The sequence below is a fragment of the Sphingomonas sp. genome (genome assembly GCF_041661825.1).
Classification (GTDB): Bacteria; Pseudomonadota; Alphaproteobacteria; order Sphingomonadales; family Sphingomonadaceae; genus Sphingomonas.
This window is the reverse complement of record NZ_JBAZTU010000001.1, coordinates 800,448-1,244,293: the sequence shown is the minus strand read 5'-3', so window position 1 is coordinate 1,244,293 and position 443,846 is coordinate 800,448. Positions and strand designations below refer to the sequence as shown.

Genomic DNA, 443,846 nt, shown 5'->3' with positions numbered 1-443,846 from the left:
AACCGCTCCGGCGTGGTCGTGGTGTTGTGGTAGAAGAAGCCGCGCGACACCTCCTGCGCCATCGCCTCGAGATAGGCGCGGCCTTCGGAAAGGCGCACGCCGCCGGGGTTGTCGGAGATTTCGAGCAACCGCGTGTCGACGGTCGACAGACCCTCGACGAAGCCGGTCGTGTCGTCGACCTGCTGCGTGGTCGACTTGGACTGCGGGATGCCCTGGTAGAGCCGCCCCCAGGTCACATCGGGCAGGCCGGTGCGGATGGTGTGGCGGTGGACGGTGCCCATGTTGCAGGGCGCGGTCACTGCGTCCTCCATGATCGGGTTGAGCTGCCGCAGCACCTCCACCACTTCGCCGAGCTGGCCGTCGGCGCCGCCGGCGCCCTTGTAGAGATCGATCAGGTTGAGGAATGAATTGCCGATGGTCGCCATGTCTTATCGTCCTTTCGGTGTGTCTTCGGGGTAGAGCGTCTCCGCCCTGTCTCGCTTCGAATGATGGATGCCCGACGAGCGTTCGAAGCCGTCCTCGCCGATGGCCTTGCCGACCCGCTGGAAGGCGCGGATCATTTCGGGGTGGTTGCCGAGGCCGCTCTCGTCGAGCAGCGTGCGGAACGCGCTGCCCTTGCCGAAGCCGAGCGCGTCGAGCGCCTTGGCCGCGGTGCCGATGGTCGTCGCCCATTGCTGGCCGCCGATCTCCGGGTCGTTCCGCGCGCTGTCGAGCCACGCTTTCCGCTCGGCCTGGACCTGGCCGAGGAACTGGCGCTGGTGCCGGTCGAGCAGCCCCTGGGCGAACTGCCCCGCGACCGGCATCAGCTTGTTGGCCTGTTCGTTGGACAGGCCGAGCTCGCGGAATACCGGCGTCGCCAGTTCGATCGCCACGGGGTCGAGGGTCAGGCCCTCGGGCGCGGTGAGTTGGTAGTGATCGGGGATCCCGGCATCGGTTCCGGGCGCCTCGCCCGCATCGTCTTCCGGAAGATCCTCCGCGCCGTCGGCGACATCGTCGCCCAGGGCCGAGGGTTCGAAATCGTCGAAGCCTTCGTCCGCCTCAGGCGTCATCGTCTTCGAGTTCTGCATAGATGTTTCGTCGTTCAAGGACATTCTCCTTGCGCCCGGAATGCGCCAGTTCGTGAAGAGTTTGAATCAAGGTCGCCGCGGGGATTCCGTCCGGCAGGGCCACTGGCTGCGCGAGGTCCAGATCGCGCAAAAGCTCGAGCGCGAGGCTGCGCCGGCCCTCGAGATAAAGGTGGCGCCCATCGGCGACATTGGCGGTCGTCTCGAACACGCCTGCGCTCTGCACCAGCGACAGCAGGAAGCGCCGAAACGGCGCGCTTTCGAGCAGAACAAGCTTGTCGGTTTTCTCGATCATGGGGCTGCCTTCTTTTCCCTCTCCCAGCGGGAGAGGGAGGGGCCCAAGCGAAGCTTGGGAGGGTGAGGGTGAACGGCGAGCGATGTGCTATCATCACCCTCATCCGGCGCTATCGCGCCACCTTCTCCCGATGGGAGAAGGGAAGAACGGCGCTACTGCCCGGGGCCAGGCCCAGGCCCAGCCGGCCCGCCCTGCGCGCCCGCCATCTGCCCGAGCATCTGCATCGCCGCCGCGCCGTCCTTGGCCGGCCCGGCCATCGCCGCCACCTTGGCCATCTGCGCTTCCTGCGCGCGTCCCTCACGCCGCTTGCCGGCATCGTCGATCGACCGGATGATCTTCGGCGGCGCCCCGGCGCGGTCGGCATAATCGTCGACGATCGCATCGATATCGAGGCGATCGGCGGCTTCCGGAAATTGCCCCGCAAGATTGCCGACGAACCCCACCGTCCGTTCGATCTGCCCGAGCCCGACCATCCGCTGCATCTGCGCCAGGATCGACACGAAATCGACCTTTACCGGCTGCCCCTGCAGCTGCTCGGGCGCCGGCGGCAGCAACCCCTTGCGGGACATGATCCCGAACGCCCGGTCGATCGCCACCTCGAGCTTCTCGTTGTTGACGCGCTCGATCACCGGGCCGAGCTGAGTCAGCTTCTCTTCGTTGCGGCTGGCGATCTCCTCGACATTGCGCGGCTGGATGCCGTCCATGTTGGTGATCGCCATGAACAGGTCGGCATAGGTCAGCCGGTCGACCGCCTCGGCGCAGCGCCCGACATCCTCCATGATCGCGCCGATCGCCGCCGGGGTGATCGTGTACGGCACGATCACCCCCGCCGCATCGACCGCGCTGGCGGACACCACATTACCGGCCTTGCCCGTCAGCTTCACTGTCGCCGGCACGATCTTCTCGGGGCTGATCAGGAACTCGGTCGCCATGGTCTTGCGCCTGGTCTGCAGCTGCAGCTCGCGCATGTCGGGCAGGGCATCGAAACCGGGCGAGGTGCCATAGGTGTCGCCGCCGGTCGTGTCCCAGCGCGGCGCCCAGAAGGGCTGCTCCTCATAGCCGGAAACGCGCAGCAGCCGGTCGGCGCGCCCGTCATTTTCGTCCCAATAGACTGACCGCCAGGGTTTGCCGCGTGCGGTCATCACGCCCGGCACCCGGTCGTCGTTCGGCTCGATCGCGTGGATCACCGGGATCTGCTCGTCATACCGGCCATTGGCGTGCGAATTGCGCACGAAGTCGCTGGCATTCTCAAGCCCGAAGGACTGGACGAGCTGATGCACCGACATGGAGCAGCGGCGGTATAGCGTATCCGGTACCAGCGCGTCGCTCAGCGCGGTCCAGTACTCGCCCGCGGTCAGCGAATGGCACACCGCGCCCTCGCGGTCATGCTCGACCATCACGCAGGCATCGGTGCCGAACAGTCCCATCTCTGCATAACCGGCCTTCACCGCACCGTAGAAGTTGGTGCCGGCGAGGAAGGCGTACATCCGCTGCTCGACCTCGCTCAGCCAGGTTTTCACCGCGCCGTCACCGGCAAGGTCGGTGTCGAACGGCGCCAACCGGAACCAGGGGCGAGACGGTGAGGAAAGCCCGCTCGTCATGCCGCCGGTCAGGGTGCGAAAACTCAGGATCGGATGCCCGTTGGCGATGAAGGAATTGGCCCGCCGGAAATTGCGGTTGTTCTCGGAAGCGAGAAAGCGCGAGCGGGAGGGTTGCGCGTATCTCGCGATCTCTGCCCATTCGGCTTCATAGGGCTGGCGCGCCGCCTTCAGCGCGGCGAGGCGCCGGCTGCAGCGCTCCTTGAGGGAGGTGCGGGGGTGCGAGGGGGCCGCCATCATCCGCCCAACACCGTCGTGGTCGCCGGCCCGTATCCCTGGCCGAGGACACCTTGAAAGATCGACGCCATCATCGCGCGTCGTCGGCGGACGTCATCCTCGACGCGCGGCGCGGTGGCGCCGCCATCGGGCAGCTTGAGCGCCTGGCGCTCGGGAAGGACTTGCGGCTTGGGGGGCTTTGGCGTGCACATGCACTGTGGAATAGGGCAGGCGGGGCAAGGTTTGAATCGACGCCCCGATGCGGGCTCGATCAATCCGCCGAGGGAAAAACGGCCCCTTGCAGTTCGCCGTGGCGCGTCTCGCTATCATAGTCGCGATTCGCCTGCCTGATGCGATCCAGCGCGGCGTGCCCGGCGCTGTCGGCGGTGGCGCAGGTCGCGTTGCGAATGGCCGCCTCCACGTCGCCCAGATGCTGGTAGGCGATTCGGACATGCCCCGCCTCGTGCCTGGCCAAGGCCGCATCATAGCGGCGCCAGTCAGCCACCACCGCTGCCGGCACCTGATCCGGCTCGAGACGCGGCATCCTTACCGAGGCCGAGAAATCCGTCCGGGTCGTCGCGAGCCGGCACCCGCCCTGGCCGTCGCCGTCCCAATGCCAGGAGATATGCCAGTTGGTGACGGCGGCGAAGCGCTTGCCCCGGTCGTCCGTCGGGCGCCGCTCAGCGATCGAGGCGCGGATCGACCGCACGTCGCGGCCGGTTACCGGATAATAATCGAAAACGACATTGGGGGCGCCCGCGAACGGATCCACCGCGGCGGCATTGCCGGCGAGTGGATCGTCGGCAGGGGTCTGGTTGCAGGCGCTCAGGGCGAGAAGCAAAGGAATTGAGCGCAGCATGGGGTGGCTTCCCCTGTGACCCGCAAAGGCCAAGGATCGGTAAATGTCGGGCGGCTTACCGCTTTATCCGGCCGTGAAACCGGGCTTGCCGGGCTCGATCGCGAAGTGGGCGATGTCGGCGATCGTCGAATCCTCTTTCAGGGCATTGGCAAGGCCGCGGAAGGTGACCTCGCCCCCGGCCGGGGTCAGCTCGACCCGGCCATAGCCGCGGACTTCGCTCTCGGTGAAGGCCAGGCCATTGGCGCCGGCAAGTTCCTTCAGGCTCGGGTCGTGCAGCAGCGAGGTGATCGATCCGCCGACGAATTCGGCCGCGATCGGCGGGCCGTCGGGCTTGGCCGGATCGCTGATCGCGCCGGCGGCAAAGGCATGGATGTCGCCGCCCAGCGCCAGCGGATTGCTGGTGCCGGCGTCGACCCAGCGCCTGAAGATCCGGTCGCGCGCCGCGGGAAAGCCCGACCAGGTATCGGCTGAATATTGCTTCCCGCGCTCGGGATGGTCCTCGTCGATCCGCCATTGCTGATGCATCAGCGTCTGCTGGGCGAGGACATTCCATTGCGCCCGGGTCGACCCCAGCCGCTCGTCCAGCCAGCGTTCCTGCCGCGCACCCAGCATGGATCGGCGGGGATCGCCCAGGTCGGGGCACGCGTCGATCATGCTCTGATATTTCTGATGCGCCTCGGCCAGGCCGGGCGGCTGGCAGGCGGGCAGGCCGCGATATTGCCGGTCGTCGAGGATCTGGAACTGGGCGAGCCTGCCCCAGTCGAGCGTCCGGTAGAGCTGCATGTCCGCCCCGTGCGGGCGGGTGGCGGCGCGCAGCGGCTGGTGCTCGTAATAGGCCTGATAGGCGGCGGCGCGGCGAAGCAGCATTTTGGCCGGATCGCTGTTGTTCGCGTCGCGGGCATTGCCGTAATCGTTGGAGACTTCATGATCGTCCCAGGTCAGCACCCAGGGCGCGGCCTGGTGCGCCGCCTGAAGCAACGGATCGAGCTTGTAGGTGGCATAGCGCACCCGGTAGCCGGCCAGGTCGACCGGCTCGGGATTGCGGTGAAGCCGCACGGCGTTCTTCGAACCGGGATCGCCCTCATAGATATAGTCGCCCAGGAACAGGATCAGGTCGGGGTCCTCGGCGACCATATGGCGATAGGCGGCGTAGAAACCGGCTTCGTATTTCTGGCAGGAGCTGAAGCAGACGCGCAGCCGCTCCACCGCCGCGCCGGGTGCGGGCGCGGTACGCGTGCGACCGACCGGGCTCTTCTCGCCCCCCGCGATGAAGCGGTAGAAATAGCGCGATGCGGGCCGCAGGCCGGTCACGTCGACATGCACCGCATGGCCCCAGAGCGGCTCGGCGCGGGCCGTGCCCGACCGTACGACGCGTGCGAAGGCTTCGTCCTCGGCGACTTCCCAGCGGACCGGCACCGCGACCGGCGGCATCCCGCCATCGCCCGCCATCGGCGTCGGTGCCAGCCGGGTCCAGAGCACCACCCCATCGGCAGCGGGGTCGCCTGAGGCGATGCCGAGCGTGAACAGCCCCTGCGGCAGGCGCTGCGCCCCGCGCGCACCGACCGATAGGAGCGCGGCCGATCCGCCCGCGGCGGCAAGAACCGTGCGGCGGGTGAGGGTGATGTCGTTCCTGATCATGCCCGGCCTATCGGACCCCCATGTTGCGACGCTGTGACAGTTCATGGCCAGATGACCGGAGCGTCGCCGGGCGCCCAGGGTTTCAGTCGTATCATCGCTCGCTCGAACAGCGGCGAGGCGATGTGCTGCGCCAGCCAGCGCTGTACCTGCGGTATCGCCTGCGCGTCGAACCATGGCCGGTCGACAGAGGCGAATTGCCGCACGAACGGGAAGATCGCGATATCGGCAAGCGACCGTGCCTCGCGGCGGAGGTTTCCGTCGGGAGCCAGCCGTGCCTCCAGCTCGCTCAGCATCGCGAGTCCGGCGAGGCGATGCTCGATCGGGTCCGCGCCGTGCCGGTCGGCATATTTGTAGCGGTCGAGATGATGCTTGAACTGGTCGTCGAAGGTAGCAATCAGCGCAGCATCGTCCCCGGCCAGCCAGTCCTCCGGGTCGTTCCGCCCAAGTGCCCAGCGCATGATATCGATGCTCTCGTCGATCACCTGCCCGTCGGCCAGGACAAGCACCGGCACCGTCGCCTTGGGCGACGCAGCGATCATCTCCGCCGGCTTGTCGCGCAGCACGATCTCGCGGATCTCGAACGACACACCGCTCACCAGCAACGCCATGCGCGCCCGCATCGCATAAGGGCATCGGCGAAAGCTGTAGAGGATCATGCGTGCAGCCGGGCGAGTGCGATCCCGGCCAGATTCTGCGACCGCTTGATATGCCGGATGCGCGGCGCTGCCGGGGCGAGGGCACGAAACGCCTCGAGATGCAGCGCATGCGCGCCATGGCATCTCGCATCGCCATTGGCCTGATTTACCACCGAGAGGGAATCGCCGAGGAACTGCGGATCGATCAAGCCCAGCTCCTGCGCGAGGTCCGCCGCGTGGATCAGCGCAAGCCACTCCGCCTCCATGCCCGTCCCCGGCCCGAGATCGCGCTCGATATGCGCCACGCCGCCGATCACCACCGCGGTCTCCATGCCCGCTGGCCGGCATCCGCCGTCGAAGAAGATTTTCACGCGCGATGGCATGCAGGGGACCTAGAGCATTTGAACTGCGTTGATCCACCACCTCCGTTCGGCCCCGGACTTGATCCGGGGTTGTCGAAGCCCTGCTCTTTCTTCCGCGAAAAAGAAGAGCAGCCCTTCGACAAGCTCAGGGCGAACGGGGGAGGCGAAGGTATCGTAGCTGTCGCTTCGGATCCAACTGCTCGGGACGCCTGCTGCCGACCGGTTGCGGAGATTGCGACGGGATGAACTCAGGTTTAGCCCTTACCACCATGAATCCGATCGAGTCGTTGAATGTGGATGGTGCCAACGTGGAGTTGGGCGTCTTCGCGGTACCGGAGATGAGCCTAAGCTCAGCGCGGGGTGGCATGAAATCTCATGATTTCATTATGACGGTTAGGACGGCCGCAATGGTTGATTTCCTGACGCTCGAATACAACGCATGCGTGAGGGGGCTCAAGGAGGACGATGAAAAGGTAGGAGGACCGCAAGATCGTTTGGCTATGGCCGGATACCCAAATCTTGATCAGCTATCCGGCGACCCTGAAATACTGCTCGACGTCTTGGGAGGCTATCTCTTGCACGAGTTTATTGGAAAGTCGTCTTGGGACGGTTCGTTCCCAATCGAATACTGGCTCGACGAAGTTACCCGATGCCAGGTTCGGGGCGAGGAAATTCGCCTATCCGGTGTTTGTTACAGTCGAGGCTAGACCGTCTCTGGGAATGTTTCGGCGCGACCACGGCCGCTGTCAGCAGTCTACGCCCTAATAAGGCGCCCGCAACGCCGCCGGCGGCTCGGGCGCATCGGTCGGCACCACGGCGAACTTCCGCACCACCACCCGGTCGCGGCCCTGCTGCTTGGCGGCATAAAGCCCCTGGTCGGCCAGCCGGAAAAGCTGCTGGAAATCGCTCGGTGCCTGCGTTTCCGCGACACCAATGCTGGCGGTCACGATGCCCTCGCCGATCGCCTCGCCATGGTCGCATGCCGCGATCTCCAGCCGCACGCTGTCGGCAAAGCGGGCGAGCGCGAACCCCTCGAGCCCCGCGATCATCAGCCCGAATTCCTCGCCGCCCAGCCGGGCGACCGCGCACATCGGGCCTTCCCAGCGCTCCAGGCGGCGGGCGATGCAGCGCAGCACCATGTCGCCCGCTTCATGCCCATGGGCATCGTTGATCGACTTGAACCGGTCGATATCGATCAGCAGCAGGCCGGCCGGCATCTTCTCGGACCGGACATGCTCGAGCAGCGGCTCGATCGTCTCGACGAAGCCGCGCCGGTTGCGCAGCCCGGTCAGCGGGTCGCGCCGCGCCAGTTCGTTCGCCTGGGCTTCGGCGGCACGGGCATGGTCGCGCTCGATGCGGAAATGGGCGAAGCGCCGGCTCGCGGCGATCGACAGCCACAAGGTCTGCCAGGCGGCCGCGAGCAGCACGATGATCTTCGATCCGCCGCCCCAGAAGGCGCCCTCGACATCGACGAACTGGATAAAGGCGAGCGTCGCCATCGGCAGCGCCCAGGCCCCGGCGAAGTCGCGCGCCGCGGCGCTGCCCCGGCGCCATGCCCAGGTGAGGCAGACGGCGACCAGCACCAGATCGGCCAGGATCAGGATGCCCGCGATGCCGCCGAGCGTATCGATCGCCGCGCTGCGGATCAGGGCGAGCGGCACGCCGAGCACCCCGACCGCTCCGCCCAGGACAAGCATCGCCCGGCCCGCCCAACGCGGCAGGGCCGCGCGGTCGAGCGAGGTGACGACGCTCGCCGTCGCCAGCGTCACCGCCAGGCAGGCAAGGAAGGTGCAGGTCTGCGCCGAGACCGTTCCGGCCATGCCGGGCACGGCGATCAGATGCATCTCCGACCAGATCAGCCCCCAGAACAGCATGCACCCGGCCCATGCGCCGTGCCAGGCAAGGAACTGGCGGCGCACCGCGACGGCGAGCGACAGATTATAGACCAGGCCGATCAGCAACAGCGTCAGCGCCGCGCCGATCACTGCACCCAGCGCCGCCGATTGCAGGCCGCTCTCGCCGCGCGGCAGCAGGCGGGCGCGGAGCAGATTGTGGCTGGCGAACTTGTCGAACCGCAGCGTCACCGCGACGAGCGGGGCATTCCGGACCGGCGCTTCGAAGGCGATCTGCCCGCCCGCGCGCCAATGCGATCCGTAATGGCCGCTGCGCACCTGCTGCCATTGCCGCGTGCCGTCGGCATAGGAGAACAGCACGGCCAACCGGTCGAAGCGCGAGTGATGGACCATCAGCACCAGATCGTTGCGATCGACCGGCAGGCGCGTGACGTCGGCGCGCAGCCACAGGCTGGCCTGCTGATAACCGTTGGGGGTGCCGCTGCAGGAAAAGCGCGACGGGAGTGCATTGTCGGCCTGTGGCAGGCCCGTGACCGCGTGGCATAGCGACACGTTGATTTGGAGTCCCTTGGCACTGGCCGGAATCGACCAGCACGCGATACCGACAGCTGTCAGGGCAAGCAGCAATCGGGCCACCGCGGCCCGGTATGATTCCCCAATCCCCGTCATGGTTTAGGCTATGCACCGATCCGGTGTGAAAAGTCTTACCTGCGTGGCCCGGACGGGTGCCGGACGATAAAAAAGGCCGCCCCTTTCGGGACGGCCTTTCCATTGTCAGCCATCACGGCTGGGAATCAGGCGCGCAAAGCCCCCGCGCTGGAGGCCATGCTCACAGGATCCGCCGTGACCGGCTTGTGACAATGAGACATCAGACCACCTCCTTTCCGTTGTTGAACAGTGACTTGCATATGGGGTGAGCGTTCGGACGATCAAGACCATGAGTGAGACGCCGACCCTCCCCGTTCGGGCGAACGGAGAGAGTGGAGGTCAATCCCCCACCAGCGCCTTGCGGCAATCCGCCGCGCATTCCCGGCACATCTCGGCGCACAGCCGGCAATGCTCGTGATCATGCCTGGCGCATTCCTCGGCGCACAGGTCGCAGGCCGTGATGCACGCTTCGAGCTGCGCCCTGAGCATGCCGACATCCCGCCCGGTACGGCGCACTGCGACCCGCGCCGTCGCGCCGCAGATATCGGCGCAGTCGGAACAGGTGCGGATGCATTGCCGCATGTCCATCTCCTCGGCCGAACAAGCATCGGCGCAGGAGGTGCACATCAGCGCGCAGAACATCGCGTGCCGCGCTGCGGTCGCCAGGTCCTCGTTGAAATCGTCGCCGACTTGCGGGTGGAGCTGGATCATCCGGTGAATCGACATATCTATCTCCTGGAGGGGTGCACGCCTTAACGCCGGACGGCGGTTGCCGTTGCGCGTGACAGGGCGGGGCGGCTGTGAAAGGATGGCCTGTGAAGCGCCAGGAGAGTCGTCATGACGATCGGCCAATGTCTCAGCGTAGTGCGTCAGTGATCGCGGCCATCGCGGCAGGCGCGGCGGTGGTCGCGGGCGGGCTCGCGCTGTTCTCGCGCGCCGCCGCGCGCCGCATCGAGCGCGACGTGCCGCCCGACGGCCAGTTCGTCACCATCGACGGCGTCCGCCTGCACTATGTCGATCGCGGCCACGGCCCCGCCATCGTGATGATCCATGGCCTTGCCGGGCAGATGCGCAATTTCGGCTATGCGCTGGCCGACCGGCTCGTCGCGGATCACCGCGTGATCCTCATCGATCGCCCCGGCTCGGGCTATTCCGCCGCCGCGCCCTCGGCTGCCATCGCGGCACAGGCGACGCTGATCGCCGGGCTGATCGAAACGCTGGAGCTCGATGCCCCGCTGGTGGTCGGCCACTCGCTCGGCGGTGCGGTCGCGCTCGCCCTCGCGCTCGACCATCCCGACAAGGTCGGCGGCCTCGCGCTGATCGCCCCGCTGACGCAGCCGCAGGATAGCGTGCCGGCGGCGTTCCGCGGCATTGCGATCGGCTCGCCCGCGGTGCGCCGCGCGGTCGCCTGGACCCTGGCGACGCCGGTCGGCCTGTTGTCCGGTCGCAAGGGTGCGGTGGCAGTGTTCGCGCCGGAAGCGGTGCCGACGGATTTCGCCACCTTGGGCGGCGGCCAGCTCGTGCTCCGCCCGGGCGCCTTCCACGCTGCCTCGACCGATCTCGCCGCCGCGCGCGCCGACATGGCGGCGCTCGCCGCACGCTATGGCGATCTGTCGGTGCCGGTCGCGATCCTGTTCGGACGGGACGATGCGATCCTCGATCCCGATATCCATGGCAGCCGGATCGCCGCCGACGTGCCCCGGGTCGAACTGACCCTGATCGACGGCGGCCACATGATCCTCGTCACGGCGTCAGAAGCCGTCGCGCTGTGGATCCGCGGGCGCGTCGGCGTGGTCTGAAGGGGAGGATTCGTTAATCTATCGGGCATAATTTGAGGCCCCATGAAGTTCGTACTGGCCGCCATCCTCATGCTGATTCTGGGTGACCTTGCGTTCGCGCATGGCAACAACACCGCCATGGCCACTGGCGCCATCCTCCGTTTCTTCCACAGCGCCGGGTCCGAGGGCCGCTCGTCGATCTTCTCGCACTGAGCGACCCCCTTGCCGGTTATTGCGGCGTCGCGGCGACCGCCTGGCCGAGCTGCTGACCCACCAGCGTGATCTCGACACGACGATTCTGCTGACGGCCCGAGGCGGTCTTGTTGTCGGCCACCGGCTGGCTCTCGCCATGCCCGACCGCCTCGATCCGTGCGCCGTCCACGCCCATGCCGCTCAGCGCGGTGCGCACGGCGGCCGCGCGCGCCTGGGATAGCTGCTGGTTCGACGCGTCCGATCCTTGCGCGTCGGTATGCCCGTCGATGCGGATTTTCACGTCCTTGTTGGTCTGCAGATATTGCGCGAGCGGGCGCAGCCGTGCCTCGGCGCCGGCCTTCAGATCCGCCTTGCCCGTTTCGAACACCACATCCTGCAACACCAGGGTCGCGCCGAGCGCGGTCTGCTTGAGCTGCAGATCGGCCAGCTGCTTGCGGGCCGCCTCGGCATCGGCCTGCGCCTTGGCGGCATCGGCCTGGGCGACCGCCGCATCCTGTTGCGACCGCGCCGCGTCGGCGCGCGCCTGCTCGGCCTGTGCCTGGCTGTCGGCGAGCCGCTCCTGGTTGGCGACGGCGGCATTGGCCGCGCGGTCCTTGGCGATCGCGGTCTGCGCATTGGCGCGCGCGGCGGCGATCAGCGAATCGATCCGCACGATCGAAGCCCTGGCCCGCTCCGCCTTGTCCTTGTCGAGGTCCTCGGCCAGCGTCGGCAGCACTGAGGTCGCTTCGTCGAGCTGGGCCGCGCCGTACCGCGCGATCAGCGGATCGGCGCGCGCCGCCTCGATCTTGGCGCGGTATTGGTCGACCACGATCTGGTCGGTCTTGTCGGCAAAAGCCGGGGTGGCCACGGCCATCGCGGCACCGGCCATCAGCGTCATCATAAGGGTACGCATCATTCTCTCCTGAATCCTGGGGTGGGGCGCGGGGCCCTTATTGCGGCACGGGCGCGGGCGGCAGCGGGGCCAGCGCAGTCTCCTGCGCATGCGCCTCGTCCTGCGCGGCCTGTTTCTGCTGAGTAGCGGCGGCCAGATCGGCCAGCGCGCTTGCCTCGGTCGCCGCGGCGATCGTCTTGTCTTCCTTGCTCAGGCTCCATTGCAGCCGCGCCTCGGCCAGCGCAGCGCTGGCCCGTGCCTGGATGTCGGCCGCGCGGCCGTCCATCGGCACCTTGTCGTTCATGCCGATTTTCGCTGCGGCGGCGGCCATCGTGGTGCGGGCGGTATCGCGCTTGCTGGCCAGCGCCGGCGATGCCGACAGCAGGGCCGTCACGGCAAACGCCGCGCCGATGATCTTCGCGTTCATGGCAACACTCCGTTGTCGCCCCCGCGCTTCCGACCCCCATAATAGCCGAAGGGGGTGGATTGTTCCGCCTGCGGGGCGAGCCGAGTCTGGCGGCTAGTCGGAATCGGGTGTTGGATCGGCCCCGGGCTGATGCGTGATCTGGCGGTGGAGGCGGCGGCCCATCACCCAGCCCCAGGCGTGCTGATAGGATTTTTTCTGCAGCCGGCGGGTGGCACGGATGCGGCGCTCGCGGCGGAGCAGCAACAGGCGGATCGCAATGACGAGCAGGACCAGGCCGATCTGGGCCAGGAGCAACAGGGCATAGACCATGGACTGCATCCCCCCGAAAGACTCGAGGGGCCATTGTGCAGTGCAATATGAGAAGGTCAAGAGGAGGGCCGGGGGTGCGGTCCTACCCCCGGCCCAAGCCCCACCACCGGAAAAGAAGTGCACTCCAAATCGGTCGGCCCGGTGCTGTTACCGCCATAATGGTTGTACCGCGCATACGTAGATTCCCTGATCGCGGACGAGCCGTTCCCAAGTCGGGACAGGGCGCATTCCACCGCTAAGCACTTGCCCTTCCGCACCCCGATCCGCCAAGGGCAGCACATGACGTTTCAGGTAGATATGGGGACGGACGGCACGGGCAAATCGGTCTTTGTCGATCTGGAGGAGCTGCTCGCCACGCGCCTGCTCGTCCAGGGCAATTCCGGATCGGGCAAATCCTATCTGCTCCGCCGCCTGATGGAGCGCAGCGCCGGCCAGGTGCAGCAGATCGTGATCGATCCCGAAGGCGATTTCGTCACGCTCGCGCCGTACGGCCATGTCGCGATCGAGGCAGTGGATTATGCGGTGGGCGAGATCACCCGCTTCGCCGCGCGCTGCCGCGAGCATCGCACCTCGGTCGTGCTCAGCCTGGAGGGGCTCGAGATGGAGGGCCAGATGCGCTGCGCCGCGGCTTTCCTGAACGGCCTGTTCGATGCCCCGCGCGAACATTGGTACCCAGCGCTCGTCGTGGTCGACGAAGCGCAGATCTTCGCCCCCGCCGCCGGCGCCGAGGTGAGCGAGGAAGTCCGCCGCGCCTCGCTCTCCGCGATGGCGAACCTGATGTCGCGCGGGCGCAAGCGCGGCCTGGCCGGCATCATCGCGACGCAGCGGCTCGCCAAGCTCAGCAAGAATGTCGCGGCCGAGGCGAGCAATTTCCTGATGGGTCGCACGTTCCTCGACATCGACATGGCGCGCGCCGCCGACCTGCTTGGCATGGAGCGCCGCCAAGCCGAATCGATCCGCGACCTCTCGCGCGGCACCTTCCTCGGCCTCGGCCCCGCCATTTCGCGCCGCCCGGTGATGGTGAAGATCGGCCCCGTGGAAACCAGCGCGCGCAGCTCCAGCCCGGTGCTCACCCCGCTGCCCCAGGCCCCGTCCGAGGACATGATGACCTTCCTGCGCGAAGGCATCGAGGAGCCGCCCAGCACCCTGTTCCCGATGCTCCCGCCGGGCGTCTCGCCCGCGCCCCGCACACCGCCGGCCGCGCAGCTGCTGCAGGATCTCGCCGCCACCCCGCCGCGCGAGCATGACAGCGCACCGGAGCAAACGCCCGAGGAGCTGGAGGAGGTCACCGTCCAGGTGCTCCGCGCGATCATGGACGATCCCGAGGCGACCTTGCGCAGCGCCGCGGTGCTGTTCCAGGATTTCCAGGTCCGCTGCCGCATGGCGGGGGTGAAGCGCTCCCCGCTCGATCCGTCCGCCTTCGCCCGCCGCCTCGCCGCGGCCCGCGCGGGCATTTTCGACCGGCTCGACGGGGAATGGCAGCAGGCGCTGGAGCAGGCGACCGACCTGCCCGACGACATGCTCGGCGCCTTCCTGCTCGTCGCCCGCGCCGCGCGCGAGGGCGAACCCTGCCCGAGCGACGAGGATGTCGCGCGCACCTATGGCACCAGCTCGCTCGGCCGTGCGCGGCGGGTGATGAGCTATATCGAGGGCCGCAACATCTTCGTGACCCGCGTCGACCTGTCGGGCAAACGATCGATCACCATCCCGGGGTTGGGCTGGACCACCGCTGCGGCGGAGGTGGGGTAGCGCCTGTCGTGCGACAGCGAGCGGCCACGAGTCATCGCCATTTCGGCCGACCGTGCCGATCTTTTCCTCGCCGCCATCCCGCGCTGCATGCTAATGCCAGAAGGATGTCGACGACCTCGCGAAAGCTCCCGATCCCAGCCGATGCGCGCGTGCTTGGGGAAAGGGCGTTTGCTGCCATCAGCGCAGTGGAGGGCATCGTGCTGACTGCGGACAGCCGGCACCGGCTCGCAACGATGCGACGCCGGAATCTTTCGCCCGAAGAGCAACGTGCGGAAATCGTTCGTGCTTATGCCGGGGTCAAATCCCGCCGATGACTCTCGGAGGCTATGACGCCTTCGACGATCCTTATGCCTATAAGGGCACTTATGTTCTGCGGAACAAGCTCTGCCGGCTCAGTCGCTTTGCACGATCCTGTCGACCGGCCACTCCCGATTGAGCCGCATGGCGGCGATAACGGCGTAGAAGGTCGCGGCGGCCAGCGCGAAAGCGGCGAGCGGCGCTTCCGCCGTCTCCTTTTCCCAAAGAGCCGCGGCCGAGATCAGCGACAGAAGCGCGACGACCCATGATGCCGGATCGACGCCCTGCAGCGACATGGCGTAACGCACGGCCTCGCGGTTGCCGCCGAGACCCAGCGCCCGGACAGAGCGCGTGCCCGGCCCGAACATCCACTGAGCGATGAACACCGTGGCGAGCAGAATCATCGCCCCCGCCAGGGCAAAGAGCACCGGATGCCGCCCCATGCCCGCAAGGAAGCCAGCCCAGGCGACCGCAATACTCGCGAGCCCCCAGATCGCAGGTCGCGCGCGAAGCCGGCCGAGCGGGGAGAGGTGAGACAAGCGCTCCATCATGTCTGCGTATCCCAGGACGGTCGACCTTGTCATGAAGGCTTTGTCATGCGGCCGTCACCGCCCCGGCGCCGCCCCGCGCCTAGCCTCCTCCGCAGCCGACCAGATCGGCAGGAGGAATGTCATGATCCGCACGTCACTGTTCGCCATCGCTTCGCTCGCCCTGCTCTCCAGCGCCCCCGCGCTCGCCGCGCCGTGCAAGGACGCCAAGGGCAAGTTCGTGAAATGCCCGACCACGCCGGCCCGTCTCATCACCACCGGCGGCGTGACGAAGGACGCCAAGGGCAAATGCCATATCGCGTCGGGGCCGAAAAAGGGTCAGTTCACCAAGTGCTAGGGGCCTGATCGGGCCTGATTGATCCACCACCGTTCGCCCTGAGCTTGTCAGGCCGAAGGCGAGCGAAGCTCAACGGCCATCCGAGTCTCCGGCCTTACCGCTATTGGGCGGACTTCACTTTCTTGGGCGCAGCCTCGTCGATGATCAGCGTCGGTGCCTGCCGCGCGACGGCGAGGCCCGCTGCTTCCGCGGCTAAGACATCGCCAGTCGCCTTCTGCACGCGTTCATAGGCCTCATCGATCGCCTTGGCGTCGGCGGCACTGCACACGCGCATGCGGGGAGACCTGGCGATGTCGACTGAATACCATTGCTCGATGCATGCCCCCTTGTCGTCGATGCACTGGAAAGTTGGTGACGTCGGCCAGAGCGCATTCATCGAGCCCGCCTGATCGGTCAGCTTGCTGATCTTGGCATCGAATGCACGCCAGCATTCCGCACGTGCCGCTCCATGGGTGCGCACTTCGCACATGCATGCCGCATCCGACTCGCGCTGAAGCGCCGCGATTTTCTCTTCGGTTGTCGGCCCGCCTGCATGACAGGATCCGAGGAGCGTGGCTGCGACAAGCATCGCGTAGCGCCGGGTTGTCATTTCTTCACCGCACACCGCGCCACGACATACTCCAGCCCCAGCCGGCTTGGCCCGCTCGCGCAATCGGGCGGGCTGTCGATGCGCAGGGTCATCACGCCCTTCTCCGCGGGCAACGGTGCGGCACCGGGCGCGAGCAGCCGGCGCAGCACCGCGCGGCCCTCCGGCGTCTCGATATGCGTGCTGTGGCCCAGCGGCTTGCCCGGAATGTCCGACCCGTCGATCACGGTCAGCGCGCCGGGCCCCCCGCGCGGATCGGGGTAGCAGCGCGGCTCGGCGATGAGCGGCCCCTTGCGGCGGCGCAGGCGAAAAGTGCAGCCGACATCGCCCACGCGCGGATTGCCGTGCACCGCCCAGCTGCTGCGCAGCGGCAGATCCCGCCCCGAGGCGAACAGCACGATGCGCCGCCCCGGCCGCACCATATCGGGCGCGAGATCGCGGTCGAACAGCTCCCGGTCGATATCGGGCGCGGCGAGCACCACGATCTTCACCCGCGCCGCCAGATCGGGCGCACCGGGTTTCTGCGACAGCGACTGGAGATGCCGCAAGCCATCGATCGCGATGCGGTTGCCCATGCTGTGCGCCACCAGCACCAGCTCGGGCGACTGCGCCGCCAGATCGGCCAGCACTGAATCGAAATAGGCCTGGGTCCAGGCTGCATTCTCCTCATCCCAGGTATATTTCGCCAGCGCATGCTGGGACGGCCAGATGAACGCCACCACCGGCCCGTCGAAGCGCGCGGCCATGGCGATCTGGTCGGCCTGCGACAGTGCCTCCGCCACGCTGTTGTTATAGCCATGGACGTAGAGCAGGATCCGGCCCGCCTTGTCCCTGGGCGGCGCCTGCAGATCGCGCCGCAACCGATCATGCCATGCCGCATCGCCCGACAGCTTGAGCGTCGGCAGCTTCGGTGTGCCGGGCGTGGCAAAGCCATAGCGGATCGGCACGGGCGCGGGCGCGCCATAGGGGCGGAAGGTGCCCCGCCCGACCGACATGGAGAGCGGCTGATCCGCCAGGCAATCGGGCATGCCGGTGACGACGAAATAGATCGGGCCCTGCGCGGTGGCGGGATCGGCCGTCTGCTTCGCGCAATCGCCCGCGACCGGGCCATAAGCGGGCGGCACGGTGATGCAGCCGGCCAGTGGCAGGGCGGCGAGGGCGGTAACCAGGGCCAGAAGTCGCTTCATCATCTTGTCGTTCCCGCCGCGCACGTCATCCGCGCCTCCTGTGGCATTGCTTGCGGCGGCGGTGAAGCGTTTACGGGGAAAAGACGGCGCCGATCCGGCGCGATGGCGCCGGTGCGGCGTCAGCGGAAAGGCGGCCCGATCCAATGGCTCGACCTGACTTATGTTAACGCGCGGTTTAATCTTTCGTTCTCAAGCATGTGCTAAAGCAAGCCAACCCATCGGAGGCTCGAATGCACCGCCTGCTTTATATCAGCACTGCCCGAACGACCCCGGATCGGGCCAGCCTCGACGCTATCCTGCGCGTCTCGCGCCGGAACAATGCCGCGGCCGGGATCACAGGACTGCTCATCGTCGGCGGAAAGCGTTTCCTGCAGACGCTGGAGGGGCCGGCCGAGGCCGTGTTCGAAACCTTCGACCGCATCAGGCGCGACCCCGCACATTTCGCCGTGGTCGAACTGGCCCGCGGCCCGATCGAGAAGCGCGCCTTTCCCGAATGGTCGATGGGCTATCAGATCGGCGGCGCCGCCGGCGACACCGTATCGGTGCCGGCCGCCATCGGCGCAGTGATCGCGCCCATCGAGGACGCGACCTTGCGGGCATATTTCAGCGGCTTTGCAGAGATGCACGCCGCGGCCTGACCGGCAGGCTGCGCGTGCGCGAACTGGCAGCCGCCTGAGGCGCCCGACACTCAGATCTGGGCGAGGGCGCGACGCGGCGGACAAAAGGGCTCGACAGGATCGGCCGGCCTTCTACTCTCCCGGCCCATGTCCGTGCTGGGGGAAGCCATCGGTGTCGTCGTGGAGGGCGCGCTGGAGCTCGGCGTCCACCTGGTCGACGCGGCCGTGGACCCGGTGCGCAAGCGCTATGGCCGGCTTGCCGCGACGCTCATGGTGCTGGCCATCATCGCGCTGCCGATCGGGCTGATCGTGCTCGTCGTCTATCTGTCGGGTTGAGATGCCGCGCCGGCCGGTCGCTGATGCTCCGCCGTCATTGCGACCGTCCGGGAAGTCGATAAGGTCAGCGCCATGATCCTGGGGCGTGTTCGATTGATGGGCGGCGTGCTGGCGTGCGCTATCCTGCCGGGCGTATCGGCGCTCGCCGCGTCCGGCGCCAGTGCGCAGCAGGCTGCCGCGCCGCCGACACCACTCAAATGCGAGATCGGGCCGATGGCCATGAGGCTCGGCGGCAATGACTGGTTCGTCTACGCCTGCGACGATCGGGCCTCCATGGCGGTCGTGTCCCGCCGGGACGCTGCCGGATCGCCCGTTTCCTTCTACCTCAGGCCGCGCCCCGGCGCGTGGATGGTCCAGGTCGTGGGGGACGGCAAGGACCAGGCACACGCCGCCGCGCGCGCGGATCTGTCGAGCTACTCCGCCACCAATTTCGAATGGATTCTTGCCGATATCCTGGAGGCGGATTTCGAGGATAATTTCGGCTGGCCCCCGACATCCGAATTCCGGCCTTCGTCGTCGCAAGCACGCTGAAGCGGCTCCTGCTCAGTCTAAGAGCCTAACGCTCAAATCCTGAAACAATGGTTGGGGTGGCATTGCAGGAAATCGTCCAGGCCGATCAACCCGCGATCGAGCGACCATGGAGGTTCAACCTAGCATTTACGCTTTCGGACTACATTCGTCAGCATGGGCTTTCGCAAACCCTTTCGCGCGACGCCGGTTAAGCTTGGCCCCTACCAGCGGCGCAAAGACGCGCTGCGCGCCCGCAAACGCGCTTTGAACTATCTCTCGGCCGCCGCCATGACCGGGATCGCTATTGGCATCGGAAGCGTGGCGCTGACCGAAAATGGCAAAGCTCGAATTTCTTCAACGATCAAACCCGCGGCCGTGGCGGCGGGGATCGTTCGCGCAAGGGCGCCCCAGACCGGTGACCACTGGCGCGCGTGCGACGATGCGCGCGCGGCGGGCACAGCGCCCATCTACGCCGGAGAGGCTGGATATCGCGAGGGTCTGGATGGGGACTCGGACGGTGTGGCGTGCGAGCCTTATCAAGGGCAGTGATTGAGGTTCAGGCATGTGGAGTGGCGGGACTCCGTCACCGCTGCCCCCGGGAAGTCTGAAAACCGCGGCCAGACGACCTGTCCGACGCTCAAATTTTGAAGCAATGGTCGCGATGCCACTTCAGGAAATGCGGATGCGGCCGATCGGCCGGGCGCAGCGGCGGCAGGGCATGGCCGCTCTTGTTGATCATCGCGCTCACGCCGTCAGGGTCGTTGATCTGACGCGAGACGAGAATCTTCAAATCATCGTCCAGGCTGATCAGCCCGCGATCGAACATCCAGTGCACCGTGCCGGAAAGCGCGAGCCCGTTGGTGACGATGTCCGGCCCGCTCGCCTCGACCGGCCGGATATGCGCCGCCTGCACCTCGGCCCGGCCGCCGCCGTTGATCAGCTTCAGCCCGGTGATGGCGCAGCGCTCGTCATAAGCGCGCAGCACGACGCGGCGAAAGATGCGATCCCGCACGATGCGCGACCCGTAATAGCCAATGCGATCGCGTTCCTGCTCGAACTGGAAGGGCGCCCGCTCATCCTGCACGAGATTGGGGGCAAGCGCGGGATCGTCGTCGCGCGGCAACAGCGTGTCGTCCCCGCCAAGGCCAAGCTCGATGATGCGATTGAAGTCAGCCGCGGAGATCGGCCGAACCGCCGATTGCGCCCGGCCGGAGATGGCGCCAGCCTCGTTCAGCAAGCCGCGCTCGACCGGATCGCCAGGGCTGCCAAAGGGCACGGGGTTGGGGAAATCGAGATAGCTGCCCGGCTCGATCACCGCGATGTACATGCCCGGCGTGCCGGGGTCGGGAATGATCTGCTGGACCTTGGCGACCGCGAAATAACCGCGCGTTCCGCGCACCTTGCGGGGTTCGTAATAGAGAATCCAGTCGCCGACTGTGGGTTCTGCGCGGGTCAGGTACGGGCGGGGGAATTGATAGCGCTCGGCCGGGCTGTCTTCGTAGATCGAGTCTGCGCGGTGGATGAAGACGCCGAAGGTCATGCGAGGGTCATAGCGTGAAACTAGGCGGAGCCAAAGGCGTCGCGGGGATGGAGGCGTTTGCGGTCACGACGGACTGAAATAAATATTAAGTATATAGTAAAGTCACGGACGATAGTAACATTGAATAATAAAAAGATATGACCAAGTAGTCGTCATTATATCGATGACTACGTAGACACATTCTCGATAAGATCTACAGTATTGTTGGGTAGATGAATTCACTGTCTCTTTGGAGATATTGCCGATATTCTTGAGCGTTGCTGCATGGTAAACCGACGAAAATCAGTCTCCTACCCAATCTACCTCGCTGAGATCGGAGGCCATGACGAACCGCGCGTCGACGGACTTGTGGCTCGGCAGAAACATCATCGGCTGATGGCTGCCCACCACCACGAGCCCACGCACTTCGGGAGTTTGCGGGAGCTTATAGCGGCGCGCGAGATCCTCCGTGTGCGCGCGAACATATTCAACTCGATCTAGGTGCTTGCGCAAGTTATCTCGCCTCCCCCTCACGTCGGTATGTCCGCGATATTCGGATAACCTGGCCGCTGTCTCGGTTATACTCCGGCAAAATCGAATCTCTTTTGCCTCAATCACCCAAGCGCGCCGACCGTCCCGGTCGAAGGCGAGCACATCGATGTCACCGAAACGCTTTAAATGATCGGTGCCTTTCTGGTTGAGTGCGTCGGTCATATTAACGGAGGGCAGGCTCGTGAGCCCGAGGTTCCGCACCGCGTCGGCGATACTCTCGTTAAATTCGAGTCCGACGCGCGCGGCTGCCTTGCCGGTATAGGAGCGCATCGCGGCACTATCCCAGAAATCACCATGGAGGCCACCAGCCAGCGCACCGCTCATATTGTGCGTGACGGCGCGCTCCACGGCCGCTGGTGCGACTAGGATCTGCGGATCGGGTCCGGCTGTTATCGCGACCAGCGGCCGCTTTATAATCGAATACCGCCGGTCAAATCGAGTGAAGTCGAAGTCGCTTGACCTAGTACCCACTGGCAGGTCCGACCAGCCATCACGAGACAGAAGCGTCAGATTGTCGATCAGCAATTCGAAGTCAACATGGGTGAGGTAGGGCACGGCCCGTAGCGTCTTGAGCAACACGGAACGCTTCATGCGGAAGACCCCAGCTTTGACCTGCACAGCGATTTCAGTGAGAGCCGAGAAGACGTCTCGAAAGACTTCCCACGGAGCCCCGTATTCCGCTGCAATCGCCGCGAGAAACTCTGGATCGACGTCGCTCGGATTGGCCTGCTCAAAGTGCCGACGATAGGCCTCGTCTGCTCGCTTTCGTTCTTCGGCATGCCGCCCGCGCGCTGACTCCACGAGCGCGGTGTTTCCAAAGCTATGGTCATACATGATATCGCCGATCGGACTGATCTTGAGCTCAGGCTTCACAAACCCGCCCCGAATTGGGGGTAGCTGCTCGGCGTTTTCGAAGACGTGAAGCGCAAGGGCGACAATTTCGTCTAAGTCCATGTCGCCGACAGCGAGGCCGCCTTCCGACCGTGCGTGGGATGCTGCGACTTCTGCCGTTATTGCACAGCCTCGGATGACTGCATTAATTTCGTTTCGCTGCGCAAAGCTGCGGGCGGCGTCGTCTTGGATACCGTGAAGCGCGCGCAACGCTCGGGCGGTGCGTTGCCAGTTGCTGTCTTCGGCGAGCGCGGACTGTAAGCGGACGAGTGCTAAGACGACGAGGGCCGCGCGGTCATACTTTGCGATGATATCCAGCAGCCGCCCGAGTTGAACTGCATGATCCTGCATGAGAAATGAGTAGCATTCGTCCGCGCCAGATATGATTGACCCTCTTTCGCGCGGGCGTGTGAGGAAGGAAGAGCCACAGCGTAGCAACGCGGAAGCGGTCACCGGCACGGCCTCGAAAGGGGGGATAAGACCATGGGTCGAAAGCAGCAAAGTTGGGCGGTCGGCAGCAAATGAGTGGCGCCAGCGGATGTCTTCCGAGCCGACCCAGGCTAAGAGTTCGCCGTGTAGGGTCTCGATGGATTGCGATGCGGCTTCCGCGTCTAGCACTACGGACAAAAGAGCGGCTGCGAGCCGAAGCTCGGCATAATTGGTAAGGCGGTGCAGACCATGCTGCCAGTCGGGCGAAAGGCGAACCGTTCCGGACCGCGTACCCGGCGCGGTCGCAACCACGACGGCGCGATTTACGGCGTCGTCGTCGACCTCTACCAGACGATTGTCCTCTGAAAACTCCATTTCGAAGTCGATGAGGACGGGCAAGGGGTCGAGTTGTACATTGTTGGCCTGGAGCATCTGCAGGCCGATATTCAGCCAGTGAAGGGCCGCTTGCCAAGTCTCATATGCCGTGCCGCGATCCGTCTTCCCGCTTCCGTTTCGAATGCGCAGCCACACCGGTTTGCCGAGCAGGACCACGCCGAGCAGTTCACCCCGGTCCAGTGCGGCTGGAGAACAATAGCGATACCGAAAGCCGTGGAGCGCTACGTCGCGGTCGAGGCGCATCACGATCTCCATGCTGCCGTCTGGCATCGGCAGCGGTCGGCGATCCAGGCGGTGGGCCGCGTCGCGTCGCACAGACAGTATCTCGTCCGTAGGATAATTGATTAGCATAGGTGGCTCTATGCCCTCTTGCTCCGGCACGAGTTTGAAGCCGGTCTCTCGCCACCAACCGAAAAGGTTGGCCCAACCATTTGCACCGAACAGCTTGAAGCGCTGCTCTTCAACAAGTCGAAGCTGCTTCGTGATGCGCCAGATGTCGGCGATGTCAGTGTTCTCAAGTCCACCGAGGTCTGCGGCGTCACCGGGTTCGATCAAGACTAGCGGCCAGTCGATCGCTTCCATTTCATCGGTCAGTTTGATAGTTCGGCCTCTTCCCCAACCGCCCGCAAGCACGAGCGTGAGGCCCTCTCGGAAGCCAGCCTTCTCTCGGGCACTTGCCTGCGCGGCCTGAGATACCTGCCGTATTATTTCCGTTGCATTGGAATCAGGCTCGGTGCCACCAAAACTCAACGCGGGGGGGTCGGCGAATCCATCGGCTATTTGGATCGTCAGCACGAAGCGACCCGGCGAGACCTCGGTGAGTTGGTGCCCCAACGGCTGGTCGCCGAAGACGTCCAGATTCAGCGCCGGCAGAAAGAAGCCACTGGAATGGACCCGCTCAGCCTGGACTTCTAGCAAACGCGTCTGGAGCGTGTGTTGGAGTGCGTAGCTCGCTGCCCTTCGCGCGAGCCGAAGACGGATCGCCGTCGTCAGATTATGCGGAGCTACCACGATTAGGCCGTTTGGGTCGAACAGAAGCGGGCGGGCCTCGATGTCAGAGCCGCCGACAGCCTGACTTTCCACGTCGTCATCCGCCCTCATGGCAAAGGGCATAAGCAAATCGGAATCGATGCCCAGGTTCTCGACGTTCGCCCACGAATAAACGACATGGGCCATTCCCGCTTTGAGATCGTTCATCGACGGAAGGTCGATTTTGCCGGCGCGGCTGCCTTCGCCGAAGGTGGCATAGTCAGGCGTGCGCCAGTGCGCGATGCAATCGGAAAGGGACAGCAGGGCATGAACCTCGTCCAGCGTCTGATCGCGCAGCGGATGCTTGGGCAGGCGTTGGAACGCTTCAATTAAGTCTTCTGTGAAGTAGGCGGCCTTCTCCCAGACGCCAAGATGAACACGGTAAGCACCACGCCGCGTGGCGACGGTGGCGACGAAGAAATTTTCGGGCGGATCTTCGTTCTCGTCTATGCCGATGCTCGGCAAATCCACGTTGAAGAGTTCGTCCAGATCGGCTCGCCTTGGCACCCGCTGACCGCAGGACGCAGACAAGATCAGCCGGGTTGTCGTCTCAAGCCTGATCGTGTTGGCGGCGAAGCGTGGATCGAGCTGTAGGCCCGCGACCATCGCAAGTGACTCCATTGGAGCCCATTTGGCAAGACGATCGCGCAAATCCGGCAATTCCGCGAAAATGGCGGCGGGAATTTCGGATGCAGTAGAAAATTGCTCTTCTTCTTCGGCCATGGGATGGAATTGGCAGGATTTAACCGGCTACGCTACGCGCGATACATCTAAGGTGACGATTCTTCTACGCCGCTAGCGCTTAGAAGCTTCCAGTGGCTGAGAAAGGAGGCCTTGGCGCGGCAGTGGTGCTCAAGATGAATCTCCAGGTAAGCCGTCCGGTCAATATCGATTGTTCCGCGTTTGTCGCCGAAAGCAGGTAGCCTGCTTTCGGCCAGTGCCTGCCATCACTAAGTAGAGCGATGCTAAAAACAAAACGGCGCAGGGTCTCCCCCGCGCCGCTCTCTCAACCAGCCTCTCAGCCGATCAATGCTTCTTTTTCTTCTTCTTCCCCGCATCCGCCGTCTCGTCGGGCGCCGGGGTCGTCGAGCTGGCTGACGGGTCGCTCGGCGGCGGGGTTGTGGTCGCGGTGTCCGGGGCGGGTGTCGGGGCCGTCGTGTCGGCCGGCGCAGGCGGGGCCTGCGGCACCGGGTCCGACGGGGGGATCGGGGTGGTCGATGAAGGCGTGTTCGGCGGCGTCTGCTGCTGCGCGGTCGCGGGCAGGGCGATGGCGAGGGTGGCACCGACGATGGCTGTGCTCAAGATCTTGATATTCATGCTATTCCTCTCGGGTAAATCAGGCCCCTGTGCTCAAGCAGATGGCGCAGGCTTGCGGCCGTTTCGACCCTGACTCGATGGACTGAGCCTCTCGCGGGACGTGCGGAATTCACCGGATCGGTTCGTCCCGCGAGGCGGTTCGGCTCGTCGCACGGCGCCGATCTCATGGCCGAATCAATAGTCTCTCAGGTCGCGGTACAGATCGTCCACCGAGTCTTCGCGCAGCTCCCGGTAGATATCCTCTTCCTCCTCGGGCCGGCGGCGCTCGCGGCGGATATCCTCCCACATGTCGATCTTCATCGAGCGGAAATTGGCCAGGCACACCGCATCGCCGGCATCGGGCGAGCGGCCGAGCAGGGTCTTCATCTCGTCCTTCGATCGCACCAGGATGCCGCGCGCCGACGCGCTCCACTGATAGGCCGCCAGGTCGGCGCGCAGCGCCGGGTCGTTGGGCAGCGCCACCGGCTCCGGCCCCTGCGGGTCGAGCGCCTCGCGCAGGCGCCACACCATTTCCGCACGGACGTTGACGAATTTCAGCCGGCCGTCCGCGGTGCCGCTGCCGCTCGCCGAGGCAGCGTTGACCGCGATCGTCTGCACGCCGTTCTCGGTCAGGAAATTGGCGGTGGTCAGGCCCCATCCGATCACGTCGACATGCACCACCGCCCGGTCGCGCCGGTGGCGGATGACATGGCCGGCGGTGATCGGCCCGCCCGCATCCTGCGGGATCTCGCGGCCCGGCACGCGGATCAGCGGCGCGAACCAGCTGCCGTGCCGGCACGAGATGACGAAGGCGTCGCGGCCGCCCACCGCCACGTCGACCCCCATCGAATCCATCTCCGGCACCCATTCGCGATGGCTCCACCGCGCCATCGCCGCGTCGATCCAGGCCGTGGGGATGACCTGCCAGTCGTCATCCTCCACGCCCGCCGCGAAATCGCCGTCGAGCATCTGCGACCGCAGCGGCTCCGGCATGGCCTGCAGCGTGTCGACATAGCCGGTGCGCATATAGAAGAAATTGTCGGTCACCCGGCTGGGCACGAAGGTGCGCGAGCGCGGCGTGATGATCTTCTCCGCGCCGAATTCCGCCGGGTCGAAATCATGCAGCGGTTTGTGGTTGAAGAGGACGAAGCGGTCGGCGCGCGGCACCTCCACGTCGCGGCCGCGGATGGTGGTGAACCAGCGCAGCTCGCCCGGCTCGGCCGGATGGGGATGTTTCGGGTCGAGCCAGGGCGCGAAGAAATCGAGCACCCAGCGCCCCTCCGCAGTGGTCGGCGGGTTGAACGTCATCAGCACGCGGGCGCGCTGCGCCGGATCGCTGGTGCGCGCCCAGCCCATGGTGAAGCGCACCTGCGCCTCGCGCATCTCGGTCACTTCGTCATAGGCGATGAGATCATGCGCGCGGCCCTGCCATTTATGGTGATCGTGCGGGCCGTCGAGCCCGCCGAACTCGATCAGGCGGTCGCCTTGCGATGCCTCGAGCCGCCACACCGATTTCTGGCTGGAATAGCCGCGGGTCGAGCCGAGGATCTCGCCGAGGCGCTGGACGATGCCCTCGGTCTGCGCCTTTTCGCGGCGCAGGACGAGCGAGCGGCGGTGGCGGGTGAGGGCGAGGCCGGCGACCAGATCCGATTTGCCGCCGCCCGCCGCCCCGCCATAGCCAGTGATGTCGGCGTCGCTCTCCAGCGCGCGCAGCTGCGCGCCCGGTTGCGGCCGCCACGGGACGGCGCGGGCATCGGCGGCGAGCAGGGCGGCGATCTCGGCGCGTTCGGCGGGCGTGGCGAGGGCGAGCAGGCGATCGAGCGCCGCCGGATCGGGCTGGGTCGGATCGGGCTGGAGGGGATCAGTCTGGGTCATCGTCATGCTCCGTGTCGCCCCCGTGATCGGTCGGGTCATGCTCGATCAGGGTGCCGTCTTCCGGCGCGCGCGTGCCGATCGTGGCGAGCAGGGCAGCGAGCCGCGCGGCGATGGCGACCGGCTCGGCGGGCGCGCGGGCATCGGCCGCGCCGGCGACGACGCCGATCATGCCGGCCATGCCCGCCATGCCGGCGAAGCTCGGCTGGGCCGCGCCATAGCGTTTCGGGTTCCAGCTCATCAGCAGGCGCAGGCGCGTGTCGATGCGCAGCTTGGCACGGGCGATATTGTCCGGGTTGCGCACGGGGGCGTCGCCCGCCGCCGCATCGGCGCGCGCCACCCAGTCGTTGCGGCTGTCATCGGCGATCTCGAGCATCTGATCGGCGATCGCATCGAAACCGAGTGCGCGGGCGCGGGCCATGCGTGCGGCGAAATCCTCGTCCTTGGTCCAGTTGAGCACGGTGTTGCGATTGACGCCGATCTCCCGGCACATCTCGGCCAGGGTGCGGCCGTCGGCGATGCCGGCGAGCAGGATTTCCTCGATCAGGGCGGTACGGCGCTTGTTCATCCCGCGCAGGATTACGCGCGTGTGGGGAAAGGTTGAATCGACGGGCTTCGAAAACAGCGCCGCTATTGCCGGTCAGGCCACCGCGGTTACTGGAATGCGCGTCGCACGAAGGTCTTTCGGGTGTCGAAACCAGGGCCACTCACTGAGACGCGATATTCCTTTCCTGCCTCCATTTTCGCCTCGGTCCAGCCCCGGTAATGCGGAGGAACCTCCGGATAGACGATCTTGCTTCTGCAATTCTCCGCATCCTCCACGCTGCCTATCTGGGAGACGCTCCATATATCGGTGCGTTCAGAACCGGATTCCCCGGGGACGACAAGAGAGATATCGATACTGTGAATGCACGGCGGGTACTTACCCCCGTCGTCCGTTTCGATGCTTATGCGGCCATCGTCGAGCTGCACGACGATGATGTCCACCGCGAGTTCGCAGGAAGAAAGGCACAACGGGCTAGTGCGGAAAGCAGCGAAAGCCAAAATGCTCTAGAAGCCATAGATGCCGGACCCCTTCAGGCGCGCTTCGAGCTGGCGCCGTTCAGCTGCATAAAGGGCAATCCGGGCGTTGGCGTTGCGATGACAGTTTACCATATCGCAAAAGGCCGCATCTGCAATGAAGACGCGATCCGATATGTACCACAGTCAGTTGACTGTTGCCGCAATCCCAAATCATTCCAGATGATCATTGATCTTCCGTATCATCGCGTCGATCGCCGCTTCGTGGTTCTCGCCGAAGCGCTCGACCAGTATCTCGGGTGGAATGTGGAACGCGGTGAGCGCGCCGAGGGCTTGCTGGACGATCAGAAAATCGCGTGGCTGCAGTGCGTTGTCGGTGCGCAGCTTGTCGAGCGTTTCTTCGAAGTCCTCCCGCTCATAGCCGGTGATCGTCTGAATCTCGCCCTTCGACACGAAGATGGGCTGAGTCAGCATGATGTCCAATGCGTTTATTGCGTCGATCTCGTCTATCATTATCCACCTATTTCAACGGGTCTCGCGGGTTCCGGTGACAGTCCACTAATGCAAACCAGCGGGTTTCGGTCTGGACCCTGAATGCACTGTCGCCGGAACCACGGAACGGAATTCGGTCATGCCTTTACAAAGATCTTCACCCAGAGGCGGGCTCTGCCGCTGCTCTCGACAGTCATGACGGCCTGGACCGATCTGCCATTGATGTCCGAATTACCGACAAAGGCCCCTGGCGGCGCCGATTTGATCCACCAATCCAGGTCCTGGCAGCAATATTGCGCGAGCGGTGTCTTGTCCACGCGCAGTTCCTTCTTGAGCAGGCCTTCCGCGAACTGTCGCGTCTCGTCCAGCGGGCCATCAAATCTGACGTTCTGCATCGCACCCTTACGATGGACTTCGCGAAACCATATATTGGACGCCGATGCCGGCAATCTCTCGCCACCCGCCGCGATCCGGATCGCGGCTGCTTTCTCAGGCGTGAGTGGCTTCTCGCTGCAGGACGTCATCAGAGATCCGGCCATCAGGATGGCATAGGCTATATTTCCCAGCGTCGTCGACATGCCGTCCCCTCGTTCTCGGCGATATAGAATGGAATTGCGGTTATCTGATCCCTCCCTCCCCCGATATTGGAAGGGTCGCGCTTGCCACGGCTTTTGATCCTCTTTTGTTCCTGATTCGTCAAGCGATTGGATTGCCATCCCGGCCGAGGCCATCCGTACGGCAGTCTTTGCCACGTCTATTTACGCGACCTATTCTTGGGTGGATGCGGAACGGACGGTAATCGCGGGTCCGCAACCGGCACCTGATATTTGGACGGGTCGAAGCTGAAGCGATGGATCGGCAATTCCATTTCGCCATGGATATAATATTCGCGAGCCATGCCGACCTCATAGGTCGCGGCGCGCTCGCCCTTCGTCACCTCGTCGAGATCGTCGATTGTCCGCGAGAGGAGTGCCATCGCCATATAGCCGCCTTTGGGGTGCCGCAGGCTCAGATGATCGGGCACCTTCCAGGTCGAGGGCGGCCCGTCCCAAGGCGAGGGCGGTGGTGCCGGCGGACGCTCGGGGCGCGGGCGGGCGAGGTGCTGGTTCTCCTCCAGGAAGCGCAGGATCCATTGCTCGTCCGTCTCCTTCTCCGGTGTCGGCTGAGCATCGGGCGGGATGTCCGCGGCCGCGTCGTCCGGCATATCGGTGGCAACATCGTCTTGCGGCTCGGTCGGGATCATCGGGCACCTCCTGGAACGGGAGGGCATCTGCGCAGGGTCGCGGCCTTTTTGAATCAAGCGGGCTACCCCGCGAGCCGCCCGATCATCGCGAGCAGCTCGGTCCGCGCGGTGAAGCCGCCGGGCTGGTCCGGCCGGGCGGTCATCTGGAAGTGCGCGAAGGTCACGCGCCGCTTGCCCCGGGGTCCGGCCTTGTCCGCCCAGCCGACGAACCAGCCGAGCTGGCGCGTCCGGTCCTCCCCGCCAGCGCGATTCTTCAGCCAGCCGCTCCCGGTCTTGCCGTGCACGCGCCAGCCGCCGCTGCCCTCGAACACCGGCAGGATCGCTTCGGTCCGCGCGCAGGCCTGCGCCGACAGCAGCTTGTGCGCGAGCATGCGCCGCAGGAACGCGACCTGTTCGTCCGGCGAGATCATGAGGGACGAGCCGAGCCAGGCATTGCTCAGCCCGTTCGCCTTGCCCGGGTCGCCGGTCACGTCGCGATTGCCGTAATTCAGCCGGTCGACATAGGCTTTGAACTTCGCCGCGCCGAGCCGTTTGGTGATCTCGCGCGAATACCAGATGACCGAATCCTTCTCCCAGCGCGTCGGATCGGTGCTAGCCTTGTCGATGTCGCGGACTGCCTCATGGATACGCGGATCGTAATCCCAGGCGGGGGTGTGCGCGTCCTTCAGGATGCCGGCGTCATAGCCCATCAAGGCCAAGGGAATCTTGAAGGTCGAACAGGGCGAAAAGCGCGCGGCGCACTGGCCGGAGCGGTGCAGGACCTTGCCCGTCGCCTGGTCGATCAGCAGCGTCGCGCGCGGTGAGGGGGCGATGATCGCCTCCGCGGCCCGCGGCAATCCGGCGATTCCGGCCCCCGCGCCGAGCAGCAGGCTGGTGGTGAAGGTCCGCCGGTCGATCGTCATGGTCCCGCTCTCCTGATGCTGATGCGGCACGCTACGCCGCGGGGCCGCGCGCGCGCAAAGGATCAAAGCTGGCACGAGCCCCTAGATTATCTTATGGCGCGGCCATGGTCCGCCCGCATCTGCCGCTCAATGCGCTCCGTGCGTTCGAGGCCTCCGCGCGGCATCTCTCCTTCACCCGCGCCGCGATCGAGCTCTGCGTGACGCAGGCTGCGGTCAGCCACCAGGTGAAGGGGCTCGAGGGGCGACTGGGGGTGCAGCTGTTCCGCCGGTTGCCGCGCGGCCTCGCGCTCACCGACGAGGGGCTGGCGCTGCTCCCCGCGCTCGCCGACAGCTTCGATCGCATCGCAGCGCTGGTCGAGGGCATTGGCGGCGGCATGGCGGTGCAGGTGCTGTCGGTCGCGACGGTCGGCACTTTCGCGACGGGTTGGCTGCTGCCGCGGCTGCCCGCGTTCCGCGCCGCGCATCCGCGCATCGATCTGCGCCTGTTCACCAACAACAACCGCGTCGACATCGCGGGCGAGGGAATCGATGTCGCGATCCGCTTCGGCGACGGCGCGTGGCACGGCACGGAGAGCCTGGCCCTGTTGGAAACCCCGCTCACCCCGCTCTGCACCCCGGCGCTGGCCCGCACCCTGTTGGAACCCCGCGACCTGCTCGCCGCCACCCTGCTCCGCTCCTACCGCGCCGACGAATGGCCGCGCTGGTTCGCCGCCGCCGCCGTCGCCGCCCCGCCGCTCCACGGGCCCGTCTTCGACAGCTCGGTGACGATGGCCGAGGCAGCGATGCAGGGCGCCGGCGTCGCGCTCGCCCCGCCCGCCATGCTCGTCCGCCAGATCGAGCAGGGCGCGCTGGTCCGCCCCTTCCCGCAGGAAGTGACGACGGGCCGCTACTGGCTCACCTGGCTCAAGTCGCGCACGCCCAACCCGGCGATGCTGGCGTTTCGCGACTGGCTGATAACGGAGGCGGCGTGATGAGCGACCCCGAGAAGAAATGGGACGGCGAGATGGTCCGCACATGGCTGGAAAACCGCTTCAGCGCGTCACGGAACGAGCAGGCCAGGGCGGACAAGCGCGGCCGGGAGAGTGAAGACGATTATGACAAGGCCGCGGCCGAGGAATGGGTCTGCCGCGCCACCAAAGGCAGCGAGGCGACGAACGATCAGAAGCGGTTCGCCGATCTGCTCAAAACCCTTCTCGACCGGGACGAGTTCGATCGCGTGAGCGTCCATGACGACAGGCGGTTCGAGAGGGAGGTTCGATCCTGTCTCAGGAAGCTGATCAGGATGACGAAGGCGAATACGGGGTTCGAGAACATGTCGCGCTATCAGTGATATCGGGGCGGCTGCTCACCCTCAGCCGCGCACATGCTCCACGATCAGCGCGGCGATCCGGTCGAGCTGGGACGGCGGCAGGTCGTGCCCCATCTGCTCGATCACTTCGAGCCGGGCGCCGGGCACGCGGCGGGCGATGTCCGCGCCATTGGCGAGCGGCACCAGCGGATCGGCCGCGCCGTGGATGACGAGAGTGGGCGCGGCGATGGTGGCGAGGCGGCCTGCGCGGCTGCCATCGGCGATCACCGCCAGCAGATGCCGCCGCCCGCCCTGCGGATTATAGGCGCGGTCGAACGCCCGGCCCGCCATGGTATGGAACGCATCCGGCGCCCGGGCGGGGTCGGGGAAGGAGATCAGCGCGAGCGTCGCGGCGCCCAGCGCGATCGCCTGCTCGCGGCTCGGGTTCGGGTCGCGCCGGGCGATCATCCGGCGGCGCAGCTCGGAGGTGGGTCCCGGCAGGCCCGGCGCGCCGCTCGACGACATGATCGCGGTCAGGCTCAGCACGCGTGACGGATGGGAGGCGGCGAGGATCTGCGCGATCATCCCGCCCATCGAGGCGCCGACGACATGCGCCGCCGGAATGCCCAGCGCATCGAGCAACGCGACGGCGTCCGCCGCCATGTCGTTCAGCGCATAGCCGTGGCGGAAGGGCAGGCCGATCCGCCGCGCGGCAAAGGCAAGCAGGGGGTTGGTGACCGGCGCGTCATGGAGATGCGTCGACAGGCCGATATCGCGATTGTCGTACAGGATCACCCGATGCCCCGCCGCCGCCAGCGCCGCGACGAACGCATCCGGCCAGGCGATCATCTGCGTGCCGAGCCCCATGATCAGCAGGATCGGCGAGCCCTCGGGATTCCCCCGTTCCTCATAATGGAGCTGGACGCCATTGGCGGAAATCGTCGGCATGCGGGCCCTTTCGGCGGAAGCGGCCGATGCGTAGCAGGAATTCGCGGGCGACCGAAACCTCGTGCCGATCCTTTCCGCTATCGCGGTGCGCTGCCGTTCACGCCAGGCTGGGCCCACAAGGCGGGAAAGACTGCCTCGAGCGGCTTGGTATCGGGCAGGATATAGACATAACCGCCCTTCTTCTGGAACAGCGGGCGCACGCTCTTGCCGTAAAAGGCCATCGGCACGTTGACGCACCCGAAGGTGATGCGGTTGTCGTCCGCCGTCGGCGACAGCATCCGCTGGCGCCGCCGTTCCTTCGGGCTGGCCCCCTTGGGGATCGGGTGGAGCGCCACGGACGTGGCGTAATCGACCCAGAGCACTTTTTGCTTTCCGGCGGCCAATCCATATTTCGCCAGGAAGCGCCCCGCCGGCGTCGTTTTCTCCGCCGGCCCGATCTCGGCGAGATTCTTGCTGCCGATGCCGGGCGTGGCGTCGTCCCCGACGGCAACGCCGATCAGCACCGGAACCTTGCCGATCGCTTTGCCCGTCGCATCGAACAGGAAGAGGGAGGCCTCCGCCTTGTCGATGATGATATAGGGCAGGGACCCATTGTCCCCCGACGCGGCGATCCAATCGGCAACGCGCGTCGTCGCGGCCGATTGGCTCATCGCATCTTCAGCTTCCGCGCTCACTGGCGCCGCCGGCGTCGACCCAGCGGACTGGGCGCTGTCCGCCGCCCGTGCGGGCACGGGGGCGGTCAGCGCTAGTCCGGCAAGCGCCAGTAGGACATGGATCATCGCTTGAGGCGCTCGACATGAATAGTCGTCGCCCCGAAGGAAGCGCCGACGAGGGAAATCACCGTCCGATCAGCACGCGCTGCCGCGCGGCATCAATTGCGCGGCTTCTTCTGCTCGTTCGCCTGAATCCGCTGCTCGATACCATCGACCCGCGCATTGAGCTGATCCAGACGCTGGCCATTATTCTGCGCCTGGCCGGATGCGGCCTGTGCCTGTGCCAGTGCCGATTTCGCGGTGCCGTCGGTTTCCTGCAACCTGGTCTCGAGCGCATCGACGCGCTGGCTGACCGGGGCGATCTGGTCTCTCACATAGCCTTTGGTGGCACAGCCACCCAGGCCCAGCGCACCAACCATAACCGCAACCGCAGGGGCCATTTTCATCACAGACGGCGACATTTTATTCTCCCAAAGGGCCTAAGGAGGCGTGCAACCCGGCCTCAGCGACCGGGTTCCATCACTTCCGTCGGGCCGTGCTTCCGCTCAGATGAATGGAAGAATCCGGCTGTATCGCCCTGCCGGGCCAGTGAATTTCCGGCTGACGCGCGACGGTCTAACCGCACCGGCGAATTTTTCGCCGGCCCGCTGCATCCAAAACAGCCGTCTGTGCGTAGCTGGCGCGAAGCGCCACATTGGGAATTGAATGACCGAGCTGGATAAAATCATCGACAGCGTCGCAACGCTGCGGGAGTCGCTTGATCTCGATACGAAGACGCTGACCGTCGCCGAAAGGCGGCTGTTGCGGGCGCAGGTCGAACATTGCACACTCGACCTGCAGCGCCTGCTGGCGCAGTTGATCGCGCCGTCGGATGCCGTGCTGGACGGCACTTCCCCTAAGGCAGCGCCCGCAACTACAGAATAACCATATTGGTTAGTCTTCGTCGGATTGGCTAACCGGACCCAGTGTCTTCTGGCATCTGGCGTCGAACGCGGTCGCCAGCTCGGCCAGGCTCACCGCGCCCAGCCGGTCGAGCAGCAGTGCCTCGGCTTCGCGTAGCGCATCGTCGATCGCTATGTTCACCACCTGCGCGACCGCACAGGCCGGATTGTCGCTTTCATTGCCGATCGCGAACAGAGTCGGGCCGCCCACCGCACGGTGGATATCGAGCAGCGACACCTGGCTCAGGTCGCACGCGATCGACCAGCCCCCGCCATGCCCCTTTTCCGAGCGGACATAGCCGGCGTCGCGCAGGCCCGCCATCGTGCGGCGCACCACCACCGGGTTGGTCCCGAGCATCCGGGCGATCGTCTCGGACGTGGCGGGCCTTTCGTGCCGCGCCATGTGGAGCAGCACGTGCAGCATGCGCGAAAGCCGGCTGTCCGTCCTCATCCAGCCTGTGTCGTGATTGTCCGCCGCGATGGCAAGCCGCGATCATGACTCGACACATCAAAAGTTACTTGAGATAAGGTCTCATCGCCGGCGGCGCCCGGCCAGCGCAACGGAGCCATGATGAGCCTGAACCTGAACGATGCGCGTTTCTGGGACGACCTGTCCGATTACCAGAAGCTCGCCCATGCCTTCACCTCGACCTATGCCGAGGCCGCATGGCGGGCGGCGGCCCTGCCCAGGGGCGCGACGGTGCTCGACATCGCGTGCGGAGCGGGCGCGCTGGCTTTGGTCGCCGCGCGGGACGGGGCGCAGGTGCTCGCGACCGATTTCTCGCCGGGCATGGTCGCCGCGGTGCTGTCGCACGACTTGCCCAATGTGGATGCGCTGGTAATGGACGGCCAGGCGCTCGACCTGCCGGACGCGTGCTTCGATGCCGCTTTCTCGATCTTCGGCATCATGCTGTTCCCCGACTGGCGCAGGGGCCTGGCCGAGATGGCGCGCGTGGTGCGCCCCGGCGGGCTCGGCTGCGTGGCGAGCTGGAAACATCCCTCGGGCGCTGCGTCGAACCTGTTGCTGGCGGATCGCGTCGCGGCGCTCTTCCCCGATGTCGCGCAGCCCGCGCCGGTCGAGGGCATGAACCATTTCCGCGACCCCGCCCGCTTCGAGACGGCGCTGTCCGCGGCGGGCTTTACGGCGACACGGATCGTCGAGACGAGCAACGACTATCTGGTCGAAGCGGCGGCGCTCGACGATCCGGCGCGGCTGTTTCAGTTCAGCCCGGTCTGGACGGCGCTCGACGAGGCGCGGCGCGCGGCAGTGTTGGGCTCGATCCGGACCAGCGTGGAGGAGGCAGAAGGCGTGCTGCCAGTGCCGTCACCTGCCCTCATCGCGATCGCCCGCCGGATCTGATCTCAGCGCGGCGGCGTGGCCGGCCCGCCATCTCGAGGCACGGTTGGCGATCGAGGCCCTCGACATGGCGATCGATGCCCGCAACCCTGCACCTGAGGCGCTCATCCATCACAGCGACCGCGGCGTGCAATATGCCAGCATCGACTATCGCCGACGCCTTGAAACGCGCGGCATCGCCATCAGCATAAGCCGCGTCGCCAAACCCCTATGACAACGCCGAGGCCGAGAGCTTCATGAAAACCCTCAAGGCCGAAGAGATGAACGGCAAAGCCTACGCCACCCTCGCCGAGGCCCGCCGCGATATCGGTCGGTTCATCGACACCGTCTACAACACCCAGCGTCTTCACTCGGCGCTCGGGTACAAGCCGCCGGCGGAGTTCGAAACCGAACTCCGCCACTCCGCCAACCACACAAACTATGGCAATATCGCTCTGTCACTCAATTAGATGTGTCTCAACACAGGGGGGCACTCCAATACCGTGTCCCCGAAATACCAAGTGCTGGTGCCGTGATGCGGTCAAGGGCCGCGTGATTTCAAGGAAGTTCGTAGCACTTGGCGTCCGGATAATGATTGCCAGGGTCGACAATGCGCGACAGGGTTTCCGGGGGGATATCGGTCACTTTTAGAAATTCCGTCGGAAAGCAGACGTGTCTTTGCACAATGGCGGTGCCGTGTGACTCGTATTTTCCGTCGACGCGATTGAAGACGACTGCATATTCCTTCTCATCAAAAATATATTGTCGCATGTGAGCAGTGATTTGCACATTGAATGTCTTTTTCGGGAATGTGCCCCGTGCGACCAAGATCGTCTTCATCTTGACCAGAAATACGCCATCGGCTTCGTCGGTTCCCAAAAGTTTCAGGGCCTTAACGGGCTTGGCGAGGACAATGATCGTTCTGACGTCCGGTTCGGCGGCTCCGCAAAGCAGAGCGGCGAATATCATTGCAAGGCACAGCCGCGCGACCTTCATTCCGTCAAATCCTCATGGTTGGAGAGCATTTTGTCTAACAAAGTCGCGACGATGCCGATTCCGGCACGGGTTAGAAAGGCAGAGAGGCCGGCTATATCAAGGCAATGAAGACGACATCGGGGTTCCCTTGCCCCATGTTGCACCCCCCTTCCGCGGTGCCGCAACTGTCAGCTATTTGATCCTCTTTTGTTCCTTGTGCGTCAAGGCTTTTGATCCTCAGGTCGGCGGATCGGATTACGGGTGCAAGATGTCATTTTATCTCTTCGACGATTGGCGGCTTGTCGTTGCAAGCGAGGTCGTCCAGCTTCCGCCATTCCTCCACTTCCGTCTCGTCCCGCGTGATCATCACATCCGCATAGGTATCCATCTGGGTGGTAACGCCAGGGCGGACGATGACCCATACGTCCTTGAGGTGTGCCATCCGGGGGCATCCACTGACACGGGTATTTTCCAGCGCCTGCGCCAGCCATTGGCGGGACTGGGGCCAATGCGGGAACAGATAGTTCATGGCCTGAAAGAAGGCAGGAGGAACCTCTGCCCTGATACTCGTCTCCCCATCCTCGGCGATGTTGAACAGGATGGGGTTCATTTCCAATCGATCGATGGGCGACGGGGAGTCATCCGGCTCGATCATGAAAATCAGGCAATCCGGTCTCTGGTTCGTTCCGTTGAAGCACGGGTCCATGCTTTCCAAAGCGGCACGCAGTACGGTAGCAGGCTTGTCGACCCCGGATGTCACTGCATCGCTTTTTTCCGTCGGGATGAGTATCAAGGCGACGGACAACAGGGCAGCGCAAAGAGCCACAAAAACTGCAGGCCGGGCCGTGGAACGCATAATTCGTCTCGCTCATCCAGAATACACCGGGCGTGAGGCTGCCCTGACCCCTCCAGTCACCAGACAGCCAAACTGCACAATATGAGATTGTGATCTCTGTTTGTTCTCACTTGGTCAAGTGATATCTCTTCAATGCAAGCGTCTAGAAACCCTTCAGACCGAAGGAGCGCCATCTCAACGGCGATATGAATGCCTGTGGGATTACTTTCTGCGTCTTCCACGCCTGTTCAGCGTCGCGGAACTCCTTTTTGCGAGCGTTGAAGTGCTGGACGAATAATGCGGGAAGATCATTGAAGCGCACCGGAGTAGGTTGACGAGGAGGATCCGTGATCGGCCCCGCATGGGGCTTCCCCTCACCTCCCGAATAATAGCTATAGTCTCTTTCAGAACTCATCGGGATCGAGGCAAAAATCCTGGCAGCTATATTGAAGGCTCCGCTTAGATTTCCGTTGAGCAGTTCGTCGATTGCCTTCGTTTGGACGAGCTGCGTTATCGCGATGAGATCCTGGGTTGTCGGAGAAAAATCCGTGCGAGACCAAAGATTTCCGCCAAGATTTTTCCAATTCTTCCTTGTAATTTGATATCTGCCAATCGGCACAGACCCATGGAATGTCGTGAGATCTGGCAGCTTGTCCTTGTTTGGATAGTGGGTCCGTTCATAACCATCGCCCTCCGTCTCTTCCGTACGGGCAAATACGTCGAGCAGCGCCTTAACTTCCGGAAGCGTATACAAATAGCCGACTAATTCCCTTATTTCGCGGCGTCTCTTTGAGGAAGTTTGCTCGTCGCCTGGTGATCCGTCGGGATAAACGACATCCGGACCGGCGAGAGGTTCTGACTCCGGTAGCCAGGCCCGCTCTTTCTCCGTTGTGCGATAGTCCCCGTTGATCCCCCGGCCCAGCCCGCCAAAGCCCGCATCGTAGGTTGACAGATTAGTACCTGGCGGTGCGGGCGGTCTTTTTTTCGGTTTTCCCGTTTTGTTCGGCTTCTCCGCCTTGGCGGCCGCTGATTGCTGCCTGGAACTGGCAAGCCCCGGAAGCGAGGGCAGGGGTGTGGAAGCTACAAAGCCCAGATGGCCTCGATCGGAGAGAACTGGGGATTGCGATGGCGACATATCGGTGCGCAGGATTGGATTCCCGGGATCGCGGGTGTCCGTCGAGTCATCAATACCGGCGAGATTAAGATCGTAGCTCGCGCCATCGACGCGGTCGGAACGCATATCATCCTCCTCAGGCAGTGGGAGGGATGAGGTTTGCCCCTGCTCCGAGGAGTAAATCCGACTCTCGTGAGATTCCTCGGGATTCGTGCCAGAGTCAGGGACGTCCGACAGAGGCATTCCTGCAATTGGATTACGTTGCGGGCCGCTCCCGTTTTGCGTCGTAAGTGCGCCGCCCAGCACTCTGTACCCGCCCGACTTCCACCACCGGATTGCCTCGTCGGCGGTGTAGGTGAACGGCACCAGACCCTCGGCGATCAAGGCATGGCCGAGATATTTGTCGACTTCTTCATAAGTCGCGGCGCGCTCGCCCTTTGTCACCTCGTCCAGGTCGTCCATCGTCCGCGACAGCAGCGCCATCGCCATATAGCCGCCCCTGGGGTGCCGCAGGCTCAGATGGTCGGGCACCTTCCAGGTCGAGGGCGGGCCGTCCCAGGGTGAGGGTGGCGGGGGCGGCGGCCGCTCCGGGCGCGGGCGGGCGAGGTGCTGGTTCTCCTCCAGGAAGCGCAGGATCCACTGCTCGTCCGTCTCCTTCTCCGGCGCCGGCTCGGCGTCGGGCGGGCTGTTCGGGTTCGCCTCCACCGGCACCGCATCGGTGTCGGGCAGCGGCATATCGGCCGTCGGCGGCCTGTTGGAGCTCGGGGTCGCAAAGGGATCGATTGCGTCAACCATTGGGTTTCTCCCTGATGTCGTGCCGGCCATGAGGCGCGCGCGGGCAATGTTGAATCGACCGGGCTCAGCCCAGCGCCGCCACCCGCGCGGCAAAGGCTTCCTCGCGCGATTGCCAGCCGGCCCAGACCAGCTCGGTGATGAAGTCATCCAGCCCCATGCCTTCGCGCCGCGCTGCCTTGATGATCTGCATCGCCATGTCGGGGTCGCGCGCCTTCACCATGTGCAGCGAGGCGGAGGGCATCCGGCCGGGCCGTTTCCTGGTGCGCCAGTGCGGCGTCCTGTTGGTCACCGGCGCGGTCGCCTTGCCCGTCGCCAGCACGGTGATGCGCCGCGTGCGCTGATAGCGCTCGACCTGGATCAGCCCCTTGCGTTCGAGCCGCTGGACGAGATGGACCGTGGTGCTGATGGAATCGCAGCCGCAACGTTCCTGCAGCTCGTCGCCGGTCGGCGCGGCCCGCCCGGCCTCGGCTGCCTCGGTCACGCAGGCGAGCACTTCGCGCTCCCAGGGCGAAAGGGACATGTCGTTCATAAGGGGCTCCTTCAGGCGGAAAACGGGGCGGTGAGTTGCGCCAGGCGCACGCGCTGTGCCGCGGTCATCGGTTCCCCTTCCGGCCGCCAGTCGCGATCGTGCGTCGCGATCAGGGTGCGGATGCGCGACAGCTCCCAGCGCCGCACCGCCACCCCGACGCAGCGCTCGCGGATCTCGGCGACCGAGGGGAAGAAGCGGCATTCCCTGAGCACTCGCGCACAGGCAGCGCCCAGGATGTCGGTGGGCATGTCGCCCAGCCCCTCGGCATAGAGTTCGAGCCGTGCTTCGGCCTCCAGATCGCTTGCCTTGCCCGCGGGAAAGCCGAGCGCGAGCTTGCCGATCATCCGGCGGATTTCGCGCGGTGCGGCCGGGGCGAGCGCTGCCTCGGTCGCTGCCGCCAGCGCGACCAGCGCGCTGCGTTCGGCGGGCGAGCAGACATGGCTAAAAGCCGGCGCTTCCCTCACCAGCATCGCGAGCCTCGGATCGCAGCACGGCGCGGACGAGAGGGTTTTGCGGCTCGCCGGCAGTGCCGGCAGCGCGGGAGGTTGCGGATCGTGAGCGGCGGTTGCCATGGCGGGTTCCTGTGTCGTCGCGGGGATCGAAGATCTGCGCCCAGCCCTTCTCGGCGGCATGGGCGAGCAGCCGGCCTGGCGGCCATGCGTCATCGGCCTGCGCGGCGAGATCGCGGATCAGCTTGCGGTACGCCGCCTCGGTCATTGGCAACCGCTTGGTCCGCCGGTTGGCGAGCAGGTCGCGCCAGTCCGCCGGATCGCAGCCGGCCGGGCACGGGAAGCGGCGGGTGCTGGCCTCGCGGGGGGAATCCCTCCCGGGGGCATGGGGGATGGGATTAATTTTTGGGGTCTGGGGGCTTTTATCAAGGGAAGGGGGGATGGCGCCGGTCACGGCCGGTGCGGCGTCATGTGACGCGTTACGGGCGTTACTTACGTCCCCATCCGTCATCCAGTGACGGGAGGAGGTTGCAAGGGCGTCACCCTCTCCCCCCGTCACCCCGGACTCGTTCCGGGGTCCACCGTGCCGCGAACTCAATGGCTGAAGGGTGTGCGGAACGGTGGATGCCGGAACAAGTCCGGCATGACGGAGGGAGCCGGGGCCCGCTTCGCTCTCCTCACCAAGGCCGTCACCCTCGCAAGCCGGACCGCCAGCCTCCACCCCGTCGAACAAATCCCCCGTCTCATCCCCGAACAGCCGGTCGCGATAGCGCCGCTGCCGCCGGGCATTGCCGGCCCGCTGTGCCTCGCGCCGCGCATCCTCGCGCGCGGCATCGGCCTTGACCGCCGCTACGATCACCTCGGCCGAGGCGCCCGCCGCGAGCATCGCATCCAGGATCGCGGAATCGATCACGCGCGCTCATCGTCCCGCGTGGCGGGGAGGGCGGCGGTTGGTGCCGCGAGCGGGCATCCCGCCATCTGGCAGGTCCGCGCCTCCGGATGCCACCCCGATATCCCGCACGGCGCACAGCGCCCGCCTTCGGTATCAGCGCCCACGACAAGGGATTCCCGCAAAGCTTCCTGCTGGCTCACGACTCGCTCCGGTTCATTTGTTCCGTTTATGTTCTCATAGGAAATTTCCTACATTGCAAGCGTGATTTGATTCAAACGAGGCGTGATCATGGTTAGCGACGGTGCGGACAGGAGGGCGCCATGACCGTCGATATCCCGCGAACCGAGAATGAAGACCTTACCGTACGGCCACCCGAAACAGGCGGATTGGCGCCAGAGGCTGCCGATCCATCATCGGAAATCAATCCGAACCGACCGCCCGACGCACAGCCGGTGCCAGAGAAAGAGACGGACGAACAATGGATCCTGCGTTTCCTGGAGGAGAACCAGCACCTCGCCCGCCCGCGCCCGGAGCGGCCACCACCACCGCCCCCCTCGCCCTGGGATGGGCCACCTTCGACCTGGAAGGTGCCCGACCATCTGAGCATGCGGCATCCCAAGGGCGGCTATATGGCGATGGCACTCCTCTCGCGGACAATGGACGATCTCGACGAGGTGACGAAGGGCGAGCGCGCCGCGACCTATGAGGAGGTCGACACATATCTCGGCCATGCGCTCATCGCCGAGGGGTTGGTGCCGTTCACCTACACCGCCGACGAGGCGATCCGGTGGTGGAAGTCGGGTGGGTACAAGATGCTTGGGAGTCCGGCGGGAGGTGAACAGGCGCCTCAGGCCACCATGACGACCAACGATGAGACGCAGGCAGACTTGCCAAACGACGGCAGCGATTTCGGCAGGCAGCAGGAGGGCGCCAACGGCGTGGTGCGCGCCGCCAGCACGCTCGACCCATTACAGGTTGTATTACCCGGCAGCGTATCGAGAGCGCTACCCGAACGGACCGAACCCGACATTATCGCCGCCGCCGATCCGCAACGCGTCGCCGATATGCGGTCCCTGACGGACACGGAGTTCGCGCGGCATTCCGATATGGAAACATGGCTGGAATCGCTGTCGGATCACCCGGCCAGGCAGAGAGGCGGAAGCGAACTGGGCGCACTTTCAACCCAGTATGAAACAGGCGGCCGTGGACCCGGCACCATCTCGCCCGGCACGAACGACAAGGGCGGCAAGTCCTATGGCAGCTACCAGCTCGCAAGCTTGACCGGTACGTTGCGTATCTTTCTCAAAAGCGACGAATTCTCCCCTTGGGCTGCCGAGTTCGCGAACCTGACCCCCGGCAAGGCCGAATTCGACAAACAGTGGCGCGCAGTCGCGGCCCGCGATCGCGAGGCCTTCCACAAAGCGCAGCATGCCTTCATCGAACGGACCCATTACAAACCCGCCGTCGCGGCCCTCCGCAAGGAGACGAAACTGGACCTCGACTCTAGAAGTGACGCTGTTCGAAACTCGGTATGGTCGGTCGCCGTCCAACACAAACGTGCAGCGCTTATCCTGTCGCAAGCAGTCGGCGATACGGATCGTGCGATGGCGAGAACCGAGCCGGGTTACGATCAGGCGTTGATCGACAATATCTATGATCGGCGCACCGCCTATGTCATCAAGCAGCGTGACGTAGCGAACGCGGAGGCAGCCAAGCTTCCCAACATACCCGTCCCGAAGATCGTAGAGAAGCGCAGGGAGCTGCTCGGACAAGCTAAACAACTTACTGACGTGATAAAGAAACGATATCCATCAGAAAGAGCTGATGCCCAACAAATGCTGATCGATGAAAGAAAGGCCGCCACCCGATGATCTTGAACTTCACATCGAGATTTCCGATTGCGCGCGAGGCTGCGATTCTCGTGTCCCTTTGCCTCGCATTGCCGGTCCCCGGTGTGGCCTCAGGCCTGAGTCAGGCCGGTACGCGCGACGCGGCGGGGGAGAGCGAATATGAGCGATGTTCCAATGCCGCGCAGGCTGTCATGCCTGAGATCTTCGATTGTCAGCGGGCCGAGCTCGACCGGGTCGATGGCGCCCTCAATCGAACCTATCAGCAACTTCGTCGCACCCTTCCTCCAGCGCGATTCCGAAAACTGCAGATCGACGAGCGGGCGTGGCTCAAGCGGCTCGATCGCACCTGCACAAGTGAAGGCGGTGGCTCCGATGCCCTTGGCCAGGATTCCCAATTCTTCTGGCTGGGCTGCCTGATCCGGGAAACCCATATGCGCCTCATCGAGCTGGAGGCGTTGCTGTCCGGTCATCGGCAGTCGCGATGAAGATTTCACAACGGCGACACGTTCAACAAGCCCCTTGCCGCAGCGCTCGCGGATATGACTCTCGCGTCAGTAAAGCACAGCTCGATCTGAAGGATGAGGATAGAGTAGTCGAGGATTGAGGGGTTGTTGCACGTGCCATCGTTATGCCCGACCGGCACCCAGAAGATGAACGACGCCACGCGGATCGCCGTCGCGCGAAAATTGACCGGTCCCGTCGCCTCGCCTTCGCTCACCTCAGGTCGTCGGGATTGGAAGGCTGCATCGCCCAAACGATAGAGCAGCCGCCGGACGGTGCCAACAGCGCGCCGATCCGCCTTGATCCACCGGCCGCGACACGTCTAAGGCCCCGCGGATGTCCGATAATTATGCGCTTCGCATGCTCGCTCTTTCCATGGCCCAGATCCGTCAGCGGATGCGCGACGATCTCGGCATCGCGGGCATGGTCGAAGGCGGCGATCTCATCATCAAGACCAAGAAGGGGTCGCTGTTCGGCCGCGACGCCAGCGGGGATTTCGCGAAGGACCTGCGCCGCCGCGTCCTCGAAGCGCAGGAGTTCCTCGAACGCGCTGCCTTCGCCGTCACGGACGAAGCGCTGGTCGAGGCGTATGAATTCACCGGCGGCGTCGGCCCGGATGCCGACCTGTTGTGGCGCGAAATCCGCCACCGCGGCCTGATCGACTGATCGTCAGGCCCCCGCCAGCGCCTGCAGCCGGTCGAGCAGGGGCCGCTGGCTCGCCAGCATCTTGCTTCGCGCCCGGTCGATGGTGAACCAGTCCGCCCGGTCGACCTCGGGGATGGTGATCGTCTTCCCGCTGCGCGGCGGCCATTCCATCTCGCATTCGGTGCTGACGATGCCCGCCGGGTCGAGGTCGCCCGCCAGCGCATAGGCCTCGACCCATTTGCCGCCCGATTGCCGGATCCGGCCGAGCGGCTCCAGGGGCCCTTCCGCCTCGCTGCCGAGCTCCTCGCGGAATTCGCGCCGCGCCGCCTCGGGCGGTTCCTCGCCCAGCTCGACCGCGCCCTTGGGGATCTGCCACGCGCCCATGTCGCGCGCGGCCCAGAAGGGCCCACCGGGATGGACCAGGAACACCTGCAATGAACCACGCCGCCTGCGATAGAGCAGGATGCCGGCGCTCAGACGAAAGGGCGGCATGACGAGGTCCCCGCTTTTCGATCCAGTCGCGGCTCGAAGCCGCCATAATGGGGATATCGGGTGCGGATGCCGCCCGGACAAGATGTCCCCGCCCGGTCCGGCCTGACGGCTGCGTCGGCCCGTCGCTCGGGCCATGTAGCGGGACGTTCGGCCCGTCCGGCGGAACGCTCGACCCCGCATCGTGCCGCGTCGGCCGTCCAATGGACCGCTGCAGCGGCCGAACGGCCGAAAACGGCCCGCGGGACACTCGCCCACAGCTTTCCGGCGTTGAACCGCCCCGCCATTGGATCGGTCCCGCCGCGCGCCCCTTACTCGCGGGATAACGAAAAAGGGGCATTTTTTCATGACACTCACTCTTCGCGCTCGCCTGCTCGCCACCGCCATCGCGCTGGCCGGCGGAGCGAGCCCAGCCTTGGCGCAGGAACAGGCGGCGCAGACGCCCGGGGTCGCGCCGGAAACCGCTCAGGCCGTCGAGGAGCCGGCGCAGACCGACATCGTCGTCACTGGCTCGCTGTTTCGCCGCACCGATACCGAGACGCCGTCACCCGTCACGGTCCTGAGCAGCGCCGATCTCGACAAGCGCGGCATTTCGACCGTGCAGGATGCGATCCAGCAGCTCTCGTCCAACAACGGCCCGGCGCTGACCAACAGCTTCACCGCGAACGGCGCGTTCGCCGGCGGCGCGTCGGCGGTGTCGCTGCGCGGCCTCTCGACCAGCTCGACGCTCGTCCTGTTCGACGGCCTGCGCGCCGCCTATTTCCCGCTCGCGGATGACGGCACGCGCAACTTCGTCGATCTCAACACCATCCCCGACGATATCGTCGATCGGATCGAGGTGCTGCGCGACGGCGCGTCGTCGAGCTATGGCGCGGATGCGATCGCCGGCGTGGTCAACATCATCACCAAGCGCAAATTCACCGGCATCAGTGCCCGGGCCGAGGCCGGCATCAGCCAGGACGGCGTCGGCGCCAACCAGCGCCTGACCCTGACCGCGGGCACCGGCGATCTCGATGAGAAAGGCTATAACGCCTATATCAGCGGTTTCTATGTGCACAGCGCGATGGTCTACAACCACGACCTGCCCGCGCCGTTCAACTCGGACGACGCGCGCGGCATCTGCTTCGACGGGACATGCGGCCCCAACCTCGTCCTCAACGGGCTGAACGCGGCCGGGCTGCCGGGCAATTTCGCGCCGACCAGCGATTTCTACATCCGCGCGCTCGACGCGAACAACGCACCGGTCGGCCGGTTCCAGCTGCTCAATCCCGCGCAGGGCTGCTCCTATGGCACGACGTACCGGCTGACCGCGGCTGACCTGGCCGCCAATGCGACCAATCCGACGGTCCTGTGCCAGGAAGACCAGACCAACCGCTACGGCGTGGTTTCCCCGAATGTCGAACGCTTCGGCGGGTCGGCGCGCATCACCGCGAAGGTCGGGGATTCGGCCGAGGCCTATGCGCTGTTCAACTTCCAGCAGAGCTCGACCTTCTTCACTGGCCTGCCGCCCGCCATCCGCGCCAATGCGAATGCCGGCATCCTCTACCGGCGCTTCTCGACCGTCAGCAACAGCCCCGCGAACGCGCCGGGATCGGGCCCGCTGACCCTGCCGGTCTATGTCTGCGCTGCCCGGGTCAACTGCGCCACCGCGGCCGACCGCCGCCTCAACCCGAACAATCCGCTCGCGGCGCAGGGCCAGGCCGTGCTGCTCAGCGGCCGGATCGGCGACACGCTCACCCAGAGCGCCACGCGCAGCCGGGTCTATCGCGCCGCCTTCGGCATCAGCGGCACGATGTTCGACAACTGGACCTATAATGTCGACGCGACGGCGATGCACAACGACCTGCGCCGCACCACCAACGGCTTCGTCTATATCCAGCATCTGCTCGATGTGATCGCCGACGGCAGCTATAATTTCGTCAACCCGCAGCTCAACAGCCAGGCGGTGCGCGACTATCTCTCGCCGGAGGGCATCGCCGATTCCTCGTCCGATCTGTATCAGGTCCAGGCGGTGGTCGGCACGGCGCTGATGGACCTTCCCGGCGGGCCGCTCCAGCTCGGTGTCGGTGCGTCGATCCGCTACGAGGCGATCGACGCCCCCAGCGGCAACGACGATTATAACGGGCCGACCCAGCGCTTCTTCACCCTGAACGCCTTCGGCACGACCGGCACGCGCAAAGTCTATTCGGCCTTTGCCGAGTTGAATGCGCCGATCGTCGACATGTTCGAGGCCAATCTGTCCGGCCGCTACGACAAATATTCGAGCGGCCAGAGCGCCTTCTCGCCCAAGATCGGCGTGAAGTTCACGCCCTTCAAACAGCTCGCGCTCCGCGGCACCTATTCGAAGGGTTTCCGCATTCCGAGCTTTGCCGAGGCGAATGCGTTGCCGACCACCGGTTTCGTGCCCTTCAGCATCGCGGGCGCGCCGGATTCCTTCCTGCAGCAATATGGTTGCACCCGGGCCACCTCGACCACCTGCCCGAACTATCTCAGCGGGGCGGCGGTCGGCCAGACGACGCTGGCCACGCCCGATCTGAAGCCGGAGAAATCGCGCAGCTTCACCTTCGGCGCGGTGTTCCAGCCGATCCCCGACCTGACTTTCACGGTCGATTATTTCAACATCAAGAAGACCGGGGCGATCACCACACCGCCCTATCAGCCTGCCATCACTGCCTATCTTCTGGGGCAGCCGATCCCGGCCGGCTACACCGTCATCGCCGACGCGCCGGACCCGTTCCACCCCAATGCCATCCCGCGCATCGCCTTCGTGACGACCAGCCTGATCAATTCCGACACGATCCGGTCGGAGGGTATCGATTTCTCGGCGATGTATTCGCACCGGTTCAGCGACAAGGTGAAGTTCAGCTCGTCGGTCGAGGCGAGCTATATCATCAACCTCAGCACGACCTTCGCCGACGGCACGACCGAAAGCTATGAAGGCACGCTCGGCAATTTCGTGCTGACCGCCGGGTCGGGCACGCCCGAATGGCGCGGCAGCTGGCAGAACACGCTGCAGGTCGATCCCTTCACCATCAGCGCCACCGCCAATTATGTCAGCGGCTATAATCTGTCGGCGGAGGATCAGGGCAACGTGTCCGGCGATTGCGGCCTGTCGAACGGCTTCACGCCGTGCAATGTCGGCCGCTACATCACCGTCGATGCAGTCGGCAGCGTGCGGGTGAACGACAATTTCACCTTCTATATCAACGTCATCAATCTGCTCGACACGATGCCGTCGATCGATCCGGTGACGTACGGCGCGTTCAACTACAACCCGGTGCAGGCGGGCAACGGCATCCTCGGCCGCCAGTTCCGCGCCGGGGTGAAGGTGAACTTCTGACCGACTGACCTTCCCGCTGCGGGGCAGTGGCGGGAGAAGGGGCGGGCGCTGTCGCGGCGTCCGCCCCTTTTTCGCGTACCCGCTTGTCGGTCTGCACACGCCCTGCACCATTATTCCACTGAACCGCCGCTGTCGTCCGGGGTGCCGAACGGCTTAGCCTGAGGGAACAATCCCCGGAGGCTGGAAAGATGGCTGCAGGCATCGAACATGGTCGCAGGTCGCGGCCCAACATCAGGATCATCGCCTGGGCAGGCGCCGCGGCGCTCCTGCTGGTGCCGCTGGTCGCGATGCAGGTCACGCAGGAGGTGGCCTGGGACGTGACGGACTTCGCCTTTTTCGGCGGGCTCCTGCTCAGCGTCGGCGGCGCTTATGAGCTCCTGGTGCGGGCAAGCGGCAACGCCACGTACCGGGCCGCCGCCGCGATCGCGCTTGCTGGTGTCTTCCTGCTCGTCTGGGTGAACGCTGCGGTCGGCATCATCGGCAGCGAGGCCGACAATGCGAACCTGTTGTTCGCCGGGGTCATCGCCACCGGGGTCGCGGGCGCCTGCCTCGCCCGTCTCCAGCCCCGCGGCATGGCCCGCGCGCTGGTCGCGACGGCGCTTGCCCAGGCGCTGGTCGGTATGGTCGCGCTGATGGGACGGCTCGGGGTCATGTCGTCGGCCTGGCCGGGCGACATATTCGCCGCGACGGGCTTCTTCGCCGGACTCTGGCTCCTGTCTGCCTGGCTGTTCGGGAGAGCGGCACGCGCATGACAGGCCGTTGAGGTCATTGTGGACCGATCGGCGCATTGACTCGGCCGGGCCCCCTGCGCTCCAATCCCTGTCTGCGCCGACAAGGATTGCGACATGCCTGCCTTCGCCTGGCTCTTCCTGCTCCTGGCCCCCGCTCAGGACGCCCCGCAACAGGAGGTGGCGCCCTATGGCTGGGGCTGCGACGTCGTGGAGGATATGGGCAGCGGCGTCCGCATGGCCATCTCGCAGACCGCCGACGGGGCAGGCGACACCAAATACCCGCGTATCATCCGTGTCGACTATTCGCCCTCGCCGCCCGGTGGCGATACCCAATCGATTCACTGGACGGCGTGGAAGGGGGAAGCGGACCTGCCGAGAGCGACATCGCTCGCGCTGTCCCTCAAGCTGAAGAAGCGCGACCGCAAGGGGGAGATCCGGTTCGAGCATGATGGCGGCACGATCAGCCTGCCCGTGCTCAGGCTGAGACTCTATCCCGGGCACGAGGCGTCGATCGATATCGACGACCTCCGGGTGATGGAGGCGCTGTCGACGACCACGCACTGGCGCGTGTCCGTGCTCGACCGCCACGGGGTCGTCCAGGGTTCCGCGGACGGCCTTTTGCCGCCCCGGGACGAGAGCCAGAAGGCCTTTCATCGCCTCGCCCCCATCCTGGCGGGCAAGATCGCGGTGCCGGAGGGACAATGCGGCGAGAACGACGTGACCGCATGGATATGATCGGCGGCTCGGCAGTTTACCCTTTGTGATCGCCGCGGGGTTATCATCGCACAGCCAGAATGGGCCGGGGGAAGATGATGCGCGCCGCTCGAACAGGGATATGCCTCGCCCTCGCGCTCGCTGGCTGCACGCGCCAGGATTCGGGCAATGTCGCCCCGCCCCGGGATGAATCCAAAGCCGAATTGCCCACTCAGCTATCGACCATCGTCGTGCCGATCGGCGTGCCGCTGTCGGAGATCGAGGCGGGGCTGAACGCCCGTGTGCCGCGCGCGCTCTGGCACATCGACCGCCCAGGCGCGACCTGCGTCCCGCCCAAGCATGTGAAGCTGCTCGGCATCCGCGCCAAGGTCCTGCCCCGCATCGCCTGCCGCATCGTCGGCGAGGCCGTGCGCGGCCGCATCCGCCTGTCGGGCAGCGGCAACCGGCTGATCGCGACCGTGCCCGTCTCGGCGACGATCAGCGCGGAAAGGATCGGCGGCATCATCAAGCGCGAGACGGCGACCGGCGCCGCGGAAGTCCGTGCGATCGTCACTTTGGGCCTCGACCGCAACTGGCAGCCGACCGCGAAGGTCAGGATCGCCTATGACTGGACCGAGCCGCCCGGCATCGACTTTCTCGGCCAGCGCATCAAGCTCGTCGAAAAGGCCGACCGCAAGCTGCAGGGGGTCGTCGCTGGGCTCGAACGCGATCTGCCGAAGGAACTGGCCAGGATCCGCACCCGCGAACGGCTCGAAATGATCTGGCGCAAGGCCTTCACCGCGATCGAGCTCAACCGCGACAAGCCGCCCGCCTGGATGCGCATCACGCCGCAGCGCCTGGGGTTCGGCGGGTACCGCGTGCAGAACGGCCGGCTCGAGCTGTCGCTGGCGGCCGAGGCGCTGACCGAGACCTTCATCGGCGCCCGCCCGTCCGATTCGGCGCCCACCCCGCTACCGCCGCCGGCCGGCAAACTGGGCAAGGACGGCCTGCGCTTCTTCGTGCCGGTGCTGGCCGATTACGCTCAGCTCGAACCCGTCGTCCTGCGTGCGCTGAAGAAACGCGCGGCCAGAGGCATCACGCTGAAGGCGGTCGGCCCGGTCGAGGCGCGCTTCGACAAGGTCACCGTCTACGCCACCGGCGGCGGCCGCATCGCCGTGGGCATCGCGGCCGAAGTCGCGGTGAAGGGCAGCGCCTTGACGAAAACCCACGGCGTGGTGTGGCTGACCGGCGTGCCCTACAACGCCCCGGGCTCGCAGCTCGTGCATGTCCGCGACCTCGCCATTGCCGGCCAGACCGACCGCGAGGCCGTCAACCTGCTCATCAACCTGTTCCTCGATCCGCAGGTCGTGGCGGAGATCCGCGATGCGCTCGCCCATGATTTCGTGAAGGACTACACGCATGTGATCCAGGCCGCCCGCAAGGCGATCGCGTACCGCCGCGAGGGTGATTTCACCCTCGCCGCCAATGTGACCGACGTGACGCACGGCGAGATCAAGGTCACTGGCCAGGGCCTGTTCCTGCCCGTTCGCGCGGACGGGACGGCGTCGATCACTTATGATCCGGGGAGGGGAGGAAGGGCTCGGTGAGGCGGCGCCTAGGCAATCGCTCCGATGATCCCCACCCAGTAGATCGCGGCGAAGATAGCCAGGCACGACGCCGCTGCGCACATCGGGGTATAGAGGCGCGATCCAGGCGGAAAGCGCCCGACGATGATCGTCAGCACGATCATGCCGAGTGGAATGCCGATGAGATAATAGAGGTCTTCGCTGATGCCGGACCTGGAGAGCAGGAGCATCGCCAGCTCGAGCGGCAACGACCAGAAGAGACAACCCAATATTGCGAGAACAGGTATCTTGGCCATGCCATTACCTAGCATGGATCGCGCGGGAGCGGCGCATGTGCTTAACTTCCGCGATGGACCTGTTGAGACATTGTTTTGCCGCGCTCGCCCTTTCAGCGATGCTCGCCCTTGGCGGCTGTAGCTGGCCGACCTCTGATCCGGTGAAACAAAGGGCGATCAGGGCCGAAGCCGAGGGGTTGAGGAAACGTCATCCCGTCGAACCGCCCCGATATTGGGTCGACATTCCGAAGAGCCAGTGGCCGCCGGTTATCGCGAGTCTCAGGCCCGAGTCCGTGACCGTCTTTCGGTGGGGCGTCGATATTTCGGTAAAAGCCTATTTCGACGGTGGTTGGGGTTATCACGTATCGCGAAGCAGGCGCGAGCTGCCGATGCTGGACGGATGCTATTCGGAGATCAGCGACGGCGTTTTCTGGCATGGCCCCTGCTGAGACTGTCGTCCGTCGTCGCATCAGCTTCGCCCCGCCCCTGACGGCTGCCGGTGGTGGATTTCAGTCGGCTTATTCGGGGACGCTATACTAATTTAATCCATCTGCCGCAGCCCGCTATCGGCTGGCCGCGAGCCGGCCTTTTTGACGCCCGCTTCGGGTGCGCCGGTGACTGGTGGTCCGCAGCGTTGAGGGGCCGACGCACCAATCCTCCGGATGCTTTCGCATCCGGAGGAAGGGCCTTCGCCATCATCGGGCTCAGTCGATTACGCCGCGCGCCGCGCTGTCGATGAAGTCCGCGACGGCATCGGGCTGCGAGACATAGACCGCATGGCTGCCAGCCTGATCAAGCGTCTTGGCACCGGCGCGGTTCGCCATCATGCGCTGGGCGGGAACGGGGATCATGTGATCGTCGGTCGCGACCAGATACCAGGAGGGCTTGCTCTTCCAGGCGGGCGTGGTCACCTCGCCGTTCAGCGCATCCAGCCCCCACGGCACTTGCGCCTTCGCCATGAAGTCCGCCAGGTCCGGCTCCACGTCGGCGGCGAACGAGGCCGCAAACTGGGTCTGGTCGAGCATCAGGAAGCCATCGACCGGCGGCAGGATCGGCGGCACGGGCGCGCCCGGCGCAGGGTTGGCGATCAGCTTGCCGACGGATTCGCCGGCGTCGGGCGCAAAGGCGGTGACATAGACCAGCCCGGCGACCTTCGGATGATTGCCGGCTTCGGTGACGACCACGCCGCCATAGGAATGGCCGACCAGGATCACATCGCCTTCGGCGGCGTCGATCACCCGCTTCGTCACGGCGACATCGTCTTCGAGGGAAATGGTGGGGTTCTGGACGATGCTGACCTTGTAGCCCTTCTTCGTCAGGGCCTTGTACGTCCCTTCCCAGCCCGAGCCATCGACGAAGCCGCCATGGACCAGAACGATGGATTTGATCGATTTGTTCGACATCTGAAATCTCCTTCGCAGGTGCGTTCTCAACTCTCGCCAGCGCCCTGATCGACTGCCGGTGTGTTGATGCCTCGCAAGGTACGGATGCCTCCTGGCTCGCGGAAATTTCGATTTCCCATACCGTCATTCACGGTATGAATGATGGCCATGAAGGCCAATACCGACCTGCGGAATATCGACCTGAACCTCCTACTCGTTTTCGACGTGCTCCATCGCACCCGGAATACGACGCGCGCGGCCGAGCAATTGCATCTCACCCAGCCCGCCGTGAGCAACGCGCTCAAACGGCTGCGGGATCAGTTTGATGATGTGCTGTTCGTAAAGACTGCGACCGGTATGCAGCCGACGCCGAGGGCGGACGACATCGCGAAATTTCTCGATGAGGGCCTTGCCTCGATCCGCCTGGCGGTAAGGGCCGGCCAGGCCTTCGACCCCGCAACCGCGACGCGTACCTTCCGCTTGTACGTCAGCGACATAGGGCAATCCGTTTTCATACCCCCGCTCGCTGCCAGGCTCAGGAAGGTCGCGCCCAACATTCATCTGTCCACGCATTACGTGCCGCTTGAGACGGCACAGCAGATGATGAAACTCGGCCAGATGGACCTGGCTATCGGGAATTTCACCGGGCTCCATACGGATTTCGTCCAACAAAAGCTGTTCGATGAAAGCTATGCGGTGCTGGTTCGCGCAGGCCATCCCGCGATCGGCGCCACGCTATCCATCGATCAATTTTTCGCAGCGGAACATATCGACTATATGCCGACCGCCGGCCGCCACGCGCGTTTTGAATCAGAACTCGAAGCGATTTCGGCCAAAGCTGGAACGGCCCGCAATGTAGCGCTGCGGCTGGCGCACACCTTCGGCATCAGCCGTATCGTGGCGTCGAGCGATCTGATCGCTTGTGTGCCGAGCCGCGTCGCGAGCGCCCTTGCCAATTCGGACGATGTTCGCGCCGTGGCCTTTCCGGTTGAGATGCCAACCGTCGATATTTCGCAATTCTGGCATGAACGATGCCATCGCGACGACGGGCACCAATGGCTGCGCTCGCTCATCTACGAAATGTTCAACGACAAGCGTCCAAGTTCTATTCGGTAGTCGAACGCATTTGGGGTGCGGGCCAGGGCAACGGTGGGCAAGGGTGACGGCGCGGCCCGCTCAAAATCGGTCGTCGATCGATTCAACCGCGATCCGAATCATTGCACCATGGAGGCTGGCCGGCGTGTGACGAAACGCCGGCTAGCTCTTTCCCATGACGGTCGCGGCATCTTTGCCTCATCCGTCCCTGTTACTGAGAAAGCCGCCCTGTTAACGGCGCTGGTCCGCCCTGTTCCGCGTTAGTTTTGCCCTGTTATTCAGGAACAGGGCAAATGCTCCACAAAATATTGAGGTGTATGGAAAATATCTCCAACAAAGTTGGAAATAACAGGGCGAGAAAAAAATCTCTGCCCTGTTCCGCCCTGTTAATGGCCAGAAACAGGGCAGCCGTGACAGTGATGCATTCAATTCGACAGAGGCGGGAGGTTCGACAGCGTTTATGCTCGAGGAGTTGAATGCACTGTCATCACAATTCCTCCCGTTCCGGTCGGCCGGCGATCAGGCGATCGGGTCGCGTTGCCCGTGCCCGACGGGCAGAACTGCCATTGCGGTCGGCAGCCAGCGCGTGCTGAATGCCGCAATGGCCGATTACATCAAACGAGTTTGCCGGTTCTTCGCGTTGATGGCGCTGGTGCCGCTCTGTGTCGGCTTCATTGGTCCATGGTCCGAAGCCATGGGGATCTTGGCTATTCCTGCCGCTCTGATAGCGCTGACAGCCGGTACAATTTTCTGGCTTAGGCGCGGTGCGAGCCTATCCAGGCGGGAGGGGATAAGGCGAGAGGGAGGGTTGGCGCTTGGTCTGGCTCCGGTGCTTCTCTTGATGTTCTTTATCGCGTTTTTGCCGCTTCTCGCGGCAGGGAACTTCCTTGGTGGCTTCACCCGTTTGACGGTCAATCGTGATCGGTATGAAGCCATTGTCGCCCAGGCTCGCAAGACACCCGAGACGGCCATATTCAGGAAATATCGGGGCGTAAACTACGCAACGGATTCAGGTCCGCCGGTCCGCGTTCTGTTCAACCCGGAAGGCGCGCGCGGTTTCGCCGGCGCGATCGTGTACGATCCAACGGGCGACGTGATGTTGGCAAAAGGTTGGGACGATACGTCCAAAAACTTTATCGGGCCGGAGGGCGTGACGGGGCTGTTCACGGGCGGTTTGATTGGCTGCCGGCACTTGTCTGGCAATTACTACACTTGCTGGTTCGACTTTTAGGAATTGCGCGGAGGCGCCGGCGCATCGATGTCGTTGAGGGCGTCACCCCATCGCTGTCACCGCGATTCCTGCCACAGCTATCGCCTGCGGTCAGGCGGGTGAGGAGCCTCACAGCCGTTCCGGTGGCAGTTGCCGGGCAAGCCGTTGCAGTCTGCGCGCAATCGCCGGCGATCGATTCAAACGAAGCGAAGTTCGTCGCACCATGACGATGCGCGGAGCATTTGGCCGCGCCGCTCTTTCTCACCGTCGGTCGATGTGATTTCCCTGTTCCGGGAGATTTTTTCCCTGTTATGCGACGGCAAATTCCCTGTTATCGGATAACAGGGAAATCGCATATAAAGCCTTGATCAAAGGCGCTTATTTGCGCTGTTTTGCGCGGATATCCGCCGAAAAATAAACGAATTCCCTGTTAATTCCCTGTTATCGGCAAAGATCAGGGAATTGCGATCGGCAGATCACGGTCCCGCAAGTCCGGAATGGGTGGAAAGCAAAGGTTCGTGCCGTTATCCTCCGGGCCATGTTCGAACACCATCCGCACCTCGGTACCACCGCATTCGAGCGGACGGCAGACGGGTTCGTCTATTATGCGAATGCCTGGTCAAAGGGCATTCCGGTCTCGGCCGCCGCTCGCCACGCCTATATCTATGGCCCCCGCAGCACCTGGTTCGAGGCTATTCTCGGACAATCCCCCTCGGTTCCACGTCGGCCATATTGGCGGTCGGTGAAACGCATCCTGACGGCGTTCTTTTGGGGATATGATCCGGCGGAGCCGGTTGGCGAATCGCCACGGGGTGGGAAGCCGCCGCCCAATTATCGAAAGACTGGCCTGTGAATGACCGCAAGCGGGTTGCTTTTGGCGTCGGCTTTGCGAGTGTCGAACGGCAGGAAGCAGCCGCTGGGTGTGCATAATGGCAACAAACCTCGGCGACCAGGAGAGAGAGATGTGTCGACAACCAGGATCGTAACGCTGGATGACGGGGCACCAGTGCTGGAAACCTTCGATTTCCGGTCCGAGTTCGCTTTCGACGATTTCGCATCATGGATAGCAGAACGATTGAATATTCATCCAACTTCAGGCGAGATCGGTGAAGACATGGAGCCCTTCAGCTTCCAGTGGGGCGGATCAACTTCTGAAGCTGGGTGGAGCGATGAGCATGGGTGTTTCATCACGGCAACGGCCGACCTAAAAGATCAACTGCAAATGATACAGAGCGCCTTGTCATCCTGATCAGGCTGCATCGACGCCAGAATATTGGCCGGGTCGAAAACGGTCATTCCCTACCCTACTCCACACCCCCAGACCCATCCCGCTCCAGCAACAACTCCCGCAACCGTTTCGCATGCACCCGCCCCGCCGCGATGCGTGTCCCGCCCTGCAAAATCACCTCGCGCCGCCCGGTCGGGGTCCGCCGCACTTCCGTAATCCGCGACAGCCGGACCAGCGCCGCCCGGTGCACCCGGATGAACTGCGCCGGATCGACCCGCCCCTCGAACGCGCGGATCGACAGGCGCAGCAAATGCGAGGTCGCGCCGGTGTGCAGCCGCACATAGTCGTCCTCGCTGCTCACCCAGTCGACCAGGTCGAGCGGCACGCGTGTCAGGCTGCCGGTCGCGCCGCGGATCCACAGCTCCGTCTCATAGGGCGACCGCGCCTTGTTGTGGAACTCGGCGCGCAGATCGTCGATGATCGCGCGCATCTCCTGCACCTGGCCGACCGAGCTGTCCGCCGCCAGCCGCGCCCGCGCCCGGTCGATCGCCTCGCGCAGCCGCGGCGGATCGATCGGCTTCAGTACATAATCGACCGCGGAAACCTCGAAGGCGCGGATCGCGAAATGGTCGAACGCCGTGATGAAGATCACCGCCGGCGTCACGTCCCTCGGCAGCCGGTCGAGAATGTCGAACCCGGTCCCGTCGCGCAGGCGGATGTCGAGCAGGGCGATGTCAGGCCGCTTCTCCGTGATCAGCGACACTGCCTCGTCGCAACTCATCGCCGATCCCAGCAGCTTTGCGCCCGGCATGGCGCCCAGCACGATCTCGAGCCGACGCAGCGCCAGCGGCTCGTCGTCGACCGTCACGATGGTGAAGCCGGTCATCGCACGAACTCCAGCGGAATGGTGACGCTCACCTCATAGCTCCCCGGCCCGCGGACCACGGAGACATCCTGCGCAGGCCCATAATGCTCGGCCAGCCGCTCGCGCACATTGGCGAGACCGATGCCGTTGGTGCAGGATGCCGGCGTGGCCGCCCCGACCGTGCCGCTGTTCGCCACCCGCACCACCAGCCGCTCGCCGTCCTGCTCCGCCGCGATGCGGATGGCGGTCGGCGGCATCGATTTGGCGACGCCGTGCTTGATCGCATTCTCGACCAGCGGCTGCAGGATCAGCGCGGGCACTGCGGCCCGGCGCAGGTCCTCGGGCAGGTCGAAATCGACGCTGAGGTCGGGATAGCGCATCTGCTCGATCGCCAGATAGCGGCGGTGCACGTCGAATTCATGCTCGATCGGCACGTCGATCAGCGGGTCGATCGACAGCGTGGAGCGGAAGAAGGTCGACAGCCCGGTCAGCATCTTCTCCGCCTCTGCGCTCTTCCCGTCGAGGATCAGCGAGGAGATCGAATTGAGGCTGTTGAACAGGAAATGCGGGTTGATCTGGTTGGAGAGCGCGCGGAGCTTCGCATTATGCGCCAGGTTGCGCAGCTCGGCCGATCGCCGCGCTTCCTCCCGCGCGTCGAAACTATATTCGATCGCCAGGTACAGCCCGGTCCAGGCGATGAAGAACCAGGACCAGAGCGACAGCACATGTGCGACGTCGTTCCAGCCGATCACGATCTTCCAGAGCGTCCGCCCGTCGAACGCGGCAAAGGCGAAATAATTGAGCCAGGCGAAGGTCTCGGCGGCGAAGGGCGCGGTCAGCGCCAGCGCCAGCGCGCGCGTGCGGAAGCTGCGGTGCGACAGCCGGCGCAGCAGGCGGTGCATGCCGTAGCAGACGGTGATGCCGACTACATAGACCAGCGCCCGCACGACCGACGAGGCAAGCGGGTGCGGGTTGCCCGCGAGGAGGCCGAAAAAGCCGAAGATCGTGTAGCTCGCGCCCCACATGGAGAGCGTCAGGACCAGCTTGGCCCGGGTCTCCGGCCAGGTCTCCGCCCGGCCTCCTGTCCGGCCACCCACGCCTGTCTCCTCGACATAAAAGGGCTCGCGCCCGGCATAGGGGTTCAGACCGTCCACGCGCCGGGTGTCGCAAATCATCACCGGCGTGTCGACTGACGCTCACCCCCTCGGAATCGACGTTCGCCCGCGCTGGCGCCCGTTCAAGCCCCAATCACGCTGTCGCCGCGATGGCGTCCGGACCCCGGCCAAGGCCCCGGAGCGTGATATACGCCATCGGGATGCCGACGCAGACGATGTGCGCGAACAGCGCGCTCGCGATGCCGCGCGGCTTCAGGCTGGGGAAATTGTCGGGCCAGCGCAGCGGCAGCACGATCCAGTACATGAAGAGATAGAGCGCCACGCCATAAGCGATGCCCGCGATCAGCGGATGCGCCGTGATGAAGGGCAGCCGCCGCGCGAGCGTGACGAACACCGCGACCATCACCGACATGATCGCAAAATGCACTGCGAGCCCGGCCAGGCCGGTCGCCATGCCGCCGCTGTTCACGCCCTCGCCGAACGGCCCGCTCGCGACGCTGTGCAGCACGTCGATCGGGCCGGTCCCGCGCATCCCGGCAAAGATGATCGCATACAGGATATCGAGCGTTCCACAGATCAAGGTTGCCGTCAGGACGGTCCTGCCGATGGCGTTCATAATGTTCCTCCCCCATTTGATGCGGCCACATCGCTGCGTCGGCCCGCCCCGGCCGGGCCACCGGCTTGAGGGCGAACGCCGTCAATTCGCGGCCAGATGTCATGGAATAGCCGGCCAGTGCTCGCCGCAGATCCACAGCGAGGTCGATCCCCGCGCGTCCGGCTCGACCCGCAGGCGCAGGCCCCAGCCGCGCACCGTCTCGATCGGGTCGGGCGCCCCCGCCGCCGTAAACTTGCGCCGGATGCGATAGACATGGACGTCGAGGGAGTCGGTGCCATAGCCCAGCGCCTGCAACGTCGCGGCCATCTCGGCATAGGCGGCGCGTCCCTTGCGCACCAGCAGGCCAAGCATCACGGCCTCGGTCGGCGAGACGTGAATCGGCACCCCGTGGCGCAGGATCCCCAGCGGCTCGGCGGTGGTCGCCAGCGCGCCGCGCCGGGCCGCGATCCCGCCCTGCTCGACGACCGGGCGCCAGATCGGCGGCCCGGGCTCCGCGCGGCGGCGGCGGGGCAGGTCGGGTATCGCGTGCGCGTGCATCGGGGCTCTCCACCACGGGTTCGCACCAACAACGCCCTGTGCCGCGCGGAAACCCAAGCGGCCAGCGGCCCAGCGCCGCGACGAGGCGGGCGAAGACGCTAGGGCTGCGTGCGAACGGTGGTTTCGAGCGGGCGAGGCGCAGGGCGCGGCGGCCTGCCGGGGCGCAATTAGGGCCGCGCGGGGGCGAATAAGGCCGCTTCGCCTCCGCCGGTCACAGGACCGACCCAATCCCCGTCCCGACCCTCTCGATCGGCCTAAAAGCCGCCCGAAACAGCGCCGAAACCTCAACTCGGCCGCGGCTTATTGCGGTCGTGTAACAGCTTCTGTGAGGAGCGATGCGTACCCCTGGCCGATGCCCGCTGTCCCCCTGGCGGGCGGCCTTCCCCCACCACCTTAGGAGTAAAACCATGCGACTTTTTGCCGCAGCCATCCTGTTGTCCGCGTTCGGCGCAACCTCCGCCATGGCGCAGGAATCGTCCGACAAGCCCTTCCAGGGCGCCACCGTCACCGCGATCGCCGGCATCGACGCCAGCAGCGCGGCGGGCCAGAACGAGACCGGCTTCCTCTATGGCGGCCAGCTCGGATACGACTGGCAGCGCGGGAAGACCGTCTTCGGCGTGGAGGCCGAGATCGACGGCGCGACCTCGAAGAAATGCTATGACGACACGTTCGTCGCGGGCGACCGGTCCTGCGGCAAGGCCGGCCGCGATCTCTATGTCGGCGGACGGATCGGCCGGGTCGTCGGCGACACCACCTTGTTGTACGTGAAGGCGGGCTACGCCAACGCGCGCAGCACGGTGACCTATGAGGATGGCGGCACGGGCGCCGGCAATCTTAGCGAAAGCGTGAATCGCGACGGCGTTCGCGGCGGTGTCGGCGTCGAAAAGGCCATCGGCAGGAACCTGCTCGTCAAGGCCGAGTATCGCTATTCCAACTATGCCGACGGCTATAGCCGCAACCAGGGCGTGGCCGGCATCGGCTTCCGCTTCTGAACGGGAAGGCCGCGCGGGGTGCTCCCGCGCGGCCCGACCCGATCCCATCCCGACAAGCCCGAAAGGCGGTCAGGCCTTGCGGCAGGCAAGCCGGTCGCCGAGCGCGAGCGCTTCGCCCGGTCGCGCGATCAGCCAGTCGACCTGCAGATCGCCCTGCGCACCGATCGCATAGGCGAAACGTTCCTCGGGCTCGCCCTGACCCGATCGGCTCCAGACGATGCTGCCATCGACCCAGCCGTCTGAAACGTACCAGCGCATGCCGCCATTGTTGGCGATCGCGGCGCGAAACGGTGCGGCGCCCCTGGTCGAGGTCCAGACTTCCAGCGCGTGATAGACATTGGGTGCCGAATCGTCGCGCCGCACGATCAGCGCGCCGGTCGCCGGGTCGCGCGTGACATCGAGGGAGGAGGCGATCTTCGCGCCGCTCTTCACGAAATAGCCATCGCAACTCCAGCGCCCGACCAGCCGGTCGAAGCCGTCCGCCGCGCCGGCCGGCCCGGCGGTGCCGGCCATCGCCCAGAGCGCCGCCAAGGCCGCAAGGGACCCCATCACGATGCCGCCTCGCCCGGGAATTTGCCCGGGTTCGTCGCCATCCACGCTTCCAGCTCGGCCCAGGGCGCCGCGCCGATATGCATCATGAAGAACCGGTCGGGCGACAGATGCTCGCGGTGCGCCGCGTCGATCACTTCGCTGGCGGCCTGGACGCTGGTCGGCTTGCCGTTGCCGCCCTGCTGGAACGGGTCGCTGCCATAAAGCAGCTTCGCGCCCGGGAACCAGACCATCAGCTGGCGCTCGCTCGTCTCGCCGCGGATCGGCATCAGCTCTAGGCGATTGGCGCCGGTTCCCAGCACTGTCCTGCCCGACAGCGGCTTGAACGCCGCCGGGCGCGGCCTGGCGGTCAGCGCATCGGCGCGTCCGTCGAAACGCGCGTCGATCAGGCGCTGCAGCGCCGGCTGGTTGAGGTCGAGGCAGTAGATCGGAATCCCGCGAGCCGCATAGGGACGGATGCCGGCAAGGTGCGGCCATGAATCCGAGGTGCTGACCACGGCCTTGATCGGCACGCCGGGATAGCGGCGCCCGGCCTCGGCGATGACGAGGTCGGAATAGGCCGAGGAGATCGGGGCTTCGAGGATGACCAGCCCGTCCTCCTGCCGCACCAGCGTGACGTTCCACGGCCCGGGAATGAGGGTGATCCCCGGCGCGAGTTCCACCGGAGGCTGCCCCGGGAAGCCGAGCGGTTGACTGGCCGGCGGTGCTGCCACGGCCGTCGCGAATTTCGCGCGGATCTCCTCGGGGATCGTCATGTCAGCGTCGGCGAGCGGCGCATCGATCTGCAGCGACCGGACCATATAGGTCGCCTCGCGCAGAGGGCCGCGTTCGACATCCCATTGCATCGGCAGGCGGATGCCGCGGTCGCCCAGCAGCCAGGAAGAGAAAAGGGTCCGCATCGGCGCGTCGCCGACAAAGCGCCAATAGCCGTCGCGCGCCAGCGGACCGGCATAATCGACCGCGGTCGGCAGATGCGTGAAGCGGTTGAGGAACAGCGTCACCGGCGCGCCGTCGAGCGTGAACCGGACGACATCCTGCGGCACTGACTGGATCGTCGCGGGCGCGCCCAGCGCGACATCCCCTGCCTCGAGCGCGGTGAGCAGCAGGCGCGCCGGCGACAGCGCCATCGTTTCCTTCATGCTCGCCAGCAGATCAGCATTGCCGGGCGCCTTGTTCGTGCCCCGAACCCGCATCGCGGCGCTGTCGTCGGCCACGATCTCCGCCGCATAGTTGGCGAAGGGCGGGATCGAGCTTTCGGTCCGGGCGCGCCAACGATGCTTCGTCACATCATGCTCGACCGTGACGTGCTGGAACTCGACGATATAGGGGCCCTCGGGCCGTTCCGACTGTTCGAGCATGTTGCGATAGCCGTCGGTCTTCACGCGCAGCGTCTTGATCGAACGGAGCGCCGCTTCGCCACCCTGCGCCGCAATCGCGCTTTGCAGCAGGGTGATCGCCGGGCGCTCGGCCGCGATGGCGACATTTCCGGCAATGGAGATGGACAGGGCGCCGATACAGCCGGCAATCCGCATTCTATCGGGCATTCGTCCTCCGCTGATCGCCGGGCATTCCGGCAAGCACCGACGCCAGGTCGGCCGACCACAGGTCAAGCCGTGTATCGCCCGGCCCGCATGCCGCCGACCAGTAAAATCTGCCCGCGCGCGAAACCGATGGCCCGATATTCAGGCCGGCCGAACAATTGATCCCGGCCGGCAACGCGCCCGCGTCGTGCCAGGTGCCGGCGCGCAGCGTCGCGAGATGAAGCTTGGTGCCCGCCTCGCCGTCGGCGTCGCCGCGCGTGAAGATGATGTGCCGGGCATCGCCGGCAAAGGTCGCATCGAACTCGTCCTCGCCGGTTTCGATAGCCGGGCCGAGACGCATCGGTGTGCCGATCCGGTCGCCGTGCAGCGGGGCGAGATAGAGATCCTGCTTGCCCGATCCGCCCGGCCGGTTCGACGAGAACAAGAGGTTCCTCCCGTCCGGTGAGAGCGAAGGCGCCCATTCATTGCCTGGCGTGTTGACTATTGGCCCCAGATTGCGCGGCGTGCCCCAGAGGCGCGTGCGTGGGTCGAACGCGACCTGGTAAAGATCGTCGCCGCCCGATCCACCGGCGCGGTTCGAGAAGAACCAGACGCTGCGCCCGTCCGGCGCGAAGGCGGGGTCGAAATCATTGGCGTCGCCGTTGAACGGCACCGGTACCGGCGGCGTCCATTGGCCCGCCACCAGCCAGGATTCGACGATCTCCAGCCCGCTACCCGGGGTCCGATCGACCACGCCCCATAACCGGTGGCGCCCATCGGGCGAGACGGCAAGGCGCACATCCGACATCGGGGTGGAGATCGCCAACCGCTCGATGCTCGGGGTGGCTGCCGGTGCGGCGAGGGCGATGGTGGTGAGCGTCGCGGCCAGCGCGAGTCGATAGCGGGAGGTCATGCGGGGATCATTCCTGCGACACCGGCACTGGGCAAGGGCTCGCGGCGCCGACGGTCGTATCGTGTCGGTCAACGTCACAGATACGGCCCTCCTCCCTTACCTTCCCCGGCGAAGGCCGGGGCCCAGTTGGGAAGGCTGTGGTTGGCGGGCGCCGCGCTCAATCTCGAACGGCCCCCAACTGGGCCCCGGCCTCCGCCGGGGAAGGGCTAGTGGGTGGCGCGTCCGCGTTTCCAACGACATGATCGCCCCATGACCGACCCCATAACCCTCCGCCGCGCCAATGCCGCCGACGCCGCCGCCATCCGCGCGCTGGTGCGCGACGCTTATGCGAAATGGGTCCCCGTGGTCGGCCGCGAACCCCGGCCGATGAGCGCCGATTACGACAAGGCGGTACGCGATCACCGCATCGACCTGCTCTATCTCGACGGCGCCCTCGCGGCCCTGATCGAGACCATCGACGAGCCCGAGTGCCTGCTGATCGAGAATGTCGCCGTATCCCCGGCCTTCCAGGGCAGGGGCCTCGGCCGTCACCTGCTCGCGCATGCCGAGGCACTGGCCGTCGCGGCCGGCCAGGCGCGGATCAGGCTCTTCACCAACAAGCTGATGGTGGCGAACCAGCAGCTCTACGCTCGGCTCGGCTACGGCTTTGACGGCGAGGAGGCATTCCCCGGCGCCATCGCCGTGCACATGAGCAAATCTATCGGTCCGGTTTCCGGTCGGCCTTGATCGCCACGGTGACGGCCACCCCGGCCTTCAGATCGGTGGTCGCCTTCCATTCGCCCTGGCCGACCCCGAAGATCGTGCGGTCGATCGTGGTCGATCCGCGCATCGTCGCGACGTCGCCGTCGATCTTCAGGGTGAAAGGCAGGGTCAGCGGCCGCGATACGCCGCGCAGCGAGAGCGTGCCGATCGCCTCGTAGCGGTCGCCGGAACGGTGGCGGAATGTGGTGGCGGCGAAGGTCGCTACGGGGTGCGTGGCGGCGGCAAACCAGTCCGGGTCGGGCAGCGCACCTTCGGTATCGGCAACACCCGTCTTGGCCGAGGTCATGTCGATCGTCACCTTGACCGACGACGCGTCGAGCGCCGCCGGATCGAACAGGATCGCTGCGTCCCAGCTGCCGAAGCGCCCGTCGACTGGCCCTTCCGACCAGCTGGTGTTGAACGAGAGGGAGGAGGCAGCGCGGCGCACCGTCCAGCGCGAGGGCGCGACCGGCGTTGCCGTCGCCTCGGGGGTCGGGCTGGCCTCGGGCGTCGGCGTGGCGCTGGGCGCTGCCGCAGGCAAGGGCAGGGCGGCCGGCGTCGCCTCAGCGACCGGAACACCCGTCGCGACAGGGGTAGGGGCGGCGAGCGGGGTCAGGCGGATCAGGGTCGCAATGGCGGTCAGCCCGACGATCCCCGCGATCGCCGCCAGCGCCGCGGCGCCGAGCGCGCGGGGCGGCACCGGGATCATCCGCGCCATGTCGCCGCCGCGCTCGAGAAACTGGTGCTTCAGCGCGCCCGCGACATGCAGCAACAGCACCGCATAGGAAATATAGATCAGCGCATGATGGCCGATCTCGGCCGCTTCCTCGACACCCGCCTTGGCGCCGGGCGCGAGGCCGGGCACGCCGGGCACATGCGGCCAGGGGATCGCGCCGAACAACAATGTCGGGATCGCCGTCTTGCTCGCCGAGACGAGCAGCCAGCCGGTCAGCGGCAGGCCGAGCAGCAGCACGTAGAAGCCGACATGCACGGCATGGGCCAGCCGCTTCTCCCAGGCCTTCATCGTCGGCGGGAAAGGCGGCGGCGGATTGGCGATCCGCCAGCCGAGCCGGATCAGCGTCAGTAGCAGGATGGTGATGCCGACCGACTTGTGGAGCTGGAACACCGCGAAGGTCTCCGGCCCGCGCGGCCCGTCCATCCGCCAGCCCAGCCCGATCTGGAAGGCGAAGCAGGCAGCGATCGCCCAGTGCAGCGCGATCGCGCCGCGCGAATAGCGCGCGGCCCGTTGCGGGGTCGGGGCGGCGCCTTCCGGCTCGATCTGCGTATCGGTCATGCCAGGGCTCCGCGAGAGAAGGTGCGGGTTCACGATAGCGATGGCGTCGCGCCGGGCAAGCGCGCGGACCCGCTATTCATCGCCGGTGCATTGGGGCATGACTATCGTCATGAGCATGCGCCACGCTGCCCTTCGCGCCGCCGTCTTCGCCGTTCTGGCCACCCTTTCCGTTTTTCCCGCCGCCGCTCAGGTCCCGGCATCGACCCCGACGGCCGCGCCGCCGGCGCAGGTCGTGCCGGCCGCGCTGCCGGTGCAGTCCCCGACCGACGCGCTGGCGCAGGATGCAGCCGAATATGCCAGGCAGAACGCCGTGCCGCTCGACGAGGCGATCTTCCGCCTGCGCGCGCAACAGGAAACCGTGGCGACGACTGACCGGCTTGCATTGCTGTACCAGGATCGGCTCGCCGGCATCGCGATCGAGCATCATCCCGAATATCGCATCGTCGTGCTGCTCACGGGCGATCAGCCCGTCGCCGATGAGGCAGTGGTCGCTGCCGGGCGCACCATCGGCATCACGTTCCACACCGGCGCGCCGGCGACGCGCGACCGGATCCTCGCCGCGATCGGGAAGCACCAGGCGGAGATCCGCGCGGCGCTGCCGCATCCGCCCGGCATGGGCGTCGATCCGCGCACCGGCGAGCTGGTGGTCATGCTCAACGATGCCGATTTCAGGGCGATCGATCCGGTGGCGATGACGGAGAAGCTCAGCCGCCTTGCCGGCGTGCCGGTGCGGCTGCGCCTGCTTGGCCGCGATGCCAATGCGGCGATGGATGTCGGCGGCGGATCGCGGGTCGTGGGGGTCAATCCGGCGGACGGGCGGCGTTATGCCTGCACCACCGGCTATGTCGTGACCGACGGTGCGCGCACCGGCGTGGTCACCTCGGCGCATTGCCCGGACACCCTGTCCTATGTCGACCCGGCGCGGCACGAGACGCCGCTCGAGTTCATCGGCCAATGGGGCTGGGGGTTCCAGGACGTGCAGGTCAATGTCAGCAACGAGGCGCTGCGGCCGCTCTTCTATGCCGATACCGCGAAGACCGAGGCGCGGCCGGTCACGACCTGGCGCAACCGCACCAGCACGCGCGCGGGCGATGTCGTCTGCCACCGCGGCGAGACGACGGGCTATAGCTGCTCGCAGGTCGAGCTGGTCGATTACGCGCCCGCCGGGGATCTGTGCGGCGGCGCCTGCCTGCCGACCTGGGTGGTGGTGAACGGCCCGACGTGCCGCGGCGGGGACAGCGGCGCGCCGGTGTTCAGCGGCACGGTCGCCTTCGGCATCGTCAAGGGTGCGAGCTACCGCCCGGACGGGAGCTGCATCCTCTATTATTACATGTCGACGGATTATCTGCCGCCCGGCTGGTCGCTGCTGCATGGCGACGGGGCGGGCCGGTCCCTGAAATGAACGGCCCCGCCAGCAAGGGGGGAAAGCTGGCGGGGCGCTCTAGATCTGAAGCGACGCGAGGGGGGACAGGTAGCCGCTTCGAGGTTCAAAACACATTAGCGGGAAAGAGGTTCCATGGCCTGGGCGAAAATCGCCGTCGCCTCGGGGCCGAAGCAGACGAAGAGAATGCGGTCGAACGCCCGTGGCTCGGCATCGAGAAAGGCCGCGACCGTCTTCGTCGCGACCCCGGCTGCCGCGGCCAGCGGATAGCCATAGATGCCGGTCGAAATGGCCGGGAAGGCGATGCTCCTCACCCCATTGGCATGCGCGACGCCGAGCGACTCGCGGTAGCAGCTCGCGAGCAGCTCGGGCTCGCCGTTCGTGCCGCCGCGCCAGACCGGGCCGACGGTGTGGATGATATGGCGGGCCTTCAGCCTATGGCCTTTGGTGATCTTTGCCTGGCCCGTGCGGCATCCGCCGAGCAGCCGGCATTCATGGACGAGCTCTGGCCCCGCCGCGCGGTGGATCGCGCCATCGACCCCGCCGCCGCCGAGCAGCGACGAATTCGCCGCGTTGACGATCGCATCCACATCCAGGATCGTGATGTCGCCGGTGATGATGTCCCAGTCGGTCGTGCCATAGTGCATGGCCTGTCCTAGCGCGGAATCGACGGGCGGGCTCGTCTTCCTGGATCGATCGATCCTGTCGGCTCCACCGAGAGTTCGAGCATCAGCGAGACCATCCGGTCGTCCAGGCTATCGTCATCCTCGTCCTGGCGGTAGCTGGAGCGCAGCGCTTCGCCGGCGCGGACGAGCCTGTCGCGGTCCGGCGGACCTGCAATGGCTCCCGGGGCCGACGCGGCGTCGCGGCCGCGCCAAGAGGCGATGCGGCGCCACATCGGTTTATCGAGATGTCGGGATCGGGAAGGGCCGGGGGCCCGCAGCGATCGCCATCTTCGGTCCCTTGCCTCGTAGCGCCACAGCCGATTCTCCCGGTTCGAGCCTGAAAACGAGTGGTCGCGGGCGCCGTTCCTGCTGCTCGGGTGTGACGGTGGACAGGCGGGACGGGCCGAGCCTGGCGACCTGACAGCTTTTGTCATCGGATCGGTGCGGATGTCAGGGTTTGTCATTTGATCGAACGGCCCATCCGGCGCTTCCTCCGTCTCGAGCCGAGGAGGACCGGGATGCTGAAAACCATGATTGCGTCGTTCGCCGTCACCGCCACGATCCTGGCGTTCGCGCTGCCGATGGTGGCGGCATGAAAGCCCTGTTTTCGCTGATCCTCGCCCTGATCCCGCTGGTCGCGGTGGTCGGCGCCTATGTGGCGGTGCCGTAAGAACCGCGTGTTTTTTCGGAGTTGAATAATAGCTGACATTGGATGTCAGGTAGGGCGGTGCAGAAGGCCTTTGTTCCAACCATGGAGGCTTTGATGACCGACGATATTCTCTTCACGCGCCGCAGCGCGATTTCCACGGCGCTGGCGGCAACGGCGCTTGCCGCGATCAGCCCGGGCGCGCTCGCGGCGCCGGCGAACGACTGGGCGTTCCTGGTGGGGAGCTGGAAGGTCAGGCACCGCAAGCTCCGCGCGCGGCTCGCGGGGAGCACGGACTGGGATCTGTTCGACGGGACCTGCGTCAACTGGCCGCTGCTCGGCGGCGCGGGGAATGTGGACGACAATGTGTTCGACACGCCGACCGGCAGCTATCGCGGCGTGGGCGTGCGCGCGTTCGATCCCGCGAGCGGGCTATGGTCGATCTGGTGGCTGGATTCGCGCTTCCCCACAAAGATCGACGTGCCGGTGCGCGGCACCTTCCGGGACGGCGTGGGCACCTTCGTCGCTGACGACGAATTCCAGGGAAAGCCGATCAAGGTGCGCTTCATGTGGTCGCGGATCACCGCGACCACGGCGCATTGGGAACAGGCCTTCTCGCCCGATGGCGGCGCCAGCTGGGAGACCAACTGGACGATGGAGTTCAGGCGGGCCTGACGCCCTCAAGCCGCTTCGGCCGCCGGTCCTTGTTCGGGATCGTTGGCGCGCTCGAGATAGGATTCGGCGATCAGATAATGCGCGTGCACCACCGCGGGATGCTCGGCGCGTTGGGCCAGTTCCAGTTCCTGTTCCGCGCGCTGGATATACCAGGGTTCGTCACGTTCTTCAGCCGGCACGTCCGGCGTCTTCTCACGCATTGCCTTGTCTCTCTCAGGGGGTCCGCTCGCCCGGAAGACGCCCGGCCGGCGGGATCGGTTCCGGCGAAAATCGATGAAACGCAGCGGATGCGACGGGCGGTTTCCGGCGCGCCGCGAAGCGGGAAGTGCCGGCCGTTGCTTGACTATTCCCCGTCCGAAGGGTTCTTGGGAAGGCCCTTTGGGCGGGAAGGGGAAGCAGGCGATGAACGGCATGGCCCTTCTGATCGGCGCGAGCGCTGCCCTCGCAGCGCTGTCGCCGAGCCAGCTCAACGAGGATCCGGCCGCTCATGACGGCCAGGTCGTCGAGGTCAGGGGTTATCTCCACCTGACCTCGGGCGGCCATGTGCTGTACGAGGCGCGATCCGACCTGGCCCTGTTTTCGGACCTGACCCGGGTGAAGAATCTCGACCGGGCGCTGCGGCGATGCCTGACGGTCCATTACGCCCCGGCACTGAAAGTGCGGCTGATGCGGCGGAACGAGGGTGACGTCGTGCTGAAGGGCAGGTTCCACGCGACCTATCTGAAGGAAGGCGCGGTGGACCCCGGCGCGTGCAGCGGCCCGACCGCCATCATGGTCGACGATGTGCGGCCGGCAAAGACCGGCTGACGCCCGGCAAATCATGAACGGCAGGCCGCTTCGTCCCGCCCCGGGACGGCGAAAATCAGCGGCTGGAAAATGCCGCGCGGGTGCGCGAGAGCGGCCCCATGACGATGCGCATGAAGACCATCAGCGGCAGGACGATGTTGTGGATCGGGGCGATGTTCATTGCCCCCTGCGCGATCGCGGGCGGCTATGTGGTGGGCGCGCGCGAGACGCCGAAGCCAGTGGTCGCGCGGACCCTGCCGAAGCTCGCGCCGGCGCCGGCCCGCGCAGTCGCGGCACTGAAGACTGCCGCTGCGCCCGCACCCGCGCTCGACCCGGCCAGCTATGTCGTGAAGAGCGTGCTGCCGATCGACCACGCCATGAAGCAGGGCGAATATTACTGGGACGAGTCCGCCGCGCCCAGGACCGGGCAGATCGTGATCACGGTCGATCTGGCGGCGCAGGTGCTGTCGGTGTTCCGCGACGGGCATGAGATCGGCACCGCGGTGGTGATCTTCGGCGGCGAGGACAAGCCGACCCCGCTCGGCGTGTTCGACATCTCGCAGAAGGATGCCGATCACGTCTCCAATATCTATGACGCGCCGATGCCGTACATGCTGCGGCTGACCAATGACGGCATCTCGATCCATGGCAGCGAGGTCGGCAACGGCTATATCACCCATGGCTGTGTCGGCACGCCGCAGAAATTCGCCAGGCTGCTGTTCAATGCGGTGAAGCTGGGCGACCGGGTGATCGTGTCGCGGGGCGAGACGCTGGGCGTGGGGCAGCCGATCCCGGCCGCCTGACACGCGCCCTCGGGTCCATGGGGTCGGCATCGCGGCACAGCCCGCCGCCGCCCGCCTCCTGCGCGATCCGGACCGATCGGCCCATCTTGCGGCCATTGCCCCCGGCCGGCTCGCGCGCAATGACAACGTTGTGGGGTCAGGCACGCAAAACTGCGACCATACACGGGTAGACGAACAATCCGTGAGGTGCGAATAGGTAAGAATCAAAACCGGGGGCAAGCGTTTTGAACTTTACAGTCGCTAGGTTCAGTATCTGGGGTGTGCTCTCCATAGCTATGGGGTGCTTGCCATGGGGCGGCGCGGTCGCGCAGACTATGCGAGAAGTTACCGAGCTACCGAGAGATTGCAGGTCGTTAGCGCCGCCTCAAGCGATTGGGACGCTACAGCGTTGGCAAGTCTTTGTTCGACTTGAGCATTGCGACAGAATGAAGCGGCTGCGGCGGCTATCCGAGATACTCCCCCCCGATCAGCGGCCCCGATTCTTCGAAGGGATTATTCCCGCCTCACGGCTTCCGAGCGAGTTCGGAACCGACCTGCCGGTATTGAGGGTGGTCTTTCCGGATCGGACATTTTTCGACACGGCCCAATCGATCTTGCGTCCGGAAGCACAGATGGTCGCCTCGATCATCTCGGAATCGCTTCGGCGCGAACCTCCAGACGTAGCAATGTTCGTGGCGGGCCACGCTGATAGCCGCGGCAGCGATGCTCAAAACGAAGTCTTGTCGATAAATCGCGCGGATGCGCTAGCGCGGGCCATCTTCGCGCGTGGCGTGAGCAACAGTTCGATCTGGAGAATCGGGTTCGGCGAGGATATGCCATTGCAGAGTGGGGAAACTGACGCCGATTTCGCCCGAAATAGGCGCGTCGAGTTTCTATTTTCGGCAAAACCCGAAGCAGTGGCAACTTGGATGGCCGATCAGCAGCTCGGTGAGCTTTGCCAGTCGTCGAGCGAAGCCGATTCGGCATCTTGCAGGGCCAAGTTGGCGTTTCGTGCTGGCTACGATGCGGAAGTTGTCAATCCGAGGGGCGAGCCCAGTATCGTTCAACCGCCTCCATCGCTTGACCGCAAGAAAGTTCGGCCTGTGCGTCTACCCCGGTCTGTTGTCAGTCCGACATCGGGAGGGCAACGCATTGTGAAACTGCCAACCGTTCCGGCAAGGGCTCAGGTGATACCGGCCAACGTTAGGAAGATACGCATCGATCCGGTTAATCCGGACAGTAAACCGGTTACAGTTATTCTATAGAATCTTTTTGGGGGGGAAGCTAATGCCGATTGAAGCTTATAAGGCGTTAGACGTGGGGATGAATAGCTCAGCAGCCAATGCGCTTTTCTCAAGAGCGGATGACGAAGCCTCGGCGACCAACCTGCACCTGACCGGGGATGGCGACGCGGGGGCGATGAGCGCGCACCTGACCCAGGCGATGAACGCCTGGCTGAATGCAGAGGTCGCGCCGGCCCGCGGGGCAGCTATCACGTCGATCAAGACAGCGGCGAGCCAAATTCTCCTTCCAGGCGGGGTTCACGGTATCGTCCCGGAATTCGAGAAGGACAGGCTAAAGCGTGATCGGAATACGCGGCGGGTGGAAGTGCACAATACCTTCCATGACCGACACGGCGCAGATGTTGAAAAGCAGGAAGAGACCGAGCGGGAGTATGAAGCCATGCGGGCTTATGAAGGAGGGCGCAAGGCTCGCAATCCCGGCCGTCTGATCGACTTTCTCGTTATAGTGCTTATCATGGTACCCGAGAGTTTTATCAATTATAGATATTTTCTAGAGTATCTGAAGGTCGGCATTGTTGCTTTGGGTTCGACTATTATTGTGGGGTTATTATTCGGTGCTTCGGCATATCTGGCGGGTCGGTTTTGGAAGGCTTATTACTATTACATGGCGCCTGATAACGACCGGCAAAGGGCAGAAGGCGTCCGCATGATAATCCTCGCAATGGGGGTCTTGTTCATTGCGCTTATGGCTGTTGGCGCTGTTCGCTACATGGGGATTGTTAGGGACAACGTTGGACGAATTCTTATTGGACAGCCTCCGCTTGAGCCATTCTCACAGACTGGAATGCTGCTGTTCGGTAATCTGGGTGTTTTTGCGCTCGGCATGGCCCTCACTTACTGGCTGCATGATAAGAATCCATTATTTGCCGAAAAAGCAGAAGAGAGTGCAAAATTAAGCGAAAAGGTCGCGCGCTTGCGCAAGCGGGAACTCCTCGACCGGCTTAAGCAGATCGACGACTCTTACAGCCAGAAACTGGAGCGCATGCAGGCGCAGGCCGCCCTAATGAACGGAAAGCCCGGATACGACCAGATTTGCAATAACGTCAGCGTCGTGGCCAACAAGGACGCTTCAGTATTGGGACTTTTGCAGGAATATCGTGCGCGACTGATTCGGAAGTTTGGTGCTGATACAATCATCCATCTCGAGAATCGTCAAACGATGGATGCCGCCGGTTTCGCTGCGCTGCCTATCGGTCTCTACAGGTGTTGAAAATGACCACTAAAGCCTTTTTGACCGCATCGGCGGCGGCCGTTCTTGCATTTTCTTTGTCAGGATGCGGCACTGGAGAAACGAGCGGAGGCGGCGGGGCGGGTGTAATTCGCGACGAAGCCTATTGCAGCAAGTCTGGGCTTTCTGCTCCCCTTCGCCAGACATTCATTCTGATCGACGCCAACGTCGTGAAGAAGTCCGAGATGGCAAGCGATTTTGCGGAACGCAATCTGTTCCTGCGGGATCTCGGCCTGGCCTTCGCCAATCCGGCACTGTCGCTGGCGAGTGGATTGAGCGATCCGCGCGAACGCATTTCTATCATGCTGGTTCCAACTGACGGATCTCCGGCACAATTGGTATTTACCGGCTGCATTCCCGGCCTCTCTCCGGACGAGGAAGTCGCCGCACGGGCAGGCGCATCTTGGGTCCGCGAGTTTGCCACCGGCGATGCGCTGAAAGGGATGGCCGAGGATGCCGAAAAGTTCCAGATAAACGCGATCGGCGGGCTCACCAGCGCGGCTAAGCGCGGTGTTGACACGCCGGAACCGCAGACCGGCTCGATTACCGGTTCGGCGCTATTCAGCGCCATTCGCGCATCAAGAGGCGTGCTGGAGCCGCCCAAGGGAACCATCGCGCGCTATGTCCTCGTAACCAACCTGAGCGCTGTTGCGTTTGAAAGCTCCGAGTCTTCGGACAGCGCGCGCAAGCAAGGGCAGGATGCAGGCTTCAAGGCGGGAGGGGACTTCGGCCTTTCCGATGTGATGATCGTCCAACCCGAAGGTGCGGCTCCCGAGGGCAAGGACTATCTGGAGGGCTTCCTGCTGGCCCAAGGCGGCAGGTTGGTGTCCTATTCTTCCGGAAAGCCCATGGCAGGGGAACGCGCGCCGAAGACCGTGCGATACTTTGAAGGCGAGGCAGCCTACCCGGGTCGAAGCGAGCGCCTGAAAATGCGAATTGCCGACGACGGCAAGGGCAACCTTTCATCATCCTGGTTGACGATGCTTGGCGGGATCAACAAGCCGATCCCGCTTACCGGTCAGATATCGTGCTCCAGCCCCACGATCTGCAAGATCACGTCTGATGACAAGGGCTTTGCCCAGATTTGGTCGCCGCAGCCGGGCGGCAAACCCGAATTCATCAATGAAATGCCATTTGCCGGCATGCGGAACTTCAACTTCGAAATCCGGGGCAAGGAACTAAAGGGTGAGGCCTCGGATCCAATGGTCCAGATTGGTAACGATGGCTCGAAAAGCTCCATTGCAATAACAGCTGATATCCGGTGACGGGCTTGGCGCGCAAATATCGGGTGACTGAACTCACCGAAAATCCCTAGCTCGCAGTGAGTCGGTATTTGTTCGTTAGGGGGATATGTCTTGGGAGGTAAGGCAATGCGTAGGTTCTTAACTCTGGCCGGCGCCATTGTGCCTGTCGCGCTGACTATATCTGTCCCTCTTCGGGCGGAGACCTTGCCGATAGAGGGCATCTATCCAGCGGGTAACGATACTCTATCGGCGCTTAATTCTCTTGCAATTCGATCCTTCACGGGAAGCGAAGGACAGTCGTTGGCGATACAACTTGAGCAAAGGCTGCGCGATGTCTCTGTGAAGGGGGTGCCCTATTTCAGTATCGTGCCTTTCCGAGGCGGCGGGAGCGCGGATGGGGCGCTGAGCGGAAGTGCCTATGGGAGATCGGAAACGCGCAACGAAGTAGTCAAAAGGCAGATTTGCGCGGCGAGAAATGACAAGGGGAAATGTGTAGAGACGCGCAATGTGGATGAAAATTGTACCAGGCGCAACATCACCCTAAATTACACGTTGTCGGTCGAGGGGCGCCGGCAAGAACGCTTGTTTGCGATTAGTAATACTGTGGTCAACACAAATTTAATATGCTCCGATACGACCGGCGTGCCTCCTATCGATGTTGTTTTACAATACTTGACAGCTAACCTTGCGGGCGAACTCCGGCTTCAATTCGCGCCGATGGAGCGCCGTGAAGATATTCGTGTGAAGGAAGGAGTCGAGGGTTTAGAAGGCAATGCAAAGAAGAAATTCAAGGATGGCATAAAGCTAACCAAGAAAAATACTACTTCTGCGTGTGAGGTCTGGGGGGAGGTGGATCAGCTTGTCCCCAATCACGCTCCGACACTATTCAACCTGGGGCTTTGTGCTGAATCGCGAGGTGAATACGATTCCGCTGAAGCGCTCTATACGCGCGTCCAAAATCTCGACAGGAGCCAACAATATGCCGCCGCAGCTATTCAACGCCTGGGGCTTCGGCGTCATGCGGATCGGCAACTGGCAGTTCATGTCACTAGACGGCGTTCATAATCTCGCAGCCCTTAGTGCACGTGAATCAGCAGAGTAGAGATCGCATACTCGACGTGAGCGGAAGGTGAATAAGTCAGTGGCACTACACATCAAGAAACAGGCAGCCGCTTGTCTGGTAGCACTCTGGAGCATCGCTGCTTATGGGGTTCAAAACAATAATTCTAGTGAAATTCCTGCAGAGTTCGTGGGTGCGTGGCAGGCCCAGATTGAAGGAAAAGGCTTTAAGCTCAAGACAAACTATAATATCGAAATGAAGATCAGCGATGGTCTAAGTGGCGCCCCTGAAGCGTTGGTCAGTTATTTCGCGGGTGACGTGAAGAGACCTTCGACCATCTGTCGAACTCAGTTAACATTGGTATCCAGGGAACAGCATAGCCTGATCTTCGAGGAGTCGCGAAACTATAGGAGTCGCAAAATCGAAGAAGCCTGCCCGATCGGGAATCAGCTGGCCATTGCAACTAGAGGGGGAGAAATATGGGTGCAGTGGCGTGACGTTGGGAGGCGGAAGGTCACAGTCAAGATGGAAGCAGGCGCGCATAGATCGACGGGCGGCATGGAGTGTCGGACCGTCGGCGGTAGCGATCGATCCGGACACGAAGTGTGGTGCCGGACACCGGAGGGGGACTGGAGACCTAAGGCTCTCTGACTGCTCGCCAGAGCGGTTGCCTCGGACTCGGTATCTCACGCGTCCTTGATTTCTATATAGGCTTTTCGGGATTTGCGTCCGGGCGGCTGAATGACCGAGATTGGGCGCCTTGCCATTCCACGCTAGTCATCAAACCGACAATTTGGCATCCCCCTCAAGCACCCGCTGCTCCAGCCGCGGCGGCGTGCCCGGCCGCCACAGGCGGGCCTGGTGCGATACGCGGTACCGAAGCGGGCCGCCGTCGGGCGTGGTCGCGCGCGCGATCGGGCGGACGATGCAGACGAATTCGGTCTCGATCGTGTCGGGCCCGGCGCTGACCACCGCATAGCCGTGCCCGGCCATGTCGACGAATTCCAGATGCGGTGCGACGTCGGGATTGGTCAGCGCCCGGGCCTTCACGATGTCGCCGCTTGACGCATATTCGAGCGCCGCGCGCACCCCGCGCTTGATCGTCAGATTGATCGTGTGCTCGGGCGCGCCGCCCGCCGGCTTGCGCACGTACAGGGGCAGCACGGTGGACGGTTTGAAGAATTCGGCGGCTTCGCCGAGGCCCGGCGCGGAGATCGATCCGGTGATGAAGCTGAGCCCGACCGGCTTGAACCCGGCGGGCGGCAGATGCGGCGCGGCATAGCCGGCCCAGAAGCTGTGGCGGTCGCCCGAGACGGTGACGAAGCCGGACACCTTGCGGTCGCGGACCAGGTCGTAAATCTCCGCACGCTCGTTGAACGCACCGCTGACATCGCCGCCGCCGAAGGTTCCATAGTCCTTGCCCATCCACGCCGCCTTCACCAGGCCGGCGGGCAGGTTCTGCGGGTCGGTGCGCATGTCGAGCGTGCCGTTGGTCGCGCCCCAGATCTTCCAGGTCGCGGTCGATCGGGTCAGCCGCTGCTTGAGCCACGCCTTCTGCTCGCGGCCGAGCGCGGTGTAGGCTGGCTCGTCCTTGCGATAATTGGGGATGGTCTTGTCGCCGATCGCGATGGTCGCGGGGGGATTGCCGCCGGCATAGTCCTTCCCGCCATCGACGATCTCCATCCATTCTTGCGGGAGGACCGGATATTCTCCCGAATCGAGCGCAGCCGCCTCGGGCCGGTCCGTCGGGTCAGCCATCTTGTAGCTGTGCAGGTCAGTCAGGATCAGCTCGACGTGCCGCCCGTAGCGCAGCGCGCGATAGGCAGTCATGCTGCCGACCGCGGTGCGATTATTGGCCTCGGTGCCGAAACCGTGATCGTCGAATGCCTCGATCGGCGCGGTCGTCACTACGGGCGGCCGGAACTGATCGAGCCCGGCACCCGATGCCTTGCGGACGCGCGACGGGATATATTCCCACCACGCCTGGTTGGCCGCGACGCGCAGCGGCTGCGCGGGCTCCACCTTGCCGCCATATTTGATGAAGCTCTGCCAGCCCTGCCACGAGAATTCGTGATTGTCGCCGATGCACACGAACGGGAAATGCGCCCGCGCGTCCTGGATGTCGGGATCGTCGATATGCGCGCGATAGACGTGGCGATAGCCGGCCAGATTGGTCGGTACGTGGAAATTGCCGACCTTGCGGGCGTCGGGTACCCGGCCGAGGTCGTAGACGGTGCGCCCATAACGGCGCGGTAGCTCGTCGGGATATTCGACCACTTCGTAAATGAAGTCGCCCAGATGCAGCACGAAGCCGAGCTTGCGGTCGTCGGGCGCGCGCTCGTCCTCCCAGATCATCCGGCGAAACGCGTTCTGGGCGCCTTCGTTGACGCTCTGGCACGACACGAACGCGAAGCGGACCGGGCGCCGGTCGGTGACGCGCGGGGCAGTGATCGTGCGGCCGATCCGGCTGCCGGCGCCGCTGTCGTCAGTGAAACGGTACCAGTAGGTCGTCGCCGGCGAGAGCCCGCCGACGAGCGCGCGGCAGGTCCAGTCGGCCGCCGCCAGCACCGGCACGCGCGCCGTGGCGACGACGCGGCGGAAGGTCGCGTCCCGCGCCACTTCGACCGTCAGCATGTGCCGCTCACCCTGGTCGAACGGCCGCCTCGTCCACAGCATGATGCTATGCTCGTCCGGATCGCCCGAAGCGACGCCCTGGGGATAGAGCGTGCGATCCTCGCGCCACGCGACTCGCGACAATGCGGCGGCCGATTTCGTCGCCCATATGCCAAGGACGCCGATGACTGCAGCGCCTGCCAGAAACTCTCGACGGTCCATCTTGCGCTCCCAGCTCGTACAAGCCGACAGTTTCGTGGCGGCGACCTCCGGTCAAGCCGCGCTGTCGCGGTCTGCACCGCTCGTCCAGCGAACGGCCGATCTCAGCGGTGAGGAACCGTCTCTGTCCGGATGCCGTCGCTTTCCCGATCGCTGATCCATCCGGCGGCCTTGAGGTGGATCACCGCAGAGCGTGCCACGGGGGCGATCGTGCCGTTCGAGAGGTGAAGGCGCATCGACCGTGCGTTTCCCTCCACCTGTTGCACGGCATGGCTGGCGACCCACCAGGACCGGTGGATCCGCAACCCCTCCGTCTCCATGCCTTTAATCGCGCGGGCGAGCGGCATCAGGATCAACTCGGACCCGTTCGGCCGATGCACCCGGACGTAATGATCCTCCATTTGCAGCGCCAGCACATCCCGGCCGAGCGGGGCCGAGGTTGCGGCAAGCAACGGCATGGAAACCGGATTGGCCGACGCACCGGGCGCGGGACGGCGGAGGATGAAGAAGGCCGCGCCGGCCATCGCGACCAACCCGATCGTCGTCGTCTGTGCGAGCCAAAGCGGCCAGGGCAGGTCGAGCTGCCCGAGTTCGGGCCACAGCCAGAAGGCGGCCGCCCGCGTCGCCAAGGCTTCGGGTACGCTGAGGAGCAGCGTGGCGCCGACCAGCGAAAGCCACCATTTGGGGGAGCCCGCGCGGGCGAACGACGTGACGATCCGGAATCCGGTGCCGTACAGCATCAGGGCGAGCAGCACGGCGGCGACCCAATAGCCCGTGCGCTGGACGGGGCCGCCATTCATATAGCTGCCGAACGGTCCCAGCGCTGCCAGGATGCTGCCGGCGACGATCGCGATCCCGATCCCGCGCAGCATGGACATGGCTGTCCTGCCGGAAAGACGCTCGGAGATCACGGGGCGCATCATGCAGCCGTTCTATCGGGACGGTGACGGCGAACAAGCCCGTTCGCCGATCCGCGAACCCGTTCGCCCATTCGCGAAATCCGGCTTTCGCCGGCTGCGTCGGCATGCCCAACAGCGCCGCATCACCACGGAGATTGCCATGTCGCTGCGCCTCACCCCTGCCGCTCTCTGCCTTGCGGCTCTGTTCCTGACCCCGTCCGTCGCCCCTGCGGCGCCGGCCGCCGATGCCCCCATGGCGCAAGCCGGCTTCGAACGGCGGACCACCGCCGACGGCATGGAAGTCGGCATCTGGTATCCGGCGTCGGGCAAGCCCGCCTGGCAGCGGCTCGGGCTCTTCGCGCAGGAGGTCGTCGCCGACAGCACAGTGCCGAGCGCGCGGCACCCGCTGATCGTCATGTCGCATGGGACGGGCGGCGATTTCTCCGGCCATGTCGATACGGCCGTGGCCCTCGCCCGCGCCGGCTTCATCGTCGCGGCGCTGACGCATCCCGGCGACAATTGGCGCGACAACAGCCGCGCCACCCGGATCGAGGACCGCCCGGTCGCGCTCAGCACCCTCATATCCTACATGCTGACGGCGTGGCCGGGTCACGCCTCGATCGATCCCGATCGGGTCGGCGCGTTCGGCTTTTCGTCCGGCGGGTTCACCGTCCTGGCCGCGGCCGGCGGGCGGCCGGACCTGACGCGCCTGGCGGATCATTGTGCGCAGCATCCGACCTTCTTCGTGTGCACGCTGCTGAAGACGCAGCCACGCAGCATGGCGGGCGCATGGCCGGCGATGCGCGATCCGCGCATCAAAGCGGTGGTCGCCGCGGCGCCAGCGCTGGGCTTTGCCTTCGACCGCGCCGGGCTGGCCGAGGTTCGCGTGCCGGTGCAGCTCTGGCGGGCCGATGACGACCAGATCCTGCCCGCGCCCTTCTATGCGGATGTGGTGCGGGCGGCCTTGCCGACCGGGCCGGAATTTCACACCGTGCCCGGTGCCGGCCACTTCGATTTCCTGGCTCCCTGCGCCGACCTGACCGCCATGCCGCAGCTGTGCCGGAGCGCGCCCGGTTTCGACCGCGTCGCGTTCCATGCGCAGTTCGACGCGGAAGTGGTGCGGTTCTTCGCGACGCGACTGAAGGAGCCGCGGCCGTAACCATTCGATGGGCGGGAGACTGAGCCGGTCGATCCGGGGCTTTGGCCAGCGCCCCGGATCGTTATATGCTTCGGCGACATCCATGGGGAGCAGCATGATGAGGGTTCTTCTGGCGGCCGCGATCGCGCTGGCCGCGCCGATGGCGGCTCCGGCCCCGGCACAGGATGTACCTCGCACCTATCTCGATTCGACCGGCAAGGCCGATGCCTGGTCCGGCGGCGTGCGCATGGTGCCGATCAGGACGCCCAAGGGCGATTTCAGTGTCTGGACCAAGCGGGTCGGCAACAATCCGAAGCGGGCAATATTGCTGCTGCATGGCGGGCCGGGCGCGACGCATGATTATTTCGAGGCGTTCGACAGCTTCCTGCCGCGCGAGGGCCTGGAATATATCTATTACGACCAGCTCGGTTCGGGCCGGTCCGACAAGCCGACCGATACCGATCTGTGGACGATCGACCGCTTCGTCGACGAGGTGGAGCAGGTCCGTGTCGCGCTGGGCCTGACGAAGGACAATTTCTGCGTGCTCGGCCATAGCTGGGGCGGCATCCTGGCGATCGAATATGCGCTGAAATATCCGGCGAACCTGAAATGCATGGTCGTGTCGAACATGATGGCCTCGATCCCGGCCTATAACGCCTATGCGCAAAAGACGCTGATGCCGGCGATGGACCAGACGCTGCTCGCCGAGGTCAAGGCGATCGAGGCGCGCGGCGACACGGCAAACCCGCGCTACATGCAGATCCTGGGGCCGATGCATTACGAACGGCATTTCCTGCGCCGCCCGGCGGCCGAGTGGCCCGAGCCGGTCAACCGCGCCTTCGGGCAGCTCAACACCCAACTCTACACGCTGATGCAGGGCCCGAGCGAGCTGGGTGCGAGCGGCCGCCTGGTCAACTGGGACCGTTTCGAGGATCTCGCCAGGATCAAAACGCCCACCCTGGTCATCGGCGCGCGCTACGACACGATGGACCCGGCGCATATGGCGGCGATGGCGAAGAAGCTGCCGAACGGCCAGTTCGCCCTGATGCCGGAGGGCAGCCACATGGCGATGTATGACGACCAGCAACGCTATTTCGCGGCGCTGACGGCGTTCCTGAAGGCGCGGGAATAGGGGGAGGTCGAAGGGGATTGGTGAAAAGCCGACCTCTCGACAGGCTCACTCGCTGAAGAGCCGCTCGATGCCCATGAGTAGTCCGTGGGCCTCTTCGCGCAGGCTGGGCTGCTGCATCAACCAATTCTCTGTCGCTGTCCGAAAATGGTTCAGAGCTTCAGCAACGGACAGGCTCACTTCGTCCTGAGCAACGTAGAAAAGCAACTGACCCTTTGCCGGTGGACATTCGTCCTCTCCTTTCCACCAGCTCCAGCCGACGCCATTGCTCACACTTTCAATGCCAGCTGACGTACGACGCAGCATGGGCAGATATTCGCTGTCAGGCCAAATGTTGAGAAACGCCTGAAGCGGAAACAGCCGGTCCGGCAGACCTATGCGAAATCCGTTCATGCGAGGGAGGTGATGATGAGGTTGGTCCACTCCCGAGCGTCCGTCGATCGCGCACGCATATCCACGCCCTCCAAGACGCGGGCAAGCATGGTCCAGGTGTCGCGACGCTGATCATGCGGTGTCGTTCGGTGCAGCCATGTGTCGTCCGTCGGAAACCGACCGACCACGGCCTTTTCTCGTTCGGCGATCCATCGGCAAAGGGCGACAATCGCGTCATCGGCAACCCCGCCGGCGCGAAGCGCACAGTGAAGCAGGGCCACGCCGAGAAAGGCATCCTCTTCGGCGTAACCAGCGGATGCCGTGCGATCCACGAACCAGGTGAGCAGCGATCCGGCCTCGTTCCAGAGGTCTGCACCAACAGCCTCGAGGCTCGCGACCAGTCCGGCGACGGTTTCGTTGAAGCTGTTATAAGCACCCATGTCGGCAGTGCCGGCCGATCGTAACAGGGCGGCGCAGCAAAAGGCTCTCATCCAATGCCCTCGCACCCCCGCGCCGCCCGGCTTGTGGTCCGGTCGATCGGGTTCGGACCAGCGGATCAGTTCCAGGACCTCGTGCGGATGCCAGGCAAATGCCGGCAAAAGGCCCTTGTCGCGCATGCCCAGAAGCGCGTCATAGTGAAGCTGGGCGCCTGCCGTATAATCCGCGTCGGCTATTTCCTGCAGCATCGCATCATCGACATGCGCCGCCACGGCCCTGAACAGGCGGTCGGACTCAGGCTCGAAGAGGTGCGGGAAAGCGCGTGCCATGTCTGGCTTATAACAAGGCGGCGCAGGCCGTCATCCTGAACGGCGTGGCTGACATCGCACTCCAGTGGCTATTTCATTGCACCGCCGACCAGGCTAGGTTCTCGCACGAATCATATACTATATTTGATTGCCTGATCCCGGAACCGGGGCTGGCGCATCAGGGGAGAGGCAATGCTGAAATCGGTGGTGATCCGTATCGGTCGTTCGATCAGCAGCGCGGCGGGGGTCGTCGCGCTGGTTCTGCTGGCGGCCGGCGGCAACGCGGCGCCCGCTGCCCCGGCCCAGGCCGAAGTGCCCGCACCGAAAAAGATCCTGTTCCTCGCGGGGCCCAAGGAGCACGGCCCGCCCGGCCGGCACGAATATGAGAAGGATCTGCGCGAGCTCGCCTGGTCGATCGATCATGCCGGCAACCTGAAGGGCCTGAAGACCGAGGTGATCGTCGGCCGGCCGCCGCGCGACCTGAGCGTCTATGAGGACGCCGCCGTCATCGTGATCGACGGCAATGGCGACTGGCTCAAGCGTGAAACGGGTATGCTCTTCCCGCAGGCACAGGACACCAATGGCCGCGTCTATGATGCGGAGACCACCGCCTGGCTGAAGAGCTTCGACGAACTGATCAAGCGCAAGCATATCGGCGTGGTCATGTTCCACTACACGATGTGGATCGATAACTGGGCGGGGCGGGCCTATGTGCTCGACTGGCTGGGCGGGACGTGGATCCCTTATGCCTCGCACAATCCGGTCGATAGCTGGGCGGTCACGCCGCTGGCGCCGAAGCACCCGATCCTGAGCGGCGTGAAGCCCTGGACGTTCCGCGAGGAGATGTATTCGCGCTATTTCCTGTTCACCAATCCGAAGCGGACCGAGTTGCTGTCGGGCACGCCGAAGGATCCGAAGAATGGCGGGCCGGACCCGATCTCCTGGGCTTATGAGCGGCCGGACGGCGGACGGGCGTTCGTGTGGGGCGGATCGGACTTCCACGACAATATGCACAGTGTGGCGGATTACCGGCGGTTCCTGCTGAACGGCATCGTGTGGACCGCCGGCGTCGCGGTGCCGCGCGGTGGCGTTGCCGCGCCGCCGCCGCCGGAGATGTGAGGCCGTATCGTCCGCTGTGCGCCCGGATGAGGGCGCCTGGCGGACGCAGAGCCGCCCAAAACGTCCATCGGGCGCAGGAAGCGGTGTATTTCGTACGACAGAGGGATATGCTGGCCCCATGAGCCACCATCCTGTCCGCCCCGCTCCCTTTTCCCCCTCTCTGGTTTCGCGTCGCAACACGCTGGCGATGCTGTCGTCGACCGTCCTGCTCGCCGCATGCGGCAGCAGCGGCGGCGGGTCGCCAACCCCGACGCCGAGCCCCGCACCGACGCCGACGCCAACGCCCACGCCGACCCCCACGCCGGTGACCGGTCCCGCCTGGTTCGGCTATGGCCATGATGCGCAGCACACGGCCGTGAGCGCGATCGCGTCGCAGGATCTCGGGCGTATCGCATGGTCGTCGGCCGTCGACCTCGCGCCGCAATATACGGCGGGCGGCGCGCTGCTCACCCATTATGGCTCGCCGGTCGTGACGACGCACAACACCGTGGTGATCCCGGTGAAGACGACCGCCACCGGCAGCTACCGCGTCGAAGGCCGCAACGGCGCGAACGGCGTGATCATCTGGTCGGCCACCACCGACTATGTCATGCCGCCGCGCAACTGGCTGCCGCCGTACAATGTGCTCCTTACGCAGCAGGGCCGCCTCTATGCGCCGGGTGCCGGCGGCAAGCTGATGATGCGGGCCGATGCCGACGCGGCCACCGGCACTTTCGCCGCGCAGATCTTCTTCGGCGCCGCCACCTACAACGCCAATGCCGCGGCGTTCGACGGCACCGTCTTCGTCAACACGCCGCTCACCGCGGATGCGAACGGCAATATCTTCTTCGGCTTCCACGTGACCGGCGCGAACCCGGCGGGGCTGGTGAGCGGCATCGCGCGAGTCGCGCCCGACGGCACCGGCATCTGGGTCGGCGCGGCCGCGGCGGCGACCGATCCTTCGATCCAGAAACCCGTGATGAACTGCGCCCCGGCGATCTCGGTCGACGGCAGCACGGTCTATATCGCGGTGAACAGGGGCTCGACGAGCGCAACACAGACCGGCTTCCTGCTCGCGCTCGACAGCACGACGCTCGCGACCCGCGCCAGGGTCGCCTTGACCGACCCGAACCTGCTCACCCCGGCGCGCCTCAGCGACGACGGCACGGCATCGCCCGTGGTCGGCCCCGACGGCCGGGTGTTCTACGGCGTGCTGGAATCGCAGTTCCCGACGCACAATGCGCGGGGCTGGCTGCTGCAGTTCGATGCGCTGCTCAATCCGGTGGGCGTGCCGGGCAGCTTCGGCTGGGACGTGTCGCCCAGCATTATCCCCGCCTCGATGGTGCCGTCCTACGCCGGCACCTCGACCTATCTGCTCGCGCAGAAATACAACAACTATGCCGGGGTGGGCACGGGCGACGGGCTGAACCGGCTGGCCGTGCTCGACCCGAAGGCGAGCCAGACCGATGCGATCGTGCCGGGCGTGCAGGTGATGCGCGAAGTGCTGACGATCCTCGGGCCTACGCTGGACGGCACCACAGCCACGTCGCGGCGCGAATGGTGCATCAACACGATGGCCGCGGATCCGGCGCGCAAGTCGATCCTCGCGAACAATGAGGACGGTGTGCTGTACCGTTGGGATCTCACGACCAACACGCTGTCGCAGAACGTGCGGCTCAACGCCGGACTCGGCCAGGCCTATACGCCGACATTGGTCGGCGCGGACGGCGCGGTCTACGCGATCAGCAACGCGACGCTCTATTCGATCCGCGCCACATAGGCTGAGTGGACAATGATGCTGCCGCTTCGCCAGCGTCGCTCTGCAGATTGTCGGCGGGGGCTCAGTCGGCTTTTTGGGGAGTAAACAGTTTCCACCGGCCTTCGGTGACGACCTCGACGATGCCGTTGTCGACCTTGACCGCGGTCTCCTCATCGATCGCGTACACCGGCACGGGCAACCTGGCAGCCCATACTTCTGCATTGGCCGAGGACGCGTCCAAATGGTTCGGGTTTTCAAAGTGCGGTATGATCGCAAAGTCGGTCAGCCCCATGCCATGAGCGATCACCAGGGTTCTTTTGACGTCCCCGTCGGGCAGAATGATCTCTTCCGTGCTGAGGGGCCGCCCGGCGGCGCCCGGCAACTCCGAATAGGCTTCGCCGAAGAGGGAAGCCGTAGCGATGGCGCCGGCGCTTACGCCGACATAGACCGGGGGCTTCGCCAACGTCGTCAACAGCTCGGTCAAACCTGCTTCTGCCATCCAATAGGCCAGGAACAGCGGATCGCCGCCCCAGACGAGGATCGCGTCCGCCTCCTCGACGTCCGCGCGCCAGTTCTCCGGAGCAATGCTGGGTAGCGCCGTCAGCTCCAGCAGACCCACTGCTTCCCAGCCCAACTGCGCCATTGTCGCGGCGCGCGGTCCAGCGATCGGATTCATGGCATGATACGCGCCGTTCCTGAACGGATAGACGCCCGCCGGCACGATCAGTGCCTTGGACTGGGCAATCGGCTTACCCAGCAGATCGACAAGCGCACCCTTGATGGTGGGATTGGTGATGCCGGACGAGGTGAGCAGCAGCTTCATTGGACATCTCCCTGCATCAGGCTCCGACCGCGCCTGGCCGCTTCTATTGCCTGTCGGCGGAACCCTGGTCTTCCTGTCAAGAAGCCTATGGTGCGTCGATGGCTTGTGTGAAGACCGTAATTTGGTCGTAAGTGGGCCGTCAGCCGGTGGAGAGCACCCCTGTGTTGAGACGCATCCAATTGGGTGACAGTTGGACATTGCCATAGGTTGAAGGGCTGGTGGAGTGGCGGAGTTCGGTTTCGAACTCGGCCGGCGACTTCCGCCCGGCAGCTCGGCGGCCGCGAAGGTGGAAAGCGGACTCCTTGCCGGCTAACACCGGCGACATGATTACCTGCCTTGCTGTGTCCGGATATCGCTCCCTGCGGGAAGTGACGCTCTCGTTAGGGCGGCTCAATGTCATCACCGGCGCGAATGGAAGCGGGAAATCGAGCCTTTATCGAGCCCTCAAATTGCTTTCCGATGTAGCGCAAGGTCGGGCAATCGCTTCGTTGGCAGTGGAAGGGGGCCTTGCTTCAACGCTCTGGGCAGGCCCTGAGACTTTCAGCCGTGAGATGCGTAGTGGTACGCAGCGGGTTCAAGGCACTCGACGAAGCGGGCCAGTCAGCCTCAAGCTGGGCTTCTCTTCGGAAGACTTCGGCTACGCCATTGATCTCGGGTTACCGATCCCGTCTCGAACGCGGTTCGGCCACGATCCGGAGATCAAGGTTGAGACGGTGTGGACAGGGCCTGTCCTTGGGCGTGCGAACGTCGTTGCGGATCGGCGTGGTCAACTTGTCCGCGTTCGAAGCAGCGATACGGGCACGTGGCGGGACAGCTTCGGCAATCTGCCTGCCTTTGACAGCATGATGACCCACTGCGCCGATGCTTCCGATGGTCTCGAACTGCTGCTCTTGCGCGAACGAATGCGTGCCTGGCGCTTCTACGACGACCTGCGCACGGACCGGGATGCGCCCGCCAGACGACCCCAGGTGGGGACCTTTACGCCTGTTCTGGCGGGTGACGGCTCGGATATTGGTGCTGCAATTCAAACCATTATCGAAATCGGCGATGTCGATACGTTGGAAACCGCTATCGCTGACGCCTTTGATGGCGCCGCTATCTCTGTTGGCGACCGGTTCGAGGTGGAGATGCAGCAGCACGGGCTTCTACGCCCACTAATTGCTTCCGAATTGTCGGATGGCACGCTTCGCTACCTGCTGCTGGCCGCCGCCCTGCTCTCGCCTCGACCGCCGGAGTTGATGATTCTCAACGAACCGGAAGCAAGTCTCCATACAGACCTTCTCGATCCGCTCGCGCGGCTGCTGATCAAGGCTTCGGAACGCTGTCAGATCATCGTTGTGTCCCATGCGTCCAAGCTGGTCACTGCGCTTGAACGGCACGCCGAAAGCACCTTGATCGAGCTTCGGAAAGTGATGGGCGAGACCATCGTGTCGCAAGCCGACGGTCCAACCTGGAACTGGCCCTCGCGATGATCGCAATCTCGATACGGGGAAACAGCAGCGAACGCAGGTAGGGCGATTGCTTTTGGAAATTAGCCCTTCCCGCTTTGCTGGCACTTTGTCGCCGACGCGCGTCTTCAGTTGCGGCTGTTTCCAATGCGCAGCAGTTCTCTTTCGTCTATTCGGTATGGCGGACGTCCCAATGCAGCGCCCGGCTGCTGTTCGCCGGCACATTGACGGTCATGACGTGCTGGCCGTCCTTGATCATATGCTGGCCTGGCACCTTGCTCACCGCCCACACCGAACTATCGGCGAGCGCAATCTCGAGCGTGATCGCATGGTTGTTCGCGTTGGCTACCAGCGCATGAAATCCATGCCATTGGCCGTCCGTCAGGTCTGCATCTTCGGCTTTGCGTCCGCACGTCAGATAGACATTGCTGGAGTTTGCCAGCGCGAGTTCCACGTCCTGGCCCGAGGCATAGTCGCGGATCCACTGCTCGCCGAGTAACAACTCGCCAGCCGAAGTCGGCTCGAATACCGCTACTTTACCGGACGGCAATGCCACGCCCAGCCCATGCGCCGCGTCATTGCGCGTTCTCAGCCACAGGGCGGCCGGCCAGAACTGCCTATCGCCGCCGTCGTCGCTTTCCGGCCGGCATGCGCCCCGGTGAAAGAGCCTCCCGTCCACTCCCGGCCGATCGAGAAAGGCGACCTGCTTCAGTGATTGCGCCGCCACCGTGACAGGTTCGGGCACGCGGTAGAGCTTCACGTCGCCCAATGCCTCTTCGCCGGCCTTCATCGCGATCGCAGGAGCTCCCGCGCTGAGCATCCGGCTACCCGTGACGACAATGTCTTCTTCGTCATTCGACTCCGCGCGGAGAGCGAGAAATTGGGGTGCAACCACCGGCTTCGCCATTGTTCCACGCGCCGTGCTGCCCAGGGGATAGCAGGTCAGCCGGAGCGGCTTTGCCTCGAGCGGATCGGACAGGGAGCGAAACTTGCGTTCGACATTGATCGCCCCGGCGACCGCCAATAACGTGGCGCCGGGGAAAGTCTGGCCATTGTCATTGGCAATGGTGAGCCAGGCAATCAGGCGGAGCTTCTGCCTGGCGGGGCCCATGCCTTTCTCCAGCGTCGCGAGATAATTGGCCTGCCAGTCAAATCCTGTCGCGAGATAGGTCAGGGTGATGCGATAGCTGCCACCCGTTGCGCTATTGGTGTTGACCGAGAAGACCGGCTCGGCAGAAAGCCCGCCGGGCACGCGGTCGAACGTCAGTTTTTCCGGCAGGCCGGCACAGCGCACCGCTTCGAAACCTTCACGGGTCTGAAGCACGAGCCCGCCATCGGCGCGGGTGCGGACGACGGCGTCCTCGGACGTCGCCAGACCAGTCGCCGGATTGGTCCGGCTGATCGTGACGCGATTGCCCAAACTGCCATCGACCAGCGCGGCCGGGGAGAGCAGCGCACCGTTGCGGTTCTTCTCGATCGTGCCGCCGGGCAAGCCGGTGACGATCGCGGTAACCGCGACCATGCCTTCCGCCACACCTTCGAAGCGGATCGTCGATGGCCCGGCGGGCAGGACGACGGTGCGCGTCTCGCTGATCATGGCGAAGCCATTCAGCGAAGCGCGAGACAGCGCGGAGGGCAGGGGATCCTGCGCGCGGTCGGGATCGCGGTAGACAGTGACCGACAGGTCCTGGGGCGGCGACGCGGAGACGGTTTCGCGCGCGAGCGCCGGAGCCGGCAGGATCAGGAGGATGAGCAGGAGGAGCCGGGTCATCGGATCAGTACCGGCCGTCGAGGACGACGGTCAGTTCGGTGGCACCGTTCGCCGGCACCGGGACCTGCCATTTGCGCTGGTTGGAATTGACCTGTTCGCCGGGCACGGTTTCACTGACGACGCGATAGTCGAGGCTCCACCAACCCCGGTCCAACCCCCCCTGGACCAGGCTGACCGTCACCGGCTGCGATTTGGCATTGGTCAGCTTGTACCGCAATGTCGTGCGATAGAAGGTCTTTGGTCGATCCACGTCGACCTGGGTGACGATGACGCCGTCGCGAAGCACGCGGTAGCGCGCCGTGGTTTCCCACTCTGCGCTGGTGATCTCCTCGCGCTTCACCACAGTGGCCTGGACAAAGATGTCGAAGGCGGCGCCCGTCGTCAGCAGCATCTCGCTTCCGGTCGGGGTATGCCCGATCGGGCTCTCGCCGATGAACTGCGGCGTACCCTTGCTGTCGCGCTGATAGAAACGGACGGTACCGGCGGGCAGCGCATCGCCCAGACCGCCCGCGTGGGACGTCGAAAAGGCTATCTGACTGGCTACATTGACCGGTGCGGTGTCGTTCTGCATCCAGTCGATGGTGCGGCCATAGACTTTGCGCGCCGCCACGCCCGCGACATCGAGGAAACCCACCTGCTTGGTCTGGGCATTGGCGATCGTCGTGCGCCCGGCAATCGGGTAGAGATAATAATCCCCCAATTGACTGCGATTGGTCTTTTCCGTCCCGGCCCTCACCATCCCGGGTTGTACGGGCTGCCGGTTATACTGGTTGTAGGAACCGGCGTAGTTGTTGTTGCCGGTGGTGACCATCGGACTGCCCGCCACCAGCACGGTGAGGGCGTTGACGAAGCTGGTGCCGGTCTGATTGGTGAGCGTGACCCAGCCCTGCATGTCGATAACGCCCCTGGTCTCGTCAAAAAGCGCGACGTAATCGGCCGCCCATCCCAGCCCCGGGGTGAGATAACGGATCGATGCCGGTCGCGGCCCGGCCCGGTCGCTCTGCACCGTCACCGACAAGGTCGGCCGCGCCCGCAGATTGGGGGGCACGCGGTCGAAGATGGCGCGAACCGGCAGGCCGTCGTCGCGCAGCACTTCGATATGATCGCCGACCCGGACGACGACGCCGCCGGCGGTCGACAGCACGGTCGCCCGTTCGCGGGTTTCCGCGCCGGTGGCAGGGTTGGTGCGGACGAGCGTGATCGTCTGACCGATGGCCTTTTCCATCAGGCTGCCGGGGCTGAGCAGGTCGAAATCGAAATTCTGCTCGGCAATCGCGGCGCCGCCAGCGACGAAGCTCAGCGTCTCCGGGCGGATGCGGCTGGACACGTCCGGAAACTCGATCCGGCTGCGGCCCGCCGCTATGTCCAGAGTGCGTACATCCTGGATCAGGGCGAGATCGTTATTGTAGATGGTAACGGCGACGTCGCCCTGCGCGCTGGCCTCCTTGGCCGGGACGGTCGTGGGGCCGGGTTCCTGCGCCAGCAGCGAAGCGGGGCAAAGCAGTGCTAGGCCGGTAAATCCGATGAGGTGCCGACGGCAAAGACGGGGCATGAAATTCTCCCTGGTGACAGCGGCTGAATCATCCGCATGTCACTGGGACGCGCCGGCCCCGGATATCCTTGGGAGCGATTAAAAGAATTTTTCGAGGGCTCTGGGCCAGTGTCGATCGAGGAAAGCGATTTCGTACCATCCTACCCAAACGAGGAGCGCGGCGTAGTTCGGTGTTGCGCCATAGTTCGATCGACACTCGAATGCCCACGGTCTGCCGATGGCCCATCCGATGGCCACGCAGGTCAATCGAATATTCTGTAGTTTCGACGTGGGACGGATAGGATGTCGGCGACCGACTGAACGGCTCGCCGTCGTTCAAGGAGATTAATTGTGGCGATTCTGACTGAGGCGGCACGGGTCAAGCCCAGGGGCGATCGTCGATTCTTCGGAGCGATGGCGATCGTCATGTTGGTGGCGACCTTCGTGGGTTTCGCGCCGAGTTATTTTCTGGCGCCGGTGTTTGGCGCCAAGCCATTGTCGGTGCTGCTCCATGTCCACGGCGTCGTCTTCACCGCCTGGATAATGCTCTACGTCGCGCAAACGATGCTGATCTCCGCTGGGCGCGCCGATATTCACCGGATCGCCGGATACGCCGCCGTCGTGCTCGCGGGCGTCATGGTGCCGCTGGGCATTGCGACGGCAATCATCACCAAGCGCGTTGCCTTCGCCCACCATTTGCCGCCGCAGGGGCCGCCCCTGGTCTTTCCCCTGGGCGCGATCTTGACCTTCGCAGTGCTGATTGGCGCAGGAGTGACGATCCGCAAGCGCGCCGCCTGGCACAAACGGCTCATGCTGCTTGGCACGGCGGCGATCCTGACCACGCCGCTCGCCCGGATCACGCGCTTTACCCATATCGGGCTGACGCCGGCGCTCGGCGGGATGATCCTGACGGACATCCTTCTGGCGGCCCTGATACTTCACGATGTACGGACGCGCGGCAGGCTGCATCCGGCGACGATCTGGGGCGGCGGGTTCTTTTTGGCGACTCAAGTTCTGCGTCTCGCCCTCAATGCGGCTCCGGCCTGGCAGGCATTTGCCAAGGGATTGACGGGCTGAGTCAAACGGCGGTTTCCAGACTTGCCGCCTCGAATTCCAAATGATCGGGATTGCGGTGACGTCACCGAACGATCGCCGCTTCGGGACTGCGGTAGGGGGCGCTGTATGTCCGCAACCCGGTCTTGGCCGCCACAAAGCTGCCCGTCGACTCCCGCCCCACTTGCGGACATTCGCGGCTTGATCGCATATAGCGCCGGTGGCTCAACCTCCGCCCAAGTCAGAGCGAATGGAACTCCGTCGCGCTACGGGGACCAGAGCGTTGCCCATATCGACAACGGTCCCCTACTATCGCGGCCCACTCTGCCTTTGGCCGTACGCCTGCTTTGAATGCCACAAGTCATGGAAGCTGCCGGACGAGGCTACCGGCAAGTGCCCGGAATGTGGCGGCCCGCTTCACTCGATGGGGCGTGCATTCAAGGTGCCGAAAAAGTCAGACGATGAGCAGTGGGCCAAGGTTCGCGCGCTCTGGGTTGCAGGATTTCGCTTTGTAAATCACACGCGCTGGCAAGATGCTGAGGCGTTTCCAGAGCGCTTGCGAGAGGTTGACGAGTTCGTTCGCCGGAATCCACGGCACCCATTTCGGGTCGCAGCTAACCGCTCACTTATGGACATCTGACATCCTGCGGCATCTTCCCTAAACCGGTCATTCTGCCCGTCGTAGAATGCGTCTACGCAACTGCGATTCCGCATTTAAAGCCCGATCAGCTGGACGCCCTCACCGACGAAATGGGTCGCTAAACCGCGCATCCGTGGTGAGCGCGCGGTCGCTCAGCGTCATCAGGAAGGCGACGAGCGCCGTCCGATCCGCCGCGCTGAGGTTCAGGCGCTGCGGCCTGCCACCGCGGCGCAGGCGCGGATCGAGCGCCGGCCCTTCCTGAATGCCATGGTCGTAGAAGTCGATAACCTCCGCCAGGGTCGCGAACCGGCCGTCATGCATATAGGGGCCCGTCAGTCCGACGCTACGCAGCGACGGCGCCTTGAACAGGCGCGTCTCCCCCGCGTCCAGTCCGTTGCTTCGCGCCGTGGCCGTCAGGGCGAAGGTCGGGGGCAGGTGGCAGGCGGAGCAGCCGACGCCGCCCTGACCGACACCCGTCATGAACAGCTGCCGGCCCCGATTTTCCGCCGGCGTGAAATTCGGCAGGTCGATGTTCAGCGCGCGGTTCGGCCGAATGGGCGAGAAGACCTGCGCATAGCCCGTGTCCCACCGGCTCGAGCTCGAGACCATCGCGCGCACGAACTGGGCGAGCGCCTGCTGGATCCGCGGTTCGGTGATCTCGGAACTGCCGAACGCCCAGGTGAACAAGTCCGGGTAATAGGTCGTCTTGTCCATCTTGCGGATCAGGGCGTCGAAGCCGCCCGCGGCCCCGCCCCATCCCAGTTCGACCAGGCTGTGGAACGGGTGGCTCGCCTGCGCTTCCACGCTGGCCGCGCGCCTGTCCCAGAAAGTGGAGCCGGGCTTCCAGTAGCGCAGATTGCCCAGCCGCATCGCGTGGAAATCGGTCGTGGCGGCGCTGCTGATCCCGTTGCTGAACCGCATCGAATCGGTGAACCCAAGCGCCTGCCGATGGCAGGAGGCGCACGAAGCCCGGTCGTTGGTGCTCAGCCTCAAATCGTAGAACAGCACCCGTCCGAGCGTCGCCACCCGATCATTGACGGGGTTGGACGCCGGGCTGTGGTCCAGCGCCGTCACCGTCCGGTCGAAATAGGCGGGAAGCGTCGGCGCGGCATAATGGGCGACATGTGCGAAATCGATGGTGGTGTGCGCCGCGACGCCCGCGGGCGTCGCGGCCTGCCTGGCGCTTTCCCCGTCGCCGCACGCCGCCAGCGCCAGCGTCAAGGCGCCCGCGACCAGCCATCCTGTGCTCCCCACGCGCATCCTTACCCCTTTGCCTGCCGTTGATCGTACTGCCGTTCCGGCGCCGGGGCGACGATTTTCCCCGGGGCGCGCTGCCGTGGGCGGGTGGCGCCACGCTCGACCCCAGGGGGCCGGATTTCGAGGCCCTTGCATATCGGCGATCGGCGCGCTAGATACTGAACCATATGGTTCAGTATGCAAGCACCCGCCTCGATGCGTCGTTCGCCGCGCTCTCGGATGCCACAAGGCGTGGCGTTCTGGAGCAGCTCGGGCGTGCAGAGGCGTCGATCACGGATCTTGCCGAGAAGTTTCACATGACCCTCACGGGCATGAAGAAGCATGTCGGCGTCCTGGAGCGGGCGGGGCTCGTCACGACCGAAAAGGTCGGGCGCGTGCGGACCTGCAAGCTCGGCCTGCGCGGCCTGGAGGCGGAGGCGGCATGGATCGAGAACCACCAGCAGCTCTGGGACGCACGCTTCGACGAGCTCGACAAGGTGGTCGAGGAATTGAAACTGAAGGAGAGAGTCGATGGGTCTGAGCAGTAATGAGCCCACCATGCAGGGCCGCACCAAGGTGGAACGGAAGTCCGACCGGGAACTGGTCGTCACGCGAACCTTCGACGCCCCGGCGCGCATCGTGTTCGAGGCCTGGACCAGGCCAGAGCTGTTCATGCGGTGGTGGGCCCCGAAGTCGATGGGCGTGCCGCTGCTGTCCTGCGAGATGGATGTTCGTGTCGGGGGCGCCTATCGGATCGCGTTCGGGCGCGATGCCACGGACTCCTTTGCCTTTTTCGGCAATTATATCGACGTGATCCCGGACGCGCGGATCGTCTGGACCAATGACGAAGGGGAGGACGGCGCCGTGACCACGGTGACCTTCGAGGAAAAGGGCGGCAAGACGCTGCTGACCTTCCACGAACTCTATCCCTCGAAGGAAGCGCTCGACGAGGCCTTTATCGGCATGGAGGGCGGGATGCCCGAACAGCTGGAGCAGCTGGACGAGCTTCTCGTCAGCCTGGGTGCGAACGCGGGAGGGTCGTGAGCGCCGACGTCAACCTGACCGTCAGTTTTGGGCCCACAAAAAATGCCCGGACCGCGAGGTCCGGGCACCGAGTTTTACGCAATCCTGCGCTGACATCCATCGAGGGAATCGGCTGAACATCAACGCAGGGTGAGGTTGCCCTCGTGCGCATCGCGGTCGCCTCGGCGTGGCCAGTCTAGAGGAGCAGCCGAAGCGATCGTGATCCTGACCGGGAGCGGGCGGCGCCGGCGCGGCGCCGCCCGCTCCCGGAATTCGCTTAGAAGTCGACCTTCGCGCCGACGCGGAACGAGCGGCCGATGATGCCGGCCTCGGCCACGACGGGGTTGTACAGATACGCACCATAGGTCGCCGCATCGATCGGCGCCTTGCGGTCCGCGACGTTCATCACGTCGGCGTACAGGGTGAAGCGATCGTCGATCTTGACCTGACCGTGCAGGTCGACCGAGATGAACGACTTCACATTGCACGGCTGGTAGGCCTGGCCGTCGAGGTTGGTCGGGACATAGCCGCAGTCGCCCGCGACGTTGCCCTGGTCCTCGGCGGAGTAGTTATAGCCGCTGGTGTAGTAAGCAGTCCCGGTCAGCGACCACGGCCCGACGTCCAGCGTGTTCTGCCAGTTGCCGCGCCAGCGCTGCGTGCCCGAGCCGGCGGTCAGGTTGAAATTGCCGAGCGTGCCTGCGTAATGCTCGGTGTGACCATCCGGGAAGCTGGTGTTGAGGTCGATGATGTAGGTCGCCTCGAGATCCGTGGTGAACTTCACGTTCGAGCCGAGGTTGAACACGCCGCGTGCGCCGAAATCGAGGCCCGAGGTGTGGATCTTGTTGGCATTGATGAAGCTGCCCTGCGCAAAGGCAACGCGCTTCTGGGCAGTCGGATGATCGACGTCGGCCTCATCCTGGATGATGGTCACACCATTATAGTTCAGCTCGCCGGTCGCGTAGTAATTGTCGACCGCCGACTGGAAGTTCACTGAGGTGATCGCATTGGTCTTCTCGATGTTGTAGTAATCGACCGTAAAGCTGACGTTGTGGATCGGCTCGAACACTGCACCGAGGGTGAAGTTGCGCGACTTTTCCGGCTTCAGGTTCGGGTTGCCGACCGTGGTTTGGCCGATGCTGTAGGTCGTCAGATAGTTGTTGAACTGGCCGGTCGAGGTCAGATGCTGATCGGTGAAGCTCTTCGGCAGGTTGGCCGTATTGACGGTGACATAGCCCGAGGTCGGCAGCGCGCCGGATTCGGCGAAGCTCGGGATACGGAAGCCCTTCGAGAAGGTGCCGCGGATCGCGATCTGCTTGATCGGCGTGAACTTGGCGCCGATCTTCGGCGAGAAGTTGCTCTGTCCGGTCGAGTAATGATCGTAGCGGCCCGAACCGTTGATCTCGAGCACGTCGAGCACCGGTGCGTTGATTTCGAAATAGGCCGATTCAACCTCGCGCTTGCCGGTCGCGCCGAAGGCGTTCAGGCGGAAATAGCGCTCGGTCGGACCATTATAGTCCGGGTTGCCGCTGGGATCGTACAGCGATTCGTGACGGAAGGCGCCGCCGACAGCGACCTGCAGCGGACCGCCGGGAAGCTGGAAGAAGTCCTTCGAGATGCTGCCCTGCACCTGGTAGAGATGCGAGTTCTGCTTGTTGATCTGGGTCGGCGTCAGATAGTCGAGCGCGGCCTGGCTGGTCAGCTCCGGGTGAACGAAGTTGTACGACCCGTCGGCCACCTCGTCGAGCAGGTGCTGGATGTAGACATAGCCCTTGGCGGTCGTCTTCAGCTTGCTGATCATGGCAGTGCCGTCGATCGCATAATTCCAGTCGTCGCCGAAGCTGCCGTGCAGGCCCAGGGCCGCGCGGAAGGTGTCGCTCTGCGAGGAATTGAACTCGATGCTGGTCGGCAGGCGGCCGGCGATGCGGGCAACCTGGCCCTGTGCCGCGAACGGGTTGTTCGGGTTCAGGGTACCATTGGCGGCGGTGCAGGCGGCAGTGGTGCCGCGGGCGCAGACATAGACGGGCAGGGTGATGACGGTCGCGCCGGCCGACGTGCTGTAGGCCGGGAAGTCGATGCCGGCCGGCGCGTTCGAGCGGAAGATGCTGGCGAGGCCGGTATAGGCCGAATAGCTGTGCTCATAGTTGAACTCGGCCGTCAGCTCGCTGCCGCCCAGGACGTTCGCGGTCAGATGCGCCGACCCACCATAGCGGTGCATCTGCGGTTCGATCTGGCCATAGTCGTGCGTGATGTCCTGCTGGCAGACGTTACGGGGCGTGACCGGTACGGCAAGGGGGTTGCCGTTGCTATCCGTATTCGCGGCGGCAAGCTGCGCGTCGGTGAGCGTATAAGGGGTCAGGTTGCCGCAGCCGTTGAGCAGCTGATACGCACCGAGCGCGGTCGTGTTGGTAGCATCGTACGGGCGCACGATGAACACGTCGGGCGCAGTCGATAGGCCGTTGAAATTGCCGTTGGTGACGCCGTTCGCGATGTTGTTCGGGCCGCAGACGCCGAGCTGGCCCTGCGTGCCGGTGCGGGCGCAGATGCCGGTCTGGTCGTCGGTGTTGAAGGGATATTCGCGGTCGCGGTTGTAGAGTGCAGCCTGGTCGAGATAATGGCCGCTGACATAGACGTTGAAGCCCTGCTCGCTCAGGTCGCCATAACCGAAGGTCGCGCTCAGGCGGTGGTTGGCGGCATCGCCGCGCTGGCTCACGCCGGCCTCGGCGGTGGCGTGGAGGCCCTTGATTTCCTTCTTGGTGATGATGTTGACCACGCCGGCGACGGCGTCCGCGCCATAGGTCGACGATGCGCCGTCCTTCAGCACTTCGACCCGGTCGACGATCGCATCGGGAATGGTGTTGAGGTCGACGAAGTTGCGCGTGCCGTCATCGGCCAGCGGGTAGTAAGCGGCGCGCAGGCCGTCGAACAGGACCAGCGTGGACGAGGTGGTGAGGCCACGCAGCGAGACCGACGAAGCGCCGCCTGCAAACGCGCCATTGGCGGTGAAGCTGTTGGTCAACGCCGGGCCGTTATTGGCGGAGAGCGTCTGGATCGCGCCCTGCACGGTGGTGATGCCGCGCTGCGCGATATCGTCCGAGGTCAGCACGGTGACGGGCGAGGGTGTCTCCGTGTCGGTGCGGCGGAACAGCGAACCGGTGACGACGATATCGGTTCCGGTGTCGGCAGCCTGGTCGGTCTGGCCGGCGGCAGGCGTATCCTGGGCAGCCGGCGCTGCGTCCTGCGCGAAGGCGGATGTCGCGCCGAGCGACAGGAAGGCAATGGCAGTCGCCGCACCGGCGAGCAACCTGGCCTTACGCAAGGATGGAGTGGCATTGATCACAGAGAAAGCTCCTCACTGACCCGCAGCCGACGCGCGATCGCGCCGCCTTGAGCGGACTTATGTTTTCAAGTCTCTGGGACCATGCATCCCGGCCCCCCGAGACATGATGGTCGGGCCATGCGGCGGGGCCCCGGGCGGTGTAAAGAATGTGTAGGATGTGCCCGGTTTTTCAGATGACGATGTGCCGAAAATACCACGAAATCTGTTAGATAGCCCGAATCGGGTCAATGCGCGGGGTTCGATGAAGCTTCGCGCCAGCTGGCTGAACAAAGGGCATGCGGGCGGCGTAACGGTGAAGTAAAAAACCGCATCTTTTTCCCGGATCAAACGACGGGATTGGCTCAGCAACATTTCGTTACAAAAGGTGGAGTCAACATTGTCGCGGGTAATGGAGACGGGGCCGACAGCATCTTGATCGCGGTCGGGCGGCCGGCTCCTCGTCTGGGTTGTATGGGAGCCGTCCATAGTAACGGCGCGCCGTTGGAGGGCGCTGCTACGGACGATCGCATGGCCGAAATCAGCCTTGCACGCCTGGTTGTCAGATCATGGCTCGTGCCGAGCGCGCGATAAAAGGTCCAGTACGGACCTTATGCAGCGAGCGTTTCGACATGGGCGTAAGCGAAGCTTGACCTCAGATGAACGGATACCGCGCCGCACATCACGATAGGGCCATAGCGGATCCAATATGGCGGATTCCGAATGCCGCATGGCAACTGCGCCCGATGGCCGAAACCCCGCCAGATGACGCAATTATGAACTTTCTGTCATAATCGACTGAGAACGAGCGCTAAAATTGGCCGAAATGGGCCCTTCGCCTCGTCGTACCTCAAGCCTGTTTCACCGCAGTGCCGACTCCGATTGACAAGGGGCTACGCTATATGGCACACACTGTGTGACACATAGTGTATGACAGGCAGCATGCAGATGACCATCGACCCTGATCTGTTCGAATCCCCCGATCTGTTCGAATCAATGCGGATGGAGCTTCGCCGCGGATCGCTGGTACTGGCGGTGCTCGCCCGGCTTACCGAGGAGCGGTACGGCTATACGCTGCGCCAGGCGCTCGCCGTCGACGGGCTCGAGATGGAGGAAAGCACCCTTTATCCGCTGCTCCGCCGGCTGGAGACGCAGGGGCTGCTCCACAGCGAATGGCGCGAGGAGGAGAAGCGCAAGAAGCGCTTCTACCGGCTCTCGCCCCAGGGCGTGGCGATGCTCGCCGCGCTCACCAGCGAATGGCGCGGCATCAACGCCTCGCTCGACAAGATCCTTCCCCTCTCCGGCGAAAGGCCCTGACATGGACATGCTCGAAACCTATCTGGACGCCGTCGCGGCGCAGCTGCCGCGCGACGTCGCCGACGACATCGTGGCGGAACTGCGCGACACCTTGCTGTCGCAGGTCGAGGAGCGCGAGGAAGCGCTCGGCCGCTCGCTGACCGATGCGGAGCGCGAGGAGGTGCTGCGCGCGATGGGCCATCCGCTCGTCGTGGCGGCGCGCTACCGCAAGGGGCCGCAGATGCTGATCGGGCCCGAACTCTTCCCCTATTGGCTGTTCGCGGTGAAGGCCGGGCTGCTGATCATGGCGGCGGTGTTCGCGCTGACCCTGATGCTGCGGCTGGCCGCCAGCCCGCTCGATGCGGGGCAGGCGGTCGCGCAATCCTTTCACGGCCTGTTCGGCGCGGGCCTGACCGTGATCGGCGTGGTGACCCTGGCGGGTGCGATCTGCGAGCATTTCGGGCTGCGGCCGCCCTATCTCGACACCTGGCGGGTCAGGGACCTGGAGCTGTTGAAGTTCGGCGATCCGGCGCGCTGGGCAAAGCATCTCGGCATCGATGCGTCGGCGCGGCGCTCGGCGGAGACGGATGCACCGGAAGGAGCGCCCCGGCCCCAACCCGGCCCGTCGATGCCGGGCCTGGCGATGAAGCCGCCGCGCGCCTGGCCGGGCTCGGAAGCGTTGATCTCGCTGATCGGCGGGCTGGTGTTCGCGGCGTGGTGGACGGGGCTGCTCCATATCGCCGGGCTGGGGCGCTTCGAGCTCGACGGCGGCGCCGTGACGGTCGCGGCCGCGCCGATCTGGGCCGCGCTCTATCTGCCGATCCTGGCCTATGTCCTGGTGCAGGTGGCGATCGACGCGCTCGGCGTGTTGCAGCCGGCCGCGATCCGGCTGCGTGCCGCGTTGCAAATCCCGGTCGCGGTCGTCGGCATCGCGCTGGCCTGGACGATCCTGAATGCCGGTGCCTGGTTTATCCTGAGCCGGGAGGGCGTCGACGTCGCGATCGGCGGCGATGCCTCGCTGATCAGCGTGCAGGCCTTGCGCGGCATGCACGATCTCGGCCGCACCCTGCAGGGCACGGCGACCGGCGTCGGCGTGATCATGACCTGGGTGCTGGTGATCACGATGATCTCGCTGGGGGTGAAGATCGGCAAGAGCCTGTGGCAGCTCTTCGCCCCACGCCGGCCGGCCCGGTAAAAAAGGGGGTCAGAGTGAATTAATCGGAAAAAATCACCCTGACCCCTTGTTAATCCAACAGTGCTGGGGCGGGCAGGATCAGGTCAGCGCAGCCGCGCACAGCCGCTCGATGAACCGGCTGCCATCCTTCGCACCCGCTTCGCCGGCCGGAGCGAACTCCGTGATGGTCAGCCCGACCAGCGTGCCGGAGCTTGCGGCGGCACGCACCACTGCAAGGCCGGCCTCGAGCGAGAGCTTGCCTTCCGGATAAGCGAGGTGCGGAAACTCGGCAGGATCGAGCGAATCCAGATCGAAATGGATGTGGATCGGCCCGGACACGGTCTCGCCCGCGTCGAGCCAGGACAGGCCCTTGTCGCGCTGGAAGTCCCAGTCGCCGTCATCGCCCAGATGCGCGGCGACATAATGGAAGCGCGCAGGCGACAGCGGCGTCGAGAGCAACGCCTGCAGATCGGCCGGCGCCGCCCCCATCAGCGCGGCGACCGGCATGCCGTGGAAATTGCCGCTGGGCGAGGTTTCCGCCGTGTTGGCGTCGAGATGCGCGTCGACCCAGATCACCGTCAGATCAGGATAGCGGCGGTGCAGATAGTCGATGACGGCGACGTCGCAGGCGCAGTCTCCGCCCGCGGTCAGGAGGCGGCCGGGCTGATGCTCGTCGAGGATCGCCCGGGCCGACCGGAATTGCTCCAGGATCGCGGTCCAGCGGTTGATGCCGCCGCGCGCTTCGCCCTCGCCGGCGTCGGGCACCTGGACCATCGGCCCGTAGCGGCCGCAGACCTCGGCCGTGGCCGCAGCACCCCGGCGCAGATTCTCCGGCCGCCCCGACCCCTGCCATTGGGGATAGGACAGGACCAGGTCGAACGCGCCATCACCGCTTTGCAATCGTCACTCCTCCAACGGGCATCACGCCGCAATCTGCGCGGCTTCGGGCAGGAAGGGCCCGACCACCGCCATCGCGCGCCTGACATACTCGTCCTTCTGCCCGACCGGCGCGACATAATGCATCGCCGCTTCGGCGTCCGCCACACCGGCGCCGCGCGCGATCATCCAGGTCGCGAGATATTGCGATGCCAGACATCCGCCCGCGGTCGCGACATTGCCATGCGCCACGAACGGCGCGTCGAGCACCTCGATACCGGCCTCGATCACCCAGGGCTTGGTGGTGAGGTCGGTGCAGGCGGGCAGGGTGCCGACCAGGCCGAGCTTCGCCAGCAGGAGCGTGCCGGAACATTGTGCGCCGATCAGCTGGCGTGCCGGGTCGAGCGCGATGCGCGACAGCATTGCCGGGTCGTTCGCGATCTCGCGCGTCCTGATCCCGCTGCCGATGATCACGGCGTCGGCCTCCGCCGCGAAGTCGAGCGGCTTCTGGCGGCGGACGGTCACGCCGTTCATCGAGGTCACTTCTTCGGTGGGCGCGGTGATGTGCGCGGCCCAGCCCTTCGCGCGCAGCCGGTTGAGGATGGCCGCCGCGACGAACGAGTCGAGCTCGTTGAAACCATCGAACGTCAGGACCGCGATCTGCACGACAAGCTCCTCAGGGGCAGTGAAGGATGCCGCTTCTAGCAAGTCGGGCGCCCCGGTGGAACGGGTGTGTGGACAGGCGCTTGACTCACCGCCGCGCTGTATATAACTGATTGGTTATTGAACTGACAGGTTATAGAGAAAATGACGCCGCACCATCTCGACGCCACCTTCGCCGCCCTGGCCGATCCGACCCGCCGGGCGATCCTCGCGCGGCTGGCGACGGGCGAAGCGACGGTGGGCGAGCTCGCTCATCCGTTCGCGATGAGTCAGCCGGCGATTTCGAAGCATCTGAAAGTGCTCGAACATGCCGGGCTGATCCATCGCGGGCGCGACGCGCAGCGCCGGCCCTGCCGGATCGAGGCCGGGCCGCTGAAGGAAGCCAATGCCTGGATCGAGCGCTACCGGTCGATCTGGGAAGGCAATTACGAGCGGCTCGACGCCCTGCTCGAAGAGCTGAAAACCGCCGCGGGTGACGCGGCCAACCCCAAGGAGTGAGACGATGCCGACCCCCGTTGACGTGACCACCCCGTCCGACCGCGAGATCGTGGTCAGGCGCAGCTTTGCCGCACCGCGGACGCTGATCTGGGACTGTCACACCAGGCCCGAGCTGATGAAGCGCTGGCTGCTCGGCCCGCCGGGCTGGAGCATGCCGGTGTGCGAGGTCGATCTGCGGGTCGGCGGTGCCTATCGCTTCCGCTGGCGCAACGACGAGGGCCATGAGTTCGGGTCGCAGGGCGAGCATGTCGAGATCGTCGCGCCCGAGCGGCTCGTCACCACCGAGAAGATGGAAGGCTTCGACGGCGCTTCGACCAACACATTGGTGCTGACCGAAGAGGACGGCAGGACCGTGCTGACCATGACCATGGTCTTCCCGACCAAGGAAATCCGGGACGGCGCGCTCCAGTCCGGCATGGCCGACGGCATGGCGATCAGCTACGATCGGATCCAGGAGATCGCGGACGAAAAGGTCGGCTGAACCATGGCGGGGGCTATCTCGGATCGGGCGACCGCGGTGCTGCAGGCGCTGGAAGGCGCAGCATCGGTGCGGGTCCGCGACGAGATGGGCCCCCGCTTCGGCATTGTCACCGACAAGGCGATGGGGGTGCAGATGGCGGCGATGCAGGCGATCGCCAAGCCGCTCTACCCCGATCATGCGCTGGCCGCCGCCCTGTGGGAGACGGGGTGGTACGAAGCGCGGATGGTCGCCTGCATGGTCGACGATCCCGCTTTGGTGACGCCCGAGCAAATGGACGCCTGGCGCAGGGATTTCGACAATTGGGGCATCGTCGACACGGTCTGCGCCAAGCTGTTCGACCGGGTGCCTTATGCCTTTGCGAAGATCGACGGCTGGGCCGGGCTGAACGACGAGTTCGGGCGGCGGGCGGCGTTCGCGCTGCTGGCATGCTGCGCGATTCACCGGCGCGGCGGGGACGCCGATTATCGGCGTGGGCTCGCGCTGATCGAGGCCCATGCGACCGACGAGCGCAATTTCGTGAAGAAGGGCGTCAACTGGGCGTTGCGGGCGATCGGCTTAAAGGGAAGTTCTGCGTTGCAAGCGGCGGCGCGGGAGACGGCAGCGCGGCTGGCGGCTTCGGCCGACCGGACCGCGCGGTGGAACGGGAAGGATGCGCTGAGGGCGTTCGCCAAGGCGGATGGGAAGAGCCCCACCCCACCCTCCCCGGCGAAGGCCGGGGTCCAGTTGGGGGACGCCTGAGATTAGCGTTTGCGCGTCGTTACTACAGCCTTCCCAGCTGGACCCCGGCCTTCGCCGGGGAAGGTGAAAGAGGGGCGGGCAAGCACCAGGGAGAAGAACGGATGATCACCATCTATAATTTCGCGGGCGGCGCGCGGGGTTTGCGGGTCGCGTGGCAGTGCGAGGAGATGGGGCTGGCCTATACGCCGGTCTCGCTGACCTATCCGACGCCGCCCGACTATCGCGCGAAATACCCGCCGGGATCGGTGCCGTTCCTCGAGGATGAGGGCGGCGTCGGGCTCGGCGAATCCGTGGCGATCATGCTGTACCTGGCGGAACGCTACGGCCCGACGCCGCTGCTGCCGCGCGCGCCCGCGGCGCTGGCACAAGTGCTGCAGTTCACCGTGTTCGCCGAAAGCGCGATCGGCGGCACGATGAATGCGCTGATGGCGGCGAAATTCGGCGCGCCCGAGGCGGACAAGACCAACTGGTCGGTGCGCATGGGCGAAGGGAGCGTGGCCGGCGGCCTGGCCTATGTCGCGGCGGTGCTGGGCGACCGGCCGTTCCTGGTCGGCGACGACATCACGCTCGCCGATATCGCAGTGGCGCCCGCGCTCGGCATGTGGAAGGCAGCGCTCGGCGGCGAGATCCCTGGTCCGCTCGAGGCCTGGCGGACGCGGCTGGGGGAGCGGCCCGCCTATCAGCGCGCCCGCGCCGCCTTCCCGCGCGGCTGAAAATAATTCTGGACAGATCGATCCGGAATACCTAGCTGAGCGGCATGGCACGCCCCAGGGAATTCGATCGCGACGTCGCACTGGAAGAGGCGATCAAGGTCTTTGCCGATCATGGCTATGAAGGCACGTCGACCGATGTGCTGCTCAAGCGCATGGGGATCAGCCGGCAGAGCCTGTACGACACGTTCGGCGACAAGCGCCGGCTCTATCTGGAGGCGCTGCGGCGCTACAACGGGACCAGCGCGGCCGAGATCATCGCTGCGCTCCACGCCCATGCCTCGCCCGCCCGCGGGCTGGAGGCAGCATTGCTCGATTTTGCCGCCCGGCCGGCCGGGGACGGATGCCTCGGCGTCTGCTCGATCGTCGAGTTCGGCAGCGCCGCGCCCGATATCGCTGCCATCAACGCGGCATCGGGCGGGGTCCTGGCCGCCGCGTTCGAGGCAGTGATCGTCAAGGGCAAGGCGCAAGGGGATTTCGCCGCCGATCTCGATCCGAAAGCCGCGACTCAGTTCCTGGCGACGACGCTGTCGGGGATGAAGGTCGCGGCACGCGGCGGCACCTCGCCCGAAAGCTTGCGCAGCGTCGCGCGGATGGCGCTGCGCAGCCTCACCTGACCGACCGGGAATAGCAGGGACGCCGCAACGGCGTGGACGCTGTCGCGCCCTATTATGGATCAATCAGTCCAAAACGAAGGAGGAAAGACCATCATGACCAAACCCCTTTCAGGCAAGATCGCCCTCGTCACCGGCGGATCGCGCGGCATCGGTGCGGCGATCGTGCGACGCCTCGCGGAGGAGGGCGCGAGCGTTGCGTTCACTTATGCGGCGTCGGCCGACAAGGCCGGGGCGCTCGCCACCGAGATCGCCGGCAAGGGCGTCACCGCCATGGCGATCGCCGCCGACAGCGGCGATGTCGCGGCAGTACGCGCGGCGGTGGCGCAGGCGGTCGAGCGGTTCGGGCGGATCGATATCCTGGTCAACAATGCCGGCATCCTGATCCCCGGGCTGGTCGACGATTACGACCTGACGGCGTTCGACCGGATGGTCGCGGTCAATGTGCGCGCGGTGTTCGTCGCGACACAGGCAGCGCTGCCGCATATGGGCGAGGGCGGGCGGATCGTCACGATCGGCAGCGTCACCGCCGACCGGTCCGGGATTGCCGGCGCTTCGGTCTATTCGATGACCAAGGGCGCGGTGGCCGCGCTGACGCGCGGGCTGGCGCGCGACCTGGGGTCGCGCGGCATCACCGTCAACAATGTCCAACCTGGACCTACCGAGACCGACATCAACGACGTGCCGGGCCAGCGCGAGTGGATTCGCCCGCTGATGGCGATCGGCCGGATGGGCCGTGACGACGAGGTCGCGAACCTCGTCGCATGGCTCGCGGGGCCGGAATCCGGCTTCGTTACGGGGGCGGCACTGACCATCGACGGCGGCTGGCTCGCCTGAGTCACGGGCATCCGCCGGGAGCCTGAACGCCGGCAAAATTATTTCCTATTCGGGTGTTTCCCGGTTTGCCTTCGGTACCGCTTCGGACCTATGCTCGCGGCAAGGAGTAGGGGCTCCAGGGGGTTGCCAGTGATGCAGGTTTTCAAGCGGAGGGCGGCTGCAATGGTCGCCTTCCGGCCGGGTGTTGCGCCCGATTTGCGGGCGGGAGCGGAAAAGGCGATCGCGGCGGGTCGCTATCTGATTTTCGGCGGCGAGGAGGAAGGCACGGCGACGTTGCTGCTGAGCAGCGAGCCACGACTGGTCGCGGTCGTGCGCAAGGCAGCCGACGAGCCGGGCCGTACGCCCGCGTTCGACGTGCTGTCGGTGCGCGAGGCGCAGGCCGATCTCGACCGGGAACGCGAAGAGCTTAGCCAGCTTTGACCCGGAAAGGGCGCGGGCGGTGGCGAATCGCGCGCGGCCCGGGCTAGGGTGCACCCGAACCACCGGGAGCCTTTCATCATGACCAATCCGAGCCCTTGGGCGCATCACCGCAGCAGCGGGATCGCCGACGATATCGATTTCGAGATCAAGGGCCAGGAACTCCAGTTCCTCGAGATCGAGCTCGATCCGGGCGAGAGCGCGGTGGCCGAGGCGGGCGCGCTGGTGTGGAAGGACGCCTCGGTCGGCATGACCACGGTATTCGGCGACGGCAGCGGCGATGCGGGCGGCGGCTTCATGGGCAAGCTGCTCGGCGCGGGCAAAAGGCTCGTCACGGGCGAGAGCCTGTTCACCACCGTCTTCACCCATAATGGCTCGGGCAAGGCGCGCGTCGCCTTCGCCTCGCCGACGCCGGGTGCGATCCTGCCGCTGAAGCTGTCCAGCTATGGCGGGCGGCTGATCTGCCAGAAGGACAGCTTCCTCGCGGCGGCCAAGGGCGTGTCGATCGGCATCGAGTTCCAGCGGCGGATGATGACCGGCCTGTTCGGCGGCGAGGGCTTCATCATGCAGAAGCTGGAGGGCGATGGCTGGGTGTTCGTCCAGATGGGCGGCACCGTGGTCGAGCGCGAGCTGGCAGCGGGCGAGCAGCTCCATGTCGATACCGGCTGCCTCGCGGCCTATACCCAGGGCGTGGATTTCGATCTGGTCGCGGCGGGCGGGGTGCGCAGCGCGCTGTTCGGCGGCGAGGGCCTGTTCTTCGCGCGGCTGACCGGGCCCGGCCATGTCTGGATCCAGTCCTTGCCCTTCTCGCGCCTGGCCGGGCGCATGCTCGCGGCGGCGGGCAGCCGCGGCGGACAGAACCGCGGTGAGGGATCGGTGCTGGGCGGGCTGGGCGACCTGATCGGCGGTAACCACTAGGGCCGATTCAACCTTCTCGCTGCCCGGCCTAGCCACCTCCTGAACCTGGAGGTGTGCAATGGCCGATGTTACCCAGCAGACCGGCGACGAGAATACCGGCGACCCCGCCGATATGTCCGCTGCGATTCCGGATGCCGCCAATGCGGTGCCCGGGCCGCAGGATAGTGTCCAGGATGCGCCTCCCGACGCCGAGCCGGCGCCGGAGAAGGAGACGGACGAGCAGTGGATCCTGCGCTTCCTGGAGGAGAACCAGCACCTGGCCCGCCCGCGCCCCGAGCGCCCGCCGCCCCCGCCACCCTCACCCTGGGACGGGCCGCCCTCGACCTGGAAGGTGCCTGACCATCTGAGCATGCGGCACCCCAGGGGCGGCTATATGGCAATGGCACTCCTCTCGCGGGAGCTGCTGAAAGGAAATCTAAGTGGTGCCTTGACAAAAGCATCGCGCGATTTTGCCTCTATTCCGGCGAGCTTGGAGAACGATCGCAGCCGCTATACGAAGGCGTACAATGTTAAGAAAACAGATCCGAAAACGGGCAAGGAAATCTCGAGGAATGAGGTGCGAGACCAGCCTACACCTATAAGATTCCAGGATTTGCCCGCGCAGTTCGCACAGTACTTGAAAAATCGTCGCGCCGAATTTCGCGATGCCGAGGAGAAGTGGAAGACGGAAAAGATCCTGCCCAAGGCCTTTATCTCTCCCATGAAATGGCGGTCTTTCGGGCTCGGTGGATTCTAGGCGCGTTTCTATTGGCCGAAAATCATGGCGGAGCTGATGCATGAATATCGCGTTTTTTCCGCATCGAGACATGGGCGCCCGCCTCGTGGGGCGTTTATCCTGCTGGCGCAGCTGGTTACGCCGGCCTTCGGGAAAGGCGCGCCCCTACCCGGCATCGACAAGCCAACCAGGGTTGTCGCAGCCGACTTTGCGAGGCGATTCCCATGCATCGATGCCGGTCTGCCTGATTGGGGGACCCGGCCGTACAAGGGCTGCGTCGGTAATGCCCAGATCGAACCTAATCGATCAAATGATCCCGCCAGAGAGATTACCCTGATGATTGCCATATTCGACCTCGCTGACGACAGGAAGACGAGGATCAGGCGGGAAGTCTCCCCGATTTATGGGCAGACGATGCGGTATCTTTTTCCGCATTGGCCGCAGGCAAGCGCCTGGCTGTACCGGAGCCTCGAAAATACGCGGCAACGAGGATGCCCAAGCATCGCTCATATCCGGGACATATGGATGATTGTCCGGCCTTCTTATGGTGCCCGTGGTGGGCACGACTATGCCGATGTGATCATCACGCGATCGTCAGGCACGTTGAACGATTACAGAAAGCTGGACGAGCCGATGTGCGATCGCCTCCCCATCGTCGAGGAGATCAAGCTGGCCGGAGCAAAAGCCCGACGAAAACCACGGTAGCGTTACGTAAGATAGTCCGGGATCGCTCGTCGCTCACACCAGCCGCGCGCTTTCGCCATTGCCGTCGTCGCCGGGGCGGTGGAAGCCGGCGGGCGGCGCCAGATCGTCGAGCAGGTCGGCATCCATGTCGGGCATCGAGCCTTCGCCGGTCAGCTCGATCAGCGCCTGATCGAGCCTGAGCCCGACGGCGATCAGGCCCATCTCGTCGGCCATGGTGAGCGCGGCGCGGATCAGCTCGGCGAGGTCGGCTTCGGCGGCGGCCTGGCCTGAGGCGGCCTTGCGGTCGGTGCCGCTCATGCCGCGCGGACCCGACGCTGGCGGGAACTGGCCGATCGACTCGGCATATAATGGATACGCATGAACATGCCCCTTCTTTCGCCGATGATGCGGCGAGATGGAAGAGGCCGCAATGGGCGCGATACCCGTTATGGGACTCCCTGCCGCTTTTCCGCGTGCATACAGCGCGACTTTACTTTGGTTAAATTTGGTTGGCATGGCGGGTTGGGTCATCAAGGTGGGGAAAGACTTCCAATATTTCCCAAGCTCTTGGGTCTCGATGCGATTTCGGAGATCAGAGGGCGCACGCAGCGCGCGTTTTTCCCGCCATAACGGATGCGATCATGTCGCTTGCGGGCGCAGGCCGAGCCAGTGCCGCGCGCCCGGCAGGCGGCGCAGGACCAGGCGTTCGGTCAGCAGCACCGCGACCAACGTCACGCCGAGCAGGGGCAGGAACAGGCCGAGCCCGACCAGCACCGCGACAAAGCCGATCGCGACGGGCCGCGATGCCAGGGGCGGCGGGGCGCCGAGCACGTCGCCCGGACGCCGGCGCCACCACATCACCACACTGCTGACCGAGAGCAGGATCAGGCCGAGCGCGGTGGCGAGGTTCATCAGCTGGTTGAGCCAGCCGAACAATTGCCCCTCATGCACCGCGACGCCGTAGCCCACCATGCGGTCGATCAGCCGGCGCTCGGCGAAATCGGTGCGGGAGAGGACCGCGCCGCTCGTGCCGTCGAGCGTCAGGTCAGTGCGCATCGGGCGGTTGGCCGCGTCCGACTTGGCGGTCCAGGGCGCGCCCATGCCGGTCGGCGGCGCGATCAGCACCGGGGCGGCGAGGTTCAGCGGGGTGACGGTCGCGATCAGCCGGTCGAGCGGGGCATAGGAGCCCATCGGGTGCGCCATCGCCATGCCGCCATGTTCGGCATGCTCGCCCATCATCGCGCGGGTGCCGGCATCGGCGGCGGTGCGCGCCTTCAATTCGCCGGCGCTGCCCGTCGTCCAGTCCTGCTTCACCGCCTGGCCTTCGGCGACGGTGCGGATGGTTTTCAAATAACCGCCCCAGCTCTTCGCCCAGGGCAGGCCCGACAGCAGCATGAACAGCGCCAGCGCGGAGACCCAGAAGCCGGTGACCCCGTGCAGGTCGCGCCAGAAGCGCCGCCCGCCGGACCGCAGCCGGGGATAGAGCACGCCGCCCAGGCCACCGCCCCGTGGCCACCACAGGAACAGGCCGGACAGGATCATCACGATCGCCCAGGAAGCAGCGAGCTCGACCAGATAGGAGCCGGCCGTGCCCGCGAGCAGCTCGCCGTGCAGGCGGAAGACGATGCGCATCAGCCGCTGGTCCTCGTCCACCGTCTTCAGCACCGCGAGCGACTGCGGGTGGACATAGACGCGCGTCTCCCGCGCGCCGGCGCCGACGATCACCTGCACGGCCTGGTCGGGCGTGTCGGGAAGCTGGTAGCGGTGAAGCACCGATCCCGGCACCGCGCGCACCGCGGCCGCTGCCTGCTGCGCGGCGGTGGCGCGCGGGCCGCTTATCTCGAGATGCGCATAGGGCCGGTCGATCAGCGTCTCGATCTGCGGGCGGAACAGATAGAGGGATCCGGTCACCGCCAGCCACAGCACGAACGGGATGCAGAACAGCCCGGCATAGAAATGCCAGCGCCAGATGGCGTTGTAGCCGGGCCAGCGGCGTGTGGATTCCGTCATGGGCGACATCCTTGGAGTCGAAGTCGATAACCCTTCTCCCGCCGGGAGAAGGTGGCCGAGCGCAGCGAGGTCGGATGAGGGTGAGGTTCGCGACACAAGCGAGTGTCACCCTCACCCTCCCGCCGCTTCGCGGCTCCTTCCCTCTCCCGCCGGGAGAGGGAGCTGAACAAGCCTGGTTTCATCTTCAAAACCGCGTCCTGACGCCGGCATAGATCGTCCGCGGTTGCCCCGCATAGATCGAGCCGGTCGTGTTGGAGAGCGCGGAAGCCGGGTTCTCGAGCCCGGTCGTCGCGTTCAGGCTGTTGGCGATGACCGAGGCCGATCCGACATAGGTCCGGTCGAACAGGTTCTGCACCGAGGCGTAGAGGCTGATCCGCGACCACCAGTCCGCGCTTTTCGGCGGGTCGTAATGGAGGTTGAGGTTGACCAGGGTATAGGCCGGCATCGCCAGCAAATTGCTGTTGTCGATGACGTAGCGACCTCGATAGGTCACCTCGGCGAAGCCGCCCAGCCCGGCCAGCGGGCCATGAGGCTGGTCGTACCCGGCGCGGCCGTTGACGAAGGTCGGGATCACGCCGGGGATTGCCTTGCCGTCCCGGTCGAGCAGCGTCGAGAAACCGCCCGCGCTCAGCCGCTCGGTGAAGTCGGTATAATGGTGATCATTGTAGCTGTAGCTGCCCTCAAGCTTCACGCCGGACAGGGGCCGCCAGTTCAGCCCGACTTCGACCCCGCGATGGACCGAGCGCGGCACGTTCGAGGTATAGGCAAGCAGGCCGATGCCCGCCGACTGGCTGACCAGCTCATTGGTGAACCACTCATAATAACCGGTCACTTCGGCCTTGAGCGTGTCGCCCAGCGCGACCTCGGCGCCGAGATCGACGCCGGTGTTCCGCTGCGACTTGAGATCGGCATTGTCGCCGGGCACGCCCGCCGCAGTGACGAACAGATTGCCCGCCTGGGGAATGCCATAGCCGGCGCCGACCCGCGCATGCAGCCGCACCGCATCGATCGCCTGCCAGAATAAGGCGGCCTCCGGCGCGACATTGGAGAAATGCCGCTCGGCCGGGATCAGGCTGAGCACCGGGTTGCCGCCGACCGGATAACTGTACGCGGTCTGGCGCACGTCGATGATCGAGCGTTCCACGCCGATGCCCGCGATGAGCTGAAGCCGCGGCGTGATCTGCAGCTCTTCGCGCGCCCGGGCGCCGATATTGCGGATGTCGCCGAACACTGTCTGGGTCGGTGCGCCGAAGCCGTTCCGGCCGGCCGGCGTCTTGTTGAAGCTGAAGCTCTGGTTATCGAGATAATTGTAGAACACGCCGACAAAGCTGGTCGCGTCCACGCCGAACAGCGTGCCGCGATCGGTGATGTCCGAGGTGATGTTGTAGCTGTCGAGCGTGCCCTTGAACGGCGTCGCGCTGGTCGGCTGGTTGACCACGCGGCTGTCGAAGGTTGCCTGGGTGCGCCAGGTCGTGTCCGGCCCGAAATCATGCTCGTAGCGGGTGCCGATAATCGTCCGCCGGTCGTTGCGGGCCAGATCGCCCTCGGCCGCGGTCTGAGGCACCCGCGGATCGGGATCGGTCGGCAGTATCTTCGGCGGAGCATTGATGCCGTTGCGCAGCACGGAAATCGTCCCGCAGCCAGGTGCCGCGCTCGCCGCCGCCTCGCACCCCTGCTGGTACGGATTGGCGAGATACTGATTGTACGAGAGGCGGGTCGAGAGGCGGAACTCGCCCTCATTGTAGATCAGCTTGGCGGCGACCCGGTCGCGGTCGCTCAGCGCATAGGTGCCATAGGCGTTGACCGTGCCGGTCTCGTAGCCGGTATGCCCGGTCGCCCCGTCGGCGCGAACGAAGCTGCCGAACAGCGCATAGTCGTATCTCGGGCCGGCATGGCCGATCGTGGCATAGACATTGGCATAGCCGTCGCCGCCGCCATCGGCGCCGGCCTCGATCCCGTCGATGTCGCGCCCACGCCGGGTGCGGAAGTTCACAGCACCCCCCAGCGCATAATTGCCGTAGCGCGCCGAGGAGGGCCCGCGCACCACGTCGACCGCGCCATACGCATGCGGGTCGGTCAGGTCGAACCGGGCGAGGCCGTCGGGCTGGGTGACGGGAAAATCATCCTCGAACACCTGGATATTGCGCGCGCCGAAGCCGTTGCGCGCATTGGAGCCGCGCACCGAGACGCTCACGTCGCGCGGGCCATTGCCCTGCGTCACCGCGACGCCGGGCGAGAGCTTGACGATATCGGCGATGGTGGTCGCGGGCGTATTGCGGAACACCGCGGCATCGACCGTGGTGACCGTCTGGCCGGTGACCTGGGTGGTGAGCGACAGGGCACGCCCGGTGACGATGATGTCGCCTTCGGTGGGAAGCTCGGCGCGATCCTGAGCGGCAACCGGTGCCGGGGCGGGTGCGCTCTGATCGAGCGCGGCGAGCTGCGCGTCGATCTTGGCGCGCTGGCGCAGCAGCTCGGCACGTTTCTGGTCGATACCCGTCTGATGCGGGGGCGTCTGAGCCGAGGCCCCTGACGAGAGGACGATGGCGGACGCTGCCGCGATCAAAATGGTCTTCATGGAAATAGGTCTTCCTGATCCACGCGCGCGTCGCGTCGGCGGCGCGCGCTGCAAAAATGGCGAGATCAGGCGGTGACGGGCGGTCCTCGAAGCGGGGGACGCAGATGGGCCGGCGACGCTGCCGGCAGGGGAACGACGAAGCGTGCGCCCGCGACCATGACGAACAGGATCGCAAGCGCGAGCAGGACCGGGTCGGCCGCGGCGAGCGTCGGCGCGGACAGGCCGGAGAAAGCGCAGGGCATCTCGGCCTTGCTCTGCTGGTGATCCTGACCCTGCTCCTTGCCGGGGATCGGCATTGTCATGGTCTTGGGGGCCATGGTCATCGGCCCATAGCCGGAGCAGATCTGGATGATCACGCTGTTGCCGGACACCGCCGGCATATAGCCGGCCGGGACCAGCAGCTTCATCAGCAGCGCAGCCGCGACGATCCACCCGGCAAGGGCGCGATGACGCAGGAAATGGCGGCGGAGCGCAGTCACGCCATCGCGCCTAACGGGGTCGGGCGGATTTGTCGATTTCAATGCGGTGCTAGTTTTTGGGCGGTGAATTCGCTTGTCCGATATGCCGCCTCGGCTAGGGTCGTGCCGGGGATGTTATCGGGGGAAATCATGCGTCTGAAGCTTTTTGCGGCGAGCCTGCTCGCCACCGCGCTGCCGTTGAACGCCGCCTTCGCGCAGGCACTGATGCAGGTGCCGGTCGGCGGCGCGACGCCCGCGCCGGTACCGGTCTCGCCGCCTGCCGATCCCGACGACTCGCCGGAGGACATCGCCAAGGATGCCGCGCGCGACCTCAAGGACAATCGTTTCTACAACAAGCCCGGCGCGACCCGGGCGCAATATGAGGCCGATTGGCAGGAATGCCGGCTGATCGCCCGCGGATCGCGCACGCCGTCGGGCAGCATTCCCTATTATTACAATCCCGCGCTGATGTCGCCGCTGGCGGCGGGCGTCGGCGGGGCGATCGGCGGGGCGATCGCCAGTGCCATCGCCGAAGGACAGCAGCGCCGCGCGAACCGCCGGTCCTGCCTGCTGATCCGCGGTTGGCGGATGGTCGAAGTGCCGTCCGCCGAGGCAGCCCGCGTCGCCGCGATGAGCGACGGCGCCCGCGACGCCTATCTCGATTCGATCGTGGGCGCCGAGCATGTCGACGGCAAGATCACCGAGGTCACCAGTTTCTCGCTCCAGCCCGATCCCGCCCTGAAGCTCGACGGACCCTTGTCCGGGCCGGGGGTCGTGTATCTCGGCAAGAAGATCGATCCCGCCACCCCGATCAAGCTCGCCCCCGGCGAAGCGGCGATCGTTGTCGCCTTTCGTCGTCCCGATGAGGGCAGCGCGGGCCGATCGGGTGGGGTCACGCTCTCGCGCTACGACCTGGCGGCGCGCGATCTGGTCTATCAGCCACGCGACTGGAAGAAGAAAGGCGACACCACCACCTATTCGCTGAACGTCGCGAGCGGCGACCGCAAGGCGCCGCACGAGGTGCAGGTGGTGCGCCTGACGCCCGGGGATTATGTCATGTCGGGCGGCTCGATAGGAGCCGGGGTCACGTTCGGCACCTATTGTTTCGGCGCGCCGACCTTTCATGTCGGTGCGGGCGACATCCTCTATATCGGCGATTTCATCCCCTATTGGGCTGCCCGCATCGCGAACGGGACACGGCTCTATGCGCTTGGCTACACCCCGCATATCGAGGATGCGCGCCAGGTGTTGTCGGCGGCCCACCCCGATATCGCCGCGGCGATGAAGCCGGCGACGCTGCATAATCGCGCGACCTACGCCTGTGGCGGTATCTCGATGGGCCGCTGGGATCTGCCCGGCATCGACGACCTTCCCGATCCGCCCGCGCAGGCGACGACCTCATCCGCTCAGACCGGGCCGACGCCTTCGGGCTGATGAGCCGGACAATATGGGCCGGTTCAAGCATGTGAATAGTGTCGCGACAATAGGCCGGATAGCCTGGCTCAATGCACCGCTCGAATAGCCTCGCCTGCGGAACAGATGGTCGATTTCAATGCGGTTGTAGTTGTTGCCCCCGGGGCAGTGATCGGCCCCCAAGCGGGAGCGGAAATTGCCGGCAAGGAAACCGCGGGCTACGCTCGAAACCATTGATGGTCGGGGGAGCACCTCAAATGTCGGTTTTTGCTACTCTTCTGGCTCTGGCGGGAGCCTCGGCCCCGCTCCCGCAATCAGCGACGAGTGGCTGGGTCGTCCATCTGCCGGAAGGCACGCGCGGCGAAGTGTTGACCCTCGGGGTCGGTGAAAAACAATCCTATCGTTTCGAGTGCACGGCCCGGGAGGTGATCGTGACCGAGACAGGTGTCACCAAATTGATGGATTTGAAGACCGGCAAACAGATTGACGACGGTCCGGACGCCGTCATGCCTCCTGGCGCGGCGCTGATGGCGGTGTTCGGTGGAAAGGGGCAGCCCGAGTTCCAGCCTGCGGATGCCGTGAAGAACCGGGCTGGCGGATGGGATCTGACGATTCGCTTGCCCAAGGCCGACAAGATGTTGAGCGCGGTCGGAAAGAGCGAAATGATGTCGCTCTTTACCACCGGCTTTACGACAGCCGTCGTGATGAACGCCGATGATCGCGCCATCTGGAGCGGTTTTTTGAAGCGTTGCCGGGCCGTCAGCTGAAGCTGGCGAAAAGTCCGCAACTTGGCTCCGTTAATAGCGCGCTCGAACAGTCTCGCCTGCGCAACAGATGAACGCGCGCTGCAAGCCGCGTTACGTGCACATTCACTTGGGCCACCCTATATGAGCATCAAGCCGGCACGGGGCGACGTTCGCTTTCCGAAACGTCTTCGCGCCCGCCCCCGAGGAGTGAACTGATGACATCCCTGTTTGCCAAGGCGGGCCTTGCGCTCGCGCTGAGCGCCACCGCGCTGACCGCCGCCGCCCCTGCCGATGCGCAGCGTTATGGCGGGCGCCATCGTGGCCATGACAATACCGGCACCGCGATCGTCGCTGGCGTCGCCGGCCTGGCGATCGGTGCCGCGATCGCGTCGAGCGCCAATCGCGACCGCTATTATGACGATGGCTATTACGACCAGGGCTATTACGGCCCGGATTATTATTATGACGACGGTTATTACCGCGCGCCGCCGGTGGTCTATTACAACCAGCGTTATGTCGACCGGCGCTATTACAACCGCCGCGACTATCGCGGGTACGACCGCGGCTATCGCGGCGGCTATGGCCGTGGCGGCTATGGCGGTCACGGTGGTTATGGCGGCCACGGCGGCCATGGCGGCCATGGCGGCCATCGCCGCTAAGGTCTGACGCTACCCTGTTCGACGCTGCACGCGTTGACTCCCTGCCGCCCGGCCAGCACTGGCCGGGCGGCTTCTTGTAAGCGGCCCGTTCAGCAGATGCCGGCGACGAGCATCGCCGCGGCGATCGTCGCTCCGCCGCCATGGACCGTCCCGGCCAGGGCGGCCGCCCGTTCGCGGGTCTCCGGGGCGAGCGCCGTGCGCAGCCCGGCCGAGAGCGACTCGACGCCCGGCACGGGGCCGTCATGCGCGGCGCCGATGCCCAGCTCGGCCACGCGGCGCGCCCAATAGGGCTGGTCCCCGATCTGCGGCACGACCAGTTGCGGCGTCCCCGCCCGGGCCGCTGCCGTCGTCGTGCCCGCGCCGCCATGGTGGACGATCGCCGCGACCCGCGGGAACAGCGCCTGCTGGTTGACCTCGCCGATCACGAAGCAATCGTCGCGGTCGTCGATCGACGCCAGCTCGGCCCAGCCGCGCAACAGCAGCGCGCGGCGGCCCTGTGCGCGGATCGCGTCGATCGCCACCCGGGCGGCATCCTGCGCGGCGCTCATCGGCATGCTGCCGAAACCGACATAGACCGGCGGCGCGCCGGCATCGAGGAACGCCAGCAGATCGGCCGGGAGCGGGCGGTTGTCCGGCAGGATCCACGCCCCGGTCTGCACCACGTCGCACAGGTCGGTCGCTTCCCAGGGGCTCAGCACCGGATCCGACGCCAGCCAGGGATGGTCGGTGAAGACATGCTCGCGGACATTCGCCACCGGCGCCAGGCCGATCGAGACGCGGTGGTCGTTGATCCCCCCACCGAAGATCGTCTGCATGGTCTGCGCATTCTCGGCCCATAGCGTCTGGATGTCGGGCGCGTCCTCCGACAGCGCATGGCCCCGATAGGTGTGGGGCAGGTGATGCGTCGAGGGCAGCCAGATCGGGCAGAAGGTCGCATAGACATAACGCAAGCCGCGCTGCTCGGCGACCGCGCACGCGGCGGCGGTGGACGGGAACAGCCCAGCCGCCAGGATCATGTCGCACCCGTCGGCCGCCGCGCCGATCGCGTCATATTGCGCGGCGACGATCTCGGCCGCGCGTCTGGGCAGGTCGAAGGTCGACGGACTGGCCATCGCCTTGGTCGCCCATTCCCGCGTCGAGGAAAAGGCCGGCACCAGCGTCACGCCGGCGCGGTCGAGCAGGCTCGCGAATTCCGCGTCCGGCGGCGCGCACACCACTGCCTCCGCGCCGATCGCCTGCAACGCGACGGCAAGCGCCGCCATCGGCTGTACGTCGCCGCGCGATCCGTAGGTCGATAACAATATACGCATGATGCTGCTCCCTCAGGTTGCGAATCGAGGGCAGCGTTCATGGCGCATGGAGGGGTACTTGCCGCAAGTCCCCATGTGCCGTATAACATTTACATGGGAAGGGGCGATCGCTTCCCGTCTTCCCGCACCGCGTGAAATTCCTACAGCAGGAAATCCGACCCGGTCAGCGCCATCATCCCGGTGAGCTGGACCTGGAAGTCGGCCACGCCGTCGCCGTTCACATCGCCCGACACCAGCGTGTTGCCGCTCGCCGTCTCGTAACGCAGCTGCCCGGCGATCCCGGAAAAGGCCGAGGTGCCGATAAAGGCGAAGGCCTGGTTGCCGCCGGCCAGGGCGTTCGCGTCGATCGCGGAGAGCGAGATGGTGTCGTCCGGCGCATAGAAATCGATGATCACGTCGCGCGCCGATACGGTGGATTCGGAGACTGCGGTATAGACGAACAGGTCGTGGCCCGCGCCGCCGCTCATCTGGTCCGCTCCCGCGCCGCCGGTCAGCATGTCGTTGCCCGCGCCCGTCTGGATGATATCGTTGCCCTCCCGGCCATTGACCGTGTCTTCCTCACCGGTGGAGCGGAAAGCGGGATTGGAGCTGCCGGGCGTGATGATATCGGCGCCGGTCGTGCCGGTGATGCTGCGGCCGTTGACGTCGGTGACGGTCACGTTCAGCGCCTGGGTGTCGAACAGCGCGCCGTCGCCGGCCTGCACGATGACGGAATAGATATTGTCGCCATTGGCGTCGCCCGGCTGCTCATAATCGGTCGCGCTGACGAAGCGGAGCACGCCGGTCTGCGCGTTGATGCTGAAGCGCGCCGCATCCGCGCCGCCGATGATCGCAAAGCCGGGCGCGGTGCCGTCCGGATCGGCGGCGAGCACCGTGGTGACGGCGGTGCCGTTCTCGCTCACCGAGATCGACGCCGTGGCGCCGCCGCCATTGGAGGTGATCGCCGCCCGCTCGTTGACGTTCTGCACCTCGATGGAAAAGGCCTGGGTGTCACTGAATGTGCCGGCCGCCGCGGCCACCACGACCTCATAATGGCCGTCGCCATCGGCATCGGCCGGCGCCTCGAAATCGGGCCCGCCGACAAAGCTGAGCAGTCCCGTCGTCGAGACGATCGCGAAGAGGCTCGCATCGGCGCCGCCGGCGATCGAATAGCTCACAAAGTCGCCGTCCGCGTCGACCGCGGCAACCGTCGCGACGCTGGTCTGGTTCTCGGCCACCGCCAGCGACAAGCTGTCCGCGCCGCCGCCCGAGACGATCGTCACGCCCTCGTCGACATTGCCGATCGTGACCGACACCGATTGCACGGCATTGCGCGTGCCGTCGGTCGCCGAGACCAGTATGTCATAGACATTGTCGCCGTCCGCATCGCCGGGCGCCTCGAAATCGGGCGCGGCCAGCAGGTTCAGCGCGCCCGACTGCGCATCGATCGTGAACAGCGCGGCATCGGCGCCGCCAGCGATCTCATAGCCGATCGTCGCGCCACTTTGCGAATTTGCGACGACCGTGCCGACCGCCATCGCATTCTCGCCCGACGACAGCGCCAGCACCGGCGCTGCAAAGGTCAGCTCCGCCACGTCGTCGGCGATGGTGGCGGAGATCGTCTGGTAATCGAAATAGTCGCCGTCCGTGGCGCCGACGATCACTTCATAGACATTGTCGCCGTCCGCATCGCCCGGCGTCTCGAAGTCGCGCGCGCCGATGAAACGAAGCGTGCCGGTCCCGGCCTCGAACTCGAACAGCGCGGCATCGGCGCCGCCGGCGATGAAATAGCTGGGCGTGTCGCCGTCCACATCCTCGGCCAGCACGGCCGCGACCAGGGTCGTATTCTCGTCGACCGAGACCGCGACGGGATCGCCGCTGCCCGAGACGATCGCCAAACCCTCATTCGCGTTGACCAGGGTGACGGCGAGCGCCTGGCTATCCGATGTCAGGCCGTCGGTGGCGCCGACCACGACGTCATAGTCATTGTCGCCGTCCGCATCGCCGGGCGCTTCGAAATCGGGTGCGCCGATAAAGGTCAGCGCGCCGGTGACGGCATCGATCGCGAACAGCGCGGCATCCGCACCGCCCATCAGGACATAGCTGATCGCCGCGCCGCCATGGTTCGCCGCCGCGACGATCGTCACCGCGGTGCCGTTCTCCGCGACCGAGACCGCCGCATCGTCCTCCCCGTCGCCCGAGGTGATGGCGACTGACCAGTGCGGCGCGAACAATTGCGCCATCACCTGATCGTCATCGGCGCCCGCGCCGTTGAGGTCAGTCCAGGTCACCACGAAGGAGCCGTCGTCCAGCCCGACGATGCCCGGGTCGATCTGGTCGCCATTGGTCTGGGAATTGACCTGCACCGGGCCGCCGATCGCCAGCCCGTCAGCGCCGATCACCTGGACGAACACGGCCCGGCCCGATCCGTCGCTGAGCGGCGCCTGGTTGGAGGTGAAGGCGATCGCCAGCCCGCCATCGGCGAGCGCTGCCAGCTCGGGGCCGACCGCGGTTCCGGCGAGCGCGGTGCCGACATCGATCTGGCTGCCGATGCGGACACCCGCCGCCGAGAAGATCTGGATATGATGCTCGGACGAGTCGTACCAGGCGACCGCGAAATTGCCGTTGGCGAGCGTGACCACCGAGGATTCGACGGACGTCGCGGGCGTGTTGTTGACGACGAAATCCGCCCCGACACGCGCCCCGGCCGCGTCGAAGATTTGCGCCTTGATCACCCATCCCGCGCCGCGATCCGTCCAGGTCACGACATAACCGCCATCGGCCAGCGCGGTGATCGACGAATCCGCCTGATTGCCCGCCGTCGCGACATTGACCAGCGTATCGGCGCCGGTCGCGGTGCCGTTCTGGTCGAAGGTCCGCACATGGACGCCCGATCCGGTGGTGTCGCCGCCCGTTATGCGATTATCCTCCCAGCTGACCGCAAAGCCGCCATCGGCCAGGCCGGCGATATCGGGCATGGTGATGCTCGATACCGTGGAGGAGAGGGAGACGATGGCCAACACCGGCCCGGTCGCCGCGCCGCTCGCGTCGAATATCTGCGCGCTGATCGACCCCGATCCAATCCAGGCGACGACATAGCCGCCATCGGCGAGCCCGGTGACGGTCGGCTGGATGACGCCGTTGGCCGTCACGACGACCGATTCCCCCCCGATCGGCGTGCCGTCGGATGTGTAGATCTGCGATCTGATCGACCGGCCGGCGGTGGTGTTGAAATCGGCGTCGACCCAGGTGACGATGAAATTGCCGTTGGCAAGCCGGTTCACATCCGTCTGCGCCTGAGTGCGCGCATAGGTGGCGTTGACGATGATCTCGCCGCCCGATGCCGAATATTCCAGGATGCTGTCGCTGCTCATGTCTCACCGCCCCGTTGCGCTTGAATCCGGAAAAGATTGCGCAGCGAAAACTTATAATGGGTAAATGTGGAGGATATTTTACAGTATAGAAATTGCGAGAGATGCTGTAGATAACATGATCTTTACTAGCCGTCGGCAACATAGTGCTTCCGCTGCCGATGTTGATCGCGCAGCTGCCTGGCTGGGGAAACGGCGTGCTTGCCGGGGGCGGTTCATCCTCGCCCGCCCTTTTTTTGCCTGCCGCGCGTAAGATTTCCCGCGCCCGCTCGACTATATGTCCGAACGGAGGGAATGGATGAACCAGGGCCGCGCCAATCAGGATCGGGACGCTCGCTATGCCGATGCCGCGCGCAGCTACGGCGCGGCGATCGAGCGTCTCGCCCGCGGCTATGAGGCGGACGCCGAGCTGCGGCGGGATCTCGTCCAGGAAATCCACGCCGCGCTCTGGCGCAGCTATGGCTATTTCGAAGGGCAATGCTCGGAGCGGAGCTGGGTCTATCGCATCGCGCATAATGTCGCGGTCACGCATCTGATCGCCCGCCGGCGCCTGAAGCGCGAAAGCCTTGCCGGGCTCGACGAAGTCGAGCTGCTCCCCGACAGCGGCGATCTCGAACAGGAGGCGGCCGGGCGCTGGCTCGTCGAGCAATTGCTGGCGACGATCCACCGGCTCGCGCCCGCCGACCGGCAGGTCATGCTGCTCTATCTCGAGGATCTGAGCGCCGCCGAGATCGCTGACGTGACCGGCATGTCCCCGGGCGCCGTCGCGGTGCGCATCCACCGCATCAAGGCGCTGCTGGCCAAACCCTATGCTGAACAAGGAGCCCGCGCATGAGCGATCCTGATCTCGTCAAGCAGGCCTGGCAGGCGAGCGCCGCCGATCCGGCCCTGCCCGATCTCGCCTCGGTGCGGGCCGGCGCCGACCGGTTCTATCGCCGGGTCCGGCGCCGCAACGCGGTCGAATATGCGGCCGCCGTCTTCGTCGTCATCGCCTTCTCGGCTTATGTCGTGATCCTTCCCTTGCTCACGATGCGGGTGGGTGCGGCGATGGTCGTGCTCGGCACCCTGTTCGTCGTCCGGCAGCTCCACCGCCTCGCCTCGGCAACGCCGCCGCCCGAGCGCGCCGCCGCGGAACCGATCCTGGTCCATCAGCGCGCCCAGCTCGCCCGCCAGCGCGACGCGCTTGCCGGCGTCTTCACCTGGTATCTGCTGCCGCTGATCCCCGGCTTTGTCGTCATGACGCTCGGCCCCATGCTGGAGCGGGGCGGTGCCGCGGGATTGCTTCACATCCCGCGCGCGACCTGGATCGTGCTGATCAGCGCGGCCGTGGCCTTCACCGGCGTCTGGCTGCTCAACCAGCGCGGCGCGGCGCGGCTGGGCACGCAGATCGACGACATCGACGCGCTGGTGGGCGGGAAGGAATGAGATGACGAACGGGGAACGAAAGCTGCTCACACGCGGTATGGCTGCTGGCGCGATCATAGGCGTGGCCCTTGGACTCATCATCGCATTGTTCATCGCGATGAGACCGGAGCTCTTCGCAGCCTTGGTCCGGTGAAAAGGTCACCGTAATCCCGGCTTCGTAACAATAGCCGCCTAGAAATGCTCCTCGACACGCTGGATGCGACACATCACCCGGGCGCCGCCTTCAGGCCTTATGCCCACCAGAATGGCGGTCGGCCGTTGCTCGACATTGGTCGGGTTCGCCAGGAAATACAGCCGTCCGTCGATGCGTTGGGGCACGAAATGGACATAGCGTGGGCTGGCCCCGGGATAGATGCCGCGTTGTCCGCCGACGAGGCGCGTCCAGCCCCGCGCTTCGCCGAGCGGCAGCACGTTCGGATCGTCCCCGGGCTTCTCGTTGTGAAAATCGATCCGAGGCACGAGCCTTGTCGTATCGGTGCCTTGCGGCAGCACGAAGACGACATCGCCGTCGAAGAAGTGGTACTCGCCGTGCAACACGAGAATCCGCCGCTGGACGCCGGGCGCGATCTCGATATCGGCTTGTCCGACCTCTGAACGCGGCAGTTTCCGAAGCGGAAAATTCCAGGCGAACGGCGCCTTGTCGTGCCCGAAAAGCGCGAAGGTGAACGCGACATCGTCGAACATCTTCGACCGCATCGTCTCGACATAATGGCGGCAAAAACCCGCCGATGCCTCGACACGGGTCGCCAGCAGCGTCCCCAGCTTCCACTTGCGGCCATTTGCCGGATATTCGACGGTGTCTGTCCGATATCTCTTGCCGAACCGGAACCGTTCGTCGGTGCAAGTCTGGGCCCCGTCATCGCGCGCCCGGCACCAGGTCAACCGATTCGGCCGGACAACCAACGCCGTCATTGACTGATAATCATAGGCACCATGGCCGGGCTTCCACTCCGTCGCCGAGAAGACCTTCCGCCGGTCGATCCACAGGCTGAAAAAGGCGGGCGGATCGGCACCCCCCATTCCATAAGCGAAGGCCTGTTTCTGGCCGTCGCGCAACCGCAGGCGCCAGCCGTTCGGCAGAACGCAATCAGTGCGCTTGCTCGCCTTGGCGCGCGACAGCCCGCCATCGATCCGGTGAGGAAGCGTGCGGAAGCTGGTCGGGTCCTCGTCGAACGCGCCGCCAAAGCGGATCAGCGCGACATTGCCGCGCCGGCTGCAGGTGATATCGGCATGGGGCGTCCAGTAATTGGCCCAGGCTGGTGATGCTGCGGCAAATGCCGGGGCAATGAGCAAATAGCGCCAGGACATGAAATATTCCCTTCTTGAAGGGATTCTATCATCGCCACGGGAATGGAACGCGCGGAAAAGGCAGCAAAAAACCGCAGGTGCCGGCAAATCGTCGTCACGATGACGTACAAAAGGCCCTTGATCGGCCCGCTCCTTCGCCCCGCTCCTTCAGGGTCGGCGTTTCGCCGGCCCGCACCAGCCGATCGTCACCGCAAGGCCGAGACCGCATGGGGCTCGGTCGCCGCATGCATCGACCTGCCAGCCCGAAAGAAACCTAAAGATTTCGACAGCGGTTTAATGGAAGGTTGGGCCAATAGGCGTGCCTTCATAACGCGTGCAATCGGGCATGAACCGAAGGGACTTCACCAAATCGGGTTTGCGCTGATCAGCGGGAGCAGGCGACACCTTGTAGATGGAACGACACCCAGGAGTTGGAAACATGGCAGTCAAACGGATGGACAATGTCGGAATCGTCGTCGAGGATCTCGAAGGGGCGATCGATTTCTTTCGCGAACTCGGCCTCGAGCTCGAAGGGCGGGGCGCGATCGAAGGAGAATGGGCCGGACGGGTGACGGGACTGGGCGATCAGCATGTCGAGATCGCCATGATGCGCACACCGGACGGCCATAGCCGGCTCGAGCTCTCCCGCTTCCTCACGCCGCCTGTCGTCGCGGATCACCGCACTGCCCCGGTCAACGCGCTGGGCTATCTCCGCGTCATGTTCGCCGTGGACGATATCGACGACACGCTTGAACGGCTCCGCCCGCGCGGCGCGCAGCTCGTCGGCGAGCTGGTCCAGTATCAGGACACGTATCGGCTCTGCTACATCCGCGGGCCCGAAGGGCTGCTCATCGGACTCGCCCAGGAACTCGGCTGAGCGCGTACCGCAATTCCGGCCCTCTTCCTTGACGCCCGGAAGCGCTCACCGCGTGAGCAGCCTCCGCCGCCCCACCGCGATGAAGCTCGCCACGAACAACAGCACGGTGAACAGCGTCAGCCAGTCGAGCGGCGCCGGCCCGGCTACGAAGCCGAGATGCGCCAGCATCGCCCAGCCGCCGCCAACCACCAGGATCAGGTAGAAGGCCATGTTGCCGGCCTCGTACGACAGGGTGCGCCCCAACTCGTCCGACAGCCGCCAGACAGCGACCCCCAGCACGGTGAGGATGGCGATCAGGACCAGCGCGCCCGCCAGCGCGGCCGCCGGGGACACCACGCCGCCGTGCCCGGCAAGACCCAGCGCGATCAGCAACAGGCCGCACGCGGCAGTCCAGACATAGCTGTAGAGAAACAACCGGCCGCGTTCGCGCATCTCTTCCGCCGCCACCTCGTCGGCAATGAAATCGGCGCCCGTGTGAGCGCTCGCCAGGGTAAGGGTCCCGAGGCACCCCATGACGACAAGGGTCGATCCGGCCACGGCGGCGACCCATTCCGAGCCGCCGATCGCGCCCGCTCGGGCGAACGCGCCGAAGCCCCGGATGACGAGCACGCAGAGGATAACGGCCACCGCGCTCGCGATGGCGAAATTGCGGACGGTCCGGCGGTTGAAGGGCCGCTTCCAGCTGCTGAAGCCGACGCACGCCATCGCGAATATCAGGGCCAGACCCAGCTTCGCCGCGACCTGCGGCGATCCGAGCATCGCACCCATTACGTCCTGGTGCAGGAGCGCGGAGACGCCCCACACGGCGATCACATAGCTGACGGCGCCCGCGGCGCTCCAGGCCGCGAAGTTGCGCCATTGGGCGCTGGGCTTGTCGTTCGCCATGGCCGTCATTCCTCCTCGGGTTCCCAATGGTCGACAAACAGCTCGGGCACGGCGACGCCGAACAGCTTCGCCATGCGCAGCGCCAGCGGCAGGCTGGGGTCGTATTTGTCGGTTTCGACCGCATTGATCGTCTGCCGCGAGACGCCGAGCCGCCGGGCCAGCTCGCCCTGGCTCCACGCCTTCGCTTCGCGCATTTCCTTCAGGCGGTTTTCCAGAACGAGCCTCCAGCTGTAAAGAGCTCTTTACAGGGGTGCGATGCGGGGTGTCAAGAGCTCTTTACAGGCCATCGGGCGACGAATGCATCGAGGCCATCACACGCCTAAAGCGAATTGCGGTGACATGGCGTACCCCCCAGTGTCGCCCACAACGCATCTTGAGGATCATGACACAAAATTCATTTCTATAGTTCCACGAACAGGGAATCATGCTAGCCGTCGGCCGAGTCCGGGGAGGGTTCCATGCTGGTGCGACTGCGATCATTCACGTCCGGGCAGCGTCGCTTCGAAACCTTGGTTGATGGCTATGCCCTGGTCCTGGCCGAGACCGCCGGAGCCCTGATAGGCGCATTCTCGTCATCGGCGGGCGACCCCCGCCATGTCGTGATAAAGCAAAACAAGACCAGGGCGGATGCGCTGAGCCGCGCGTTGCGGACTCGGAGTGCGCGACGATGGAGTGCCCCCGACGAGCGGATCGCCGTGTTTGCACTGCTCGACGCGCTCGACAGCGCCATGGCCGATATCGACCGGGCGGCACGGACAGCCCTCGGCGTCGAGACCGACCCTGCACTCGGGGAACTGGAGCGTGCCCTGATCGATGCGATCGATGTCGTTGCCGCAGCGTTACCGTTCCTGCGTTCGACCAGTACCTATCGCCCCCAGTTGCGTCTGGCCGCGACCGACATCGCGAAGCTGGGGGAACGTGCCGCTGCGCTGCATGTCGGAGGGTTGCGGGCGCTGAGCCGGGCATCGCCTGACGCCGCCGAACTCGCGGTTCGGCACGACATCTATGCCCGTCTCGAATGTATCCGCCATCGGTTGACCGAGGCCGGGATCGCGATCGAGCGCCTGCCGGGTTAGGCGCTGCCGCTCCGCCCGATCGCGATTGCCGAAAGATCGGTTGTCGGATCGATCCGCCGGCCAACTTCCTTACGCTCGGAATAGCGATCGACGAGTTGCACGGCATGCGGGCGCAGCAGCACCGTGAACCGCACCAGTTCCTCCATCACATCGACGATCCGGTCATAATAAGCCGATGGTTTCATCCGGCCGTGCTCGTCGAATTCCTGGAAAGCCTTGGCGACGCTCGACTGATTGGGGATGGTGACCATGCGCATCCAGCGGCCGAGCAGGCGGAGCGTGTTGACCGCGTTGAACGACTGCGAGCCGCCCGACACCTGCATCACCGCAAGCGTCCGGCCCTGGGTCGGGCGCATGCCGCCCATCGACAGCGGCAGATGGTCGATCTGCGCCTTCATGATGCCCGAGACCTGGCCGTGCCGCTCGGGGCTGCACCAGACATGACCCTCGGACCACATCGACAACTCGCGCAGCTCATGGACCGCGGGATGGTCGTCACCCTTGATCTGGTCGGGCAGCGGCAAGGTGCTCGGATCGAAGATGCGCGTCTCCGCCCCGAAAAATTGCAGCAGCCGGGCTGCTTCCTCGGTCGCAAAGCGCGAGAAGGACCGCTCGCGCAGCGAGCCGTAGAGCAGCAGGATGCGCGGTGGCGGCTGGTCGGCACCGAGGCCCGTGGCTGGACGGCGATGGGCAAAGTGCGGGTCGAGCGCGGGCAGGTCTTCGGGGTCGGTAAGGTCGCGAAGCGGCATCAGGCAAATCGATCCAGTGTCTTGTCGATATGCGGCTCGAGTCCCGCATTGCGGATCATCGCCAGGGTGTTGCGTGACGTGCCGCAGTCGGGATGGTGGCAGATGATGATGTCGGTCATTCGGCGGCACCCGAGTTCGCGGCTTCCCGTTCGGCCGCATCGTCATGGATCGATTGGAGGCGCTGGCGGATCGCCAAGGCGGGCACGTCTCGCGCGCGGATCGGCAGCTCGACCAGCCTGGCGATTCGGCGCGCCAACGCGTCGTGCGTCGCTTCGAAGGCGGCGTCGACCAGTGCTTCGTCTCCTTCGACCGCCGCCGGATCGGGTAGTCCCCAATGCGCCCTGATCGGATGTCCCGGCCAGATCGGACAGGTTTCTCCTGCCGCGTTGTCGCAGACGGTGATCACCAGATCGATTGACGGCGCCTCCGGGCCTGTGAACTCGTCCCAGCTTTTCGAGCGCAGGCCTTCGATGGGATAGCCGTGGCGCTTGAGCAGACGGATCGCGCCGGGATGCACCGTGCCCTTTGGAAACGAACCGGCCGAGAAACCGGTGAATCGGCCTTCGCCAAGCCGGTTGATGATCGCCTCGCCGAGAATCGAACGCGCGCTGTTGCCCGTGCAGAGCACGAGAATGTTGGTGGTCTCGAGGGTCACGCCGCCTCCGTCGGTTCGCAATGGCTGCGAAGCACCACCTCGGCCAGCGAGGCGCAGATTTCGGGCGAGCCGCCACAGCAGTCCTGCAGCAGATATTCCAGCAACGCCGTCATGTTCTCATATTTCGCCATATAGATGATCGACCGACCCTCACGCCGACTGTCGATCAAGTCGGCATGGGCAAGGATCGTGAGGTTCGCCGAAAGTGTGTTCGGTGGCACGTCCAGCCGGCGGGCGATTTCACCCGCCGGGATGCCGTCATGGCCGGCCTGGACCAGCATGCGGAAGACAGAGAGCCGCGCTTGATGCGCGAGCGCAGATAGCGCGGTGACAGCGTGCTTCATTTCCATTGTTCCTCATTAGCGGAAATGAGGACACCGGCAACGTCCATGGGCGATGAAGATGAACGTCGCCCGACTGGTGTCACCGCCGAACGATCAGGCATCGTCCCTACCGTGCCGTTCCGGCCTTGAGTTCGAACGAACCCGCACGACCCTTTGCGAATGTCTGTTCGCAGGCGCTCGCACCTGCCGACTTGAAGGGGCACGCCATTGCGGGGGCCGATATCGAAACGACGAGGGGCGCCTTGTTGGCATTCTTGATGTCGCAGGACGCGCGCCTCAACTCCGGATCGGAATAGCTGTTCCGTTCGGGATCGAGAATACGCACGATCTGCTCGCCACCCGATCGAGTGACATGGCAGATCATCTCCCAGCGTCCCTCGCCCCGTGCGGACACTGTCGACATCGCGTCCTTACCGTCCCCCGCGAGAGCTGCGCTCGTGCTTGTCACCAACAGCATCCCCACCATCAAGCTCTTCATTCCATCCTCCTAAAGGTTCCATATTTCCACAATAGACGAAATAACGAATATTGAAAGGGGCTTGTGATGACCGTGACGGGGTATTCGCGGTCGTTCGCAAGCGCAGGAAGGCGGCGACAGCGCCTAATGTTCCATGCGTCGCCCGGTGTGGAAATACCCTCACCAAAGCGCTGCCGTCGCCGCCAAGCGCTCAGCCTCTCTTCCGAATCTCGATCCGGCCCGACGACCCGGCCGTGAAAACCTGTCGGCATATCTTCGGTTGCGGCGTCGGTAGAGTGCAGCTGTAGTGCGGGCTCTTCAGCCAGATGGTCAGCGGCCTGTCCGTGGCCGCCTGGTAAGTGCAGCTACCGCTGATGGGCTCGCCAAGATGCAGCCTGTCGGTCTTGCCGCGCGCTTCCCGGCTTACCGTCTGGCCCTTCTTGTCCTGATACTCGCAGCGAACCACCCAGTCGCCCTTCCCGGAGATTCGGACCTGAAGCACCTCATTGGGTGGTTCCCATTGGCCATGCGCAGGTACGGCAGCGAGCATTATCAGCAACGGCGAAACATTGAGCCATTTCATTGGACGTCCTCCCGGTTTGGGATCAAGCCGGCGCGACTCGATTCCATATTTCCACGATATCAGAAATATTGGTTGAACCAAGTCGGTATGAGCCGCCAGTGGCAACGCGCAATCTGCCCGTTCTGTCGGGCTGGACTGTTGATGTCTGCGACGGAAAATTAATTAACTATTTGATTTATATCAATAAAAAATTCAGCATCTGGCGCGGAAAATGTCAGCAAACTCCCTGACATTTTGCGCGCCCCGCCCTTGATTCAAATCATATCCCACCGCCGCTATCCCGGCACCATGATCTACGAGCCAGAATTCGCCGATCAGGCCCGCACCATGTGCCGCCTCGGCGCCACCGACGAGGAACTCGCCGAGCATTTCGGCGCCTGCGTCCGAACCATCTATCGCTGGCGCAACACGCATGAGGCATTCGCCGAGGCGGTCGTCGCCGGCAAGAAGCACGCCGATGCCCGGGTCGAGCGCGCGCTCTACTCCCGCGCTATCGGCTGCACGGTCGAGCGCACCAAAGTGTTCAAGAGCGCCGGCGAAGACCCGGTCTACGCCACCTACCAGCATCATTTGCCGCCCGATACCACCGCCGCGCTGAACTGGCTTCGCGTCCGTCAGCCGAAGAAATGGCGCATGGCGGAGAAGGAGGAGGAGATGAGCGAAAGCCGAAAGGCGCTTACGGAGTTCGTCCGCCGCTGCGAAGCCAGAGACGAGGAGAAAAGGCTGGCGCGACAGCGGGAGCAGCAGCCGTCGACACCACCGCCTCCTCCGCCGCTGGAACCCGTCGCGCTGGCGCCCGATCCGGCGCCGCAGCCCTGCCCATGCCCGGATGAAGACCCGCACCCGGCGCCCGCAACAAAACCGGCCCCACCGCCGCCTCCTGCGCCAAAAACCGTGATGCGCCCGTGCGACTTCCCCATCAGCAACCGGGGCCCGGGAGGCTATGGCTGGCAGCCGCCCGACCCCGGCGGCTGACCGATTGCGGCATGGACATCGCCGATCCCGTTCCGGCTATCGCAATGGCGTAGATTGTCCCATAACCGTCCGGCATCGATCTTTCCGCCCCGATGGAAGGGGCTATCCTGGTCGCCACACCGCTCGCACAGGAGATCATGAAATGTCCCCCATCGCCGTCATCGTCATCGATGCCCAGCAATCCTTCCGCCACGCGCCCTATTTCCGCGAGGACGATCTCGCCGCCTATATCGAGCGCCAGCAGGCGCTGATCGACGGCGCCGTCGCGGCCGGCCTGCCCGTCGTGCAGGTCTTCCATGTCGAGGAGGAGGGGCATTTCTCGGAAGGCTCGGGCCTGGTCAGGACGCTCGAGCCGCTGCGCTTCGTGCCCACCGTCACGTTCCGCAAGCGCCGTCACAGCGCGCTGATCGGCAGCGGGCTCGACGTGTGGCTCACCATGAACGGCATAAGGCGCGTGATCGTTTCCGGCATCCGCACCGAGCAATGCTGCGAGACGACGACGCGCGGCGCCTCCGACCTGGGCTATGAGGTCGACTTCGTCGGCGAGGCGACCCTGACCTTCCCGATGACCGACGCCTCGGGCCGGGTATGGAGCGCGGCCGAGATCCGGGCACGGACCGAACTCGTGCTGGACCGCCGCTTCGCCCGCATCGCCACCGTCGAGGCGGCGCTCGGCGGATCCGCGGAGCAGCTTGCCGCATGACCGCGGGCGTGCCCGGGCAACGGCGCGAGATACCGGTGGTGGTGGTCGTGCCGCCGCGCGTGCTGCTGCTCGACCTCGCCGGTCCGCTCGAGGTGCTGCGCAAGGCCAATCTCGAACAGGCGGCGGTGCGCTTCGCCGTCACCTATGTCGGCCCGCATGCCCTGGGCGACAGCTCGATCGGGCTCGGCCTTGCCGGCATCGCGCCGCTGCCGGACTCGCTCCCGGCCGGCGCACTGGTCGTGGTGCCGGGCTCGACGGACGAACTGCTCGGGCAGGGCAGGGTGAACCGCGCGGCGGATGATGCCGCCGAGGCGGAGATCGTCCGCTGGCTGGCGGCTGTCGTGCGGCCGGGGATGCGCCTCATGTCGATCTGCTCCGGCGCCTTGCTCGCCGGCCGGGCCGGCCTGCTCGACGGTTATGAATGCACCACCCACCACGCGACGATCGCCGAGCTGGTCCACGCCGCTCCCCGGGCGAAGGTGCTGGAGAACCGCCTGTTCGTCGACAGCGGCGATCGGCTGACCAGCGCAGGCATCACCGCGGGCATCGATCTCATGCTGCACATCGTCGCGCAGGAGGCGGGGCATGCGACCGCGCTCGCCATCGCCCGCTATCTCGTCATCTATCTGCGCCGCAGCGGCGCCGACCCGCAGCTTTCGCCCTGGCTGGAGGGGCGCAACCACATCCACCCCGCGATCCACCGCGCCCAGGATGCCGTCGCCGCCGACCCCTTGCGCGACTGGTCGGTCGCGGCGCTGGCCGAGGTCGCGGGGTCGAGCCCGCGCAACCTGTCGCGCCTGTTCAACGATCAGGCGGGCATGAGCGTGACCGACTATGTCAACCGCCTGCGCATCGCGCTCGCGCATGAGCTGGTGACGGCGTCGCAGCTCAGCATCGAGCTGGTCGCGGAACGGGCGGGCTTTGCGTCCGCCCGCCAGTTCCGCCGCGCCTGGAACCGCCTCCACGCGGTATCGCCGAGCCGGTTGCGGCAGGCGCATTCAGTGCATTGATGGGCGCGGGGGATGGCGGGTCAGCGGGTGAGCACCGAATAGACCATCCCCATCTTGCCCTTCATCTGGCCATCCTTCATGCCCGCGGGGCAGTCGCCGGTGCGCTTCGCGACGATCTTCTGATCGTCGCCGTTGACGCTGAGATCGAGCACCTCATCGAGCGTGTAGCCGGTCGCCACGTCGCCGGTCAGCGTGCCGCGCGTGGTGACCGGCTTCATGCCGGGCACGCCGCACACGGTCACATAGGTGAAGCCGGTCGCCGTCTTGGTGAAGGTGCGCGCGGTGCAGTCGCCGCCGTTGCCGATCTGCTGAAAGGCCGAATATTTCGCCTCCGACTTCTCGCCGACACAGAGCGTGTCGGTGGACAGCTCGTCGCCATTGGCCGCGACGTCAGTGAAGGTCCACAGGCCCGGCTGGCGCCTGGGCGCGGGGATATTGGGCCTGGCGTCCGAAGCGGTCAGCAGGTCCGTCTCGGGCGAGTCGACGACCTTGCTGTCGGTCGCGACCTCGTTTGCCGCCGGCGCTTGCGCGGACGGCGAACAGGCGGTGGCGGCGAGCAGCGCCGCGGCGGCGAGGGTGATGCGCATGATCCTGTCTCCCTGAATGGCTCAGCAACCGCCGGCGGACCGGCCGACTTTGCGGGCGCTGTAATAAGCGGCGTAGCTGTCGCGGGACGCGCGATCGACGCCGCGGACCAGGCCGACGATGCCGCGCCCGTCGGGCGTCAGCTGGAAGATGCCGGTAAGGCGCGTCTTGCTCTCGTCGGAGCTGGTATCGACGATGTCGAGCGTGAGCACGCGGCCGTCGACCGTGCCGGTGAACTCGCCGCGCTGATATTCATAGCATCCCGCGACGCGGTCGCCCTCCTGCTTCAGGTGGATCCAGCCCCAGCCGCTGGCACCGTCATAGTTTCCGGTGAGATCGGGCGTGCTGGCCGTGGCCGTCGTCTGGCGGCCATAGCCGTGGAAGCCCGTCATCCCGGTATAGTCGTCGCCGTGATTGCTCTCGATGGTCAGGCGGACCCAGCGGCCGACCGGGCGATCCTCCGGCTTGAACGCAAAGGACTGCCCGTTGGCGTTCATCCGCAGCTCCCCCGACAGCACGTCCTCGAAGCCCGAGCTTGCCGATGTGTTGGACAGCGCGACGGTGAAGCCGCGCGGGGCCTTGCGGTCGCGGTTGAGCCCGGCGGTGTCGAACGCGATCCTGCTGAGCTCGGTCTCTTCGGACAGCTCGAGGACGAACACGGCCTGGCCGGCCTCGCCGGTCCAGTCGGTGCTGGCGGATTCGTCGATCAGGTTGAACGGGCTCGACGACATCTCCGAGATGTCGGCGTCGGCCGGCATGGCGACGATGCGCGCACCGGCGCGATAGGTGAAATAATCGGTCCCCGCCGTCTGCGGCGCCGCGGCGGTGCTGATCAGCGCACCCGCGCCGAGGATCGGGAACAGCGCCATCGTCCGGACCCGGCGAAGCGATATCTTGGGGCGAAGCGACATCATGGGAGTTTCTTCCTTTGCTGCATCATGTGTCAGGCAAGACGGGGAAAGCCGGCAGAAGCGGCCATGGCGGGCGAAAGATTTTTGAAACGGCGAATTCGTTGGAGCTCGGCCCGGGTCGCGCCTAGCCTGCGCGAAACCGGGGAAAGGGCGCCGATGCAGGGGGTGACGGGCGATGCATGGAGTGCGATCCAGGCGCTCTTCGAGGAACTGATCGACCTGCCCCTGCACGAGCAGGCGCGCAGGCTCGGCCGATCCACCCAGCCCGCCGACATCGTGGAGCAGACCAGGGCATTGCTGACCGCCGCGACCGCCGGGGGCATTCTGGACATGGCGCCGCCCTCGATCGAGGTGCCGGGCAAAACGCCCGCCTATCGTTCGCTGGCCGAGGGGCAGGTGGTCGGCGGCTTCACGGTCGACCGGTTGATCGGGCGCGGGGGCATGGGCGAAATCTATCTGGCGCGCCGCACCGCGAAGGATTTCGAGCAGCGCGTCGCGCTGAAGATGCTGCGCGCCGAAGCGGTCGATCACGGCGAGACCTTCCTGCGCGAACGCAAGCTGCTCGCCCGGCTCGAACATCCCGGCATCGCGCGTCTGATCGATGCAGGGGTCGCCGAGGACGGCCGACCCTATATGGCGATGGAGTATGTCGACGGCGAGCCGATCGACAGCTGGTGCCGGACGCACAAGGCCGACCTCGACACGCGCCTCAGGCTGTTTCGCGATGTGTGCGATGCCGTCGCCTACGCGCATGCGCACCTGGTCGTTCACCGCGACATCAAGCCGTCGAACATCGTCATCGATGGTGCCGGCAAGCCGCGCCTGCTCGACTTCGGCATCGCCAAGCTGCTCGACGACACCGTGGCGATGCCGGTCGCCACCCTGGCGATGCTGACGCCCGACTATGCCGCGCCCGAACAGCTCGACGGCGACCAGGTGTCGGTCGCGACGGACGTCTATGCGCTCGGCATTCTGCTCTACGAACTCGTGACGGGAGCCGGCCCATGGCGTCGCCAGGGCGCATCGGTCCCGGCGATCATCCGCCGCGTGCTCTACGAAGATCCCGCGATGCCCAGTCGTGCGGCCGAGCGCGCCGACGCGCCGGTTCGCGCGGCGCGCCTTCGCGGCGACCTCGACGCGATCATCCTGAAGGCAATGCGGCGCCGCGCGAGCGAACGCTACCGCACCGCGAGCGAGCTTTCGGACGACGTCGCCCGGCATCAGGCGTTGAAGCCGGTCCAGGCGCGCGGCGGGTCGACACGCTACATGCTCGGCCGCTTCCTGCGGCGCTATCGCTGGGCCACCGCGGCGAGCGCTGCGGCGCTGATGGCGCTGCTGATCGGTGCGGGCGGAATCGCCTGGCAGGCGCGCCAGACGGCGATCGAGCGCGACATCGCGGTGGCGCAGGCCCGCCGCAGCGAAGCGATCAATCGCATGCTGACCGTCATGTTTCGCGACACCGTTCCCAGCGACGCGGGAGAGGATGCTACCGTCAAGCAGATGCTGGACCAGACCGCTGAACGGCTGGTCAATTCGGTCGATACGAGTACCGAATCGGCGACGCTCGTCACCACCTTGTTCGACCTCTATGCCAATCTCGAAGATGCCGCAGGGGCCTATGGTCTGATCACGCGCGCACTCGCGCGGGGTATTGGCAAGGATGATCCGGTCGCGACCGCGCAGATCAAGACGCGCGCTGCGGCCTCTGCCGCGACGCTGGGCCGAAACGAGGAGATCGCGCCGCTGCTCGACGCCGCCGAGCCGGTCTTTCGCCGCGATCCCGAGCGCTTTGCCGCCGATCTGGTCGATATCAACCTCGCGCGCGCACAGCTGTTTCGGCGGACAGGCAAGGTCGAGGATGCGATCGCGTTATTGATGCGAACCCTGCCCAAGGCCGACGCGGCCTTGGCGGAGAATCATCGTGACCTGCTGATCGTCTACAACAATCTGCTCGTCTATATGCAGGAGGCCAGCCAGTTCGACGCGATGCCGGCGGTGTTCGCCCGCGCGGATCGGGTGTTGAAGCGGACCGGCCAGGAGGCGAGCATGCAGGGCCTCGGTATCACCCAGCTAAAGGGCGTGCGCCTGCTCAAGACGAACCAGGCCCATGCCGCCGCGGCAATCTTCCAGGATGTCGTTGCAAAGCGGCGGGCAAGATTCGGGCGTTCGGCCGGCCTTGGCGTCGATCTGCTCCAACTGGGGCGCGCCCAGCTGGTGCTCCGCAAATATGCCGACGCCGCACGCACGCTCGCCGAAGCCGAGCCGATGCTGATCGAGAAGATCAGCCCGAGCGCACTCCCGAGCATCGCCGCCGGAGCGACGCTTGCCGAGGCGCAGGTCGAGGCGGGCGATACGGCCTCCGCTAGCCGCACGCTCGACCGGATCCAGCCGCTGGTGAAGGCGACGCCGCCCAATCCCTCCTATCCGATCGTGCTGCGCGCGCGGGCGATCGCGCTGCTCAAGCAAGGCAAAAGCGCCGAGGCAGGCGTGGCGCTCGACCAGGCCGAGCAGGTATTCAAGGCGTTGGGGCCGGCGGGCGCAAGCTATCTCAAGGGATTCCCGGCTCTGCGTGCGCGGCTGGCGAAGACGGACTGATACGCGCCCAGGCGACGGCCATCTCGTTATGGAACCAGGCACGGGCCTGAACCCACCGCGGCGTACGGTGTGATCGCTGACGCCGAGCACATTGGCGGTGCGGCGCCAGCAACCACGCGGCAAATCGCCCGCCGTTGCGAGAAATGCGCAGGCGATGTCCGGTTCCGCGCGATTTTCCCGTCTCTCGGCAGGTCAGGGGGCAACCTGCCCCGCACGGGAGACGGTCGATGCGCAACTCACCCCATGGTCCGGTACATTTGCTCAAATTCGGGCCGCTGCCCCTGGCGCTGGTCGCGGTGGCCGTGGCGCCGTCCGGACAGGCGCAGATTCGCACGCGCACGCCGGTCGCGCTGCCGACCCCGACGCCTTCCCGTATCCCCGACACGGGCCGCATCCGGCGCGCGCCCGGTATCGAGGCGCCGACGCCCAGCCCGACCGGGCCGAGCGCGGTGTATCTCCGGCAAGATCGGGAGCAAGCCGCGCAGGCGGAGGAGCCGTCCGACGATCGGCCGGTCCGTGGCCGGCGCCCGCGCGGCGACGACACGCGCGCGCGCACCGGGCGCGATCCGTTCGAGGCCGAGCCCGACACGTCCTCGGAGTCCGTTCCCGTGCGGTCGCGCCGCATCCCGGTCGAAGCAACGCCATCGGAGCGCGATCCGGCCCCGGTCCGGACGCGCCGCACGCCGGTCGAGGAACGCTATACCGATCAGTCCGAAACCACACCCGTGCGCTCGCGCCGCATTCCGGTCGAGGCCACGCCGCTGGAGCGCGATCCGGCCCCGGTCCGGACGCGCCGCACGCCGGTCGAGGAACGCTATACCGATCAGTCCGAAACCACACCCGTGCGTTCGCGCCGCATTCCGGTCGAGGCCACGCCGCTGGAGCGCGACCCGACCCCGGTCCGGACGCGCCGCACGCCCGTCGAAGAAACCTACACCGATGAGGCGACCCCGGTACGACCCCGGCGCATTCCCGTGGAGGCGACACCACCGCCGCGTGACTCGACGCCAGTGCGCCAGCGACGAATCCCCGTCGAGGAATTCCAGGACTCGCCTCCGCTCTCCGTGCCGCCCGCGCGGCGCGAGATCACGCCCGTCCGGCGGGCCCCGCCGCAGCCGCCGTTCGACGGGACATTCTCGAATATCCCGCGGGTCAATCCCCCCAGGATCACCAGCAGTTGCGGTGGACAGGCGCAGCAGCCGCTGACGGCGCGCATCCGGCGCGACGATTTCGATTCCGCCGTCGCCAACATCACGCCGCCATCCGATGCCGCGACGGTGTCGATGCAGGACAGCCTGACCCTGCGGGCCGGCAGCCATGCCGATCTGATGAACAAGCTGCCGACCCTGCGCCAGATCCCTGCCTCCGTGCTCAACGGCGCGTCGACCGTGACGATCGGCAAGACCAGGGTCGATTTCCGGCCGATGGTCCAGAACCCCAAAGCGCTGGTCAACATTGCGAAGAAACTGCGTGCGCTGCCGACTCAGGTCGAAGTTTGCGCCGATGTGCTTGAGGCGATGGAGATCAAGCAGGGCCTCGTCGTGCGCAGCCTGCTCACCTACCGCATCCTGCCCGGCGCATGCCGTGACGAGGAGCGCCGCGCGAAACTGGCGGGGAGTGGGGTGAGCTGCTTCACCCGCTCCACCGTCGGGGAACGCGAATCTGGGTTCAGCAACGTCAGGAACATCCGCTATGTCCGTGATCCGGGCGACCGTGCCAAGGCGCTCGCCGCATCCCGGCTCCAGGCATCGAAGGTCAATGCCGATATCGACCAGAGCGTCGCCGATTTCCACCGCCAGCTGAACGATCCGGCTCAGCGCGCCGAAATCGCCGAGGAGATCGGCGACGCCGAACTGGTCCGGCTCGGCGCGCTCGACGACAGCGCGCTGGCGGGAGAGCTGGCGAACGCAGCGGAGACCAAGGTCGAGCAGATCGCCTTCATCCCGAAAGCGGATGACACCTTGAAAACCTTCAAACCGCTGGGTGTGCCGATCAGCGCGATCAAGCCGCCGCCGCCGCCGGTCGATATCGACTATGACATCGGCAACTATGTCTTCCTCGCCGGCTTCACGCTCGGCAAGCAATATGAGTGGAAGCAGCGTGTCGATACCACGATCAAATGGTGCTTCGTCGGCTGCAAGAAGCATTATTATGCGGAGCTGTTCGCGGGCTTCGAATATGGCTTCGGCCTGCGCATCCCGATCGCGTTCGGCGGCACCTACAACCCGTCATCGGCCATCAAGGACAGGGCCACCCTGACCGTCAAGCTCGCGCCGATCGACGGCAGCGTCGCGGATTACAAGGCGGCGGGCCTTGCCGACAACAAGCTGTACGAGGGCAAGGAGCTGGTCGCCGAGGTATGGGCGCATGCGGGCGCGTCGGCGAAACTGCCGATCGTCGGCGTGCTCGGCCCGGTCGTCCCCATCCAGATCGGCCAGGACTTCACGGACGCGCTGCCTGCGCCGCTCGCCCACGGCCAGTGGACGCCGCCGACACCGGGGGTGAAAAGCAGCGAACCAGAAATCGTCCATGTGTTCGAGGATGTCGACCTGATCGGAGGCCGCGCCAATTTCGGCATTCTCGGCGGAAAACTGCTGCCGGCGGTCAAGGTCACGCTCCATTCCGAGAAGATGAGGCTGACGCTGAAGGACTCGGACGGGCAGTCCTATTACCTGACCAGCAACGGGCAGGTGGTGAATGTCGCGGTCGATCCCTACACGTCGAGCAGCTTCACGGTCGGCGATCCATTCTACACTCTTGGTTTCAACGTCACGCCGGGCATTACCGCGCGGCTGTTCATCGATCTGGCGGTGTGGAGCAACAATTGGGACTGGCCGATCTGGTTTCCACAACTCGCGGTCGATCTGCCGCCCGGCGGGATCGATTTCGCCTGCCATGAGGGCACGGTGTGCACGCGCAAGTTCGGTTTCAATCAGAACGGCGCGCAGACGGAGTTCGCGCGTTTGCTCGAGAAATGGGCAAGGGAATTCGACCCGCTATGGATCCCGAAATGCGTCGACGAACCCTGCAAGCTCGGCATCCGCTTCATCCGCCAGGGGGTATTGTTCTCGGGCCGGCACAAGCTGGCCGACAACCCGGACATCACCATCGCCGCGATGAAGGCCGAATTCATCAACGCGAATATCAATGCGCAGAAGGTCGTGACGGAAAGCCTGGCTCGGAAAGCGGAGGCTGCGTCCAATTCCTGGGGCGTGATCGCCCAGGCGATCTGGACGAAACAGTGCAAGGACGCCTTGTGCTACGACACGGTGACGGCGCTGGCCGCCCAAATGGGCACGCGCGCCCGCGCGATCGCCAAGGCGAACCCCAGCCAGTCGTCGCTCTGGGTCACGCAGCAGGTCAACAAGGAGTTCGTCCCCCAGTTCCGGCAGGCGGTGGACGATTCTGTGGTTCGCGATGCCACGGAGCAATCGTTCGAGATGCAGCGCCAGCTCAAGAAACAGAAACTGAAGACGCCCAAGCTGCAATAGTGCTTCGGTTGACATCGCGGAAGTCATGCATCATGTGAAGTTACATGAAGCATGACGATCGCCTGGCGCAGCCCTTCACTGATCCGGCGGCGGTCGCGCGCTATGCGGAAGGGCCGCCGCGCAAGGTGCCCGGTTTCGCTGACCTTCAGCGCATGGCGATGCTGCTCCTGTCGGAAGCGGCGCCCGGTGCGGCGGACATCCTCGTGCTCGGCGCCGGCGGTGGCCTGGAGTTGACGGTGTTTGCGCAAGGTCGGCCGGACTGGCGGTTGCTGGGCGTGGACCCGTCCGCGGCGATGCTCGATCTCGCGCGCGTCGCCCTGGGGCCGCTCGCGTCCCGCGTCGCGCTGCTGCAAGGCTATATCGACGACGCGCCGGCGGGGCCGTTCGACGGGGCGGCGTGCCTGTTGACGCTTCACTTCCTTGCGGCGGACGAGCGAAGCCGCACCTTGCGGGCAGTGCGACAGCGGCTGAAACCGGACGCGCGGTTCGTGATGGCGCATTACAGCTTTCCGCAGGACGAAGGCATGCGCTGGCTCGCGCGATCGGCGGCCTTTGCCGCTTCCTCCGGCCTCGACCCGACACAGGCTTCGGCATCGGCCGCGGCCATCATGGAGCGCTTGCCCGTGCTGTCGCCGGAGCAGGACGAGGCGCTCCTCCGCGAGGCCGGCTTCAGCGATGTCGAGCTGTTCTATGCCGGCCTCGCCTTTCGCGGCTGGGTCGGCACTGCCTCGTAAAGCGCGGGCGGTCCGCCTATACCCGCGGGGCGCCGGAAGAGCGAGGGAGAGAGAGATGCGACGGTGGTGGATCGTCCCCTGTGCGATGCTCGGCGCGCTGTCGCTGTCGGCCGCGTCGCCCCCGCCGGTGCCGACCTTCCATGCCGATACCCAATGGCTGAAGCTGCCGCCCGCGATGAGGCTGGGCGAGATCACTGCGGTCGCGGTCGATTCCCATGACCAGCTATGGGTGCTGCACCGGCCGCGCAGCCTGGCCAGGGAGGATCAGCCATATGCCGCGCCGCCGGTGCTGCTGTTCGACCGGGCGGGCAAGTATCTGCGCGGCTTCGGCGGGCCTTCGAGCGCCTGGGAATGGCCGGCGATCGAGCACAGCATCGCGGTCGACAAAAGCGGGCGGGTGTGGATCGCGGGCAATTCCCGGACCGACCCGGCGGCGGGCGACGACATGCTGCTCGAGTTCGCCAATGACGGGACGCTGATCCGCCAGATCGGCAAGCGCGGGGCAAGCAAGGGCGATCTCGACACCGCGAACCTGCACGCGCCGGCCGACATTGTCGTGGATGACGCCGCGCAGGAGACCTATATCGCCGACGGCTATGTCAACCGCCGGGTAATCGTCTTCGACAGCGAGACCGGCGGGTTCAAGCGGATGTGGAGTGCCTTCGGCAAGCCGCCGCCGGCCGAGGCTGCGCCAGCGCTGCGCGCGGTGGGGGCGCCCTTCACGCCCGAGAGCGGGGCGGGGCCGCAAGGCTTTAGCGGGGTGCACGGCGTCGAGCTGTCGCGCGACGGGCTGGTCTATGTCTCCGACCGCAACAACCAGCGGATCCAGGTGTTCACGCGCGCCGGGCGGTTCGTGAAGCAGGGCTTTGTCGACCGCAACATGGCCTCGCCGCAGACCGCGTCCGGCATCGCCTTCTCCGCCGATGCGAAGCAGCGCTATCTGTACGTCGCCGACTGGGGCAATTCGGCGGTGCTGGTGCTCGACCGGGCGACGCTCGCGACGATCGGCACGATCGGCGGCAAGGGCACCGCGCCCGGCCAATTCATCGGCCCGCACCTGATCGCGACCGACAGCAAGGGGGTGCTGTATGTCGCGGAAGTGCAGGGGCGGCGGATGCAGCGGCTGGTGCCGGCGGGGCGGCGAAACGGGAAAACGACTCGCTATGGTTAACGCCGTCCCGGCATCGGCCATCGTCACCGCAACTACAGGGAATCCCCGGAGTTTGGCAGGGCTCGACTCGGGCAATTACCGTAAAAGCACCTAGTTTACGGACGCGGCGAAAGGGATTCTATGAGGGCTCAACCAGCCGAGTTCGGGGTCGCCCGTTTTACGGTGGTATGGTTGGACCGAGGGCTGCGACAGCGGTTTTGCGGACCAATTTCCTGATCAAGCCGGTCACGATGCGTGTCTGCGAATTCCGGAATTCCGGTGGCCACCGAACCCCGGGATTCGCAGCCGTACACCCGCCAACACGATCTGCCCTCAGGCCTCGAAGAACCGCTCTCCAGTGCCACGCTTGAGCGTCATTCTCGCATCCTTGTTCCGCGCGCGCGGGGCGCTTTCGGCATAATAGCGCACGCGGTGCTTGGGTGGGTCGCTCCAGAACTTCCATACAAACTGAGCGACATAGTCGAGAGCTATCAGTGTATTTTTCACTAGTAGCGCGACTATCCACAACGGCAATGAAACGGGAATGAATAGTATAAACATTCTTCGCGTAGATCGGCGCCAGGATCGCGGCGACCCAAGTCTAGGCCAAAGAGTTCGAGCCATTTCAGCAATCCCTCGAAAGAGATGGAGGCCGGTGCAACGCTACACATGGCCGTTGATGCTTTCCCTCCTCTTCTCTCTTTGAGACAGTGTGACCAATCGCGGTAACGAACCGATTAACCCTCGCTAAAATAGCCTTATATTCTAACCGTTTCGGCCATATGCTGAATCCGGCCGAAAATGGAACGGCGTCCGGCAATGCCGGACGCCGTCCAGGTGCCGCGGGGCGCTGTCAGAATTTGAAGCGCACGCCAGCGGTGAAATAGCGGCCGATCGCGTCGGCATAGGCCACGTTCGGATACCGAAGGCCGATGCTGCCGGTGAAGCCGGAGGTCTGGTAGATGCCGCCCTTGGCATTGAAGACATTGGCGACGTTGACGAAGGTCGTCACCTGCGAATCCGACCCGAGATCGTAGGACAGGTTCAGGTCGCTCTGGAAATAGGCCGGCACATTGGGGATGGCGAACACCTGGGTCGGGTTGCCGCTCCATTTGATCGATGAGGCGAAGCGTTCGAGGAAGTCGAAGCCGAACCGGCCGATGCGGTAATTGACCGTGAAGTTCACCTTGTCGCGCGGCTGAGTCTCGGTGCCGGCGGCGTTGGTGATGACTGCGCCGGGGATCGTCTCCGTGGTCAGCGTGGGCTGGTGAGTCCAGAGCGCGCGCAGGTTGAGCCGCCCGCTCAGCAAGGCAGTGGTGTAGTTTGCCTCGACGTCGAAGCCCTTTGCCTCGATCCGCGCGATATTCTGGCTGAGCGAGATGTTGAGCGTCGGGAAATTGGCCGGCGAGGTGTCGTTGTACGAGATCGGCCGGACCAGCAGCGCGCAATAGGGCGACGACCCGTCGGACGCGAGGCAGAGCGACTGGACGATCGGGTTGGTGCCCGCGACCGCGCCGATCGCATTGTCGATCTTCACATGGAAATAATCGAACGACAGGCTGAACCCGGGCATGAAGCGCGGGGTGAGCACCGCGCCCGCGGTGAAGTTCTGCGCGACCTCGGGCTCGAGGTTCGGGTTGCCGCCCGCCAGCGTGTTGAGCTGCGCCGCGACGCCGGTCAGCGGATCGGTGACGCCCGAGGCCGAGATGACCTGCGCCTGGTAGAGATCCCACAAGGTCGGCGCGCGGAAGTCGCGCGAGCGGGTAGCGCGCACCTTGAAGTCCTCGCTGACCTTCCATTCGAGGCCGAGCTTCCAGGTGTTGGACGCGAAATGCGCCTTCACATTGCCGTTGCCGACCGCGTCGTAGCGGGCGTAGCGATAGGCGCCGTTGAACGCGAGCAGCTCGACCAGCGGCACGTCCTTCAGCAGCGGGAAGTTGACCTCCAGATTGCCTTCGTAAATGTCCTCACTGCCGATCGCGCCCGACTGGACTTCCTTGAAATGCGCAAGGTTGGATCCGGGATAGGAAGCCGGCAGGGAATTGCCCGCCGGTCCGAGGCGCAGATTCTGCGGGTTGAAGCTGTTGTCCGGCACGCTGGTCGTCACGCGCAGCCCGGCACGGCGATAGGCGCCGCTGACCGCGACCTTGACCGGTCCGGCCCAGCCCTCGAACGCCGTGCCGGTGATGTTGAGGCCGAAATCGTCGAGCGTGTTGCGCGCGCTCCACGACGTATCCTCGAAGATGAAGTCCTTCGCCGCCTGCGACGCGCGGCCGTCGCCGAACAGGTTGATCGGCACGCAGCCCGGGAACGCGCCCGGCGCCGTGATGCTGACGCGGCAGACGATGTTGTTGGTCGCCGGATCGCGCACCGCATCGACCGCGGCATAGAAGTTCATGCTGTTGACGTTGTTGAGCGAGGTCAGCCGCGTGCGGTTGAAGCCGTGCGTGTAATGCGCGTCCCAGGCGAAATCGGCGAACAGCCCGCCTTCGAGCCCAGCGGTCGCCGAAAAGGAGTTGATCCGCGTCTCGAGCGCCAGGTCCTTCATCAGATCGCTGTCGAAGCGGTTGATCGCGAAGCTGGTGGTGTTGCTGTTGGTCAGCGCGGTCTGCTGCGCCGCCGTCAGGAAGGCGTTGCCGCTATAGATCCATAGTGGATAGGAGCCGGCCGAATTGTTCGGGGAGCCGGCCGTCGCATTGGTGATGTTGGTGTAGATCTGGCTGGCGCCGAACGAGCGGTTCTGAGCATAGCGCGCCGAGACGTAACCCTTGATCGTGTCAGTGAATTCATAGTCGAACCGGCCGAACGCCTGAGCCGATTTGAAGTTGTAGAGCAGCCATTCATTATGGACATAGCCGCCATCGCCGCCAACCGCGGCATTGGCGGTCGCCGTCGCGGTGCCCGGATTGAATGCGCCGAGCGAGCCGTCGGGGAGGAACTGCATGCCCGCGAACGGGCCGGTGCGGACGAGGCCGCCCGCCGCCGCGTTGCTCTGTCGCGCATTGTAGACGATCGTATAGGGGCTCGCCGTCGTGCCCGCGCCGACGATCGCCGGATAGAGATTGCCATAGGGGCGGCTGGCGGTGTCATCGATGCCGTTGCGCTTGTAATATTCGGCGCTGAGCTCGAGATGCCCGCGATCGCCGATCTTCGTACCCCAGGCAGCACCGCCGCGCACCGAAAAGGCATCGCCATAATCCGAGATGCCGGTCTGCAGCAGGCCCTTGATGCCGACATATTTATTGTCGGTGATGAAGTTGACGACACCGGTTACCGCGTCGGACCCGTAAACGGCCGAGGCGCCGCCGGTGACCACCTCCACGCGCGAGATGAGCAACTGCGGCAGCATGTTGGTGTCGACGGTGGTGTCGAAGAAGGTGCCGGGAACGCGGTTACCGTCCTGCAGGATCAGGGTGCGGATCGGGCCGAGCGCGCGCAAGTTGAGGAAGTTGCCCGGGGTGCCGAAGCCGCGGCCATTGGCGTTGACCGCATTGTTGGGCGTCGAGGTCGAATTGAACGCGGGGAGCTTGTTGAGGCCGTCCGGAATGCTGGTCGGCGTGGTCGCCTGGAGCAGCTGGGTGCTGACCACCGTAACCGGGGTCGGCTGGTTGTTGCCGTTCTGGATACGCGATCCGGTGACGACGATGTCGGTGCCGCCGGCTTCAGGCGCCTGGTCGGCGGGGGCGGGCGTGTCCTGCGCGGCGGGATCGGCGGCGCTTTGCGCGAAGGCGGGCGCGGCAGTGCCGGCGAGCATCGTCGCAGCGAGCAGCGCCAGGCGACGGGTCACGACTCGATTCTTGGCAGAAATCATATTTTCTCTCTCCCCGATGGGCGTCCTCCAGCGGGCAAGCGGGAGTCGCGTCGTTTATTATTGAGCCGATGACGTCACTTGGTCGCCATCAACGTATCTTGCATACATTATAAAATGTGTGCGTACAATATAGCAACATGTATCCCGGCGCGCTATTATCAGATTTTAACGCAACCGGATCGGTGCAAAACCGCCCGGCCTATCCGATTGGTGTCGATCGCCGGCCGGGTTAAGAAGAGGGCAAAAGGGGAGGTCGTCTTGATTCCAGCGAAGCATCTGTTCGTCGTCCTGCTCGCCCCGTTCCTGCTGTGCGCCGCGCCGGCGCCGATGGGTCCCGAGCGCAGCGATTTCGGCGCGACTGCGGACGGCCAGAAGGTCGATCGCTATGTCCTGCGCAACGCGCGCGGCACGCGGCTGGGCGTGCTGACCCTGGGCGCGACGATCGACGAGATCAGCGTGCGCGACCGGGCGGGGCATATCGCCAATGTCGTGATCGCGCTGCCCGACGTCGCGGCGTACGAGGCCTCGCCGACCGTCGGTTCGGTGATCGGGCGCTATGCCAACCGCATCTCGCATGGCGGCTTCTCGATCGACGGTGTGCGGTATCCGCTGTCGCCCGATCCGACCGCGATCGTCTCGCATGGCGGGCGCAAGGGTTTCTCGTCGAAGGTGTGGAAGGCGGAGCCGTGCAGCACCGCCGGCTGCCGCAGCATCACGCTGCGCTATCACAGCGCCGACGGGGAGAATGGCTTTCCCGGCGCGATGGACGTCGCGGTGACCTATAGTCTGGGCGCGGACGATGCCGTGCGGATCGACTATGTCGCGACGACGACCAAACCGACCGTGGTGAACCTGACCAATCACAGCTATTTCAACCTGGGCGGCGACCGGGCCGGCAGTGTCGACGACCAGCAGATCCAGATCGTCGCGGACAGCTTCGCGGTGGTCGACGACAAGCGCAATGCGATCGGCGAGATCCGCGCCGTCGCCGGCACGCCGTTCGACCTGCGCACGCTCACCCGGATCGGCGACCGCGTCGCCTCGAACGACCCGCAAATGCTGCTCGGCAATGGCTTCGACCATAATTTCGTGCTGACCAAGCCGGCGGGCGATCCGCTGCCCGTCGGCGCCCGCGCCTGGGATCCGGCGAGCGGCCGCACCCTGGAGATGCGCACGACCCAGCCCGGCGTGCAGCTCTACACCGCCAATCACTTCAACGGGAAACAGGCAGCGCGCGGTGGCCGCATGCTGCGCCAGGGTGCCGGGTTCGCGCTCGAGACGCAGCATTATCCCGACAGTCCGAACCAGCCCGCCTTCCCTTCGACCGTGCTGCGGCCCGGCGAGGCCTTCCGGTCGACGACGATCTACCGGTTCGGCGTGCGGCGGTAGCGACGGCCCGCCGTCGCTTGCCCCGGACGGTGACAGCGGCGACAAGGGTGGCGAATGATCGCTGAGCTGCAGTTCACCGGCGCCTGGCGCGACTATCAGGCACGCATCCTCGCCGATGTGGACGCTCGGCTGGCGGACGGGCGGCTTCATGTCGTGGCCGCGCCCGGATCGGGCAAGACGGTGCTGGGGCTGGAGGTGATGGGCCGGATCGGCCGGCCGACGCTGGTGCTCGCGCCGACGAACATCATCCGCGGCCAATGGGTCGACCGGATGTGCGGTTCCTTCCTGCCCGATCGGCCGGCGGCGCCCGACTGGGTATCGCTTTCGCTGGCCGCGCCCGGCCTGCTGACCGTCTGCACCTATCAGGCTCTGCATGCGATCTGGGCCGGCCGGGACGAGGCAGAGGTCGAGGGCGAAGCGTCGCTCGAAACGGCCGATACCGCTACGCCCGACTCGCGTGAAGGGCCGCCGCGCGAGGCCTCCGCCTTTGCCGCGCTGGTGCGGACCCTGTCGGCGATGGGCCCCGTCACGATCATCCTCGACGAGGCGCATCATCTCCGGCGCGAATGGTGGCGGGCGCTGCAGGATCTGGTCGGCGCGCTCGACAAGCCGGTCCTCGTCGCGCTGACCGCGACGCCGCCTTATGATGTGGAATGGGCCGAGTGGCGCCGCTACGAGGAGCTATGCGGCCCGATCGATGCCGAGATATCGGTGCCGGAACTGGTACGGCACGGCGATCTCTGCCCGCACCAGGATTATCTCCACATCTCGGTCGCCACCGCACCCGAGGAAGAGCGTGTCGCGGCCCGCCGCGCGGGGCTGACATTATTGTTCGAGCGCCTGCTTGCCGATCCCGGTTTCGCCGATAGCCTGGCGGAGCATGGCTGGATCGGGGATCCGGAGGGCTATGAGGAGGATATCCTCGACGCGCCGGAATTCCTCTCGGCAATGCTGATCTTCCTGCACGCCGCGGGGCGGCGCGTACCGCCGGCGCCGCTTGCGCTGCTCGGCGTCCGGCGCGGCGACATGCCCCGGCTGTCGCCGCGCTGGATGGAAGCGCTACTCGACGGAATGGTCTTCGCGCACCGCGATGCCTTCGATTCCTGTCCGTGGTTCGGGGCGTTGAAGGCGGACCTGCAACGGCTCGGCGCGATCGAGGGCGGGCGGGTACGGATTGCCGAGGGCGGGGCACTGTTCTCGCTGATGGCCAACAGCATCGCCAAGCTGGACAGCATCGTCGCGATCGCGCGAAGCGAAGCGGCCGCGCTGGGCGACCGGCTGCGCATGGTCGTGCTGATCGACCTGGTGCGCGAAAGCGATCTGCCGCGCGGCAACGGGCTTCGGCCGACGCCTGCCAAGCTGGGCGTCGCCTCGATCTTCGACACGATGCGGCTTGCCGGGGTTCCCGCGCGGCTCGGCGTGGTCAGCGGCTCGCTGGTGATCGTGCCGGAGGATGCGCTGGAGGCGCTGGCCGAGGCGGCCAGATGGTGCGGCGTCGATGCAGCGGCGGTGCGCACCATGCCGCTGGCGGGATGCCCCGGCTATGTGCGCGTGCGGATCGCCGGCGCCGACGGGCACCGCATCGTCGCGATCGTGACGCGGATGTTTGCGGCGGGCGCGGTCACGCTGCTGACCGGGACTCAGGCGCTGCTCGGCGAGGGATGGGACGCGCCGTCGATCAACACGCTGGTGCTGGCGAGCAATGTCGGTTCCTACATGATGTCGAACCAGATGCGTGGCCGGGCGATCCGCACGGATCCGGCGGACCCTGCGAAGGTCGCGAATATCTGGCATCTCGCAACGGTCGTGCCCGATGCGCCGGGGATCGTCGCCGAGGGACGCCGACGCTTCGACTGGACGGCCGATGTGCCGCCCGGCGACCCGATCGGGCGCAGCCTGGGGCCCGACATGGACCTGATGAAGCGCCGTTTCCGCGCCTTTGCCGGGATCGGCCATCGCGGCAATGACGCGATCGAAAGCGGGATCGAGCGGCTCGACCTGGCCGGACGGGTATGGGATGCCGATGCGATCGTCGCGCTCGACGCTGACACGCTGGCGGCGGCGTCCGATCGCGGCGCCGTCGCAGCGCGCTGGCGCAGTGCGATCGGCGGGGTCGAATCCGGGCGGACGATGCGGCAGGTCGTCCGCCCGCGTTATGCGCCGCGCCTGCTCGCGGTCGTCGATACGCTGGAATATCTGGTGCTGACCGGCCTTGGCGGCGCGGCATTCTCCGCCGGCAGCGCACTGCGGTCGTTCAGCGGCGACTTCGGCACCCTGGTGATGGGGTTTGCCGGGCTCACCCTGCTATATGCGCTGCCCAAGCTGGGCAAGGCGGCCTGGCTGCTCGTCCGCAACGGGTCGCTCGAGCGGAGCCTGAACGAGGTCGGGCTGGCCCTGCTCGAAAGCCTGGAAAATGCGCAACTGCTCGATGAGTGGTCGGGCAATTGCGAGATCGTCGTCGAGCGCACCGTGAAGGGGGAGCGGCTGGTGACCCTGCACGGTGCGGACCGGGTGAGCGAACGCCTGTTCCTGGACGCGCTGGCCGAGATCATCGGGCCGGTCCAGAACCCGCGCTATCTGCTCGTACGGGGGAGTTGGCTCGGCCGGCGGCTGCGCGTCGATTTCCATGCGGTGCCGACGGTGCTCGCCCAGCGCAAGGAACTGGCGGAGGATTTCGCAGCGCGCTGGAAGGCGCATGTCGGCCGGGCGACGCTCGTCTTCACGCGCAGCGCGGCAGGCCGCCGCGCGCTGTTGCGCGCCCGGGCGGGGTCGCTGGCGGCGGGATTCCGGCGCACCGTCGATGCGCTCTCCTCCTGGCGATGAGGCCAGATGACAAGATTTTGGCGGGTGGGCCTAGCGCTTGAAGCGGCGCCAGTTGCCGTCGACCTTCGCCATCGCGCGTTCGCAGTCCACGCAATTCGAGCGCCAAACCCCGGAAACCTTGCGTGCACCGTACCGATCCGGCCGATGCTTCCCGAACATGCACCTCAAGCGCCCCAATACGCTTGGCTTCAACAACTCCACTTACGGCGACTCCCTATAACCCGCAGATCGACGCGGGTAGTGGATATCTCCATTGCCACCGGTGTCGTTCGTGCCTGTCGCCCTAGGCGGCAAGACGCGCCGCTGCAACAATCGGGTGCAGGATGCGTCGTGAACTGGCGCCAAGGGGCCCGCGTCCTCTTCCCTGCAGGTGACCCGGATCGGGTACCCAATCGATGTTGCCGCGGCGTTAGGGATCATTCCCTCGGGACCTTCGCGCGGGAAGTCGTCATGGAGGCCGGAATCGGCGAGGGGCATATGGCGCAATCCAGCAAGGACAAGGACGGAGCTCACGCGCGTCTCGCGCCGCGCTTCAAGACGTTCCAGCCTGCCTCGATCGATTGCGAGGGTGCGAAGCGGCGCGCGCATATCCTCGACGTCTCCGCGCGCGGCGCGCGGCTCTATTGCGCCGATGCGCTGCCCGTCGGATCCTATCTCGCGCTGCAATGCTGCGACGTGACGCTCTCGGCGCGGATCGTCTGGGCGAAGGAACAGCGGTTCGGCGTGGAGTTCCAGTTCCCGCTGCCCGATGCGCATATGCGCCGTATCCTGGATCCGGCCGCCGACGGGCAATAGCTGCGGTCCCCTGCTTCCACCCGACAGGAACGGCGCGGTCGATGGCGCGTTGAGGTCGGTAGTTTCGAAGACGAAACCTCATGGGAGTAGAGTCATGGCCGAGATCAACAGCGACGAGAAAGTCGTCGTCGCAAAGAGCAGCATCAATGTCGCCAACATCATCATCGCCATCGCCGTGCTGATCGCGGTGCTTGGTCTGCTCAAATATATCGGCGCTTCGCCCTTCTGACCGGTGGCGGCCCGGGTCGGCCGCCATTTTTTCGAAACCGCAACACGCTGGAATCCGGACGGCTTGTCGACTTGTCCACAGGATTCCGTTTCGGGGCCGGAACACGGTGGCGGTGCCGCCGTTGACGCAGACGCGAAAGCGAAAAGGGGAAGCGATGAACTACGCTGTAGCGGCCGTTCCTGCGGCCTTCAGATTGCGTCCAGGTTCCACCTGCCTGCGGGCCGCCGGATCCGGTCCGGGCGAAAGCCTGTGCACCCGGCCGCGCGGCCATCTCGGGCCGTGTCGGCATATGCCGGCGCGAATGATCGAGTTCTCCTCCTAGGCTAGGCGCGGTCGAAGGCGTCGAGGATCGGGCAGGGGCCGCTGGCACTGGCGTCGCAGGCATGCGCGAGCCGCTTGAGCGCAGTGCGGGCGAGTTCCAGCTCGGCGATCTTCTCGTCCAGTGCGGCGAGTCTTTCCGTCGCCAGCCGGCGGGCGCGGTCGCGGTCCTCGGTGGCGTCGAGCGCGAGCAGCTCGCCGATCTCCTCCAGCGTGAACCCGGCGCCCTGCGCCGATCGGATGAAGCGCAGGCGCCGCACATGATCCGCGCCATAGCGGCGGATGCCGCCGGCCAGGCCTGATCCGCCGCTCCGTGCGGGCTCGTCGATCAGGCCGCGGCGCTGATAATAGCGCACCGTCTCCACGCCCACACTGCCTTCGCGCGCCAGCCCCGCGATCGTCATTTCCGCCACCGCTTGACTCCGTACTATGGTCCGGACCCCATATGGGCCGGGTCCGCCCGCGAGCAAGGGCGCAGGAGATGCATGATGACGACCCGCCCGGCCAGGATGGCCATCCTCTACCGCATGGTCATGCCGGAGCATGTCTGCCCCTGGGGGTTGAAGGCGAAGGACCTGCTCCGCCGGCAGGGCTATGACGTGGACGACCGCTGGCTGCGGACGCGTGAGGAGACCGACGCGTTCAAGGCGGAGCACGAGGTGAAGACCACGCCGCAGACCTTCATCGATGGCAAGCGGATCGGCGGCTATGACGATCTGCGCCGTTTCTTCGGCAAGCCAGTGCGCGATCCGAATGCGGTCAGCTATCGCCCGGTGATCGTGCTGTTCGCGATGACCGCGCTGATGGCGCTGGCGGCGAGCCAGGCCGTGCTCGGCACGCCCTTCACGATCCGCGCCGGCGAGTGGTTCATCGCCTTCAGCATGTGCGTGCTGGCGCTGCTCAAACTGCAGGATGTCGAGCGCTTCTCGGCGATGTTCCTCAATTACGATCTGCTGGCGAAGCGCTGGGTGCCGTACGGGACGATCTACCCCTATGCCGAGGGACTGGCTGGCGTGCTGATGGTGTCGGGCGCGCTGACGTGGCTGTCGGCGCCGATCGCGCTGTTCATCGGTGGCATCGGTGCGGTGTCGGTGTTCAAGGCGGTCTATATCGACAAGCGCGACATCAAATGCGCCTGCGTCGGCGGGGACAGCAAGGTGCCGCTCGGCTTCGTCTCGCTGACCGAGAATGCGATGATGGTCGCGATGGCCTTGTGGATGGTGTTCGGTCCGGGCGCGATGGCGATGGCGTGATGCCTATTTCTCCGCCTCGGCCAGCGCCTTCATCGTCTCGATCGCGCCCTGGAAGCGTGGGTTGATGCGGTCGAACTGGGCCTTGCGCACCTCGTCCGAGGGCATCAGCGCGGCGTCGTAGATCAGCGTGTAGACGATGCGCGACTTGCCGGTGCCGGCCGGCTCCACCGCGAGCGTGCCGTTATAGGCAAAGCCCGCCATGCCGCCCGCCGTCTGGCTGTAGGTGTAGGAGTGCGCAGTGCTGGCGACCATCGGCTCCAGCGTGGCGTCGTTGAGGCGGCGGATCGTGCCGACATCGCCGGTGCCGGAGACGATCTCGCATTTCAGCTTGAGCCATTCGGCGATCGCGCAATAGCTGCCGACCCGTTTCCACACCGCATCGGCCGAGCGATCGACCAGAATCTCCTTGCGGATCACGACATAGTCGGACGCGGCGGCCGGCGTGGCTGCGACGATCAGGGCAGAAGCAAGGGCGGCGCGTACGATCATCGGTCATCCTGTCCGGTGGTTTCTGCGCCTTCCTATGGCGCTTGCCGGGCGATGCCAAAGTGATTGTTCGCACGCGGCGTCAGGCCGTGTCGGGCTTCACCGGCTGGGGGTGGTTCGGTTCGAGGATCAGCGTCTTGCCCTCGACCCGCCAGGATTTGAGCCGCGACAGGAAGTTCATGCCGATCACGTCGGTGTCGCCGAACGCGGGCGAGACGACCACGGCAAGCTCGCGCGCGACGATCGTGCCGAAGCGCAGTTCGCGGATCGTGCCGGTCTGCGCGTTGACGGTGCCGTTGGCGGTGCGCAGCACGATCGGGAAGGGGGATTCGTCCACCTCGATCCCTGCCTCGGCCGCGGTCTCGGCCGAGAGAGCGGTCACCGTCGCGCCGCTGTCGACCAGCATGCGCCGCTCGACCCCGCCGATGCGCGCATGGACCCAGAAATGCCCGTCATTCGCCATGCGGATGCGCACTTCCTTGCCGACCACTTCCTGCTTGTCGGCCTGGAGAAACGCGGCCGCCTTGGTGAGATAGGGATCGAAGCGCCCGCGATCGCGCACCAGCATCACCACCAGCCCGCCCAGCACGCCCCAGATGACGAGCGTGGTCAAGGTCCGTACCAGCGGCATGCGCCGCCCGATCACCGCCGCGATCAGCAGCCCGGCGAGCAACAGATAGAGCGGCGCGTTGGCGCCAGGATCGGGAAACATCCTGCCTCTTCGTCCATGCGGCCGAGGTGCCGGCCGACTGCGGAATATTTAGCTGACCACCATGTATGAAGCCTGACCGTCCCGCGAAAGCCCTGGGCCGGGCGCTTCCCGGCGAAGGCCGGGACTCAGTCGGGGGACAGCAGTGAACTGGCGGTGCGCGCCCTCACTCATATCGCAGCGCCGTGATCGGGCTGGTCTGCGCGACGCGCCAGGCGTGGCTGGCGATCGTCGCCATGGCGACGGCCAGCGCCAGCACCCCGGCCAGCAGGAACGGCACCGGGGTCAGCGCGATCCGCGTGTCGAAGCCGTTGAGCCAGTCGCGCATCAGCCACCAGGCGACCGGCCAGGCGATCAGGTTGGCGATCAGCACCGGCCGGGTGAACTGCCACACCAGCAGGCGCAGGATGTCGCGGGTGCGGGCGCCCAGCACCTTGCGGATGCCGATCTCCTTGGTGCGCCGCTCGGCAGTGAAGGCGGCGAGGCCGAACAGGCCGAGCGCCCCGATGATCACCGCAAGCAGGGCGAAGGCGGCGAAGAGCTGCCCGCGGGCGCTTTCCTGCTGATATTGGCGGCGCACCAGATCATCGGCGAAGTCGGCCGAGAAGGGCACGGCCGGCACCACGCGGTGCCAGACCCGGTCGAGCCGGTCGCGGATCTCGCTCGGCGTGACGCCGGCGAAGCGCACCGCGATCTGCGCGAAGCCGGTCCGCTGCATGATATAGACGGTCGGCTGGATCGGTTCGCGCAACGAGCGGAAGCGTGCGTCGGTGACCACGCCGACGATGGTAACCGGCACCAGCCCATATTCGTCGAGCGTGATCGCGCCGCTCAGCTGCTTGCCGATCGCATCCTGCGGGGTGCGGAAGCCGAGGCGCTGCGCGGCCGCCTCCGACACCACAACGTTCAGCCCGCGCGCGACCAGCGCCCGCTCGGCATCCGGAACGACCGGGAAAGGCGTGGTCGCATCGTCGCGGCCCTGGCTGTCGGAGAAATCGCGGCCGGCGAGTATCTTCATGCCCATGGTCTGGAAGAAGCCGGTCTCGATCCCGTACAGGCCGAGCGAGACGGAACGCGCCGTGCCGGGCAGGTAGAAGGTGGACATGGAATTGCCGTTCGGCGCGACCGCGATCTGGGTGCGCGCGGCCGCCTCGACGCCGGGAACCCGGCGGATCTGCTCGATCAGGGTTTGCGACATCGGCAGCGTCACGCCCTTGTAGCTGAGATTGCCGACCTGGATCAGGCCGTCGCGCCGGTAGCCCGCATCCATCGTCCGGGCGAAAATCGTCTGGGTATAGATCACGGTGGTGCAGACGATCAGCGCGATCGAGACGGCGAACTGGCCGATCACCAGCACGCTGCGCAGCCGGCCCGATCCTGCCGCATCGGCGGAGGACTTGTTGGCCTTCAGGATCTTCGCCGGCTCGAAACGCGAAAGGTAGAACGCCGGGTAAAGGCCGCCGATCGTGCCGACCAGCAGCACCAGCGCGATGCTGGGCAGCAGCACGCCGTCCAGGCCGAGATAGCGCAGCTTCATGTCCGCATCGAGGAAGCCGTTGAACCAGGGCAGCAGCAGCTCGACCGCGGCCAGCGCGATGACCATGGCAATGGTCGTCACCAGGATGGACTCGCCCATGAACTGCGTGATGAGCTGGCTGCGGCGCGCGCCGAGCACCTTGCGCAGCGCGACTTCGCGGGCACGTTGCGAGGCACGGGCGGTGGCGAGGTTGGTGAAGTTGATGCACGCCATGCCGAGCACCAGCAGCGCGATCACCGCGAAGGTGGTGACGGTGCCGGCATCGTTGCCGGGCGTCATGTTGACGCGCTGCGCCTTGCCGAGATGCACGTCGCGGATGTTGGTCAGATGGTAATCCTGCGCATCGCCCTCGTTGGTGCGCTCGCCATTGGTCACGCTGTCGGGGATATTGCGCTTTTCCCAGGCGGGGAGCTGCGCGTTGATCGCCGCCGCGCTCGCGCCGGGGCGGAGCTTCACGTAATTCCAGCCCTGCTGGGATCCCCAGTCAGTCACTTGCTGCATCCGGTCGGCGAACTGGACGCCGAGATCGAAGCGCGCGACCATCTTCGCGGAGAAGCTGCTGTTCTTCGGGATGTCCTTGAACACGCCGGTCACGCGGTAATCCACGTCGCCGGCATTGTCGACGATGGTCAGCGTCCTGCCGAGCGGGTTCTCGTCGCCATAGCGGCGGGTCGCCTCGCTCTCGCTCAGCACCACCGAATGGGCGTCGTTCAGCGCACTCCGCGGATCGCCGCGCACGAACGGCACCTGCAGGATGTCGAAGATATTGCCGTCGACCATGCGCAGGTCGCCGACGTCCGAGGCCTGGCCACCCTGGATGACCACGGGGGAGAAGGAGCGGACCCACACGACCTTCTCGACCTGCGGGAAATCCTTGGCCAGCGCACGGCCCGAGACGATCGAGCCGAGCTGGAGGTACATCTCCTCCCCGCCCTTGTCGGTCGCGGCATAATAGGTCTGGAACTGGAAGGCGCGGTCGGCGTCCTTCATCCAGCTGTCATAGCTCCGCTCGTACCGGACATAGAGCAGGATCAGGACGCAGGCGGCGAGGCCGATGGCGAGGCCGGCGATGTTGATCGCGGCATAGGCCCGGTTCCGGCCCAGCGCGCGCAGGCCGACGATCAGATAGTTACGCCACATCGTCCTTCCCCCCCTTGTGCCCGCCCGTCATCGATCGTTCCCCATGTCGATGGTCAGGCTGATGTCGTGCGACTGTCCGCTTTCGGACGCGCCTGTCCGCAAATGGACGGGCGGCCCGCCCATCGAAAGCGCCATGCGAAGCGAGTAAAGCTCGAGCCCCGCGCTGATGCGCGGCGTCGGGGCGGCGCGGATCGCGAGCGCGACGGCGCAGAGCAGGGCCAGTTTCAGGACGGATCGTTTCCACATCGGGCATTGCTCAGCATGAACCGTGCCAACCCCTGTGAGGGGAGAAACATCCTCCATGGCGACGATTTTGCGACCAAATCGATGGAAGGGGCTGGAACTGTTTGAGTTTCGAAACGTATAGGCCCGCAACCGCAATGGGCTCACAACCATGTCGGGGGTAAAAACCAGGCCGGATCGGACAGCATCCTCCGGCCTGGTTTTTCCATTTCCTTCGTTGCGCAAGCGCACCGTCGTGCCCGTGCCGCGCTTTGCCGAGCGCGCGCGCCGCAACCGCTTGATAACCTCACCCTGCTATGATTGACGCCTCACGACCCGGGCGGGGGCCCGCGGTTCAATCAGAGCGGGAAAATCATGTTCGGTGCGATCGCCTTTGCCTATGGCCTGCTGACCAGCTTCGTGCTGTCGGGCGCAAGCCGCAACCACAAGCTGCAGCGGCCCAATCCGCCGATCCTGGTTCATGTCGGCCATGTCTGTTTCGGCTGTTCGGCCGCGCTTTCCGCGCTGCTGTTCTTCCATGCCGGGCGTATCTGGCTGCTGGGCAGTTGAACGCAAACGGGGCGGCCGAAGCCGCCCCGCGCATTGGACGTGAGGACCGGGGACGTGAGGACCGGTTAGCGAACCGATCCGCGACGTACCAGGTTGACGATCGCGAGCAGCACGACCGCACCGAGCAGCGACACGAGGATCGTTGCGATGCTGTAGCCGCCGCTGGTGATCGGCGGCACGCCGAACAGCGGCGACAGGATGAAGCCCGCCAGAACCGCGCCGATGATGCCGACCACGACGTTCAGGAACACGCCCTGCTGCGCGTCGGTGCGCATGATCATGCTGGCGAGCCAGCCAATCACGCCGCCGACGATCAAGAGTATAATCAGACCCATCTTGCTCTCCATTGACCAAGGGAAGTGCGCGGAGGCTTTCGCGGGCGCGCCGGGCTCTTTCATGAGACCTTGAACCATAACGGACGGAACCGCCTGGCGTTCCTCCGCTTGTCGCGGCGGTGACTACAGGCCGAGCGAAAGCTGGTTCGCGTCGCGCGCCGGCGCGTCGGCGTCCAGCTCGTCGAGGATCGACCTGGCGAGCGTTTCCGCCGCCCGTGCGCGGAGCCGCGGATCGCGGACGGTGATGCCGATGCGCGCCCAGGCGGGTGCCGCCAGGATGACGGGGGCGAGATCGGCTGGGGCGAGGTCTGGGGCGAATCGGCTCATGTCCCGAAACTAGATCAAAACGGGAACATCGGAAAGCGCCAAATCGGCGATATATATCGCGGCTGTGCGGGGTTCAGGCGAATTCCGGCGAAGGATCGGGATCGGTGCTGGTGATCGTCACGTTGCGCTCGCCCATCGCGACCGCAACCACGGACGACGCGTCTTCGACGCTGGCACCGGCAAGATCGATGCGGACCGGGGCGTCGCCCAGCTCGGCGCGGTTGCGCTTCAGCGCGGCGAAGCATTCATGCAGGGTGCCGTAGAGCGCGCCAAGCGCCATCGGCGCGCCGGCATGGTCGATGCGCTGCCAGGTCCAGGCGACGTGAGGCGCCCCTCCGGGAACCGTGTAGGCACGGAATACCTGATACAAATGCCTGCCCGCCATGCGACGGCAACTTGGGTCGATCCGGATGGTTCCGCGATTGCGCCGAAATGGTTATTTCTCGGCATGGCGCGTTGCGCAGCCGTCGCGATCTGGCCAGATCGGTCATCCGGGCCCGACAGACTGAGGAAAGATCGATGACGCCGTCCAGACGAGAGATCATCGCCGGCGCTGCGGCACTGGCGGTCGCCCCGGCGCTCCATGCGGCGCCCGCCCCGGTCGGGCTGGACGCAAGGGCGCGGCGCAAGGGCCTGCGTTTCGGGTCGACCATCGGCATGCGCGTGCGCTCGTTCGAGGACCCGCAATATCGCGCGATCGTCGAGGCGCAATGCGGTGTCATCGTGCCGCAGAACGAACTGAAATGGCGCTATATGCGTCCCGGCCCCGACAGCTTCGATTTCAGCAAGTGCGACCAGATCTTCGACTGGGCGGAGCAGCACAGGCTGCAGATCCGCGGGCACACGCTGCTGTGGCACCGCACCGACCAGTTCCCGGCATGGCTGGCCGACTATGATTTCGGCCCAAAGCCCGACGCGCGGGTGGCGGAGATGCTCCAGACGCATATCCGGACGATCTGCGCCGCTATCGCCGCCGCATCACCTCCTATGACGTGGTCAATGAGACGATCGACCAGGATAGCGGGCTGATGCGCGAGACACGCTTCTCGAAGGCGATGGGCAGCGGGGAGGCCGTGGTCGATCTCGCCTTCCGTACCGCGCGCGCCGAGGCGCCCGAAGCGGAGCTGGTCTATAACGACTTCATGAGCTGGGAGCCCGACGGCGAGAAGCACCGCGCCGGCGTGCTTCGCCTGCTCGAGGGGTTCCGCAAGCGCGGGGTGCCGGTCGATACGCTGGGGCTGCAGGGGCATGTCAGCGTGCCGGAGGACGCGTCGCCCGCGGCGATCGCCGGGCGCGAGCGGATCTGGCGCGGCTTCCTCGAAGCGGCGACGGGCATGGGCTACAAGCTGATCATCAGCGAGTTCGACGTGAACGACCGCTATCTGCCTGCCGCGATCCCGGCGCGCGATGCGGCCGTCGCGGCGTTCGCGCGGCGATTCCTGGATATCAGTCTGTCCTTCACTCAGCTCCACACCCTGATGCTATGGGGCATGGTCGATCGCTATTCCTGGCTGCAGGAAAATACGCCGCGGACGGACAAATTGCCGAAGCGGCCATGCCCCTATGATGCCGATTACCGCGCCAAGCCATTGCGCGCCGCGATCGCGGCGTCGCTGGCGGCCGCACCGGTTAGACGGAGTTAGGGGCTTTCCGATCCCTGCTTCCTTCCCCGGCAAAGGCCGGGGTCCAGTTGGAAAGGCCATGGTAAGGGGCGCAGCGCCAGCCACGCTCGTCCCCCAACTGGACCCCGGCCTACGCCGGGGAAGGGGCTATCGAATGGACGGGTGCTTCTTCTTCCCGTGCCGACGCGTTACACGGCGTGATGATCCCCGGCCCCGCCCCAAAGGACAGCTTCCTCACCCTGCACCGCAAGAGCCGGACGCCGATCTGGCTGTCGCTCGTCTGGCGTGTGCTGCTCGCGCTCGGGCTGATCGGGATCGCGCTGTCGGTCCACTGGTTCGACCGGGACGGCCTGCGCGACAATATCGACGGCCATGTCACCTTTGCCGATGTGCTCTATTTCACCATGATCACCATCACCACGGTCGGCTATGGCGATATCGTGCCGGTCACGCCGCAGGCACGGATGTTCGACACCTTCGTGGTCACGCCGGTGCGGCTGTTCGTGTGGCTGATCTTCCTTGGCACGGCCTATGATTTCCTCCTCAAGCGCGTCTGGGAGAAGTGGCGTATGAGCGTTATCCAGCGGCATCTGGGCGGCCACACCGTCGTGGCCGGATACGGTACCAGCGGCGCGGAGGCAGTGTGCGAGCTAATTCGGCGCGGCAAGCCGGCCGAGACCATCGTGGTGATCGACGAGCGCGCCGCCGCGCTCCGCCTCGCCGAGGAATGCGGTGCGACGGTGCTCGAGGGCGACGCGACCCGCAACGCGACGCTGGAAGCGGTCAAGATCGACAAGGCCCGGGCGATCATCATTTCGGCCGGGCGCGACGACACCTCGATCCTGATCGTGCTGACCGCACGCCGCCTCGCGCCCGACGTGCCGATCAGCGTCATCATCCGGTCCGAGGACAATGAGGCGCTGGCGAAGCAGGCCGGCGCCACCACGGTGATCAACCCGGCGAGCTTTGCCGGGCTGCTGCTCGCCGGATCGACGCACGGGCCGCATATCGCCGACTATATGGCGGATCTCGCCGCCGCCGACGGCCGCGTCGCGCTGCACGAACGCCCCGTGACGGCAGACGAAGTGGGCCGGCCGCTCGCGCAGATCGGGACCGGGCTCGGCGTGCGCATCTATCGCGGCGACAGCGCCTTCGGCTTCTGGGAGATCGAGGCGGGGCATCTCCAGGCGGGGGATTCGATCCTCGAAGTCGTGCCGCGCATGCACCGGGAAGGGCCGGAATGAGTCCTGGTGGAACTCGCGTGACTCTCATGCATTGATTGACTGGAGAGCAGGTTTTCAGAAGGTCGCCAAGATGGGCAAAGTAATGCGGACGCCGCCGCACGATCTGTTCCGCGAACAGAACAGATTCCCGGGCGGTATAGCCTTTCTGATCCTGATTGCCGTCTCGATCGCGCTTTGGGCCGGGCTGATCGCCTTTATCGCCTGATGGCTCGAGCCTGAATCGTCGCGGCGACTTCACCCTCCCGGCATTGACGTAGATCATTGCGCCTCCGTTCCCGCGCGCCGATGCTTCATCGACAAGGAGAGGCGCACATATGGACATTTCATGGAATGAGGATGCGGTCGCGGCGATGCGCCCGCGCGACTGCGACAGGGCAAGCGGCGATCTCGAGGTCGTCGCGCAGGGATCGTTGACCCGGGTGCTCGATACCATCGCGGCGGGTTTTGCCGGCGACATCCCACGGATGCGGATATCCTTTCCCGAGCGGTGCAAGCCGCCCTTCCGCTATGAAGGCGCCGAGATCGCGGCCTTGCTGGCGGAACGCAACCGCGCCGCGGCGCTTGCTTCTTCCTCGACGACGGCCGGGCGGCCCAGGCGTTCGCGGCTGTCGCTACGATAGGTGCCGCCGTTCCGTCCGTCGGACGGGCCGGTCGATAACGGGGCAATCGCGGCCCCAAGGAAAATTGCGGGTCGGGCGGGTTGCCACCGTCTTCGATGGCGACCATCTCCCCATTTCCATTCCGCCCGCGGCACTACGCCCGGGCTCAGGCAGAATCGTGACCGACAGCGCACCGTCCCGTCCCGCATTGACCCCCGCAGGCACCGGCGCGATCCTGGGCGTGGCGGCTTATGTCCTGTGGGGTGTGCTGCCGCTCTATCTGAAGCTGTTGCAGCATGTGCCGGCGGGACAGGTCGTGGCACACCGCATCCTGTGGTCGGTGCTGATGCTCGTCGTCGTCGTGGTGCTGTTCGGGCGGGTCCGGACGATCCTGGCAGCGGTGACGAAGCGTACCCTGCTGATGCTGACGGCCAGCGCCTTCCTGATCGCGGTCAACTGGCTGGTCTATATCTGGGCGGTGCAGAACGCCCATGTGCTCGACGCGAGCCTCGGCTATTTCATCAATCCGCTGGTCAATGTCGCGCTCGGCGTGGCGGTGCTGGGTGAGCGGGTGCGGCGCATCCAGTGGGTGGCGATCGCGCTGGCGGCGGCGGGCGTGCTGGTCATGGCGCTGTCCAACGGCAGCAGCATCTGGATCTCGCTGGTGCTCGCGCTGAGCTTCGGTACCTATGGCCTGATCCGTAAGGTCGTGGCGATCGATGCGCTGGGCGGGTTGCTGATCGAAACGATTCTGCTCGCGCCGTTCGCGCTTGGCCTGTTGCTGGTCGCGCATGGCGGCGGCGAGGGCGCGTTCGGCCGCGAGATGGCGACCGATCTGCTGCTGGTCGTGGCCGGCGCCGTCACCGCAGCACCATTGCTGCTCTTTGCCGGGGCCGCGCGGCGCATGCCTTATGCGGCGCTCGGCCTGCTCCAATATATCGCGCCGACCCTGCAATTCCTGATCGCCATTTTCGTGTTCGGCGAGCATCTGCGCCCGCACGATCTTGCCGCCTTCGCGCTGATCTGGGTCGGGCTGGCAGTCTATGCCTCGGACAGCATCCGGGCGAGCCGTGCTGCAGCGCGGGAGAACCTCGCCCTGGAGCCGGCGACGCGGCCGATTTGATGCGGCAGGATTCGGGAAACAGTTAACGGTACCCGATCCGTGAGGTTGTAGCGCAATACCGGTTGATTTTTACGGCCATGCGGGAGATATTTTCTTCGAGTTTGACATGCACTTGACAATACCGACCCCAGTTCTTTGATTTTTCCGTCAGGTTAAAAAGCTGAATCCCTGATGCTTTTCTGTGCTGCATCGTCCGCGTTCCCGCGAAAGAACGGGTGGGCGAGCAGATTACACCCTGTGTACAACCTGCAAAAGCGTCCGACTCGTCAAAAAAAGGGGAATCTGGATGGCGAAGAAAACGGCGGTCCTGATCATCCACGGGATCGGCGAACAGGTCCCGATGGAAACGCTCAATGGCTTCGTCGACGCAGTCTGGACCCGTGATCTGTCGCTTACGCGCAAAGACAAGCCCGATCCCAACACCGGCGAAAAGCGCTTCAAAAATGCCTCGTGGAGCAAGCCCGATGCGCGCAACCGCAGCTTCGAGCTGCAGCTGATCACGACCGAATCCGACGAAAATGGTCGCCGCGTCGATTTCTTCGAATATTACTGGGCGCATAGGGTCACCGGGACGACCTGGGAGCAGGTTCGAGCCTGGCTGTTCGGGTTGATGCTACGCAATCCCTTCACCAAAGTCCCGAAAGGCGTGCTGCCGGCATGGTGCGCCCTGTGGCTGGTCTTTTTCCTGTTCCTGTATGCTTCCCTGATTGCCGGAATGGCGGTGAGCAAGGACGTGATCCACCCCGAAGCCGTTTCGTTCGAGCCGGCCCACGGCACGCTCCTGCTGGCGACCTGGGTCCAGGCCTGGCCGAAATGGCTCATCGCGGTCGTGTGGGGCGCAGTCGGACTGGCCCTGGGCTGGGCTCTCACGATCATGGTCGATGTCGCCGGGGATGTCGTGCGCTATGTCCAAGCGACCCCCAAGAACATTGCTATCCGGCAATCCATTCGAGAGAACGGCGTTCAGCTCCTCGAGACCCTGATGGGGATCGACGAGAATGGCCAGCCGGGGCGCACGGAGTATGATAGGATCATTGTCGTCGGGCACTCGCTCGGCACGATCGTCGCCTATGACATCCTGACCCACGCCTTTGGCCGCCACAACACACGGCTCGACCCCACCAAAGTCAAAGGTATCAAGCAGGACAATCGCGTGGCGCTCGAAGAATTGTTGCGTGACGCCTATGCCGACCCTGACAAGGATTTCTCTATCGAGGCCTACGGCGCGCTGCAGGATGCTTGCCGCAACGAGCTCGGCGCGATCGGCAATCCCTGGATCGTCAGCGATTTCATATCGCTGGGCTCGCCGCTGACGCACGCCGAGTTTCTCCTGGCGGCGGATCGGGCCGCGCTGGAGGTCAACAAGGAGAAGCGCATCCTTCCGACTTGTCCGCCGACGCTCGAATTCGACCAGAAGACCGACCTCCTGCATTTCACGTACAGGACCCGCGGGGTGGATGACGAAGGCGATTCCCACGATCCCGCGGCCCCACGCATGCCGCACCATGCGGCGCTCTTCGCTTATACGCGCTGGACCAACATTTACTCGCCGCTGCGCGGGGTCCTGGTCGGCGACATCGTTTCGGGGCCGGTGGGCCACCAGTTCGGCCTCACGCGCAAAACGGGAACGCCACTGAGCGGCATCCGCGACATTGCCGTGCTGCCATGCGCTCTGGATGAAGCCAAATCCACGACCCAGGATCGCAAGCGGCGCATGCTCACGCATCTGCGTTATTGGGACTGCGACTATTCGCGCGACCAGGCTGGTAACGAGGAGCCGTTTCATATCCGCGCCTTGCGCGAGGCTCTTGACCTCGGGCGCAAGCATCGGCCCAAGCCCGCGGCGCTCAATGCGCCGCCGACGCAATGACTGCGGCCCGCATGGCACGCGTAAATCCGGCCGCGTAACCGCGGGGCTATGATCTGTTCGCGCATTCCGATCGACGTCGCGACGAGAGCTGCAAAATTTCGCAACATGCCGCATAGAAGACGTTGGGGCGCGACGCGGCATCGCTGCGGGTGAATGCGAGTAAAGGGACGAGAATGTGACGGGCGATTCCTCCGCGATCATTGTCAGTTTAGCTTCGATCCTGGCGGTCCTCGCAGCTGTCATAACCGCTGCCTTGTCCTTGTGGCAGCTGCGTCGAACCCGGCGTGAGCTTCACGAATTGACCGCGAGCAGGATTGTCGGCGACAGTCTTGAGAATGAGGCGACGGGTGACGCCGTTCTTCGCTCGATTGAGAACAGGACGGGCACTTTCGATCCGGTTCCCGCCGCCGCCAATCCGCCGCTGGCCCCGCTGGTCACGGTACCCGATCTGCCCGAAGAACTTGTCCATGCGCTCGGTGACCAGCACGCGGTCCTGGTGCTCGGTTCCGGCGCTTCCGCCCAGGCCGGCCTGCTCACCGGCACCGATTTTCTCTACGCCGTGATGGAACGGGTCCAGCGGCAATTGCCGCCGGGGCTCGCGAAGGTCATGGACGCGAACGAGCCGAAGCGTGCCTTGGCCGAACTCATGGCCGGGCTGGGCGGCTTCACCAAACTCATGGACGCGTTGAGCGCCGGGGTTTCCCGCGAACGCCTCGTCGCCGCCGTGAAAGACACCGTCGCGACGAGCGAAGGCCAGACCAGTCCACTGCACAAGACCTTGGCGCAGTTGCCATGGCGCGCCGTCATCAATCTCAATTGGGACGATCTTGCCTACAAGACCTTCGTCGAGCAGGCGGACGTGCCCCTGCATTCAGTGACCCCGCGCGACGATTCGAACATTCCCGCTTTCTCGCGTGCGGGAACGCGCCTGCTGTTTGAGCCTTTCGGCGACTTCGATCGCATTTCGAGCATCGCGCTCACCATCGAGGAGATGCGGCGACAGATGCGGCGATCGCCGGAATTCTCGCGTGTCCTGGCAGGCTTGTCGCAGACCAATAGCTTCCTCTTCGTCGGTGTCGGCCTCGATACGATCGAGCCATTTCTGCAGGCGATCGCATCGGACTTCGACACCGTCGGCCGGCACCACTTCGCCTTGGTCCCCGAAGACCCGACGAATGCCGTGCGCCAGTCAACCCTGGGCCGCTTCGGCGTGACCCTGCTCAGCTACGGGGCCGATGCCGGGCACTCGGCGATCGCGAGCTTTTGCAAGCGACTGCGTTCCACGGCGCGCGTCGAGGCCGGCAACGAATCGGCGACGAAGACGCCCTTTGTCCTGTCGCCCGACCGGATCTCGCATATCCGCCTGGTGAATATCGGCCCCTTCGAAGAGCTGGATTTGCCGCTGGTGACATCCGGTGCGGATGGACCTCCGGGTTGGTCGGTGATCTTCGGAAGCAACGGCGTCGGCAAGTCGACGATCTTGCGGGCAATCGCTTTGGCGATGGCGGGCAGCAACGCGGTAGCCGGCAAGACAGGCGCCCGGTTGCTTCGCGAGGGGGCGGAAGAGGGCTTGATCGAAGTTCACATCGGGTCCCAGCAATTACGAACGACGCTCCTCCGTGATCGCTCCAGCGTGATCGTGTCGAGCCTTCAAGAGACGCCGCTCGGTCTCGGCACCGCGCTGGTGCTTGGGTTCCCCGCCATGCGCGGAGCGCGGACCGCCTCGCCGGTGGGTCCGAGCCGCCGCGCCGAGCCGGGCGATCCCGATCCTGCCGATCTGCTCGCGCTGATCTCGGGCGAGGTCGATGGCCGCCTTGCCGACTTCAAGCAATGGCTGGTCAACACTCTGGTCGACGTCGACGGGAACGATCATCAGACGCGGCGGAAGCGAAAGCTCCTCGACAGTCTGATTACCGAACTCGTTCCCGGCCAGATTACCGGCCTCGCGCCGCTGGACCCGACCTTCACGATCCGCGTGACGACACCGGAAGGTCCCGTTCCCTTCGACGAATTGAGCCAGGGCATGGCCTCCGTCTTCAATTGGGTCGGTGTGCTGGTGCAGAGGCTGTTCAGCGTCTGCGCGCTGTCGGATAGTCCGGCGGATGAGCCGGCGATCGTTCTCATCGACGAGATCGACGCGCATCTTCACCCTGACTGGCAGCGCCGGCTGGTCGAATTGACGAAGCGGCACTTTCCCAACCTGCAGCTTATCGTGACGTCGCATTCGGCCTTGCTGGCGGGCGCGCTGCATGGCGAGGAGGTTCGCGTGTTGGAGCGCCGCCCGGACAGGAAGGGCGTGCATCTGTTTCCCTACCCGATCGATCTGTATGGCCGGCGCGCGCAAGACATTCTCACGAGCCCGATATTTGGCCTGGAGTCTGACCGGAACCCGGAGCTCGAACGCAAGGTTCGCGACTATTTTGCGATCTTCGAGGATCCGAAGAGCCGTTTGGCGAGAAAGGACGAGCTTGTCACAATGGCGGCCGAGCTTCGGACCTTTGGCTATATGCTCGATCCCGCCGCCGGCGATCCCGAGACCACGAGCATTCCGACCATCGCGGACGAAGCGGCGGCGGATCGGGTCGCCGAGCATCTGGCGAAGATGTCGGACATCGCGGATCCACCCCTGCCTGAGGCGAGGAGCGAGGCGCCATGATCTTTGTCGACAAGCCCGAAATCGACGAGGACGAATGGCGCACAATCGTCCTTCAGGGGCGAACGCTGAGCGGGAATCATCTCGCGATGTTCGACGCCGATGAAGAGTTCGCGATCAACGACACTCTCTATAAGCGCTTCATGCGGTATCTGCTGGAAATCTTCGGCGGCAAATGCGCCTATTGCGAGACGCGCATCACGTCCAACCAGCCTGGCGACGTCGAGCACTTCCGCCCCAAGGGGCGCGTGGTCGGGGACGATTTCAAGCCCGTCCAGACGCTGCATCCGTCGAAGGGGACGATCAACCACCCGGGCTATTTCTGGCTCGCCTATGATTGGTCCAACCTGCTGCCCTCGTGCATCGACTGCAATCGCTACCGGAAGCACGGCATCGATGATCCGCAAGGTGCCGGCAAGGCGGATCGCTTCCCGGTGAAGGGTACGCACATATGCGTTCCTCAGGATCTCGGTAGCGAGGAGCCATTTCTGATCGACCCGACCAAGATACAACCCGCACTCCACCTCGAATTTCACCCGGACGGAACTGTCTCAGGGAAGACCGAAGAGGGTCGCCGTACGATCGAGTTGTTCGGTCTCAACTTGCGTGAGGGCCTGGTCGAGGCGAGGCGCGAGGCCTTTCAGAATGCCGACACTTTCACGGTCGCGCATTGGAACCATGTTCTTACCGGCTTCGCCGCCAAGCTCGCCGAAGATGAGCAACGCCTTGATCGAATCAGGTCCGGTCGCCGACCCCATGCGGCGATGGAGAGGCTGGCCCTGCGCATGGTCAATGCGCGGATCGAAGCTGAGCGTAAACGCGCTCTGCAGGATTTCTGATGGGGCGGTGGCACTTCCTTGCTGCAACGGCGGCATGCCGGCATCCGCTCCGACAGCGCCGCGCTCCACCCGGTGACGCGATAAAAGGTGCACGACGGCGGCGTGAGCCCAAGCTGTCGAAGAATTGGGACCGCCGCCGTGCAGGTGCATGCTAGCATCGAACCGGCGGCAGTTACCTTACATCCGTGGTGGAATTTCGGGGGTCATCGTAATTCTCGCCCGCCTCGTCGTGTTGCGGTGCAGCAAATTATAACGGAATCGGATCTATCCCGATTTGCCGGCGTGATCGCCATATTCCCAATCATAGGGAACGCCCGTTCCGCCTAGGATGAATCGGACCAGATCGGGGTAGCTTGCCTCGGCGCGCACGTCGTTGGACAGGATCAGCACGCAACGCTTGCTCTTTTCGAGGCAGACCATGGTGTTGCCGGTCTGGTCGTCATGCCCGCCCTTGAAGAAGCCGTGCCCCTGCGGCCCGTCGAACACGATCACGCCGAGCCCCGCGGCCAGATCCTTCCGACGCTGCTCCGCCGGCAGCGTGGGCGCGAGGTTGGGGAATTGATGCGCGGTCGCGATCGGCAGGCCCGGCCTGGCCAGTTCCGCCCGCGCGGCCGGGGACAGGCCGTCGCCGCGTACCAGCGCCGCGACGAATTTGGACAGGTCGGCGATGGTGGTGTCCATCGATCCGGCGACGCGGACCTTGGACCGCTCGTCATGCTCGACCGGTTCGCCCTTGTCGTTCCAGCCATCGGCTACATTCGGGCGGAAGTCGGGGCGCCATTTCAGGCTGGTGCGCATCATGCCCAGCCGGGCGAAGATCGCATCGGTCAGGCCGCCGACATCCTGGCCAAGCCCCTGGCTTTTCCGGCCATTTTCGATCGCGAACTGCAACAGGCTGAACCCTTCGCCCGAATAGCTGAAGCGCGTTCCGGGGTCGAAATGGATGCGCAGCTTCTGGTCCGGCTCGAGGAACCAGAAATTGCGGAACCCGGTGGAATGAGTCAGCGCCATGCGCGGGGTGATGCGCCGCCAGCGATCGTCGCCCGCCAGGTCCTTGTACGGGCCATATTTGCCCGGCGCGATCGCTTCGCTGTCATAGGAAGGGAGGGGCTGATCGAGATCGTCCGCGATGGGCGTGTCGAGCGCGATGGCGCCGCGGTCGACCAGCGTCAGGGTCGTGTACGCCATCACCGTCTTGGTCAGCGAGGCGCCGTACATCACCGTATCGGCCAGCAGCGGATCGCCCTTGGCATTGCGGACGCCGTACGCCTGGACATAAGTGACCTTGCCGTTGTCGATCACCGCAATGGCCAGGCCTTTCGCGCCGGTCTTCGTCATGGCGGCGCGAGCTTGTGCGTCGATCGCTTTGGGGGACGGAAGGGGGGCCGATGGAAGGGACCGGGCTGTCGCTGAGGTTGCGATCAATGCGGTGAGGCAAAAGGCTAGGGCGCGCATGGTGCGATCGTATCGCGGCGGCGCGATATTGACGATGGGACATGCCACCATGAGCATGTTTATTGTGCAATGCAGCAACAATTGGCGCTATTGGGGGTTAAGGATATGCGGGCGAGTCGTTCGCCTGCGGGGGACCGATCGATGCGTACGCTTTCCGACACCATCACGCGGCTGGCCGCCGCCCAATCCGGTATGGGCCAGTCGGGCATGGGACAGCCGCGCAGGAGCGGCGCGGATCGGCTCCTCGAGATGGCGGTCACCGTCGCCAATCCCGGCGATCTGGCGGCGCGCATCTATCTTCCCGAGGGGCTGGAGCCCGGCGCGCCGCTGGTCGTGGTGCTGCACGGTTGCACCCAGAATGCCGCCGGTTACGATCATGGATCGGGCTGGTCGACGCTCGCCGACCGGCATGGCTTTGCGCTGCTCTATCCGGAGCAGAAGCGGGGCAACAATGCGAACCTCTGCTTCAACTGGTTCGAGCCGGGCGACATCCGCCGCGACGGGGGCGAGGCGCTGTCGATCCGCAACATGATCGGCCAGATGCTCGCCGCGCACGACCTCGATTCGTCGCGGGTGTTCGTGACCGGCCTGTCCGCCGGCGGCGCGATGACGGCGGCGATGCTCGCGACCTGGCCCGAGCTGTTCGCGGGCGGTGCCATCGTCGCCGGGCTGCCTTATGGCACGGCCGCGGGCGTGCCCCAGGCGTTCGACCGGATGCGCGGCCATGGCGGACCGAAGGGGGAGGCGCTCGCGGCGCTCGCCCGCACGGCATCGGGTCGCGACGGGCCCTGGCCCAGCCTTTCGGTCTGGCACGGCACCGCCGACATGACCGTCGCCGCCTCCAATATGGAGGATATCGTCGAGCAATGGCGCCTGTTCCAGGGCATCGATGCCGAGCCCGCGCAGATCGAAACGGTCGGTGGGCACACCAGACGGCGCTGGACTGACGGCAAGGGCCGCGTTCGGATCGAGGCGCATGCCATTGCCGGCATGGGCCATGGCACGCCGATTTCCCCGGGCGACGGATGCGGCGCCGCCATGCCCTTCATGCTGGACGTCGGGATCTGCTCGACGCAGCTCATCGCCGCCGCCTGGGGCATTGCCGATGCGGTGCCGGCAACGGCCCGCACGGCACCGGCCGCGCCGCGCAAGGAGCGCCCGGTACCCGCCACGCCACGGCTCGTGCCCGCCGCCAGCCTGCAACCGGAAATGTCCGGCGTGAAGAAGGTGATCGAGGATGCGCTGCGCGCCGCCGGGCTGATGCGCTAGCGTCGACGCCCATCATTCCTCTCCCAAAGGAGAGGAAGCGCGAGCGCATATGGATATCGATCCCGTCTGGCGAGGGCCTTGCCGCCGTTCGCGCGCGCCCATAAAATCCCAACCATGCCAAACCCCGTCTCCATCACCGGTGGCTGCCAGTGCGGCGCGGTGCGCTATGAGGCGGTCGCGGCGCCCGATTATGCCGGCTATTGCTGCTGCCGCGATTGTCGCAGGGCGTCGGGATCGGCCTATATCCCGTTCATGGGCTTTCCCGCCCACGCCCTGCGCTTCACCGGCGAGACGACGGTGCAGGTCCGCTCGCCGGCCTTCCGCGGCGGGGAGGCAGTGCGCAATCGCTGCCCGGACTGCGGCAGCCTCATCTTCGGCGGTGTCGTCGGGGAGAGCGAGTCGCACACCATCTATGCCGGCTCGCTCGACGATCCGTCCTTCTTCCACCCGACCATGGCGCTGTTCGATCGCGACCGGCCCGACTGGGCGGTGCTGCCGCCGGGCCTGACCGTCTTCGATACCATGCCGGGCTGACTCTAGCCGGTATCGGCCGAGGATCCGGGCGGGGTCTCCGACTGAGGTGGCGGGGAGGTGAGATCGATCCGCTGGCGGGGCACGTGCTGGCGATTCTTGCGGCTCTTCGACCGGCGACGCCTGCGCGATCGTGTGATCCCGGACTTGATCATCGGCATCAGCACGGTTGCGCTGCCGATGGCGAGCGCGATCGCGCCGAAGGTGATGACCGGAAAGGTAAGTACCATACCGCTCCCTTGCTCGAGCGATCCGGTCGCGTGGCGCAGCGGGCCCTGGTCGGTGTCCGTCGCGCCGGGCGATCCATGCCGCTCGTCACGCTTGCTTCATCCCATAAATTGCGCAGCGGCGCGAGAGGGAAGGGCCGTTTCGGGAATTTGGGGAAAAGAGCCCCGGCCGAAGAGGGGGATGGCCGGGGCTCCTTGTGGGCGCGAGAAGGGGGGTGCCCACGCGATATGCTTAATGCGCATTAATTAATTTTTGGTTAATTTTTGCTCGATCACTTCAAAATGGAGGGATGCACGCGGACCTCTTCAGCGACGCGCGGCGCCAGCAGCGCCATCAGGTCGGCGCGCCGTCCGAGGATATCCGCCAGCGAATAGCGGTCGAACACGCCGAGGAACGCCGCGAGCGCTTCCCTGACCACGGAGGTCATGCCGCAGGCCGGAGCGATGATGCAGCTGGCGCAGTCGGTCAGGTCGAACCCGTCCTCGCTGTGCCGGATCACTGCGCCGAGGTTGATCTCCGCCGCCGGCCGGGCGAGCCGGACGCCGCCGCTGCGCCCGCGCACGCTGGTGACATAACCCGCCTTGCCCAGGTCATGGACCACTTTCATCAGGTGGTTGTGCGAGATGCTGTAGCTCCGCGCGATCTCGGAGATCGAGCAGGTCCGGTCCTGGTGCGTGCCCAAATGGAGCAGCACGCGGATCGCATAATCGGTGTAGCGGGTCAGGCGCATCGGGGTTCGGCTCGTCGCGATTAAATCAAGTATTATTGTTGCATGTTTTTCGCGACGAGAATAGATGCATCGTCAGTACATGATTTGAGGCAGGCGATGCACGGCGACTCGACCCCCGACGAAAGCGACCTCGAACGGCTCGTACCCCTGTTCTACGCCCGCGTCCGGCAGGACGACTTGATCGGGCCCGTGTTCGACGCCGCGATCGCCGACTGGGACGATCATCTCGAACGGCTGGTCGCCTTCTGGTCGTCGGTGATGCTCACCACCGGACGCTACAAGGGCAACCCGATGGCCGCGCATCTGAAGCATCTGGCGACGATCACGCCCGAGATGTTCGACCGCTGGCTGGCCTTGTGGGCTGAGGTGACGGTCGATGTGCTGCCCGCATCCAAGGCGGACGCGTTGCAGGCCAAGGCGGCGCGGATCGCCGAGAGCCTGAAATACGCGCTCTATTTCCGGCTGCCGCCGCGCGCGCCGACCATCCGACCTCAGGCAATCTGACAAAGGAGCAATGCGATGGCGAACCATATTCTCAGCCCCGACGACCGGGGTCTTGCGGAAGAGCGCGCCGCGGAGCCGGTGATCCACCACCAGCCCATGGGCTTTTCCGACCGGTTCGCGTTCGGCTTCACCAAGCTGCTGCGTTTCTGCGCCGATACCTTCTTCGCCAAGCGCTATGGCCACCGCGCGATCGTGCTGGAGACCGTCGCCGCGGTGCCGGGCATGGTCGGCGCGACGATCACGCATCTCAACTGCCTGCGCCGGATGGTCGGCGACAATGGCTGGATCCGCACCCTGATGGAGGAAGCGGAGAATGAGCGCATGCACCTGATGACCTTCATCGAGGTCGCCCAGCCCACCATGTTCGAGCGGCTGGTGATCATGCTGGTGCAATGGGCCTTCTATATCGGTTTCTTCCTGCTCTACCTCGTCTCCGCAAAGACCGCGCACCGGGTGGTCGGCTATTTCGAGGAGGAAGCGGTGATGAGCTACACGTTCTACCTCGCCGAGATCGATGCCGGCCGCGCGCAGAACGTGCCCGCGCCGAAGATCGCGCTCGACTATTGGGGCTTGCCCGCGGACGCGACCTTGCGCGACGTGGTCGTCGTGGTCCGCCAGGACGAAGCGCACCACCGCGACGTCAATCATGGCTTCGCGACCGAACTGGCCGGGCGCCCGGCCGATCCGCGCCAGGCCGCGCCCTATCCGCCGCATGCCGACACGATCCGGCTCGAGGCCTGAGATGGACGCCCCCTATCGCTCCACCCCGGTGTTCGATGAAACGAGCTTGCCCGCGGCACTGCGCCGCGAGCATCGGACCAAGCCGGGCGTATGGGGGGTGATCCGCGTCGTCGAGGGTGCACTTGAGCTGCGCTTCGCCGATGAAGGACTGTCGCAGATTCTATCCCCGGGCGCCCCCGGGCTGGTGCTGCCCGATCAGCCGCATTGGGTGACGCCGATCGGCCGGATGCGGATGCAGGTCGATTTCTACGACCATGCGCCCGAAGGCATCAGGGATTCCGCCGGCAGCTGATTGCCTTCTGTTCGGCTGAATCGGAGGGTGCGGCCTTGGGCCCCTCGATCAGGATGCCCTCATTGCCCCTGGTCTGCCACATCAGGCTCTGGCCGGGCTTGCGGCCGGTTTCGGAGCGGTATTTGTTGTTGCTGGTGTCGGACAGCATGTTGGTCAGCTCGAACGTCTTCGCATCGATCGTCAGCCGCATCACGTCCCAGGCCAGATCGTGATCGACCGTCAGGGTCAGGCCGCCCGCGCAGCTGTAATGCACCAGCCCCTCGACCTTGCTCGCATCGCGCTTCAGCGCAGCGGAGCCGCCATTGGCGGTGGGCGGCAGGGCGATGAGATTGTCGACTGGAATGTCGGGCGTAGCCTTGATCGATGGGGTCAGCACCGGGCCCTGCGCGTCGCTCTCGTCGGGAGCGGACGGGCCGCAACCGGACAGCAGAATAGGCGCCGCTAAAACCGTAACCAACCACGCACGCATCGAAAAACTCTCCCGGGCGGCGCCTTCCCGATGACAGCGCCGTGCGGCGCCCCGCTAGCATGATCGCGCTGCGACATACTAGGGCGCGCGGTCAGCCGGTGATCAGGTTGAGCGCCCGGCCCGCGGGCCCGATCGTCACGCGCCGGCCCCAGTCGAAGGACAGGAAATCCTGTTCGATCCCGTCGGCGAAGATGACCCCGCCATCGTTCATCCGCGAGGTGACCGCCAGCGGGGCGTCCGACAGCCGTCCCGCGCGCAGCGCCGTGCCGGTCGAGATGCTGGGAAAGGGTTCGCGCACGAAATAGGCGACCGCGCGTTCCTCCACCCCGATCGCGAGCGGCTGATGCGTCGCCTCCATGATCGACCGCGCCCAGCCCGTGGCGCCCGTGCCGGAAGCGACGATCAGGCCGCTCGACGACTGGTCCTCCTGCGCCGGACCGGCGGCAAGGCTGTAGCGCGCCGATTGGTGGCTGCGATGGCCGACGAAGATCTCGTTCAGCGCGAGCAGATGCTCGCCCGTATCGAGCGTCGCCTCCACCATGGTGCGGTGCTGCGCGGCGGCGTCGCCCGCCATGCCGGCGGGCAGTAGCAGGCCGAGCCGGTCGAGCGGTACGCGCACGAGCACGCCATCATACAGGTCAGGCGCCGGGTTGATGCCGAACACCGGCTGGCCCGAAAGATATTTCGCGACGTTCGCGACCAGCCCGTCCTGCCCGACCGCGACCACCGCATCCTCCGGCCCGAACAGGAACCGGTCGAGATCGGCGCGGTGGACCAGCGCCTGGCGCCAGCTATCCGGCACCGCCGCCCGCGCCGCACGCAGCGCGGCGTGGAGCTGGTCGTGGCGGCGCTCCAGATCCTCGATCCGCTGCCCGCGCGTGGTCAGGAAGAAGCGCGCCTGCTCGCGCGTCGCATGGCGCGCGAGCAGCAGCTCATAATCGGTCTCCCGCGTCACGAAGACCGCGCGAGGGGTGATCGTGGACATGGCTCACGCCGCCGGCAGGGGGGCGGGCAGAGCGACTGCCTCACGCCGGAACTCGCCCATCAAGGTAGCGAGCAGATCGGGCGTGACGTTCAGATGCTCGATCGTGTCGAGCTTGCCCGCCAGTTCGCGCGCAGCGAGGCCCAGCATCACCCCCGGCGGCAGATCGCGGTAGATCGCGATATGCGCGCGCTCGGTCTCCGCTCGCGCGCTTTCCACCGTGCGGATCCGCTCGGCCTCGGCCGCGGCCTCGATCTGCTGCGCCTCGGCCAGGCCGGTGGCGCGGTCGCGGGCGTTGCCGGTTTCCTCGGCGATCAGCTGCTTCTCGCGCCGGGCCAGCTCGGTCCGGTTGGCCAGTTCGTTCTCGGCAATGGCGCGCTCCTTGTCGACCGCGAGCGCGCGGCGCTCGAAGGTCGCCTCGTCGGCCTTTTGCTGAAGCGCCTCGAAGGTCGGTGTCTGCAAGGCGCGTTCGAGCTCGCTGGAAGGCGCCAGATTGGTCAGCCGGATCGCGGCGATGCCGATGCCGATCTCGGCCAGTGCCGGGTCGCCGCCCAGCGCCGCCTCGAGCGCCTTGCGCAGCGGCTCCGGCCCTGCGTCGAGCAGCGCCCGCACCGGCGCCTGCGCCAGATATTGCAGCGCTGCCTGGTTGACCAGGCCGGCGAGCCGCGTCTCGATCTGCTGGATCGGCTCGCTCTTGAGCACGCCGTTGAACACGCCGATGGTGAAATCGACCCGGCTCGCCAGCAGCTCGGGGTCAGTGACGTGCCAGGTCAGCGTGCCCTGCACCGCGACCGCCTGGAAATCCTTGCTTCTGCCCTTCACGAACAGCGCCATCTCGCGGTCGTCCATCGGCAGCTCGGCAAGGCTGGCGGTTTCGGGCCTGAACCAGAAGACCAGCCCGCGTCCGCTCTGGCGCATGCGGCCGTTGCGATAGCGGATGACATGGTTGCTCGCATCGCTGCGCAATTGGGCGAGGAAACCGAAATTCCGAATATAAGCCATGATCATTCTCCCCGTGGAAAGTTGCGGTCAGACATTGGTGCGGTGCCGGAAAAGCTCGGCCGGGCGAAACGACGCGCCCGTTTCGCGTTTGCCGGTCGGTTCGAGCCAGCCGCGATCGAGCATGCGGCGGCGAAAGGCGGGTTTGTTGAGCGGGGTGCCGAGGATCGCCTCATGCACATCCTGCAGCGCGCGGAGCGTGAACAGGTCGGGCAGCAGCGCGAAGGCGACCGCCGAATAGTCGAGCTTGCCGCGCAGCCGCAGCATCGCGAGGCCAAGGATATCGGCATGGTCGAAGGCAAGCGGCAGCGCCGCGCCGTCGGGTCCGCGTGCCTCGACCGGGCCGCCGGTTTCGCCGGCCCAGGGCACCGCGATGGTGGCGAGCATCAGCTCGGGCGCTGCCGTCAGCGCGGCGGCGAAGCGTTCAGCGGGCAGCAGCGCAAAATAGGCGATGCTGACGATGCGCATGCGCGGATCGCGATCGACCGCGCCGAAGCTGTAGAGCTGTTCGACCCAGGCGCCCTGCATATGCGCGCGGGTCGCGAGCACGCGGTGCGCGGCATCGTCCAGGCTCTCGTCGGGCTTCACGAAGCCGCCGGGCAGCGCCCAGCGGCCGAGATGCGGATGGTCGGCGCGGCGCACCAGCAACGCCGCCGGCGCGCCATCGACCACGGTCATCAGAACGAGATCTACCGCGACCGACAGCGGCTCATAGGCAGTGGGATCATATTCCTGGAGGAATTCCGACTCGTCCATCGCCCGACGCCTTATATCCAACTCGCATATTACTTATGCGCGAGTCGGATATAAGTGTCAAGTGGTACCCACTTTCACCCTCTCCGGCGGTACTGGGCCCAGTCGGAAAGGTTGACCTACGGCGTGTAACGCCAGCCAAGGATCGTCCCCCAACTGGATCCCGGCCTCCGCCGGGAAAGGAGGAAGGGTGCCGCGAGCGCCTGGAGACCAACGCTCGCGGAACCCCGGCCTTACGCCGCCAGCTTGCGGATCTCCGCCTCGGCGCTGTCAATCGCTTGCTGGCGCTGCGGCTCACCCATCGCGACACCCTCGGCGCGGATGAAGCTGATATCGGTGATGCCGAAGAAACCGAACACGCCGCGCAGATAGGTTTCCTGATGGTCAAGGAATGCCGCTTGGGTGTCCGCGCCGTAGAAGCCGCCGCGCGACGAGGCGATGATCACGGTCTTGCCGCCGGCCAGGCCCTCGGGACCATTGGCGCCATAGCTGAAAGTACGGCCTGCGACCGCAAGGCGATCGATCCATGCCTTGAGCTGGCTCGGGATGCCGAAATTATACATCGGCGCACCGACCACGACGACATCGGCGGCGAGGAATTCCTCGAGCGCTGCCTGGCCTGAGGCGAGGTCGCGCTGGAGCGGCTCGGCTTCGGGCACGGCGCCCTGGGCTGCGGCGAGGTGGAGGCCGGAGAGGTGATCGACGGGATCGGTCGCGAGGTCGCGGCGGACGATCTCGATGCCGGGGTGCAGCGCCTGCTGCTGTGCGACGATCGAGGCCGAGAGGTGACGGCTCACCGAGCCCGGGCCGAGAATGCTTGAATCGACATGGAGGAGCTTCATGATGGTGTCCTTCGCAAACGAGGAAATTGATTGCGAAGCGTCAGATATGGACTCGTTATATAGCGTAACAGCCTATATATTCATCTGGATACCATCTGGAATTCCGATACATGCTCGATACCGTTTCCCTCGATCAGCTCCGCACCTTCCTCGCCGCGGCCGAGGAGGGCAGCTTCTCCGCCGCCGGGCGCCGGCTCGGCCGGGCGCAGTCGGTGGTCAGCCAGACGCTCGGCACGCTCGAACGGCAGATCGGCGTGCAATTGTTCGATCGCAGCGCGCGCTATCCGGCGCTGACCGAGGCGGGCAGCGCGCTGGTGCCCGAGGCGCGGGCAGTGGCGGGGCGGATGGATTCGTTCAAGGCGCGCGCCCGAGATCTGGCCGGCGGGCTCGAGGCGGAGCTGTCGGTCGCGATCGACGTGATGTTCCCGATCACTGTCTTTGCGCATGCCGTGCGGGATTTCCAGGCGACCTTCCCGCACACGCCGCTGCGCGTGAATGTCGAGGCGCTGGGCGCGGTGATCGAGCCAGTGTCGGAGGGGCGCGCGGCCTTTGCCGTGGTCGGCACCCTGCCGCTCGTGCCGGAAGATTTCGTGCAGGAGCGGCTGCTGTCGATCCCGCTGATCATGGTGGCTGCACCCGAGCATCCGCTGGCGCGACTCAGCGGGCCGATCCCCCGGGTGACGCTCGCGGAGCATGTCCAGCTGGTCCTGACCGACCGGTCCGATCTGTCGCGCGGCAAGGAATTCGGCGTGCTCTCCCCCAGGACGTGGCGCATCGCCGATCTCGGCGCCAAGCATGAATTCCTGCGCGCCGGCCTTGGCTGGGGCAGCATGCCCGAACCGCTGGTGCGGGCCGATCTCGCCGAGGGGCGGCTGGTCGAGCTGGTGCTGGAGGATGGCTGGCCGGAGGGCAATCTGCTGCCGATGCTCGCGGTGCACCGCAAGGATACGCCGCCGGGCCCCGCCGGGCGCTGGCTGATCGAGCGGCTGAAGGATACGGTCGCCCAATGCCCGGGAGGGAAGGACTGAAGGGATGGTCGACCATCCCATCATCGTGTTCGACGCGCAGTGCGTGCTGTGCTCCGCCAATGCGCAGTTCGTGCTGAAGCATGACCGGCGCGAGCATTTCCGCCTCGCCTCGATGCAGGGGGAGGTCGGCGCCAGCCTCTACCGGCGGTTCGGCATCGATCCCGCCGATCCGGAATCGATCATCCTGGTCGAGGGCGACGCGGTGAAGCGGGACAGCGATGCGGTGCTCGCCATCTATGCCGGGCTCGGCTGGCCGTGGCGCGCGGCGGCGGCGTTGCGGCTGGTGCCGAGCTTCCTGCGCGATCCGGTCTATCGCTGGATCGCCCGGAATCGCTACCGGCTGTTCGGCCGCCGCGAGACCTGCTGGCTGCCGACCGCGGAGCAGGCACGACGGGTGCTGTGAGCCGGGTCCTGGTTCTTGGTGGTTATGGCGGGTTCGGCGCGCGGCTGACGCGGCGACTGGCCGGTCGCGGGCATCATGTGCTGGTCGCCGGCCGTAGTGCAGAAAAGGCGCGGACCTTTTGCGCGGGGGTAGCGGGGGCCGAGCCCGTGGTCGCCGACCGTAACGGGGATGTCGATGCACTGCTGGAGGCGCACCGCCCCGACCTGCTGATCGATGCGGCGGGGCCGTTCCAGAACAGCGATTACCAGGTACCGCTAGCCTGTATCCGGGCGGGCATATCCTATCTCGATCTCGCCGACGCGCGCGGGTTCGTGACCGGGATCGGGGCGCTCGACGACGCGGCGCGGGAGGCAGGCGTTGCGGTCGTCTCCGGCGCTTCGAGCGTGCCGGCTTTGTCGGGTGCCGTGGCGCGACAGCTCTCGGAGGGTATGGAGCGAGTGACTGAGGTCGAGGTCGCGATCAGCGCCTCCAACCGCGCCACCGCCGGGCCGTCGGTCGCCGCGGCGATCCTGTCCTATGTCGGCAAGCCGGTTCGGTTGTGGCGCAACCAGCGCTGGACGCGCGGCTGGGGCTGGCAGGAATTGCGGCGCGAGAGCTTTGCCGTCGCGGGCGCGCCGGACGTGCGCGGGCGCTGGATCGCGCTGGCCGAAGTGCCCGATCTCGACCTGATGCCCGACATGCTACCCGGTCGCCCGGCAGTGACCTTCCGTGCGGGCACCGAGATTTCGGTGCAGACCATCGGGCTGTGGCTGCTGAGCTGGCCGATCCGCTGGTTCGGCCTGTCCGCCACGCCGCTCGCGCCGGTGCTGCTGCCCCTCCAACGCCTGACCCGCGCGCTGACGAGCGACCGGTCGGCCATGTCGGTGCACCTGACCGGGGAGGCGAACGGCGCTTTCGTCGAGCGGCGCTGGACCCTGATCGCCGAGCAGGGCGACGGACCGGAAACCCCGACGTTGGCCGCGGTGCTGTTGGCGGAAGCGCTATTTGCAGGGCGCTTGGTGGCCGGGGCCCGCGATGCCGGGCAATTACTCGACCTGGCACAGTTCGAGCCGCTCCTCGCCACGCTGCATATGCGGTACGAAACGGTCGAGGCACGCCTGCCGGACTCGCTCTACCGGCGGGTGATGGGCCCGGCGTTCGACGCCCTGCCGGAGGCGGTTCGGGCGATGCACAAGGTCTGTCGCGACGGTGGCGCGTCGGGCGAAGCTCGGGTGGAGGGCGGCACCAACTTGCTCGCGCGCATGGTCGCCCGCATCATGCGCTTCCCGCCGCCGGGCACGCACGCCTTGCATGTCGCCTTCACCGAACGCGACGGGGTGGAGACATGGACGCGCTCCTTCGGCCGCCACGCTTTCACCAGCCGGCTGAGCGGCGAGGGCGATTGGCTGGTCGAACGCTTCGGGCCGCTACGCTTCCATTTCGCGCTGCCCTCGGACGGACAGGGCCTGAGGATGGAGATGCGGCGCTGGACCTGCCTCGGCGCTCCCCTCCCGCTGGCCCTCGCCCCGCGCACCGAGGCACGCGAATGGCAGGAAGGCGCGCGCTTCCGCTTCGACGTGCCTATCGCGCTCCCGCTGATCGGGCTGGTGGTTCACTATGACGGGTGGCTGGTTGCTCCCCTCCCTGAAAGGGAGGGGTAGGGGGTGGGTCGGCGGAGCCGCTCGGCTCCGCCTTGAGAGGTTCGAGTGCTCGCTTCGCTCGCTACCCACCCCTGACCCCTCCCTTTCAGGGAGGGGAAAATCAGCCGCCCAGCGGCCCGCGCGCGAAACTGCCCTTCGCGATCGCATAGGTCACATGCCGGATCATCGCCTCGCCGATCCGGTATTCCTGCACCCGGTCGGTCAGCACGCCGCCGATCTTCTCCACTGCGCGGCGCGATCTGAGATTGTCCTCGCCGATCCGGAAGATGACGCTGTCATAGGACTCGAAGGCGTGGCCCAGCATCAGCTTCTTCATCTCGCGGTTCCACCCGCCGCCCCAGCGGTTGCACGCCAGAAACGTCCAGCCGATCTCGACTTCGCCCGGATCGGCGAACTGCTCCGAATAGCGCGAGAAGCCGAACACGGTCCCGTCGGCGCGGTCGCGCGCGACGAGGCCGCCGCGATCGGCCAGCGCATCGTTAAAAAAGGCGCGGAATACCGGCTCGCGATAGCGTTCGCGCATCGGGTGCATCGCCCAGATCGCCGGATCGGACGCCACGGCGAACAGCGCCTCCCAATCCTCCGGGACCTGCGGCTGCAGGGTGAGCAGATCGCCCGACAAGGTTGGCTGGAAATCGAACATGCTTCTACCTCGTCAAAGCGCGCGCCTGGGAGGGCGATTAGTTAGCGGCGCGGGTTCGGGCAAGCAGACGCCGGAGCATCCTTCGCCTGGCGCCTCATCCAGCCCTTTTCTCCCGCGAACGGGAAGCGCGTGGAAACCGCCCATTTCTTGCCCCCGATCTCGACTGCGCCCTTTTCCTTTCGGCCGCGAAGGAAGCTGTTGAGTACGGGATAGTCGGCGGATGGCAGGAAGATACTGTAGGAATCGCCGCGCTTCACCGTGCCGGGGTCATCAAGCGCGGGCCACCCCTTCGGCCAGACGATTGATGCTTCGGGCGCATAGTCATAGGGCCAGACCATTACCTCGACCTTTTCGGGCAGCCAGTCCCGTGCATCGGGGCGCTGAAAGGCAAGCAGGATGTCGTAGCTCGAAGCAAACGCCTTCGGCGCTTTCGAGCGCACCGACGCGGACTTCATCGAACCATAGACCGAAACGGACGAGCGCTTGTCGCCGTTGAAGATCGTCAGGATTTCCGTCGGCTGATCGGTGGCGGACGCGGCGTCGTAATATTCGTCCAGACAGGCGAGGGTTCCCAGGTCGAGGCGCCCGATCAGCCTGGCCAGGTCCGCCCTGTCGAGTTTGACCGATTTATATCCCGTCTTGGCCCAATAAATCGCCTGACCATCGTCATAGAGGGCGAAACTCGGCGAATCCGATCCAATGACCATGAGCCACGGATCCCTTTCCACAAGGACGATCAACGGTTTCGGTTTGCCGGCCTCCGGTGCGGCAAAAATTAGAGACGCGTGTTGAACCTCTTTCGTCACGGCTGCGGCCTGAGGAGGCGGCGACGACGCGGTGAGAAAAAGTGGGAGCAGGATCGCGCCGATCGCCAGCGTTTCACGTCCGGCCATGAAGTGCATCGACATCTCCAGCATATGAGTTCCGGGCGTGGTGACCATTCTGGCGTCGGAAAAAGGCAGTGTCGTGGCGCACCCGATCGGCGGTTCGCTGAGGGCCAGAAAGGGGTCGGAGTGATTTATTGCGCCTAGCTTCACATCGCGGTTGAAAGCAGCGCCGCAGCCTTGTCACAGCCACGAAATAGTCATTCTGACTTAAGCTTTTGATATTGCGTACAATAATTCAACACGCTCCGCCCGAAAATGTCAGTGACCCTCATGACATTTTCAGCTCCCGTCGCCTCGATTCAACCCTCGCCAAATTGCCCTTATCCCGGCGGCATGATCTATGAATGCCTGAGATTGAAGTGGCAGGAGGGAGCCGATGATCGACGACACGAGCATCTGGCGTACCCGGCTCATATCGCTGGCGATCGTCGCCGCGATCTTCCTGCTTCCGGTAGCGGCATTGCTCTGGCTGACGGCGGTGCCGGGCACCCCCTATGCCGGCCCCCTCGCGCCGCTGACGCCCGGCGAGACGCAGCTTGCCGCCAGGCTGCGCGGCCATGTCACCGCCATCGCCAGCGTGCCGCACAATGTCGAGCACCCGATCGAACTCGAGCGCGCGGCGCGGCATATCGAGGGCGCGCTGGCCGGTATGGGCTATGCCGTGCGCCGCCAGAGCTTCGGCGCCGGCGGGGAGCGGGTGCGCAATATCGAGGTGGTGATCGAGCCGGCAGCGCGCGACGCGAAGACACTGGTAATCGGCGCGCATTACGACAGCGCATTCGACGCGCCCGGCGCCAACGACAATGGCAGCGGTACCGCGGCGGTGATCGAGCTGGCGCGCAGCCTCGCCGATCTGCGCGGCAAGGCGGCGCTGCGCCTCCGGCTGGTGCTGTTCGTCAATGAGGAGCCGCCCTGGTTCCAGACCCCGCTGATGGGCAGTGTCGTCTATGCCGCGCATCTGAAGCGTAGCGGCGAGCCGGTGCTCGGCATGATCAGCCTGGAGACGATCGGCTATTACAGCGATGCGCCGCACAGCCAGCATTATCCCTGGCCGCTCGGCATGCTCTATCCCGAGACCGGGAATTTCGTGGCGTTCGTCGGCACCACCGACGCGCGGGGCTTCGTGCGGCGGACGGTCGGGTCATTCCGCGAGGTGGCGCAATTCCCCAGCGTGGGCGGCGCGGCGCCGGGCTTCATCCAGGGGGTGGATTGGTCGGATCACTGGGCCTTTTCGGGCGAGGGTTTCCCCGCGCTGATGGTCACCGACACCGCGCCCTTCCGTTACCCGCATTATCACAGCCTCGCGGACACGCCCGACAAGATCGATTATGACCGGCTGGCGCGGCTGGTCTCGGGGCTGGACCGGACGATCAGGGTGATGCGCTAGACGGGATTCAGCGCCGGGTCGTCGCCAGCTCCTCCAGCCATGCATCGAGATGGCTGTAGCCACCGCCCGCCGGCCGTGCGGCGTCGGCCGGATCGGCGGGATCGAGCTTGTGGGCGCGTTCCCAATCGTCGGGCAGCCCGTCGCCATCGCCGTCGCGCCATGCTGTGCCGGGCGCCAGCTCGGGCCAGCCGCCCACCTGCTTCTGGCTGTTGACGATCCCCCCGGTCCCCGCCGTTACGTCCCGCACGATCCGCAGATCGACCGCGTCGCGCACCAGGGAGGCACCCGCATGCGCCAGCACTGCCTTCTCGCTCTCGGCCCAGCCCTGCGCACACACGGGCCGGATGGCGAGCGTAGCGATGCGGTTGGCGGGGTCCTTGATGCCGGTCACCAGCGTCATTGGATCGGCCGGCACCACCCCGTTCATCGCATTGCCCGCGAACAGCGATCTCGCCAGCGGATCGCCTTCGTCGAACGCGATCGCGGCCTTGCTCGACGGGCCGGTGCGATAGCTGTTGTCGATAAAGGCATAGGCGCTGTGCGACGCCTTCTCGCCGCTATCGGCATTATAGCCCGATCGCGCGCCGCCCCAATTGTAGAAGACGTTGGAGCGGAACTCGATGCGCGGCCCTTCCGGGTCCTGCGCAGGCGGCATGTAATTGCCCGGGCGCGGCATGCGCTGGATATGGTGCGCCCACAGATTATGGTGGAAGCTGATCTCCGCGCCATGCGCCGCGCGGATCAGCGATCCGTAGCCATGCTCGCCCTTGGCGTGGATCGACCCGTCGAGCGATTCGGCGATGATCGACCATTGGATCGTCACGTCGCGGATATCGTCCTCCGGCTTGCGCTGCGGGATGCCGACCGACAGCGTCTCATCGACCGACCAGCTCGCCGAGATATGGTCGAGGATGATCCGCCGCCCACGCTCGACCGTGACGGCATCGGTCTCCACGCCCTCTTCGTCGCCGAGCCGCGAGCGGAGGAAGCGGATCACCACATCGTCGGCATCGACCAGCAGGGGTTGCCCGCGCAGCGTGATGCCGCCGCCTGGGGCGGTCTGGCCGGCGATGGTGACGCGCGGCTCGCGGATCTTGAGCGGCTTGAGCAGCGTGATCGTCCCGCCGATATCGAAGATGATCACGCGTGGCCCGGTGGTCTCGACTGCAGCGCGGAGCGAGCCCGGCCCGGCATCGGCCAGGGTCGTCACCCGCAATATTTTCCCACCACGCCCGCCCGCAGAGCACGCGCCCGCTCCCTCGGCAGTGGGGAAAGCGGGCTGGCATTTCTCATAGGCCGCCGATGCCGGTGCCGCGCCCGCCAGCGCAGCACCGATCGCCACTATCATGCGCATGCCCCCCATCAGAAGATGAACCGCACGCCGCCGGTGATGATCCGCCCGGTGCTGGCATAGGTCTGGGTAACCGGGTTGGCGGCGTACATCGTGCGGTACTGCGGATCGTTGGTCAGGTTGCGCCCTTCAAGGGTCAGCTTGGCGAAGTCGGTCACGTTCACGCTGATCGCGAAATCGACGTTCAGCGTGTCCTCGTTATAGCCGAAATCGGCGAACACCGGCGAATTGCACGCCGCGCCCGCATTGGTGTTGGTGCCGACGCTGCAGGTGCCCGTCGCGAGCGGGAAGCGGTTGACGTAGCGCTTGCGATAGGCGCCCGAGACGCGCGCCGACCAGACCTTGTTCTCATAATAGAGCGTCGCATTGAACGCGTCGGGTGAGGTGTTGAGGAACGGCCCTTCGGCATAGCTGTTCTGCGCGGTCGCGGCAGTGCCGGTCTGCGTGGTCGAGAGCACGGTGCCGGTCAGATAGTTCAGCTTGGAATCAATATGCGTGTAGTTGGCCGCGATGCCCATCTTGTCGAACGGGGCGGGCAGGAAGAAGAAATCGGTCTGCAGATTGACCTCGACGCCCTTGATCGTGCCGCCCGGCGCATCCTGGAACTGGCGGATCGCCCAGGTACCACCGGCCAGCGTATAGGCCTGCAGCGTCGGGCTGGTCATCGCCGCGACCAGCTGGGCGTAAATTGCCGGCTCGAACACCGAGGAGAGCGGTGCCTCGCCCGCGATCTGCTGCGGGAAGGAATCGATCTTCTTGCTGAACAGCGCCACCGCGATCAGGCCGTTATTGCGGAAATAACGCTCGAAGCTGAGGTCGAAATTGGTCGCGCGGAACGGGTTGAGATAGGGGTTGCCGACGGTGACCGCGGGCGCCGCGCCTGCCGCGTTGAGGCCGCTGGCGAAAGCGGTCGTCCCCGGTGTCAGGCTGGCGAGCTGCGGCCGCGAAATCACCTGCGCCGCGGCGAAGCGGATCAGGAAATTGTCCACCGGCTCATAGGTGATGTTGGTCGAGGGCAGCCAATCCCAATATTCGTTGCGCGCCGTCACCGGGATACCGAGCACCCCGTCGGTGCCACCGACATTGCCGAAGCCATTTACCCGCGTATTGGCAATGCGCATGCCGGCATTGCCACGCAGCGGCCGGCCGAACGCATCGAAGTTGAAATCGACCTGGAAGAAGCCGGAAATGTCCTTCTCGGTCACCGCGTTGCGCTGGCGCCCGTCGGCGACCGCGCGATAGTCGCCCCATTTGTTGATGCAGTTGCAATCGATGCCGAAGCGCTGGCGGAACTTGTCCAGGTCAGGCGCATAGAAGCCGGTCGGCGTGCCCTGCGATACCTGAAGCCCCTGACCGAAACCGACCGACTTGCCGAGATCGGTGATCGCCAGGCCGGATTCGAGCAGGGTCGGGTTGATCGCCTCGATATCCTGGCTGCGGCGGCCCTGGTCGCTGTCGAAATCGAACTGCTTGAAGGTGCCGCCGAAGCGCAAGGTCATCTCGGGCAGCGCCTCATAGGTGAAGTTGGCGCGCGCGACCCGGAACTCGTTGTTCACATAAGTCTGGAAATAGCGGATCGTCGACAGGCCCTTGACCAGGCTCCAGCTTGCGGGATTGGCGACGTCGAAGCCGGGGTTGAAGATCGGCATCTTGCCACCGCCGCGATCGTCGAAGGTGTAATTGTCCTGGTCGATCGCGTTGAACTCGGCGAGCAGCCCGGTCGCGCGGAATTCGGAGCGCGACCAGCCGATCGTCCCGTCCAGCTTCACATCGTCGGTGATGTCCTGGCGGAAGTTGAGCGTCGCCTGCTTGAACTCGGTCGAGCCATATTGCGCGTCGGAGGAGCTGCGCCAGTCGACATCGTCGAGCAGCAGATAATCGGCCTGGCCCGCGCCGTTGACATGCGCCGCGCGGATCTTGGTGTTCGGGCGACCGATCAGTTCGTTATAATAGCCGGTCAGGTTCGCGGTCGGCACGCGCCCGATGGAGGTCGCCGCGTTGTAATAGTCGTACGGGTTGAGGTTGTTGGGATTGCGGCTGTTGAGCATGCCCGGCAGCACGCCGCCATAGAGCGCGTCGCCGCAGTCGATCGTCGCGCTCTGCACGCAATTGGAATAGAGCGCGACGCGGTCGGCATTGCCGTTCGTCGTGCCCGGCGCGCGCAAGGTGTTCTGGGTGACGCGGGCATTGGTGCCGTTGCGGTTCAGGCCGATCGTGGTGATCGCATCAGTCACGCTGTCCTGATCATATTTCGAGTAGACGAAATCGGCGATGATCTCCGTCCGGCTGGTCGGCTGCCACTGCATCGTCGCGGTCGCGCCGAGCCGTTCGTAGCGCAGATCCTGCCGCCCGATCGAGGGCAGGGCCGGGATGATCGTGGTCGGGGTGATCAGCGCATAGGCGGCCGGATCCGATCCGAAGGTCGCACCGGTGCCCCCCGGCCGCGCGAAGCCGAAGGTATTGGGCGTGACGCCGTTCAGCTGCGAGTTGCGATAGGTATATTCGAACGCGCCGATGTTGCGGCGATAGGAATCGATCTGCTGTTCCTGCTTCTGATAGGCGCCCGAAACCAGGATGCCGAAATTGTCGGCCAGCTTGATCGAGGCGAGGCCGGTGAGGCGCGGGTTCCAGGACTTGCCGTTCTCGCGATACTCGCCCTCGGCGCCGAGGGCGAAACGGTTGCCCTTGTTGGCGAGCGGCCGGCCGGTGGTGAGATCGACGATCGCGCCAAGCGAGCCTTCGTCGTTCATCGCCGCCGTCGTCTTGGTGATGGTGACGCCGCCGAACAGTTCGGACGCGAAGGTGTTGAAATCGAACCCGCGACTGCGGTTGGCGCCCGCGTCCGAAGTATTGCCGCCCGCCACATTCTGCGCATCGGCGCCGTTCAGCCGGACCATCTGGAAATCGCCGCCCAGGCCGCGCACCGTGATGGTGCGGCCCTCGCCATTGTCGCGGTCGATCGAGACGCCGGGCAGGCGCTGGATCGATTCAGCGAGGTTCGCATCGGGAAATTCGGCGATGTCCTCGGCGGTGATCGCATCGATGATCTGGTCGGACCGGCGCTTCAGCGACAACGCGTTCTGCAGCGAGGCGCGAAAGCCGGTGACCACGATGTCGCCCTGGTCCGTCCCGTCGGCGTCGGCGGTTTGTACAGGGGCGGGGTCCGCCCCCTGGGCATAAGCCGGCGCGGCGATGGCGAGCATGCCCAGCGCCGAGCCGAGCAGCAGTCGATTGCGAAAAGATGCGGCGTCGCCGCGCGTGTTCAACATCATCCCGTCTCTCCCGAACGGCGGGCTTCGCCGCGCCTGTGTTTCGGGAATGACAGCGGTGTCGGCTCCTGTTGCGTCGAGGGCGTTTCGGCGCCCTCACGGCCCCGTTCCGGCCGCGTGCCCGATTTTCGGGCCTATTGCAGAATTCGACATTGTTTTCAGCAGGATGCACGCAGCGATTCAGTCGCCGTCGCGCCCTGGCCGACCCCACTGGCACCCCACTCCCATTCGGCCCGCAATTCCCGTCGCAGTGCCTTTTGACACCGGTATCATCCCGAACCGGCCCTTTGCTGTCAATAGGCAACAAGCTCCGGATCCGTGGTTCGGAGATGTCGCCGCTATCTCCTTGTCCCGGCGCGCATCTCGGCTAGAGTAAGATGTGGTTAAGGCCGGGGGGCCGAGCCCGGGGAGGACGAGCATGAGGATCGATCGTATCGCGCAGTGCTGCCGGTTGCTGTTGCCGGCCATGCTGCTCGCGGCATTGCCGGGTATCGCGCCCGCCCAGTCGCGCATCCAGCCGCCGCGGCCCGAGGCGCGCGTCGCGCCGGTGCTGCGCGACGGCGCGCATGACTTCGATTTCGAGTTCGGCCGGTGGAAGGCGCATATCGCGCGCCGGCTGCGGCCGCTGACGGGATCGACCACATGGGTCGATTATGACGGCCTGTCGGTGGTGCGGCCGGTTTGGGGCGGCAAGGCCAATCTCGGTGAGCTCGACGTCGCGGGGTCGGCCGGGCGGATCCAGGGCATGAGCCTGCGTCTCTACGACGCCAAATCGCGCCAGTGGAAGATCCGCTGGGCCAACAGCGCCGACAGCGAACTGGGCGAGCCGATGGTCGGCGGCTTCGCCAATGGGCGCGGGCTGTTCTACAATCAGGAGGATCTGAACGGCCGGGCGATCCTGGTGCGCTTCATCTTTTCGAACATGGCCGCTACCAGCTTCCGGATCGAGCAGGCCTTTTCGGACGATGGCGGCCGGAGCTGGGAGACCAACTGGATCTCCGAATTCACCAAGCTGCCGAACAAATAAGGAGATGAGGATGCGATTCCCGATCCTGGCGCTGCTGCTGGTCGCGGCACCGCTTTCCGCCGCCGCGCCGGCGGCGGAAGACAGCGCCGCGCTCGTCGCATTTGCCGATTCGTTCGACCGGGCGCAACTCGCCAAGGATGGCCCGGCGCTCGAACGCATGGTGGCGGACGATCTCGTCTTCATCGACGGATCGGGCAAGCGCCAGGGCAAGAAGGAATTCATCGAGGGCTGGACCGCGCCCGGCGACCGGTTCGATCCGATCGTCCTGCACGACCGAACCGTGGTGATGCTCGGCCCTGATGCCGGGGTGGTCGGCGCCGAGACGACGCTGCGCGGCGTCTCGGGCGGTGACGCCTTTGCCAGCCATTTCCGCTTTTCCGACACCTTCCGCCGCAGCGGCGGGCAGTGGCAGGCGGCGTATATCCAGGTCACCCGCCTGCCATGATAGCGCTACCAGTTGCAGTTTGCGTATGCTGCAATGCAATATTTGCACTTGCGACAAAACCTGCTGCAGTGCACAACGACTGTGCCTTTCAGGCATCCTCTCCTAAAACTTTCACGGCCGGTCTCGTACCGGCCTTTTTTTTGTCCGCGATTCGGTTATGAAGACGCCGCCATCGTATCGCCTGACATAAAAAAGAAACGCAACAGGAGCGGAAAAGCCGCCGGGAAGACCGGCACTGGCGAAACGATAGCACGGGGGATCGAGCAGCCACAGGCGCTCTCCCCCGCATTTTCAGTCCATCATGACGTCCGCGGGCAGATCGATCCGCCAGAAGCGCGTCGGCACGGCGTCCACCCCGAAATCATTGTCGTTGACCAGCAACAGCGTGCGCGGGGACAACAAGGTCACGCCTTCCAGATCGGCGTCGATCTCCGGGTGATCGTCCGTCGAGAAAACCAGCGTCTTGGCGAGGTGCGGCAGCGTGTGGCCCGCCGCGCTTTGCTCCTCGATCGTCGGCCGCGTGGCGATGTCGAGTTGGCACGGGTCCAACACCCGGCCGTCATCGAGCGCGACGGCGTAGAGCTTGGTCGTGGCCGATCCGCGTTCCAGTACCAGCAATGATTGCGCGCCGGTCACGGCGATGTCGCAGAGCTTCAGGTCGCCGCGCTTTACCGGGCCGATCGCCGCATCGCGGCGGAAGCTGCCGGGCTTGTCGAGTCGATAGAGGAATTGCCGGATCACTGCGCCGGTCGCCACATCGAGCTCCCACAGGCGGACGTGCCGGGCATGGCGGTGCGCCTGCTCGTCGGGATGAGCGAGCGGGCTCTGGAAGGCCAAGTAGAGGCGGTGCCCGTCCGGTGACAGCGCCAGTGCCTCGAATCCGCGATTGAGTTCCCGGCGCGCGGCGATCGCGGGTAGCGCTTCGACCACGGGATAATCGGCGGTGCGAAACGCGTCGCCGCATCCTTCCGGCACCCAGCGGACCAGCACCGTTCCATCGGCCGCGATATGGAAGACCGACGGGCCATATTCGTCGGCGATCCAGAAGCTGCCATCGGCCGCGGCCGCGATGCCTTCGGTATCGGCGCCTGACGAATCGGGCGCGATCGGCGCGCCCTGGATATCGAAGGCAGGCTCGTTGAAGCGGCCCGGCACTGGCAGGCCGGACAGTGGCCGTCCGCTGCGATCGCGCAGCGGGATCGTACGAAGGCAGGTCACCTGATCGCCCTCGACGCGTAGTTCGGATATCGCCGGGCCGATGCCGGGGAAGGGCATGATCTTGGCCCCGGCCAGATCGGCAAGGCGGCCGAGATCGTCCAGCCCGTAGCGATCGATCGCAAAGGGGATCTTCAGATTGGGTCCGCGATCCCCGATCGCCCAGACCACGCCCGGTACATCGCCCGCGCGCCGCGACAGCCCGGAGCCAAGCCCGCGCGTGACGCGGAGCGTTCCGCCGGGCAGGTCGAGCGTACCGAGCAGCTCGTCATCATAGTCGAGCCGGGTGGCGCGGAGGGGATCGATCGGGTCGGTCATCCTCCCGCCATAGCCGCTTTGCCCGACTGACGCGCGCTCACCGTCCGCGCGGCCGATCGACCAGGCCGAAGATCGCGGGCCCCTCGACCAGCATGCCGATGCCGGGCAGGCCGGCGAGGATGATGAAGCCCGCGAGCAGCAACTCGGTCGTGGTCGCCGGATGATTGACGGGCGGCATCGTCACCAGCCAGCGCAACGCGATGATCGCCGCCACGCTCGTCATCACCATCGCTGCTCCCGCACACCGGGTTCGCATCACCGTCGTCCCAGCGCCGTGATTGGCGCGCAGCCGACATGGGCGCGACGGGCGTTAAGTTTCGAGAGCGAACGGGCACGCTCGCATTAAGTCGGTATTGACGTTCAGCCGCGCTCGCCAACGGGCGCGTGGATGCAGCACGAGCTGAAATTGTCGGCGGCCAGATGATCGCGGTGATCGTCGCTCGCCTCGCACACCCATTCGACGATCAGGTCCGAGCTGCCGCCCGCCGCGCGGCGCAGAACGGAGGCGATCAGCCGCGGATCGGTATTCAGCAACAGGACCGCACGGCCATCGGCGTCGGGGGTGAACAGCAGATAACGTCCGCCCGCGATCGCCTCCCGCGTCGGGTCGCGATGGTGCTGCGCTACGTCAGCGAGGAAAGATATCGTCTCTGCCGGACGCTTCTTTCCGAAAATGCGACCTAACAAATGAGTGTTCCTCAAGGGCGACCATTGTAAACGTCCGATACGGGCCAAACGCTCCGGCGCGCTTGATCGAGAGCAAGTCGCGGGCGTTTTTTCGGCGTCGATTCACTGCAGCGTCGGATCGCGCGATACGGGCCGCTCACCCCCGGGGAATAAAGCATGGCCGACGCTGATCCGATTGCCCGCGCCCTTCATCCCGCGGCCGCACGCCAGGCCGGCTATGTCGCCTGGACCGACGATCCGGCGATCGCGGCACTGTTCACGGTCCTGCGCGACCTCGATGCGGCCGGCACGCGGATCGACGCGCTCCATCACGACCGGCCGGATCTCGGCGCAGGTGCGGTGCGCGGCGATATCGGAGAAGTCGCCTGCCTGTTCGAGCGCTGCCCCGATCGCTGCTTCGGTTTTGGCTGGCGCACCCGCGCCAATGGCGGCGCCTGTGCCGGCCTGTGGGAAGTGCTCGCACGGCGCCGCGACGCCTGGATCGATGTGCGGCTGGAAGCGGAAGGTTTCCCGCCTCACGCGTCGAGCGCGGCGAAGACGGCCCGGATCGTGGCGCTCGGCGCGGAGGCGATCCCGGTCGAGCTGGCATGGGAGCGGTTCCGCGCCGGGTGACCCGGAACCGGAGCCCACGCGTTTTCGTCTTCACGCCGGGCGCCGATTCCTGCGACTATGGCGGCGCCCTGATGGAGTCGTCTGCGATGAAGAACCTGATGTCCGCCTGCCTCGTTCTGGCGCTCGCCGGGTGCGGCCAGCCCGCGCCACAGCAGAATGCGGCTGCGCCGGCCAAGCCCGAGGTCGATTATCTGGGGCGGATCAACGCCTTGGCGCCCAAGCAGCGCGACGTCGTCTTCTACCGCGCGCTCGACGACGCGGGCAGCGATTGCCAGTCGGTCTCCAGCTCCGAACCGCGCGCGCCGGTGCAGGGTCGCCCGGCCTGGACCGCGCATTGCGAGGATGGCCGCGACTGGGTCATCATCCTGCAGGAAAGCGGCATGCTGCAGATCGCGACCACTGACGTGGACGGCGGGGCGGCAGGCGGCAACGCGCAGTGAGGGCGGACCGCCGCAGCCGTCCGCCCGTTCCCGCTCACGCATCCCGGACGCCGCGGTGCGCCGGGCATAGTCGGCGAAATCGCGCGCCGGATGGCGCCTTCTCTCCGGGCTCCTGCTCGACGCGATGCGGCGCTGCTAGGCGCGACGGCGCACCTGACCATGACCCTGATCGCCGCCGCGGTCCGTCACGCGATCACCTTGCCCCCGGCCGAGGGGGCGCAGGTCATTGATCTGTTCAAGCGCATGATGCCGGACGATCTGTCCGGCCTCGCCTGAAGGGATTATCCCCCGGCGGTGGCGAACAGCTCGATCGTGAACAGCAAGGTCGCGCCGCCGGGGATCGGGCCGGTGGCTTCGGTGCCGTAAGCGAGGTTCTGCGGGATCGCGAATTCGAAGGTGTCGCCGACCGCCATCAACGGCACGCCTTCCTGCCAGCCGCGGATCAGCCGGGGCAGCGGAAAGGTCGCGGGCGCGCCGCGGCCGACCGAGCTGTCGAACTCGGTCCCGTCGATCAGCTTGCCGGTATAATGGATCGTGACCATGTCGGTCGGCGCCGGATGTGGCGCACCGGCCGGGCCGGCCTTGATCCGGCGATAGCGCAGGCCGCTCACGGTATAGTGCCAGCCATCGGCAGCCTTCAGGCTCAACAGATAGAGCATCTGGCGATTGTGCCAGCGCGCGTCCTGGCTGTTGACGGCATCGGGCGCATCCTGGGCCAGTGCCGGCGCCGAAAGAGCCGCCATTGCCATCGCCGCTGCCGCTATCGCCCAGATCTTGCCCATCGTCATGCCCTTCGCGCCCATTATCGTGCGGGCTCTATAGCGGGATGTCGGTGCAGGGGAATGAGGTCAGATCGAATTGCGGAGCGCGGGCCGAATGTCGGTCCTGGCGAAGTCGTCGCCGACATAGAGCAGGCCGCATTGATGTGCCTCCGCCACTTCATAGGCAAAGCAATCCCCGAAATTCAGCCCCGCCGGGTTGAGCCCCTTGCCCCACCGCGCATAGGCAGCCGCGACGCGTCGCGCCGATGCGGGCGTCACCGGCACGATCTCGAAACCCAGGCCATCGATCAAGGTGGTCAGTTCCTCGCCGACGTTGCGGCGCTCCGCCACGATCAGCGCTTCGGCCACGGTGCCGGCTGAAATGACCAATGCGTCCTCGCCTTCAAGCGCTGCGATACAGGCATTGGCTTGTGGCTCGTCGAGCAGGATCGCCATCAGCGCCGACGCGTCGACAGCGATCATCCGGGCAGGCCGTCGTCTTCATAGAGAAAATCCTGGCTGCGCGCGGCCGGGGGGCCCTCCGTCTTCCTGGCCGCGCCCGATGCGCGCATGGCCTCGAGCAGGACTCGGCGCGCCTTGCGGTCAGGCATCGGATTGACCGGCACCAGGCGGACGGCCGGGTGACCGTGGCGAGTCAACACGATTTCATCGCCCGCTTCCGCACGGCGCACCAGTTCGGTGAGCTGCCCTTTCGCGTCGCTTACCGATATGCGCATCACCACTCCTTGGGCCATTCGATGGACCATCATCAAATAATATGGACCACTACATGGTCCATTTTAAGGGTGGAATTCATCGCCAGGAGCGGGGTCCCGGCCGGCGCCCTGACGAGGGACGCGGGCGCCGGCCGGGCTGCGGGCGGCGGATCGTGGCGCGGGTTGGGAACAGGAGCGGTCCTGTCACGCCGCCGGTGCGGTTTCCGGTCGATCCGCCGTCGCATTCTTGTGCAGCCAGAGGAGCTACAGGGACAAGGACGCACGACCGCGCGATTTCCCCATCGGTGCGGGCGAAAAAGCGGTGGCGTTCTGGCCGGAAGCAAGCGCCGGGTGAACGACGTCGGGGGCAGGTTTCCCCGCCCCGGGGCGAGTCAGCGCGTCTCGAGCGCCTTGGCCATGTCGAGATGGCCCTTCACGATCGGCGCGATCTCGCCGGCCGCCGTCTTCAGCGAGGCGACGTCGCCGTCCTTCGCGAAATTCTCCATCAGCTCCAGCGCATCGTCATGCGCATCGATCTGGCCGTCGATATAGGCCCGGTCGAAATCTGATCCCTTCAGCTTGCCTAGATCGGACAGGTCGTCATTCTGCGCGCCGGTCAGGGTCGCGTCGGGGGTGATCGCCGGGCTGGCCTTGGCCGCTGCCGCCTGGATCTTCGCGGTGGAGGCAGTGTGCGCCTTGATCATGTCGCTCGCGAACGCCTTGACCTTGGCCGAGGCGGCATTGGTGAGGGCCAGCTTGGCCGCCGCGATCTCGAAGGCGTCGCTATTGGCCGCTCCATTGGCGAAGGTCTGGCCGCTCGGCGTCGGGTTGAGCGCGTCGCCTACCGCATCGGCTGCGTTCGAGGCAGTGTTGCCCAGATCGTCGATCGCCGCTCCGGTGGCGTCCACGGCATTGTCGGCCGCCGCCTCGGTCTTCGGCCCGCAGGCGGCGAGGCTCAGGGCGAGGGCAGCCGTCGCGACGGTGAGGTATTTCATGCAGGATTCTCCCTCTGGGTGCAGGCGGCTCGAACGTTCGGGCAAGCCCGCCGTTCCGCATCGCGCGCGTTTCAGCCCCGGTAGAATCCGTCGCGCCAGCGCGGGAAGATCTCGTCCGCGGTGGCGGGGTGGCCGAACAGGAAACCCTGGCCGACCGCGCAGCCGCGGTCGCGCAGATGGTCCGCCTGCGCCTTGGTCTCGACGCCTTCGGCGACGATCACGATGCCCAGGTTGCGGCCGAGATCGATCACCGCATCGGCGATCGCCGCGTCGTCCGGGCTGTTCTCCAGATTGCTGATGAAGCTGCGATCGATCTTCAGCACATCGACCGGATATTGCTTCAAATGGCTGAGCGAGGCGTAGCCCGTGCCGAAATCGTCGAGCGCGATTCGGATGCCCGCGGCGCTCAGCATGCGCAACGCCCGGTCGACGAACTGCGCGCCGCGGCCGAGGAAGACCGTCTCGGTCACCTCGATCTCCAGCAGGGCCGCGGGCAGGCCGCATTGCTCCAGGCTGGCCAGCACGCGCTCGGCGAAATTGTCGTAGCGGAAGTCGTTGGCCGAGGTGTTGACCGCGATCGAGACCGGATCATGCCCCTGGTCGATCCAGCGCCTGAGGTCGCCCGTCACCTGGCCGAGCATCCGGTCAGTGATCTCGATCGACAGGTCGGGATCGTCGAAGGCGGCGCGGATGTCGGCCGGCATATGGATGCCGCCCTGCGGGTCCTGCCAGCGCAGCAGCGCCTCGAATCCGACCAGCCGGTGCGAATTGAGGTCGATCTTGGGCTGGTAAAAGGCCTCGATCCGCGCATTGGCCAGCGCGTCCTTGGCCAGGTTGATCATCGAGAATTGCCGCTGGAGATCGGTCCGCATCTCCGGGTGGAAGATGCGGGTGCGGCCACGGCCGGCGGTCTTTGCGGCATATAGCGCGAGGTCCGCCGATTTGAGCAATTCGGTCGGATTGTAGCCATGTTCGGGGAAGATCGAGGCACCGATGCTGGCCGCGCAATCCAGGGTACGGCCGTTGAACGCAAAGGGCGCGCGCAGGCTTTCGAGCAGCATGGCGGCGCAGCGATCGATATCCCCGGCCCCACGGATCGCGGGCATGACGATGGCGAATTCGTCCCCGCCCAGCCGGCCGATCGTCGCGCCCGCCGGCGCGACCGCCGCCAGCCGCCGGGCGAAGACGCGCAACAGGGCGTCGCCGGCATCATGCCCGAGCGTGTCGTTGATGCGCTTCAGATTGTCGACGTCGAACAGCATCAGCCCGATCTGCTCGTCGGTGCCCTTGGCGCGCTCGGTCGCGCTTTCCAGCTCCTCCTGCAGCGCCAGCCGGTTGGGCAGGTTGGTCAGCGGATCGTGCGTCGCGGCCCAGCGGATCCGCTCTTCGGCATCGCGTTCCTCGGTCACGTCCTGGAAGGTGACGATCAGGCGGCTGAGATGGCCGGATCCGCTCACTGTCTTCCAGCCGGTGGATTTGAGCCAGCGCTGGGCGCCGTCATGCCCGCGTCGGATGCGCAGCGCGATCTCGAACCCGGCGGGCAACAGGCCGCCGCTCGCCGACGCGACGACCGACTGGAATTTCTGCCGGTCGTCGGGATGCACGATCGCCATTGCCGCCGCCATGGTCGGCTCGGCATCGGACGGCAGGCCGAGCATCTCGAGCAGCTCCTCCGACCAGCGCCGCTCGCCGGTGATCGTGTCGTAATCCCACACGCCGAGCCGCGCCGCCTGGACGGCGAGGCGCAACCGCTCCTCGCTTTCGGTCAGCGTCTGCTGGGCGGCCTTGCGATCATGGATGTCCTCCAGGGTCCCGTACCAGCGGATGATCTCGCCCTGCTCGTCGCAGCGCGGCGCGGCGCGGGCGCGCATCCAGCGATAGCTGTCGCCGCAGCGCAGCCGGTATTCGATATCGACTGGCCGGCGCAGCCGGATCGCCTCCTGCCACGCACGGACGGTGGGCACGACGTCCTCGACATGGAGCGCCTCGACCCAGCCGTCGCCGCGCGCCTGTTCGACACTGCCGCCGGTCAGCGAAGTCCAGAGCGGACCGACTTCCTCGATCGACCCGTCGGGCCGCGCGGTCCACTGGATCTGCGGGTTGAGCTCGACCGAATGGCGGTGGTGCTCGCGGCTCTCGCGCAGCGCCAGCTCGGCATGGCGCCGGCGGGTGATGTCCTGCACGATGCTGACGACCGATCGGATCGCGCCGCTATCGTCGCGGACGAAGGACAAATTGACCTCGCACCAGATCACGGACGCATCCGGCCGGATATAGCGCAGCTCGATACGAAAGGGCGTGCCGCTTTCGACATGCTGGCGATACTTGCCTTCGTTGCGGGCAAGGTCGTCGGGATGCACGTGAATCTGGGCGGGCAGGATTTCCAGCTCGGTCTGGGTGCGGCCGACCAGCATGCGATAATGGTCGTTCGCCATCAGCAGGTGCCCGTCGAGCGCGCGGTGGACGATACCGACCTTCGCCTCGCGGAACACAGTGTCGAGCTGCCCGGCATGAAGGGCGGGGCGGGTGACGGGCGTCGCGCTCGGCGCCGGCCAGCGCTCGGCCCCGGCCAGCGCGGCGAAGCCGGCGAGCATGCGCATCTTGCGGGCATCGGGTTCGGCGCGGGGCGCGGTGTCGAGCACGCAAAGCGTCCCCGCATCGGCTTCGCCCGGCGCGCCGATCGGCAGGATGACGGCGAACCGCGCGTCGAGCAGGTCGGCGGCGGGGATCAGGCCGCGCCAGTCGGGCGCCTGGGTATCGGTGATGACGATCGGGTCGGGCTGGCCGATCAGCTCGGCCGGGAGCAGCGCGTCCGCCGTGCGCAGCGGGCCGGAAATGCCGATCTGGACTCGCACGAGCTGGCGGCCGGCGGCGGCGAAGCTGATAAAGCCGATCGGCGCATCCAGCGCGTCGATCGCCAGCGCGACGATGCGCCGCAGGATCGAATCCTCCACCGCGCCGGCACCTTGCGGCATCGGCGTTACGGACGGTCCTTCCGGCAAGCCCCCGGCGCTATCCCTGGCGTCTGTGAATGGGCGTGCGCCCCACCGCTTCACGCGTTCCTCCTGCGCCCCCTCGCCCCTCGAGTTGGCTGAAGTTCTAACTATGTTGGAAAGGCTAATAAATCATTGGGTCGTCGCAGCGATTTTACGGTCCTTATTGGGTCCGAAATGGAGATTTTCCGTGGTTCGGCAATGATCGTCCTAACACAGGTTATGGTCAGGCAGGCAGAAGAGCCGCCGCGGCCTGGTTAACCTAGGTTATCGAGCGCTGATCTCGCAGGATTTATCATCGCCGTTTCGGAGTCGGGGCATGACGGAGCCGAAATGGACGACAGGGACGATGAGAGCTACTTCCGGCGACGCGCTGTACGCGAGCGCGAGATCGCGGGTTGTTGCGAGGACAATGCAGTGGCGCTGGCACATCTGCGGATGGCGGAAGAATATGAACGGCGCGTTCGGTCGGTCGCAACGGCGGCGCGGTCCGGGTTTATTCCGCCGGCGCCCTCGACTGGTCGAGATGCAAATATAACGCGCTGAAATCGGCTGCGACTTTCAGACGGTCCAGGTCGTCGAAGCGGACGTGGCGCTTGTCGCGCCTGATCAGGCCGAGCTCGCTCAGCGCCTTGAGGGTGCGGTTCACATGCACGCTGGTCAGGCCGACCGCGTCGCCCAATTGTTCCTGGGTGAGGGGCAGATGATAGCCCTGCCCATCGTTCAGCCCGGCCGCTTCCATGCGCACCGACACTTCGCACAGCAGATGCGCGACCCGCGCCTTGGCGTCGCGGCGTCCGACATTCAGCACCCATTCGCGGAAGATCGACGCGTCGATCAGCGCATCGATCCACATCGCCCGGCCTATCGTCGGGCGCTCCAGCACCAGGTCCTGCAGCGCCGCGCGGTCGATCTCGGCGGTCTCGAGCCGGCTGAGCGCCTGCACGCTGTGGTCGGCGCGGTTGAGGAACAGGTGCTGCAGATCGAGGACGTCGCCCGCCATGTGGATCGACACGATCTGCCGCGCCCCGGTCGCCGCCAGCTTCTGCCGGAAGGCCAGGCCCGAGATGACGAAGCTGCAATGCTTCTTCGCCGGCTCGCCCTCGCGCAGCACATAGGCCGGCGCTTCATAGGTCCGCTCGGCAAAGGGCAATGCCAGGATCGCCGCACGATCGCCATCGCTCAGCGGCGCCCGGCTTTCGAGTTTGCGCACCAGTTTCGACAGGGGGTGGTCGTCGCGTGACATGCAGGCTCTCCGTTGGGCGGGAGCTCACGCATCTCTCAGTCGCCGGACCCGGACTTAACCCAACGGCGATGGAACGGCTTTAACACATGCAGTGCAATCTCGGGAACAATTGTTCAGAAATCATCCAAACTTATGTTATATTGTTTGTGACACCGTCGGCGCGGTGTTATGAAAACGTCATCGCCGGAACAGGGTCCTTGGGCTTCGGCGACTGAGAGACATTTGCGCTCCCGCCTGTGGAGCTTTGCGTATGTCCAGACTCTATTTCCATCTTGTCGACGGCGTCGACACGCTGATTGATCAGGACGGCGTCGAGATCGCGGCCGACGAGGTCGCCGGCCGGGCCCTGACCGAAGCGCGCGCACTGATCGCCGACGAGGCGCTGCTCGGGCGGATCGATCTGCGCCAGCGGATCGAGGTGAAGGATGGGGAGGGAGCGGTGCTGCACTGCCTTCCCTTTGCCGCGGCGGTCGAGATCATCCCGCCGGGTTGATCTTTCCCGATCGTATCGGGAGCGAAACCGCTTCTCTCACGTTTTGGACCCCTATGCCCCGATATTATTTCCACCTTCATAGTCGCGAAGGCGTCACGCCGGACGAGGAGGGCCAGGAGCATGACGGACTGCGCGAAGCTCATAGCGCGGCTCTCGCCGACATCCGCTCGCTTCTCGCCGGCGAGGTCGAGGAAGGGGCGATGGACCTCGACGGGCGCCTCGAGATCACCGACGACAAGGCGCAACCCGTGCTGATCGTGTCGTTCCGGGAAGCCGTCTCGGTCCATGCGCCCGGCCCCGAAAATCGGTAATCCGCTCGGCGCCGGCCAACCATTTTCGCGCGCTGGCAAGCTACCTGTCGCTAAAGCCGCAGGCCGAAGCGGGGACCGATCCACATCATGGCGAGATACAGCGCGATGGTCAGCGCGCATCCGGCGAGCAGGGACAGCCAGAAGGGCACGCCGTGGCGCAGCAGCGCCGGGATCAGCAGGAACATCGGCAGCGACGGCAGGACGTACCAGAAGGTGGCGCTCGCATGATCGGCCATGTTCGCCGCGTCGGGCTTGTCGTGCCACAGCCACATCATGCCCAGCACCGATACCAGCGGCAACGAGGCGACCAGCGCGCCGAAGCCGGGGCTGCGCTTCGCGATCTCGGAGACGGCGGCGATGATGATGCCCGAGATGAGGGCCTTGATCGCGAGATAGAGCATGGCGTGCATCATGGCATGGATCGGCAGGCCGCGTCAGCTACCGCACCAATGGACGCCCGGACCATGGCCGAAATCCGCACCTGTCCCATATCTCCCTGCGCCTGGCCCCCGGCCTCGATCCCTTGATTCAACAGCGTCGCAGATGGTGGCAACGTACCATTGGACGGCGCCAGTCGGGGCCCGACACGCTCTTTCCCAGATTGAAACCAGTGCAATGCGGCCTGCCGATAGCGCTGCGTCAGCCCTCGATCTCGATCCACACCGGCGCATGGTCGCTGCTCTTCTCCCAGCCGCGCACGTCGCGATCGACCTCCGCTGCGACGAGCCGCGGCGAGACTGACGGGCTGAGCAGCAAATGATCGATGCGCAGGCCCGCATTGCGGGCATAGGCGTTCCGGAAATAATCCCAGAAGGTATAGATCGTCTCGTCCGGATGCAGGGTGCGCAGCGCATCGGTCCAGCCCTGGTCGAGCAGGCGGAAAAAGGCGGCGCGCACTTCGGGCGCGAACAGCGCGTCGTCCAGCCAGCGCTCCGGCTTGTAGACGTCGCGCTCGGTCGGCATCACGTTGAAGTCCCCGGCGATGATCACCGGCATGCCGGTCGCCAGCAGCTCCGCCGCATGCGCGATCAGCCGCTCGAACCAGGCCAGCTTATAGTCGAATTTGGGGCCGGGGCGGGGATTGCCATTCGGCAGATAGAGGCCGGCGATCAGCACGCCGTTCACCGCTGCCTCGATATAGCGGCTTTGCTGCGCGTCCGGGTCGCCGGGCAGGGCGCGCCGCGTCTCGACCGGCGTGCCGACCCGGCTGAGCAGCGCGACGCCGTTCCAGCTCTTCTGCCCGTGCCAGATCGCCTGATAGCCGGCCGCCTCGATCGCGGCGGCGGGGAATTTCTCGTCCGGCGCCTTCAGTTCCTGCAGGCAGACCACATCCGGCGCGCGCTCTTCCAGCCAACGCAGCAGCACGGGCAGGCGGCCATTGATCCCGTTCACATTATAGGTCGCGATCTTCATCGGTGGCATGATCCCAGTGGAAACCTCGCAAGCGCTGCGGGTTCACCCCATCTAACGCATGAAGGAGGCAGCCGATGCTCGAACATGTACCGCACTGGCTGGGGAGCCTGTTCAAGGGCGTGCGCGCCGGCCATGCCCGGCTGGTCGTCGCCGATCCGGACCTTGGGCTGACCGGGGAGTCGATCGACCTGTCGAGCCCGGCCTTTGCCAATGGCGCGCGCCTGCCCGAGCGTTTCACCGCCGACGGCGCGGGCGTGTCGCCGCCGCTGGTGTGGGGGCCCGTGCCGGAGGGCACGCTGAGCCTGGCGCTGATCGTCGAGGATCCCGACGCGCCGTCGCTCACCCCGCTGGTCCATGCGCTGGTGTGGGGGCTGCCCGCCGACGAGCACCGGCTGGCCGAGGGCGCGATCGTTGCGGACGGCGCGGGCGATGCCGATGGCCGCGATGTCGGGCGCAACAGCTTCTTCGCGCAAGGCTGGCTGCCGCCCGATCCGCCGACCGGGCATGGCTCGCACGATTATGTGTTCCAGCTTTTCGCTTTGTCGGAGGTGCCCGCGCTCGATTCCAATCCGGGGCGGGCGGCGATCGTCGAGGCGATCCGCGGCCGTGTGCTGGCGGCGGGCGTGACCACCGGCACCTATTCGCGTGGCGAGCAGGCGCCGATCCGGACCGCCCGCGTCGGCGGCGCGGCGCGGGCTTGATGGCGGCGCAGATCGACCTGTTCGGCGCGCCACCCGGCCTTCCCGATGGCGTGGACTATGCGGCGGACATCGTCACGCCCGCCGAGGAGCGGGCGCTGGTCGCGCAGCTGGACGAGATCGAGGTCACGCCGTTCCGCTTCCAGGGCTGGCTGGGCAAGCGGCTGACCGCGTCGTTCGGCTGGCGCTATGATTTCGACGATGCGAGCTTCGGCCCGACGGAGCCCATCCCCGATTTCCTGGTGCCGTTGCGCGATCGGGCGGCGGGCTTTGCGGGGCTGTCGGCGAAGGATCTCGTCCAGGCGCTGATCGTCCGTTACGATCCCGGCGCCGGCATCGGCTGGCACCGCGATCGCCCGGTGTTCGAGCATGTCGTCGGCATTTCGCTGGAGACGCAGGCGACCCTCAGGTTGCGGCGGCGCACGGAAAAGGGGTTCGACCGGGCGGCGCTGCCGCTTGCCCCGCGCTCCATCTACCATCTGAGCGGGGAGGCGCGGCATGGCTGGGAACACAGCATCGCGGCCATGGACGTGCGTCGATGGTCAGTGACGTTCCGGAGCTTGTCGGAGAAGGGAAGGAAGGCGGAAAACCAGGCCGGGGCACTCGCCTAAAGACCCGGCCTGGTTCCGCCGCCGTACAGCTACTCGATAGCGGCTGGCCCGCCCAATTAGCTGGATTAAGACCGCATCAACCATTCCGTAGTCTTCCGCATAGGTAGTTTTCCGGATGTGCCGCTCACCGTGCGAGCGCGCCCGAACAATGGCATTGCAAGGAGGGGGTGGGGCCGCCTTAAAGGGAAGAAACCACGCGAATCCACGGACAGCCGGTCATCACCGGTTCAACTGGAACAAGCGAGGACGGGTTCGTGACGTTGCGTATGGGAGCATCCGAATGAAGTATCTTGCTGGTCTGACGGCGATCGCAATACTGGCCGGTTCCGCTGCGGCCTATGCCGCGCCGCCCGCCGATGCGGCCGCCGGGGCTGTGGTGTTCAAGAAATGCGCCTCGTGTCACAGCGTCGATCCGTCAGGCAAGAACGGCCTCGGTCCCAATCTGCGCGGCGTCGTCAATCGCAAGGCGGGTAGCTTTGCCGGCTTCAATTATTCGCCGGCGATGAAGGCATCGGGCCAGGTGTGGAACGACAAGAACCTCGCCCGCTTCCTCGCCGCGCCGCGCCAGGCGCTGCCGGGCACGAAGATGATCTTCATCGGCCTGCCCAACCCGCAGGACCAGGCGAACGTGATCGCCTATCTCAAGCAGAATGGCGCGGCGAAGAAGTAGCGGCGGTCAGCCGTCCGCCTGATCCTGTAGCGCCTTCTTGTGCTGCTGGAGCAGTTCCTCGGCCTTGGCCGAGAGCTGCTTCGTCTCCTCGATACTATCGCGGAGCGCTTCCTGCGTGGCTTCGATCCGGGCTATTTCGTCTTCGAGTTTCTTGTTCATGCGTCCCACCATCCGGGCTTAATGCAGATCAAGGGGCGATCGTTCCCTGGGTGCCTGACACCGCCGGACAAAATGCGATGAAGCGAGCGCCATACCCGTCATGCCGGAACAGGTCCGGGGTGGACGGGTAGGGGGTTGGGCGGTCGGTTCCCGAAACCCCAACCGGATCGGATGCATCGGCGCCGGCTTAACCCGGCCTCAACCGTGACCATGGTACCGCCGCCGCCATGCGTATCAGTACCATTACCAACTGGGCATACGGCGTCACGCTGTTGCTCACCGGGCTTTCCGGCGCGGCCTTCATCACTTCGGTGCGGGCGGCCGATCAGGAGCGCCTTGCGGTCCAGGAACATCTGACCCTCGACGATTTCGGCGAGGAGCTCTCGATCGCGGCCGAGAAGCGCTCGGACGAAGCGCGGCTCTACGCCATGCGCGGCGCCGCGCGACACCTCGCCGCCTTCCGCGCCGAGGAGCGCGACGTGCGGGCGCGCGAGAAGATCATCGACCGGATCCACGCGCTCGACCTGGCACCGGCCGAACGCGCCGCGCTCAAGGAAGTCGAGCGCAATCTCGACGAGCTCGACACGCTCGAACGCACCGCCATCGCCAGCGCGCAGGCCGGCGATGCGACCGCGGCGCAAGCGGTGCTGTTCGGGCCGGATCACGAGCGCGCCCAGACCGGCGTGCTGGAACCGGTCAACCGCTTCCGCGCGCTCGCCGCGACCCGCACCGAGACCGCGCTCCGCGAGGCACGCGAGCGCAGCGACTGGTACGGTCGCATCGCGCGGGGCATGCTCGCGATCACTGCCTTGCTGTTCCTCGCCGTGCTCTATTTCGTGCTGCGCCGCCGGGTCGCAATGCCGCTGATGCGGATGACCGGCATCCTCGCGCGGCTCGCCCGGCAGGATTACAGCGTCGAAGTGCCGCAGGATCGCCGCCGCGACGAGATCGGCGACATGACCAATGCGATCCACGTCTTCCGCGACAACGGCCTGGAGCGCGACCGGCTGGAGGCCGAGCGCGCCGCCGACCAGCGCGCCAAGGACACCATCCTGCAGATGATGCACCGCCTGCAGGCGACCGAGACGCAGGACGAGCTGGCCGAAGTGGTCGCGTGCTTCGCGCCGCAGACCTTCCCGCATCTCGCCGGGCACCTCTATGTCCAGAACCACACGCGCACCGCCCTGACCCTGGCGAGCAGCTGGCTCGATCCGGCGGTGTCGGTGCACAGCTTCCCGCCGACCGAATGCTGGGGCCTGCGCCGCGGCCGGCCGCATGTCAGCAACCACGAGCATGTCGACATTCCCTGTCCGCATGTCGACGAGAGCGCGGTGGCGGCATTGTGCGTGCCGCTGACGGCGCAGGGCGACACGATCGGCCTGCTCTATTTCGAGGAGCGCGATGGGATCGCAGGCATTGGCGGCGCCTCGCGCCTCTATCTCGAGCTGATGGCCGAGAATATCGGCCTCGCGCTCGCCAATCTCCGCCTGCGCGAGCAGCTGACCAACCTCGCGATCCGCGACGCGCTGACCGGGCTGCTCAACCGCCGCAGCCTGGACGGCACGCTCAACCGCCGCCGGCAGGAGGGCGATAGTTCGCCGCTCGCCGGGCTGATGATCGACATCGACCATTTCAAGCGCTTCAACGACGAGTTCGGCCATGAGGCAGGTGACGTGGTGATGCAGCAGGTCGCGGCGATCATGCTCGACGCGGTCGGCGATACGGGCCAGGTCCACCGCTTCGGCGGCGAGGAGTTCACCGTGCTGATGCCCGGGGCCGACGAGACCGCGGCGCGCGAGATGGGCGAGCGTATCCGCGCCCGCACCGCGGCGACGCCGCTCGCCTATCGCGGGCGCGTGCTCGGGCATATCTCGGTGTCGATCGGTGTCGCTGCCTCGCCGCAGGACGGGCCGGTCGCCAATCTGGTGGCACGCGCCGATGCAGCCTTGCTCGAAGCGAAGACGCGCGGACGCAATCTGGTGATCGCTGCGTCCGGCGTCGACTCGCTGAAGAGCGCGGCGGCCTGATCAGCCCAAAGGCGGCCCCGGCGGCTGCGGGAAGCGCGAGCGCGGCCCCTTGCCCCAGCTCGGCGTCGCCGTCTTCGGCGCATTGGCCTTCGGGTCCTCCAGATAATGCGCGATGTCGCGCGCCGTCTGGCGGTAGAAGGCAGTGGTCAGCGCATCGGCCCCGGGCTTGGCCTTGAGCGTCGTCGCCAGCGTCGAGAGCTTGTCGAGCACATAGGCGCGGGCCTCGGGCGCCGCCTCGTCGTTGCCGCCGAGGATCATCATCGATTCGAGCGCGACCTGCTGAGTCACCCGCCGCAGCGCGCGGTCGGACGCGGTGCCGTCGGCCGGGGCGCTCCAGCTATGCGCAAAGACGGTGTCGACCATTTCCGGGAAGGTCAGCGTATCGGGCTGGCGCGCGGCGAGCGCGATCATCCGGCTCGACTTGGCGGCATCGAACAGCGGTTCGAGCACCATGCCGGCCAGGATGCGCGCGGCGCGGAGCTGGTCGAACACATCGTCGGTCGACAGGTCCTCGAGGTTGTTGCCGGGATCGGGGGTGAGCTGCACCAGCAGCGATTCCGGCAGCGCGAGGTTCTTCGGCTCGATCGCCTCCATCAACAGGCCGAGCGTGTCGCGCTGCAGCTTCGCCGGGATGAACTCGGTCGGCGGCAGGGTGTCGCCCTTGACCACGATGTTCTCGTACAGGCCGCCGACATATTTCAGGCCGGATTCGATCGCGTAGCGATGGTGGAGATAGGCCATCCACAGCCGCGTGTTGCGCAGCGATCCGATCGGCTCGTCCGCCTTCAACATTCCTTGCCCGTAATTGGCGATCATGATCGCACGGGCGGCCATATCCTCGCGCAGATTCTCGGTCGGCGTGGCGCGGTCGTCATACCAGGTCCAGCGCGGATCGGTGTCGGGGACGTAAATGATGCCCTTGGCGCGCATGTCGGCGACGATCGCATCGAGCCCGGCCTTCTCCGACGCGGCGGGGAAGGGGGTGTAGGCGTAGCGCACCATGTACGTGTCGTACGCGCCGATCTGCTTCTGGAAGCTCTCGCTCAGGTCGAGCTTACCGTTGACGACCTTCACTCGCGGCGTCGGATATTCCATAACCGAGGCGCGGTTGTTGAGGCTCGAGGCGAAGTTGTGGCCGAAGCCCTGGGCATGGCCGAGCTCATGCGCGGTGAGCAACGCCTGGCGCAGCAGCACCATGTCGCGCTGCCCCTTGGGCATCGCGGCCATGGTGTCCTCGCTCAGCAGGTTCGGGTCGGCGATGGTGATGCCGCTGCCGTCCGCCGGAAGCCCGGCGCTGTAGACGTCCCAGTAATTGCCGACGGTGCGGATGCGGTGTGTGTCCATGCGCACCTTGGATCCGATCACTTCGCCGGTGCGCGGATCGCGGTAGGTGCCGCCGCTCGAGAAGCCGCGCTCGTCGCGGTTGATCCACAGGACATAGGCGTAGCGGATATCCATCGGGTCCATGTCGGCCGGCGCGTCGAGCGCGACGATCGCATTGCTGAAGCCCGCGGCCTCATAGGACTTGTTCCACCACAGCAGTCCTTCCTTCATCGCGTGGCGGATCGGGGCGGGAATGGCGGGATCGAAATAGATGGTGATCGGCTTGATCGGATCGCTGAGCGCGGCGCTCGGGTCCTTCTTCTCAAGCCGCCAGCGGGTGATCCAGCTTTCCTCGGGGCTTTCGCTGAACGGCTTGGAATAATCCTGGAAGCGTATGGCGCTCACGCCGATGCGCGGATCTGCTTCGCGCGGCGTGTAACCGGTCGGTGCGCGCAGGAAGCTGTGGTGGATGCGCATCGTCATCATGCGCGGATCTGGCGTCACGCCTGCCATCAGCGGACCGGGATTGTCGGCGACGAAAGTCGCGCTGGTCTCGATCTCGGTATTGTCCGGGAACCCCTTCATCCGCGCGGGGTAGAAGCTGCTCTTGCCCGCATCGAACTTGTAGCTGCCCTGGTTGGCGCGGCGAAGCTGCGCTTCTACATTGGCGGCATCGCGCATGAAGAAGGAGGTCGCATCGACCACCACCTTGCCGCCGCTCTCGGACTCGATCGGCAGCGCGGCGAGCGTCGAGGTGGGGAAGCTGTCCGCCACGCCCTGGGCGTGCGCCGCATCGCCCTTGAGCGAGCGGAAGCGAAGGTTCTGCTCGTTGACCAGCACCTTGCCGCCGACCCGGGTGAAGCGGATCACCGCGCTGTCCATCACGCCGCGATCGAACGGGAGTTCCACCGATCCGCCGCCGGTCGCGGCGGAGACGTAATAGAGCACGTCCTCGTCGAACACGGGTACTTCGAGCAGCACGCGCCCCTTCGCTGCGTCGAAATAGAAGGGGATGAAGCCGTCGACGCGCGCGGGCAGTGAGGCGCCCTTCGCCGGCGGGTCGGCCGGTCGTGCGATGGTGGGCGTGGAGAGAGCGACCAGGCAGATCGCGCCGAGCGAGGAGGTGAGCAGCTTCGCCTTGTTCATGGACCTGTCCCAGTGGTTTGGATTTTGAGCCGAGCAGACCTCCCAACCGTCACCCCGGACTTGTTCCGGGGTCCATGGTTCCGCATACGCAACAACTGTGGCGCCTGCGGGACGATGGATGCAGGAACAAGTCCGGCATGACGACAAGGGGTGTAGCGATTACTTGGTTGCAGGCGGGGGCGGCGAGGCGGGCGCCGGGTAAGGCACGCCCATCTGCTCGAGATAGCTGCTGTACTTGGTCGGATCATAATAGAATTTCGTCATCTGCGGCCGCATCTGCGCCATCAGCTGGGTGTTGAGATCGATCGCCGGCTTGTCCGCCGCAGTCAGCACCGGATCGTACTTCTGGTCCTTCTGCTGCACCGTGTTGAAATAGATCTTGGCGTCCGCAATCAGCTTCGGCGTGGTCATCAGGTCGAGCACCGTCATCGCCACGGCTTTGGCGCCTGCCACCGCGCCCTTGTGCGCGATCGGGGTCGCCATCGCGATCGCCGCCGTCACGTTATGGCCGATCGTGCTGGGCACGTTGGAGGGGAAGCGAATGGTGATGGTCGGCACGGTCCACATGATGTCGCCGATATCGTCCGATCCGCCGCCATTGGATTTGCCGCGCGATTCCGGCGTGGAGAGCGGATCGACGGTGGTGCCCAGCGGCTGGAGCTTCAGGCCGTTGGTTTCCTGGATCGCCTTGGCGAAGGCCTGGTCCTCCGGGCTCCATTTCGGCATGCCGACGGCCTTGATGTTGAGATAGGCGGCCTCGGCCATCGGCTTGTTGGCGAAATTGGGCGCGGCATAGCCGAGCACACGCCGCGTGACGGTGGTGCCCGTCGCCATCGCCGCCGCCTGCGAGATGGTGTTGCCCGTCTCGTAGAGCTGGCGGATCGAATCGAAGGTCTGCTCGCGGAAATAATACCAGACGGCTGCTTCGCCCGGCACGACGTTGGGCTGCCCGCCACCATTGGTGATGACGTAATGCGAGCGCTGGGTGAGCGGCAGATGCTCGCGGCGCATGTTCCACGCCATGTCCATCACTTCGACCGCGTCGAGCGCGCTGCGGCCGGCCCAGGGCGCGCCGGCGGCGTGCGAGGTCTTGCCGTGGAAGCTGTATTCCACCGAGACCATGCCGTTGTTGCCCATCTCGCCATAGCCGGTGCCGAAGCCGTTGCCGACATGGGTGAAGATCGAGGCATCGACATCCTTGAACAGGCCTTCGCGGACATAATAGGCCTTGGTCGCGAGCAGCTCCTCGGCGACGCCCGGCCAGAGCATCAGCCGACCCTTGATGTTGTTCTTGATCATCACGTCCTTGGCGGCGATCGCCGCCGCGACGATCAGCGGCATGCCGCTGTTATGCCCTTCGCCATGCCCCGGCGCGCCCGGCACCATCGGCGTGATCTTGGGCGTGCCCGGCATCTGCGACAGGCCAAGCAGGCCGTCGATGTCGCTGCCCAAAGCGATCAGCGGACCGCCCTCGCCCCAGGTCGCGGTGAAGGCCGTCGGGATGCCCGCCACGCCGCGGGTGACCTTGAAGCCTTCCTTCTCGAGGATGCCGGTGATGTATTCGGAGGTCTTGAACTCCTGGAAGCCCGGCTCGGCGAAGCTGTAGATCGAGTCGACCATCTCCTGCACCAGCTTGGCATGGGCATCGACATTGGCGGCGGCCGCCGCCTTCAGGGCGGGCTTGGCCTGGGCATGGGCAGCGGTAGGAACGTAAAGCGCGGTGGACAGCAAGGCGACCGTCAATCCAACCATCTTCTTCATGTTGAAATTCTCCTGATCTTTTCTGGTCTTGAGGTTTAGAAATCGAACCGGACGCCGACCCGGAACACGCGGCCGAGGACGTCGTAGAGATTGCGGTTGGTCTGCGGATAAGCAGGCGTGTTGTTGCCGGTCGGGCCGTTGCCGACGAGCACCGGATCGGTGTCGAGCAGGTTCTTGATCGACAGGAACGCCGTGGTCTTGGCGCCGGCGATCTCGAACTCGTGATTGACCTGCAGGTCGACATAGATCGCACCCGCGATGTCGTTGCGGTTGACGGTGCGATTGGCGACGGTCGAGACCGGGCAATCCGTGCTGCAGACGATATAGCTGTTGTCGTACACGCCGCCGCTCACGCCGCGGCCGACCAGCTGGAAGCCCCAGGGCCCGACGTCATACCCGGCCGAAACGCGATAGTTCCAGTCGGGCAAGCTGCCCGAATTCTGGCCTGCGGCTTCGGTCGGCACGTCTACCCCGTTGTCGGTGTAAAGGCTGATATTCTTGGTCGCCAGCGCGCGCAGGGTGAGGACGCCTGGCCCGATCGGCTTGCGGTAGCTCGCCTCGAAATCGATGCCTTTGGCCTCGATGCCGACGAAATTGGTCGGCTTCAGCTCGATGCTGGTGATGAGTAGGCCGGCGGTGGTGACGCCGCGGCCGCCGGTGGTCGAGATGGCGGCGCAGGCGGCGGCGTTGCTCTGCTCATAGCATTGCGTGACCAGCGTCTGGGCGCCGATATTGGCGATCGCCCCGCTGAGCTTGATCTGGAAATAATCGACCGAGAAGGCCAGGCCGGGGATGAAGCTGGGCGTGAAGATCGCGCCGACGCCGTAGGTCTTGGCGACTTCTGGTCTGAGCGCCGGATTGCCGACGGTGGATTCGTTGAACTGGTCGACGCGCTGATTGATGAGAGTGCCGTTCGGGACTGGCACGTTGACGGTATTGGTGCGGCCCGTGCCGGGCGCGAACAGCTCACCCAGGTTCGGCGCGCGGATGTCGCGCGAGATGGTGCCGCGGAACTTGACGTCCGGGATCGGCTGCCAGGTCACGCCGGCCTTCCATGTGCTGACCGTGCCCGAGGTGGAATAGTCGGTCAGACGGAAGGCGCCGTTGAAGTCCGCGCCCTTGAACAGCGGGATGATGGTCTCGAGATAGGCTTCCTTGACGTTGTATTTGCCGAAGGTCGGCAGGTAGTTGCCGTAGATCCAGGTGCCGTTGGTGACGCCATTGGCGACGCGCGGTTGGAACAGCGGATCGACTGAACCTGAAACCGATTCCTGACGCCATTCGGCGCCGACGCCGAGCGAGATCGGGCCCGCCCAGATATCGACCAGATTGTTGGTGAAGAGGTTGAACGCCGCGACATCCTGCTTGAGCGTCTGCTTCCGTAGTGGCTGCAGGCCGTCATACATGATGTAGTTCAACGCCTCGGGCGTGATGCCGCCCACGCCGATGCGGTTGATCGGCACGCAGCCATTATTGACGTTGGCGAGCGTCAGGCGCGAACGGCAGACGATGGTGCCCGCCGCGATGCCCGATGCGTTGCCCGCCGGCGCTACGACAGCGTCGGTGGCCAGCGTCATGCGATCGAGGTTCCAGGCGTTGGTCAGCAGCTCGTTGGTCTTGGTGATACCCTTCTGGTAATAGGCGTCCCAGTGCCAATCGCGGTCCAACAGGCCGAAATCGCCGCTGGCGCCCACCACATAGCGGAACACCTCGCGGGTATTGTCACTGCCCTGGGGCGGGATGCCGGCGTTGCTGGTGCCGATCGAAACCGTGGAGATCGCGACATTCCCAGGCGTCGCGTTATAGGCATTGACCTGATTGACGAAGCTGGTCGGCAGATAGGCGTTGATCAAACCGCCATTGCTAGCCGATGGCGCGACCTGGATGGTGACGCCGGTGGTCGGCGTCTGCTGGTAATAGCTCTGACCCTGATAGCGGCTGTAGGCGAATTGGCCGTAAATCTCGATGGCGGGCGAGAATTCGTAGCTGACCCGACCGAATGCGCTCTTGCGGTCCTCCGATGGCAGCAGCGTTGCGCTGCTGGCATGACCTTCGCGGCCGATGAGGTAATCGCCGCCGACCATCCACTGTCCGTTGGCCGGGCCGTAGACGAAGTTGTTGACGCTTGCCTTGCCGGTCGCCGGGTTGATCTGGCCGAAATAGATGCCTTTGAAGAAGTTCGTTGCCGCGACGCCGCCGGGCGTGTTGGGGACACCTGCGGAGTTGATCAGACCGCCTTGAGTGAACTGGCCGGTGCCGATGCCACCCTGGATCAGGCGCGCCGGATAGCAGATCGTCGAGGCGAGGGCGTCCTTGCAGGCGCCTTCGCTGTAGGCGGGATTGTCGATCTGGAAGAAGCCGCTGTCGTTCCAGTCGCGGTCGATCGACTGGATGCCCTTCTGGGTGAAATATTCGCCGCTGACCAGGATATGGCCCTTGCCGCCGGCAAAGGGCGTGCCCGCCGTCAGCGTGAACTTGTGGTTCGGGCCGTCGCTATAGGTGGTGACGCCATATTCGTAGCTGCCCTTCACTCCGGTATATTTCTTGTCGAGGATGAAGTTGATGACGCCCGAGACGGCGTCCGAGCCATAGGCCGAGGAAGCGCCGCCGGTCACTACTTCGACGCGCTCGACCAGCGCCTGGGGGAAGGTGTTGACGTCGACCACGCCGCTGGTAGCGGCGGCGACCGAACGCTGGCCGTCGAACAGGACTAGGGTACGTTGCGCGCCGAGGCTGCGCAGGTTGACCGACGCGACGCCGGCGAGCCCGTTGCTGAGCGACCCGTTCGAATTGGCCGCGGTCGAGCTGCCGCGTACCGAGGGAAGCGTGTTGACGAAATCCGCGATGTTGGCGGGCGCCTCGGCCTGCAATTCCTTGCTGCTGATCACGCTGACCGGGGTCGGGGCGTCATAGCCGTCACGCACGATGCGCGATCCGGTGACGGTGATTTCCTCTCCAGGCGCCTCGCCGGACGCCGACTGGTCCTGGGCTGTGTCGATCGTTGCTGAATCGACCGTCGCGGTGTCGCCGGTGGCGGGTGCCTTGTCCTCGACGCTTGCCATCATCGCCGGCGCTGCCTGCGCATGGGCAATGCCGGGCATCGCGGCAATCGCCAGCGTCAGAATCCCGGCAGTCGATAGGCTATGCCGCCTGAAGATCCGGCGGTCGGAAGTCGTGTTCGCGCTGAATGGAATCGTCATGGTCGCCCCCGATTATTGTTTACTCTCTGGGCAACCTCTCCCTTCACTCGGTTCTTTTCGAACCTTGTTCTTGAACTCTACAGTTACTGACTGGTGTATTTAGCGTACACTTCTCCTGCGGCGCCGACATGGTCGTCGGCACCCCGAATGAAGTCTCGCCTGATCAATTCTCCCTGGTAGGCACAACTCTCTGCGGAATTGCCCTGACGCAAGATTAGCAGAGTTTACTTGGGGGATGTCGCTATTTTCGCGCGCAGATTCACGTTGCTTGAGTGGATTCTTTCACGAATGCCGGATCGGGCGGTGATTCCCGGCGCCACCAAACGCCAGCTAGCCCGATTTCCGCGTTACCGCCGAATTCGATCCGAATCGGTGGAACGACTCAGGCAGGGCCCTTGAGCAGCACGGGCGGGACCGAGCGTTGCGCCACTTCGCGCATCACGAAGCTGCTGCGGATCTTGGCGACGTGCGGCAGCATGGAGAGCTCGCTGCGATAGACCCGGTCGTAATCCTCGAACGACTTCACATGGATGATCATCAGGAAGTCGACATTGCCCGACACGAAGCTGCAATAGGACATGGAGGGGCATTTCACGACCGCGGTCTCGAACTCCATCAGCACGTTCTCGGCCTGGGACCTGAGCTCGATCATCACGATCACGACGATGCCGAAGCCGAGCCGCGCCATGTCCAGATCGGCGGAATAGCCGCGCACCGCGCCGCGTTCCTCCAGGATCTTGCGGCGGCGCGCGACGGCGGTGCTCGACAGGTGCACACGCTCGCTCAGTGCCACGTCGGACGCGCGCCCGTCGCTCGCGAGCTCGCGGAGGATGCGATAGTCGATCGCATCGATATCGGTCATGCCCGAATCGTTCACGCACTGTCCCCTTTGCGCATCATTTGATCGATTGTGCGATGCAACATGAATTGATGCAACGCGAATGGCAATGCGGTTAGGGGATTCCAGCGAGAGAAATCGGCTCGGCCGTTACGGTGCCGGGGCCATCCAGGCGATCGCCGATGCTGCGGCGCGGCGCGCTACGTCGAGCGGTACCATGCCGGGCGGCAGCCCCTGGGACGGCTCGACCAGCGTGTCGTTGAACAGGGGGTCGGCATAATCGTCCGTGACGATCACGCGCGCACCGAGTGCGGTGATGCTGTACAGCTTGCGCGCAAAGGCGATCGGGACGCGCACGCAGCCATGGGACGCGGGATAGCCGGGATTGCGGCCGGCATGGATCGCGATCCCGTCCCAGGTGAGGCGCAGCATGAAGGGCATGGGCGCATTGGAATAGATGTTGGAGCGGTGGTTCGCGTCCTTCTCCAGGATGGTGAATTCGCCGACCGGCGTGTCGAAGCCGGCGGCGCCGCTCGAGATCGGCGACAGCGCGATCAGCGTGTCGCCGCGATAGACGTAGACGCGTTGCAGCGTGAGGTTGACCAGGATGCGGATACCGCCGGGGCCGCCGGTGTCGTTCCAGATGAACTGATCGGGCTCGAGCATCGCCACCGCATCCGGGGTGAAGGCGGCACCCTCGCCGGCGTGCGCCGGCGTCGCAAAGCAGACGAGCAGGAGCGCGGCGGCGAGAGACCGGATCATGGTTAACATGTGCCGCAACTTTGTTCGGGAAGCGAGTTGAATCGGCGCTCCCCGGTGCCGATACCGCCGCACGGAGATGTGCGGCGATATCGGCATGTACCCGAACGAGATCAGCAGATCGTCGGGAAACTGGCGGGCTTGGATGCGCTCAGCGTCGCGCAGATCCTGTTGTCGTTGAAGTGGAACGCCGCGCCCCAATTGTCATTGTTGAAGAGCGACCGCAGCGCCGCGTTGTTGATCGCCCCGTCGCCGTACATCATTTCCCACTGGACCAGCGTCGGGCTCCACCAGACGCCCTTGTGGTTCTCGATCGCATCGTCGCCGCTGTTCGCGAAGCGGAGGACGTGCGTGCTGCCTCCGTCCTTGTGATAGACGATCTTCACGTTGCGCCGGGTCGAGTCCATGTAGCGGACGGCGGTATTGTTGCCGGCGAGAAGCTGATAGCCATGGTGCTGGCTCACCGCGACATCGGTGATCACCTTGTTGTCGATGTCCCAGTTGTCGTCGTTCTGGCTGATCGTCCAGACCACGACATTCTCGACGTCATGGCGATGCCCGCCGGCGTCGCACCCGTCACAGGCGCTGAGCGGCAGGACCTGATCCTTCTGGAAATAGAGCGAGTAGACCGTGCCGCAATAGACGCGGTTGCCCCACGAACCGCCGCCGAGCTTGCACACCGTGCGCGCATAGGTGTTGGAATTGTCCAGGTCGGACTCGTCACGGCAGCGGGCCTGCGGCGTGCCGTTGCGATCTTCCCCGGGGTTCAGCGCGCCGTTGCGGCCGATCGCGACGGAGGCATAGCATCCGTCCTTGTCGAAATCGAAATAGGGAACGAAGCGCGATGACATCGCGTCTGCGGCCCCGGCGAGCTTGGGCGGGGGATCCCCGGCCCAGGCCGGGCCGGACGCCATCAGCATGATGCCAATCGCACATGTCACGAACGAACGAAGAAATTGTATCATGGTGGATGTTCCCTGTCCGGTGTTTCGGGAGAAGAAGAAATCGGAACGATGCGATATCGTTGTCCTCCCGCGGTTCCGGAGGCTTTCGCCGTGCGATCCGGATATTCCATCCGGATTGACGGATGCCTCCAGAATGAAAGACGGAAGACGGATTGCCTTTCGGACAAAAGAATTTTGTTGCGATACAGTGTCATAAGCGTGGCTAATATGTTTCGGCGGCGGTCTGGCCGAGCATCCGTCGCAGCGAGAGCCATCCGTCTCGAAGCAGAATCCTGTGGACTTCCGGCCATCCGTCGAGCGATCTAGTCGCGATGAACACGGACGAACCGTCCAAGGGATGTGGATTCCGGTGAATTCGGCGAACCAATCTCGGAGCCCGGTCGAACGGGATGGAGAGGCGCCCTCGCGGCGTGCGGTCTTGCGGACAGGGCTAGCCGCCACGGGCGCTCTGACGGCGTCGTTGCTGGTGCCCGATCTGCTCGGTTCTTCCGCTGCGGCCGCCGGCGAATTCCCGCCGATCGCCGCGCCGCGCAAGGTACGGCCCGGTCTGCTCGGCCAGGCGCTGGTCGCGCTCGACCAGCATCGCGACCGGATCGAATTCCGCGACCGAATCGCCATCGCCGATTTCAGCGCGCCGTCTTCCGAGCCGCGCTTCTATCTGGTCGATATGCTGAACGGGGCCGCCACCAGCTTTCTCGTCGCCCATGGCAAGGGTTCCGATCCGGACCATAGCGGGTGGGTGCAGCGCTTCTCGAACGAGGAAGGGTCGCTGTGCTCGTCGGAGGGGGTATTCCTCACCTCGGACTATTATATCGGCGATCATGGCGCCTCGCAGCGGTTGATCGGCCTCGATCCGACCAACAGCAATGCCGAACCCCGCGCGATCGTCATCCACAGCGCCTGGTATGCCGCGCCCGAAATGCTCCTGTCTCAGCCGATGCTGGGGCGCAGCGACGGCTGCTTCGTGTTCGGCGAGGCCCAGATCGATTATGTGTTCGATCGGCTCGGGCCGGGCCGGATGCTCTTTTCCGCCAGGATCTGACGCGCGCCCGGCGAACTGCCGCGCGAAACCGGCGTCAGGCGATCGCGGAACGCCGCTGCGGCCGCGCGATGCGGAAGCTGTCGCCGATACCGCGCTGTTCTGCGCGCAGACGCAGCTTTTCTGCCAGGACCCTTCCGACCAGTTCGTGATCGGCTCTGAAATAGATCGTGCCGTTCATTGTCAGTCTCCGTTACCCAGTCTCGGACTCGGGTGAGTCGGGCGCTTCATCGTGATTCTTGCACGCCTCGACCGACAACGCGGCCGATTCGCGATTGTTCCACGATTCGTCGCAACCGAGTCGCGCCGCCCCATCGGGCGATGGGACGGCGACGATGTTCCGGGGACGGAGCCGGGTTTCAGAACTTCTGGTTGACGCTCAGGTAGAAATTGGCGCGCCGCGGGTCGCCGAAGAAGCTGTAGAAGGTGCCCGTGGTCGCGTTGATCAATGGCGAGCGATCGAAGACGTTGTTCACGCCGGCGCGCAGTTCGGTCTTGGGCGTTATCTTCCAGGTGCCCATGATGTCGAAATAAGCTTGGGATCCCATCTTCGCCGATCCCTGCAACAACTGCACACTATGGTCGGGATTGAACCAGTAAGGCCCGAAATAGCGGCCCTTGACCCCGAGGCTCCAGTGATCGGTCGAATAGATGATCGAGCCGGTGCCTTTCCATTCGACGCCGCCCGCCGCCCCGAGCATGCCCAGAAACAGGTTGGAGACCACGCCGGCCGACTGGAGCGGCGTTGCTGACGGCGTGGTCTGGACGGAGAGGTCGCGCAGCCACGTCGCCGCGGCCTGAAGGGAAAGGCGGCCCTTGCCCAGCGTCATGTCGTAGCTGCCGGCGAAATCGATCGCCTCGGACCGGACGGACGAGACATTGGCGGTCGTGACGTCGGCGAAGATGATCCTGCCCACGCCGTACTGGCCGAAATTGGCCGGATTGGTGTCGCGCGTGAAGCGCTCGGGATGCACGGCCAGGAAATCGTTGAACGCCTGTTGCCCGCCCGGGAGGTTGCCGTTGCTGATCAGCGACTGGGGCTGGAAATAGACATTGTTCTGCGTGATCCGCGACCAATCGACCGACAGGCGCAGACCCGGAAGGAAGCGCGGCGTCAGAATGCCACCAAGGGACCAGCTCTTCGAGGTTTGCGGGTCGACATCGGGGTTGCCGCCCAGCCGCGCCGGCAAGACCCGAAGAAATCCGAACAGATCCTCGCCGATGATCTCGTTGCCGCGCAGCGGATCGGTTACGTTGACGATCGCCTTCCCGGCGAGAAACGTCCCGGGAATGCCGGCGTCCACCGATATGACGGAATTGAGATAAGGCGGCAGATAGCCGGTTGAATAGGAGCCGCGAAACGCGATGTCCTCCGATGCAGCCCAGCGCAGCGCAACCGTGGGGTTGATCGAGCTGTTGCGCGTCGTCGCGAAGGCCGGATCGGCCCCGGCTTGCGGGCAGGGCGCGCTATAGGCGCTGGCCGGCAACGGCCCTGCAAAAATCGTCGGCGTGCCCGGGAAGCAATTGAGGAACGCGTTGGAGCCGACGCCGACATAGCGATCATAGCGCCCGGCGACCTGAAGCTCGAGCTCGTGGATCAGCGGAACATGATTGTCCTTGCCGACGATCGGGAAACGCACCTCGGCATAAGCGCTGTCGGTCCGTTGCGAGCGCTTGGGCGTGAAGCTGATCGACGAATTGGTGACGGTGTTGGCAAAGGAGGTATATTCGCCCTGGACCTGCTTGTCCTGCTCCACGAGGAAGGTCGCGATCGGCTTGCCGCCCCATAGCCGCAGCAAGGGCAAGGGCCCGGCCAGCTTGAGTGTATAGGAGCGCGAATAGGAGCGCGACGGCTCCAGCAAGCCCGACCTCGGGCTGTCGAGATAGCCGAACTGAACCGGAAACTGGTTCACGTCCTTCAACAGGCTGATGGTGCCGTTCGTCGTCCCGGCGTCCGTCGCCTGGTCGAAGGCGGGCAACCCGTCCGCCGCGGCATAGCGGCTCCAGTTCCAGGTCAGGTCGATCGCTGCCTGCCAGTCATAGGGCAGCTTGACGATCGCACCGGCCAGTGCCCGCATGGTCGTGCTGACATTGGTGATGGTCTTGTTGCCGGTGCTAATCGGCACCGAAACCAGGATCGACTGCATGAAGGGGTTGTCGATCGAGTTGGCCGGAAGCTGGTAAGCGCCGCCTGTGGCCGGGTTGGTCAGGTTGTTCGTCTCGTAGCGCGAATAGCCGAACTCGCCATAAAGGCTGAGCCATTTGTTGAACTCGCGCCGCACCGTCAGCGAGCCGTTGTAATTCTGGGTCGGCGTGATCAGCGGGGACAGCGTACCGTTGCCGGCCTGGCCGCTCGCCACCGTCGGGGAGAGATCGAAATTCTGCTTGCCGGCATTGGCGATGAGCGCCGCCACGCCATCCTGGGCGATCCCGCGAAAGCCGTAGGGGATGTAGGTGCTGCGCGCGCCCAGCGCCGTGCCGCCATATAGCGACTTGAGCACCAGATTGCTGCCGTCCGCGCTGACGATATTGGGCGTGGCGCCCGCTACCGGGTTGGTGATCGTTCTGAAATAATTCGGGGCGTTCGACAGCAACAGCGCGCGTCCACGCGCGATATAGTCGCGTTCGCCTTCATAGAGCCCGTCATTCTGCTGCCAGCCGCCGGCAACCGAGATACGGGTCTTGCCCCCCTCGACCGAGAAGCTGCCGTTCAGGCTCAGCCGCTTTTCGGCGGCGTCGAAACGGCTGGTGTTGCCATAATAAGCGGTCGCCTCGATCCCGTTATAGTTGCGGCGCATGATGATGTTGACGACGCCGCCGACCGCGTTGGAGCCATAAATGCCCGAGGCGGAGGAAGCGAGCACCTCGATCCGTTCGATCGCATCGAGCGAAATGCCGTTGACGGAGGACTGGCTGAACGCGCCGTCGCCGGTATTGGCCTGGGCGAAGCGCCGCCCGTCGACCAGGATCAGCGTGCTGGCCGAGCCGAGGCCGCGCAGGTTGATGAAGCTCTGGCTCTTGGTCGTGCCGACCTGAGTCGAATTGGCGCCGCTGTTGTTGGCGCCGAGATTGCTGCGAAAGAAATCCTCGAGGCTTGTCGCGCCCGACCTCAGGATCTCCTGCCGGCTGAACACGACATAGGGCTGGGCGTCGTCGGCGCTGCGGGGGATGTCGAGGTTGAGGTTCCAGTTGCGGCCGCCGACCACTAGGATGTCCGGGATGACCGACCTGCCCTCGGCATCGCGGCCCTGGGCGGTGTTGGCATCCTCGATCACGCGCCTGATCTTGGCCTGATCCTCGGATGAAGGTCCGCCGACCACATAGGAACCGTTCGGCGTCCGCTGGTGGCGCAGCGGCGTGCCCTTCAGCAGCCGGTCGAGTGCTTCCTCGACGGTGAAGGTGCCGCGCACGGCGACCGCGCGATGCCCGCGGACCCGATCGGGCAGGAAGGCGATTTGCACATTGGCCTGGCGGCCGAGCAGCATGAGCGATTTGGAGAGCGTGCCGGCGGGGATGTTGACTGGAACCCTGGCTTGAGCGGGCGCTGCCTGCGCGAAAGCGGTTCCGGCCATGCCGGCGGTCAGCGCGATCGCCGCAGCCCCCGCCGCGAGATAGTGACCGATATATGCGTGCTTGCCCCGAAATTGGGTCATCGACTTCGCCCCCTTTGAGAATCCTCTTAGTCGGGGACTTTTCCCTGCCCCCCGACTCGAGAACGCAAGCCGATTTCGAATCCACATCCTTATATGAAAAAAATGTGACGAAGGGGAGGTGGCGCCAAGTCACGCCAAGTCGGCCGGCGCCGCGTACGCCGGATTTATCCTGCCTGTTCTTTGGCTTACCTTACTTCGGTGCGCGACTCGACAGTGACAGTTCGATGCCACCCTGCGGTGTCGTCTTCGATTCGATCGGCAGGATCGCACCGACGGCGTCGACGAACCGGTCCGGCGCCCCGGTGCTGAACACGCCGCTGAGGTGAAGTGAGGCGACACCGTCATCGCCGAGCGTGATCGGCCGGCTCGAATAGCGGTTGATCTCCGCCACCGCCGCGCCGAGCGGCTCGTCGTCGAACTCGACGAACCCGTCGCGCCACAGCAGCTGGCGATCGACATCGACCGACCCGACGCGCTGCGGCGCACCCAGCGCCACGCTGAATTCCTCACCCGGCTTGAGCAGGGTCGGGGCAAGCGGGGCGGATTCGAAGGCGCGCGCCGCCTCGGGCGTACGATCGACCACCACGCGGCCCTCGATCAACACGACATTGACCCGGCCGGGATCGACCCGCACTTCGAAGATGGTGCCGAGCGCCGTCACTTGCCGGTCGGCCGCCTCGACCACGAAGGGCCGGGTGCGATCGTGAAAGACCTCGAACAGGGCCTGGCCGCGCAACAACCGGACGAGACGCCGGCCGTCGGTGAAGGCGATCGTGAGCCGGGTACGAGTGTTGAGCGTGACGGTGCTGCCATCGGCCAGCTTGACGGTACGGCGTTCGCCGACGCCGGTCGCATAGTCGGTCGGGGTGCCGCGCACCGGCTGCACCACCGGTGTCACGGGCGCCTGCGCGACCGTTGCCGGCCTGGTCGCCGGGACCACGGGGCCGGTGCCCGAGCGCTCGATCGTCACCAGCGTGATCGCGCCGACCAGGCTCGCTGCCATCAGCGCGGCGACTGCCTGGAAGCGGCGGCGCGGCGCCGGCGCGGCGTCGAGCGCTGCCTGGCGCAATGCCTTGAGATGCGGATCAGCGCCGAGATCGCTGTCGAACAGGCCCATCGCCCCGCTCGCCCGGCGATAGGCGTCGGCATTGACCGGGTCGGCGCGCCAGGCGTCGAACTCGGCCTCCTCGCTTGGCGAAAGCTCGTGCGCGTCGCGGCGCACCAGCCAATGCGCGGCGGCTTCGACCGGGGACATGCCGCGGGTGCGGGGGATGGCGCGCAATTGCATCATTCCGGTTCCACACTCTCCGCGAGGCGCGCGACGGCGCGCTCCATGTGCTTCTCCACCGCGCTGACGGAAATGCCAAGCCGCGCCGCGATGTCGAGATACTTCATGCCCTCAAGCCGTCTCAAGACGAAGATCACCCGTGTACGTTCGGGAAGCTCGAGCAGTACCGCGGTCGCGCGGGCCAGCCGTTCCCTTTCGAGAAGGACGTGCTCGGGCGAGAAATCCACATCTCCATGATTTCTCTCGTCGAATTCGTCATGCGCATCGGCATGGCGCGTGCGGCGGCGACGCAGGTGATCGGTGAAGACGCTGGAGGCAGTCTGGAAGACATAGCCGCCAAGATGCTCCACATTGGATACATCTCCGCGCTTGAGCAGGCGTTCGAACACCTGCTGGACCATGTCGTCGATCTCGGACGCGTCGCGCACCCGCCGTGCGAAATACCGATGCAGCGACGCACGAAAGCCGGCGTTCAGCGCCTCGAACGAGGCCTGATCGCCGGCTGTGTCGGGGCGAGGGGCGCGGGGTGTTACGACCGGCCCTCTCCCTTCATGGTGCGCGCGCTATTTGACATCGGCTTTGGCCGGGGCTTCGGGCGTGACCTCGGCCTTCCAGGCGGTGTCGGGCCGCAGATATTTCTGCGCGAGCGCCTGGATGTCGGCCGGGGTGATCGCCTCGAACTGGGGAACCACGGTCAGCGTCTGCGGGATATAATGCGGCCGGTCGACGATATAGGTGAGCTGGTTGAGCCACCAGCCATTGGTGTTCTGGCCGCGCTTGGCCGATTCCACCAGCGGTTCGCGCGCGCGCTTCAACTCGTCCGCGCTGATCGGTGTTTCACGCAGGCTTTTCGTGATGTCGTCCATCGCCGCGAAAAAGGCGGTGAGCTTTTCGGGCGCCGTCTCGGCCTGGACCGAGATGGTGCCATAGCCCTTGTAGATGTCCGAATAGCTCGCCGAAACCTGCGGCGAATAGGCGAGCGCCAGCTTTTCGCGGATCACGTCGAGCACGCGCAGTTTGAGCACTGCGGCAAGAACTTCGATCCGCCGCGCCTCGCCCAGATCCTGCACGACATCGGTGGCCGGCCAGGCAACGAAGCCGAGGCCCTGCTCCGCCAGCCCCTTGTGGGTGAAGTGGAGCGCTGTCGGTGTCGGAGCGGGGAAACGGCGCTGGTCGGCGCCCGGCGCAGGTGCCGGAGCGGCCGGCCGCGGCGGCAAGGCGCCGAAGGTGGCGGCGGTGACCTTGATCGCTTCATCGACCGTCGTGTCGCCGACCATGGTGATGTGGATCGGCCCGACCGACAGCAACGCCTTCAGCCCCGGCCGCACCGCATCCATCGACCATGTCGAGAGCGTCTCGGGCGGCACCACTGCGGTGCGTTTGTCGCCGCCCGCGAGCAGTTCCTTCGCCTGGACGCTGAACGCACCGGCGGGCAGCGCCAGCGTCGCCTGATACATCGCCGGATAGTTGGCCTTGGTCTGCTCGAACTGCTGGCCGCGATAGGCCGGATCCGTCAGATAGGCGGCCATCACCTGCATCTGGAGCTGCAGGTCCTCGCGCCGCGTGCCGCCGCTCAGCAGGAACTTGTCGCCCAGCGTGGCGAGTCCGGTCCCGACCATATGGCCGTTGAGCGACCGGCTCATCTGGTCGATCGTCATCTTGCCCAGGCCGCCCGATTGCAGGCCGCCGATCGTGGTGGCGCGCGGATCGAGCGTATCGGGCGAGAAATTCTGCTCGCCGGTGCCGGTCAGCAGGTTGATCGCGACCGAATTCTTGCTGAAGCTGGTCGGCTTCACCGTCAGGGTCACGCCATTGGTGAAGGTGACGACCGTCGTGCCGAGGCCGGCGACCTCATGGCGTTCCTTGACCATGCCTGGCTTGCCGAAATCGGTATAGGGCCAGGGCATCTTGGTCCCGGCGGCGGGCGCCGCGACCGCGACCGCGCGCGAACCCTGCAGGGCCGCCGCGACCGCCTTTTCGCCGCCTTCGATCTCGACCGGGGAGACCAGCATGGTCAGCGGCCCGCCGCCGGTGAAGACCGGCTTGATCGCCTCGTTCACCTGCGCCGCGGTCAGCCCCTTCACCGTCGCCTCGAACAGGGCAAGATCGGTCTGAGGCGAGGTGAACACCTGACGCTCGTTGACCGCGTTCAGGATATTGCCGGCAAGGCCGCGGGTATTGCGCGTCGGGGCGCCCTTCACCGCATTCTCCAGCGCGGTGCGATAGGCAGTTACTTCGCGCTGCAGTTCGGCATCGGACACGCCGTACTGGACCAGGCGGCGCTGCTCCTGATCGATCGCTTCGAGCGCGGGCTTCCATTTGCCCTGCACATATTGCGCCGTGATGGTTGCGACCTCCAGGCTGCGCATCAGGCCGGAATCGCTCGCGCTGGCATTCAGGAAGGGCGCAGTATCGGTACGCGACAATTCGGACAGCCGGCGGTTGAGCACGGCGAGGCCGAGATACTGGATCGTGTCCAGGCGCCGCTTGGCAACGGTATCGGCCTGAAGATCGGGTGCGCGGGTCCAGGCGAGCGAGATGCCCGAAGAGATGCCGGGTTCGACCGTGACATGAGTCTCCGGGCCATGCGCGGCGACCGTGCCGAGATCGGGATCGGGGCCGTCCGGCGCCTTGGGCTGCCAGTCGGAGAAGCTCTTCCTGATCTTCGCTTCCATCACCGCGACGTCGAAATCGCCGACCGCGATCATCGTCGCGCGGGTGGGGCGGTAATAGCTGTTGTAGAAATCGACGAAGCGCTCGCGCGGGGCGCTATTGATGATCTTCAGGTCGCCGATCGGGAAGCGCGAGGCGATTTTCTGCCCCTTGGCGAGCACGTCGAGCGTCTTGCGCGAGACGCGCAGGCCCGGCGAGTTGCGCAGCCTTTCCTCGCCCGCGATCACGCCGCGTTCGTCGACGATATCCTCGGGGTCCATCGTCGCTTCGGACACCTGCTCGCGCATCACGTGAAGCGCGGTGTCGACCGTCTCGTCATTGGTGCGCGGCAGCTCGAGTTGGTAGAAGGTCTGGTCGAAGCTGGTCGCCGCATTGAGATCGGCACCGAACGCCAGGCCCAGCCGCTCCAGGATGTTGATCAGATCGTTCTTCGGGATATGCGTCGTGCCGTTGAACGCCATATGCTCCATGAAATGGGCGAGGCCGAGCTGGTCGTCCTTTTCCATCAGCGAGCCCGCATCGATGCGCAGACGCAGCGACGCCTGGCCCGGCGGCGTGGCATTCTTCATGATCGCATAGCGCATGCCGTTGGGCAGGGTGCCGGTGCGGACATCGGGATCGGTGGGCACGTCGCTCGCGATCTGCGGCCAGGGCTGGGACGGCTGGGATTGGGTCTGGGCGGGTGCGGCGACGCTGGATTTGGCATCGGTTTGTCCGAGCACCGGCGGTGCGGCGAGCAGGGCCGCTGAAGACGCGGTGAGCAGGAGAAGCAGGCGGCGCGAACTCGACATCAATCATTCCTCCACAAGGTGTGCGATGCCCGTCTCGGTGCGAGCGTACGCCGTGGAGCGCAGAGATGGTTGCGGCTCCCCCACCCGAGGACGCGATGATAGTGGATTTCCCCATCTGTCCGATGCAATTTTTTTGTAACGAAGCGTCCCGCCTGTAGCGGCAGCGACCCTTGCAATGATCGTCAGCCCTAGCGCGCGATCGGCAGAACGGCCGTCGCTTCGATCTCGATCCTGGCGGCCGACTCCATCAGCGACGAGACGGCGACCACTGCCATCGCCGGATAGTTCCGCCCCATATGGTCGCGCCAGGCCGTCCCGATCTCGGCGAGCGAGGCCAGATAGGCGTCGCGATCGGTGATGTACCAGGTGAGGCGGACGATATGTTCCGGCCCGGCACCGCCTTTGGCGAGGATGGCGAGGATGTTCTTCAGCACCTGGCGGAACTGGCCGACCAGGTCGTCGGCCACGAGGCGTTCCTGCTCGTCCCAGCCGATCACGCCGCCGGTGAAGATCATCCGCCCCTCGGCGAGGATGCCGTTGGCATAGCCCTTCGGGCGCGGCCATCCGTCAGGGAGCAGGGTCTGGTGGACTGTCATGCTATGGTTCCCGAGCCGAGCCGTGCGCGCCATTGCTCCGGCCACGCCATGGCTTTTCCGTCGCCGTCCGTCAGGACCTGCACATAGGTCGCGGCAAAACGTGGCTCCCCGGCGCAGCTGATCGTGGCGGTCAGCCCGATCGACGAGCGGCCGGGATCGGCACCAGCAATCACGATGTCGAGCGTCTCGCCGAGCCGGCACGGCCTGGCGAAGGTGACGTGAAGGTCGACCGTCGGCAGGGCGAAGCCAAGGACGACATGCATATGCGACCGGGTGACGCCGATACAGGCTGCAGTCCAGTCCTCGATCGCTGCGTCGACGATCTCCAGCAGCCGCGGATAATAGCCGATGCCGGCCGGATCGCAGTGCGCGAAGCGGACCGGATAGGTGCCGCGGAATTCGGTGGTCATCGCGCCACTCCAGCATCGGCGAGGTGCGCTCGCGCGATCACGATCTTCTGGACCTCGGAGGAGCCTTCATAGATGCGCAGCGCCCGGATCTCGCGATAGAGCGCCTCGACCGGTACGCCCTTGACCACGCCCATGCCGCCGAAGATCTGCACCGCCTTGTCGATCACCTGCTGCGCACGGTCGGTCGCGAAGAGCTTGGCCATCGCGGCTTCGCGCGTGTTGCGCCGTCCCATCACATCGCGCGTCCATGCTGCCCGATAGACGAGAAGCGCGGACGCATCGACGTCGAGCGCCATCTCGGCCAGCTTGGTCTGGGTGATCGCATTGTCCGAGAGCCGGGCGCCGAACAGCTGGCGCGAGGCGGCCCGATCGGTCGCGTCGTCCAGCGCGCGCCGCGCGAAGCCGAGCGCGGCGGCACCCACCGTAGTGCGGAAGATATCGAGCGTCGCCATCGCCTCCGCGAATCCCCGGCCGCGCTCGCCGAGCAGGGCAGAGGCGGGAAGCGCCATCCGGTCGAAGCCGATGGTGGCGAGCGGATGCGGGGCGATCACCTCGATCCGTTCGACGATGGACAGCCCCGGCGTCTCGGACGGCACGATAAAGGCGGAGATCCCCTTCGCGCCCGGTGCTTCGCCGGTGCGCGCGAACAGCACATAATAATCGGCGATGCCGCCGTTCGAGATGAAGGTCTTGGCGCCGTCGACGACATAGCCGTCGTCGGTCGGCGTCGCCGTACTGTCCATGCCCGCGACATCCGATCCGCTGGCGAGCTCGGTCAGCGCGAAGGCCGCGATCCGGTCGCCGCGCGCGACGGCGGGCAGGTAATCGGCCTTCTGCTCTGGCGTGCCGAACAGGCTGATCGTGCCCGATCCAAGGCCCTGCATCGCGAAGACGAAATCGGCGAGCCCCGAATGGCGCGCCAGGGTCTCGCGGATCAGCGCGAGCGAGCGCACGTCGAGCGCCTCGTGCACCCCGCCATAGGCCGCGGGCACGGCATAGCGCAGCCAGCCGCCGTCACCGAGCTGGCGGACCAGCGTGCGGCAGGCCGCATCGACATCGTCGCCATGATTGTGGCCAAGGGTCGCGCTGCACCAGGCGTCGAGATCGCGCGCGAGCGCCCGGTGGGAATCGTCGAAGAACGGCCAGTCGAGAAAGGTCCGGTCGCTCACGCTCAATTGCCCTCGAATACGGGGCCGCGTTTTGCGGCGAAGGCTTCGAAGGCGCGGCGGAAGTCGGCGGTCTGCATGCAGATCGCCTGCGCCTGGGCCTCCATTTCGATTGCGACGTCGAGGCTGACCGCCCATTCCATGGTGAGTTGGGTCTTGGTCATGCCGTGGGCGAAGGTCGGGCCATCGGCGAGTGCGTGGGCCATCTTATTGGTTTCGCTCGACAAAATATCTGGCTCGACCAGGCGGTTATAGAAACCCCAGCGCTCGCCTTCCTCTGCCGACATCGACCGGCCGGTGAAGAGCAGCTCCGACGCGCGGCCCTGGCCGATGATGCGGGGCAGGAGCGCGCAGGCGCCCATGTCGCAGCCGGCCAGGCCGACCCGGGTGAACAGGAAGGCCGTCTTCGCCCGAACCGTCGCGATACGCAGGTCGGAGGCCATCGCCATGATCGCGCCGGCGCCGGCGCAAATGCCGTCGACCGCGGCGATCACCGGTTGCGGGCAAGCGCGCATCGCCTTGACCAGATCGCCGGTCATGCGCGTGAAGGCGAGCAGCGCGGGCATGTCCATCTCGGTCAGCGGGCCGATGATCTCATGCACGTCGCCGCCCGAGCAGAAATTGCCGCCGGCGCCGGTGACGATGACCACCTTCACGTCGGGCGCCACCGCGAGGTCGCGGAACAGGTCGCGCAGCTCGGCATAGGACGCGAAGGTGAGGGGGTTCTTGCGCTCGGGTCGGGACAGCGTGATCGTCGCGACACCGGCATCATAGGCCCAGGCGAAATGCTGCGGTGCGTAGGTTTCGGGATTCATGCGGCTTCCCCTCCCGCGACGATGATGGATTGGCCGGTGATCGACCCGCTGTCGGGATGGCAGAGCCAGGCGACGGCGTTGGCGACTTCGCGCGGCTCGATCAGCCGCCCCTGCGGATTGAACGCGGCGAGATCGGCGCGCGCCGCATCCGCGGTCCGGCCGGTCTTGGCGACGATGCCGGCGACGGCGTCCGCGACCAGATCGGTGTCGGTGAAGCCGGGGCATACCGCGTTCACGGTGACCGCGCTCCTGGCGAGCTCGGCGGCGAGCGCCTTGGTAAAGCCGATCGCGCCATGCTTCGCCGCGCAATAGGCAGTGGTATAGGCATAGCCCTTCACGCCCGCCGTACTGGCGATCGTGACGATCCGGCCCATTGGCGCCGCCTTCAGATCGGCCAGCGCCGCCTGGGTGCAGATATGCAGCGCATCGAGGTTGATCGCCATCATCGCCCGCCAGTCGGCCAGCGTGGTGCGCGCAAAAGGTGCGCTGCTGGCGGCGCCCGCATTGTTGATCAGGATCGCAATCGGGCCGTTGACCGCGCGGGCCTGATCGAACGCCGCCGCGACGGCCTCCGGGTCCGTGACGTCGGCTGACGCGACATGAGCGCCGATCGGGCCGGCCACGGCCCGCAGCGGCTCGATCCGCCGCCCGACCAGGGTCAGCTTCGCGCCCTCCCCGGCGAGGCGCCGGGCGATCGCGGCGCCGATACCGGTGCCGCCGCCGGTGACGACGGCGTGAATCCCGTCGAGCATGGTCATGCCTTTCCTTCCGCCATGTCGGCCGAGCGCTTCAGGGTGCGCGTGAGCTGGGTCTGGCCGTTCTGATAGGGTGGGGGAACATGGATTCCGCGATAGTCGAAAGCGGCGGCGGCGTGCAGCGTCCAATAAGGATCGACGAGATGCGGCCGCCCCAGTGCGACCAGATCGGCGCGGCCGGCAGCGAGGATCGCGTTGACGTGATCGGGCTCGAAGATGTTGCCGACGGCCATGGTCGACAGCTTCGCCTCGTTGCGGATCTTGTCGGCGAAGGGCGTCTGGAACATGCGGCCATAGACCGGCCTGGCCTCTGCCCAGGTCTGGCCGGCGGACACGTCGATCAGGTCGGCGCCCGCATCGGCAAAGGCGCGGGCGATCGCCACCGCGTCGTCGGGCGTGACGCCGGCATCCGCCATCCAGTCGGTCGCGGAGATGCGCACCGACATCGGACGCTCGGCCGGCCATACCGCGCGCATCGCGGCGAATATTTCGAGCGGATAGCGCAGCCGGTTATCGAGGCTGCCGCCATAGTCGTCGGTGCGGCGGTTCTGCAGCGGCGTAATGAAGCTCGACAGAAGATAGCCGTGCGCCGCGTGCAGCTCGACCATGTCGAACCCGGCAGCGACCGCCATCCGGGTGGCGGCGACGAATTGATCGCGCACCTGGTCCATATCGTCGCGGGTCATGGCGCGCGGCTGCGCATTGCCGGCGCTCCAGGCCGTGTCGGCCGCGGCGATCAGCGGCCAGTTGCCGGCTTCGAGCGGCTGATCCATGCCCTCCCAGCCAAGCCGGGTCGAGCCTTTCGCCCCGGAATGGCCAAGCTGCAGGCAAATCCGCGCCTCGCTGCGGGTATGGACGAAATCGGTGATGCGCCGCCAGGCCGCGACATGCGCGGGCGTGTACATGCCCGGACATCCCGGCGTGATCCGGCCATTGGCCGAGACGCAGGTCATCTCGGTGAAGACGAGTCCCGCGCCGCCCTGCGCCCGCGCGCCGTAATGGACGAGGTGGAAATCATTGGGCGTCGCATCGTCGCCCGCCGAATAGGTCGCCATCGGCGACACCACGACGCGGTTGGCGAGGGTCATCTCGCGTAGCTGGAACGGCGCGAACATCGGCGGCACGGCGCGGTCCGTCTCGGTACCGGTGCCGGCGCCGGCATGGAACCAGCGCTCGACGCTTTCGAGCCAGGCCTTGTCGCGCACCCGCAGATTCTCGTGGCTGACGCGCTGCGATCGGGTGAGCAGCGAATAAGCGAACTGGATCGGTTCGAAGCCGAGATAGCGGTCGAGCGTCTCGAACCATTCGGTCGAGTTGCGCGCACTGTTCTGGAGCTTCAGCACTTCGACCGAACGCTCGGCCTGATATTCCGCCAGCGCGGCCTCGCGGGAGAGGCCGGGGCGATTGAGCACCTCGGCCAGCTTGATCGCATCCTCGAGCGCGAGCTTGGTCCCCGACCCGATCGAGAAATGCGCGGTATGCGCGGCGTCGCCGAGCAGGATCAGGTTGCGATAGGCCCAGCGCTCGCACAGCACGCGGCGGAAATTGAGCCATATCGCCGCCCCGCGCAGATGCGCCGCGTTCGACATGAGGGCGTTGCCGCCGAGATAGTCGGCGAAGATCGTCTCCAGCCGCGCGATCGTCTCCGCCTGATCCATCCGGTCGAAGCCCAGGCCGGCCCAGGTTTCCGGCGCGCATTCGACGATGAAGGTCGAGGCATTGTCGTCGAACCGGTATGCGTGTGCCCATATCCAGCCGGCCTCGGTCTCCTCGAACGCGAAGGTGAACGCGTCGAAGTCCTGGCGCGTGCCGAGCCACATGAACTTGTTGCCGCGCACCTCGATATCGACGCCGAAATGGGGCGCGTACCGATCGCGCATCCGGCTGTTCACGCCGTCGGCGGCGATCACCAGGTCATAGCCGTTCCAGGCGTCGAGGTCGGGCGCCGCCTCCTGCTCGAAGTGCAGCCGGACGCCGAGATCGCGGGCGCGATCCTGCAGGATCGAGAGCAGGGTCTTGCGCCCGATACCGATAAAGCCGTGGCCGCTCGACCGGATCGTCTCGCCATGGATGTGCACAGCGATATCGTCCCAATGGGCGAAAGCGTCGCGTACGACCGCGCCGCTCACCGGATCATTGGCGATGAGGTTGGCGACGGTCTGGTCGGAAAAAACGACGCCCCATCCGAAGGTGTCGCCGTCGCGGTTGCGTTCGAACAGGTCGATCTCGCACGCGGGATCGCGCAGCTTCATCGAGATCGCGAAATAGAGGCCGGCGGGTCCACCGCCCAGGCAGGCGATTTTCACGACGTTTCTCCAGCCAGGGCGCGCAGCTTGAACCGTTCGATCTTGCCGGTCGCGGTCTTTGGCAGCGTCTCCAGAAAATGGACCTGCCGGGGGTATTTGTACGGCGCCAGCGACGCTTTCGCATGCGCTTTCAACGCGGCTTCCAGCGCCGGATCACAGCAGGTGCCAGGCGTCGCCACGACGAAGGCGACCGGCTTCACCAGACCATCGCGATCGGCCGCGCCGACGACGGCCACTTCAGCGACTGCGGGATGCTGCGCGATCGCAGCCTCGACCTCGAAGGGAGAGACATAGATGCCGTTGACCTTGAGAAGATCGTCAGCCCGGCCGCAATAGAGAAAGCGGCCCTCGCCGTCCTGGCGGAACTTGTCGCCCGTCCTGACCCATCCGTCGACGAACACGGCGGCATTCTTGTCCGGCTTGTTCCAATAGCCGAGCGCGCGTGTCGGTCCTTTCACGAACAATTCCCCGATCTCGCCGACGGGGACTGGCCCGCCGGCTTCGCTGCGCAATTCGAGGCGATAGTCGCCGACGGGCCGGCCGGTGGCGCCGGGGGTGATGTCGCCGGGGCGATTGGACAGGAAGATGTGGAGCATTTCGGTCGACCCCATCCCGTCGACGATCGGGACCCCGAACCGCGTCAGCCAGCGCCGGCACAGTTCGGCGGGCAAGGCCTCGCCGGCCGACACGCAGAGCCGCAATCGCGACATCGCCTCGGAGGGGATGCTCTCCTCCCCCAGCAGCGCGGCGTAGAAGGTCGGTACGCTGTAGAGGATGGTAGGCCGATGGAGCGCCATGCGGGACAGCGCCGCCGCCGCGGAAGGCCGCTCGGCCATCAGGATAGCAGTGGTACGGTGCCACAGCGAAAAGAGCACGCTGTTGCCGAAGCCGTAGCCGAAGAACATCTTCGATACCGAGAAGCTGATATCGTCCCCGGACAAATGCAGTACGTCCTCGGCGAACTGGGCGGGTGCGGCGATCATCGCGCCATGCGAATGCATCGTCCCCTTGGGCCGCCCGGTCGTTCCCGAAGAATATTGCCAGATGCACACGGCGTCCGCGTCGACCATCACCGGGTCGGGCACGGCCTGGCCGCCGTGGATGCCGGCGGTGGCATCGCCGATCACGATCCTGTCGGGAAGCGACAAGCCATCGAAGCGCGGCAGCGCGGCCTGCGACACCACCAGCAGGCCCGCGCCGCTATCCTCGATCAGATAGCAATAGTCGTCGGCGGCCAGTTGCGGATTGACCATGACCGGTACCACGCCGATCCAGATCGCGCCGAGGCAGGCGACCACGAAATCGACGCTATCCTCGGCACAGAGCAGCATGCGCGTGCCGGGCGCGATGCCCCGGGCGGCGAGATGGCCGGCGAAGTTTTCAACGCGCTTGGCCAGTGTGGCGCGCGAACAGGCGCCGGCATCGTCGATAAAGGCAATCGCGTCGCCATCGTCGGCGCCGCGCGCGAGCATCGCAATCGCTGCATTGACCAGCACCTCAGCTCACCCCGGTCACAGCCGGGTCCGGACGCTGAGCAATTCCGGGAAGAATACCGTCTCGAGCACTTTGGCGAGATACTGGACGCCGGCAGTGCCGCCGGTGCCGGTCTTGAACCCGATGACGCGCTCGACGGTCTTCAGATGGCCGAAGCGCCACAGCTGGACGTGATATTCGACATCGACCAGCTTCTCGGCAAGCTCGTACAGATCCCAATATTGCTTCGGGTTGGCATAGACCGCGGCCCAGGCGCGCTCGACGTCGGGCGAGGGCTGATAGGGCAGGGTGAAATCGCGCTCCAGGCGATCGGCCGGGATGTCGAACCCGCGGCGGGCGAGCAGGCGCAGGGCCTCGTCATACAGGCTCGGGGTGTTCAGCTCGGCCGCCAGGCGATCGTGCACCTCGGGCTCGGCGGTGTGGAGATCGACCATGCTCGCATTCTTGTTGCCGAGCATGAACTCGATCTCGCGATACTGGTCGGACTGGAAGCCGGAGCTGGTGCCGAGCCGACCGCGCATCACGGTGTAGTCGGCCGGCGTCATGGTCGCGAGCACTTCCCAGCTCTGGATCATCTGCGCCTGGATGCGCGCGACGCGCGCCATCATCTTGAAGGCCGGCGACAGATCGTCGGCGATCACATGCCTCCGCGCGGCGCGCAGCTCATGCAGGGTAAGCTTCAGCCAAATCTCGGATGCCTGATGGATCGAGATGAACAACAGCTCGTCATGGGCATCGGTGAGCGGCCGCTGGCAGGCGAGCAGGTCGGACAGGCCAAGATAACTGCGGTAGGTGACGGTCGCGTTCATCTGCCCTCCTGTGCCGTTTTCGTCTCTTGTCTCCGGCAAGGTAGTCGTACCGCCACTGGCCGCGACCATTGTTCGCGGATTCGCCTTTTGGGGCGCAGTTGGTAGAATAGATCACGCGATAGTGACGCGTGGGCAGAACGATGTTCTGCTGAACGAAAAAGACGAGGACACATCATGGATCGCATCGATCGGGACATCCTGAGCGCGCTCGAGGCGGATGCGCGTCAATCCTATGCGTCGCTCGCGGAAAGCGTCGGCTTGTCGAAGACGCCGTGCTGGAACCGGGTCCAGGCGATGGAGGAGGCCGGGATCATCACCGGCTACCGCGCCGATATCGATCCGGCGCGGATCAACCTGGGCGTCATGGCCTATATCCAGGTCATCATCGATTCAGCGCGGCGGGAGGCATTCGAGGCCGCGGTCCTCGACACGCCCGCGATCCTGGAATGCCATACGATCGCCGGCGACGGCGACTATGTGTTGCGGGTCGCGTGCCGGGACGTGGACGATCTCGACCATCTGCTGCGCTTCGACATCGTCGTCCTGCCCGGCGTGCAGCGGTCGTCCACGATGGTGTGCCTCAAGACGATCAAGCGGGGCGGGCGGGTGACCCAGGCGGCCCATGCCCGCGAGGGGTTTTCGCAGGCCTGACCTGGCTTGCCGGCGGGAACGTCCGATGCCGGAAACCTGTTTCGCGGTTGCCCACCGCCATTTCAGGATGTTTCGAGACTTTGCGGCATGCGGGCGGCCCGGGCACCGGTACGGCGACGCGCATCGAACGGCCGCCGACCCAACTCGGGATCGCGTCAACAGCTTGTTTGAGCCAATCCCGCAGTCAGGGTCACAATCATTCTATCTCGACGCCTGGAGTTGCGGCATCGTCGTTCGATGCAGGCGTGCAAATCAAGCGACGATGATGGGCGGTGCCTATGATGAGCGCCGCTGAGATCGCCCTCTTTGCGATCGCGTTCCTGGCGTTCGCCGCAAGCCCAGGTCCGGACAATGTCGCGATCATCGCTCGGTCCGCCGCCCGCGGTCCTCTGGCGGGCGTCAGTTACGGCGTCGGCGTTGTGGTGGGAATTCTCGTCGGCCTCGCCGCCGCCAGTCTCGGACTCGCTTTCGTGCTCTCGAAGTTTGGGTGGCTCGGACTTGCTTTGCGATATGTCGGCGCGGCCTATCTGATCTGGTCGGGCGTGAAGCTGTGGCGGAATGCCGATCACCTGATCTCATCGATGGATGAGCCGAAGGGCAGCCAGGACAGGAGCGGGCGGGAGATGAGCGGGCTTGCGGTTGGCTTCGCAATGAACCTGACCAACCCGAAGATGCCGATCTTCTACCTCGCAGTGTTGCCGCAGTCGTTCCTGGGCCAGCCTAGCTTCGCTGCCGCCGTCACGATCGCGATGGTCATCGTCTTCATCGAAGTGCTTGTGATCGGGGCGGCGATCGCGCTCGGCTCACTTGCTCGCTCGACCGATCACGTGCGCTCAGGACGGATCGCTCGCGCATCGGGGGCGATGCTGGTCGTTGCAGGCGTCGCGATCATTGCGCGAAGGTGACTGCGTATCCTGGAGTCGCCATATCGACCGGGCGATCCGATGACGGTGAGGAGAAGAGATGCGATTTGCGTTGGTCTCAGACATCCATGGCAACCTTCCAGCGCTCGAAGCCGTAGCGGCCGACATCCGGTCACAAAGCGTCGATGCGGTCATCAACCTCGGCGACAGCCTGTCCGGTCCGCTTCTTCCCCGGCAAACAGCGCAGTTTCTGATGGCCGCAGACTGGCTACATGTGGCGGGTAATCATGACCGACAGATCCTCGAGCTAGGCACGGACTCGGCCGAGTCCGACAGATTTGCTTATGGAGAGCTTGGCGCCGACGAGTTGGGGTGGCTCGCAACCTTGCCGTCCACATGCGAGGTCGAGCCGGACGTGCTAGCCTGTCATGGCACCCCCCACAGCGACGTGACCTGCCTCCTGGAGGAGGCGGAGCGCCCCGCGTCGGCGGCAAAAGTCTCAGCGCGCCTCGCTGATATCAGAGCCGCGGTCATCCTGTGCGGGCACAGTCACGTACCGCGATCCGTGCGGTCTTTCGGCAGGCTTGTTGTCAATCCGGGGAGCGTTGGCCAGCCCGCCTACGCGGACGACCACCCTCATCCGCATGTCATCGAAAGCGGTTCGCCGGATGCCCGCTACGCGCTGCTCGAGCAGCGCGCTGGCGTTTGGCGAGCAAGCCTGATCAGCGTGCCCTACGCTTCCGAGGAGATGGCGTCCCTGGCAGCCTCCCGAGGCCGCCCGGACTGGGCGGCCGCTCTTCGCACAGGATATGTCTCGTGAGCTACATCGACAGCGAAGCCCTGATTCTGATCGACCTGCAGCGGACAATGGCCGATCCGACACGACCCCCGCGCAACAATCCGCACGCCGAGGCAAACACTGCCAGGCTGTTGTCGGCATGGCGCGCGGATGGTCGTCCGGTCATCCACGTCCGTCACCTGTCGCTCGAGCCCATATCCGGTTTCTATCCCGGCCGGCCGGGCGCCGAGTTCCAGGACGCGTTCAACCCGAACGCCCACGAACATGTTGTCGACAAGCATGTCACCGATGCGTTCGCCGGTTCGGGGCTGGAAAGATACCTGCACCTTCGATCGATCAACAAGCTCGTTTTCGCCGGCGTGGCCACGAACTATTCGGTAGAGGCGACCGCGCGGTCAGCCGCGTGTTTGGGTTTCAGCGTATCAGTCGTGTCCGACGCCTGCTTCACCTTCGCCAGAGCCGACCTGGATGGCGTGATGCGCGCGGCTGACGAAATCCATTTGGCCTCGTTGAGCAACCTGAACGAAGAATATGCCGCAATCCGGACCACAGACCAGGTCCTTGAGAGCTTCGGCCGGTAATCAATTGTGAGCGCGCCGCATAGGCGAGCCGCGAGACATTGCCCACGCGATCAGATTCCTGATGCAGAACGGATTCACCACCGGCACTGTGCTGAAATGCGCGCGCTCGTCGTTCAAACGCAACTCTGGCCCTCGACTCTCGATGACTACCCTCACCTGCTCGCGAGCAGTTGCACCTTCTCTTCCGGGGCTTCATCGACCTTGTGCATCGTGTTGATCGAGACATGCGGCCACACGATGCGGCCCGGCAGGCCGCTCGACCGAGGATCGAAATCGAGCATCACGATCTGGAGATATTGAAGGCGAAGCTTCGGCTTGCCCCGGGTGTCGAGCTCGGCGAGCTCCTGGATCCAGAAGGTCGATCGCATCGAAGAGGCGTTGGCCTGTTTGAGGATGAAGGGAATGTTCTTGATCCCTCCAGTCTCGGCTTCGGTGTCGACGGCGAGCGTCGTCGTGCGAAGGATATCGACGCCCTGATTGGCGGCCTTGAGCAGATCAGCCGGGTGGACCGGGTCGAACAGGCCCAGGAAAGGGTTCTGGTGAAAATGCTGGTAGGGGGCGAGGTACGGATTGGTGAGATCCTGTCTGACCTTTAGCGGCAGGCCGCTGACATCGGGGATGTCCGCTGGGCCGTCCGTGGTCGGAACGCTCCGCCCGAGCGCAAGGACCGCGTCGCCATGGGGAACGCTCCCCAGCCTCGCAATGTCGAAACCGTCGGTGACCTGGTCGAGCATGTTGAGCCACAATCCGGGCTCGTGATGGATCGTGTTACCGGGAGGGCTGGTCGGTCCGAGGACATTGCTGTGCGGGAAGTCGATGGTCGCGATCTGGTCGGTGACCTGCTCATAGTCCAGCGCCACCAGCGACTGATCGGCCTGCGTTCGCAACTCGGTCAGACCACGATTGGGTACACCCTTGTCGACAAGGTCGAAGACGAGCGTCTCATTGTACTGGTTCAACAGCAGGCGATAGTCGAGTATCGAGCCGGGGCGCGTCTCGAACGGCAGGGCGATCATGTTCCAGCCCCTGCCTTCAAGCCCGCCTTCGTTCTTCCAGACGCCGGGCAGCAAGGCGAGCGGACCAAGAAGCTCGTCTCCCTGCTGGGCTGCTTCGATGACACGGCCCCCGTCCTTCAGGGACATGAGTCTTTCTCTGCTGATTGCCATCACTGCTTCTCCTGATGTCCCGGAAAATGTGGCCTGTTCGCAGCTAGATGCCTTCGACCAGGAGCCTGGTGTCGGGCAGTTTCTCGAGATGCGGTATTTCGAGGTCGGGCCGCGCCATGCGGGTCAAGGCGTTGAGCGCCGCGGCGATCGCGCCTTCCTGCCAGCCCGGCAGCGAGGAAAGCTGGTCGCCGACGACGAAGAACACCGGGTCGGATAGCTTGCCCTTCGCGTCGTGCACGCCAGTACCCTGGCTCAGATTGTTGAAGTGCCGCGCGGCCTCTTCTTCGGTGCCGACCGACTGCCAATAGGCCCAGCCACCCTTGATATAGGGCATGTTCTGCCACGCGATCGCGAGCCCTTCTTGCAGTCCGTTGCCGAATTTCTTGCCGAACTGCCGCGCGCCCTCGCGCGCCAGCTTGAGCCGCTCGTCGACGGTCTTCCTGCCCCAATCAGCGGCGATCTGGCCGAAATTATACGCTCCGGTCAGTATGCCCTTGCGGTCGTGGTACGCCGTCGAGGGATACCAGATCTGGACGATGTCATGCGAGGTCCAGCTGATCCCGCCGAAGATCGGCACGACGCCCTCCTCGCTGTCGGGCACGACCAGCGTGGTGAGCTTCAGGTCATCCTCATGCTCATGGGTAATGAGCCTGCCCTGCCACAGCGTGCGGTCGCCCTGCCAGCCGACCTTGGTGGTCGCGGCAAGGAACTTGTCCTGATATTTGCCCTCAGGGTCGACGCGGGGCCGGGCCTGCGCGGCGAAGACCGCATCGAGCCCCTGTTTGAACGGTTCCGCGAAGCCGCTCTTGCCCTTGCCTCCGCGCAAGTCGTCGGACAGCAGTTTCTCGAGGAACGGCATGGCGAGGTTCGAGAAGCAATAGTCGGCGCGATACTCGATCGTCTCGTCGGAACCGATCTTGGCGACCTGGACGACGAACTCCTTGCGCTTCGCATCCCAGCCGATCGACGTTACCGGGCTATTCAGGTGGATCGTCCCGCCCAGTTCCGCAACCTTGCGGGCGAAAGCGCGCTGGACCTGGTCCATGCCGCCGACCGGCTGGAAGATCGTCTGCTGCCAGAGGAAATCGACTGGCTGGTAGAACCGCGTCTGCTTCCAATATTCCGATGCCAGCAGGTCCTCGAGCTTGATAGCCTTGGCGATCTCGCCGGCCGCGACGCCGGGCAGGATGTCGAAGCCGGCTCGCGAGATCGCGTTCTCGAAGCCGGCGGTCCCAGCGGTGGGCGCATAACGGCCCTTTTCGTCGAGCTCGCCGAAACTGACCATCAGCGACTTGAACTTCGCGACGAGTGCCCGTCGCTCGCCCTCGGGGATACCAAGGCTGGGCGCACCGAGAAGCTCGGCCGCATGCTCATGCACCAGCTGCGCGAGCCAGCCGCGCAGATTATGGTCGATCTGCCGATAAACCTGCGGCTTACCCTTCAGGGGCCCTGCACCCATATGGACGAGGTTCGACATCGAATTCATCACATAGACCTCGATGTCGACGCCGAAGTCCCGCAGGTAGCTGAGCAGCCGCTTATGTGCCGACGGGATGCGTCCGGGGCCTGCGTTCAGATAGGGCTCGGCATCGCCGACCGGCCATTCGAAGCGAACGACCTGCGTCTCGGCCGGCTTCGACCCGAACAGCGCGTCGTCCACATCCTCCGTCAGCGTGTCGCCGGTGCGCAGCGAGAGGCACCGCCCGCCGGTGCGGTTCTGCGCTTCGAGGATCGTGACGTGCATGCCGGTGCGGTGAAACAGCAACTCATAGGCTGTCGTCAGTCCGCCAACGCCAGCGCCGAGAATGAGCGCCCGCTTGCCGGCGAAGCTGCCCTCCTCCAGCTTGACAGGACCCGGCGTGATCCGCAGCTGCTCATTGGTCGCGTCCGCGAGTTCTGCCCATGCGGACGCGCGGGGATGAGACTTCAGATATTCCGCACGGCCCATCTTGGTGGACATGTCGCTTCCCCCGTCTGTCAGGCTGGACCTGCCAGTGATTTCCAACTCTGGGCGACTGGCGACCAATTGATCGCCGCCAGGTCTTGTCATGCCAGGCACCACGCGACGGTGGTCCCCCCAGATCACTTACTGCGATTCGTTGACCAAGCATGCATTAATATGACGGAATCCAAAATAACTTTTGGAACCGAAATAGGATCTAAAGTAAAAGTACGCGTAGCTGAGGGTTCGCGCAAAATTTCTTCGACGTGTTTTTCCTCCGAAACAGCAGTATCGTGCGCCTTGCAGCAGCCGAACTGGCTTTCCGTGCGCGGAAATCGAGACCTGCCTGCCGATAGTCGGTCTATTTTGACCTTGCTTGCCTTGCTTTTGCCGCCAAGGACTCATTTGCACGGCGACAAATCGGACGAATCGATCCGCGCTACGGCGAGTGCGCTGAGCTCGGGATTCAGAATGCTGTCCGTCAGATGCTCGATATGGTCGGGCGTCCAAATTGGTCCGACCGCCTTTCCGAGCGGCGGCGCAGTCGACCAGACCTAGGGAGGCGGCGTCGTCTGTGATCTGGATCGCCATCGGACGCTTCGACGGTGTGATCACTATCAGGCTGAGAGCGGCTTTTGCGACCTGAAGCATCAGGGCCTGGCCGCCAGACCAGCCTTCGATGCATATTCGCGAATCGGCGGCCTATTGGTTCAAACCGAGCGATTCGCTGCGATCGTCGGTGCGCAGGCGGCCTGGATGAAACAACGCCACATCCCTCGAAAGCCAGTGAGAATGTGGTGAGAATGGAAAATTGGCGGTTTTGTCGTGACCGCTAAGTCATTGAAAAAGCTGGCGCACCCGACAGGATTCGAACCTGTGGCCTCTGCCTTCGGAGGGCAGCGCTCTATCCAGCTGAGCTACGGGTGCCTGGAGGCAGGCGACTAGCAAAGCGCGCGCGCGCGCGCCAGCCGTTTTGCGCAGGGCCTATTTCCTGGCGAGCTTGACCGGCTGGAATTCGCCCAGGCCGCAGGTCGGGCCACGCGTGCCGGCGCCCGTCCGGAGCACCGTGATGGTGTCGATCGAGCAGAGTTCGCCGGTGTGGGTCTCGTAGCCGAAGGCCTGGTCGAAACCGAGGCTGGGGCAGGCATAGGGCAGGGTGTTGCGATAGATCTGGCCGCCGTTCATCTCGAAATCGATCACCGAGTCATTGCGCACATGCGTCGTGCGGATGCGGCTGGTGGTGACGCAATTCTCCGGCTTGCCGGTCGGGGTCGCCTCGGGAACCTGCCCGCGATCCCTGGCGGCTCCCGGGGCGGCGATGGCGGCAATGGCAAGGGCGATCAGGATCATGCGCATGGTCAGGCCTCGGTCGCGCCGCGCTTCGGGGCCGGCGTCTTCGGCTTATAGGCGCATAAGTCCCGTACGACGCAACGCCAGCATTCGGGCGTACGCGCCTTGCAGACATAGCGGCCGTGCAGGATCAGCCAGTGATGCGCATGGAGGCGGAAGGGCTGGGGCACCACCTTCTCCAGCCCGAGCTCGACCGCCAGCGGGGTCTTGCCGCGCGCAAGGCCAGTGCGGTTGCCGACGCGGAAGATGTGCGTGTCGACCGCGAAGGTCTCGGCGCCGAACGCGGTGTTCATCACGACGTTGGCGGTCTTGCGGCCGACGCCGGGCAGCGTCTCCAGCGCGTCGCGGTCGGCCGGCACCTCGCCGCCATAATCGGCGATCAGTTTTTCGGAGAGGGCGATGACGTTCTTCGCCTTGGTGTTGAACAGGCCGATCGTCTTGATGTGCTGCTTCAGTTCCTCTTCGCCCAGCGCCACCATCTTCTCGGGCGTATCGACCTCGGCGAACAGGCGGCGGGTGGCCTTGTTCACGCCGACATCGGTCGCCTGGGCCGACAGCGCGACCGCGACGAGCAGGGTATAGGGATTGGTGTAGTCGAGCTCGGTCTCGGGGTGCGGATTGTCAGCCGCGAGCCGCGCGAAGAACTCGACGACGTCCGCCTTCTTCAAAGACCCAGCACCTCCGCCATCTGATAGCGCCCGGCCGGCTTGTCGGCGAGCCAGAGCGCTGCAGTGATCGCACCCTTGGCGAAGATCGTGCGGTCCTCGGCGCGGTGGCCGATCTCGACTCGCTCGCCGGTGCCGGCGAAGATCACCTGATGGTCGCCGGCGACTGATCCGCCGCGCAGGGAGGCGAACCCGATCGTCCCTTCGGCCCGCGCGCCGACCAGGCCGGCGCGGTCGGTCACCTTGGCCTCGGCCAGTGTCGTGCCGCGGCCGGCGGCCGCTGCCTCGCCGAGCAGCAGCGCAGTGCCGGACGGCGCATCGACCTTGTGGCGGTGGTGCGTCTCGACGATCTCGATGTCCCAGTCGGGGCCCAGCCGCGCCGCCGCCTCGCGCACCAGCCGCGCGATGAGGGTGACGCCGAGCGAGACGGTCCCGGTCTGCAGCACCGCGACCTGCTTTGCCGCTTCGTCGATCATCGCATGATGCTGGGGCTGGAGCCCGGTAGTGCCGATCAGGATCGGCGTGCCGGTCGCGACCGCCGCCGCCAAATTCGCCTCGAGCGCCGACGGTGCCGAGAAATCGACCAGTACCTCGCATCCGTGCGCGAGCGTCGCCGGGTCGCCGCCGGCATCGATCCCGCCAGCGATCGTCGCGCCGAGATCGGGCCCGACACGGGCCAGCGCCTGGCCCATGCGTCCCGCGCTGCCGATGATTCCGATGGTGGTCATGACCCTCTTCCCGCGTGCCCGATGATGTCCCGCGTCCTTGCCACAGATGGGCGGCACTGGGACAGGGTGGGCGGGAAATTTCCTAGGCGGCGGCGACCCCCGCCGTGACCAGCTCCTTGCGCGCCGCCTCGAACGCGGTCCGGAATGACGGTTCCGCCATCAGCCGCTCCGCGATCAGCAGGCCGAGCATCTGGCCGGCGCTCACATCGCTGCGGAAATGCTGGCCGCAGACGATCCGGCTCTGGCCATAGCGTGCCGCGCGGGCAAGGATCGGTCCGGCCTTTTCCGGCACCAGCCGCGCCAGCACTTCGCCCATCGAAAAGGCCATGGAGGTGTGCCCGCTCGGATAGCTGGAGAGCGGATCGTCGTTGCGCTTGCAGCTCTTCAGTGCGGGGTCGACGATATAGGGCCGGGGCCGCTTGAACTCGTCCTTGCCGCGATCGACCGCCGCCTTTTCGGTCGCGCGGACCATGCCGAGCAGGGCGCTGGTCGCGGGCAGTTTCGCCAGGTCGAAGCCGGATCCCAGCGCAACGGCGAAGATCGACCCGTTCCTGGTGTCGCCATCGGAGCGGGCGTCGGTTTCGTCGGCCGGCGACCGCGCCGTCTCGATCGCGTGAAGCTCCGCCAGTTCGGCCAGCGCCTGCGGGCTGCCCGCGACGGGTGGCGGCGGCAGCACGCGGACCGGATCGAGATCGCCGAGCAGGGCAGGCGCCTTGTCGGCAGCGGGGGCCGCGGCGGCCAGCGCCACCGCGGCGAGGAGCAGGACCTTCATCAGAAGGTCAGCGTGATGTCGCCGGTGAAGGACCGGCCGGTCTGGTAATAATATTGGTCGAAATTGGTCGCGGTCGCATGGCCGATATCGGCCAGCGCGGTCTTGCTGTTCGGGCCGATATTGGTGACCGGCCGGGCGTCGAACAGGTTGTTCACTTCCACCCCGACCCGCACCGGGCCGATATCGTAGCGGGCGGAGAGGATCGCGGTGTTGTAGCCGTTGCTCTTGTAGCTGTTGTACACCGCCAGGCTGTTGGTGGTGGGGTCGGCGAACCATTGCCGCCCGATATATTTGTCGATCAGCGAGAAGCGCATCGGCCCGCTCTTGAACAACACGCCCCCGGCGGCGGTCCATTCGGGCGCGTTCGCGACCTGAAGATTGGCGGTGCCGGGATTGTCGGTCTTGGCATAGTTGCGCGACCCGTTGGCGAAGACCGCGATGCCGTGCGGCAACGCGTAGGTCACCTGGCCTTCGACGCCCTTGTACTGGACGGCGCCCTGGTTGATGAACACCGTGCCTTCGCTCGCCGGCGCGGACGGGTCAGTCGCGAACTTGTTCTTGAAATCGATCTTGTAGACATCGGCGTCGATGCTGAGGTTGCTGCCGTGATACACGACGCCGGCCTGGTAGTTGGTCGAACGCTCCGGCTCCACGGTCGAGAAGTTGGGGCTGGCGACGTAGAGCACCGACAGCGACGGGGCGAGGAAGCCGCGCGCATATTGCGCATAGACCGCCAGGCGATCGTCGACCGCATAGTTCACCGTGGCGAAGGGCAGGTTGGCGCTATAGGTATCGCTCAGCTTTTGCGGGAAGCGCGTCGTCTGGTTGTATTGCGCGTCGATCCGCCGGTTGAAATCGACATGCTTGAAGCCGGGCGTGATCTTCAGCCCCGGGATCGGCCGCAGCTCCAGCTCGACGAATTCCTCGGTGTGGTTGGTGTTGCTGTTCTGGTCGAACTTGATGTTGGCCGGCGTCGCGATGTTGGTCACCGGATCCTTGACCGCTTTCTCCGCATAATTGGGCGCGCCGGTGACGAGGTTGACGTCGCGCTGCTGGCGATAGGTGTTCGACCATTCGATCCACGCGCCGGCGGTGATCGCGCCGAAGCCGAAATCGATCCGCGTCTTCGCGATGTCGCCGTACATCCGGTATTTGTTGGTCTTGGTATAGCCGGGCACCCCGGTGGTCTTGGCGCCGCCCGGGGTGAGCGTCACCAGATTGGCGGTCGCGATCGCAGCGGGCGTCGCCGTCGCGTACAGCGTCACGTCGCTGCCGCTCAGCGTCTCGTTGTCGTAGCTATAGGTATAGGCGCGGTTCTCGAACACCGAATTGGGCGCGATATTCGCCTCGAACTTCACCACCTCGAAATCGGTGGTCTTGTGGGTGTGGTTGTACCCGTAATAGCTCTGCGAGGTCGGGTCGTTGTTCAGGCTGAAATATTTGCCGAACTGCGCGACCTGCGACAGCGTCGCGCCGTCCTTGTCGGGCTGGTTGAAGGTGTTTTCGTTATAGGTGCCCAGGATAGTCAGCTTCGCGTCCGGGCCGATCGGGATCATCACCTTGCCGAACACATTGTTCGAGCGGAACGGGCTGAAGGTGCGCGCGCCGTCCGATCCGATATGCTGGCCGCTCAGGACGATCTCGGTGCCGCCGAGCTTCTCGATCGCGCCGCTCTGCGCGACGCCGCGCAGCATCCAGGTGTTGTAGCTGCCATAGGTGCCCTTCAGCTCGATCCCGGCATCCTCGCGCGTGGCGCGGGAGAACAGGTTGATGTTGCCGCCAAAGGTCGCCTGGCCGAGCTGGCTCGCATTGCCCGGGCCGCGATCGACGATCAGCGTCTCGATCGTGTTCGACGGGAAGAAGGTGTTCGAATGGTGGGTCGGGTCATTGGTGTCGCCGAACGGAACGCCATCATAGGTGACGTTATATTCGCCGTCCTGGAAGCCGCGGATCTGCGCCTTGGATTCGGACAGGCCCGGGCCGTTTGAGTTGCCATAGCCGGAGACGCTGGGGGAGATCAGCGCGATCTGATTGAAGTCGGAGGTCGCGGGCAGCGAATCCTCGATGAACGAGCGAGAGATCACCGATTGCGGTTGCGTGGTCTGCAGCGAGGCGGTGACCGGCGCGATCTCGTTCGCGCGGGTCGCGGTCACGACGATGTCGGAGCCTTCGGCCAGGTCGGTCTTCGGCTTCTGGTCGGCCGGCGTCTCGTCCGCGGGCGTCGCCGCTGGCGGGGTTTCCGCATAAGCGGCGGGGGACAGGATCGAGAGCGCAAGCATGCTCACGCCGAGCAGCAACCGCTGCGGCTTGGTGGAGGTCGACATTGATCTGGTTTTCCCTGACGCCGCCGATCGGCGCGAGGGCTGGCCTATGGAGGCTGTGTGACTCTTTTGCTGCCATGACGTTACGGATACGTGTCAAACGCCAACATGACACATTTTCAATGTTCGTGAAGCGAACCGGCGAAGCAACGGGGTCAACCTTGCCTCGCACGCACCCGCAAAAAAAGGGGCCGGCCGGTATCCGGCCAGCCCCCAGGAACCGCAACATTCGTGCGGGGAGATCAGAAGCGTCCGCGCAGGCCCACCATGACCTGACGGCCCGGATTGAAATCCGAATAGGTCGCATTGGCGAACTGGAAATAGCTGCGCTGCCGTGCCTTGAAGATGTTCTGCACGTCGAAAGTCAGCTCCGGGAGGCGTTTGTTGCCGAAGATATCCCCGAGATCGAGCGAACTGCCGAAATCCCATTGCTGATATTTGTCGCTGTACAGCGCAGCGGCGGGAATGCCGTTCTGGTTCGTACCGGAGGCGACAAAGCCATCGGTGAAGGTCGTCGACAGGCGCGCCGAGATGCCGCCGCGCTCATAATAGGCCGTGATGTTGTAGGTCGTGGGGGCAATGCCGGTTGCGATCGCCGGTGCGGCGCCCGATCCCTTCTGGTCGATCAAGGTCACATTGGCGCTGAAGCCGAAGCCGTTGAGCCCGAGATAGCGGCCAAGCAGGAAGTCGAGCGGCTGCACCCAGTTCCCCTCCAGGCCCTTGACCGTCAGCACGCCGCTGGCGTTGACCTGCTGAGTCAGCACCACCGTGGCTGACGTGGGGCCCCCACGCGCGTTGATCGCCAGCTGCTGAGTCGGCGACAGCGTTTCGAAGGTGACGCCGTAAGCGCCGAGCGCGCTGAACGGCACCGTGACGTTGCCGTTCACGGTGAAGCCGGTCACATCCTTCTGGAAGGCAGCGATGCCGATATAGCCTTCCTGCCCGGTATAATATTCAGCGCCGAAATCGATATTGGTCGAGATGAACGGCGCCAGCGACGGGTTGCCGACGCTGCCGACATCGGCCGACGGGCTCGAGAAGTTGAGGCCAGGCAGCATCGACGACGGGTTGGGCCGGGTCAGGGTGCGCGACACCGCCATGCGCAGCACGGCCTTGTTGTCGATATGGAACGCGGTCGTGAAGGACGGCAGCCAATTGTCGTATTTGGCGTTCGTGTACACGAAGTTCAGGATATTGGGGTAGCAGCTGCCGTCGCGGACACCGCCCGTACCCGGGCAGCCGGCGGGCAGCGGTCCGAGGCCGTCCGGGTCCTGTGCGTTGCGCGGATCGGAGATCGAGACATAGCCGCCGATCTGCTGGTCGGTCTTCACCCAGCGCAGGCCGGCATTGAAGGTCAGCCGGTTGTCGGCGATCGGCAGGTCGCCATTCACTTCGCCATAAAGGCCAAGCGTCTTTTCACGGACATAGCCGCCCGAGGCGCCGGTGTTCGAGCCCGTCGCCGGCGGCGACGCATCGTGGAACGCGTCATAGTTGGACGCCTTTTTGAACTTCTCCCAGTCGACCGTGATGAAGCCGAACGAGCCGGGCTGCAGATAGCCGGGAAGCGCGCTGTTCGGGATCAGCGAGCCGCCATAGGTCAACGGGCCGAGGCCGGTCGAGAAGCCGGTACCCAGTGCCGGATAGGTCGGATATCCCGCGCCGGGCGTGCCGGTGTTCAGGCCTTCGCAGGGCGGCTGGGTGTTCGGCCCGGGCACGAACACGCTCGGGCGGTCGCCGCACACCGCATTCTGGAATGCCTGGGTGTTGTCGGTCGCCCTGATCGACCGCGAGACGTCGTCATAGGCGCCGCCGATCTTCAGGTTCAGATGCGTATCGCCCCAGGTCAGGTCGCCGCGGACGCCCTTGGTGTCGGTGTCGCGATATTCGTCCTGGATGTTCACGCGACCGCCGGGCCAGCCGAACTTGGTCGGATCGTTGAGGTTGATGTTCGACTTGATGCTGGGGATGCCGCCCGCGGTGTTGTCGAATTCGACCGTGACGCCCGAATTGGCCAGCGTGCTCACCAGCACGGTCGGCACTTCGCGGTGGAACTTGCTCTTGGTGTAATTGCCGTTGAGGGTGAGTTTCAGCGTGTCGGTCGCTTCCCATTCGATGCCGGGATTGATCCCCCAATAGCTCGTGTCCTCGATGAACGGGCGATATTCGAGGAAGAATTGCGCGTTGTAATAGGTGCCCTTGGTCACCACGCAGCCGGCCGAGCAATCGCTGCGGTCATATTGCGTGTTGACCGGGATGACCGCGCCGTTGCGCCCCACCCAGTTCATGTCGATGCGGCGCAGATCGTTGTTCTTCTTCGAATACATGCCGTCGACATAGGCATGCAGGCGATCGCCCTTATACTCCAGGCTGCCGATGAAGCTGATCCGGTCCTTGGTGCCGAACTCGGTCACGGGCCGGCCGAGGCGCGGCAGCAGGCCATTGTCGATCTGGCCGATATTGGCGCCAGGGTTCTGCGCCAGCAGGAAATCCTGGTTGATCACGGTGCCGGCGGTCACGCCCGGAATGCCGGCGTTCGAGGGCACCGTGCCGGGAATGCTGAAGTTGCCGCCGCCCGTGCCGTTGCAGGGCGCGGTGCGGCACTGCGCCGCCGCGATCTGCGCCAGGGTGGGCGTGTTGCCGGCACCGGCGATGCTCTGCGGCGTGGACAGGCCGGGGTTGGTCAGGCCGACCGTCTCATAGCCGTTGACGTTGACCTGGTTCCGCACCCCGGCAAAGCCGACCAGGATACCGAAATCGCCCATCGTCGTGCTGGCCAGCACGGATCCGCGATAGCCCCATTTGCCGGTATTGCTGATGTTCGTCGTCTGCGCCGAATAGGTGACGCGGGTGCCCTCGCGATCGAACGGCCGGGCGCTGCGCAGATTGACGGTACCCGCGGCGCCGCCTTCCAACATGTCGGGCACGGAACTCTTGTTGACGGTCAGGCTGGTGAACAACTCGGTCGGGAACACGTCCAGATCGACTTCGCGGTTGGTGCTTTGCGCCCCGTCGCGGCCGGTCGAGGCGACGGCGATCGGCGCGTTGTTCAGCAGCACGCGGGTGAAGTTGGTGCCAAGGCCGCGGATCGTGACCTGCAGGCCCTCGCCGGTGATGTCGCGGCTGATCGTCACGCCGGGCACGCGGTTCAGCGACTCGGCGATATTGGTGTCGGGGAATTTGCCGATATCCTCGGCGAAGATCGAATCGGAAAAGCCGGTCGCGTTCTTCTTCGCCTGGGTCGCGCTCTCGAGGCTGGCGCGGTAGCCCTGGACGACGATGTCGGCGCTGGTGTCGTCTTCCTGGCTTGGAGACGGGGCCTGCGGTGCCGGCGGCGTGGACTGTGCGATAGCTGGTACCGCAATCACCAGTGCCGACAGCGATCCTGCGGCCAGCAATGCGGCGCGGACGGTTTTCGAATGTGCTTTGGAAATCATGTGCCCCTCCTGGTTCGCGCCTCCGATTCACTCGGATGGCTTCTCAACAGCGCCATTATGGTAGCGCTATCATCTTCGACTAATACTATGAGTTATTAAAGTCAAGATATGCCCGGATCGGGCAGATGCCCCCAGAATGAATGTATCATGTCGGACATGAGGCGCGCTGGCGGGGCTCGCCGACGCGAATGGCGTCATGCCGCCGACCATAGCGACTTCCGGATGTTGTTGCGCTTTGCGGGGGAATCTATTGGCATTATATATGTCAGAAGTTGCCAGCGATACCCGATCGACCTTCCCCGACCCCGTCGGCGGAAAACCGATGGTCGTGGGGGCATGGTGCCGTCGCGCGCTGGCCTGACGGGAGAGATGCAATGGCCAATGGTTCTACCATCCTGGGTCCCAACCAGCTCGTCACCGGCGTGCGCGGCTGGGCCGGTTCCGATGTGGTGCTGACCGGTTCGAGCGTCAGCGACGGCGTGACCAGCGCCTTGCTCTATCTCGGTCCGCTCTATCCGACCGACAGTTCGGGCATCTGTCTCCTCACACCCGAAATCCCGGGACAGGACGTGATCAGCGCAACCTTCTACGGACCCGACACCTATGTGTTCAATCCGGGCCTGGGCGAGGGCAATGTCCGCGTGGTCGGCAGCTATCAATATGACGGCAGCGGCGTGCTCAATTGCGGCATGGTCTATCAGGGGCCACCCCAGGGCGGCGGGGGATGGTCACCGCTCGACGTGCCGAGCAGCGACGTCGGCGGGCAGACGGTGTGGAACACCATCGCGCACAGCACGATGGGCGATCTCGTTGTCGGCAATTACGACCTGCTCGGCGTCCCCCTCTCGGGCAACGCCTTCATCTACGATATCGCGAAGCAAAGCTGGCGGCTATTCGACTTTCCGGGCTGCTCGCTGACCACGGCGTACGGCATCTGGCAGAACGGCATCGGCAGCTCGCACTACACCATCGTCGGCGGCACGCGGGACGGGCACGGCATCAACAAGGGTTTTGTGGTCGCTTATGATTCCGGGACGCGCGCCTTCAGCCATCTGAAGCTCTACAGCTATCTGAACCAGCCGCAGCTCGTCACCCATTTCGAAGGGATCGTGGCGACGCCCAAGGGCTTCAACCTGGCGGGCGGCTCGACCGGCTCGCTGGCGCTGTTCGCCTCGATCGAGGTCAATCCCGACGGATCGTTCAGCGACGCAACCTGGGTGCCCTATTCCTTTACCGGGTCGACCATCACCACGGGCAACAGCATCTACGACAATGTCCTGATGGGCATTTACGCCGAAGCCGGGGTGGCCGGGGTCCAGAGCTATGTCGTGCCGATCGAGTCATAGGGTGGATATGGCCTCTGCCCGATGGCCGGTTTAATGGAGGGCATGACCGATATCCGAAACCTGGTGATTCTGACCGGCGCCGGCATCTCCGCCGAGAGCGGGTTGGCGACCTTTCGTGGGCCGGGCGGCCTGTGGGAGGGGCACCGCGTCGAGGATGTCTGCACGCCTCAGGCGCTCGCGCAGGATCCCGATCTCGTCCACCGTTTCTACGATGCCCGCCGCGCGGCGCTCGCGACGGTCGAGCCCAATGCCGCGCACCGGGCGCTGGCGCGGCTGGATGCCGTATGGCCGGGCCAGTTGCTGATCGTCACGCAGAATGTCGACGATCTGCACGAACGGGCAGGGGCGAAGCGGCTGCTCCATATGCACGGTGAGTTGAACTCGGCGCTCTGTGCTGCCTGCGAGGCCCGGGTGCCGTGGGGTGAGGACATGCCGCCCGGCACAAGATGCGATGCCTGCGGGGCGCTGGAGATGCGGCCCGACATCGTGTTCTTCGGCGAGATGCCGTACGAGATGGACCGGATCGAGCGGGCCCTCTCGAACGCCGATCTGTTCGTCTCGATCGGCACCTCGGGCGCGGTCTATCCTGCGGCCGGCTTCGTCCAGACGGCGCGTCACTATCGTGCGAAGACGCTGGAGTTAAATCTTGAGGCGTCGGCGGGAAGTTATTTGTTCGACGAAAATCGCCTTGGGCGTGCGAGCGACCTGGTTCCTTTTTGGGTTTCGGAGTTGCTGGATCGCTAAATCCATTCGCGTTTTGTTTTGGCTGCGGATTTGGCCCTTGCCTCGGAAATCAGGTCAGGAAGGTGAATGCCCTTGCCGCCTCGTGCAGTGTCGGCGGATGCAGTGCGTTGGCGGCCGACTTCTTGCTGCATTGATGAGACAAATAGCCTGATTCGTTGTTCAAGAATCACTCTCATACAGTCTTGATCAGCTGAATTGGCAGTCTTCCAAGTACATGCGATCTGATGCGCCGCCACGAGATGATCCAGTATCTGGGGCCTGTATCCCTGATATGCCCGTGGCTTTTCTGCTCCGAAATTATCAATAATCTGATTTCTGAAAAACAATCTGCCCTGTTCTATGAGAACGGATGTCTCAAACATGGATTTGATAATAATTTCCGAGATAATCGCGTCCGGGATAATTTCATCTTTGATTGTAGTCGCCACATACAATTTTTGCAAGCTTTCTATGGCATTGCTGGCCCATCTTAAGACATCGTCTTTTCTGAGCTCGGTCTTCCGGTGTTGAATCCAGAGTATAAGTAATGCGAGCGCCGCTATTACCGAAGAAATAAGAGTAGATGCGCTATCAACCACAAAGAGCCCCCCCCTCACCGTTTCAGGGTAATTCTAACAGTGTTGAATGCAAGGCACCATTGCCAAACTGCACCGTCGAAGTGCACGGCCAATTTGATCTGATCATGCTGTAATATTGTGAATAATAAATTGGGTTAGGCTTGGTTGGAAGCGATCCGTAACAGATCGCGTCCACCTGCTCACTCCACCCAGTCGAGCCCCATCTCGCGGTAGATATCCCGCTGATCGTCCCAGCCCGGTTTCACCTTCACGTGCAGATACAGATGCACGGGCTTGCCCATGATGCTGCTCAGTTCGGCCCGTGCCCGCGCGCCGATCTCCTTGATGCGCGCGCCGCCCTTGCCCAGTACGATCGCGCGCTGGGTCGGGCGCTCGACCAGGATCTGCTGGTGGATTTCGACAGAGCCGTCCTCGCGTTCCTTGTACTGCTCGGTCTCGATCGCGCTGGCATAAGGGAGCTCCGCATGGAGCTGCAGATAGAGCTGCTCGCGCGTCACCTCGGAGGCGAGGCTGCGCTCGGTCGCGTCGGACACCTGATCCTCGGGGAAATGCCACGGCCCTTCTGGCATCGCTTTCGCAAAGGTCGATTTCAGCTCGGCCAATCCGTCCCCGGTCGTGGCACTGATGAAGAAGGTCTCGGCGAAATCGACGATGCCGTTGAGCTTCTCGGCATGGAGCAGCAGCTTGGCCTTGTCGGCCAGATCGACCTTGTTGAGGATAAGATATTTGGGTTCCGAGCGTGACGCGATCGATTCAGCGATCGGGATGACCTTGGGGCCAAGCCCGCCCTTGGCATCGACCACCAAAGCGATCACATCGGCGCCTTCGGTCCCGCCCCAGGCGGCCGAGACCATCGCCCGGTCGAGCCGCCGCTTGGGCTCGAAGATGCCGGGCGTATCGACCAGCAGCAGCTGGGTCTCGCCCTCGATCGCGACGCCCATCAGCCGCGCACGCGTGGTCTGCGCCTTGGGGCTGACGATCGCGACCTTCTGGCCGACCAGCGCGTTGACGAGGGTGGATTTGCCGGCGTTGGGCGCGCCGAGCACGGCGACAAGGCCGCAATGGGGTTCAGTCATGACATACCTCAGGTGATCAACGTCCCGGCACCGGCCGGGGCGAATGGGGAGCCCCTACACTTTTGCCCCCGGTTTGTCGAAACCCGGCGTAACCGCATCTTAAGCGCGCGCCGCTTAAGCTTGGCCTGCGCAGCGGGAGGCCAGGCATGGCAGTCATCACCTTCAGCAGACCCGTTTCCTTCCCCACCGCGCCGTTGCGCGACCTGCTGCAGAAGCATTTCCCCACGTTCAAATGGCAATGCGGCGAGCACGACATGGGCGGCGCGAAGGAGATGGGCCGCTTCCTCGATCATATGCTGATCGTCGGCCGCTCGCCCGAGACCGCGATCTTCACCGAGTTGCGCAGCGTTGAGGCGAAGCTCCCCGGCCCGGCGCCGCAACATGTCTGGCACCTGCAGGTCGGCAACCCGACCACTGATATCTCGACCATCGCCGACCGGGTCACGCTGATCATCTGCATGACGGTGATGATCCTCGACGAGCATGAGGCGATGTGCCAGCTCCGCCCGGGCGGCAACTGGCTCGGCCCGCATGATCTGCTGCGCGTGTTCAAGGTGATCCTCGCCGGCGAATCCATTTCGGTCGCGGACGGGTTGGGCGTTCCGGAGGGACATTTCTCCGGCGCGGCAGCTCCGGCCGCCGCCCTTCAGGCGCCGACGATCGGCCGGGATCCGCCACGCGACGTCAACCAGCGCATGCTCGCGCCGATGGTGCTGATGCTCGAGCGCAACCTCCAGCCGGACTGGCCGACGATTGAGCGCTTCGCCCGCGAGCTGGATCCCGATGGCGACTGGCGCCACCGCACCATGCCGGGCGCGGACGTTCTGGTCGGGCGCGGCGTGCGGGTGATGGTCGATACGAAAGACGAGCCGGTCCCGCCCTTCGTCTATGAGGACAGCTATAATCGCAGCTTCTGGTTCAAGGGCGACAAGGCCGCTATCGCCGCGCATCGCCGCCACGCGACGGTCGGTTGCGCGCTCGATACCAGCGCGGCGGACTGGGTGACGATCCGCCAGACGGCCAAGGTCATCACGCTGGTGACGGGCATGCTCGCGCGCCTGCCCGGCACGGTCGCCGTCTATAATATGGATATCGGCACGATCTACGAGCCGGCGATGGTGGGCGATTTCCTCAAGATGCTCGGCCGCGACCAGCTCCCGGTGGCGCTGTGGAGCTGGTCCCAATGGCATTCGATGGCTGACGGCGATGTCAGCATGTCGACCAGCGGCCTCACCCCGTTCCTGGGCCATGAGATCGAGACCTGGAACGCGCCGCTCACCTGCGAGGAAGTGCGGAGCCAGGCGAGCGACATCATCATCTATCTGCTCGATGCCGGCCCGACGATCGGGCATGGCGACACGGCGGGCCGGACCAGGGGCGACCAGTCGATCCGCTGCTTCTTCGGCCCCAGCCGTGCCCGGCGCGACAAGCCGGTACGGGCAATGTTCCTGGAATTCGGCGATCGGGGAGCGGTGCAGCCACAGGCCGATCCGCCCCGGTCGACAGCACCGGTCGATGCCGGCCGCATGGCCGCGCAGATGATCGACGGTGCCTTGCAGTCCGTGATCGCAAGCACCGGTTCGGAGGCGATGCGCCGGCTGCTGTCCGACGTTGCGGCCGAGCGCGCCGGCCAGCCGGCGCCGCCCGCGCCACTCCCGGCCGCCGCGCCGCCCGTCGCGTCGCCGCTGCGCCGGGTGGGCGGATTCGGTCGCAAGGGGCTCTGACGCCCGGGGAATTCTGCACGCGATCCAACCGGTGCCTCCATATTTTCTCGATGCGCGCTGTGTAGGCAGGCGCCCATGACGATCCGACCGCCCTATGCCGCCGCCGGCGTCGCATTGCTCATGGTCGAGATCGCCATCGCCCTGTTCGTGCATGACGCGGTCGTGCGGCCGTTCATCGGCGACGGTCTGGCAGTGATGCTGGTCTATTGCGCGCTGCGGGCCGTGACGCCGCTGGGGGTGGGGGCGGCGGTCGCCGCTGCCCTGGCAACGGCCTTCGCCATCGAGTTCGGCCAGCTTGTCGGCGTGCTCGATCTGCTCGGGCTGCGCGCCAACCGGCTCGCGGCGGTGCTGCTCGGTACCGGCTTCGACCCGATGGATTTCGTTGCCTATGCCGGGGGTGCGCTGTGTGTCCTGGCGGCCGAGGCGATGCCTTCATTCCGGATGCAATGGCGGCGCACCTAAGGCGTATCCCTTAAGCGATTCTTGCCCGTTGTTAACGAATTGGGCGCAGTATCGGCCTCGATCACAATGAAACGGGGCAGAGCGTGGCGACGACGCGGGATGGGATATGGATCCTTCCGTCGGGCAAGGCGATGATGGCCATCGAGAGCGGATTCGATCTTCTGACGCGCCCGGATGCGCCGGTGGACCGCGATCTGCGGCCGGAGCTGGTCGGCACCATCCTTGGCACGATCGGCATGATGACCTTCGGCGCGATCTGCGTCGTGCTGACGATCCTTCTCTATGCCTGGCTGGCCGATGCGACGATTGGCCTTGCCCTGTTGCTGGTCGCGGGCGTCGGGCTGGCGGCGCGGCTTTCCGTGCTGGCACAGGCGGGCCGGGCGACCGGCGCGATCGAGCGTTCCCATGCCGAGCGCGGCGTGATCGCCACCGGCCTCGCCTGGGCCGTGATCGTCGGCATCACCGGATCCGCCTGCGCGCTGACCGGCAACACCATATTGCTGACGCTATCGGCGCTGGTCGTCACCGGGCTTGCTTTCGGCATGGCCTTCGCCAATGCCGGCGCGCCGATGTTCGCCCGGGTGCAGGTGGCGATCGTCCTGACGCCGTTCATGCTCGCCATCGCCTTTTCGGGCGTGCCCGGCATCCGGCTGGTCGCATTGCAGGGCCCGCTATGGCTGGTCGGCATCTTCGGCATGATCGGGCGCAGCCACCGGCTGCTCGCCGAGCTGGCCCGATCGCACCGGACCAATCGCGAGCTTGCGTTCAGCGATTCCCTGACCGGCCTCGCGAACCGCGCCCGGATCATGGAGACCCTCGCCGCGCGCTGCGCGATGCCCGTCCCGCAGGACTTCCGATCGAGTTATCTGCTCTATATCGATCTGGACGGGTTCAAGGCAGTCAATGACAATTACGGTCACGGCGCGGGCGACCATCTGTTGTGCGAAATGGCGGTGCGCTTCCGCACGGTGGTGCGCTCCAACGATATCATCGGGCGGATCGGCGGGGACGAGTTCATCATCATCCTCGTCGATGTGACCGAGGCGCAGATCAGGTCGGTCGCCGAACGGCTGGTCATTGCCGCCGGGCTGCCGATCGACCTGGTGGGCGCGCCGGCCAGGGTGCAGATCGGTGCCAGCGTCGGCGGCGCCCGCATCGTGCCGCGCGATCCGCAGCGGTCGATCCAGGCGGCCGACGCGATGCTCTACCGCGCGAAGCAGGAGGGCAAGGGCCGGCCATGCCTCGCGGGGCTGGGGTAGTGCGGCTTCAGGAAAGGGTGAACTGCCGCATCGTTTCGCGCGGCAGGACTTCGTCGAAACGGCAGCCGATCCGCCCTTCCGAGCACCAGATCACGGTCGCGGCCAGCGGCATGCCGCCGTTCAGCCTCAGCCACAGCCGTTCGCCGGGCGGGTGCTCTACCGGCGACAGGATCCGGCAGCCATAGGTCGATACGTCGCACAGCGTGGCATCCGACGGTGTTTTGCGGTGCGCCCGCGCGGTCGCGCGGGTGATCTGCACCGGATGGCGGGGCTCGGCGCGCCGATCGAGCGACGCCGCTTGCACGGTGCGATATTGGGTTGCCCTGGAAGCCATGATTTCCCCGCCTTACCCGTGGGATACGCTGCGCCGGTGAGCAAAACGTTAAGGCCGAGCGGCCCGCTCGATTCAATTGGAGGGCATGCCTCGGCTATCCTGCGCCATGCTCTTCCCGCCGTGCTGATACGGTCGATCGGGAAGGGGCAAGTCACGGGCGTGGGTCGACATACAGATGATGAAGAGCGTCAATATCGGTAAGGCGATTCTCATAAATCGGGAAATATTCGTCGATTTTCCTAGGCTACCCGTTCGCCCTTCGGATCACGAACCGCGGTTGGAAAAGTGCGCGGCCGGCACGAATAGACAGAACTTTCTTCGTTCCTCGAGAGGCGGGGAGAAAAAATCGGGGTCGACGTGGCCTCTCAAGATCCATGCTTTACTTCGTGCCGCCAAGTATCGCTCCGGCCGCTTTACTTGCGGGCATACTGGCCCGGCACCGCTAGCCCCCGAGCTTCTCCAGCAGGGCCGCGGCCGCTGCGGTCTCCGCTTCCTGCTTGGAGCTGCCCGTCGCGGTCGCCTCGGCCAGCGCGCCGATCGAGGCCTTTACCGTGAAGCGCGGCGCGTGGTGCGGCCCGGACCGCTCGACCACGTCATAGGCCGGCGTGCGGCGGTTGTTCGCGGCCGCCCATTCCTGCAGCGCCGACTTGGGGTGCTGCGGCGCCGCGGCGCCCTGTGTCTTCACTCGGTCGCCCCAGGCCTTGCGGATCGCCTTGCGTGCCGCCTCGAGCCCGGCATCGAGATACAGCGCGCCGATCAGCGCTTCCATCACGTCGCCGAGCACATTGTCGCTGTCCGCCGCACCGTCGTCGCGGGCCTGCTTGCCGAGCTTGAGCTGCGTGCTCACGCCGATGCCGCGCGCCACATCGGCGCAGACCGCGCCCGTCACCAGTGCGTTCAGCCGCTTCGACAGTGCGCCTTCGGGCTCGCCCGGAAAGGTCTCGAACAGCCATTCGGCCATGACGAGGCCGAGCACCCGGTCGCCGAGGAATTCCAGCCGCTCGTAATTCGCCGCCGCCTGGCTGCCATGAGTCAGCGCGCGTTCGAACCCGGCCAGGTCGCGGGGCTTGTGGCCGAAACTTTCCTTGATCCAGTCCGAGAGCGCGCCGCTCAAAAGCCTTCCCCGATCCTCGACCAGCGCGCCGCGGTGAACCAGGTCCAGGGCAGGAACCAGTTGGCGGAGCCGTCAGTGGAGAAGAAGGAGACCACGGCCTTGCCCTCGATCCGGTCCATCGGGACATAGCCCATGCCCGCTGGCGGATCGAAGCGGCTGTCGCCGCTGTCGTCGCGATTGTCGCCCATCACGAACACGGTGCCCGTCGGCACCGAATAGACCTGGGTCTCATCGGCCGAGACGTTCTCGCCGCGATCGAGCACCATATAGGACTTGCCGTTGGGCAGGGTCTCGCGGAACTGCTGGTAGCGGCAGATCGGCTTGTCCTTGGCGTCGTTGTCGAGGAATTCGGACGGGCATTCGCTGCCCGCCGGATAATTGGGGGTGATCGGCACGGTGAAGTCGGCCACGCGTTCCTTGGGAATGGCGGTGCCGTTCAGGATCAGCTGGCCATGGCGCATCTGGATCGTGTCGCCGGGCAGGCCGATCACGCGCTTGATCACGTCATGGTCGCCGGTCGGCGCGCGAAAGACGACGACGTCGCCCCGCGCCGGATCGCGCCCGAAGATGCGGCCGGGGATCAGCGGCAGGCTGAGCGGCAGCGAGTGGCGCGAATAGCCGTAATTCCATTTCGACACGAACAGATAGTCGCCGATGTAGAGCCGCGGCAGCATCGACTGCGACGGGATGTTGAACGGCGAGAAGATGAAGCTGCGGAAGATCAGCACCGCGATGACCAGCTTCACCAGGAAGAAGATCGTGTCGCGCGTCTCCGAACGCGGCTTGGTCGCCTCGATCGTCGCGCCGGGGTCGGGCGCGGCGGCGGGGTCGGATGCGGGCATGTCTTGGGTATCGGCCATGCGCGGCGGTTTGCGGTGGCCGGGGCGGGGCGTCAAGCCAAGCCGTGGTGCGCTGTGCTTTGGAGCGGGACAAATGAGGAGAGAAGGCCGGCGGGACGGATGGTTTGCCGGTTCGAGGTGGCATATTGGCCGGCGCGCGCTTACCTCACGCGGACGATTAGCGGAGATGTTTCCATGCCTGCCGACTGGACCTCGATCGAAGCCTTGCCCTCCCCCAGGCTGGAGGCCCTGTTCGCCGACGATCCGGACCGGCTGAAGAAGCTCAGCCTCGATGTCGCCGGCCTGCATTTCGACTGGTCCAAGACGCATCTGACCCCCGAGGTGATCGGGGCGTTCGAGGCACTGGCCAAGGCGCAGGGCCTTGCCGCCAAGCGCGAGGCGCTGTTCGCCGGCGAGATCGTCAATGTCACCGAGGGACGCGCCGCCACGCACACCGCCGAGCGCGGCGAGGGCAAGGAGGAGGATGTCGGCCTCGCCCAGGCGCTCCACGCCCGCATGCGCGCGCTGATCGACGCGATCGAGGCTGAGGCGCTCGGGCCGATTCGTCATGTCCTGCATGTCGGCATCGGCGGCTCGGCGCTCGGGCCCGACCTGCTGGTCGATGCGCTTGGCCGCGAATCCGGGCGCTATGACACCGCGATCGTCTCCAACGTCGACGGGGTCGCGCTCGAGGAAGCGTTCGGCCGCTTTGATCCCGCCGCGACCCTGCTCGTCGTTGCCTCGAAGACCTTCACCACGACCGAGACCATGCTCAACGCGGAGAGCGTGCTCGAATGGATGGAGGAAGGCGGGGTCGAGGATCCTTATGGCCGCGTCGTCGCGCTGACCGCCTCCCCCGACAAGGCCGTCGAATGGGGCGTGGACGAGACGCGCGTGCTGCCTTTCATGGAATCGGTCGGCGGGCGCTATTCGCTCTGGTCCTCGATCGGCTTCCCCGCTGCGCTTGCGCTGGGCTGGGACTGTTTCGAGGAGCTGCTCGACGGCGCCGCCGAGATGGACCGCCATTTCCGTCTGGCGTCGCTCAGCGAGAATGCCCCGGCGCTCGCGGCCTTTGCCGATCTCTACTACACGCAGGTCCGCCACGCCGAGACCCGCGCGACCTTCGCGTATGACGAACGGCTGCGGCTGCTGCCCTCCTATCTGCAGCAGCTCGAGATGGAATCGAACGGCAAGGGCGTGACGGTCGAGGGCAAGCCGCTCGGCCGGCCGAGCGCTGCGATCACCTGGGGCGGGGTCGGCACCGACGCGCAGCACGCCGTGTTCCAGCTGCTCCACCAGGGCACGCATCTCGTTCCCGTCGAGTTCGTCGCGGTGATCGAGCCGGGCGACAGTCTCGCCGACGACCATCACCGCCAGCTGTTGCTCAATGCCTTTGCCCAGGGCGCGGCGTTGATGGCGGGCCGCGCCAACGACAAGGATCCGGCGCGCAGCTATTCGGGCGACCGGCCGAGTTCGACGATCCTGCTGGACGTGCTCGACGCCCGTACGCTCGGCGCGCTGATCGCCTTTTACGAGCAGCGCACGTTCGTGAATGCCACGCTGCTCGGCATCAACCCGTTCGACCAGTTCGGGGTGGAGCTCGGCAAGGAAATGGCCAAGGCGGCTGGCGAGGGCGGGCAGAAGTTCGACGTCTCGACCGAGGATTTGATCAAGCGGGCCTTTGGCGAGAGCTGACCAGTAGAGGCCGTCATGCTGAACTTGTTTCAGCATCCAGGCGCGGCCATCTGAACGATAACCACGGCGCGTTTGGGGAACCGGACGCGCATGGACCCTGAAACGAGTTCAGGGTGACGCAGGGGAAGAAGAATGCCCGATAGCTACGACTACGACCTTTTCGTTATCGGCGCCGGCTCCGGTGGCGTCCGCGCGTCGCGCGTCGCAGCGGCGCACGGCGCCAAGGTCGCGGTTGCCGAGGAATATCGCGTCGGCGGCACCTGCGTGATCCGCGGCTGCGTGCCCAAGAAGCTGCTCGTCTATGGCGCGCATTTCGCCGAGGACCTGGCCGATGCGCGGCGCTTCGGCTGGAGCGTGCCCGACGATTGCGCCTTCGACTGGAAGGTGCTGATCAAGAATGTGCTCGACGAGGTCGACCGGATCAACGGTGCCTATACCGACACGCTGAGCAATAATGGCGTCGAGATCATCCATGAGCGCGCCACGGTCACCGGCCCGCACGGCATCCGGCTCGCAAGCGGGCGCGAGGTCACCGCGAAGACCATCCTGGTCGCGACCGGCGCCACGCCGTCGGTACCGAAATGCCCCGGCCATGAATATGGCATCACCTCGAACGAGGCCTTCCATCTCGAATCGGTGCCGAAGCGTATCCTGATCGCGGGCGCGGGCTATATCGCCAATGAGTTCGCCGGCATCTTCCACCAGTTCGGCGCGCACGTGACCCTGATCAACCGCACCGACGTGATCCTGCGCGGCTATGACGAGCAGATCCGCGACCGGCTGCTCCAGATCTCGATGATGAAGGGGCTCGAATTCCGCTTCCATGCCGATTTCCAGGGCATCGAGAAGATGGACGATGGCTGCCTGAAGGTCAGCATGTCGGGCCATGAGCCGATCATCGTCGATTGCGTGATGTTCGCGACCGGGCGCGACCCCAACACCGCCGACCTGGGGCTGGAGACGGCCGGCGTCGAGCTCGATCCCAAGGGCGCGATCGTGGTCGACGACGACAATCGCTCGACCTGCGACAGCATCTTCGCGGTGGGCGACGTGACCAACCGCATCCAGCTCACCCCGATCGCGATCCGCGAGGGCCAGGCCTTTGCCGATACGATGTTCGGCAACAAGCCGACCCGGGTCGATTACGAGAACGTCCCCTCGGCGGTGTTCAGCCATCCGCCGATGGCGGGCGTTGGCCTCACCGAGAGCCAGGCGAAGATGAAGTTCGGATCGGTCAAGGTCTATACGTCCGACTTCCGTCCGATGAAGAACGTGCTGGCCGGCCGCAACGAACGGTCGCTCTACAAGATGGTCTGTGACAGCGAGACGGACAAGATTCTGGGGCTTCACATGATCGGCCCCGACGCGCCCGAGATCCTCCAGGCAGCCGCAGTCGCGGTGAAGGCGGGCCTGACCAAGGCGGCGTTCGACCAGACCGTGGCGCTGCATCCGACCATGGCGGAGGAGCTGGTGCTGTTGCGCTGAGTCGACAAATCCGCGCGAATCTGTAGGATGATCCGATGGCACAGGTGAACATCTCGCTCCCCGATGGGCTCAAGAGCTGGGTCGACCAACTCGTGGCATCAGGCAGCTATTCGAGCGCCAGCGATTATGTGCGCGATCTCATCCGTCGCGATGAGCGGAACGCGGCGGATTTGGCCGAGCTGCAGGCAATGATCGATTCCGGCATCGCGTCGGGAATCGACCCGCGCGATCCGTCAGAGATCATTGAGGCGATCATCGCCAAACACCGCGCCGATGCTTGATCTTCGCATCACCGGCGATGCCGGCGATGATCTCGATACGATCTGGCGATATACGCGGGAGCGCTACGGCGGTGATGCTGCCGACACCTATCTGCGCGGCTTCAACGAGTTGTTCGTTCTGCTGCGCGAGCGCCCGGAGGCGGGCGCCGTAGTCCCCGGTGTGCGCCCGGAGACGCGGAGCTTCGGCTATCGGCGCCACCGCGCTTATTATCGCATCACGGAGCATCGCGTGGAGATCGTCCGTATCGCCCACAAGGCGCAGAACGCGGGCCTGTTCTTCGACTAGGCCGCACTTCCCTGTCGCCTGACCGCGAACTTCGCCAGTGCCGGGCCGAGGATCACGCAGGCGAAGAAACGCAGTGCCTGGAGCGCCATCACATAAGGCACGTCGACTTTGGTCGAAGCAGCGATGATCGCGACTGAATCCATGCCGCCCGGGCTGGTCGCGAGATAGGCAGTGACCGGGTCGACGCCGCCGAAATGCGCGAGCAGGAAGCCGATACCGGCCGAGATGCCGATCAGCAACAGGATCGACAGCAGGATGCGGGGCAGGACGCGCGCCGCTGCCCTGACGATCTCGCGAGTGAAGTGCATGCCGATGCGCCAGCCGACGATCGCGTAGCTCGCCGCGAGCAGCCAGCCCGGCAAGTCGAACCGGACCAGCCCGGCGATGTTGAGTACCGAGCCGAGCAGCATCGCGCCGATCATCGGCCCCGCCGGCAGCTTGAACCGTACGCCGAGCCAGGCGCCGACCGCGGCGATGGCCAGCGTCTCGGCAAAGGCGACAAGGTCGATCGGCGGGAACCAGTCGGCAGTCGGGCTTTCCATGCCGCCATGTGCGCCGACCAAGGCTGCGACGACCGAAGCGGTCCCGGCGACGCACACCACGCGGCTATAGGTCATCACCGCGACCAGCCGCCATTCGGCGCCATAGGATTGCGCCATCAGCACCATCGCCGCCGCGCCGCCGGGCATGCAGCCCCAGACCGCGACGCTGCCCGGCAGCCAGCCCAGCCGCCCGACCAGCAGGCCGATGCCCACGCCGACGGAGAGAGTGGCGGCGGTGACAGCGAAGAATACCGGCCAGTGATCGATCACCGTGCTGACCGTGCCGGCATTGAACGATCCGGCGATCAGCAGCCCGACGAACGCCTGTGCCGCCTGGAAGGACAGGGGCGGGATGGTGACGCCCTGGCCGCGCGTCGCAATAAGGATCGCGGCGATCATCGGGCCGAGCAGCAGCCCCGCGGGAAGTCGCAACGCCTCGAGCGCCCCCGCGAACGCCGCCGACAGCGCGAGCAGCAAGGCCCAGCGGACGAGGGGCGGACGCGCGCCGGCCTCAGCCATGCCGGCCGATCGGAGCGGTTGCGCGGGTGGGCGAGAGCATGCGAGCCTCGTACGGGGCAGGAGAGACGGCGTCCCTCTCGTCCCGTACGAGGCACTTGTCCAGCCGGTTCAGGCGGCGACGGATGCCTGCGCCGCCACGCGCTCGTTCAGCCGGTCCCACGTGGTCGCGATCATGCTCGGCCGAGCATTCATGCGGTCGATCCATGCCGTGACGCCAGGATAGCGGCCGAGGATATCCTGCCCTTCGGCGCAGTCGGGAAAGAGCGCCAATTGCGGCGCCAGCATCAGATCGGCGAGGGAAAGCCGTTCGCCCGCCATGAAGGGCTGATCGCCGATCAGTTGCGAAAGCTCGGCGATGCACGTTTCGGCCTTCGGCAACGCCTCGGCGACCTTCGCTTCATCAACGGGTAGCCCCAGGCGCGGCGCCACGACCCGCTGAAACGTGATCGCGGCACTGATATAGGATCGGACATAGCAATCGGTGATGCCGATGATCTGATTCATCCGGGCCTCGGCCTGAGGCGATTCCGGGGTCAGCGCCGGGTCGGGCAGGATGTGGTCGATATAGCGCAGGATCGCCTGAGTTTCGTACAGCCGGAACCCGTCGTCTTCGAAGACGGGGATATTCTGGAAGGGGTGGAGGAGGCGATGGGCCTCTGCCCGGTGGGCGCCGAACGCCATCGCCGCGAGATCATAGGGCAGGCCCTTTTCCTCGAGCGTGATCAGCACACAGCGCACATAGGGGCTGCCGGGGATGCCATGGACGGTGAAACGGCTCATTTCGCGGTCTCCAATTGAGCGAATTCGGCGAACAGCTGCATCAGGCCCGGCCAGCCGCCGGCGAGCGAGTCCGCGACCTTCTGGGCGGTCGGCCCGAAGCGTTCGAGGTTGCGGTGCTCGAGCGTGACGCGGGTCGATCCGTCGGGCCGGCCGTCGAAAGTGATCTCGAGTTCGGTGACCAGATCGGGATCGTGCTTGAAGGTCGCGTCGAGCTGCCAGGCCAGCAACAGGCGCTGCGGCGGATCCCAGGCGATCACCTTACCCCAATCAGTCTCCGCGCCGTCCATGTCGCGCTCGAACCAGCGGCCGCCGGGGTTTGGCTCGATCACGATCTCGACATGCGGTTTCGCGCCGACCGTCATGCCTGGCTTCCACCAGCGACCCATCTGCGTGGCAAAGACGTCGAACGCCTTTTGCGGCGGCAACGCGACCGTCACTGACTGGACGATGGGGGCAATGCTCATTCCTTCTCCTCCTTCGCTTGCGCGTCCGCAAAAGCGGCGAAATTGTCGAGGCTGGTTTTCCAGAACTGGTCGAGCCAGTCGCGCATGGCGCCGAGCCCGCGCGGATCGATGCGATAGATGCGGCGCGTGCCGGATGCGGTCTCGGTCACCAGCCCGGCCTCCTTCAGCAGCTTGAGATGCTGCGACACCGCTGGGCGCGAGACGGGCAGGCCGGCAGCGATCTCCCCCACCGCCGCTGGCGCCTTGCCGACGCGCTCAAGGATCGCCCGGCGCGTGGGATCGGCGAGCATATCGAAGGCATGGGCGACTCGGTTAGCCATAGCTTACGGTAAGCCATAGATTACGGATGAGTCAATTGGGACGTTCAGCTCCCATCGCCTTCGCCATCGCGCGATTCCCGTTTAATGGAAGCAGCTGGGATTGTGCCGAGACGAATCAGATCAGATCGGAGCGGAGGTCTACTTCACCCGGTTCGCCACCAGATCATCCACCACCGCGGGATCGGCCAGCGTGCTGGTATCGCCGAGGCTGGTCACGTCACCCTCGGCGATCTTGCGCAGGATGCGGCGCATGATCTTGCCCGAGCGGGTCTTGGGCAGGCCGGGGGCGAATTGCAGGGCGTCGGGCGCAGCGATCGGGCCGATTTCGGTGCGGACCCATTTGACCAGCTCCTTGCGCAGATCGTCCGACGCGGCCTCGCCCGAATTGAGCGTGACATAGGCGTAGATGCCCTGGCCCTTGATGTCGTGCGGCATGCCGACCACCGCAGCTTCTGCGACCTTGGGGTGGAGCACCAGCGCGGACTCCACCTCGGCGGTGCCCATGCGGTGGCCCGAGACGTTGATCACATCGTCCACCCGGCCGGTGATCCACCAATAGCCGTCCTCGTCGCGGCGCGCGCCGTCGCCGGTGAAATATTTGCCCGGATAGGTGGTGAAGTAGGTCTGGAAGAAGCGGTTATGATCGCCCCAGACGGTGCGCATCTGCCCCGGCCAGCTCTTCGCAATGACGAGGTTGCCCTCAGTCGCGCCGTTCAGCACGGTGCCTTCGGTATCGACCAGTTGCGGGTCGACGCCCGGCATCGGCCGGGTCGCGCTGCCCGGCTTCAGATCGGTCGCGCCGGGCATCGGGGCGATCATCGCGCCGCCGGTCTCGGTCTGCCACCAGGTGTCGATGATCGGGCAGCGGCTCTCGCCGACCACGTCGTGATACCAGCGCCATGCCTCGGGGTTGATCGGCTCGCCGACGGTGCCGAGCAGCTTGAGCGACGCGCGGCTGGTCTTCGTCACATAATCGTCGCCCTCCTTCATCAGCGCGCGGAGCGCCGTGGGGGCAGTGAAGATGGTGTGGACCTTGTGGCGATCGACGATCTGCCAGATGCGGCTGGCGTCGGGCCAGGTCGGCAGCCCCTCGAACATGAGAGTGGTCGCGCCGTTCGCGAGCGGGCCGTACAGGATATAGCTGTGGCCGGTGACCCAGCCGATATCGGCGGCGCACCACCAGACATCGCCGGGTCGGTAGTCGAAGGCGAGCTCGTGCGTCAGGCTCGCCCAGAGCAGATAGCCGCCACTGGTGTGGAGCACGCCCTTGGGCTGGCCGGTCGAGCCCGAGGTGTAGAGGATGAACAGCGGATCCTCGGCGCCCATCGGCTCGGGCGGGCAGGTCGCGGCTTCGGCCCGCGCGGCTTCGTGATACCAGATGTCGCGGCCCTCGCGCATCGTCACGTCGCCGCCGGTGGCCTTCACCACGATGACGGTCTTCAGCGCCGGCGCACGATCGGCGGCGGCATCGACATTGGCCTTCAGGGGAATGCGCTTGCCGCCGCGTCGGCCTTCATCGGCGGTCACGACGACGCCGCTGTCGCAGTCGGTGATGCGCCCCGCCAGCGCCTCGGGCGAGAAGCCGCCGAACACCACCGAATGGATCGCCCCGATCCGCGCGCAGGCGAGGATGGCGAACGCCGCCTCGGGGATCATCGGCATATAGATGGTGACGCGGTCGCCCTTCGTGACGCCCTGGGCCTTCAGGACGTTGGCGAAGCGGCAAACCTCGGCATGGAACTCGCGATAGGTGAAGCGGCGCGGCTCTTCCCGGGGCTCGTCGGGTTCCCAGATCAGCGCGGTCTGGTCGCCGCGCTTGGCGAGGTGCCGGTCGAGGCAATTGGCCGCGACGTTCAGCTTGCCATCGGCGAACCACTGGATGTGGAAATCCTTCTCGCCGAACGACCAGTCGCCGGCGATCTCGGGCCGCTTGATCCAGTCGAGCCGGCGCGCTTGTTCGAGCCAGAAGCTGCCGGGATCGGCGAGGGAGCGGCCATAGAGCGTCTCATATCCGTCCGCGTCGAAGCGTGCGCGCTTCGCCCATTCGGGTGGTACGGGATAGAGCGTCTGATCGGACATGGCGTTCTCCTGCGCGCCCTCTTTGCCGGGGGGCGGAGGGATTGCAAGCCCGCTGTCCTTGTTGGCCGGATAGGGCCGACCTTCGATCCAAAGTCAGTATAGTGATCGCACTTCGATGCAATCGCGCCCTGCGTGGCGCGACATGGGTTTCAATGGTAAACCCGTCCCCTACAGGCGGGGAGAGCGGTCATGACGGGCACGATCCTGGTGACGGGCGGCAGCGGTTATATTGCCGGCTATCTGATCCGGCAGCTCGCCGCCCAGGGGTGGAAGATCAACACCACGATCCGGTCCTTGAAGCGCGAGCCCGAGGTGCGCGCGGCGCTCGGCGTGCCGGGATCGTCGATCCGTTTCTTCGCTGCCGATCTGATGAACGATGCCGGCTGGGCCGAAGCGGTCGCGGGGTGCAGCCATGTCGCGCATGTCGCTTCGCCCTTTCCACCCAATGCAGTGAAGGACGAGAATGAGCTGATCGTGCCGGCGCGCGAAGGGGCACTCAGGGCGCTGCGCTTCGCGTCGGCGGCGGGGGTGTCGCGTTTCGTGATGACGTCGTCGGTGGCGGCGATCGCTTATGGGCACCCGGGCGACCGGACCTATACCGAGGCGGACTGGACCGATGTCGAGGCGCCAGGGGTGAACGCCTATGCCAAGTCCAAGACCATTGCCGAGCGGGCCGCGCGCGAATGGGTGGCGGCAAACGGCGGGGCGATGGAATTCTGCACGATCAATCCATCCGCGGTGCTCGGGCCACTGATGAGCGACGATTATTCGGCCTCGATCGAGTTCGTGAAGCGGCTGCTCGATGGATCGGTGCCGGGCTTTCCGCGGCTGGGCTTTGCCGTGGTCGACGTGCGCGACCTGGCCGACCTGCATGTCCGCGCGCTCACCGCGCCGGGCATGGCGAACGAACGCTTCATCGGCGGCGGGCCGTTCATGATGATGCGCGAGGTAGGAGAGATTCTCCGCGAGCGGCTCGGGCCCGAAGCGCGCAAGGTGCCGACGCGGGGGATTCCGGATTTCGTTCTCCGGCTGATGGCCGTGTTCGACAACAGCATCCGACAGGTGACGGGTGAACTGGGCAGGACGCGGGCGGCGAGCTCGGAGCATGCGTTGGTCGTGCTTGGCTGGGAGTCGCGGCCGGCGGCTGAGTCGATCGTCGATACCGCGCGCAGCCTGATCGATCGGGGGATTGTTAAGGTCTGAGGGGGAGGAGCTTCCCCTTGTTCTTTCCCCGGCGGACGCCGGGGCCCAGTTGGGAAGGCTGAAGTAACGACACGCAACGGCAATCAGAATCGTCCCCCAACTGGACCCCGGCCTTCGCCGGGGAAGCAGAAAGGAGGAGGGTTCAGCGCTCCTTTCCGGCGACCGCCGACAGCGCAATTCCGGCGACGATGAAGGCCATGCCCCAGAAGTGGAAGGCGTGGAGTGCTTCCCCGAGCAGCAGTGCCGCGAGCATCGCGCCGAACAGCGGCATCAGGGTGATCATCTGTCCGGCTCGCCCGGAGCCGATCATGCCGACCGCGCGATTGTAGAGGAAATAGGCGAGGATCGACGGCAGCACTGCGACATAGGCGAAGGCGCCGAAGGTGGCGGGCCGCCAGCGCACCGCGACGCCGGCAAGCCATTCGTGGACCGCGAGCGGCAGCATGGCGAGCGCACCGATCGTGAAGGTCACGACAAGGAAACTCAGCGGATCGACCTCGGGCCTGAGCCGGAGCAGCACGGTGTAGAGCGACCAGACCAGGCTCGCGGCGAGGATCATTGCATCGCCCGCACCGAGCCGGAGGTGGAGCAGGGTATCGATGTCACCTGCCGATACGACCCAGGCGACTCCGATGGTCGAGGCGATCACGCCGAGAATCTGCAGGGCCCGGACGCGCTCGCCGAAGAAGAGGCGGCCGAACAGCACGACCAATGCGGGGATCGCTGCCTGGATCAGCATCGCATTGGTGGCGGTGGTATGGTGCAGGCCGGAATAGAGAAAGGCATTGAATGCGGCGACGCCGAGCAGGCCGAGGATCAGCACCTCGCGCCAATGCGCGCGTAGTGCCGGGGTGTCGGCGCGGAGGCGGCGCCAGGTGAAGGGCGTCAGGATCATCGCCGCGCCGGCCCAGCGTACCAATGCGAGAGTGAAGGGCGGGATATCGTCGCGCACCGCCCGGCCGACGATCGAATTGCCGGCCCAGAGCAGCATGACGATGGCGAGGAAGAGATAGGCGCGCAGCAGGGCGGAAGGTGCGGCGGGGGTGGGGTGCATGGTGTTTTCCGCCGGGTCGTGGATGCGGGGTCGTTATCCTATGGCGAGGCGTTGGGCCAGATCGTTGCCCGTGCCGGTCTCCACCGTCATGCCGGACTTGTTCCGGCATCCACCGTTCCACCTGCCTGAGGCCGATAAATTTGCGGCACGCTGGCCCCCGGAACAAGTCCGGGGTGACGGGGGGTGGTTTTGGTAACGGCAAGGCCACTTGATTGACTGATCAACCAAGTCATGCGACACCCCTTGAGTGACCGATCAAGAGACTCGCCAACCGACCTCGGAGCGCCTGATCCACGCGGCGATGATGCTGTTCATGGAGAAGGGCTATTTCTCCACCAGCATTGCCGACATCCTGCGCTCGGCCGAGGCGAATTCGGGGAGCCTGTACCACGCCTTCCCGACCAAGCAGGACCTGCTGCTCGCGGTGCTCGAGCGCTACCGGCAGGGCATCGGGCCGATGCTGCTCGATCCGGCCTGGGAGGGCGTCGAGGACCCGATCGAGCGAATCTTCGCGCTGCTTGCCCGCTATCGCTTCGGGCTGGAGGTGACCGACTGCACCTATGGCTGCCCGATCGGGAGCCTCGCGCTTGAAATCCATGAGCCCGATCCGCCGGTCCGCGAATTGCTCGCAGTGAATTTCAACGGCTGGGTCGCGGCGATCAAGGGGTGCCTCGATGCCGCGGCAGACCGGCTGCCGGCCGGGACCGACACCAATGCCCTCGCGCAGTTCGTGCTGACGGTGATGGAGGGCGGGGTGATGCAGTCGCGCACGCACCGCACGCTTCAGGCGTTTGATGCCTCGGTCGCCACGTTGCGCGACTATCTCGACCGACTTCAGGCCGCCCGAAAAGGAGAATGACCATGCGCTGTCTGCTTGCCCTTGTCCTTGCCTTGTGGGCCGCGCCCACCATGGCCCTGCCCGATCCGCCGGCCGCGGCGACGTTCGACCAGGTCAAGGGCACGGCCGCGGATGGCGCGCGCTATTACGAGAATTCGCTAGTGATCGAGGCGCCAGTCGAGAAGCTCTGGGCGGCGTTCACTGACATCGAGGTCTATCGCCAATGGGCCGTGCCGGTCTCCGCGATCGATTTCCGCCTCGGTGGGGCGATCGAGGCGAGCTACGATCCCAAGGGGCATATCGGCGATCCGCAGAACATCCGGAACGAGTTCATCGCCTATATTCCGGGGCGGCTGCTGGTGTTCCGCAACGTCCAGGCCCCGGACGGGCTGCCGGGCAAGGAAGACTATAGCAAGACCGCCAAGACGCTCGAATTCCAGTCGCTCGGGCCGAGCCGGACGAAGGTGACGGTATCGGGCATGGGTTTTGCGCCGGGCAAGGGGTTCGACCAGCTCTATGCGTTCTTCTCGCAGGGCGACGGGCAGATGCTGCTCTCGCTGAAGAAGGCGATGGAGAAATGATTTTCATGAGGTTCCAACCGGGGGAAAAGACATGAATCGCAATGCGTTGATCTACGCGACCCTTATCGGGCTCGTGCTTCAGCTGATCATGGTGATCGGTGGCCATTTCAATGCGGCCCTCGCCGCGCAGTTCGCGCTGGTGGGCATGCTGATCTCGCTCGTCGCTGGCCTGCTTTATGGGCGCAAGGCGCGAGGCGGCTGGTCGGACTCGCTGATCGGCGGCGCGCTGGCCGGCGGCATCTGCGCGCTGATCGGGATCGCGGTGTCGTTCGTGCTCGGCGATGTGCTGGCGATGATCCTGGTGGTCGGGACGATCGGGTCGGCTGTCGCCGGGCTGATCGGCGGCGCGATCGCGAAAATCATACCCTAGACGACGCGGTACGGCACCGTGCCGCGCAGGTCCGGGTCGACCGCGATGTCGCGGTCGGCGGGCGGGAAGGCGCGCTGGTCGCAATCGTCGCGCGGGCAGAGTCGGCAGGAGATGCCGATCGGGATCGGCGGCGCCGTACGGTCGAGCGCATCGGCATAGACGAAGTCGGCGGCGTGCTCCGCCTCGCAGCCCAGGGTCACGGCGTAGCGGCGCGGGCTGCGGGTGAAGCTGCCCGAGGGTTTCACCAGGCCCTTGGCCATCGAGACATAACGCACGCCGTCGGGCGTCTCGGCGTGCTGCACGACGATGCGGTCGGGGATCGCGACGGCTTCGTGCACGATCCACAACGGGCAGGCGCCGCCGAAGCGCGCGAATTGCAGCCGCGTCGCCGAGTGGCGCTTGGTGATGTTGCCCGCCATGTCGACCCGGCAGAAATAGAAGGGGATGCCCTCGGCCCCCGGCCGCTGCAAGGTGGAGAGGCGGTGGCAGGCCTGTTCGAAGCTGACGCCGAAGCGGCGGCATAGCCGGTCGATGTCGTGGCGCATCTGCCGCGCGGTGGCGCGGAAGCGGGCATAGGGCATGGTCAGCGCGCCGGCGGCGTAATTGGCGAGGCCGATGCGGAGCAGGTTGCGCGCCTCGATGCTGGAGACCGAGGCGCCCTCGACGATCTCCAGGATGGTATCGGCGAACTCGATCGCGACGAGCTGGTGCGCGATCAGGAAGCGGCGGCTTTCGGGCGGCATCGCGCCGTTGAGCGTCAACCTACCGCGCTGGCGGTCGAGCGAGCGGAGCGGTGCCGCTTCGTCGGCCGTCGCGACGATGGTGATGCCATGGTCGGCAAGACGGGCGATCAGCGCCGATTCCTCGGGGCCGAGTTGCTCCGCCAGTGCCTCTGCGGCGCGGTCAAGCGGGTCGACATAATTGCCGGCGATGTGGAACCAGTCGCGCACCGCTTCCCACGGCATGCGCGCGCCGGCGCCGGAAATGCCCGAGGTCATGCTCTCCTCGACGATCTGCAGCCGTTCCTCCGCCGCGCGGACGGCGGCGTGGAGCGCGATGATCCGGTCGGCGATTTCGGGGCGTTCCTCGGCGAGGCGTTCGATTGCCTCGGGGGGTGGGGCGGGGGGGAGGATCGGGTCGGCGAGGGCGGCGGTCAGGCCGCTCAGGCGCATGGCAGGCGCTTCGCTTTCGATCAGCGCGCCGGGATGACGGCGGCGCAGGGCCGCGGTCACCGAGGGCGTGAGGGGGCGGTCGCCGCTTTCGAGCTGGGAGAGATAGCTGACGGAAATGCCAAGGCGCGCCGCCATCGCCGCCTGGTTGAGGCCGGCGGTGCGGCGGAGAGTGCGGAGTTGCTCTCCGGCATAGAGGCGTGGGGCGCGGGACATCTTCTTTCCTGGCCGTACTTCGCAAAAGCTTCCTTCGCAACTTCGCAAATTCACATTTGCAAAACGCCGTGCAGATTGGAAGAGGGACCCTCCCTGGACCCGGAGTACCCCATGTCGTCGACCATCGAGGAGCTTGAGCGCCGGCGCGAGGCCGCCCGGATGGGTGGCGGCGAGAAGCGCATCGCGGCGCAACACGCCCGCGGCAAGCTCACCGCGCGCGAGCGGATCCAGGTCTTGCTCGACGAGGGATCGTTCGAGGAGCTCGACATGTATGTCGAGCATAATTGCGTCGATTTCGGCATGCCGGAGCAGACCGTTCCCGGCGATGGCGTCGTCACCGGATCGGGCACGATCAACGGCCGGCTGGTGTTCCTCTACAGCCAGGATTTCACCGTGTTCGGCGGCTCGCTCAGCGAGCGGCATGCGCAGAAGATCTGCAAGATCATGGACATGGCGATGAAAGTCGGCGCGCCGGTGATCGGCCTCAACGATTCGGGCGGCGCGCGCATCCAGGAGGGCGTCGCTTCGCTCGGCGGCTATGCTGAGGTGTTCCAGCGCAACGTGCTGGCGTCGGGCGTCGTCCCGCAGATTTCGCTGATCATGGGGCCGTGCGCGGGGGGCGCCGTCTATTCCCCCGCCATGACCGACTTCATCTTCATGGTGAAGGATAGCTCCTACATGTTCGTCACCGGCCCGGATGTAGTGAAGACCGTTACCAACGAGATCGTCACGCAGGAGGAACTGGGTGGAGCGGTGACGCATACCACGAAGTCGGGGGTCGCCGACGTGGCCTTTGATGACGATATCGAGGCGCTGCGCGCGGCCCGCGACTTCGTGGACTTCCTTCCGGCTTCGAACCGCGAGGCAGTGCCGGAGCGCCCGAGTTCCGACCCCTGGGACCGGATCGAGAACAGCCTCGACACGCTGGTGCCGGCGTCGGCGAACCAGCCGTACGACATGCATGAACTCGTGCGGAAGACGGTCGACGAAGGCGATTTCTTCGAAGTACAGCCCACCCATGCGGCGAACATCATCATCGGCTTCGGCCGGATCGAGGGGCGGACCGTCGGCATCGTCGCCAATCAGCCGATGGTGCTGGCCGGCTGCCTCGACATCAACTCGTCGAAAAAGGCCGCGCGCTTCGTGCGGTTCTGCGACGCGTTCGAGATTCCGATCGTCACGTTCGTCGACGTGCCGGGCTTCCTGCCGGGCACCGCGCAGGAACTGAACGGCATCATCAAACATGGTGCCAAGCTGCTCTTCGCTTATGCCGAGGCGACCGTGCCGAAAATCACCGTGATCACGCGAAAGGCCTATGGCGGGGCTTATGACGTCATGGCGTCCAAGCATCTGCGCGGCGATTTGAACTATGCCTGGCCGACCGCCGAGATTGCGGTGATGGGCGCGAAGGGCGCGGTCGAGATCATCTTCCGCGGCAAGAGCCCGGAGGAGATCGCCGCACGTACTGCCGAATATGAGGCGCGCTTCGCCAATCCGTTCGTGGCGGCGTCGAAGGGCTTTATCGACGAGGTGATCCAGCCGCATTCGACTCGGCGGCGGATCGCGCTCGGCCTGCGCAAGCTGCGCGGCAAGAGCCTCGAGAATCCATGGAAGAAGCACGACAATATTCCGCTCTGACGCGGATGGTTGCGCTCCGGGCCGGCTTGCGCGCAGGGTAGAGCCCTCAACAGACAACAGGTGACGCATGATCCTCTTCCTGACCATGGCTCTCCAGGCGGCGGTGCCGCCCACGGCATCCACCGCAGCTCCAGCGGCGCCCTGGACACCCCGCATGAAGACCGATGCGGCGACCGGGCTTCAATCGGGGTCGGTCTCGGCTTCGTCGGTCGAAGGCAGGGGGCGGCTGGTCGTGCGCTGCGACCGGCGCAGCGACAATGTCGTCTCGATCCAGTTCATCCCGGCCATGCCGTTTGCCGCCGCGACGCCGCGTCCGGTGTCGATCCAGGTCGACGGTGCGCCGCCGCTCGGTGCGAACTGGGATTTTCCGGGCAGCGGCACCTATGTCGCCGACGACCAGATCGTGACGACGCTCACCACCGCGATCGCGCACGCCAAGCAGATCAAGGTCCGCGTGATCGACCCGATGAACAATGTCGTCGACGCGACCTTTGCCGGCCCGCCGAGCGAAGCGCCGATCAAGCAGGTGGTCGAGGCGTGTGGCTACACCTTCGGTCAGGCCCCGGTGCGCGCACCCGCGCCCAAGGCCGCACCGGCGCAATGATCATCGGCCGGCTCAACCATGTCGGCGTGGCGACGCCGTCGATCGCGGAGGCGATCCTCTTTTACCGCGACGTGATGGGGGCGACGACAATCCACGAGCCGTTCGACCTGCCGGCGCAGGGCGTGAAAGTGTGTTTCGTCGACACGCCCAACACGCAGATCGAGCTGATCGAGCCGTACGACGCCGCCTCCCCGATCAACGGCTTCCTCGCCAAGAACCCGGCGGGCGGGCAGCATCATCTTTGCTACGAAGTGCCCGACATCCTCGAAGCCAAGGCCTGGTTCGAGGCCAAGGGCGCGCGCGTGCTCGGCGAACCGCGCATCGGGGCGCATGGCACCCCGATCTTCTTCGTCCACCCGAAGGACATGGGCGGCGTGCTGACCGAGATCATGGAAACGCCGAAGGGGGACCATTGATGGCCTATGAGCATATCCTGAGCGAGCGCCGGGGCGATGTGCTCGTCCTCACGCTCAACCGGCCCGACCGGCTCAACGCCGCACCGCCTGCCATGTTCGACGAGCTCCGTGAGGCGCTTGGCGCGCTGGATGGGGCGCGGGCGGTGCTGTTCGCCGGGGCGGGCAGGGCCTTCTGCTCGGGGGCGGATGTCGGGGGCGCGGCGCTCGGATCGGACAATCCGGGCGAGACGACCTATGAGGCGCTGACCAACCATTATAACCGGGCGATGGCCGCGATTGCCGATCTGGGCGTGCCGATGGTCAGCGCGGTGCGTGGGCCGGCGGCGGGGATCGGGTGCAGCCTCGCGCTCGCCGCCGATTTCTGTGTGGCGAGCGAGACTGCGTATTTCCTCCAGGCTTTCGTCAATATCGGCCTGGTGCCCGATGGCGGCGCGAGCTGGATGCTGCCGCGGCTGATCGGCAAGGCCCGCGCGACCGAGATGATGATGCTCGGCGAGCGCGTGCTCGCGGCCAAGGCCTATGACTGGGGCATGATCCACAAGGTTGTCGCCGACGATACGCTTGACGGAGAAGCGTTCGCGCTGGCCGAGCGGCTGGCGGCGGGGCCGACGGTCGCGCTCGGCCTGATGCGCCGCGGCCTCGCTCATGCGCTCGAGGTCGATTATGCGACCGCGATGCTGCGCGAGGCCGAGAACCAGCGTGCCGCGCGCGGCTCCGCGGATTCGATGGAAGGCGGCATCGCCTTCCTGCAGAAGCGCAAGCCGGCGTTCCGGGGGGCGTAACCGTGACCGATAAACCCACCCTGGACGCCTGGAGCGCCGCCGCTGCGAAGGAGGTGAAGGGCAAGGACCTGACCTGGCAGACGCCCGAGGGCATCGCGGTCAAGCCGCTCTACACTGCCGAGGATGTGGCGGATATCGACCCCGGCCTGCCCGGGTTCGCCCCCTTCACCCGCGGCGTGCGCGCGTCGATGTACGCCGGGCGCCCCTGGACGATCCGGCAATATGCCGGCTTCTCGACGGCCGAGGCGTCCAACGCCTTTTACCGGCGCAACCTCGCGGCTGGGCAGAAGGGCCTGTCGGTCGCCTTCGATCTCGCCACGCATCGCGGATACGACAGCGATCATCCGCGCGTGACGGGCGATGTCGGCAAGGCCGGTGTGGCGATCGACACGATCGACGACATGAAGATCCTGTTCGACGGCATCCCGCTCGACAAGATGAGCGTGTCGATGACGATGAACGGTGCGGTCATCCCGATCCTCGCCTTCTTCATCGTCGCGGGCGAGGAGCAGGGCGTTCCTCAGGAGCAGCTGGACGGCACGATCCAGAACGACATCCTGAAGGAGTTCATGGTCCGCAACACGTACATCTACCCGCCCGAGCCGAGCATGCGGATCATCTCGGATATCATCGGCTACACATCGCGGCACATGCCGAAGTTCAACTCGATCTCGATCTCCGGCTATCACATGCAGGAAGCCGGGGCGACGCAGCTCCAGGAGCTTGCCTTCACCATCGCCGACGGACGCGAATATGCGAAGGCGGCGATGGCCTCGGGGCTCGACCTCGACGCGTTCGCCGGACGGCTGAGCTTCTTCTTCGCGATCGGCATGAACTTCTTCATGGAGGTCGCGAAGCTGCGCGCGGCGCGGAAACTGTGGCACCGGGTGATGACTGATCTCGGCGCCAAGGACGAGCGCTCCAAGATGCTGCGCACGCATTGCCAGACATCGGGCGTCTCGCTGACCGAGCAGGACCCGTACAATAACGTCATCCGCACCACGATCGAGGCGATGGCCGCGATGCTTGGCGGCACGCAGAGCCTGCACACCAACGCGCTTGACGAAGCGATCGCGTTGCCCACCGATTTCTCCGCCCGGATCGCGCGCAACACGCAGATCGTGATCCAGGAAGAGACTGGGATGACGCATGTCGTCGATCCGCTCGGCGGCTCTTATTATATCGAGAGCCTGACTCAGGAGCTGTTCGACAAGGCCTGGGAGATCATCGAGCGGGTCGAAGCGGAAGGCGGCATGGCCAAGGCGGTCGCCGCCGGGTGGCCCAAGGCGATGATCGAGGAAGCCTCGGCCGGCCGTGCCGCGCGCGTCGACATGGGCGAGGACGTGATCGTCGGCGTCAACAAATACAAGCTGGCTGAAGAGGATGCGATCGACATCCTCGACGTGGACAATGTTGCCGTCCGGGAATCGCAGATAGCGCGGATCAAGAAGTCCAAGGCAGGGCGCGACGAGGCGAAGTGCCGGGCGGCGCTCGATGCGTTGCGCGAAGGCGCGGCGGGCAGCGAGAATGTCCTTGGCCTCGCGGTCGAATGCGCACGGCAGCGGGCGACGCTGGGTGAAATCAGCCAGGCGATGGAGGATGTGTTCGGGCGCTACGGCACCAAGCCCACGCCCGTGTCGGGCATCTATGGTGGGGCGCACGAGTTCGACCGGCGCTGGCTCGGGTTGCTCGACGGGGTCAGCTCGCTGACGCACCGGATGGGCCGCAAACCGCGGCTGCTCGTCGCCAAGATGGGGCAGGACGGGCATGATCGCGGCGCGAACCTGGTGTCCTCGGCGTTCGGCGATCTCGGGTTCGAAGTAGTGCCGGGTCCGTTGTTCCAGACGCCCAAGGAAGCCGCCGATTTGGCCATCGCCTCGGACGTCGATGTGGTCGGTGCGTCGTCGCTCGCGGCGGGGCACAAGACGTTGATTCCGGAACTGATCGGCCATCTGCGCGAGGCGGGCAGGGGCGATATCAAGGTGATCGCGGGCGGGGTTATCCCGGCGCAGGATTATCAGTATCTGCGCGATGCCGGCGTGCAGGGGATTTTCGGCCCCGGCACCAATCTGGTGAATGCCGCCGGCGAGGTGTTGAAATTGCTTGGGCATAATCTGCCCCCGATCGAGGAAGCTGCTGAATGAGTGATGTTCTTGCAATAAACCCCTCCCCTGAAGGGGAGGGGCTTTTGAGGAACGACTGGACCCGCGTCGAAATCGCCGCGCTGTTCGATCTTCCCTTCACCGAGCTCGTCTTCCACGCTGCCGAGATTCACCGCGCGCATCACGTGGCCGGCGAGGTGCAACTCTGCACGCTCCTGTCGATCAAGACCGGCGGCTGCCCCGAGGATTGCGGCTATTGCTCCCAGTCCGCTTCCGCCGATTCCGGTCTCAAGGCCGAAAAGCTGATGGAGGTCCAGGCAGTCCTCGCCGCCGCCGCCGAGGCCAAGGCGGCAGGCTCGCAGCGTTTCTGCATGGGCGCCGCCTGGCGCAACCCCAAGGACCGCGACATGGGCGCGGTGGTCGCGATGGTCGAGGGCGTGAAGGCGATGGGCCTCGAGACCTGCATGACGCTGGGCATGCTCGAGCCGCATCAGGCGCATCAGCTCGCCAAGGCGGGGCTCGATTACTACAACCACAATATCGATACCTCGCCCGAACATTATGGCGACGTGATCACGACGCGGACCTTCCAGGACCGCCTCGACACGCTGGAGCATGTGCGCGGCGCCGGCATCAATGTCTGCTCGGGCGGCATCGTCGGCATGGGCGAGACGCGCGCCGATCGCGTCGGTTTCGTCCACACGCTTGCGACCCTGCCGCGCCATCCCGAGAGCGTGCCGGTCAATGCGCTGGTACCGGTCAGGGGCACGGTGCTGGGCGACATGCTCGCGGATACGCCGCTGGCGAAGATCGATGACATCGAGTTCGTGCGGACGGTGGCGGTCGCGCGCATCACCATGCCGTTGTCGATGGTCCGCCTTTCGGCCGGGCGCGAGAGCATGTCTGAGGCAACCCAGGCGCTATGCTTCATGGCGGGCGCCAATTCGATCTTCACCGGCGAGAAGCTGCTGACCACCGGCAATGCCGGGGGCGGTGCAGACGAAGCGCTGTTCGCCAAGCTCGGGCTCAAGTCGATGGAGGGCGAGGAGCCGATGCGGGTGGCGGCGGAGTGATTTCATTCCCCTCCCGCCTGCGGGAGGGGGCAGGGGGTGGGCTCGCGCTCACCTCGCACGATACCATTTGCGAGAGGCCGGGTGCCCACCCTCAACCCCCTCCCGCAGGCGGGAGGGGAGTAAGAAGTGTTCAAGAAAATCCTGATCGCCAATCGGGGCGAAATCGCCTGCCGCGTCATGCGCACCGCCAAGAAGATGGGGATCGCCACCGTCGCGGTCTATTCGGATGCCGACGCCCGCAGCCCGCATGTGCTGATGGCAGACGAGGCGGTGCGGCTTGGGCCGCCGCCGGCGGGCGAGAGCTATCTGCTCGCCGACCTGATCCTGCTCGCCGCCAAGGAAACCGGGGCGGACTGTATCCATCCCGGCTACGGCTTCCTGTCCGAGCGCGAGAGCTTCGCGCGTGCTTGCGCCGAGGCCGGCATCGCGTTCGTCGGTCCGCCGCCGAATGCCATCGCGGCGATGGGCGACAAGATCGAGTCCAAGAAGCTCGCCAAGGCCGCGGGCGTCAACGTCGTGCCCGGCTTCCTCGGCGAGATCGACGATACCGAGCATGCCGTGCGCATCGCATCGGACATCGGTTACCCGGTGATGATGAAGGCCTCGGCCGGCGGCGGGGGCAAGGGCATGCGCCTCGCTTACTCGGAGCAGGATGTCCGCGAAGGCTTCGAGGCGACCAAGCGCGAGGGGCTCGCCAGCTTCGGCGACGACCGCGTCTTCATCGAGAAGTTCATCGAGAGCCCGCGCCATATCGAAATCCAGGTGATGGGCGATCAGCATGGCAACATCGTCTATCTCGGCGAGCGCGAATGCTCGATCCAGCGCCGCCATCAGAAGGTCGTCGAGGAGGCGCCCTCGCCCTTCGTCACGCCCGAGATGCGCAAGAGCATGGGCGAACAGGCCGTCGCGCTGGCGCGGGCGGTCGGCTATTTCAGCGCAGGCACGGTCGAGCTGATCGTCTCCGGCGCCGACACTTCGGGCGAGGGCTTCTACTTCCTCGAAATGAACACCCGGCTCCAGGTCGAGCATCCCGTCACCGAATGCATCACCGGGCTCGACCTGGTCGAGCTGATGATCCGGGTCGCGGCGGGCGAGCCGCTCGGTTTCACCCAGGACGACGTCACGCTCACCGGCTGGGCGATCGAGAACCGCGTCTATGCCGAGGATCCCTATCGCGGCTTTCTGCCCTCGATCGGGCGGCTGGTGCGGTATGATCCGCCCGAGGATGCGCGGCCCGACTATGGCCCAGTCGCGGCGGATGGCGAGGCCTATGTCCGCGTCGATGACGGCGTGCGCGAGGGCGGCGAAGTCTCGATGTTCTACGACCCGATGATCGCCAAGCTGATCACCTGGGCGCCGACCCGCGACGAGGCGATCGACACGCAGATCGCGGCGCTCGACGCGTTCGAGATCGAGGGGCCGGGCAACAATATCGATTTCGTCTCGGCGCTGATGCAGCACCCGCGCTTCCGCAAAGGCGCGCTGACCACCGGTTTCATTGCCGAGGAATATCCCGACGGCTTCCACGGCGCGCCGGCATCGCCCGAACTGATCCGCAGCCTTGCGGCCATTGCCGCCTTCGCCGCGACCGCCGAGGCGGACCGCGCCCGGCGGATCGACGGACAGCTCGGCAAGCGGCTCCAGCCGCCGTCCGATTGGGTAGTGAAGATCGACGGTGCGGAGCATGCGGTGGCGATCTCGACGGACGGTATCACTGTCGATGGCGAGGAACTGGACATCGCGCTCGAATTCACCCCTGGCGACCGGGTTATCGAGGCGGAGATCGGCGAAGAGCTGCTGATCGTGAAGATCGCCCGCGCCAGCGCCGGCTTCCGTCTGACAACGCGTGGTGCTTCGCATCGGGCGCGGGTGCTGCCCGCGCATGTCGCGCCGTTCGCGAAGCATCTGATCGACAAGATCCCGCCGGACCTCTCGAAATTCCTGCTCGCGCCGATGCCGGGACTGCTGATGCGGCTTGACGTCGCGGCCGGCGACAAGGTCGAGGCGGGCCAGCCGCTCGCCGTGGTCGAGGCGATGAAGATGGAGAATATCCTGCGCGCCGAAAAGGCCGGCAGGGTCAAATCGCTCAATGCGGCGCCCGGCGACAGCCTCGCGGTGGACGCGGTGATCCTGGAGATGGAATAGACAATCGAGACAGTCGATCGAAGTCCTGCCGTCATGCCGGACTTGTTCCGGCATCCACGGCTCCCCAAATTTCTGAATTCGTGATGGGCGGCACGGTGGACCCCGGAACAAGTCCGGGGTGACGCCGTCTTGGGGGTTGGTTCTATTGTGAATTGCCGTGCTCCGGGGCGCTTTAGAACGGTGAGATCGTAGCCAGACGACAAATTGCGACAATATTTCGATGGACCCAAACAGGGGCCACATCCATTTGTGCTGGTATGTTTCGCAAGCGCATCCTTCTGTTGCTCACCGTCGCCCTGCCGCTTCAGGCGTGCGTGGTCGGCCCGGACTATGCCCCGCCCGCGCCCGGCGCACTGGGCGTGCCGGGAGGTTATTCCACTCCTGCACCCGCTGGCCAGCCGGCCGATATCGCGGCTTGGTGGACCAGCTTCAACGATCCGCTGCTGACCTCGATCGTCGACCGTGCACGCAGCGGCAATCTGGATATCGCGCAGGCCGTGGCGCGGCTGCGCCAGGCGCGTGAAGGCCTGGTACAGGCGCGCGCGGCGCGCCTGCCGAGCGTCAGTGGTTCGGCGGGTTACGGCCGCGACCTGCTCGACGCGGTAGGCCCGCGCGACAATTTCTCGATCGGGGCGGACGCGTCCTATCAGGCCGATCTGTTCGGGGGCGTCAGCCGCAGTATCGAGGCATCGCGCGCCAGTTATGCGGGCAGCGGGTACGATCTCGCCACGGTGCAGACCTCGATCGCGGCGGAGGCCGGACGCAACTACATCCTCGCGCGCCAGGCCCAGGCGAGCCTGGCCATTGCGCGCAACTCGCTCGCCATCCAGGACGACAATCTCGAGATCAGCGGCTTCCGGGTCCAGGCGGGCCTGGTCTCGTCGCTCGATGTCGAACAGTCCCGTGCCCAGCGCGCCCAGACCGCGGCGACCATTCCCTCGCTCGAGCAGAATTATCAGTCGGCGGTGAATCGGCTCGGCGTGCTGACCGGCCAGGCGCCAGGCGCGCTCAAGGCCGAGCTGGAAGCAACTGCGCCGATCCCGGCCGGACCCGCGATGATCGCGGTCGGCATTCCCGCCGACGCGCTGCGCCAGCGCCCCGACGTCCGGGCGGCCGAACGCCGCCTCGCCGCCGCGACCGCGCAAATTGGCGTGGCCGAGGCGCAGCTGTATCCGGCGCTCAACATCACCGGCAATATCGGCACCGCTGCCGCGTCGCTCGGCAGTCTCGCCAGCATCGTCACCGGCGGGCTGTTCGCCGGCCTCAGCCAGTTGATCTTCGACGGCGGGCGCACCCGCTCGCAGGTTCGATCGCAACAGGCCGCGGCCGAGGGTGCCTTCGCGCTTTACAAGCAGACCGTGCTGACCGCGCTCGAGGACGTCGAGAATGCGCTGACCGCGCTTCAGGCAGCGAAGGACCGGCAGGCGCAGTTCGCCATCGCGCTCGATGCCGCCAACAACAGCGCGATCCTGTCGCGTAGCCAGTACCGCGCCGGTCTGACGGATATCACCACGCTCAACACCAACGAGAGTAGCCTGCTCTCGGCGCAGAACGGGCTGTCCAACGCCAAAGCCGATCAGGCCCAGGCGCTCGTCCAGCTCTATCTTGCCCTTGGCGGCGGCTGGGACAGCACGAGCGTGCCCCAGGCCCCGACCACCCAGACTCCCTAGGAAGCATCGATGGCCGATCCCAACAGCAACGATCTCGACGAATTCCTCGGCGTGAAGGCAGCGCCGGCATGGCAGCGCTATGCCAAATGGGGGGCGATCGCCGTCGGCGTGATCCTGCTCCTGCTGGCGGCGAAGAGCTATTTCGCGGGCCCCGCAACAGGTGGCTATGCGACTGACGATGTGCGCCGCGGCTCGCTGTCGGTAACTGTCTCGGCCACTGGCAAGCTTGCCCCGACCAATCAGGTCCAGGTCGGCTCGGAGCTTTCGGGCCTCGTCACCAAGGTGGTCGCGGACGTGAACGACCGGGTCGTGGCCGGCCAGCCGCTTGCGCTGGTCGATCCGTCGCGTTTTCAGGATACGGTGAACCAGAGCAAGGCGGCGCTCGACGCCGCGGTGGCGACGGTCGGCCAGAACCAGGCGACGCTTGCCCAGTCCAATGCGCAGCTGTCGCGCCTGCAGGAAGTCAGCCGGCTGTCGGGCGGGCGCGTTCCCGCCAAGACCGAGATGGAGCAGGCGATCGCCGATCGCGACCGCGCCGTCGCCAATCTGCGCGCCGCCCAGGCCAATGTGGTGTCCGCGCGCGCGGCGCTGTCGTCGAACACCACGCAGCTGACCAAGACGGTGATCCGCTCGCCGGTCAACGGCGTGGTGCTCGCGCGTCAGATCGAGCCGGGCCAGACCGTTGCCGCCTCGTTCAACACGCCGACCCTGTTCGTCATCGCGCAGGACCTGTCGACGATGAAACTGGAAGTCGCGATCGACGAGGCCGATGTGGGCTCCGTCAAGCAGGGCCAGCAGGCGACCTTCACCGTCGATGCCTTTCCGGGCAAGACCTTCCCGGCCTCGATCACCCGGGTCGATCTCGGATCGAACCTGAGCGCGCAGACGACCACGACGACGACCACCACGACGGCGCAGGTCGTGTCCTATGGCGCGACGCTCAGCGTCGCCAATGCCGACCAGCAGCTCCGGCCCGGCATGACCGCGACTGCTGATATCGTGACCAATGCGCGCAACAATGTGCTGCTCGTGCCGAATGCGGCGCTGCGCTTCAAGCCGACCGACGACACTCCGGCCGCATCCGCGAGCGGCGGCATCACCGGTGCGCTCGTCCCGACCCGGCGGCGCGGCGGCGGCGGTGGTGCGCCGCGCACGGCGACGATCGGCGCGGGTGCCAAGCAGACGGTCTATATCAAGGGCGAGGACGGCAAACCCAAGCCGGTCGAGATCACCACCGGGGTGACCAACGGCACCGTGACCGAAGTGGTCGGCGGCAATTTGAAGCCCGGCGACCAGGTCATCACCGGCCAGCTCAACGGCGACAGCGCGAAGAGCGGCGGTGGCCAGCGGCGGCGCTCCGGCGCGGCCGGCGGGCAGCGCGGAGCTGGAGGCGCGGGCGGTGGCGGGTAACGCAATGGCCGGCAGGGCGCCCCAGGCAGGCGCGGCGCCGCTGATCAGCCTGCGCGACGTCACCAAGGTTTACGGCGAAGGCGCGACGGCGTTCAAGGCGTTGAAGGGTGTCGATCTCGACATCCAGCAGGGTGATTTCGTGGCGGTGATGGGCGCATCGGGGTCGGGCAAATCGACGACGATGAACATCCTTGGCTGCCTCGACGTGCCGACCTCCGGTACCTTCCTGTTCCGTGGTCATCATGTCGAGACGCTCGGGCGCGACCAGCGTGCGCTGCTGCGGCGGCGTTACCTCGGCTTCGTGTTTCAGGGATTCAACCTTCTTGCGCGCACCACCGCGCTGGAAAATGTCGAACTGCCTTTGCTGTATCGCGGCGATCCGAAGAAAGAACGCTATGACGCAGCGATGGCGGCGCTCGACAAGGTCGGGCTGGCGAAATGGTGGGATCATACCCCGGCCGAATTGTCGGGCGGTCAGCAGCAACGCGTGGCGATTGCGCGCGCGATCGTGACCTCGCCCGATGTGTTGCTCGCCGACGAGCCTACGGGGAACCTGGATTCGGAGCGCTCGGTCGAGATCATGGAATTGCTCAGCGGCCTCAACCGTGACGCCGGCATCACCGTGCTGATGGTGACGCACGAGCCCGACATGGCGGCGTTTGCGCGGACGATCGTGCACTTCAAGGATGGGTTGGTCGAGCGGATCGACACCAAGCACCATGAAGGGGAGAAGGTGTCGTGAGGGCGCTTCTCAAATCCCCCTCCCGCTTGCGGGAGGGGCTAGGGGAAGGCCTGTCAAACAGCGGCGCGCGCTCCTTCGGACATGCCCTCCCCCGACCCAGTGGCGTCGCATATCCGGGTCGATCATGCCCCCGGCATGATCGAGGGATTGCTGGGAGCAATCCCGGCCCGGATATGCGACGTCACTCGCAAGCGGGAGGGGAGAAGTAACATGCTCGCCACCACCTTCCTCCTCGCGATCCGCTCGATCCTGCGGCACAAGCTGCGGTCGTTCCTGACGACGCTCGGCATCATCATCGGTGTCGCGGCGGTCGTCACCATGGTCACGCTCGGCCAGGCGACCACTGCGGCGGTGCAGAAGCAGATCTCGGCGCTCGGCACCAACGTGCTTCAGGTGCGTCCCGGCCAGGGCTTCGGTCGCGGCGGCGGCGGGCCGCGTCCGCCTGATTTCAAGCCCGACGACGTCACCGCGATCAAGGATCAGATCGCCGGCGTGACCGCGGTCGCGCCCCAGGCGCAATCGACCGCGACGGCGATCTACGAAGGCGCCAACTGGTCGACCACGATCAACGGCACCACGCTCGGCTATTTCGAGGTGCAGCCCTGGCCGCTGACCTCGGGCCGGTTGTTCACTCCGACTGAGGAACAGGCGGGCAAGGGTGTCTGTATCATTGGCAGCACCGTCAGCCAGAACCTTTATCGCGGTGGCCGGGCGGTTGGCACGCGCATGCGCATCGGCGGCATTTCCTGCGATGTGATCGGGGTGCTCTCGACACGCGGCCAGGCTGGCTTCGGCGGCGACCAGGACGATGTTGTGATCATGCCGCTAAAGGCCGTGCAGCGCCGCTTCACGGGCAGCCAGGACGTGCGGTTGATCCTGGTCGGTGTGGACGAGGCCTATTCGACCGCGACCGTCCAGGCCGGGATCGAAGGCCTGATGCGCGAGCGCCGCAACATCACCGGCAGCAAGACCGACGATTTCAACATCTTCGACACCAAGCAGATCTCCGACACGCTGACCGGCACCACGACCCTGCTGACCAGCATCGTCACCGCGGTGGCCGCGATCTCGCTGCTGGTCGGCGGGATCGGGATCATGAACATCATGCTCGTCTCGGTGACCGAACGGACGCGCGAGATCGGCATCCGTCTCGCCATCGGCGCAGTGGCGCGCGAGGTGCTGCTGCAGTTTCTGGTCGAGGCGGTGGCGCTGTCCTGCCTTGGCGGGCTGATCGGGCTGGTCGTGGCGCAGATCGCGATCGTCTCGCTGGCGCCGGTGATGAAGGTGACCTGGATCTTCGTACCGGAGATCAATGTGCTGGCATTCGGGATATCGGCAGTGATCGGGGTGGTGTTCGGGTATTTCCCGGCACGCAGGGCGGCGTCTTTGAACCCGATCGATGCACTAAGGCACGAGTAGGATCCTCCCCGTGCCGGGGAGGATTGAGAGGATCAAACCAACCCTCGCAGCCTTTCCAGATCCTCCGGCGTATCGATATCGATCAGCTCCGCTGGCGACGTCACCACATGCCGGCCTTTGCGCACCAGGTCGCGGGCGCCGGCATCGCCCTCCAGCGTCAGCAGGAAATCGAACTGCGCTGCGCCGAAAGCGGCCGGAGGGCAGGGGCGGATGCCGTCGCTCGACGCGACCACCGAATGGCGCGAATCCACTGCCTCCAGCAGGTGATAGATATGCGAAGCCGTCACGCGCGGCATGTCGGCGAGGGCAATCAGCACTGCCTCCGCACCCTCGTCGCGGGCCGATTGTACCCCAAGCTTCACCGACCGCGACATGCCGACTGTCGGATCGTCGTTATGGATCACGCGGTAGCCCCGGCTGGCGAAATCCAGGTCAGTGCCGTTCTTCACCACGATGCGCGACTGGAAGGGGATGTCCTCGAACGCCGTGACGACATGCATGGCGAGCGGATGGCCGAGAAACGGCTGTTCCAGCTTGTCGATGTCGCCGAAGCGCTCGGAGCGCCCGGCCGCGAGCAGGATCAACACGGTCTTGTCGACATGAATCATGCGTGCTTGCTGTCCCGGGAATTGAAGGCCCCCACCATTGCCGCCGCGATCGAGAGCGCGATTTCCGCTGGCCCGATCGCGCCGATGTCGAGGCCGACGGGTGCATCTATGCGATCGATATCGTCGATACCAACCCCTTGGGCGGCGAGCCGTTCCCGCCGCGCGGCGTGGCTGCGGCGCGAGCCCAATGCACCGACATAAGCGGTCGGCGCGGCGAGTGCGGCGACAAGCGCGGGGTCGTCGATCTTGGTATCGTGGCTGAGCGTCACCACGGCGGTCGAAGGGCCGGGCGCATAGGCCGCGACGGCGTCGTCCGGCCAGCGATCGTCGAGGGTCACGCCGGGGAAACGCTCTGCGGTCAGGAAGCGGGCGCGGGGGTCGATGACGACGGTGTCGATGCCCAGCTCGCGCGCGAGGCCGGCCAGCGCCTGGGCGATCTGCACCGCGCCGACGATCAGCAGCCGGCGCGGCGGATCGTAGCGGTTGAGGAACGCGGAGCCGGTCTCCAGCGGCCGCGCGCCGCTATGCCCGGTTTCCAGATCGGTGGCGATGGTCAGCGCCTTGCCGGCATCGCGCGCCTCGGCGATGCGGTCGAACAGCTCGGGATCGAAGCCCTCGGCCGAGACTGGCTGGACCATCACCGCGATCTCGCCGCCGCAGGGCAGGCCGACTTCCCACGCCGCGGCATCTGCCACGCCGTAGGTTTTCATCTGGAAGGGAGCGCCGGCGATCACGTCCGCGGCGGTGGCGAGGATGTCGCTCTCGACGCAGCCGCCCGAGACCGAGCCTTCGAACCGCCCGTCCGCATGCACCAGCATATGGCTGCCCCGCGGACGCGGCGCCGATCCCCAGGTCGAGACGACCGTGGCGATCGCCATCGGCGCGCCTTTCCAGGCGACGGCTGCGGTCAGGACGGTGTCGTTATCGGCCATTGTTAATCCTGCCCTCCGTTCGCCCTGAGCTTGTCGAAGGGCTGTACTTATGTTCGAGCGGCGGAAAGGAAAGGCAGTGCTTCGACAAGCTCAGCATGAACGGAATTGATGTCAGGCCGTTTCTCCTCATACCGGCGGCAGTCCAGCCAGCACCTTGTCGAGCGTCATCGGGAACTCCCGCACCCGAACCCCGCAGGCATTGTAGATCGCATTGGTCACCGCCGCGCCCGCGCCCGAGATGGTCAGCTCGCCCAGCCCCTTCACGCCGATCGGGTTGGCGTGACGGTCGTGGTCCTCGATGAAATGCACGTCGAGATGCGGCACATCGGCATGCACCGGCACATGATATTCGCCGAGATCGTGATTCACGAACAGGCCGTAGCGCTGGTCGATCTCGGCGCCTTCCATCAGGGCATAGCCGATGCCCCAGATCATCCCGCCGATCGCCTGGCTGCGGGCGGTCTTGGCGTTGAGGATGCGGCCCGCCTCGAATACGCCGAGCATCCGTCGCACGCGCACCGCGCCGGTCACCGCATTGACCGCGACCTCGGCGAACTGCGCGCCATGCGCTGCCTGGCTGTAGGTGCGGGCGTTCCTGCCCTGGCTGATCTTGCCCATCGCGACGATTGGGGCATCTCCGACCAGCTCGTCCAGCGCGACGCGGCGGTTGCCGGCGATGGCGTGACCATCCTTCAAGGTCATGTTCTCAGGGCTGGTGTCCATGCGTTTCGCCAGCTCGGCGACCAGATCCTCGCAGGCCAATGCCACCGACGATCCGGCGCTGGCCGCGCCGAACGACCCGCCTGATCCGGCGCCGGGCGGTAGATCGGTATCGCCCAGCTTCACGTCGATGCAGCGGATCGGCAGGCCGAGCGACTCCCCCGCGATCTGGGCCAGGATGGTGTAGGTGCCGGTGCCGATATCGGTCATGTCGGTCTCGATCGTGGCGCGGCCGTCAGTGCCGAGCGTCACCCGGGCCTGCGAATCCACCAGCAGGTTGATCCGCACCGCCGCCGCCATGCCCATGCCGATCAGCCATTCGCCGTCACGCACCGATCCGGGCGTCGGCTCGCGCCGCGCCCAGCCGAACATCTCCGCGCCCTGGTCGAGGCATTCGACGAGGCGCCGGGTTGAGAAGGGCTGGCCGGTGGTCGGATCGGTCTCGGGCTCGTTGAGCTTGCGGAAATCGACCGGATCCCGGCCGAGCTGTTCGGCCAGCTCGTCGATCGCCGTCTCCAGCGCGAGCATGCCGACGGCCTCACCCGGCGCGCGCACCGCGCCCGCCTGGACCATATCGAGTGTCACCACCTTGTGGCTGAAATGCCGGACGGGCGCCGCGTAGAGCGGGATGGTCCCGAGCGCGACCGGCTCCATGAAACCGCCGTCCGGCCCCTGGCTCACCACGCTGTCATGCCCGATCGCGGTCAGCTTGCCGTCGGCATCGGCGGCCAAGCGGATGCGCTGATGGGTGTCGGTGCGGCGATAGACGTTATGGAACAGCTGGGCGCGCGCCATCGCGATCTTGACCGGACGGCCGATCCGCTGCGCGGCGATGGCCGCCATCACCGCTTCGGGGCCGAGCAGCTTTCCGCCGAAGCCGCCGCCGATATAGGGCGATATGATGCGGACATTATCGGCCTTGATGCCCACAGCCGCGGCGAGGATCTGCTTCGCCGCATTGAGGATCTGCAGGCTTGAATACAGGGTGAGCTTCTCACCTTCCCACGCCGCGATCGAGGCATGCGGCTCCATTGCGGCATGGACCTGATTGGGCGTGCCATAGACCTGGTCGATGCTGGCGGCCGCCCCGGCCATCGCAGCGTCGATATCGCCGATCGCGATGTCCTGCAGGCGCGAATCCTTGGGCGGGCCGCTCGCTTCGCCGACATTCGCCATGGTGTCGAACCGACCTTCTTCCGCCTCGATCGTCACCCGCACCGCGCGCGCCGCTTCGCGCGCTGCCTCGAAGCTGGTGGCGATGGCGGCGCCAAGGACCTGGTCCCAATGATCCACCTCGCCATTGCCGGCATGGGCGGGAGAGAAACCCGCCGCCTGACGCGCGACGCGGGGATCGTCGATAATGATGTCGATGACACCCGGTACTGCGCGCGCGGCCTCGACGTCGAAGCCAGTCACCTTGCCCTTCGCCGCGGGCGCCGTGATCAGATAGCCGTACGCGACATTCTCGATCTGATGCTCGTAGCCATAGGTCGCGGTGCCGGTGACCTTGAGCACACCCTCGACCCGGTCGAGGCCCTTGCCCAGCACGTCCTGCACCCCGCGATCGAGCGCGAGGCCGGGATGATCGGCGTCCATCTTGTAGTCGGTCATGGTTTGCCTCTGAGCGCTACGGGCCCGTGTTGATCAGCGCCTTGAACTCTTGCCCTTCCCCGGCGAAGGCCGGGGTCCAGGTACGGAGCGACTGCGACGGCGCGGTGCGCGCTTTTCCTTCTGTCCCCCAACTGGGCCCCGGCCTTCGCCGGGGAAGCAAGCCTTGGCGAGGCGAGGGCGCTGATACTTGCGGGAGTCATAAGTCCGGCAACCCCGCCAGCAGCTTGTCGAGCGTGATCGGAAAGTCGCGCACGCGCACGCCGCAGGCATTGTAGATCGCGTTCGCCACCGCGGCGCCCGCGCCGCAGATACCGAGCTCGCCGATACCCTTGGCGTGGAGCGGGTTGGTATGCACGTCGCGCTCGGTGAGGAAGGTCACCTCGATGTGCGGCACGTCCGCATGGGCCGGTACATGATATTCGGCGAGGTCGCGGTTGACGATCTTGCCGTTGCGCGGATCGTGGATCAAATCCTCGGTCAGCGCGCTGCCGATGCCGAAGATCATGCCGCCGATCGCCTGGCTGCGCGCGGTCTTGGCGTTGAGGATGCGTCCCGCCGCGAACACGCCGAGCATCCGCCGCACGCGTACCTCGCCAGTCACGGCATTGACCGCGGCCTCGCAGAAATGCGCACCATACGCCGCTTGTCGCGTGTCCTTCGCCTGCGCACCCGGGGAAATCTCGCCTGTCGCCCCGATCCCGTCGCCGACCAGCGACCCGAGCGGTACGCGGCGGTTCTCCGCGATGGCGAAGCCGTCCTTCAGGGTCAGCGCTTCGGTCGCGCAGTCCATCGCCTCGGCCAGCCGCGCGCGCAGCGCCTCGCAGGCGAGATAGACCGAGGATCCACTCGACGTCGCGCCATACGATCCGCCCGATCCCGCGGCGGGCGGGAAATCGCTGTCGCCCAGCCGCACATCGACCCGGTCGACCGGCAGCCCGAGCATCTCGCCCGCGATCTGCCCGAGGATGGTGTAGCTGCCGGTGCCGATATCAGTCATGTCGGTCTCGACCACGGCCTTGCCCTCGGGCGTGATCGCCACGCGCGCCGCAGAGGGACGCAGCAGATTGCTCCGCGCCGCCGCGGCCACGCCCATCCCGATCAGCCATTCCCCCTCGCGCCGCGTGCCGGGAGTCGCGTTGCGCTGGTCCCAGCCGAACTGCGCCGCGCCCTCGTCGAGGCAGCGGCTCAACTGGCGGGTCGAGAAGGGTACGCCGGATTCCGGGTCGACCGCCGGATCGTTGCGCTTGCGCAGCTCGACCGGATCGAGGCCCGCCGCTTCGGCCAGCTCGTCCATCGCGCCTTCCAGCGCGAGCATGCCGCTGCCTTCGCCCGGCGCGCGCATCGATCCGGACAGGAGCTGGTCGAGGCTGACCATGTCGTGCGTGATCAGCCGGCTCGCGCCGCCATAGAGGAAATGCGTCGCCACACCGGCGGGCTCGAAATAGGGCTCGCCGGGCAGGTTGCTGCAGATCGTCTCATGCCCGATCGCGGTCAGCACGCCGTGCTCATCGGCGCCGAGCCGCAGCCGCTGCTCGGTGTTGGAGCGCCGGATCGTCGTCTCGAACACCTGGGGCCGGCTCATCACGGCCTTGACCGGCCGTCCGACCGCCTTCGACGCGATCGCTGTCGCAACTGCCTCGGGCGCAAGGCCGAGCTTCGACCCGAACCCGCCGCCGACATAGCGCGAGACGAGCCGCACCTGCTCCGGCTTCAACCCCAGCGCATCGGCCAGTTGCAACCGGTTATGCGCCACCACCTGATAGGAGCCATGCACGGTCAGCCTGTCGCCGTCCCAGGAGGCGGTCGAGACATGCGGCTCCATCGCCGCGCTGCTCTGGCTCGGCGTGGTCCAGATGCGGTCGACCGACCAGGCGGCCTTGCGCATCGCCTCTTCGACATCGCCCTGGACGAAATGCGCGGGCACCAGCCGGTCGCCCGGCTTCTCCGCCTCGCCGCGCAGCTTGTGGAAATCGAACCGGCCTTCGACCGGCTCGAACGCGATCCGTACCGCGCGGGCGGCATCGCGTGCCTGTTCGAAACTTTCCGCGACGATGATCGCGACGATCTCGCCAGCATAGCGCACGTCGCGCACGCCCTGGGTCGGCGCCTTTGGGTTGCCGGCCTGTTGCGGGTTGCGCAGGAAGCGGTCGAGATCGGCGACCACATCGATCACGCCCGGCATCGAGCGTGCCGGGCCATCGTCGATACCGGTGACCTTGCCCCGCGCAAAGGGCGCGCCAACCAGATAGCCATAAGCGAGCCGGTCGAAGCGATATTCCGCCGAATAGGTCGCTGCGCCCGAGACCTTCAGCGGTCCCTCTGTGCGATCGATTCCTTCGCCAATCAGCCCCTGCGCGCCATGGTCGAGCAGGCTGACCGGGACCGGCCGGTCCATCTTCAGGGCGTTGGCCCGGCTCATTCCGCGGTCAAATCTCGCAGGCAGGCGATGAGCGTGCGGCGGGTGAGGGGGATCTTGAAGTCGTTCGACCCATATCCTTTTGCGTCCGCCAGTAATGCATCCGCCGCCGCCTCGAACACAGCGGTCGATGGCGCCTGGCCGATCAGCGACGCTTCCACCGCGGGATCTCGCCACGGCATCGGCCCGAGCCCGCCGAACGCCAGCGCGGCCGAGGCGATCTTGCCGTCCTCGACCGAGACGGTCCCCGCGACCGACACCAGCGCAAAGGCGTAGGAAGCGCGGTCGCGGACCTTGCGGTACAGCTGCGTGCCCTCGGGCGGCGGGGGCAGCTCGATATGCGTGATCAGCTCGCCCGGGTGGATCACCGTCTCGATATGCGGCGTGTCGCCGGGCAGGCAGTAGAAATCGCCGATCGGAATTCGCCGCCGGTCCCCGCCAGGCTGGAGCGTCACGATCACGGCATCGAGTGCGCGCATCGCCACGGCCATGTCGCTCGGATGAGTCGCGATGCAATGCTCGCTGGTGCCGAGGATGGCGAGGATCCGGTTGAACCCGCCGATCGCCGCGCAGCCCGATCCGGGCGCGCGTTTGTTGCACGGCATGGCGGTGTCGTAGAAATAATAGCAGCGCGTGCGCTGAAGCAGATTGCCCCCGGTCGAGGCCTTGTTGCGCAACTGCCCCGACGCACCGGCGAGCAGCGCGCGGCTCAGTACAGGATAGCCCTTGATGATGCGTGGATCGGCGGCAAGATCGCTGTTCGGCACCAGCGCGCCGATCGTCAGCCCGCCATCGCCGCGTTCCTCGATCGTCGCGAGATCTAGCCGGCTGATATCGACCAGCTTTTCCGGCGTCTCGATCTGCAGCTTCATCAGATCGAGCAGGTTGGTCCCGCCGGCGATGAAACGGCCGCCGGCCGCCACCGCTGCCTCTGGACTGTCCGCTTTGGCGTATTCGAACGTCTTCATGATGTGGCCACTTCGCGACCAGAGGGCGCAAGCCCGGCAACTTCGGAAATCGCGTCTACGATGTTGGGGTACGCCGAACATCGGCAGAGATTGCCGCTCATTCGTTCCGAAATCTCGGTGTCGGTCAGTTCCACATCCTCAAGCGACCCGCTGACATGGCTCGGCCAGCCCTTCGCCACCTCGTCGAGCATGCCCACCGCGGAGCAGATCTGCCCCGGCGTGCAGTAACCGCACTGGAACCCGTCATGCTTCACGAACGCCGCCTGGAGCGGATGGAGAGCGTCCGCGCTGCCCAGCCCTTCGATCGTCAAGATGTCATCTTCCTGATGCATCACCGCAAGCGTCAGGCACGCATTGATCCGCCGCCCGTTCACCAGGACGGTGCACGCGCCGCATTGGCCATGGTCGCACCCCTTTTTGGTGCCGGTCAGGCCGAGATGCTCGCGCAGCAGATCGAGCAGGGATGCGCGGATATCGGGATCGGCGTCGTGCTGGGCGCCGTTGATCGTGAAGTGCATGGGGTCGCCCCTCCTGGCTGATTGGGGTAACGCGTTTGGGAAGGATCGTTTCCGGCAATGGATAGCATAGTGAAACTTTTTCGTACGTCATTGCGCAAGCGAAATCTCGTGAGTTTCGTCCTCGCGCTGGCGCCTGCCACCGCGATCGGGCAGACCGCACCGGTGACGCAGCTTCCGACTTCAGCACCGCTTTCGCCGCCCATCGTCATCGCGCATCGCGGCGTCAGCGGGATGCGCCCCGAACATACGCTCGCTTCGTACGAACTGGCGATCGAGCAGGGCGCCGACTTCATCGAGCCCGATCTGGTGCCGACCAAGGACGGCGTACTGGTCGCCCGGCACGAGAACGACATCACCGAGACGACCGACGTCGCGAAACACCCCGAATTCGCCGATCGCAAGACGACCAAGGTGATCGATGGCGAGAAGCACACCGGCTGGTTCACCGAGGATTTCACGATCGTCGAGCTGAAGACCTTGCGGGCGAAGGAGCGGCTGCCGATGCTCCGCCCCGACAACAGCAAATATGACGGCCAGTTCGAGATTCCGACCTTTGCCGAAATCATCGAGCTGGCGAAGAAGCGCTCGGTCGGCGGGCGTACCATCGGCATCTATCCCGAGACCAAACACCCGACCTATTTCGCCTCGATCGGCCTGCCGACCAACGAAAAGCTCGTCGCGCAACTCAACGCCGCGGGCTGGAAGGATGCGACGGCGCCCGTGTTCATCCAGTCGTTCGAGGTGAACAATTTGAAGGCGCTGCACAAGCTGACCCGCGTCCGGCTGATCCAGCTGATGGACGCAAGCGGCGCGCCAGCGGACGGCGCCGCGCCCAGTTATGCCGCGATGGCGACGCCCGAAGGGCTGAAGGCGATCGCTGCCTATGCCTGGGGCATCGGCCCCAACAAGGACCTGGTGATGAAGGGCAATGATCTGCCCTCGAGCATCGTCGCGGATGCCCATGCCGCGGGCCTGCGGGTGCATCCCTGGACCTTCCGCGCGGAGAATTTCTTCCTGCCGTCCTCGATGCGGGTCGGCATCAATCCGCGCGGCCATGGCCGTCTTTCGGACGAAATCCAGCGTTATCTGGAGCTTGGCATCGATGGCTTCTTCACGGACTTCGCCGGTATCGGTGTCGAGGCCCGCGATGCCCGGACGAGGCTCACGCGCCCACAGTGAAAGAGAACCCGATGCGCAAGTTCCTGCTCCCCATGGTCGCCCTGCTTCCGCTGCTCGCCGGCGGGTGCGTCAGGACGGTGGCAAGCGTCGTCACCGCGCCGGTCAAGGTGGTCAGCCAGACCGCCGACTGGGCGACGACCAGCCAGGACGAGGCCGATCGCAATGCCGGCCGCAAGGCGCGCAAGGAAGACGAGAAGCGCGCGAAGGAAGAACGCAAGGCCCAGCGCGAGCGGGACAGGGAGCGCGATCGGGACTAGCGGCATGATCCGCTTATAGTAGCTTCCCCGGCGGAGGCCGGGGTCCAGTTGGGAAACAGAAGGAAAATGGCGCAGCGGCCGTTCCAGCTGTCCCCCGACTGGGCCCCGGCCTCCGCCGGGGAAGAAGAACTGGAGTGCTGACCGGGATTACCCCCGTATCGCAACCGCCTCCGAAACCAGCCCCGCATTGGCTAATTCCCGCTCGGCCTGCATGAAACCATAGTCAGGCACGATCTCGCCGGTCCGGTCAGAAACCTCGCGCCAATGCGCCACCACCTGCTCGCCCGCATCGTCGCCGGCACCGACATAATAGCCGTCCGACAAGGTCACGCTCGCCCGAGCGAAATGGCCCGCGCCCGCGCACAGAATTGCGCGCGTCGGCGCATCTTCGCCGACCAGCGCCAGCAGCCCGGGGCTGACCAGCGCCGGATCGAGCAACTCCAGACTCTCGTCGGCGAGCACGCCATGCGTCATCTGAGTCGCCGCGGTGGGGGCGAGGCAGTTCACCCGGACGCCGTATTTCTCGCCCTCGATCGCCAAGGTCTGCATCAGACCGACCAGCGCCATCTTCGCCGCGCCATAATTCGCCTGGCCGAAATTGCCGTAGAGGCCGGAAGAGGAGGTGGTCATCACGATGCGGCCATAGCGTTGCTCGCGCATGATCTCCCACACTGCCTTGCTGCAGATCGCGGCACCCATCAGGTGCACGTCGACCACCAGCCGGAAATCGTCGATGCTCATCTTGGCGAAGCTCTTGTCGCGCAGGATGCCGGCATTGTTGACGAGAATGTCGATCCGGCCCCAGCGCGCCATCACGCCCGCCACCATCGCGGCGATAGCGGCCTCGTCGGTCACCGATCCGGCGACGGCCATCGCCTCGCCCCCGGCTGTGACGATCTCGGTGGCGACCCGCTCGGCCGCTTCGAGGCCCAGGTCGTTGATGACCAGCTTCGCGCCCTGCCGTGCGAGGAACAGCGCATGCTCGCGCCCCAATCCGCCGCCTGAACCGGTGACGATCGCGATGCGTCCCTTCAGTGACATCCCACAGCTCCCCTTCTCGTTGATCTTGGGGCGCGGGATATCGCGAATCTCATTCACTCACAAGATAGCTAGTGTAATTCGCGGCAGCTTACCGAAGCTGATCTCCAACCAGCCACTCTGAAAATCCGACCCCTCGAGCGTTGCGCAACCGCCTTGGCGGCCGAGCAGGATAGCTCGGCCGACATGACGGCGATCGCCCTTTATGCGGCGGCGGGTGCGAACACGCGCAGCCGATGACCATCGGGATCGAGCGCAACGAAGGTCATGCCGAAGCTCATCGGAGTTGGAGCCTGCAGGATTTCCAGGCCGCGCCGTTTCCAGTCGGCGTGCATCGTCTCGACCGTGTCCGCGTCGGCAACCGCAAAGGCTATCTCGCTCGCACCGGATTGACCCGAGCTCTTCGGTTCGACGGTCTCCCGGCCCCACAGGCCCAGCATGACGCCGTCCCTGAGCGGCAGCATGGCGAAGCCAGGTTTCTGATCGAGGACGGGCAAGCCCAGCAGTTCATGGTAGAACGCCGCGCTGGCTGCATGATCTTCGACGTGCAGCAGCAGGAAGTTGAAATCGGGCATTGAAGGTCTCCTTGGATCGGCGCGGCGTGAGTTCGCCGGCCGGTGGGAGACATCTACAAAAGCATGCTGTCAGTTTATGTCAGTAGTCGTCGGCCAAGCATTCATTGCCCAGGAGTCATTGCTCCGGGATGTTCCGGACCATCCGCCACTCCTTCAGCAGCGCGGCACGCCGGCGCGGGTACCGGCCGGGCGTCACATCGAGCGTGGTGACGCGGTCGGTCCTGAAATGGCGATAGCCTTCGCGCAATTCGCACCATGCGACGACGACACGCACGCGATCGTAAAAGGCCAGCGCAAAGGGCCAGATGGCCCGGCTGGTGGCTACCCCTTGTTCGTCGGCATAGGCGATCTGCACCTTGCGTTCGGACCGGATTGCCTCGCGGATCGTGGCAAGTTCGGCATCTCCGGCGGCGATGGGCTCGCCCGGTCCGATCAGCAGCCCCGAGGCATCGATACTGTCCTTGAGATCGTCGGGAAGCACCGCGCCGATCTTGGCGAGCACATTGCGCGCCGCCTTGCCCAAAAGCCCGTCCGCCCGTTCCGAAACCCAGCGCGAGCCGAGCACCAGCGCCTCGATTTCCTCTTCGGAGAACATCAGCGGCGGCAGCATGAAGCCGGGACGGAGCACATAGCCGACGCCCGCTTCGCCATCGATGTGCGCACCTTGTGCCTTCAACGTCTCGATGTCGCGATACAGGGTGCGCAATGAGATGCCGAGTTCGTCAGCCAGTACGGCGCCGGCAACCGCTCGCCGATGCCTGCGCAGCACCTGAATCAGGTCGAGAAGGCGTTGCGCGCGAGACAAGGGCTGCTCACCCGATCATGGTCAAGGGAAGAGCCTGCTGCCATAATATGACAGCATCCGATGTCAAATCGGATTCAGGACCTAGCCCGCCTTCCCACCCGAATGCTGCCGGCACAGTTCCGCAAAACCGGCCGCCATGAACGACGCCATCCGGTCCTTCACCGCGACGAAATCGTCCGACTTGCACAGGCCGCCTGACAGCTTGTCGATGCGCCCGGTGCGCGCCAGCGTGAGCATCAGCGCGCCGGTGACGAAGTGATAACCCCAGAAGATGTCGGCCTCGGCGCAATCGGGCAGGGCCTTTTTCAGCAAACCGATCAGGCGCAGCACGACGGGGTCGAAATGCGCGTCCATCAGCTCGGCACCCCATTCGGGCACGTTCGCCACCTGCGCGCCGAGTGCGGCATAATTCTTCCAGCCCTCGCCGCCCTCGATATACAGGTCGAGATCGGTATCGAGGAACGCCCGCAGCGCCCCCTCGACGCTCGGCTTGCCGCCGGTCGCCGCCTCATATTCGTCGAGCGCCTTCATCCGCCGCTCGCTCGTCACCACCGCGCGCCGCGCGAACACCGTGTCGAACAGCGTCTTCTTGTCGTCGAAATAATAGTTGAGCAGCGTGTGGTGAACGCCCACGTTTTTCGCGACGTCCTTCAGGGTCACGCCGTACAGGCCATGTTTCGAGAAGAGATATTCGGCCGCGTCGAGGATCTGTTCCATCATGTCGGCGCGCTGTTCCGCCTTGGTGGAACGCCGGCGGGGTTTGACGTCTTCGGGCAAAGGGGGCCTTTCTGTCTTGCCGTGGGCCGCGTCGGCCAGCCGGCGGCTGGGCCCTGGCTCAAACGCTGCCATATTCCGATCTCAACCGTATCTTGTCGATCTTGCCCGTGGACGCCAGAGGCATGTGCCGCAAGCGCACGATCGCATCGGGAATCCACCACGGCGCGACCCGACCCTTCAGCGGCGCGAGCAAGGCCTCGTCGCTCATCGCCTGATGGTCGCGCATCTCCACCAGCAGGATCGGGCGCTCGCCCCATTTGTCGTCCTGCCGGCCGATCACCGCCGCCAGCGAGACTTCGGGCAGCGCGCCGACCACGGCCTCGATCTCGGCCGGGTTGATCCATTCGCCGCCCGATTTGATCAGGTCCTTGGCGCGCCCGGTGATGATCAGATTGCCGTCACCGTCGATCCGCGCGAGGTCGCCCGTCCCGAACCATCCGTCCGCGTCGGTCGCACTGTCCTCCTGCCCGAAATAGCGCTCGACCACCGCAGCGCCGCGCACGCGCAAATGCCCCTCGGGCCCGCGCTGCTGGGGCAGGGCGACGCCGTCGGCATCGACCAGCAACAGGTCGACCCCGATCGCGGGACGGCCCGACAGCGCGGCCGACCGCGCCGGATCGTTCGGCAGGGATACCGTGCCGGAGGGCGACAGCTCGGTCATGCCCCAGCTCGTCTGGATGGTGACGCCGAGCCGGCGCTCGATCCGCTCCATCAGTGCCGGGGGCAGGGGCGCGCCGCCCATGATGATTCGCTTCAGCGACGGTACCTGGCCACCGGTCGCCTCAAGATGCTCGACCAGGCCGAGCCACACGGTCGGCACGCCGACGGCAATCGTCACTTCCTCGGATGCGATCAGCCGCGCCAGGCTGGCACCGTCCGCCTGGCGCCCGGGCAGCACCAGCTTGCCGCCTGCCGCCGGCACCGCGAAGGGCAGGCCCCAGGCATTGGCATGGAACATCGGCACCACCACCAGCACGCTGTCGGCGCCGGAGATCGCCATCACATCGGCCTGCAACAGGCGCAGCGTGTGGAGGAAGCTCGACCGGTGCGTATAGGTCACGCCCTTGGGCGCACCCGTCGTGCCCGAGGTGAAGCACAGGCCGGACGGCGCGGTTTCGTCGAAGCCGCCCCAGGTCACATCGGCACAGGCCTCGGCGATCAGCGGCTCGAGCGCGAGAACTGATGCAGCGCCGGCCTTGGCATGCGCGGGGCCGTCGATGACGAGCACGCACTCGATCCCCGGCACACGCTCGACGATCTGGGCGGCGAGCGGCATCAGGTCGGCACTGGCGATCAGGATGCGCGCGCCCGATTGCTCGACCATCGCGCCGAGCTGCGCGCCGGTAAGCCGCGGGTTGAGTGTGTGGCATACCGCGCCCATGCCCATGATCGCATACCAGGCCTCGACATGCGCCTGGCTGTTCCAGGCAAGCGTGGCGACGCGGTCGCCGGTGCGCACGCCGAGTTCGGCCAGCACCGCCGAGACGCGCTGGCTGCGCGTCAACAACCCGGCATAGCCGATCCGGTAGACCCCGCCATCCTCACGCGCGGTGACGACTTCACGGCGGGGGTGCCATTTGGCGGCGTGTTCCAGGAACTTGTCGAGCGTCAGGTCGAACGGCTGCATTTCTCCGTCGATCATTTGCAGGTCGCCGCCTTTGCCAGAACCGGGGAGAAGACGCCGGTATTCCAGTTCCATGGCTGGTCCCCCGCCGCACGCCGGCGGCACACCGCCGCTTCGTGCAGCGCGAACATGCCCGGGAAGAGCTTCTTGCCCGGCGTCGACGCCTGGGCGAAGGCCATGTAGTTCGCGTCCTTGCCATAAGGCTGCCAGGCGGGCTGGCCCTTCGCGACGGGGTCGCCGGTGGTCGCGAACGACACCCAATAGCTCATCATCGCATCGGACAGGCGGCGCTCGGCCAGCGCGTCGGGCACCTTGGGCCAATAAGGCGGGGTCTGGCCCGCCGTGCCGAAGACATAAGGCAGTTCGGAGGCGTGGAAGGCGTGCAGCCCATTGTCGTCCGCCGCCGGATAGCCATGATCGAACAGATAGAGATAACCGCGCTGGCCGATCGCGGTCTGGCCGATCGCAAGCCGCGTCGAGGTCCAGCCGTAAAGCGCGTCGCGGGTGTTCGCGAGCATGCTCTCGTCGATCGTGGCCGAGGGATAGAGCCCGAGATAATAGTCGGCGAGATCGCCATAGCGGCTGCGGATCACTGCCTCATAGGCCGCGGCATTGGCAGGCGCGGGCGGCAGCAGCACGCGGAGCGACCGGATCTCGCCGCTGTTGAAGCCGGCGAGCACCGGCACGGGCGCCTGCTCGCCGCGATCCCAGGTGTCGACCAGCTGGCGCGTCAGGACCTTGCCGTCGATTGCGCCCCACGGGCCATAGCCCTTGGCCGCGGCGGTATCGGTGAGCTTCTCCGCGTCCATCGCGCGCAGCGCCGGCAGGTCTGCAGCACCCAGCACCGTCATGGCCTGCGTTCCCGCGGCTTCGGCGGAGGGCGTGCCGTGTGCCGTCTGCTTCAGCTCGGGGGTGGAGACCATATAGGCGCTTTCCGCGATCGCCTTGTGGAACAGCCCGCGCGCCCTGGGCGAGGCCATCAGGTACATGACGCTGAGCGCGCCCGCGGATTCACCCGCGATCGTGACGTTGCCGGCATCGCCGCCGAACGCGCCGATGTTGCGCTTCACCCAGTCGAGCGCGGCGATCTGATCGAGCAGGCCGTAATTGCCCGAAATGCCTTCCGCCGATTCAGCGCTCAGCGCGGGATGCGCGAGATAGCCGAGAATACCGAGCCGGTAGTTGATCGAGACGACGATCACGCCTTTCCCCGCCATGCGCGCGCCGTCATAGACCGGCTCATGGCTGTAGCCGCTGACCAGCGCGCCGCCATGGATCCAGACGAACACCGGCAGCTTCTTCGCGGCCTTCGGCGCCCAGATGTTGAGCGTCAGGCAGTCCTCGCTCATCTTCGCGGGCAGGTTGGTGTAGATGCTGGTGATCTTCGAATGCGGCTGGACGCAGGCTGGCCCGAAGTCCGTCGCCTTGCGCACGCCTTGCCAGGCGGAAAGGGGGGCCGGGGCCTTCCAGCGCATCGCCCCCACCGGCGGCTGAGCATAAGGGATGCCCTTGAAGACGCTGACATTGCCCTGGACGTTGCCCTGCACGGTCCCCGCCGGGGCAGTGACCGTCGTCGATTGGGCAAGCGCCGGGCCGGCGACCAGGACAGCCGCGAGCGCGGCGAGGCAGTATCGTTTCATGCGGATATCTCGACGGAGTTGCGGCTTTCGCGGCGCAGAATGCGCGCGAGCCAGAGGAAGAGCGCGATCGCGATCAGATAGAAGGGCGTCAGCGTGTACAGCGCCGATTGCAGATATTGGGCATGACCATGCGCCTTGAACCAGTCGCTGGCCTGGCCGACCCAGGTCGGCCCGAGCCCGAGGCCGATGAAGTTCATCACCAGCAGCAGCAGCGCACCCGCGAGCACGCGTTGGTTGGGCCTGACCTCGTCCTGCACCAGCGCCACCGACGCGGAGAGATAGAAATAGTTGAACATCATCACGACCGCGAGCAGCGCGAGCGCCAGCGGCCAGGTCGGCGCCCAGATGAAGGCGAGGTAGAAGGGCATCGCCACTGCAAGCGATACAGCGGGCGCGACGGCATAGCCTGCGCGTGAGGTCCGCGTCAGGCGGTCGATAACCCGGCCGGAAATCACCATCCCACCGCCCATGCCGACAACCAGCACCAGCGCATACCAGACCGCGACTTCGCTCAGCACCATGCCCTTGTCGCGCATCAGGAACAGCACGGCGAAATTGCCCAGGCCGTAAGTGACGAACTGAGTCGCACCGCTGCCCAGCGCCGCGAGCATCAGCACGGGATGCGAGAAGAACATGCGCACCGTCGGCCAGAATTCGGCCTTTTCCGGCCCGCCGTGCAGACGCACCTGGTCGGTCGCGCCGCGCTCCGGCTCGCGGAGGAACAGCCGCACCAGCAGCGCGGTGACGATCCCGATCGCGCCGATGATGATGAAGGGCATGCGCCAGCCGAACCGCTCGGCGATCGCGGCGCCGAACGCGACGCCGATCGCGGCGCCGATCGCCGGGCCGAGATTGAAGATGCCGAGTGCCGCGGCGCGTTTGCCGGGCGGGTAGGTGTCGGTGATGATCGCATAGGATGGCGGCACCCCGCCGGCTTCACCGAAACCGACGAGCATGCGCGCGACGACGAGCTGCGGGTAAGTCGCGGCCATGCCGCAGGCGATGGTCGCGCCGCTCCAGATCGCACAGGCGAGCGACAGCACGTTGATCCGGTTGGTCCGGTCGGCGAGCCAGCCGACCGGGATCGCGATGAAGCAATAGAACATCGCGAAATAGAGCCCGCCGATCAGGCCGAGCTGGCCGTCGCTGACCTGCAGCGAATCCTGGATCGGCTTGGCGAGGATGCCGATCAGCTGCCGGTCGAGGAAATTCAGGACATAGACGAAGGTGAGCGTGATCAGCATGATCCAGGAGCGCGTGCCGATCGCCCGGGTGGAACGCGCAGCGGCCGGCTCCGTCATGCCGATCGGAGGGACGGAACCGGCCGCCACCGATCAGAGCCCGTAGCCGAGGCGGATGCCGATGGTGCGCGGCCGAAGCGTGCCGAACCGGCTGACGAGAAATGCTTCGGGATGGATGTAGGTGACCGAGTGATCGTCGAAGAGATTCTCGACATAGAGCTGCGCCGAAATGTCGCCGCGCTTCAGGCCGAAGGTCAGGTTGGTGTTCACGAACTCGTCGGTCTCGCCAAAGGTCACCAGCCGCACGGTCGGCGCGCCCGGGGTGTTCGGGAACGAGCTGTTATACGACCCGACATATTGCGCATTCACCGCGAGATTGGCCCTGGTGTCGTTGCCCAGGTCAAAGCCATAGGATGCGTAGAGCGCCCCCTGCAGCCGCGGTGCGGAGAGCCTGTGGCCGAGCACGGCGCCGGAAATCGCCGCTTCGGTCGCACTGAGCTTGGTGATCTTCGAATCATTGTACGCAGCGTTCAGCCCGAGGAACACGCCTTTGGCGGGAATGATGCCCATCTCGACTTCGAAACCCTTGCTGCGTGCCCCGCCGATATTGGTGGCGAACTGCACTGAGTCCGATACGCGATTGGCCTGCGCCTGGATATTGCTCCAGTCGATCAGATAGGCGGCGAGGTTGATCGTCACCAAGCCGTTGAGGAAACGGCTCTTGGCACCGATCTCATAGCTTTTCAGATCGTCCGAAGAGGCGCCGTTGGGGATGATGATGTCGTTGGGATTGACCAGGCTCGCCCGGCCGGCGAACGCGTTGACGATCGGGGCGCGGAAGCCGGTGGAGAAGGTGGCGTAGGTCGTGACCGAGTCGGTCGGCTTGAAGCTGGCGCTCGCTTTCCAGCTGGGCTTCGACCCCGATGCCTTTACCCCCGTGACCGCGGCATAGGGCGTGAAGGTGTCGAACTTCACCGGAATATTGAGCAGCGAATAGGTGAAGTAGTTCTGGCCGAACGCAGTCGCGAGGTACCCGCCGGCTTCAGTGAAGCCCTGGGCCGAGGTCCTGCCGTAGCGCATGCCGCCGGTCAGCCAGAACTTGCTCGAGAAGCGATAGGTCAGCTCGCCGAAACCGGCGAGCTCTTCGCTGATCGAATGGGTATATTGCTTCTGGTAATATTGGTCGGGCAGCCCGGTCAGGCCGCGTGCCTGCAGGAAGGGAAGGCTTGAGCGGTAGAAATAATCGACGTCGCGGCGGCGGTGCAGGTAGAAGCCGCCCAGGGTGAACTGCAGCGGGCCGTCCAGCGAGGAGACGAGACGGGTCTCCTGCACGAACACCTTGTCATAGCCGTTCGCATCGAGGCCGAAGGCGATCGGCGCACCGGGGAAGGATCCAGGCGCGAAGGTACCCGCGAGATCGACCCAGAAGCGCTGGTCGAACTTGGAATAGGTCGACGAGCTCGTCAGCCGGGCGAAATCGAACTCATAGTCGAGCGTGCCGTTGATCACGGTCTGCTTGCCGGTGAAACGGTCCGGCTGGTCCGAGACGCGCTTCTCGCGCCCGAGCGACGGGCTGGTCAGCGAGGAATCCTTGGGATCGCTGTTCTCGTAGGAGCCGAGCAGCTTGATCGACAACCGGTCGGTCGGTCGCCACAGCGCGACGAGGCGCCCGCCCCAATCGACCAGCTTGTTCGAATTGTGGACGCCGGTCCCGACATTGTCGAGATAGCCGTCCTCATGGCGATAGAAGCCGACGCCGCGGATCGCGAGCTTGTCGGTCACGACCGGGACATTGACCATCACATTATAGCGCTGGCGTAGCGAATCCGATCCGGTGAGACCGATATCGGCAAGCGCGGAATAGTCGAAGTCGTGCAGGTTCGGGCTCTTGGTCAGGATGCGCATGGCGCCCGACAAAGAGCCCGATCCGAACAGCGTGCCCTGCGGCCCGCGCAGGAACTCGACGCGCTCGACATCGAACAGGTTGGGATCGACCACGGTGGTGTTGCCGATCGTCGAGACCGGCAGCTCGTCGATATAGACGGCGACCGAGCTTTGCAGATTGGCGTTATAGCCATTGGTAGCGATGCCGCGCGCCGTAAAATTGTTGAAATTCTGGGTGGGGCGGTTGAGCACGATGCCGGGCGTCTCGCGGGCGATGCCTTCGAAACCGACGATGCCCTTTTCGGTCAGCTGCTCCTGCGAGAAGGCCGTGATGCTGAGCGGCACGTCCTGGATGCGCTCGTTGCGGCGCGTGGCGGTGACGATGATGTCGTTGCCGGACGCATCGGTGGCGTCCTCCTGACCGGTCGCCGGCGCGGTCGATTCCGGTGCGGTGCTTTGTGCCTGCGCTGGCGTTGCCGAAACGACGATCGCAGTGACGCAAGCCGACGCAAGAAGAATGGCCCTCATGCTCTCTCTCCCAAAACGCCGATCGTTGATGCCGGCGATGTGAGGGGGAGGATGCCGATCTCGCCTCCTGTTGTCAACACTCACTCTCACGAGTGTGAATAACATTGAGAGGTGTCTGGAGCGACCGGAAAGTCCCCCTCCCGCTTGCGGGAGGGGTTAGGGGAGGGCATGTCTTCAACGGGGAAGCTAGACAGGCCCATCCCCATCCCCATCCCCGACCCCTCCCGCAAGCGGGAGGGAAGGAAGAAGCCTATTCCCCGCCCAATATCTTCGCGATCGCCAGCAACACCTCGGGCCGCACCTGCACGCCCATATGGCTGCTCCGCACCTCGACGTTGCGGCATCCCGGTTCCTGGCAGATCGCGCCGTTGACCAGCCCGTCGCTCGCGCTCCAGATCGCCGTCGCGGGGACGGGCAGGGGCTCGGCCACTTCATGTCCCAGCGCCACCACCTTGGGGTCGTCGATCCGGTCGCCGGTCAGCCATTCGAAGGCGCGCCACACATTGGTCGCGCGTGGGCTGCCGGCGAAGGGCGAGCTGACCGTGATCACTTCGCGCACCAGATCGGGCATGCGGTGCGCGGCCATGCGCGCCATGATCCCGCCCAGGCTGACGCCGATCAGGGTGACCTTCTCGCCGGTCTCGTCATGGATTTCGCGGATCCGCTCGAACAGCTTCTCGCCCTCCGGCCCGATCGCGCGCGCGCCGAGATTGCGGCCCAGCCCCCAGCCATAAGCGCGGTAGCCGAGCCGGTTGAGGTAGTTGCGCATCGCGAAGTTCGACCGGTCGGCATTGACCAGACCGGGCAGGATCAGGACCGGCCGCCCATCGCCCTCCGGCCCCGCGGCGAGCATATTCCGGTCCCAGAAAAGCTGTCCGAGCCCGAGCGCCCCGCGCGGCAGCTCCATCGCCCACAGCAGCAGGGAGGGCGCTTTGGTGTCAGTCATCATCATTTGAACCATCCAGCCCCGTTCGCATCATGCGAACCATCCTAGCACCGTCACGGGAAAAGGCGTCCAGACGCCGACCCGCACGCCGGCATGGCGCAGCGCGTCACCGGTCCAGGCATTGCAGGTCTGGACCGCACTGTACCGGCCCCGCGCGTCGTAAAAGGCGTCATAGGGGCCATAGCCGAACTGGTGCACCGGCCGCTGGCCATTCTCGCTTCGGAAGCTCGCGCGGATGAAGGCGGCAAGGCGGCGATACTCCTCGGGGCGCAGCAATATGCTGCGCACATCCGCATCAACGCGCGGCTCGGGCACATGGTCCACATGCATCACCGTGCGCTCGCTGCCCGACGCTGCGGCGAGGATGGTCAGCGGTTTCACATCGGCCCAGGTCGGCGTCTCGAGATAGAAGGTCCGGTCGCCCCAGCCGATCGAGACATGGCTGTACCGGGCATAGCGCGGGTCGCGCAGGTCCTCGGGGCGAAGCAGGTCGCGCCAGTCCTCGCCGCCGCCGACCTGCGGCAGGACGATGCCGGTGTGGACGCCGTTGCTCTCGACATAGATGCGAATGCCCGACTCGGGCTCGGTCCAGGCGCCATTGGAAGGCAGGGCCCCGCCGACCATCCCGGCCGTGGCATAGGCCAGCAGGATCCCGATCAGCCCGGCAAACGCTGCTCCAACCAGCCTTGCACCGTTTCGGAGCGGGTGGATTTTCGGCGGCATCGCGAGTGTGATAGGGTAATATCATGGCCGAAGAAACGCATGTTCTCGATCGTCCGCCGGAAGGCGCGGGCCCCGACTGGACCGTTCCGCAGGACTGGGCCCATTACACCGCGGAGGAGCATGCGGTGTGGGACACGCTGTTCGACCGCCAGGCGAAATTGTTGCCCGGCCGCGCGTCGGAGACCTATCTGCGCGGGCTTGACGTGCTCAAGCTGTCCAAACCCGGCATTCCCGATTTCGAGGAACTGTCCGAACGGCTGATGGGCCTGACCGGCTGGCAGGTCGTGGCAGTGCCGGGGCTTGTGCCCGACGATGTGTTCTTCGATCACATGGCCAATCGCCGCTTCGTCGCGGGCAATTTCATCCGCCGGCCCGACCAGCTCGACTATCTGCAGGAGCCGGACGTGTTCCACGACGTGTTCGGCCATGTGCCGATGCTCGCCGACCCGGTGTTCGCCGATTATCTCGCAGCCTATGGTCGCGGCGGCCAGCGCGCGCTCGAACTCGGCGCGCTCAAGCATCTCGCCCGTCTCTACTGGTACACGGTCGAGTTCGGCCTGATCGCCGAGCCCGAGGGACTGCGCATCTACGGATCGGGCATCGTCTCGAGCTTCGCCGAAACCCGCTTCGCGCTCGACGATCCAAGTCCCAACCGCATCGCCTTCGACCTGAAGCGGGTGATGCGCACGGAATACCGGATCGACGATTTCCAGCAGAACTACTTCGTGATCCCGAGCTTCGACGAACTGCTCCGCCTGACCGTCGAGACCGACTTCGCCCCGCTTTATGCCGGGATCATGGCGCAGCCGGACGTGCCGGTAGCGGAGATACTTCCGGACGATCTGGTGCTGACGCACGGCACCCAGGCCTATGCGCTGGAGAAGGCGGCGGCGCTTTAAATCCCCCCCGTTCCGGGGAGGAATAACTACCAGCTCCCGAACCCCGGCGTCTCCGCCGTCTTCCCATTGTCCCGCACTGGCCGTCGCCACCCGAGCCGCTGCCGCTTGCGCAACCGCAAGGTCGGCCAGTCGCCGATCTGCGTACGCCCGGCGAGGAACAGCCCCTCGCGCCGATAGGCCCGCGCCACTGCCACCGCCTGCGTCTCCAGCAGCCCGGCCAGCACCAGCGTCCCACCCGGCTCGAGCGCCGCCGCGATCGCCGGCGCCAGGGCGATCAGCGGCCCGGCCAGGATATTGGCGACGATCAGGTCATAGGGCGCCCGACGCAGGATCAGCGGATGATCGAGCCCCGAGGCCACCGCGAGCGCGAGCTGCCCCTTGCTGTGCCCCAGCGCCACGCCATTGAGATCGGCATTGTCCGCCGTCACCTCGATCGACGCCGGGTCGATATCCGATGCCGTCGCATAGGCGCGGGGCCAGAGATGCATCGCGGCAAAGGCGAGCAGCCCCGTGCCCGTCCCCACATCGACGATATTGCGGAACATCGCGCCGCGCTGCTTCAGCGCATCGAGCGTCACCAGGCAGCCCGTGGTCGTCTGGTGCTGCCCGGTCCCGAACGCCCGGCTCGCCTCGATCCGGAAGGCACGCGTCCCTGGCGGCACCGTGCCGCGATTGGCTTCGGTATGGATGTAGAAGCGCCCGGCATGGACCGGCTCGATCCCGGCCTGGCTCAACGTCACCCAATCCTGCTCGGCGACACGCTCGGGTTTCGCCCCGCTCGCCGCCCCGCTCGGCACCAGCGCGCGCACCGCCGCGACGGTCGCGGCATCGGGCTTGCCGTCGAAGAACGCATCGAGCCGCCAGCTCAGCGGATCGTCCTCCACTTCCTCGCTGGTGAGCAGCACGGGTGCCGGGTCGAGCGCGGCCAGCGCCTCGGCTTCGAAATCGATCGCCTCCGCCTCGTCGCGGGTGCAGGGCAAGGTGAGCTTCCAGCTATCGGGCATGATGTGCCTGTTTCTCCATTCTTCGACACCGCCAAGCAGAAGAATAGGGCCAGGACAAGATCAGGCGGTAGCCGCCCTCTGCCCGCGCGCCGGCATCGCGTTCGGCTCCTGGAATGGATCGTTGGACGGGAACCGCATGGGCATGCGGTCCCGCGCGGGTCACAGCATGCGGTCTCTAAATAATGGGGTGGATCGATGTTGAAGCTGTTGGCGAGCGCCGTTTCCGCAATGGGCCTGTTCTCGATCGGCCCGGCGTCGCCCCCGCGGCAGATCGCCAATCCGGAGGGCTTCCGGTCCTGGACTCATGTGAAAACCGCGATCAACGATCCCCAGCACGCGCAGTACGGCCGATATCGCGGGATTTATCATATCTACGCCAATCCGCTCGCGATGCAGGGCTATCGCACCGGGAAGTTTCCCGATGGCGCGGTGATCGTGTTCGATCTCCGCGACGTGGTGACGACCGGCTACCATAGCGTGACGGGCGACCGGCGATTCATCGACGTGATGGAAAAGGATGCGGCCGCGTTCCCCACCACCGGCGGATGGGGTTATGAGGAATTCGCGGCCGGCACCGGCAAGAAGCTCAGCGAGAGCGATCCCGCCATGGCCGCGCGCTGCCATGGCTGCCATGTCACCCAGGCGGCGCGCGATTTCGTCTATAGCGGTTTCTCGGAATAGGCGCCCATGCCGAGACAGGGATCAGTCGCCGACTTCGTTGCTGGCTGGGAAACGGCCAGGCCCGGGTAAAAAGGAGAATGTCCGATGGCGTCGATCCACTGGGAAGAACTTGTGAACGTGCCGGCCGAATTCGCATGGCAGGCATTGGGCAATGTCGGCGAGCCGCACCGGCTGTTCGCGGGCGTACTGGTCGATTGCAGCATCGAGGGGAAAGAACGCACCGTCACCTTCGCGAACGGCATGGTCGCGCGGGAACGGATCGTCGATATCGATGCCGACACGCGTCGTGTCGCATATGCGGTCGTCGACGGTGCTTTCGAGCAGCATGCGGCATCGATGCAGATCGTCCCGGCGGGTGACGGGCGCTGCCGCTTCGTCTGGGTGAGCGATTTCCTTCCCGACGACAGGGTGGAAATGGTCCTGCCGCTGGTTAGGGAAGGCTCGCGCGCGCTCGTGCGCAATCTGGAATCGGCGATGCACACCCCCTGAATGATGCCGCTTGCCAATAACGGGCGCGGCCTCAGTCAGCGGACATAGCTTGCGCCGTTCACATCGATCACGCCGCCGGTCATCGAGGCCGGCGCGGCAAGCGCCAGAAAGCGCGCGGTCTCGGCAACTTCCTCCGGCATCGCGACCCGGCCGAGCGGGATGTCGGCGAGCAGCTTCTCGCCGCCCCGGCTCGACAGATAGTCCGCAGCCATGCCGGTCATGGTGAAGCCCGGGCACACCGCAAAGGCGAGAATGCCCTCGGCGGCATAGCCGCGCGCGATCGACTTGGTCATCGCGACCATGCCGGCCTTGGACGCGGCATAATGCCAGTGTGCCGGGCTGTCGCCGCGATAGGCGGCGCGGCTGGCGATATTCACGATGCGCCCGCCTGACTGACGCTCCTGCCAGTGACGCACCGCCAGCCGGCACAGCTCGGCCGAGGCGGTCAGGTTGATGCGCATGGTGCGTTCCCAATCGGCGACCCATTCGTCATGCGGCCGGTCGAGCGGATTGGCCTCGAACACCCCGGCATTGTTGATCAGCACGTCGATCCGCCCGTCGAGCTGCTCGAGCGCTGCGTTCCATAACGTCAGAGGACCAGCCGGATCGGCGAAATCGGCCGGGATGCCGCTCGCCGTGCCGTGCCCGACCAGGGTGACGTCGGGGAGGGTGAGGGCGGTCGCGATCGCCGCGCCGATACCGCGGCTGCTGCCGGTGAGGAGGATGTTGGTCATGGCCCGCGCCATAGCCGCAGCGGCCCGGCCCCGTCACCCCCGCTGCCGGGGGATGACCGCATTTTCAGCTATGCAGGTTCGCCGCATAACGATTGGAGACAGGCAGGCAGGCGCCATTGTGCAGCGCGACCTCGATCGGCCCCTTGCGCCCGCGCGTCACCGTGTCGATCGATCGCCACGGCACCAGATAGGAGCGATGCACGCGGACAAAGCCCGGGCCCAGGATGCGCTCGGCATTGTGCATCGTCTGCCGCCAGACAAGCGTCCGCCCACCGGCATGGAGCTCGATATAATTGCCCGCGGCGCGCGCGAAGACGATCTCGGCCGGTGCGACCGGCGGCACGGTGTCGCCCACGGCGCAGTCGCTGCGAGATTCGGCCGGGGCGGGGATCGGATAGAGAATGGCGCAGAGCAATGCGGTCGCCAGCAAGGGCAGGCGGCTGAACATGGCCTGCTCGCCGGTCGCGCCGAGCAGGAAAGCAGCACCGCAACTTCCGGCATAAGCGCTCACGCCCAGCAGCAGCGCCCGCCGCACCACCACAGGACGCTGCTCCCCGGCGGCAATGCGCGATTCGAAGATCAGCGCGGCGATCACCCAGGGGCTCAAGGTGGCGCTTGCCCAGCCCAGACTCTCGACGACGGCCGAGCGGATCTCCCCGAAGAACAGCTCGTGGATCTGGCAATAGAGCGTGCCGAGCGGGATCAGGGCAAAGGGCGCCAGCGAGCGTGGCGACAGCCCCATCCTGCCGGGCTTCCTGCCCCCGGCGGTTGAGCCCCGGTATCCCCATTGCGCCAAGCTGATGACCGCCATGCCGTGATCGCCTTGTTGTCCGCCATCATTCTAGCCACCCACGGCGATCCGCGAAGCCGGAAAAATCATCCCTTCATCACAAAATCCGTCCTGTCGAACCGTCCCGCTTGCCGCTCGTCGGCGTGTGTCCCCAGCCTTGCCGCTCCCGCAATCGTCACAGGGTGGATCGCCATGTCGCTGTACGGCAAGACTTGTTTGTTCGGTATCGCGCCGGGGCTGATCCTGGCGTCTCCGGCGTCCGCGCAGACGAGCGATCCCGCCCCGCCGCCCGCGACCAGCGCGGCCACCGCCGCGGTCGACGCGTTCGGCGAACGGGTCGGGATCAACCAGGTCGGGCTCTACAGCGAATATCAGACGCGCGGCTTCGATCTGATGGCGAGCAGCGGCGCGTTCCGGCTCGACGGCTTCTATTATCATCCGGCGCATTTCCCGTCCGAATCGCTGGTCGCCGGATCGTCGGTCAATGTCGGCATCGCCGCGACCGGGCTCGACCTGCCCTCGCCGACCGGCGTGATCGCCTTTCGCTTGCGCGATCCCGGCGCGCACAACTCCCTCACGATCACCGCCGGTTTCCGCGATCAGGCCACTGCCCATATCGATGCGCTCGGCACCCTGGTCAGCGATGACGGAATATGGGGCGTGGTCGGTCACGCCCTGGTCGAACCCGACGCCAATCGCGGCACCGGAGAGGATGGCCCCTATCTCTCGGCGGGGGCCGTCATCCGGTGGAAGCCCGGGCCGGGCACCAGCGTCCGGCTGTTCGGCGATTATGGCCGGTCGCGGTCGGACGGCGACATCGGCGTGCTCGCTGCCGGGGAAGGCGTGCCGCCAGCGCTCAGGGCGCGCCACCGCTACAGCCCCGACTGGGCCCGATCGAGCAGTCAGGGGTTCAATATCGGCACGCTGGCCGAGCATCGCTGGGGCCGCTGGTCGCTCGGGGCTTCGGCGATCCGGTCGGAGCGGCATGCCGGCCTGTCGGACTACACCGTGCTGGAGATCGACCGCAACGGTGGCATCGCCAGCACGCTCTACCGTACCCCAGCCGTCGACAGCCGTTCGGACTCGGCCGAAGTGAAGATCGCCCGCATCTTCTCCTTGTTCGGCGCCGAGCATCGTCTCGGCCTCGCGGTCCGCCAGCGCTCGACCGTCACTGGCCGCGCCGAGGCGACGGCCTTCCCCGCCGGGCAGTTCACCATCGGGGACGGGCCGGTCGAAATGCCCCAGCCGGCCCTGCCGACCCAGGTCGCGCGCGGCCGGGATGTGGTCGACCAGCGCATCGTCAGCGCCACCTATGGCCTGCAGGTCGGCGACGCGATCGATCTGCGCCTCGGCGCACACAGCAACCGCTACGAGAAGACCGTCCGGGATTTCGCCGGGCAAGGCCTGCGCAATCTCGACAGCACCTGGCTCTACAGCGCCTCGGCGGTCTGGCGCCCGGCATCGCGGCTGCGGCTCTTCGCCAGCTATGTGGCCGGGCTCGAGGAATCGGGCATCGCACCCTCTGCCGCGATCAACCGGGGGGAGGTGCTGCCGCCGGTCACCGCGCGCCAATATGAGATCGGCGCGCGCTTCGATCTCACCCCGCGCCTCGGCCTGATCGCCGCCGGTTTCGATATCGAAAAACCGATCTACGGCCTTCGTTCGGGCGGCCTCTACGCCCCGGTCGGCACGGTCCGCCACCGCGGTGTCGAAGCCTCGCTGACCGGACAGGTCCTCCCCGGCACCACCGTCGTGCTCGGCGCCAATATCGTGCAGCCGCGCCTCTCCGGCGAACAGGTCGATGCCGGCCAGATCGGCCGGGTCGCGCCCGGCGCCTCCCGCTTCAACGCAACGGTCAGCGTCGAGCAGCGGATCACGCCCGTATGGAGCGCCGACTTCTATCTCCTCCATGAGGGCGGGCGGCGGCGCGACAGCGTCTCTCCGACCGAGGTCGCGGCCGTACCGTTCGCGATCGCCGGCACGCGCTATGACTGGACGATCGACCGGACCAGGCTGTCGCTGCGCGCCCAATGGGTCAACGCGTTCGACGTGCGCGGCTATTATGCGACGCCCTATGGGCAGCTCGTGCCGGTGACGCCGCAGACCTGGCGGTTGCTGCTGAGCGCCAGCTTCTGAGCGATCCGCGACGGGACAACCGCCGTTCCGGGTGGAATGCGGCCGTCGAGGCTTCAAGCCCTGGCCGGCTGGGTATAAGGTCTTGCCCATGCGGGGTTTCAGGGCGACGCGGACGGGGATTGCGGCGGCGGCCATGCTGATGCTGGCGGGCTGCGCCGGCGGCGATTTTCGCCCGGTCAGCGACCTGCCGGTCAAGATCGGCCAGCCCTATCAGGTTCGCGGCACGACCTATGTGCCCGCCGCCGATCCCGGCTACGACATGCTCGGTTATGCCAGCTGGTACGGCAATGAATCGGGCAATCGCACCTCCAATGGCGAACGCTTCCGGCCCGACTGGATCACCGCCGCGCATACGACCTTGCCGCTGCCCACCTATGTCGAGGTCACGGCGCTCGATACCGGGCGGCGCATCCTCGTCCGGGTCAATGATCGCGGGCCGTTCGCGCGGAGCACCCGCATCATCGACCTGTCGCGCGCCGCGGCGGAGCTGCTCGGCATGAAGGCGCAAGGCCAGGCCCCGGTGCGCGTTCGCCGGGTCGAACCGCCGGAGCGCGACCGCGAACGCCTGCGCAAGGGCAAGCCGGCGGAAGCGCTGTCGCCGGTGCCGGAAGGAATCCTGCGCAATCTCCGGGGGCAATTGGCGGCGCCGACGTCATCGGGAGGGGATGCCGGTTTCGATCGCTGAAAGGGGGCCGCATGAGCGAGCAACGGAATGACGGACTCCTGGGTGTCGGGCTGCGGGCGCTCAAAGGCGGCGCCGTCGTCGTGGCTCTCGCGGTCGACCAGGACGAACCTCGTATCCTGCTCTCGACCTTCCTCGCAACCCATGACGCGGGCGACCGTCTTTCGCTCGAACCCTATGGCGTTGCGGCGGGGATGCCGCGCGGACCCGACGGCAAGGCTTCGGCCGAAGCCGCGGCTGCCGTGGCGCAAGGGCGCGCGCGCCAGGATCGACTCGCGACCAGGGGCTTGCAGGATATCGTCCAGCAACTCGGTCGCCCGGAGCGCGACAAGCTTATTGCGGCGCTTGTCGTCAATCGTGCCGGCTGGGTCACCGATCTCCTCGATTACAGCCTTGCCTGGGCGGATCATGTGCCCGTCGCGGAAGGGCTCGCCGTCCGTGAAGCGCTCCGGTTCGGAGTGCAGCGGTGCCGCATCGACATGATCGAGCTGGACGAGAAATCCCTTCCCGATCTCGTCGAGAAGACACTCGGCTTGTCATCGACGGAAGTCGCCTCTCGCCTGAAGGATCTCGGCGCGGCAGCGGGCAGGCCTTGGCGAAAAGAGCAGAAGGCGGCGTGTCTTGCCGCCTGGATCGGATCGGTCAGCGCCTTCCAGATTTGACGGTGGCTGCTGGGGCGAGCGCCAGCGACAGGCCCGGGCAACCTCCGTTGTGGAACGGCGCGCTGCCGATTGTCCATTCACTGGGGTCGCCCTGAACCATCAACTGCAGCTTCATGTTACCGGTCCAGACCAGCCGGGCGCTGGCTTCTTGATAGTGGGACGCCGCCGCGCAGCCCGCGATATACCAGTTGGGTGCCCACCACGGCCTGACGATGACGACGATACTGGGCACGCCATCGGGCGCCCCACCAACCGTAAACCTCTCGATCTGGGCGATCAGCCGGCCGTCGGGCGAGGCGTGCGCGGACAGGATCGTGCGGTCGGAATCCAGCAGGATTGCCGGCCCCATTCCCCATAGTGGCAGCGTGAAAATCGCCATGATGCCGATAACCGCCAGGACCAGGATGAATTTGCCGACGCGCCTCATTGGCCGATCCTGCCAACAGCCCGGACGATCCGCCAGCAATCTCGCGCGACCCTAATCTCCGGCTTTCCTCGGCAGTCGCATTTCACACTGCTGCATATTCAATGCCTCTCCGCGCCATTCGAGGGCGCCACCGTCAGCCAGGTCCGCGAGGCGTGCGCTCAGGACGAGATCCCCGGTCTGATAAAGATCGGCATCGAAGAACTCGACGAGCAGCCCGGCCACGATCCTCGCCATCTTCTGCCATTCCGGCGTTGCGAGCCCGAGAAGCGCTGCGTCGAAGAAGTCGATATCCTTCGAAACGAGCCTGCCCTTCTCGATCACGCGCAAGGCGGCATTTTCGGTGCGCAATTGCTCCCACATGTCCCGATGATGCTCCCTTTCCGGTGCCGGGAGCGGGATGTGGTGGTCGAAGAGTTCTGCGAGGTCCGTCCACGGAAGCAAGGACAGGCCGTTGCGTTCGATGATGGAACAGGGGGCGTCTCGCATATGGAATAGCCACCACAGGAATCCGGCGTAACTGCGCGCCTGGTTCAACGAAACCCAGACGATGGGCGGCCTGGTGCTCGACAGGGACTCGGTCAGGACCGGGGCGTTGAACGCCACAGCCTCATGCCAATTGGTACAGCCCAACGCGTCATCCACCCAGCGCGCCCGCGCTTCGGGGTCGTCCGCCGCGATCGGCCCGAAGCCGAAATCGTCGAAGGGGCATATCACCCGCCCGCTTCGGCCGGTCTCCTTGAGCGCCTGCTTCAACGACCCGGCAGCCGAAGGACTGAAGATCACATGGAGATCGGGTTCGGCGAGATCGGGTTCGGCACTCATCGCGTGCATCCATAGCACGGGCGCGACGTCCGCAAGATGTCATCAGCGGTCGTCGAAACGCCTTGAGACGTTCTGCCTTACGCCGCCACGCTCGCCGAGAACGTGTCTGCCGCCCCCTTGAGCCCGCTCAGCCGGTCGTCGACTTCGCCGAACTCGCGGCCCAGCGCATCGATCTCGGTTGCCACGCTCTCGGTGTCCTCGCGGATCGTCGCGATGGTGTTGGACATGGAATCGGCAGCGAGCGCGGTCTCGTCGACTGCGGCGGTGATCGCCGTCACCGTCTGGGCCTGCGCCTCCATCGCGAAACGGATGCGGTTCGCGCTTTCCTGCACATCGGCAACGGTCGACTTGATCGACGCGTTGGTGTCGACGGTCGATCGCGTGGCCGACTGGATCGCGGCGATCTTGCTGGCAATGTCGTCGGTCGCCCGCGCGGTCTGGCTGGCGAGCGACTTCACTTCCTGTGCGACGACCGCAAAGCCCCGCCCGGCATCGCCTGCGCGCGCGGCCTCGATCGTGGCGTTGAGCGCGAGCAGATTGGTCTGCCCGGCAATGTCGCGGATCAGGCCCAGGATCGATTCGATTGACTGGGCATGACCGCTCAGGGTTTCGGACATGCTCACCGCTTCGCCTGCCTGGCCCGAAGCACGCGTCGCGATCTCGGCCGCGGCTTCCACTTCGCCGCGTGCATCCTCGATCGCGCGGATCAGCCCTGCGGCGGTGCGTGCCGCCTCGCGCATCGCGATCGCCGATTGCTCGGCGGCGGCGGCGACCTCGGAGGTCTTGCCCAGCATGCCGCGCGCGGATGCCGAGGCCCGGTGCGCCTGCACCCGGATGCGGTTGCCGAGCGCGGCGGTGCCCTCGATCGACTGCGCGATGCTCTCGCTGAACTGGGCGGATCGCGCGCGGCGTTCCTCGCGCGTGCGCTCCACGTCGCGGCCGCCGAGGTGCGACGCCATCACATCGGCCTCGACCAGGCCGAGGCGCTGGACCACATCGGAAATCTCGCGGAACCGGCTGGTGTCGGTGCCCATCTTCCGTTCGATCACTTCGAGCGTGCGGCTGTGCGAGAAGCTCAGCGACGACAGCAGGGCCTGGAGCGGGATATTGAGCTTGTGCGATCCCTCGGCGTGTTTGAACGCCATCAGCATCCACGCATCGTCGAACGGCCGCTGATATTTGGCACGCGTATAGTCGGCGCTCCGGCCGATACGCTTGGCGAGCTGGTCCGGCCCCAGCAGCGGGCGCAGATGCGACACCACCGGCAGCGACAGATAATGGTCCCAGAAGGCGGTCGCGATATCCCGCTCGCTGCCCTCGATCAGGCGCGCGATCTCCGCCGAGGCCGAAGCGATCGCCCCGTCCCAATCGTAATTCGCGACATGTTCGGCAATGGAGCGCGAATCGCCGCTCCAACCCCCTATGATGCCCGCGCCCTCTTGCGCCATTCAATCATCCCCTCGTTGCTCATGCGGCGACTTTGGCGACGAACTCGCCCGCGCTGTTCTTGAGCGTACCAAGCCTACCATCCAGTGAATCGAATCCCTGGCCGACGCGTTCGATGTCCGAGGCGACGGTTTCGGTATCCTCACGGATGGCGGCAATCGTGTTGGACATCGAGTCGGCGGCGAGCGCGGTCTCGTCGACCGCGGCGGTGATCGCCGTCACGGTCTGCGCCTGCGCTTCCATGGCGAAGCGGATGCGGTTGGCCGATTCCTGCACCTCGGACACCGTCGCCTTGATCGAGGCATTGGTGTCGACGGTGGAGCGCGTGGCCGACTGGATCGCCGCGATCTTTGCAGCGATGTCGTCGGTGGCGCGGGCGGTCTGGTTGGCCAGTGATTTCACTTCCTGCGCGACCACCGCAAAGCCGCGGCCGGCATCGCCGGCGCGGGCGGCCTCGATCGTGGCGTTGAGCGCGAGCAGATTGGTCTGGCCCGCAATGTCGCGGATCAGGCCGAGGATCGATTCGATCGACTGCGCATGCTCGGACAGGGTCTCGGACATGCCGACCGCGAGGCCAGCCTGGCTCGAGGCGCGGGTGGCGATCTCGGCGGCGGCCTCGACTTCGGTGCGGGCATCCTCGATCGCACGGATCAGGCCGGCGGCGGTCTGCGCCGCTTCGCGCATCGCGACGGCGGATTGTTCGGCAGCGGCGGCGACTTCGGAGGTCTTGCCGAGCATGCCGCGCGCCGAGGTGGAGGTGCGCATGGACTGGCCGCGCAGCACGCTCGATTCCTGAGTCGCGCTTTCGACCATCTGGGCGATGCCGTCGCGGAATTCGGCGGCAAGCTTGTCGCGTCCGCCCTGCGCCAGATATTCGCGGTAGGAATTATAGATGGCGACGGTGATCTCGCCCTCGAGCGCAGACAGGCGCATCAAGGTGTCAACCAGCTCCGGCAGGCGGGCATCGTCGCGGTTGCGCGTGATCACGCCGAGCGCGACCCGGTCGCTCGCGTTGATCATCGACAGCAGGGCAAGCGGCGACACGTCGCCGACAAACGCGGCGGCGACCGACCGCTCGACCGATTCGATCCAGGCCCGGCCCGTCGTGTCGAGGAAGCGGTTCTTCAGGAACACGCAGCCGACCTCGATCATCTTCTCGGTCTCGTGGGGCGCCCAGACGCGCTCGTCGGCGAAGCAGCGCAGCCATTGCTGCCAATAGCCTTCGGAGATCGACCGGATTTCCGGCTCGATCACGCTCCACGCCTCGCGACTCGCGCGCGCCAGCGATCCGTCGACGTCGAAGACGCGAAGCCTGGCCGCGATATCCACCTTGGCGGCAATCGTGCCGGGGGCGGGCAAGTCACTGGGGGTCAAGGGCGAAACTCCGTATCTGTCGACCATCCGCTTCAAGGCGGTTCGGCAGAGGAGCTATCGAGATAAGGTTAAAGGCGAGTTAGGAAGTAGTGCCGATTTGCGCATAAAACTGTTCCGGTCCGCACGGCGCTTGCGAATCAGATAAGTGCGTGCTTATGTGTCGGCATGATCCAGAACCACATCTTCAAGGCGCTGGCCGACCCGACGCGCTGCGCGATTTTCGAGAAGCTGGCGAGCGGAAGCATGAACGCCAGCGCCTTGCGTGAGGGGATGACGATCAGCCAACCGGCCATGTCCCAGCATCTTTCGGTTCTGCGCAACGCGAGGCTGGTACGGGAAGAGCGGCAGGGCCGTTTCGTGAACTATGAGGTCGATCCCGATGGCCTTGCGCTCATCGCCGGATGGCTGACGAAGTATCGCGCCTATTGGCCGGCCCGTGTCGATGCGTTGAAGGACTTGCTGAGGGACATGGACCAATGAAAGACTTGAGGGGCGAGAGCCCGGCAAAGGACCTGGTGCTCGACTATGACCTCGACGCCCCCCCCGAAAAGGTCTGGCGAGCGATCAGCATCCCCGCCTTTCGCGATACATGGCTGCCAAAGGGCGATCTGGCCGACATGGCGCCGGTCTCCTCGGCGCCGGGCGAGGAAATCCGCTACAGAATGCGGGACGGCGAGCCGCCTTTCCTCGAAAGCGTGGTGACGTTCCAGGTCGCGCCTAATCCGGCAGGCGGCACCAGGCTGAGAATTATCCACCGCCTGGCGGACGCGCGAGTGGGCCGCCATCCGCCAAAAGCGGCGAACAACAACGGGTCGTGCCTCCTGCGCGCTGCCTGACGCCGCCCGGCGGACCGAGGAAAATTCTGGAAGGAAAGGAATTCGCCTGTGCGCGAAGCGATGCAACTCGTCCCTATGGTCATCGAACAATCAAGCCGTGGAGAGCGGTCTTTCGATATCTATTCCCGCCTTCTTCGTGAGAGGATCATCTTCCTCAACGGCGAGGTCAATGACACGGTATCGGCGCTGGTCTGTGCGCAATTGCTTTTCCTGGAAGGCGAGAACCCGAAAAAGCCGATTCAACTCTACATCAATTCTCCCGGTGGCGTCATCACCAGTGGCCTCGCGATGTACGATACCATGCGATACATCAGGGCGCCGGTGCATACCCTTTGCATGGGGACGGCGCGCTCCATGGGGTCGTTTCTGCTGATGGCAGGCCAGCCCGGCGAGCGCGCCGCGCTGCCCAATGCGAGCCTGCACGTTCATCAGCCCCTGGGCGGATATCAGGGGCAGGCATCCGATATCCTCATTCATGCCGCGGAAGTGGAAAAGACCAAGCACCGTATGACCAGGCTCTATGCCGAGCATTGCGGGCGCACCTATGAGGAGGTCGAACGGGCGCTGGATCGCGACACCTTCATGACGGCGGAGGAGGCGCTCGAATGGGGGCTTGTCGACCATATCCTCACCGAACGGGGGGCATCGCCGGAAACAACAGGTGAGTCGTCGCGGGCGATAACGGACTCGTAGAACCGGGATGGGGCGAACCGTGCCGACCGGTGAACGGAATTGGCAGAGACCACTCCCCCAACATGCCTCTCCCATTTCGGGAGAGGCCAAGCTGCGCAGCAGCGAGACGGAGAGGGTTCGGTCGGAACGGCGCATGAGGCACTCGACAAGTGCCCCAACCCCAATCGAGCGCCGCCGCTTAGCAGATCAACTTGTTCGGGCAGAGGGTAGTGGGTCAGTTTGAAATTTGATCGTGGAGCCAAGGTAGCATCTTACGGGCGTCGGTCTCTGCGGCCTCTTGGGTTTCGTAAAGGCCTGAAAGGTGCGTCACAGCCGTGAATGGGCCGGTGTATTCGTCGCCAGCCTGCTTGGTCCATTCTGTAAATTGATACATTCCGGTCGCGAGCAAGGCGATTTCCAGTTCGCGCTGACCATCCGGACTTCGGATTTCTAAGACCGTCGTTTCGAACATATCAATCACGATCTCCCATTATCGTTGTCCATGATCGCACCTCATCCACACGGGTGAATCCATGTCGCCCCGCTCGTGATTCACTTTAGAGCCACGATCTGCTGAAGTCGCCCAGCTCATGCCGGTCAAATCAGTGCGGCAAATAGAGGCAAGTAAAGCGCCATGAACTCCCGATACCCCTCGCGTAATTCGGCAAGTCGAGCGGAAATCATGCTATCGTTGATCAACCCGGCTCAATCCGCGCCCCGCAAGTGCAGCCCAGGAATCTGTCCGCAGCATTCAAGTAACACGCACACAGGCGCCAAGAACCGCTCGATTTTGCCCCACTCGCAAGTGGGTCGCAAAATTCAGCGAATAGTTGCCGACCTGCCGCAGTCCTGCGCATTTTCCAACGCCGTTTCTACCGCCATACTTGACCTGAAGACCCCCATCCGCGCCGCCGCACCCGTCCAATCCGCCTTGCATCGCAGCACGCGCGGACTAATACGGCGCCACTGATCGTCCGAGAGGATTTCCTGCCTTGGCTAGCCCACGCAACCCCGCCCGACCCATCTCGCCGCATCTGACGGCGTGGAAATGGGGCGTGCATATGACCGTCTCGATCCTGCACCGCGTCACCGGCGACGGGCTGGCGACGGTCGGCACGATCCTGCTCGTGTGGTGGCTCGCGGCGCTGGCCGGCGGCAAGGAAGCTTATGCCGCCTTTGCCGACATCTTCACCCTGGCGGACGGCAAGCTCAACATCATCGGCTATGTCTTCGGCATCGGCCTGACTCTCTCGCTGTTCCAGCACATGTCGAGCGGCATCCGCCATTTCGTGATGGACGCGGGCGCCGGCTTCGAGCTGAAGACCAACCGGGCCGGCTCCTGGCTGACCTTCTTCGCCTCGATCACTTTCACTGCCCTGTTCTGGGCCTATCTGCTCGTGGGGAAATAAGATGGGCAACGGTACCGAACTCGGCCGGGTCCGCGGCCTCGGCTCTGCGAAAGAAGGCTCGCATCACTGGTGGAACCAGCGGATCACCGCCGGCGCCAACCTGTTCCTGATGCTCTGGCTGCTGCTCTCGATCGCGCGCCTGCCCAATTATCACTATGAGACGCTGCACGACTGGATCGCCTCGGCCTGGGCCGCGATCCCGATGATCCTGCTGATCGTCTCGGTCTTCTACCATTTCCGCCTGGGCCTGCAGGTCGCGATCGAGGATTATCTCCACGACGAGGCGCGCGTCGCCGCGATGCTTGCCCTGACTTTCTTCACCGTCGCGTCCGCCGCGATCGCCATCTTCTCGATCCTCAGGATCGCCTTTGCCGCCGGAGCGCCAGTCTGATGCCGGAAGCCTATAAGATCATCGACCACACCTATGATGCCGTGGTCGTGGGCGCGGGCGGTTCGGGCCTGCGCGCAACCATGGGCATCGCCGAGTCGGGCCTGAAGACGGCCTGCATCACCAAGGTGTTCCCGACGCGCAGCCACACCGTCGCGGCGCAGGGCGGCATCGCCGCCAGCCTCGGCAACAACACGCCGGATCACTGGACCTGGCACATGTTCGATACCGTCAAGGGCTCGGACTGGCTCGGCGACCAGGACGCGATCGAGTATATGGTGCGCGAGGCGCCCGCGGCCGTTTACGAGCTCGAGCATGCCGGCGTGCCGTTCAGCCGCAACGAGAGCGGCACGATCTATCAGCGCCCGTTCGGCGGCCATATGCAGAATATGGGCGAGGGGCCTCCCGTGCAGCGCACCTGCGCCGCGGCCGACCGCACCGGCCACGCCATGCTTCACGCGCTTTACCAGCAGAGCCTGAAGTACGACGCGGACTTCTACGTCGAATATTTCGCGCTCGACCTGATCATGGAGAATGGTCAGTGCCGCGGCGTGATCGCGCTCTGCATGGCGGACGGCTCGATCCACCGCTTCCGCAGCCATGCTGTGGTGCTGGCGACGGGCGGCGGCGGCCGTGTCTATCAGTCGGCGACCTCGGCTCATACCTGCACTGGCGACGGCAACGGCATGGCGCTGCGCGCGGGCATCGCGCTGCAGGACATGGAGTTCGTCCAGTTCCATCCGACCGGCATCTATGGTGCCGGCGTGCTGATCACCGAGGGTGCGCGCGGCGAGGGCGGTTATCTGACCAACTCCGAGGGCGAGCGCTTCATGGAGCGCTATGCGCCTTCCGCGAAGGACCTTGCCAGCCGCGACGTGGTCGCGCGCTCGATGGCGATGGAAATGCGCGAGGGCCGCGGCGTCGGCGAGCACAAGGATTATATCTACCTGCACCTGGATCATATCGATCCCAAGGTGCTGCACGAGCGCCTGCCGGGCATCACCGAGACGGGCAAGATCTTTGCCGGCGTCGATCTCACGCGCCAGCCGCTGCCGGTCACGCCGACCGTGCATTACAATATGGGCGGCATCCCGACCAATTATCACGGCGAGGTCGTGCACAATAAGGACGGTAATCCCGACACGATCATCCCCGGCCTGTTCGCGGTGGGCGAGGCGGCCTGCGTCTCGGTGCACGGCGCCAACCGGCTCGGCTCCAACTCGCTGATCGATCTCGTCGTGTTCGGCCGCGCGACCGGCCTGCGCCTCAAGGATCAGCTCAAGCCCAACACCCCGCACAATGCGCTGCCCGCTGGCTCGGAAGAATTCGCGCTCACCCGGCTCGACCATTTCCGCAACGCCAAGGGCGCCACCCCGACCGCGAAGATCCGCGCCGAGATGCAGCGTACCATGCAGAAGCATTGCGCCGTGTTCCGCGACACCGCCCTGCTGGCCGAGGGCGTGACGAAGATGGACGCGGTCTATTCCAGCTTCGCCGATGTCGGCATCAGCGATCGCTCGCTGATCTGGAACACCGATCTGGTCGAGACGATGGAGCTCGACAATCTGATCGGCCAGGCCGTGGTCACGATCAAGGGCGCCGCCAACCGCAAGGAAAGCCGCGGCGCGCACATGCACGAGGACTTCCCGGACCGCGACGACGCGAACTGGATGAAGCACACCGTCGCGACCTTTGACGGCTGGGGCGGCAAGGGCGGCACCACCGAGATCGATTACCGCCCGGTGCACGATTACACGCTCACTGACGACATCGAGTATATCAAGCCGAAGAAGCGGGTTTACTGATCGGAACCCGCCATCGCCGCGGGCGACCTGCGTAAAAGCGTCTTGATTCAATAACGGACTCGACGCTGATAGAGGCTTGTCCGCTGTTGCAAACGCGAGGAGCCGGCAACGAAGACGATGACGAGTAGCGCGCGGTTCCTTCTGCTGCTCGGCTGCATTCTCCCGATGCAGATCGTTGCTGCGTGCGCGTCTCCCGCACCGGATGTCGCCTCGCCGCCGGCGTCGCTATCGGTCGATCCCTTCTACGCCAAATATGTCGACGCAGACGGCATCCCCGTGCTCTCCTCGGCCAAGGTGCCCGATCGGGCGCTGCTGGCGGCGAAGCAGATCATTCAGGGCATGCTCGACCATCGGCCCGATCTCGCCCAGGGGTTGGCCGCCTCCGGCTACCGTGTGGCGATCATGGCGGAGGACGAGAGCACGCTCGACCTGCCCGAGCAGCGCCACTGGAAAAAGCCCGACCGCGACGACCCCCGGCTCACCCGCTGCGAACTCAAGCATTATGACGAGCGCATCGGCCGCATGACCGACCGCGCCTATTGGAATTTCCGCGCCCGCGGCATGGCCGGAAAACTGACCAGCGGCGCGGTGGAGGACCTGCTCGGCCAGCGCAACTCGCGCTATTACGGTCAGACGATCTTCCTCCACGAATTCTCGCACGACATCCTCCAGGCGATCCGCGCCATGGATCCGCGCCTCTACAAGCAGGTCGACAATGCCTATCGCGCCGCGCTCAGGGCCGGGCGGTGGAAGGGCGAATATGCCTCGACCACGATCGACGAATATTGGGCGGTGGGCAGCCAGTTCTGGTTCAATTCCGGCCGGATCGTGATCTTCGACGGCCGCCGCATCCTGTCCCATGCCGATCTGCAGGCGTACGATCCCGCGCTCTACGCGGCGCTGGGCAAGGCGTACGGCACGAGCCACCGGATCGAGGGCGATCCCTTCTACATGAGCGAGGCCCGCATCCCGCCGGGACCCTTGCCGGCCAACACCGCCGAAGTCTGCTAGCTCCAGGTAAAGCGTTGCATCGATTCAATCGGGCGCCGTTCATGGCATGATGCTGTGGCGGGGCTGCCTCCGCTGCTCTTTCGCATGGCTGATGAAATTTCGGACTGCCTGTTTGGCTGATAGCTGGCTGTGCCTGCACCCGTTCTGCACCGTCATTCCTCCCGATCCGCTTTGGCTTCCACCGCCGCGCGCCGCTAGCTGAAGGTCTCCTAAAAGGGAGGCCCTTATGTCCGCACGCTATGCGACCGAACGCTCGCCCGGGTTCAAATTGCTGCTGCCGTTCCTGATCGGCACGCTGCTCGCGATCCCGCTCTTCGCTATCTATCTCCTCGTCTATGATCGCCAGAACCAGTCGGAGACTGCCCAGGCGTCGATCGCGCAGGGATGGGGCGGGCCGCAGGTGATTGCCGGGCCGGTGCTCGTCATTCCCTATTCGAAACAGACGACCGAGACCGTCACCGAGAACGGCAAGCCGGTGACCAAGACCAGCACGAGCTGGCACGAGATGACCCTGTCGCCCGACGCGACCAAGCTGAAGACGGATCTCAAGCCGGATACGCGTGGACGCTCGATCTATGACGTGGTCGTGTTCGAGGCGCGCAACCGGGGCGGCGCGCGCTTCTCGCTGCCGGCGGACCTTCAGCGTTTCGGCGTCGCGCCGGATGCGCTGGCGCTCGACCGGGCGCAGATCCGCTTCGGCATCAGCGACGCGCGCGGTCTGTTCGGCTCGCCGCCCGCGGTGTCGGTCAACGGCAAGCCGGTCTCGCTCCAGCCCGGCAACGGCATGCGCGAGACGGGCGGGTCGGGCTTCTACGCCTGGTTCGACGCCAGCGAGCTGCGTGGCCGGCAGATCGGCGTGGCGTTCGACTATGCGGTGCGCGGCAACGGATCGCTGTCGCTGGTGCCGAACGGCGGCGACACGGAATGGCGCGTGCTCTCGTCCTGGCCCAGCCCGAGCTATCAGGGCGGCTTCCTGCCGGTGGACAAGAAAGTCTATGGCACGGGGTTCGATTCCACCTGGCGCGTCGGCAACCTTGCTCTCGGTACTGCGCTCGTCGCGTTCGATCAGGCTTCGGGCGACTCGGCCACGGTCGAGGGTGGGCGCGGCCGGAGCCCCGAAGCAGGCGAGCACGAAGCGCGGGTCGACCTGCTCACCCCGGTCGACCTCTACAGCCAGGTCAATCGCTCGGTGAAATACGGCTTCCTGTTCGTCGGTTTCACCTTCCTCGCCTTCCTGATGTTCGACGTGATCGGCGGGGTGCGGGTGTCGGCGATCGAATATGGCCTGGTCGGCTCAGGGCTGGTGCTGTTCTTCGTGATGCTGCTCGCCTTTGCCGAAGTGATCGGGTTCACGCTGGCCTATGCGGTGGCGGGTGGTGCGATCGTCTCGCTGCTCACTGCGTACTCGGCTGCGGTGCTGGGCAGCTGGCGACGGAGCCTGTTCATCGGCGCGCTGATCTCGGCGCTCTACGGCGTGCTCTATGTGCTGCTCAGCCTCGAGGATCTGTCGCTGCTGGTGGGGTCGGTGATGCTCTTCGTGGCGCTCGCCACGGTGATGTACCTGACGCGGAACATCGATTGGGGTGCGAAGCCCGAGCTGCGGGAAGATGTGCAAGAATAGGTTCTCTTCTTCCCCTCTCCCAGCGGGAGAGGGGCAAGCTGCGCAGCAGCGCGGGGTGAGGGTGACTGGCACAGGTCACCCTCACCCTTCCGCGCTTCGCGCTCCCTCCCTTTCCCGCAGGGAGAGGGAATTAGGTACGCCACCGCAAATTCCCGCGGGTCAGCTCCGCGACCGACTTCACCCCCATCAGCTTCATGTCGCGCTCGATCTCCGCCTGTAGCCGCCCGAGCACCCGCTCGACCCCCGGCTGGCCCGCCGCCGCCAGCGCATAAAGATACATCCGCCCCCCCGAGCAGGCCTTGGCCCCCACACTCAGCGCCTTCAGCACATGGCTGCCGCGACGGATGCCGCCGTCGCAGATCACGTCGATCTTGTCGCCGACTGCATCGACGATCTCGGCAAGCTGGTCGAACGGCGAGCGGCTGCCGTCGAGCTGCCGCCCGCCATGGTTCGACACCATGATCGCCGTCGCGCCGATATCGACCGCGCGCTTCGCGTCCTCGACCGACATGATGCCCTTCAGGCAGAATTCGCCGCCCCATTGCGCGCGCACGCCCTCGGCCGTCTTCCAGTCCATCGACGGATCGAGCATCTTGTTGAAATAATCCGCCACCGAGAGCGCGACATTGGTCCCCTCGGACACATGATCCTTGAGGTTCGACAGCTCGAACTTCTCTCGGAACAGATAGTCGAGCGTCCAGCCCGGGTGAGTCGCGAAGCTGATCGCCGAGGAGGGGGTCAGCTTGGGCGGCGAGGTGAAGCCGGTGCGCAGGCAGCGCTCGCGATTGCCCGAGACGATCGTGTCGACGGTCAGCGCGATGCAGTCGAACTTCGCTTCCTTGCACCGCTCGACCAGCGCATGGTTCAGCCCCTTGTCCTTGTGGATGTAGAGCTGAAACATCTTGGGCGTGCTGATCGTCCGGCCGATCTCCTCGATGCCAACCGTCGCGAGGCTGGAGATGCCGAAATAGGTCCCGAACTTTTCCGCCGCGCGGGCGACGCCGCGCTCGCCATGCCAGTGGAACAGTCGCTGCAACGCGGTGGGCGACAGGAATAGCGGCATGTCGATCTTGCGGCCCATCACAATGGTGCTCATGTCGATATTCTCGACCCCCGCGAGCACGCTCGGCACCAGGTCGCACGACTCGAATGCCTCGGTGTTGCGCCGCTTGGTCGCCTCGTCGTCGGCCGCGCCGTCGATATAGTGATAGACGGGACCAGGCAGGCGCTTGCGGGCGAGGGTGCGGAAATCCTCGACATTGTGGCAATCGCTCAGTCTCATATCTTGCCCCGTTCGTTCATATGTTGGACTTCGCCCCTACGATTCTTGTCCGGCGCCCGCAACGCCGACGATGATGCGTGAGCCGTGCCGGAATTTACAATCATGCGGTGATCCGACGCCGCAGACCGCGCCAAAGGGTTGCACGCGCGCGCCGAAAGGCATAGCCGCTTTCCGCGACGCACCATTTCGTTTCCGCCGGAGACTTTCAGGCATGGCCGAATTCAGACTGCCCCCGAACAGCCGACCCAAAAAGGGCGGCAAGGTCCACAAGGCAGCCGCTGACGCGAAGCGGGTCAAGAATTTCAAGATCTACCGCTACGATCCCGATGCGAACGAGAACCCGCACTACGACTCGTTCGAGATCGATCTCGACGCTTGCGGCCCGATGGTGCTCGACGCGCTGATCAAGATGAAGTCGGAGCAGGACAGCTCGCTGACCTTCCGCCGCTCCTGCCGCGAGGGCATTTGCGGCTCCTGCTCGATGAACATCGACGGCAAGAACGGCCTGGCCTGCACCACCGCGATCGAGGACGTGAAGGGCGATATCCGCATCACGCCGCTGCCGCATATGGAAGTGATCAAGGACCTCGTCCCCGACTTCACCCATTTCTACGCGCAATATTCGTCGATCAAGCCATGGCTGCAGACCGTCACCCCGCCGCCCTCGGGCAAGGAACGGCTCCAGTCGCCGGCCGATCGCGAGAAGCTGGACGGGCTGTACGAGTGCATCCTGTGCGCCTGCTGCTCGACCGCCTGCCCGAGCTATTGGTGGAACAGCGACAAGTTCCTCGGCCCGGCGATCCTGTTGCAAGCCTATCGCTGGCTCGCTGACAGCCGCGACGAGATGACCGGCGAGCGACTCGACGAGCTGGAGGATCCGTTCCGCCTCTATCGCTGCCACACGATCATGAACTGCGCGAATGTCTGCCCCAAGGGCCTCAACCCGGCCAAGGCGATCGCCGAGATCAAGAAGATGGAAGCAGAGCGAGTCGTCTGAGGCTCGCCGCGTGACCGAACCCAGCTCACCCGCCACCTTCCTGTACGAGGAGCATCCGGATCATCCCGGCTGGATGCGGTGGGGCTTCACGGATCCATCGCGCTACAACAGCTTTCTCGGCCCGATGATGGTGCGGATCGAGGGCGGCATCGCCCGGGTCCGCATGACGCCGGAGCGGCGCCACTCCAATCTGCGCGACAGCGTGCATGGCGGCGCAATGCTCGGCTTCATCGATGTCGCGTTGTTCGCTGCGTCGCGCAGCTTCGGCCTGATCACCGCTGGCTCGGCGGTCACGCTCGACCTGTCGACTCAGTTCATCGGCGGCGGCCGCATCGGCGAGCCGCTGGAGGCGCAGGTCGAGCTGCTACGCGAGACCGGGCGGCTCCTGTTCCTGCGCGGGCTGGTCGTGCAGGACGAGGAGAAGGTCGCGAGCTTCTCCGCCACGATCCGCAAGTCGGCAAAGACCGCAGCGCAATGACGTTCCTCCACTTTTGCTTCCCCGGCGGAGGCCGGGGCCCAGTTGGGAAGGCAGATGTAACCGCGCGCAACGCCAACCAATTGTCCGCTCCCAACTGGGCCCCGGCCTCCGCCGGGGAAGAATAGAGAGATGCCTAACGTCCTTGCCCGCTACGAAGCGCTGATCGCCGCGGGCGAATTGAAGCCCGATCCCGAACAGGCCGAGGCCGCCCGCCGGCTCGACGCGCTGGCGACCGAGCTCGAAGCAGCGCCCAAGCGCGGCTCGGTCCTCTGGCGTGCTCTGGGCAAGCGCCCCGATGCGCCGGCCGGCATCTATCTCTGGGGCGGGGTCGGCCGCGGCAAGTCGATGCTGATGGATCTGTTCTTCGGCTGCGTGAACATGCGGCGGAAGCGCCGCATCCACTTCCTTGAATTCATGCTCGACGTCCATGCGCGGCTGCGGGTCGAGCGCGAGAAGGAAGTCGGCGACCCCATCCTCCCCGTCGCGGCGGCCATCGCCGAGGAAGTGAAGGTCCTCTGCTTCGACGAGATCATGGTCACCAACAGCCCCGACGCGATGATCCTGTCGCGGCTGTTCACCGAGTTGCTGCGCCACGGCGTGACGGTGGTGATGACCTCCAACCGACCGCCGACCGATCTCTACAAGGACGGGCTCAACCGCGAGCATTTTCTGCCCTTCATCGATCTGATTCAGACGAAGATGCAGGTGCTCGCGCTCAACGGCCCGGTCGATTACCGTCGCGACCGGCTCGGCCAGGTCGAGACCTGGCTGGTGCCGAACGGCGCCGAGGCGACCGCCCAGCTCTCCGCTGCCTTTTTCCGCCTGACCGATTATCCGCCCGAGGACCGCGACCATGTGCCGTCCGAGGAGCTCCCGGTCGGCGGCGGGCGCACGTTGCACGTGCCCAAGAGCCTGAAGGGCGTCGCAGTCTTTTCGTTCAAGCGGTTGTGCGGCGAGGCGCGGGGTTCGGCCGATTATCTCGCGGTCGCGCGGCGTTTCCACACCGTGATCCTGGTCGGCATCCCGCGGCTCGGGCCGGAGAACCGCAACGAGGCGGCGCGCTTCGTCCAGCTGATCGACGCGCTGTACGAGCACAAGGTGAAGCTGCTCGCCGCCGCCGATGCGCCGCCGGGCGAGCTGTACGAAAAGGGCGATGGCCGCTTCGAATTCGAGCGCACGATCAGCCGGCTCGAGGAAATGCGCTCCGACGAGTATCTCGAACTGGGCCACGGCGCGAACTGACCCTCGCCATCGCCCGGCCGCCTGTTATCATGCCGTGTCAGGTCATGGAGGGAATGCGATGCTCGTCACCACCACGGAGAACGTCCCCGGTCACGCTGTCGTCAAGACACTCGGCCAGGCGTTCGGCGTCGTCGTCCGCAGCCGCGGTATCGGGGGCAATATCACCGCCAGCCTGCGCTCGATCGTCGGCGGCGAGATCCCCGAATATACCCGCCTGGTCGAGGACACGCGGCGCCACGCGATCGACCGCCTCGTTGCCAACGCCGCGCTGATGGGGGCGAATGCGGTGGTCATGATGCGCTTCGACTCGGGCGAGATCGCGCAGGCGATGAACGAGGTGGTCGCGTACGGCACCGCCGTCATCCTTGATCCCGCGCCCGAATGATGCTGCGCACCTTCGTCCTGGTGATCGCGATGCTGCTGTTCACCGCGGCGGCGATCGGCGCGGTGATCGATCCTGCGGTGTGGCCGACCCTGATCGCGGCGACATTCGTGCTCGCCTGCATCGTGTTCGAGCGGCGGCGCTATGGTGCGTCGCAAGCGAAACCGATCGAGGGCGGCTGGCGCGAGACGGCCGAGCGTTTCGTCGACGATGCGAGCGGCCGGCCCGTAACGGTCTGGTATAATGACGCAACCGGCGAGCGTCGGTACGTCGATCCCGAAGGCAACCCACCCGCCTAAATGCACTTGCGAATTAGTTGCAATAAGCTGGCGAAAATATAGGGTTTTAGCGGTTGCCCCTACGGCAAAACGCGCCTAAGCCGCCGCGCAGTTTCGCCGCGCGCGCGGCTTTATATTGCCGAAAGGACGAGGAATGGCCCGCAAGAAGATCGCGTTGATCGGTGCCGGTAATATCGGCGGCACGCTTGCTCATCTCGCAGCACTGAAGGGCCTGGGCGATATCGTCCTGTTCGACGTGGTTGAAGGCGTGCCCCAGGGCAAGGCGCTGGATCTCAGCCAGTGCTCGCCCGTGGAAGGCTTCGACGCCAAGATCACCGGCACCAATGATTATGCCGACATCAAGGGCGCGGACGTCATCATCGTCACCGCCGGTGTCGCCCGCAAGCCGGGCATGAGCCGCGACGACCTGCTCGGCATCAACCTGAAGGTCATGAAGGCCGTGGGCGAGGGCATTGCCGCCAACGCGCCCGACGCTTTCGTCATCTGCATCACCAACCCGCTCGACGCGATGGTCTGGGCGCTACGCGAATTCTCGGGCCTCCCGCACCAGAAGGTTGTCGGCATGGCCGGCGTGCTCGACAGCTCGCGCTTCAGCCACTTCCTTGCCGAAGAGTTCAAGGTCTCGGTCAAGGACGTCACCTCCTTCGTGCTCGGCGGGCACGGCGACACCATGGTCCCGGTGATCAGCTACTCGACCGTGTCGGGCATCCCGGTTCCCGACCTGATCGAGATGGGCTTTTCGACGCAGGAGCGCATCGACGCGATCGTCGCACGCACCCGTTCGGGCGGCGGCGAGATCGTCGCCTTGCTCAAGACCGGCTCGGCCTATTACGCGCCCGCCACCTCGGCGATCTCGATGGCGGAAGCTTATCTCTACGACCAGAAGCGCCTGCTGCCGGCGGCGGTCCACCTGACCGGCCAGTACGGCGTCGACAATCTCTATGTCGGCGTGCCGGTGATCATCGGTGCAGACGGCGTCGAGAAGGTCGTCGAGATCAAGCTCGACGCCGAGGCGCAGAACAACCTCGACGTCTCGGTCGAGGCGGTCAAGGAATTGCTGGTCGCGTGCAAGGCGATCGACAGCTCGCTGGCGTAACCAAGTCGCGGCGACAAGCCGCGGACAAGGAATGGAAGCCGGCTCCGGCTTCCGAGAAATCCCCGCCCGCGTGGCAATGAGGAAGAAAACCGGATGAGCATCCTCGTCGACAAGAACACCAAGGTCATCACCCAGGGGATGACCGGTGAGACCGGCACGTTCCACACCCAGCAGGCGCTGGCCTATGGCACGCAGATGGTCGGCGGCGTGACGCCGGGCAAGGGCGGCACCGAGCATATCGGCCTGCCGGTCTATGACACCGTTGCCGAGGCCGTCGCGAAGACCGGCGCGACCGCGTCCGTCATCTATGTGCCGCCGCCCTTCGCGGCCGACTCGATCCTGGAGGCGATCGATGCCGAAGTGCCGCTGATCGTGACCATCACGGAGGGCATTCCGGTGCTCGACATGGTCAAGGTGAAGCGCGCGCTCAGCGGCTCGAAGTCGCGCCTGATCGGCCCGAACTGCCCGGGTGTTCTGACCCCGGGCGAGTGCAAGATCGGCATCATGCCCGGCAGCATCTTCAAGAAGGGTTCGGTCGGCGTTGTAAGCCGCTCCGGCACGCTTACTTATGAAGCCGTCTTCCAGACGTCGAATGCGGGCCTCGGCCAGACGACCGCGGTCGGCATCGGTGGTGATCCGGTCAACGGCACGAACTTCATCGACGTGCTCGAGCTCTTCCTCGCTGATCCCGAGACTCAGTCGATCATCATGATCGGCGAGATCGGCGGCTCGGCCGAAGAGGAGGCTGCGCAGTTCCTGCGCGACGAGGCGAAGCGTGGCCGCAAGAAGCCGATGGCCGGCTTCATCGCCGGCCGCACGGCGCCTCCGGGCCGCCGCATGGGCCATGCCGGTGCGATCGTGTCGGGCGGCCAGGGCGGCGCCGAGGACAAGATCGCGGCGATGGAAGCGGCAGGGATCAAGGTAGCGGACAGCCCGTCCGAACTGGGCACGACGCTGCTGTCGGTGTTGAAGGGTTAACCAGGCCCCGCGCGGGGCCAACGTGGCATCACCTCCCCAGGGATGCGCCGAGGAACAGCCAATGGGCTACGAAGGCCAGGATTTCGCTGACATCGCCGGGGGCGTGAGCCCGGCGTTCATTGATGCGCTGTACGCGCGCTACAAAGTGTCTCCCGACAGTGTCGAGCCGGGCTGGCGCGGTTTCTTCGAAGGCCTGGAAGGTAACGCGACCGGCCCGAGCTGGAACCAGTCCAACTGGCCGCTCTCCTCGACCGACGATCTGACCGCGGCGCTCGATCCGACTCAGATGGAACCGGCGCCCAAGCCCGCCAAGGGTGGCGCCAAACCCGTAGCAGCGCCCGCCGCGGCTGCGCCGTCGCAGGACGATATCGTCCGTGCCGCCGCGGATTCGATCCGCGCGATGTTGCTGATCCGCACCTATCGTGTGCGCGGCCATCTTGCCGCCAATCTCGATCCGCTCGGCCTTTCCAAACGCGAGATGCCGGCCGACCTCACGACCGAATATCATGGCTTCTCCAATGACGATATCGACCGGCCGGTCTATCTCGGCGGCACGCTCGGCCTGCAATGGGCGACGGTGCGCGAGATCGTCGACATCCTGCGCGCGAATTACTGCGGCAATGTCGGCCTCGAATATATGCACATCGCCGATGTCGAGGAGCGCCGCTTCCTGCAGGACCGCATGGAAGGCAAGGACAAGGCAATCGAGTTCAGCCCGCTCGGCAAGAAGGCGATCCTCAACAAGGTGATCGAGGCCGAGCAGTGGGAGAAATTCTGCGGCCGCAAATATGTCGGGACGAAGCGCTTCGGCCTCGACGGCGGCGAGAGCATGATCCCCGCGCTGGAAAGCGTGATCAAATATGGCGGCCAGTTCGGCGTGCGCGAGATCGTGTTCGGCATGGCACATCGGGGCCGGCTGAACGTGTTGTCCAACGTGATGGCCAAGCCGTTCCGCATCATCTTCCACGAATTCGGCGGCGGCTCGGACAATCCCGAGGATGTTGCCGGTTCGGGTGACGTGAAATACCATCTCGGCACCTCGACCGACCGCGAGTTCGACGGGATCAGCGTCCATATGTCGCTGGTTGCCAACCCCTCGCATCTCGAAGCCGAGGATCCGGTCGTGCTCGGCAAGATCCGCGCGATCCAGACGATCGCCGGCGATCTGAAGGAGCACAAGGCCTCGCTGCCGGTGCTGATCCATGGTGACGCGGCGTTCGCGGGCCAGGGTATCGTGTGGGAATGCCTCGGCTTCTCCGGCATCCGCGGCTACAATACCGGCGGCTGCATCCACTTCGTCATCAACAACCAGATCGGCTTCACGACGAGCCCGCAATTCGCGCGCTCCTCGCCCTATCCGTCGGATGTGGCGAAGGGCGTCCAGGCGCCCATCTTCCACGTCAATGGCGACGATCCCGAAGCCGTGACCTTCGCCACCAAGATGGCGATCGAGTTCCGCCAGCGCTTCCACCGCGACATCGTCATCGACATGTGGTGCTATCGCCGCTTCGGCCACAACGAGGGCGACGAGCCCAGCTTCACCCAGCCGCTGATGTACGACCGCATCCGCGCACATCCGCCGGTCAGCGAAGTGTACGGCGCGAAGCTGATCGAGCAGGGCGTGATCGACCGCGCCTGGATCGATGACAATATCGCTGCCTTCACGACTCTGCTCGAAGGCGAATTCGAGGCTGGCGCGAGCTACAAACCCAACAAGGCTGACTGGTTCGCCGGTCGCTGGTCGGGTTTGCATGCGCCGGCGGATGCCGAGAGCGCGCGCCGCAACGTCGAGACCGGGATCGAGACCAAGCTGTTCGACTCGCTCGGCCGCACCTTGACCACGGTTCCCGAGAATCTGACCATCCACAAGACGCTGGCCCGCGTGATCGATGCCAAGCGCGAGATGTTCAAGACGGGCGCCAATTTCGACTGGGCGACGGGCGAAGCGCTCGCTTACGGCTCGCTGCTGTCGGAAGGATATGGCGTCCGCCTGTCGGGCCAGGATTCGGGCCGCGGGACGTTCTCGCAACGCCACGCCGTCTGGATCGACCAGAAGGACGAGCACAAATATCTGCCGCTCGCGCAGATCGAGCATGGCCGTATCGAGGTGCTGGACTCACCGCTCAGCGAATATGGCGTGCTCGGGTTCGAGTACGGTTATGCGCTGGCCGATCCGAAGACTTTGGTGCTGTGGGAGGCGCAGTTCGGCGACTTCATGAACGGTGCGCAGATCATGATCGATCAGTTCATCGCGTCGGGCGAGGCCAAATGGCTGCGCGCCAACGGCCTGGTCATGCTGCTGCCGCACGGGTACGAAGGGCAGGGCCCGGAGCATAGCTCCGCGCGCGTCGAGCGTTTCCTGCAGCTGTGCGCGCAGGACAATATGCAGGTCGCGAACTGCACCACGCCGGCCAATTATTTCCACCTGCTGCGCCGGCAGATGCATCGCAGCTTCCGCAAGCCGCTGATCATCTTCACGCCCAAGTCGCTGCTGCGTCACAAACTGGCGGTGTCCAAGGCGTCGGACTTCCAGGGCGACAGCCATTTCATGCGGCTGCTCAGCGATCCGGCGGCCCCGGCGGATACCGAGGTCAAGCGCCTCGTGCTGTGCACCGGCAAGGTCGCTTATGACCTGATGGAGGCACGCGACGCAGCGGGTGACAGGAACACCGCGATCGTGCGTGTCGAACAGCTTTACCCCTTTCCGGGCGAGCCTCTGGTCGCGCGCCTGAAGAAGATGGCCAATCTCGAAGAGGTGGTCTGGGCGCAGGAAGAGCCGAAGAACAATGGCGCGTGGAGCTTCGTCGAACCTTATCTCGAGGAATGCCTCATCGAGGCCGGGACGAAGGTGACGCGCGCGCATTATTCCGGCCGTGCCGCCTCGGCATCGCCGGCGACCGGCCTGATGAAGCGGCACCAGATGGAACAGGCCGCGCTCGTCGCCGACGCGCTCGGCCACAATGTCCGCGAAGAAATCCGCCGCACGCGCAAATCATAAGACCGCTCCGGCGGCACCGAGGAAGATACGATGGCAACCGAAGTCAAAGTGCCCGTGCTGGGCGAATCGATCACCGAGGCAACGCTCGGCGAGTGGCTGAAGCAGCCCGGCGATGCCGTGGCGGTCGATGAGCCGATCGCCAGCCTGGAGACCGACAAGGTCTCGGTCGAGGTGCCGTCTCCCGTCGCTGGGATCATGGGCCAGCAGGCCGTGAAGGTCGGCGATACCGTCCAGGTCGGCGCGATGATCGCGACGATCGACGCAGGCTCCGCCGCGCCTGCCGCAGCACCCCAGGCCGCGCAGCCGGTCGCGGCTGCTCCCGCGCCCGCCACGGCGGCGCCGGCCGACGACGGCCCGGCTGCACTGTCTCCCTCGGTGCGTCGGGCGGTGCTCGAACACGGTGTCGATCCGGCGACGGTCAAGGGCACTGGCAAGGATGGGCGTATCACCAAGGACGACGTCGTCGCCGCCGCTTCGGCCGCGCCCGCGCCTGCTCCCGTCGCTGCAGTCCCCGCAGAGCCGCAGGTCGCCCCGTCGGTCGCTGCCTCGACCGGCCGCAAGGAAGAGCGCGTCCGCATGACGCGCTTGCGCCAGACGATCGCGAAGCGCCTCAAGGAAGCGCAGAACACCGCAGCGATGCTCACCACCTTCAACGACGTCGACATGACGGCGGTGATCGAGGCGCGTACCAAGTACAAGGATCTGTTCGAGAAGAAGCACGGCGTCCGGCTCGGCTTCATGGGCTTCTTCGCCAAGGCAGCGTGCCTAGCGCTGAAGGACGTGCCCAGCGTCAACGCCTCGATCGAGGGCGATGAGATCGTCTATCACGATTATGTCGATATCTCGGTCGCGGTGTCGGGCGCCGGTGGCCTGGTCGTTCCTGTCGTGCGCGATGCCGACCAGCTGTCGGTCGCGCAGATCGAGCGCACCATCGGCGATTTCGGCAAGCGCGCCAAGGACGGCACCTTGAAGATGGAAGAGATGAAGGGCGGCACCTTCACCATCTCGAACGGCGGCGTGTTCGGCTCGCTGATGTCGACCCCGATCATCAACCCGCCCCAGGCCGCCGTGCTCGGCCTTCACCGCATCGAGGATCGTCCGGTCGTCCGTGACGGTCAGGTCGTGGTCCGCCCGATGATGTACCTCGCGCTCAGCTACGATCACCGCCTGATCGACGGTCGCGAGGCAGTGACGTTCCTCGTCGCGCTCAAGAACGCGATCGAGGATCCCACTCGTATCCTGATCGACCTCTAACCATATACGGCTTGCGCTCCCGCAAAGGCGGGGGTCGGGTCTGGATCCCTGCCTCCGCGGGGGTACGTAAAGGTGCCACATGGCTGACTATGATTTCGACGTCCTGGTAATCGGCTCCGGCCCGGGCGGCTATGTCGCCGCGATCCGCGCGGCGCAGCTTGGCCTCAAGACCGGTTGCGTCGAGGGTCGCGAGACGCTGGGCGGCACCTGCCTCAATGTCGGCTGCATCCCGTCCAAGGCGATGCTCCACGCGTCGGATCTCTATGACGAGGCGGTCTCCGGCCGGCTCGCCAAGCTCGGCGTGAAGGTGGAAACCAGCCTCGATCTCGACACGATGCATGGCCAGCGCAAGGACGCGGTCAAGCAGCTTACCGGCGGCATCGAGTTCCTGTTCAAGAAGAACAAGATCGAATGGCTGAAGGGCTATGCGAGCTTCACCGGCAAGGACAGCGTCAAGGTCGGCGACCGCGAAGTCCGCGCGAAGAACATCATCATCGCCACCGGCTCCTCGGTCACCCCGCTGCCCGGCGTGACCATCGACCAGAAGATCGTGGTGGATTCGACCGGCGCGCTCGAACTGCCGTCGGTGCCGAAGCATCTGGTGGTGATCGGCGGCGGCGTGATCGGGCTCGAGCTCGGTTCGGTCTGGCGGCGCCTCGGGGCGAAGGTCACGGTCGTCGAGTTCCTCGACCAGATCCTGCCCGGCTTCGACGGAGAGGTCCGCAAGGAAGCCAACAAGATCATGAAGAAGCAGGGGCTGGAATTCCGCCTCTCGACCAAGGTCACCGGCGTGGCCGTCAATGGCGACACTGCGACGCTCACCCTCGAGCCCGCTGCCGGCGGCGAAGCAACGACGCTGGAGGCCGATGCGGTGCTCGTGTCGATCGGCCGCCGCCCCAACACCGAGGGCCTCGGCCTCGACAAGGCGGGCCTCGCGACCAACCAGCGCGGCCAGGTGGAGACCGATCACCGCTTCAAGACGTCGGTTGACGGCATCTGGGCGATCGGCGACGTGATTCCCGGCCCGATGCTCGCGCACAAGGCCGAGGATGAGGGCATCGCGGTCGCCGAGAACATCGCCGGCCTCACCGGCATCGTGAACCATGATGTGATCCCGAGCGTGGTCTATACCAACCCCGAGATCGCCGGCGTCGGCCTGACCGAGGAAGCCGCGAAGGAACGCGGCGAGGTGAAGGTCGGCAAGTTCCCGATGATCGCCAATTCGCGCGCCAAGACCAATCATGAGCCCGACGGCTTCGTGAAGGTGATTGCGGACGCGAAGACCGATCGTGTGCTCGGCGTCTGGGTGATCGCCTCGGTCGGCGGCACGATGATCGCCCAGGCTGCGCAGGCCATGGAGTTCGGCGCGACGTCCGAGGACATCGCCTATACCTGCCACGCCCATCCGACTCATTCGGAAGCGATCAAGGAAGCAGCGATGGCGGTGCTGGGCAAGCCGATCCACATCTGACAAAAGCGTCCGTCGGGGGGAAAGCGATGCGTCACAGGATGTTCGCCGTTGCGGCGCTGGCGATGCTGATGCCAGCGATTGCGAGCGCTCAGGAAGCACAGGCATCGGAGGATCCCCGCGTCATCTTCTTCCGCGAGAGCGACAAGAAGATGAACGCTGCGATGGCCAGGGCGAAGAAGGAATTGCCTGGCTTCTGGGAGCATTTCGCGGCGCCTGCGTCGGACGAGAACGACTTCATGGTCAAATATGACGTGATCGATGGCGACGACGCCGAATATATCTGGGCGGTCAAGTTGCGCAGGGACAAGAACGGTATCACCGGGGCGCTGGTCGACGATGCTGTGCAGGTCGAAGGCTTCAAGGGCGGGCAACGCGTTTCGATCCGGGAGGATCGCATCGTGGACTGGGCCTATTACAAGGGGCCGGTCATGCAGGGCAGCTACACGACGCGCGTCATGCTCGATCAGATGAGTCCGGAGGAAGCGGCGTCCTTCCGACGCAGCCTGGGCTGGTAAAGCCAGTCGCGCTCAGGTTGCGCGAACGCCCCAAGGCCCGGCCGGCTCCTTGCCCCGCGCCATCGCCGCGACAACCACCGTCAGCGCCGCCGCCGCGCCGGTCGCCAGCCACAGCGCCCCGGTATCGAACGCGCCATAGCAGCGCGCCCCCATCACCACGCCGCTGACGAAGCCAAGCCACAGCAACAGATACCGCACCCAGGTCCAGCGATCCGCATCGCCCATCAGCGCGCCGGCAAGGCGTTGCGCCATGCGCACCAGCGACCCGGTCATATAGGTCAGGCCGATGCTCACCTCGCCGTCGCGCAGGAACAGGCCGTTCTCGGCGCCCATCGCCGCGGCGAGCAGCAGCAGTGCCTTGGTGTTCGGCTCGAAATGCATGATCGTCGCGGCAAGGCCGAGCAGCAGGGTCACCGCGATCATCACCGCTGCCTGGGCGTGCTTTGCCCAGCGCCGCGCGATCACCGTCGCGATCATCACGCCGCTGACGAAGCTCAGCAGTAGCGCCCCGGCCATGCGCACCTCGTCATAGCGCTCGGTCGCGACGGCGACGCCCAGCCGCGTCGTGTTTCCGCTCATGAACGAGGCGAAGAAGCCGCCAAGGCTCGAATAGGCAAGGGCATCGACGAAACCGGCGAGTGCGGCAAGGCAGATGGCAAGGGCGATCATCGACGGTCGATAGCGTTGCATGACACCGCTATGTCGCAGCACGCGGCGAGTTTCCAGCCGCCTTTGCGCGGAACCGCCGCTGGCGATAGAACGCGCCATGCTTCCCCACGCACCCTGGCAATTCGGATCGATCCTTCCCTGGCTCGATCTGTTCGGCATCGCGGTCTTCGCGACCACCGGGGCGCTCGCCGCGACCCGGCGCGGACAGACGCTCGTCACCGCCGCCTTCTTCGCGCTGGTGACCGGCGTCGGCGGCGGATCGGTCCGCGATCTGCTGATCGGCGCGCCGGTCTTCTGGGTGCACGATCCGCTGGTCGCCGCGATCTGCCTCGCGGTCGCCGGGCTGGTCTGGATCACCCCCCAGGCCTGGTGGAAGGACAAGGCGCTCGACTGGCTCGATGCGGTCGGCCTCGCCGCTTATGCGGTGTTCGGTGCCGCCAAGGCGCTCGCTTTCGGCGTGCCGCCCGTGCCGGCCGCGCTGATGGGGGTGATGACCGCCTGTGTCGGCGGCATCATCCGCGATGTCCTGGCGGGCGAGCCGTCGATCCTGATGCGCCCCGAACTCTATGTCACGGCGGCGGCCCTTTCCGCCGGGTTGCATGTCGCGCTGGTGTCGCTGGGCTTTCCGGCTTTTGCAGCGGCGGTAGTGGCAGCGACGGCGGGGTTCGGCCTGCGTGCTGCGGCGATCCATTGGAGGCTCGCCCTGCCGAGCTATCGCGGGCGGCGCTGAGACCTAGCGCTTCAACCCCTTGAACACGTTGCCCTCGGTCGACAGATAATTGTCGCGATAGTCGAAGCGCGGGCAATCGCTGAAGATCAGCCAGTAATATTTCATCTGCTCGGACCACCAGTAACCGGGACAGGCATCGTTCCAGGCGCCGGGTGTGGTGACGTCGCTCAGGCCGGAATAGCCGTGCGCGACCTTGCTCGTCCGTTTCATGTTCAGGAAGTGCGTGCGGGCGACGTGCCGCCAATGCTCGTCACGGTCGTGCAGCCAGAGCGTGAAGGCTGAATCGGCCAGCTCGGGGCGCAGCGCATTGCCTTTCGACTTGATCGACCAGTCGCCGGGGTCGAACGCCTCGGGCAGCACGCCGAACCGGTCCTGCGCCTTCTCCCAGCCGCGCATCGCGGCTCTGGCTTCCCCGGGCTTGCCGCCCTCGCGCAGCAGCCCGGGATAGAAAGCGGACAGTTCGCTCTGCACCAGATCGAGCCTTTCGCCGGTCTCGAAATCCACATTGGCGAACCACAGATCGCCCGTCGTCCGGTCCGTGAGATGCGCCAGGATCGCGGCGGTGCAGCTTCGATAGGCGTCGCGCAGGCGCTTGTCCCCGGTCAGCACCCATGTGTCCCACAGATATTCGAAATAGCTGTCCGTCGGCGGCCCGATCGTGGCGATGCGCGTCGTCCAGGCACCGGTCGTCACGTCGATCGTATCGGCGAGCAGCCCGATCTTCGACCGTTTTCCATATAGCGTCAGCATCGCGTTCACTGCTGCCTCGCCGAAGCGCTTGTCTCCGGTCAGCTTCGACAGCGTGACGAATTCCGGCGCGAGCCCGCCGCCGATCTCGGCGGGGAAGCTCAATGGATCGCGGGTCTTGCCGGTGTGGAGATTGACGTAGCGCATCGGCATGCCCGTTGGCGTGTCGAACGCCGGCATCATCCGCGTCGCGAGATCATGCGCCAGCTCGAGCAGCTTTGCCTCACCGGTCGCGAGATGGCCCGAGAGCAGCCCGCCGACCAGCCGGATCGTCGCCTCGAACACCTGCGCATCGCCGTCGAGATCGAAGCGCAGCGATTGCCTGATCCAGCGCACGCCATCCTCGAGCTCGGCATCGAGCCCCATCAGCCACAGCGTGTCCAGCGCCTCGACGATCGACAGGCCCACCGTCTGGCCAGGGATCAGGAAGGACTTGCTGGTGCCGGAGACGGGCCTGATCTCGTCCTGGCCCCAGGCCTGTTTGCGGTACGCCGCCCAGGCCCAGGCCATCTCCGATCGCACGTCTTGTGCCAGGGCGTGCCAGTCCACCCGCTCGGTTCTGGCGAGAGCGGGCTCGGCGGCCAGCGCCGCGGAGGCGGCGGCACTGGCCAGAAAATAGCGACGATCGATCAAGCTTCACCCCCGATATGCAAGGGCCGCCATCTCTACACCGTCACAAGCCTCCTTCAACTGCGCCGGGTGTCAGCGATTGCCATGGCCCTTGTCGTGGCCTTGCCCCGGCTGGGGGCGCTGCGCAGCAGCGCGCTGTTGCGCCTGTTGCGCGGCACGCTGTTGCTGCTGAGCCGCCTGCTGCTGAGCCTGCGCCGCACGTTGCTGTGCCTGTTGCTGCTGCGCCTGCTGGCGTTGCTGCACCTGCTGCTGCTGGGCGGCGCGCTGTTGTGACCGCTGCTGCTCGGCCTGCTGACGCTGCGCTTCGCGCTGCTGCTGCATCTGTTGACCACGCTGTTCAGCGGCGCGCTGCTGGACCTGTTGCTGCTGAGCGGCCCGTTGCTGCGCGCGCTGCTGCTCGGCCTGCTGGCGCTGCGCCTCGCGCTGCTGCCGCACCTGCTGGCCGCGCTGATCGGCGACACGCTGCTGTGCCTGCTGCTGAGCGGTCCGTTGCTGGGCACGCTGCTGCTCGACCTGCTGGCGTTGCGCCTCCCGCTGCTGGCGCATCACCTGTCCGCGCTGCTCGACGGCGCGTTGGGGCTCCAGGACATGTTCGCGCCGGGCCCGGTCGCGCAGCGCGGCCTGTTGTTGCAGCCGCTCCTGCACCGAGCGTTGCTGGTCCACCGCAGCCCGCTGACCGGCCGCATCGCGCCGGGCATCGGCCTGCGCGCGCTGAGTCTCGCGCATCTGCGCCTGTACCGCCTGTTGCTGCTGGCGGTCCTGCCCCGCCTGGCGCTGTGCCTGACGCTGCAGATCGGCCGCACGTTGTGCCTGCTGGCGCGCCTGCTCGATCTGCCGGGCGCCACCGCTCCGGTCGGCCGGCACATAGAGCTGCGGCGGCGGGCCGGCGCGGCCTTCGCGCTGCCACGACGCGAAGCGCTGCGCCGCCCGCTCGCGGACGATCCGCTCGGGTTGAAGTCGGCGGCTTTCCTCGGTCGCATGGCGCTGACGATACGCCTGCCAGTCCGGCACGCGGTCACGCGCCTCGCGCCAGTCGGTACGGGCCGCGGCGATCACCGGACGGCGCGCCGCCCATTGCGTCGCCACCACGCCGCGGCGCTCGCGTTCCCGCGCTGCCATGCGCAATGCCCGCGCCCGGGCGTAATAGCGCGAGGCGGCTTCCGCCTGGCGTTGCGCCTCGGCCGCCGCCAGATAATTGCCTCGCCGGTCATAGACGGTCGCGATGCGGCCGTCGCGATAACCGTAGCTGTAATAGGGATCGCGCACGAGATACGGATAGTCGGCGCCGGGCTCGTAATAATAATAGCGATAGCCGTCGTCGATCGGCTCGGCATAGGTCAGATAGTCGCCACCGGTTTCCCAGACCCAGGGCTCGACGCCGTCATAGTCGAAATAATAATCGGGCGGCGCATCGCCGATCGTGTCGCTGATCCAGTCGGCCCGGTCGATCCAGGCATAACGATCGTCATAGGGCGCTTCGGCATAGCCAAGCGGCCGTGCCGCCGGCAGCGCGGTTGCGCGCGGCGCGTAGCGGATCGGCGTCGCGGGACCCTCGGCCAGCGGCTGGACCTCCGGCAATGGTGGCAGTGTGGCGAGCGCTTGCGCGTTCATGGGATCGTCGACGCTGGCCTGGCGGTTTTGCTGTCCGCAGGCGGCGAGCGCGAGGGCGAGCGCCGTCGCGCTGGCAAGCCTCAGCGAGATTTTTGTCTTTCCGGCCATGGCGAATGCTCCTCTGGCTGTTGAAGCTGCAGAGGTGACACAACGCGCCTGAACTGGCTCTGGACCCTCGGTTCATCGCAGGTCTTGGTTCAGGGATCGGCTAGAAACGCCCGCAATCGCTGGGCGCGGGCGCGCCGGCGAAGCGCCCGCCGATCCAGTCGAGCGTGGCGATGGCGCTGTCCGCGGCGCTCGTCACATGCCCGCCGGGCGTCGCCATCGTCATGTAGCGAACGCGGGCGCCGCGCGTGCACAGCCGGCGGGCAAAAGCATGAGTCACGGTCGGCGAGACGATCACGTCCTTGCTGTTCTGCGCGATGAACAGCGGCCCGCCGGGCGCGCGCTGCCCGGCACTATTCTCCCGCGCGATCCGCGCCCAGGGCTGGATCTTGCCCAGATCGACCCCGCGCAGGTCGCGGCGCAAAGCCAGAATGCCGACCACCGTGCCCAGCTTCGGCTTCTTGCCGATCGTCAGGCAATTCTGCGCCAGCCGCCCGATCAGCCGCGCCGTCGCCGGCCGCCCGATCGTCGACAGGGGAATGCGGAAATGCCGCGACCAGCTGTCCGCGGTGAAGGCGGTCAGGAACGCACGCACCGACGGGTCGGCCCCGCCGGTCAGGTTTGCGACCAGATCGGTCGGCGGCGCGGCGGCGGCAATGCCCACCAGCTTCAGCTCGGGCGCATAGTCGCGCGCCAGCTCACCCGCGAACAGCGCGGCATGCGCGCCCTGGGATTCGCCCCAGGCCGCAAAGGACTGACCCGCGTCCGCACCGCTCACCTGGCGCGCGGCGCGAACCGAATCCAGCATCGAATGCGCCGCACTCGCCCCGACCAGATAGGGATGCGGCTGCGGCGTGCCGAGCCCGGCATAATCGGTCGCGACAAAGACGTAACCGCGCGCAAGCGCCGCGTTCAGCCCGGGCGTGGCGCCGAAGAAATTGCCGGTCGACGGCGCGCATTTCTCGGCGACACCCCAGGTGCCATGTGCCCAGGCGATGACGGGGCGCCCGCCGGCCGGCGCTGCGCCGCGGGGCGCGACGACCACGCCGGTCACTTCCTCCGGCGCGCCGCTGTCGTTGCGCGAGACATAACGGATGCGCCATGCGTCAGCGCCCGCCGGAGCGCCCGACATCGGTTCGGCCGAGATCAGCGTTCCCGGCGCCTGTGGGCCGGCCCGTTGCGGAACGGCAGCGACGGGCGTCAGGATCAGGGCCGCCGCACAGCCTGCCTGCAGGGTCCTGCGCACCGTCATCACCTTGCCTCCGGTTCCGATCACCGCCCCACGTAGCGGATGGACGAGATCTGCCAGCCCAACCCATAACGCGACAGGTTCGGCACGCGGCCCGTCACCACCTTGCACCGGCCGCGATAATTGGCGTTCTCGCAGACCTGCCAGCGTCCGCCGGCGACGAGGCTCAGGGCCCGGTCGTTCATGCCGGCGGCACGCAGGTTGCGCACGTCATGGGTGAACACCCGGCCGCGGCCGAGCATCGCGTGGAGCGGATAGAGCGTCAGTCGATGCTGCACGATCGGCGGCTGGATCGGGCGCGGCGGCACCGGCGGCCTGGGCGGTTGCGGGCGTGGAGGGCGCGGCGGTTCCGGCCTGGGTGGCCGTGGCGGCTTGGGTGGGCGGGGCGGCTGGGGCCTGGGCGGCTGGATCTGCGGTCCGCCATTGCCGCCCTGGACCTGCCCGATGGCGGGCGATGTCAGCGTCAGGGCAGCGGCCAGCGCGCCCCCGATCCAGCGTTGCAGGCTCATCGACACCATCCCCTGTTCCTGTTTTCGGTGGCGCCGTTTTCCCACGAATACTGCACTCCGCCTAGCCGGATACAACCGGCTTTGGTGGCACCTCCGCCACCGAAGACGAATATTCCATAATTTATTCAGTGTGTTGTGTTGGAAGTGGGAGGTGGGCCGTGCCCCGCGTCAGGCCAGCCGTTTGCCGGTCATCCGATCTGCCACCATGCGCGTATGGAGCAACGTCATCGCCTCATGGGCGGAGAGCGCCGCGCCTTCCTGCCAGGCGCCGATATAGCTCAGATGCTCGCCCGCGAAGAAGATCCGGTCCTCCGGCCGGCACAGCTCGGCATAGTCGGTCTTGCGCTGCTCCGGCGTCCAGCGTGCGGTGATGCCTTCGCTCCACGGCGTCTCGTTCCATGCCACCGTCACGCCCTTGGCCAACAGCGCGGACTTGCCTGGATGCATCCGTTCGATCACCGCGCGCGAGACCTGCAGCCGCTGGTCGTGCGGCATGCTGGAGAAGGAGGTAGCGTTGCCCAGCGCACCCGCCGCATAGGCCCCGATCAGGATGCCTCTGGGCGCATTCCACCCGCCGCTCGGATACCAGATGAGCTGGCTCGGCGCGTCAGTGAAGGCGAGGCCGCCATAAATGCCTTCCTGCTCCCAGAAGCGCGGCGCCTCCCACGCCACCTTGGCGGAGGGCGCATAGACAGTGTTGGCCAGTGCTGCCTTCTTCGCCGGGGACAGCGGGATGTCGAGCTTCTTCACCATCGTCGCGGGCAGGGTGCAAAGGCAATAATCCGCCTCCACCGCGCCGCCATCCTCCAGGAGAATGCGTACCCCGTGCCCGGTCGGCCGGACGGCCTTTACCGGCGTGTTGAGCCGGACATCGTCCTTCACCCGCGCGTAGATGGCATAGGCGATGCGATCCATGCCGCCGACCGGCTGGAACATCGGCGCCTGCTGGTCGAACGTCTCCTCGAAGGTCAGCCCGCCGCCCCAGAAGCCGTCGGCGATGATCTGGTCGAGCGTCAGCGGGTCCATCGGCACGCCCGGATTGGCATAGCCGCCGGGGTTGTCGCGAAAGCCCGACCGATCCGATCCACGATAGGCGCCCTTGGCATCGAGCGCGCCCCATTGCCGGAGATAGACGCGTAGTTTCTCGCGATCGGCCTGGGTGACCTGCGCATCGAGCGCACCCTGATCGAGCGCCTTGGCGATCAGCTCGGCGAAGCGGCCCTTGGTGTCGTTCACTGCCTGGCGCTCGGTGATCGAGCGGCCGCCGAAATCGAGCCTGGCCGCGCGGTTGACGTTGACCATCACTTCGATCGGTACGTCGAATTCCCGGGCATAGCCCAGGATCGCGGTATGCGCGGTCGGCAGCCGGGCCGCGCCTGCGTTGAAATAGAAGCCGTTGTCGAAGGTGCAGAGCTGGTCCTCGCGCCCGATCTGCTCGATCCGGTCGCCGCCACGGATCGACCAGACGCGCCCGCCGACCCGCCCGCGCGCTTCCAGCACGGTCACCTTGTAGCCCGCCTTGCCCAGCTCATAGGCCGCGACCAGCCCGGCGATCCCGGCACCCAGGATCGCGACCGACCGGCCGGCACCCGATCCGGCCGGCAGGTCGACGACCCGGGTCGCGCCGATAACGGGCGTTGCCAGCAGGCCCATCGCCTGCATCGACAGATAGACCGCGCTGTATCCGCCGGCCCTTCCCATCGCATTGAGGAAGGCCCGGCGCGTCGTCATTTGACGGGGACCTTCGCGGCAGTCACCTCGACCTCGACGAGATAATGGGGCGCGACCAGCGCCGCGATCTGCACCGTCACCCGCGCCGGTTTCAATGGCTGGTCGGCCGTGCCCCAGATCTCCTTGTACGCGGTCATCATCCCGGCGAAGTCCATGGTCGGCGCACCCGGCGGCGCGACCAGATAGACGCGCATCATCACCACATCGCCCGGCGCCATGCCCTTCGCGGCGAGCGCGGCCTTGATCTTGGCGAACACCGATCGCGACTGGACCTCGGTATTGCCCCAGCGGGCCGGGTCGGTCTCTGCCATGCCGGCGATTGGATCGGGCAACAGGCCGCTGACATACAGCGTGGTAGCACCCGCCGGCACCGTCACCGAGCTGGCGATCGCTGCGGTCGGTGTGCCGTCATGAACGACCTGCGCCGACAGGGATGAGGCGCCGAACGCAGCGGCCATGCCACCGAGGATCGCGCGTTTCACAATGGGTCCCGCCATCTCTTCCCCCTGAATCGAACCCATAGTCTATGCTGCGGCGCACCATGCACAAGGGGAGGGCGAAGATAGCCGGATCGCCCGCACAAAAGGCGATTCCGCGCGGGAAAACATCAATTCAGGGGATTGGAAAGCCTTTGGGCCGCCGGAATTCGCATTCCGACGGCCCTCGGCTGCCGACGCCAGGGGGGCTGGCGCGGGGGGCTAGCGCAACTCGATCCGGGCCGAACTGAAGCGGACATTGGCCTTCGGGCTGATCTGCCGCGCGGCAAGGGCAGGGGTGGTGCCCGTCACGCCGGTGCTCGGCTCGATCACCAGCGACGTATCGCCATTGCCCAATGTTCGCAGCGCCTCGGTCGCGTCGAACGTCTTCTGGTCCGGTGCGTTCATGCCCGCCATGTCATCATGGTCGCCATGTGGCGCGGTGAGGTTGAAGAAGTTGATCACGCCGAGCAGCACGCGCTTGCCGTCCGCGCCCTGGATATAGACTTCGTAGAGCACGCCCGGCGCCTCGTCGAAGGTGAAGCCGTCGATCACCACCACCGATCGCGCCGTCTCGCCGCCCTTGTCGGGCAAGGCCTGGAGCATCGACCTGCGCTGGTCGGGCGCGATCTTCAGCGGCAGCACGGTGGTGCCGCGCTGCAACGGGGTCGGGCCGGCGAGCGGATAGACGCGCAATGGCTTCTCCTGCAGGACCAGGGTCGGCAATTTGATCTGCAGCGTCGCCGGACACCCGCCGCCGCCGGCATAGCTGTAGCCGAGCTGCGCGGTGGTCAGCATATCCTTCACCGTGCGCGTCACCAGTGCGCCGGAGCCGTCGATGAAGTTGAAATTGGTGTTGAGCTGGTTCTGGTTGCTCGGCAGCCGCGCCGCCTGGTTCACCTTCAGCCAGCATTCGTAGAGCCGGTCGATATTGGTGTGGTGGGTGTAGAAGATCGGGTCGTTCCCCGCCGCCGGCACGGCGCCCATATAGCCGGTCGGGCAGTTCGCCACGCCGGTCGCGCAATGCACGGCGCCGTGCGGTGTCTGCTCCAGCGCACTGTTGAACGGGTTGTAGCTGGTTTGCTGCATCGCGTTGGTCGTCGACACGACTGACGGGGCGAGGTTGCTGGTGCCCGCGTTCAACTGCGCCTGGCGGTTGGGGATGTAGAGCGGATTGGCCATGGTCTGGCCGCCAGAATTGACATAGGTCTGGTCGCGATAGGCGGCCGGCATCTGCGCATTGGTTTCATAGTCCCAATAGGGCAGCCGCAAATTGGGGTCGCCCGCCGCCGCCTGCAGCACCTGCTCGAAATAATAGAGGTACATGCGGTGCCAGGTCAGGAACTGCACCGTGCCGTGCTGGCAGGTGCACCAGGTCGCGTTCTCGTCGGCATTGCTCTTTGCCTGGGCGGAGAGCCCGCTCATGCCCGCGGCGCTCAGCCCGGAGGGGTTGGCGCAGCCCGTGCCGAAATAGGAGTGCATGTTCGCCCAATAGATCCAGCTCCGCCGGTAATTGGCGCCGCCGCGCGGTTCGCTGTTCCACGCCTTCATCTGCGCGACGCCCTTGCGCAGGCTGGCCAGTTCGGTCGCGCTGAGCTGCAGCACCGATTTGCGCTGCGTGGTGACGCGCACCGGCGTGATCCGCACGCTCTGGAACTTGTTTCCGGGCGGCGCGCCGGCGGGATACATGTCGAAGGTCAGGGTCGATCCCGCGCCCGCCTTGAAGCCGAAGCTCGCGCTGCCGGAGCCGCTGGCATCGGTGCGGACCTGGCCCAGCCCGCGCTGGCATTTCCAGTAGAAATCATAGGAAGTGTTCGGCGTGCCGCTGGTGATCTGCACTGCGGCGGTGGTGTCTCCGGCATCGGTCTGGGTGATCGTCACCTGGCCGCCGTTACGCGCCGGGTCCGATCCGTTGACGTTGTTGTTGCCGCAGTCGGAGAAATCCTGGCGGACCAGCGGCCCCGATGCCTGCAAGCTACCCGATTGCGCCGAGGCCGCGGGTGCGGCCGCCAGTGCGCTCATCACCAGCAGCATCGCCGCGCTGCCATGCAGGGCCGTAAGCCGAGTCTTTACCATGTAAGGCATCTCAAGCCTTTCTTGTTTTATGTTTTCAGAAAAGCACGCAAACATCTGGCGCGCAGCCATTAACAAAATGGCGCGTTATCCTGAGTATCGACTCACGGGTCGATCACCTATTCTTGAAGTGTACGCCCGATAGCAAAATCTGTCTTCAGGAACTGTCGCCAGATCGAGGGAAAAGTCTATCCGGAATTCGTTCTATCCGGATGGATGCTATTGCCCCTGCATTCGCCACTGGCCGGCATTCACGTCACGGATCAGGTCGATCAGCACGCGCAGGCCCGCCGGAACGTGGCGCCGACCGGGATAATAGAGACAGAGCCCCGGAAAGGCGGGCGTCCAGTCTTCCAGTACGGCGACCAAACGCCCGGCGGCGATATGCCCGGCTACCGACCATTCGCTGAGATAGGCAAGACCCGCGCCGGCCAGCGCGGCCTCGATCATGAGCGTCATCTCGTCGAGGGTCAGCGATCCGGGTACGTCGATCGCCACCGCCTCGCCGCCGCGCTCGAATTCCCAGTGCCAGATCGCGCCGCTCGCCAGACGCGCCCGAATGCAGCGTTGGTGGAGCAGGTCTTCCGGCACCTTCGGCCTGGAATGACGCTCGAAATAGTCGGGCGATCCCACCACCAGCATGCGCTGCCGTGGGCCGATCGGCACTGCGATCATGTCCTGCGGCACGATCTCGGCGAGCCTGATGCCGGCGTCGAAGCCTTGACCGACCACGTCGACCAGCCTGCCCTCGGTCACCAGCACCAGGTTCATGTCCGGATAGCGGCGCAGATATTCCAGGATGAGCGGCGTCAGGATCATCCGCGCCGCGCCAGCCGAGGTATTGATGCGCAAGGTGCCCGTCGGCGTGTCGCGGTGGCTGTTGATCCGCTCGATCGCCCCGCCGATCTCGCTCAGCGCCGGCGCGATCCGCGCGATGAACTGCTCGCCCGCATCGGTCGGCGAGACGCTGCGCGTGGTGCGGTTGAACAGCCGCGCACCGATCCTGGTCTCGAGTGCCGCCACCGCATGGCTCAGCGCCGAGGGCGACATGCCGAGCTCGGTCGCGGCGGCACGAAAGCTGCCCAGCCGCGCGACCGCGACCACGGCATCGAACTCAGTGAGACCGGTCTTCATTGTGCGATTTCTTGCATCACTTCATGCCGATCTGTCCAGCTTATCCGGTCAATCGATGCGTCCTATCTCGCCTCCAGCATCAATGGAGGCTCCCGTGAAAAGCATCGACACCATCTATATCGACGGCGCATTCGTCACACCGCACGGCACCGAGCTGTTCGATCTGCACAACCCCGCGACCGGCCAGGTCATCGGTACGGTCCGCCTCGGCGATGAGCTCGACACCCGCGCCGCCATCGCCGCTGCGAAGCGTGCCTTCCCCGCCTTTTCGCGCACCTCGAAAGAGGAACGGATCGCGGTGCTCAACCGCCTCGCCGACGCGGTCGAGGCGCGCAGCGCCGATCTGATCGAGGCCACGATCGAGGAATATGGCGCGCCCGTATCGCGCTCCGCCTGGACGTCGGCCTATGCGGTCGCCGTCTTCCGCCTCGCCGCGCAGACGCTGGAAAACTACGACTTCACCCGGCAGATCGGCACTGCCCGGGTCACGATGGAGCCGCTCGGCGTCGTCGGTCTGATCACCCCGTGGAATGCCAATGCGGGCTTCATCTGCGGCAAGCTCGCCATGGTCATCGCCTCGGGTTCGACCTGCGTGATCAAGCCAAGCGAGATGAGCGCGATCCAGACCAGCATCGTGCTGGAGGCGCTGCACGCGGCCGGCGTGCCGAAGGGCGTGTTCAATGTCGTCAACGGCCGCGGGGACGTGGTCGGCGCCGAGCTGAGCGCGAGCCCGGACGTGGCCAAGATCAGCTTCACTGGATCGACCGTCACTGGCCGCGCCATCCTGCGCGCCGCCGCCGAGACGATGAAGCGCGTCACGCTCGAACTCGGCGGCAAATCGCCGATGGTCATCCTCGACGATGCCGACTTCGCCGAGGCCATCCCGTTCGCGCTGATGGCCGGCTTTGCCAATAGCGGCCAGGCCTGCATCGCCGGCACCCGCATCCTGGTGCCCGCATCGCGCCTCGCCGAGTTCGAAACGGCGATCGAGGCGGCGGTTGCCGGCATCAAATCGGGCGATCCGCGCGATCCGGCAACCGCGATCGGCCCGATGGTCAGCCAGCGCCAATGGGACCGCGTCCAGTCCTATATCCGCAAAGGTGCGGAGGAAGGGGCGACTCTGCTCGCGGGCGGCGAGGGACTTCCCGAGGGCGAGGCAGGCGGCTGGTTCGTCCGCCCGACCGTCTTCACCAAGGTGCGCAACGACATGACGATCGCCCGCGACGAGATCTTCGGCCCGGTCCTCACCATCATCCCCTATGCGGATGACGAACAGGCGATCGAGATCGCCAACGACACCGTCTACGGCCTCCACGCCTATGTCGCCGGCAAGGACGACATCCGCGCCCGCGCGGTGGCCGATCGTCTGGTCGCGGGCCGGGTGATCGTCAACGGTGCGCCGATGGAGCCGATGGCCCCGTTCGGCGGCTTCAAGCAATCGGGCATCGGCCGCGAGAACGGCGTGTTCGGGCTCGAGGCCTATCTCGAACCGAAGGCAGTGATGGGCTGATCGGACCTGGGGTTCAGCCTGCGCCGCCGATAAAGGGCAGGGCGGCGAACTTGGTCACGACGCCCGTCACCTTGTCGACGGCGCCGGCGATATCGTCGATCGTATGGGCGATCGCCTGGATCCGGTCGGCCTCCTTCTTCGCCGCCTTGGACAGGGTATTGATCTGGTCGATCAAGGTCCCCGACGCGATGGCATCGTCGATCTGCTCGATGCCAAGCACGGCGTGCCGCCGCAGCGTGTCGAGGATGCGGTCGTCGGTCGCCTTGGCCTTTTGGAAGACGGAATCCGGATCGTCCGAAAAAGGCGCTGACTGAAGGATCTGCATCGACATCGTCAGATCCTGGACCAGGGTGTTGCGCGTCTGCGCCCAGGCGCCGAGCGTCTTGAGCTGCGTGGCCATCACTCCTCCTCCTTCTGCTTCAGCGTCTCGATCGCGCTGCTGGTCACGCTCGCCAGGTCGAGCACTGCGTTGATCGCCGCTTCGAAATCGACATTGCTGCCCGATCGCGCCGCCTCGGCGAGTTTGCCATGCGCGACGCCGATCGCGAGATAGCGCTGCTGCTCCCCGCTGCGCGCATTATAGTCGGCGACGCGGGCGAACAGGATGTCCTGCGCCGACCGCAGATCGTCCGGAGACGCACCGTTCGACGCCAGCCGCGAGGCATTGACCTGCGCCTCGGCCGCCGCTTTCAGCAACGCGGCGGAATCGTACAGATCGAGCCGATCGTCGACATCGGCCAGCAGGCCCGTCGCCTCCTGCACCAGCGGATCGGCGGCAATGACGATCTTCTTCAGGACGCGCCCGCGCTCGGCCGCCAGGAACAGCCCGCCCGCCTTGGCGACGATGGAGGCGATCGCCCCGATCTTCGCGCCGGTCGTGCCCGGCGCCGCGCCCGTCGCCTTGCGGATCGCCCCGTCGAGATTGCCGAGCGACGTGGCAAGCCCCGTCACCGACGTGGAAAAAGCCTCCTGGTCCTTGGTGGTGTCGGCCGCGAGCAGGATCAGGTTGTCGGAATAGTCCGACAGCGCCTGGCCGAGCGCCTTGATATTGGCATAGGTCGGCACCCGCTCGATCGGCTTGTTGTTGATATCGACCAGGGCGCATGGCGCCCGCGGTGCCGTAGCGGCGGGATCGGGTGGCAGCAGCAGGAGCGCGCAATCGGGCGACAGGCGCAGATCGACATGGTTCGTCGCCAGCGCCGCATGGATCCGCTCCTTCTCGTCGGCGGTCAGCGCGGTGAGGCGTTCGTCCTGCACCGCGACCGATGCCTTGGTCAGCGTCCCGAACTGGCCGACCGAGTCGCGATAGGCGGTATTGATGCATCCGCTGAGGCAGGTCAGCATTGCCGCGACCGCGACGGCCTTGCGCCCGCGCCACCATGGCCCCGGTTCAGCACGTGTCAGGTCCACCTGTTCCTCCTCCGTTGCCGGCGATCGCCCGGGCCCGCGCAGATTACGCCTTCGCCGCGGCGAAGGGTCGATTTTTGGCACCGTATCGGTGGTATCGGCGAACCGCGACTCCGATAGCCCCGGGGCCGTTATGCCCGATCCCAATAGGGCGGATCGCCGAAGCTTCGCCTGAGGCTTGCGGTCAGCGCGGCGATCTTGGTCGAGGCGCTGCGATCGCGCGGATAGGCGAGGAACAGCTCGGCACCCTCCGCCTCGAGCCCGATAGCCACTTCCACCAGCGCGCCGCTTGCCAGCTGCTCATGCACGAAGAAGGTCGGCAGCAGCGTGATACCGAGCCTGGCCAGCGCCGCGTCGCGCATGACCAGGCCGTTGTTCACCCGCAACGCTGCGCGCGGCCGCAGCACCGTCCAGCCGTCCGCCCCGGCGAAGCGCCAGTCCGCATCGCGATTGGCGTAGAGGATGCCGCAATGCCCCGCCAGCTCGGCCAGGGTCGCGGGCCGGCCCTTTTCGGCGAGATAGGCAGGGGAGGCGACCAGCACGCGTCGCGTCGTCGCCAGCCGCTTCGCCACCAGCCGCGTATCGCCGACCGGTCCATGGCGGATCACGGCGTCGAATCCGCTCGCCGCCGCATCGACGAAGCCGTCGTCCAGCTCGAGCGTCAGGTCGATATCGGGATGGTCGCGCAGGAAATGGTTCAGCGCCGGTCCCAGATGCAGGATGCCGAACCCCACCGGCCCCGACACCCGGAGCGGCCCGGCCAGCGTGCCGCGCCGCTGCGCCATCTCCGCCGCCGCCTCGCGCGCCTGATAGAGGATCTGCTGCGCGCGCGGCAGGAAGGTGTGGCCGTCTTCGGTCAGGGTCAGCTTGCGCGTGGTGCGCTGGATCAGCCGCGTGCCGAGCGTGCGCTCGAGCTCGGCCAGCCTTTCGCTCACCACGGATTTGGCGAACCCCAGCCGCCGCGCCGCCGCGCTGATCGATCCCGCCTCGGTGATCGCGGTGAAGGCGACGAGGCCGTCCAGCTTCATCATCGTTCGGTTATCCCGGACACTAGTTTCAGGATAATGCTACTAGTCCGAACGACGGATAGCGATCATTTTCCGCTGCAAGACGGGCGCCCCGGTGGCGCCCCAACAGGGGAATTTCGATGCTTCGTTCCTTGATGCTTGCCGGCGCCGCTTTGATCATGGCCGCGCCCGCTACCGCCCAGGTGCCGCCCTATCCGGCGACCTTCCACACCGAGGAGATCGCGACGGACGGCGCGACCATCCATGTCCGCATCGGCGGCAAGGGTCCCGCGGTCGTGCTGATCCACGGCTATGGCGAGACCGGCGACATGTGGGCGCCGATGGCGGCCGATCTGATGCGCGACCATACCGTGATCGTGCCCGATCTGCGCGGCCTCGGCCTGTCCTCCAAACCCGCAAGCGGCTTCGACAAGAAGACTCAGGCGGGCGACATCCTGGGCGTGCTCGACCGGCTGAAGATCGGCAAGGCCGACCTCGTTACCCACGATATCGGCAACATGGTCGGCTTCGCCTTTGCTGCGCTCCATCCCGATCGGGTCGGCCGCTTCGTGCTGATCGACGCGCCGGTGCCCGGCGTCGGCCCCTGGGAGGAGATCCTCAAGAACCCGCTGCTCTGGCATTTCCGTTTCGGCGGGCCCGACATGGAGCGGCTCGTCGCGGGGCGGGAGCGCATCTATCTCGACCGCTTCTGGAACGAATTCTCCGCGGTGCCGGCGCACTTCACGGAAGGGTCGCGCGAACATTACGCCAAACTCTATGCGCTACCCGGCGCGATGCATTCCGGCTTCGCCCAGTTCGCCGCCTTCGATCAGGACGCGATCGACAATCGCGCCTGGCTCGCCGCCAATGGCAAGCTCAAGATGCCGGTCCTCGCCCTCGGCGGCGAGAAGAGCTTCGGCCTGACCATGGCGGTGGTGATGCGCGGCGGTGCCGACAATGTCACCGAAGGCGTGATCCCGGGCTCGGGCCACTGGATCATGGAGGAGAACCCCACCGCAACCGTCGCGATGGTCCGCGGCTTCCTGGTCCCCGCGCAATGACCTGTCTTCGCCCGCTCGCTGCGAGCGGCACCGCGCAGGCGGAGGAGTGCAATTCCGGGGGGCTTTGAGGGGGGAGGGGCGTCCGCCTCATGCGGACGCCCCATCGCGTTCATTCCGATCGCCGTCATTTCAGCAGGTTGAAACCGCTGCCAATGAACACGCCGAACGACACCTTCTTGGTGTCCGATCGCCACCCGACGCGAACGCCTCCCTTGAGGCCGGAGTCGCCGTCGCTGAGGAAATAGAGCGGCACATCCACCCCGACCACATTGTCCAGCGCGTCCCAGGTCACCTGGGGCGCGATCGCGATCGGGGCGATCGTGCCATCCCCGCGCCTGAACCGGTGCCTGAGCCCGAGCGCCACGAGCACGCCCTCGTCGAGCGTCGGTGCGGCCGGCGATGCCGATGTGCAGGTGACCGGCGTCGTGCCGATGCCCGCCGGGCAGAGGATCTCCTCGTCCGCGGCCTTGTATGCCCGCTCATAGCCGACCGATGCGCTGATCGCTGTGCTGGAGCCGCGCAGATAGCGGGTATAATAGCCCTTCGCGCTGAACTGCGCCTTCCGGGCATCATGCGCGGCGAGCGTTGTGGGATCGACATAGTCGAACTTCTTGTATCCGACCGCCGTTTCAAAGCCCCAGTCGAAGGAATCGCCCGGCAGTTGCGCCTCGTGATACGCCCCGAGCTTCCCCGAAAGATGGGTGACGATCAGGGATTCCGAGCCGTTCTCCGGATTGTTGCATTCCTTGATCTCGTCGTCGCGCGCCTTTTCCACCGCGGTCCGCTGCTCGGGGTCGGGGTTCGGGCCAAGGTCGGCGCTGCTTCTGATGAAGTGGTCGCCCGCCTTGCCGCGGCAGATCGCTTGCGCCTCTTCGAAGATGCGCTCGGCATCGGCCGCTATGTCGAGCCGGGCGGAACCGCCGAACTGTCCCCAGCGCAGCGTCAGCTTCGTGCCGTTGGCGAGCCCGTCCAGCGTCGTCGGCGCCGCATCGTTCTTGCCGTCGAACGGCGTCGAGACGATCATGCTGAACTGCTCGAAATAGGCCGTGACGGTATTCGCCTTGCCGTCGCGGAGCTTCCGCTCGCCCGATAGTTGAAGGCCGATCGAAGCGGAATCGTCCCCGGTTCCGGCGGTGACTTCGATCTGCTGGGCGGAAATGCCGCCGAAGCGATCGGTCGGCCCGGCCTCCTGCGCGGTCGCCGCGCAGGGCGCCAGAAGCAGCGCGACCGCCAGCGGCGGCGCCATGCGATATCCCGGACGCGCGCTCATAGCGTGAACTTCTTCCAGCCGGTGCAGTGCGGCTCGCCGACCTGGCTGACTTCGGCCTTTTTCAGTTTGCAGACCTCGGTGGCGCCACAGGTCACCGTCACCGCCAGCGTCTCGCCCGCTTTGCCGAAGAAGGTGTAGAGCAAGGTGTGGCTCGATCCGTCGCCGCATGATCCCTCGACGTCGATATCCGCCTCGCCGGTGCCCCGGCCCGGGACCGCGACGACCTTGCCGTCGATCGCGATCGTGATGATCGTGGCGCCGTCGCTCGGCTCCGTCTTGACATGCAATCTCGCCATATCCGCCCGCTCCTTCGATGGAGAAGGCCGAATGACATGAACACCGTGTCCACACGCGTGACGGCCATCACGCCCCCGCAACGAATCCGCAGCCTTGCCCCCGTCAGAGTCCGACCCCACATCCGCGCTTCACGCGTTGACCTCCCGCGCGGCCTCCATTATCTCTAGAACAAATCTGGAACAGACTGGCTATGCTCACTCACATTTCCGTCCGCGGTGCGCGCGAGCACAATCTCAAGGATGTCTCGATCGACATCCCGCGCGACACGCTCACGGTGATCACCGGGCTGTCCGGATCGGGCAAGTCGAGCCTCGCCTTCGACACCATCTATGCCGAGGGTCAGCGCCGCTATGTCGAGTCGCTCTCGGCCTATGCGCGCCAGTTCCTGGAGCTGATGCAGAAGCCCGATGTCGATCATATCGAGGGCCTCTCGCCCGCCATCTCGATCGAACAGAAGACCACCAGCCGCAACCCGCGCTCCACCGTCGCGACCGTCACCGAGGTGTACGACTATATGCGCCTGTTATGGGCGCGCGTCGGCATCCCCTATTCGCCCGAGACCGGCCTGCCGATCGCGGCGCAGACCGTCAGCCAGATGGTCGACCGCGTCATGGCCCTGCCCGAGGGCACGCGCCTGTACCTGCTCGCCCCCGTCGTACGCGGCCGCAAGGGCGAGTATCGCAAGGAACTGGCCGAGTGGCAGAAAGCGGGCTTCACCCGCGTCCGCATCGACGGCGAACTGTACGAGATCGACGAAGCCCCGGCGCTCGACAAGAAATACAAGCACGACATCGAAGTCGTGGTCGACCGTCTCGTCGTCGGCCCCGACATGTCGACGCGCCTGGCGGACAGCTTCGAGACCGCGCTGAAACTCGCCGAGGGGCTGGCCTATGTCGACCTGGTCGACACGACGGTCGAGGCGCTCCAGACGGGAGAGGGGAGCGGCAACGCCCTGCGCGAAATGCCGCAAACCTTCGTCGCGGAAAGCAATACCCCTCTCCCAGCGGGAGAGGGAGGGGCCCAGCCAAAGGCTGGGAGGGTGAGGGCGACCAAGGCTCAGGCCGCTTCGTCCGATCACCCCAGCCTCTCCCAGGGGGAGAGGGCTTCAAGCGGCATGAAAAACACCGGCATCCCCGCCAACCGCATCGTGTTCTCCGAAAAATTCGCCTGCCCCGTCTCCGGCTTCACCATCGCCGAGATCGAACCCCGCCTGTTCAGCTTCAACGCCCCGCAAGGCGCATGCCCGGCCTGCGACGGCCTCGGCGAGAAACTCCTGTTCGACGAGGAACTCGTCGTCCCCAACCACGCGCTCTCCATCAAGAAGGGCGCCATCGTCCCCTGGGCCAAATCCAACCCGCCCAGCCCGTACTACATGCAGGTCCTGGGCAGCCTCGCGCGCGAATTCGGCTTCAGCCTGGAAACCCCGTGGGAGGATCTCCCCGGCGAAGTGAAGCTGATCATCCTCCACGGCACCGCCGGCAAGCCCGTCACGCTCACCTTCGTCGACGGCAAGAAGTCCTATGACGTGCGCAAGCCGTTCGAGGGCGTCATCGGCAACCTCAACCGCCGCATGCTCCAGACCGAAAGCGCCTGGATGCGCGAGGAGCTCAACAAATATCAGAGCAGCGCCGCGTGCGAGGTCTGCCACGGCGCCCGCCTCAAGCCCGAGGCGCTGGCGGTCAAGCTCGGCATGCGCGACATCTCCTCGGTCACCCGCCTTTCGGTGGTCGATGCGCTCGCCTGGTTCACCGCCATCCCGTCGGCACTGACCACGCAGCAGAACGCCATCGCCGAACGCATCCTGAAGGAAATCCTCGAACGGCTCGGCTTCCTCAACAATGTCGGCCTGGATTATCTCAACCTGGATCGCACCTCGGGCACGCTCTCGGGCGGCGAGAGCCAGCGCATCCGCCTCGCCTCGCAGATCGGCTCAGGGCTCTCGGGCGTGCTCTATGTGCTCGACGAGCCGAGCATCGGCCTGCACCAGCGCGACAACGACATGCTCCTGAAGACGCTGCGGCGCCTGCGCGATCTCGGCAATACCGTGCTGGTGGTCGAGCATGACGAGGATGCGATCCGCACCGCCGATTACGTCATCGACATGGGCCCGGGTGCGGGCGTCCATGGCGGCGAGATCGTCGCGCACGGCACGCTCGATCAGGTGCTGGCCAGCAAGGACAGCATCACTGCGGACTATCTCTCCGGCCGCCGCGAAGTGTCGGTGCCGGACGTGCGGCGCAAGGGCAATGGCAAGAAGATCACCGTCCACAACGCCACCGCCAACAATCTGCGCAGCGTCACCGCCAGCCTGCCGCTCGGCACCTTCACCTGCATCACCGGCGTGTCGGGCTCGGGCAAGTCGAGCTTCACCATCGACACGCTCTATGCCGCCGCCGCGCGCCAGCTCAACGGCGCGCGCGTGCTCGCCGGCAAGCATGAGAAGATCAGCGGCCTGCAATATCTCGACAAGGTGATCGACATCGATCAGTCGCCGATCGGCCGCACCCCGCGCTCCAACCCCGCGACCTATACCGGCGCCTTCACCCAGATCCGCGACTGGTTCGCGGGCCTGCCCGAGAGTTCCGCGCGCGGGTACAAGCCCGGCCGCTTCAGCTTCAACGTCAAGGGCGGCCGCTGTGAGGCGTGCCAGGGCGACGGCCTGCTCAAGATCGAGATGCACTTCCTGCCCGACGTCTATGTGACGTGCGACGTGTGCCACGGCGCCCGCTACAACCGCGAGACGCTCGAGGTGAAGTTCAAGGGCAAGTCGATCGCCGACGTGCTCGACATGACGGTCGAGGACGCGGTCGAGTTCTTCAAGGCCGTCCCCCCGATCCGCGACAAGATGGCGATGCTGGCGGAAGTCGGCCTCGGCTACGTCAAGGTCGGCCAGCAGGCGACGACCCTGTCGGGCGGCGAAGCGCAGCGCGTCAAGCTGGCCAAGGAACTGTCCCGCCGAGCAACCGGCCAGACCCTCTACATCCTCGACGAGCCCACCACCGGCCTGCATTTCGAGGACGTCCGCAAACTGCTCGAAGTGCTCCACGCGCTGGTCGACCAGGGCAACACGGTCGTGGTGATCGAGCATAACCTGGATGTCATTAAGACCGCCGACTGGGTCCTCGACCTCGGCCCGGAGGGCGGCGTGAAGGGCGGCGAGATCGTCGCCGAGGGCACCCCAGAGAAGGTGGCGAAAACGAAGGGGTCGTTTACCGGGCAGTATCTTGCGCCATTGCTGGAACGTGGGCGGGAGCGGGTGGCGGCGGAGTGAGTGAAATGACATACGGCATTGGCGACAAGGTTAAATTGAGTTCTGGCGGCCCTACAATGACAGTGGAATCTGTTAGCGGTTCAAAAGTTATTTGTGTCTGGTTCTATGATCATCAGGTTAGGAGGGATGTATTTGACATTGATATGCTTAGAACCCCTGGCTCTCCCGTTGTTATTACTCGTAATCAGAGTAGATTTAGAGATTCGGGTGGGTATTGAAATGCAAAATTTCGTAGTTAGTTCAATTTGTATCCGGCGTTTTTCAGCTCTTTACTTATAGAGTATGCTATCTCTTCAATATCCTTATCGAACCTTTTGTAAATAACTCCGCTGACATCACTCGGAAGGGTTACGGGGCTTTTGTATAGGCAGCAGGTGCGAGTTCGGCCTAGTCTTCCAACAAAGTAGCCGAATTCGAATATCACGTTGGGGCGTGCTCGATGCTCTTTGAGACGCGCGCTATCCTCTTTGCTTTCCTCTGATGCAAGATACGTTACTTCATCTGGTGTAAGTAGAATGAATGCATAACCCACATCTGCATAATCTTCGAATTTTTCGATTATCGTGCGCCCTCCGTCCGCCTGCCTATGTAACACCATCGGTTCAAGGCCCATTTCGGAAAGGAGTATCTCTAGGTCCGTTTTGGATTTGTCATCGTGGCCGTGCACTATAAAGACTCTATTGGAATAGTTCAGCGGAGCCTTGGAGGAGCTGTTATTGAGCTCACCAAATGTGTCGTCACCGAGAAGGTCGCGAGCTGCCTCAAGCGCGCCCATATAATGCGACATCGCTAAAGAAAAGTTATCCTGTCCGTACCCAGGTAAATTGATGCGGTCAGCCGCTGAAATCATTTTGAACTGGGCGCTATCGGATTTGAATAACGCAGAGATGGCGCCCGAGACCCGGACCTTCCATGAAAGCCAAGCCGATGTATATGACTCGACGTAGCCGCGCTCCGTCTTCGTCGAAAAATTATCAAATGTGAATTTGTTCCCTGACTCTATGAGGTCGTCGATCTTCTTAAGTGCGCCTTCCATTGTTTTTACCTCGGATTAGAAATTGGAGTGTTGCGCATCGCACTCGAGTGAAGTGAGGCTGCGTGGGCGCACGAAATCCCGCGGCGATTTAGGCGATCAAACGCACCAAACGATAAAAACAGAGGGCGAGTTAGCCGGCGGTTTTCTCTCGAACCTCATCGACCAGTGTTGCGAAACCACTTCCGGCCCGCCCGATCGTCATTAGTTCGCCGACGTCCATGTAGCGTAGTCCTGTCAACGTTACCGGCACCTTTCGAAGGGCCGCCGCTTCTGCCAATCGTACAATATCAGACACATCTCGATATTGTACGTTGGTAGTGATCGGGATGCCGGCGTCGACGAGCGCTATAACATCATCCATATCGCGGTAGCGCATGGCGCACTCCTATTTTCGAAAACTGCTTATGATCAGTTTCCTTTATATCGTCACGCTTCTTATTGCGATTTTGGCCTCCTTGTCCGAGCTAGCTTGAGTTACGGTGCCACGTGCAATAACCCCCAAACTTCGCACTCGACCAGTCCCGTCCGCAGCCATCGATCCTTACTGAGCTATCGGCCGCCCATGCAGGGTACTGAACAGAATTACGGTGACAGTGCACTTTATTCGCGCAGCGAATCCCGCACCACTACGGTAACAGTTTACTACTTAAGTCGCCATAGGAAGCCGCAATCACCGGCCGAAATGCCCGGCTTTCAGAATAAGCCGCGAGCTTCGCCTCGTATCAAAAACCGAACCAATCCTACGCCCAACGCCACCAGAACCACGATCGCAAGCCGTAACAGGCCCGTGCGCCAATCGTCGTCGTTGATCTCGACGCCTTCCGGAATATTGTCGTCGTCGATCCACGCACGACGAAACGTCCATCGCCAGTAAAGAAACACGAAGAGCGCGGCCGGCAGGGCGGCAACGGGAAACAGGATGTCGGCCGGGATCGAAAGCTTGGGGGAGCCCTCGGTCGTGTCGATGGCGATCGTGACGCCCACCACCGATAGGAAATAGGCCAGGCCGGTTATCCAGCTTGCCCGCTTCGTCGGCGCTGCCTGGGGAACGATGAAATAGGAGAACGCCAACGTCGCGAGGAGCATCAGCAAAAGCGCCGCACCCGCGAAAAACGCGCCAATCTGAAGTACGTCTTTGTCCACTCTATCGCCCCCTCCCCCGGAATTATGCGCCAGTTTACTCACTGGGTTGCCACAGGGAGGCCTCGGCCATCACGCCGAAACGCGTAGCTGCCCTCTGCTGGTCCCGCCCCCGCGATACCCTAACCCTTCGCCGCCGCGATAAGCGCAGGATCGGAAAGCGCCTTCCGCACCAGCTGCGCATAAAGCGCATTATACTGCAGAAACGCCTCCTCGATCGCGAGCGCGCCGATGAAATCGGAATGCCATTTCGCGTCCACACGATAGTCCTTGGCCAGCACCAGTTTGCCATTGCGCCACAGGCTGATCCTGGCGCCGAGCGACCCGCCGCCCTTCTTGAAATCCTCGCTCGCCCGGCTTTCCGTCAGCACGCCGTCGAGCCGCAGCGGCGATGCGGGGTCGAGCTTCCCGGCCGCCTTCAATTCGGTCTCGAAGGTCGCGCCGAGAAATTCGGCGAAGGTGCGCCCCTTCGGCGCATGCAGGACCGAAAGCCGGATCTGGATCGCGCGACCGATGTCGCGGCTGGCCGGCGTGAAGGCGCCGAGCGCCATCGGCGGCACGCCCTGGTCGCGCAACACCCGCATCGTTTCGAGCGACGGCGGCACCTCGTCGATCGCCGAGGTGCAGCCGCTCGCCGTCACGCAGCCGAGCACGAGCAGGGCGGCCCGAAAGCGGGGGAACCGCCCCATCGGGCTCAACGCGGAAAGGACGGGTCGGAGACGAGGTTGTTCGCGCCGCGCTCCAGCGCCTGGCGGACAAGGACCTTTACCGCCTCATCGACCTTCGCATATTCCGTGCCCGGGATCTCGACGTCCTTCTTGCCATATTTCCCGTACAGCTCGTGCGTCACCTCGGTATGGATCGGTGCGGCACCGGTCGCCGCGACATAGTCGAAGCTGACCACATAATGGTCGACGGTGACGACGCCACCGAACAGGCCGAAACCGAGGCCGGCGCCAAAGGCCTGTTTCTTGGCCTTGTCGAGATCTTCCTTGATCACCACATTGTTGAACTTGATGCTGATCACCGCCCCGTCGGCGGTCGGTGTCTCGACCACCTCGCTGAAGTCGCCGGTCTTCTTCAGGTCTTCGATGGCCCACAGCTTGACCGTCTTGGTCGCCTTGGCGTTGACCTTGCCATTGCGCTGGAACTCGAAGAGGATCTGCACCGGCTTCGGCGTGGCGGGGGTGACTTTTTCCTCGGGCTTCACCTCGCCAAGGGCATTCGCGACGTAGAATTTCATCGCCTGCGCCGCCTGCGGCGACAGGAACACGGCAAACAGCGCAACCGCGATGGCGATCAGCACCAGATACGGCCTGCGACCCTGTAAAATCATCTTTCCCTCCCCCGAACTTTGCGATGCTTGTGCCAATAGGAGCGGGGTGCTGCAAGTATGTTACGATGCCGATACCAGTTTCCGGATGCGCCCGACCCGATCTTTTAAAGCCTAACTGTCGAACCGAAGCGCCCGGTTATCCCCGCCCCAGAAACGATACAGCTTGTCCCACCACTTCCGCGTCTCCGGCCGCAGCCAACGCTCGAAATCCGAGGCCCGGACGCCTTTGCGCGTCTTGTAACGACGGTCGTCGCCACCAAGTTGGTTCTGGAGCGACTCAAGCAAACCGATACTCGCCGCTTCGCTCACATATGCGTCCCCCTCGACATGCCATCGCTCGACCACGTCGAACACGGCGTCGAACCCGTCGGTATCGCCCGCACCGAGCCGTTGGATGAGGTGCTCTGCGAGAGAATCCTGCGCCAGATAGAGCGGCAGCCCATCCTCTTTCGTCTCTTCCTCTTCGGACCATTCTGCGAGAAACGCATCCCACCGGGAGCGGAATGACGGGTCCGCTACGAGCAACAGCTCAAACATTTCCGAGCGGGTAATGAGTGTCGGCATGATCGATCTCTATGGCGGCATTCACGATCCGTCGAGAAGCGCGCGGAATTGCGGGTTTACGATACCACACGCTCCAACCCATTTCTTGTTCGGCGCGCCCGCCGACCCGGGCGGCCTGGTCGAGCGTCTGCGTAAGGCAAATGGCGCGCGTCGCCGACAGGCAGGTGCCCTATGTCCCGGACTGATCGTCCGGCACGGACCGGCACGCCGCTCCATCCGCAGGCACTACCGCAATCCCGGCAACCCTATGCTACCCTCATCCCGCACCGGCGACTCAACCCGCCGCCACCACGCCATCACGATAGCGCCCGCACATCGCGCCGCGCCCCACGACCCCGGCCACCGCGCCGACAGGAAAGAAAACAATGGAAGACTACCAACCCACCACCCCTGCCCCCAATCGCCGCATCGCGCTGCTGATCGACGCCGACAATGTCTCGCACACCAAGATTGCGCTGATCCTGGCCGAGCTCTCCAAATACGGCACTGCCAATATCCGCCGCGCCTATGGCGACTGGGGCAGCGCCGGCCTGAAGGGCTGGAAGGAGAAGCTGCACGCCTTCGCCATCCGCCCGATCCAGCAGTTCAGCTATTCCACCGGCAAGAACGCGACCGACATCGCCCTCGTCATCGACGCGATGGAGCTGCTCTACACCCAGAAGCTCGACGGCTTCTGCATCGCGTCCAGCGACGCGGATTTCACGCCCCTGGTCATGCAGCTCAAGGCGAACGGCCACGACGTCTATGGCTTTGGCGAGCGCAAGACGCCGGATCCGTTCGTCAACGCCTGCACGACCTTCCTCTATCTCGACAGCCTCGCTGATCCCGCCGCACCGGCCCCCGCCGCCCCGCCCGCCGAAAAGGGCAAGGACAGCAAGACCGCCGGCACCGGCGCAAAGTCAAAGGCCGAGGCGCCCCCGCCGAAATCGCCGGGCAAGGTCCTCGCCCAGGATGCGACCCTCGTCACCATCCTGCGCGGCGCGGTGGAGGCGGCCGCCTGGGACGACGGCTGGGCCTCGATGCCCGCGGCCGGCAGCGCAGCGAAACGCCAGGCCTCGATCGATCCGCGCAACTACGGCATGCGCAATTTCCCCGAGCTGTTCGAGGCGATCGGCCTGTTCGACATCTACAAGGGCGAGGGCGGCCACAGCTTCGTCGCCGACAAGCGCAACAAGGACAAGGCACCGCGGCCGTCGCGGTGAGGCGGATGGGGGCTACGGTGGCAGTTCGCCGTCCGGCAGCCGCAGCGCGTCCCGATCAGCGGATATAGAGCCATCCGTTCCCGGCGCCCGTCCCATCGGCTTCGCCCCATTTCGACGCCATGCCCTTCCAGTAAGCGCCGTTGGACTGCCCGCCATCGGCAAGCTCGCCCCCGCCCGAGATCGAGCCGCTCCAGCAGGAATGATACCACCATGGCGCGCCGCCGCCATAAAGGCTCGCGCATGATCCCGGATATTTGTCGTTGTCCTGGTCGATCGTCGACCAGCGATTGCCGCCCTGGTTGGTAAAGAGTTCGGGAAGCTCGGTCGTTCCCGCTATCCCTTTGCAGGACGCTTGCTTGAAGGTGATCATCCAGCCGTCCGTCGGGACGAGGTCGAATTGGCAGCCCGCCTGCCGATCGACCTGATTCAGATCCCCGTAATTGTGCGCCCAGACATACGCCATTTCACGCCGCTTGCCTGCATCGATGATCCGCCGCCACCAGCGCAACCCAGTGAAAACTTCGAAGGATTGAAGGTCCTGCGAAGCCTGGGTGATCATCGCACCGCGGTAGCGGGGCAGGGTTTCGATCGACGCGCCCCAGTGGAGATCGGAGACGAGTTTGCCCCTGCCGCCGCGCAGGTTGCTCCACACCAGCGTCCAGCCCCCCTTGAGGTTGTCGAACGTGGTGTCGTTGTTGCAATACATCAGCACCTGGTGCTCGTCGTCGAGCGTCACCCAGTAGAAGCCGGACTTCGCGTTTTGCTTGCCGGCCATTGAGCCGCAACTTTGATTGAGCGGACTCGCACGCGTGTTCAGCGCTTCGCGCGGTACCGATTTGGTCTCGGGTGCTGCCGGCACCTGCGCCTCGGCAACGGAGCAGATGAGCAACGCGCAGAGTGGAGCGATTGTCCTGAGCATGACGATTCCTTTCCCGGTCGGAAGCAGAAAAGTAGCGCGTCATCTCACCCGGCCTCGTGATGGCCGTCACGCCCGCAATCGGGAATTACGGCGCGGTGCGCCAATGGGTACCCGTTCCAGCCTCAGTCATCGAACCGAAGCGCGCGGTCATCCCCTCCCAGAAGCGATACAGCTTCTCCCACCGCGCCGCGCTCGATTCAACCGCGCGCGCCACGCGCTAGAAGCCGGCATGCGCATCCACCCAACCTCACACCGCGATCGGCAGGGGAAAGGCGTCCCGGCTCCAGTCGATCAGCGTGGTCGGGTCGACCGCGTCGAGCCCGTCCTCGGCATAGACCGCGTGCAGCGCGCGCGCGATCCGGTAATCCTCGATATAGTCGATATCGACCCCGGCCAGCTTGGACAGCTGCTCCATCACCGGCTTGTCCCCGATGAAATATTCGCGCTGCAGGATATCGCGCCTGGCGCACATATACAGGCTGTTGGTCACCTTGAACCAGTCGGGCAGCTCCTGCGAGATCGTGTGGTCGCGCGTGGCGCGGTAGTTGAGCGATCGGCCCTCCGCCCAGAAATATTCCTTGAGCAGGTTCACGCCCACCAGCGAGTCATGGTCCCCCAGGATCACCTGATCGTGATAGGTGCGGAACGCGTTCAGATATTCCTGCGGCGCCATCAGCGGGCACACCACGGTGCTCCAGGCGATATGCTCGTGCGGGATGTCGCGGACGATGCCGGTGATGACGTCGCGGAACGGCGCGACATGGTCGATCGCCAGCCGCATCGGGCGCTTGTGCCGCGACACGCCGAAGCGATCGGCGAGCGCGAGGAATTCATCGTCCTCCGAACTCAGATAGATCCGCGCTGGGTCGATCACCGTAACGAGCTGGCGCAGCTTCCACTCGATCAGGGACGCGGCATCGCCGAACGGCAGCATCGATTTGTTGGCGATGCGCGAGCTGCCCTTGCGGACGGGCACGACGACGGCAAGATCATACATGAGATGGCCTTTCGGTGGGATTGGGTCCGGTCACGCGGCCGCCCGCAGCGGGAGCCGGGGCAGGCGGGCGGCGCCGGCTTGCCAGCGCGCCTCGTTGACGGAGTTGGCGACGCGGTCGATCAGGTCGGCGGCGGTCAGGCCGGGCGTGGCCGGGTCGAACACATGGTCGATCAGGTGGAGCGCGAACCAGCTCAGCGCATCCGCCGGATCGGCGGCGCGCGCCGTGCCCGCGTCGATCGCGGCGGCAAAGGGGTCGAACGCGTCATAGGCGTTCATCCAGCCGCCGGTGCGGAAGCGCGACAGCCGCAGCATCGGCGTCCCGAAAAAGGCGCAGCCGCCAAAGCTCTTGGAATTACCGACGATCATGCCGTCGCAATAGCGCGCCAGCTTCATCGTCGCGCCGCCGGGCCCGTCGATCGCCGGCACCATCCGGACTTTGCCGCCATGCGTCGCGATCGCCGCGTGCAACGGCGCATTGTCGCAATGCACTTCGTTCAGCGGATGGTTGGTCACGGCGAGGATCGTGTCGTCGTCGATCCGGTCGGCGATCTCGTCGATCAGGGCGATGTTGCTCGGGAAGCTGTAATGCTGCGCGAAGAACATCTCCTCATGCTCGTACTCGAGCGGCAGGCCGATCAGCTTCCTGCCCTGCGGCAGCCCGGCGCGCGCCAGGAAGGCGTCGCGATCGGGCGGGCCGAACCGCGCATGCGCGTCGTCCCACCAAGGTCGGAACAGCGCATCGATCCGCGCGCGGGCGGCGGGCTCGATCGGCGGCATCATGGCATGGTCGAACAGGGTGTCCGGCAGCCACACCGTCGCCGGGTCGGTGGCGAAGGGCGGGGCGGCGCCTTCCATGATGAAGCGGACGATGCCGGGGAAAAGGGCAGGGGTGGCCAGGTCGGCGCTGCGGCACAAGGTCAGGTCGGCGCCGATATCGTTGACCAGCGCGATCAGGTCGGCCTCGTCGGCGGCGGAGGTGCGGAGCCTGGGATGATCCTCCCCGTCGAGGATATACCAGTCGACCGTCTCCAGGTCGGCGCAGCGTGCGAGCTGCCCGGCACCGATCCCGGTCCCGCGCCACATCGGCGGCACGAGCACGCTGACCTTCGCGTCGCGCGCCATGATCCGGATGATCGGCGCGACGATCGCATCGAACCACCAGGGGGTCACGACCGGCAGATAGAAAAGAACGTGCATGGCTTCCCGATCGGCGACGGCGATTGTCGGCATTGCTGGGCCGTCGCTGGCGTCGTTGTGGAAGTGCCATGGTTAAGATCGCGCTAACCGTATCGGCGCGCGCGCGGCCCTCCGCCGCGATCCGCCCTCTTCTCTACGGGAAACAAAGGACCTCGGACCGGGAGCGGACTGCCGCTCCCGGCCCGGTGCAGAGATACGGTGCGACGTCCGCTTGCCCGATGGCGGGGCAAGCGAAGCCGCTCCCGCGCACGTCACATGACGTCGACGCTCTTGCTGACCAGGATATTCACCGCAACGCGGCGGTTCTGCGCCTTGCCTTCTTCGGTGTCGTTGCTCGCCAGCGGATCCGCCGTGGCCATCCCGGTCGGGGTCAGCATCCGATAGGGTTTCCAGCCGCACTTCTGCTGGAGATAATTGATGACGCGGTTGGCGCGCTTTTCGCTGAGCGCCTGATTGAGGTCGTCGCTGCCGGTCGAATCGGTGTAGCCGACCACCAGGATCAGGGCATTCTCCGTTGCCTCGGCGGTGGTTGCCGTCGAGCAGAGCTGGGCTCTATCCTCGGCGGACAGTTCCGACTTGCCGGTATCGAAGTGCACATTGGTGGTGCCCTTGATATTATATTTGTCGATATCGCCCAGGCGGCCGCGCAACGACTCCGTTGCCGCGGTCTGTTCCTCGAAGCGCTGGTCCGTCGCGTTGCGGATCATCGTCGCGGTCTTGAGGTCGTTCTTCCGGAAAGTGATCTGGCTTGCGACCAGCTCAGCGCCCGGCTGCCCGTCACCCGCCTGCAACGTCTTGACGGTAACCGGCATCCCGTTGAGCAGCGCGTCCGCGCCAAGCTTGCTATTGCCGCTGAACAGGCCGCCTCCGGCCTTGATCCGCGTGGTATCGTTGACGGCGATGATCACGCTGCTGCCGTCGGCGGTTTTGACTTTCAGCTTGTCGGCATTGCGCGCGGCGATGACGCCCTTGACCTCGGGCCCAGGGGTCAACGCAGCCGGAGTGCCATAAACGACGACATTGGATTCGGGCGAGCTCTGCTGCTGCTCTTGCTGCGGCTGCGGCTGCGGCTGTTGTTGTTCCTGCGCGGACACGATGCCCGTCACGGACACGGCCAGCGCGGCAACCAGGAAGCGCGTTCCCGGCCTTTTTGAAATGACACGCATGAGGCAATCTCCTTTGAATTGCCCCCCCGCGGCCTTGCGTGTCACGCCAAGCTGTCTCGCAGATGAACAAGCCCGGGAAAGTCGTTGGCCGAGCGGTTGGGTCGAGCGCACCGTGCGACGAACCGACATGGCCCGCGCTGCCAGCCGGCGATTTCCCACCGGGCGAATGGCCGATTCTGCCAGAAGCAAAGCTTCGTGCCGGCCCGGAACCACCGGCATTGGGCCGTTAGCGGCCTGATGACGGCGCCCGCCCCGCCGACCTGATCTCGGGTCGTGGTGCGTGCCCATGGAGCAGCACCCTGCGCGGCACCACGCATCCCATCTTTATCGCCCCGAATATCAACCCCGTTGCGCTCCAGCATCTTAATTCCTATCGGATAGATAGGAATAACCCGGCAAGGTGAGTCATGAGCAGCGATTCCGAATTCCTCTGGTACATCCCCAATCAAATCGGCACCGGCCATCGCGGCGACACAACGCCGGCGGGCGCCAACAGCCTCGACATATTGACCACCCACGCCAAAGCGCTCGAGGACCATGGCTGGAAGGGCGCGCTGCTCGGCACTGGCTGGGGGCGGCCCGATACCTTCACCCTCGCCACCGCGCTCACCGCGCGCACCACCAGCTTCGAGCCGCTGATCGCGATCCGCCCGGGCTATTGGCGTCCGGCCAATTTCGCTTCGGCCGCGGCGACGCTCGACGATCTGAGCGGCGGCCGCGTGCGCATCAACATCGTGTCGGGCCAGGACAATCTCGCCGCGTACGGCGACAGCGAGGGCGATCAGGCGCAGCGCTATGCCCGCACCAAGGAGTTCATGCAGCTCGTCCGCCGGCTCTGGACCGAAGAGAATGTCACTTTTGCCGGCGAGCACTTCCAGGTCACTGGCTCGACCGTGATCCCGCGCCTCCAGGCCCGCGGCGACCGGCGCCATCCCCGCTTCTATTTCGGCGGGGCCTCCGCCGCGGCCGAGCGGGTCGCCGCCACCGAGGCCGACGTCCAGCTCTTCTGGGGCGAGCCGCTCGACGGCGTGCGCGAACGGATCGAGCGGCTGAAGGCGCTGGGCCGGGATCTCGACCGCAATCTGCCGCCGCTCGAATTCGGCCTGCGCATCACCACGCTGGTGCGCGACACCACCGAACAGGCCTGGGCCGATGCCGAGGCCAAGGTCGCCGAAATGGCGAAGGGCGAGGGCAGGGGCTGGAACGACCACCGCACCTGGGTCGCGACGGGCCAGCAGCGCCTGCTCGATCTCCATGCGCGCGGCGAAGTGCTCGACGACAATCTCTACACCACGCCCGGCAAGTTCGGCGGCGGCGGTGCCGGCACGACCTGGCTGGTCGGCTCGGCGGCCGACGTCGCTGCCTCGCTGCGCAAATATGAAGCGCTCGGCATCACCCATTTCGTGCTGTCGGACACGCCCTATCTCTCCGAGATCCGGCGCCAAGGCGACCAGCTCCTGCCGCTGCTGCGCGGCCCGGCATGACGGGGAGGCGCCGGAAATGTCAGTGCGGACTGACATTTCCGGCTGCGCGGGCGCTGAAGCGCCAAGCTAAATATTTGAAATAGAATGGTATTATAACGTCGTCGCGACGACGACCCGCAAAATGTCAGCAACCCTCATGACATTTCCAACATCGCTCCAGCGGGATTCACTGTACCAGCGCGGACTCCGCTGCCGCATCCGGACCGCCGCGCCGGAACCTGATCGGCAGGTCGATCCAGCCCCGCAGGCTCCGCGGTTGATCGATCTCCGCCAGGCCCGTCGCGGGCCACTCGCTCCTGGCGGGGAACCATGCCGTTCCGAACAGGCGATCCCACAAGGTCGTGAACGCCCCGAAATTCTTGTCGAAATGCTTCTCTTCGAGCGAATGATGGATCCGATGAAACCGGTTGTCGCAAAAGAACACGCGCAACGGGCCGAGGTTGATGCTGGTCGGCGAGTGGATGAAGGTCGCCTGAAGATGGAGGATGATCAGCATCGCCGGGACAGTGGGGCCGGTATCGGTCACGATCAGGCTCACCGGCAGCAGCAGGAACACCGCCTGGAAAATCGGCTCGCTGACATGGTGGTATGAATTGGCCGCGTTCAATTCCCGGATCGAATGATGCACCGCATGAAACCGCCAGGCGAAGGCGTGCTGCGCCCGATGGAACCAGTAGAAGAAGAAGTCATAGACCAGCGCCGCCGCGATCGGCGCCACGACGATCGCCGCGATTCCTGTCCAGTCGAACGACATGGGCACGGTGAGGAGCGGCCTGATGCCGATCGCTACCCAGAGCGCGTGGAACAGCTTGAAGATCACCATGCTGATGGGCACGTACAACGCCCATATCCCAAGGCCGGTCAATCGCTGGTGAAGCGACTGCTTCTCGCGCGGAAACAGCAGTTCGACCGCCGTCATCAGCGACAGGCTGAACGCGCTCACAATGGCGACCGGGCGCGCTTCGGCCCATATTTCAGCAAACAGCGTCACCCGACCGCCCTATTCCGTCGCGCGATACGAAAGGGTTAATTCGCCAGGAGAATGGCGAAACTCGGGAACACTATACTAAGGCTGAACCGCTCGTTGGCACCGGCTGGTCACCCCCTCAGCAACCGCACTCGATCTTCACTGCCTGAGGCTGGCACTCGCGCGGGCATTTCACCGCGATCGCGCGACGGATCGACAGCATCTCGGAATAATGGCGTCGGCAGATCGCCTCATACACCCGCACCAGCCGCCGCAGCCGCACGATCCTGATGCCCCAGACGAACAGCGACAGCAGCAGCAGGAAGCTCGTCACCGTCAGCGCCGCGCAGGCGATCGGCGGCAAATGAAGCGCCGCGCACGCCATCGCGCTGGCGGCCACCGCGAGCCACAGCGAGAACAGGATCCAGTAATCGTGCCGCGCGGCCTTCCACACGTCGCAATGGAGCCGCAGCACCAGTTCGGCGTCCTGGGCCGTGAACGTCTTGTCCCAATAGTCGTCGATCAGCGATTTGCAGGGTTCTTCGTCGCAAGCCGACATGGTCGCCTCCCGCTTCTTCGCGGCGAACATAGCATATCCATCGTGCCTCTGCCCCCGAACATTACGGAAAGTTCATTCGCCACCCGATCGCGGCGATCCTAGACAGGGCACCCGGGAATCCTCTGGTCAGGGCGGATAGGATGGTCGCGATGGCGATGGCGATGGCGATGGCGGCGGCAGTGGCGGTCCCGGATTCGGCTCGCGCGATGACGGCAGCATATGAGTCCCTGTGCATGGCGGGGGATCAGTCGCCCCAGGCTGTTCTCGCCCTTGCCGATCGCAGCGGCTGGCGTCGCAGCGGGGCGGATGCGCCGAAGAATTTCGATCCGGCCTTCGATCGGCTCATCCGGGCTGGCGACGCGACGCTCATGCTGGATGTCCGCGACAGCGTGTCGCTCGGCGAACGCCGGACGATCTGCGGCATTTCCACCGCATCGCCCCAGCCGGCGCTCATCGCGGATGTCCAGGCAATGCTGGGCGTCGCCCCGACCTACCATGTCGCAGCCTCGGCAACCTTCTTTGCGGTGCGCGAGAACGGCACATGGAAGGACGGCTCGAAGCTGACCCGCGCGGAGTTCACGGTGGCCAAGGCCGCAGGCACATTCTACAGCGTGGTGGTTGGCGGCACCGATCACGATACGACGCTCTTCTCGTTGCGGGTCCGGCCAGATCGACCAGTCCCTTGATCTCGATCAGCGACATAAGTCCCGGTCGCACGGCCCGGCACACGCGTTCAGTCCGCTCCCGCAATCGAGGAGTCTTCCATGACTGACACCAGCCACGATGTCCGCACGCTCAACGGCCTGATCGCCACGACGCTCGACAGCGTCGACGGCTATGCCGAGGCAGCGAAGGACGCCGGGGAATGACCGCCACGTGCAGATGTTCAGGCCGCGCCACCGAGCGTCGCCGGGTCGTTTCTGCCCTCCAGACCGCTTACGGCTCGGTCCGCGCCGGCCATGACGAGATGCGCGATTTCAAGCACGCCCTCCAGGGCATCAACTAGGTGCTTCGGCGGCGGCGCGGTTCATGTCCGCGCCGCCGTCGATCCTTCACGGGCCGGCTGGCGGGTCGATGAGTGCTATGGCTTGGCGTTCTCCGGCTTTTTCAACATCAAGCTGATCCACTCGGTGATCTTCTCGGGCGGGATTGTCGCACTGACGTTTATCCGCGCGGCCAATTGACCTCCCTGGTTATAGAATGTTGCGTCCTTGACGATCGGGTTCATCGCGGAAAATTCTTCCGGAATCGCCTTGAGCAATGAATCGGGGGCGATCGCCTTGTTGATGGCTTTCCTCGCTTCCTCGTTCACATCGATGTTTGCCAGGGACAATATCCCTTTGGTGATGAAGACATACTGTCCCTTCAAATTGACGCTGGGTTGCCCGAGTACGATGCCGATTGTTCTGTCGTCGAGTTTCCTGAAGTAGATCGGGAGTGTCGCGTCGAAAGGTTGTGAAGCGGTCTTGTTCTTTATCGGGCTGCCTGGCCAGGTTATCAGCACAGGGACTTTTGTCTTGATACCAAATCCGATATTTTTCACCTGCCACTCTATTTTGGTGTTGGGAATGGGGTTCTCGAAGCAGCTCCAGATATCGACCTTCCCGCCTATCGCCATAAGCGCGTGATCGCCCTCGGCTCTCAAGTCCCTGTTGGGTAGGGAGACCACGAGATTGTCCAATTTGTAGCTGCCGCAATTGTCTTTGGGCAGCGGCATGGCTCCCAATATTTCCGGGAATTTTTGCTGCAAATCGCTCAGGTCCACTTCGAGCCTTGATTCGAGCGAGAGGCCTTCCTTTTTGGACACCACCTTGAAGTAGTTGTTCACGGTCACCCGCACCATTGTTCCGTTGACATCCTGGTCCTGGGAGATCGGTCCGATCAGGAACTCGGTTGGCTCTGCGGAAGGACTGGGCGTCGTTGCTGCCGGGCTGGCCTGAGGGGAGGGTGCCTGCCCCGTCGCCGCCACGGGCAGCATCAGCGCCACGGTCGCGGCCGCGAATGTCAGTTTATGCCTTCTGGTCATGTCGACTCTCCCTTCAGTGAGGAGGGCAGCGTAATTCCCCGCGACAGGTGGTCCGCGTGACGCCCGTCACGCCCCCCGCCCATATCCGGTCGCTAGGTCGATCCCTGGAAAAGGGAGGCGATCATGATGCGCTGACGAACATGTGCGCCGATGCCGGAGCCCCGATCCGGTTGAGAGGTGCGGATTCGGGAATTCCTGCCCGATACGCCGGCTTGCAGTCAGGCGAATGAGCAGGATCTGGTCAATTTCTTGTGCTGAGCGGTGGCTCGGAGAGGGTGGATTCCATGATACAGACATGCCTTGCAATATTGATGGCGATTCAGAGTTCGGGTTCCTTCGAGGAGCTTTCCGCCGCGCAGAACCCGTGTCCCGTGGACGAAACGGCCATGACGGCACGTTCGGACGCGATCGCGAAGACGTATGAGCAGCGGTTCGCGGAACTCGCTGCTCAGGTGCAACAGGAAGCGAAACAGATAACCGATGATGCGCCCAAGCCCAGTGCTGCTGGAACAGCTGTTGGGGTCGACGTGGAGATTGGATCGAAAAAGCACACGATTGTCATCGATCTCCCGCAATTCACGATGAGAGATCAGGATTTTGTCTTTTCCATTCCCGAGATGGCAAGTCGTCGGCAGGAATGGAAGTACAAGATTCCTGCGTCCAGGATGGTGACGAAGTGCGTGGACGGCCCGCCGGAAATCATATGCCCCACAAAGATGCGGTGCGTATTTGGCATCTGCACCAAGGTGCCCGATGGGCCGTGCCGAACGAGGCGGGGGACCATTTGTACCGATGTGCCAGAGTTCTACATGAACGAAGTGACCACGGTGCTGGATGTCCCGGAAGCGACGATGAAGCGTCGCACCTATACGACCAAGGTGCCGCAGGTAAGAATGACGAGGCGAGAGCTGAGTTTCAATATCCCCACCGTAACCGTGAGCAATGTACGGGCCGAGCTCAGACAGGTCAAAGAGCGGTCCGACGAGTTGGCGGCGATGTCGTCCGAGAAGGGGCAGGGGCTGGCTCAGGCAATGCAGGCCGAGATCGACCAGGGGAACGCTGCTGCCATTTCCGACCAGTTCGAATGCAGCAGGAACCATCTCAATTCGGTATTGCAGGCAGGCCTGACCTATTTCGACAATCAGATAGCCATATTTACGGCGGGGCGCGACAAGGCGCTGGAAGTCGGCGCCAGCGCGATCGCTAGCCAGAACGATACGACGATCGCACAACTTGTCGCCGCAAGGAACACGTTCGCTGACGAAACTCGCGTCGCGATCTCCAAGCTGGCGCCAGTCGAGCGTCAACAGATAAACGAGGTCCTGGCTGCCTCCTGAAATCAAGTGTCGCGGCCGTGAGCTACTCAGTATCTGCTCACGGCCGCCTTACCCCCGACACCCCTTCGCCCGCTGCAACCCGCGCAGGAAACCACGGCGCGCAAAGCCGGCATCGAACGCCGCATTCAGCCGACGCTCGGCCGGCCCCGCGCCGCTCACCTCGCGGACGAGCCCGCGGAACGGGATCAGCGAATTCACCACCGCCGCCCCGCCTGCCTTGGCGATGTTGCGCTTCTTCGCCGGGGCCTCATCGTCATAATCCGGCCCGAGCACCCCGGTCAGCGCCGCGATCGAGCTGCCGATCTGCCGGCAATTGCCGGCGCCGCGCAGGGCATAGGGATCCTTGCTCACCTCGATCAGCAGCGGCGGGATCTTGGTCTTCTCGATCCCCACGTCGCGCGCGGGCTGCGAGACGATCTGTCCGGCTTCCTGGCCAGTCGATTTCTTCTGCTCGGCCTGGCCCGCACCGGCCGGTGTCGCGATTCCTGCGGCAGAAACCGCTACCAGCACGGCCAGCGCCGCGGGCAGGATCAATGATGTCCGTATCGTCATCGGCACAAGACTCCCTATGGGTGAGATCGAGGCGTCTTCGCCTCCGGCCCCCGAACGATCGATACACCCACGTGGCGCCGGCCAGGAAGAAATATAGTGCTCCCGGCGCGCACGATGCAGTCCCATACCCCCGCCAGGCTGACCCCTTGAGCAAAGCCCCCGGCTGGCCTTAGGATACCAAAACTCCGGGAGGCAGAGCATTGCGGCACATATCCATCGCGACGCTGATCGCCACCATCGCGATTGTCGCGCCGGTTGCTGCAACGGCAGCGCCGCCGGCCGTGCCGGAGCTGTCGCGCGCCGAACAGCTTGAGGTGATGGCGGATTATTTCCTCCCGCGCGCGATCGCCGATGTCTCGCGCGAGATATGCAATACCGGCTATCGGACCCGGCTGACGGGCGATCCCGAGATGGCGGCGCCAGAGAAGGATATGCCCGGCCTGATCGATCGCATGGTCGCCACGGCATCGGCGCAGTGCGATCGGGAGCTGCCGCTGCTGCTGGACCGCCATCGCGAGGCCGTCAGGGCTTATTGGGCGAAGGAGGTCACCCCGCAACAACTGGCGCGGGTCGCCGCCGCGCTGGCGCCGTCGGCTCTCGCAGCGCGGGAGGTGAAGGTCGAGGTCCGTCCCGGCGATACGCTGGAGCAGATTCAGGATCGTACGCGACGCGCCACTGCGGAAAAGCGCGCGCAGCTCGAGCGGTCGACGCCGGCTCCTGTCGTCGCGCCCGGCGACGAGACGCTGGCGGCCCGGGTCAAGACCTATGGAGCCACGTCGCAAAAGGACCTCGACAGCGATCCGCACGGGACGAATGTCATTATCGATGAGGCCATGCGTGCCTCGATCCATGCCGCCAACCTCTATGTGCATGAAAAAGGTTTCAGCGATATCTTCGGCGAGCCGCCGGCGCCTTCAGGCACCGTAGCAAAATAATATAGATATATCAATATATTGTCTTTTTGCGAGAAGGGGTCGGCCAGGCGAGAACCCATCCCCGCCCGACCGGCCGTGCCAAAACCATTTCAGACCAGCGGCGTCGCCTTGCCGATCGGCTGCGAGAGATGGCCGTGCAGCACGCGCAGCGCCCGCGCCAGTCGCTCCCGGTCGAGCAGCCCGCCCAGCGACACCCGCACCGCCCCGGTGTCGTTGTCGCCGACCGCGAAGCTGCCGGCTCCCACCACCGACAGTCCGTGCGGCCGCATCGCCGCGGCCAGGTCGTCGGCACGAAGATGGCCGGGCAGGGGGAGCCACAGATGATAGCCCTCGGCCGACCGCGCGCCCGCCAGGTCGCCGAGTAGGCTCTCGGCCAGCGCCTGCCGCCAGGCGATCTCGCCGCGCATCGCGCTGACCAGCCGCTCGAACATCCCGTCGCCGATCCACCGGCTCACCATCGCGGCGTTGAGCGGCGGCGCCATGATCGCGGTCTCGTGCACATCGGTCGCGAGGCGGATCGCGCTGCCCACGCTCGGCGTCCGCACAAAGGCGACCCGCAACGCCGGCGTCACGATCTTGGACAGGCTCGCGACATACCAGCAGTGCTCCGGCGCGAAGGCGGCGATCGGCGGAATCGGATCACTGGCGAGCAGCCCATAGGCATCGTCCTCGATCACCTGCAGGGCGTGGTGCCGCACCACCCCGGCGATCGCTGCGCGCTCGGCCTCGCTGACGGTCGAGGCGGTCGGATTGTCGTTGGTCGGCACGACATAGAGCGCGCGCACCGGATGTACGCGGCACGCCGCCTCGAGTGTCGCGGCGTCGATCGCCTCGAGCGGCAGCAGGGTCAGGCCCAGCCGCTCGGCCAGCGCCTTGAAGCCGGGATAGATGAACCGCCCGCACGCAACCACGTCGCCAGCGCCAAGCGTGGAGGTCAGGATCGCATGCAGCGCATTCTGTCCGCCTGCCGTCACGATCACCTGCTCCTCGCCGCTCGGCAGCCCGCGCCGGGTCAGCAGCGCGGCGCCGGCCGCGCGATCCTGCTCGGCACCGCCCGCCGGCGCATATTGCAGCCACGCCATCTCCGATCCGGCGAGCAAAGCGGCGGACGTTTCGTTGATCGCCCGGCTCAGCAGTCCGCCGGAGATCTCCGGTGGCATGTTCATGCCCGTATCGACCAGGGGCGGCGGCACGATCGGCTCGTGCGTGGCAGCGACGAAGCTGCCCGCCCGGCCCCGCGCCTCGATCAGCCCGCGCAGCCGCGCGGCGTCATAGGCCTTGGTCACCGTGGTCAGGTCGACGCCCAGCTTCGCCGCCACCTCGCGCTGCGGCGGCAGGCGATCGCCCCGGCGCAAATCCCCGCGGACGATCGCCGCGTCGAGTGCGTCGGCGATCGCCTGATATTTGGTGCCGGTGCTCTGCGTGAGGTCGGGAAGCCACCCGTCAGTCATCGAAATTCCCGGCTCCCTCCTCCGGCGTGCGGCCGTGCAACTTGTCCCACAAGGCGCCGGTGCCCGCTTCCTGCGCCCTGTTTACATATTGCGAGGCGACCAGCCATCCCTTGATCGGCCGAAGCGGCAACAGGCACCCGAGCAGCATCGCCGGCACCGATGTCACCAGATGCACCCAGAGCGGCGGATTATACGCCACCTCGATCCATACCAGCAGGAAGGTCAGCGGGAAGGCGACGATACATAGCGAGAAGAAGGCGGGGCCGTCGTCGGGCGCGGCGAAGCGGTAATCGAGCCCGCACACTTCGCATTCCTTCGTCACCTTCAGCCAGGACGTGAACATGTGCCCCTTGCCGCAGCGCGGGCAAAGCCCCTTCCATCCCGCCTTCAGGATCCAGCGGAACTTGTCGCCGTCATTCTCGAACCGCATCATTATGCATGCTTTCTGTAACCGTACAATAAGCCATACATAATAGGAGTCGCGTCGGGAATCCAGTGCCCCGATGCTCCTTCGAGCTGCGCGAAAACCGCGTCCGTTTCGGAGACATTCCGAGTGATGAAAATCAGGGAAACCAAGGGAAGCGGCGCTTTTGCGTCGATTTTACCTTGAGCCACAAAAGTCGTTGCGGGGTTGATACCCGTATATCTACGATCTCGTATCGCAACGTCAGCTCAAGCGAAGGTCTTCACCATAACGAATTGCCTCACACATAGGAGAGGGCGGGTGTCCTTCAATTTCCGGCAGCTCTTCACCGACCGCGAATCCGCGCCCGACGACGAGCGCAAGGACTTGCGTCTGCATCGCCGCCACAAGGTTTTTCTGCAGGCCTCGGTCTATCCGATCGACACTTATTGCGACATCCTGATCCGCGACGTCTCCGAGACCGGGCTGAGCGCCGAGACGGATGTCCAGCTCGACGTCGGCCAGGCGGTCCATCTCAGCTTCGACGAAAAGGCCTTCTTCACCGGCGTGGTGCGCTGGGTTCGCGGCCGGCGCTTCGGCCTCGAGTTCAAGGACGCCGTGACCTTCCCGATCGGCGTCGATATCGACCATGGCTTCGCGGAGGGCCATCGTCCGCGTTCCGCGCGGACCAGCCTGAACCTGAGCGGCAGGCTCAACACCGGCCGCCCGCCGCGGCCGGCCACCGTTCGCAACGTGTCGCGCCTCGGCATGCTGCTCGACACCAGTACGGGCCTGGTCACGGGCCAGCACCTGCTCGTCCGGCTCGGCAAGCGCCCGCTTGTCTCGGGGCGCGTGCAATGGGTCCGCGGGGGACGGATGGGCGTGAAGACGAGCCAGGAGATATCAGCCCTGCAGCTCGTCTATTGCGACGACCTCTCGGGCGGTTGACGGCCGCGGCGTCCTCCAGCCCCCCGGACGCTGCGGCCGTCATTTGCCCGAGGACCCGCGATCTGCCACCTTCCGGCTCAGTCGAGAGGGGCGCTCATGGCCAATGATCTCTTCCTGCACGTCCGCGTCATCGTCGGGGTGATCCTCGGCCTGAGCGTCAGCCGGCTGCTCCTCGGCCTCGCCGCCTTTGTCGAGCATCCCGGCAGGCGCAAGGTCAGCCTGGTTCATCTCGGCTGGGTGGCCTGGGCGCTGCTCTCGGTCATCGGCTATTGGTGGTGGGAATTCCGCCTCAACCAGATCACTGACTGGACGTTCGGGCGTTATCTCTTCATCTTCGCCTATGCGTCCTGCTATTTCCTGATCTGCGCGATCCTCTTCCCCGGCGATCTGGAAGGGTATGACGGCTATGCCGACTATTTCCTGTCGCGGCGCAAATGGCTGTTCGGCCTGATCGCGCTGACCTTCTTCCTCGATATCGGGGATACGCTGCTGAAGGGCGTCGCCTATTACGAGGCGCATGGGCTCATGTATTCCACCCGCGCTGCGCTTTCGATCCTGGGCTGCGCGCTCGGCGCGGTGATCGCCTCGCGCCGTTTCCAGCTCTGGCTGGTCCTTGCCGCCATCCTCGGCCAGCTCGGCTTCTTCTTCGTCTATTTCGACCGGCTGGGGTGACGGGAGCGGCGCCCGTGCAGCGCCGCTCCCGCACCGTCACGGATAGGCCGGAGACTCGTCTTCCGGATAGGTGCTTTCCCAATCGGCCGGATAGGGCGCCTCCCAACGCGCGGGGGCGATCCAGGCGGTGCCACGCGGCGCGAAGTCCTGCCGGACCGTGCCGACCCGGCGCATGGCGTCCCTCGTGGCAGCGTCGCGGCACGACGGCGTGAAGCTCGACGATGCGCTGTCCGGCTCGCCCAGCCGGTCGCACAGATAGCGCGCGGTCAGGCTGACGCGGTGCCGCAGCTCGCGCCAGTCGTCCCGCAGGCTGAGGTCGAGATCGCGGTAGCTGACCCGCTGCGACAGCGAGTCCACATTGTTCGGCACCCGGCCCCAATTGCCGGTGACGATGATGTCCTCCTCGGTCTGCGCCGCGGCCGGCGCGGCAACGCCAAGCAGGGCGCCGGCCAGCAACAGCCCGCACGTCGCGGGCGATAGGGAAAGGGTTTTCATGGGAGCTACTCCTGGTTCAAGGCGGCGCCTGTCGGCGCGCGATCGAACCCCCGCTCCGGCATTAACCGTCATGCCCCGGCCGATGTTCCCTTTCGGGAGTCCGTCAGTGCTTCTCCAGGACCCCGCCCGGGCAATCCGCGGCACGCCGCACCGAGTTGCACCGCGCGGTTGCGCCCCCCGGCAAGCGCACCTGATATCCGCCCGCGAACCGCGCGTCGGGCCACAGATAATCGGTCGAGACATATTGGGCGCCGCTCGCCAGCGCCGCCTCACGCCGTTTGGTGTCGTTGACTCGCGCCTCCTTGGTATCCGCGTCGGCCCGCGTCCGCACCAGATAGCCCGCCGCCACATCGCGCCGGATGCGCGCGCCCTCGGCAATCGGGTCGTTGATCGTCAGATAGGCCGCGGCGGGTGACTCCTCGTCCGTGCTGATGAAGAACACGCGCCCCTCCAGCGACCGTCGCGCCCCGCGATAGCCAGCGACTTTCTCGGGCGACTCGTCGAGCGCGAACAGGAAACGCCCGCGTGCCTTGGCGAGCGTCGGCCAGTTGCCGGCACGCACCGCGTCGCGCAACGTGGGAAACTTGCCCTGAACCTCGTCCGGCACGATCAGCTTCTTCGCGGGCATCACTGACCGGATTTCGGCATCCAGCGCATCCCATGCCGCCGCATCGAAGGGCAGCGCGTCGATCCCGCCGCGCCACGCATTCTTCTCGTCCTTGGCATTGAACATCAGCATGATCGGCACATGCCCGGGGTGCTTGTCCGACCAGCGCAGGATGCTGCGCAGGCACTCGGTCAGCAGCACGCAGCTACTCGAATTGTCGATGCCCGGAATGTGCAGCACCTTGAATCCGGGCCGCAGCAGCTTCGGGTCGCTTGACCCTTTTGCGTAGAAACCGCCCTTTGGATCGCAATTGACGTCGATCTCCAGCTGCCGCGCGCCCGCATCGAGCTGCTCGGCCAGCGGCCGGTGCGCATAATCGAGCATGTCCGCGATCGCCGGGCTGGCGGCGCGCACTTTCGCCATGGTCTCGGCCGGCATCGCCAGCTTGTAGCTGTTGTGCGTGCCGACCACGCTGATGTCGTTCAACCGCAACGGCGCAGGGTTCGGGGCCGGCGCGGCGGCGGCAAGCAGCGCCAGAGGCAGGATCGCGGTCGCCACGGGCGCGCGCTGTGAGCTCATCGTCATTTCCTCCAGGACCGGCCGCACTTCCCGATCGCAGCAACGTCTTGTCAAGCTGAGCCGATTTCCGTGTCGTCCCGATGACGCCGATGGCGCTTGTATTCGGTCCGGATCGGGACCAATCATTCTCCGACAAAAGGGAAGGGGTGCCGTGAAGCTCGCCGTGATTCCAGTCGCCTTCGCAGGCATGCTGACCGCCAGCCCCGCCCTCGCCGAGAAATGGGTGACGGTCTTCGACGACGAGGATGCCGAGATCATGGCCCAGGTCGACAAGGACAGCATCCGGCGCGGTGCCGACGGCCTGGTCTATTTCACCGCCGAGGGCGCCGGCAAATCCGACAAGGCCGCCGATTGCCGCTCCCGGACTCTCTACACACTCAAACTCTACGTCATGAACGGCATCGACTATCCCGACTGGCGCAAGGACGGCCGGGAGGTCGTGCCGCAATCCGTGGGCGAGGCGATGCTGCTCTACGCCTGCGCCAACGCCTGACGAGGACGGGCCGGGCGCCGCCGCTCAGTCCGCCGGCGCGAGCTTGTCCTGCGTCTTCGTCAGGAAATCCTCCGCATCGTGGCGCTCGTGCAACTGGGTCGCGGGGTCGCCCGATACGCGGTTGACCATCCGCCCGCGGATCACCGCCGGCCGCGCCGCGATCTGGTCGGTCCAACGCTGGACGTTCTTGTACTCCTGCACCTGCAGAAACTCGCCCGCGTCATAGGCAAGGCCCTTGGCCAGCGCGCCATACCAGGGCCAGGTCGCGATATCGGCGATGGTGTAGGCGTCGCCCCCGAGATATTCACTCTCCGCCAGCCGCCGGTCGAGCACGTCGAGCTGGCGTTTCACCTCCATCGCATAGCGATCGATCGCATATTCGATCTTGATCGGCGCATAGGCGAAGAAATGGCCGAAGCCCCCGCCCAGGAAGGGCGCGCTGCCCATCTGCCAGAACAGCCAGGACAGGCATTCGGCGCGGGCCGCTGTGTCGGTCGGCAGGAATTCGCCGAACTTTTCAGCCAGGTGCATCAGGATCGCGCCGGATTCGAACACGCGGATCGGCTCGGGGCCGCTGCGGTCGAGCAGCGCCGGGATCTTCGAATTGGGATTCACCTCGACGAATCCGCTGCCGAACTGGTCGCCCTGGTTGATGCGGATCAGCCAGGCGTCATACTCGGCGTCCTTGTGGCCCAGCTCGAGCAGTTCCTCGAGCATGATCGTCACCTTCACGCCATTGGGCGTGCCCAGCGAATAAAGCTGGAAGGGGTGCTTGCCGACCGGCAGTTCCTTGTCGTGCGTCGGCCCGGCGATCGGCCGGTTGATGTTGGCGAAGGCCCCGCCATTCTCCTTGTTCCAGGTCCAGACCTTGGGGGGCGTGTACTCGGTGGATTCAGTCATGCTGGGCTCCTCGCTATCGCGCAGGAGATAGTTGCTTTCGGTCGCGTAACCAGTGCGGCCCCGGGGGTGCTCCGAAAATAAAAGCTCAGGGAGTCTGGAAACCCAGCGCCCGCACTTCCAGCGCCGCCTTGCGCGGATCTTCATGGAAGAACAGGCCGCCCGCCGCCTTGCCCTTGCCCGGCACATAATCGATCGTCGCGCTGCTCGTCTCGATCTCGGCGCCGCCTGCCTTCAGCACACCTTCGATCTCCACTGCCGCCGCAGTCCCGTCCGTGCGATTCCGCGCCTCGAAAGCGACGATGAAGCCCGATGCGGCGGGCGACACGCCCGTCACCGCGACGTCGATCTGGGGCAGCTGCGCCGCTTCGCCGTTGATCGCTTCGCGCCCGATGACGACAAACAGGAACAGCAGCAGCACCGCGCCGACGCCGGCAGCGATCCATTCGAGCGGCGGGGTCTCGGGCTTGCGGGTCGCTGCCATGGCCTTCTCCTATACCACCAGCCGCGCGACGGCCGCGCCGATCGCCGCAGGAAAGCCCAGCACGACCACGGTGGAAGCGATCGCGCCGATATCGCCGCCGTCCACTCGTCCGAAGGTCCACAAAGTGTAGAAGCTGATCAGCAGCGCGATCGCGTAACCGGGCATGGTGTAGATCAGAAAACGTCGGTCGAAGCCGTAGCCCTCGGGCGCCTGTTCCTGCCCGGCAAAGCCGATCGAAAAGACCAAGGCGTGCAGCAAGGCCAGCGACGCTGCGATCAGCGCGAGACTGTGCCACGGCGTCATCTTGAAGCCGATCAGGATCATCTCCTCGGTTGGCGCGACGTTGAAGGCGAGGAACAGCGCGCCCGCCATCATCAGGAACAGCTGGCCGGCATAGCCCGCCGACCGTGCCTCATGTTCCGCGTCCTTGTCGGCCTCGCCCGCGCTGAGCTGCTTGCGCGCGATCATCGCGCCGAAGCTTGCGGGCACGCTCTGGATCGCGATCATGCCGGCCATCTCGTCGATCGGCATGCCCGGCTTGAGCACCCCGAACAGTGCCAGCACCGCGGCCGACGCGACGATCCCGACGCCATACGCCGCCAGCGCGTCGAGCACGTCCTCCACCAGGGTCGAAGTATGTTCGAACCCGCCGAAGCGCGACAGGATGACGAGCACGACGAAGTTCAGCACCATGAACAGCAACAGCCGCGCCGGATGCGTGTAGAGGCCGAGCGACCACATCTCCATCGTCATCAGCAGCGGCAACCCGAACAGGATCGCCCCGGCAAACGCCCGCGCCAGGCCATAGGCATAGTCGCGGTTGGGGGCAGTGGTGATCATACGCGCATTCAAACGGCCGCGGCCTCTCGTCTGTTCCGCACGCGCAACGGGCCGGCGATCCGGGGTTGCAATTCGCGGGCTGGTCGAGTGGAAGCGGTCATGCGCCAGGCCTTGCTCGTGGTGGACGTCCAGCCCAGTTTCGATCCGCCTGCCTGGCTGGTCGAGGAGATCGACGCGCTCGCCGCGACCTTGCACTCGGTCGCGACGGTCGAGCGCCACGACGAGTCGGTTACCCCGTTCGAACGCCAGCTAGGCTGGAAACCGGGCCCCGCCGATGAAAGCCTGGTCAGGACCGACGCGCTGTTCGTGAAGCACGGCTATCTCCCGCCCACCGCGGCGATCGACCATTTCTGCGCGCTCGGCGCGGAGCGCGTGCTCGTCTGCGGCATCCAGGCCGATACCTGCATCCTTGCCGCCGGCTTCGCGCTGTTCGATGCCGGCTTGCGACCGACCCTGTTGCCCTGGCTTACGATCGGCTCGTCGCTCGATCGGTCCGGTGCGCTAGGCGAGCGCCTGTGGCGGCATCATTTCGGCGCCGTGATCGCGTCGCGCGACGAACTCGTCTCGGGCGGGCCTTACCAATAGTCGGCGGGATTGGGCGACGGCGCCTTGCATGCTCGCGTACTGCCATGCTTGCAGGCATAGACCTGGCGCCGCCAGTCGCGCATCGCATCGGCATAGGCGCGCTCCTTGTGATCGGCGATGCGGGCATCGCGCGACACCTCGCGGTGATGCGCGCGGAGCGCATCCCGGTACGCCGCGAGATCGGCGGCATATTGCGCGTCGGCGCTGGCCTGCGTGTCGGCATTGACGTCCGCGACCGCTCCCTCGCGGGCGGCGGCCTGTGCCGCGACATCACGGTTGGCAGCCGCGACGTCGGGGCTGTTCACATCTTTATCGGAGCCTGATGGGGCAGGGGCGGGCGGCGCGGTCTGGGCGGTTGCGACGGCGGCGCTGCCCAACAACGCCAGCGCCAGCGCGATGCTTCTCGTCTTCATGATCCTACTCCGTACACGGGAGCCTGCTAAACGGCTGCGCGGGGCTGCTGTTCCCGTGCGCGCACTGCCCCCGAGGCCTGGTGCGATACGCGCTACGCCGTGGGTGGTGGCGCTGCTGTCCGTCCCCGTTGCATCGCCCAGCGCAGCACCCGCCGCACCATCACCAGCGCGGCGATGGCACCGGCCAGCAGCAGCACCGCCACGCCGATCGCAATGACCGGATTGGCCAGCGCCAGCAGCAACAATCCTCCCGTCGCCACATCCTCGGCGGTGGAAACCAGCACGTTGCTTACCGGCTCGGGGCTGACATTGACGACCGCGCGCGTGCCCGCCTTGGCGCTGTGCGTCAGCAGCGAGGCGCCACCACCCAGGATCAGCGCGATCACCTGCCATTTGGGATCGCCGGGATCGACGATCGCCAGAGCGAGCAACGCCCCGCCGATCGGCCGGATCAGCGTGTGGATCGCGTCCCAGGCACTGTCGATCCACATCACCTTGTCGGCCAGGAACTCGGCCAGCGCGGCCACGCCCGCGACCCCGATCACCCAGGGATTGGCCAGCACGTCGAGCTGGTGGAGATGGGCGGGCAGGGCGATCCAGCCGGTGTGCATCGCAACGCCCGTGGCGAAGATGCAGAGATAGAGCCGCCAACCCGATAACAGGCTCACGCTCGCCGCCACGCCGAGGATTTCCGCCGCGCCCATCAGGGGAGGATCACATGACGCGCGCTCATGCGCAACCGCGCCGCCGGAACGGCGCGCCAGCCCACCCGTTGATGCCCCACATCTTCAACCAGCATGGGAAAGCATCATGGCGACGCGAAAGAACCGGAAAGCCGAACCCAGGCCCCTGATCGGCCGCAAGACCGCCATCTCGCTCGGCGCTGCGGCGGTCGCGATCGGCGGGGTGCTCGTCACCCTGCTGGCGCGGGGCCGCAGCTATGCCGCCTCGGCCGAACACGCCGCCCCCGACCTGGCACTCGACCAGCCGCATCCAGGTCCGGAGGATCGCGCGCCGGCGGAATTCCGCCCCGATCCCACCGCCCCGGTCTCGCGTGCCGAACGCGCGGCGCTGCGCCCGCCACCGGGCTCCACCACACACTAAGCGCCGGGGATTGCAACCATCCCGGCCCTATCCGCGTTGCGCTGGCATAACGAAAACGGGAGAGTGATATGCGTACCATGACCCTCGGCCTGCTGGCCGCGGCAACCCTGGGTGCTGGCCTCGTGTCAGGCTGTACCAGCTATGGCGACGACGGGATGGACCCGCGCTACCGCAGCTATAGCCAGTATGATTACGACCGGCCGGACCCGCAATATAACGGCTATTATGCCGATCATTATTACCGCGATTCGCCGCGCTATCGCGAGCGCCGGCTGTCGCGCAACGACCGCATCTATCGCGGCCAGGACGGGCGCTATTATTGCCGCCGGTCGGACGGCACCACTGGCCTGCTCGTCGGCGCGGCGGTTGGCGGCCTGCTCGGCAACATCATCGCGCCGGGCGGCTCCAAGACGCTCGGTACGCTGCTCGGTGCAGCGGGCGGTGGCGTGGCCGGCGCCTCGATCGATGCCAACAACACGCGCTGCCGGTAACTGACGCACCGGGCGCGGCCACGCCGCGCCCGGTCACGTCGCGTTCCTCCTAGCGCGGGATCGGGGGCACCTCTATCAAGTCCCGGTCCGGTCCCACATCGTCGGGGCCGGCTACCGGGGGAACGATGGACGATCTTCCAGCGACAGCACAGAGCGGTGCGATCGTACCGCAGACCAAAGGCCGCACGCTCGCCTCGATGAAGCAGCGTTCGGCCGAGCTCTGGGGCAGGACCCGCACCGGCCTCGCCGAAGGCCTGCAGACAGCGGGCGCCACGATCGAGAGCGTCCACCGTCGCCTCGTGCTGGTGGTCGCTGCGATGATCGGGCTGCTCGTCGCCGGCGCCATCTTCCGCAGCCTCGGCCTGCCGCAGCTCAATTATCTGCTGATCGCGATCTTCGGCATCGGCGCGCTTTACGCCTTTCTCAATCCGATCCATGTCGTCGGCGTGCTGCTGGTCAGCGGCGGGGTCGGTGCAGTGCGCGGGGTGGATGGCGCACGCGATGCGCTGCTTGGCTATGCGAAGCTGCTCGGCCGCGTCTTCCTCGCCTTCCTCGTGCCGCTCCTGTTCTTCGCCCTTGCGCCGGGCGACCGTTCGCTCGGCACCTCGCTTACCTTCCTCGTGCTCGCGCCGGTCGCGGCGCTGGTCGTCTGGCTGTTCGGCCGCGTCGCGCCCAGGGTGGAGCGCGCGGTGTTCGTGGTCATCCCGCTCGGCGCGCTGCTGCTTGCGGCTGCCAATATGCTGATCCCGCAACGCATGCTGGCGGCGATCGGCGTGCCCGCCTGGCTGCGCGCCGACCGCCCGCAGGACGAGGAGCTCGCCCGGCTCGAAACCCTGATCGAGAAGCGCAAGAACGAGCAGCGCGCCGCCGAATTGCGCGCGATCAGCGCGAAGATCGAGGCTGGCGAGAAACTGACGCCCGAAGACGAAGCGATCGTCGCCGCCGCCCAGGCGGACCGCGTCACGCTGACTGGCTGGATCGGCAAGAAATATGACGCAGCGCTTGCCGGGATCAGCGAGCGGGTCGAGGCCCAGCGCCAGGCTACCGCCGCAGCCAAGGCAGCGCGGGCGGTGCCGCCGTCCGGGCTGGTTCGCCTGCCGGACAGGGGCTGGTCGACCCCGGTCGCGGTCCCGTCGGGTTACCGGATCTGCCCCCGCGCCGATCGCGGCGAGCGCAGCTACCGGACTCAATGCCACCTGCGCGGGACCTCCGACGGCCTGTGGTATGCTGCGGATTCGGGCCCGTGCGAGCCGGCGGTCGTCGATCGCGCTCGCTTTCGCAGCCGCGGCAGTGCGCAGGACGTCCGCTATCGCTTCGTGGCGCTCGCCGCCTCCTGCGGCGATCCATCGTCACGGACCGCCCCATAGCGGTGCTTCAGCCGCGCCTGGAGGAGCCGCCGCCAGAACGGGATCGAGATCAGCGCGAACTGGCTGAAACGCGGATCGACAAAGGCGAAGGCGAGCGCGGATGCGCCGCCCAGCACTACTGCCCAGCCGCGCACCCGCGTCATCGCTATCGTCTCCGCCGACACTGCTTCGTCAACGATTGGAGGGCTCGTCACCATGCGCACCAGCCGCAGGTTTAGAAGTCCGCAGAACACCAGGGTCGCGTCGTACAGCGCCGTCGGCACCAGCGTGCCGATATTGCCGCCCATGAAGGCGGTGGAGAAGGGCATGAACACGATGGCGCAGAGTAGCGCGAGATTGGGCATGACGATCCGGTCCGAATAATGGCCGGCCAGGCTGAAGGCGCGGTGATGCCCCGCCCAGAAGGCGGCGATCACCCAGAAGCTGACGAAGAAGCCAAAGAAGTTCGGCCAGAGATGCGCCAGTGCCTCCAGATATTCGGCATCACTGCTCCCGATCGGCAGGCGGGGCACATGGATCTCGATGATCAGCAAGGTGATCGCGATCGCGAACACCGCGTCGGAGAAGAAGACGAGCCGCTCCAGCGCATGCTCGGGCCCGCTCGAATGCTTCGTCACCATCGTTTTCCCCCACGATCAGCGCATCCTTATCGGGCAAGCCGATGCTGCGGTGCAACCGCCAAAAGTGCGACCGGATTGCGCACCCGCTTTTGCCATCCCATATGCGGCCCATGAGCGGAAACGACACAACGTGGCACGGCACGACAATTCTCTCCGTGCGCAAGAATGGACGCGTCGTCGTCGCCGGAGACGGCCAGGTGACGCAGGGCCAGACCGTCATGAAGCCCAATGCGAAGAAGGTCCGCCGCCTCGGTGACGGATCGGTGATCGGCGGCTTTGCCGGCGCGACGGCGGATGCCTTCACCCTGTTCGAGCGGCTGGAGCGCAAGCTCGAACAGCATCACGGCCAGCTGCTGCGCGCGGCGGTCGAGCTCGCCAAGGACTGGCGGACCGACAAATATCTGCGCAACCTCGAGGCGATGATGATCGTCGCCGACAAGGAGGTGACCCTGATCCTCACTGGCAATGGCGATGTGCTCGAGCCTGAGGCGGGCGTGGCCGCGATCGGGTCGGGTGGCAATTATGCCCTGGCCGCGGCCCGCGCGCTGGTCGACTATGAGGAGGATCCCGAGACGATTTGCCGCAAGGCAATGAAGATCGCCGCCGATGTTTGCGTCTATACCAACGAACGCCTGACGGTCGAAAGCCTGGACAGCGCAACCTGATCCTTACTCCCCTCCCGCTTGCGGGAGGGGCTGGGGGAGGGCCTGTCCTCCTCCGATCCCCTTCATGGCTGACAAGCCCCCCCCCAGCCCCTCCCGCAAGCGGGAGGGGAGAAGAGAAAAGAATGAACGAAGCCCTCACTCCCAAAGCCATCGTCGCCGCGCTGGACGAGCACATCATCGGCCAGAACGACGCGAAGAAAGCGGTCGCGGTCGCGATGCGCAATCGCTGGCGCCGCCAGCAGCTCGGCGCGGACCTGCGCGACGAGGTTACCCCCAAGAATATCCTGATGATCGGTCCGACCGGGTGCGGCAAGACCGAGATCAGCCGCCGCCTGGCCAAGCTGGCCGATGCCCCCTTCGTGAAGGTCGAGGCGACCAAGTTCACTGAGGTCGGCTATGTCGGCCGCGACGTGGAACAGATCGCGCGCGACCTGGTCGAGGAAGCGATCCGGCTCGAGAAGGAACGCCGCCGTGTCGCGGTCAAGGACAAGGCCGAGGAGGCAGCGCTCGCGCGCCTGCTCGACGCCCTGACCGGCAAGGGCGCCAGCGAGGCGACCCGCGAGGCCTTTCGCCAGCGCTTCCGCGATGGCCATCTCGATACCACCGAGATCGAGATCGAGCTGGAGGCGCAGGCCCAGATGCCGTTCGAGATCCCGGGCGGCGGCGCGCAGATGATCAATATCAGCGAAATGATGGGCAAGGCGTTCGGCGGCGGGCAGATGAAGCGCCGCAAGCTGACCGTGCCCGCGGCCTGGGAGAAGCTGGTCGAAGAGGAAGCCGACAAGCGCCTCGACCAGGACGAGGTCAGCCGCATCGCGCTGGCCGATGCCGAAGCGAACGGGATCGTCTTCCTCGACGAGATCGACAAGATCGCGGTCAGCGACGTGCGCGGCGGTTCGGTCAGCCGCGAAGGCGTGCAACGCGATCTGCTGCCGCTGATCGAGGGCACCACGGTGGCCACGAAATATGGGCCGATGAAGACGGACCATATCCTGTTCATCGCCTCGGGCGCGTTCCATGTCGCCAAGCCGAGCGACCTGCTGCCCGAGCTGCAGGGCCGCCTGCCGATCCGCGTCGAGCTGAAGGCACTGACCGAGGATGATTTCGTCGCGATCCTGTCCGACACCAAGGCCTCGCTCACTCAGCAATATGTCGCGCTGATCGGCACTGAGGGCGTGACGGTCGAGTTCACCGAGGACGGCATCCGCGCGGTCGCGAAGATCGCCGCCGAAGTGAATGGCGAGATCGAGAATATCGGCGCGCGCCGCCTGCAGACGGTAATGGAGAAGCTGCTCGAAGACGTCAGCTTCAATGCCGAGGATCGAGTCGGCCAGACCCTGGTGGTCGACGGCGCCTATGTCGACAAGCAGCTCGCCGTGATCGCCCGCAACACCGATCTGTCGCGGTTCGTGCTCTGAGCCTCAGCCTTTCGGCTTGTCATAGGGCGTGAACTTGCCGAGCCGGCAGATCGGGCCGGGCACGACGCTGCCCGGCTCCGTCGGCCTGAACAGGTCGTTGCGGCACATCTGGCTGCCATGCGCCTCGATCACCAGGATCGAGGTCTGGCGCAGCGACGGACAGCTGGCTTCGAGATCGTTGCGGTAGATATGCCGGCCCGACCGATAGAGCAGGGTCTTGTCGTCGATGATCTCCGGTCCGCCGGCGAAGGATCGGTCGATACAGTCGACCGCGACGCCCGGCGTGCGGCCGGCAAGGGCCTTGTCGAGATCCTTGCTGGTGTCTGCGGCGGTCGCACAGGCCGCGGCGGCCAGCGCCAGCGCGCCAAGGGCAAGCTTCGGGGTCATGGCTTCACCTTCCGATAGGGCGTGAACGTGCCGAGCGAGCAGCTGCCCGACTGGGTGCGCGACGTCGGATCGACCGTCTGGGCGATATCGCCCCGGCATAGCTGGCCGGTGATCGTATGCGTCACGAAGATGTCGCCGCGCCCGAGATTCTCGCAGCCGCCGGCCGTGTCGCTGCGATAGACCAGACCGCGACCCACCTTGTAGAGGATCGTCGGGCCGTAAGCTTCCACCGCACCCGATCGGTGATCGTCGATACAGGAAACCGGCTTTTGCGGAGTCAGCCCCTCCAGGGCTTTTGCGAGCTTCTGCTCGTCGCTTTCGCTGCGTTGGGTGGCGCGCGCATTCTCGGCAGCGGAGGCGGTGCAGCCCGACAGGGCCACCGCGAGAAGGGGCAATAACAGGCGCATGATCCGCTCCTCAGTTATGACGCCCCCAACGCGGAGGATATCCCAATCAGCCGCGAAAAGCATCCTTTGCCATACGTCTTTGACGGAGCTGCTCGGCCGAATCCGCACGCAGGAACGGGTTGGTCGCCAGCTCCTCCGCGATCGTTGTCGGCACCGTGGCCTCGCAGCGCGCCCGCGCCGCGTCGACTGCCTCCATCCGTTCGCGCGTCGCGTCGTTGTCCGGCTCCGCAGCGAGCGCGAAGCGGCCGTTGCTCTGCGTATATTCATGCGCGCAATAGACGATCGTCTCGGGCGGCAGATCGGCCAGGCGCTGCATATTGGCGAACATCTGCCCGGCATCGCCCTCGAACAGCCGGCCGCAGCCCATCGCGAACAGCGTATCGCCGGTGAACACAACCGCGTCGCCCGGCAGATGGAAAATGATGTGCCCCGCGGTGTGTCCGGGCGTTTCCAGCACGGTCGCGAGATGGTCGCCGAGCCGCACGCTGTCGCCTTCGGACAGTGCGACGTCGAGCGTCGGGATGCGCGCCGCCTCGGCCGCCGGGCCGGAGACGATCGCGCCGGTGGCTTCCTTGATCGCCGCATTGCCGCCGGTATGGTCGGGGTGCCAGTGCGTGTTCCAGATCTGCCCGATGCGCCAGCCGCGCCGGTCCGTCTCGGCCAGTACCGGTGCCGCCTCGGCGGGGTCGACCACCATCGTCTTACCCGACACGGGATCGTGCACCAGCCAGATATAATTGTCGCTCAGCGCTGGAATACGGACGATCTCTAGGTCGGTCATGCAAGACTCCCGGAAAGGGCGGCACTGCCCAGGCGGTCGGTAAGGGCCATCGCCGATTCCGCGCGGGCGAGCGCGACGCCCTGCCCGGCCCAGAGCGGCGAATAGTCGCCGCGGCCCTCATGTTCGGCATGGCTGCGCAAGGGCGCCAGCGCAGCGCTCGAATAGGGGAAGGGCGGGGCGGCGAAACTGACCGCGCCCAATTCCTCCATCAGCCTGTTGCGCAGGCCGCGCGCGAGGCCGCCGCTGAACAAATTGGTGAAGGCGCTGTCGTCGGCCGTCGCCTCCTCCATCAGGCGGCGCTGCACGGCGCTTGGCCGGGCCTCGGCCGTGCGCAGATAGGCAGTGCCGATCTGCACCGCCGCCGCGCCCAGCGCGATCGCCGCGGCCACGCCGCGCGCATCGGCGATGCCGCCTGCCGCGATCACCGGCACATGGATTGCGTCGACGATCTGCGGCACCAGCGCGATCAGCCCGACCGGGCGATGCCCCATCAGGAAATGACCGGCATGGCCGCCGGCCTCGAACCCCTGCGCGATCACGGCGTCGCAGCCGCGCTCGGCCAGGTACCGCGCCTCGGCGACATTGGTCGCGCAGCCGAACACCAGGGCGCCGGTCGCTTTCACCCGGTCGAGCAGGTCCTCGTCGGGCAGGCCGAAATGGAAGCTGACGATCTCGGGCCGCACGGTGCCGACCGCTTCCGCCATCGCCGCATCGAACGGCCGGCGCAGCGGCGGCGAGCCGGTCGGTGGCGCGACTCCTTCCGCGGCATAAAAGGGTTCGAGCGCCGCGCGCCACACCGTCTCGTCCGGCGGCGGGCCCAATTCATGGCAGAAGAAATTGAGGTTGAGCGGCCCGTTTGCTGCCGCGCGCACCGCCGCGGCCTGCGCGACCACCGCTTCGGCATCGAGCACCGCGCACGGCAGCGACCCGACTCCGCCCGCGGCCATCGCGGCGATGGCCAGCTCGGTCCCCGCAAAATTGGCCATCGGCGCCTGCACGATCGGCAGGCGCGCGCCGGTCATCGCCAGGAAGGCGCGGACGGCCGCGCCCATCCTACCAGACGCCCGTATTGGGCATCGACACCCAGGGCTCGGCCGGCGGCAGATGACCGTCCTGGAGCAGTTCGACCGAGATATTGTCGGGCGTGCGCACGAACGCCATGTGCCCGTCGCGCGGCGGGCGGTTGATCGTGACGCCGCCATCCATCAGCCGCTGGCAAGTATCGTAGATATTGTCGACGCGGTAGGCGAGGTGCCCGAAATTGCGCCCGCCCGAATAATCCTCCGGGTCCCAGTTATGGGTCAGCTCCACCTCGGCCTGCCCCTCTTCGCCGGGCGCCGCCATGAAGATCAGGGTGAAGCGGCCCTGCTGGCTGTCCATGCGCCGCACTTCGTTCAGCCCGAGCAGGTTGAAGAACCGGATCGTCGCGTCGGGATCAGTGACGCGGATCATCGTGTGCAGATACTTCATCGGCGGGCCTCCTTGGTCCCGCGCGAGATAGGCGCGAGCGGCGAGGCTTGCCAGTACCCTATTGCTTCGCGGGCGGTGCCGCAGTTGTCGTGGCCGCAGGCGCCGGGACGGGGGCATCGAACTGCTTCAGCGCGTTGCGGGCATTGCGCGCCGCCTCGCTGTCGGGCTTCAGCTTGGCTGCGCTGTTCCACGCCGCCTTCGCGCCCGCCTCGTCGCCCAGCGCGGCGGCGATGTTGCCCGCTTCGAGCTGGACCGAGGGATCGTCGCCGGCGAGCTTGATCGCCTCCGCAATGTCCTTCTTCGCACGCGGCAGCTCGCCCGTCCGCCGCGCCAGCGTCGCCGACAACAGCCAGGCGAGCGGATCGGCCGCGGCATCGATCAGCGCGCGGTCGAGATCGGGGCGCGCATCGGGCAGGTTGCCGCTCGCGACAAAGGCGCGGGCCCGGTCGAGATTGGCCTCGCCGCGCTGCATGCCCTGAAGCGTGCCCGAGCCCAATGCTGCATTCAGCGCCCCACGCGCCCTCATCGCGTCGCCGCCGGCCAGCCAGGCATTGCCCGCCTGCGCCCAGTAATTCGCCGCGCGCTTGTCCTTCGCGATCTCCCCGCCCCGCGCGGCGGCCTCGAACTCGGCCGCCGCGGCGGTCCAGCGCGTCTGGTTGGCATAGGAGATGCCCAGGCATTGATGCGACAGGAAGCCGCCGCCTTCGCGCTGCCAGCGCGCGGCCTCGTCCTCGGCGGCGTGCGGGTCGTCCTCGGCGAGATCGACGCAGCGATCGAAGCGCTGCTCGACGGGATCGGGCGGGCCGGAAACCGGCGCGGGGACCGGGGCGCTCTGGGCGGCAAGGAGCAACAGGGGCAGGATCATAAGCGCTGGATCACATCCTCGACCGCCCCGATGAGTAGCGCGATATCGGCATCGCGCGACAGGCGGTGGTCGCCGTCCTTGACGAGCATAGTCTGCACATCGGCTGAACGCAGCAGTTCGGCGAGCCGGACGGTGCGGTGCCAGGGCACATCGGGGTCGGCCTGGCCCTGGATCAGCCGCACCGGCCCGTCGAACGGGATCATGCCCGACATCAGCCGGTTCGCCTCGCCCGATTGCCAGAAGCGCGCCGTGTAGACGGTCGGCTGGTCCGAATAGATGGAGGGCCGCTCGATCCGGCCATTCTGCAGCAGCGCCAGTTTCTCGTCGGTCGTGAAGCCCCAGTCCGTGAAATCCGGCGCCGGCGCGATGCCGACCAGCCCGACCACCCGGTCCGGCCGCGCGCGCGCCACGAGCAGCATCAGCCACCCGCCCATCGACGATCCGACCAGGATGACTGGCCCGGTGACGGCGCGGTCGACCATCTCCAGCGCATCGTCGCGCCAGCCCGCCAGCGTCTGGTCCTCGAACGCGCCCTCGCTCTGCCCGCACCCGCCATAATCGAAGCGCAGGAACGCCCGGCCTTCCATTTTCGCCCAGGCCTCGAGCGCGACCGCCTTGCTGCCGGTCATGTCGGAGGCATAGCCGGGCAGGAAGACGATCGTCGGGCCGCTGCCTTCGGTCAGGTGATAGGCGAGGGCAGGGTGGGCGGGGGTTGGAGCGGGATCAGTCATGCGACGCCCTTATACGCACTGCCTTGCCCCGTGGAGGTGAAACTGATGGTCACGGCATAGCGCGTGCACGGGAGTCGTTGAATCGAGCGCGGGCGACGTCGGCCATATCCTTCACCCGAGGAGATATGGGACACCATATGTCCCATATCTCCTTCCCGGAAATTTGGAATTATATCGTTATATTTCAATGTATTAGTCGATAGTCGCTGCGACACTCGCCGCGTTGCGGGTCATAGGGTCAGAACCGGAACCCGCTCTCTTTCTGGTCCGCATCGGCCGAACAAATCGTGCGCAGGCTCCCCCATTCCTCCGGCGTCAAGGTCGGGGTGAAATCCGTCCGCCCCTTGGCTGCCGCCGTGAATTGCGCCGCGCGGTCGCTCGACATCGGATGGCTCGAGAAATAATTGAGCATCTTCGCCGCGCCCTTCACATCGGTCTTCCCCGAGAGCCGACGGAAGAACTGCGCCGTCGCGAGCGGCGAGACCTTCGCCTTGCCCATCTGCTCCCGCGCGAAATCGTCGGCACGCTGCTCGGCGCCGCGCGAATAGGTCGCCGACAACAGGCTGTTGGTATAGCCGCCGATATTGCCGTCGAGCCCGCCCAGCAGCACGCTGAGCCCAAGCTGGCGCAGCAGCGATTCCATCACGTCGCGGTGCTCGACATGGCCGATCTCGTGCGCGAGCACGCCGGTCACCTCGTCCGCCGACGCAGCTTTCTCGATCAACTCGTCGAAGATCACGATCTTGCCGCCGGGCAGGGTGACCGCGTTGACGATCGGCATGTGCACCACGCGCACCTCGATCGGGCGGTCGCCCGGATCGATCCTGCGCACCATCTTGGTCAGTGCCGCCATGCCGGCCGGCGCGTTGCACGCCCGGTTGCCCAGATCGCCGACCATCAGGTCGCCCAGCCGTTGCTCGACCGAGGGCGGCACCATGCGCGCGACCACGGCCGGGCTGCGCAGCACCACGAACACGGTGAGCGCGGCAAGGACCGCGCAGACCGCGACCGATTGCCACAGACCGAACCGGTCGATGAAGCCGCCATAGCGTACCGCGCCGGGCAGATGCGCGGCGATGTCCGCCGGCACGCCGCCCGAAAAGCCGATCCGCCAGCCGGGCCGGTTCTTCAGCCCGAAGATCGCGTCGCCGTCGATCGCATCGCGCGAGACGAGATCGGCAAAGGCGAACGGCCCCCACACCCGGTCGCGCTCGGTCAGCCGGAAGCTGGTGCCCTCGGTCTCGAACTGCGGCTGATACCGAAGGCCGCTCTCGCCGTCATAATGCCAGACGCGGACCGGGGCCGCGCCAGCCTCAGAAGGTTCGTCAGAAGGCTCCGATGTCGAATGCATCCAGCAATCCTTCGCCCTGGCCGGGCTGTTTGGTGGTCGACTGGGTAAAGTCGTCGAGGCTGACTTCGCCATAGGCGTTCACATGCCGGATGAAGAAGGTCCAGTTGCGATAGCCGACAAAGATCTGGCCGATGCCCAGCGTGAAGACGACCAGCGCGAAATTGCCGAGGAACAGCTTGATCCAGTCCCAGGTGCGCGCGTTGAAATCGAATTCCAGCCCGCCGAGCGACAGCTTGCCAACGACCTCGCGGAAATAGGCCGCGTAATAGATCATCGCGATCACGCCGAGCAGGATGAAGAAGCCGAGGTACAGAACCACCGCGATGACGATCAGCATCACCGGCAGCGATTGCGGCGGCGCGCTGTCGCCGGAGCCCAGGCCCGTGGCGGCGGCGAAGACGCCGAAGATCATGGCGATGGCGAAGATGCCGACGAACAGGATGATCGGCACGAGATAGAAGAGCAGGAATTTGAGGAAGATCGAATCCGGATGCGCGTTCGCCTCGAACTCGTGCGGGCCGAAGCTCATCTGGTTCCAGCGCTCGTTCCACAGGCTGGTCATCGACCAGGGGATCAGCAGGCCGAGCGCCAGCGACCCGGCAAGCGTCCGCCACAGATAGGCCCAGCCGAACGCGAAACCCTGGCTGTTCGAACCGCCCCGGATGCCGTGCCAATAAGTGCGGCTGAGCCGGTAGCGCAGCGCGCGGAAGATCGCGATGCCCGCCAGGTAGAGCAGGAAGAGATAGAGGCAGAGGCCGATCAGCGCAGCGGCGCCCGGATGATCGCGCAGGAGCAGACCCTGCAGCAACAGGTTCAGCGCGGCGAAGGGCACGAAGAACAGCACGATCGCGAGCACATAGCCGATGAACAGCTCAAGCCCCGTGCCCATCCATTCCAGCCGGTCGTCGATGAAGCGGGTGCGGCTCCACAGATATTTCCGCTCGCGGGTGCGCGCCCAGAAAATATAGATGCCCAGGGTCACGATGCTGAGCAGCAGGTTGGTGAAGGCGATGGGCGCGAACTCGCGCCAGTCCCCGGTGAATTCGAACGCGCTCGCGCGCGGCGACTCGACGTCGTGATCCATGAAAATTCCCCCTGCTGCACTCGGCGTTGGAGCGCAGCAGGGGGAAGGGGTCAAGCCGGAAAATCAGGCGGTTAGCCGCCGCATTACCACCAAATCGGTGCTATTTCGTATCGGCGAAGGTCTTGAGCGCGGCGGCGAAGGCGGCCGGCTGGTCGAGCATCACGAAATGCGCGGCGTCGCCGACATCGACATAGGTCATGCTCGGCGCGGCGGCATAGGCGCCCTTGTACAGCGCGTCGGCCATCGGTTTGGGCACCGCGGCGCTCCACGGATAGACCAACGTGATCGGCGTCCTGATCTGGGCCAGGTCGGGGCGGAGGTCGGTGGTCAGGTCCTCGTACATCGCTGCGCCCGAGACGCGGGGGTCGGCGGCCATCACCCATGTTTTCACCTTGGCGCGGGATTCGGGCTTGAGCGCGAGCTGGTTGGCGACGGCCTCGGCCGGGGCGGGGTTGGCCGGCTTTCCATAGGTCGCCACCATCTGGTCGCGCATTGCCTTGCCCTGCGGCTCGACCATCGCGACCGTCGCGGTCGGGCCGAACAACATCCCGTAAAAGGGCAGGGAGTCGACCACCATCAGCCGCGACAGATGGTCGGGATGCGCCTTGGCGAACATCAGCCCGACCAGGCCGCCCAGCGAATGGCCGACGACGCCTGCGCCCTTGATCTTGTTGCGGACGATATAGCCGTCCAGATCGGCGATGATGCCGTTCAGGATACCCGGCTGCAGGTTCGCGCCCGGCGCGTCGCCGCCGAAACCGTTGACCTGGACGAGATAGACTTTGTGGGTCTTCGCCAGCTCGGGCACGACCCCGTCCCATACCGCGCGGGGGCTGGAGAGGCCGGGGATCAGGAAGATCGCAGGGCCGGTGCCGGTCGTCTCGATCGAGATATGGTCCATCGTCTCCGCGGCGGGCGCAGCGGCCATCACCGGGGCGGGTGCGGCATGGGCGGGGAAGGCGTTGAGCAGCAGCAGCGGCAGGGCGATGGCGGCGATCAGGCGGCCTTTGGTGGCGGGGGTCATTGCATGGTCTCCTTGGAAGGGCTGGTGAAGATGTCTTCGATCGAGAGCTCGAACAGCTCGGCGATCTTGAAGGCGAGGGGGAGCGAGGGGTCGTAGCGGCCGGTCTCGATCGCGTTGACGCTCTGGCGCGAGACCTCGAGCCGGTCGGCGAGATCGCCCTGGCTCCAGTCACGCTCGGCGCGGAGCACCTTGAGGCGGTTCTTCATGGCTCACCTCGCGTTGCCTGGACCTTGTTGACGCAGGCGCCCAGGCCCAGCCCGGCGAACCACAGGATGATCGCGTAATAGGCGTAGACGTGTGGCACGAGCCCGAAATTCTCGAGGAAGCCCCAGGCGGTGGAGATGCTGAGCGCGAAGCCGGTCGCGATCAGCGCCTGGCGCACCATCATGTCGCGCAGATATTCGTCGGTCTCTTCAGTCAGGTACCGCCCGATCGCCACGAGGATGCCGATGATCGGAAGCGCGGGCAGGATGCCGGCGATCCAGGCGACGGGTCCGCTGAGCAACTGGTGCTTGAAGCAGTAGACCGCGAAGAACAGCGTCGCGGCGTAGATCAGGCTGAGGACGATCACCCTCCGGTTGTAGCGTGAGATCGCTTTGCTTTTTGCCATGAGTAAAGGCTCCTTTCGAATCAGTGAAGGGAGCTTTACAGTAAAGTGTGCTTGTCTGTCAAGTGAGGTTGTCAATTAGACGCGCGTGGTTGTCAGGAAAGGTGCTCGTCACGTCACGTGGATTGCCGCGTCACGCCAGAGCGACCGCCCGCCTTGTGCGCTAGCCCCCAGCGGCCACGATCCTTGGCAAGGAGCGGATCGGCTCGACCGTGATCCCCCGAAACCACGTCTCGGCTCCCTCGGACTGAAGCTGGATGTGCCCATGTGTCAGCGGCGAGCGGGTGCCGTCAGGCGCAATGGTCGCCAGGCCGCGCACCTCGGCGACCGGCACGCCGTTGACGACATGAATCGCATGGTCGCCAAGGACGTACAGATCGAGCGTGTTCCATTCGCCGACCGGTCGTTCCGCATCGCTCGCGCCCTCGACATTCCAGGTCGGGGTGCCGTTGATCATGTCGATCGCCCGGCCGCCCATGCGGAAACGGAGGTGCGGCGCGATCAGCGACGGGTCGAACGCCACGGTGGTTTGTGCGCGAACCTTGGTGCCGACCGTCACGATCATGCCGGTCGACCCCTTCATGATCTCGAATTCGACGGACGGCCGCCACGTCCCGAACACGTCCCCGGGTTTGCCATGGGTGTGGTAGAGCAGGCCGTTGTTCTGCGGCAGGCGCTCGCGCGGCGCCCATGTGGTTGCGCCCCATTTATACTGCAGCCGGAGGTGGTAGTCGCGAAGGTCGGCGTGGTGGACGAGGCTGCCCCAGGTCTCGCCTTTCACCCAGATCGCCGGCGCGCCGTCGATCTGCCGGACGGCGAAGTCGCCGCTCGTGTCGCGGCCGGTGCCGATCGGGGCGCTGCCGGGGCTGGCCTTATAGGTCACCGCCGGATCGGTGTAGCCGAGCCATGGCTGCCAGCCCTTCAGGCTGCGGCCGTCGAACAGGGCGGTCGCCTTGCCCGCCGGAGCGGGCAGATCGGCGATGGTCAGGCGCTGGGCAGTGGCGGGCGGGGCGCCCGCAATGGCGCGTGCCTGCTCCGCCGACTCTTGCGCCAGTGCGGCAGCCGGTATCAGCAATGCAGCCAACAGCGTTCGTTTCACGACCATGATCCTCTCCCGCGTTCGGCGCCATCCTATGGCCAGGCGCGGGACAAGCACAGTGCCTCCGACCCTCCGACAGGCGGCGGCAGGATTTCGCGCCGGCTGTCATCCGTTCCGGTTCGCAACCATGTCGTTATCCGCTATCCCGGGCCGGACGATTTCCGGTCCGCCTGGGAGGGCGCATGACGAAGCATCGCATCTATTCCGTCAGCGTCGCGAGCGTGTATCCCCATTATGTCGCCAAGGCGGCGAAAAAGGGCCGCACGAAACAGGAGGTCGACGAGGTCATCTGCTGGCTGACCGGGCACAGCCAGCAGTCGCTCGACGATGAATTGGCGAAGGGCACGAATTTCGAGGATTTCTTCGCACATGCGCCCGGCATGAATCCCGTGCGATCGCTGGTTACGGGATTGATCTGCGGCGTCAGGGTGGAGGACGTCGAGGAACCGGTCATGCAGGAAATCCGCCGCCTGGATAAACTGATCGACGACCTCGCCAGGGGCCGCTCGATGGAGAAAATCCTGCGGAAATGACGGAGCATGGTCAGCACCGCCCGCCGGACGCCGCACCATTCCGTTCAGCTTGTGGTCGGGTATGACCCGTCTATAAGATACGGATGACCCTGCCGACGCCCCCGCACTTTCGTGCCCTCCCGATAGCGCTCGCCCTTGTCGCGGGTCTCTCCTTCTCGCCGACGGCGTCCTTCGCCCAATCCGCACCGACTCCGGAGCCGGAACCGACGGCAACGACGATTCAACCCGCGCCGTCCTCGCGGGGCGACATCATCCGCCTGACCGACGAGCAGCGCCTGGAGATATTGAACAACAACACCATGGAAAAGGCGGCCGCCGCCCGAGGCGAACTCGTCGGGTCGGAGGCTCCTGGGCGGGGCATTCATGGTGAGGTCGGCATCATGATCGGATCGCACGGCACACGCGGTGTTTACGGTACGGCGGATATCCCGCTTGGCGAAAACGCAGGCGCCACCGTGTCGTTCGAAAGCAGCCAGTTCGGATACCGACGCTAGCATCTGATGTTGCTATTGGCCGCGCGAACGCGAGCGGCGGAAATGGGGGACGTCATGCGGGAGGCGATTGCCCGGCTGAAAAATCGGTGATGCCGGCCTGCGCCGTGCGCTCGAGATAGGTCGATAGCACGACATAGCTGCGCGTACTCCTCACGCCCGGAATGGCATAGAGCTGGGCGAGCAGGTCCTCCAGGGCGTGGCTCGAAGCGCAGCGCACCTTGAGCAGCATGGAGGCGTCGCCGGCGACCGAGTGGATTTCCTCCACCTCCGGCAGCTCGGCCACCGCCATCAGCTCCCGGGTCTTGCACCAGCCGGCGCTGTCGACGTGCACGAAGGCGAGGAGCGGCTTGCCGATCGCCGGTCCATCGAGCATCGCGACCGTGCGGCGCAGGCAGCCGGAGGCGCGCAGCTTCTTCACCCGATCATGAACGGCCGGCGCCGACAGGCCGACCACCTGGCCGAGCTCCGCGTAGCTGACGTCCGCGTTCGACGCGAGCACGCTTAATATATTTCGGTCGAACATATCGATGGGCCGCCCAACGGGCGCGGCTTGCCGAATGGCATCTGTTTTTTCCGGGTTCAGCACATTCACCCCTTTCCTGAATTTCATTCGTGCGTTTCTACTATCAGCCTAATGATGTTCAGGACAAGTCCGGGTTCGCGCTGCCGTATGGCTGGGTCGGTCGGGATCCTTGTCGCTGTCCGCAACAATGGAGGTGATCCGATGAAGCTGTTCTTTGCGCCAGGATTCAGCAGTCTTGCCGATCACATCGCGCTGCTGGAGGCCGGCCTCGCCGTCGATATCGTCGAAGTCGATCTCGAGACGAAGCGGCTCCGCGACGGCGGCGATTATCTCGCGGTAAATCCGAAGGGGCAGGTGCCGGCCCTGACGTTGGACGATGGCGCGGTGCTGACGGAGAATGTGGCGATCCTCGCCTGGATTGCCGACTGCGCTCCGCACCTGACCCCGCCCGGGCCGCTTGGCCGCTACCGGCTCCTGGAGATGCTGGGCTTCATCGCCAGCGAGATCCACAAGCGCTTCCCGATCTATCTCTCGCTTGCCGGGGAGGCGCAGGAGACGGTCGGCGCCGATATCGTGCGATGGTTCGGTTTCCTTGATCCGCGTCTCGATCGCGGCTACCTGTTCGGCGACGTCTTCAGCGCGGCGGACGCCTATCTGTTCGTCATGGCGCGCGGTGCGCTCGAGATGGCGTTCCCGCTGGGCGCGCCGTATCGAGACTATGTGGCGCGCATCGAAGCGCGGCCGGCCGTGCAGACGGCGCTGCGCCGGGAGGCGCAATGATGGCCCTGGATCGCGCCGCCTTTTACGATGCCGAACTGCAACGGCACCACCAGCACTTCCGCGCCGCGATCGACGCCGGTCCACGCGACCGCGTGCTCGATATCGGCTGCGGCGCCGGGCAATCCGCGCGGGATGCTGCCCGCGCTGCTGCGGCGGGCAGCGTGGTCGGCGTGGATGTGTCGGCGGAGATGCTCGAGGTCGCCCGCCGGCGTGCTGCGGAAGCGGGGTTGCGCAACATCGCCTTCGAGCTGGGCGATGCGCAGGTCCATGGCTTTCCGGCGGCGCATTTCGACCTGTGCATCAGTCGCTTCGGGACGATGTTCTTTGCCGATCCGATCGCCGCCTTCGCCAATATCGGGCACGCATTGCGCCCCGGCGCGCGCCTCGTCCAGATGGTCTGGCAGGGCCGCGCGCGCAATGAATGGGCGCTCGCCATCCAGGATGCGCTGGTGCCCGCCGGCGTCTCCCCCGCAAGTGGAAGCCCTGCCTTCTCGCTCGGCGATCCCGAGGTAGCGGCGCGCATCCTGACCGCGACCGGCTTCGCCTCGATTGATGTTGCCGAGGTGCACGAACCGGTCTTCTATGGTCCCAGCGTTGATGCAGCGCTTGAGGCAATCGTCGGGCTGTTCCTTCCGGCGGACAGGCCCATCGATTCGACCTCGGCGACTGATGCGACGCTTCGGAGGGTGCGCGCCATGCTCGATGCGCATGTGACTGCGGATGGCGTGCTCTTCGACTCGCGCGCCTGGATCGTGACCGCGCGCTGGGCAGGGGTTGCGTGACGCTGCGGTCAGCTGCTCTTTGACAGAGCCCGCTCGGCGATCGTGCGGGTCCACTCGACGGCATCTCCCGCGATCGCGCCGTGGCCGGGAACCGTGATCTTGCGACCTGGGTAGCGCTTCGCGAGCCGATCGATCGTGGAAAGATAATTGCCCATGTCGGCATCGCCACGACTACCAATCTGCTTGTCCGTCGTTGCGCGCAAAAGGCATCCGCCGAACAGGCAGCGGGCTTCCTTGTGCCAGACCGTGATATTGTCGCGGGTATGCCCCGGCCCCGGATAGAAGAGTTCGAACGATCCGAAATCGACGGCACCCTTCTCCAGCCCTTTCACCGGCTGGGGAACGCGTTCGCCATAGGTAATGGCGAGGCCGACCGTGAAAGGATGCGCCAATACGGGTATGCCTGCCTCGGCCATGGCGGCCATGCCTCCAGTGCGATCCCCGTGAAAATGGGTGGCGATCGCCTGCCTGACCGGTTCGCCCGTCAGTCGCCGCGCGGCCTTTACGAGCAGGTCTCCCTGCTTCCACGTGTTTCCCGTGTCGACGATCGTCGCACCGGTACCACTGCCCATGATCAGTCCGTTGCACGGGACCCAGCCAAGATCGGGCGTATCGAAGCTGAAGCAGGTGACCCAGATTGCCGGCGCGAGCTTCTCGACCCAGACCGTCGGATCGATCCGCTCCATCGTCGCGACCGGAAGCTCCAGAAAATCAGGAAGGCCGTCACGAGCCGCGTGTGCTGGAACTGCCGCCAGGGTCGCTGCCGCGCCGACGAACTCGCGACGAGACAGAATGCCGGAGAGCTTCATTGCGTTCGTCCCTGTACGAGATCGCCCATCGTGGCACCGATCGACCATGCCTGCAATTCAGTCGGCAGCACCCTCTGGCACTCAGCTGATGAACGGCGTCAATGGCCGCTTCCCGCCGCCCCTGGGGACGATCGGCTCAACCAATCGCTCAGGCTGCGATCTTCATCCTGCTCATCATGCCTGGTTCGTCAGGACGCAGCGTCAGCACCGACACGCCGGACGCGGTAACGGCAACGGTGTGCTCGAACTGAGCGGAAAGCGACCCGTCCGCCGTCACGACAGTCCAGCCGTCAGCCTCGGTTTTCACGCTCCGCCGGCCGCGATTGAGCATCGGCTCGATCGTGAAAACCATGCCCTCACGCAAGGCAAGGCCGGTTCCCGGCTTGCCGAAATGCAGGATCTGCGGTTCCTCATGCATTTCCCGGCCGATGCCGTGGCCGCAATATTCGCGCACCACCGAATAGCCGTTGCGCTTGGCATGGCGTTCGATCGCCCAGCCGATGTCGCCGAGCCGCGCGCCGGGGCGCACCGCCTTGATGCCCATCCACATCGCTTCATAGGTGGTCCGGACCAGCCTCCTGGCCGCCGGATCCACCGCGCCGACGAGGTAGGTCTTGCTCGAATCCGCGATATAGCCGTTCTTCTCCAGCGTGATGTCGAAATTGACGATGTCGCCGTCCCGCAGCACGTCCGACGGCGACGGGACGCCGTGGCAGACCACGTTGTTCACCGAGGAATTCAACACGAAGCCATAGCCATATTGGCCCTTGCTCGCGGGCCGGGCCTGGAGATCATGGACGATGAAGTGCTCGACCAGATCATCGACCTGAAGCGTCGACATGCCCGCGAGCGACGTTCGATCCAGCAGCTCGAATACGGACGCCAGTAGCCGGCCGGATTCGGCCAGCAACGCCAGCTCCTCAGGCTGCTTGGTCATGCTCGATCACGGCCAGTGGTTGGGCCGAGAAGCCCGCCGCCCCAAGCTCGCGCGCGATGATCTCGGCGAAACTGAGCGTCGGATTGGTCTCGCACAGCATGCCGACCTTGATCCAGAAGGCGGCCTGCGCATTGATCGACCGGAACGACACCTTGCTCGCCCGGCGCACCTGATCGTGCAGGTCGTCATCTATGTTCACGATGCCCATCGGGGTCTCCATATACGATTCGTATATGAAACGCATATAGGTCGTGCATGAAAAAGCCAAGGGTAGCGTCGAGAGCCCTCATTCGAGCGCGCGCCGGCTGGCAGCGGCCGACGGTGCGGCTTCAGCGGGTCAGGCTGCCACGGCCGCCGCCGCCTTGTCGCGTGACGCGAAACTTGCCTTGGTGATTGTGGTCCTGAACCCGTCCGGCCCGCTGCCGATCGCCACCACTGCGCCAAGCTGCTTTGCCAGCGCCTTGATGATGGTCGTGCCCAGCCCGGTCTCGCCGGGCAGGAAGACGGCGGCGCTGCCGACGCCATTGTCCGACACCGTCAGCTTCCAGTCTGCGCCGTTCCGTTCATAGCCGACGAGGATCCGCGCGTCGGCCTTGCTGTCCGGAAACGCGTATTTGATCGCGTTGATTGCGAGCTCGGTCACGATGAGTCCCAGGCTCACCGCCGTCGCGGATTCCGTCATGCCGGGATCTGCCTGGGCCTCGATCGTGATCGGGCTGTCTTCACCGATCATGGAGGCGCCCAGGCCCGCGCACAGCTTGGACAGATAGGGGCCGACATCGATCTGGGCGATACCATCCTCGGTATGCAGATGGTGCTGGACCGTCGCGACCGACATGACGCGCAGATGCGCGTCCTTCAGATGCTTGCGGGTCTCGTCGGACGCGACCGCGCGCGCCTTCAGCAACAGGATGCTGGCAATGATCTGGAGGCTGTTGGCGACCCGGTGCCGCATTTCCTCAAGCAGCATCTGCTTCTGGTCGAGCAGCATCTCGGCCTGCGCCAGCAGACCGGCCTTCTCGCCTTCGATCAGCCGGTTGGCCGTGACGTCACGGAATGCCAGCAGGATCGTGATCGCGGCGCTGTCGTCGTAAATGACCTTGCGCGCGTTGAGCAGCATGATCCGCAGGCCGAGCCCGGGGAAGTCGTGCGCGACCTCGAACCCGTCCATCGCCACCTTGTCGGGAATGATGGTTTCGAGGAGATGGCGAAGCGCCGGGATGTTCCACTGGCCGTCGCCCAGTGCGAACAGCGAGTGCCCTTGCGTCTCCGCCGCATCGACGCGGAAGATCTCGTAAAAGGCGCGGCTCGCCGCCAGCACATGGAAGCCTTCGTCCAGCACCAGGAACGGCTCGGGAATCGTGTTGACGATGGCGAGCGCCAGGACTTGCGCGTCATGCGCGGTACGGAACGGATCTAGCATCGAGACGTCGTGCCGATGTCGGGAAAGCCGGGGATCATGAAAGCTCCGCTTGCAGGCGGGAGCACATCTGTCTCTCGGTCGCCTATGCCTGCACGGCGGATCGGCGATGACTTGGCATAGCACTCTATTGCACCGCAACCTAGATGCGCGGCGTGACCGATGCCGCCATCGTCAACCATTGGCTGTCGATCGATTCAATCTCGCGTCGACGTGTCGCAGCATCGTGAAGGACGGTGCGCCTGCGCGCCGATCCCGCCGGGCCTCAAAACCGCGCCTCAGATCACATATTCGACGGTTGTCATCTGAGTCTGCGCCGCCCGTGCCGCATTGCGCTTGGTCACCAGCTCGGCATGAAGCGCGGAGACGGTGTCGCTGCCGGCGGTCTTGAACACGAACGGCAGGAAGGCGTGGAGCGAACAGCGCAGGCCGCCCCACATCATCTTCACCCCGAAGCGCGAGGCGACGCCGAAATGCTCGGTATAGCTCTCACCGACCGATTTCGGGTGATCGAGGAACAGGCGGCGGAACATGGCAGGCCTCATTATTTGCGCGTGCGGTTGCGATATCACGCCTGTGGCCGGTTGCCAGTCTTGTTCGCGATACGCACCAGCATATCCGCGGCAAGCTGACTGAGCGTGTCGTCGCGCGCACCCATCACCACGATGCGGTCGCCCGGCCGCGCCTCGGCGACGAGATGCGCCGCTGCGGCATCGCGCGTCGGGATGTGCAGCGCCTTGCGGCCTGTCGCGGCGACATCGGCGATGATGTCGGCGCTGGTCACCTCGCGACTGACGGTACCGCCCATATAGACCGGGTCGGGCAGCACGAGCAGGTCGTCCTCGCCGAGCTTGTCCGCCAGCGTCGCGACCAGCTCGCGGCGCATCACCTTGAGCGGACCATAGCCATGCGGCTGAAACAGCACCAATAGCCGTCCGGGAAAGGCGTGCAGCGTGTCCAGCGTGGCGGCGATCTTGTCGGGGTTGTGGCCGAAATCGTCGATCACCGCGATGCCGTTCGCTTCGCCGACCAGTTCCATCCGGCGCCTGAGGCCAGTGAAGCCGCCAATCGCCCGCGCTGCCTCGGCGAGCGGCACGCCCGCCGCCCGCGCCGCGCCGATCGCCGCCAGCGCGTTCGAGACGTTATGGCGCCCCGGTACCTGCAGCGACACCGCGACCGGTGCCGCGCCGCGTTCGGACAGGCTGAAATCCACCCCGAACGGCCGCTGCACCAGGCCGATCGCCACGAGATCGGCTTCCTGGCCGATCGAGAAGGTCAGGCGGCGTTCCGGCGGCACGGTCATCGCCAGCGCGGCCCCGTCGCCATTGTCCATATTGATCACCGCGGTCCCGGCACGCGCGATGAAGTCGCCGAACAGGGTACGCAGCTCGTCGAGCGACTTGTGGTCGAGGCTCACATTGTTGAGCACCGCGACCTTCGGCCAATAAAGCGCGATCGATCCGTCGCTCTCGTCGACCTCGCTGACGAACGCCTCGCCCGTGCCGACAAGGGCGCTCGCAAAGGGCGCATCGTCGCTCGCGAAATTCTTCATCACCGCGCCGTTCATCACCGTCGGGTCGCGGCCCGTCGCGTGCAGGATCCAGCCGATCATGCCGGTCACGGTCGACTTGCCCGAGGTACCGGCCACGCCGATCGGCAAGGGGGCGGCGTTGAACAGCTTGGCGAGCAACTCGGCTCGACTCATCCGCTTGGCGCCGACCGCGTCCGCCGCGACGATATCCGCAACGGTCGATTCCACCGCGGCCGAGGCGACCACGGTCTGGTTTGACGTGATGCCGCTGCCGTCCTGCTTGAAGAGCGTGATGCCCCTGGCGCGCAGGTCGTCGAACTTGGCGGGAAGCCGGTCCTGGTCGAGTGTCCGGTCCGACCCGGCGACCCTGGCGCCCTGGCCGCTGAGGATCATCGCCAGCGGCATCATGCCGCTGCCGCCGATCCCGACGAAGAAGTAGGATTTGCCGTCGTGCATGGCTGGGCGCTATCGCGGGATTCTGGGATCGGGGCAAGCGAGAGGGTGACAATGCGGATCGGAATCGTCGCTCCGGGCAGGCCGATCGACCAGGCGCTGGCCGATCGGGCGACGGCGTTTGCGGCGGGCGCCTTTCCCGAGGCGGAACTGGTCTTCCATCCGCAATGTTTCCTGAGCGACGGCGGGCATTTCGCCGGCACCGATGCGGCACGCGCCAGCGCCTTTCTCGATTTCGCCAATGACCCGGCGTTCGATGCGCTGTGGTTTGCGCGCGGAGGGTACGGCGCGAACCGGATCCTAGATGCGGTGATGCCCGCGCTCGGACCGGCCGCCTCCGCCAAGACCTGGTGCGGCTATTCCGATGGCGGCTTCCTGCTCGGCGCGCTCTATGCCGGCCGCATCGGGCATGCGGTCCACGCTCCGCTGGTCAGCGACCTGCGGCGCGAGGGCGGCGAGTCGGCGATCGCACGCACGCTCGCCTGGCTGGTCCGCCGCGACCCGACGGTGCTCGAGCCCGGCCTTGGCGGGCAGCCCAGCGCTGCGTTCAACCTCGCCATCCTCAACGCGCTGATCGGCACGCCCTGGCTGCCCGACCTGACCCGCCATGTCCTGATCGTCGAGGATCTGTGCGAGCCGCTCTACCGGATCGACCGCATGCTCTTCCAGATGGCGCACGCGTCTCAACTGAAAGGGATCGCCGGCGTGCGGCTCGGGCGAATGAACGACATCGTCCCCAACGACCCGCCCTTCACGGAGGATGCGCAGCAGGTGATCGAACGCTGGTGCCGCGAGATGGGCGTGCCGTTCCTGGGAGCAGCGGACATCGGCCATGACGCCGACAACAAGGTCGTGCCGTTCGGCGCTCCCTGAAACCGGCACGGAGCCCGTTCGATTCAATCGCGCGGCAGTTCGCGTATCTCCACGGTGCCGCCACAATCGAACACGGGGTTGCCCGCCAACAATGCCTGCGCCGCGCTCATATCCTCGGCCCGCACGCGGATATAGCCGGCGAGATGCGGGCTGGCGGCTCCGGGCAGGCCCTGCTTCCGGAAGGTCGCACCCGTGCCGATCGAACTGCCGCCCCCAAACGCATCGTGCCCGCGCAGGAACGAGAAATAGCCGGGCCACATATCGGGGGAGGGCTCTGTGACCGTGTCGTTATGCATCAGCATGATGAAGTCCAGCACACCCGTCTCCCGTAACCGCTCAGCGCTTGCGCTACTTTATCAGGCGGCTCGGCCACCCGATACGGACCAGCGTCTGGTCTGGGTCGCTGAGCGCGAACTCATACATGCCCCAGGGCTTGTGAGTCGGTCGCTTCTCCCGCTCGATGATCTCGTCGCGGAAGATCGCGGCGAGTGCGTCGACCTCCTCGGTGTAGAGATACAGGCCGAACGGATTTTGCCCCGGCACCAGCCAGCCTTCCACTGCGGGCTGGAGATGGATGTCGCCGCCCTTGCCATCGCTGAGCATGCGATACTCGTCATAGGCGCCCTCCGGCGGCCGGCGGAAACCGAGTCGGTTGTAGAAGGCCTCGGAGGCATCGAGGTCGTTGCAGGGCAGGATCGCCGTCAGAATCGTCATGGGGGCCGCTCCGTCTGGATAGCGTGTCGCAATGGGCTCCCGGGCTGCCGATGCTACGCTTTCCGCTTCGACTTGCCTATATAGGCCCCGCGTGCATAAGCCCGCGCTCCTTCCAGACACAGAAAGTACCGATTTCGTCATGTCCGAGATGTTCCGCATAACGCTGCCCGACGGTTCCGTCCGTGAGGTAGCGCCGGGGACTACCCCCGCGGACATCGCCGCGGCGATTGGTCCGGGGTTGGCCAAGGCGGCGATCGCCGCGCGCGTCGACGGCGACTTGCGCGACATCATGCGCCCGTTCGAGGGCGACGCGCAGCTCGCCCTGGTGACCAGCCGGGACGAGGCGGACGCGCTCGAGCTTGCGCGCCACGACTATGCGCATGTGCTGGCCGAGGCGGTGCAGAACCTGTTCCCCGGCACGCAGATCACCTTCGGCCCCTCCACGGACGACGGCTTCTATTACGACTTCGCGCCGAAGGACCGCCCGTTTACCGAGGAGGACCTGCCCGCGATCGAGCAGGCGATGCGCGATGTCATCGCGCGCAACGAGCCGCTGGTCCGCGAGGTCTGGCAGCGCGACGACCTGATCGCGCTGTGGCGCCAGCAGGGCGAGACCTTCAAGGCCGAGTGGGCCGCCGAGCTGCCGGGCGACGAAGAGCTGACGGTCTACCGTGCCGGCACGTGGCTCGACATGTGCCGCGGGCCGCATCTCGCCTCGACCGGCAAGCTCGATCCCCAGGCGTTCAAGCTGACGCGAGTCTCGGGCGCTTATTGGCGCGGCGACCAGGCGAACGCGATGCTCAGCCGCATCTACGGCACCGGCTGGCTCAACAAGAAGCAGCTCGACCAGCATCTCTTCCGCCTGGAAGAAGCCGCCAAGCGCGACCATCGCAAGATCGGCCAGGAGATGGACCTGTTCCACCTCAAGCCCGAGGCGCAAGGCTCGGTGTTCTGGCATCCCAAGGGTTTCATCCTGTGGCGCCAGCTCGAGGCCTATATGCGCCGCCGGCTCGATGCCGCCGGCTATGACGAGGTGAAGACGCCACAGCTGATGGACGCGCGCCAGTGGGAGCAGTCCGGGCATTGGGGCAAGTACCGCGAGAACATGTTCGTCGTGCCGGACGAGATTCCCTCGACCGACGACGAGGCGCCGATCCTGTCGGGCAAGTCCGACCTGATGGCATTGAAGCCGATGAACTGCCCGGCGCACATCCTGATCTTCCGCCAGGGCATCAAGTCGTACCGCGACCTGCCGATCCGCATGGCCGAGTTCGGCTGCTGCCACCGCAACGAGCCGCACGGCGCGCTGCATGGCATCATGCGCGTGCGCCAGTTCACCCAGGACGACGCGCATATCTTCGCCCGCGAAGATCAGCTGATCGATGAGATCAAGGCGTTCTGCGACCTGCTCGACAGCGTCTATCGCGATCTCGGTTTCGAGAAATATGCGATCAAGCTGGCGCTTCGCCCCGACAATCGCTTCGGCGACGATGCGATGTGGGACCGGGCCGAGCAGATTCTGCGCGACGCGGTCGAAGCGACGGGCCGCGCGACCGAGGAATATGGCTGGGAGGAACTGCCGGGCGAGGGCGCCTTCTACGCGCCCAAGCTCGAATTCCACCTGACCGACGCGATCGGCCGCACCTGGCAGGTCGGCACGATCCAGGCGGACACCGTGCTGCCCGAACGACTCGATGCGAGCTATGTCGGCGAGGACGGTAATCGCCATCGCCCGGTGATGCTCCACCGCGCCATTCTCGGCACGTTCGAACGCTTTATCGGCATTCTGATCGAGCATCATGCCGGCCGCTTCCCGCTCTGGCTCTCGCCGGTGCAGGCGGTCGTCGCGACGATCGTCTCGGACGCTGACGACTATGCTAAGGTGGTGGCGGAGAAGCTTGCCGCGGCCGGCCTGCGTGTCGAGACCGATCTGCGTAACGAGAAGATCAACTACAAGGTGCGCGAGCACAGCCTGGCCAAGGTCCCCAATCTGCTCGTCGTCGGAAAGCGCGAGTCGGAAGAAGGCACCGTTGCCTTGCGCCAGCTCGGCAGCGACCGGCAGCAGATATTGAGCCTCGATGAAGCGATCGCGATGCTGAAGAAGGGCGCGACTCCGCCCGATCTGTAACGCGCTCTGCAAGTTGTTCCCGGCGAAAGCCGGGGGCATCTTCCCCAACACGCCAAAAATCACTATATCGCCCTGTCCAACTACCAAGGAGCAGTACCTATCCGTCCTCCCATGATCCGGCGCCCGCAAGGGGCGCCCGTGCCGCTCAACGGCCCGCGCTTCAACGAATTCATTGTCTCGCCCAAGGTCCGCGTGATCGATCAGGACGGCGAGAACCTCGGTGTCATGTACACCCGTGAAGCGATGGAGCAGGCGCAGAGCGTCGGGCTCGACCTCGTCGAAGTGTCGCCCAATGCGGATCCGCCCGTTGCGAAGTTCCTCGACGTCGGCAAGTTCAAATACGAGGCGCAGAAAAAGGCGAACCTCGCACGCAAGTCGCAGAAGACGCAGGAGATCAAGGAGATCAAGATGCGTCCGAACATCGACGATCACGACTACGACACCAAGATGAAGAAGGTGATCGAGTTCATCGGCGAAGGCGACAAGGTCAAGATCACCCTGCGTTTCCGCGGCCGCGAGCTCAGCCACGGCCAGCTCGGCATGGCGCTGCTTCAGCGCGTCCAGGCCGATGTCGTCGAGACCGCCAAGGTCGAAGCCTATCCGCGCATGGAAGGCCGCCAGATGCTGATGGTCCTCGCGCCCAAGTAACACGCCGGCAATACGATTTTTTTCCGCGGCGGCTGCGTCGCCGCGGAACTTTTCGGGCGAAAGCGCCCATTCCCAGCATTCCGTAACGTAAGTTCGCCGGCCGTCAGGTCCGGGGCGGGCCCTTTGTTGCGTGCCTGCATCACCGACATTCAAAAAACCGGGTAGCGGCCATCTATCTATGGACGAACGCGCCCGTACGGCTATCCGCTGAGGATACCCAATACTCAAAAAACAAATCTGGAGAGAGTGTCGCAATGCGTAAATCCGCGTACCTGCTGTCTGTTGCCGCCATCGCGTTCACCGTACCCGCCTTTGCGCAGGACGCGCCGGCCACCCCTCAGCCCGAGGCGCAGGCCGCCTCACAGGATACCGCCGATACGAGCGCGGATGAGGGGGCGGCCGATATCATCGTGACCGCGACCCGCCGCGCCGAGCGCCTGTCCGACGTGCCGATCGCGGTGTCGGCGGTAAGCCAGCAGGCGCTGCAGAATTCGGGCGCGACCGATATCCGCGCGCTGGCGCAGCTCGCGCCGTCGCTGCTCGTCTCCTCCACAGGCAGCGAAGCCAATGCCTCGGCGCGCGTTCGCGGCATCGGTACGGTCGGCGATAATCCGGGCCTCGAAAGCTCGGTCGCCGTGTTCATCGACGGCGTCTATCGCAGCCGCACCGGATCGGGCCTCAACGACATCGGCGAGGTCGACCGGATCGAAGTGCTGCGGGGGCCGCAGGGTACCCTGTTCGGCCGCAACGCCAGCGCCGGCCTGATCAACGTCATCACCAAGGCCCCGGCCTTCGAGTTCGGCGGCTATGGCGAGGTCAGCTACGGCAATTACAACAATATCCGCGTTGCAGGCGCGGTCACCGGGCCGATCACCGACACCGTCGCGTTCCGCGTCGACGGCGTCTACGGCAAGCGCGACGGCTTTTATTACGACACGGTCAACAAGACCGATTACAACAACCGCGACCGCATCTTCGTGCGCGGCCAGTTGCTGTTCCAGCCCAGCTCCGACCTGTCGATCCGGCTGATCGGCGATTACACCTATCGCAACGAGAAGTGCTGCGGCGCGGTCTATGTCGACCTGCGCGAGAAGACCGATCCTACCCCGGGCGTGCCCGGCGACTATGCCGTATCGCCGACCAACCGCATCGTCGACATCATGACGAGCATGGGCGCCGTCTTCCCGAGCGCCAACGACCCGTATAACCGCCGCATCGCGAACACCGTAGGCCGCGCCTACAGCAACAAGACCAAGGATTATGGTGGCTCGGCCCAGATCGACTGGAACTTCGGCGGCGCTTCGCTGACCTCGATCACCGCGTACCGCGAGTACAAGGCGGGCGGCGCGTCCGACATTGATTATGGCAGCCTCGACATCGGCTATCGCCCGGACGACGGCAACAATTACCGCCAGTTCCATACCTTCAGCCAGGAACTGCGGCTGCAGGGCTCGGCCTTTGGCGACAAGCTCGACTGGCTGGTCGGGGGTTATTACAGCCGCGAGGATCTGCAGGTCGTCGATAACCTGAAGTTCGGCAAGCAATACGGCATGTTCGCCGCGTGCCGCGTCATCTCCAACCTCAGCCCATCGGCGGCGCTGCGGGACCCGACGGCGCCGGGCTGCCTCAGCGCGGCCGGCATCTTTACCCTGAACAATGCGCTGGGCACCGCGGCGCCGCTCGTCATCGGCAACATCAATCGGCTGAGCACGCTCAATGACCTGGGGACGATCCGCGACGTCTATAACCAACGCAGCGAGAATTTCGCGGCGTTCACGCACAATATCTTCAAGGTCACCGACCGGCTGAGCATCACCGTCGGCGCGCGCTACACGCACGAGAAGAAGGATTTCAACGCCAGCTTCCAGAACAACAACACGATCTGCCCGGCACTCCAGGCGGGCACCGCGCAGGGTGGTCTCGGCGGGTTGCTGACCAATCCGGCACTGGCGTCGACGGCAGCGGGCATCATCACGCTTGGCTGCACCGGCAACTCGACGATCGGGCTCAACGGCAAGACGATCAGCGACAGCCTGAGCGAAGGCGAGTTCACCGGCACCGGCGTCGTCTCGTACAAGCCGGTCGACGGGCTGATGGTCTATGCGAGCTATTCGCGCGGCTACAAGGCGGGCGGCTACAATCTCGACCGTTCGGATCTCGGGCCGGCCTATCTCGCCTCGACCACGGCGACCCCGAACGCGGCGCTGCTGCGCTTCGATCCGGAGACGGTCAACTCCTACGAGGTCGGCTTCAAGTACAGCTCGCGCAAGTTCACCTTGAACGTCGCCGGCTTCCGTCAGGAGTTCAGCAACTTTCAGCTCAACACCTTCAACGGCACCAACTACATCGTCCAGAACATCGGGTCGTGTAAGACCAGCCTGAACGGCGCGGACGGCGACAACAGCGCGGCGACCGGCGCCTGCACCGCCGGCGTGAAGTACGGCGTGCTCTCGCAGGGTATCGAGATCGAGGCGGGGTTGTACCCGGCGCGCAACTTCGCGGTGAATTTGGGGTACACGCTGGCCGACACCAAGTACCGCAACAATCTGGTGGGCAGCAAATCGGGCGAGGCGCTCGATCCGTTCCTTGCGCTGCTGCCGGGTCAGCAGATGTCGAACGCGCCGCGCAACGTGGTGACCATGTCGACTAGCTGGACGCCGGAGATCGGGACGAGCGGCATGTCCGCCCTGTTCTATGTCGATGGCCGTCTCAGCTCCGACTACAACACCGGATCCGACCTGTTCATCGAGAAAGCGCAGGACAGCTTCTTCCTGATGAACGCGCGTATCGGCCTGCGCGGCGCGGACCAGAACTGGAGCCTGGAATTCTGGGCGCAGAACCTGCTCGACACCAAGTACGAGCAGGTGGCGTTCAATGCACCGTTCCAGGGTGCGGGATCGCAGTCCCAGGTCCAGAAGTTCGGTGCGCCGGCCTTTGCGACGGGGAACCAGATCTTCTCCGCCTTCCTTGCCGAGCCGCGTACCTATGGCGTGACCCTCCGCAAGCGCTTCTGACCGATCGATCGCTGCGGTGGCGACTGTCGTCACCGCAGCGATGGATTAGAACAGCGTCTTACGATTTTGAATCAAACCGGCGGCTCCCAAAGCTCGATCGCGTTGCCTTCGGGATCGTGGATGCGGGCGAACTGGCCGACCGATGGGTCGTTCCATTCAGGCTTGGTGATAATGTCGATGCCGGCAGCATTGAGTTGCTCGAGGAGCGAATCGAGATCGCTGACGCGCAGGTTGAGCATCCACTGCTTGTCGTCGGCGAAATAGTCGGTGTCGGCCTTGAACGGCGCAAAGACGACCGGCCCGCCTTGCGCGGTCCACGACCACTCGTCCGGCGTGCCTTCGGCCGTGGCCATGCAGCCCGCACCGACATTCAAATGCTCGCGATACCAGGCGGACAGGGCGTCCGGATCCTTCGCGCGGAAAAACAGGCCTCCAATTCCCAGTACCGGCATTGCGACTCTCCCTTGTCGGATCAGGCGGCTTCCTTCATCGGCGTGCCCGCTGCCGCTTCGAGCAGGCGTTTCTCGATTGCCTTGAGGCGCGGCCCGCCCGCGATCTTGTCGCCGGTCAGGTCGGTCAGATAGAAAGTGTCGACCGCGCGCTCGCCGTAAGTGGCGACATGGGCGGAGTGGATCGTCACCTTCGACTGGAACAGCCCATGTGCGAGCTGATGCAGCAGCGCCGGGCGATCGCGGGCATTGACCTCGACCACGGTGAAGCGGTTCGAGGCGCGGTTGTCGATCAGCACGTTGGGGGCGATGTCGAACGCTTCGGCGCGGGTGCGAGGCAGGGGCTTGGCCATCAGCCGGTCGGCGAGCCTGGAGCGATTGGCCAGGGCATCCTCGATCGCGCCCTTCAGCCGATTGAGTTGTGCCGCATCATCGAACGGCCGGCCGACCGGATCCTGGACGAGGAAATTGTCGAGCGCCATGCCGTCGCGCGTGGTGTGGATGCGCGCGTCGATGATGTTGCCGCCCGCCACGCTGATCGCGCCGGCAATGCGGTAGAAAAGGCCGGGATGGTCGGCGGCATAGACGGTGACGAGCGTCGCGCCGCGTTCCGGATAGACCTGCGCGGCGATGAACAGCTGGGCTGAGCCCGCTTCCTCGATGACGCGGGCGTTGCGGGCGAGCACGTCCTCGGGCTCGGCGACCCAATAGGGCTCGGGAAGGCGCTTCACCAGGGCGGCGAAACGCTTGTCGTCCCAGCCCAGTACGGCCTGCAGCGTCTCCTGCTTGGCAGCGATGCGTTCGCTGCGACCCTTTTGCTTGTGGCCGAGCCGAAGCACTTCCTCGGCTGACTCATAGAGGTCGGAAAGGAGCTGGCGCTTCCAGCCGTTCCAGACACCCGGACCGACCGCGCGGATATCGACCACGGTGAGCGTCAGCAGCAGGCGCAGGCGTTCCGGACTCTGCACGATTTCGCAGAAATCGAGGATGGTCTTGAAGTCGGAGAGATCGCGCTTGAACGCCGTCGCCGACATCAGCAGATGCCAGCGCACCAGCCAGGCGACCGTCTCGGTCTCGGCCGGATTGAGGCCGAAGCGCGGACACAGGCGGTTGGCCACATCGGCACCGAGTTGCGAGTGATCGCCGCCGCGGCCCTTGGCGATGTCGTGCAGCAGGACCGCGACATAGAGCACCCGGCGCGAGACGATCTGCTTCATGATCGCCGAGGAGAGCGGGTGATCCTCGTTGAGCTCGCCGCGTTCGATCTTGGCGAGCAGGCCGATCGCGCGGATGGTGTGCTCGTCGACGGTGTAGTGGTGATACATGTCGAACTGCATCTGCGCGACGACCTTGCCGAAGTCGGGCACGAAGCGACCGAACACCCCGGCCTCGTTCATCCAGCGCAGCACCGTCTCGGGATCGCGTGGGCTCGTCAGCACATCGAGGAAGAGCGCGTTGGCCTGGGGATCGCGGCGGATGTCGTCGGCCAGTTTCGCATCGCGGGCGGCGGCGCGCATCGCGAGCGGGTGGATCTCCATGCCGTGCTTGTCGGCCAGCGCGAACATCTCGATCAGACGGACCGGCTTCTTCTGGAGGAAGTCGTCCGAGGGCAAAGCGAGCCGGCCGCGATCCACGGTGAAGCCGTTGAGCTTGCCCGGCGCGCGGCGCAGCGTGGGCAGGCCGAAGCGGCGGCCGCGCGCGGCGAACTTCTCGTCGAGATGCGCGAGGAAGACGCCGGTCAGGTCGCCGACCGTCTTCGCCTGCAGGAAGTAATATTGCATGAAGCGCTCGACGCTCGACTTGCCCGGGCGGTCGGCGAAACGCATCCGCTCGGCGATCTCGCGCTGCAGGTCGAAGGTGAGGCGATCCTCGGCGCGGCCCGAGATACTGTGGAGGTGGCAGCGCACCGCCCAGAGGAAATTCTCGGCACGGTGGAACAGGCGGTATTCGGCGCGGCTGAGCAGATCGGCCTCGACCAGCTGGGCGGGCTCCGAGACGTTGTAGGCGTATTTGCCGATCCAGAAGAGCGTGTGCAGATCGCGCAGGCCGCCCTTGGCTTCCTTCACATTGGGTTCGACGACATAGCGCGTGTCGCCCATTTTCTTGTGGCGGATGTCGCGTTCGATCAGCTTGTCGGCGATGAACTGGCGCGCCGTGCCGGCCTGTACCTCGGCGCGGAACTTGGCCGCCGCCTCATCGTACAGCGCCATGTCGCCCCAGACATAGCGCGCCTCGAGCAGGGCGGTGCGGATCGTCACATCGCTCTTGGCCTGACGCACCATCTCGTCGAGCGAGCGGCTGCTATGGCCGACCTTCAGGCCGAGATCCCATAGTGCATAGAGCATGGTCTCGATCACCTGCTCGGCCCAGCCGGTCTGTTTCCAGGGCGTGAGGAAGCCGATATCCAGGTCCGAATAGGGTGCCATCTCGCCGCGGCCATATCCGCCGACCGCGATCAGCGTCAGCCGCTCGGCAGCGGTCGGGTTGCTCAGCCGGTAGAGGCGGGTGACGGTGAAGTCGTAGAGCAGGCGCAGCAGCTGATCGGTCAGGAAGGCCTGAGCCGCGGCGGCCTCCAGTCCGCGCGAGGGATGCTCGATCAGGCGGCGGCCGATCTCCTCGCGGCCGGCATCGAGCGCGGTCTTGAGGATGTCGGTCGCGGCGCGGCGGAGCGCGAGCTTGTCGTCGCCCTCCAGCGCGGCGAGCGCATCGGCCAGGGTGCGGCGATCGATGATCGCGCGGCGATGGGGGAGGGAGTCGAAGCGGCCGGTCATGGGGGTTAGGTAATGAGTCCTTGGGGTGGCGTCACGTTCGCACTGCTTTCCTCAATCGATCCGTTCGATCCGGGTGCTCGTCAGCGCGGTCTCCCCGCCTTTGGTGGTGAGCGTTCGGGTGACGGTCGCCGATGCGACCAGGCCGGTGGTGCGATGGAGCGTTGCATCGACTTCGTCCTGCAGCGTCATGCCGCGGAGCACCGTCTCCATCTCCTTCAATTTGACCTGGGTCGCTTCTTCCTTGCCGACCATCTTGCGCATGAAATCGGCGATGGCTTCAACCGCCTTGTCCGAATCGAGATCGGTACGGATGATCAGATGGTAAGGATCGGGCTTCGCGCCTGCCGTGAGCGTGATGGCGAGCTTCGCCGGCATCGGCGTGGGTGTCAGGCCAGTCTCGATCTCGGTCTCGCCGGCTAATGTCTCGCCGTCCTCGGCCTCCAGGCCGCCCAATCCGAGGAGCGCGTTCCAATGCTGTAACCAGACCGGGGCGATCTGCTCGGCGCTCATGCGGGCATAGAGGGCGACGACCGAGTCGGTGATCGCGGCGGTATCCGGCCCGCCGGGCTTGCCCGGCGCAAGTGCGGCGACTGCGCCGGCCATATTGTCGCGCATCTTGACCTTGACCGCTTCCCAGTCCCGCATGCGCAGGGGAGCGCCCTCGCCATCCAGGTCGAACGATGCCGGGACGAGCAACGCGCGCAGCGCCGCCGGCACCTGCGGATCAGTCACGGCGAAGGTCTTGCCTCCGAGCTCGAAGCCGGTCGTGGCAATGGTCAGCACATAGCCGTCCACGCTTTTGGCGAAGCGCAAATTCTGCAGGACGGTCTGCGCCACGCGTTTGCCGCTGCGTGTCTTTTCGGAGGTGACGCGGTAGCGGAGGTCAGTGTCGAGGGGTGGAGCGAACGGAACCTTGAGGGTGTCGGGCGCAACCGCGGCGGGCGTTTGGGCATTGGCGGCTGCATGCGGCGATGGGGCCAGGATACAAAGCGCCAGCGCGAGCAGCGGTGCGTGCCGGAATCGATGTCGCATCTTCACTGCTCCTGTCGTGACAATAGTCGTTGGCATGGGTTCCGCGCCGCTTCGGCTGCAGGGAAATTGCGCCCGGGCGCCATTTGCCACAGCATCTGCCCGGACAGGCGCATGCCGTCGGGGGAGGAATGACATGGGAGGCACGTTATCGCGGCTTCGGTCGCTGATCGATACGGACGGGCTGGCGATCGGCCTGGGCGCGGTGGGGCTGGGGGTGCTGGGCCTGATCTCGCAGGACTTCGCGTTCCAGTGGCAGCCGGTGCCGAAGAGCTGGCCGGCGCGCGAGGCGCTGGCGGTGCTGAGCGGGGCAGTCCTGCTGCTGGGCGGCGCGGCCGTCATTGTGCGGCGGAGCACTGCGGTGGGCGCGGCGGTGCTGGCGGTCTGGTTCGGGCTGTTCGCGATCGGGCTGCATCTGCCCCTGGTGATAGGCGCGCCCGGCGTCGGCTCCCTGCTCGGCGTTGCCGAACAGGGCGCGATCGCGCTGGGCGCGGCGCTGCTGTTCGCGGTGCGGGCACCCGGGCGCCTGCCGGGATGGAGCGTGCCGGCGGCGCGAGTGCTGTTCGGGCTGTGCGCAATCGAGTTCGGGACGGCGCATTTCGTCTATGCCGACTTCACCGCGGCGATGGTGCCGGGCTGGATCCCGGGGCATCTGTTCTGGGCCTATGCCACGGGCGCGTGTCATTTTGCGGCCGGGGTGGCGATCTTGGCCGGCGTGCAGGTTCGGCTCGCGGCCGGTTTGCTGGCGGTGATGTGCTGGGGGTTCGCCCTGCTGCTGCATCTGCCGCGGGTGATCGGCAATCCCGGGAGCCGGATGGAGTGGACGATGTTGTTCGTGGCGCTTTCCATTGGCGGGGCGGCCTGGGTGGTACGGTTGGTGGGGCGGGAACGATAAACCCTTCTCCCCCTGTGGGAGAAGGTGGCCCGAAGGGCCGGATGAGGGGAAATGAGGTTCAAGACACTTGCGAGTGTCCCCCTCACCCTTCCCATCGCTGCGCGATGGGCCCCTTCCCTCTCCCACAAGGGGAGAGGGAGATTGGAGTGCGTTCCGCTCACGATTCCTTCGCTATCGCTTTCAGCCGGTACAGCACCTCCAGCGCCTCGCGGGGCGTCAGTGCGTCGACGTCGATCTTCTCGACCTCCGCCTTGAGCGTGTCGACCTCTTCCTCCACCTCGGCCGCCATCGCCGCAAACAACGGCAGGTCGTCGAGCCCCGCCGCCAGCCCGCCGGTCTTGGCTCTCCCGGCTTCCAGCTTGGCCAGCACTGCCTTGGCGCGGGCGATGGTGACCGGGGGCAGGCCCGCCAGCCGCGCCACCGCGAGGCCGTAGCTGCGGTCCGCGGGGCCTTCGCTGACCTCGTGGAGCAGGACCAGTTCGCCCTTCCATTCGCGGGCGCGGACGTGGTGGAGGGTCAGCGCTTCGCAGCGTTCCGCGAGGCGGGTCAGCTCGTGATAATGCGTCGCGAACAGGCAGCGGCAGCGATTGTCCTCGTGGATCGCCTCGACCACCGCCCAGGCAATGGCGAGGCCGTCATAAGTGCTGGTGCCGCGGCCGACCTCGTCGAGGATGACGAAGCTCTGCGGGGTGGCCTGGGCGAGGATCGCGGCGGTCTCGACCATCTCGACCATGAAGGTCGAGCGGCCTCTTGCGAGATTGTCCGAGGCGCCGACGCGGCTGAACAGGCGGTCGACCAGGCCGAGCGTCGCCGCCGTGGCGGGGACATAGGCGCCGGCCTGGGCGAGCACCGCGATCAGCGCGTTCTGGCGCAGGAAGGTCGATTTGCCGCCCATGTTCGGGCCGGTGACCAGCCAGAGGCGCGAGTCCTCGGAGAGCTTGCAGTCGTTCGCGACGAAGCGCTCGCCGCGCGCCGCAAGGGCATTCTCGACCACGGGGTGGCGGCCGCCCTCGATCTCGAAACAGCTATGCTCGACTAAGGCGGGGCGGACCCAGCCGCCCTCCGCGGCGCGTTCGGCGAGGCCGGCGGCGACGTCGAGCCGGGCGAGCGCGTCGGCGGTGGCGGCGATCGGCTCGCGGCGGTCGAGGGCGGCGGCGGTGAGGTCCTCGAGATGGGCGGCCTCGGCGGCGAGGGCATGGGCGCCGGCTTGCGTCACCTTCATCGCCACGTCGTGCAGTGCGGGGGCGTTGAAGCGGACGACGCCGGCGAGGGTCTGACGGTGGGTGAAGCCGCTGTCCGCCTTCATCAGCGGATCGGCGGCGCGGGCGGGCACTTCGATATGATAGCCGAGCACGCCATTGTGGCGGATCTTGAGCACCGACACGCCGGTCTGGGTGCGGAACTCGGCCTCGAGCGCAGCGATGGCGCGACGGCCGCCGGCGCCGGCATCGCGCAGATCGTCGAGCGCGGCATCATAGCCTTCCGCGATATAACCGCCGGCCGAGGCGTCGATCGGCGGCGAGGGAACGAGCGCGCGGGCGAGCAGGTCGATCAGGCCGCCATGGCCGCGCAGTTGCGGGGCGAGGTCGGCGAGCAGGGCGGGGGGCTGGTCGATCTTGTCGAGCCGTTCGCCCAGCTTCCACGCACCATCCAGGCCGTCGCGGAGTTGGCCGAGGTCGCGCGGGCTGCCGCGACCGGCGGCGAGGCGGCCGAGCGCGCGGCCGACATCGGGCAGGCTGCGGAGCGTCGAGCGGAGCGCCTCACGCAGGCCGCTGTCGTCGTGGAGCAGCTGGACGAGATCGAGCCGCGCCTCGATGCGGGCGCGATCGACCAGCGGCGCGCCGATGTCGGCGGCAAGCGCGCGGGCGCCGGCGCCGGTGACGGTGCGGTCGACAGCGTCGAGCAGGCTGCCCTTGCGCGCGCCGGACGCGGTGGCGGTCAGTTCCAGGCTTTCGCGGGTGGCGCCGTCGATCGCCATCTGCTGCGCGGCCTGGAGCAGGCGCGGGGGGCGGAGGAAGGGGAGGGCGCCCTTCGCGGTGTGATCGAGATAGGCGACGAGCCCGCCCGCCGCGGCGAGCCCCGCACGGCTGAACTGGCCGAAGCCGTCGAGCGTCGCGACGCCGAACAGCGCCTTGAGCCGGGCCTCGCCGGCTGCGGTGTCGAACTCGCTGCGGGGGCGGAGCGTGGTCGTTGCCTCGGTATAGGCGCTGGTTTCGGAGGCGATCGTCTCGGCCGGGGCGAGGCGGGCTAGTTCAGCGCCGAGCCCTGCGGCGTCGGTCTCGATCAGCTCGAACCGGCCGGTCGAGACATCGGCGGCGGCGATGGCGACGCCGCCTGCGACCTCGCCGATCGCGACGCACCAGTTGGCGGTGCGGGCGTCGAGCAGCGCCTCTTCGGTGAGGGTGCCGGCCGTGACGACGCGGATGATCGCGCGGGAGACCAGTGCCTTGGAGCCCATGCGCGCCTTGGCGTCGGCGGGGCTCTCGGTCTGTTCGGCGATGGCGACGCGGTGGCCGGCCTTGATCAGCCGGGCGAGATAGCCCTCCGCCGCATGGATCGGCACGCCGCACATCGGGATCGGCGCACCGTCATGCTCGCCGCGCGCGGTGAGCGCGATGTCGAGCACGGCGGCGGCGATCTTCGCATCCTCGAAGAACATCTCGAAGAAATCGCCCATGCGGTAGAAGAGCAGGCAATCCTCGGCATCGGCCTTCAGCGCGAGATATTGCGCCATCATCGGAGTCGGGGCGGGGGAAGGAGCGTGCATCCCGGGCTGGGTAGCGGGAATTTTGGGCGTCGTCATGGGGCCTGTGAGCGTGCCTTCGGGGAATATGCAGTGACGGTGTTGGAGGGCACCATCACGGTGCAGTAACCGGGTGGAACACGTGTTGGAGGCGGGGCCGGTTTGCGGAAAACGTCCGAGTATTCGTCGAATTTCGCGAGGCACCTGCGAGTGGGCGAAAATCGAGCGCTTCTTGGAGGCTGCACGGGAATTAGCAGGCCGAGTGATTTCGCGGGTGCGCAAATAGGAGCGTCGCGCCCCTCGCCGGCATGAGGGATGCTTGAGCACACTTGTCGCTTTATTCGCCGAATTTCGCGAGGGGTATCGGATGTTCATGAGGCTTTTCTTGTGACCGGAAACGAATAGTATCCGCGGCTCGTCGATCGATGCGCCGGGCGGGGCGGGCTCCGGGACATTTCAGCAGAGATGGGCGGCGGATTGAATCGGCACCCAGCGAGGCCGACCGGATCGCTGGCGCGGGGATTTTGTTCTGGTAGCATGGCCGCCCGGGCAAGGAGAGGCACCGTGCTGGCAAGCAATGCGCCGTTGATCGGCGTGATCGAAGTGGTGGTGACGGCGGTTCTGACCCTGGTCCTGTCCCGGCTCCTGCGCGGTCAGCGGGCCGGGCAGGTGGTGGCGCTGGCGGGCGGCGCGCTTCCCTTTATCATCTTCGCCGCCCCTCTGGTGCTGATGCTGCTTCCGGGTGCCGGGCCCGGCGAGGGCATGCTTCTCGCGCTGGCGATGGTGGTGGCGGGCGTTTCCCTGCCCGTGTGCCTCGGGGCGGCGGCAGTCACGTCGATGCTTCTTCGCAGAAACAGCCGCATCGGCTGACCGGCCGTTACGGGTCGGGTGGCTTCGGTGTCTCGTCTCCGGCGGCGGCTGCGGGCGGCGTCTTCGAGCCCAGCACCGATGCCCTCAGCCCCTTCCACGCCGCCACCAGCGCGGCGGCGGCGACCAGGATGGTGGTGAGCGCTTTCAGCCAGTTGGGCAGGTCCGTGAGCCAGTTCCAGATCGTCGAGGCGCCGATCGAGACATGGATCGGTTGCGGTTCGACCGTGGGGCGCAGCTCCTGCGCGTTGCCCTGGCTGTCGATCATCACCACGGTGGTGCGCAGGATGAGCGACAGGTCGCCGCGGGAGCGCGCCGTGACCGACCAGCGCCAGATCGCGTTCGAGCCCTCCGTCACGGTCTGGATCTCGGGCGAGAGCGGCTTCACCTCGAAGCCCGCGCCTTCGAGCGTCGCCTTCATCTTCTGGCCGACGAACGGGTGGTAATCGACCGTTCGGCCAGTCCCGCCGCCATCTTCCGCCAGGTCGTGCGGCGTGCGGTCGCCCGGCAGGGGGCGAATCGCCGCGGTCTCGTTGCCTGCCGGGCTGCCGTCCTCGGGTGTCGTCTCGTTCCCCGTTACCGGGCCGGGGCTTGCGACGGGCGTGGGCGTGGGCGTCGGTGTGGGGGGCGGGACCGGGGCGGTGCCGAGCGCGAGGGTGACGAAGGTCGTCTCGCCCTGGCGCATCTTCGCGGGCGCCTTGAACGAGGCGTTGCCGCGCCGCGACTGATCGAGCCAATATTGCGCGTCGGCGCAATCCTCCTCGGTGAGCCGTGTGCCCGTCACCCGGCACGGACGCAGGCGCCCCGCGGCGACCGCTATGTTGTCGCTGACGGCGACGGTGTTGCTGGTCTGGTCGGGGGCGCTCCCGACCCCGCATGAGGTCTGGGTCAGCAGCAGCGCCGACAGCAGAAGCGTGGTTGCGCGCATGTTCATTGGCGGGTCTCCCCCCATGTTCGGCAGCGCCGATCATGCGCCCGGGCCGGCCGGCCTGCAATCGGCGCGCGACGGACAAGCGCCGAACCGGTCCTGTCTCCCGCGCCGTTCCCGACTCCGGCGGCGCCAAGGACGGACTTCTTCAGTGCCAGCGATGAGAAAGACGCGAGCGGTGCACATCCCGCCGCCATCATGGACCAATAGCCCTTGATGGCGGGCGGTTGAATCGCAGGCCCGGCGCTGCGCGCCTGTTGGAAATGTCAGTAGGGTCACTGACATTTTGCCATTCGTCAGCCGGAAGGTTGAGAATAAATATATGTTTATCAGATACTTATTGTGTATCCGTTCTACGGCAAAATGTCAGTACCGTTGTCGAGGACAGCGCGCCTCTTGTCTGCGAAGTCACGAACTCGTGAACTTGATGATATAATTGACGGCGACGTTCGCCGGGCGGGTCTCGTGCTGGCTGGTGCCGACCGGCTGCCCGGAGCGCGGGGCGGCGACCGGGCTGCCGGTGGTCTCGACATTCTGTTGGGTGGGGCCACCGGGGGCCGCGCCCGGCTCTCCGCCCAACTGGCTGACCACCGCCTTATAATTGTGTCCGTGATCCTGCATCGCGCTGCGCTGAGTCGATCCGACGCCGTCAGCGGTGCCGCCGCTGGCCGTCGTCCTGATGCGGGCGTCGGGATCGTTGCCGCTGCCGTGATCGGTCCCGCGCAGGAAGGTGCCGCGATAGTCCGGGATGCAGAACGCCCCGTCGCTGCCGCCATAGAGCGTGCCGAGCACGGCGAAGAGCTCGGGATATTGTGCCGCCGGCAGCGTGCGGCCGTCGCAGAGCATCCAGCCCCATGCCTCGATCGGTACGACGCCCGGGCCCTGCTCCGGCGCGAGCGGGCCGGCATAGGCGGAGACCGCGCCGACGGGCAGGCCGCCAAAGGTCGGACGGCCGGGAAAGGGGGCGTTGGACGGTCGGTCGATCATGGGCAGGCCTCTTGCGGAAAGGCCGAGCATCGCCGCGAGCGGGACCAGCGTCAACCGGATGACGCGGGCCAATGCCGCCCGCCGCACCTGTACCCCAGATTACCGCTGCGTTCAGCATCCCGATGCAATTGCAGGCATAATCTCCTTTCGCCCGATTTGGCGGGCAGGAAGGGACCAGACGATGAAGATCTCACACATCTTTGCCGCAACCGGACTGGCGGTTGCTTCACTCACCATCAGCACGAGCGCCGATGCGCAGCGATGGGACGGCCATCGCGGCGGCGGCTGGAACGATCGCGGCCATTACGGCGGCGGCTATGGTCGCGGCTGGCACGGCCGGGAGTATCGCGGTTATCGCGGTGGCTGGCACGGGCCGCATTATCGGTACCGGCATCATCGCTGGCGCGGCGGCTATGGCTGGCGTGGGCCGCGGTGCTGGACCGAATGGCGGTACGGGTACCGGGTTCGTATTTGTCGGTGATGCTAGCGGACTGGCGGGAGGAGCGGGCCCGCCGGTTCTCGGGGTGACGGGGATTTTTTGACCAGCCGCCGCTCTAGCTTCGAGATGAGGCTCGTCGGGTTGCGTACTGTGGCTTCGAATTACTCAAGGCCGGTGCCGGTTCCCCGAATTAATATACCGCAGTTGAGGTTTTTAGGTCCAATATACCTCAACGTGATCCTCGGGGAGGGCCGAGCGGATTCCCGCGCTTTTAGTGCGACAAGTGTGGCATTCTGAGACTCACTACCCTATCCAGCTTGCAGACAGCAGCGGAAATTTGCGAGGTGTGACCTGAGTTTCACAATACGCGAACGCTAGAGACTGGACTGGGGGGAATGTGCGGCGGTTATTGAATTGGAGAGGAAATGCGAATGGCGAGCCTGACTTAGCGAACCGAGCTTGCGAGTCAGCCCAACACGCTAACCACCCCGTCGTTTTACTTGTCCACGGCCTTGGGGGGAGTGCCAAAGGCACTTGGTCTACACTGTTGGGACTTCTAACCACGGACCCAGATTTTATTGGCTATCAGTTCGATTTTTACGAGTATCCAACGACAATCGTCGGCTTCTTAAGCGGGAAGAGAATCCCGTCGTTGCAGGATATCGCCCAAGGGCTTGGGACCGAGATTCGACTAAAATTCTCCGGTCGTAACGTAATTATAATATGCCATAGCCTGGGCGGGCTGGTCGTGCGGCAATTTGCGTTAAACCTGGTAAAAAGTGGTGAAAACGTCAGCAACGTAAGCGCTTTGCTCCTCGCCACCCCCAACAACGGAGCAATTGCTGCCTCATTCGGCTCTCGCTTTAGTCGACGTAATGCTCAACTCCGTCAGCTGCAGCCGTATTCGGAAGCGCTGACGCAGTTAAATGACGACTGGGCAGAGCATGAGATGGACAGAAAAATTCGTATTACTTACGTGGCTGGGGGTACAGACGATATCGTAAGTAAACCCTCGGCCAAAGGCCCGGCAGGACGCCCGCTGGATGAGATGTTAATCGGTTACGATCACAGTACCATTATACGCCCTAAAAGTCATCGAGATATAAATTATTTGCTGGTCAAAGATTTCATTGTGCGTGGAGTAAGAAAGAGTGACGACGTCGCTGATCTTGCATACGGCGGCAAGACCGCTAACCCGCTATTTGACATATATGCTCCCGAGCACGAGAGTTACTATGTATCTAGATCTATCGATGAGGTAATATCAGAGTCAGTAAAAATGAACCACATGTGGCTAATTGGTGCAAGTGGTGTGGGGAAGACCGCCGCGATACAAAGGCGCGGCTCTATAAACGGATGGAAAGTATTCCATGTTATGCTCGCGAGCTACGAAAACGCTACTCCGCACGGTCTCTTGAGGGCGATTTGTGTAGAAATTGGAGAGAGGACAAGGTCTAATATAGGGGCTCCAAAGTCGGAAGACTTACCTGAGATTCTTTCGTACTTCCGTTCTGTGATTTCGGAACTGCCTACGGATCGTCGATATGCCGTTTTGGTGGAAGAAATACCTCTTCCTGCGGGAGATAATTTTCGAACTTTTATGAATTTGGTTGGGCAGATGATCATGGCGCTGGAGGTTCAGGAATCCAACCATGTCACGCTAATATTTTCATCAATCCATGATTTTGCTCAAACCGCCTCAGTCGGCATGGCGAAATTGCGGGCACGAGTGCAATTCGCTCTGCTTTCGATATGGTCGCCCGATGAGTGTGGGGCACTGATAGACATGCTCGCGAGCGCCACTGGGAGAACGTTTGATATCGCTGACAAGGCTCGCATCGTGAAATTCGCGAACGGCTCGCCAAGGGCGATCAAAGCCGTATTTAGGCGATTGAGAGACGCAGTGGGTCAAGACTTGAGCCTCGAAGCGCTGCTTGACGCCGTTGCACGTGAGCAGGTGTAGCATGTCCGGCGGTAGAGTCCTGCGCGCACGTACAATCGTTTCCGATGAACTTTATGTCACACGCGCGGCCGATCGGCAGCTCGATCAAATAATAGGAGATATGGGGCGACCAGGGTACGTCTTGGTTGCTCGGCAGATGGGCAAGACTAACCTGCTCCTGCACATGAAGCGTCGTCGAGAGGCTCACAACGATATCGTTCTGTACGTTGATCTCTCAGAGCGCTTCGAGAGCGCCCGGGCATGTTTTCGGCATATAGTGGACGTAGCGCTCGAAACCAGGCCAACGATTTTGGCCTCGGCTGCCGCCGTCATTCGTGAACAACGCGCCGGCGATGTGCCAGAAGCCGCGGTCGAGTATGGCAGACACCTGCGCGAGATTCTTCGCGCCGCGGGAAGCAGCAAAATAATTGTGATTTTAGACGAAGTCGACTCTCTAGTAAGCGTGTCCTATAGCGACGCGATTCTCGCTCAGATAAGAAGTACCTATTTTACGAGATCGAACTTCCCTGAGTACGATAGACTGACGTACGTTTTGTCAGGGGTCATTGAGCCAACCGACCTCATAAAAGACAAGAACATTTCTCCGTTCAATATCGGAGAAAAGATATATCTCGACGATTTTTCGTTTGACGAGGTCGAGGAGTTTTTGCGGAAGGCCGGGCTACGACTTACTTTTCCGGTTGTGGAAAGAATATACAGCTGGACTATGGGTAACCCGAGGATAACTTGGGACGTCTGCGCGGCGATTGAAGAAATGCAAATATCTGGTCTCATGGTAGAGCCAAGAAACGTAGATGATGTAGTTGATCGATTGTACCTTATCAATTTTGACAAACCTCCTATCGACCACATCAGGGTACTGGTCGCTGGTGATGCCCATTTGCGCAACGCATTAATATCGATCAGATACGGAAAAGGAGACACCATCGATGAAAAGATTCGGTCGAAGCTATACTTGGCCGGAATTACTAATGCGTCGTTCAATAAGCCATCAATAAAGAACCCAATTATAGACGCCTCTCTCTCGGATTCGTGGCTGGCCCAAGCCACATCTTTGGGTGAAAGTTCGCTTCTCCGCGCGGCAGAGCATTTTGTCGGCGGGAGATATAATCTAGTAGTTGAAGCTTTGCTTCAACACAGGCGAGGAGAGGGAGAGCCGCTCTCTGCCAATTATCTAATGTACCTAGGTATATCATTTTACTCGACCGGGGAGTACCCTCTCGCTATAGATGAATTAAAACTTTCGCTATTGACGATTAAGGGCGAGGCGCGAACTACCGCTCAATACTATCTCGCTTCCAGCCTGATTTTGAGTGACAGGACTGAGGAAGCCTTGGTCGTTCTTGAGGAGGCTGGGGGTGCCGGCTCTGGCCCTCACCTTTTGCCGTCTCGCATTCTATTGGTCGCAGCGTATTACCGCCTCGAGTCAGGCGCTCTGGAGCTGCGCGTCAGAGAATTGCGTGCGGAGTTGTCAGAGGCCATTGACGGGGACTCAAGCCCGCAGCAGCTCGATAGACCAGAGGCGATTGCATCGGCTCTTTACAGCTTAGCTCTAGCGGCAATAGCGGCTGATGATGTCGACAATGCGGTCGGCTTTCTTGAGCAGACACGCAAAATTTCCCCGTTAGGGATGCTTCCTGCGATTCTTATGACTTTGCACTCTATAACGGCCGACCCGAATCGACGTGCAATTCTAGCACGAGAGGCGAAAGATTTGGTGGTGGAGCACGCGCTGATTGCTAGTCAGGCGGTGGGTGAGATCGCCTATAACGATAAAATATTGGCTGCTATTTATCTCGCCCTAAATGAATCAGATGATAAGCGAGACTTGGAGGAGCTGGTTGAGTTCAATGCTAGCTCGGAGCCCCATGAGCGTTCGAAACTTGAGATTGTACTTGATATTATCGAGCCAGTCGCTGACATCGATGGTCAGCGTGTCAGGGAATTCTTACGATACTTAAGCGAAAAGGCGGCTTTGGAGAATCTGGTCGCTGGCGTGAGGGGAACCGTTCGATTATTTAGAATGCTAGTCCTTCACACGGCAGGCGAAGAAAACGATCTAGCCCGAGCGCATTACGTTTCTGCTTTAGAGATGCTGCCGCATGGGACAAAGGTCTCGGATGTAGATTTGATATTTATCATAACGGCTGTTCAGCAATTTACGAATAATTCGAATTACGATCGCGCGCTCCCCCTGATTAAGACTGCAAGACCATTTTTCTATCTGGGGGATGACGTTTTTTGGCTACTGATACTAATATCTAGCGAGATGATGATATACAACGTTAATGGTGATATTGTTTCGGCAAAGAAGGTAGCTGAAGAGATAATAGATATATCGGGTGATAGTTTGCCGGAGGACCTTGGCTCTCCAGAATTAAACGAATTTAAGTTGAATATGGTAGAGCAAGCCCACAAGACTCTTGCTAAGAGGGAGCATGTGGAGCCGGATTTGTACCGACATATAGGTAGGAATCAAAAAGTCGTTATTTCGGAAGACGGGCATGAGGAGCAGAGGACCGTAAAATTCAAATTTGTCGAGCAGGGCGTACGGTCGGGTAGGTTCAATCTGGTACGAGTTCTACCTAGGTAGCCCTCAAACATCTACCGCCAGATACCCCGTCAGATACCGCCCCGAATTCGCCGCATAAATCCCCGGCCCCGCGGTCCCGAACCCCTGCTGGTCGAAGATATTGCCCGCCTGCAGCCGGAAGGTCGCCGATTTGCCCGCCAGCTTGAACTGGTAGCGGCCGCCCAGATTGAGCTGGGCGCGGGAGGGGATGATCACGAGGTTGTCGATCCGCGCGGCGACGGTGCCGCGGTGGAACAGGGCGGCGTCGAGCGACAGGCCCTCCAGCATCGGCGTGCGCCAGTTGAGGTTGAAGTTGAACAGATGGTCGGGCAGCCCGACCGGGCGCTTGCCGATGGTGCCGACCGCATTCGCATCGCGCGTGATGCGCGGGCGCAGGACGAAGCCGCCGGCGACCATGCCGAGCCGCGGCGTGAGGTTGCCAGCGACCGAGAATTCCGCGCCCTGGCTGCGTGTCGTGCCGGTCTGGGTGTAGGTGTTCGCCGTATCGAAGCTGAAATAGGGGCGGCGCAGGTCGAACACGCCCGCCACCGCCTTGATGTTGCCGGTGACGAGCCAGCGCACGCCGGCATCCTTCTGCTCGGTCAATATGGTCGGCAGCGGCTGGTTGCGGTTGGCGGCGTTGGGCGGGGCGAGGCCGCTTTCCTCCAGGCCTCGGGCGTAGCCGGCGTAGAAGGTCAGGCGCTTGATCGCGGTGACCGCCAGGGTGCCGTTGTAGAGCCAGGGCCGCGAGCGTGCCGTCACGGGGGCAAGGCCGGGCAGGCTGGTGGTTTTGCGGTAATCGGCGCGGGACACGCCGAAGCTCAGCTCGCCGACATCCTTCCAGCGGCCGTCATAGGCCATGCCGTACGTCGCCTGGCGCACCCGGTCGTGCGATTGCGGGCCGAAGACGAAGGCGGGGCGGGGCGCGGTGACCGGCGTGCCGATGCGGGTCGGGCCGAGATCGACCTCGTCCGATCCGCCGAACACCCGCCGCGCATCGCGCTGGCGCATGCTGGCGTGGAAGACGTGGAGGCGCGGGCCATCGGCGATGCTGTGGGTGATGCGGGCCTCGCCGCTGAGCGAGACGTTCTTCGCGCGGGGATCGGCGATGACCAGGCGGCTGGCGGTGCCGTCCGGCTGAAGATCGACAAGCAGGTTGGTGTAGCTGGTCGCCTGGTCGAACACCGAGCGGAAGGCGCCGAGGCGGATCACCCAGTCCTTCGCCGGGGCGACCGACGCGAGCACGCCGTGGTTGGTCGCGCTGTAGCGGAAATCGGCCCAGCCCGGGCCGTCGAAATGCCGCGCCGGGGGCTGGGGCGGGAGGTACGCGCCGGCCGGGATGTAGAAGGGGCCGGCCTCGTCGTTGTAATCGTTGGAGAGCGTCCAGAAGGGCAGGATCTCGATGCCCGGCGCCGGGGTCCAGCGCGCGAGCAGGCCTTGCGCGTGGTTCCAGTTGTCCGTTCCATCGGGGAATTCGACATGGTTGACCGTCAGGCCGTAGCCGAGCGAGAGGTTGGCGGTGACGGGGAGCGAGCCGTCGATCTCCAGGCCGCCGCTGCCATAGGCATCGCCGTTGAGCACGATCGAGGCGGAGGCCTTGTTCGACGGGCGGCGCAGCGCATAATCGACGATGCCGCTGGGCGCGGCGAAGGGATAGCCCTGCGCGGACAGGCCGACCTTGATGCTCGAGGATTCGGAGACGATGCTGGTCAGCGTATATTGCGGGTCGAAATAGAGGCCGTCGATGCGCACGTTACCCGCGGACGTGGGCGAGAAGCCGCGCGCGCTGCTGGCGGTATAGATGCCGATCGATTCACGGCCGACGCTATAGCCGAACGCGTCCTCGGCCTGGGTGACGGCATTGTCGCTGCTGCGGTCCTGGGCGGCAGCGGGGAGGGCGGCGCAGCATGCGGCCATCGCGACTATCGCTGCTGTTGTCCGGACCATCTGGCGCTCCCCCCGCTGCGCGTTATGTTGTTTTATGACACTAGGGCGGTCGGGTTTGCGCGCCAATGGGGTTCCCACCAACGACCCGCGAGCGGGGTCGAACGTCCCGCGGTGTCTATGAGAAGGCAGTGGGAGGATGTTCGCGCGGAGGCGCGGAGATGGTCCGGTCGTTGCGCGGGCAGCACGCGACAATCGCGCCTCAAACTCTCTGCGCTTCCGCGCCGCCGCGCGAACCATCATATTTCGGTGACGGCCCTGAATGTTGCCGGCACCTTCGCGCAAACTTGCGAACCAGGCATCGTCGGCGGGAGCTGCCGGCGGCGAAGATGCGCCACCGAGGAGAAGCATCCAACTGGGCCCTTGCGGACGTCCAGCCAGGGCATAACATCGACGCGTGATCGTCAATCTCAACGGATGGCCGGGTGTCGGCAAATTGACCATCGGCCTTGAACTGGCCGAGCTTCTCGGCGCGCGATTGCTGGACAATCATTCGTTGCTGAACATCGCTATCGCGCTCACGGACTATCCCGGCCCTGCTTATTACGAAGCCGCTCGAGCGCTGCGGGACATCGCATTTCGATATGCCCGGGCTTTGCCTCCCGGCACGCCGCTCATCGTCACCAGCGTCAATGCGAGCGGCGGGCCGAGCGGTTTCGCCGAGGAGCATTGGATCGCCGTGCGCGATCTCGCACAGGCGCGCGGCGTACCGCTGCTCTCGATAACGTTGGAATGCTCGCCCGACGAGCGAGCGCGGCGTGTCGTCGAGCCTGGCCGACGAGTCAGCAGGAAATTGCGCGACCCGGCGGTCATCGAGCGGATGGTGATTGGTCGCGCGCTGTTCGATGACGGCGCGGATCATCGGCTTGTGGTGGACACCACGCATTGCGACGCGAAAACAAGCGCGGGCACCATCGCGGCGTGGATAAGGGACACGGTGCCCGTGGTTTGAATGCCGGCCGATCGCGGCTCGTCTTCGGCCGAGCGGGCGTGCTATCCGCGGGGCAATGCAGAAGGAGGAATCATTGATCCATAGCGTGCGGCCGATCGGCGGACTTGCCGTCCTGCTTTTGCTCGCGGCCTGCGGGTCGGCGGAGGAGGCGCAGGCGCCCGCCGGGCCGCCGCCCAAGCCGAGCTTCGACCAGACGGTGCCGGGCGTGCAGGCGACCATCGCCGGCCTCGGCGCACCCTGGGCCAAGCCGAGCCGGAACGCGATCGTGCCCGATCCGGCGACGGGCGGGACGATCATCGAGACGACCGGCGACCGGGGCGAGGCGAAGCTCCATCGGCTGCCCGATGGCTGGATCCGGGAGGTCGGCCTGACCTCCGGCGCGGGCAAGACCTGCGGCGATCCGGCGGACGTCGAGCGGGCGATCCCGTTGCTGCTGACCGGGCTCGCGACCAAGGTGACGCTGGCGCCCGCGCAGGCGGCGCGGCTCAAGGTGGGGCTGGCGGAGGCGCCGCCGGTGTCGCTGGATATCGGTGCGGTGCGGATCGCGGTGCAAAGCGGCTGCGTGCAGGCACTGACGGTGACGGCGATCGGATCGTTCGCGCAGCCTGCCAAGCGGCTCTAGGTCCTTATGCCTGGTCTCGCGTCGACCTGAGCAGGCTGTCGCGCAGCTTGCCGATCGCCTTTTGCAGGATCGGGAATTCCTCCGCGGTGAGGCCGGTCGCTTCGGCGAGGTCCATGCACAGGCTGCGGCGGTGGAGGTCTCGGCCGGCATCGGTGAGGGTGATCAGCACCTGGCGCTCGTCGGCGGCAGCGCGCGTGCGGGTGAGAAAGCCCATTGCCTCGAGCTTCTTCAGGATCGGGGTGAGGGTGTTGGATTCGAGGAACAGCTTCTCGCCCAGGCCGCCCACGGTCTGGCCGTCCTGCTCGGAGAGCGCGACGATGACGATATATTGGGTGTAGGTGATGCCGAATTCTTCGAGCAGCGGCTTATAGGCCCGGCCGAAGGCGAGGTTGGCCGAATAGATCGAGAAGCACAGGAAGTCGGACAGCTTCAGGCTCGACAGGTCGGCGGGGGTGAGCGTGCTCATGGCGGGGTCCCTGGCGGCGGCGGGGTGCCGTCGGTGGCCCTTATATATATCGCGTGCGATTAAATCGGAAGGGGTTGACTCGCCTCCCGATCACCCTATTTACACCGCATCCGATTGAAGCGGATGCGAATGATATTCAAGCAAGGAGCTAGACCATGTCCGAGACCAAGATCCTCTACACCGCCAACACCCACACCACCGGCGGCCGCGACGGCGCCGCGCAGAGCAGCGACGGGCGGCTCGACATCAAGCTGTCCTCGCCCGGCACCAGCGGCACCGGCACCAATCCGGAGCAGCTGTTCGCGGCGGGCTGGTCGGCCTGCTTCATCGGCGCGATGGGCGTGGTCGCCCGCGGGATGAAGGTGACGCTGCCGGCCGATCTGGCGGTCGACACCGAAGTGGATCTGGCGAGCGGCGAGGGCGGCTATTCGCTCCAGGCGCGGCTGAATGTCAGCCTGCCGGGCGTTGACCGCGAGCTGGCCCGCGCGCTGGTCGACGGGGCGCACCAGCATTGCCCTTATTCCAAGGCGACGCGCGGCAATATCCCGGTCGAGATCAATCTGGTCTGATCTCCTTTGCGCGACTTGCCGGACGCGCTTCCTCAACCACGCCGTCATGCCGGACCTGTTCCGGCATCCACCGATCCGCAAAATCTCCGGCCTTTCGGCTTGCGGCGCGGTGGACCCCGGAACAAGTCCGGGGTGACGGGAAGGGTTTTGGGCGTCTGGAGAAAGGACAAAGGCGTGAGCGGCTTCTGCCGCCCACGCCTTTTCCGTATCAGCGCAGCGAGCGGAACGCCTTGCGCAGTTCCTCGGTGAAGAGCTGCGGTTCTTCCCAGGCGGCGAAATGGCCGCCCTTGTCGACTTCGTTCCAGTAGATCAGCTTCTTGTAGCTCTTCTCGGCCCAGGCTTTCGGCGCGCAATAGATCTCGCCGGGGAAGATGGTGACCGCGACCGGCACCTTCTGGATGTCCCAGGCATTGAACGGCCCGCCGCCGCCCTGCGCCGCATCCCAATAGGAGCGTGACGAGGAGGTGCCGGTGTTGGTGAGCCAGTAGAGCGTGACGTCGTCGAGCATCTCGTCGCGGGTCAGCGATTTTTCGGGCTGGCCGCCGCTGTACGTCCATTCGGCGACCTTGTCGTAGAAGAAGGCGAGCATGCCGACCGGCGAGTCCGCCAGGCTGTAGCCGAGCGTCTGGGGCCGCGTGTTCATCATCTCGGCATAGCCGAAGCCCTTTTTGTAGAAATAGCCGAGCCGGGCATGGGCGGCCTTTTCGACCTCGGTGAAGCTGGCCGGCACGGGGTCGCCGTTGCGGATCATGCGGATCACCTCGGGCGGGGTGGTGCCGGGCATGTTGATATGGATGCCGAGCAGCCCGGGGGGCGCCTGGACTGCCATGACCTCGGAGATGATCGCGCCCCAGTCGCCGCCTTGCGAGACATAGTTCCGGTAGCCGAGGCGCTTCATCAGCACGTCCCAGGCCTTGCCGACATGGGCCGGGCCCCAATCGGTATCGGTCGGCTTGCCCGAGAATCCGTAGCCCGGATAGGTCGGCAGGACGAGGTGGAAGGCATCCTCCGCCTTGCCGCCATAAGCGGTCGGATCAGTCAGCGGGGCGATCGTCTTGATCAGCTCGAGCGGCGAGCCGGGCCAGCCATGAGTCATGATCAGCGGCATCGCATTGGCGTGGCGCGAGCGGACATGGATGAACTGGATGTCGAGCTCGTCGATCGTGGTGATGAACTGGGGCAGCGCGTTGAGCTTCGCCTCGGCCTTGCGCCAGTTATAATCGGTGCCCCAGTAGCGGACGAGCTGCTGCAGCGTCGCGAGCTGGACGCCCTGGGACTGGTCCTTCACCGTCTCGCGCTCGGGCCAGCGGGTGCCGGCGATGCGCTTGCGCAGGTCGACCAGGTCGGCCTCGGGGATGGCGATGCGGAAGGGGCGAATCTCCTCGCCGCCGGCGGCGAGCATCGTTTTGGCGAAAGCGGGGGCGGCGAGCAGCGCGCCGCCGATCGCGGCACCAGCGGCCGAGCCGGCAAGCAGGTCGCGTCTCGTGGGGCCTGACGTATCTGTGGACATGAAATTCTCCTGGGGTTCGGGCGGCGGGGGCGCCGGCCTGCGCCTCCATTCTGGGGGAGCCCGATCGCGCGACCCAGTTAGGCGATGTTAGACGATGCGAGCCGGGCCGCTTCGTTGCGGCAGCACGAGGGTCGCCACGCGGTCGACTGACTCGAGCGCGCAGCGGGTGAGCGGGCGGAGCGCGGCGTCCTGCGCCAGGCTGCGCTCGATCAGGTGCATCGCGCTGGCGATGATCTGGAGGTGATTGCCGAGGTCGTCCGCGCCCTCGCTGCTGTGTCCGCCCATTGCCGCTCCCCTGGCCGGTCGAGTCCGGCTTTGTCGGGAGATGCATCAGATGGGGGCGGGGGCGGGGTTAGTTGCAGTGATTCACGGCGAGATGGGGTTAGGCGCCATTCTTGTCGGAAAGTATTTTTCTTCCCCGGCGAAGGCCGGGGCCCAGTAGCGAGACATGCGCAACTGCGCGGCGCGCCCGTTTTACTTCTGTTTCCCAACTGGGCCCCGGCCTTCGCCGGGGAAGCATGAAAATCCAGATCGGATCATCGAGTCCCTAAAGCTCGATGATCCCGCGCCGCAGCGCCATGGTCACCGCCTCGGTGCGGTCGCCGACGTCGAGTTTGGCGAAGATGTTCTTCATGTGACCCTTCACCGTATCGTCGGAGATGGAGAGCTGCCACGCGATTTCCTTGTTAGCCTTGCCCGCCGCGACCAGCTGGAGGACGCCGATCTCGCGCGGGGTGAGCGGGTCGTCGGCGGCGTGCAGCGCGATCTCGCGGGCGATCTCGGGCGGGATGTGGCGGCGGCCGGCATGGACCGAGCGGATCGTGTCGAGCAGCTCGCGGCGGAGCGAACTCTTGAGCAGATAGGCAGCCGCGCCGGCCTTCAGCGCCTGGGCGGCCTGGACGTCGCCGTCATAAGTGGTCAGCACGATGATATGCGCATGGCGCGCCTGCTTGCGGATCGCCCGGATCGCCTCGATCCCGCCCATCACCGGCATCTGGAGGTCGATCAGGGTGATGTCGGGGCGGAGATTGGCGAAGGCAATAATCGCCTCGGCACCGTTCGCTGCCTCGCCGGCCATCACCATGTCGGGCTCGGGCTCGATCATCGCGGCGATGCCTTCGCGCAGCGCCGGGTGATCGTCCACCGTCATGATCCGGATCGGTCTTGCCGTATCGGCCACGGGATCAGCCTTTCATCCTGCCGGTCAGGAAGCGCGGCAGCCAGTGCCGCCCGCGCCGTTCCGCATAGGCGGCCGCGCCGGGAATCGACAACAGGATTTCAGTGCCCGCGCCCTTGCGGCTGCTGATGGTGAGCGTGCCGCCGATCCGGGTCGCGCGTTCGCGCATGCCGATCAGGCCGAAATGCCCTTCGCGCTCGCCCGCGGAGGCGATGTCCGCCGGCAGGCCGGTGCCGTCGTCGCGCAGGTCGAAGCGCAGCTCGCCGGGGAGATAGGTGATGACGGCTTCGATCGTGCTCGCCTTGGCGTGCTGAAAGGCGTTGCGGAGCGCTTCCTCGCCGATGTGCTGGACTTCGTCGCGTACCATCGGGTGCAGCGCGCGGGGCGTGCCTTCGATGGTGAGGTCGAACCGGACCGGCCAGGTCGCGGCGAGCTCATGGGCGGTGTCGAGCAGGGTCTGGGTCAGGTCGCCGCTTGTCGCGCGCAGTTCGCGGACGCGGTCGCGGCCTTCGATCAGCACGGCCTCGGCCCGGTCGAGCGCGTCGTCCATCAGCGGGCGCAGCGGCTGATCGGGCGGGATGCGGTTGGCGATCGACTGGAAGCGCAGGACGAGGCCCTGAAACCCCTGGAGCAGGGTGTCGTGCAGCTCGCGCGCGATCCGCTCGCGCTCGGCGAGCCGTACTTCGAGCTTGGAGCGGACCCGCGCGGTGACCTGGCGCAGGCGGATCGAATAGGCCAACCAGAGCAGCACGCCGACCCCGATCAGGCAGAGCAGCTTGAACCAGCCCGACTGGAGGAAGGTGGGCGGGATGGTGAACTCGAGCGTGGCGCCCTCGCGGTTCCACACGCCGTCGTCATTGGCGGCGATCACGCGGAAGCGATACGTGCCGGGGCCGAGATTGGTGTAAAAGGCCTGGCGGCGCATGCCTGGGTCCATCCAGCCCGTGCTCACCCCCTCGAGCATGTAGCGGACGCGGACTCGCTCCGGGATCGACAGGCTCAACGTGGCGAAGTCGATCTCGACCATCGAGGAGCCGCGTGGCAGCGTGACATTTGCCGGATCGCGGTAGGACAGGCTCCCCGACTTGAGCCCACTGATCGCGACGGGCGGTGGGACCTTGTTCCGGGCGAGGTGGTCGGCATCGACCCAAACGGTGCCGGCGGTGGTCGCAAACCAGATGCGCCCGTCTCCGCCACGCACCGCATCGCGTTTGCCGTCGCGGGAGTAGCTGCCTTGCAGACCGTCCCGGAAATCCAGCACGGTCGGGTTCAAATGGACGCGGGGATCGTCGAAGCCGCGGTTCAGCAGGGCGGTGGGAAGGTGGACGATGCCTTGCTTGCCGAGCAGCCAGGTTTCGCCCGCCGGCGTCTGGGCGATGCCGACGATCGAGGAGAAAGCGCGGATGCGTTCCGGATCGAAGAACTGCACACGTCCTCCCCCTGGACGATCTTGCCAGCGGGCCAGCCCAAGGCCGCCGCCGAGAAGGACGCCGCCCGACCCGTCATAGATCGTCCGCAAGCGCCGCAGCGCGCGCGGACGCGCGACGACGATATCGGTGCGATGGGGGAAGTCGATGCGGCGCAGCGATTCGGCGGAACGGTAGAGGAGGAGCCTGCCGTCGCGCGCCCTGATGATCGGCATCGCATCGTTGTCGGGGGCCGAATAGAGGCGCCAGCCCGCGCTGCTGCGCTGGTAGAGGCCATCCTCCGCCGTGACCCAGAGATCGTTATGGCGATCGACCGCGCAGTCGATGAGCGCCTTGGGGCTGGGCGGCCGCGCGATCGCGGTGAAGCGCCCGCCGCTGAACCGTGTGATCCGTTGCCGCGTGATCATCCAGACCGATCCGTCGGGCCCTTCGCAGACCGCCTCGCTCTCTCCGGCCCC

Annotated in this window: 446 protein-coding genes, 1 tRNA gene and 2 pseudogenes (2 of these 449 cut by a window edge); 198 read left to right on the top strand and 251 right to left on the bottom strand. The window is 65.5% G+C overall.

Features of this window, described 5'->3' with window-relative positions:
* From WC729_RS05785 to WC729_RS05745, 9 genes are all read right to left on the bottom strand, one after another.
* A protein-coding gene (locus WC729_RS05785) for a major capsid protein (RefSeq protein ID WP_372850452.1) crosses the window boundary here: on the bottom strand, positions 1 to 425 show its start. 598 nt of this gene lie to the left of the window's left edge; 425 of the gene's 1,023 nt are visible here — the first part of the coding sequence; it begins with the start codon at positions 423 to 425; its stop codon lies beyond the left edge, outside the window.
* Positions 426 to 428: 3 nt separating this feature from the next.
* Positions 429 to 1,049, bottom strand: a complete 621-nt coding sequence (locus WC729_RS05780) for a hypothetical protein (RefSeq protein ID WP_372850450.1) — start codon at positions 1,047 to 1,049, stop codon at positions 429 to 431.
* On the bottom strand, positions 1,039 to 1,359 hold the full coding sequence (locus tag WC729_RS05775; RefSeq protein ID WP_372850448.1) for a hypothetical protein: 321 nt from the start codon (positions 1,357 to 1,359) through the stop codon (positions 1,039 to 1,041). Before WC729_RS05775 ends, WC729_RS05780 begins: the two co-directional genes overlap by 11 nt.
* Before the next feature lie 152 nt (positions 1,360 to 1,511).
* Entirely contained in the window at positions 1,512 to 3,194 is a 1,683-nt protein-coding gene (locus WC729_RS05770; RefSeq protein WP_372850446.1) for a portal protein, read from the bottom strand.
* Positions 3,194 to 3,385 (bottom strand): hypothetical protein, encoded by a 192-nt coding sequence (locus WC729_RS05765; protein WP_372850444.1) that lies wholly within the window; start codon positions 3,383 to 3,385, stop codon positions 3,194 to 3,196. Before WC729_RS05765 ends, WC729_RS05770 begins: the two co-directional genes overlap by 1 nt.
* A 59-nt stretch (positions 3,386 to 3,444) precedes the next feature.
* Complete coding sequence (locus WC729_RS05760; protein WP_372850442.1) at positions 3,445 to 4,032, bottom strand: DUF922 domain-containing protein; 588 nt, start codon at positions 4,030 to 4,032, stop codon at positions 3,445 to 3,447.
* Between the two features lie 63 nt (positions 4,033 to 4,095).
* Positions 4,096 to 5,670 carry an alkaline phosphatase gene (locus WC729_RS05755; RefSeq protein WP_372850440.1) on the bottom strand — a complete coding sequence of 525 codons (1,575 nt, stop codon included), beginning with the start codon at positions 5,668 to 5,670 and terminating at the stop codon, positions 4,096 to 4,098.
* 41 nt (positions 5,671 to 5,711) lie between these two features.
* Complete coding sequence (locus tag WC729_RS05750) at positions 5,712 to 6,326, bottom strand: glutathione S-transferase (protein ID WP_372850438.1); 615 nt, start codon at positions 6,324 to 6,326, stop codon at positions 5,712 to 5,714.
* A complete protein-coding gene (locus WC729_RS05745) occupies positions 6,323 to 6,676 on the bottom strand; it encodes a reverse transcriptase-like protein (RefSeq protein WP_372850436.1) in 354 nt (117 codons plus the stop codon). Before WC729_RS05745 ends, WC729_RS05750 begins: the two co-directional genes overlap by 4 nt.
* 260 nt (positions 6,677 to 6,936) lie before the next feature.
* Between WC729_RS05745 and WC729_RS05740 the strand changes: the two genes are divergently transcribed.
* Complete coding sequence (locus WC729_RS05740) at positions 6,937 to 7,374, top strand: hypothetical protein (protein ID WP_372850434.1); 438 nt, start codon at positions 6,937 to 6,939, stop codon at positions 7,372 to 7,374.
* 54 nt (positions 7,375 to 7,428) lie between these two features.
* Here the strand turns inward: WC729_RS05740 and WC729_RS05735 are convergent, their stop codons facing one another.
* On the bottom strand, positions 7,429 to 9,156 hold the full coding sequence (locus WC729_RS05735) for a diguanylate cyclase (RefSeq protein ID WP_372850432.1): 1,728 nt from the start codon (positions 9,154 to 9,156) through the stop codon (positions 7,429 to 7,431).
* 351 nt (positions 9,157 to 9,507) lie between these two features.
* Positions 9,508 to 9,894, bottom strand: a complete 387-nt coding sequence (locus tag WC729_RS05730) for a four-helix bundle copper-binding protein (protein WP_372850430.1) — start codon at positions 9,892 to 9,894, stop codon at positions 9,508 to 9,510.
* Between the two features lie 146 nt (positions 9,895 to 10,040).
* Here WC729_RS05730 and WC729_RS05725 point away from each other — a divergent pair, with 146 nt between their 5' ends.
* Complete coding sequence (locus WC729_RS05725; protein ID WP_372850428.1) at positions 10,041 to 10,967, top strand: alpha/beta fold hydrolase; 927 nt, start codon at positions 10,041 to 10,043, stop codon at positions 10,965 to 10,967.
* 42 nt (positions 10,968 to 11,009) lie between these two features.
* The gene (locus tag WC729_RS05720) at positions 11,010 to 11,159 is read left to right on the top strand and encodes a hypothetical protein (protein ID WP_372850426.1); all 150 of its coding nucleotides are present in this window, start codon (positions 11,010 to 11,012) and stop codon (positions 11,157 to 11,159) included.
* Between the two features lie 16 nt (positions 11,160 to 11,175).
* On the opposite strand, the gene WC729_RS05715 is transcribed toward WC729_RS05720, so the two are convergent.
* The 3 genes from WC729_RS05715 to WC729_RS05705 form a co-directional block, all read right to left on the bottom strand.
* Positions 11,176 to 12,051, bottom strand: coding sequence for an OmpA family protein (locus WC729_RS05715; RefSeq protein WP_372850424.1), 876 nt, complete (start codon positions 12,049 to 12,051; stop codon positions 11,176 to 11,178).
* 37 nt (positions 12,052 to 12,088) lie between these two features.
* The gene (locus WC729_RS05710) at positions 12,089 to 12,457 is read right to left on the bottom strand and encodes a hypothetical protein (protein WP_372850422.1); all 369 of its coding nucleotides are present in this window, start codon (positions 12,455 to 12,457) and stop codon (positions 12,089 to 12,091) included.
* Positions 12,458 to 12,550: 93 nt separating this feature from the next.
* A complete protein-coding gene (locus WC729_RS05705) occupies positions 12,551 to 12,775 on the bottom strand; it encodes a hypothetical protein (RefSeq protein WP_372850420.1) in 225 nt (74 codons plus the stop codon).
* Between the two features lie 270 nt (positions 12,776 to 13,045).
* On the opposite strand from WC729_RS05705, the gene WC729_RS05700 reads away from it, so the two are divergent.
* Entirely contained in the window at positions 13,046 to 14,515 is a 1,470-nt protein-coding gene (locus WC729_RS05700) for an ATP-binding protein (RefSeq protein ID WP_372850418.1), read from the top strand.
* A gap of 392 nt (positions 14,516 to 14,907) precedes the next feature.
* Here the strand turns inward: WC729_RS05700 and WC729_RS05695 are convergent, their stop codons facing one another.
* Positions 14,908 to 15,363, bottom strand: a complete 456-nt coding sequence (locus WC729_RS05695; RefSeq protein ID WP_372850416.1) for a hypothetical protein — start codon at positions 15,361 to 15,363, stop codon at positions 14,908 to 14,910.
* A gap of 121 nt (positions 15,364 to 15,484) precedes the next feature.
* On the opposite strand from WC729_RS05695, the gene WC729_RS05690 reads away from it, so the two are divergent.
* A complete protein-coding gene (locus tag WC729_RS05690; protein WP_372850414.1) occupies positions 15,485 to 15,697 on the top strand; it encodes a hypothetical protein in 213 nt (70 codons plus the stop codon).
* Positions 15,698 to 15,797: 100 nt separating this feature from the next.
* Here WC729_RS05690 and WC729_RS05685 read toward each other — a convergent pair whose 3' ends face one another.
* Positions 15,798 to 16,265 carry a hypothetical protein gene (locus WC729_RS05685; RefSeq protein ID WP_372850412.1) on the bottom strand — a complete coding sequence of 156 codons (468 nt, stop codon included), beginning with the start codon at positions 16,263 to 16,265 and terminating at the stop codon, positions 15,798 to 15,800.
* Between the two features lie 17 nt (positions 16,266 to 16,282).
* Positions 16,283 to 17,473 (bottom strand): alpha/beta hydrolase, encoded by a 1,191-nt coding sequence (locus tag WC729_RS05680; protein WP_372850410.1) that lies wholly within the window; start codon positions 17,471 to 17,473, stop codon positions 16,283 to 16,285.
* 227 nt (positions 17,474 to 17,700) lie between these two features.
* On the opposite strand from WC729_RS05680, the gene WC729_RS05675 reads away from it, so the two are divergent.
* The 4 genes from WC729_RS05675 (at position 17,701) to WC729_RS05660 (ending at position 19,482) form a co-directional block, all read left to right on the top strand.
* The gene (locus tag WC729_RS05675; protein WP_372850408.1) at positions 17,701 to 18,108 is read left to right on the top strand and encodes a BLUF domain-containing protein; all 408 of its coding nucleotides are present in this window, start codon (positions 17,701 to 17,703) and stop codon (positions 18,106 to 18,108) included.
* A 126-nt stretch (positions 18,109 to 18,234) separates the two neighbouring features.
* On the top strand, positions 18,235 to 18,423 hold the full coding sequence (locus WC729_RS05670; protein ID WP_372850406.1) for a hypothetical protein: 189 nt from the start codon (positions 18,235 to 18,237) through the stop codon (positions 18,421 to 18,423).
* A gap of 72 nt (positions 18,424 to 18,495) precedes the next feature.
* Positions 18,496 to 18,954, top strand: coding sequence for a hypothetical protein (locus WC729_RS05665; protein WP_372850404.1), 459 nt, complete (start codon positions 18,496 to 18,498; stop codon positions 18,952 to 18,954).
* A gap of 153 nt (positions 18,955 to 19,107) precedes the next feature.
* The gene (locus WC729_RS05660; RefSeq protein ID WP_372850402.1) at positions 19,108 to 19,482 is read left to right on the top strand and encodes an excalibur calcium-binding domain-containing protein; all 375 of its coding nucleotides are present in this window, start codon (positions 19,108 to 19,110) and stop codon (positions 19,480 to 19,482) included.
* Between the two features lie 88 nt (positions 19,483 to 19,570).
* Here WC729_RS05660 and WC729_RS05655 read toward each other — a convergent pair whose 3' ends face one another.
* The 10 genes from WC729_RS05655 to blaOXA form a co-directional block, all read right to left on the bottom strand.
* The gene (locus tag WC729_RS05655) at positions 19,571 to 20,473 is read right to left on the bottom strand and encodes an HNH endonuclease (RefSeq protein WP_372850400.1); all 903 of its coding nucleotides are present in this window, start codon (positions 20,471 to 20,473) and stop codon (positions 19,571 to 19,573) included.
* A gap of 282 nt (positions 20,474 to 20,755) precedes the next feature.
* A complete protein-coding gene (locus tag WC729_RS05650) occupies positions 20,756 to 24,472 on the bottom strand; it encodes a hypothetical protein (RefSeq protein WP_372850398.1) in 3,717 nt (1,238 codons plus the stop codon).
* A 303-nt stretch (positions 24,473 to 24,775) separates the two neighbouring features.
* Positions 24,776 to 25,066 carry a hypothetical protein gene (locus tag WC729_RS05645; RefSeq protein WP_372850396.1) on the bottom strand — a complete coding sequence of 97 codons (291 nt, stop codon included), beginning with the start codon at positions 25,064 to 25,066 and terminating at the stop codon, positions 24,776 to 24,778.
* Positions 25,067 to 25,240: 174 nt separating this feature from the next.
* Positions 25,241 to 26,920 (bottom strand): terminase, encoded by a 1,680-nt coding sequence (locus WC729_RS05640; protein WP_372850394.1) that lies wholly within the window; start codon positions 26,918 to 26,920, stop codon positions 25,241 to 25,243.
* On the bottom strand, positions 26,907 to 27,485 hold the full coding sequence (locus WC729_RS05635) for a hypothetical protein (RefSeq protein WP_372850392.1): 579 nt from the start codon (positions 27,483 to 27,485) through the stop codon (positions 26,907 to 26,909). The genes WC729_RS05640 and WC729_RS05635 overlap by 14 nt, the downstream gene beginning before the upstream one ends.
* Positions 27,486 to 27,571: 86 nt before the next feature.
* Positions 27,572 to 27,904, bottom strand: a complete 333-nt coding sequence (locus tag WC729_RS05630) for a hypothetical protein (RefSeq protein WP_372850390.1) — start codon at positions 27,902 to 27,904, stop codon at positions 27,572 to 27,574.
* A gap of 246 nt (positions 27,905 to 28,150) precedes the next feature.
* Positions 28,151 to 28,411, bottom strand: coding sequence for a hypothetical protein (locus WC729_RS05625; RefSeq protein WP_372850388.1), 261 nt, complete (start codon positions 28,409 to 28,411; stop codon positions 28,151 to 28,153).
* A 155-nt stretch (positions 28,412 to 28,566) separates the two neighbouring features.
* Positions 28,567 to 29,007, bottom strand: a complete 441-nt coding sequence (locus WC729_RS05620; RefSeq protein ID WP_372850386.1) for a hypothetical protein — start codon at positions 29,005 to 29,007, stop codon at positions 28,567 to 28,569.
* 176 nt (positions 29,008 to 29,183) lie between these two features.
* Positions 29,184 to 29,672, bottom strand: a complete 489-nt coding sequence (locus WC729_RS05615; RefSeq protein WP_372850384.1) for a hypothetical protein — start codon at positions 29,670 to 29,672, stop codon at positions 29,184 to 29,186.
* Between the two features lie 62 nt (positions 29,673 to 29,734).
* Complete coding sequence (blaOXA, locus tag WC729_RS05610; protein WP_372850382.1) at positions 29,735 to 30,574, bottom strand: class D beta-lactamase; 840 nt, start codon at positions 30,572 to 30,574, stop codon at positions 29,735 to 29,737.
* A 104-nt stretch (positions 30,575 to 30,678) separates the two neighbouring features.
* Here blaOXA and WC729_RS05605 point away from each other — a divergent pair, with 104 nt between their 5' ends.
* Together WC729_RS05605 and WC729_RS05600 are read left to right on the top strand one after the other, a co-directional pair.
* The gene (locus WC729_RS05605; RefSeq protein ID WP_372850380.1) at positions 30,679 to 31,545 is read left to right on the top strand and encodes a LysR substrate-binding domain-containing protein; all 867 of its coding nucleotides are present in this window, start codon (positions 30,679 to 30,681) and stop codon (positions 31,543 to 31,545) included.
* On the top strand, positions 31,545 to 31,904 hold the full coding sequence (locus tag WC729_RS05600) for a hypothetical protein (protein ID WP_372850378.1): 360 nt from the start codon (positions 31,545 to 31,547) through the stop codon (positions 31,902 to 31,904). Before WC729_RS05605 ends, WC729_RS05600 begins: the two co-directional genes overlap by 1 nt.
* A 21-nt stretch (positions 31,905 to 31,925) precedes the next feature.
* On the opposite strand, the gene WC729_RS05595 is transcribed toward WC729_RS05600, so the two are convergent.
* From WC729_RS05595 to WC729_RS05585, 3 genes are all read right to left on the bottom strand, one after another.
* Positions 31,926 to 32,810 (bottom strand): alpha/beta fold hydrolase, encoded by an 885-nt coding sequence (locus WC729_RS05595; protein WP_372850376.1) that lies wholly within the window; start codon positions 32,808 to 32,810, stop codon positions 31,926 to 31,928.
* A 77-nt stretch (positions 32,811 to 32,887) separates the two neighbouring features.
* Positions 32,888 to 33,589: a hypothetical protein gene (locus WC729_RS05590; protein ID WP_372850374.1), complete on the bottom strand. Its 702-nt coding sequence runs from the start codon at positions 33,587 to 33,589 to the stop codon at positions 32,888 to 32,890.
* A 92-nt stretch (positions 33,590 to 33,681) separates the two neighbouring features.
* On the bottom strand, positions 33,682 to 33,984 hold the full coding sequence (locus tag WC729_RS05585; RefSeq protein WP_372850372.1) for a hypothetical protein: 303 nt from the start codon (positions 33,982 to 33,984) through the stop codon (positions 33,682 to 33,684).
* Positions 33,985 to 34,228: 244 nt separating this feature from the next.
* Here WC729_RS05585 and WC729_RS05580 point away from each other — a divergent pair, with 244 nt between their 5' ends.
* Positions 34,229 to 34,447, top strand: coding sequence for a hypothetical protein (locus WC729_RS05580; RefSeq protein WP_372850370.1), 219 nt, complete (start codon positions 34,229 to 34,231; stop codon positions 34,445 to 34,447).
* A 9-nt stretch (positions 34,448 to 34,456) separates the two neighbouring features.
* On the opposite strand, the gene WC729_RS05575 is transcribed toward WC729_RS05580, so the two are convergent.
* The gene (locus WC729_RS05575) at positions 34,457 to 34,915 is read right to left on the bottom strand and encodes an Rrf2 family transcriptional regulator (RefSeq protein ID WP_372850368.1); all 459 of its coding nucleotides are present in this window, start codon (positions 34,913 to 34,915) and stop codon (positions 34,457 to 34,459) included.
* Between the two features lie 120 nt (positions 34,916 to 35,035).
* On the opposite strand from WC729_RS05575, the gene WC729_RS05570 reads away from it, so the two are divergent.
* The 3 genes from WC729_RS05570 to WC729_RS05560 are packed head-to-tail and all read left to right on the top strand — an operon-like array spanning position 35,036 to position 36,270.
* Entirely contained in the window at positions 35,036 to 35,824 is a 789-nt protein-coding gene (locus WC729_RS05570; protein ID WP_372850366.1) for a class I SAM-dependent methyltransferase, read from the top strand.
* A complete protein-coding gene (locus WC729_RS05565) occupies positions 35,793 to 36,035 on the top strand; it encodes a DDE-type integrase/transposase/recombinase (RefSeq protein WP_372851019.1) in 243 nt (80 codons plus the stop codon). The genes WC729_RS05570 and WC729_RS05565 overlap by 32 nt, the downstream gene beginning before the upstream one ends.
* A 22-nt stretch (positions 36,036 to 36,057) precedes the next feature.
* Positions 36,058 to 36,270, top strand: a complete 213-nt coding sequence (locus tag WC729_RS05560) for an integrase core domain-containing protein (RefSeq protein WP_372850364.1) — start codon at positions 36,058 to 36,060, stop codon at positions 36,268 to 36,270.
* Between the two features lie 88 nt (positions 36,271 to 36,358).
* Here WC729_RS05560 and WC729_RS05555 read toward each other — a convergent pair whose 3' ends face one another.
* The 6 genes from WC729_RS05555 to WC729_RS05530 all read right to left on the bottom strand — a co-directional run bounded on the left by WC729_RS05555 (position 36,359) and on the right by WC729_RS05530 (position 41,410).
* Positions 36,359 to 36,796: a hypothetical protein gene (locus tag WC729_RS05555; protein WP_372850362.1), complete on the bottom strand. Its 438-nt coding sequence runs from the start codon at positions 36,794 to 36,796 to the stop codon at positions 36,359 to 36,361.
* 250 nt (positions 36,797 to 37,046) lie between these two features.
* Positions 37,047 to 37,631, bottom strand: a complete 585-nt coding sequence (locus WC729_RS05550; protein ID WP_372850360.1) for a hypothetical protein — start codon at positions 37,629 to 37,631, stop codon at positions 37,047 to 37,049.
* A gap of 142 nt (positions 37,632 to 37,773) precedes the next feature.
* Positions 37,774 to 39,519 (bottom strand): hypothetical protein, encoded by a 1,746-nt coding sequence (locus WC729_RS05545; RefSeq protein ID WP_372850358.1) that lies wholly within the window; start codon positions 39,517 to 39,519, stop codon positions 37,774 to 37,776.
* Between the two features lie 64 nt (positions 39,520 to 39,583).
* Entirely contained in the window at positions 39,584 to 40,048 is a 465-nt protein-coding gene (locus WC729_RS05540) for a hypothetical protein (RefSeq protein WP_372850356.1), read from the bottom strand.
* Between the two features lie 11 nt (positions 40,049 to 40,059).
* Positions 40,060 to 40,512 carry a hypothetical protein gene (locus tag WC729_RS05535; protein ID WP_372850354.1) on the bottom strand — a complete coding sequence of 151 codons (453 nt, stop codon included), beginning with the start codon at positions 40,510 to 40,512 and terminating at the stop codon, positions 40,060 to 40,062.
* Entirely contained in the window at positions 40,490 to 41,410 is a 921-nt protein-coding gene (locus WC729_RS05530) for a hypothetical protein (RefSeq protein ID WP_372850352.1), read from the bottom strand. Before WC729_RS05530 ends, WC729_RS05535 begins: the two co-directional genes overlap by 23 nt.
* A 299-nt stretch (positions 41,411 to 41,709) precedes the next feature.
* Here WC729_RS05530 and WC729_RS05525 point away from each other — a divergent pair, with 299 nt between their 5' ends.
* Positions 41,710 to 43,260 (top strand): hypothetical protein, encoded by a 1,551-nt coding sequence (locus WC729_RS05525; protein ID WP_372850350.1) that lies wholly within the window; start codon positions 41,710 to 41,712, stop codon positions 43,258 to 43,260.
* Positions 43,257 to 43,724, top strand: coding sequence for a lysozyme inhibitor LprI family protein (locus WC729_RS05520; protein WP_372850348.1), 468 nt, complete (start codon positions 43,257 to 43,259; stop codon positions 43,722 to 43,724). Before WC729_RS05525 ends, WC729_RS05520 begins: the two co-directional genes overlap by 4 nt.
* A 5-nt stretch (positions 43,725 to 43,729) precedes the next feature.
* Here the strand turns inward: WC729_RS05520 and WC729_RS05515 are convergent, their stop codons facing one another.
* The gene (locus WC729_RS05515) at positions 43,730 to 43,957 is read right to left on the bottom strand and encodes a hypothetical protein (RefSeq protein WP_372850346.1); all 228 of its coding nucleotides are present in this window, start codon (positions 43,955 to 43,957) and stop codon (positions 43,730 to 43,732) included.
* 119 nt (positions 43,958 to 44,076) lie between these two features.
* Here WC729_RS05515 and WC729_RS05510 point away from each other — a divergent pair, with 119 nt between their 5' ends.
* A complete protein-coding gene (locus tag WC729_RS05510) occupies positions 44,077 to 44,406 on the top strand; it encodes a hypothetical protein (RefSeq protein ID WP_372850344.1) in 330 nt (109 codons plus the stop codon).
* A 3-nt stretch (positions 44,407 to 44,409) separates the two neighbouring features.
* Here WC729_RS05510 and WC729_RS05505 read toward each other — a convergent pair whose 3' ends face one another.
* Positions 44,410 to 44,877: an NUDIX domain-containing protein gene (locus tag WC729_RS05505; protein ID WP_372850342.1), complete on the bottom strand. Its 468-nt coding sequence runs from the start codon at positions 44,875 to 44,877 to the stop codon at positions 44,410 to 44,412.
* 343 nt (positions 44,878 to 45,220) lie between these two features.
* On the opposite strand from WC729_RS05505, the gene WC729_RS05500 reads away from it, so the two are divergent.
* The 4 genes from WC729_RS05500 (at position 45,221) to WC729_RS05485 (ending at position 51,245) form a co-directional block, all read left to right on the top strand.
* The gene (locus WC729_RS05500; protein WP_372850340.1) at positions 45,221 to 48,214 is read left to right on the top strand and encodes a TonB-dependent receptor domain-containing protein; all 2,994 of its coding nucleotides are present in this window, start codon (positions 45,221 to 45,223) and stop codon (positions 48,212 to 48,214) included.
* Between the two features lie 188 nt (positions 48,215 to 48,402).
* Entirely contained in the window at positions 48,403 to 48,966 is a 564-nt protein-coding gene (locus WC729_RS05495) for a hypothetical protein (protein WP_372850338.1), read from the top strand.
* Positions 48,967 to 49,059: 93 nt separating this feature from the next.
* The gene (locus WC729_RS05490; RefSeq protein ID WP_372850336.1) at positions 49,060 to 49,680 is read left to right on the top strand and encodes a hypothetical protein; all 621 of its coding nucleotides are present in this window, start codon (positions 49,060 to 49,062) and stop codon (positions 49,678 to 49,680) included.
* Positions 49,681 to 49,757: 77 nt separating this feature from the next.
* The gene (locus tag WC729_RS05485; protein WP_372850334.1) at positions 49,758 to 51,245 is read left to right on the top strand and encodes a DUF4403 family protein; all 1,488 of its coding nucleotides are present in this window, start codon (positions 49,758 to 49,760) and stop codon (positions 51,243 to 51,245) included.
* 8 nt (positions 51,246 to 51,253) lie between these two features.
* Here the strand turns inward: WC729_RS05485 and WC729_RS05480 are convergent, their stop codons facing one another.
* Positions 51,254 to 51,520 (bottom strand): hypothetical protein, encoded by a 267-nt coding sequence (locus WC729_RS05480; protein ID WP_372850332.1) that lies wholly within the window; start codon positions 51,518 to 51,520, stop codon positions 51,254 to 51,256.
* A gap of 53 nt (positions 51,521 to 51,573) precedes the next feature.
* On the opposite strand from WC729_RS05480, the gene WC729_RS05475 reads away from it, so the two are divergent.
* Positions 51,574 to 51,948 carry a hypothetical protein gene (locus WC729_RS05475; RefSeq protein ID WP_372850330.1) on the top strand — a complete coding sequence of 125 codons (375 nt, stop codon included), beginning with the start codon at positions 51,574 to 51,576 and terminating at the stop codon, positions 51,946 to 51,948.
* A gap of 255 nt (positions 51,949 to 52,203) precedes the next feature.
* Here the strand turns inward: WC729_RS05475 and WC729_RS05470 are convergent, their stop codons facing one another.
* Positions 52,204 to 52,902: an alpha/beta fold hydrolase gene (locus WC729_RS05470; protein ID WP_372850328.1), complete on the bottom strand. Its 699-nt coding sequence runs from the start codon at positions 52,900 to 52,902 to the stop codon at positions 52,204 to 52,206.
* A 147-nt stretch (positions 52,903 to 53,049) separates the two neighbouring features.
* Between WC729_RS05470 and WC729_RS05465 the strand changes: the two genes are divergently transcribed.
* From WC729_RS05465 to WC729_RS05455, 3 genes are all read left to right on the top strand, one after another.
* Positions 53,050 to 53,997, top strand: coding sequence for a LysR family transcriptional regulator (locus tag WC729_RS05465; protein ID WP_372850326.1), 948 nt, complete (start codon positions 53,050 to 53,052; stop codon positions 53,995 to 53,997).
* A gap of 580 nt (positions 53,998 to 54,577) precedes the next feature.
* Positions 54,578 to 55,207: a hypothetical protein gene (locus WC729_RS05460; protein ID WP_372850324.1), complete on the top strand. Its 630-nt coding sequence runs from the start codon at positions 54,578 to 54,580 to the stop codon at positions 55,205 to 55,207.
* A gap of 832 nt (positions 55,208 to 56,039) precedes the next feature.
* Positions 56,040 to 56,435 carry a hypothetical protein gene (locus tag WC729_RS05455; protein WP_372850322.1) on the top strand — a complete coding sequence of 132 codons (396 nt, stop codon included), beginning with the start codon at positions 56,040 to 56,042 and terminating at the stop codon, positions 56,433 to 56,435.
* 55 nt (positions 56,436 to 56,490) lie between these two features.
* On the opposite strand, the gene WC729_RS05450 is transcribed toward WC729_RS05455, so the two are convergent.
* The 4 genes from WC729_RS05450 to WC729_RS05435 all read right to left on the bottom strand — a co-directional run bounded on the left by WC729_RS05450 (position 56,491) and on the right by WC729_RS05435 (position 59,547).
* Positions 56,491 to 57,300 carry a LytR/AlgR family response regulator transcription factor gene (locus WC729_RS05450; protein ID WP_372850320.1) on the bottom strand — a complete coding sequence of 270 codons (810 nt, stop codon included), beginning with the start codon at positions 57,298 to 57,300 and terminating at the stop codon, positions 56,491 to 56,493.
* Positions 57,297 to 58,433 (bottom strand): sensor histidine kinase, encoded by a 1,137-nt coding sequence (locus tag WC729_RS05445; RefSeq protein WP_372850318.1) that lies wholly within the window; start codon positions 58,431 to 58,433, stop codon positions 57,297 to 57,299. The genes WC729_RS05450 and WC729_RS05445 overlap by 4 nt, the downstream gene beginning before the upstream one ends.
* A gap of 94 nt (positions 58,434 to 58,527) precedes the next feature.
* Positions 58,528 to 59,010 carry a hypothetical protein gene (locus tag WC729_RS05440; protein WP_372850316.1) on the bottom strand — a complete coding sequence of 161 codons (483 nt, stop codon included), beginning with the start codon at positions 59,008 to 59,010 and terminating at the stop codon, positions 58,528 to 58,530.
* A 99-nt stretch (positions 59,011 to 59,109) separates the two neighbouring features.
* Positions 59,110 to 59,547 carry a helix-turn-helix domain-containing protein gene (locus WC729_RS05435; RefSeq protein WP_372850314.1) on the bottom strand — a complete coding sequence of 146 codons (438 nt, stop codon included), beginning with the start codon at positions 59,545 to 59,547 and terminating at the stop codon, positions 59,110 to 59,112.
* A gap of 407 nt (positions 59,548 to 59,954) precedes the next feature.
* On the opposite strand from WC729_RS05435, the gene WC729_RS05430 reads away from it, so the two are divergent.
* Positions 59,955 to 60,539, top strand: coding sequence for an outer membrane protein (locus WC729_RS05430; protein ID WP_372850312.1), 585 nt, complete (start codon positions 59,955 to 59,957; stop codon positions 60,537 to 60,539).
* Between the two features lie 69 nt (positions 60,540 to 60,608).
* Here WC729_RS05430 and WC729_RS05425 read toward each other — a convergent pair whose 3' ends face one another.
* From WC729_RS05425 to WC729_RS05415, 3 genes are read right to left on the bottom strand one after another with little or no spacing between them, the layout of a single operon-like run.
* Positions 60,609 to 61,088 (bottom strand): hypothetical protein, encoded by a 480-nt coding sequence (locus tag WC729_RS05425; protein WP_372850310.1) that lies wholly within the window; start codon positions 61,086 to 61,088, stop codon positions 60,609 to 60,611.
* Positions 61,088 to 62,632 (bottom strand): hypothetical protein, encoded by a 1,545-nt coding sequence (locus WC729_RS05420; protein WP_372850308.1) that lies wholly within the window; start codon positions 62,630 to 62,632, stop codon positions 61,088 to 61,090. Before WC729_RS05420 ends, WC729_RS05425 begins: the two co-directional genes overlap by 1 nt.
* On the bottom strand, positions 62,622 to 63,521 hold the full coding sequence (locus WC729_RS05415) for a TolB family protein (protein ID WP_372850306.1): 900 nt from the start codon (positions 63,519 to 63,521) through the stop codon (positions 62,622 to 62,624). Before WC729_RS05415 ends, WC729_RS05420 begins: the two co-directional genes overlap by 11 nt.
* A 249-nt stretch (positions 63,522 to 63,770) precedes the next feature.
* Here WC729_RS05415 and WC729_RS05410 point away from each other — a divergent pair, with 249 nt between their 5' ends.
* Complete coding sequence (locus tag WC729_RS05410; protein ID WP_372850304.1) at positions 63,771 to 64,247, top strand: GNAT family N-acetyltransferase; 477 nt, start codon at positions 63,771 to 63,773, stop codon at positions 64,245 to 64,247.
* Here the strand turns inward: WC729_RS05410 and WC729_RS05405 are convergent.
* A complete protein-coding gene (locus WC729_RS05405; RefSeq protein ID WP_372850302.1) occupies positions 64,219 to 65,556 on the bottom strand; it encodes a YceI family protein in 1,338 nt (445 codons plus the stop codon). The two genes, WC729_RS05410 and WC729_RS05405, sit on opposite strands and share 29 nt — an antisense overlap.
* Before the next feature lie 115 nt (positions 65,557 to 65,671).
* On the opposite strand from WC729_RS05405, the gene WC729_RS05400 reads away from it, so the two are divergent.
* Positions 65,672 to 66,958, top strand: coding sequence for a hypothetical protein (locus tag WC729_RS05400; RefSeq protein WP_372850300.1), 1,287 nt, complete (start codon positions 65,672 to 65,674; stop codon positions 66,956 to 66,958).
* A 95-nt stretch (positions 66,959 to 67,053) separates the two neighbouring features.
* Here WC729_RS05400 and WC729_RS05395 read toward each other — a convergent pair whose 3' ends face one another.
* Both WC729_RS05395 and WC729_RS05390 read right to left on the bottom strand, forming a co-directional pair.
* Entirely contained in the window at positions 67,054 to 67,584 is a 531-nt protein-coding gene (locus WC729_RS05395) for an O-acetyl-ADP-ribose deacetylase (RefSeq protein WP_372850298.1), read from the bottom strand.
* Between the two features lie 8 nt (positions 67,585 to 67,592).
* Complete coding sequence (locus tag WC729_RS05390) at positions 67,593 to 67,835, bottom strand: hypothetical protein (protein ID WP_372850296.1); 243 nt, start codon at positions 67,833 to 67,835, stop codon at positions 67,593 to 67,595.
* A 231-nt stretch (positions 67,836 to 68,066) separates the two neighbouring features.
* Here WC729_RS05390 and WC729_RS05385 point away from each other — a divergent pair, with 231 nt between their 5' ends.
* Positions 68,067 to 68,198: a hypothetical protein gene (locus tag WC729_RS05385; RefSeq protein ID WP_372850294.1), complete on the top strand. Its 132-nt coding sequence runs from the start codon at positions 68,067 to 68,069 to the stop codon at positions 68,196 to 68,198.
* 167 nt (positions 68,199 to 68,365) lie between these two features.
* Positions 68,366 to 68,923, top strand: coding sequence for a DUF1579 domain-containing protein (locus tag WC729_RS05380; RefSeq protein WP_372850292.1), 558 nt, complete (start codon positions 68,366 to 68,368; stop codon positions 68,921 to 68,923).
* Positions 68,924 to 68,928: 5 nt separating this feature from the next.
* Here the strand turns inward: WC729_RS05380 and WC729_RS05375 are convergent, their stop codons facing one another.
* Complete coding sequence (locus tag WC729_RS05375; protein WP_372850290.1) at positions 68,929 to 69,123, bottom strand: hypothetical protein; 195 nt, start codon at positions 69,121 to 69,123, stop codon at positions 68,929 to 68,931.
* Between the two features lie 211 nt (positions 69,124 to 69,334).
* Here WC729_RS05375 and WC729_RS05370 point away from each other — a divergent pair, with 211 nt between their 5' ends.
* The 6 genes from WC729_RS05370 to WC729_RS05345 all read left to right on the top strand — a co-directional run bounded on the left by WC729_RS05370 (position 69,335) and on the right by WC729_RS05345 (position 75,332).
* Positions 69,335 to 69,730 (top strand): hypothetical protein, encoded by a 396-nt coding sequence (locus WC729_RS05370; RefSeq protein WP_372850288.1) that lies wholly within the window; start codon positions 69,335 to 69,337, stop codon positions 69,728 to 69,730.
* A gap of 104 nt (positions 69,731 to 69,834) precedes the next feature.
* Positions 69,835 to 70,512 carry a L,D-transpeptidase family protein gene (locus tag WC729_RS05365; protein ID WP_372850286.1) on the top strand — a complete coding sequence of 226 codons (678 nt, stop codon included), beginning with the start codon at positions 69,835 to 69,837 and terminating at the stop codon, positions 70,510 to 70,512.
* 425 nt (positions 70,513 to 70,937) lie between these two features.
* A complete protein-coding gene (locus tag WC729_RS05360) occupies positions 70,938 to 71,756 on the top strand; it encodes an OmpA family protein (RefSeq protein ID WP_372850284.1) in 819 nt (272 codons plus the stop codon).
* A gap of 22 nt (positions 71,757 to 71,778) precedes the next feature.
* Complete coding sequence (locus WC729_RS05355; RefSeq protein WP_372850282.1) at positions 71,779 to 73,005, top strand: hypothetical protein; 1,227 nt, start codon at positions 71,779 to 71,781, stop codon at positions 73,003 to 73,005.
* A gap of 2 nt (positions 73,006 to 73,007) precedes the next feature.
* Positions 73,008 to 74,288 (top strand): hypothetical protein, encoded by a 1,281-nt coding sequence (locus WC729_RS05350; RefSeq protein WP_372850280.1) that lies wholly within the window; start codon positions 73,008 to 73,010, stop codon positions 74,286 to 74,288.
* Between the two features lie 105 nt (positions 74,289 to 74,393).
* Positions 74,394 to 75,332: a tetratricopeptide repeat protein gene (locus WC729_RS05345; RefSeq protein WP_372850278.1), complete on the top strand. Its 939-nt coding sequence runs from the start codon at positions 74,394 to 74,396 to the stop codon at positions 75,330 to 75,332.
* Positions 75,333 to 76,107: 775 nt separating this feature from the next.
* Here WC729_RS05345 and WC729_RS05340 read toward each other — a convergent pair.
* On the bottom strand, positions 76,108 to 78,162 hold the full coding sequence (locus WC729_RS05340; protein WP_372850276.1) for an alkaline phosphatase: 2,055 nt from the start codon (positions 78,160 to 78,162) through the stop codon (positions 76,108 to 76,110).
* 101 nt (positions 78,163 to 78,263) lie between these two features.
* On the bottom strand, positions 78,264 to 79,082 hold the full coding sequence (locus WC729_RS05335; RefSeq protein WP_372850274.1) for a LytTR family DNA-binding domain-containing protein: 819 nt from the start codon (positions 79,080 to 79,082) through the stop codon (positions 78,264 to 78,266).
* A 136-nt stretch (positions 79,083 to 79,218) separates the two neighbouring features.
* Here WC729_RS05335 and WC729_RS05330 point away from each other — a divergent pair, with 136 nt between their 5' ends.
* Together WC729_RS05330 and WC729_RS05325 are read left to right on the top strand one after the other, a co-directional pair.
* Positions 79,219 to 80,217 carry an alpha/beta hydrolase family protein gene (locus WC729_RS05330; RefSeq protein ID WP_372850272.1) on the top strand — a complete coding sequence of 333 codons (999 nt, stop codon included), beginning with the start codon at positions 79,219 to 79,221 and terminating at the stop codon, positions 80,215 to 80,217.
* A gap of 97 nt (positions 80,218 to 80,314) precedes the next feature.
* Complete coding sequence (locus WC729_RS05325; RefSeq protein ID WP_372850270.1) at positions 80,315 to 81,328, top strand: proline iminopeptidase-family hydrolase; 1,014 nt, start codon at positions 80,315 to 80,317, stop codon at positions 81,326 to 81,328.
* A 45-nt stretch (positions 81,329 to 81,373) separates the two neighbouring features.
* Here the strand turns inward: WC729_RS05325 and WC729_RS05320 are convergent, their stop codons facing one another.
* Both WC729_RS05320 and WC729_RS05315 read right to left on the bottom strand, forming a co-directional pair.
* A complete protein-coding gene (locus tag WC729_RS05320) occupies positions 81,374 to 81,718 on the bottom strand; it encodes a hypothetical protein (RefSeq protein ID WP_372850268.1) in 345 nt (114 codons plus the stop codon).
* A complete protein-coding gene (locus WC729_RS05315; RefSeq protein ID WP_372850266.1) occupies positions 81,715 to 82,407 on the bottom strand; it encodes a hypothetical protein in 693 nt (230 codons plus the stop codon). The genes WC729_RS05320 and WC729_RS05315 overlap by 4 nt, the downstream gene beginning before the upstream one ends.
* A 228-nt stretch (positions 82,408 to 82,635) precedes the next feature.
* On the opposite strand from WC729_RS05315, the gene WC729_RS05310 reads away from it, so the two are divergent.
* Positions 82,636 to 83,562, top strand: a complete 927-nt coding sequence (locus WC729_RS05310; RefSeq protein ID WP_372850264.1) for a ThuA domain-containing protein — start codon at positions 82,636 to 82,638, stop codon at positions 83,560 to 83,562.
* A gap of 118 nt (positions 83,563 to 83,680) precedes the next feature.
* The gene (locus WC729_RS05305) at positions 83,681 to 85,321 is read left to right on the top strand and encodes a hypothetical protein (RefSeq protein ID WP_372850262.1); all 1,641 of its coding nucleotides are present in this window, start codon (positions 83,681 to 83,683) and stop codon (positions 85,319 to 85,321) included.
* 61 nt (positions 85,322 to 85,382) lie between these two features.
* Here WC729_RS05305 and WC729_RS05300 read toward each other — a convergent pair whose 3' ends face one another.
* Positions 85,383 to 86,123 (bottom strand): Type 1 glutamine amidotransferase-like domain-containing protein, encoded by a 741-nt coding sequence (locus tag WC729_RS05300; protein ID WP_372850260.1) that lies wholly within the window; start codon positions 86,121 to 86,123, stop codon positions 85,383 to 85,385.
* A gap of 323 nt (positions 86,124 to 86,446) precedes the next feature.
* Between WC729_RS05300 and WC729_RS05295 the strand changes: the two genes are divergently transcribed.
* Positions 86,447 to 87,595 (top strand): AAA family ATPase, encoded by a 1,149-nt coding sequence (locus tag WC729_RS05295; protein ID WP_372850258.1) that lies wholly within the window; start codon positions 86,447 to 86,449, stop codon positions 87,593 to 87,595.
* A gap of 145 nt (positions 87,596 to 87,740) precedes the next feature.
* On the opposite strand, the gene WC729_RS05290 is transcribed toward WC729_RS05295, so the two are convergent.
* Positions 87,741 to 89,342, bottom strand: coding sequence for a DUF4139 domain-containing protein (locus WC729_RS05290; RefSeq protein WP_372850256.1), 1,602 nt, complete (start codon positions 89,340 to 89,342; stop codon positions 87,741 to 87,743).
* Between the two features lie 4 nt (positions 89,343 to 89,346).
* Entirely contained in the window at positions 89,347 to 90,894 is a 1,548-nt protein-coding gene (locus WC729_RS05285) for a DUF4139 domain-containing protein (protein WP_372850254.1), read from the bottom strand.
* Positions 90,895 to 91,287: 393 nt separating this feature from the next.
* On the opposite strand from WC729_RS05285, the gene WC729_RS05280 reads away from it, so the two are divergent.
* Complete coding sequence (locus tag WC729_RS05280; protein ID WP_372850252.1) at positions 91,288 to 91,950, top strand: hypothetical protein; 663 nt, start codon at positions 91,288 to 91,290, stop codon at positions 91,948 to 91,950.
* Between the two features lie 715 nt (positions 91,951 to 92,665).
* Here the strand turns inward: WC729_RS05280 and WC729_RS05275 are convergent.
* Positions 92,666 to 93,826 (bottom strand): cytochrome-c peroxidase, encoded by a 1,161-nt coding sequence (locus WC729_RS05275; protein ID WP_372850250.1) that lies wholly within the window; start codon positions 93,824 to 93,826, stop codon positions 92,666 to 92,668.
* Between the two features lie 164 nt (positions 93,827 to 93,990).
* On the opposite strand from WC729_RS05275, the gene WC729_RS05270 reads away from it, so the two are divergent.
* Together WC729_RS05270 and WC729_RS05265 are read left to right on the top strand one after the other, a co-directional pair.
* Positions 93,991 to 94,350 carry an ArsR/SmtB family transcription factor gene (locus WC729_RS05270; RefSeq protein ID WP_372850248.1) on the top strand — a complete coding sequence of 120 codons (360 nt, stop codon included), beginning with the start codon at positions 93,991 to 93,993 and terminating at the stop codon, positions 94,348 to 94,350.
* Positions 94,334 to 94,846 carry an SRPBCC family protein gene (locus tag WC729_RS05265; protein WP_372850246.1) on the top strand — a complete coding sequence of 171 codons (513 nt, stop codon included), beginning with the start codon at positions 94,334 to 94,336 and terminating at the stop codon, positions 94,844 to 94,846. The genes WC729_RS05270 and WC729_RS05265 overlap by 17 nt, the downstream gene beginning before the upstream one ends.
* A gap of 256 nt (positions 94,847 to 95,102) precedes the next feature.
* Here WC729_RS05265 and WC729_RS05260 read toward each other — a convergent pair whose 3' ends face one another.
* On the bottom strand, positions 95,103 to 98,141 hold the full coding sequence (locus WC729_RS05260; RefSeq protein WP_372850244.1) for a TonB-dependent receptor plug domain-containing protein: 3,039 nt from the start codon (positions 98,139 to 98,141) through the stop codon (positions 95,103 to 95,105).
* 945 nt (positions 98,142 to 99,086) lie between these two features.
* Here WC729_RS05260 and WC729_RS05255 point away from each other — a divergent pair.
* Together WC729_RS05255 and WC729_RS05250 are read left to right on the top strand one after the other, a co-directional pair.
* The gene (locus WC729_RS05255) at positions 99,087 to 99,455 is read left to right on the top strand and encodes a PadR family transcriptional regulator (RefSeq protein ID WP_372850242.1); all 369 of its coding nucleotides are present in this window, start codon (positions 99,087 to 99,089) and stop codon (positions 99,453 to 99,455) included.
* A 1-nt stretch (position 99,456) separates the two neighbouring features.
* Positions 99,457 to 100,629, top strand: a complete 1,173-nt coding sequence (locus tag WC729_RS05250) for a hypothetical protein (protein ID WP_372850240.1) — start codon at positions 99,457 to 99,459, stop codon at positions 100,627 to 100,629.
* A gap of 78 nt (positions 100,630 to 100,707) precedes the next feature.
* Here WC729_RS05250 and WC729_RS05245 read toward each other — a convergent pair whose 3' ends face one another.
* Together WC729_RS05245 and WC729_RS05240 are read right to left on the bottom strand one after the other, a co-directional pair.
* On the bottom strand, positions 100,708 to 101,508 hold the full coding sequence (locus tag WC729_RS05245) for an arginase family protein (RefSeq protein WP_372850238.1): 801 nt from the start codon (positions 101,506 to 101,508) through the stop codon (positions 100,708 to 100,710).
* 21 nt (positions 101,509 to 101,529) lie between these two features.
* Positions 101,530 to 102,150 carry a DJ-1/PfpI family protein gene (locus tag WC729_RS05240; RefSeq protein WP_372850236.1) on the bottom strand — a complete coding sequence of 207 codons (621 nt, stop codon included), beginning with the start codon at positions 102,148 to 102,150 and terminating at the stop codon, positions 101,530 to 101,532.
* A 141-nt stretch (positions 102,151 to 102,291) separates the two neighbouring features.
* Between WC729_RS05240 and WC729_RS05235 the strand changes: the two genes are divergently transcribed.
* The 10 genes from WC729_RS05235 (at position 102,292) to WC729_RS05190 (ending at position 108,780) form a co-directional block, all read left to right on the top strand.
* A complete protein-coding gene (locus WC729_RS05235) occupies positions 102,292 to 102,645 on the top strand; it encodes an ArsR/SmtB family transcription factor (RefSeq protein WP_372850234.1) in 354 nt (117 codons plus the stop codon).
* A gap of 4 nt (positions 102,646 to 102,649) precedes the next feature.
* Positions 102,650 to 103,126 (top strand): SRPBCC family protein, encoded by a 477-nt coding sequence (locus WC729_RS05230; protein WP_372850232.1) that lies wholly within the window; start codon positions 102,650 to 102,652, stop codon positions 103,124 to 103,126.
* Positions 103,127 to 103,129: 3 nt separating this feature from the next.
* Positions 103,130 to 103,864 carry a DNA alkylation repair protein gene (locus WC729_RS05225; RefSeq protein WP_372850230.1) on the top strand — a complete coding sequence of 245 codons (735 nt, stop codon included), beginning with the start codon at positions 103,130 to 103,132 and terminating at the stop codon, positions 103,862 to 103,864.
* Positions 103,865 to 103,965: 101 nt separating this feature from the next.
* A complete protein-coding gene (locus WC729_RS05220; RefSeq protein WP_372850228.1) occupies positions 103,966 to 104,577 on the top strand; it encodes a glutathione S-transferase family protein in 612 nt (203 codons plus the stop codon).
* A 44-nt stretch (positions 104,578 to 104,621) separates the two neighbouring features.
* Positions 104,622 to 105,191, top strand: coding sequence for a TetR/AcrR family transcriptional regulator (locus WC729_RS05215; protein ID WP_372850226.1), 570 nt, complete (start codon positions 104,622 to 104,624; stop codon positions 105,189 to 105,191).
* 93 nt (positions 105,192 to 105,284) lie between these two features.
* Positions 105,285 to 106,025, top strand: a complete 741-nt coding sequence (locus WC729_RS05210; RefSeq protein ID WP_372850224.1) for a 3-oxoacyl-ACP reductase family protein — start codon at positions 105,285 to 105,287, stop codon at positions 106,023 to 106,025.
* 129 nt (positions 106,026 to 106,154) lie between these two features.
* A complete protein-coding gene (locus tag WC729_RS05205; protein ID WP_372850222.1) occupies positions 106,155 to 106,445 on the top strand; it encodes a hypothetical protein in 291 nt (96 codons plus the stop codon).
* Between the two features lie 78 nt (positions 106,446 to 106,523).
* Positions 106,524 to 107,360 carry a TIGR00266 family protein gene (locus WC729_RS05200; RefSeq protein ID WP_372850220.1) on the top strand — a complete coding sequence of 279 codons (837 nt, stop codon included), beginning with the start codon at positions 106,524 to 106,526 and terminating at the stop codon, positions 107,358 to 107,360.
* Positions 107,361 to 107,418: 58 nt separating this feature from the next.
* The gene (locus WC729_RS05195) at positions 107,419 to 108,096 is read left to right on the top strand and encodes a hypothetical protein (protein WP_372850218.1); all 678 of its coding nucleotides are present in this window, start codon (positions 107,419 to 107,421) and stop codon (positions 108,094 to 108,096) included.
* Between the two features lie 24 nt (positions 108,097 to 108,120).
* Complete coding sequence (locus WC729_RS05190) at positions 108,121 to 108,780, top strand: hypothetical protein (protein ID WP_372850216.1); 660 nt, start codon at positions 108,121 to 108,123, stop codon at positions 108,778 to 108,780.
* Between the two features lie 33 nt (positions 108,781 to 108,813).
* Here WC729_RS05190 and WC729_RS05185 read toward each other — a convergent pair whose 3' ends face one another.
* The 4 genes from WC729_RS05185 to WC729_RS05170 form a co-directional block, all read right to left on the bottom strand.
* Complete coding sequence (locus WC729_RS05185; RefSeq protein WP_372850214.1) at positions 108,814 to 109,077, bottom strand: hypothetical protein; 264 nt, start codon at positions 109,075 to 109,077, stop codon at positions 108,814 to 108,816.
* Positions 109,078 to 109,398: 321 nt separating this feature from the next.
* Positions 109,399 to 110,769: a PepSY-associated TM helix domain-containing protein gene (locus WC729_RS05180; protein ID WP_372850212.1), complete on the bottom strand. Its 1,371-nt coding sequence runs from the start codon at positions 110,767 to 110,769 to the stop codon at positions 109,399 to 109,401.
* Positions 110,770 to 110,953: 184 nt separating this feature from the next.
* Entirely contained in the window at positions 110,954 to 113,347 is a 2,394-nt protein-coding gene (locus WC729_RS05175; RefSeq protein WP_372850210.1) for a TonB-dependent receptor family protein, read from the bottom strand.
* A 65-nt stretch (positions 113,348 to 113,412) separates the two neighbouring features.
* A complete protein-coding gene (locus tag WC729_RS05170; protein ID WP_372850208.1) occupies positions 113,413 to 113,826 on the bottom strand; it encodes a DUF2946 family protein in 414 nt (137 codons plus the stop codon).
* Positions 113,827 to 113,955: 129 nt separating this feature from the next.
* On the opposite strand from WC729_RS05170, the gene WC729_RS05165 reads away from it, so the two are divergent.
* The 3 genes from WC729_RS05165 to WC729_RS05155 all read left to right on the top strand — a co-directional run bounded on the left by WC729_RS05165 (position 113,956) and on the right by WC729_RS05155 (position 116,623).
* A complete protein-coding gene (locus WC729_RS05165) occupies positions 113,956 to 115,239 on the top strand; it encodes a hypothetical protein (protein WP_372850206.1) in 1,284 nt (427 codons plus the stop codon).
* 236 nt (positions 115,240 to 115,475) lie between these two features.
* On the top strand, positions 115,476 to 115,985 hold the full coding sequence (locus WC729_RS05160) for a hypothetical protein (protein ID WP_372850204.1): 510 nt from the start codon (positions 115,476 to 115,478) through the stop codon (positions 115,983 to 115,985).
* Between the two features lie 194 nt (positions 115,986 to 116,179).
* On the top strand, positions 116,180 to 116,623 hold the full coding sequence (locus WC729_RS05155; protein ID WP_372850202.1) for a hypothetical protein: 444 nt from the start codon (positions 116,180 to 116,182) through the stop codon (positions 116,621 to 116,623).
* Positions 116,624 to 116,712: 89 nt separating this feature from the next.
* Here WC729_RS05155 and WC729_RS05150 read toward each other — a convergent pair whose 3' ends face one another.
* Together WC729_RS05150 and WC729_RS05145 are read right to left on the bottom strand one after the other, a co-directional pair.
* Positions 116,713 to 117,933, bottom strand: coding sequence for a glycosyltransferase (locus WC729_RS05150; protein ID WP_372850200.1), 1,221 nt, complete (start codon positions 117,931 to 117,933; stop codon positions 116,713 to 116,715).
* A 140-nt stretch (positions 117,934 to 118,073) separates the two neighbouring features.
* The gene (locus WC729_RS05145; RefSeq protein WP_372850198.1) at positions 118,074 to 121,286 is read right to left on the bottom strand and encodes a cadherin domain-containing protein; all 3,213 of its coding nucleotides are present in this window, start codon (positions 121,284 to 121,286) and stop codon (positions 118,074 to 118,076) included.
* 295 nt (positions 121,287 to 121,581) lie between these two features.
* Here WC729_RS05145 and WC729_RS05140 point away from each other — a divergent pair, with 295 nt between their 5' ends.
* Together WC729_RS05140 and WC729_RS05135 are read left to right on the top strand one after the other, a co-directional pair.
* Positions 121,582 to 122,118, top strand: coding sequence for an RNA polymerase sigma factor (locus WC729_RS05140; protein ID WP_372850196.1), 537 nt, complete (start codon positions 121,582 to 121,584; stop codon positions 122,116 to 122,118).
* Positions 122,115 to 122,708 (top strand): hypothetical protein, encoded by a 594-nt coding sequence (locus WC729_RS05135; protein ID WP_372850194.1) that lies wholly within the window; start codon positions 122,115 to 122,117, stop codon positions 122,706 to 122,708. The genes WC729_RS05140 and WC729_RS05135 overlap by 4 nt, the downstream gene beginning before the upstream one ends.
* 171 nt (positions 122,709 to 122,879) lie before the next feature.
* Here WC729_RS05135 and WC729_RS05130 read toward each other — a convergent pair whose 3' ends face one another.
* Positions 122,880 to 124,016, bottom strand: a complete 1,137-nt coding sequence (locus tag WC729_RS05130) for a hypothetical protein (protein WP_372850192.1) — start codon at positions 124,014 to 124,016, stop codon at positions 122,880 to 122,882.
* 418 nt (positions 124,017 to 124,434) lie between these two features.
* On the opposite strand from WC729_RS05130, the gene WC729_RS05125 reads away from it, so the two are divergent.
* Positions 124,435 to 124,872, top strand: a complete 438-nt coding sequence (locus WC729_RS05125; protein ID WP_372850190.1) for a VOC family protein — start codon at positions 124,435 to 124,437, stop codon at positions 124,870 to 124,872.
* A 45-nt stretch (positions 124,873 to 124,917) separates the two neighbouring features.
* On the opposite strand, the gene WC729_RS05120 is transcribed toward WC729_RS05125, so the two are convergent.
* Positions 124,918 to 125,757 carry a hypothetical protein gene (locus WC729_RS05120; RefSeq protein ID WP_372850188.1) on the bottom strand — a complete coding sequence of 280 codons (840 nt, stop codon included), beginning with the start codon at positions 125,755 to 125,757 and terminating at the stop codon, positions 124,918 to 124,920.
* A 5-nt stretch (positions 125,758 to 125,762) separates the two neighbouring features.
* A complete protein-coding gene (locus tag WC729_RS05115) occupies positions 125,763 to 125,972 on the bottom strand; it encodes a helix-turn-helix transcriptional regulator (protein ID WP_372851017.1) in 210 nt (69 codons plus the stop codon).
* Positions 125,973 to 126,215: 243 nt separating this feature from the next.
* Between WC729_RS05115 and WC729_RS05110 the strand changes: the two genes are divergently transcribed.
* Complete coding sequence (locus WC729_RS05110; RefSeq protein WP_372850186.1) at positions 126,216 to 126,833, top strand: hypothetical protein; 618 nt, start codon at positions 126,216 to 126,218, stop codon at positions 126,831 to 126,833.
* Here WC729_RS05110 and arsH read toward each other — a convergent pair.
* The 6 genes and pseudogenes from arsH to WC729_RS05080 form a co-directional block, all read right to left on the bottom strand.
* Positions 126,830 to 127,582 (bottom strand): arsenical resistance protein ArsH, encoded by a 753-nt coding sequence (gene arsH / locus WC729_RS05105; RefSeq protein ID WP_372850184.1) that lies wholly within the window; start codon positions 127,580 to 127,582, stop codon positions 126,830 to 126,832. The genes WC729_RS05110 and arsH overlap by 4 nt on opposite strands.
* Before the next feature lie 26 nt (positions 127,583 to 127,608).
* Positions 127,609 to 127,701: pseudogene (locus WC729_RS05100) on the bottom strand (arsenate reductase); the annotation flags it as partial.
* Positions 127,698 to 128,237 carry an arsenate reductase ArsC gene (locus WC729_RS05095; RefSeq protein ID WP_372850182.1) on the bottom strand — a complete coding sequence of 180 codons (540 nt, stop codon included), beginning with the start codon at positions 128,235 to 128,237 and terminating at the stop codon, positions 127,698 to 127,700. The pseudogene WC729_RS05100 and the gene WC729_RS05095, both read right to left, overlap by 4 nt.
* On the bottom strand, positions 128,234 to 128,581 hold the full coding sequence (locus tag WC729_RS05090; protein ID WP_372850180.1) for an ArsR/SmtB family transcription factor: 348 nt from the start codon (positions 128,579 to 128,581) through the stop codon (positions 128,234 to 128,236). The genes WC729_RS05095 and WC729_RS05090 overlap by 4 nt, the downstream gene beginning before the upstream one ends.
* A 106-nt stretch (positions 128,582 to 128,687) precedes the next feature.
* Positions 128,688 to 129,059 (bottom strand): hypothetical protein, encoded by a 372-nt coding sequence (locus WC729_RS05085; protein ID WP_372850178.1) that lies wholly within the window; start codon positions 129,057 to 129,059, stop codon positions 128,688 to 128,690.
* A 190-nt stretch (positions 129,060 to 129,249) separates the two neighbouring features.
* Positions 129,250 to 129,621 (bottom strand): hypothetical protein, encoded by a 372-nt coding sequence (locus tag WC729_RS05080; RefSeq protein ID WP_372850176.1) that lies wholly within the window; start codon positions 129,619 to 129,621, stop codon positions 129,250 to 129,252.
* Positions 129,622 to 129,909: 288 nt separating this feature from the next.
* Here WC729_RS05080 and WC729_RS05075 point away from each other — a divergent pair, with 288 nt between their 5' ends.
* The 3 genes from WC729_RS05075 (at position 129,910) to WC729_RS05065 (ending at position 132,309) form a co-directional block, all read left to right on the top strand.
* Complete coding sequence (locus WC729_RS05075) at positions 129,910 to 130,596, top strand: hypothetical protein (protein ID WP_372850174.1); 687 nt, start codon at positions 129,910 to 129,912, stop codon at positions 130,594 to 130,596.
* 142 nt (positions 130,597 to 130,738) lie between these two features.
* Positions 130,739 to 131,299: an isochorismatase family protein gene (locus WC729_RS05070; RefSeq protein WP_372850172.1), complete on the top strand. Its 561-nt coding sequence runs from the start codon at positions 130,739 to 130,741 to the stop codon at positions 131,297 to 131,299.
* Complete coding sequence (locus WC729_RS05065) at positions 131,296 to 132,309, top strand: GlxA family transcriptional regulator (protein WP_372850170.1); 1,014 nt, start codon at positions 131,296 to 131,298, stop codon at positions 132,307 to 132,309. Before WC729_RS05070 ends, WC729_RS05065 begins: the two co-directional genes overlap by 4 nt.
* Positions 132,310 to 132,329: 20 nt before the next feature.
* Here WC729_RS05065 and WC729_RS05060 read toward each other — a convergent pair whose 3' ends face one another.
* Positions 132,330 to 132,896 (bottom strand): DUF3617 domain-containing protein, encoded by a 567-nt coding sequence (locus WC729_RS05060; RefSeq protein WP_372850167.1) that lies wholly within the window; start codon positions 132,894 to 132,896, stop codon positions 132,330 to 132,332.
* Positions 132,897 to 132,917: 21 nt separating this feature from the next.
* Entirely contained in the window at positions 132,918 to 133,808 is an 891-nt protein-coding gene (locus WC729_RS05055) for a hypothetical protein (protein ID WP_372850165.1), read from the bottom strand.
* A 153-nt stretch (positions 133,809 to 133,961) separates the two neighbouring features.
* Between WC729_RS05055 and WC729_RS05050 the strand changes: the two genes are divergently transcribed.
* From WC729_RS05050 to WC729_RS05035, 4 genes are all read left to right on the top strand, one after another.
* Positions 133,962 to 136,400, top strand: coding sequence for a protein kinase (locus WC729_RS05050; RefSeq protein ID WP_372850163.1), 2,439 nt, complete (start codon positions 133,962 to 133,964; stop codon positions 136,398 to 136,400).
* 227 nt (positions 136,401 to 136,627) lie between these two features.
* Positions 136,628 to 139,891: a hypothetical protein gene (locus WC729_RS05045; RefSeq protein ID WP_372850161.1), complete on the top strand. Its 3,264-nt coding sequence runs from the start codon at positions 136,628 to 136,630 to the stop codon at positions 139,889 to 139,891.
* Between the two features lie 44 nt (positions 139,892 to 139,935).
* Positions 139,936 to 140,625, top strand: coding sequence for a class I SAM-dependent methyltransferase (locus WC729_RS05040; protein WP_372850159.1), 690 nt, complete (start codon positions 139,936 to 139,938; stop codon positions 140,623 to 140,625).
* A gap of 55 nt (positions 140,626 to 140,680) precedes the next feature.
* Positions 140,681 to 141,796 (top strand): hypothetical protein, encoded by a 1,116-nt coding sequence (locus WC729_RS05035; protein WP_372850157.1) that lies wholly within the window; start codon positions 140,681 to 140,683, stop codon positions 141,794 to 141,796.
* A 312-nt stretch (positions 141,797 to 142,108) separates the two neighbouring features.
* Here WC729_RS05035 and WC729_RS05030 read toward each other — a convergent pair whose 3' ends face one another.
* Together WC729_RS05030 and WC729_RS05025 are read right to left on the bottom strand one after the other, a co-directional pair.
* Entirely contained in the window at positions 142,109 to 142,282 is a 174-nt protein-coding gene (locus WC729_RS05030; RefSeq protein WP_372850155.1) for a hypothetical protein, read from the bottom strand.
* Between the two features lie 346 nt (positions 142,283 to 142,628).
* Positions 142,629 to 145,562: a TonB-dependent receptor plug domain-containing protein gene (locus WC729_RS05025; protein WP_372850153.1), complete on the bottom strand. Its 2,934-nt coding sequence runs from the start codon at positions 145,560 to 145,562 to the stop codon at positions 142,629 to 142,631.
* Positions 145,563 to 145,844: 282 nt separating this feature from the next.
* Between WC729_RS05025 and WC729_RS05020 the strand changes: the two genes are divergently transcribed.
* The 4 genes from WC729_RS05020 to WC729_RS05005 all read left to right on the top strand — a co-directional run bounded on the left by WC729_RS05020 (position 145,845) and on the right by WC729_RS05005 (position 150,822).
* Positions 145,845 to 146,975: an aldose epimerase family protein gene (locus WC729_RS05020; RefSeq protein ID WP_372850151.1), complete on the top strand. Its 1,131-nt coding sequence runs from the start codon at positions 145,845 to 145,847 to the stop codon at positions 146,973 to 146,975.
* A 54-nt stretch (positions 146,976 to 147,029) separates the two neighbouring features.
* The gene (locus WC729_RS05015) at positions 147,030 to 149,798 is read left to right on the top strand and encodes a DEAD/DEAH box helicase family protein (protein WP_372850149.1); all 2,769 of its coding nucleotides are present in this window, start codon (positions 147,030 to 147,032) and stop codon (positions 149,796 to 149,798) included.
* A gap of 450 nt (positions 149,799 to 150,248) precedes the next feature.
* Positions 150,249 to 150,593, top strand: coding sequence for a PilZ domain-containing protein (locus WC729_RS05010; protein ID WP_372850147.1), 345 nt, complete (start codon positions 150,249 to 150,251; stop codon positions 150,591 to 150,593).
* Between the two features lie 94 nt (positions 150,594 to 150,687).
* Positions 150,688 to 150,822: a hypothetical protein gene (locus tag WC729_RS05005; protein ID WP_272624978.1), complete on the top strand. Its 135-nt coding sequence runs from the start codon at positions 150,688 to 150,690 to the stop codon at positions 150,820 to 150,822.
* 323 nt (positions 150,823 to 151,145) lie between these two features.
* On the opposite strand, the gene WC729_RS05000 is transcribed toward WC729_RS05005, so the two are convergent.
* Complete coding sequence (locus tag WC729_RS05000) at positions 151,146 to 151,544, bottom strand: MerR family DNA-binding protein (RefSeq protein ID WP_372851015.1); 399 nt, start codon at positions 151,542 to 151,544, stop codon at positions 151,146 to 151,148.
* 84 nt (positions 151,545 to 151,628) lie between these two features.
* Here WC729_RS05000 and WC729_RS04995 point away from each other — a divergent pair, with 84 nt between their 5' ends.
* A complete protein-coding gene (locus tag WC729_RS04995; protein WP_372850144.1) occupies positions 151,629 to 152,393 on the top strand; it encodes a MauE/DoxX family redox-associated membrane protein in 765 nt (254 codons plus the stop codon).
* Between the two features lie 3 nt (positions 152,394 to 152,396).
* Here WC729_RS04995 and WC729_RS04990 read toward each other — a convergent pair whose 3' ends face one another.
* From WC729_RS04990 to WC729_RS04975, 4 genes are all read right to left on the bottom strand, one after another.
* The gene (locus WC729_RS04990) at positions 152,397 to 152,882 is read right to left on the bottom strand and encodes an SRPBCC family protein (protein WP_372850142.1); all 486 of its coding nucleotides are present in this window, start codon (positions 152,880 to 152,882) and stop codon (positions 152,397 to 152,399) included.
* Between the two features lie 79 nt (positions 152,883 to 152,961).
* Complete coding sequence (locus WC729_RS04985) at positions 152,962 to 153,591, bottom strand: TIGR02281 family clan AA aspartic protease (RefSeq protein ID WP_372850140.1); 630 nt, start codon at positions 153,589 to 153,591, stop codon at positions 152,962 to 152,964.
* Between the two features lie 163 nt (positions 153,592 to 153,754).
* Positions 153,755 to 156,265 (bottom strand): ABC transporter permease, encoded by a 2,511-nt coding sequence (locus WC729_RS04980; RefSeq protein ID WP_372850138.1) that lies wholly within the window; start codon positions 156,263 to 156,265, stop codon positions 153,755 to 153,757.
* A 27-nt stretch (positions 156,266 to 156,292) separates the two neighbouring features.
* Positions 156,293 to 156,781, bottom strand: coding sequence for a hypothetical protein (locus WC729_RS04975; RefSeq protein WP_372850136.1), 489 nt, complete (start codon positions 156,779 to 156,781; stop codon positions 156,293 to 156,295).
* 81 nt (positions 156,782 to 156,862) lie between these two features.
* On the opposite strand from WC729_RS04975, the gene WC729_RS04970 reads away from it, so the two are divergent.
* A complete protein-coding gene (locus tag WC729_RS04970; protein WP_372850134.1) occupies positions 156,863 to 157,057 on the top strand; it encodes a hypothetical protein in 195 nt (64 codons plus the stop codon).
* A gap of 65 nt (positions 157,058 to 157,122) precedes the next feature.
* On the opposite strand, the gene WC729_RS04965 is transcribed toward WC729_RS04970, so the two are convergent.
* The 3 genes from WC729_RS04965 to WC729_RS04955 form a co-directional block, all read right to left on the bottom strand.
* Positions 157,123 to 157,392, bottom strand: a complete 270-nt coding sequence (locus WC729_RS04965) for a GlsB/YeaQ/YmgE family stress response membrane protein (RefSeq protein WP_372850132.1) — start codon at positions 157,390 to 157,392, stop codon at positions 157,123 to 157,125.
* Between the two features lie 123 nt (positions 157,393 to 157,515).
* Entirely contained in the window at positions 157,516 to 157,719 is a 204-nt protein-coding gene (locus tag WC729_RS04960; protein WP_372850130.1) for a DUF6771 family protein, read from the bottom strand.
* Between the two features lie 73 nt (positions 157,720 to 157,792).
* The gene (locus WC729_RS04955) at positions 157,793 to 158,089 is read right to left on the bottom strand and encodes a hypothetical protein (protein ID WP_372850128.1); all 297 of its coding nucleotides are present in this window, start codon (positions 158,087 to 158,089) and stop codon (positions 157,793 to 157,795) included.
* Positions 158,090 to 158,151: 62 nt separating this feature from the next.
* Between WC729_RS04955 and WC729_RS04950 the strand changes: the two are divergent.
* The 8 genes and pseudogenes from WC729_RS04950 to WC729_RS04915 all read left to right on the top strand — a co-directional run bounded on the left by WC729_RS04950 (position 158,152) and on the right by WC729_RS04915 (position 167,669).
* Positions 158,152 to 159,362 (top strand): annotated as a pseudogene (locus WC729_RS04950) (endo-1,4-beta-xylanase).
* Between the two features lie 179 nt (positions 159,363 to 159,541).
* Positions 159,542 to 160,585: a TrkA family potassium uptake protein gene (locus tag WC729_RS04945; RefSeq protein ID WP_372850126.1), complete on the top strand. Its 1,044-nt coding sequence runs from the start codon at positions 159,542 to 159,544 to the stop codon at positions 160,583 to 160,585.
* Between the two features lie 70 nt (positions 160,586 to 160,655).
* On the top strand, positions 160,656 to 160,790 hold the full coding sequence (locus WC729_RS04940) for a hypothetical protein (protein WP_372850124.1): 135 nt from the start codon (positions 160,656 to 160,658) through the stop codon (positions 160,788 to 160,790).
* A gap of 109 nt (positions 160,791 to 160,899) precedes the next feature.
* The gene (locus WC729_RS04935; protein ID WP_372850122.1) at positions 160,900 to 161,205 is read left to right on the top strand and encodes a hypothetical protein; all 306 of its coding nucleotides are present in this window, start codon (positions 160,900 to 160,902) and stop codon (positions 161,203 to 161,205) included.
* 157 nt (positions 161,206 to 161,362) lie between these two features.
* Positions 161,363 to 162,307 (top strand): EamA family transporter RarD, encoded by a 945-nt coding sequence (gene rarD, locus WC729_RS04930; RefSeq protein WP_372850120.1) that lies wholly within the window; start codon positions 161,363 to 161,365, stop codon positions 162,305 to 162,307.
* A gap of 286 nt (positions 162,308 to 162,593) precedes the next feature.
* Entirely contained in the window at positions 162,594 to 164,177 is a 1,584-nt protein-coding gene (locus tag WC729_RS04925) for a hypothetical protein (RefSeq protein WP_372850118.1), read from the top strand.
* A gap of 175 nt (positions 164,178 to 164,352) precedes the next feature.
* On the top strand, positions 164,353 to 166,833 hold the full coding sequence (locus WC729_RS04920; protein ID WP_372850116.1) for an AAA family ATPase: 2,481 nt from the start codon (positions 164,353 to 164,355) through the stop codon (positions 166,831 to 166,833).
* On the top strand, positions 166,830 to 167,669 hold the full coding sequence (locus tag WC729_RS04915; protein ID WP_372850114.1) for a hypothetical protein: 840 nt from the start codon (positions 166,830 to 166,832) through the stop codon (positions 167,667 to 167,669). The genes WC729_RS04920 and WC729_RS04915 overlap by 4 nt, the downstream gene beginning before the upstream one ends.
* A 264-nt stretch (positions 167,670 to 167,933) precedes the next feature.
* On the opposite strand, the gene WC729_RS04910 is transcribed toward WC729_RS04915, so the two are convergent.
* A complete protein-coding gene (locus tag WC729_RS04910) occupies positions 167,934 to 169,124 on the bottom strand; it encodes a serine hydrolase domain-containing protein (protein WP_372850112.1) in 1,191 nt (396 codons plus the stop codon).
* Between the two features lie 141 nt (positions 169,125 to 169,265).
* On the opposite strand from WC729_RS04910, the gene WC729_RS04905 reads away from it, so the two are divergent.
* Entirely contained in the window at positions 169,266 to 170,393 is a 1,128-nt protein-coding gene (locus WC729_RS04905; RefSeq protein WP_372850110.1) for a PHB depolymerase family esterase, read from the top strand.
* A gap of 114 nt (positions 170,394 to 170,507) precedes the next feature.
* The gene (locus WC729_RS04900; protein ID WP_372850108.1) at positions 170,508 to 170,927 is read left to right on the top strand and encodes a GFA family protein; all 420 of its coding nucleotides are present in this window, start codon (positions 170,508 to 170,510) and stop codon (positions 170,925 to 170,927) included.
* 2 nt (positions 170,928 to 170,929) lie between these two features.
* Here the strand turns inward: WC729_RS04900 and WC729_RS04895 are convergent, their stop codons facing one another.
* Positions 170,930 to 171,154 carry a hypothetical protein gene (locus WC729_RS04895; protein ID WP_372850106.1) on the bottom strand — a complete coding sequence of 75 codons (225 nt, stop codon included), beginning with the start codon at positions 171,152 to 171,154 and terminating at the stop codon, positions 170,930 to 170,932.
* Positions 171,155 to 171,423: 269 nt separating this feature from the next.
* Positions 171,424 to 171,882: an Rrf2 family transcriptional regulator gene (locus WC729_RS04890; protein WP_372850104.1), complete on the bottom strand. Its 459-nt coding sequence runs from the start codon at positions 171,880 to 171,882 to the stop codon at positions 171,424 to 171,426.
* Between the two features lie 96 nt (positions 171,883 to 171,978).
* Here WC729_RS04890 and WC729_RS04885 point away from each other — a divergent pair, with 96 nt between their 5' ends.
* The 3 genes from WC729_RS04885 to WC729_RS04875 are packed head-to-tail and all read left to right on the top strand — an operon-like array spanning position 171,979 to position 173,419.
* Positions 171,979 to 172,386 carry a group III truncated hemoglobin gene (locus WC729_RS04885; RefSeq protein ID WP_372850102.1) on the top strand — a complete coding sequence of 136 codons (408 nt, stop codon included), beginning with the start codon at positions 171,979 to 171,981 and terminating at the stop codon, positions 172,384 to 172,386.
* Positions 172,387 to 172,401: 15 nt separating this feature from the next.
* Positions 172,402 to 173,127: an alternative oxidase gene (locus WC729_RS04880; protein WP_372850100.1), complete on the top strand. Its 726-nt coding sequence runs from the start codon at positions 172,402 to 172,404 to the stop codon at positions 173,125 to 173,127.
* 1 nt (position 173,128) lies between these two features.
* Positions 173,129 to 173,419: a DUF1971 domain-containing protein gene (locus WC729_RS04875; protein ID WP_372850098.1), complete on the top strand. Its 291-nt coding sequence runs from the start codon at positions 173,129 to 173,131 to the stop codon at positions 173,417 to 173,419.
* Here WC729_RS04875 and WC729_RS04870 read toward each other — a convergent pair.
* From WC729_RS04870 to WC729_RS04850, 5 genes are all read right to left on the bottom strand, one after another.
* A complete protein-coding gene (locus tag WC729_RS04870) occupies positions 173,397 to 173,888 on the bottom strand; it encodes a hypothetical protein (RefSeq protein ID WP_372850096.1) in 492 nt (163 codons plus the stop codon). The genes WC729_RS04875 and WC729_RS04870 overlap by 23 nt on opposite strands.
* A 91-nt stretch (positions 173,889 to 173,979) precedes the next feature.
* Positions 173,980 to 174,873, bottom strand: coding sequence for a hypothetical protein (locus WC729_RS04865; RefSeq protein WP_372850094.1), 894 nt, complete (start codon positions 174,871 to 174,873; stop codon positions 173,980 to 173,982).
* A 3-nt stretch (positions 174,874 to 174,876) separates the two neighbouring features.
* The gene (locus WC729_RS04860; protein ID WP_372850092.1) at positions 174,877 to 175,872 is read right to left on the bottom strand and encodes an SPFH domain-containing protein; all 996 of its coding nucleotides are present in this window, start codon (positions 175,870 to 175,872) and stop codon (positions 174,877 to 174,879) included.
* A 27-nt stretch (positions 175,873 to 175,899) separates the two neighbouring features.
* Positions 175,900 to 176,625, bottom strand: coding sequence for an NUDIX domain-containing protein (locus WC729_RS04855; protein WP_372850090.1), 726 nt, complete (start codon positions 176,623 to 176,625; stop codon positions 175,900 to 175,902).
* 230 nt (positions 176,626 to 176,855) lie between these two features.
* On the bottom strand, positions 176,856 to 177,464 hold the full coding sequence (locus tag WC729_RS04850) for an FMN-dependent NADH-azoreductase (protein ID WP_372850088.1): 609 nt from the start codon (positions 177,462 to 177,464) through the stop codon (positions 176,856 to 176,858).
* A 110-nt stretch (positions 177,465 to 177,574) separates the two neighbouring features.
* Here WC729_RS04850 and WC729_RS04845 point away from each other — a divergent pair, with 110 nt between their 5' ends.
* Genes WC729_RS04845 through WC729_RS04835 form a run of 3 tightly spaced genes read left to right on the top strand, consistent with a single transcriptional unit; the run spans position 177,575 to position 180,535 of the window.
* The gene (locus WC729_RS04845) at positions 177,575 to 178,492 is read left to right on the top strand and encodes a LysR family transcriptional regulator (RefSeq protein ID WP_372850086.1); all 918 of its coding nucleotides are present in this window, start codon (positions 177,575 to 177,577) and stop codon (positions 178,490 to 178,492) included.
* Positions 178,493 to 178,496: 4 nt separating this feature from the next.
* Positions 178,497 to 178,895 (top strand): thiol-disulfide oxidoreductase DCC family protein, encoded by a 399-nt coding sequence (locus tag WC729_RS04840; RefSeq protein WP_372850084.1) that lies wholly within the window; start codon positions 178,497 to 178,499, stop codon positions 178,893 to 178,895.
* The gene (locus WC729_RS04835; RefSeq protein ID WP_372850082.1) at positions 178,892 to 180,535 is read left to right on the top strand and encodes an SDR family oxidoreductase; all 1,644 of its coding nucleotides are present in this window, start codon (positions 178,892 to 178,894) and stop codon (positions 180,533 to 180,535) included. The genes WC729_RS04840 and WC729_RS04835 overlap by 4 nt, the downstream gene beginning before the upstream one ends.
* A gap of 100 nt (positions 180,536 to 180,635) precedes the next feature.
* Here the strand turns inward: WC729_RS04835 and WC729_RS04830 are convergent, their stop codons facing one another.
* Together WC729_RS04830 and WC729_RS04825 are read right to left on the bottom strand one after the other, a co-directional pair.
* The gene (locus tag WC729_RS04830; protein WP_372850080.1) at positions 180,636 to 181,178 is read right to left on the bottom strand and encodes a GNAT family N-acetyltransferase; all 543 of its coding nucleotides are present in this window, start codon (positions 181,176 to 181,178) and stop codon (positions 180,636 to 180,638) included.
* A 41-nt stretch (positions 181,179 to 181,219) separates the two neighbouring features.
* The gene (locus tag WC729_RS04825; protein WP_372850078.1) at positions 181,220 to 182,119 is read right to left on the bottom strand and encodes a hypothetical protein; all 900 of its coding nucleotides are present in this window, start codon (positions 182,117 to 182,119) and stop codon (positions 181,220 to 181,222) included.
* A gap of 322 nt (positions 182,120 to 182,441) precedes the next feature.
* Here WC729_RS04825 and WC729_RS04820 point away from each other — a divergent pair, with 322 nt between their 5' ends.
* On the top strand, positions 182,442 to 183,452 hold the full coding sequence (locus WC729_RS04820) for a M28 family peptidase (RefSeq protein ID WP_372850076.1): 1,011 nt from the start codon (positions 182,442 to 182,444) through the stop codon (positions 183,450 to 183,452).
* A gap of 7 nt (positions 183,453 to 183,459) precedes the next feature.
* Here WC729_RS04820 and WC729_RS04815 read toward each other — a convergent pair whose 3' ends face one another.
* On the bottom strand, positions 183,460 to 184,800 hold the full coding sequence (locus WC729_RS04815; RefSeq protein WP_372850074.1) for a polysaccharide lyase family 1 protein: 1,341 nt from the start codon (positions 184,798 to 184,800) through the stop codon (positions 183,460 to 183,462).
* 14 nt (positions 184,801 to 184,814) lie between these two features.
* Positions 184,815 to 188,075 (bottom strand): TonB-dependent receptor domain-containing protein, encoded by a 3,261-nt coding sequence (locus WC729_RS04810; RefSeq protein WP_372850072.1) that lies wholly within the window; start codon positions 188,073 to 188,075, stop codon positions 184,815 to 184,817.
* A 415-nt stretch (positions 188,076 to 188,490) separates the two neighbouring features.
* On the opposite strand from WC729_RS04810, the gene WC729_RS04805 reads away from it, so the two are divergent.
* Positions 188,491 to 189,099 carry a hypothetical protein gene (locus WC729_RS04805; RefSeq protein WP_372850070.1) on the top strand — a complete coding sequence of 203 codons (609 nt, stop codon included), beginning with the start codon at positions 188,491 to 188,493 and terminating at the stop codon, positions 189,097 to 189,099.
* Positions 189,100 to 189,109: 10 nt separating this feature from the next.
* The gene (locus WC729_RS04800) at positions 189,110 to 189,544 is read left to right on the top strand and encodes a nuclear transport factor 2 family protein (protein ID WP_372850068.1); all 435 of its coding nucleotides are present in this window, start codon (positions 189,110 to 189,112) and stop codon (positions 189,542 to 189,544) included.
* A gap of 291 nt (positions 189,545 to 189,835) precedes the next feature.
* On the opposite strand, the gene WC729_RS04795 is transcribed toward WC729_RS04800, so the two are convergent.
* The 3 genes from WC729_RS04795 to WC729_RS04785 all read right to left on the bottom strand — a co-directional run bounded on the left by WC729_RS04795 (position 189,836) and on the right by WC729_RS04785 (position 191,764).
* On the bottom strand, positions 189,836 to 191,077 hold the full coding sequence (locus tag WC729_RS04795) for an esterase-like activity of phytase family protein (protein ID WP_372850066.1): 1,242 nt from the start codon (positions 191,075 to 191,077) through the stop codon (positions 189,836 to 189,838).
* Positions 191,078 to 191,114: 37 nt separating this feature from the next.
* The gene (locus tag WC729_RS04790) at positions 191,115 to 191,306 is read right to left on the bottom strand and encodes a hypothetical protein (RefSeq protein ID WP_372850064.1); all 192 of its coding nucleotides are present in this window, start codon (positions 191,304 to 191,306) and stop codon (positions 191,115 to 191,117) included.
* Positions 191,307 to 191,437: 131 nt separating this feature from the next.
* Positions 191,438 to 191,764: a hypothetical protein gene (locus WC729_RS04785; RefSeq protein ID WP_372850062.1), complete on the bottom strand. Its 327-nt coding sequence runs from the start codon at positions 191,762 to 191,764 to the stop codon at positions 191,438 to 191,440.
* A 156-nt stretch (positions 191,765 to 191,920) separates the two neighbouring features.
* Here WC729_RS04785 and WC729_RS04780 point away from each other — a divergent pair, with 156 nt between their 5' ends.
* From WC729_RS04780 to WC729_RS04770, 3 genes are all read left to right on the top strand, one after another.
* A complete protein-coding gene (locus tag WC729_RS04780) occupies positions 191,921 to 192,376 on the top strand; it encodes a hypothetical protein (RefSeq protein WP_372850060.1) in 456 nt (151 codons plus the stop codon).
* 86 nt (positions 192,377 to 192,462) lie between these two features.
* Positions 192,463 to 192,816, top strand: a complete 354-nt coding sequence (locus tag WC729_RS04775; protein WP_372850058.1) for a hypothetical protein — start codon at positions 192,463 to 192,465, stop codon at positions 192,814 to 192,816.
* Between the two features lie 90 nt (positions 192,817 to 192,906).
* On the top strand, positions 192,907 to 193,092 hold the full coding sequence (locus WC729_RS04770; protein ID WP_372850056.1) for a hypothetical protein: 186 nt from the start codon (positions 192,907 to 192,909) through the stop codon (positions 193,090 to 193,092).
* A gap of 5 nt (positions 193,093 to 193,097) precedes the next feature.
* On the opposite strand, the gene WC729_RS04765 is transcribed toward WC729_RS04770, so the two are convergent.
* The 6 genes from WC729_RS04765 to WC729_RS04740 all read right to left on the bottom strand — a co-directional run bounded on the left by WC729_RS04765 (position 193,098) and on the right by WC729_RS04740 (position 199,527).
* On the bottom strand, positions 193,098 to 193,604 hold the full coding sequence (locus WC729_RS04765) for an FKBP-type peptidyl-prolyl cis-trans isomerase (protein WP_372850054.1): 507 nt from the start codon (positions 193,602 to 193,604) through the stop codon (positions 193,098 to 193,100).
* A 60-nt stretch (positions 193,605 to 193,664) separates the two neighbouring features.
* Positions 193,665 to 194,060 carry a type II toxin-antitoxin system VapC family toxin gene (locus WC729_RS04760; protein ID WP_372850052.1) on the bottom strand — a complete coding sequence of 132 codons (396 nt, stop codon included), beginning with the start codon at positions 194,058 to 194,060 and terminating at the stop codon, positions 193,665 to 193,667.
* Positions 194,057 to 194,347: a type II toxin-antitoxin system Phd/YefM family antitoxin gene (locus WC729_RS04755; RefSeq protein ID WP_372851013.1), complete on the bottom strand. Its 291-nt coding sequence runs from the start codon at positions 194,345 to 194,347 to the stop codon at positions 194,057 to 194,059. The genes WC729_RS04760 and WC729_RS04755 overlap by 4 nt, the downstream gene beginning before the upstream one ends.
* 338 nt (positions 194,348 to 194,685) lie before the next feature.
* Positions 194,686 to 195,288, bottom strand: a complete 603-nt coding sequence (locus WC729_RS04750) for a DUF4142 domain-containing protein (RefSeq protein WP_372850050.1) — start codon at positions 195,286 to 195,288, stop codon at positions 194,686 to 194,688.
* Positions 195,289 to 195,359: 71 nt separating this feature from the next.
* Complete coding sequence (locus tag WC729_RS04745; RefSeq protein ID WP_372850048.1) at positions 195,360 to 198,263, bottom strand: EAL domain-containing protein; 2,904 nt, start codon at positions 198,261 to 198,263, stop codon at positions 195,360 to 195,362.
* A gap of 514 nt (positions 198,264 to 198,777) precedes the next feature.
* Positions 198,778 to 199,527 (bottom strand): Crp/Fnr family transcriptional regulator, encoded by a 750-nt coding sequence (locus WC729_RS04740; protein WP_372850046.1) that lies wholly within the window; start codon positions 199,525 to 199,527, stop codon positions 198,778 to 198,780.
* A gap of 250 nt (positions 199,528 to 199,777) precedes the next feature.
* Between WC729_RS04740 and WC729_RS04735 the strand changes: the two genes are divergently transcribed.
* Positions 199,778 to 200,020 (top strand): hypothetical protein, encoded by a 243-nt coding sequence (locus WC729_RS04735; protein WP_372850044.1) that lies wholly within the window; start codon positions 199,778 to 199,780, stop codon positions 200,018 to 200,020.
* A gap of 53 nt (positions 200,021 to 200,073) precedes the next feature.
* Entirely contained in the window at positions 200,074 to 200,331 is a 258-nt protein-coding gene (locus tag WC729_RS04730) for a hypothetical protein (RefSeq protein WP_372850042.1), read from the top strand.
* Between the two features lie 50 nt (positions 200,332 to 200,381).
* On the opposite strand, the gene WC729_RS04725 is transcribed toward WC729_RS04730, so the two are convergent.
* Together WC729_RS04725 and xth are read right to left on the bottom strand one after the other, a co-directional pair.
* A complete protein-coding gene (locus WC729_RS04725; RefSeq protein WP_372851011.1) occupies positions 200,382 to 200,732 on the bottom strand; it encodes a DUF3147 family protein in 351 nt (116 codons plus the stop codon).
* Between the two features lie 238 nt (positions 200,733 to 200,970).
* Positions 200,971 to 201,744 carry an exodeoxyribonuclease III gene (xth, locus tag WC729_RS04720; RefSeq protein WP_372850040.1) on the bottom strand — a complete coding sequence of 258 codons (774 nt, stop codon included), beginning with the start codon at positions 201,742 to 201,744 and terminating at the stop codon, positions 200,971 to 200,973.
* 74 nt (positions 201,745 to 201,818) lie between these two features.
* On the opposite strand from xth, the gene WC729_RS04715 reads away from it, so the two are divergent.
* The 3 genes from WC729_RS04715 to WC729_RS04705 all read left to right on the top strand — a co-directional run bounded on the left by WC729_RS04715 (position 201,819) and on the right by WC729_RS04705 (position 203,723).
* Entirely contained in the window at positions 201,819 to 202,445 is a 627-nt protein-coding gene (locus WC729_RS04715; RefSeq protein WP_372850038.1) for a YbhB/YbcL family Raf kinase inhibitor-like protein, read from the top strand.
* Complete coding sequence (locus WC729_RS04710; protein WP_372850036.1) at positions 202,445 to 203,053, top strand: alpha-ketoglutarate-dependent dioxygenase AlkB; 609 nt, start codon at positions 202,445 to 202,447, stop codon at positions 203,051 to 203,053. Before WC729_RS04715 ends, WC729_RS04710 begins: the two co-directional genes overlap by 1 nt.
* Before the next feature lie 280 nt (positions 203,054 to 203,333).
* The gene (locus WC729_RS04705) at positions 203,334 to 203,723 is read left to right on the top strand and encodes a cytochrome c family protein (RefSeq protein WP_372850034.1); all 390 of its coding nucleotides are present in this window, start codon (positions 203,334 to 203,336) and stop codon (positions 203,721 to 203,723) included.
* Positions 203,724 to 203,729: 6 nt separating this feature from the next.
* Here the strand turns inward: WC729_RS04705 and WC729_RS04700 are convergent, their stop codons facing one another.
* Positions 203,730 to 203,882, bottom strand: coding sequence for a hypothetical protein (locus WC729_RS04700; RefSeq protein WP_372850032.1), 153 nt, complete (start codon positions 203,880 to 203,882; stop codon positions 203,730 to 203,732).
* A 227-nt stretch (positions 203,883 to 204,109) separates the two neighbouring features.
* On the opposite strand from WC729_RS04700, the gene WC729_RS04695 reads away from it, so the two are divergent.
* Positions 204,110 to 205,909, top strand: coding sequence for a diguanylate cyclase (locus tag WC729_RS04695; protein ID WP_372850030.1), 1,800 nt, complete (start codon positions 204,110 to 204,112; stop codon positions 205,907 to 205,909).
* Here WC729_RS04695 and WC729_RS04690 read toward each other — a convergent pair whose 3' ends face one another.
* The 6 genes from WC729_RS04690 to WC729_RS04665 form a co-directional block, all read right to left on the bottom strand.
* Positions 205,910 to 208,378, bottom strand: coding sequence for a zinc-dependent metalloprotease (locus WC729_RS04690; protein WP_372850028.1), 2,469 nt, complete (start codon positions 208,376 to 208,378; stop codon positions 205,910 to 205,912).
* Between the two features lie 159 nt (positions 208,379 to 208,537).
* The gene (locus WC729_RS04685) at positions 208,538 to 210,130 is read right to left on the bottom strand and encodes an amidohydrolase (RefSeq protein ID WP_372851009.1); all 1,593 of its coding nucleotides are present in this window, start codon (positions 210,128 to 210,130) and stop codon (positions 208,538 to 208,540) included.
* A gap of 44 nt (positions 210,131 to 210,174) precedes the next feature.
* Positions 210,175 to 213,339: a TonB-dependent receptor plug domain-containing protein gene (locus WC729_RS04680; protein WP_372850026.1), complete on the bottom strand. Its 3,165-nt coding sequence runs from the start codon at positions 213,337 to 213,339 to the stop codon at positions 210,175 to 210,177.
* A 382-nt stretch (positions 213,340 to 213,721) separates the two neighbouring features.
* Positions 213,722 to 214,216: an Lrp/AsnC family transcriptional regulator gene (locus WC729_RS04675; protein WP_372850024.1), complete on the bottom strand. Its 495-nt coding sequence runs from the start codon at positions 214,214 to 214,216 to the stop codon at positions 213,722 to 213,724.
* A 111-nt stretch (positions 214,217 to 214,327) separates the two neighbouring features.
* On the bottom strand, positions 214,328 to 214,939 hold the full coding sequence (locus tag WC729_RS04670) for a L,D-transpeptidase family protein (protein ID WP_372850022.1): 612 nt from the start codon (positions 214,937 to 214,939) through the stop codon (positions 214,328 to 214,330).
* Between the two features lie 110 nt (positions 214,940 to 215,049).
* Entirely contained in the window at positions 215,050 to 215,856 is an 807-nt protein-coding gene (locus tag WC729_RS04665) for an NPP1 family protein (protein ID WP_372850020.1), read from the bottom strand.
* A gap of 511 nt (positions 215,857 to 216,367) precedes the next feature.
* Between WC729_RS04665 and WC729_RS04660 the strand changes: the two genes are divergently transcribed.
* Positions 216,368 to 216,943 (top strand): murein L,D-transpeptidase catalytic domain family protein, encoded by a 576-nt coding sequence (locus WC729_RS04660; protein WP_372850018.1) that lies wholly within the window; start codon positions 216,368 to 216,370, stop codon positions 216,941 to 216,943.
* A 34-nt stretch (positions 216,944 to 216,977) separates the two neighbouring features.
* On the opposite strand, the gene WC729_RS04655 is transcribed toward WC729_RS04660, so the two are convergent.
* From WC729_RS04655 to kynA, 13 genes are all read right to left on the bottom strand, one after another.
* Positions 216,978 to 217,121, bottom strand: a complete 144-nt coding sequence (locus WC729_RS04655) for a hypothetical protein (protein ID WP_372850016.1) — start codon at positions 217,119 to 217,121, stop codon at positions 216,978 to 216,980.
* A 178-nt stretch (positions 217,122 to 217,299) separates the two neighbouring features.
* A complete protein-coding gene (locus tag WC729_RS04650) occupies positions 217,300 to 220,593 on the bottom strand; it encodes a TonB-dependent receptor (protein WP_372850014.1) in 3,294 nt (1,097 codons plus the stop codon).
* Positions 220,594 to 220,783: 190 nt separating this feature from the next.
* Positions 220,784 to 221,848: a FecR domain-containing protein gene (locus tag WC729_RS04645; protein ID WP_372850012.1), complete on the bottom strand. Its 1,065-nt coding sequence runs from the start codon at positions 221,846 to 221,848 to the stop codon at positions 220,784 to 220,786.
* 32 nt (positions 221,849 to 221,880) lie between these two features.
* On the bottom strand, positions 221,881 to 222,357 hold the full coding sequence (locus WC729_RS04640) for an RNA polymerase sigma factor (protein ID WP_372851007.1): 477 nt from the start codon (positions 222,355 to 222,357) through the stop codon (positions 221,881 to 221,883).
* 87 nt (positions 222,358 to 222,444) lie between these two features.
* Positions 222,445 to 225,345 (bottom strand): M16 family metallopeptidase, encoded by a 2,901-nt coding sequence (locus WC729_RS04635; protein ID WP_372850010.1) that lies wholly within the window; start codon positions 225,343 to 225,345, stop codon positions 222,445 to 222,447.
* A 188-nt stretch (positions 225,346 to 225,533) separates the two neighbouring features.
* A complete protein-coding gene (locus WC729_RS04630; RefSeq protein WP_372850008.1) occupies positions 225,534 to 225,941 on the bottom strand; it encodes a RidA family protein in 408 nt (135 codons plus the stop codon).
* The gene (locus WC729_RS04625; RefSeq protein WP_372850006.1) at positions 225,938 to 226,351 is read right to left on the bottom strand and encodes an acyl-CoA thioesterase; all 414 of its coding nucleotides are present in this window, start codon (positions 226,349 to 226,351) and stop codon (positions 225,938 to 225,940) included. Before WC729_RS04625 ends, WC729_RS04630 begins: the two co-directional genes overlap by 4 nt.
* Positions 226,348 to 227,520, bottom strand: a complete 1,173-nt coding sequence (locus tag WC729_RS04620) for an acyl-CoA dehydrogenase family protein (RefSeq protein WP_372850004.1) — start codon at positions 227,518 to 227,520, stop codon at positions 226,348 to 226,350. The genes WC729_RS04625 and WC729_RS04620 overlap by 4 nt, the downstream gene beginning before the upstream one ends.
* A gap of 2 nt (positions 227,521 to 227,522) precedes the next feature.
* Positions 227,523 to 228,332 (bottom strand): enoyl-CoA hydratase family protein, encoded by an 810-nt coding sequence (locus WC729_RS04615; protein ID WP_372850002.1) that lies wholly within the window; start codon positions 228,330 to 228,332, stop codon positions 227,523 to 227,525.
* Positions 228,329 to 229,090 carry an SDR family NAD(P)-dependent oxidoreductase gene (locus WC729_RS04610; protein ID WP_372850000.1) on the bottom strand — a complete coding sequence of 254 codons (762 nt, stop codon included), beginning with the start codon at positions 229,088 to 229,090 and terminating at the stop codon, positions 228,329 to 228,331. The genes WC729_RS04615 and WC729_RS04610 overlap by 4 nt, the downstream gene beginning before the upstream one ends.
* Positions 229,087 to 231,393: a bifunctional salicylyl-CoA 5-hydroxylase/oxidoreductase gene (locus tag WC729_RS04605; RefSeq protein ID WP_372849998.1), complete on the bottom strand. Its 2,307-nt coding sequence runs from the start codon at positions 231,391 to 231,393 to the stop codon at positions 229,087 to 229,089. Before WC729_RS04605 ends, WC729_RS04610 begins: the two co-directional genes overlap by 4 nt.
* Positions 231,390 to 232,889: a benzoate-CoA ligase family protein gene (locus WC729_RS04600; RefSeq protein ID WP_372849996.1), complete on the bottom strand. Its 1,500-nt coding sequence runs from the start codon at positions 232,887 to 232,889 to the stop codon at positions 231,390 to 231,392. The genes WC729_RS04605 and WC729_RS04600 overlap by 4 nt, the downstream gene beginning before the upstream one ends.
* Positions 232,890 to 232,904: 15 nt before the next feature.
* Complete coding sequence (gene kynA / locus WC729_RS04595) at positions 232,905 to 233,696, bottom strand: tryptophan 2,3-dioxygenase (RefSeq protein WP_372849994.1); 792 nt, start codon at positions 233,694 to 233,696, stop codon at positions 232,905 to 232,907.
* Between the two features lie 174 nt (positions 233,697 to 233,870).
* Here kynA and WC729_RS04590 point away from each other — a divergent pair, with 174 nt between their 5' ends.
* The 4 genes from WC729_RS04590 (at position 233,871) to WC729_RS04575 (ending at position 236,590) form a co-directional block, all read left to right on the top strand.
* Positions 233,871 to 234,347 (top strand): Lrp/AsnC family transcriptional regulator, encoded by a 477-nt coding sequence (locus tag WC729_RS04590; protein ID WP_372849992.1) that lies wholly within the window; start codon positions 233,871 to 233,873, stop codon positions 234,345 to 234,347.
* Between the two features lie 281 nt (positions 234,348 to 234,628).
* Entirely contained in the window at positions 234,629 to 235,252 is a 624-nt protein-coding gene (locus tag WC729_RS04585) for a LysE family translocator (RefSeq protein ID WP_372849990.1), read from the top strand.
* A gap of 58 nt (positions 235,253 to 235,310) precedes the next feature.
* Positions 235,311 to 236,030, top strand: a complete 720-nt coding sequence (locus WC729_RS04580; RefSeq protein WP_372849988.1) for a metallophosphoesterase — start codon at positions 235,311 to 235,313, stop codon at positions 236,028 to 236,030.
* A complete protein-coding gene (locus WC729_RS04575; protein ID WP_372849986.1) occupies positions 236,027 to 236,590 on the top strand; it encodes a cysteine hydrolase family protein in 564 nt (187 codons plus the stop codon). Before WC729_RS04580 ends, WC729_RS04575 begins: the two co-directional genes overlap by 4 nt.
* 152 nt (positions 236,591 to 236,742) lie before the next feature.
* Here the strand turns inward: WC729_RS04575 and WC729_RS04570 are convergent, their stop codons facing one another.
* The 9 genes from WC729_RS04570 to WC729_RS04530 form a co-directional block, all read right to left on the bottom strand.
* A complete protein-coding gene (locus WC729_RS04570) occupies positions 236,743 to 237,756 on the bottom strand; it encodes a heme-binding protein (protein ID WP_372849984.1) in 1,014 nt (337 codons plus the stop codon).
* Between the two features lie 43 nt (positions 237,757 to 237,799).
* Positions 237,800 to 239,716 carry a flavin monoamine oxidase family protein gene (locus WC729_RS04565; RefSeq protein WP_372849982.1) on the bottom strand — a complete coding sequence of 639 codons (1,917 nt, stop codon included), beginning with the start codon at positions 239,714 to 239,716 and terminating at the stop codon, positions 237,800 to 237,802.
* An 832-nt stretch (positions 239,717 to 240,548) separates the two neighbouring features.
* Positions 240,549 to 240,625: transfer RNA gene (locus WC729_RS04560), tRNA-Arg, on the bottom strand.
* 57 nt (positions 240,626 to 240,682) lie between these two features.
* On the bottom strand, positions 240,683 to 241,054 hold the full coding sequence (locus WC729_RS04555; protein ID WP_372849980.1) for a hypothetical protein: 372 nt from the start codon (positions 241,052 to 241,054) through the stop codon (positions 240,683 to 240,685).
* 2 nt (positions 241,055 to 241,056) lie between these two features.
* On the bottom strand, positions 241,057 to 241,716 hold the full coding sequence (nth, locus tag WC729_RS04550) for an endonuclease III (RefSeq protein ID WP_372849978.1): 660 nt from the start codon (positions 241,714 to 241,716) through the stop codon (positions 241,057 to 241,059).
* On the bottom strand, positions 241,713 to 242,441 hold the full coding sequence (dapB, locus tag WC729_RS04545) for a 4-hydroxy-tetrahydrodipicolinate reductase (protein ID WP_372849976.1): 729 nt from the start codon (positions 242,439 to 242,441) through the stop codon (positions 241,713 to 241,715). Before dapB ends, nth begins: the two co-directional genes overlap by 4 nt.
* 82 nt (positions 242,442 to 242,523) lie before the next feature.
* Positions 242,524 to 243,213, bottom strand: a complete 690-nt coding sequence (locus WC729_RS04540; RefSeq protein ID WP_372849974.1) for a phosphatase PAP2 family protein — start codon at positions 243,211 to 243,213, stop codon at positions 242,524 to 242,526.
* Entirely contained in the window at positions 243,213 to 245,537 is a 2,325-nt protein-coding gene (locus WC729_RS04535) for a TonB-dependent receptor (protein WP_372849972.1), read from the bottom strand. The genes WC729_RS04540 and WC729_RS04535 overlap by 1 nt, the downstream gene beginning before the upstream one ends.
* Before the next feature lie 239 nt (positions 245,538 to 245,776).
* Positions 245,777 to 248,968, bottom strand: a complete 3,192-nt coding sequence (locus WC729_RS04530; protein WP_372849970.1) for a TonB-dependent receptor — start codon at positions 248,966 to 248,968, stop codon at positions 245,777 to 245,779.
* A 374-nt stretch (positions 248,969 to 249,342) separates the two neighbouring features.
* Here WC729_RS04530 and WC729_RS04525 point away from each other — a divergent pair, with 374 nt between their 5' ends.
* Together WC729_RS04525 and WC729_RS04520 are read left to right on the top strand one after the other, a co-directional pair.
* Complete coding sequence (locus WC729_RS04525) at positions 249,343 to 250,314, top strand: hypothetical protein (RefSeq protein WP_372849968.1); 972 nt, start codon at positions 249,343 to 249,345, stop codon at positions 250,312 to 250,314.
* Positions 250,315 to 250,356: 42 nt separating this feature from the next.
* Positions 250,357 to 251,058: an NAD-dependent deacylase gene (locus WC729_RS04520; protein WP_372849965.1), complete on the top strand. Its 702-nt coding sequence runs from the start codon at positions 250,357 to 250,359 to the stop codon at positions 251,056 to 251,058.
* Here WC729_RS04520 and WC729_RS04515 read toward each other — a convergent pair.
* Together WC729_RS04515 and era are read right to left on the bottom strand one after the other, a co-directional pair.
* Positions 251,055 to 251,636, bottom strand: coding sequence for a hypothetical protein (locus tag WC729_RS04515; protein WP_372849963.1), 582 nt, complete (start codon positions 251,634 to 251,636; stop codon positions 251,055 to 251,057). The two genes, WC729_RS04520 and WC729_RS04515, sit on opposite strands and share 4 nt — an antisense overlap.
* 179 nt (positions 251,637 to 251,815) lie before the next feature.
* The gene (era, locus tag WC729_RS04510) at positions 251,816 to 252,712 is read right to left on the bottom strand and encodes a GTPase Era (RefSeq protein WP_372849961.1); all 897 of its coding nucleotides are present in this window, start codon (positions 252,710 to 252,712) and stop codon (positions 251,816 to 251,818) included.
* 146 nt (positions 252,713 to 252,858) lie between these two features.
* On the opposite strand from era, the gene WC729_RS04505 reads away from it, so the two are divergent.
* From WC729_RS04505 to WC729_RS04495, 3 genes are all read left to right on the top strand, one after another.
* A complete protein-coding gene (locus WC729_RS04505) occupies positions 252,859 to 254,436 on the top strand; it encodes a DUF4261 domain-containing protein (protein ID WP_372849959.1) in 1,578 nt (525 codons plus the stop codon).
* A gap of 75 nt (positions 254,437 to 254,511) precedes the next feature.
* Complete coding sequence (locus WC729_RS04500) at positions 254,512 to 254,898, top strand: DUF2809 domain-containing protein (protein ID WP_372849957.1); 387 nt, start codon at positions 254,512 to 254,514, stop codon at positions 254,896 to 254,898.
* 83 nt (positions 254,899 to 254,981) lie between these two features.
* Positions 254,982 to 256,157: a diguanylate cyclase domain-containing protein gene (locus WC729_RS04495; RefSeq protein ID WP_372849955.1), complete on the top strand. Its 1,176-nt coding sequence runs from the start codon at positions 254,982 to 254,984 to the stop codon at positions 256,155 to 256,157.
* Positions 256,158 to 256,164: 7 nt separating this feature from the next.
* On the opposite strand, the gene WC729_RS04490 is transcribed toward WC729_RS04495, so the two are convergent.
* From WC729_RS04490 to lepB, 3 genes are all read right to left on the bottom strand, one after another.
* Entirely contained in the window at positions 256,165 to 256,491 is a 327-nt protein-coding gene (locus WC729_RS04490) for a PilZ domain-containing protein (protein WP_372849953.1), read from the bottom strand.
* Between the two features lie 442 nt (positions 256,492 to 256,933).
* A complete protein-coding gene (gene rnc, locus WC729_RS04485; protein ID WP_372849951.1) occupies positions 256,934 to 257,605 on the bottom strand; it encodes a ribonuclease III in 672 nt (223 codons plus the stop codon).
* The gene (lepB, locus tag WC729_RS04480; protein WP_372849949.1) at positions 257,602 to 258,465 is read right to left on the bottom strand and encodes a signal peptidase I; all 864 of its coding nucleotides are present in this window, start codon (positions 258,463 to 258,465) and stop codon (positions 257,602 to 257,604) included. The genes rnc and lepB overlap by 4 nt, the downstream gene beginning before the upstream one ends.
* A 174-nt stretch (positions 258,466 to 258,639) precedes the next feature.
* Here lepB and pgi point away from each other — a divergent pair, with 174 nt between their 5' ends.
* The 4 genes from pgi to WC729_RS04460 all read left to right on the top strand — a co-directional run bounded on the left by pgi (position 258,640) and on the right by WC729_RS04460 (position 262,191).
* Positions 258,640 to 260,139: a glucose-6-phosphate isomerase gene (gene pgi, locus WC729_RS04475; RefSeq protein ID WP_372849947.1), complete on the top strand. Its 1,500-nt coding sequence runs from the start codon at positions 258,640 to 258,642 to the stop codon at positions 260,137 to 260,139.
* A gap of 132 nt (positions 260,140 to 260,271) precedes the next feature.
* Entirely contained in the window at positions 260,272 to 261,624 is a 1,353-nt protein-coding gene (gene gor, locus WC729_RS04470; RefSeq protein ID WP_372849945.1) for a glutathione-disulfide reductase, read from the top strand.
* Positions 261,625 to 261,659: 35 nt separating this feature from the next.
* A complete protein-coding gene (locus tag WC729_RS04465) occupies positions 261,660 to 261,905 on the top strand; it encodes a type II toxin-antitoxin system ParD family antitoxin (RefSeq protein ID WP_372849943.1) in 246 nt (81 codons plus the stop codon).
* Positions 261,898 to 262,191 (top strand): type II toxin-antitoxin system RelE/ParE family toxin, encoded by a 294-nt coding sequence (locus tag WC729_RS04460; RefSeq protein ID WP_372849941.1) that lies wholly within the window; start codon positions 261,898 to 261,900, stop codon positions 262,189 to 262,191. Before WC729_RS04465 ends, WC729_RS04460 begins: the two co-directional genes overlap by 8 nt.
* Here WC729_RS04460 and WC729_RS04455 read toward each other — a convergent pair.
* The 5 genes from WC729_RS04455 to acs form a co-directional block, all read right to left on the bottom strand.
* Complete coding sequence (locus WC729_RS04455; protein ID WP_372849939.1) at positions 262,188 to 263,252, bottom strand: AbrB family transcriptional regulator; 1,065 nt, start codon at positions 263,250 to 263,252, stop codon at positions 262,188 to 262,190. The genes WC729_RS04460 and WC729_RS04455 overlap by 4 nt on opposite strands.
* A 108-nt stretch (positions 263,253 to 263,360) precedes the next feature.
* A complete protein-coding gene (locus WC729_RS04450) occupies positions 263,361 to 264,032 on the bottom strand; it encodes a glutathione S-transferase family protein (RefSeq protein WP_372849937.1) in 672 nt (223 codons plus the stop codon).
* Positions 264,029 to 264,496, bottom strand: a complete 468-nt coding sequence (locus tag WC729_RS04445) for an SRPBCC family protein (protein ID WP_372849934.1) — start codon at positions 264,494 to 264,496, stop codon at positions 264,029 to 264,031. The genes WC729_RS04450 and WC729_RS04445 overlap by 4 nt, the downstream gene beginning before the upstream one ends.
* A complete protein-coding gene (locus tag WC729_RS04440) occupies positions 264,493 to 264,816 on the bottom strand; it encodes an ArsR/SmtB family transcription factor (RefSeq protein WP_372849932.1) in 324 nt (107 codons plus the stop codon). The genes WC729_RS04445 and WC729_RS04440 overlap by 4 nt, the downstream gene beginning before the upstream one ends.
* A gap of 138 nt (positions 264,817 to 264,954) precedes the next feature.
* Complete coding sequence (gene acs, locus WC729_RS04435) at positions 264,955 to 266,895, bottom strand: acetate--CoA ligase (RefSeq protein WP_372849930.1); 1,941 nt, start codon at positions 266,893 to 266,895, stop codon at positions 264,955 to 264,957.
* 189 nt (positions 266,896 to 267,084) lie between these two features.
* On the opposite strand from acs, the gene WC729_RS04430 reads away from it, so the two are divergent.
* Positions 267,085 to 268,098 carry an SDR family oxidoreductase gene (locus WC729_RS04430; protein ID WP_372849928.1) on the top strand — a complete coding sequence of 338 codons (1,014 nt, stop codon included), beginning with the start codon at positions 267,085 to 267,087 and terminating at the stop codon, positions 268,096 to 268,098.
* 142 nt (positions 268,099 to 268,240) lie between these two features.
* On the opposite strand, the gene WC729_RS04425 is transcribed toward WC729_RS04430, so the two are convergent.
* Positions 268,241 to 269,152 carry a DMT family transporter gene (locus tag WC729_RS04425; RefSeq protein WP_372849926.1) on the bottom strand — a complete coding sequence of 304 codons (912 nt, stop codon included), beginning with the start codon at positions 269,150 to 269,152 and terminating at the stop codon, positions 268,241 to 268,243.
* Between the two features lie 247 nt (positions 269,153 to 269,399).
* Here WC729_RS04425 and WC729_RS04420 point away from each other — a divergent pair, with 247 nt between their 5' ends.
* From WC729_RS04420 to WC729_RS04410, 3 genes are read left to right on the top strand one after another with little or no spacing between them, the layout of a single operon-like run.
* Positions 269,400 to 270,011 (top strand): TetR/AcrR family transcriptional regulator, encoded by a 612-nt coding sequence (locus WC729_RS04420; protein ID WP_372849924.1) that lies wholly within the window; start codon positions 269,400 to 269,402, stop codon positions 270,009 to 270,011.
* A gap of 2 nt (positions 270,012 to 270,013) precedes the next feature.
* A complete protein-coding gene (locus tag WC729_RS04415) occupies positions 270,014 to 270,571 on the top strand; it encodes an SRPBCC domain-containing protein (protein WP_372849922.1) in 558 nt (185 codons plus the stop codon).
* Between the two features lie 31 nt (positions 270,572 to 270,602).
* Positions 270,603 to 270,941 carry a hypothetical protein gene (locus WC729_RS04410; protein ID WP_372849920.1) on the top strand — a complete coding sequence of 113 codons (339 nt, stop codon included), beginning with the start codon at positions 270,603 to 270,605 and terminating at the stop codon, positions 270,939 to 270,941.
* Here the strand turns inward: WC729_RS04410 and WC729_RS04405 are convergent.
* Entirely contained in the window at positions 270,938 to 272,326 is a 1,389-nt protein-coding gene (locus WC729_RS04405) for a short-chain fatty acyl-CoA regulator family protein (protein ID WP_372849918.1), read from the bottom strand. The two genes, WC729_RS04410 and WC729_RS04405, sit on opposite strands and share 4 nt — an antisense overlap.
* 111 nt (positions 272,327 to 272,437) lie before the next feature.
* Between WC729_RS04405 and WC729_RS04400 the strand changes: the two genes are divergently transcribed.
* The 11 genes from WC729_RS04400 to WC729_RS04350 all read left to right on the top strand — a co-directional run bounded on the left by WC729_RS04400 (position 272,438) and on the right by WC729_RS04350 (position 286,327).
* The gene (locus tag WC729_RS04400; protein ID WP_372849916.1) at positions 272,438 to 273,964 is read left to right on the top strand and encodes an acyl-CoA carboxylase subunit beta; all 1,527 of its coding nucleotides are present in this window, start codon (positions 272,438 to 272,440) and stop codon (positions 273,962 to 273,964) included.
* A gap of 67 nt (positions 273,965 to 274,031) precedes the next feature.
* Positions 274,032 to 274,568 carry a hypothetical protein gene (locus WC729_RS04395; RefSeq protein ID WP_372849914.1) on the top strand — a complete coding sequence of 179 codons (537 nt, stop codon included), beginning with the start codon at positions 274,032 to 274,034 and terminating at the stop codon, positions 274,566 to 274,568.
* Positions 274,565 to 274,984, top strand: coding sequence for a methylmalonyl-CoA epimerase (gene mce / locus WC729_RS04390; RefSeq protein ID WP_372849912.1), 420 nt, complete (start codon positions 274,565 to 274,567; stop codon positions 274,982 to 274,984). Before WC729_RS04395 ends, mce begins: the two co-directional genes overlap by 4 nt.
* Positions 274,984 to 275,766 carry an enoyl-CoA hydratase-related protein gene (locus tag WC729_RS04385; RefSeq protein WP_372849910.1) on the top strand — a complete coding sequence of 261 codons (783 nt, stop codon included), beginning with the start codon at positions 274,984 to 274,986 and terminating at the stop codon, positions 275,764 to 275,766. The genes mce and WC729_RS04385 overlap by 1 nt, the downstream gene beginning before the upstream one ends.
* 2 nt (positions 275,767 to 275,768) lie before the next feature.
* Positions 275,769 to 277,910: a methylmalonyl-CoA mutase gene (scpA, locus tag WC729_RS04380; RefSeq protein ID WP_372849908.1), complete on the top strand. Its 2,142-nt coding sequence runs from the start codon at positions 275,769 to 275,771 to the stop codon at positions 277,908 to 277,910.
* The gene (gene bioB, locus WC729_RS04375) at positions 277,907 to 278,941 is read left to right on the top strand and encodes a biotin synthase BioB (RefSeq protein ID WP_372849906.1); all 1,035 of its coding nucleotides are present in this window, start codon (positions 277,907 to 277,909) and stop codon (positions 278,939 to 278,941) included. The genes scpA and bioB overlap by 4 nt, the downstream gene beginning before the upstream one ends.
* A 126-nt stretch (positions 278,942 to 279,067) precedes the next feature.
* Entirely contained in the window at positions 279,068 to 281,086 is a 2,019-nt protein-coding gene (locus WC729_RS04370) for a biotin carboxylase N-terminal domain-containing protein (protein ID WP_372849904.1), read from the top strand.
* 257 nt (positions 281,087 to 281,343) lie between these two features.
* Entirely contained in the window at positions 281,344 to 282,756 is a 1,413-nt protein-coding gene (locus WC729_RS04365) for an efflux transporter outer membrane subunit (RefSeq protein WP_372849902.1), read from the top strand.
* Positions 282,757 to 282,765: 9 nt separating this feature from the next.
* On the top strand, positions 282,766 to 284,166 hold the full coding sequence (locus WC729_RS04360; protein WP_372849900.1) for an efflux RND transporter periplasmic adaptor subunit: 1,401 nt from the start codon (positions 282,766 to 282,768) through the stop codon (positions 284,164 to 284,166).
* Between the two features lie 4 nt (positions 284,167 to 284,170).
* Complete coding sequence (locus tag WC729_RS04355) at positions 284,171 to 284,908, top strand: ABC transporter ATP-binding protein (RefSeq protein WP_372851005.1); 738 nt, start codon at positions 284,171 to 284,173, stop codon at positions 284,906 to 284,908.
* Between the two features lie 210 nt (positions 284,909 to 285,118).
* Positions 285,119 to 286,327: an ABC transporter permease gene (locus WC729_RS04350; RefSeq protein WP_372849898.1), complete on the top strand. Its 1,209-nt coding sequence runs from the start codon at positions 285,119 to 285,121 to the stop codon at positions 286,325 to 286,327.
* Positions 286,328 to 286,359: 32 nt separating this feature from the next.
* Here the strand turns inward: WC729_RS04350 and WC729_RS04345 are convergent, their stop codons facing one another.
* The 6 genes from WC729_RS04345 to WC729_RS04320 form a co-directional block, all read right to left on the bottom strand.
* The gene (locus WC729_RS04345) at positions 286,360 to 286,935 is read right to left on the bottom strand and encodes an NTP transferase domain-containing protein (protein WP_372849896.1); all 576 of its coding nucleotides are present in this window, start codon (positions 286,933 to 286,935) and stop codon (positions 286,360 to 286,362) included.
* Complete coding sequence (locus WC729_RS04340) at positions 286,932 to 287,867, bottom strand: XdhC family protein (protein ID WP_372849894.1); 936 nt, start codon at positions 287,865 to 287,867, stop codon at positions 286,932 to 286,934. The genes WC729_RS04345 and WC729_RS04340 overlap by 4 nt, the downstream gene beginning before the upstream one ends.
* 126 nt (positions 287,868 to 287,993) lie before the next feature.
* On the bottom strand, positions 287,994 to 290,198 hold the full coding sequence (locus WC729_RS04335) for a molybdopterin cofactor-binding domain-containing protein (RefSeq protein WP_372849892.1): 2,205 nt from the start codon (positions 290,196 to 290,198) through the stop codon (positions 287,994 to 287,996).
* A gap of 196 nt (positions 290,199 to 290,394) precedes the next feature.
* Positions 290,395 to 292,617, bottom strand: a complete 2,223-nt coding sequence (locus tag WC729_RS04330) for a xanthine dehydrogenase family protein molybdopterin-binding subunit (RefSeq protein ID WP_372849890.1) — start codon at positions 292,615 to 292,617, stop codon at positions 290,395 to 290,397.
* Complete coding sequence (locus WC729_RS04325) at positions 292,614 to 293,582, bottom strand: xanthine dehydrogenase family protein subunit M (protein WP_372849888.1); 969 nt, start codon at positions 293,580 to 293,582, stop codon at positions 292,614 to 292,616. The genes WC729_RS04330 and WC729_RS04325 overlap by 4 nt, the downstream gene beginning before the upstream one ends.
* Positions 293,579 to 294,100, bottom strand: coding sequence for a 2Fe-2S iron-sulfur cluster-binding protein (locus tag WC729_RS04320; protein ID WP_372849887.1), 522 nt, complete (start codon positions 294,098 to 294,100; stop codon positions 293,579 to 293,581). Before WC729_RS04320 ends, WC729_RS04325 begins: the two co-directional genes overlap by 4 nt.
* Before the next feature lie 108 nt (positions 294,101 to 294,208).
* Here WC729_RS04320 and WC729_RS04315 point away from each other — a divergent pair, with 108 nt between their 5' ends.
* Positions 294,209 to 295,279: a glycerophosphodiester phosphodiesterase gene (locus WC729_RS04315; protein ID WP_372849885.1), complete on the top strand. Its 1,071-nt coding sequence runs from the start codon at positions 294,209 to 294,211 to the stop codon at positions 295,277 to 295,279.
* A gap of 11 nt (positions 295,280 to 295,290) precedes the next feature.
* Positions 295,291 to 295,536, top strand: coding sequence for a hypothetical protein (locus tag WC729_RS04310; protein ID WP_372849883.1), 246 nt, complete (start codon positions 295,291 to 295,293; stop codon positions 295,534 to 295,536).
* Between the two features lie 147 nt (positions 295,537 to 295,683).
* Here WC729_RS04310 and WC729_RS04305 read toward each other — a convergent pair whose 3' ends face one another.
* From WC729_RS04305 to WC729_RS04260, 10 genes are all read right to left on the bottom strand, one after another.
* Positions 295,684 to 296,577, bottom strand: a complete 894-nt coding sequence (locus WC729_RS04305) for an SDR family NAD(P)-dependent oxidoreductase (protein ID WP_372849881.1) — start codon at positions 296,575 to 296,577, stop codon at positions 295,684 to 295,686.
* A 200-nt stretch (positions 296,578 to 296,777) separates the two neighbouring features.
* On the bottom strand, positions 296,778 to 297,149 hold the full coding sequence (locus tag WC729_RS04300; RefSeq protein ID WP_372849879.1) for a VOC family protein: 372 nt from the start codon (positions 297,147 to 297,149) through the stop codon (positions 296,778 to 296,780).
* Between the two features lie 115 nt (positions 297,150 to 297,264).
* Positions 297,265 to 297,954 (bottom strand): helix-turn-helix transcriptional regulator, encoded by a 690-nt coding sequence (locus tag WC729_RS04295; RefSeq protein ID WP_372849877.1) that lies wholly within the window; start codon positions 297,952 to 297,954, stop codon positions 297,265 to 297,267.
* Positions 297,955 to 298,035: 81 nt separating this feature from the next.
* Complete coding sequence (locus WC729_RS04290) at positions 298,036 to 298,671, bottom strand: TetR/AcrR family transcriptional regulator (protein ID WP_372851003.1); 636 nt, start codon at positions 298,669 to 298,671, stop codon at positions 298,036 to 298,038.
* A gap of 118 nt (positions 298,672 to 298,789) precedes the next feature.
* A complete protein-coding gene (locus tag WC729_RS04285) occupies positions 298,790 to 300,373 on the bottom strand; it encodes an AMP-binding protein (RefSeq protein WP_372849875.1) in 1,584 nt (527 codons plus the stop codon).
* On the bottom strand, positions 300,370 to 301,995 hold the full coding sequence (locus WC729_RS04280; RefSeq protein WP_372849873.1) for a carboxylesterase/lipase family protein: 1,626 nt from the start codon (positions 301,993 to 301,995) through the stop codon (positions 300,370 to 300,372). The genes WC729_RS04285 and WC729_RS04280 overlap by 4 nt, the downstream gene beginning before the upstream one ends.
* Entirely contained in the window at positions 301,992 to 303,296 is a 1,305-nt protein-coding gene (locus tag WC729_RS04275) for a spinster family MFS transporter (RefSeq protein ID WP_372849871.1), read from the bottom strand. Before WC729_RS04275 ends, WC729_RS04280 begins: the two co-directional genes overlap by 4 nt.
* A 33-nt stretch (positions 303,297 to 303,329) precedes the next feature.
* Positions 303,330 to 305,648: a TonB-dependent receptor gene (locus WC729_RS04270; RefSeq protein WP_372849869.1), complete on the bottom strand. Its 2,319-nt coding sequence runs from the start codon at positions 305,646 to 305,648 to the stop codon at positions 303,330 to 303,332.
* Between the two features lie 250 nt (positions 305,649 to 305,898).
* Positions 305,899 to 306,594 carry an esterase/lipase family protein gene (locus WC729_RS04265; RefSeq protein WP_372849867.1) on the bottom strand — a complete coding sequence of 232 codons (696 nt, stop codon included), beginning with the start codon at positions 306,592 to 306,594 and terminating at the stop codon, positions 305,899 to 305,901.
* A 30-nt stretch (positions 306,595 to 306,624) separates the two neighbouring features.
* Positions 306,625 to 307,317 (bottom strand): TIGR02117 family protein, encoded by a 693-nt coding sequence (locus tag WC729_RS04260; protein ID WP_372849865.1) that lies wholly within the window; start codon positions 307,315 to 307,317, stop codon positions 306,625 to 306,627.
* Between the two features lie 23 nt (positions 307,318 to 307,340).
* Between WC729_RS04260 and phhA the strand changes: the two genes are divergently transcribed.
* Positions 307,341 to 308,216: a phenylalanine 4-monooxygenase gene (gene phhA, locus WC729_RS04255; protein WP_372849863.1), complete on the top strand. Its 876-nt coding sequence runs from the start codon at positions 307,341 to 307,343 to the stop codon at positions 308,214 to 308,216.
* 26 nt (positions 308,217 to 308,242) lie between these two features.
* Here the strand turns inward: phhA and WC729_RS04250 are convergent, their stop codons facing one another.
* On the bottom strand, positions 308,243 to 309,220 hold the full coding sequence (locus WC729_RS04250; RefSeq protein WP_372849861.1) for a 50S ribosomal protein L11 methyltransferase: 978 nt from the start codon (positions 309,218 to 309,220) through the stop codon (positions 308,243 to 308,245).
* 195 nt (positions 309,221 to 309,415) lie between these two features.
* Between WC729_RS04250 and WC729_RS04245 the strand changes: the two genes are divergently transcribed.
* The gene (locus WC729_RS04245; protein ID WP_372849859.1) at positions 309,416 to 309,901 is read left to right on the top strand and encodes a cytochrome P460 family protein; all 486 of its coding nucleotides are present in this window, start codon (positions 309,416 to 309,418) and stop codon (positions 309,899 to 309,901) included.
* An 84-nt stretch (positions 309,902 to 309,985) separates the two neighbouring features.
* Positions 309,986 to 310,390, top strand: a complete 405-nt coding sequence (locus tag WC729_RS04240; RefSeq protein WP_372849857.1) for an SRPBCC family protein — start codon at positions 309,986 to 309,988, stop codon at positions 310,388 to 310,390.
* A gap of 35 nt (positions 310,391 to 310,425) precedes the next feature.
* Here WC729_RS04240 and WC729_RS04235 read toward each other — a convergent pair whose 3' ends face one another.
* Both WC729_RS04235 and WC729_RS04230 read right to left on the bottom strand, forming a co-directional pair.
* Complete coding sequence (locus tag WC729_RS04235; RefSeq protein ID WP_372849855.1) at positions 310,426 to 311,124, bottom strand: SDR family NAD(P)-dependent oxidoreductase; 699 nt, start codon at positions 311,122 to 311,124, stop codon at positions 310,426 to 310,428.
* 64 nt (positions 311,125 to 311,188) lie between these two features.
* Positions 311,189 to 311,935: a LytTR family DNA-binding domain-containing protein gene (locus WC729_RS04230; protein ID WP_372849853.1), complete on the bottom strand. Its 747-nt coding sequence runs from the start codon at positions 311,933 to 311,935 to the stop codon at positions 311,189 to 311,191.
* 171 nt (positions 311,936 to 312,106) lie between these two features.
* Between WC729_RS04230 and WC729_RS04225 the strand changes: the two genes are divergently transcribed.
* The 3 genes from WC729_RS04225 (at position 312,107) to WC729_RS04215 (ending at position 315,394) form a co-directional block, all read left to right on the top strand.
* A complete protein-coding gene (locus tag WC729_RS04225; protein WP_372849851.1) occupies positions 312,107 to 314,050 on the top strand; it encodes a TonB-dependent receptor domain-containing protein in 1,944 nt (647 codons plus the stop codon).
* Positions 314,051 to 314,138: 88 nt separating this feature from the next.
* Entirely contained in the window at positions 314,139 to 314,735 is a 597-nt protein-coding gene (locus WC729_RS04220; protein ID WP_372849849.1) for a septal ring lytic transglycosylase RlpA family protein, read from the top strand.
* Positions 314,736 to 314,746: 11 nt separating this feature from the next.
* Complete coding sequence (locus tag WC729_RS04215) at positions 314,747 to 315,394, top strand: hypothetical protein (RefSeq protein WP_372849847.1); 648 nt, start codon at positions 314,747 to 314,749, stop codon at positions 315,392 to 315,394.
* On the opposite strand, the gene WC729_RS04210 is transcribed toward WC729_RS04215, so the two are convergent.
* The 4 genes from WC729_RS04210 to WC729_RS04195 form a co-directional block, all read right to left on the bottom strand.
* Positions 315,375 to 315,821: a hypothetical protein gene (locus WC729_RS04210; protein ID WP_372849845.1), complete on the bottom strand. Its 447-nt coding sequence runs from the start codon at positions 315,819 to 315,821 to the stop codon at positions 315,375 to 315,377. The genes WC729_RS04215 and WC729_RS04210 overlap by 20 nt on opposite strands.
* Positions 315,822 to 315,872: 51 nt before the next feature.
* A complete protein-coding gene (locus WC729_RS04205; protein ID WP_372849843.1) occupies positions 315,873 to 316,643 on the bottom strand; it encodes a DUF3658 domain-containing protein in 771 nt (256 codons plus the stop codon).
* Between the two features lie 77 nt (positions 316,644 to 316,720).
* On the bottom strand, positions 316,721 to 318,091 hold the full coding sequence (locus WC729_RS04200) for a methyl-accepting chemotaxis protein (RefSeq protein WP_372849841.1): 1,371 nt from the start codon (positions 318,089 to 318,091) through the stop codon (positions 316,721 to 316,723).
* A 19-nt stretch (positions 318,092 to 318,110) separates the two neighbouring features.
* A complete protein-coding gene (locus WC729_RS04195; protein WP_372851001.1) occupies positions 318,111 to 319,448 on the bottom strand; it encodes a methyl-accepting chemotaxis protein in 1,338 nt (445 codons plus the stop codon).
* A gap of 180 nt (positions 319,449 to 319,628) precedes the next feature.
* Between WC729_RS04195 and WC729_RS04190 the strand changes: the two genes are divergently transcribed.
* From WC729_RS04190 to WC729_RS04180, 3 genes are read left to right on the top strand one after another with little or no spacing between them, the layout of a single operon-like run.
* Positions 319,629 to 319,943 carry an ArsR/SmtB family transcription factor gene (locus tag WC729_RS04190; protein WP_372849839.1) on the top strand — a complete coding sequence of 105 codons (315 nt, stop codon included), beginning with the start codon at positions 319,629 to 319,631 and terminating at the stop codon, positions 319,941 to 319,943.
* Positions 319,940 to 320,299, top strand: coding sequence for an SRPBCC domain-containing protein (locus WC729_RS04185; RefSeq protein ID WP_372849837.1), 360 nt, complete (start codon positions 319,940 to 319,942; stop codon positions 320,297 to 320,299). The genes WC729_RS04190 and WC729_RS04185 overlap by 4 nt, the downstream gene beginning before the upstream one ends.
* A 60-nt stretch (positions 320,300 to 320,359) precedes the next feature.
* Complete coding sequence (locus WC729_RS04180; RefSeq protein WP_372850999.1) at positions 320,360 to 320,992, top strand: ATP-dependent Clp protease proteolytic subunit; 633 nt, start codon at positions 320,360 to 320,362, stop codon at positions 320,990 to 320,992.
* A gap of 214 nt (positions 320,993 to 321,206) precedes the next feature.
* Here the strand turns inward: WC729_RS04180 and WC729_RS04175 are convergent, their stop codons facing one another.
* On the bottom strand, positions 321,207 to 321,452 hold the full coding sequence (locus WC729_RS04175; protein WP_372849835.1) for a hypothetical protein: 246 nt from the start codon (positions 321,450 to 321,452) through the stop codon (positions 321,207 to 321,209).
* 511 nt (positions 321,453 to 321,963) lie between these two features.
* Here WC729_RS04175 and sdhC point away from each other — a divergent pair.
* The 5 genes from sdhC (at position 321,964) to creD (ending at position 327,205) form a co-directional block, all read left to right on the top strand.
* Entirely contained in the window at positions 321,964 to 322,380 is a 417-nt protein-coding gene (sdhC, locus tag WC729_RS04170) for a succinate dehydrogenase, cytochrome b556 subunit (protein WP_372849833.1), read from the top strand.
* A 1-nt stretch (position 322,381) separates the two neighbouring features.
* Positions 322,382 to 322,771 carry a succinate dehydrogenase, hydrophobic membrane anchor protein gene (sdhD, locus tag WC729_RS04165; RefSeq protein WP_372849831.1) on the top strand — a complete coding sequence of 130 codons (390 nt, stop codon included), beginning with the start codon at positions 322,382 to 322,384 and terminating at the stop codon, positions 322,769 to 322,771.
* Positions 322,771 to 324,573 (top strand): succinate dehydrogenase flavoprotein subunit, encoded by a 1,803-nt coding sequence (sdhA, locus tag WC729_RS04160; protein WP_372849829.1) that lies wholly within the window; start codon positions 322,771 to 322,773, stop codon positions 324,571 to 324,573. The genes sdhD and sdhA overlap by 1 nt, the downstream gene beginning before the upstream one ends.
* Before the next feature lie 117 nt (positions 324,574 to 324,690).
* Positions 324,691 to 325,584, top strand: a complete 894-nt coding sequence (locus tag WC729_RS04155; protein WP_372849827.1) for a glycoside hydrolase — start codon at positions 324,691 to 324,693, stop codon at positions 325,582 to 325,584.
* Positions 325,585 to 325,810: 226 nt separating this feature from the next.
* Positions 325,811 to 327,205, top strand: coding sequence for a cell envelope integrity protein CreD (gene creD / locus WC729_RS04150; RefSeq protein ID WP_372849825.1), 1,395 nt, complete (start codon positions 325,811 to 325,813; stop codon positions 327,203 to 327,205).
* A 130-nt stretch (positions 327,206 to 327,335) separates the two neighbouring features.
* Here the strand turns inward: creD and WC729_RS04145 are convergent, their stop codons facing one another.
* Entirely contained in the window at positions 327,336 to 328,487 is a 1,152-nt protein-coding gene (locus tag WC729_RS04145) for an alpha-hydroxy acid oxidase (RefSeq protein ID WP_372849823.1), read from the bottom strand.
* 211 nt (positions 328,488 to 328,698) lie between these two features.
* Between WC729_RS04145 and WC729_RS04140 the strand changes: the two genes are divergently transcribed.
* The 11 genes from WC729_RS04140 (at position 328,699) to WC729_RS04090 (ending at position 340,197) form a co-directional block, all read left to right on the top strand.
* Positions 328,699 to 329,484 carry a succinate dehydrogenase iron-sulfur subunit gene (locus tag WC729_RS04140; RefSeq protein ID WP_372849821.1) on the top strand — a complete coding sequence of 262 codons (786 nt, stop codon included), beginning with the start codon at positions 328,699 to 328,701 and terminating at the stop codon, positions 329,482 to 329,484.
* 10 nt (positions 329,485 to 329,494) lie between these two features.
* Positions 329,495 to 329,962 (top strand): PaaI family thioesterase, encoded by a 468-nt coding sequence (locus WC729_RS04135; protein ID WP_372849819.1) that lies wholly within the window; start codon positions 329,495 to 329,497, stop codon positions 329,960 to 329,962.
* A gap of 129 nt (positions 329,963 to 330,091) precedes the next feature.
* Positions 330,092 to 331,204 (top strand): cell division protein ZapE, encoded by a 1,113-nt coding sequence (gene zapE, locus WC729_RS04130; RefSeq protein ID WP_372849817.1) that lies wholly within the window; start codon positions 330,092 to 330,094, stop codon positions 331,202 to 331,204.
* Positions 331,205 to 331,262: 58 nt separating this feature from the next.
* Positions 331,263 to 331,589, top strand: a complete 327-nt coding sequence (locus tag WC729_RS04125) for a YbjQ family protein (RefSeq protein ID WP_372849815.1) — start codon at positions 331,263 to 331,265, stop codon at positions 331,587 to 331,589.
* Positions 331,586 to 331,885: a hypothetical protein gene (locus WC729_RS04120; RefSeq protein WP_372849813.1), complete on the top strand. Its 300-nt coding sequence runs from the start codon at positions 331,586 to 331,588 to the stop codon at positions 331,883 to 331,885. The genes WC729_RS04125 and WC729_RS04120 overlap by 4 nt, the downstream gene beginning before the upstream one ends.
* A gap of 133 nt (positions 331,886 to 332,018) precedes the next feature.
* Complete coding sequence (gene mdh / locus WC729_RS04115; protein ID WP_372849811.1) at positions 332,019 to 332,981, top strand: malate dehydrogenase; 963 nt, start codon at positions 332,019 to 332,021, stop codon at positions 332,979 to 332,981.
* Positions 332,982 to 333,074: 93 nt separating this feature from the next.
* On the top strand, positions 333,075 to 333,959 hold the full coding sequence (sucD, locus tag WC729_RS04110) for a succinate--CoA ligase subunit alpha (protein WP_372849809.1): 885 nt from the start codon (positions 333,075 to 333,077) through the stop codon (positions 333,957 to 333,959).
* A gap of 61 nt (positions 333,960 to 334,020) precedes the next feature.
* Positions 334,021 to 336,957: a 2-oxoglutarate dehydrogenase E1 component gene (locus WC729_RS04105; RefSeq protein ID WP_372849807.1), complete on the top strand. Its 2,937-nt coding sequence runs from the start codon at positions 334,021 to 334,023 to the stop codon at positions 336,955 to 336,957.
* A 30-nt stretch (positions 336,958 to 336,987) separates the two neighbouring features.
* The gene (gene odhB / locus WC729_RS04100; protein WP_372849805.1) at positions 336,988 to 338,211 is read left to right on the top strand and encodes a 2-oxoglutarate dehydrogenase complex dihydrolipoyllysine-residue succinyltransferase; all 1,224 of its coding nucleotides are present in this window, start codon (positions 336,988 to 336,990) and stop codon (positions 338,209 to 338,211) included.
* Positions 338,212 to 338,290: 79 nt separating this feature from the next.
* Positions 338,291 to 339,682 (top strand): dihydrolipoyl dehydrogenase, encoded by a 1,392-nt coding sequence (lpdA, locus tag WC729_RS04095; protein WP_372849803.1) that lies wholly within the window; start codon positions 338,291 to 338,293, stop codon positions 339,680 to 339,682.
* Positions 339,683 to 339,708: 26 nt separating this feature from the next.
* Entirely contained in the window at positions 339,709 to 340,197 is a 489-nt protein-coding gene (locus WC729_RS04090; RefSeq protein ID WP_372849801.1) for a DUF2314 domain-containing protein, read from the top strand.
* A 12-nt stretch (positions 340,198 to 340,209) separates the two neighbouring features.
* Here the strand turns inward: WC729_RS04090 and WC729_RS04085 are convergent, their stop codons facing one another.
* Positions 340,210 to 340,887 (bottom strand): YoaK family protein, encoded by a 678-nt coding sequence (locus WC729_RS04085; protein WP_372849799.1) that lies wholly within the window; start codon positions 340,885 to 340,887, stop codon positions 340,210 to 340,212.
* Between the two features lie 76 nt (positions 340,888 to 340,963).
* Between WC729_RS04085 and WC729_RS04080 the strand changes: the two genes are divergently transcribed.
* Positions 340,964 to 341,596, top strand: coding sequence for a trimeric intracellular cation channel family protein (locus WC729_RS04080; protein ID WP_372849797.1), 633 nt, complete (start codon positions 340,964 to 340,966; stop codon positions 341,594 to 341,596).
* A 3-nt stretch (positions 341,597 to 341,599) separates the two neighbouring features.
* On the opposite strand, the gene WC729_RS04075 is transcribed toward WC729_RS04080, so the two are convergent.
* The 8 genes from WC729_RS04075 to WC729_RS04040 all read right to left on the bottom strand — a co-directional run bounded on the left by WC729_RS04075 (position 341,600) and on the right by WC729_RS04040 (position 351,861).
* Complete coding sequence (locus tag WC729_RS04075) at positions 341,600 to 342,976, bottom strand: glycoside hydrolase family 47 protein (RefSeq protein ID WP_372849795.1); 1,377 nt, start codon at positions 342,974 to 342,976, stop codon at positions 341,600 to 341,602.
* Between the two features lie 69 nt (positions 342,977 to 343,045).
* A complete protein-coding gene (locus WC729_RS04070; RefSeq protein WP_372849793.1) occupies positions 343,046 to 344,692 on the bottom strand; it encodes a hypothetical protein in 1,647 nt (548 codons plus the stop codon).
* 100 nt (positions 344,693 to 344,792) lie between these two features.
* A complete protein-coding gene (locus WC729_RS04065; RefSeq protein ID WP_372849791.1) occupies positions 344,793 to 345,941 on the bottom strand; it encodes a lipase family protein in 1,149 nt (382 codons plus the stop codon).
* Positions 345,942 to 345,961: 20 nt separating this feature from the next.
* Positions 345,962 to 346,447 carry a beta/gamma crystallin-related protein gene (locus WC729_RS04060; RefSeq protein ID WP_372849789.1) on the bottom strand — a complete coding sequence of 162 codons (486 nt, stop codon included), beginning with the start codon at positions 346,445 to 346,447 and terminating at the stop codon, positions 345,962 to 345,964.
* A 168-nt stretch (positions 346,448 to 346,615) separates the two neighbouring features.
* Entirely contained in the window at positions 346,616 to 348,178 is a 1,563-nt protein-coding gene (locus tag WC729_RS04055) for a flavin monoamine oxidase family protein (RefSeq protein ID WP_372849787.1), read from the bottom strand.
* Positions 348,175 to 348,675, bottom strand: a complete 501-nt coding sequence (locus tag WC729_RS04050; RefSeq protein ID WP_372849785.1) for a Rid family hydrolase — start codon at positions 348,673 to 348,675, stop codon at positions 348,175 to 348,177. Before WC729_RS04050 ends, WC729_RS04055 begins: the two co-directional genes overlap by 4 nt.
* 201 nt (positions 348,676 to 348,876) lie before the next feature.
* Positions 348,877 to 350,730: a tyrosinase family protein gene (locus tag WC729_RS04045; protein WP_372849783.1), complete on the bottom strand. Its 1,854-nt coding sequence runs from the start codon at positions 350,728 to 350,730 to the stop codon at positions 348,877 to 348,879.
* 216 nt (positions 350,731 to 350,946) lie between these two features.
* Positions 350,947 to 351,861 (bottom strand): LysR family transcriptional regulator, encoded by a 915-nt coding sequence (locus WC729_RS04040; RefSeq protein WP_372849781.1) that lies wholly within the window; start codon positions 351,859 to 351,861, stop codon positions 350,947 to 350,949.
* A gap of 94 nt (positions 351,862 to 351,955) precedes the next feature.
* On the opposite strand from WC729_RS04040, the gene WC729_RS04035 reads away from it, so the two are divergent.
* Positions 351,956 to 353,371 carry an aldehyde dehydrogenase family protein gene (locus WC729_RS04035; RefSeq protein WP_372849779.1) on the top strand — a complete coding sequence of 472 codons (1,416 nt, stop codon included), beginning with the start codon at positions 351,956 to 351,958 and terminating at the stop codon, positions 353,369 to 353,371.
* 13 nt (positions 353,372 to 353,384) lie between these two features.
* On the opposite strand, the gene WC729_RS04030 is transcribed toward WC729_RS04035, so the two are convergent.
* The 3 genes from WC729_RS04030 to WC729_RS04020 form a co-directional block, all read right to left on the bottom strand.
* Positions 353,385 to 353,771 (bottom strand): hypothetical protein, encoded by a 387-nt coding sequence (locus WC729_RS04030; RefSeq protein ID WP_372849777.1) that lies wholly within the window; start codon positions 353,769 to 353,771, stop codon positions 353,385 to 353,387.
* Positions 353,771 to 354,781, bottom strand: a complete 1,011-nt coding sequence (locus tag WC729_RS04025) for a hypothetical protein (RefSeq protein ID WP_372849775.1) — start codon at positions 354,779 to 354,781, stop codon at positions 353,771 to 353,773. Before WC729_RS04025 ends, WC729_RS04030 begins: the two co-directional genes overlap by 1 nt.
* Before the next feature lie 128 nt (positions 354,782 to 354,909).
* On the bottom strand, positions 354,910 to 355,809 hold the full coding sequence (locus WC729_RS04020; RefSeq protein WP_372849773.1) for a LysR family transcriptional regulator: 900 nt from the start codon (positions 355,807 to 355,809) through the stop codon (positions 354,910 to 354,912).
* 116 nt (positions 355,810 to 355,925) lie between these two features.
* Between WC729_RS04020 and WC729_RS04015 the strand changes: the two genes are divergently transcribed.
* Positions 355,926 to 356,846 (top strand): alpha/beta fold hydrolase, encoded by a 921-nt coding sequence (locus WC729_RS04015; protein WP_372849771.1) that lies wholly within the window; start codon positions 355,926 to 355,928, stop codon positions 356,844 to 356,846.
* Positions 356,847 to 356,970: 124 nt separating this feature from the next.
* Here WC729_RS04015 and WC729_RS04010 read toward each other — a convergent pair whose 3' ends face one another.
* Together WC729_RS04010 and WC729_RS04005 are read right to left on the bottom strand one after the other, a co-directional pair.
* On the bottom strand, positions 356,971 to 358,116 hold the full coding sequence (locus WC729_RS04010; protein ID WP_372849769.1) for a hypothetical protein: 1,146 nt from the start codon (positions 358,114 to 358,116) through the stop codon (positions 356,971 to 356,973).
* Positions 358,113 to 358,412, bottom strand: a complete 300-nt coding sequence (locus tag WC729_RS04005; RefSeq protein WP_372849767.1) for a hypothetical protein — start codon at positions 358,410 to 358,412, stop codon at positions 358,113 to 358,115. Before WC729_RS04005 ends, WC729_RS04010 begins: the two co-directional genes overlap by 4 nt.
* Before the next feature lie 191 nt (positions 358,413 to 358,603).
* On the opposite strand from WC729_RS04005, the gene uvrA reads away from it, so the two are divergent.
* Positions 358,604 to 361,684: an excinuclease ABC subunit UvrA gene (uvrA, locus tag WC729_RS04000; RefSeq protein ID WP_372849765.1), complete on the top strand. Its 3,081-nt coding sequence runs from the start codon at positions 358,604 to 358,606 to the stop codon at positions 361,682 to 361,684.
* 5 nt (positions 361,685 to 361,689) lie between these two features.
* The gene (locus WC729_RS03995) at positions 361,690 to 361,902 is read left to right on the top strand and encodes a YodC family protein (protein WP_372850997.1); all 213 of its coding nucleotides are present in this window, start codon (positions 361,690 to 361,692) and stop codon (positions 361,900 to 361,902) included.
* A 17-nt stretch (positions 361,903 to 361,919) separates the two neighbouring features.
* Here WC729_RS03995 and WC729_RS03990 read toward each other — a convergent pair whose 3' ends face one another.
* The 6 genes from WC729_RS03990 to WC729_RS03965 form a co-directional block, all read right to left on the bottom strand.
* Positions 361,920 to 362,720, bottom strand: coding sequence for a TIR domain-containing protein (locus WC729_RS03990; RefSeq protein ID WP_372849763.1), 801 nt, complete (start codon positions 362,718 to 362,720; stop codon positions 361,920 to 361,922).
* A 130-nt stretch (positions 362,721 to 362,850) separates the two neighbouring features.
* Positions 362,851 to 363,096, bottom strand: coding sequence for a hypothetical protein (locus WC729_RS03985; RefSeq protein WP_372849761.1), 246 nt, complete (start codon positions 363,094 to 363,096; stop codon positions 362,851 to 362,853).
* Between the two features lie 317 nt (positions 363,097 to 363,413).
* Complete coding sequence (locus WC729_RS03980; protein ID WP_372849759.1) at positions 363,414 to 363,863, bottom strand: hypothetical protein; 450 nt, start codon at positions 363,861 to 363,863, stop codon at positions 363,414 to 363,416.
* Between the two features lie 119 nt (positions 363,864 to 363,982).
* Positions 363,983 to 364,549, bottom strand: a complete 567-nt coding sequence (locus tag WC729_RS03975) for a hypothetical protein (protein WP_372849757.1) — start codon at positions 364,547 to 364,549, stop codon at positions 363,983 to 363,985.
* Between the two features lie 5 nt (positions 364,550 to 364,554).
* Entirely contained in the window at positions 364,555 to 365,196 is a 642-nt protein-coding gene (locus WC729_RS03970; protein ID WP_372849755.1) for a hypothetical protein, read from the bottom strand.
* Between the two features lie 111 nt (positions 365,197 to 365,307).
* Positions 365,308 to 365,760, bottom strand: a complete 453-nt coding sequence (locus WC729_RS03965) for a hypothetical protein (RefSeq protein ID WP_372849753.1) — start codon at positions 365,758 to 365,760, stop codon at positions 365,308 to 365,310.
* Between the two features lie 365 nt (positions 365,761 to 366,125).
* Between WC729_RS03965 and WC729_RS03960 the strand changes: the two genes are divergently transcribed.
* Positions 366,126 to 366,962, top strand: coding sequence for an NYN domain-containing protein (locus WC729_RS03960; RefSeq protein WP_372849751.1), 837 nt, complete (start codon positions 366,126 to 366,128; stop codon positions 366,960 to 366,962).
* 55 nt (positions 366,963 to 367,017) lie between these two features.
* Here the strand turns inward: WC729_RS03960 and WC729_RS03955 are convergent, their stop codons facing one another.
* Positions 367,018 to 367,881 (bottom strand): fibrinogen-related protein, encoded by an 864-nt coding sequence (locus WC729_RS03955; protein WP_372849749.1) that lies wholly within the window; start codon positions 367,879 to 367,881, stop codon positions 367,018 to 367,020.
* A 59-nt stretch (positions 367,882 to 367,940) separates the two neighbouring features.
* Here WC729_RS03955 and WC729_RS03950 point away from each other — a divergent pair, with 59 nt between their 5' ends.
* Positions 367,941 to 368,102 (top strand): hypothetical protein, encoded by a 162-nt coding sequence (locus tag WC729_RS03950; protein WP_372849747.1) that lies wholly within the window; start codon positions 367,941 to 367,943, stop codon positions 368,100 to 368,102.
* A 26-nt stretch (positions 368,103 to 368,128) separates the two neighbouring features.
* On the opposite strand, the gene WC729_RS03945 is transcribed toward WC729_RS03950, so the two are convergent.
* The 3 genes from WC729_RS03945 to WC729_RS03935 form a co-directional block, all read right to left on the bottom strand.
* Positions 368,129 to 368,878, bottom strand: a complete 750-nt coding sequence (locus WC729_RS03945; RefSeq protein WP_372849745.1) for a cytidylyltransferase domain-containing protein — start codon at positions 368,876 to 368,878, stop codon at positions 368,129 to 368,131.
* 30 nt (positions 368,879 to 368,908) lie between these two features.
* The gene (locus tag WC729_RS03940; RefSeq protein ID WP_372849743.1) at positions 368,909 to 370,075 is read right to left on the bottom strand and encodes a hypothetical protein; all 1,167 of its coding nucleotides are present in this window, start codon (positions 370,073 to 370,075) and stop codon (positions 368,909 to 368,911) included.
* A gap of 251 nt (positions 370,076 to 370,326) precedes the next feature.
* Positions 370,327 to 371,241: an OmpA family protein gene (locus WC729_RS03935; protein ID WP_372850995.1), complete on the bottom strand. Its 915-nt coding sequence runs from the start codon at positions 371,239 to 371,241 to the stop codon at positions 370,327 to 370,329.
* 407 nt (positions 371,242 to 371,648) lie between these two features.
* Between WC729_RS03935 and WC729_RS03930 the strand changes: the two genes are divergently transcribed.
* A complete protein-coding gene (locus WC729_RS03930) occupies positions 371,649 to 372,725 on the top strand; it encodes an LLM class flavin-dependent oxidoreductase (RefSeq protein WP_372849741.1) in 1,077 nt (358 codons plus the stop codon).
* 166 nt (positions 372,726 to 372,891) lie between these two features.
* On the opposite strand, the gene WC729_RS03925 is transcribed toward WC729_RS03930, so the two are convergent.
* The gene (locus WC729_RS03925; protein ID WP_372849739.1) at positions 372,892 to 373,716 is read right to left on the bottom strand and encodes a sterol desaturase family protein; all 825 of its coding nucleotides are present in this window, start codon (positions 373,714 to 373,716) and stop codon (positions 372,892 to 372,894) included.
* Between the two features lie 115 nt (positions 373,717 to 373,831).
* Positions 373,832 to 374,281, bottom strand: a complete 450-nt coding sequence (locus tag WC729_RS03920; protein WP_372849737.1) for a hypothetical protein — start codon at positions 374,279 to 374,281, stop codon at positions 373,832 to 373,834.
* Positions 374,282 to 374,400: 119 nt separating this feature from the next.
* Here WC729_RS03920 and WC729_RS03915 point away from each other — a divergent pair, with 119 nt between their 5' ends.
* On the top strand, positions 374,401 to 374,937 hold the full coding sequence (locus tag WC729_RS03915; protein ID WP_372849735.1) for a hypothetical protein: 537 nt from the start codon (positions 374,401 to 374,403) through the stop codon (positions 374,935 to 374,937).
* Between the two features lie 179 nt (positions 374,938 to 375,116).
* Complete coding sequence (locus tag WC729_RS03910; RefSeq protein WP_372849733.1) at positions 375,117 to 375,257, top strand: hypothetical protein; 141 nt, start codon at positions 375,117 to 375,119, stop codon at positions 375,255 to 375,257.
* A 75-nt stretch (positions 375,258 to 375,332) separates the two neighbouring features.
* On the opposite strand, the gene WC729_RS03905 is transcribed toward WC729_RS03910, so the two are convergent.
* Entirely contained in the window at positions 375,333 to 376,277 is a 945-nt protein-coding gene (locus WC729_RS03905) for a hypothetical protein (protein ID WP_372849731.1), read from the bottom strand.
* Positions 376,278 to 376,588: 311 nt separating this feature from the next.
* Here WC729_RS03905 and WC729_RS03900 point away from each other — a divergent pair, with 311 nt between their 5' ends.
* The gene (locus WC729_RS03900) at positions 376,589 to 377,614 is read left to right on the top strand and encodes a hypothetical protein (RefSeq protein WP_372849729.1); all 1,026 of its coding nucleotides are present in this window, start codon (positions 376,589 to 376,591) and stop codon (positions 377,612 to 377,614) included.
* A gap of 48 nt (positions 377,615 to 377,662) precedes the next feature.
* Here WC729_RS03900 and WC729_RS03895 read toward each other — a convergent pair whose 3' ends face one another.
* Positions 377,663 to 378,166, bottom strand: a complete 504-nt coding sequence (locus WC729_RS03895) for a hypothetical protein (protein ID WP_372849727.1) — start codon at positions 378,164 to 378,166, stop codon at positions 377,663 to 377,665.
* Between the two features lie 200 nt (positions 378,167 to 378,366).
* Here WC729_RS03895 and WC729_RS03890 point away from each other — a divergent pair, with 200 nt between their 5' ends.
* Complete coding sequence (locus WC729_RS03890) at positions 378,367 to 379,101, top strand: hypothetical protein (RefSeq protein WP_372849725.1); 735 nt, start codon at positions 378,367 to 378,369, stop codon at positions 379,099 to 379,101.
* Between the two features lie 89 nt (positions 379,102 to 379,190).
* Here WC729_RS03890 and WC729_RS03885 read toward each other — a convergent pair whose 3' ends face one another.
* Together WC729_RS03885 and WC729_RS03880 are read right to left on the bottom strand one after the other, a co-directional pair.
* Entirely contained in the window at positions 379,191 to 380,552 is a 1,362-nt protein-coding gene (locus WC729_RS03885; protein WP_372849723.1) for a PLP-dependent aminotransferase family protein, read from the bottom strand.
* Complete coding sequence (locus WC729_RS03880; protein WP_372849721.1) at positions 380,545 to 380,985, bottom strand: DUF983 domain-containing protein; 441 nt, start codon at positions 380,983 to 380,985, stop codon at positions 380,545 to 380,547. Before WC729_RS03880 ends, WC729_RS03885 begins: the two co-directional genes overlap by 8 nt.
* Positions 380,986 to 381,276: 291 nt before the next feature.
* On the opposite strand from WC729_RS03880, the gene WC729_RS03875 reads away from it, so the two are divergent.
* Positions 381,277 to 381,903 (top strand): PilZ domain-containing protein, encoded by a 627-nt coding sequence (locus WC729_RS03875; protein ID WP_372849719.1) that lies wholly within the window; start codon positions 381,277 to 381,279, stop codon positions 381,901 to 381,903.
* Between the two features lie 96 nt (positions 381,904 to 381,999).
* Positions 382,000 to 382,575 carry a hypothetical protein gene (locus tag WC729_RS03870; RefSeq protein ID WP_372849717.1) on the top strand — a complete coding sequence of 192 codons (576 nt, stop codon included), beginning with the start codon at positions 382,000 to 382,002 and terminating at the stop codon, positions 382,573 to 382,575.
* A gap of 36 nt (positions 382,576 to 382,611) precedes the next feature.
* Here the strand turns inward: WC729_RS03870 and WC729_RS03865 are convergent, their stop codons facing one another.
* On the bottom strand, positions 382,612 to 383,070 hold the full coding sequence (locus WC729_RS03865) for a UrcA family protein (RefSeq protein ID WP_372849715.1): 459 nt from the start codon (positions 383,068 to 383,070) through the stop codon (positions 382,612 to 382,614).
* A gap of 103 nt (positions 383,071 to 383,173) precedes the next feature.
* Complete coding sequence (locus tag WC729_RS03860; RefSeq protein ID WP_372849713.1) at positions 383,174 to 384,256, bottom strand: phosphatidylinositol-specific phospholipase C1-like protein; 1,083 nt, start codon at positions 384,254 to 384,256, stop codon at positions 383,174 to 383,176.
* Between the two features lie 151 nt (positions 384,257 to 384,407).
* Between WC729_RS03860 and WC729_RS03855 the strand changes: the two genes are divergently transcribed.
* Positions 384,408 to 384,749 (top strand): hypothetical protein, encoded by a 342-nt coding sequence (locus tag WC729_RS03855; RefSeq protein ID WP_372849711.1) that lies wholly within the window; start codon positions 384,408 to 384,410, stop codon positions 384,747 to 384,749.
* A 24-nt stretch (positions 384,750 to 384,773) separates the two neighbouring features.
* On the opposite strand, the gene yghU is transcribed toward WC729_RS03855, so the two are convergent.
* The 3 genes from yghU to WC729_RS03840 form a co-directional block, all read right to left on the bottom strand.
* Positions 384,774 to 385,649, bottom strand: a complete 876-nt coding sequence (gene yghU, locus WC729_RS03850; RefSeq protein WP_372849709.1) for a glutathione-dependent disulfide-bond oxidoreductase — start codon at positions 385,647 to 385,649, stop codon at positions 384,774 to 384,776.
* An 85-nt stretch (positions 385,650 to 385,734) separates the two neighbouring features.
* Positions 385,735 to 386,130: a hypothetical protein gene (locus tag WC729_RS03845; protein WP_372849707.1), complete on the bottom strand. Its 396-nt coding sequence runs from the start codon at positions 386,128 to 386,130 to the stop codon at positions 385,735 to 385,737.
* A 9-nt stretch (positions 386,131 to 386,139) separates the two neighbouring features.
* Positions 386,140 to 386,970, bottom strand: coding sequence for a TIGR02587 family membrane protein (locus WC729_RS03840; protein WP_372849705.1), 831 nt, complete (start codon positions 386,968 to 386,970; stop codon positions 386,140 to 386,142).
* Between the two features lie 99 nt (positions 386,971 to 387,069).
* Here WC729_RS03840 and WC729_RS03835 point away from each other — a divergent pair, with 99 nt between their 5' ends.
* Positions 387,070 to 387,555, top strand: coding sequence for a hydrolase (locus tag WC729_RS03835; RefSeq protein ID WP_372849703.1), 486 nt, complete (start codon positions 387,070 to 387,072; stop codon positions 387,553 to 387,555).
* On the opposite strand, the gene WC729_RS03830 is transcribed toward WC729_RS03835, so the two are convergent.
* Both WC729_RS03830 and WC729_RS03825 read right to left on the bottom strand, forming a co-directional pair.
* Complete coding sequence (locus WC729_RS03830) at positions 387,546 to 387,968, bottom strand: hypothetical protein (protein ID WP_372849701.1); 423 nt, start codon at positions 387,966 to 387,968, stop codon at positions 387,546 to 387,548. The two genes, WC729_RS03835 and WC729_RS03830, sit on opposite strands and share 10 nt — an antisense overlap.
* Before the next feature lie 92 nt (positions 387,969 to 388,060).
* On the bottom strand, positions 388,061 to 388,672 hold the full coding sequence (locus tag WC729_RS03825) for a DUF4126 domain-containing protein (protein ID WP_372849699.1): 612 nt from the start codon (positions 388,670 to 388,672) through the stop codon (positions 388,061 to 388,063).
* Positions 388,673 to 388,778: 106 nt separating this feature from the next.
* Here WC729_RS03825 and WC729_RS03820 point away from each other — a divergent pair, with 106 nt between their 5' ends.
* The 3 genes from WC729_RS03820 to WC729_RS03810 all read left to right on the top strand — a co-directional run bounded on the left by WC729_RS03820 (position 388,779) and on the right by WC729_RS03810 (position 390,930).
* Positions 388,779 to 389,072: a hypothetical protein gene (locus WC729_RS03820; protein ID WP_372849697.1), complete on the top strand. Its 294-nt coding sequence runs from the start codon at positions 388,779 to 388,781 to the stop codon at positions 389,070 to 389,072.
* 68 nt (positions 389,073 to 389,140) lie between these two features.
* Entirely contained in the window at positions 389,141 to 389,563 is a 423-nt protein-coding gene (locus WC729_RS03815) for a glycine zipper 2TM domain-containing protein (protein WP_372849695.1), read from the top strand.
* Positions 389,564 to 389,688: 125 nt separating this feature from the next.
* Positions 389,689 to 390,930, top strand: a complete 1,242-nt coding sequence (locus tag WC729_RS03810) for a hypothetical protein (protein ID WP_372849693.1) — start codon at positions 389,689 to 389,691, stop codon at positions 390,928 to 390,930.
* Here WC729_RS03810 and WC729_RS03805 read toward each other — a convergent pair.
* Positions 390,870 to 391,547 carry a TMEM175 family protein gene (locus WC729_RS03805; RefSeq protein ID WP_372849691.1) on the bottom strand — a complete coding sequence of 226 codons (678 nt, stop codon included), beginning with the start codon at positions 391,545 to 391,547 and terminating at the stop codon, positions 390,870 to 390,872. The genes WC729_RS03810 and WC729_RS03805 overlap by 61 nt on opposite strands.
* A gap of 113 nt (positions 391,548 to 391,660) precedes the next feature.
* On the opposite strand from WC729_RS03805, the gene hslV reads away from it, so the two are divergent.
* Complete coding sequence (gene hslV, locus WC729_RS03800) at positions 391,661 to 392,215, top strand: ATP-dependent protease subunit HslV (RefSeq protein ID WP_372849689.1); 555 nt, start codon at positions 391,661 to 391,663, stop codon at positions 392,213 to 392,215.
* 122 nt (positions 392,216 to 392,337) lie between these two features.
* On the top strand, positions 392,338 to 393,633 hold the full coding sequence (gene hslU / locus WC729_RS03795; protein WP_372849687.1) for an ATP-dependent protease ATPase subunit HslU: 1,296 nt from the start codon (positions 392,338 to 392,340) through the stop codon (positions 393,631 to 393,633).
* Positions 393,634 to 393,636: 3 nt separating this feature from the next.
* On the opposite strand, the gene WC729_RS03790 is transcribed toward hslU, so the two are convergent.
* From WC729_RS03790 to WC729_RS03730, 13 genes are all read right to left on the bottom strand, one after another.
* A complete protein-coding gene (locus WC729_RS03790; RefSeq protein ID WP_372849685.1) occupies positions 393,637 to 394,020 on the bottom strand; it encodes a hypothetical protein in 384 nt (127 codons plus the stop codon).
* Entirely contained in the window at positions 394,017 to 394,427 is a 411-nt protein-coding gene (locus WC729_RS03785) for a hypothetical protein (RefSeq protein WP_372849683.1), read from the bottom strand. Before WC729_RS03785 ends, WC729_RS03790 begins: the two co-directional genes overlap by 4 nt.
* Before the next feature lie 46 nt (positions 394,428 to 394,473).
* Positions 394,474 to 395,208 carry a hydroxyacylglutathione hydrolase gene (gene gloB, locus WC729_RS03780; protein WP_372849681.1) on the bottom strand — a complete coding sequence of 245 codons (735 nt, stop codon included), beginning with the start codon at positions 395,206 to 395,208 and terminating at the stop codon, positions 394,474 to 394,476.
* Entirely contained in the window at positions 395,205 to 396,260 is a 1,056-nt protein-coding gene (locus WC729_RS03775) for an NAD(P)H-dependent flavin oxidoreductase (RefSeq protein WP_372849679.1), read from the bottom strand. Before WC729_RS03775 ends, gloB begins: the two co-directional genes overlap by 4 nt.
* A gap of 1 nt (position 396,261) precedes the next feature.
* Positions 396,262 to 396,678, bottom strand: a complete 417-nt coding sequence (locus tag WC729_RS03770) for a VOC family protein (protein ID WP_372849677.1) — start codon at positions 396,676 to 396,678, stop codon at positions 396,262 to 396,264.
* 58 nt (positions 396,679 to 396,736) lie between these two features.
* Positions 396,737 to 397,543: a tetratricopeptide repeat protein gene (locus WC729_RS03765; protein ID WP_372849675.1), complete on the bottom strand. Its 807-nt coding sequence runs from the start codon at positions 397,541 to 397,543 to the stop codon at positions 396,737 to 396,739.
* A complete protein-coding gene (locus tag WC729_RS03760; RefSeq protein ID WP_372849673.1) occupies positions 397,540 to 398,274 on the bottom strand; it encodes an alpha/beta hydrolase in 735 nt (244 codons plus the stop codon). Before WC729_RS03760 ends, WC729_RS03765 begins: the two co-directional genes overlap by 4 nt.
* A 238-nt stretch (positions 398,275 to 398,512) precedes the next feature.
* On the bottom strand, positions 398,513 to 399,625 hold the full coding sequence (locus WC729_RS03755; RefSeq protein WP_372849671.1) for a M48 family metallopeptidase: 1,113 nt from the start codon (positions 399,623 to 399,625) through the stop codon (positions 398,513 to 398,515).
* Positions 399,600 to 400,709: a YjgN family protein gene (locus WC729_RS03750; protein WP_372849669.1), complete on the bottom strand. Its 1,110-nt coding sequence runs from the start codon at positions 400,707 to 400,709 to the stop codon at positions 399,600 to 399,602. Before WC729_RS03750 ends, WC729_RS03755 begins: the two co-directional genes overlap by 26 nt.
* A gap of 100 nt (positions 400,710 to 400,809) precedes the next feature.
* Entirely contained in the window at positions 400,810 to 401,733 is a 924-nt protein-coding gene (locus tag WC729_RS03745) for an alpha/beta fold hydrolase (protein ID WP_372849667.1), read from the bottom strand.
* A complete protein-coding gene (locus WC729_RS03740; RefSeq protein WP_372849665.1) occupies positions 401,730 to 401,939 on the bottom strand; it encodes a helix-turn-helix transcriptional regulator in 210 nt (69 codons plus the stop codon). Before WC729_RS03740 ends, WC729_RS03745 begins: the two co-directional genes overlap by 4 nt.
* Positions 401,936 to 402,343 (bottom strand): hypothetical protein, encoded by a 408-nt coding sequence (locus WC729_RS03735; protein ID WP_372849663.1) that lies wholly within the window; start codon positions 402,341 to 402,343, stop codon positions 401,936 to 401,938. Before WC729_RS03735 ends, WC729_RS03740 begins: the two co-directional genes overlap by 4 nt.
* A 160-nt stretch (positions 402,344 to 402,503) precedes the next feature.
* A complete protein-coding gene (locus WC729_RS03730) occupies positions 402,504 to 403,445 on the bottom strand; it encodes a DUF1080 domain-containing protein (protein ID WP_372849661.1) in 942 nt (313 codons plus the stop codon).
* Positions 403,446 to 403,621: 176 nt separating this feature from the next.
* Between WC729_RS03730 and WC729_RS03725 the strand changes: the two genes are divergently transcribed.
* Together WC729_RS03725 and WC729_RS03720 are read left to right on the top strand one after the other, a co-directional pair.
* A complete protein-coding gene (locus WC729_RS03725; protein ID WP_372849659.1) occupies positions 403,622 to 403,972 on the top strand; it encodes a DUF2200 domain-containing protein in 351 nt (116 codons plus the stop codon).
* Positions 403,973 to 404,055: 83 nt separating this feature from the next.
* The gene (locus tag WC729_RS03720; protein ID WP_372849657.1) at positions 404,056 to 404,466 is read left to right on the top strand and encodes a hypothetical protein; all 411 of its coding nucleotides are present in this window, start codon (positions 404,056 to 404,058) and stop codon (positions 404,464 to 404,466) included.
* A gap of 52 nt (positions 404,467 to 404,518) precedes the next feature.
* Here the strand turns inward: WC729_RS03720 and WC729_RS03715 are convergent, their stop codons facing one another.
* A complete protein-coding gene (locus WC729_RS03715) occupies positions 404,519 to 405,076 on the bottom strand; it encodes an Lrp/AsnC family transcriptional regulator (RefSeq protein ID WP_372849655.1) in 558 nt (185 codons plus the stop codon).
* A gap of 114 nt (positions 405,077 to 405,190) precedes the next feature.
* On the opposite strand from WC729_RS03715, the gene WC729_RS03710 reads away from it, so the two are divergent.
* Both WC729_RS03710 and WC729_RS03705 read left to right on the top strand, forming a co-directional pair.
* Positions 405,191 to 405,769 (top strand): glutathione S-transferase N-terminal domain-containing protein, encoded by a 579-nt coding sequence (locus tag WC729_RS03710; protein ID WP_372849653.1) that lies wholly within the window; start codon positions 405,191 to 405,193, stop codon positions 405,767 to 405,769.
* A complete protein-coding gene (locus tag WC729_RS03705; RefSeq protein ID WP_372849651.1) occupies positions 405,769 to 406,551 on the top strand; it encodes a class I SAM-dependent methyltransferase in 783 nt (260 codons plus the stop codon). The genes WC729_RS03710 and WC729_RS03705 overlap by 1 nt, the downstream gene beginning before the upstream one ends.
* 8 nt (positions 406,552 to 406,559) lie before the next feature.
* On the opposite strand, the gene WC729_RS03700 is transcribed toward WC729_RS03705, so the two are convergent.
* The 6 genes from WC729_RS03700 to WC729_RS03675 all read right to left on the bottom strand — a co-directional run bounded on the left by WC729_RS03700 (position 406,560) and on the right by WC729_RS03675 (position 411,704).
* The gene (locus WC729_RS03700; RefSeq protein WP_372849649.1) at positions 406,560 to 407,360 is read right to left on the bottom strand and encodes an MBL fold metallo-hydrolase; all 801 of its coding nucleotides are present in this window, start codon (positions 407,358 to 407,360) and stop codon (positions 406,560 to 406,562) included.
* A gap of 148 nt (positions 407,361 to 407,508) precedes the next feature.
* A complete protein-coding gene (gene map / locus WC729_RS03695; RefSeq protein WP_372849647.1) occupies positions 407,509 to 408,297 on the bottom strand; it encodes a type I methionyl aminopeptidase in 789 nt (262 codons plus the stop codon).
* Positions 408,281 to 408,505 carry a ParD-like family protein gene (locus WC729_RS03690; protein WP_372849645.1) on the bottom strand — a complete coding sequence of 75 codons (225 nt, stop codon included), beginning with the start codon at positions 408,503 to 408,505 and terminating at the stop codon, positions 408,281 to 408,283. The genes map and WC729_RS03690 overlap by 17 nt, the downstream gene beginning before the upstream one ends.
* A 129-nt stretch (positions 408,506 to 408,634) precedes the next feature.
* Complete coding sequence (locus tag WC729_RS03685; RefSeq protein WP_372849643.1) at positions 408,635 to 409,720, bottom strand: sensor histidine kinase; 1,086 nt, start codon at positions 409,718 to 409,720, stop codon at positions 408,635 to 408,637.
* A gap of 275 nt (positions 409,721 to 409,995) precedes the next feature.
* Positions 409,996 to 410,262: a DUF6356 family protein gene (locus tag WC729_RS03680; protein ID WP_372849641.1), complete on the bottom strand. Its 267-nt coding sequence runs from the start codon at positions 410,260 to 410,262 to the stop codon at positions 409,996 to 409,998.
* 23 nt (positions 410,263 to 410,285) lie between these two features.
* Positions 410,286 to 411,704 (bottom strand): glutamate ligase domain-containing protein, encoded by a 1,419-nt coding sequence (locus WC729_RS03675; RefSeq protein WP_372849639.1) that lies wholly within the window; start codon positions 411,702 to 411,704, stop codon positions 410,286 to 410,288.
* Positions 411,705 to 411,755: 51 nt separating this feature from the next.
* On the opposite strand from WC729_RS03675, the gene WC729_RS03670 reads away from it, so the two are divergent.
* Positions 411,756 to 412,574 (top strand): LD-carboxypeptidase, encoded by an 819-nt coding sequence (locus tag WC729_RS03670; RefSeq protein ID WP_372849637.1) that lies wholly within the window; start codon positions 411,756 to 411,758, stop codon positions 412,572 to 412,574.
* 23 nt (positions 412,575 to 412,597) lie between these two features.
* Here the strand turns inward: WC729_RS03670 and WC729_RS03665 are convergent, their stop codons facing one another.
* On the bottom strand, positions 412,598 to 412,891 hold the full coding sequence (locus WC729_RS03665) for a hypothetical protein (protein ID WP_372849635.1): 294 nt from the start codon (positions 412,889 to 412,891) through the stop codon (positions 412,598 to 412,600).
* Positions 412,892 to 412,922: 31 nt separating this feature from the next.
* Positions 412,923 to 413,288: a VOC family protein gene (locus tag WC729_RS03660; RefSeq protein ID WP_372849633.1), complete on the bottom strand. Its 366-nt coding sequence runs from the start codon at positions 413,286 to 413,288 to the stop codon at positions 412,923 to 412,925.
* Between the two features lie 139 nt (positions 413,289 to 413,427).
* Here WC729_RS03660 and thrS point away from each other — a divergent pair, with 139 nt between their 5' ends.
* The 3 genes from thrS to WC729_RS03645 all read left to right on the top strand — a co-directional run bounded on the left by thrS (position 413,428) and on the right by WC729_RS03645 (position 419,078).
* The gene (thrS, locus tag WC729_RS03655; protein ID WP_372849631.1) at positions 413,428 to 415,416 is read left to right on the top strand and encodes a threonine--tRNA ligase; all 1,989 of its coding nucleotides are present in this window, start codon (positions 413,428 to 413,430) and stop codon (positions 415,414 to 415,416) included.
* A gap of 111 nt (positions 415,417 to 415,527) precedes the next feature.
* The gene (infC, locus tag WC729_RS03650) at positions 415,528 to 416,064 is read left to right on the top strand and encodes a translation initiation factor IF-3 (protein ID WP_299913759.1); all 537 of its coding nucleotides are present in this window, start codon (positions 415,528 to 415,530) and stop codon (positions 416,062 to 416,064) included.
* Positions 416,065 to 416,318: 254 nt separating this feature from the next.
* Entirely contained in the window at positions 416,319 to 419,078 is a 2,760-nt protein-coding gene (locus WC729_RS03645) for a TonB-dependent receptor (protein ID WP_372849628.1), read from the top strand.
* Between the two features lie 71 nt (positions 419,079 to 419,149).
* On the opposite strand, the gene WC729_RS03640 is transcribed toward WC729_RS03645, so the two are convergent.
* From WC729_RS03640 to WC729_RS03630, 3 genes are read right to left on the bottom strand one after another with little or no spacing between them, the layout of a single operon-like run.
* Positions 419,150 to 419,530 carry a VOC family protein gene (locus WC729_RS03640; RefSeq protein ID WP_372849626.1) on the bottom strand — a complete coding sequence of 127 codons (381 nt, stop codon included), beginning with the start codon at positions 419,528 to 419,530 and terminating at the stop codon, positions 419,150 to 419,152.
* A 20-nt stretch (positions 419,531 to 419,550) separates the two neighbouring features.
* Positions 419,551 to 422,298, bottom strand: coding sequence for a [protein-PII] uridylyltransferase (locus WC729_RS03635; protein ID WP_372849624.1), 2,748 nt, complete (start codon positions 422,296 to 422,298; stop codon positions 419,551 to 419,553).
* Positions 422,299 to 422,349: 51 nt separating this feature from the next.
* Positions 422,350 to 423,330: a hypothetical protein gene (locus WC729_RS03630; RefSeq protein ID WP_372849622.1), complete on the bottom strand. Its 981-nt coding sequence runs from the start codon at positions 423,328 to 423,330 to the stop codon at positions 422,350 to 422,352.
* A gap of 133 nt (positions 423,331 to 423,463) precedes the next feature.
* Here WC729_RS03630 and WC729_RS03625 point away from each other — a divergent pair, with 133 nt between their 5' ends.
* Entirely contained in the window at positions 423,464 to 424,222 is a 759-nt protein-coding gene (locus WC729_RS03625) for a DoxX family membrane protein (protein WP_372849620.1), read from the top strand.
* Between the two features lie 157 nt (positions 424,223 to 424,379).
* Here the strand turns inward: WC729_RS03625 and mutS are convergent, their stop codons facing one another.
* Positions 424,380 to 426,959: a DNA mismatch repair protein MutS gene (gene mutS, locus WC729_RS03620; RefSeq protein ID WP_372850993.1), complete on the bottom strand. Its 2,580-nt coding sequence runs from the start codon at positions 426,957 to 426,959 to the stop codon at positions 424,380 to 424,382.
* A 570-nt stretch (positions 426,960 to 427,529) separates the two neighbouring features.
* Between mutS and WC729_RS03615 the strand changes: the two genes are divergently transcribed.
* Positions 427,530 to 427,835 (top strand): hypothetical protein, encoded by a 306-nt coding sequence (locus WC729_RS03615; protein WP_372849618.1) that lies wholly within the window; start codon positions 427,530 to 427,532, stop codon positions 427,833 to 427,835.
* Between the two features lie 7 nt (positions 427,836 to 427,842).
* Here WC729_RS03615 and WC729_RS03610 read toward each other — a convergent pair whose 3' ends face one another.
* Both WC729_RS03610 and WC729_RS03605 read right to left on the bottom strand, forming a co-directional pair.
* The gene (locus tag WC729_RS03610) at positions 427,843 to 428,766 is read right to left on the bottom strand and encodes a hypothetical protein (protein ID WP_372849616.1); all 924 of its coding nucleotides are present in this window, start codon (positions 428,764 to 428,766) and stop codon (positions 427,843 to 427,845) included.
* A gap of 402 nt (positions 428,767 to 429,168) precedes the next feature.
* Positions 429,169 to 429,819: a phage tail protein gene (locus WC729_RS03605; protein ID WP_372849614.1), complete on the bottom strand. Its 651-nt coding sequence runs from the start codon at positions 429,817 to 429,819 to the stop codon at positions 429,169 to 429,171.
* Between the two features lie 109 nt (positions 429,820 to 429,928).
* On the opposite strand from WC729_RS03605, the gene WC729_RS03600 reads away from it, so the two are divergent.
* The 3 genes from WC729_RS03600 (at position 429,929) to WC729_RS03590 (ending at position 434,742) form a co-directional block, all read left to right on the top strand.
* Positions 429,929 to 430,228 (top strand): hypothetical protein, encoded by a 300-nt coding sequence (locus WC729_RS03600; protein ID WP_372849612.1) that lies wholly within the window; start codon positions 429,929 to 429,931, stop codon positions 430,226 to 430,228.
* 355 nt (positions 430,229 to 430,583) lie between these two features.
* A complete protein-coding gene (locus WC729_RS03595; protein ID WP_372849610.1) occupies positions 430,584 to 432,149 on the top strand; it encodes an alpha/beta fold hydrolase in 1,566 nt (521 codons plus the stop codon).
* A gap of 1 nt (position 432,150) precedes the next feature.
* Positions 432,151 to 434,742 (top strand): AAA-like domain-containing protein, encoded by a 2,592-nt coding sequence (locus WC729_RS03590; protein ID WP_372849608.1) that lies wholly within the window; start codon positions 432,151 to 432,153, stop codon positions 434,740 to 434,742.
* 3 nt (positions 434,743 to 434,745) lie between these two features.
* On the opposite strand, the gene WC729_RS03585 is transcribed toward WC729_RS03590, so the two are convergent.
* Positions 434,746 to 436,668 carry a TonB-dependent receptor gene (locus tag WC729_RS03585; RefSeq protein WP_372849606.1) on the bottom strand — a complete coding sequence of 641 codons (1,923 nt, stop codon included), beginning with the start codon at positions 436,666 to 436,668 and terminating at the stop codon, positions 434,746 to 434,748.
* Between the two features lie 394 nt (positions 436,669 to 437,062).
* Between WC729_RS03585 and WC729_RS03580 the strand changes: the two genes are divergently transcribed.
* Positions 437,063 to 437,617, top strand: a complete 555-nt coding sequence (locus WC729_RS03580; protein WP_372849604.1) for an AAA family ATPase — start codon at positions 437,063 to 437,065, stop codon at positions 437,615 to 437,617.
* Positions 437,618 to 437,690: 73 nt separating this feature from the next.
* The gene (locus tag WC729_RS03575; RefSeq protein ID WP_372849602.1) at positions 437,691 to 438,239 is read left to right on the top strand and encodes a hypothetical protein; all 549 of its coding nucleotides are present in this window, start codon (positions 437,691 to 437,693) and stop codon (positions 438,237 to 438,239) included.
* Positions 438,240 to 438,243: 4 nt separating this feature from the next.
* Here WC729_RS03575 and WC729_RS03570 read toward each other — a convergent pair whose 3' ends face one another.
* Positions 438,244 to 438,705: a MarR family winged helix-turn-helix transcriptional regulator gene (locus WC729_RS03570; RefSeq protein ID WP_372849600.1), complete on the bottom strand. Its 462-nt coding sequence runs from the start codon at positions 438,703 to 438,705 to the stop codon at positions 438,244 to 438,246.
* A 155-nt stretch (positions 438,706 to 438,860) separates the two neighbouring features.
* On the opposite strand from WC729_RS03570, the gene WC729_RS03565 reads away from it, so the two are divergent.
* Positions 438,861 to 439,274: an organic hydroperoxide resistance protein gene (locus tag WC729_RS03565; RefSeq protein WP_372849598.1), complete on the top strand. Its 414-nt coding sequence runs from the start codon at positions 438,861 to 438,863 to the stop codon at positions 439,272 to 439,274.
* A gap of 208 nt (positions 439,275 to 439,482) precedes the next feature.
* On the opposite strand, the gene WC729_RS03560 is transcribed toward WC729_RS03565, so the two are convergent.
* The 4 genes from WC729_RS03560 to WC729_RS03545 all read right to left on the bottom strand — a co-directional run.
* Positions 439,483 to 440,784 carry an epoxide hydrolase family protein gene (locus WC729_RS03560; RefSeq protein ID WP_372849596.1) on the bottom strand — a complete coding sequence of 434 codons (1,302 nt, stop codon included), beginning with the start codon at positions 440,782 to 440,784 and terminating at the stop codon, positions 439,483 to 439,485.
* Between the two features lie 87 nt (positions 440,785 to 440,871).
* Positions 440,872 to 441,069, bottom strand: coding sequence for a hypothetical protein (locus WC729_RS03555; RefSeq protein WP_372849594.1), 198 nt, complete (start codon positions 441,067 to 441,069; stop codon positions 440,872 to 440,874).
* A 262-nt stretch (positions 441,070 to 441,331) separates the two neighbouring features.
* The gene (locus tag WC729_RS03550; protein ID WP_372849592.1) at positions 441,332 to 441,964 is read right to left on the bottom strand and encodes a response regulator; all 633 of its coding nucleotides are present in this window, start codon (positions 441,962 to 441,964) and stop codon (positions 441,332 to 441,334) included.
* Between the two features lie 4 nt (positions 441,965 to 441,968).
* A protein-coding gene (locus tag WC729_RS03545) for a two-component regulator propeller domain-containing protein (RefSeq protein ID WP_372849590.1) crosses the window boundary here: on the bottom strand, positions 441,969 to 443,846 show its 3' portion. The gene runs 1,143 nt beyond the window's last position; the window shows 1,878 of its 3,021 coding nt (coding positions 1,144–3,021); the start codon falls outside the window, past its right edge; the stop codon is at positions 441,969 to 441,971.

What these genes read in the sequence shown, in the direction of transcription:
- WC729_RS05780 (WP_372850450.1), bottom strand. Translation starts at nt 1,049, where the DNA reads ATGACGCCTGAGGCGGACGAAGGCTTCGACGATTTCGAACCCTCGGCC.
- WC729_RS05775 (WP_372850448.1), bottom strand. Translation starts at nt 1,359, where the DNA reads ATGATCGAGAAAACCGACAAGCTTGTTCTGCTCGAAAGCGCGCCGTTT.
- WC729_RS05770 (WP_372850446.1), bottom strand. Translation starts at nt 3,194, where the DNA reads ATGGCGGCCCCCTCGCACCCCCGCACCTCCCTCAAGGAGCGCTGCAGC.
- WC729_RS05765 (WP_372850444.1), bottom strand. Translation starts at nt 3,385, where the DNA reads ATGTGCACGCCAAAGCCCCCCAAGCCGCAAGTCCTTCCCGAGCGCCAG.
- WC729_RS05760 (WP_372850442.1), bottom strand. Translation starts at nt 4,032, where the DNA reads ATGCTGCGCTCAATTCCTTTGCTTCTCGCCCTGAGCGCCTGCAACCAG.
- WC729_RS05755 (WP_372850440.1), bottom strand. Translation starts at nt 5,670, where the DNA reads ATGATCAGGAACGACATCACCCTCACCCGCCGCACGGTTCTTGCCGCC.
- WC729_RS05750 (WP_372850438.1), bottom strand. Translation starts at nt 6,326, where the DNA reads ATGATCCTCTACAGCTTTCGCCGATGCCCTTATGCGATGCGGGCGCGC.
- WC729_RS05740 (WP_372850434.1), top strand. Translation starts at nt 6,937, where the DNA reads ATGAATCCGATCGAGTCGTTGAATGTGGATGGTGCCAACGTGGAGTTG.
- WC729_RS05730 (WP_372850430.1), bottom strand. Translation starts at nt 9,894, where the DNA reads ATGTCGATTCACCGGATGATCCAGCTCCACCCGCAAGTCGGCGACGAT.
- WC729_RS05720 (WP_372850426.1), top strand. Translation starts at nt 11,010, where the DNA reads ATGAAGTTCGTACTGGCCGCCATCCTCATGCTGATTCTGGGTGACCTT.
- WC729_RS05715 (WP_372850424.1), bottom strand. Translation starts at nt 12,051, where the DNA reads ATGCGTACCCTTATGATGACGCTGATGGCCGGTGCCGCGATGGCCGTG.
- WC729_RS05710 (WP_372850422.1), bottom strand. Translation starts at nt 12,457, where the DNA reads ATGAACGCGAAGATCATCGGCGCGGCGTTTGCCGTGACGGCCCTGCTG.
- WC729_RS05705 (WP_372850420.1), bottom strand. Translation starts at nt 12,775, where the DNA reads ATGCAGTCCATGGTCTATGCCCTGTTGCTCCTGGCCCAGATCGGCCTG.
- WC729_RS05700 (WP_372850418.1), top strand. Translation starts at nt 13,046, where the DNA reads ATGACGTTTCAGGTAGATATGGGGACGGACGGCACGGGCAAATCGGTC.
- WC729_RS05695 (WP_372850416.1), bottom strand. Translation starts at nt 15,363, where the DNA reads ATGATGGAGCGCTTGTCTCACCTCTCCCCGCTCGGCCGGCTTCGCGCG.
- WC729_RS05690 (WP_372850414.1), top strand. Translation starts at nt 15,485, where the DNA reads ATGATCCGCACGTCACTGTTCGCCATCGCTTCGCTCGCCCTGCTCTCC.
- WC729_RS05685 (WP_372850412.1), bottom strand. Translation starts at nt 16,265, where the DNA reads ATGCTTGTCGCAGCCACGCTCCTCGGATCCTGTCATGCAGGCGGGCCG.
- WC729_RS05680 (WP_372850410.1), bottom strand. Translation starts at nt 17,473, where the DNA reads ATGATGAAGCGACTTCTGGCCCTGGTTACCGCCCTCGCCGCCCTGCCA.
- WC729_RS05675 (WP_372850408.1), top strand. Translation starts at nt 17,701, where the DNA reads ATGCACCGCCTGCTTTATATCAGCACTGCCCGAACGACCCCGGATCGG.
- WC729_RS05670 (WP_372850406.1), top strand. Translation starts at nt 18,235, where the DNA reads ATGTCCGTGCTGGGGGAAGCCATCGGTGTCGTCGTGGAGGGCGCGCTG.
- WC729_RS05665 (WP_372850404.1), top strand. Translation starts at nt 18,496, where the DNA reads ATGATCCTGGGGCGTGTTCGATTGATGGGCGGCGTGCTGGCGTGCGCT.
- WC729_RS05660 (WP_372850402.1), top strand. Translation starts at nt 19,108, where the DNA reads ATGGGCTTTCGCAAACCCTTTCGCGCGACGCCGGTTAAGCTTGGCCCC.
- WC729_RS05655 (WP_372850400.1), bottom strand. Translation starts at nt 20,473, where the DNA reads ATGACCTTCGGCGTCTTCATCCACCGCGCAGACTCGATCTACGAAGAC.
- WC729_RS05650 (WP_372850398.1), bottom strand. Translation starts at nt 24,472, where the DNA reads ATGGCCGAAGAAGAAGAGCAATTTTCTACTGCATCCGAAATTCCCGCC.
- WC729_RS05645 (WP_372850396.1), bottom strand. Translation starts at nt 25,066, where the DNA reads ATGAATATCAAGATCTTGAGCACAGCCATCGTCGGTGCCACCCTCGCC.
- WC729_RS05640 (WP_372850394.1), bottom strand. Translation starts at nt 26,920, where the DNA reads ATGACCCAGACTGATCCCCTCCAGCCCGATCCGACCCAGCCCGATCCG.
- WC729_RS05635 (WP_372850392.1), bottom strand. Translation starts at nt 27,485, where the DNA reads ATGAACAAGCGCCGTACCGCCCTGATCGAGGAAATCCTGCTCGCCGGC.
- WC729_RS05625 (WP_372850388.1), bottom strand. Translation starts at nt 28,411, where the DNA reads ATGCTGACTCAGCCCATCTTCGTGTCGAAGGGCGAGATTCAGACGATC.
- WC729_RS05620 (WP_372850386.1), bottom strand. Translation starts at nt 29,007, where the DNA reads ATGTCGACGACGCTGGGAAATATAGCCTATGCCATCCTGATGGCCGGA.
- WC729_RS05615 (WP_372850384.1), bottom strand. Translation starts at nt 29,672, where the DNA reads ATGATCCCGACCGAGCCGCAAGACGATGTTGCCACCGATATGCCGGAC.
- blaOXA (WP_372850382.1), bottom strand. Translation starts at nt 30,574, where the DNA reads ATGACGATCGACCGGCGGACCTTCACCACCAGCCTGCTGCTCGGCGCG.
- WC729_RS05605 (WP_372850380.1), top strand. Translation starts at nt 30,679, where the DNA reads ATGGTCCGCCCGCATCTGCCGCTCAATGCGCTCCGTGCGTTCGAGGCC.
- WC729_RS05600 (WP_372850378.1), top strand. Translation starts at nt 31,545, where the DNA reads ATGAGCGACCCCGAGAAGAAATGGGACGGCGAGATGGTCCGCACATGG.
- WC729_RS05595 (WP_372850376.1), bottom strand. Translation starts at nt 32,810, where the DNA reads ATGCCGACGATTTCCGCCAATGGCGTCCAGCTCCATTATGAGGAACGG.
- WC729_RS05590 (WP_372850374.1), bottom strand. Translation starts at nt 33,589, where the DNA reads ATGATCCATGTCCTACTGGCGCTTGCCGGACTAGCGCTGACCGCCCCC.
- WC729_RS05585 (WP_372850372.1), bottom strand. Translation starts at nt 33,984, where the DNA reads ATGTCGCCGTCTGTGATGAAAATGGCCCCTGCGGTTGCGGTTATGGTT.
- WC729_RS05580 (WP_372850370.1), top strand. Translation starts at nt 34,229, where the DNA reads ATGACCGAGCTGGATAAAATCATCGACAGCGTCGCAACGCTGCGGGAG.
- WC729_RS05575 (WP_372850368.1), bottom strand. Translation starts at nt 34,915, where the DNA reads ATGAGGACGGACAGCCGGCTTTCGCGCATGCTGCACGTGCTGCTCCAC.
- WC729_RS05570 (WP_372850366.1), top strand. Translation starts at nt 35,036, where the DNA reads ATGAGCCTGAACCTGAACGATGCGCGTTTCTGGGACGACCTGTCCGAT.
- WC729_RS05560 (WP_372850364.1), top strand. Translation starts at nt 36,058, where the DNA reads ATGAAAACCCTCAAGGCCGAAGAGATGAACGGCAAAGCCTACGCCACC.
- WC729_RS05555 (WP_372850362.1), bottom strand. Translation starts at nt 36,796, where the DNA reads ATGAAGGTCGCGCGGCTGTGCCTTGCAATGATATTCGCCGCTCTGCTT.
- WC729_RS05550 (WP_372850360.1), bottom strand. Translation starts at nt 37,631, where the DNA reads ATGCGTTCCACGGCCCGGCCTGCAGTTTTTGTGGCTCTTTGCGCTGCC.
- WC729_RS05545 (WP_372850358.1), bottom strand. Translation starts at nt 39,519, where the DNA reads ATGGTTGACGCAATCGATCCCTTTGCGACCCCGAGCTCCAACAGGCCG.
- WC729_RS05540 (WP_372850356.1), bottom strand. Translation starts at nt 40,048, where the DNA reads ATGAACGACATGTCCCTTTCGCCCTGGGAGCGCGAAGTGCTCGCCTGC.
- WC729_RS05525 (WP_372850350.1), top strand. Translation starts at nt 41,710, where the DNA reads ATGACCGTCGATATCCCGCGAACCGAGAATGAAGACCTTACCGTACGG.
- WC729_RS05520 (WP_372850348.1), top strand. Translation starts at nt 43,257, where the DNA reads ATGATCTTGAACTTCACATCGAGATTTCCGATTGCGCGCGAGGCTGCG.
- WC729_RS05510 (WP_372850344.1), top strand. Translation starts at nt 44,077, where the DNA reads ATGTCCGATAATTATGCGCTTCGCATGCTCGCTCTTTCCATGGCCCAG.
- WC729_RS05505 (WP_372850342.1), bottom strand. Translation starts at nt 44,877, where the DNA reads ATGCCGCCCTTTCGTCTGAGCGCCGGCATCCTGCTCTATCGCAGGCGG.
- WC729_RS05500 (WP_372850340.1), top strand. Translation starts at nt 45,221, where the DNA reads ATGACACTCACTCTTCGCGCTCGCCTGCTCGCCACCGCCATCGCGCTG.
- WC729_RS05495 (WP_372850338.1), top strand. Translation starts at nt 48,403, where the DNA reads ATGGCTGCAGGCATCGAACATGGTCGCAGGTCGCGGCCCAACATCAGG.
- WC729_RS05490 (WP_372850336.1), top strand. Translation starts at nt 49,060, where the DNA reads ATGCCTGCCTTCGCCTGGCTCTTCCTGCTCCTGGCCCCCGCTCAGGAC.
- WC729_RS05485 (WP_372850334.1), top strand. Translation starts at nt 49,758, where the DNA reads ATGCGCGCCGCTCGAACAGGGATATGCCTCGCCCTCGCGCTCGCTGGC.
- WC729_RS05480 (WP_372850332.1), bottom strand. Translation starts at nt 51,520, where the DNA reads ATGGCCAAGATACCTGTTCTCGCAATATTGGGTTGTCTCTTCTGGTCG.
- WC729_RS05475 (WP_372850330.1), top strand. Translation starts at nt 51,574, where the DNA reads ATGGACCTGTTGAGACATTGTTTTGCCGCGCTCGCCCTTTCAGCGATG.
- WC729_RS05470 (WP_372850328.1), bottom strand. Translation starts at nt 52,902, where the DNA reads ATGTCGAACAAATCGATCAAATCCATCGTTCTGGTCCATGGCGGCTTC.
- WC729_RS05465 (WP_372850326.1), top strand. Translation starts at nt 53,050, where the DNA reads ATGAAGGCCAATACCGACCTGCGGAATATCGACCTGAACCTCCTACTC.
- WC729_RS05460 (WP_372850324.1), top strand. Translation starts at nt 54,578, where the DNA reads ATGGCCGATTACATCAAACGAGTTTGCCGGTTCTTCGCGTTGATGGCG.
- WC729_RS05455 (WP_372850322.1), top strand. Translation starts at nt 56,040, where the DNA reads ATGACCGCAAGCGGGTTGCTTTTGGCGTCGGCTTTGCGAGTGTCGAAC.
- WC729_RS05450 (WP_372850320.1), bottom strand. Translation starts at nt 57,300, where the DNA reads ATGACCGGCTTCACCATCGTGACGGTCGACGACGAGCCGCTGGCGCTG.
- WC729_RS05440 (WP_372850316.1), bottom strand. Translation starts at nt 59,010, where the DNA reads ATGAACGCCATCGGCAGGACCGTCCTGACGGCAACCTTGATCTGTGGA.
- WC729_RS05435 (WP_372850314.1), bottom strand. Translation starts at nt 59,547, where the DNA reads ATGCACGCGCACGCGATACCCGACCTGCCCCGCCGCCGCCGCGCGGAG.
- WC729_RS05430 (WP_372850312.1), top strand. Translation starts at nt 59,955, where the DNA reads ATGCGACTTTTTGCCGCAGCCATCCTGTTGTCCGCGTTCGGCGCAACC.
- WC729_RS05425 (WP_372850310.1), bottom strand. Translation starts at nt 61,088, where the DNA reads ATGGGGTCCCTTGCGGCCTTGGCGGCGCTCTGGGCGATGGCCGGCACC.
- WC729_RS05420 (WP_372850308.1), bottom strand. Translation starts at nt 62,632, where the DNA reads ATGCCCGATAGAATGCGGATTGCCGGCTGTATCGGCGCCCTGTCCATC.
- WC729_RS05415 (WP_372850306.1), bottom strand. Translation starts at nt 63,521, where the DNA reads ATGACCTCCCGCTATCGACTCGCGCTGGCCGCGACGCTCACCACCATC.
- WC729_RS05410 (WP_372850304.1), top strand. Translation starts at nt 63,771, where the DNA reads ATGACCGACCCCATAACCCTCCGCCGCGCCAATGCCGCCGACGCCGCC.
- WC729_RS05405 (WP_372850302.1), bottom strand. Translation starts at nt 65,556, where the DNA reads ATGACCGATACGCAGATCGAGCCGGAAGGCGCCGCCCCGACCCCGCAA.
- WC729_RS05400 (WP_372850300.1), top strand. Translation starts at nt 65,672, where the DNA reads ATGCGCCACGCTGCCCTTCGCGCCGCCGTCTTCGCCGTTCTGGCCACC.
- WC729_RS05395 (WP_372850298.1), bottom strand. Translation starts at nt 67,584, where the DNA reads ATGCACTATGGCACGACCGACTGGGACATCATCACCGGCGACATCACG.
- WC729_RS05390 (WP_372850296.1), bottom strand. Translation starts at nt 67,835, where the DNA reads ATGTGGCGCCGCATCGCCTCTTGGCGCGGCCGCGACGCCGCGTCGGCC.
- WC729_RS05380 (WP_372850292.1), top strand. Translation starts at nt 68,366, where the DNA reads ATGACCGACGATATTCTCTTCACGCGCCGCAGCGCGATTTCCACGGCG.
- WC729_RS05375 (WP_372850290.1), bottom strand. Translation starts at nt 69,123, where the DNA reads ATGCGTGAGAAGACGCCGGACGTGCCGGCTGAAGAACGTGACGAACCC.
- WC729_RS05370 (WP_372850288.1), top strand. Translation starts at nt 69,335, where the DNA reads ATGGCCCTTCTGATCGGCGCGAGCGCTGCCCTCGCAGCGCTGTCGCCG.
- WC729_RS05365 (WP_372850286.1), top strand. Translation starts at nt 69,835, where the DNA reads ATGCGCATGAAGACCATCAGCGGCAGGACGATGTTGTGGATCGGGGCG.
- WC729_RS05360 (WP_372850284.1), top strand. Translation starts at nt 70,938, where the DNA reads ATGAAGCGGCTGCGGCGGCTATCCGAGATACTCCCCCCCGATCAGCGG.
- WC729_RS05355 (WP_372850282.1), top strand. Translation starts at nt 71,779, where the DNA reads ATGCCGATTGAAGCTTATAAGGCGTTAGACGTGGGGATGAATAGCTCA.
- WC729_RS05350 (WP_372850280.1), top strand. Translation starts at nt 73,008, where the DNA reads ATGACCACTAAAGCCTTTTTGACCGCATCGGCGGCGGCCGTTCTTGCA.
- WC729_RS05345 (WP_372850278.1), top strand. Translation starts at nt 74,394, where the DNA reads ATGCGTAGGTTCTTAACTCTGGCCGGCGCCATTGTGCCTGTCGCGCTG.
- WC729_RS05340 (WP_372850276.1), bottom strand. Translation starts at nt 78,162, where the DNA reads ATGGACCGTCGAGAGTTTCTGGCAGGCGCTGCAGTCATCGGCGTCCTT.
- WC729_RS05335 (WP_372850274.1), bottom strand. Translation starts at nt 79,082, where the DNA reads ATGATGCGCCCCGTGATCTCCGAGCGTCTTTCCGGCAGGACAGCCATG.
- WC729_RS05330 (WP_372850272.1), top strand. Translation starts at nt 79,219, where the DNA reads ATGTCGCTGCGCCTCACCCCTGCCGCTCTCTGCCTTGCGGCTCTGTTC.
- WC729_RS05325 (WP_372850270.1), top strand. Translation starts at nt 80,315, where the DNA reads ATGAGGGTTCTTCTGGCGGCCGCGATCGCGCTGGCCGCGCCGATGGCG.
- WC729_RS05320 (WP_372850268.1), bottom strand. Translation starts at nt 81,718, where the DNA reads ATGAACGGATTTCGCATAGGTCTGCCGGACCGGCTGTTTCCGCTTCAG.
- WC729_RS05310 (WP_372850264.1), top strand. Translation starts at nt 82,636, where the DNA reads ATGCTGAAATCGGTGGTGATCCGTATCGGTCGTTCGATCAGCAGCGCG.
- WC729_RS05305 (WP_372850262.1), top strand. Translation starts at nt 83,681, where the DNA reads ATGAGCCACCATCCTGTCCGCCCCGCTCCCTTTTCCCCCTCTCTGGTT.
- WC729_RS05300 (WP_372850260.1), bottom strand. Translation starts at nt 86,123, where the DNA reads ATGAAGCTGCTGCTCACCTCGTCCGGCATCACCAATCCCACCATCAAG.
- WC729_RS05295 (WP_372850258.1), top strand. Translation starts at nt 86,447, where the DNA reads ATGATTACCTGCCTTGCTGTGTCCGGATATCGCTCCCTGCGGGAAGTG.
- WC729_RS05290 (WP_372850256.1), bottom strand. Translation starts at nt 89,342, where the DNA reads ATGACCCGGCTCCTCCTGCTCATCCTCCTGATCCTGCCGGCTCCGGCG.
- WC729_RS05285 (WP_372850254.1), bottom strand. Translation starts at nt 90,894, where the DNA reads ATGCCCCGTCTTTGCCGTCGGCACCTCATCGGATTTACCGGCCTAGCA.
- WC729_RS05280 (WP_372850252.1), top strand. Translation starts at nt 91,288, where the DNA reads ATGGCGATCGTCATGTTGGTGGCGACCTTCGTGGGTTTCGCGCCGAGT.
- WC729_RS05275 (WP_372850250.1), bottom strand. Translation starts at nt 93,826, where the DNA reads ATGCGCGTGGGGAGCACAGGATGGCTGGTCGCGGGCGCCTTGACGCTG.
- WC729_RS05270 (WP_372850248.1), top strand. Translation starts at nt 93,991, where the DNA reads ATGGTTCAGTATGCAAGCACCCGCCTCGATGCGTCGTTCGCCGCGCTC.
- WC729_RS05265 (WP_372850246.1), top strand. Translation starts at nt 94,334, where the DNA reads ATGGGTCTGAGCAGTAATGAGCCCACCATGCAGGGCCGCACCAAGGTG.
- WC729_RS05255 (WP_372850242.1), top strand. Translation starts at nt 99,087, where the DNA reads ATGACCATCGACCCTGATCTGTTCGAATCCCCCGATCTGTTCGAATCA.
- WC729_RS05250 (WP_372850240.1), top strand. Translation starts at nt 99,457, where the DNA reads ATGGACATGCTCGAAACCTATCTGGACGCCGTCGCGGCGCAGCTGCCG.
- WC729_RS05235 (WP_372850234.1), top strand. Translation starts at nt 102,292, where the DNA reads ATGACGCCGCACCATCTCGACGCCACCTTCGCCGCCCTGGCCGATCCG.
- WC729_RS05230 (WP_372850232.1), top strand. Translation starts at nt 102,650, where the DNA reads ATGCCGACCCCCGTTGACGTGACCACCCCGTCCGACCGCGAGATCGTG.
- WC729_RS05225 (WP_372850230.1), top strand. Translation starts at nt 103,130, where the DNA reads ATGGCGGGGGCTATCTCGGATCGGGCGACCGCGGTGCTGCAGGCGCTG.
- WC729_RS05220 (WP_372850228.1), top strand. Translation starts at nt 103,966, where the DNA reads ATGATCACCATCTATAATTTCGCGGGCGGCGCGCGGGGTTTGCGGGTC.
- WC729_RS05215 (WP_372850226.1), top strand. Translation starts at nt 104,622, where the DNA reads ATGGCACGCCCCAGGGAATTCGATCGCGACGTCGCACTGGAAGAGGCG.
- WC729_RS05210 (WP_372850224.1), top strand. Translation starts at nt 105,285, where the DNA reads ATGACCAAACCCCTTTCAGGCAAGATCGCCCTCGTCACCGGCGGATCG.
- WC729_RS05200 (WP_372850220.1), top strand. Translation starts at nt 106,524, where the DNA reads ATGACCAATCCGAGCCCTTGGGCGCATCACCGCAGCAGCGGGATCGCC.
- WC729_RS05195 (WP_372850218.1), top strand. Translation starts at nt 107,419, where the DNA reads ATGGCCGATGTTACCCAGCAGACCGGCGACGAGAATACCGGCGACCCC.
- WC729_RS05190 (WP_372850216.1), top strand. Translation starts at nt 108,121, where the DNA reads ATGGCGGAGCTGATGCATGAATATCGCGTTTTTTCCGCATCGAGACAT.
- WC729_RS05185 (WP_372850214.1), bottom strand. Translation starts at nt 109,077, where the DNA reads ATGAGCGGCACCGACCGCAAGGCCGCCTCAGGCCAGGCCGCCGCCGAA.
- WC729_RS05180 (WP_372850212.1), bottom strand. Translation starts at nt 110,769, where the DNA reads ATGACGGAATCCACACGCCGCTGGCCCGGCTACAACGCCATCTGGCGC.
- WC729_RS05175 (WP_372850210.1), bottom strand. Translation starts at nt 113,347, where the DNA reads ATGAAGACCATTTTGATCGCGGCAGCGTCCGCCATCGTCCTCTCGTCA.
- WC729_RS05165 (WP_372850206.1), top strand. Translation starts at nt 113,956, where the DNA reads ATGCGTCTGAAGCTTTTTGCGGCGAGCCTGCTCGCCACCGCGCTGCCG.
- WC729_RS05160 (WP_372850204.1), top strand. Translation starts at nt 115,476, where the DNA reads ATGTCGGTTTTTGCTACTCTTCTGGCTCTGGCGGGAGCCTCGGCCCCG.
- WC729_RS05155 (WP_372850202.1), top strand. Translation starts at nt 116,180, where the DNA reads ATGACATCCCTGTTTGCCAAGGCGGGCCTTGCGCTCGCGCTGAGCGCC.
- WC729_RS05150 (WP_372850200.1), bottom strand. Translation starts at nt 117,933, where the DNA reads ATGCGTATATTGTTATCGACCTACGGATCGCGCGGCGACGTACAGCCG.
- WC729_RS05145 (WP_372850198.1), bottom strand. Translation starts at nt 121,286, where the DNA reads ATGAGCAGCGACAGCATCCTGGAATATTCGGCATCGGGCGGCGAGATC.
- WC729_RS05140 (WP_372850196.1), top strand. Translation starts at nt 121,582, where the DNA reads ATGAACCAGGGCCGCGCCAATCAGGATCGGGACGCTCGCTATGCCGAT.
- WC729_RS05135 (WP_372850194.1), top strand. Translation starts at nt 122,115, where the DNA reads ATGAGCGATCCTGATCTCGTCAAGCAGGCCTGGCAGGCGAGCGCCGCC.
- WC729_RS05130 (WP_372850192.1), bottom strand. Translation starts at nt 124,016, where the DNA reads ATGTCCTGGCGCTATTTGCTCATTGCCCCGGCATTTGCCGCAGCATCA.
- WC729_RS05125 (WP_372850190.1), top strand. Translation starts at nt 124,435, where the DNA reads ATGGCAGTCAAACGGATGGACAATGTCGGAATCGTCGTCGAGGATCTC.
- WC729_RS05120 (WP_372850188.1), bottom strand. Translation starts at nt 125,757, where the DNA reads ATGGCGAACGACAAGCCCAGCGCCCAATGGCGCAACTTCGCGGCCTGG.
- WC729_RS05110 (WP_372850186.1), top strand. Translation starts at nt 126,216, where the DNA reads ATGCTGGTGCGACTGCGATCATTCACGTCCGGGCAGCGTCGCTTCGAA.
- arsH (WP_372850184.1), bottom strand. Translation starts at nt 127,582, where the DNA reads ATGCCGCTTCGCGACCTTACCGACCCCGAAGACCTGCCCGCGCTCGAC.
- WC729_RS05090 (WP_372850180.1), bottom strand. Translation starts at nt 128,581, where the DNA reads ATGAAGCACGCTGTCACCGCGCTATCTGCGCTCGCGCATCAAGCGCGG.
- WC729_RS05085 (WP_372850178.1), bottom strand. Translation starts at nt 129,059, where the DNA reads ATGAAGAGCTTGATGGTGGGGATGCTGTTGGTGACAAGCACGAGCGCA.
- WC729_RS05080 (WP_372850176.1), bottom strand. Translation starts at nt 129,621, where the DNA reads ATGAAATGGCTCAATGTTTCGCCGTTGCTGATAATGCTCGCTGCCGTA.
- WC729_RS05075 (WP_372850174.1), top strand. Translation starts at nt 129,910, where the DNA reads ATGATCTACGAGCCAGAATTCGCCGATCAGGCCCGCACCATGTGCCGC.
- WC729_RS05070 (WP_372850172.1), top strand. Translation starts at nt 130,739, where the DNA reads ATGTCCCCCATCGCCGTCATCGTCATCGATGCCCAGCAATCCTTCCGC.
- WC729_RS05065 (WP_372850170.1), top strand. Translation starts at nt 131,296, where the DNA reads ATGACCGCGGGCGTGCCCGGGCAACGGCGCGAGATACCGGTGGTGGTG.
- WC729_RS05060 (WP_372850167.1), bottom strand. Translation starts at nt 132,896, where the DNA reads ATGCGCATCACCCTCGCCGCCGCGGCGCTGCTCGCCGCCACCGCCTGT.
- WC729_RS05055 (WP_372850165.1), bottom strand. Translation starts at nt 133,808, where the DNA reads ATGATGTCGCTTCGCCCCAAGATATCGCTTCGCCGGGTCCGGACGATG.
- WC729_RS05050 (WP_372850163.1), top strand. Translation starts at nt 133,962, where the DNA reads ATGCAGGGGGTGACGGGCGATGCATGGAGTGCGATCCAGGCGCTCTTC.
- WC729_RS05045 (WP_372850161.1), top strand. Translation starts at nt 136,628, where the DNA reads ATGCGCAACTCACCCCATGGTCCGGTACATTTGCTCAAATTCGGGCCG.
- WC729_RS05040 (WP_372850159.1), top strand. Translation starts at nt 139,936, where the DNA reads ATGAAGCATGACGATCGCCTGGCGCAGCCCTTCACTGATCCGGCGGCG.
- WC729_RS05035 (WP_372850157.1), top strand. Translation starts at nt 140,681, where the DNA reads ATGCGACGGTGGTGGATCGTCCCCTGTGCGATGCTCGGCGCGCTGTCG.
- WC729_RS05015 (WP_372850149.1), top strand. Translation starts at nt 147,030, where the DNA reads ATGATCGCTGAGCTGCAGTTCACCGGCGCCTGGCGCGACTATCAGGCA.
- WC729_RS05010 (WP_372850147.1), top strand. Translation starts at nt 150,249, where the DNA reads ATGGAGGCCGGAATCGGCGAGGGGCATATGGCGCAATCCAGCAAGGAC.
- WC729_RS05005 (WP_272624978.1), top strand. Translation starts at nt 150,688, where the DNA reads ATGGCCGAGATCAACAGCGACGAGAAAGTCGTCGTCGCAAAGAGCAGC.
- WC729_RS05000 (WP_372851015.1), bottom strand. Translation starts at nt 151,544, where the DNA reads ATGACGATCGCGGGGCTGGCGCGCGAAGGCAGTGTGGGCGTGGAGACG.
- WC729_RS04995 (WP_372850144.1), top strand. Translation starts at nt 151,629, where the DNA reads ATGACGACCCGCCCGGCCAGGATGGCCATCCTCTACCGCATGGTCATG.
- WC729_RS04990 (WP_372850142.1), bottom strand. Translation starts at nt 152,882, where the DNA reads ATGATCGTACGCGCCGCCCTTGCTTCTGCCCTGATCGTCGCAGCCACG.
- WC729_RS04985 (WP_372850140.1), bottom strand. Translation starts at nt 153,591, where the DNA reads ATGTTTCCCGATCCTGGCGCCAACGCGCCGCTCTATCTGTTGCTCGCC.
- WC729_RS04980 (WP_372850138.1), bottom strand. Translation starts at nt 156,265, where the DNA reads ATGTGGCGTAACTATCTGATCGTCGGCCTGCGCGCGCTGGGCCGGAAC.
- WC729_RS04970 (WP_372850134.1), top strand. Translation starts at nt 156,863, where the DNA reads ATGTTCGGTGCGATCGCCTTTGCCTATGGCCTGCTGACCAGCTTCGTG.
- WC729_RS04965 (WP_372850132.1), bottom strand. Translation starts at nt 157,392, where the DNA reads ATGGGTCTGATTATACTCTTGATCGTCGGCGGCGTGATTGGCTGGCTC.
- WC729_RS04960 (WP_372850130.1), bottom strand. Translation starts at nt 157,719, where the DNA reads ATGAGCCGATTCGCCCCAGACCTCGCCCCAGCCGATCTCGCCCCCGTC.
- WC729_RS04945 (WP_372850126.1), top strand. Translation starts at nt 159,542, where the DNA reads ATGATCCCCGGCCCCGCCCCAAAGGACAGCTTCCTCACCCTGCACCGC.
- WC729_RS04940 (WP_372850124.1), top strand. Translation starts at nt 160,656, where the DNA reads ATGGGCAAAGTAATGCGGACGCCGCCGCACGATCTGTTCCGCGAACAG.
- WC729_RS04935 (WP_372850122.1), top strand. Translation starts at nt 160,900, where the DNA reads ATGGACATTTCATGGAATGAGGATGCGGTCGCGGCGATGCGCCCGCGC.
- WC729_RS04925 (WP_372850118.1), top strand. Translation starts at nt 162,594, where the DNA reads ATGGCGAAGAAAACGGCGGTCCTGATCATCCACGGGATCGGCGAACAG.
- WC729_RS04915 (WP_372850114.1), top strand. Translation starts at nt 166,830, where the DNA reads ATGATCTTTGTCGACAAGCCCGAAATCGACGAGGACGAATGGCGCACA.
- WC729_RS04910 (WP_372850112.1), bottom strand. Translation starts at nt 169,124, where the DNA reads ATGCGCGCCCTAGCCTTTTGCCTCACCGCATTGATCGCAACCTCAGCG.
- WC729_RS04905 (WP_372850110.1), top strand. Translation starts at nt 169,266, where the DNA reads ATGCGTACGCTTTCCGACACCATCACGCGGCTGGCCGCCGCCCAATCC.
- WC729_RS04900 (WP_372850108.1), top strand. Translation starts at nt 170,508, where the DNA reads ATGCCAAACCCCGTCTCCATCACCGGTGGCTGCCAGTGCGGCGCGGTG.
- WC729_RS04895 (WP_372850106.1), bottom strand. Translation starts at nt 171,154, where the DNA reads ATGGTACTTACCTTTCCGGTCATCACCTTCGGCGCGATCGCGCTCGCC.
- WC729_RS04890 (WP_372850104.1), bottom strand. Translation starts at nt 171,882, where the DNA reads ATGCGCCTGACCCGCTACACCGATTATGCGATCCGCGTGCTGCTCCAT.
- WC729_RS04885 (WP_372850102.1), top strand. Translation starts at nt 171,979, where the DNA reads ATGCACGGCGACTCGACCCCCGACGAAAGCGACCTCGAACGGCTCGTA.
- WC729_RS04880 (WP_372850100.1), top strand. Translation starts at nt 172,402, where the DNA reads ATGGCGAACCATATTCTCAGCCCCGACGACCGGGGTCTTGCGGAAGAG.
- WC729_RS04875 (WP_372850098.1), top strand. Translation starts at nt 173,129, where the DNA reads ATGGACGCCCCCTATCGCTCCACCCCGGTGTTCGATGAAACGAGCTTG.
- WC729_RS04870 (WP_372850096.1), bottom strand. Translation starts at nt 173,888, where the DNA reads ATGCGTGCGTGGTTGGTTACGGTTTTAGCGGCGCCTATTCTGCTGTCC.
- WC729_RS04865 (WP_372850094.1), bottom strand. Translation starts at nt 174,873, where the DNA reads ATGTCCACGATCACCCCTCGCGCGGTCTTCGTGACGCGGGAGACCGAT.
- WC729_RS04860 (WP_372850092.1), bottom strand. Translation starts at nt 175,872, where the DNA reads ATGGCTTATATTCGGAATTTCGGTTTCCTCGCCCAATTGCGCAGCGAT.
- WC729_RS04855 (WP_372850090.1), bottom strand. Translation starts at nt 176,625, where the DNA reads ATGGACGAGTCGGAATTCCTCCAGGAATATGATCCCACTGCCTATGAG.
- WC729_RS04850 (WP_372850088.1), bottom strand. Translation starts at nt 177,464, where the DNA reads ATGAAGCTCCTCCATGTCGATTCAAGCATTCTCGGCCCGGGCTCGGTG.
- WC729_RS04845 (WP_372850086.1), top strand. Translation starts at nt 177,575, where the DNA reads ATGCTCGATACCGTTTCCCTCGATCAGCTCCGCACCTTCCTCGCCGCG.
- WC729_RS04840 (WP_372850084.1), top strand. Translation starts at nt 178,497, where the DNA reads ATGGTCGACCATCCCATCATCGTGTTCGACGCGCAGTGCGTGCTGTGC.
- WC729_RS04830 (WP_372850080.1), bottom strand. Translation starts at nt 181,178, where the DNA reads ATGTTCGATTTCCAGCCAACCTTGTCGGGCGATCTGCTCACCCTGCAG.
- WC729_RS04825 (WP_372850078.1), bottom strand. Translation starts at nt 182,119, where the DNA reads ATGGTCACCACGCCCGGAACTCATATGCTGGAGATGTCGATGCACTTC.
- WC729_RS04820 (WP_372850076.1), top strand. Translation starts at nt 182,442, where the DNA reads ATGATCGACGACACGAGCATCTGGCGTACCCGGCTCATATCGCTGGCG.
- WC729_RS04815 (WP_372850074.1), bottom strand. Translation starts at nt 184,800, where the DNA reads ATGATAGTGGCGATCGGTGCTGCGCTGGCGGGCGCGGCACCGGCATCG.
- WC729_RS04810 (WP_372850072.1), bottom strand. Translation starts at nt 188,075, where the DNA reads ATGATGTTGAACACGCGCGGCGACGCCGCATCTTTTCGCAATCGACTG.
- WC729_RS04805 (WP_372850070.1), top strand. Translation starts at nt 188,491, where the DNA reads ATGAGGATCGATCGTATCGCGCAGTGCTGCCGGTTGCTGTTGCCGGCC.
- WC729_RS04800 (WP_372850068.1), top strand. Translation starts at nt 189,110, where the DNA reads ATGCGATTCCCGATCCTGGCGCTGCTGCTGGTCGCGGCACCGCTTTCC.
- WC729_RS04795 (WP_372850066.1), bottom strand. Translation starts at nt 191,077, where the DNA reads ATGACCGACCCGATCGATCCCCTCCGCGCCACCCGGCTCGACTATGAT.
- WC729_RS04790 (WP_372850064.1), bottom strand. Translation starts at nt 191,306, where the DNA reads ATGGTGATGACGAGCGTGGCGGCGATCATCGCGTTGCGCTGGCTGGTG.
- WC729_RS04780 (WP_372850060.1), top strand. Translation starts at nt 191,921, where the DNA reads ATGGCCGACGCTGATCCGATTGCCCGCGCCCTTCATCCCGCGGCCGCA.
- WC729_RS04775 (WP_372850058.1), top strand. Translation starts at nt 192,463, where the DNA reads ATGAAGAACCTGATGTCCGCCTGCCTCGTTCTGGCGCTCGCCGGGTGC.
- WC729_RS04770 (WP_372850056.1), top strand. Translation starts at nt 192,907, where the DNA reads ATGGCGCCTTCTCTCCGGGCTCCTGCTCGACGCGATGCGGCGCTGCTA.
- WC729_RS04765 (WP_372850054.1), bottom strand. Translation starts at nt 193,604, where the DNA reads ATGACGATGGGCAAGATCTGGGCGATAGCGGCAGCGGCGATGGCAATG.
- WC729_RS04760 (WP_372850052.1), bottom strand. Translation starts at nt 194,060, where the DNA reads ATGATCGCTGTCGACGCGTCGGCGCTGATGGCGATCCTGCTCGACGAG.
- WC729_RS04755 (WP_372851013.1), bottom strand. Translation starts at nt 194,347, where the DNA reads ATGATGGTCCATCGAATGGCCCAAGGAGTGGTGATGCGCATATCGGTA.
- WC729_RS04750 (WP_372850050.1), bottom strand. Translation starts at nt 195,288, where the DNA reads ATGAAATACCTCACCGTCGCGACGGCTGCCCTCGCCCTGAGCCTCGCC.
- WC729_RS04745 (WP_372850048.1), bottom strand. Translation starts at nt 198,263, where the DNA reads ATGCCGCAAGGTGCCGGCGCGGTGGAGGATTCGATCCTGCGGCGCATC.
- WC729_RS04740 (WP_372850046.1), bottom strand. Translation starts at nt 199,527, where the DNA reads ATGTCACGCGACGACCACCCCCTGTCGAAACTGGTGCGCAAACTCGAA.
- WC729_RS04735 (WP_372850044.1), top strand. Translation starts at nt 199,778, where the DNA reads ATGTCCAGACTCTATTTCCATCTTGTCGACGGCGTCGACACGCTGATT.
- WC729_RS04730 (WP_372850042.1), top strand. Translation starts at nt 200,074, where the DNA reads ATGCCCCGATATTATTTCCACCTTCATAGTCGCGAAGGCGTCACGCCG.
- WC729_RS04725 (WP_372851011.1), bottom strand. Translation starts at nt 200,732, where the DNA reads ATGCTCTATCTCGCGATCAAGGCCCTCATCTCGGGCATCATCATCGCC.
- xth (WP_372850040.1), bottom strand. Translation starts at nt 201,744, where the DNA reads ATGAAGATCGCGACCTATAATGTGAACGGGATCAATGGCCGCCTGCCC.
- WC729_RS04715 (WP_372850038.1), top strand. Translation starts at nt 201,819, where the DNA reads ATGCTCGAACATGTACCGCACTGGCTGGGGAGCCTGTTCAAGGGCGTG.
- WC729_RS04710 (WP_372850036.1), top strand. Translation starts at nt 202,445, where the DNA reads ATGGCGGCGCAGATCGACCTGTTCGGCGCGCCACCCGGCCTTCCCGAT.
- WC729_RS04705 (WP_372850034.1), top strand. Translation starts at nt 203,334, where the DNA reads ATGAAGTATCTTGCTGGTCTGACGGCGATCGCAATACTGGCCGGTTCC.
- WC729_RS04700 (WP_372850032.1), bottom strand. Translation starts at nt 203,882, where the DNA reads ATGAACAAGAAACTCGAAGACGAAATAGCCCGGATCGAAGCCACGCAG.
- WC729_RS04695 (WP_372850030.1), top strand. Translation starts at nt 204,110, where the DNA reads ATGCGTATCAGTACCATTACCAACTGGGCATACGGCGTCACGCTGTTG.
- WC729_RS04690 (WP_372850028.1), bottom strand. Translation starts at nt 208,378, where the DNA reads ATGAACAAGGCGAAGCTGCTCACCTCCTCGCTCGGCGCGATCTGCCTG.
- WC729_RS04685 (WP_372851009.1), bottom strand. Translation starts at nt 210,130, where the DNA reads ATGGTTGGATTGACGGTCGCCTTGCTGTCCACCGCGCTTTACGTTCCT.
- WC729_RS04680 (WP_372850026.1), bottom strand. Translation starts at nt 213,339, where the DNA reads ATGACGATTCCATTCAGCGCGAACACGACTTCCGACCGCCGGATCTTC.
- WC729_RS04670 (WP_372850022.1), bottom strand. Translation starts at nt 214,939, where the DNA reads ATGATCCGGTCTCTCGCCGCCGCGCTCCTGCTCGTCTGCTTTGCGACG.
- WC729_RS04665 (WP_372850020.1), bottom strand. Translation starts at nt 215,856, where the DNA reads ATGCTGATGGCGTCCGGCCCGGCCTGGGCCGGGGATCCCCCGCCCAAG.
- WC729_RS04655 (WP_372850016.1), bottom strand. Translation starts at nt 217,121, where the DNA reads ATGAACGGCACGATCTATTTCAGAGCCGATCACGAACTGGTCGGAAGG.
- WC729_RS04650 (WP_372850014.1), bottom strand. Translation starts at nt 220,593, where the DNA reads ATGACCCAATTTCGGGGCAAGCACGCATATATCGGTCACTATCTCGCG.
- WC729_RS04645 (WP_372850012.1), bottom strand. Translation starts at nt 221,848, where the DNA reads ATGTCCCCGGTCGAAGCCGCCGCGCATTGGCTGGTGCGCCGCGACGCG.
- WC729_RS04635 (WP_372850010.1), bottom strand. Translation starts at nt 225,345, where the DNA reads ATGTCGAGTTCGCGCCGCCTGCTTCTCCTGCTCACCGCGTCTTCAGCG.
- WC729_RS04630 (WP_372850008.1), bottom strand. Translation starts at nt 225,941, where the DNA reads ATGACAGTCCACCAGACCCTGCTCCCTGACGGATGGCCGCGCCCGAAG.
- WC729_RS04625 (WP_372850006.1), bottom strand. Translation starts at nt 226,351, where the DNA reads ATGACCACCGAATTCCGCGGCACCTATCCGGTCCGCTTCGCGCACTGC.
- WC729_RS04615 (WP_372850002.1), bottom strand. Translation starts at nt 228,332, where the DNA reads ATGAATCCCGAAACCTACGCACCGCAGCATTTCGCCTGGGCCTATGAT.
- WC729_RS04610 (WP_372850000.1), bottom strand. Translation starts at nt 229,090, where the DNA reads ATGACCATGCTCGACGGGATTCACGCCGTCGTCACCGGCGGCGGCACC.
- kynA (WP_372849994.1), bottom strand. Translation starts at nt 233,696, where the DNA reads ATGAACGCGACCGTCACCTACCGCAGTTATCTTGGCCTGTCCGACCTG.
- WC729_RS04590 (WP_372849992.1), top strand. Translation starts at nt 233,871, where the DNA reads ATGGATCGCATCGATCGGGACATCCTGAGCGCGCTCGAGGCGGATGCG.
- WC729_RS04585 (WP_372849990.1), top strand. Translation starts at nt 234,629, where the DNA reads ATGAGCGCCGCTGAGATCGCCCTCTTTGCGATCGCGTTCCTGGCGTTC.
- WC729_RS04580 (WP_372849988.1), top strand. Translation starts at nt 235,311, where the DNA reads ATGCGATTTGCGTTGGTCTCAGACATCCATGGCAACCTTCCAGCGCTC.
- WC729_RS04570 (WP_372849984.1), bottom strand. Translation starts at nt 237,756, where the DNA reads ATGGCAATCAGCAGAGAAAGACTCATGTCCCTGAAGGACGGGGGCCGT.
- WC729_RS04565 (WP_372849982.1), bottom strand. Translation starts at nt 239,716, where the DNA reads ATGTCCACCAAGATGGGCCGTGCGGAATATCTGAAGTCTCATCCCCGC.
- WC729_RS04555 (WP_372849980.1), bottom strand. Translation starts at nt 241,054, where the DNA reads ATGCGCATGATCCTGATCGCCCTTGCCATTGCCGCCATCGCCGCCCCG.
- dapB (WP_372849976.1), bottom strand. Translation starts at nt 242,441, where the DNA reads ATGACCACCATCGGAATCATCGGCAGCGCGGGACGCATGGGCCAGGCG.
- WC729_RS04540 (WP_372849974.1), bottom strand. Translation starts at nt 243,213, where the DNA reads ATGAAGGTCCTGCTCCTCGCCGCGGTGGCGCTGGCCGCCGCGGCCCCC.
- WC729_RS04535 (WP_372849972.1), bottom strand. Translation starts at nt 245,537, where the DNA reads ATGTCGACCTCCACCAAGCCGCAGCGGTTGCTGCTCGGCGTGAGCATG.
- WC729_RS04530 (WP_372849970.1), bottom strand. Translation starts at nt 248,968, where the DNA reads ATGATTTCCAAAGCACATTCGAAAACCGTCCGCGCCGCATTGCTGGCC.
- WC729_RS04525 (WP_372849968.1), top strand. Translation starts at nt 249,343, where the DNA reads ATGGCCAATGGTTCTACCATCCTGGGTCCCAACCAGCTCGTCACCGGC.
- WC729_RS04520 (WP_372849965.1), top strand. Translation starts at nt 250,357, where the DNA reads ATGACCGATATCCGAAACCTGGTGATTCTGACCGGCGCCGGCATCTCC.
- era (WP_372849961.1), bottom strand. Translation starts at nt 252,712, where the DNA reads ATGACTGAACCCCATTGCGGCCTTGTCGCCGTGCTCGGCGCGCCCAAC.
- WC729_RS04505 (WP_372849959.1), top strand. Translation starts at nt 252,859, where the DNA reads ATGGCAGTCATCACCTTCAGCAGACCCGTTTCCTTCCCCACCGCGCCG.
- WC729_RS04500 (WP_372849957.1), top strand. Translation starts at nt 254,512, where the DNA reads ATGACGATCCGACCGCCCTATGCCGCCGCCGGCGTCGCATTGCTCATG.
- WC729_RS04490 (WP_372849953.1), bottom strand. Translation starts at nt 256,491, where the DNA reads ATGGCTTCCAGGGCAACCCAATATCGCACCGTGCAAGCGGCGTCGCTC.
- lepB (WP_372849949.1), bottom strand. Translation starts at nt 258,465, where the DNA reads ATGGCCGATACCCAAGACATGCCCGCATCCGACCCCGCCGCCGCGCCC.
- pgi (WP_372849947.1), top strand. Translation starts at nt 258,640, where the DNA reads ATGCCTGCCGACTGGACCTCGATCGAAGCCTTGCCCTCCCCCAGGCTG.
- gor (WP_372849945.1), top strand. Translation starts at nt 260,272, where the DNA reads ATGCCCGATAGCTACGACTACGACCTTTTCGTTATCGGCGCCGGCTCC.
- WC729_RS04465 (WP_372849943.1), top strand. Translation starts at nt 261,660, where the DNA reads ATGGCACAGGTGAACATCTCGCTCCCCGATGGGCTCAAGAGCTGGGTC.
- WC729_RS04460 (WP_372849941.1), top strand. Translation starts at nt 261,898, where the DNA reads ATGCTTGATCTTCGCATCACCGGCGATGCCGGCGATGATCTCGATACG.
- WC729_RS04455 (WP_372849939.1), bottom strand. Translation starts at nt 263,252, where the DNA reads ATGGCTGAGGCCGGCGCGCGTCCGCCCCTCGTCCGCTGGGCCTTGCTG.
- WC729_RS04450 (WP_372849937.1), bottom strand. Translation starts at nt 264,032, where the DNA reads ATGAGCCGTTTCACCGTCCATGGCATCCCCGGCAGCCCCTATGTGCGC.
- WC729_RS04445 (WP_372849934.1), bottom strand. Translation starts at nt 264,496, where the DNA reads ATGAGCATTGCCCCCATCGTCCAGTCAGTGACGGTCGCGTTGCCGCCG.
- WC729_RS04440 (WP_372849932.1), bottom strand. Translation starts at nt 264,816, where the DNA reads ATGGCTAACCGAGTCGCCCATGCCTTCGATATGCTCGCCGATCCCACG.
- acs (WP_372849930.1), bottom strand. Translation starts at nt 266,895, where the DNA reads ATGTCCGATCAGACGCTCTATCCCGTACCACCCGAATGGGCGAAGCGC.
- WC729_RS04430 (WP_372849928.1), top strand. Translation starts at nt 267,085, where the DNA reads ATGACGGGCACGATCCTGGTGACGGGCGGCAGCGGTTATATTGCCGGC.
- WC729_RS04425 (WP_372849926.1), bottom strand. Translation starts at nt 269,152, where the DNA reads ATGCACCCCACCCCCGCCGCACCTTCCGCCCTGCTGCGCGCCTATCTC.
- WC729_RS04415 (WP_372849922.1), top strand. Translation starts at nt 270,014, where the DNA reads ATGCGCTGTCTGCTTGCCCTTGTCCTTGCCTTGTGGGCCGCGCCCACC.
- WC729_RS04410 (WP_372849920.1), top strand. Translation starts at nt 270,603, where the DNA reads ATGAATCGCAATGCGTTGATCTACGCGACCCTTATCGGGCTCGTGCTT.
- WC729_RS04405 (WP_372849918.1), bottom strand. Translation starts at nt 272,326, where the DNA reads ATGTCCCGCGCCCCACGCCTCTATGCCGGAGAGCAACTCCGCACTCTC.
- WC729_RS04400 (WP_372849916.1), top strand. Translation starts at nt 272,438, where the DNA reads ATGTCGTCGACCATCGAGGAGCTTGAGCGCCGGCGCGAGGCCGCCCGG.
- WC729_RS04395 (WP_372849914.1), top strand. Translation starts at nt 274,032, where the DNA reads ATGATCCTCTTCCTGACCATGGCTCTCCAGGCGGCGGTGCCGCCCACG.
- mce (WP_372849912.1), top strand. Translation starts at nt 274,565, where the DNA reads ATGATCATCGGCCGGCTCAACCATGTCGGCGTGGCGACGCCGTCGATC.
- WC729_RS04385 (WP_372849910.1), top strand. Translation starts at nt 274,984, where the DNA reads ATGGCCTATGAGCATATCCTGAGCGAGCGCCGGGGCGATGTGCTCGTC.
- bioB (WP_372849906.1), top strand. Translation starts at nt 277,907, where the DNA reads ATGAGTGATGTTCTTGCAATAAACCCCTCCCCTGAAGGGGAGGGGCTT.
- WC729_RS04365 (WP_372849902.1), top strand. Translation starts at nt 281,344, where the DNA reads ATGTTTCGCAAGCGCATCCTTCTGTTGCTCACCGTCGCCCTGCCGCTT.
- WC729_RS04360 (WP_372849900.1), top strand. Translation starts at nt 282,766, where the DNA reads ATGGCCGATCCCAACAGCAACGATCTCGACGAATTCCTCGGCGTGAAG.
- WC729_RS04355 (WP_372851005.1), top strand. Translation starts at nt 284,171, where the DNA reads ATGGCCGGCAGGGCGCCCCAGGCAGGCGCGGCGCCGCTGATCAGCCTG.
- WC729_RS04350 (WP_372849898.1), top strand. Translation starts at nt 285,119, where the DNA reads ATGCTCGCCACCACCTTCCTCCTCGCGATCCGCTCGATCCTGCGGCAC.
- WC729_RS04345 (WP_372849896.1), bottom strand. Translation starts at nt 286,935, where the DNA reads ATGATTCATGTCGACAAGACCGTGTTGATCCTGCTCGCGGCCGGGCGC.
- WC729_RS04340 (WP_372849894.1), bottom strand. Translation starts at nt 287,867, where the DNA reads ATGGCCGATAACGACACCGTCCTGACCGCAGCCGTCGCCTGGAAAGGC.
- WC729_RS04335 (WP_372849892.1), bottom strand. Translation starts at nt 290,198, where the DNA reads ATGACCGACTACAAGATGGACGCCGATCATCCCGGCCTCGCGCTCGAT.
- WC729_RS04330 (WP_372849890.1), bottom strand. Translation starts at nt 292,617, where the DNA reads ATGAGCCGGGCCAACGCCCTGAAGATGGACCGGCCGGTCCCGGTCAGC.
- WC729_RS04325 (WP_372849888.1), bottom strand. Translation starts at nt 293,582, where the DNA reads ATGAAGACGTTCGAATACGCCAAAGCGGACAGTCCAGAGGCAGCGGTG.
- WC729_RS04320 (WP_372849887.1), bottom strand. Translation starts at nt 294,100, where the DNA reads ATGCACTTCACGATCAACGGCGCCCAGCACGACGCCGATCCCGATATC.
- WC729_RS04310 (WP_372849883.1), top strand. Translation starts at nt 295,291, where the DNA reads ATGCGCAAGTTCCTGCTCCCCATGGTCGCCCTGCTTCCGCTGCTCGCC.
- WC729_RS04305 (WP_372849881.1), bottom strand. Translation starts at nt 296,577, where the DNA reads ATGTCACTGAAGGGACGCATCGCGATCGTCACCGGTTCAGGCGGCGGA.
- WC729_RS04300 (WP_372849879.1), bottom strand. Translation starts at nt 297,149, where the DNA reads ATGCCCGATTTCAACTTCCTGCTGCTGCACGTCGAAGATCATGCAGCC.
- WC729_RS04290 (WP_372851003.1), bottom strand. Translation starts at nt 298,671, where the DNA reads ATGGAACAGATCCTCGACGCGGCCGAATATCTCTTCTCGAAACATGGC.
- WC729_RS04285 (WP_372849875.1), bottom strand. Translation starts at nt 300,373, where the DNA reads ATGATCGACGGAGAAATGCAGCCGTTCGACCTGACGCTCGACAAGTTC.
- WC729_RS04280 (WP_372849873.1), bottom strand. Translation starts at nt 301,995, where the DNA reads ATGAAACGATACTGCCTCGCCGCGCTCGCGGCTGTCCTGGTCGCCGGC.
- WC729_RS04275 (WP_372849871.1), bottom strand. Translation starts at nt 303,296, where the DNA reads ATGACGGAGCCGGCCGCTGCGCGTTCCACCCGGGCGATCGGCACGCGC.
- WC729_RS04270 (WP_372849869.1), bottom strand. Translation starts at nt 305,648, where the DNA reads ATGAGGGCCATTCTTCTTGCGTCGGCTTGCGTCACTGCGATCGTCGTT.
- WC729_RS04265 (WP_372849867.1), bottom strand. Translation starts at nt 306,594, where the DNA reads ATGACTGACACCAAAGCGCCCTCCCTGCTGCTGTGGGCGATGGAGCTG.
- WC729_RS04260 (WP_372849865.1), bottom strand. Translation starts at nt 307,317, where the DNA reads ATGCCGCCGAAAATCCACCCGCTCCGAAACGGTGCAAGGCTGGTTGGA.
- phhA (WP_372849863.1), top strand. Translation starts at nt 307,341, where the DNA reads ATGGCCGAAGAAACGCATGTTCTCGATCGTCCGCCGGAAGGCGCGGGC.
- WC729_RS04250 (WP_372849861.1), bottom strand. Translation starts at nt 309,220, where the DNA reads ATGCCCGATAGCTGGAAGCTCACCTTGCCCTGCACCCGCGACGAGGCG.
- WC729_RS04245 (WP_372849859.1), top strand. Translation starts at nt 309,416, where the DNA reads ATGTTGAAGCTGTTGGCGAGCGCCGTTTCCGCAATGGGCCTGTTCTCG.
- WC729_RS04240 (WP_372849857.1), top strand. Translation starts at nt 309,986, where the DNA reads ATGGCGTCGATCCACTGGGAAGAACTTGTGAACGTGCCGGCCGAATTC.
- WC729_RS04235 (WP_372849855.1), bottom strand. Translation starts at nt 311,124, where the DNA reads ATGACCAACATCCTCCTCACCGGCAGCAGCCGCGGTATCGGCGCGGCG.
- WC729_RS04230 (WP_372849853.1), bottom strand. Translation starts at nt 311,935, where the DNA reads ATGGCGGTCATCAGCTTGGCGCAATGGGGATACCGGGGCTCAACCGCC.
- WC729_RS04225 (WP_372849851.1), top strand. Translation starts at nt 312,107, where the DNA reads ATGTCGCTGTACGGCAAGACTTGTTTGTTCGGTATCGCGCCGGGGCTG.
- WC729_RS04220 (WP_372849849.1), top strand. Translation starts at nt 314,139, where the DNA reads ATGCGGGGTTTCAGGGCGACGCGGACGGGGATTGCGGCGGCGGCCATG.
- WC729_RS04215 (WP_372849847.1), top strand. Translation starts at nt 314,747, where the DNA reads ATGAGCGAGCAACGGAATGACGGACTCCTGGGTGTCGGGCTGCGGGCG.
- WC729_RS04210 (WP_372849845.1), bottom strand. Translation starts at nt 315,821, where the DNA reads ATGAGGCGCGTCGGCAAATTCATCCTGGTCCTGGCGGTTATCGGCATC.
- WC729_RS04205 (WP_372849843.1), bottom strand. Translation starts at nt 316,643, where the DNA reads ATGAGTGCCGAACCCGATCTCGCCGAACCCGATCTCCATGTGATCTTC.
- WC729_RS04200 (WP_372849841.1), bottom strand. Translation starts at nt 318,091, where the DNA reads ATGGCGCAAGAGGGCGCGGGCATCATAGGGGGTTGGAGCGGCGATTCG.
- WC729_RS04190 (WP_372849839.1), top strand. Translation starts at nt 319,629, where the DNA reads ATGATCCAGAACCACATCTTCAAGGCGCTGGCCGACCCGACGCGCTGC.
- WC729_RS04185 (WP_372849837.1), top strand. Translation starts at nt 319,940, where the DNA reads ATGAAAGACTTGAGGGGCGAGAGCCCGGCAAAGGACCTGGTGCTCGAC.
- WC729_RS04180 (WP_372850999.1), top strand. Translation starts at nt 320,360, where the DNA reads ATGCAACTCGTCCCTATGGTCATCGAACAATCAAGCCGTGGAGAGCGG.
- sdhD (WP_372849831.1), top strand. Translation starts at nt 322,382, where the DNA reads ATGGGCAACGGTACCGAACTCGGCCGGGTCCGCGGCCTCGGCTCTGCG.
- sdhA (WP_372849829.1), top strand. Translation starts at nt 322,771, where the DNA reads ATGCCGGAAGCCTATAAGATCATCGACCACACCTATGATGCCGTGGTC.
- WC729_RS04155 (WP_372849827.1), top strand. Translation starts at nt 324,691, where the DNA reads ATGACGAGTAGCGCGCGGTTCCTTCTGCTGCTCGGCTGCATTCTCCCG.
- creD (WP_372849825.1), top strand. Translation starts at nt 325,811, where the DNA reads ATGTCCGCACGCTATGCGACCGAACGCTCGCCCGGGTTCAAATTGCTG.
- WC729_RS04145 (WP_372849823.1), bottom strand. Translation starts at nt 328,487, where the DNA reads ATGAGACTGAGCGATTGCCACAATGTCGAGGATTTCCGCACCCTCGCC.
- WC729_RS04140 (WP_372849821.1), top strand. Translation starts at nt 328,699, where the DNA reads ATGGCCGAATTCAGACTGCCCCCGAACAGCCGACCCAAAAAGGGCGGC.
- zapE (WP_372849817.1), top strand. Translation starts at nt 330,092, where the DNA reads ATGCCTAACGTCCTTGCCCGCTACGAAGCGCTGATCGCCGCGGGCGAA.
- WC729_RS04125 (WP_372849815.1), top strand. Translation starts at nt 331,263, where the DNA reads ATGCTCGTCACCACCACGGAGAACGTCCCCGGTCACGCTGTCGTCAAG.
- WC729_RS04120 (WP_372849813.1), top strand. Translation starts at nt 331,586, where the DNA reads ATGATGCTGCGCACCTTCGTCCTGGTGATCGCGATGCTGCTGTTCACC.
- mdh (WP_372849811.1), top strand. Translation starts at nt 332,019, where the DNA reads ATGGCCCGCAAGAAGATCGCGTTGATCGGTGCCGGTAATATCGGCGGC.
- sucD (WP_372849809.1), top strand. Translation starts at nt 333,075, where the DNA reads ATGAGCATCCTCGTCGACAAGAACACCAAGGTCATCACCCAGGGGATG.
- WC729_RS04105 (WP_372849807.1), top strand. Translation starts at nt 334,021, where the DNA reads ATGGGCTACGAAGGCCAGGATTTCGCTGACATCGCCGGGGGCGTGAGC.
- odhB (WP_372849805.1), top strand. Translation starts at nt 336,988, where the DNA reads ATGGCAACCGAAGTCAAAGTGCCCGTGCTGGGCGAATCGATCACCGAG.
- lpdA (WP_372849803.1), top strand. Translation starts at nt 338,291, where the DNA reads ATGGCTGACTATGATTTCGACGTCCTGGTAATCGGCTCCGGCCCGGGC.
- WC729_RS04090 (WP_372849801.1), top strand. Translation starts at nt 339,709, where the DNA reads ATGCGTCACAGGATGTTCGCCGTTGCGGCGCTGGCGATGCTGATGCCA.
- WC729_RS04085 (WP_372849799.1), bottom strand. Translation starts at nt 340,887, where the DNA reads ATGCAACGCTATCGACCGTCGATGATCGCCCTTGCCATCTGCCTTGCC.
- WC729_RS04080 (WP_372849797.1), top strand. Translation starts at nt 340,964, where the DNA reads ATGCTTCCCCACGCACCCTGGCAATTCGGATCGATCCTTCCCTGGCTC.
- WC729_RS04070 (WP_372849793.1), bottom strand. Translation starts at nt 344,692, where the DNA reads ATGGCCGGAAAGACAAAAATCTCGCTGAGGCTTGCCAGCGCGACGGCG.
- WC729_RS04065 (WP_372849791.1), bottom strand. Translation starts at nt 345,941, where the DNA reads ATGACGGTGCGCAGGACCCTGCAGGCAGGCTGTGCGGCGGCCCTGATC.
- WC729_RS04060 (WP_372849789.1), bottom strand. Translation starts at nt 346,447, where the DNA reads ATGAGCCTGCAACGCTGGATCGGGGGCGCGCTGGCCGCTGCCCTGACG.
- WC729_RS04055 (WP_372849787.1), bottom strand. Translation starts at nt 348,178, where the DNA reads ATGACGACGCGCCGGGCCTTCCTCAATGCGATGGGAAGGGCCGGCGGA.
- WC729_RS04050 (WP_372849785.1), bottom strand. Translation starts at nt 348,675, where the DNA reads ATGGCGGGACCCATTGTGAAACGCGCGATCCTCGGTGGCATGGCCGCT.
- WC729_RS04045 (WP_372849783.1), bottom strand. Translation starts at nt 350,730, where the DNA reads ATGGTAAAGACTCGGCTTACGGCCCTGCATGGCAGCGCGGCGATGCTG.
- WC729_RS04040 (WP_372849781.1), bottom strand. Translation starts at nt 351,861, where the DNA reads ATGAAGACCGGTCTCACTGAGTTCGATGCCGTGGTCGCGGTCGCGCGG.
- WC729_RS04030 (WP_372849777.1), bottom strand. Translation starts at nt 353,771, where the DNA reads ATGGCCACGCAGCTCAAGACGCTCGGCGCCTGGGCGCAGACGCGCAAC.
- WC729_RS04020 (WP_372849773.1), bottom strand. Translation starts at nt 355,809, where the DNA reads ATGATGAAGCTGGACGGCCTCGTCGCCTTCACCGCGATCACCGAGGCG.
- WC729_RS04015 (WP_372849771.1), top strand. Translation starts at nt 355,926, where the DNA reads ATGCTTCGTTCCTTGATGCTTGCCGGCGCCGCTTTGATCATGGCCGCG.
- WC729_RS04010 (WP_372849769.1), bottom strand. Translation starts at nt 358,116, where the DNA reads ATGAGCGCGCGTCCGGGATATCGCATGGCGCCGCCGCTGGCGGTCGCG.
- WC729_RS04005 (WP_372849767.1), bottom strand. Translation starts at nt 358,412, where the DNA reads ATGGCGAGATTGCATGTCAAGACGGAGCCGAGCGACGGCGCCACGATC.
- uvrA (WP_372849765.1), top strand. Translation starts at nt 358,604, where the DNA reads ATGCTCACTCACATTTCCGTCCGCGGTGCGCGCGAGCACAATCTCAAG.
- WC729_RS03995 (WP_372850997.1), top strand. Translation starts at nt 361,690, where the DNA reads ATGACATACGGCATTGGCGACAAGGTTAAATTGAGTTCTGGCGGCCCT.
- WC729_RS03990 (WP_372849763.1), bottom strand. Translation starts at nt 362,720, where the DNA reads ATGGAAGGCGCACTTAAGAAGATCGACGACCTCATAGAGTCAGGGAAC.
- WC729_RS03985 (WP_372849761.1), bottom strand. Translation starts at nt 363,096, where the DNA reads ATGCGCTACCGCGATATGGATGATGTTATAGCGCTCGTCGACGCCGGC.
- WC729_RS03975 (WP_372849757.1), bottom strand. Translation starts at nt 364,549, where the DNA reads ATGGGGCGGTTCCCCCGCTTTCGGGCCGCCCTGCTCGTGCTCGGCTGC.
- WC729_RS03970 (WP_372849755.1), bottom strand. Translation starts at nt 365,196, where the DNA reads ATGATTTTACAGGGTCGCAGGCCGTATCTGGTGCTGATCGCCATCGCG.
- WC729_RS03965 (WP_372849753.1), bottom strand. Translation starts at nt 365,760, where the DNA reads ATGCCGACACTCATTACCCGCTCGGAAATGTTTGAGCTGTTGCTCGTA.
- WC729_RS03960 (WP_372849751.1), top strand. Translation starts at nt 366,126, where the DNA reads ATGGAAGACTACCAACCCACCACCCCTGCCCCCAATCGCCGCATCGCG.
- WC729_RS03955 (WP_372849749.1), bottom strand. Translation starts at nt 367,881, where the DNA reads ATGCTCAGGACAATCGCTCCACTCTGCGCGTTGCTCATCTGCTCCGTT.
- WC729_RS03950 (WP_372849747.1), top strand. Translation starts at nt 367,941, where the DNA reads ATGGCCGTCACGCCCGCAATCGGGAATTACGGCGCGGTGCGCCAATGG.
- WC729_RS03945 (WP_372849745.1), bottom strand. Translation starts at nt 368,878, where the DNA reads ATGTATGATCTTGCCGTCGTCGTGCCCGTCCGCAAGGGCAGCTCGCGC.
- WC729_RS03940 (WP_372849743.1), bottom strand. Translation starts at nt 370,075, where the DNA reads ATGCACGTTCTTTTCTATCTGCCGGTCGTGACCCCCTGGTGGTTCGAT.
- WC729_RS03935 (WP_372850995.1), bottom strand. Translation starts at nt 371,241, where the DNA reads ATGCGTGTCATTTCAAAAAGGCCGGGAACGCGCTTCCTGGTTGCCGCG.
- WC729_RS03930 (WP_372849741.1), top strand. Translation starts at nt 371,649, where the DNA reads ATGAGCAGCGATTCCGAATTCCTCTGGTACATCCCCAATCAAATCGGC.
- WC729_RS03920 (WP_372849737.1), bottom strand. Translation starts at nt 374,281, where the DNA reads ATGTTCGCCGCGAAGAAGCGGGAGGCGACCATGTCGGCTTGCGACGAA.
- WC729_RS03915 (WP_372849735.1), top strand. Translation starts at nt 374,401, where the DNA reads ATGGCGATGGCGATGGCGATGGCGGCGGCAGTGGCGGTCCCGGATTCG.
- WC729_RS03910 (WP_372849733.1), top strand. Translation starts at nt 375,117, where the DNA reads ATGACCGCCACGTGCAGATGTTCAGGCCGCGCCACCGAGCGTCGCCGG.
- WC729_RS03905 (WP_372849731.1), bottom strand. Translation starts at nt 376,277, where the DNA reads ATGACCAGAAGGCATAAACTGACATTCGCGGCCGCGACCGTGGCGCTG.
- WC729_RS03900 (WP_372849729.1), top strand. Translation starts at nt 376,589, where the DNA reads ATGGCGATTCAGAGTTCGGGTTCCTTCGAGGAGCTTTCCGCCGCGCAG.
- WC729_RS03895 (WP_372849727.1), bottom strand. Translation starts at nt 378,166, where the DNA reads ATGACGATACGGACATCATTGATCCTGCCCGCGGCGCTGGCCGTGCTG.
- WC729_RS03885 (WP_372849723.1), bottom strand. Translation starts at nt 380,552, where the DNA reads ATGACTGACGGGTGGCTTCCCGACCTCACGCAGAGCACCGGCACCAAA.
- WC729_RS03880 (WP_372849721.1), bottom strand. Translation starts at nt 380,985, where the DNA reads ATGATGCGGTTCGAGAATGACGGCGACAAGTTCCGCTGGATCCTGAAG.
- WC729_RS03870 (WP_372849717.1), top strand. Translation starts at nt 382,000, where the DNA reads ATGGCCAATGATCTCTTCCTGCACGTCCGCGTCATCGTCGGGGTGATC.
- WC729_RS03865 (WP_372849715.1), bottom strand. Translation starts at nt 383,070, where the DNA reads ATGAAAACCCTTTCCCTATCGCCCGCGACGTGCGGGCTGTTGCTGGCC.
- WC729_RS03860 (WP_372849713.1), bottom strand. Translation starts at nt 384,256, where the DNA reads ATGAGCTCACAGCGCGCGCCCGTGGCGACCGCGATCCTGCCTCTGGCG.
- yghU (WP_372849709.1), bottom strand. Translation starts at nt 385,649, where the DNA reads ATGACTGAATCCACCGAGTACACGCCCCCCAAGGTCTGGACCTGGAAC.
- WC729_RS03845 (WP_372849707.1), bottom strand. Translation starts at nt 386,130, where the DNA reads ATGGCAGCGACCCGCAAGCCCGAGACCCCGCCGCTCGAATGGATCGCT.
- WC729_RS03840 (WP_372849705.1), bottom strand. Translation starts at nt 386,970, where the DNA reads ATGATCACCACTGCCCCCAACCGCGACTATGCCTATGGCCTGGCGCGG.
- WC729_RS03835 (WP_372849703.1), top strand. Translation starts at nt 387,070, where the DNA reads ATGCGCCAGGCCTTGCTCGTGGTGGACGTCCAGCCCAGTTTCGATCCG.
- WC729_RS03830 (WP_372849701.1), bottom strand. Translation starts at nt 387,968, where the DNA reads ATGAAGACGAGAAGCATCGCGCTGGCGCTGGCGTTGTTGGGCAGCGCC.
- WC729_RS03825 (WP_372849699.1), bottom strand. Translation starts at nt 388,672, where the DNA reads ATGGGCGCGGCGGAAATCCTCGGCGTGGCGGCGAGCGTGAGCCTGTTA.
- WC729_RS03820 (WP_372849697.1), top strand. Translation starts at nt 388,779, where the DNA reads ATGGCGACGCGAAAGAACCGGAAAGCCGAACCCAGGCCCCTGATCGGC.
- WC729_RS03815 (WP_372849695.1), top strand. Translation starts at nt 389,141, where the DNA reads ATGCGTACCATGACCCTCGGCCTGCTGGCCGCGGCAACCCTGGGTGCT.
- WC729_RS03810 (WP_372849693.1), top strand. Translation starts at nt 389,689, where the DNA reads ATGGACGATCTTCCAGCGACAGCACAGAGCGGTGCGATCGTACCGCAG.
- hslV (WP_372849689.1), top strand. Translation starts at nt 391,661, where the DNA reads ATGAGCGGAAACGACACAACGTGGCACGGCACGACAATTCTCTCCGTG.
- hslU (WP_372849687.1), top strand. Translation starts at nt 392,338, where the DNA reads ATGAACGAAGCCCTCACTCCCAAAGCCATCGTCGCCGCGCTGGACGAG.
- WC729_RS03790 (WP_372849685.1), bottom strand. Translation starts at nt 394,020, where the DNA reads ATGACCCCGAAGCTTGCCCTTGGCGCGCTGGCGCTGGCCGCCGCGGCC.
- WC729_RS03785 (WP_372849683.1), bottom strand. Translation starts at nt 394,427, where the DNA reads ATGCGCCTGTTATTGCCCCTTCTCGCGGTGGCCCTGTCGGGCTGCACC.
- gloB (WP_372849681.1), bottom strand. Translation starts at nt 395,208, where the DNA reads ATGACCGACCTAGAGATCGTCCGTATTCCAGCGCTGAGCGACAATTAT.
- WC729_RS03775 (WP_372849679.1), bottom strand. Translation starts at nt 396,260, where the DNA reads ATGGGCGCGGCCGTCCGCGCCTTCCTGGCGATGACCGGCGCGCGCCTG.
- WC729_RS03770 (WP_372849677.1), bottom strand. Translation starts at nt 396,678, where the DNA reads ATGAAGTATCTGCACACGATGATCCGCGTCACTGATCCCGACGCGACG.
- WC729_RS03765 (WP_372849675.1), bottom strand. Translation starts at nt 397,543, where the DNA reads ATGATCCTGCCCCTGTTGCTCCTTGCCGCCCAGAGCGCCCCGGTCCCC.
- WC729_RS03760 (WP_372849673.1), bottom strand. Translation starts at nt 398,274, where the DNA reads ATGACTGATCCCGCTCCAACCCCCGCCCACCCTGCCCTCGCCTATCAC.
- WC729_RS03755 (WP_372849671.1), bottom strand. Translation starts at nt 399,625, where the DNA reads ATGCATTCGACATCGGAGCCTTCTGACGAACCTTCTGAGGCTGGCGCG.
- WC729_RS03750 (WP_372849669.1), bottom strand. Translation starts at nt 400,709, where the DNA reads ATGGATCACGACGTCGAGTCGCCGCGCGCGAGCGCGTTCGAATTCACC.
- WC729_RS03745 (WP_372849667.1), bottom strand. Translation starts at nt 401,733, where the DNA reads ATGACCCCCGCCACCAAAGGCCGCCTGATCGCCGCCATCGCCCTGCCG.
- WC729_RS03740 (WP_372849665.1), bottom strand. Translation starts at nt 401,939, where the DNA reads ATGAAGAACCGCCTCAAGGTGCTCCGCGCCGAGCGTGACTGGAGCCAG.
- WC729_RS03735 (WP_372849663.1), bottom strand. Translation starts at nt 402,343, where the DNA reads ATGGCAAAAAGCAAAGCGATCTCACGCTACAACCGGAGGGTGATCGTC.
- WC729_RS03730 (WP_372849661.1), bottom strand. Translation starts at nt 403,445, where the DNA reads ATGGTCGTGAAACGAACGCTGTTGGCTGCATTGCTGATACCGGCTGCC.
- WC729_RS03725 (WP_372849659.1), top strand. Translation starts at nt 403,622, where the DNA reads ATGACGAAGCATCGCATCTATTCCGTCAGCGTCGCGAGCGTGTATCCC.
- WC729_RS03720 (WP_372849657.1), top strand. Translation starts at nt 404,056, where the DNA reads ATGACCCTGCCGACGCCCCCGCACTTTCGTGCCCTCCCGATAGCGCTC.
- WC729_RS03715 (WP_372849655.1), bottom strand. Translation starts at nt 405,076, where the DNA reads ATGAAATTCAGGAAAGGGGTGAATGTGCTGAACCCGGAAAAAACAGAT.
- WC729_RS03710 (WP_372849653.1), top strand. Translation starts at nt 405,191, where the DNA reads ATGAAGCTGTTCTTTGCGCCAGGATTCAGCAGTCTTGCCGATCACATC.
- WC729_RS03705 (WP_372849651.1), top strand. Translation starts at nt 405,769, where the DNA reads ATGGCCCTGGATCGCGCCGCCTTTTACGATGCCGAACTGCAACGGCAC.
- WC729_RS03700 (WP_372849649.1), bottom strand. Translation starts at nt 407,360, where the DNA reads ATGAAGCTCTCCGGCATTCTGTCTCGTCGCGAGTTCGTCGGCGCGGCA.
- map (WP_372849647.1), bottom strand. Translation starts at nt 408,297, where the DNA reads ATGACCAAGCAGCCTGAGGAGCTGGCGTTGCTGGCCGAATCCGGCCGG.
- WC729_RS03690 (WP_372849645.1), bottom strand. Translation starts at nt 408,505, where the DNA reads ATGGGCATCGTGAACATAGATGACGACCTGCACGATCAGGTGCGCCGG.
- WC729_RS03685 (WP_372849643.1), bottom strand. Translation starts at nt 409,720, where the DNA reads ATGCTAGATCCGTTCCGTACCGCGCATGACGCGCAAGTCCTGGCGCTC.
- WC729_RS03680 (WP_372849641.1), bottom strand. Translation starts at nt 410,262, where the DNA reads ATGAGGCCTGCCATGTTCCGCCGCCTGTTCCTCGATCACCCGAAATCG.
- WC729_RS03675 (WP_372849639.1), bottom strand. Translation starts at nt 411,704, where the DNA reads ATGCACGACGGCAAATCCTACTTCTTCGTCGGGATCGGCGGCAGCGGC.
- WC729_RS03670 (WP_372849637.1), top strand. Translation starts at nt 411,756, where the DNA reads ATGCGGATCGGAATCGTCGCTCCGGGCAGGCCGATCGACCAGGCGCTG.
- WC729_RS03660 (WP_372849633.1), bottom strand. Translation starts at nt 413,288, where the DNA reads ATGACGATTCTGACGGCGATCCTGCCCTGCAACGACCTCGATGCCTCC.
- thrS (WP_372849631.1), top strand. Translation starts at nt 413,428, where the DNA reads ATGTCCGAGATGTTCCGCATAACGCTGCCCGACGGTTCCGTCCGTGAG.
- infC (WP_299913759.1), top strand. Translation starts at nt 415,528, where the DNA reads ATGATCCGGCGCCCGCAAGGGGCGCCCGTGCCGCTCAACGGCCCGCGC.
- WC729_RS03645 (WP_372849628.1), top strand. Translation starts at nt 416,319, where the DNA reads ATGCGTAAATCCGCGTACCTGCTGTCTGTTGCCGCCATCGCGTTCACC.
- WC729_RS03640 (WP_372849626.1), bottom strand. Translation starts at nt 419,530, where the DNA reads ATGCCGGTACTGGGAATTGGAGGCCTGTTTTTCCGCGCGAAGGATCCG.
- WC729_RS03635 (WP_372849624.1), bottom strand. Translation starts at nt 422,298, where the DNA reads ATGACCGGCCGCTTCGACTCCCTCCCCCATCGCCGCGCGATCATCGAT.
- WC729_RS03630 (WP_372849622.1), bottom strand. Translation starts at nt 423,330, where the DNA reads ATGCGACATCGATTCCGGCACGCACCGCTGCTCGCGCTGGCGCTTTGT.
- WC729_RS03625 (WP_372849620.1), top strand. Translation starts at nt 423,464, where the DNA reads ATGGGAGGCACGTTATCGCGGCTTCGGTCGCTGATCGATACGGACGGG.
- mutS (WP_372850993.1), bottom strand. Translation starts at nt 426,959, where the DNA reads ATGATGGCGCAATATCTCGCGCTGAAGGCCGATGCCGAGGATTGCCTG.
- WC729_RS03610 (WP_372849616.1), bottom strand. Translation starts at nt 428,766, where the DNA reads ATGAACATGCGCGCAACCACGCTTCTGCTGTCGGCGCTGCTGCTGACC.
- WC729_RS03600 (WP_372849612.1), top strand. Translation starts at nt 429,929, where the DNA reads ATGAAGATCTCACACATCTTTGCCGCAACCGGACTGGCGGTTGCTTCA.
- WC729_RS03590 (WP_372849608.1), top strand. Translation starts at nt 432,151, where the DNA reads ATGTCCGGCGGTAGAGTCCTGCGCGCACGTACAATCGTTTCCGATGAA.
- WC729_RS03585 (WP_372849606.1), bottom strand. Translation starts at nt 436,668, where the DNA reads ATGGTCCGGACAACAGCAGCGATAGTCGCGATGGCCGCATGCTGCGCC.
- WC729_RS03570 (WP_372849600.1), bottom strand. Translation starts at nt 438,705, where the DNA reads ATGAGCACGCTCACCCCCGCCGACCTGTCGAGCCTGAAGCTGTCCGAC.
- WC729_RS03565 (WP_372849598.1), top strand. Translation starts at nt 438,861, where the DNA reads ATGTCCGAGACCAAGATCCTCTACACCGCCAACACCCACACCACCGGC.
- WC729_RS03560 (WP_372849596.1), bottom strand. Translation starts at nt 440,784, where the DNA reads ATGTCCACAGATACGTCAGGCCCCACGAGACGCGACCTGCTTGCCGGC.
- WC729_RS03555 (WP_372849594.1), bottom strand. Translation starts at nt 441,069, where the DNA reads ATGGGCGGACACAGCAGCGAGGGCGCGGACGACCTCGGCAATCACCTC.